The 402,003-nt window shown below is 45.2% G+C and carries 299 protein-coding genes, 2 tRNA genes and 1 riboswitch (1 of these 302 cut by a window edge); of the genes, 187 read left to right on the top strand and 114 right to left on the bottom strand.

Annotated features, from left to right (window positions below):
• Positions 1–360: 360 nt before the first annotated feature.
• On the bottom strand, positions 361–1,197 hold the full coding sequence (locus GJS45_RS02835) for a sugar phosphate isomerase/epimerase family protein (RefSeq protein ID WP_162339913.1): 837 nt from the start codon (positions 1,195–1,197) through the stop codon (positions 361–363).
• Between the two features lie 125 nt (positions 1,198–1,322).
• Between GJS45_RS02835 and GJS45_RS02830 the strand changes: the two genes are divergently transcribed.
• From GJS45_RS02830 to GJS45_RS02810, 5 genes are all read left to right on the top strand, one after another.
• Positions 1,323–3,605, top strand: a complete 2,283-nt coding sequence (locus tag GJS45_RS02830) for an FAD-dependent oxidoreductase (RefSeq protein WP_162339912.1) — start codon at positions 1,323–1,325, stop codon at positions 3,603–3,605.
• Between the two features lie 391 nt (positions 3,606–3,996).
• Positions 3,997–4,473: a hypothetical protein gene (locus GJS45_RS02825; protein ID WP_162339911.1), complete on the top strand. Its 477-nt coding sequence runs from the start codon at positions 3,997–3,999 to the stop codon at positions 4,471–4,473.
• 962 nt (positions 4,474–5,435) lie between these two features.
• Positions 5,436–7,553 carry an McrB family protein gene (locus tag GJS45_RS02820; RefSeq protein WP_162339910.1) on the top strand — a complete coding sequence of 706 codons (2,118 nt, stop codon included), beginning with the start codon at positions 5,436–5,438 and terminating at the stop codon, positions 7,551–7,553.
• Positions 7,537–8,871 carry an McrC family protein gene (locus GJS45_RS02815; RefSeq protein ID WP_162339909.1) on the top strand — a complete coding sequence of 445 codons (1,335 nt, stop codon included), beginning with the start codon at positions 7,537–7,539 and terminating at the stop codon, positions 8,869–8,871. The genes GJS45_RS02820 and GJS45_RS02815 overlap by 17 nt, the downstream gene beginning before the upstream one ends.
• 134 nt (positions 8,872–9,005) lie before the next feature.
• Positions 9,006–9,836, top strand: a complete 831-nt coding sequence (locus GJS45_RS02810; RefSeq protein ID WP_162339908.1) for a hypothetical protein — start codon at positions 9,006–9,008, stop codon at positions 9,834–9,836.
• 333 nt (positions 9,837–10,169) lie between these two features.
• Here the strand turns inward: GJS45_RS02810 and GJS45_RS02805 are convergent, their stop codons facing one another.
• A complete protein-coding gene (locus GJS45_RS02805) occupies positions 10,170–11,183 on the bottom strand; it encodes a LacI family DNA-binding transcriptional regulator (RefSeq protein ID WP_162339907.1) in 1,014 nt (337 codons plus the stop codon).
• Positions 11,184–11,468: 285 nt separating this feature from the next.
• On the opposite strand from GJS45_RS02805, the gene GJS45_RS02800 reads away from it, so the two are divergent.
• The 14 genes from GJS45_RS02800 to GJS45_RS02735 all read left to right on the top strand — a co-directional run bounded on the left by GJS45_RS02800 (position 11,469) and on the right by GJS45_RS02735 (position 34,300).
• Positions 11,469–14,519, top strand: coding sequence for a SusC/RagA family TonB-linked outer membrane protein (locus GJS45_RS02800; protein WP_162339906.1), 3,051 nt, complete (start codon positions 11,469–11,471; stop codon positions 14,517–14,519).
• A gap of 13 nt (positions 14,520–14,532) precedes the next feature.
• Positions 14,533–16,221, top strand: a complete 1,689-nt coding sequence (locus tag GJS45_RS02795) for a RagB/SusD family nutrient uptake outer membrane protein (protein ID WP_162339905.1) — start codon at positions 14,533–14,535, stop codon at positions 16,219–16,221.
• 134 nt (positions 16,222–16,355) lie between these two features.
• The gene (locus GJS45_RS02790) at positions 16,356–17,453 is read left to right on the top strand and encodes a sulfatase-like hydrolase/transferase (RefSeq protein WP_162339904.1); all 1,098 of its coding nucleotides are present in this window, start codon (positions 16,356–16,358) and stop codon (positions 17,451–17,453) included.
• 91 nt (positions 17,454–17,544) lie between these two features.
• Positions 17,545–20,022: a hypothetical protein gene (locus GJS45_RS02785; RefSeq protein ID WP_202928022.1), complete on the top strand. Its 2,478-nt coding sequence runs from the start codon at positions 17,545–17,547 to the stop codon at positions 20,020–20,022.
• Positions 20,023–20,072: 50 nt separating this feature from the next.
• Positions 20,073–21,152 carry a hypothetical protein gene (locus GJS45_RS02780; protein WP_235954561.1) on the top strand — a complete coding sequence of 360 codons (1,080 nt, stop codon included), beginning with the start codon at positions 20,073–20,075 and terminating at the stop codon, positions 21,150–21,152.
• Positions 21,153–21,174: 22 nt separating this feature from the next.
• Positions 21,175–22,998, top strand: coding sequence for an FAD-dependent oxidoreductase (locus GJS45_RS02775; protein ID WP_162339902.1), 1,824 nt, complete (start codon positions 21,175–21,177; stop codon positions 22,996–22,998).
• Positions 22,999–23,089: 91 nt separating this feature from the next.
• Positions 23,090–24,673 carry a sodium:solute symporter family protein gene (locus tag GJS45_RS02770; RefSeq protein ID WP_235954560.1) on the top strand — a complete coding sequence of 528 codons (1,584 nt, stop codon included), beginning with the start codon at positions 23,090–23,092 and terminating at the stop codon, positions 24,671–24,673.
• 33 nt (positions 24,674–24,706) lie between these two features.
• A complete protein-coding gene (locus GJS45_RS02765) occupies positions 24,707–26,986 on the top strand; it encodes an FAD-dependent oxidoreductase (RefSeq protein WP_162339900.1) in 2,280 nt (759 codons plus the stop codon).
• 12 nt (positions 26,987–26,998) lie between these two features.
• On the top strand, positions 26,999–29,296 hold the full coding sequence (locus GJS45_RS02760) for a discoidin domain-containing protein (protein ID WP_162339899.1): 2,298 nt from the start codon (positions 26,999–27,001) through the stop codon (positions 29,294–29,296).
• A gap of 197 nt (positions 29,297–29,493) precedes the next feature.
• The gene (locus GJS45_RS02755; RefSeq protein ID WP_162339898.1) at positions 29,494–30,102 is read left to right on the top strand and encodes a Uma2 family endonuclease; all 609 of its coding nucleotides are present in this window, start codon (positions 29,494–29,496) and stop codon (positions 30,100–30,102) included.
• 576 nt (positions 30,103–30,678) lie between these two features.
• The gene (locus GJS45_RS02750; RefSeq protein WP_162339897.1) at positions 30,679–31,296 is read left to right on the top strand and encodes a Uma2 family endonuclease; all 618 of its coding nucleotides are present in this window, start codon (positions 30,679–30,681) and stop codon (positions 31,294–31,296) included.
• A 167-nt stretch (positions 31,297–31,463) separates the two neighbouring features.
• On the top strand, positions 31,464–31,664 hold the full coding sequence (locus GJS45_RS02745; RefSeq protein ID WP_162339896.1) for a hypothetical protein: 201 nt from the start codon (positions 31,464–31,466) through the stop codon (positions 31,662–31,664).
• 125 nt (positions 31,665–31,789) lie between these two features.
• The gene (locus tag GJS45_RS02740; RefSeq protein ID WP_162339895.1) at positions 31,790–33,016 is read left to right on the top strand and encodes an alginate lyase family protein; all 1,227 of its coding nucleotides are present in this window, start codon (positions 31,790–31,792) and stop codon (positions 33,014–33,016) included.
• Positions 33,017–33,055: 39 nt separating this feature from the next.
• Positions 33,056–34,300: an alginate lyase family protein gene (locus tag GJS45_RS02735; RefSeq protein WP_162339894.1), complete on the top strand. Its 1,245-nt coding sequence runs from the start codon at positions 33,056–33,058 to the stop codon at positions 34,298–34,300.
• A gap of 232 nt (positions 34,301–34,532) precedes the next feature.
• Here GJS45_RS02735 and GJS45_RS02730 read toward each other — a convergent pair whose 3' ends face one another.
• Positions 34,533–37,208 carry a phosphoenolpyruvate carboxylase gene (locus GJS45_RS02730; protein ID WP_162339893.1) on the bottom strand — a complete coding sequence of 892 codons (2,676 nt, stop codon included), beginning with the start codon at positions 37,206–37,208 and terminating at the stop codon, positions 34,533–34,535.
• 189 nt (positions 37,209–37,397) lie between these two features.
• On the opposite strand from GJS45_RS02730, the gene GJS45_RS02725 reads away from it, so the two are divergent.
• The 14 genes from GJS45_RS02725 (at position 37,398) to GJS45_RS02660 (ending at position 58,372) form a co-directional block, all read left to right on the top strand.
• Positions 37,398–38,630, top strand: a complete 1,233-nt coding sequence (locus tag GJS45_RS02725; RefSeq protein WP_162339892.1) for a Tm-1-like ATP-binding domain-containing protein — start codon at positions 37,398–37,400, stop codon at positions 38,628–38,630.
• A 154-nt stretch (positions 38,631–38,784) separates the two neighbouring features.
• Positions 38,785–39,930: a M14 family zinc carboxypeptidase gene (locus GJS45_RS02720; RefSeq protein WP_162339891.1), complete on the top strand. Its 1,146-nt coding sequence runs from the start codon at positions 38,785–38,787 to the stop codon at positions 39,928–39,930.
• 53 nt (positions 39,931–39,983) lie between these two features.
• A complete protein-coding gene (locus GJS45_RS02715; protein WP_162339890.1) occupies positions 39,984–41,519 on the top strand; it encodes a sulfatase family protein in 1,536 nt (511 codons plus the stop codon).
• An 80-nt stretch (positions 41,520–41,599) separates the two neighbouring features.
• The gene (locus GJS45_RS02710; RefSeq protein WP_162339889.1) at positions 41,600–43,318 is read left to right on the top strand and encodes a hypothetical protein; all 1,719 of its coding nucleotides are present in this window, start codon (positions 41,600–41,602) and stop codon (positions 43,316–43,318) included.
• Complete coding sequence (locus tag GJS45_RS02705; RefSeq protein WP_235954559.1) at positions 43,315–45,222, top strand: sulfatase family protein; 1,908 nt, start codon at positions 43,315–43,317, stop codon at positions 45,220–45,222. Before GJS45_RS02710 ends, GJS45_RS02705 begins: the two co-directional genes overlap by 4 nt.
• A gap of 152 nt (positions 45,223–45,374) precedes the next feature.
• Complete coding sequence (locus GJS45_RS02700; RefSeq protein WP_162339888.1) at positions 45,375–46,463, top strand: formylglycine-generating enzyme family protein; 1,089 nt, start codon at positions 45,375–45,377, stop codon at positions 46,461–46,463.
• A 9-nt stretch (positions 46,464–46,472) separates the two neighbouring features.
• Entirely contained in the window at positions 46,473–48,062 is a 1,590-nt protein-coding gene (locus GJS45_RS02695; protein WP_162339887.1) for a sulfatase family protein, read from the top strand.
• Complete coding sequence (locus GJS45_RS02690; RefSeq protein WP_162339886.1) at positions 48,059–49,513, top strand: sulfatase family protein; 1,455 nt, start codon at positions 48,059–48,061, stop codon at positions 49,511–49,513. The genes GJS45_RS02695 and GJS45_RS02690 overlap by 4 nt, the downstream gene beginning before the upstream one ends.
• Positions 49,513–51,891 carry a c-type cytochrome gene (locus tag GJS45_RS02685; RefSeq protein ID WP_235954558.1) on the top strand — a complete coding sequence of 793 codons (2,379 nt, stop codon included), beginning with the start codon at positions 49,513–49,515 and terminating at the stop codon, positions 51,889–51,891. The genes GJS45_RS02690 and GJS45_RS02685 overlap by 1 nt, the downstream gene beginning before the upstream one ends.
• Before the next feature lie 9 nt (positions 51,892–51,900).
• Positions 51,901–53,316 (top strand): enolase C-terminal domain-like protein, encoded by a 1,416-nt coding sequence (locus GJS45_RS02680; RefSeq protein ID WP_162339885.1) that lies wholly within the window; start codon positions 51,901–51,903, stop codon positions 53,314–53,316.
• A gap of 305 nt (positions 53,317–53,621) precedes the next feature.
• Positions 53,622–54,002 (top strand): response regulator, encoded by a 381-nt coding sequence (locus tag GJS45_RS02675; RefSeq protein WP_162339884.1) that lies wholly within the window; start codon positions 53,622–53,624, stop codon positions 54,000–54,002.
• Positions 54,003–54,087: 85 nt separating this feature from the next.
• Positions 54,088–55,521: a BNR-4 repeat-containing protein gene (locus GJS45_RS02670; RefSeq protein ID WP_162339883.1), complete on the top strand. Its 1,434-nt coding sequence runs from the start codon at positions 54,088–54,090 to the stop codon at positions 55,519–55,521.
• Between the two features lie 314 nt (positions 55,522–55,835).
• Positions 55,836–57,299 (top strand): BCCT family transporter, encoded by a 1,464-nt coding sequence (locus tag GJS45_RS02665; protein ID WP_162339882.1) that lies wholly within the window; start codon positions 55,836–55,838, stop codon positions 57,297–57,299.
• Between the two features lie 2 nt (positions 57,300–57,301).
• Positions 57,302–58,372 carry a glycoside hydrolase family 113 gene (locus tag GJS45_RS02660; protein ID WP_235954557.1) on the top strand — a complete coding sequence of 357 codons (1,071 nt, stop codon included), beginning with the start codon at positions 57,302–57,304 and terminating at the stop codon, positions 58,370–58,372.
• A gap of 19 nt (positions 58,373–58,391) precedes the next feature.
• Here the strand turns inward: GJS45_RS02660 and GJS45_RS02655 are convergent, their stop codons facing one another.
• From GJS45_RS02655 to GJS45_RS02645, 3 genes are all read right to left on the bottom strand, one after another.
• Positions 58,392–59,189: a hypothetical protein gene (locus GJS45_RS02655; RefSeq protein ID WP_162339881.1), complete on the bottom strand. Its 798-nt coding sequence runs from the start codon at positions 59,187–59,189 to the stop codon at positions 58,392–58,394.
• 30 nt (positions 59,190–59,219) lie between these two features.
• Positions 59,220–60,470, bottom strand: a complete 1,251-nt coding sequence (locus GJS45_RS02650; RefSeq protein ID WP_162339880.1) for an MFS transporter — start codon at positions 60,468–60,470, stop codon at positions 59,220–59,222.
• A gap of 100 nt (positions 60,471–60,570) precedes the next feature.
• Positions 60,571–62,109 (bottom strand): GH3 family domain-containing protein, encoded by a 1,539-nt coding sequence (locus tag GJS45_RS02645; RefSeq protein WP_162339879.1) that lies wholly within the window; start codon positions 62,107–62,109, stop codon positions 60,571–60,573.
• Positions 62,110–62,276: 167 nt separating this feature from the next.
• Between GJS45_RS02645 and GJS45_RS02640 the strand changes: the two genes are divergently transcribed.
• The 4 genes from GJS45_RS02640 to GJS45_RS02625 are packed head-to-tail and all read left to right on the top strand — an operon-like array spanning position 62,277 to position 66,146.
• Positions 62,277–62,804 (top strand): hypothetical protein, encoded by a 528-nt coding sequence (locus tag GJS45_RS02640; protein ID WP_162339878.1) that lies wholly within the window; start codon positions 62,277–62,279, stop codon positions 62,802–62,804.
• A 32-nt stretch (positions 62,805–62,836) separates the two neighbouring features.
• Positions 62,837–63,259, top strand: a complete 423-nt coding sequence (locus tag GJS45_RS02635; protein WP_162339877.1) for a phosphoribosyltransferase — start codon at positions 62,837–62,839, stop codon at positions 63,257–63,259.
• Entirely contained in the window at positions 63,229–65,109 is a 1,881-nt protein-coding gene (locus GJS45_RS02630) for a TonB-dependent receptor plug domain-containing protein (RefSeq protein ID WP_235954555.1), read from the top strand. The genes GJS45_RS02635 and GJS45_RS02630 overlap by 31 nt, the downstream gene beginning before the upstream one ends.
• A gap of 11 nt (positions 65,110–65,120) precedes the next feature.
• Positions 65,121–66,146 carry an aldo/keto reductase gene (locus tag GJS45_RS02625; protein ID WP_162339876.1) on the top strand — a complete coding sequence of 342 codons (1,026 nt, stop codon included), beginning with the start codon at positions 65,121–65,123 and terminating at the stop codon, positions 66,144–66,146.
• A 16-nt stretch (positions 66,147–66,162) separates the two neighbouring features.
• Here the strand turns inward: GJS45_RS02625 and GJS45_RS02620 are convergent, their stop codons facing one another.
• On the bottom strand, positions 66,163–67,116 hold the full coding sequence (locus tag GJS45_RS02620) for a bile acid:sodium symporter family protein (RefSeq protein WP_317165065.1): 954 nt from the start codon (positions 67,114–67,116) through the stop codon (positions 66,163–66,165).
• A 227-nt stretch (positions 67,117–67,343) separates the two neighbouring features.
• Between GJS45_RS02620 and gap the strand changes: the two genes are divergently transcribed.
• Positions 67,344–68,348, top strand: a complete 1,005-nt coding sequence (gene gap / locus GJS45_RS02615; protein ID WP_162339875.1) for a type I glyceraldehyde-3-phosphate dehydrogenase — start codon at positions 67,344–67,346, stop codon at positions 68,346–68,348.
• 77 nt (positions 68,349–68,425) lie between these two features.
• On the opposite strand, the gene GJS45_RS02610 is transcribed toward gap, so the two are convergent.
• A complete protein-coding gene (locus GJS45_RS02610) occupies positions 68,426–69,979 on the bottom strand; it encodes a hypothetical protein (RefSeq protein WP_162339874.1) in 1,554 nt (517 codons plus the stop codon).
• Between the two features lie 198 nt (positions 69,980–70,177).
• On the opposite strand from GJS45_RS02610, the gene GJS45_RS02605 reads away from it, so the two are divergent.
• Positions 70,178–71,731 (top strand): sulfatase family protein, encoded by a 1,554-nt coding sequence (locus GJS45_RS02605; protein ID WP_162339873.1) that lies wholly within the window; start codon positions 70,178–70,180, stop codon positions 71,729–71,731.
• Positions 71,731–72,996 (top strand): twin-arginine translocation signal domain-containing protein, encoded by a 1,266-nt coding sequence (locus GJS45_RS02600; protein WP_235954554.1) that lies wholly within the window; start codon positions 71,731–71,733, stop codon positions 72,994–72,996. Before GJS45_RS02605 ends, GJS45_RS02600 begins: the two co-directional genes overlap by 1 nt.
• A 134-nt stretch (positions 72,997–73,130) precedes the next feature.
• Here GJS45_RS02600 and GJS45_RS02595 read toward each other — a convergent pair whose 3' ends face one another.
• Positions 73,131–74,339 (bottom strand): alpha/beta hydrolase family protein, encoded by a 1,209-nt coding sequence (locus tag GJS45_RS02595; protein WP_162339872.1) that lies wholly within the window; start codon positions 74,337–74,339, stop codon positions 73,131–73,133.
• A 123-nt stretch (positions 74,340–74,462) separates the two neighbouring features.
• Complete coding sequence (locus tag GJS45_RS02590; RefSeq protein WP_162339871.1) at positions 74,463–76,967, bottom strand: M56 family metallopeptidase; 2,505 nt, start codon at positions 76,965–76,967, stop codon at positions 74,463–74,465.
• Between the two features lie 502 nt (positions 76,968–77,469).
• Here GJS45_RS02590 and GJS45_RS02585 point away from each other — a divergent pair.
• Entirely contained in the window at positions 77,470–77,889 is a 420-nt protein-coding gene (locus GJS45_RS02585; protein ID WP_162339870.1) for a transposase, read from the top strand.
• Between the two features lie 121 nt (positions 77,890–78,010).
• On the opposite strand, the gene GJS45_RS02580 is transcribed toward GJS45_RS02585, so the two are convergent.
• Positions 78,011–78,084: transfer RNA gene (locus GJS45_RS02580), tRNA-Arg, on the bottom strand.
• Between the two features lie 38 nt (positions 78,085–78,122).
• Complete coding sequence (gene sucC / locus GJS45_RS02575; RefSeq protein ID WP_162339869.1) at positions 78,123–79,337, bottom strand: ADP-forming succinate--CoA ligase subunit beta; 1,215 nt, start codon at positions 79,335–79,337, stop codon at positions 78,123–78,125.
• Positions 79,338–79,584: 247 nt separating this feature from the next.
• On the opposite strand from sucC, the gene GJS45_RS02570 reads away from it, so the two are divergent.
• From GJS45_RS02570 to GJS45_RS02550, 5 genes are all read left to right on the top strand, one after another.
• Positions 79,585–80,238, top strand: coding sequence for an ABC transporter ATP-binding protein (locus GJS45_RS02570; RefSeq protein WP_162339868.1), 654 nt, complete (start codon positions 79,585–79,587; stop codon positions 80,236–80,238).
• An 88-nt stretch (positions 80,239–80,326) separates the two neighbouring features.
• Complete coding sequence (locus GJS45_RS02565) at positions 80,327–81,274, top strand: acetyl-CoA carboxylase carboxyltransferase subunit alpha (RefSeq protein WP_162339867.1); 948 nt, start codon at positions 80,327–80,329, stop codon at positions 81,272–81,274.
• Positions 81,275–81,313: 39 nt separating this feature from the next.
• Positions 81,314–82,117: a patatin-like phospholipase family protein gene (locus tag GJS45_RS02560; RefSeq protein WP_162339866.1), complete on the top strand. Its 804-nt coding sequence runs from the start codon at positions 81,314–81,316 to the stop codon at positions 82,115–82,117.
• Positions 82,114–82,671, top strand: a complete 558-nt coding sequence (locus tag GJS45_RS02555) for a 1-acyl-sn-glycerol-3-phosphate acyltransferase (protein ID WP_162339865.1) — start codon at positions 82,114–82,116, stop codon at positions 82,669–82,671. The genes GJS45_RS02560 and GJS45_RS02555 overlap by 4 nt, the downstream gene beginning before the upstream one ends.
• A 79-nt stretch (positions 82,672–82,750) precedes the next feature.
• Positions 82,751–83,704: a YihY/virulence factor BrkB family protein gene (locus tag GJS45_RS02550; protein WP_162339864.1), complete on the top strand. Its 954-nt coding sequence runs from the start codon at positions 82,751–82,753 to the stop codon at positions 83,702–83,704.
• On the opposite strand, the gene GJS45_RS02545 is transcribed toward GJS45_RS02550, so the two are convergent.
• The 4 genes from GJS45_RS02545 to tyrS form a co-directional block, all read right to left on the bottom strand.
• The gene (locus tag GJS45_RS02545; protein WP_162339863.1) at positions 83,701–84,468 is read right to left on the bottom strand and encodes an SDR family NAD(P)-dependent oxidoreductase; all 768 of its coding nucleotides are present in this window, start codon (positions 84,466–84,468) and stop codon (positions 83,701–83,703) included. The two genes, GJS45_RS02550 and GJS45_RS02545, sit on opposite strands and share 4 nt — an antisense overlap.
• A 154-nt stretch (positions 84,469–84,622) precedes the next feature.
• Positions 84,623–84,823, bottom strand: coding sequence for a hypothetical protein (locus tag GJS45_RS02540; RefSeq protein ID WP_162339862.1), 201 nt, complete (start codon positions 84,821–84,823; stop codon positions 84,623–84,625).
• Between the two features lie 138 nt (positions 84,824–84,961).
• Positions 84,962–85,660 (bottom strand): TetR/AcrR family transcriptional regulator, encoded by a 699-nt coding sequence (locus GJS45_RS02535; protein ID WP_162339861.1) that lies wholly within the window; start codon positions 85,658–85,660, stop codon positions 84,962–84,964.
• Between the two features lie 57 nt (positions 85,661–85,717).
• Positions 85,718–87,007: a tyrosine--tRNA ligase gene (gene tyrS / locus GJS45_RS02530; RefSeq protein ID WP_162339860.1), complete on the bottom strand. Its 1,290-nt coding sequence runs from the start codon at positions 87,005–87,007 to the stop codon at positions 85,718–85,720.
• Positions 87,008–87,208: 201 nt separating this feature from the next.
• Between tyrS and GJS45_RS02525 the strand changes: the two genes are divergently transcribed.
• Positions 87,209–88,471 carry an alpha/beta hydrolase family protein gene (locus tag GJS45_RS02525; protein WP_162339859.1) on the top strand — a complete coding sequence of 421 codons (1,263 nt, stop codon included), beginning with the start codon at positions 87,209–87,211 and terminating at the stop codon, positions 88,469–88,471.
• Here GJS45_RS02525 and GJS45_RS02520 read toward each other — a convergent pair.
• The 3 genes from GJS45_RS02520 to GJS45_RS02510 all read right to left on the bottom strand — a co-directional run bounded on the left by GJS45_RS02520 (position 88,468) and on the right by GJS45_RS02510 (position 99,186).
• A complete protein-coding gene (locus tag GJS45_RS02520) occupies positions 88,468–89,502 on the bottom strand; it encodes a PorP/SprF family type IX secretion system membrane protein (protein WP_162339858.1) in 1,035 nt (344 codons plus the stop codon). The two genes, GJS45_RS02525 and GJS45_RS02520, sit on opposite strands and share 4 nt — an antisense overlap.
• Positions 89,499–95,939 carry a PKD domain-containing protein gene (locus GJS45_RS02515; RefSeq protein ID WP_235954553.1) on the bottom strand — a complete coding sequence of 2,147 codons (6,441 nt, stop codon included), beginning with the start codon at positions 95,937–95,939 and terminating at the stop codon, positions 89,499–89,501. Before GJS45_RS02515 ends, GJS45_RS02520 begins: the two co-directional genes overlap by 4 nt.
• A gap of 175 nt (positions 95,940–96,114) precedes the next feature.
• Complete coding sequence (locus tag GJS45_RS02510) at positions 96,115–99,186, bottom strand: PVC-type heme-binding CxxCH protein (RefSeq protein WP_162339856.1); 3,072 nt, start codon at positions 99,184–99,186, stop codon at positions 96,115–96,117.
• Between the two features lie 165 nt (positions 99,187–99,351).
• On the opposite strand from GJS45_RS02510, the gene GJS45_RS02505 reads away from it, so the two are divergent.
• The 6 genes from GJS45_RS02505 to GJS45_RS02480 all read left to right on the top strand — a co-directional run bounded on the left by GJS45_RS02505 (position 99,352) and on the right by GJS45_RS02480 (position 105,768).
• Positions 99,352–101,196, top strand: a complete 1,845-nt coding sequence (locus GJS45_RS02505) for a glycoside hydrolase family 2 protein (protein ID WP_162339855.1) — start codon at positions 99,352–99,354, stop codon at positions 101,194–101,196.
• Positions 101,193–102,359, top strand: a complete 1,167-nt coding sequence (locus GJS45_RS02500) for an aldose epimerase family protein (RefSeq protein WP_162339854.1) — start codon at positions 101,193–101,195, stop codon at positions 102,357–102,359. The genes GJS45_RS02505 and GJS45_RS02500 overlap by 4 nt, the downstream gene beginning before the upstream one ends.
• Positions 102,359–103,405 carry an SMP-30/gluconolactonase/LRE family protein gene (locus GJS45_RS02495; RefSeq protein ID WP_162339853.1) on the top strand — a complete coding sequence of 349 codons (1,047 nt, stop codon included), beginning with the start codon at positions 102,359–102,361 and terminating at the stop codon, positions 103,403–103,405. The genes GJS45_RS02500 and GJS45_RS02495 overlap by 1 nt, the downstream gene beginning before the upstream one ends.
• A gap of 7 nt (positions 103,406–103,412) precedes the next feature.
• A complete protein-coding gene (locus GJS45_RS02490) occupies positions 103,413–105,071 on the top strand; it encodes a DUF5060 domain-containing protein (RefSeq protein WP_162339852.1) in 1,659 nt (552 codons plus the stop codon).
• Between the two features lie 164 nt (positions 105,072–105,235).
• Entirely contained in the window at positions 105,236–105,478 is a 243-nt protein-coding gene (locus tag GJS45_RS02485) for a ribbon-helix-helix domain-containing protein (protein WP_162339851.1), read from the top strand.
• Positions 105,478–105,768, top strand: coding sequence for a type II toxin-antitoxin system RelE/ParE family toxin (locus GJS45_RS02480; protein WP_162339850.1), 291 nt, complete (start codon positions 105,478–105,480; stop codon positions 105,766–105,768). The genes GJS45_RS02485 and GJS45_RS02480 overlap by 1 nt, the downstream gene beginning before the upstream one ends.
• Positions 105,769–105,793: 25 nt before the next feature.
• Here the strand turns inward: GJS45_RS02480 and GJS45_RS02475 are convergent, their stop codons facing one another.
• Together GJS45_RS02475 and mntA are read right to left on the bottom strand one after the other, a co-directional pair.
• The gene (locus GJS45_RS02475) at positions 105,794–106,132 is read right to left on the bottom strand and encodes a HepT-like ribonuclease domain-containing protein (protein WP_162339849.1); all 339 of its coding nucleotides are present in this window, start codon (positions 106,130–106,132) and stop codon (positions 105,794–105,796) included.
• On the bottom strand, positions 106,122–106,430 hold the full coding sequence (mntA, locus tag GJS45_RS02470; RefSeq protein WP_162339848.1) for a type VII toxin-antitoxin system MntA family adenylyltransferase antitoxin: 309 nt from the start codon (positions 106,428–106,430) through the stop codon (positions 106,122–106,124). The genes GJS45_RS02475 and mntA overlap by 11 nt, the downstream gene beginning before the upstream one ends.
• A gap of 377 nt (positions 106,431–106,807) precedes the next feature.
• Here mntA and GJS45_RS02465 point away from each other — a divergent pair, with 377 nt between their 5' ends.
• From GJS45_RS02465 to GJS45_RS02425, 9 genes are all read left to right on the top strand, one after another.
• Positions 106,808–109,519 carry a cation-transporting P-type ATPase gene (locus GJS45_RS02465; RefSeq protein ID WP_162339847.1) on the top strand — a complete coding sequence of 904 codons (2,712 nt, stop codon included), beginning with the start codon at positions 106,808–106,810 and terminating at the stop codon, positions 109,517–109,519.
• Between the two features lie 77 nt (positions 109,520–109,596).
• Positions 109,597–109,806 carry a hypothetical protein gene (locus tag GJS45_RS02460; RefSeq protein WP_162339846.1) on the top strand — a complete coding sequence of 70 codons (210 nt, stop codon included), beginning with the start codon at positions 109,597–109,599 and terminating at the stop codon, positions 109,804–109,806.
• Between the two features lie 608 nt (positions 109,807–110,414).
• Complete coding sequence (locus GJS45_RS02455) at positions 110,415–111,680, top strand: PAS domain-containing sensor histidine kinase (RefSeq protein WP_162339845.1); 1,266 nt, start codon at positions 110,415–110,417, stop codon at positions 111,678–111,680.
• A 4-nt stretch (positions 111,681–111,684) separates the two neighbouring features.
• Positions 111,685–112,878 carry a hybrid sensor histidine kinase/response regulator gene (locus tag GJS45_RS02450; protein ID WP_162339844.1) on the top strand — a complete coding sequence of 398 codons (1,194 nt, stop codon included), beginning with the start codon at positions 111,685–111,687 and terminating at the stop codon, positions 112,876–112,878.
• 246 nt (positions 112,879–113,124) lie between these two features.
• A complete protein-coding gene (locus GJS45_RS02445) occupies positions 113,125–114,504 on the top strand; it encodes a serine hydrolase (RefSeq protein ID WP_162339843.1) in 1,380 nt (459 codons plus the stop codon).
• 104 nt (positions 114,505–114,608) lie between these two features.
• Complete coding sequence (locus GJS45_RS02440) at positions 114,609–115,067, top strand: DUF1569 domain-containing protein (RefSeq protein ID WP_162339842.1); 459 nt, start codon at positions 114,609–114,611, stop codon at positions 115,065–115,067.
• A 91-nt stretch (positions 115,068–115,158) separates the two neighbouring features.
• Positions 115,159–115,695, top strand: a complete 537-nt coding sequence (locus tag GJS45_RS02435; RefSeq protein WP_162339841.1) for a glycosyl-4,4'-diaponeurosporenoate acyltransferase CrtO family protein — start codon at positions 115,159–115,161, stop codon at positions 115,693–115,695.
• 366 nt (positions 115,696–116,061) lie between these two features.
• Positions 116,062–116,292, top strand: coding sequence for a hypothetical protein (locus GJS45_RS02430; protein WP_162339840.1), 231 nt, complete (start codon positions 116,062–116,064; stop codon positions 116,290–116,292).
• Complete coding sequence (locus GJS45_RS02425) at positions 116,267–116,629, top strand: type II toxin-antitoxin system PemK/MazF family toxin (protein ID WP_235954551.1); 363 nt, start codon at positions 116,267–116,269, stop codon at positions 116,627–116,629. The genes GJS45_RS02430 and GJS45_RS02425 overlap by 26 nt, the downstream gene beginning before the upstream one ends.
• Positions 116,630–116,647: 18 nt before the next feature.
• On the opposite strand, the gene GJS45_RS02420 is transcribed toward GJS45_RS02425, so the two are convergent.
• From GJS45_RS02420 to GJS45_RS02400, 5 genes are all read right to left on the bottom strand, one after another.
• Positions 116,648–118,945: a hypothetical protein gene (locus GJS45_RS02420; protein ID WP_162339839.1), complete on the bottom strand. Its 2,298-nt coding sequence runs from the start codon at positions 118,943–118,945 to the stop codon at positions 116,648–116,650.
• A 264-nt stretch (positions 118,946–119,209) separates the two neighbouring features.
• Positions 119,210–120,412, bottom strand: a complete 1,203-nt coding sequence (locus tag GJS45_RS02415) for an efflux RND transporter periplasmic adaptor subunit (protein ID WP_162339838.1) — start codon at positions 120,410–120,412, stop codon at positions 119,210–119,212.
• Between the two features lie 2 nt (positions 120,413–120,414).
• Positions 120,415–124,731: a CusA/CzcA family heavy metal efflux RND transporter gene (locus GJS45_RS02410; RefSeq protein WP_162339837.1), complete on the bottom strand. Its 4,317-nt coding sequence runs from the start codon at positions 124,729–124,731 to the stop codon at positions 120,415–120,417.
• Positions 124,732–124,800: 69 nt separating this feature from the next.
• Complete coding sequence (locus GJS45_RS02405) at positions 124,801–126,513, bottom strand: amidohydrolase (RefSeq protein ID WP_162339836.1); 1,713 nt, start codon at positions 126,511–126,513, stop codon at positions 124,801–124,803.
• A 43-nt stretch (positions 126,514–126,556) separates the two neighbouring features.
• Positions 126,557–126,871, bottom strand: a complete 315-nt coding sequence (locus GJS45_RS02400) for an antibiotic biosynthesis monooxygenase family protein (RefSeq protein ID WP_162339835.1) — start codon at positions 126,869–126,871, stop codon at positions 126,557–126,559.
• Positions 126,872–127,184: 313 nt separating this feature from the next.
• Here GJS45_RS02400 and GJS45_RS02395 point away from each other — a divergent pair, with 313 nt between their 5' ends.
• From GJS45_RS02395 to GJS45_RS02360, 8 genes are all read left to right on the top strand, one after another.
• Positions 127,185–128,168 (top strand): DUF4097 family beta strand repeat-containing protein, encoded by a 984-nt coding sequence (locus GJS45_RS02395; RefSeq protein WP_162339834.1) that lies wholly within the window; start codon positions 127,185–127,187, stop codon positions 128,166–128,168.
• A 405-nt stretch (positions 128,169–128,573) separates the two neighbouring features.
• Positions 128,574–130,751, top strand: a complete 2,178-nt coding sequence (locus GJS45_RS02390; RefSeq protein ID WP_162339833.1) for an acylase — start codon at positions 128,574–128,576, stop codon at positions 130,749–130,751.
• A gap of 160 nt (positions 130,752–130,911) precedes the next feature.
• Complete coding sequence (locus GJS45_RS02385; RefSeq protein ID WP_162339832.1) at positions 130,912–132,294, top strand: cytochrome ubiquinol oxidase subunit I; 1,383 nt, start codon at positions 130,912–130,914, stop codon at positions 132,292–132,294.
• A gap of 6 nt (positions 132,295–132,300) precedes the next feature.
• Positions 132,301–133,338: a cytochrome d ubiquinol oxidase subunit II gene (cydB, locus tag GJS45_RS02380; RefSeq protein WP_162339831.1), complete on the top strand. Its 1,038-nt coding sequence runs from the start codon at positions 132,301–132,303 to the stop codon at positions 133,336–133,338.
• Between the two features lie 99 nt (positions 133,339–133,437).
• On the top strand, positions 133,438–134,382 hold the full coding sequence (locus tag GJS45_RS02375; protein WP_162339830.1) for an SMP-30/gluconolactonase/LRE family protein: 945 nt from the start codon (positions 133,438–133,440) through the stop codon (positions 134,380–134,382).
• Positions 134,383–134,385: 3 nt separating this feature from the next.
• Positions 134,386–135,657, top strand: a complete 1,272-nt coding sequence (locus tag GJS45_RS02370; protein WP_162339829.1) for a mandelate racemase/muconate lactonizing enzyme family protein — start codon at positions 134,386–134,388, stop codon at positions 135,655–135,657.
• A gap of 83 nt (positions 135,658–135,740) precedes the next feature.
• Positions 135,741–136,049 (top strand): putative quinol monooxygenase, encoded by a 309-nt coding sequence (locus GJS45_RS02365; protein WP_162339828.1) that lies wholly within the window; start codon positions 135,741–135,743, stop codon positions 136,047–136,049.
• 389 nt (positions 136,050–136,438) lie between these two features.
• The gene (locus tag GJS45_RS02360) at positions 136,439–137,497 is read left to right on the top strand and encodes a tartrate dehydrogenase (protein ID WP_162339827.1); all 1,059 of its coding nucleotides are present in this window, start codon (positions 136,439–136,441) and stop codon (positions 137,495–137,497) included.
• Positions 137,498–137,771: 274 nt separating this feature from the next.
• On the opposite strand, the gene GJS45_RS02355 is transcribed toward GJS45_RS02360, so the two are convergent.
• Genes GJS45_RS02355 through GJS45_RS02345 form a run of 3 tightly spaced genes read right to left on the bottom strand, consistent with a single transcriptional unit; the run spans position 137,772 to position 142,235 of the window.
• Positions 137,772–139,865, bottom strand: a complete 2,094-nt coding sequence (locus tag GJS45_RS02355) for a PKD domain-containing protein (protein ID WP_162339826.1) — start codon at positions 139,863–139,865, stop codon at positions 137,772–137,774.
• A gap of 20 nt (positions 139,866–139,885) precedes the next feature.
• Positions 139,886–140,701, bottom strand: coding sequence for an SDR family NAD(P)-dependent oxidoreductase (locus GJS45_RS02350; protein ID WP_162339825.1), 816 nt, complete (start codon positions 140,699–140,701; stop codon positions 139,886–139,888).
• 13 nt (positions 140,702–140,714) lie between these two features.
• Entirely contained in the window at positions 140,715–142,235 is a 1,521-nt protein-coding gene (locus GJS45_RS02345) for a glycosyl hydrolase family 79 N-terminal domain-containing protein (RefSeq protein ID WP_162339824.1), read from the bottom strand.
• A gap of 151 nt (positions 142,236–142,386) precedes the next feature.
• Here GJS45_RS02345 and GJS45_RS02340 point away from each other — a divergent pair, with 151 nt between their 5' ends.
• Together GJS45_RS02340 and GJS45_RS02335 are read left to right on the top strand one after the other, a co-directional pair.
• Complete coding sequence (locus GJS45_RS02340) at positions 142,387–143,139, top strand: NUDIX hydrolase (protein ID WP_235954550.1); 753 nt, start codon at positions 142,387–142,389, stop codon at positions 143,137–143,139.
• A 1,342-nt stretch (positions 143,140–144,481) separates the two neighbouring features.
• Complete coding sequence (locus GJS45_RS02335; protein WP_162339822.1) at positions 144,482–144,796, top strand: hypothetical protein; 315 nt, start codon at positions 144,482–144,484, stop codon at positions 144,794–144,796.
• Between the two features lie 284 nt (positions 144,797–145,080).
• On the opposite strand, the gene GJS45_RS02330 is transcribed toward GJS45_RS02335, so the two are convergent.
• The 12 genes from GJS45_RS02330 to GJS45_RS02275 all read right to left on the bottom strand — a co-directional run bounded on the left by GJS45_RS02330 (position 145,081) and on the right by GJS45_RS02275 (position 166,971).
• On the bottom strand, positions 145,081–146,484 hold the full coding sequence (locus GJS45_RS02330) for an aldehyde dehydrogenase family protein (RefSeq protein WP_162339821.1): 1,404 nt from the start codon (positions 146,482–146,484) through the stop codon (positions 145,081–145,083).
• Positions 146,481–148,121 (bottom strand): acetolactate synthase large subunit, encoded by a 1,641-nt coding sequence (locus GJS45_RS02325; protein WP_162339820.1) that lies wholly within the window; start codon positions 148,119–148,121, stop codon positions 146,481–146,483. Before GJS45_RS02325 ends, GJS45_RS02330 begins: the two co-directional genes overlap by 4 nt.
• Positions 148,122–148,835: 714 nt before the next feature.
• Positions 148,836–150,230, bottom strand: a complete 1,395-nt coding sequence (locus GJS45_RS02320) for an erythromycin esterase family protein (RefSeq protein WP_162339819.1) — start codon at positions 150,228–150,230, stop codon at positions 148,836–148,838.
• A gap of 54 nt (positions 150,231–150,284) precedes the next feature.
• Positions 150,285–151,328 carry an NAD(P)-dependent alcohol dehydrogenase gene (locus tag GJS45_RS02315; RefSeq protein WP_162339818.1) on the bottom strand — a complete coding sequence of 348 codons (1,044 nt, stop codon included), beginning with the start codon at positions 151,326–151,328 and terminating at the stop codon, positions 150,285–150,287.
• Positions 151,329–151,700: 372 nt separating this feature from the next.
• Complete coding sequence (locus GJS45_RS02310; protein ID WP_162339817.1) at positions 151,701–155,804, bottom strand: hybrid sensor histidine kinase/response regulator transcription factor; 4,104 nt, start codon at positions 155,802–155,804, stop codon at positions 151,701–151,703.
• 209 nt (positions 155,805–156,013) lie between these two features.
• Positions 156,014–156,976 carry a nucleoside hydrolase gene (locus tag GJS45_RS02305; RefSeq protein ID WP_162339816.1) on the bottom strand — a complete coding sequence of 321 codons (963 nt, stop codon included), beginning with the start codon at positions 156,974–156,976 and terminating at the stop codon, positions 156,014–156,016.
• Between the two features lie 17 nt (positions 156,977–156,993).
• On the bottom strand, positions 156,994–158,457 hold the full coding sequence (locus GJS45_RS02300) for a sodium:solute symporter family protein (RefSeq protein WP_235954549.1): 1,464 nt from the start codon (positions 158,455–158,457) through the stop codon (positions 156,994–156,996).
• Positions 158,458–158,523: 66 nt separating this feature from the next.
• Positions 158,524–159,999, bottom strand: a complete 1,476-nt coding sequence (locus GJS45_RS02295; RefSeq protein ID WP_162339815.1) for an aldehyde dehydrogenase family protein — start codon at positions 159,997–159,999, stop codon at positions 158,524–158,526.
• Positions 159,999–161,672, bottom strand: a complete 1,674-nt coding sequence (betA, locus tag GJS45_RS02290) for a choline dehydrogenase (RefSeq protein ID WP_235954548.1) — start codon at positions 161,670–161,672, stop codon at positions 159,999–160,001. The genes GJS45_RS02295 and betA overlap by 1 nt, the downstream gene beginning before the upstream one ends.
• Positions 161,673–161,744: 72 nt before the next feature.
• Positions 161,745–162,872 carry a PQQ-dependent sugar dehydrogenase gene (locus GJS45_RS02285; RefSeq protein ID WP_162339814.1) on the bottom strand — a complete coding sequence of 376 codons (1,128 nt, stop codon included), beginning with the start codon at positions 162,870–162,872 and terminating at the stop codon, positions 161,745–161,747.
• A 72-nt stretch (positions 162,873–162,944) separates the two neighbouring features.
• Positions 162,945–165,389 carry a ligase-associated DNA damage response DEXH box helicase gene (locus GJS45_RS02280; protein WP_162339813.1) on the bottom strand — a complete coding sequence of 815 codons (2,445 nt, stop codon included), beginning with the start codon at positions 165,387–165,389 and terminating at the stop codon, positions 162,945–162,947.
• Entirely contained in the window at positions 165,379–166,971 is a 1,593-nt protein-coding gene (locus tag GJS45_RS02275; protein WP_162339812.1) for an ATP-dependent DNA ligase, read from the bottom strand. The genes GJS45_RS02280 and GJS45_RS02275 overlap by 11 nt, the downstream gene beginning before the upstream one ends.
• A gap of 103 nt (positions 166,972–167,074) precedes the next feature.
• On the opposite strand from GJS45_RS02275, the gene GJS45_RS02270 reads away from it, so the two are divergent.
• A complete protein-coding gene (locus GJS45_RS02270; protein ID WP_162339811.1) occupies positions 167,075–167,587 on the top strand; it encodes a hypothetical protein in 513 nt (170 codons plus the stop codon).
• 463 nt (positions 167,588–168,050) lie between these two features.
• On the opposite strand, the gene GJS45_RS02260 is transcribed toward GJS45_RS02270, so the two are convergent.
• The 4 genes from GJS45_RS02260 to GJS45_RS02245 all read right to left on the bottom strand — a co-directional run bounded on the left by GJS45_RS02260 (position 168,051) and on the right by GJS45_RS02245 (position 172,240).
• Positions 168,051–169,001 carry a DUF4625 domain-containing protein gene (locus tag GJS45_RS02260; RefSeq protein ID WP_162339809.1) on the bottom strand — a complete coding sequence of 317 codons (951 nt, stop codon included), beginning with the start codon at positions 168,999–169,001 and terminating at the stop codon, positions 168,051–168,053.
• A gap of 112 nt (positions 169,002–169,113) precedes the next feature.
• Complete coding sequence (locus GJS45_RS02255) at positions 169,114–171,489, bottom strand: TonB-dependent receptor (RefSeq protein WP_235954547.1); 2,376 nt, start codon at positions 171,487–171,489, stop codon at positions 169,114–169,116.
• A 91-nt stretch (positions 171,490–171,580) separates the two neighbouring features.
• Entirely contained in the window at positions 171,581–171,796 is a 216-nt protein-coding gene (locus GJS45_RS02250; RefSeq protein ID WP_162339808.1) for a DUF3820 family protein, read from the bottom strand.
• A gap of 12 nt (positions 171,797–171,808) precedes the next feature.
• Complete coding sequence (locus GJS45_RS02245; protein ID WP_162339807.1) at positions 171,809–172,240, bottom strand: hypothetical protein; 432 nt, start codon at positions 172,238–172,240, stop codon at positions 171,809–171,811.
• A 295-nt stretch (positions 172,241–172,535) separates the two neighbouring features.
• Between GJS45_RS02245 and GJS45_RS02240 the strand changes: the two genes are divergently transcribed.
• On the top strand, positions 172,536–173,816 hold the full coding sequence (locus GJS45_RS02240) for an MFS transporter (protein ID WP_162339806.1): 1,281 nt from the start codon (positions 172,536–172,538) through the stop codon (positions 173,814–173,816).
• A gap of 125 nt (positions 173,817–173,941) precedes the next feature.
• Positions 173,942–174,163 (top strand): hypothetical protein, encoded by a 222-nt coding sequence (locus GJS45_RS02235; protein ID WP_162339805.1) that lies wholly within the window; start codon positions 173,942–173,944, stop codon positions 174,161–174,163.
• A gap of 2 nt (positions 174,164–174,165) precedes the next feature.
• On the opposite strand, the gene argH is transcribed toward GJS45_RS02235, so the two are convergent.
• From argH to GJS45_RS02195, 8 genes are read right to left on the bottom strand one after another with little or no spacing between them, the layout of a single operon-like run.
• Complete coding sequence (gene argH, locus GJS45_RS02230; protein ID WP_162339804.1) at positions 174,166–175,494, bottom strand: argininosuccinate lyase; 1,329 nt, start codon at positions 175,492–175,494, stop codon at positions 174,166–174,168.
• Complete coding sequence (locus tag GJS45_RS02225; RefSeq protein WP_162339803.1) at positions 175,491–176,576, bottom strand: M20 family metallo-hydrolase; 1,086 nt, start codon at positions 176,574–176,576, stop codon at positions 175,491–175,493. The genes argH and GJS45_RS02225 overlap by 4 nt, the downstream gene beginning before the upstream one ends.
• A gap of 18 nt (positions 176,577–176,594) precedes the next feature.
• On the bottom strand, positions 176,595–177,398 hold the full coding sequence (gene argB / locus GJS45_RS02220; RefSeq protein WP_162339802.1) for an acetylglutamate kinase: 804 nt from the start codon (positions 177,396–177,398) through the stop codon (positions 176,595–176,597).
• 12 nt (positions 177,399–177,410) lie between these two features.
• Positions 177,411–178,352 carry a Rossmann-fold NAD(P)-binding domain-containing protein gene (locus GJS45_RS02215; RefSeq protein ID WP_162339801.1) on the bottom strand — a complete coding sequence of 314 codons (942 nt, stop codon included), beginning with the start codon at positions 178,350–178,352 and terminating at the stop codon, positions 177,411–177,413.
• Entirely contained in the window at positions 178,349–179,506 is a 1,158-nt protein-coding gene (locus GJS45_RS02210; RefSeq protein WP_162339800.1) for an aspartate aminotransferase family protein, read from the bottom strand. Before GJS45_RS02210 ends, GJS45_RS02215 begins: the two co-directional genes overlap by 4 nt.
• Before the next feature lie 41 nt (positions 179,507–179,547).
• A complete protein-coding gene (gene argC, locus GJS45_RS02205; RefSeq protein WP_162339799.1) occupies positions 179,548–180,516 on the bottom strand; it encodes an N-acetyl-gamma-glutamyl-phosphate reductase in 969 nt (322 codons plus the stop codon).
• On the bottom strand, positions 180,503–181,708 hold the full coding sequence (gene argG, locus GJS45_RS02200; protein WP_162339798.1) for an argininosuccinate synthase: 1,206 nt from the start codon (positions 181,706–181,708) through the stop codon (positions 180,503–180,505). Before argG ends, argC begins: the two co-directional genes overlap by 14 nt.
• Before the next feature lie 45 nt (positions 181,709–181,753).
• A complete protein-coding gene (locus GJS45_RS02195; protein ID WP_162339797.1) occupies positions 181,754–182,455 on the bottom strand; it encodes a GNAT family N-acetyltransferase in 702 nt (233 codons plus the stop codon).
• A gap of 536 nt (positions 182,456–182,991) precedes the next feature.
• Here GJS45_RS02195 and GJS45_RS02190 point away from each other — a divergent pair.
• The 3 genes from GJS45_RS02190 to alr are packed head-to-tail and all read left to right on the top strand — an operon-like array spanning position 182,992 to position 187,383.
• Positions 182,992–184,212, top strand: coding sequence for an ATP-grasp domain-containing protein (locus GJS45_RS02190; RefSeq protein ID WP_162339796.1), 1,221 nt, complete (start codon positions 182,992–182,994; stop codon positions 184,210–184,212).
• 25 nt (positions 184,213–184,237) lie between these two features.
• On the top strand, positions 184,238–186,232 hold the full coding sequence (locus GJS45_RS02185; protein WP_162339795.1) for a hypothetical protein: 1,995 nt from the start codon (positions 184,238–184,240) through the stop codon (positions 186,230–186,232).
• The gene (gene alr, locus GJS45_RS02180) at positions 186,226–187,383 is read left to right on the top strand and encodes an alanine racemase (protein ID WP_162339794.1); all 1,158 of its coding nucleotides are present in this window, start codon (positions 186,226–186,228) and stop codon (positions 187,381–187,383) included. The genes GJS45_RS02185 and alr overlap by 7 nt, the downstream gene beginning before the upstream one ends.
• A gap of 25 nt (positions 187,384–187,408) precedes the next feature.
• Here alr and GJS45_RS02175 read toward each other — a convergent pair whose 3' ends face one another.
• From GJS45_RS02175 to GJS45_RS02155, 5 genes are all read right to left on the bottom strand, one after another.
• Positions 187,409–189,013, bottom strand: a complete 1,605-nt coding sequence (locus GJS45_RS02175; protein ID WP_162339793.1) for an alkaline phosphatase family protein — start codon at positions 189,011–189,013, stop codon at positions 187,409–187,411.
• 4 nt (positions 189,014–189,017) lie between these two features.
• Entirely contained in the window at positions 189,018–189,797 is a 780-nt protein-coding gene (locus GJS45_RS02170; protein ID WP_162339792.1) for a glycerophosphodiester phosphodiesterase, read from the bottom strand.
• A gap of 131 nt (positions 189,798–189,928) precedes the next feature.
• Positions 189,929–190,318, bottom strand: a complete 390-nt coding sequence (locus GJS45_RS02165; protein ID WP_162339950.1) for a VOC family protein — start codon at positions 190,316–190,318, stop codon at positions 189,929–189,931.
• 21 nt (positions 190,319–190,339) lie between these two features.
• Positions 190,340–191,395, bottom strand: coding sequence for a homoserine O-acetyltransferase family protein (locus tag GJS45_RS02160; RefSeq protein WP_162339791.1), 1,056 nt, complete (start codon positions 191,393–191,395; stop codon positions 190,340–190,342).
• A 9-nt stretch (positions 191,396–191,404) separates the two neighbouring features.
• The gene (locus GJS45_RS02155) at positions 191,405–192,709 is read right to left on the bottom strand and encodes an O-acetylhomoserine aminocarboxypropyltransferase/cysteine synthase family protein (RefSeq protein WP_162339790.1); all 1,305 of its coding nucleotides are present in this window, start codon (positions 192,707–192,709) and stop codon (positions 191,405–191,407) included.
• A 190-nt stretch (positions 192,710–192,899) separates the two neighbouring features.
• Positions 192,900–193,009: riboswitch (SAM riboswitch) on the bottom strand.
• 124 nt (positions 193,010–193,133) lie between these two features.
• On the opposite strand from GJS45_RS02155, the gene GJS45_RS02150 reads away from it, so the two are divergent.
• From GJS45_RS02150 to GJS45_RS02125, 6 genes are all read left to right on the top strand, one after another.
• Entirely contained in the window at positions 193,134–194,192 is a 1,059-nt protein-coding gene (locus GJS45_RS02150) for an acyloxyacyl hydrolase (protein ID WP_162339789.1), read from the top strand.
• A 157-nt stretch (positions 194,193–194,349) separates the two neighbouring features.
• Positions 194,350–196,008 carry a S8 family peptidase gene (locus GJS45_RS02145; RefSeq protein ID WP_162339788.1) on the top strand — a complete coding sequence of 553 codons (1,659 nt, stop codon included), beginning with the start codon at positions 194,350–194,352 and terminating at the stop codon, positions 196,006–196,008.
• A 17-nt stretch (positions 196,009–196,025) separates the two neighbouring features.
• The gene (locus GJS45_RS02140; protein WP_162339787.1) at positions 196,026–197,192 is read left to right on the top strand and encodes a cysteine desulfurase family protein; all 1,167 of its coding nucleotides are present in this window, start codon (positions 196,026–196,028) and stop codon (positions 197,190–197,192) included.
• A 12-nt stretch (positions 197,193–197,204) separates the two neighbouring features.
• Entirely contained in the window at positions 197,205–197,690 is a 486-nt protein-coding gene (gene moaC / locus GJS45_RS02135) for a cyclic pyranopterin monophosphate synthase MoaC (RefSeq protein ID WP_162339786.1), read from the top strand.
• Entirely contained in the window at positions 197,674–198,852 is a 1,179-nt protein-coding gene (locus GJS45_RS02130) for an NTP transferase domain-containing protein (RefSeq protein WP_162339785.1), read from the top strand. The genes moaC and GJS45_RS02130 overlap by 17 nt, the downstream gene beginning before the upstream one ends.
• 46 nt (positions 198,853–198,898) lie before the next feature.
• Positions 198,899–200,071: a THUMP domain-containing class I SAM-dependent RNA methyltransferase gene (locus GJS45_RS02125; RefSeq protein WP_162339784.1), complete on the top strand. Its 1,173-nt coding sequence runs from the start codon at positions 198,899–198,901 to the stop codon at positions 200,069–200,071.
• Positions 200,072–200,173: 102 nt separating this feature from the next.
• Here the strand turns inward: GJS45_RS02125 and GJS45_RS02120 are convergent, their stop codons facing one another.
• From GJS45_RS02120 to GJS45_RS02100, 5 genes are all read right to left on the bottom strand, one after another.
• A complete protein-coding gene (locus tag GJS45_RS02120) occupies positions 200,174–202,282 on the bottom strand; it encodes a M28 family peptidase (protein WP_162339783.1) in 2,109 nt (702 codons plus the stop codon).
• Between the two features lie 2 nt (positions 202,283–202,284).
• Entirely contained in the window at positions 202,285–203,445 is a 1,161-nt protein-coding gene (locus GJS45_RS02115; RefSeq protein WP_162339782.1) for a C40 family peptidase, read from the bottom strand.
• Positions 203,446–203,507: 62 nt separating this feature from the next.
• Complete coding sequence (locus GJS45_RS02110) at positions 203,508–204,803, bottom strand: amidohydrolase family protein (protein WP_162339781.1); 1,296 nt, start codon at positions 204,801–204,803, stop codon at positions 203,508–203,510.
• 20 nt (positions 204,804–204,823) lie between these two features.
• Positions 204,824–206,212: an amidohydrolase family protein gene (locus tag GJS45_RS02105; RefSeq protein WP_162339780.1), complete on the bottom strand. Its 1,389-nt coding sequence runs from the start codon at positions 206,210–206,212 to the stop codon at positions 204,824–204,826.
• A complete protein-coding gene (locus tag GJS45_RS02100; protein WP_162339779.1) occupies positions 206,205–207,881 on the bottom strand; it encodes an amidohydrolase family protein in 1,677 nt (558 codons plus the stop codon). The genes GJS45_RS02105 and GJS45_RS02100 overlap by 8 nt, the downstream gene beginning before the upstream one ends.
• Before the next feature lie 270 nt (positions 207,882–208,151).
• Here GJS45_RS02100 and GJS45_RS02095 point away from each other — a divergent pair, with 270 nt between their 5' ends.
• The 24 genes from GJS45_RS02095 to GJS45_RS01985 all read left to right on the top strand — a co-directional run bounded on the left by GJS45_RS02095 (position 208,152) and on the right by GJS45_RS01985 (position 239,058).
• The gene (locus GJS45_RS02095) at positions 208,152–208,697 is read left to right on the top strand and encodes a class I SAM-dependent methyltransferase (protein ID WP_162339778.1); all 546 of its coding nucleotides are present in this window, start codon (positions 208,152–208,154) and stop codon (positions 208,695–208,697) included.
• Between the two features lie 39 nt (positions 208,698–208,736).
• Complete coding sequence (locus GJS45_RS02090; protein ID WP_162339777.1) at positions 208,737–209,792, top strand: PA0069 family radical SAM protein; 1,056 nt, start codon at positions 208,737–208,739, stop codon at positions 209,790–209,792.
• Between the two features lies 1 nt (position 209,793).
• Complete coding sequence (locus tag GJS45_RS02085) at positions 209,794–210,051, top strand: hypothetical protein (RefSeq protein WP_162339776.1); 258 nt, start codon at positions 209,794–209,796, stop codon at positions 210,049–210,051.
• A gap of 2 nt (positions 210,052–210,053) precedes the next feature.
• A complete protein-coding gene (gene msrA, locus GJS45_RS02080) occupies positions 210,054–210,623 on the top strand; it encodes a peptide-methionine (S)-S-oxide reductase MsrA (RefSeq protein WP_162339775.1) in 570 nt (189 codons plus the stop codon).
• Positions 210,624–210,715: 92 nt separating this feature from the next.
• On the top strand, positions 210,716–212,389 hold the full coding sequence (locus GJS45_RS02075; RefSeq protein WP_162339774.1) for a DUF6909 family protein: 1,674 nt from the start codon (positions 210,716–210,718) through the stop codon (positions 212,387–212,389).
• Positions 212,390–213,125: 736 nt separating this feature from the next.
• Positions 213,126–213,722 (top strand): DUF4255 domain-containing protein, encoded by a 597-nt coding sequence (locus GJS45_RS02070; protein WP_162339773.1) that lies wholly within the window; start codon positions 213,126–213,128, stop codon positions 213,720–213,722.
• A gap of 2 nt (positions 213,723–213,724) precedes the next feature.
• Positions 213,725–214,582 (top strand): hypothetical protein, encoded by an 858-nt coding sequence (locus GJS45_RS02065; protein WP_162339772.1) that lies wholly within the window; start codon positions 213,725–213,727, stop codon positions 214,580–214,582.
• 11 nt (positions 214,583–214,593) lie between these two features.
• Complete coding sequence (locus tag GJS45_RS02060; RefSeq protein WP_162339771.1) at positions 214,594–216,567, top strand: phage tail sheath family protein; 1,974 nt, start codon at positions 214,594–214,596, stop codon at positions 216,565–216,567.
• Positions 216,568–216,600: 33 nt separating this feature from the next.
• Positions 216,601–217,029, top strand: a complete 429-nt coding sequence (locus GJS45_RS02055; RefSeq protein WP_162339770.1) for a phage tail protein — start codon at positions 216,601–216,603, stop codon at positions 217,027–217,029.
• Positions 217,030–217,031: 2 nt separating this feature from the next.
• The gene (locus tag GJS45_RS02050) at positions 217,032–217,472 is read left to right on the top strand and encodes a phage tail protein (RefSeq protein WP_162339769.1); all 441 of its coding nucleotides are present in this window, start codon (positions 217,032–217,034) and stop codon (positions 217,470–217,472) included.
• On the top strand, positions 217,472–217,621 hold the full coding sequence (locus GJS45_RS23605) for a DUF5908 family protein (RefSeq protein ID WP_202928018.1): 150 nt from the start codon (positions 217,472–217,474) through the stop codon (positions 217,619–217,621). The genes GJS45_RS02050 and GJS45_RS23605 overlap by 1 nt, the downstream gene beginning before the upstream one ends.
• Positions 217,622–217,625: 4 nt before the next feature.
• Entirely contained in the window at positions 217,626–218,309 is a 684-nt protein-coding gene (locus GJS45_RS02045; RefSeq protein WP_162339768.1) for a CIS tube protein, read from the top strand.
• A 1-nt stretch (position 218,310) separates the two neighbouring features.
• On the top strand, positions 218,311–220,056 hold the full coding sequence (gene vgrG / locus GJS45_RS02040; RefSeq protein ID WP_162339767.1) for a type VI secretion system tip protein VgrG: 1,746 nt from the start codon (positions 218,311–218,313) through the stop codon (positions 220,054–220,056).
• Positions 220,057–220,063: 7 nt separating this feature from the next.
• Positions 220,064–220,357 carry a PAAR domain-containing protein gene (locus GJS45_RS02035; RefSeq protein ID WP_162339766.1) on the top strand — a complete coding sequence of 98 codons (294 nt, stop codon included), beginning with the start codon at positions 220,064–220,066 and terminating at the stop codon, positions 220,355–220,357.
• 11 nt (positions 220,358–220,368) lie between these two features.
• On the top strand, positions 220,369–220,782 hold the full coding sequence (locus GJS45_RS02030; RefSeq protein ID WP_162339765.1) for a GPW/gp25 family protein: 414 nt from the start codon (positions 220,369–220,371) through the stop codon (positions 220,780–220,782).
• A gap of 26 nt (positions 220,783–220,808) precedes the next feature.
• Positions 220,809–223,964, top strand: coding sequence for a baseplate J/gp47 family protein (locus tag GJS45_RS02025; RefSeq protein ID WP_162339764.1), 3,156 nt, complete (start codon positions 220,809–220,811; stop codon positions 223,962–223,964).
• Between the two features lie 9 nt (positions 223,965–223,973).
• The gene (locus GJS45_RS02020; protein ID WP_162339763.1) at positions 223,974–226,655 is read left to right on the top strand and encodes a hypothetical protein; all 2,682 of its coding nucleotides are present in this window, start codon (positions 223,974–223,976) and stop codon (positions 226,653–226,655) included.
• Between the two features lie 11 nt (positions 226,656–226,666).
• Positions 226,667–229,309 (top strand): hypothetical protein, encoded by a 2,643-nt coding sequence (locus GJS45_RS02015; protein WP_162339762.1) that lies wholly within the window; start codon positions 226,667–226,669, stop codon positions 229,307–229,309.
• A 258-nt stretch (positions 229,310–229,567) separates the two neighbouring features.
• Positions 229,568–231,067 carry a contractile injection system tape measure protein gene (locus GJS45_RS02010; RefSeq protein ID WP_162339761.1) on the top strand — a complete coding sequence of 500 codons (1,500 nt, stop codon included), beginning with the start codon at positions 229,568–229,570 and terminating at the stop codon, positions 231,065–231,067.
• 51 nt (positions 231,068–231,118) lie between these two features.
• Complete coding sequence (locus GJS45_RS02005) at positions 231,119–232,426, top strand: eCIS core domain-containing protein (protein WP_162339760.1); 1,308 nt, start codon at positions 231,119–231,121, stop codon at positions 232,424–232,426.
• A gap of 18 nt (positions 232,427–232,444) precedes the next feature.
• Positions 232,445–236,002, top strand: coding sequence for an eCIS core domain-containing protein (locus GJS45_RS02000; protein ID WP_162339759.1), 3,558 nt, complete (start codon positions 232,445–232,447; stop codon positions 236,000–236,002).
• A 9-nt stretch (positions 236,003–236,011) separates the two neighbouring features.
• Complete coding sequence (locus GJS45_RS01995) at positions 236,012–236,878, top strand: tetratricopeptide repeat protein (RefSeq protein ID WP_162339758.1); 867 nt, start codon at positions 236,012–236,014, stop codon at positions 236,876–236,878.
• Positions 236,879–236,920: 42 nt separating this feature from the next.
• Positions 236,921–238,225, top strand: a complete 1,305-nt coding sequence (locus tag GJS45_RS01990; RefSeq protein WP_162339757.1) for an ATP-binding protein — start codon at positions 236,921–236,923, stop codon at positions 238,223–238,225.
• 50 nt (positions 238,226–238,275) lie between these two features.
• Positions 238,276–239,058 (top strand): M15 family metallopeptidase, encoded by a 783-nt coding sequence (locus GJS45_RS01985; RefSeq protein ID WP_162339756.1) that lies wholly within the window; start codon positions 238,276–238,278, stop codon positions 239,056–239,058.
• 34 nt (positions 239,059–239,092) lie between these two features.
• On the opposite strand, the gene GJS45_RS01980 is transcribed toward GJS45_RS01985, so the two are convergent.
• Positions 239,093–240,838 (bottom strand): gamma-glutamyltransferase family protein, encoded by a 1,746-nt coding sequence (locus tag GJS45_RS01980; protein ID WP_235954568.1) that lies wholly within the window; start codon positions 240,836–240,838, stop codon positions 239,093–239,095.
• 229 nt (positions 240,839–241,067) lie between these two features.
• On the opposite strand from GJS45_RS01980, the gene GJS45_RS01975 reads away from it, so the two are divergent.
• Genes GJS45_RS01975 through GJS45_RS01965 form a run of 3 tightly spaced genes read left to right on the top strand, consistent with a single transcriptional unit; the run spans position 241,068 to position 243,981 of the window.
• On the top strand, positions 241,068–241,358 hold the full coding sequence (locus tag GJS45_RS01975) for a DoxX family protein (protein ID WP_317165064.1): 291 nt from the start codon (positions 241,068–241,070) through the stop codon (positions 241,356–241,358).
• A gap of 12 nt (positions 241,359–241,370) precedes the next feature.
• Complete coding sequence (locus tag GJS45_RS01970; RefSeq protein ID WP_162339754.1) at positions 241,371–242,720, top strand: DEAD/DEAH box helicase; 1,350 nt, start codon at positions 241,371–241,373, stop codon at positions 242,718–242,720.
• A 31-nt stretch (positions 242,721–242,751) separates the two neighbouring features.
• Positions 242,752–243,981 (top strand): protoporphyrinogen/coproporphyrinogen oxidase, encoded by a 1,230-nt coding sequence (locus GJS45_RS01965; protein ID WP_162339753.1) that lies wholly within the window; start codon positions 242,752–242,754, stop codon positions 243,979–243,981.
• A gap of 67 nt (positions 243,982–244,048) precedes the next feature.
• On the opposite strand, the gene GJS45_RS01960 is transcribed toward GJS45_RS01965, so the two are convergent.
• Entirely contained in the window at positions 244,049–245,791 is a 1,743-nt protein-coding gene (locus GJS45_RS01960; protein ID WP_162339752.1) for an ABC transporter ATP-binding protein, read from the bottom strand.
• Positions 245,792–246,118: 327 nt separating this feature from the next.
• On the opposite strand from GJS45_RS01960, the gene GJS45_RS01955 reads away from it, so the two are divergent.
• On the top strand, positions 246,119–247,909 hold the full coding sequence (locus GJS45_RS01955; protein ID WP_235954546.1) for an alpha-amylase family glycosyl hydrolase: 1,791 nt from the start codon (positions 246,119–246,121) through the stop codon (positions 247,907–247,909).
• A gap of 214 nt (positions 247,910–248,123) precedes the next feature.
• Here the strand turns inward: GJS45_RS01955 and ggt are convergent, their stop codons facing one another.
• Together ggt and GJS45_RS01945 are read right to left on the bottom strand one after the other, a co-directional pair.
• A complete protein-coding gene (gene ggt / locus GJS45_RS01950) occupies positions 248,124–249,821 on the bottom strand; it encodes a gamma-glutamyltransferase (RefSeq protein ID WP_235954545.1) in 1,698 nt (565 codons plus the stop codon).
• 150 nt (positions 249,822–249,971) lie between these two features.
• The gene (locus tag GJS45_RS01945; RefSeq protein WP_162339751.1) at positions 249,972–250,316 is read right to left on the bottom strand and encodes an Hpt domain-containing protein; all 345 of its coding nucleotides are present in this window, start codon (positions 250,314–250,316) and stop codon (positions 249,972–249,974) included.
• Positions 250,317–250,773: 457 nt separating this feature from the next.
• On the opposite strand from GJS45_RS01945, the gene GJS45_RS01940 reads away from it, so the two are divergent.
• Complete coding sequence (locus GJS45_RS01940) at positions 250,774–251,418, top strand: DUF7255 family protein (RefSeq protein WP_162339750.1); 645 nt, start codon at positions 250,774–250,776, stop codon at positions 251,416–251,418.
• Here the strand turns inward: GJS45_RS01940 and GJS45_RS01935 are convergent, their stop codons facing one another.
• Positions 251,419–252,036 (bottom strand): deoxynucleoside kinase, encoded by a 618-nt coding sequence (locus tag GJS45_RS01935; RefSeq protein WP_162339749.1) that lies wholly within the window; start codon positions 252,034–252,036, stop codon positions 251,419–251,421. It lies immediately after the preceding gene.
• Between the two features lie 177 nt (positions 252,037–252,213).
• On the opposite strand from GJS45_RS01935, the gene eat reads away from it, so the two are divergent.
• The 20 genes from eat to lepB all read left to right on the top strand — a co-directional run bounded on the left by eat (position 252,214) and on the right by lepB (position 279,359).
• A complete protein-coding gene (gene eat, locus GJS45_RS01930; RefSeq protein ID WP_162339748.1) occupies positions 252,214–253,539 on the top strand; it encodes an ethanolamine permease in 1,326 nt (441 codons plus the stop codon).
• A gap of 6 nt (positions 253,540–253,545) precedes the next feature.
• Positions 253,546–254,910: a glutamine synthetase family protein gene (locus tag GJS45_RS01925; protein WP_162339747.1), complete on the top strand. Its 1,365-nt coding sequence runs from the start codon at positions 253,546–253,548 to the stop codon at positions 254,908–254,910.
• A gap of 127 nt (positions 254,911–255,037) precedes the next feature.
• Positions 255,038–256,186, top strand: a complete 1,149-nt coding sequence (locus tag GJS45_RS01920) for an iron-containing alcohol dehydrogenase (RefSeq protein ID WP_162339746.1) — start codon at positions 255,038–255,040, stop codon at positions 256,184–256,186.
• Between the two features lie 3 nt (positions 256,187–256,189).
• Entirely contained in the window at positions 256,190–256,945 is a 756-nt protein-coding gene (locus GJS45_RS01915; RefSeq protein ID WP_162339745.1) for a gamma-glutamyl-gamma-aminobutyrate hydrolase family protein, read from the top strand.
• A 2-nt stretch (positions 256,946–256,947) separates the two neighbouring features.
• The gene (locus GJS45_RS01910) at positions 256,948–258,312 is read left to right on the top strand and encodes an aldehyde dehydrogenase family protein (RefSeq protein ID WP_162339744.1); all 1,365 of its coding nucleotides are present in this window, start codon (positions 256,948–256,950) and stop codon (positions 258,310–258,312) included.
• 339 nt (positions 258,313–258,651) lie between these two features.
• Complete coding sequence (locus GJS45_RS01905; RefSeq protein ID WP_162339743.1) at positions 258,652–261,909, top strand: SusC/RagA family TonB-linked outer membrane protein; 3,258 nt, start codon at positions 258,652–258,654, stop codon at positions 261,907–261,909.
• Between the two features lie 20 nt (positions 261,910–261,929).
• Positions 261,930–263,486, top strand: coding sequence for a SusD/RagB family nutrient-binding outer membrane lipoprotein (locus tag GJS45_RS01900; RefSeq protein WP_202928017.1), 1,557 nt, complete (start codon positions 261,930–261,932; stop codon positions 263,484–263,486).
• A gap of 124 nt (positions 263,487–263,610) precedes the next feature.
• A complete protein-coding gene (locus tag GJS45_RS01895) occupies positions 263,611–266,169 on the top strand; it encodes a phosphocholine-specific phospholipase C (protein ID WP_162339742.1) in 2,559 nt (852 codons plus the stop codon).
• Between the two features lie 540 nt (positions 266,170–266,709).
• Positions 266,710–267,705, top strand: coding sequence for a 2-dehydro-3-deoxygalactonokinase (locus GJS45_RS01890; RefSeq protein ID WP_162339741.1), 996 nt, complete (start codon positions 266,710–266,712; stop codon positions 267,703–267,705).
• Positions 267,674–268,330, top strand: a complete 657-nt coding sequence (locus GJS45_RS01885; RefSeq protein WP_162339740.1) for a bifunctional 4-hydroxy-2-oxoglutarate aldolase/2-dehydro-3-deoxy-phosphogluconate aldolase — start codon at positions 267,674–267,676, stop codon at positions 268,328–268,330. Before GJS45_RS01890 ends, GJS45_RS01885 begins: the two co-directional genes overlap by 32 nt.
• Positions 268,331–268,379: 49 nt before the next feature.
• Positions 268,380–269,741: a GntP family permease gene (locus GJS45_RS01880; RefSeq protein ID WP_162339739.1), complete on the top strand. Its 1,362-nt coding sequence runs from the start codon at positions 268,380–268,382 to the stop codon at positions 269,739–269,741.
• 41 nt (positions 269,742–269,782) lie between these two features.
• Complete coding sequence (locus tag GJS45_RS01875) at positions 269,783–270,619, top strand: fumarylacetoacetate hydrolase family protein (RefSeq protein ID WP_162339738.1); 837 nt, start codon at positions 269,783–269,785, stop codon at positions 270,617–270,619.
• Between the two features lie 195 nt (positions 270,620–270,814).
• A complete protein-coding gene (locus GJS45_RS01870; RefSeq protein ID WP_162339737.1) occupies positions 270,815–272,437 on the top strand; it encodes a CTP synthase in 1,623 nt (540 codons plus the stop codon).
• 56 nt (positions 272,438–272,493) lie between these two features.
• The gene (gene yidC / locus GJS45_RS01865) at positions 272,494–274,311 is read left to right on the top strand and encodes a membrane protein insertase YidC (protein ID WP_162339736.1); all 1,818 of its coding nucleotides are present in this window, start codon (positions 272,494–272,496) and stop codon (positions 274,309–274,311) included.
• Positions 274,312–274,532: 221 nt separating this feature from the next.
• Positions 274,533–275,216, top strand: coding sequence for a metal-dependent hydrolase (locus tag GJS45_RS01860; RefSeq protein WP_162339735.1), 684 nt, complete (start codon positions 274,533–274,535; stop codon positions 275,214–275,216).
• Positions 275,217–275,222: 6 nt separating this feature from the next.
• Positions 275,223–276,002, top strand: a complete 780-nt coding sequence (locus GJS45_RS01855) for a ParA family protein (protein ID WP_162339734.1) — start codon at positions 275,223–275,225, stop codon at positions 276,000–276,002.
• Between the two features lie 13 nt (positions 276,003–276,015).
• Complete coding sequence (locus GJS45_RS01850; protein ID WP_162339733.1) at positions 276,016–276,930, top strand: ParB/RepB/Spo0J family partition protein; 915 nt, start codon at positions 276,016–276,018, stop codon at positions 276,928–276,930.
• An 81-nt stretch (positions 276,931–277,011) separates the two neighbouring features.
• Positions 277,012–277,545, top strand: a complete 534-nt coding sequence (locus GJS45_RS01845) for a DUF5683 domain-containing protein (protein ID WP_235954543.1) — start codon at positions 277,012–277,014, stop codon at positions 277,543–277,545.
• A gap of 1 nt (position 277,546) precedes the next feature.
• Entirely contained in the window at positions 277,547–278,269 is a 723-nt protein-coding gene (gene dapB, locus GJS45_RS01840; RefSeq protein ID WP_162339732.1) for a 4-hydroxy-tetrahydrodipicolinate reductase, read from the top strand.
• A 13-nt stretch (positions 278,270–278,282) separates the two neighbouring features.
• On the top strand, positions 278,283–279,359 hold the full coding sequence (lepB, locus tag GJS45_RS01835; protein ID WP_162339731.1) for a signal peptidase I: 1,077 nt from the start codon (positions 278,283–278,285) through the stop codon (positions 279,357–279,359).
• 53 nt (positions 279,360–279,412) lie between these two features.
• On the opposite strand, the gene ung is transcribed toward lepB, so the two are convergent.
• Entirely contained in the window at positions 279,413–280,075 is a 663-nt protein-coding gene (gene ung / locus GJS45_RS01830; protein WP_162339730.1) for a uracil-DNA glycosylase, read from the bottom strand.
• 72 nt (positions 280,076–280,147) lie between these two features.
• Here ung and apaG point away from each other — a divergent pair, with 72 nt between their 5' ends.
• The 9 genes from apaG (at position 280,148) to priA (ending at position 289,421) form a co-directional block, all read left to right on the top strand.
• On the top strand, positions 280,148–280,534 hold the full coding sequence (apaG, locus tag GJS45_RS01825) for a Co2+/Mg2+ efflux protein ApaG (protein ID WP_162339729.1): 387 nt from the start codon (positions 280,148–280,150) through the stop codon (positions 280,532–280,534).
• Between the two features lie 9 nt (positions 280,535–280,543).
• Positions 280,544–281,317: an O-methyltransferase gene (locus GJS45_RS01820; RefSeq protein ID WP_162339728.1), complete on the top strand. Its 774-nt coding sequence runs from the start codon at positions 280,544–280,546 to the stop codon at positions 281,315–281,317.
• A gap of 235 nt (positions 281,318–281,552) precedes the next feature.
• The gene (locus GJS45_RS01815; RefSeq protein ID WP_162339727.1) at positions 281,553–282,476 is read left to right on the top strand and encodes a hypothetical protein; all 924 of its coding nucleotides are present in this window, start codon (positions 281,553–281,555) and stop codon (positions 282,474–282,476) included.
• A gap of 79 nt (positions 282,477–282,555) precedes the next feature.
• Entirely contained in the window at positions 282,556–282,927 is a 372-nt protein-coding gene (gene rpsF, locus GJS45_RS01810) for a 30S ribosomal protein S6 (protein ID WP_162339726.1), read from the top strand.
• Positions 282,924–283,175, top strand: a complete 252-nt coding sequence (gene rpsR / locus GJS45_RS01805; protein WP_092169188.1) for a 30S ribosomal protein S18 — start codon at positions 282,924–282,926, stop codon at positions 283,173–283,175. The genes rpsF and rpsR overlap by 4 nt, the downstream gene beginning before the upstream one ends.
• Positions 283,176–283,214: 39 nt before the next feature.
• Positions 283,215–283,658, top strand: a complete 444-nt coding sequence (gene rplI, locus GJS45_RS01800) for a 50S ribosomal protein L9 (protein ID WP_162339725.1) — start codon at positions 283,215–283,217, stop codon at positions 283,656–283,658.
• Between the two features lie 194 nt (positions 283,659–283,852).
• The gene (locus tag GJS45_RS01795; protein WP_162339724.1) at positions 283,853–284,881 is read left to right on the top strand and encodes a GSCFA domain-containing protein; all 1,029 of its coding nucleotides are present in this window, start codon (positions 283,853–283,855) and stop codon (positions 284,879–284,881) included.
• Entirely contained in the window at positions 284,868–286,889 is a 2,022-nt protein-coding gene (locus tag GJS45_RS01790) for a thioredoxin domain-containing protein (RefSeq protein ID WP_162339723.1), read from the top strand. Before GJS45_RS01795 ends, GJS45_RS01790 begins: the two co-directional genes overlap by 14 nt.
• A gap of 15 nt (positions 286,890–286,904) precedes the next feature.
• A complete protein-coding gene (gene priA, locus GJS45_RS01785; RefSeq protein ID WP_394366562.1) occupies positions 286,905–289,421 on the top strand; it encodes a replication restart helicase PriA in 2,517 nt (838 codons plus the stop codon).
• A gap of 30 nt (positions 289,422–289,451) precedes the next feature.
• Here priA and GJS45_RS01780 read toward each other — a convergent pair whose 3' ends face one another.
• Positions 289,452–289,913, bottom strand: coding sequence for a YybH family protein (locus GJS45_RS01780; RefSeq protein ID WP_162339722.1), 462 nt, complete (start codon positions 289,911–289,913; stop codon positions 289,452–289,454).
• 287 nt (positions 289,914–290,200) lie between these two features.
• On the opposite strand from GJS45_RS01780, the gene GJS45_RS01775 reads away from it, so the two are divergent.
• The 7 genes from GJS45_RS01775 to GJS45_RS01745 are packed head-to-tail and all read left to right on the top strand — an operon-like array spanning position 290,201 to position 298,593.
• Positions 290,201–291,214 carry a lipase family protein gene (locus tag GJS45_RS01775; RefSeq protein ID WP_162339721.1) on the top strand — a complete coding sequence of 338 codons (1,014 nt, stop codon included), beginning with the start codon at positions 290,201–290,203 and terminating at the stop codon, positions 291,212–291,214.
• 9 nt (positions 291,215–291,223) lie between these two features.
• On the top strand, positions 291,224–292,117 hold the full coding sequence (locus GJS45_RS01770) for an acetoacetate decarboxylase family protein (RefSeq protein ID WP_162339720.1): 894 nt from the start codon (positions 291,224–291,226) through the stop codon (positions 292,115–292,117).
• Between the two features lie 12 nt (positions 292,118–292,129).
• Positions 292,130–292,633, top strand: a complete 504-nt coding sequence (locus GJS45_RS01765) for a hypothetical protein (RefSeq protein ID WP_162339719.1) — start codon at positions 292,130–292,132, stop codon at positions 292,631–292,633.
• Positions 292,626–293,045, top strand: coding sequence for a patatin (locus GJS45_RS01760; protein WP_162339718.1), 420 nt, complete (start codon positions 292,626–292,628; stop codon positions 293,043–293,045). The genes GJS45_RS01765 and GJS45_RS01760 overlap by 8 nt, the downstream gene beginning before the upstream one ends.
• A 47-nt stretch (positions 293,046–293,092) precedes the next feature.
• Positions 293,093–294,538: a patatin-like phospholipase family protein gene (locus GJS45_RS01755; protein WP_162339717.1), complete on the top strand. Its 1,446-nt coding sequence runs from the start codon at positions 293,093–293,095 to the stop codon at positions 294,536–294,538.
• Positions 294,528–296,264 carry a metallophosphoesterase gene (locus tag GJS45_RS01750; protein WP_162339716.1) on the top strand — a complete coding sequence of 579 codons (1,737 nt, stop codon included), beginning with the start codon at positions 294,528–294,530 and terminating at the stop codon, positions 296,262–296,264. Before GJS45_RS01755 ends, GJS45_RS01750 begins: the two co-directional genes overlap by 11 nt.
• Positions 296,248–298,593: a GMC family oxidoreductase N-terminal domain-containing protein gene (locus tag GJS45_RS01745; protein ID WP_162339715.1), complete on the top strand. Its 2,346-nt coding sequence runs from the start codon at positions 296,248–296,250 to the stop codon at positions 298,591–298,593. The genes GJS45_RS01750 and GJS45_RS01745 overlap by 17 nt, the downstream gene beginning before the upstream one ends.
• A 271-nt stretch (positions 298,594–298,864) precedes the next feature.
• On the opposite strand, the gene GJS45_RS01740 is transcribed toward GJS45_RS01745, so the two are convergent.
• From GJS45_RS01740 to GJS45_RS01725, 4 genes are read right to left on the bottom strand one after another with little or no spacing between them, the layout of a single operon-like run.
• Positions 298,865–300,979, bottom strand: a complete 2,115-nt coding sequence (locus tag GJS45_RS01740) for a DUF4230 domain-containing protein (RefSeq protein WP_162339714.1) — start codon at positions 300,977–300,979, stop codon at positions 298,865–298,867.
• Positions 300,976–301,599 (bottom strand): DUF4230 domain-containing protein, encoded by a 624-nt coding sequence (locus GJS45_RS01735; protein WP_162339713.1) that lies wholly within the window; start codon positions 301,597–301,599, stop codon positions 300,976–300,978. Before GJS45_RS01735 ends, GJS45_RS01740 begins: the two co-directional genes overlap by 4 nt.
• Positions 301,587–303,317: an N-acetylmuramidase domain-containing protein gene (locus GJS45_RS01730; RefSeq protein ID WP_162339712.1), complete on the bottom strand. Its 1,731-nt coding sequence runs from the start codon at positions 303,315–303,317 to the stop codon at positions 301,587–301,589. The genes GJS45_RS01735 and GJS45_RS01730 overlap by 13 nt, the downstream gene beginning before the upstream one ends.
• Positions 303,318–303,346: 29 nt before the next feature.
• On the bottom strand, positions 303,347–304,162 hold the full coding sequence (locus GJS45_RS01725; protein WP_162339711.1) for a DUF5675 family protein: 816 nt from the start codon (positions 304,160–304,162) through the stop codon (positions 303,347–303,349).
• Positions 304,163–304,579: 417 nt separating this feature from the next.
• On the opposite strand from GJS45_RS01725, the gene GJS45_RS01720 reads away from it, so the two are divergent.
• A complete protein-coding gene (locus tag GJS45_RS01720; protein ID WP_162339710.1) occupies positions 304,580–305,041 on the top strand; it encodes a (2Fe-2S)-binding protein in 462 nt (153 codons plus the stop codon).
• Positions 305,042–305,043: 2 nt separating this feature from the next.
• Positions 305,044–307,200, top strand: coding sequence for a xanthine dehydrogenase family protein molybdopterin-binding subunit (locus GJS45_RS01715; RefSeq protein WP_162339709.1), 2,157 nt, complete (start codon positions 305,044–305,046; stop codon positions 307,198–307,200).
• A gap of 73 nt (positions 307,201–307,273) precedes the next feature.
• Here the strand turns inward: GJS45_RS01715 and GJS45_RS01710 are convergent, their stop codons facing one another.
• The gene (locus GJS45_RS01710; protein ID WP_162339708.1) at positions 307,274–307,669 is read right to left on the bottom strand and encodes a hypothetical protein; all 396 of its coding nucleotides are present in this window, start codon (positions 307,667–307,669) and stop codon (positions 307,274–307,276) included.
• 88 nt (positions 307,670–307,757) lie between these two features.
• Here GJS45_RS01710 and GJS45_RS01705 point away from each other — a divergent pair, with 88 nt between their 5' ends.
• From GJS45_RS01705 to GJS45_RS01690, 4 genes are read left to right on the top strand one after another with little or no spacing between them, the layout of a single operon-like run.
• Entirely contained in the window at positions 307,758–308,321 is a 564-nt protein-coding gene (locus tag GJS45_RS01705) for a LemA family protein (RefSeq protein WP_162339707.1), read from the top strand.
• 7 nt (positions 308,322–308,328) lie between these two features.
• Positions 308,329–309,264: a M48 family metallopeptidase gene (locus GJS45_RS01700; protein ID WP_162339706.1), complete on the top strand. Its 936-nt coding sequence runs from the start codon at positions 308,329–308,331 to the stop codon at positions 309,262–309,264.
• Between the two features lie 55 nt (positions 309,265–309,319).
• Positions 309,320–310,222 (top strand): DnaJ C-terminal domain-containing protein, encoded by a 903-nt coding sequence (locus tag GJS45_RS01695; RefSeq protein ID WP_162339705.1) that lies wholly within the window; start codon positions 309,320–309,322, stop codon positions 310,220–310,222.
• Positions 310,219–310,530 (top strand): chaperone modulator CbpM, encoded by a 312-nt coding sequence (locus tag GJS45_RS01690; RefSeq protein ID WP_162339704.1) that lies wholly within the window; start codon positions 310,219–310,221, stop codon positions 310,528–310,530. Before GJS45_RS01695 ends, GJS45_RS01690 begins: the two co-directional genes overlap by 4 nt.
• Here the strand turns inward: GJS45_RS01690 and GJS45_RS01685 are convergent.
• Positions 310,528–310,602 (bottom strand) — tRNA-Val (locus GJS45_RS01685). The two genes, GJS45_RS01690 and GJS45_RS01685, sit on opposite strands and share 3 nt — an antisense overlap.
• A gap of 87 nt (positions 310,603–310,689) precedes the next feature.
• Here GJS45_RS01685 and GJS45_RS01680 point away from each other — a divergent pair.
• The 16 genes from GJS45_RS01680 (at position 310,690) to GJS45_RS01605 (ending at position 339,687) form a co-directional block, all read left to right on the top strand.
• Complete coding sequence (locus GJS45_RS01680) at positions 310,690–312,009, top strand: neutral/alkaline non-lysosomal ceramidase N-terminal domain-containing protein (protein ID WP_162339703.1); 1,320 nt, start codon at positions 310,690–310,692, stop codon at positions 312,007–312,009.
• A gap of 21 nt (positions 312,010–312,030) precedes the next feature.
• A complete protein-coding gene (locus GJS45_RS01675; protein WP_162339702.1) occupies positions 312,031–315,033 on the top strand; it encodes a PVC-type heme-binding CxxCH protein in 3,003 nt (1,000 codons plus the stop codon).
• A gap of 1,009 nt (positions 315,034–316,042) precedes the next feature.
• Positions 316,043–316,633 (top strand): sigma-70 family RNA polymerase sigma factor, encoded by a 591-nt coding sequence (locus tag GJS45_RS01670; RefSeq protein ID WP_235954542.1) that lies wholly within the window; start codon positions 316,043–316,045, stop codon positions 316,631–316,633.
• A 399-nt stretch (positions 316,634–317,032) separates the two neighbouring features.
• Positions 317,033–319,351 carry a PSD1 and planctomycete cytochrome C domain-containing protein gene (locus GJS45_RS01665; RefSeq protein ID WP_162339700.1) on the top strand — a complete coding sequence of 773 codons (2,319 nt, stop codon included), beginning with the start codon at positions 317,033–317,035 and terminating at the stop codon, positions 319,349–319,351.
• 1 nt (position 319,352) lies between these two features.
• Positions 319,353–320,807: a DUF1501 domain-containing protein gene (locus GJS45_RS01660; protein ID WP_162339699.1), complete on the top strand. Its 1,455-nt coding sequence runs from the start codon at positions 319,353–319,355 to the stop codon at positions 320,805–320,807.
• A gap of 27 nt (positions 320,808–320,834) precedes the next feature.
• Positions 320,835–323,009, top strand: coding sequence for a DUF2231 domain-containing protein (locus tag GJS45_RS01655; protein ID WP_162339698.1), 2,175 nt, complete (start codon positions 320,835–320,837; stop codon positions 323,007–323,009).
• Between the two features lie 548 nt (positions 323,010–323,557).
• A complete protein-coding gene (locus GJS45_RS01650) occupies positions 323,558–324,475 on the top strand; it encodes a FecR family protein (RefSeq protein ID WP_162339697.1) in 918 nt (305 codons plus the stop codon).
• 118 nt (positions 324,476–324,593) lie between these two features.
• Positions 324,594–327,977: a SusC/RagA family TonB-linked outer membrane protein gene (locus GJS45_RS01645; RefSeq protein ID WP_162339696.1), complete on the top strand. Its 3,384-nt coding sequence runs from the start codon at positions 324,594–324,596 to the stop codon at positions 327,975–327,977.
• A gap of 17 nt (positions 327,978–327,994) precedes the next feature.
• A complete protein-coding gene (locus GJS45_RS01640) occupies positions 327,995–329,527 on the top strand; it encodes a RagB/SusD family nutrient uptake outer membrane protein (protein WP_162339695.1) in 1,533 nt (510 codons plus the stop codon).
• Between the two features lie 215 nt (positions 329,528–329,742).
• Entirely contained in the window at positions 329,743–332,079 is a 2,337-nt protein-coding gene (locus GJS45_RS01635) for a PSD1 and planctomycete cytochrome C domain-containing protein (protein ID WP_162339694.1), read from the top strand.
• 4 nt (positions 332,080–332,083) lie between these two features.
• Positions 332,084–333,544, top strand: coding sequence for a DUF1501 domain-containing protein (locus tag GJS45_RS01630; protein WP_162339693.1), 1,461 nt, complete (start codon positions 332,084–332,086; stop codon positions 333,542–333,544).
• A 382-nt stretch (positions 333,545–333,926) separates the two neighbouring features.
• Positions 333,927–335,822: a sialidase/neuraminidase family protein gene (locus tag GJS45_RS01625; protein ID WP_162339692.1), complete on the top strand. Its 1,896-nt coding sequence runs from the start codon at positions 333,927–333,929 to the stop codon at positions 335,820–335,822.
• 222 nt (positions 335,823–336,044) lie between these two features.
• The gene (locus tag GJS45_RS01620) at positions 336,045–336,281 is read left to right on the top strand and encodes a DUF433 domain-containing protein (protein WP_162339691.1); all 237 of its coding nucleotides are present in this window, start codon (positions 336,045–336,047) and stop codon (positions 336,279–336,281) included.
• Entirely contained in the window at positions 336,278–336,631 is a 354-nt protein-coding gene (locus GJS45_RS01615) for a DUF5615 family PIN-like protein (RefSeq protein WP_162339690.1), read from the top strand. Before GJS45_RS01620 ends, GJS45_RS01615 begins: the two co-directional genes overlap by 4 nt.
• Before the next feature lie 1,086 nt (positions 336,632–337,717).
• Positions 337,718–338,665: an alpha/beta fold hydrolase gene (locus tag GJS45_RS01610; RefSeq protein WP_202928016.1), complete on the top strand. Its 948-nt coding sequence runs from the start codon at positions 337,718–337,720 to the stop codon at positions 338,663–338,665.
• Positions 338,666–338,706: 41 nt separating this feature from the next.
• On the top strand, positions 338,707–339,687 hold the full coding sequence (locus GJS45_RS01605) for a DUF2279 domain-containing protein (RefSeq protein WP_162339689.1): 981 nt from the start codon (positions 338,707–338,709) through the stop codon (positions 339,685–339,687).
• A 250-nt stretch (positions 339,688–339,937) separates the two neighbouring features.
• Here GJS45_RS01605 and GJS45_RS01600 read toward each other — a convergent pair whose 3' ends face one another.
• The 4 genes from GJS45_RS01600 to mnmA form a co-directional block, all read right to left on the bottom strand.
• The gene (locus GJS45_RS01600) at positions 339,938–342,049 is read right to left on the bottom strand and encodes an outer membrane protein assembly factor BamB family protein (protein WP_162339688.1); all 2,112 of its coding nucleotides are present in this window, start codon (positions 342,047–342,049) and stop codon (positions 339,938–339,940) included.
• 951 nt (positions 342,050–343,000) lie between these two features.
• Positions 343,001–344,485, bottom strand: a complete 1,485-nt coding sequence (locus GJS45_RS01595) for a M28 family peptidase (protein ID WP_162339687.1) — start codon at positions 344,483–344,485, stop codon at positions 343,001–343,003.
• A 43-nt stretch (positions 344,486–344,528) separates the two neighbouring features.
• Positions 344,529–345,245 carry a pseudouridine synthase gene (locus GJS45_RS01590; protein WP_162339686.1) on the bottom strand — a complete coding sequence of 239 codons (717 nt, stop codon included), beginning with the start codon at positions 345,243–345,245 and terminating at the stop codon, positions 344,529–344,531.
• 1 nt (position 345,246) lies between these two features.
• The gene (gene mnmA / locus GJS45_RS01585; RefSeq protein ID WP_162339685.1) at positions 345,247–346,461 is read right to left on the bottom strand and encodes a tRNA 2-thiouridine(34) synthase MnmA; all 1,215 of its coding nucleotides are present in this window, start codon (positions 346,459–346,461) and stop codon (positions 345,247–345,249) included.
• Between the two features lie 119 nt (positions 346,462–346,580).
• Here mnmA and gndA point away from each other — a divergent pair, with 119 nt between their 5' ends.
• Both gndA and arfB read left to right on the top strand, forming a co-directional pair.
• Complete coding sequence (gndA, locus tag GJS45_RS01580) at positions 346,581–348,482, top strand: NADP-dependent phosphogluconate dehydrogenase (protein ID WP_162339684.1); 1,902 nt, start codon at positions 346,581–346,583, stop codon at positions 348,480–348,482.
• A 27-nt stretch (positions 348,483–348,509) separates the two neighbouring features.
• Entirely contained in the window at positions 348,510–348,926 is a 417-nt protein-coding gene (gene arfB / locus GJS45_RS01575) for an alternative ribosome rescue aminoacyl-tRNA hydrolase ArfB (protein ID WP_162339683.1), read from the top strand.
• Positions 348,927–349,010: 84 nt separating this feature from the next.
• Here the strand turns inward: arfB and GJS45_RS01570 are convergent, their stop codons facing one another.
• Positions 349,011–350,054, bottom strand: coding sequence for a branched-chain amino acid aminotransferase (locus tag GJS45_RS01570; RefSeq protein ID WP_235954540.1), 1,044 nt, complete (start codon positions 350,052–350,054; stop codon positions 349,011–349,013).
• A 19-nt stretch (positions 350,055–350,073) separates the two neighbouring features.
• On the bottom strand, positions 350,074–350,601 hold the full coding sequence (locus tag GJS45_RS01565) for a YfiT family bacillithiol transferase (protein ID WP_162339682.1): 528 nt from the start codon (positions 350,599–350,601) through the stop codon (positions 350,074–350,076).
• Positions 350,602–350,735: 134 nt separating this feature from the next.
• Here GJS45_RS01565 and GJS45_RS01560 point away from each other — a divergent pair, with 134 nt between their 5' ends.
• Positions 350,736–352,145 carry an aminotransferase-like domain-containing protein gene (locus tag GJS45_RS01560; protein ID WP_162339681.1) on the top strand — a complete coding sequence of 470 codons (1,410 nt, stop codon included), beginning with the start codon at positions 350,736–350,738 and terminating at the stop codon, positions 352,143–352,145.
• Here the strand turns inward: GJS45_RS01560 and GJS45_RS01555 are convergent, their stop codons facing one another.
• The 4 genes from GJS45_RS01555 to GJS45_RS01540 all read right to left on the bottom strand — a co-directional run bounded on the left by GJS45_RS01555 (position 352,146) and on the right by GJS45_RS01540 (position 356,660).
• Positions 352,146–354,674, bottom strand: coding sequence for an outer membrane beta-barrel family protein (locus GJS45_RS01555; RefSeq protein WP_235954539.1), 2,529 nt, complete (start codon positions 354,672–354,674; stop codon positions 352,146–352,148). It lies immediately after the preceding gene.
• A gap of 12 nt (positions 354,675–354,686) precedes the next feature.
• A complete protein-coding gene (locus GJS45_RS01550; protein WP_235954538.1) occupies positions 354,687–355,568 on the bottom strand; it encodes a helix-turn-helix domain-containing protein in 882 nt (293 codons plus the stop codon).
• 105 nt (positions 355,569–355,673) lie between these two features.
• Complete coding sequence (locus GJS45_RS01545; protein WP_202928015.1) at positions 355,674–356,045, bottom strand: cupin domain-containing protein; 372 nt, start codon at positions 356,043–356,045, stop codon at positions 355,674–355,676.
• 75 nt (positions 356,046–356,120) lie between these two features.
• Positions 356,121–356,660 carry a helix-turn-helix domain-containing protein gene (locus GJS45_RS01540; protein WP_162339680.1) on the bottom strand — a complete coding sequence of 180 codons (540 nt, stop codon included), beginning with the start codon at positions 356,658–356,660 and terminating at the stop codon, positions 356,121–356,123.
• Between the two features lie 392 nt (positions 356,661–357,052).
• On the opposite strand from GJS45_RS01540, the gene GJS45_RS01535 reads away from it, so the two are divergent.
• Positions 357,053–357,910 carry a sensor histidine kinase gene (locus GJS45_RS01535; protein WP_162339679.1) on the top strand — a complete coding sequence of 286 codons (858 nt, stop codon included), beginning with the start codon at positions 357,053–357,055 and terminating at the stop codon, positions 357,908–357,910.
• Positions 357,911–358,397: 487 nt separating this feature from the next.
• Here GJS45_RS01535 and GJS45_RS01530 read toward each other — a convergent pair whose 3' ends face one another.
• A complete protein-coding gene (locus tag GJS45_RS01530) occupies positions 358,398–360,767 on the bottom strand; it encodes an outer membrane beta-barrel family protein (protein WP_162339678.1) in 2,370 nt (789 codons plus the stop codon).
• A 186-nt stretch (positions 360,768–360,953) separates the two neighbouring features.
• On the opposite strand from GJS45_RS01530, the gene GJS45_RS01525 reads away from it, so the two are divergent.
• Together GJS45_RS01525 and GJS45_RS01520 are read left to right on the top strand one after the other, a co-directional pair.
• A complete protein-coding gene (locus GJS45_RS01525) occupies positions 360,954–361,988 on the top strand; it encodes a sensor histidine kinase (RefSeq protein WP_162339677.1) in 1,035 nt (344 codons plus the stop codon).
• The gene (locus tag GJS45_RS01520; protein WP_162339676.1) at positions 361,985–362,674 is read left to right on the top strand and encodes a LytR/AlgR family response regulator transcription factor; all 690 of its coding nucleotides are present in this window, start codon (positions 361,985–361,987) and stop codon (positions 362,672–362,674) included. The genes GJS45_RS01525 and GJS45_RS01520 overlap by 4 nt, the downstream gene beginning before the upstream one ends.
• A gap of 44 nt (positions 362,675–362,718) precedes the next feature.
• Here GJS45_RS01520 and GJS45_RS01515 read toward each other — a convergent pair whose 3' ends face one another.
• From GJS45_RS01515 to GJS45_RS01505, 3 genes are all read right to left on the bottom strand, one after another.
• Positions 362,719–363,783, bottom strand: coding sequence for an endonuclease/exonuclease/phosphatase family protein (locus tag GJS45_RS01515; protein WP_162339675.1), 1,065 nt, complete (start codon positions 363,781–363,783; stop codon positions 362,719–362,721).
• A gap of 90 nt (positions 363,784–363,873) precedes the next feature.
• Positions 363,874–364,704: a 3-keto-disaccharide hydrolase gene (locus GJS45_RS01510; RefSeq protein ID WP_162339674.1), complete on the bottom strand. Its 831-nt coding sequence runs from the start codon at positions 364,702–364,704 to the stop codon at positions 363,874–363,876.
• Between the two features lie 50 nt (positions 364,705–364,754).
• A complete protein-coding gene (locus GJS45_RS01505) occupies positions 364,755–367,001 on the bottom strand; it encodes a bifunctional SulP family inorganic anion transporter/carbonic anhydrase (protein ID WP_235954537.1) in 2,247 nt (748 codons plus the stop codon).
• 212 nt (positions 367,002–367,213) lie between these two features.
• Between GJS45_RS01505 and GJS45_RS01500 the strand changes: the two genes are divergently transcribed.
• Positions 367,214–368,497 carry an alpha/beta hydrolase family protein gene (locus GJS45_RS01500; protein WP_162339673.1) on the top strand — a complete coding sequence of 428 codons (1,284 nt, stop codon included), beginning with the start codon at positions 367,214–367,216 and terminating at the stop codon, positions 368,495–368,497.
• Between the two features lie 31 nt (positions 368,498–368,528).
• Here the strand turns inward: GJS45_RS01500 and GJS45_RS01495 are convergent, their stop codons facing one another.
• Positions 368,529–372,059: a PVC-type heme-binding CxxCH protein gene (locus GJS45_RS01495; protein ID WP_162339672.1), complete on the bottom strand. Its 3,531-nt coding sequence runs from the start codon at positions 372,057–372,059 to the stop codon at positions 368,529–368,531.
• 39 nt (positions 372,060–372,098) lie between these two features.
• Positions 372,099–373,346, bottom strand: a complete 1,248-nt coding sequence (locus GJS45_RS01490) for a GDSL-type esterase/lipase family protein (protein WP_162339671.1) — start codon at positions 373,344–373,346, stop codon at positions 372,099–372,101.
• A 75-nt stretch (positions 373,347–373,421) separates the two neighbouring features.
• On the opposite strand from GJS45_RS01490, the gene GJS45_RS01485 reads away from it, so the two are divergent.
• A complete protein-coding gene (locus GJS45_RS01485; protein ID WP_162339670.1) occupies positions 373,422–374,060 on the top strand; it encodes a hypothetical protein in 639 nt (212 codons plus the stop codon).
• 7 nt (positions 374,061–374,067) lie between these two features.
• On the opposite strand, the gene GJS45_RS01480 is transcribed toward GJS45_RS01485, so the two are convergent.
• Positions 374,068–374,658, bottom strand: coding sequence for a Uma2 family endonuclease (locus tag GJS45_RS01480; protein ID WP_162339669.1), 591 nt, complete (start codon positions 374,656–374,658; stop codon positions 374,068–374,070).
• Between the two features lie 303 nt (positions 374,659–374,961).
• On the opposite strand from GJS45_RS01480, the gene GJS45_RS24020 reads away from it, so the two are divergent.
• A complete protein-coding gene (locus GJS45_RS24020) occupies positions 374,962–375,636 on the top strand; it encodes a DUF6629 family protein (protein WP_394366561.1) in 675 nt (224 codons plus the stop codon).
• Positions 375,637–375,685: 49 nt separating this feature from the next.
• Here the strand turns inward: GJS45_RS24020 and GJS45_RS01475 are convergent, their stop codons facing one another.
• Positions 375,686–377,230, bottom strand: a complete 1,545-nt coding sequence (locus tag GJS45_RS01475; protein ID WP_162339668.1) for a SulP family inorganic anion transporter — start codon at positions 377,228–377,230, stop codon at positions 375,686–375,688.
• A 381-nt stretch (positions 377,231–377,611) separates the two neighbouring features.
• Between GJS45_RS01475 and GJS45_RS01470 the strand changes: the two genes are divergently transcribed.
• On the top strand, positions 377,612–378,133 hold the full coding sequence (locus GJS45_RS01470; RefSeq protein ID WP_235954536.1) for an acyl-CoA thioesterase: 522 nt from the start codon (positions 377,612–377,614) through the stop codon (positions 378,131–378,133).
• Between the two features lies 1 nt (position 378,134).
• Here the strand turns inward: GJS45_RS01470 and GJS45_RS01465 are convergent, their stop codons facing one another.
• Positions 378,135–378,866, bottom strand: coding sequence for a class I SAM-dependent methyltransferase (locus GJS45_RS01465; RefSeq protein ID WP_235954535.1), 732 nt, complete (start codon positions 378,864–378,866; stop codon positions 378,135–378,137).
• Positions 378,867–379,048: 182 nt separating this feature from the next.
• Between GJS45_RS01465 and GJS45_RS01460 the strand changes: the two genes are divergently transcribed.
• Positions 379,049–379,495, top strand: coding sequence for a DUF4440 domain-containing protein (locus tag GJS45_RS01460; RefSeq protein WP_162339667.1), 447 nt, complete (start codon positions 379,049–379,051; stop codon positions 379,493–379,495).
• Positions 379,496–379,560: 65 nt separating this feature from the next.
• Here GJS45_RS01460 and GJS45_RS01455 read toward each other — a convergent pair whose 3' ends face one another.
• From GJS45_RS01455 to GJS45_RS01440, 4 genes are all read right to left on the bottom strand, one after another.
• The gene (locus tag GJS45_RS01455) at positions 379,561–380,223 is read right to left on the bottom strand and encodes a bifunctional 4-hydroxy-2-oxoglutarate aldolase/2-dehydro-3-deoxy-phosphogluconate aldolase (protein ID WP_162339666.1); all 663 of its coding nucleotides are present in this window, start codon (positions 380,221–380,223) and stop codon (positions 379,561–379,563) included.
• A gap of 61 nt (positions 380,224–380,284) precedes the next feature.
• Complete coding sequence (locus GJS45_RS01450) at positions 380,285–380,737, bottom strand: YhcH/YjgK/YiaL family protein (RefSeq protein WP_162339665.1); 453 nt, start codon at positions 380,735–380,737, stop codon at positions 380,285–380,287.
• Between the two features lie 15 nt (positions 380,738–380,752).
• Positions 380,753–381,778, bottom strand: coding sequence for a sugar kinase (locus tag GJS45_RS01445; RefSeq protein ID WP_162339664.1), 1,026 nt, complete (start codon positions 381,776–381,778; stop codon positions 380,753–380,755).
• Positions 381,779–382,136: 358 nt separating this feature from the next.
• Positions 382,137–382,613, bottom strand: coding sequence for a YehS family protein (locus GJS45_RS01440; protein WP_162339663.1), 477 nt, complete (start codon positions 382,611–382,613; stop codon positions 382,137–382,139).
• 149 nt (positions 382,614–382,762) lie between these two features.
• On the opposite strand from GJS45_RS01440, the gene GJS45_RS01435 reads away from it, so the two are divergent.
• Positions 382,763–383,557, top strand: a complete 795-nt coding sequence (locus GJS45_RS01435; RefSeq protein WP_162339662.1) for an SDR family NAD(P)-dependent oxidoreductase — start codon at positions 382,763–382,765, stop codon at positions 383,555–383,557.
• Positions 383,558–383,559: 2 nt separating this feature from the next.
• Here the strand turns inward: GJS45_RS01435 and GJS45_RS01430 are convergent, their stop codons facing one another.
• Both GJS45_RS01430 and GJS45_RS01425 read right to left on the bottom strand, forming a co-directional pair.
• Entirely contained in the window at positions 383,560–384,417 is an 858-nt protein-coding gene (locus GJS45_RS01430; protein ID WP_162339661.1) for an SDR family oxidoreductase, read from the bottom strand.
• Positions 384,407–384,805, bottom strand: coding sequence for a hypothetical protein (locus GJS45_RS01425; RefSeq protein WP_235954534.1), 399 nt, complete (start codon positions 384,803–384,805; stop codon positions 384,407–384,409). The genes GJS45_RS01430 and GJS45_RS01425 overlap by 11 nt, the downstream gene beginning before the upstream one ends.
• A gap of 443 nt (positions 384,806–385,248) precedes the next feature.
• Here GJS45_RS01425 and GJS45_RS01420 point away from each other — a divergent pair, with 443 nt between their 5' ends.
• Entirely contained in the window at positions 385,249–385,797 is a 549-nt protein-coding gene (locus GJS45_RS01420) for a protein N-terminal glutamine amidohydrolase (protein WP_162339660.1), read from the top strand.
• Here the strand turns inward: GJS45_RS01420 and GJS45_RS01415 are convergent.
• Positions 385,794–386,666, bottom strand: coding sequence for a polysaccharide deacetylase family protein (locus GJS45_RS01415; RefSeq protein ID WP_235954533.1), 873 nt, complete (start codon positions 386,664–386,666; stop codon positions 385,794–385,796). The two genes, GJS45_RS01420 and GJS45_RS01415, sit on opposite strands and share 4 nt — an antisense overlap.
• On the bottom strand, positions 386,656–389,355 hold the full coding sequence (locus GJS45_RS01410; protein WP_162339659.1) for a DUF7133 domain-containing protein: 2,700 nt from the start codon (positions 389,353–389,355) through the stop codon (positions 386,656–386,658). The genes GJS45_RS01415 and GJS45_RS01410 overlap by 11 nt, the downstream gene beginning before the upstream one ends.
• A 190-nt stretch (positions 389,356–389,545) precedes the next feature.
• Here GJS45_RS01410 and GJS45_RS01405 point away from each other — a divergent pair, with 190 nt between their 5' ends.
• The 3 genes from GJS45_RS01405 to GJS45_RS01395 all read left to right on the top strand — a co-directional run bounded on the left by GJS45_RS01405 (position 389,546) and on the right by GJS45_RS01395 (position 393,026).
• Positions 389,546–390,640: an amidohydrolase family protein gene (locus GJS45_RS01405; RefSeq protein ID WP_235954532.1), complete on the top strand. Its 1,095-nt coding sequence runs from the start codon at positions 389,546–389,548 to the stop codon at positions 390,638–390,640.
• Between the two features lie 155 nt (positions 390,641–390,795).
• Positions 390,796–392,025: an FG-GAP repeat domain-containing protein gene (locus GJS45_RS01400; RefSeq protein WP_162339657.1), complete on the top strand. Its 1,230-nt coding sequence runs from the start codon at positions 390,796–390,798 to the stop codon at positions 392,023–392,025.
• A gap of 89 nt (positions 392,026–392,114) precedes the next feature.
• A complete protein-coding gene (locus GJS45_RS01395; RefSeq protein WP_162339656.1) occupies positions 392,115–393,026 on the top strand; it encodes a pirin family protein in 912 nt (303 codons plus the stop codon).
• A gap of 228 nt (positions 393,027–393,254) precedes the next feature.
• Here GJS45_RS01395 and GJS45_RS01390 read toward each other — a convergent pair whose 3' ends face one another.
• The 11 genes from GJS45_RS01390 to GJS45_RS01340 form a co-directional block, all read right to left on the bottom strand.
• On the bottom strand, positions 393,255–394,055 hold the full coding sequence (locus GJS45_RS01390; protein ID WP_162339655.1) for a 5'-methylthioadenosine/adenosylhomocysteine nucleosidase: 801 nt from the start codon (positions 394,053–394,055) through the stop codon (positions 393,255–393,257).
• Positions 394,046–394,417 carry a solute carrier family 23 protein gene (locus tag GJS45_RS01385; RefSeq protein ID WP_162339654.1) on the bottom strand — a complete coding sequence of 124 codons (372 nt, stop codon included), beginning with the start codon at positions 394,415–394,417 and terminating at the stop codon, positions 394,046–394,048. The genes GJS45_RS01390 and GJS45_RS01385 overlap by 10 nt, the downstream gene beginning before the upstream one ends.
• Positions 394,418–395,220: 803 nt before the next feature.
• Positions 395,221–395,667 carry a YybH family protein gene (locus GJS45_RS01380; RefSeq protein ID WP_162339653.1) on the bottom strand — a complete coding sequence of 149 codons (447 nt, stop codon included), beginning with the start codon at positions 395,665–395,667 and terminating at the stop codon, positions 395,221–395,223.
• Between the two features lie 249 nt (positions 395,668–395,916).
• Positions 395,917–396,270, bottom strand: a complete 354-nt coding sequence (locus GJS45_RS01375) for a cupin domain-containing protein (RefSeq protein WP_162339652.1) — start codon at positions 396,268–396,270, stop codon at positions 395,917–395,919.
• Between the two features lie 94 nt (positions 396,271–396,364).
• Positions 396,365–397,255: an AraC family transcriptional regulator gene (locus GJS45_RS01370; RefSeq protein WP_162339651.1), complete on the bottom strand. Its 891-nt coding sequence runs from the start codon at positions 397,253–397,255 to the stop codon at positions 396,365–396,367.
• An 85-nt stretch (positions 397,256–397,340) separates the two neighbouring features.
• Positions 397,341–397,805: a helix-turn-helix domain-containing protein gene (locus tag GJS45_RS01365; RefSeq protein WP_162339650.1), complete on the bottom strand. Its 465-nt coding sequence runs from the start codon at positions 397,803–397,805 to the stop codon at positions 397,341–397,343.
• A 173-nt stretch (positions 397,806–397,978) separates the two neighbouring features.
• Positions 397,979–398,770 carry a sulfite exporter TauE/SafE family protein gene (locus GJS45_RS01360; RefSeq protein ID WP_162339649.1) on the bottom strand — a complete coding sequence of 264 codons (792 nt, stop codon included), beginning with the start codon at positions 398,768–398,770 and terminating at the stop codon, positions 397,979–397,981.
• Positions 398,771–398,812: 42 nt separating this feature from the next.
• Positions 398,813–399,844, bottom strand: coding sequence for a c-type cytochrome (locus GJS45_RS01355; protein WP_162339648.1), 1,032 nt, complete (start codon positions 399,842–399,844; stop codon positions 398,813–398,815).
• A 24-nt stretch (positions 399,845–399,868) separates the two neighbouring features.
• Complete coding sequence (locus GJS45_RS01350) at positions 399,869–400,285, bottom strand: DsrE family protein (RefSeq protein ID WP_162339647.1); 417 nt, start codon at positions 400,283–400,285, stop codon at positions 399,869–399,871.
• Between the two features lie 35 nt (positions 400,286–400,320).
• Positions 400,321–400,995 carry a Tat (twin-arginine translocation) pathway signal sequence containing protein gene (locus tag GJS45_RS01345; protein ID WP_162339646.1) on the bottom strand — a complete coding sequence of 225 codons (675 nt, stop codon included), beginning with the start codon at positions 400,993–400,995 and terminating at the stop codon, positions 400,321–400,323.
• Between the two features lie 272 nt (positions 400,996–401,267).
• On the bottom strand, positions 401,268–402,003 hold the 3' portion of the coding sequence (locus GJS45_RS01340; protein WP_162339645.1) for a hybrid sensor histidine kinase/response regulator transcription factor. Its footprint extends 3,365 nt past the window's final position; only the last 736 of its 4,101 coding nucleotides appear in the window; its start codon lies beyond the right edge, outside the window — the gene reads right to left on this strand; it ends in the stop codon at positions 401,268–401,270.

Here is a 402,003-nt window from a genome sequence, read left to right as displayed (position 1 = left end):
CTCTTTTTTTCCATTTTACACATTATTTGTGTAAACCTATTTCAGGACGAGTCAGTATATTGAATAGTTGAAATCCTCGAAAAAATCCCCCAACCCCCTTTTAAAAAGGGGGAATTGTTTACGTTGGGATTTTTAGATTTTACCTTCCTGATGAAGCGTTACTTCTTTCATACCCTGCCGGATACTTTCCAGAATTTCCTGCTTGCTAGGTTCCTCAAAATCCTATGGATACGAATGAAATCCAGGCTTTTCACGAAATTGAGAAAAGCGGCGGCTTTGCTGTCTTTGATGTCTAAAGTTACTTTCATAGTTGACTATTATAATTATATCAAATAGCTTTTTACCTTTTCTCTTTCCACCCTAAAACTGCCCGGCTACCCGCTTGAAATAATCCATGCTTTCTTTGACTTCCGGCAGGTTGTTTTCCCAGTTGTGTTCGTATTCGGCGGAAAAGACACCTTCAAACCCTTGCCGGTTCAATTCGTGCAGGACCCCGGCTACATTGCAAGTGCCCGTGCCCCAGGGGATATCGTGTGCATCCCGGACACCGGCTTTGTTCAGGTCTTTCATATGAAGGCTGATGATTCTTCCTTCCAGTTTGCGCAGGCTTGCTACCGGATCCAGGCCGGAGCGCACCCAGTGGCCGATATCCGCACAGACCCCCATCAGTTCGGACCGGCCTTCCAGAAAGCGCAAGGGCACTTCCGGATGCCAGTATAGGGAAGGCAGGGGGTGGTTGTGCAGGGCAATTTTTATCTGGTGTTCTATGGCCAACTTTTCGATCAGGTCGAATTGATTGGGCCTGGGCTCGGTGGTCAGGATGCCTATGCCCATTTCTTTGGCAAATGCAAACAAGTCCGGCCATTCCTCATCACTGGGGCTGGCTACCCCATAGGCTACAGCTTCGATATCGTACTGTTGCAGTAAGGACTTGATTTTATCCTTTTCTTCCTGTGATGCCGCAAAGTGCGTGGTGGCATCACCCGTTTTGGTGATTTTTTGCCCCGGGTACAGCTCCACATAGCGTACGCCGATACTGTTAAGTTTTTCAAGGGTTTCTTCCAGGGAAAAGAGGCGAAAGGTATAGGCCTGACTGCCCAGTTTCCATCCGGAGGGAATTTCCTGCTGCGCCTGGGCAGCAAGGGTAAGGAAGGCGGTCAATGCAAGGATAAGGGAGCGAAGGAATAAGGTTTTCATTTAGATCAGGTTTTTGGGAAATAACTTTTTGTTAAAACTACTTATTTTTATTGAATTCTAAAATTCGAATTGCATCGGGTTATGTACCTTGCGAGAAAGTAGTATTATCCATAAAATCTTTCTCTATGCTTATTGAAGCTCCTTTTTCCGGGAATAGATTCCTAGCCTCCCAAACCCTTTCTGCCGACCTGGTTGTCGTTGGTGGTGGGATGGCCGGTATTTGTGCCGCCATTACAGCTGCCCGGCAGGGCTTGGAAGTGGTCCTGGTACAGGACCGGCCGGTGCTGGGGGGAAACGCCTCTTCCGAAATCCGGCTTTGGATCCTTGGTGCCACCTCTAGCATGGGTAATAACAACCGCTGGGCCAGGGAAGGGGGCATTATCGATGAAATCTTGTTGGAAAACCAATACCGGAATCCGGAAGGCAATGCCCTGATTCTGGATACGGTGCTACTGGAAAAAGTGGCCAGCGAAACCAACATTACCCTTTTACTAAACACGGCAGTCCATGCCTGTGAAAAAGCGAGCGGCAGCCGAATTGCCAAAGTGCTGGCCTTTTGCAGCCAAAATAGTACCCAGTACCGGCTGGAGGCACCCTTGTTCGTGGACGCGTCGGGAGATGGCATCCTCGGATTTTTGTCCGGAGCTGCCTTTCGCATTGGAGCGGAATCCAGGGAGGAATTTGACGAAGCTTTTGCGCCGGAAAAGGCCTATGGGGAGCTGTTGGGCCATTCCCTGTATTTCCACAGCAAGGACACGGGAAAGCCGGTGCGGTTTTTTCCTCCGGCATTTGCCAACACCGACCTGGCCAGCCTGCCCCGTTTTCATACCTTTAACCTGTACGACAGGGGTTGCCGCTTATGGTGGGTGGAATACGGGGGTCGATTGGACACTATACACGCCACCGAAACCATCAAATGGGAACTCTGGCGCATCATCTATGGGATCTGGCACCATATCAAAAATTCTGGAGACTACCCCGAGATGGAAACGCATACGCTGGAATGGGTGGGCATGATTCCCGGCAAGCGCGAGAGCCGGCGCTTTGAGGGGGATTACATGCTTTCCCAACGGGACGTGGTGGAGCAGCGGACCCATCCGGATATGGTTTCCTACGGAGGCTGGGCCCTGGACCTGCATCCGGCAGATGGCATTTACGGGGAGCTTCCCGGCTGCACCCAATGGCATGCCAAAGGGGTGTACGGCATTCCCTACCGCTGCCTGTACAGCAGAAATATCGATAACTTATTTCTGGCAGGCAGGATCATCAGTGCCAGTCACGTGGCCTTTGGTTCCTCCAGGGTGATGGCCACCTGTGCCCACAATGCCCAGGCCGTGGGAATGGCTGCCGCCCTTTGCAGAGAACAGCACCTTTTACCCCGGGAGCTGATGGAAGACGCGCTGATGGATAATTTGCAGCAGCGCCTGATGGGCATGGGCCAATACCTGCCGGGTATGCATTTGCGGGATATCGATAATCGGGCCAAAACGGCTTCGGTATCTGTTTCTTCTACGTTTAGTTTGCAGCAGTTACCGGCCGATGCCGGATGGAAAGACCTGGACAGCAGCATGGCGCAAATGCTTCCACTGGAAGCAGGCAGGATTCCGGTTTTTACCTTTGAGGTGAAAGCAAAGAAAGCAACCCATCTGGTACTCCGCTTAATGGGCAGTAGCCTGCCGGGTAACTTTACCCCGGACAGGCAATTGGTGGAGAAGGAGTTTTCGGTTTCCAAAGGGGTACAGGAACTGGTAGTGGATTTTGGTTTGCTACTGGATGCATCTGCGTACTACTTTATAGTTTTTGAGGCAAATCCCTTGGTGCAGGTTGGCATCAGCCAGCTTAGGCTAACCGGGATTTTGACGGTTTTTAACCGGGTCAATTTGGATGTTGCCAAAGGTAGCCGGCAGGAGCCGCCGGAAGGTCTGGCTGTGGATGCCTTTGACTTTTGGTTGCCGGAACGAAGGCCGGGAGGGCATAACCTGGCCATCGGCTGCGAACCAGCGCTGCGATTATACCGTCCTGAAAACCTGCTCAATGGCAGCTTCCGTCCCACCTTCCAAAGCAATGCCTGGGTAGCGGATCCAACGGATCCCGAACCTACCCTTACTTTTTCCTGGCCCGTGCAGCAGAAAATCAGGAAAATTGTTCTATGGTGTGATACAGACTTTGATCATCCATTGGAGTCAACGCTGAGGGGCCATGATGAAAGGGTGATGCCTTTTTGTGTGCGGGAGTTTCGGCTCCTTGATGAACGGGGCAGCCTGCTTTTTGAGGAAAAAAACAACCACCAGAGCAGGTATGAGATTGTATTTGCTCCCGCTATCGGGGCAAAAAAAATTGTGCTTCAGCTCAAACACCCCGAGAAGAAGGTACCCGCTGGTTTGTTTGGAGTAGGTTTTTATTCCTGAAGTGAGTATAGTAACCTGGCTTGATTTAAAATGTTACCGTAATAAAATCCCTCTTTTTCCCTCCGTCGCGGCGGAGGGATTTGGGCCCATAAGATTTACGGACACGTTATTACCATGGGATTTGCTCAGTGACTTGCAATGACTCCAATTCAATCAGCATTTCAGCTATTTCCCTCTGCCGCGGCGGAGGGCCAAGGGGAATTTTTAAATTCAGATAGCGTTGTGACAATGAAATCCGACCAATTACCTGGCATGGTGCCCATTTTTCATAACTATGGACCTTTTACTGAAATTAACTTTTTAATAAATTTAAACTGCAAATATTTGTATTTTAAAATCAAAAAAGTTATTTTCATACGTATAATTTTGTTTAACTTAAATTTTATGTGTTATGAGTACTAAAAACGCAATCTCTATTCAGATTCCTGAGGAGGAGCAGCAGGCCATCAGTGAAGCCATTGCGACACTGAAATCTCTCCTCAGTCCCTATTTGATCGCCCTGACACCTGCAGATAGACAGCGGGTTCCTAAAATGGGTGATGGTACCCTTCCCTTTGTGGAAAAGGCCATGGAATATGCCCGGGAGGATGGGCAGTTCTTACCTCCCTATGTAGACTTGCAGGAACTGGAAAAAGACTGGAATGCGGTGGAAAACCTGGTGCCCTGGCTCAATGATTTACAGCAGTTGACCAGTAACCTGGATGACTCGGTAATGATGGCAGGTTCGGAAGCCTATGATAGCTATTACAATTCCGTAAAGTACGGAGCCAAGATGAATGTAGCCGATGCCAAGGTAATTTTTGAGGATCTCAGTCAGCGGTTTGGCAGGTCGAGAACCAGCCCAACAAATGGAACGGATGTAGAATAATGGAAAAGTTGCTTATGTCACCTAACATAATTTAAAGGGTGCAGGTGGATCGTTCCAGGCTGCACCCTTTGTAGTAGTAAGGGTTTTAACTTATACCAGGCACTTATTAACTACCACATACCCCTTATGAACCTCCATGTTCTGATTTAGGAATCCTCTTTTACAGTTCGGCTATTCCCCGCCTCAAGTCCGAAATTCAAGGATCTCCCACCTACATTCACCTTTGAATAAAATAGATAAACGGCCGCAGTTTTTTAATGAAATCTTCCACCAAAGAAATGCAACCGACTGCCAAAATCCTGACTGCGTCCGTTTAATAATCTCAGCCTTAAATAAAAAACACTGACAGGCCCGACTAAAAATCGAGTGATTTGACCTCAGAAGTACCCTTTTTTTTGGAAATTGAAAAAAATTCGGAAAAATTGTCAGTGCTGATTTTCCTTGGAAAGGAAAATTGTCTGTTTTCAACAAAAATCTTCGGTTTTGGGCTTCAAATGCCGACTTCGGAATCGAAACGTTCGATATTTTAAATTCAAGCCTGTCAGTTTTTGGTCGACGCTTGTCAGTTTTTAGTCCGGACCTCCATTTTTGAAGTCCTCAGCTGGGGTTCGGAGCAGTCCTTGGGGTCTTTGGAAGTGCCTGTTTCGGCTGTTTTTAAGCCAGTTATAGGATAATAGAAGAACTACCTGTATAAACAGAACCGCTAATTACCCGGGAAAAGAAGGGACTGGGCAAAGTTAGAATTCAAAAAAATATCAAAATGCGGCTTGCCTCCTAATCCGAAATGATTAATTTGAAAGCGGAAAGGTGAGGGTTTGGTGGGGTTGATGCTTTCTAGTGAGCACCGATAAGGTATACAGATTTATCACACTTATGATGGATTTGTATACTTTTGGTTAACAGATATGCAAGTTGGCGGTAATGCTAAGAAAGACACAGTACAAACTAAATGAGTAATTTAAATGGACATTAAGAAAGTCTCACTAACTAACGGAGAATACCTTTGTGACATTGATATTTCAGTAGAGGAATGGAAAATTATACTTCAAGACGAAAATTTACTGAATGACAACTACAAAGATGCGTTAATAAAATTTTATACTGAACCAGACCATAAATCAACGTGTAAAGCACTTGGAGAAAAATACAATGTTTCACCACAATCTTTTAATGGGACAATAACAAATTTTGCTAAAGCAGTTCAAAAGAAACTGAATCGGTTTGAAATAATTGGAATAGATGGAAAACCTACATATTGGATAATTCCAATGAATGGGAAACATATATCTGATGGATTATTTGAGTGGTCAATACGTCAGGAATTAGTTACGGCAATTATGGAATTAGATTTAATTAACAAGAATAATGAAAAACAACTCGAAGAATATAGGAGGTTCAAAAAACTATTAGAATATTTTGTTACACATTTAGAATGGGTTAATAGTGAAGATAAAAATAGTAAAGGTTTTGACAACTATATAAAACCTTTAACCGATGCAAATAATTTTAAAGCTACAGGACAAGGTTATAGCGGAGGTAATATACAAATTCAAATTAGTAATTGGGATAAATATTCAAATGGTAAAATTTGTATTAATATCCAACCAAACTTTGGTAGTTACAAATCTTCAAAAAGTTATCTTAATTGGGAAGGAACTGGAATTAATGTAATTGCAAAATGGAATAAGGAAAATATTGAAAGTCTTTTACAAGAAGAATATCAATATTGGTTAAATCCGCCTAAAAGAAAGGATTTGAAAATTACTAGAAGCCTTGATTCTCTTGGACTTTTTGACAATAATGAAGAAGTAACCAAAGTTCTAATTGATTTTTTTGACAACTTCAAAAATATTTTAGCAAACCATAATATTAAGCAACAAGTAATTAAGCACATGCAAGCATTAGAGCCATATATTAATCTTTTAACTGCCAATTATAATTTAGTACTCACAGGTGCTCCAGGTACTGGAAAAACATTTTTGGCAAGAGAAATTGCGAAAGCATTAAATGCAGAAATTGGATTTATACAATTCCACCCTTCTTATGATTATACCGATTTGGTTGAAGGGCTACGTCCAACTCCACCCGATGAAAATGGAAATATTGGATTTGAACGGAAAGACGGTGTTTTCAAAGAATTCTGCAAAAAAGCATTAAAGGAAAATATTTCTAATGAAGTTGACAATTTTGAAGAAACTTGGGAAAAGCTAATAGAATTGGTTAAAACCAATTTGTCAAATGACAAATTATTAAAAATTGGTTCTTGGGAGTATGGACTATCAACTAAGGATTCGCTCAAATATTCATCATTAAACACTCCTTCTCAGTATTCTTTTACCATCACAAAACAAAATGTTTATGATGCTTATCAGAACAAAAAAGCAAGACCCTCTGGCGCTTTTCAAAGAGATATGGAAGATGTGGTTGATTTTATGAAAACTCAATTACAATTAAAAGACTATCAAGAGGGTGCAATCTTAAAAGAAGCAGAAAATAAAAAATTTGTTTTTATTATCGATGAAATAAATAGAGGAGAGATTTCAAAGATTTTTGGAGAGTTGTTTTTTTTACTAGACCCAAGCTATAGAGGTATAGAGCATAAAGTTCAAACACAATATTCGAATTTAATTGAGTCAGGTGATGTTTTTTCTGATGGCTTCTTTGTTCCTGAAAATGTATATATCATTGGAACCATGAATGATATTGACCGCAGTGTTGAATCTTTTGATTTTGCAATGCGTAGGCGTTTTGCTTGGAAGGAGATAAAAGCAATAGATAGAATTACAATGTGGGATGGTGTAATTGATGATTGGAAGGCGGAATCTTTAAAAAGAATGACTTCGATAAATACGAAAATTGAATCAATACAAGGCTTAGGTTCAGCATTTCACATAGGACCAGCTTATTTTTTAAAACTTAAAAATTACAACGGAGGTTTTGAACAACTATGGGAAAATCACCTTGTTGGTGTTTTGTTTGAGTATTTACGGGGACTACCTGAAAGAGAAAAGAGACTTAAAGAACTATTTGATGCCTATAATAATGCTTTAGAATCACCGATAGATGTTGAGAACAACTGATAATAACGGAGGAAAGGAGATTGAAGCACATTTTCTCCCTGATTTTGGAATAATTGCGAATAAAAGAATTAGCAACTTAATTTCTGATGATAATCCGAACTTATTGATTTTCCCCAATGATTTGAATCAAAACAGCGATAAAATTAGCGAGGAGCATATTTTTTCGTTGCTCGATTCAACTCTTACAACTGGTAACATAATGGGATTTATAGGGGTTAACAACAGTGAGATTTCTATTCAATCGCGTTTTGCAAAAAACAATCAAGACTATTTTTTACATTACATGCTTCAAAAGGTGTTTTCAATAAACCTTTTTGACTTAAAGCATGGTATAAATAATGAATCAATATTTGATTTTCTACTTTATTTATTCCCGTTCTATTTAAAAAAAGCATTAAGGCAAGGTTTGTATAAAGAATACCATAGACAGGAATATAATGATTCAAATGTAAAAGGGACAATAGATTTTAGTAGGCATATTCGTAAGAATGTTCCATTTGTCGGAAATGTTGCTTATAAGGTTCGAGAACATAGTTTTGACAACAAAATCACTCAACTTATAAGACATACGATAGAGTTTGTGAAACAACATAAATTTGCACATGGAATTTTGGATTTAGATTCAGAAACACAGAACTGTGTAAATGAAATTTTACTAGCAACACCAAGTTATAATAATAGAGACCGAACAATAATTTTAAACAAAAACCTAAAACAATTTTCACATCCATATTTTTTTGAATATAGAGAGCTTAAAAAGATTTGCATGCAAATCTTAACATTTGAAGGGCTTAAATATGGTAAAGAAAAAGACAAAGTATATGGTTTGCTTTTCGATGGTGCTTGGCTTTGGGAAGAATACCTTAATACTTTTCTGATAAATAGCGGTTTTAACCATCCGAAAAACAAAAATTCTGAGGGAGCAATTTATTTATTTAATAACTCGAAAGGAAAAAGATTTCCTGACTTCTGGAAAAAGAATTTTATTTTAGATGCAAAGTATAAAAGATTGGCAGACAAAAAAGTGGATAGAAATGACATGAACCAAATAATCTCTTACATGTATGTAAAAAAAGCTGAGATAGGTGGGTTCATAGTTCCATCAGACAATAATGAGTACGAAGCAAAAGAAATAAAAATTGGACAATTAAATGGATATGCAGGCGAGGTCTATATCTGGGTTCTTTCTATTCCTCAGCAGACAGATAATTTTATGGAATTTTGCATTCGAATGAAAAAAAACGAGATATTTTTAACTGACTTAATTGAAAAACAGAATGATAAAGCACATACCGCCAACAAAGTGTATATGCCATAAGGGTTTCAGTGGGTATTCAAGCATTGTATCCCGCTCAAACTTTCGTGTCGGGGGACAGGTTACTGCCCCGCAATCCCTTACGGCACATACACTCGACCGTTGGGCACAAGCTAAAAATATAAACCAAATAAATAATGTGTAACGAAAAACTAAAAACCTTTTTAAAAAAGGGCGCCGAAATTACAGGTGGAATTGTTGGTGGGGCTGTTGGATTAATTGGCGGTCCAATTGGCTCAATTGCAGGTGGGGGGTTGGGAGTTTTATCTGCTCAACTTATTCAAGAAATAATTAAGAGAAGCTTATCGAATAGACAACAAATCAGAATAGCAGCCACTTCTACATTTATCTTCGATGGAATTAAGACAAGATTAGATAATGGAGAAACTATAAGAAATGACAATTTTTTTGAAAGAAGTATTTATGACAGAAGTAATGCGGAAGAACTTTTTGAAGGAACTCTATTGAGGTGCGCTAATCAATTTCAAGAGAAAAAAATAATTCATATATCTAAAATTTTTGAAGAGACAGTATTCACAGATACAATCTCGCCAGAAACAGCTAACCAACTATTAGAATTAGCAAATTCACTAACTTACAGAAAGCTAAGTCTCATTTCATTCTATGGTAGAAGAAGATCCGATTTAAGTAATGTTACTATAATGAAAGACCCTTATACTTGGTATCCACACATTAGTTTGACTACCAATGAGAAAATGCTTAATCAAGATTTATATGAACTTATAAATTCAGATTTACTATATAATAATAATACTGCTATGTTTTCTAATAATGACATTTTACCTGACAAAATTACTTTAACTAAAACTGGACAAGATTTATTTGAAATTATGGACTTGAAAGAAATTGATAAAAATTACATATTAAATATAGTTAGAGATTTAAAGTATAAAACCGAATGGGGACGAAGTACAAACGGAACAATAAATGGGGAAAGACCTGAATAAAGCCAGTACCCAACAACTAAGTTTTCCCTGCTCTGGCGGGGCAGGCTGTGCGGCTTGTAAAGCCAAGCATGAAAATGGTGTTGCGCTGCCTGCCCCGATCTTTTCGGGGAAACCGGTGAAGTGCTTATGGAGTTTGAGTCGGGATTTTTGGGTCGCCTAAGCTGCCATGTCAGGTCAAAAAGTGAATTACCGATACCAGAATTCATTTAAAAAGGAAAAAAACAGGATTATTTCAGCTATTCCCTCCGCCGCGGAGAGCATAGGAGATTTTAACGGTAACACCAACCAAAAATGCAATAAATACGCGACGGGTTTAATCAAGCAGTAAAAAAATCAAGTACTTTCCCGGATGATCAGCCTGGATTTGATGACCTCGTGTCTTTTCTTATGGGCCTCCCCGGAGCAGGCTATCTCCTCCAGCAGTACCCGGGCGGCCATTTCCCCCATTTCAAAAGAGGGTTGGGCCATGGTGGTAATGGCCGGACTGATGAATCGGCTGGTTTCATCGTTTCCGAACCCGGCAATGGACAATTGTTCCGGAACCTGAATCCCCAATTGGTGGGCTGCGTGCATGGCCCCAATAGCCAGAATATCCGCAAAACAAACGAGTCCATCCGGCTGGTCCGCATGGGCCCATAACTGTTGCAGGGCTTCCCCGGCAAGGTCAAAAGTAAAATCTTCCAGGGTAATGATTAAGTGCTGCTTCACTTGTAAGCCTGCCGCCTGCAGTGCCATATGATAGCCTTCCAGTCTATCCTTGCACACCCCCAGGGCAAGCGGGCCACCGATATAGGCGATATTTTTTCTTCCTCTTTCTATCAAATGGTTGGTTAAAATAAAAGCTCCGTTTTTATCGTCTGTTTTTATTTTTGAGGTTCCCAGATTGGCACAGGCCCTTTCATAAAGCACCACCGGCACCTCCCTATCGATTACATGTTGCACATGATCAAAAGTCCAGGTCTCCTTGGAAAAAGAGATGATAATGCCATCTACTTTACTATTGGCCAGGGTTTCCACAATTTCAACTTCTTTATTGAAGGATTCGCCGGATTGGAAAATCATCACTTTATAGCCCTCCTGATAGGCCATGTTTTCGATCCCTGAAATGGAATTGGACCAGAAATAGCGGTTGATGGTCGGCACAACCACGCCGATGATTTTGGTTTTCTTGCTACTCAGGCTACTGGCCAGCAGGTTGGGGTGGTAATCCATGGATTTGGCCATTTTCAGCACAGCCTCTTTGGTCTCCTTTTTTATTTCCGAGGAATTCCGCAGTGCACGGGATACGGTTGCGATAGAAACCTGAAGCTTTTCGGCAATATCCTTTATGGTAGTGGGTTTTTTCATAAGGGGCAAAGATTACTGAAATCAGCACAAACATAAGACCATGTTCCAAAGGTACTACTGAATAATGAGTATCAGACGCAAGAGAAATACAATTTGTTAACAAAAGACCCGATTTTTTAGATTTTTAATAAATGTAAACGTTTTCGATAACGTTTACAATATAAAACTTCTATTAATATTGATTTTTAACTTTTTTATAGCTTAAAATCCTATTATTATTGGAATAATATTCTGATAAACTATTATTTTAATTAATAATATTGTGAAACCTAAAATCAACCAAAAATGAAAACAAAATTACTATTATGTTTGGCCCTACTCTTTATGGGAGGAGTGGGCCTGGCATTTGGACAATCGGTCCAGGTAAGTGGTACTGTTTTGGATGAATCCGATCAGCCACTTCCGGGAGCCAGTATACTGGTCAAAGGTACCAGTACGGGAACGGTCACGGATATTGATGGGGAATACCAAATAAATGTGCCCAATCAGGATGCTACCCTGGTATTTTCATTTCTGGGCTATATCACCCAGGAGGTGTCATTAAATAACAGGCAGGTAATAGATGTGAGCCTGGAGCCCGATATGTCTGAATTGGGCGAAGTAGTGGTCGTAGGTTACGGTACCCAAAAGAAAAGTGACTTAACGGGAGCGGTAGCAACAATCGGCGGAAGAGATTTGGCAGACCGGCGTACTCCTAACGTCTCTCAGGCCTTGCAAGGTCAGGTATCAGGTGTTATGGTAACCCGGAACAACAATGCGCCCGGTTCCTCCGCCAATATCCGGATCAGGGGGGTTACCACCATCGGGGATAGCAATCCGTTGATTATCATGGATGGCGTGCCGGTTAATAGCATTGACCATATCAACCCAAATGACATCGAAAGTATTTCTGTACTGAAGGATGCGGCATCAGCCTCCATATATGGTTCCCGGGCAGCAGCCGGAGTGATTCTGGTTACCACCAAACGGGCAAAGAAGGGAGAGTTGAGTCTGAATTATAACTTTGAATACGGAACGGAAGTACCCACCAGAATTCCGGAATATGTGGATGTGATTAGGTACATGGAAATTGTCAATGAATTGCGGTGGAATGACAATGGAAATGATGGCAACGAATACCCCTTGTATCCACAGGAAATGGTGGAAAACTACATGGAACTGAACGCTTCCAATCCTGATTTATACCCCAATACGGATTGGGTGGGCTTGATTTTGAAAAGTAACGCCCCCAGGCAACGGCATTCCCTGGATATTTCCGGTGGGAGTGAGGCTATTCGGACCAAAGCTTCCATCGTTTATGATAAATTTGATGCTTTATACGAAGGAAGGACATTTGAAAGGGTTACGGCCAGAGTCAATACCGATGGAAACATTACCGATAGGTTAGGGTTTACTGCTGATATATTTTTAAGGAGGGAGATTCTCAACCAGCCCAGCATCGATCCCATTTATTACATGAATATTTCTGCCCCTGTATATGCTGCCGAATGGCAGGACGGAAGGGTAGCTGAAGGCAAAACCGGAGCCAATATTTATGGGCAATTAAAGTATGGCGGATTCAGGCAAAACTGGGAAAACCAGGTCGGAGGTCGCCTGGGCCTCAATTATGAGGTAATGGAGGGATTGAAGATTTCCGCCATTGCTTCTCCCAATTTTGGCTTTAATAAAGGTAAGAATTTTCAAAAAAGGGTCACCTATTCCGCCTGGGATGATCCAGCGGCAACCCTAGGTACCCTGCAATGGGCCAATTCAACCAACCTAAGTGAGTCACGAAACGACAATTATAATTTGACGACTCAGTTATTGGTGAATTACGATAAGGTAATTGGAAAGCATAACCTCAGTTTAATGGCAGGGAATGAGAGTTTTCAGGCCTTTTATGAAAACCTGGGGGCGTCCAGGGATCAGTTTTTGCTGGACAATTATCCCTACCTGAACCTGGGGCCATTGGAATTTAGGGGCAATAGTGGGAGTGCCTTTGAAAACGCGTACAATTCCTGGTTTGGAAGGGTTTCCTATAATTATGAAGAGAAATATTTTCTTCAGGGGAATATACGCTACGATGCTTCCTCCCGATTTGCACAGGATTACCGCTGGGGATCATTTCCATCTTTTTCAGCAGGATGGGTACTGACCAAAGAAAGTTTCTTACAGGATGCAAGTGCCATTTCCTTCCTTAAACTCAGAGGGTCTTACGGGACCTTGGGCAATGAACGGATAGGGAATTATCCTTACCAATCCACCATAGGCTTTAGTAATGTACTTTTCCATCAGGGTTCTAACGTGGTTTCTTCCCAATCTGCTGCGCAGTGGCAATACGCCATACCCGATATTTCCTGGGAAAAAACTTCTTCCTACAACATTGGAGTGGATGCCAATTTCCTGAATTACCGACTGAGTTTTTCCGGTGAATATTTTAAAAAGACCACCCGCGATATGTTGTTGCCCCTGGAAATTCCTGATTATATAGGCTTTGATAATCCGGAGCAGAATACCGGTGAAATGTATACCGAGGGCTGGGAACTCGATATGGGCTGGGCCGACGATATCAACGAGCTGAGTTATTCCGTAAATTTCAACCTGTCAGATTTTCGTTCCGTGATGGGTGATCTTGGAGGCATACAGTTCCTGGGAAATCAGGTAAGGATGGAAGGGTCCGAGTTTGACGAATGGTATGGATATGTCTCTGATGGACTGTACCAGAGTCAGGAAGAAGTGAATAATTCTGCCGTAATGAATGCAAATGTACGTCCCGGGGATGTGAAATATGTGGACATCAGTGGACCCAATGGTGAGCCGGATGGGAGGATCTCCCCGGAGTACGACCGGGTACTACTCGGAGGTAGCATGCCAAGATTCCTGTATGGTGGCAATATCCGCCTGGACTATAAAAACGTTGATTTTGGTGTGGTTATTCAAGGGGTAGGCAAACAAAATTCGCGTCTTTCCGGACTGATGGTACAACCCATCATGGAAAATTGGGGCCATGTTCCAAAAATTCTGGACGGTGAATTCTGGAGCACCTACAACACCGATCAGGAAAACAGGGAAGTGAGTTATCCGAGACTTTCCAGGAACAGTGATGGCAATAATTTTGCCATGTCCGATTTCTGGTTGATCAACGGTGCCTATTTCAGACTAAAGAACATTTCCCTGGGATATACCCTGCCAAGGCCTGTGGTAGAAAGATTGGGTATGCAAAATATTAGGGTTTACACCAATGCTTCGGATGTCTGGACGGTCAACAGCTACCCTCCAGGTTGGGATCCGGAAGTTTCGGCAAGTGGATATCCGATAACCACTTCCTTTTTAATGGGTGTTTCTGTACAATTCTAAATTAAAGTCAGTCATGAAATTAAAATCAATCATATATACTGGATTATTATTGGGCGGGGTATCCTGTGCTGAATTGGATTTGAATCCGCTTTCAGAAGGATCGAGTGAGGCCTGGTATTCCAATGAGACAGAGGTAGAAATGTCTGTTAATGACCTGTTCAGAATGGTTTTTTGGCCCGGATATAGCGATTCCTGGACGGATGATTACACCAACAGGGAAGCACTTACTCCGGTTACCAATGCTACTATCAATGGGGAATGGGGAACGGTAAACTCTATCTGGAGCAATACCTTCAAGGTTATTGCCAGGTCCAATACCATTCTTTTAAACCTGGATAAGATTGAAGGTACGGTCCCGGAACAAACCCTTGATAAATTTGCGGGCAATGCCCATTTTGTGCGGGCAGCCAAATATGGAGAGTTGGTTTTCCTTTACGGGGATGTGGTCCATTCCACGACTATCCTGGATCTGGATGAAGCCTTTACCATGTCCAGAACCGATAAAAACACGGTAAAAGAAGCCGTGTACGAAGATTTCGACCGGGCTGCAGAATTATTGCCGGAAACCTATGGGTCTTCAGAAAACAAATTGGCCACCAAAGGGGCTGCTTATGCGCTCAAAGCCCGCTTTGCTTTGCAAATGGGGGATTTTGCTATAGCCAGAGATGCGGCAAAGGCTTGTATGGACCTGGAGATATACGAACTCTATCCGGATTATTCGGAGTTATTTCTGACCAGTACAAGAAATCCCCAGGAAGTGATCTTTGCCATGCCCAGATCCCGGGCCTTGAATGTTACCTGGGGAGTAAGAAATTACCTTCCGAGAAACAGAGGCGGCTGGGGTGGTGCCGTAGCTCCCTCTTGGGACCTGTTACATGCCTATTTATGCACAGATGGTTTGCCCATAGACGAATCACCCCTTTATGATCCCCAAAACCCATTTGCCAACAGGGATCCTCGCTGTGCAGCCACCATTGTTCCCTTTGGATCCCGACACCTTGATTTCTCCTATCAGCCTCATCCGGATTCTACCATGGTGATGAACTTCAATACAGGAAGCATGCAGACGAATAATGATACCCGTTCGGTTGCTCAGTTTGCCTCATTCAATGGACTACTTATGAAAAAAGGAGTGGATGAAGAATGGCTTCAAAATTTCCAGGCGGAGAACGATGAGATTTTAATGCGCTATGCAGACGTGTTGCTGATGTACGCCGAGGCTAAAATAGAACTGGGAGAAATTGATCCTAGCGTACATGAGGCCATGAACGCGGTCCGCGCCCGCGCTTATGGTGTGGACCCTGCTGAAACCGATGCTTACCCCGCCATAACTACTACAGATCAGGCAGCTTTACGAACTCTTTTGAGAACCGAAAGAAGGATGGAGTTTGGTTTTGAAGGGATCCGTTACAGCGATATAATCCGATGGGAGATAGCAGAAAAAGTCTTAAATAGGGATATATATGGCATGTTGGATGTAGAAGAACTGAAGGAGAAAGTAGTGGACCAGGATCTTTGGTTTTTCCCCATGACTCCGGAAATTGATGAAGATGGGGTCGCAGACCTTTCTCCCATGTATGACGCTGGATTGGTAAAAAGATTGGCCATCCGAAGATTTGAGGCACCCAAACAATATCTTTGGCCAATTCCGTCTAAGGAAATTCTAATAAATAATAATCTGGACCAAAACCCGGGATATTAATTTTTGAGTTTTCCAATTAATAATTCTCTCATTCAGGCCGCTTTTTGGCCCGGATGAGAGAATTTATACCCTTTCCAGAAAAGTGGTGTTTTCTCTTTACTTTCCAGGGCGGTGAACCGTTTTCGCAATTGATTATGAAAAATGTATTTTCCTTACCTATATTATATTTTTGCTTCACCACCTTGGCTTTGGCTTATCAGCATAGCAGTCCGGGCGTAGAGAAGCCTAATTTTATATTTATTTATTCGGATGATCAGCGCTACGATGCATTGGGTGCCAATGGAAATCCCGTGATAATTACCCCAGAGTTGGATCTGTTGGCACGTCAGGGTATTCAATTTACGAATGCCAATGTTGTATTTGCATTATGCAGTCCCAGCCGGGCAGCATTTTTGACAGGAAGGTATGGAAGCTCCAACGGTGTATTGGAATTGGGAAGTGATTTAAAGCAGGGAGAAAAAACGATAGCACAATACCTGAAGGAGGAGGGCTACCTTACCGGAATGTCAGGCAAATGGCATATTGGCAAAAAGCCGTCGGAAACAGGATTTGATTTTTCGGTATTCTTTACAGGCAACGGCGATTACTACAACAGGTTGATTTATGATGAAGGAAAAGCCATTACACCTGAAATTCACTGTGACCAGTACTGTGCAAGCCGCTCAGTTGACTTCTTAAAAGATGCCGTAGCGAGCGATAAACCCTTTTTCCTATTCCACAATACCCAATTGCCACATATGAATGGTGCTTTGATTTGGGATGCCAAAGAAAAAACCAAGGCTCAATACAGGCTTGAAAATATGCCAGTGGCTAACAGTCGCCTGGATGATCTTGTCGATAAACCTGAATACCTTCGAACGGTTAGAAATTTAACCCAGGCAAGAAGCTATGGTTATCCGAATGCAGACTCAATTAAGAGTCATACCAGGGATTACTATGCAGTAATTACGGAAATGGATCATTTTTTATCCGAACTTTTTGAATCCATAGAAACGCTTGGCCTTCGAGACAATACCTATATTTTTTTTATGAGTGATAATGGCTGGATGCTGGGAGAACATGGTTTTACCAGTAAAGTGTTACCCTACCGGCCATCCACCCACGTACCTTTTTTTGTGCTAGGGCCAGAACTGGCTCCAGGTGTTAACCAGGAATTGGTCCTCAATATTGACAGCAGAAAGATCCGGATGAAATTGATAATTTGGCGAAAAATGACAAGTTTAAGCCAGTGATTCAAAATGCCCAACAAAAAATACGGGCACATAAATTATTAAATAATTAGTTAAATAAGAAATGATTCATTAACTTAATAAAGAGATGATAATGAAAAAATGGATGGTATTCATGGCTTTGGTAAGCCTATTTCTCTCTGGATGTAATAGGGCAGACGATACGCCTGAATCGGAGGTACCCCGTTCCATCAGCGGTATCTATCCCCACCTGGCCTATTACAATGAGGAAGGCGAATGTGGCACCGGTGCCGTAGTGCCCTGGGCAGATAAGCTTTGGGTGGTGACCTATGGTCCCCATTTCCCCTTCGGCTCATCGGATAAACTCTATGAGATCAATACGGATCTGAGTTTTACCACCCGGGAAGAAAGCATAGGAGGAACCCCGGCCAACCGGATGATCCACAAGGAAAGCGAGCAACTGTTTATTGGCCCCTATGCCATTGACAAAACCGGTAATGTGCGAGCCATCTCGTATGAAACCATGCCGGGCCGCCATACCGGAAATGCCCGGCATCTGACAGACCCGGCCAATATGATTTATTACGGTACCATGGAGGAGGGTTTTTACGAAGTGGATGTGAACAGCCTGGAGACCAAGACCTTATACGTAGACGGGAATGTAACCCGCAAAGAAGGGGAAATGGCGCAGGAAGCGGAATTGCTGCTGGGAGCCCATGGGAAAGGGCTGTATTCCGGACAGGGGGTAATGGTCTACTCAAACAACGGAGAGACCGGTCAGGAAGCCCTTGAAGATTTTTCTATAGAAGCTGGAGCCCTGTACGAATGGGATGGGGCCGATTGGCACCTGATCAGAAGAAATCAATTTGTGGAAGTGACGGGCCCGGGGGGAATTTATGGTAACCCAAATCCGGATACCGACCCGATTTGGGCCACCGGATGGGATCACAAATCGGTGATCCTGGGTGTGCGGGATGCCAGCGAAGGTTGGGAGTTTTTTCGACTTCCCAAAGCCAGTCACAGCTACGATGGGGCACATGGCTGGAACACCGAATGGCCCCGCATCCGGGATGTGGGCACGGAGGAAGCGCCGGATTACCTGATGACCATGCACGGCATGTTCTGGAAATTTCCGGAGACCTTCCAAAAGGGCCAAACTGCCGGTATCCGGCCACGCTCTGCATACCTGAAGGTCATCGGCGATTTTACCCGCTGGCAGGACGGATTGGTTTTTGGCTGCGATGACTCTGCCCAGCGGGAATTTCTAAACAAGCGCAGTGCCAAAGGAAATATAGAAGGCCCGGGGCAATCCAACTCCAATCTCTGGTTTACCGATATGGACATGCCGGATAAATTGGGGCCTGCCACCGCCAATGGTGCCCTCTGGCTGGAGGAGCAGGTAAGGGCCAATGAACCCTCCGAACCCATGCTGTTTTCAGGCTGGCAGGAGAAAAATGTATGGCTGCAAAACCAGGGCGATAAGGCAGTAAATTTCACCCTTGAAATTGATCGGTCAGGTAATGGAGAATGGGAAGAACTGGAAGAAGTTTCTCTGGACGGAGCTGAAAGTAGCTGGCTTTCCTTCGATCAGGAAACTGCTGGAGAGTGGATCCGTGTCCTAAGCGATGCCGCTACCCGGGCCACTGTGCATTTGGCTTTTTCCAATCCGGAAAGCCGATCGGCCTATCAAGAGAATATTTTTCAGGGAATTCATTCCATTGAGGAAGATGAATTTATGGGGGGACTGTTGTACGGATTAGGCGATAACCGAAGGAAACTGGGCATTGCTGCGAGGCGTTATCAGGGAGAAAGCACTGAAAATGCCGGTTATTATGAAATGGACGAGAAGCTTCAATTGGTCAAAGTGAACGATCCCGAAACAGAGGCTTTTATCAACGAGGGTTTTGCCATTCCGGAAAACGTATTCGAGGTGGATGAAGCATCCGTGTTGATAAAAGACGATCAGGGCAGGAGCTGGCGACTCCCCAAAGGAGCGGCAGCCTTTACGGATCCATCGCTGAAAGGAAAGCTGCGCATTGCCCGAGAGGTAGCTACTGAAAGGGATTTATTCAATTGTCACGGTACTTTCTATGAATTGCCGGCAGAAAATGCCGACGGATTTGCCAAGATCAGGCCCGTCGCCTCCCATACCTTGCGTATCAATGATTATGCCTCCTACAGGGGCATGTTGCTGCTGACAGGGGTGGACCCTGAAGCAGCGGCTACCAATGAGCATATTATACTTTCGGAAGATGGCGAACTGGCGGTTTGGGCCGGGGTGATCGATGACCTGTGGAAACTGGGCAAACCGGTAGGTAAGGGAGGTCCCTGGGCCGGTACGGCAGTAGAAGCCGGGGTTCCATCCGACCCGTATTTGTTTGCCTTTTATGATCAGCGGAAATTGGAGCTTCAGCATGACGCTTCGGAGGAAGTTACCTTTACCATTCAATTTGAACCCATCGGCCATGGCCCCTGGATGGATTGGAAAGAAGTTACGGTAGCCCCGGGTCAAACCCATCTGGAGACCTTTCCGGAGGAGATGGAGGCCAGGTGGGTTCGCTTGGTGGCGAACAATAAATGTACCGCTACAGCCCTATTTACCTATGAATAAAGGCATAGATTTGTTATTGAATTATAATGGTTGAACCTGGTTTAAAAATATTGGCCTATAGTCTAACACTGTTGATCGGTTTGGCTGCGAGCTTACAAGACCCGCAGGAGGATCAGGTAGAAAACAGGCGTTTGATTGAGGAAGTAGAAACCGATTCCATCCGCTACGAGCTGTTTGTCATAGAAGATGCTGAGGGGACTGCCCAGGAATACCTGGCCGAAATTTTTACTCCGGTTTGTCATACCGATAAATGCTATCCGGTGTATATTAATTTTTACTGGGACCTGCTGGGCAATTTCCAGCAATTTGAAATGCCAGAAGGTGAAATTCTGACCAAGCTGGATCATATTCCCTTTGAAGAGGAGGATTATGACCAATTGGAAGCCATACTCAGCAATAAAAATTCCATTCTGCGGGATTATTCCATCACGGATTTGGTAGGGAGCACCAACACGGCAGAATCCAATGGGGTAGATGCCGTAACGGGTGCGACCTCCAAAACCATTCAGAATGAAGTGATATCGGGAGCGGTTTATTCCTGTTACACCCTTTGGCACCTGGCCCATGGCAATCTTGCTGAAAGGACAAGAGCACATACGGAAGATCAGCATACCGATGAGACCTTAATTCGGTTTTTAGAGAGCGGCCATCATCCTTACCAATACTGGGCGCTGGAAAAAATTCAGGAAAAGGGTGCTGAAAATGATCCCCGGTTTGCGGAGCCCTTGCTGCAAATGATCAGGGGAAAGAATATTTTCCTGGCTACCCATATACTGGAAGAATTACCGACGGAGATGTTTCAGTCTCAGGAACGGCAGGCCTGGCTCTGGGAAACCTTCGAACAAGCTCCATACCGCCTTCAAACGGATATTTTGGAAAAGATGGCTTCGCTGGAATTGAAGCCGGAAAGCCAAATGAAGCTATTGGCCCAATTAGAAGAAAGCAATCCTGCCCAGCGAAATAAGTTATTTGAGGTGTTGCGAAAACAGCAAAATCTGGGAAAGGCGCAGCAAGAAATGATATTGACCTATCTGGGAAAAGGCTTGTGGGAGCAGGAATTGCTCGCAGTGCTGGAGATCCAGCACAAACCTGAGAAAGAGGTAAAAAAAGCATTGAAAAATAATCGATAATTACTATAAACGAACCCAAAACATGAAACGAATCATCCTAACCTGTTGCCTGTTGCTAGGCATATCCCTGGTATCCTTCGCCCAAAATAGGGTATTGGTAGAAGCAGAATCCTTTGAAGACATCGGAGGCTGGGTAATCGACCAACAATCCTTTGACGTACTCTATTCCTCATACCTCATGGCACATGGAATGGGCAGACCTGTGGAAGATGCCCGGACTACGGTCCATTTTTCAGAGGGAGGAAAGTACCACGTATGGGTGAGGACCAAAGATTGGGCACCTTTTCCTACCGGGCCGGGGGAATTTCAACTCGCCATTAATGAGGAGCCGCTGGAAGATTCTTTTGGAGTAAGTGGTTCTGCCGACTGGGATTGGTACTACGGTGGGCAAGTAGATATGCAGAAGGGCGAAAACACCCTTGAAGCCAAGGATCTCACGGGCTTTAATGGCCGTTTTGATGCCATTTATTTTTCTACGGAGGAGGGGGATGTGCCCACCAACGACAACGAAGCACTACTGGCTTTCCGGAAAGAAATGTTGAATTTGACCGAAAAAGCCAAAGATGTGGGGCAATTTGATCTGGTTGTTGTCGGAGGAGGTATGGCAGGCACCTGTGCAGCCATCTCCGGAGCACGTATGGGATTGAAGGTGGCGTTGATACAAAACCGGCCGGTTTTGGGAGGTAATAACAGTTCCGAAATCCGGGTGCACCTAATGGGCCGGGTGGATCAAAACCATAATGCCAAATTGGGCCGGATTGTCAGAGAATTGGATAATGGGGATCCCGGAAATGGAAACCCGGATGCGGATCGTTACGGAGACGAGCGAAAATTGCAGATTGTACGGGCAGAGCCCAATATTTCCCTCCACTTGAATACCCACGTTTACGAAGTGGAAATGGAGGACAATACGATCAAAGCAGTAATCGGCCGAGACATCGCTACCAATCAGGAATATCGTTTTGAAGGGGTTTATTTTTCCGATTGCACCGGAGATGGTACGCTGGGTTACCTGGCAGGAGCAGAGTACCGAATGGGCCGTGAAAGCCGGGCCGAGACCGGTGAATCCCTGGCCCCAGAAGAGTCGGATGATTTCACCCTGGGAACCTCTAATCTTTGGGCCTCCCTGGAGCGGGAGGAGCCTTCTGATTTTCCAGAAACGCCCTGGGCGATTCAGTTTTCGGACGAATACCATATTGACGATCACAAAGCCGACTGGCAATGGGAAACCGGATTTGGTAATTTCAATACCATTTATGAAGCCGAGGAGATCCGGGACCATAATTTGCGGGCGATTTACGGCAACTGGTCGTACCTGAAAAACGAGAAACCGGAAAAGTATAGCCACCATGAACTGGCCTGGGTAGCTTATATCGGAGGTAAGCGCGAGTCCAGACGGTTGATGGGCGACCATGTTTTGACTCAGATGGACATACAGGACGGAATCATGTATCCGGACGGAAGTGTGACCGCCACCTGGACCATTGACCTGCATTTTCCGGATGCGAAAAACTCCCAGTATTTCGAGGGTGAAGAGTTCTTTGCCGCCACCAAGCACATCAAAGTTCAGCCCTATACCATCCCTTACCGTTGTTTGTATTCCAGAAATATAGACAATTTGTATATGGCGGGAAGGGATATCAGTACCACCCATGTGGCTTTCGGGAGTACCCGCGTCATGAGAACCTGCGGGATGATGGGGGAAGCGGTTGGCTATGCGGCTTATGTGGCCAGGAAGAACAATGCTAGTCCCAGAGAGGTATATACCCTGCACCTCAACGAATTTATGGACATCATTGAATCGCCATTAAGCATTCACAACCTCCCGACTTTGCCCCAGGATTGATTGCATGGAACTACTTGATTTTTTAACGATCGGCATTTTTACTGGAGTTATCCTTATTGCCGGCCTGTCTTTCGGAAAACAGGGCGGGGATATGAAATCGTTTTTTGCTGCGGGAGGGGCTGTGCCATGGCCCATAAATGGGTTGTCCTTGTTTATGAGTTTTTTCTCAGCAGGAACATTTGTGGTTTGGGGTTCCATTGCTTACGAATGGGGATGGGTGGCCATTTCCATTCAGATGGCCATGTGCATCAGTGGTTTTTTGATCGGGGCATATATCGCACCAAAGTGGAAAAATGCCCAGGTGCTTACCGTTGCCGAATACCTTACCCAAAGATTTGGAAGGAAAACGCAGCAGTATTACACCTATGTTTTTCTGGTGTTATCCCTGGGATATACCGGAGCTTTTTTATATCCCGTTGCTAAGATTCTCAATGTGGTTACCGGTTTTGATATTTACCATGCGATCATGTTATTGGGTGCAATTATCATGATATACACGGCAGTAGGGGGGCTTTGGGCGGTGGTGGTCACAGACGTGCTGCAGTTTGTCATTCTAACGGCCGCGGTATTGATTGTACTGCCCTTATCTCTGGAAAAAGTAGGTGGTTTCCAGCAGTTTGTCCAGGCTGCTCCGGATACCTTTTTCCATTTATTCAATGAGGAATATAACTTTTGGTTCATTTTAGCCTTTGTGGGATACAATACCGTATTTATTGGCGGGAATTGGGCGTATGTGCAGCGGTATACCTCCGTGGCGGATACCCGTTCAGCGCAAAAAGTCGGCTACTTGTTTGGCGCACTGTATTTGATCAGTCCCTTGATTTGGATGTTGCCGCCCATGATTTACCGGGTGGTGGATCCGGGTTTGGTCGGCCTGGAAACCGAGGGTGCCTACCTGATGATGTGTATGAATGTGCTACCGGTGGGGATGCTGGGCTTGATGTTGGGGGGTATGATTTTTGCTACGGCCAGTTCAGTCAATACCTCCCTCAACCTGGCAGCGGCAGTGTTGACCAACGATGTATACAAACCCTTGTTTCCGGGTTCCAAGGCGATCCATTTGATGCGCGTAGCCCGCTGGGCCACGTTGATTTTTGGCTTAGGTACGGTTGGGGTTGCCTTTCTGGTGCCGATGGCAGGAGGAATCGTGGAAGTAGTCCTGAGCATCGGGGCCGTCACAGGTGGTGCTTTGTATGCCCCGGCCATCTGGGGCTTGTTTTCAAAAAGGCAAACCGGAACCAGTATTCTGACCGTTACGGCCATCAGTCTCCTGATTAATCTGCATTTTAAATTTATCCAACCCTTGCTTAATGGATTTACACTAAATAGAAGTGAGGAGATGGTACTGGGGGTAGTCCTGCCGTTATTGCTTCTGGCTGCGTATGAAATTTATGCCGCTAAAAAAGGTAAAATAAGCGAAAGGTTAACATTTTTCAGGGATTGGAAGCAGCGGGAAGGAGAACCAAACGATTCCCATTACAAAGAAGCCGAGATCCAAAACCGCTTTGGCATCAAAGTGATCGGTTTGGCGCTGGTTTCCATAGGGATAATGTTTTTGGTGCTGGGCCTGATTGCAGAAAAGGGGATCTTCTATACGCTATTGATGGGTGGGATAATTTTAGTTTTAGGCTTCGGCCTGGTGAAATATACGCGGACGAATAGGAAGGGAAGTTAATAGTAAAATCAATTGAGGGAATAAATATTTGGTATGATCAAGGAAGGTTTTAATACTGGAAAAAGAGGATTAAAAACAGCCAGCATCACTTCGGATTTGGTGATTGTGGGCGGTGGAATGGCAGGCACCTGTTGTGCCATCACGGCGGCCAGACAGGGGCTAAACGTAACGCTCGTGCAGGACAGGCCGGTACTGGGCGGAAATGGGTCCTCAGAAATCAGGCTTTGGATGCTGGGGGCCACTTCTCATATGGGTAATAATAACCGCTGGGCCAGGGAAGGAGGGGTCATGGACGAAATTTTGGTGGAAAACCTTTATCGCAACCCGGAAGGTAATCCATTGATATTGGATACCATTCTGATCGAGAAAATATCCCTTGAACCCAACATTAAATTACTTTTAAACACGGCCATGTATGATTTGGTCAAAAGGGGAGCCGATGAAATCGATTATGTGTTGGCGTTTTGCAGTCAAAATTCCACCCAATACCATCTAAAATCCCCCTTATTCGTAGATGCTTCCGGGGATGGTATCATGGCATTTTTGGCAGGTGCCGCTTTCCGGATGGGAGCTGAATCTGCCGATGAATTTGACGAACCCTTTGCTCCGGATCACAAATACGGGGAATTGCTGGGGCATAGCCTGTATTTCTACAGCAAGGATACCGGAAAGCCTGTTCGATTTGTGGCCCCGTCCTACACCAATAAAGAACTAGCAAAATTACCCCGTTTTAAATCCTTTAACCTCAAGGATCATGGTTGCCGGCTTTGGTGGGTCGAGTATGGGGGGAGGAGGGACACCATCCACGAAAGTGAAAATATCAAATGGGAACTTTGGCGGGTGATTTACGGGATCTGGGATTACCTTAAGAATTCAGGGGAGTTTCCTGATATGGATACCCATACCCTGGAATGGGTAGGAACCATTCCAGGCAAAAGGGAGAGCAGGCGCTTTGAAGGGCCGTTTATGTTGTCCCAAAAAGACCTGGTGCAACAGCGGCAATTTGACGATGCCGTTTCCTTTGGGGGTTGGGCGTTGGACCTGCATCCGGCTGATGGGGTATACGGAGATCAACCCGGTTGTACCCAATGGCATACCAAGGGAGTATATCAGATTCCCTACCGGATCATGTACAGCAAAAACGTTAAAAACCTGTTTTTGGCGGGACGAATAGTAAGTAGCAGCCACGTGGCATTCGGGTCCACCCGGGTAATGGCGACTTGCGGACACAATGCACAGGCAGTGGCCATGGCTGCCGTTTTGTGCAAGGAAAAAGAGCTGGCACCTGCGGAAGTAACTGGCAGTTCAACCATGCAACTGCTTCAGCGCCGCCTGATCAGATCCGGACAGTATATACCCGGAATAAAATTGTCGGATCCAGATGAATTGGCACAGCAGGCCACCATAAATACATCGGACACATTTACGCTCAAAGGCCTTCCCGCCGATGGCCCCTGGAAGTCATTGGAATTTGCCATGGCCCAGATGCTGCCTTTACAAAAAGGGAAAATTCCGGCGATTAGATTCCAGGTTAAAGCGGCTGAACCTACCCAAATAACCGTTAGGCTTCTGAAAAGTCTGAAGAGGGGAAACTTTACTCCTGAAGTTATTTTGGCTGAAGAGACATTTGATTTAACTTTAGGTGATCGGTTTATAACAGTTGATTTACAATGTAATATAGAAAATTCAGAATATTATTTTGTGGGCTTTTCTGCCAATGATAAGGTGCAAATCAAATGCTCCGAAACCCGTTTGACGGGCATATTGACGGTTTTTCAAAAGTTTAATAAAGCAGTAGCCACCAGTAGCAGGCAAGAACCGCCCGAAAACATTGGTATGGAGGCATTTGACTTCTGGTTGCCCGAGCGCAGACCTGCGGGACATAACCTGAGTTTTGAGCTGGAAAGCCCGGTGAACTGCTATTCTTCCGAGCAATTGGTCAATGGATTTTTCCGCCCTACCACTCGGACCAATGCCTGGGTGGCGGCCATAAATGAGAGTCAACCGTTTGTTGAGTTGAAGTGGGATAAAACACAAGTAATCAGTGAAATAAAATTGTTTTTTGATACCGACTTTGATCATGCGATGGAATCTACATTAATGGGGCATCCCGAGTCCGTGATGCCATTTTGTGTGAGAAAATTTTCCATTTTTGATGGGAATGGGACACTTCTGTCCGAGGTTCGGGAAAATCATCAGTCCAGCTACACCCTGAAACTGGATCAACCCCTAAAAACCAAATCGCTAACATTCAGGCTGGAACATCCTTCCGCTACTACCCCTGCCGCTTTGTTTGGAATTTTGTGTTATTAATTATCTATGAAAATGAAAGCTATCTTATTATTAATCACTTCCTTTTTTCTACTGGCCACGGGTCATATTAACGATGCCCTGGCGCAACAAAATTTAGCTCCTTCGGGCATGATTTCCAGTAGTTCCTCAGAGGAGGACCGGGAGGCAAAGCTGGCCATTGATAATGATACCCGGAGCTATTGGGAAAGTGCAGCCGGGGATACGGAACCCTGGATAGCGATACGTTTTCCGGGTGCTACCGAAATCGCCGGTTTCAAGGTAATTTTCCAGGAAGGGACGGTTCCTAACGAACGCTTTCATTTTCAATATTTACTTAACGGGGATTGGAGAAACCATCATTCGGTAAATGAAAACCAAAACGATGAGGTGGCAGTTACCTTCGAAAAAGTATTGCTTACCGATCGGATACGATTGATCGCTGCCGATAAACAAGCCCTGCACATTGCCGAACTGCAAGTCCTTGGACAGCAGTATGTGGATGACAATGCAGGCGAAGTCAAGCCCCTGTTGGTTAATCAAAGCGGTTATAACCTTGGTAGGCCAAAGCGCTTTACCGCACCCGGCGTAGCCGATGAAACTCCTTTTTTGATACAGGAGAAGGGTAGTGGACAGGTAGTATTTTCGGGATTAATTGAAGGAGAAAAAGGTGATTTTTCGGAATTTGACCCGAAGTCAACCTCGGAATATCTTGTAGTTTCAGGAGATAAGACTTCTTTTCCTTTCCGTATTGGTCCTTATTGGTTGGAGCGGGTTACGTACCGGAATATGGTGGATTTTATGCTGGATGCCCGACATTATGTGGGCAATGTGGATGATATCCGACCCATATCCTTCGCCTGGAGAGACGGAGATTTTTTCAATTGGTCCATGCAGAGTCTTGTGGCCATGTACCTGTCCAATCCGGAAGCCTATGAAAGGATGGAAGTGACTTCCCGGTATGTTCCGAATGAATCTTTTCCGGAAAAATATCAAGGTTTATGGGGAGATTTAACCCCTTTTGGACCGAATACTCCTGACATTATCCAATTGATCCATTGGGATGCGGATGTGAAGGTCTCTCAAAAGTTGGACCACGAAATGCAAAAGGCCGAATTGGCCCATTTCCTCTATGCCTGGCCCTACCTAAAAAAGTGGTTGCCGGAACAAAATTTTGACCGGGTGTATGAATATGCAAGTTCGGTTTGGGAGAAAAGGGAGGTTTCCGAGCATTCCCTTTCCCAGTACGATAAGAGCCCGGAGCATAATTTGTTATCGCTTAAAACCCAATTGGGTACCACCAAGGGAGAAATGCCGCCCGGATTTTCGGTGATCCCAAATCTTATGATGTATGAAGTGAGCAAGCGTCAAAAGGAACCGGATGCGGATAGGTATTTTGATGCTGCTTACCGGCAGATGGCATGGATGATCCAAAACCTGGACTGGGAAGATCCCATGACCACCAAGGGGCAACGGATGTCCGAACACATGACCATGCGGGCATTTGCTTATTTTTATACCGAGTTTCCAGACAGGGCACCGGCAGGATTAAAAGAAAAAGTAAGGGGTTGGGCAAAAATAGCCCTTTCCCGCTCGGACAACATGTGGGATTTTAGAAAATACGATGAAGCCGAATGGACCCCTCCGGGATGGAATGAAACCGGAAATATCTTGGGGTTTCCAGCGGCAGCTTTTGCTGCCATGACCCTGCTGGAGGACAAGGAGTTGATCCGGGATATGGAGGTGTTGGCCTGGTCACATTTGGAAAATGCCTTTGGCAGAAATCCTACGGGAAGGCATTTTTCATTTAAGGGTCCGCAGGAAATAGAAGGAGTGGACCTGGGTTGGTACAGCAGGCATAAGGGAGGCATTGGCTTGCTGGACGAGGTTCCATTCGTGTTTGACGGATCACCCAAATCTTTCCATTACCCCAACTACCCGGAAGCTGGAGACCTGGGCTGGACCGAAGGCTGGGTTCAATTCAATACGGCTTTCAATTTGAGCATGGCTTACATGGCCAATTATTATACCCGTCTGGAATGCAGGCCAAACGATTCTGGTGACCTGATCATTCGTTTGGAGGCTCCGGTAAATTTTTACCCGGATAAGGAGGAGCCGGTTAGGGTTTGGCTTACCAATAAAGCCGGTAAAAGCATCCCTGTGGAATTGAAAGAAGCCTCTCCCTTTTCCCTGGCACTGGAGGGAAGGGTAAAACTACAGGATTCCGAAATTAGCGTTGGAGCTCATGTCCTTCCACTGGAGGAAAATGATCAGCTCAAGCTGAGTTATGGGCATGGTTTTTTTGAAAAAAGTGTCACGGTTAGTTGGGAATAATCAATCAAATTTTAAAATCATATGGTTCCGGTATATCCGAATGCGGGATAAGAATGGGCCTGATATAATTCTATATTCAACTGATTGAGAAAGGGTATAGCTGGTCAGGTTTCCACTACTCAAAGCTTCTTGTTGGTTGAAAAACGGGACATGTTTGTGGATTTTAGGTGTTTGATTCTTTTTTGTATTTTAGTCAGATGAAGCAGGAAGAAGCCAAAAATGAAATCAAAGAACCCTTTACCGATTATGGCAGGTATTCCTATGCGGACTACCTGACCTGGCAACTGGATGAAATGGTGGAGTTGATTAAAGGTAAAGTGTTCAAAGCAGCTGCCGCACCTGGAAGAAAGCATCAGGAAGTCTCCCTGAAAATAGCTTCCCAGCTGTATTATTTGTTGAAAAACAAGACATGCAAGGTTTTCGAGGCCCCATTTGATGTTCGGCTACCGGCTTGTTCAAAAGAAAATGAAGACATCTTCACGGTAGTACAACCCGACATCTGCGTGGTATGTGACAGGAGCAAGCTGGATGAGGCAGGATGTATAGGGGCGCCTGATCTGATAGTTGAAATACTCTCTCCGGGTAACAATCGGAAAGAAATCCATAACAAATTCATCGTTTACGAAGAATCCGGAGTTAAGGAATATTGGGTCATTCATCCTTCGGAGCAGACTTTATTGGTATACACCCTCAGAGAGGGAAAATATATTCCTTCAAGACTTTTTACAGGAGGAGATATCGTATCTTCCAGCTGCATTGCAGGTTTTCACCTGGATGTAAGGGAGCTTTTTGAGGATTTGGATTAGGTATGTGGTATTCCTAACCTGAGTTCGATTTTAATAGATGGCAATTTGGTTCGTTTGAACGGTTTTGTACTTGATTCCGGACTTTTTTTGGAAAAAATGTTCAACCCTCTCCGGGGTTGCTGGAAGGATAGATTGGCTTATAAACCCCGGGTTTCGCCCGGGGTTATTATTGTTGAAGCCCTCCAGGCTTCGACGTCGAGTAGGAGCTTGTTTCTTGGGAAGTGATATGGGACCTCATTATAATGTGATTAGACTAAAGGGAAGAAGTTTCTATAGATACCAATTTAGGCTGCTGATGATTCTCTCAGTAAAAGCAGGCCTGAAGGGCCTGAACAACAATAACCGTGGGTGCAACCCACGGAAAAGCTAACAAAAACGAACCTCCAACCCCGGAAGGGGTTGAACCTTTTTACGTAAAATAGATCGAACTTTGGTTCCTACTAAAACCCATTGGATTCAGCGAAATGATAGGTATGGATATACCCTTTCCGGATAAACTTATTTCGTGGCAAATTGAACCCTTAGCTGGAAAGGGATTGGCTATTTTAAGTCGGTCTTTTTTTGTATTTTGGTAGCATGGAACGGGAAGAAACCAAAAATAAAATCAACGAACCATTTACCGAATATGGTAGGTATACTTATGCCGATTACCTGACCTGGCAGCTGGATGAAATGGTGGAATTGATCAAAGGAAAGGTATTTCGATCCGCTGCAGCTGCACCAAGAAGGATTCATCAGGAGATCTCCGGAAAGGTTTTTAATAAGTTGTTTAATTTTCTGGAGAAGCATCCCTGCAAGGTTTACGAAGCACCATTCGATGTTAGGCTTCCTGTTAAGTCAAAGAAAAATGAAGACATTGATACGGTAGTCCAACCGGATATTTGTGTCAGTTGCGATACAAGTAAATTAGATGACTTGGGTTGCATTGGTGCTCCAGACCTGATAGTGGAGATTTTATCTCCCGGAAGCAATAAAAAAGAACTTAAAAACAAATATGAAGTCTATGAGGAAAGTGGCGTGGTGGAATATTGGATCATACACCCTAACGAACAGACCGTCCTGATCTATACCTTAAGTGAGGGCAAATACCTTCCTTCCAGACTTTTCACTTCTGGGGATGTCATTGAATCTAAAATTATTCCCGGATTCTCCCTTGATCTGGAATATGTTTTTAAGGAGTTGGATTGCTTTTAATTATGGATTTCATTATTCATTTCTTTTATCTTATATTATAAAATAATGTGCTGATAGAAAGGTTTGGATGTCTCCAAAGGGCGATTCCCTCAACGTACTGAACTGTTCTTTCAGATAATTAAGTATCAGTTTATTTCCATAATCCCACACCTCAATAACCCAACACTATGAAAACCGCAGGCATCATTTTATTGATTTTAGGGGCCATTGGCACCATCGTATTTGGCATCCAGGCGATGCAAGACTCAGAAAGCTTTAGTCTACTGGGTATGGATATTGCAGTAAGCTCGGCCAATTGGACACCTGTGATCGTTAGCGTCGTACTGCTGATTATTGGTTTGGTACTGACTTTCCGAGATAAAAAATAGACCAGCTACGGGATTTCACCTTTGAAACTCATTGTAATTTTATTTACTGAAATAGTATGTCGAATAGAATCGTTATATCATTCTGTTTCATTGTTTTGATCAGTAGCAAAAAGTAATTCGATACAATGATTAAAAAAAATGTCGTCTTTTGGATGCTCCTTTCCATCCCTTTTCTGGGGATTTCACAAAGCATGGGCATAGAGCAACTCATTATCCTTGAAGCAGATGTGCTAGAGGGAATTAAAAGTAAAACAGCCTCAGATCAGGATAAAGCTATTTCTGTTGAATTAAAGCAACTGATGGATCGGGCTGATGAAAAGTTGACGGAGGGACCCTTTTCTGTGGTCAATAAAACACAAGTGCCACCCAGTGGCGACAAACACGATTATATCAGCATGGGTACCTACTGGTGGCCGGACCCCAACACGGATGATGGGCTTCCCTATATCAGGAAAGACGGTCAGGCGAATCCTGAAATTTATGAATACCAGGACCAATGGGTGCTGGAAGAAATGATGAACGCAATGGAAGTGTTGGCCATGGCTTATTATTTTACGGAGGAGGAAAAGTACGGTGCACATGCGATTGCCCTTTTGCATACCTGGTTTTTAGATCCGGAGACCAGGATGAACCCTAATTTGAATTTTGGCCAGCGGATTCCCGGAATTACGGAGGGAAGGCGTTCAGGTATCATTGATACCCGGAGTTTTGTGTTGTTACCGGATTTGATCACTTTGCTTTCCACCTCCAGCCATTGGCAAAGCGCCTATGAAGGAGGCATGAAGGAATGGCTAGGATCTTATGGAAATTGGTTGATCACCAGCAAACATGGCAAGGAAGAAGCGGTACATGGTAACAATCATTCTACCTGGTACTATACCCAGCTAATTCCCATGATGATTTATTCCGGGCAATTGGAAAAAGCAGATAGTCTTGTTCAAAGGGGCATTCCCATGATCATGGATCGGATGATCGCCGAAGATGGAGGTCAACCGGAGGAATTGGGAAGAACCAGGACCTGGGACTACAGTACCATGAACCTCAAAGCCATGCTTTATTTTGCAAAAGGAAGCGAGTACCTGGGCCGGGACCTTTGGGAGTACAAAAATGAGGAAGGAGCCGGACTTAAAGAAGCATTGGCGTTTTTGGCTCCTTATGCAAACGGTGAAAAAAGCTGGGAATACAAGCAAATTTTGGCGCTGGACCCCGAAAAACTCAAACTCAGCCTTCACCTAGGTGCTTTTAAATACCAGAATGAGGACTTCAAAAAGATAGCCGATAAGTTAAACACCGGAAGAGGCGAATTTATTTATTGGGATTTGGCCGGATATGATTTGATGAGAAAAAAGTAGTTTTCCATCTTACCAGAAGCCACCTAAATAACCAGTGACATGAAAATCCAAAATAATTTTATAAACCCAGCTTACCTTCAAATCATCATTTTTCTGTTGTTGCCTACTTTGGCACTCTCACAGGAAACCAATCCTTCCGGGAGTGATTTCATTTTACTCGACGGGAAAATGATGCATAAAGCAAAAGACCGATTTTCCCTAGGTTCTCAAAAGGCGGTGTTAGCAGAAGTGCAGGCATTGCTAAAAGTGGCCGACCAAAAACTGGAGGAAGGTCCTTTTTCAGTAACCCATAAGAAAAAACTGCCTCCCAGTGGCGATATTCACGACTACACCAGCATGGGCCCCTACTGGTGGCCTGATCCGGAAAAGGATGATGGGCTTCCCTATATCCGTAGGGATGGGGAAATTAATCCGGAATATTACGATTATAAGGATAAGGAAGAATTAGGGGAGCTAATGGATGCACTGGCAGTTTTGAGTAAGGCCTATTTCTTTTTCGAAAATGAAATGCATGCGGGGCATGCGATTGAATTGATCCGGGCCTGGTTCATGGATCCGGCAACCAAAATGAACCCCAACCTCAACTATGCCCAGCGGATTCCGGGGAGGACAGAGGGACGGGGAATTGGCATCATCGATACACGATCTTTTGCCAAACTGCCCGATATCCTTCACATGCTGGCGGGTTCCAGTCACTGGAATGCCGACATCGAAAAAGCCATGAAGGACTGGATTTCCAGATACCTCGACTGGTTGATCAACAGTGAGCACGGAAAAGACGAGGCCGTACATGGAAATAATCACACCACCTGGTATTTTGCACAGACCATTCCCCTCGCACTTTATGTGGATCAACAGGAACGCGCAGATAGTCTGGCTCAGGAGGGGCTTCCATTGATCCTGGATGAGATGATCGAAAAGGATGGTTCTCAACTCAAGGAACTGGACCGAACCCGATCCTGGGATTACAGCGCCATGAATCTCCTTGGCATGATGAATTACGCCCAGGCAGCTTCCCATTCAGGAATGGATCTTTGGAATTATGAAAATTCGAAAGGAGGAAGTATCCGAAAAGCCCTTGATTTCATGGTGCCGTTTTTAAAAAACGAATGGCCTTATCATCAAATAAAGGCAAAGCAGGATGGACGCTTGGCAGAACCCCTGGCAATTGCAGCCCGGGTCTATCAATACAAACAGTACAAACAGTTGTCGGAAGAAATTGGCGGGGAAGGGGAGGATTTTCTGTATTGGGATCTCCTCCGTTTTCGGGATATGCGTGATTAAGGCCGAACCCTGGAGTTGGGTATCATTTAACCGGGCCAACTAAATACAAAGCCTGGAACGTATACACCAAACCGACAGAAACTAAATCCCCCTTGCCAAAATGGGGGGTTGGGGCTGATTTTAAGGCCTGTTATCCGTCTGGAAAACATGAAAGGTGACTTGGGGCTCGTCCTAAAGAATGTAGACAGATTATCGTTTAAATACTGCTACAGCTTTACCAATTTAGCATTCATCAACCCGTATTCTTTAACCCGCTGGCAAGGGCAGTGGTGATTTTAAGTAAGCGTGTTACCAGGGGAGAATCCGGTTCTTTGGATGCCCGCCAAAGTTTCAGGTTTTTTAACTGCAACTGGTGCAATCCGTGAAGGGCATTTTTCCTACGGTTGATGCTGTCCAGCAAGCCTATTCTTCGGCTTTCCCTTTCGTTTCCCAGGAGTTTACCGATTTCTTCCAGGCTTAGCTGGTGTTCGTCCATAATCCATTTGGTAAAGGTCACACCGGTATCCCGGTTTTGGACCAGGGAGGCATACAGGTTCATGATTTCCTGATCGGCATTCAGCAGGTTTGTTTCTACCTGAATCAGGATGTAACGCAGAAGTGGCCAGGATTGGGTAGTATCCTGAAGTTTATGGTACAGGTCCGGATGCGATGCGCTTATGTTTTTTATGGCACTTCCAATGCCGTACCATCCGGTGAGATTGAATCGGGATTGGCTCCAGCTAAATACCCAGGGAATGGCCCGAAGGTCCTCCAGGGATCGTTTGCCCGTTCTTCGCGCTGGTCGCGAGCCGATTTTACTAAGTTCCAATACATCGATCGGGGTGGCCTCTCCATAAAATTCCAGAAAATCCGGATGGCGTATTAATTGCTGATAGTGATTTTGGGCAAATTCAGATAGTTGCTGCAGCGCGTCGATGGGGAAATCCGGAATTTCCCTTGGAAATAAGGAATAGCCCGTCTGCAGCGCCGTGCCAGAAAACAGCATTTCCAGGTTGTAGCCAGCCGTTAGCAGGTTAGCAAATTGCTGGGAGATGGTTTCTCCCTGAACCGTAATTTTGATGGACCCCTGCAGGCTACCCTGAGGCATGCTTTCCAAAAAACGGTGGTATTTTCCTCCTCCGCGACTGATGGTTCCCCCGATTCCATGAAAAAACCGCAGCCGCGTACCATGGGATTTGGCCAGGTCGGTAAGTTTTTGCTCGGCCTGATAGATGTTCCACCTGCTTGCCGTGATCCCACCGTCCTTATTACTATCACTGTATCCCAGCATTACCTCCTGAAAAGAAAAATTTCCCGGGTAGGATTCATGAGAAAGGAATTCCCCAAGAACGCTGTCCGATTGTTGCAGATCTTCAATGGTTTCAAAAAGCGGGACTACCTGATACCTGTTTCGGTCTAAACCGGCTTCCCTCAAAAAGAGGTATACCAATAAGAGGTCACTCAGGGAGCGGGTCATGCTGACGATAAAGGAACCGATGCCCTCATCTCCGTACTGATCGATGTGATTTTTGACACACTGAAAACTCGCCAATACCTGATCCGCCTCCGGCCCGAAGGTTTTGCCGGAAAAGGCAAAAGGACGGTTGCTTTTGAGTTCTTCACTAATAAATGTCACCCGCTCTTTTTCAGACCAGGTGGAATAGGGGGTTAACCCGGAAAACGTACCTGCCAGAATCTGATCGATGGCTTTTTCATGAAAGGTGCTGTTTTGCCGGATATCCAGTCTGGCCAGGTGAAAACCAAAGCAGGAAACGTGTCTTTCGACCGGCAATAAAAATTGCTGTACAATGCTGCTTGCATCGATTTCAAGAAGGCTTTGTCGCAGAATTTGAAGATCGCTTATCAACTCTTTGGAATCGGCATACACAGGTAGCCTGTTTTCCTGAATCGTATGCTCCAATTGTACCAACATCAGGTTGATGAATTGCCTCCAGGGTTCCCGCGGATTTCGTTTCAAAGCAGATTCGCTTTCTTCGCCGAGGAATTCGGCTTTGCCACGTATCTGTTCCCTGAATCCCTGGGGTACCGGATTTCGGATATCCGAGAAGCTCATCTGGGCCCCCAGGTGCTGCAATTTTTCTTTCACCAGTGCAAGAGCGGTTTGGCGATGTTCCAGCAGCGTGCTTTTGGTAAAGTCAGCCGTAACATAGGGATGTCCATCCCGATCCCCACCGACCCAGCTTCCAAGTTGAAAGTCAGGAAAAGAATACGCCGTATCAAATCGGCCAGGGTCAAATCCCATCGCTATCCAGCTTTCCATAAGTTGCTGGTCAGCTTGCTGCAAGGCCCGGGGGAAAACCCTTGAAAAATAATGCATCACATTATTCCGTTCCATTTCCAGTGTAGGCTTTTCCAGGTATACTTCTCCCGATCGCCACCAGCGCTCCAATAAGGCCATGATTTCCCTTTCCAGCCCTTGCTTCTCCAGCTGGGAATAGGAGTTGTTCTCCAATTTTACCAGATTCAAATAGATTTCCCGGTGTAATTCCAGAATGGATTTTCGCTTCGCCTCGGTAGGATGGGCTGTTAAAACCGGATAAACCTGGGTGTTTTTGATGCAATCCAGCATCTGGTTTTCCGTCCATCCCTGGTCCTGCCATCTTGCCAGGGTTTCGCCCCAGGATCCGCGAATAGAGTCAACTCCCTTTTCATTGATCCTATTTCTTCTACCCTGCACGGCGGCATTTTCTTCGATCAGGTTCATTAATTGCAGGTAGATACTTAATACCTGTATGTGCTTTTCTTCCAACTCACCCGCCTCCCAATCAATTTCGGGGAGTTCGGGCTTTTGGGTAAGGATTTTTTCCAGCTCGAATTCGCCAAGTTGGTGCAATACTTTTTGGAAGCAGCGGGTCAGAAATTTCAGGTCCTCGTTGGTTTTTTTAAATAATGGGTTGTCCGTGGCCATGTTTTCGTTGACTGGTTGGTGAATAAATAGGAAACTTAAATATAACAGATGGCAGCATGGAATGAAAATACAGAACCGTTACAAATTCGATGGAAGGCTGTGCTTACCGGATAAAATGTACTTGAACCTTATTTTTTCAAATGTATTTTTATTCCTACATTCATGTGGTAAGCAATAAAACCTAACCATATGCCGCCTTCCTTTCCTGCCTTTTTCGTTTTGGGATGTTTTGATACCAAGGGAGAAGTATTTGCACACTTGCGCGAACAACTTCTGGCAAGAGGAGAATCCGTCCTTTGCATCAACGCAGGAATCTTCGGCAGTACCGATTTGTTTCCGGTGGATGTGGAAGCCGATTACCTGGCCAATCTGGCAGGAAGCTCGCTCCACGATCTCCGGGAAAAAAATGACCGGGGACATGCATTGGAAGTGATGGCTCGGGGAGCCGGTGAACTTTTCCGCAGTTTTCCGGGGCAAATCAAGGGCGTTATCGGAATGGGTGGCGGTGGAGGAACCTACCTGCTACTCAAAGCCATGCAGGTCTTGCCCCTGGGCCTGCCCAAAATCTGCATTTCCACCCTGGCTACCCGGGACGTATCGCATTTGGTAGGGGTGAAGGATATTGTATTGATGCCTTCGGTGGTGGATGTGGCAGGCTTGAATGCCATTATCCGTCCAATCATCGATCAGGCAGCGGCCGCCCTGTCTGCCATGTCGAAGGTTCCGACGCAAAAGAAAACCACTGGCAAAGGTACCCTCGCCATCAGCATGTTTGGAAATACCACTGACTGCGTAAATGAATGCACCCGGATGCTGCTGGAGAAGGGGTACGAGGTAATGGCGTTCCATGCCAACGGAGTAGGAGGAAAAGCCATGGAAGCTTTAATCCGTGAAGGAGTATTCGATGCGGTACTGGACCTCACCACTACCGAATTGGCAGACGAACGGTGTGGTGGGATCTTAAGTGCTGGTCCGGATCGGTTGACAGCTGCGGCTGAAATGGGTATTCCCAACCTGCTGGCTCCCGGTTGTCTCGACATGGTCAATTTTGGCCCTAGGGAAAGCGTTCCTGAAACCTACAAGGACAGGCTTTTCTACCAATGGGCACCTGATGTGACGTTGATGCGGACCAATGAAGAAGAGAACTTCGCCCTCGGGAAAGTGATCGCGGAAAAACTTAATAGGAGCAAAAACAAAGCAAAGACAAAAGTGCTCATTCCGTCAAAAGGCTTTTCCCAGTTGGATGCTCCGGGAAATTATTTTCACAATGAAAAGTGCGCAAATGCCTTTGAAAAGGCCCTGAAAACCCATCTGGATCCGGAAATAGAATGCATCCCTGTAGCCTTGCCGGTTAATGATGTGGCTTTTGCAAAGGAGGCGGTAGCCATAATGCTGGATATGCTAGAAGGGAAAAAACCCTAAGGATAGTAGTCAAAAAGCGTGAAGAAGACCTGACAGGTTTTTAAAACCTGTCAGGTCTAATACGAAACCTATTCCACGTATTATTAGGGGTGTTCTCTTTATATTTCTATAAATTGCCTTGAAATTAACTGTTTGAATGTTAAAACCCAACCCAATGAACACAGCCTTTTCTTTGTCAGCTCTCCTGTTGACTTTCTGCTTTTTGGCCGGAAGTACGTTCTCCCAGCCCTTACCTGAGCCCGGAGATCCGGAAAACCCTTCGGATATACCAGACTTTTATAAATCCCGCTTGTCGGATATCGAAGCGGAAATGGCGCTGCTTGAAAAAGGAAAAGTCGAACGCATTGCCTACTCGGCAGGCGGCTTACCCCTGTACGCCGTTTTCTATGGAGAAAAGGAGGATTTTCGTAGTCAGGCCAATTATAACTCAGCCGTAGCAGCTCGAAATCCAGCCTTTTTTGCTGAAAAGACCTCAGACACCAAACCGGTGGTTTACTTCATCGGCCCGGTTCACGGGCAGGAAGGGGAAGGGATTTCCGGCTTGGTAAACCTGCTGCATATTGCCGAAACGGGCAGTGATTACCGGGGCATGGAATGGCCGGAGCTGCAGGCCTTCTTTGACGAGTTTCGGGTAATCATCGTTCCCAGTGGCAATCCGGATGGAAGGAGAAGAAATCCCTACGATACCTTCAAAGGACTCCCTGAAGAAATCATGACCAAATACGGGCAGGGAACCCAGCAGGACGGTACCTTTTGGCGTTGGCCAGGGGCCAAATCGTTGCATCCCATGAAAGGAGATGTGGGTATTTTGGGAGCCTACTTTAATGACAACGGGATCAATATCATGCACGACGATTTTTTTGATCCCATGGCTGCGGAAACCAAAGCCATCCTGCAGTTGGCCAAAGAGGAGGCACCCGATTTGAGTGTTTCCCTACACTCCTGTTCTTGTACTCCTTTTGTCATTCAGAACAGTCATGCCCCACTTTTTTTGAAAAAGCGGATTGCCGATTTTGCCCAACAACTGAATCAGGCTTTTATTGCCGGCGACCTGCCCCATAGGCCCGAAAATTGGGGGCTGAGTCTGGAAGACGACGATCCGGAATTTCCTCCAAGGGCCTCCTTTAACCTGGTAAGTGCCTTGCACCATGCCAGTGGAACCATGGCCTTTACCTTCGAAAGCCCACACGGAACCCTGGAAGACGGTACCAGCTACGAGGAACTACTGGACATTCAACTCGTCCTGTACCGGGAAATTTTTTCCTACATTCGGGACAACCGGTTGATTTGGGAGAAGTAATCGGCTATCTTTCTTTCTAATCGACAGTACATTCTATTGAAACCAATTAAAGCATGATGCATTCCAGGTACCTTATCCTTCTTTGTTTTTGTTTGGCCTTCAAGGCCATGGCGCAAGAAAACGCCCGACCCAATATTGTTTATATCCTTGCTGACGACATGGGGATAGGAGATGCCTCCTGTTACAACTCCGATGCCGCTTTTACCACGCCGAATATTGATCGGTTGGCAAGTGATGGGTTAAGATTTACGGATGCACATACCAGCTCTGCGGTTTGCACGCCGACCCGGTATGGAATCCTGACGGGCCGGTACAACTGGCGCTCGGAGCTGAAAAACGGGGTGCTGGGTGGATTTTCGGCTCCCCTGATTTCAAGTGAGCGGCTTACGGTGGGAGATTACCTGCAGGAGGCGGGCTACCATACTGCCTTTGTGGGAAAATGGCATCTGGGTTGGGACTGGTCCTTCAAACAAGAATATGAGAATATAAACAACCTGAATCAGATCCTGGAGGTGGATTATACCCAGCCCATCCAAAATGGTCCAAATGACCGGGGATTTACTTATTCCTACGGTATCAGCAGTTCACTAGATATTCCTCCCTACGTCTACCTGGAAAACGATCGGGTGACCGCCCTGCCCGACCGAAGAACCGTCAATGCAGACGAAAAGGGCTTTTGGAGAGATGGTCCTACCGGTTCGGATTTTGACCATACGTTAACACTTCCCCATCTGACTGAAAAAGCGGTGAGCTACATTGACCGGCAGGCCCGTTCGGCCGATCCGTTCTTTCTTTATTTTGCCTTGCCCGCTCCCCATACCCCAATTTTACCCCTTACCGAATTTATGGGCAAAAGCAATTCGAATATGTACGGTGATTTTATGTTGCAGGTAGACGATGTGGTCGGACAGATCATTGGGGCTCTGGAGAAAAAAGGGATGCTGGAGAATACGGTGATTATTTTTACTTCAGATAACGGCTGCTCCCCACGGGCGGATTACCCGGAATTGGCACAGGTCGGGCACGATCCCAGCAATGGCTGGCGGGGCCACAAGGCGGATATATACGAAGGAGGACACCGGGTACCCTTTTTGGTGCACTGGCCGGAGAAAATTGCTACCGGCAGCACTTCAGATCAGCTTATCTGCACCACCGACCTAATGGCTACGGTGGCCGAAATGTTGGGGAAACCACTTCCGGAAAATGCAGGCGAAGATAGCTTTAGCTTTTTACCTACCTTAATGCAGGGAAATTCGGATTCCGAAAGGGCTTCTATCGTTCACCATTCCATCGAAGGCCGTTTTGCGATTCGCAGAGGGGACTGGAAACTGATTTGCTGGCCCGGCTCCGGGGGATGGACCGAACCGCTTACCAGAAACGGCCTGGAAGACTTACCGGATTTTCAGCTATATAACCTGGCTACCGATCCTGGAGAAGAAAATAACCTGGTGGATCGGTATCCTGAGAGAGTGGAGGATTTAAAAAAAGAACTGATTGCACTGATAAAAGAGGGCAGAAGCACTGCCGGTCCTAAGCAAAAAAACGACGGCCCTGAAATCTGGGATCAGGTAAGCTGGGCCTACCAATAATTTTTTGAGAAGCTTTCTTTTTCAGAAAGCAAAAATTGGTATATTCAAACCTTCACTAATACCCAAAAATAACCTCTTTAATGAAACGAAGAACGTTTATTCGTAAAAACGGACAAGTGGCCCTCTTGGCTCCATTGGTACCCGCCGCTTTACCTTCCCTCTTTACAGCAGAGAATCATTCTGATGAAAAGCCGGAATGGCTTCGAAAAATGATTGCCAATAACGACGCTTCCCTGGAAAGGGTACAGCAACGGTATGTATCGGATCCGGACTCTCCCCATTATGGGGAGGTTTTGGATGGATATGGAATGCCATCCCCGCATGCGGCGACGAGTTTCCTAAAAACAGGTATTTGCGCCCTTATAAGTCCCGAATCTGCCTACCATGCCGATTCCGGTTTGGTTAAAAAGCTGGGGCATGCCGCAGAATTTCTTCACGGCCTGCAGCATGAAGACGGGACCATTGACCTGTTGTCAACCAATTTTCATTCCACTCCCGATACTGGTTTTATCGTCAAATGGCTGGCACCTGTATGGCGTTTGCTGGAAAATAGTTCCGTGCCAGAAAAAAGCAGCATCACCATTCCCCTCAAGCAATTTTTGTTGCAGGCTGGAGAGGCACTAAAAGTAGGAGGGATTCACACCCCCAACCATCGCTGGGTGGTGTGTTCGGCACTGGCTGAGTTATCCAAAATCGAGCAGAATCCAGCCTACCTCGAACGTGCGGAACGTTGGCTTTCTGAGGGGATCGATTTGGATGCAGACGGTCAGTACGAGGAAAAAAGCAGCTATATTTATTCATCCCTCAGTAATCGGGTGTTGATCAGCACGGCACGGGGATTCGATAAGCCAGAACTATATAGCTACGTGCGCCAAAACCTGGACATGAATTTTTATTACCTGCATCCCAACGGGGAAATTGTCACCGAAGCTTCCGGAAGGCAGGATAATTCTATTATTGGAACGCTTGAAAATTATTATTATCCGTATCGGTACATGGCACTTAAAGATGGGAACGGACAATATGCAGCCGCCTGTAAACTTATTGAAGCGACCGCCTTCGAGAAAACGACCGGATTCTTATATTATTTTCTGGAAGACAAGAACTTGTGGAAAGAATTGCCGGAACCGAAACCACTGCCCGATTCCTATGCCCGCGTATTTCGACACTCGAATCTGGCTCGGATACGTAGAGGGGACTACGACGCATCCATCCTAATGGGTAGCCCGGTGTTTTTCACCTTTCATAAATCTTCGCTGGCACTTCAGGGAATCCGGTTTGCCAGTTCATTTTTTGGAAAAGGGCAATTTGTCTCCGAAAACCTGAAAGAAGAAAACGGGACCTATATTCTCAGCAGTTATTTGAGAGGCCCTTACTACCAACCCTTTCCAAAGGACAGAATCAGCGGGGACGGGGATTGGTCTAAAATGCCCCGATCGGAACGACCTCAATCCGAAGTCCAGGAACTCAACAGTCGGGTTACCATTCGCGAAGCAGAGCAGGGATTTTCGTTGGAGATCAGCATTGAGGGCACCGAGCGGGTGCCGGTGGCGCTGGAACTTATTTTCAGACCCGGGGGTACCTTTGTGGGGACGGTTCCTCACGAAGAACTAGAGGATACATATTACCTGAAAGAAGGGATGGGGAAATACTCCCATGCCGGTTCGGCCATTCATTTTGGCCCTGGCCGGCATCAGCACCGCTGGGTGCAACTTAGGGGAGCTTTACCAAGACAGGATGCTCCGACTGTTTTTCTAACCGGGTTTACACCTTTTCATCAAACGTTACAAATCACTTGAAATTAGCCGATATGCCCATTACCTTCCTTTCGCTACCTTCCTTTCGTTACCTATTTATCACCCTTTTGTGTTTTTATGCTCCGTTTTTGACGGTTTTTGGCAAAAACGTACCGTCAAAACGGGCGGCTAAGCCAAACATCGTCTTTTTGATATCGGAGGACAATTCAAAACACTTCATGGAGCTTTTTGATCCAAATGGAGTGTCCACACCGGCTATTGAAGAAATGGCAACCCACGGGCTGAGCTACGGGCATGCGTTTTCGAATTCGCCGGTATGTTCGGTGGCCCGAAGTACGCTTATCACGGGCACCCTGGCCACGCGAACGGGAATTCACCTGCACCGGAAGATACAGTCTGCTCCCATGCCCGATGGCTTGGAAATGTTTCCGGCCTATTTGCGAAAAGCGGGATATTATACCACCAACAATGCTAAAAAGGACTACAATGCCGAGGAGGGCGAAGGGGTTTGGGATGTGTCTTCTAATCAGGCTTCCTGGCAAAACAAGCCCCAGGTGGAAATGCCCTTTTTTCATCAGGAAACCTATACCGGATCTCACGAAAGCCGCTTGCATTTTGACAAAGAACGGATGAATAGCTACGTTCCTACCGACGACCCGGCTCAGGTAAGGCTATTTCCCCATTTTCCAGATACACCCTTATTTCGTTATACCACGGCATATCACCGGGATAAAATTCGGGAAATTGATGACTGGGTGGCTCAGAAAATCAAGGAACTGGAGGAGGCAGGCGTGTTGGAAGATACCTTCGTTTTTTACTTTGGTGACCATGGAGGCGTTTTGCCAGGTAGTAAGGGGTATTTGTACGAAACAGGCCTGAATGTACCCTTAGTGATCCGTATACCTGAAAACTGGAAGCATTTGGTTCCCTATGAGAAAGGAGATTCACCCGAAGCCTTCGTCAGTTTTATCGATTTTGCCCCCACCGTACTTCGCCTGGCCGGTATAGAAATTCCGGAACCCATGAATGGGAAGCCTTTTCTGGGAGAGGGTTTGACCCCGGACGAACTGGAATCCAGGGACGAGGCTTACGGACATGCGGATCGGTTTGATGAAAAGTACGAAATGGTCCGTTCCTTTCGTAAAGGCAAATGGAAATACATCCGCCATTACCAGCCCTGGTATCCGGATGGCTTGCAAAACAATTACCGGTACAAAATGATGGCTTTTGCAGAGTGGAGAAGCTTACACGATCAGGGAAAACTAGATGAAATCGAAGGCGCTTTCTTTGAAGCCAAGCCGGTTGAAATGCTTTTCGATTTGGAGCAGGACCCTTTTGAAACGAAAAATCTTGCCACAGATCCTGCTAGAATAGCTGTCTTGAATGAAATGAGAGTGGGTTTAAACCAATGGCTTGCAGCTCATAACGACCTGGGTTTTTTACCTGAAAACCTGCTTGTCAACGAGGCCATGGACAATCCGGTGGCCTATGGAAAGGCTTTTCATCCCGAGTTGATAAAATTGATTCGTATTTCAGACTGGGCGACCCAACCCTGGAGGGAAGTTCGGGAAAACATCTTCCAGACCCTGCAATCAGGCTCCTATCTGGAAAGGTACTGGGCCTATATGGTGGCCGCAACTTTTGGAAAAAGCATTGCCTCGGAGTACGGGTCATTCCCGGATTGGAGGGAAGAGGAACAAGCCATGGTGCAATTACGGGCGATCGAGTTGATGGGAATCCTTGAAATAGACAATCCTTTTCCGGCCCTGTTTTCCTGGATTCAGGGAACGCGGGATCCGGTAGCAGCATTGATTGGACTGAATACCCTGGTGTATTTCCTTGATCACAGCCGGTTTAAACCACAGTCTGATCCAGGTGATTTGGTCGTTAGGGCAACCAATCCGGAGGTGGAGCGAAGACTCGCTTACCTAAAAGGCACCTGGTAAACGGCTGATTTATGGAAAGAAAGATGCGTTCATCAAAAATTAGCACGATCCATAGGGCTTTTTGGCTAACTTCATTAAATTGAAACCGATAAACAAATACAACTAATATGAATATGCGTTTTAGGCTTTGGCCTTTTCTAATACTAATTCTAATGGGGCAAGTTTCCTGCTCTTCTTCTTCCGATTCTTCTGAAAACGAAGAAATCACCGAAGACATGACGGACTGCCATGGCACCATTCCGGACCGCTTTTCTGCAGGCAATGCTGATACAGAAAATGCTATTCCTGAGCGAGATGCCCCGGTATCCCATGAGGGAATGATTTGGATAGAAGGTGGAACCTTTACCCGAGGTGCTACGGATGGCCGGGGAAGGAAGGATGAACTTCCTGCCCACACGGTTAAAGTCGATGGCTTCTGGATGGACGAAACCGAGGTGACCAACCGGGAATTTGCAGCGTTTGTGGAGGCTACCGGCTATGTAACCGTGGCAGAGAAAAAGCCAGATTGGGAAGAAATCAAGAAACAACTACCTCCCGGTACTCCCAAACCACCGGATGAAGTACTGGTAGCGGCGTCCCTTACGTTCAGCTCGCCTGACCAGTCTGTTCCCTTAAACAATGCCTCCCATTGGTGGGAGTGGACACCAGAAGCCAACTGGAGACACCCGCAAGGTCCCGGAAGCAGCATTGAGGGCAAAGAAGATTATCCGGTGGTGCACGTAGCCTGGGACGATGCCGTGGCCTATGCCAAATGGGCAGGAAAGCGACTACCGACAGAAGCAGAATGGGAGTTTGCCGCAAGAGGGGGGTTGGAAGAAAAATCCTTTCCCTGGGGAGATGATCCGGTAGAAAAAAGCGGTTTTATGGCCAATATCTGGCAGGGAGAGTTTCCAGTGACGGATAAAGGCGAGGACGGTTTTCAGGGCCTGGCACCGGCTAAATCATTTGAGCCTAATCCCCATGGCTTGTACGACATGGCTGGTAATGTTTGGGAATGGACCAACGATTGGTACCGGGAAGACTACTATTCCCGCTTGGACGACGAGGTCCAGGTAAATCCACAAGGTCCATCCGACAGTTATGACCCGCAGGAGCCCACCGTTCCCAAGAAAGTTGTCAAAGGAGGCTCTTTTCTCTGCAATGTTTCCTATTGTGAGGGATATCGAGTCAGTGCCAAGATGAAGTCATCCGCAGATACCGGACTGGAGCACACAGGGTTCCGTTGTGTATCCTCCAATTAAACGAGACGTATGGCTGCCCAAAATAACCTATTATTAATGTATGTTTTCGGTTGCTGTTTCCTGTTTTCTTGTCAGGAAAAAGTAATGGAAATCTCCCGTAGACCCAATATCCTGTTTGCCATAGCGGATGATTTGTCCTATCCGCATATGGGAGCCTATGGTATTGACTGGATTCAGACACCGGCTTTTGACCGGGTGGCCAGGGAAGGCTTGCTGTTTTCCCGGGCCTATACTCCGAATGCGAAATGCTCTCCATCCCGATCGATCATTCTTACCGGAAGGAACTCCTGGCAGCTGGAAGAAGCCGCCAACCACGTTCCGTTTTTTCCGGAAAAATTTGCATCTCATGTAGAAATATTGGGAGAAAACGGCTATTTCACCGGTTTTACCGGGAAGGGCTGGGCACCCGGCAATCCCGGTCAGCGGAATGGAAAACCCAGAATGCTTACCGGGCCCCGGTACAGTGACATCCAATTGGATCCTCCCACAGAGCAGATAAGCAAGGTAGATTACGCAGCCAATTTCAGCCAGTTTCTGGATGAAAAACCGGAAGAGACTCCCTTTTATTTTTGGTACGGAGCTACTGAACCTCATAGAGCCTATTCCTATGGTTCCGGGGCGGAGCTCGCTGGTAAATCCATAGACAGTATTGACCATGTTCCGGCCTTCTGGCCGGATAATGATTCGGTAAGAAATGATTTGCTGGATTATGCCTATGAGGTCGAATATTTTGACCAACACCTGATGGTCATGCTTCAGGAGCTGGAAAAACGGGGAGAGTTGGACAATACCGTGGTCGTCGTAACCTCGGACAATGGCATGCCATTTCCGCGAGTCAAAGGACAGGCCTACGAGTATTCCAACCATCTTCCCCTGGCAATAATGTGGGGCAACAACATTCAAAATCCCGGGAGGGTCATTGATGATTTTGTTAATTTCACTGATTTTGCTCCTACCTTTCTGGAATTGGCAAAAATAGGTGCAGACAGTTCCGGTATGGCTCCCATGACTGGTAAAAGTTTAGTACCGATTTTTCTAACAGATCAAGCGGGCAAAACAGATCCTTCGCGGAATGCCGTATTAATAGGGAAAGAGCGCCACGATATTGGGAGGCCAAATGATCAGGGTTATCCAATTCGGGGTATTGTTACAGAGGATTTTACCTACATTCACAACTTTGAAACAGATCGCTGGCCGGCGGGAAATCCTGAAACCGGTTACCTTAATACCGATGGAAGCCCTACGAAAACAGTTATTTTAAATCAACGAAGGGTAGACGGCAATACCCATTTCTGGAATCTTTCCTTTGGCAAGCGGCCTCAGGAAGAGCTTTATGACCGGCAAAAAGACCCGGAAGGCCTAAATAACCTGGCCCTGCATCCCGAATACCAGGCCATTAAAGAAAACCTAAAGGAAGAGTTATTCCAGCAGTTGGAAGCCCAGGAAGATCCCCGGATGGTTGGGAATGGAGACGTTTTTGATTCCTATGAGTATGCTCAGGAGAGCCAGCGGGATTTTTACACGCGCTTTATGGAGGGGGAATCCTTTAATACCGGATGGGTGAACGATACGGACTATGAAACTGATTTTAAGGAATGAAAAGAAGAAGGCGTTTTTGGTTTGTTCTGAGTGTCTTATTGCTGACAGGAAATAACCCAGGTTGGGCTCAGGATACCCGGCCCAATATCGTAATGATTCTCGCGGACGATATTGGATATGAAGATATTGGAGCCTATGGGAATACCCAGGTGAAGACCCCGACCATTGACCGTTTAGCTGCGGAAGGACTCCGTTTTACCAATTTTTATCTAACTACCAGTTCCTGCAGTCCCAGCCGGTGTAGCATAATCTCGGGACGGTACCCTCACAATACCGGGGCGGCGGAATTGCATACCACGCTTCCGGAGTCCATCGCTATTTTTCCCGAATTGTTAAAGGAGGCTGGTTATTTTACCGGACAGGCAGGAAAATGGCATATGGGGCCTGCTCCACGAAGGGGTTTTGATGTGATTTACGATAAAGGCCCCACGATGGGCGATGGCGGAGAAGCTAGTTGGGTTCCCCTGCTGCAAGAGCGACCCAGAGACAAGCCTTTTTTCCTCTGGCTGGCTTCTCTGGATGCCCACAGACCCTGGGGGACCAATTCTTTTTCGGGAACCCATTCGCCGGAATCGGTACAGGTGCCTCCTTTTCTCGCAGATGAAATGCTCACCAAAACAGATCTGGCACGCTACTACGACGAAATTTCCCGATTTGATTTCTTCATCGGAGAGGTAGAAGCTGAATTGGACCGGCAGGGGGTGTTGGAAAATACCATCATCCTGGTCTTATCGGATAACGGCAGGCCATTCCCCAGAAGTAAAACACGCTTGATTGATTCCGGGATCAAGTCTCCGCTGATCGTAAAATGGCCCGAGGGCATTTCCAAAGCAGGAAGCACTTCGGAAAGCATGCTGAGCAGCATCGATCTGGCACCTACTATTGTGGAACTTGCCGGATTGGTCCCTCCTGATTCCTTTCAGGGGAAAAGTTTCAGGGCGGTATTAGAGAATCCGGGGCTGCCCTTTCGTAATTTTGTATTCGCCGAGCACAATTGGCACGACCACGAGGCCCATTCCCGAATGGTACGCACAAAAAACCACCTATATATCAAAAACAACCGGCCCGGATTCAGCAATCCGGGACCTGCCGATTCGAATGCCTCAGAGGCCTTTGCGGATTTAAAACGGGTGCGAGAAGAGGGGAGTCTCAATCCGGCACAGGCAGACGTATTTGCGGCACCAAGGCCCGCAGAAGAGTTTTATCTGGTTGAGGAGGATGAATACCAGATTCTGAACAGAGCCACTTTAGGGGACGGCACAGGGATGCTGGATTACCTGCGGGTAATACTGGAGAAATGGAGTGAAGAAACCGATGATACGGTTCCGAGTGATTTGACGGAGGATTGGTACGATAAGGAAACTGGAAAAGCCCTGGACATAGAAAGGACCCGTGGGCAAATGCCGGGAGGACCGGATGCATTGACAACTACGAATAAAGGACCCTTTTAATGGTTACCCGAAGGATGGCGATAAAGGATTTTGTCAAACGCGTCAAAGGAGTGCTTTTCGGCATGGCAGCTGTTTTGATAATGGGGATTTCCTGTAAATCCGAACCGGAAGAAATTCCCTCCCGCCCCATGGATCCCTGGGCATTTCGCTCCGTATTGGATAAACACCCTCGAATGTTGACGCTGGCCCTGGATACGGCCTGTTTTGCCGCGTATGATTTGGGTAAAGGACAGCTCTACAAGGTGTGGAAGGGGGGAGTCCTTCGGGAAGGAACGGTTTTCACCAATAAGAAAAATATTCAACCCAGTTCCTGGGGGACTTCCTATTATGGAGAGGATTCCCTGCCCAATCAATGGTCGGTGTCCAAAAATGGAAAAGAACTTCCCTTCGAAACGCAGTACAAAGGCTACTTATTGGGGGATAATCGCATCACCATACGCTTTGAACTGGTTTTGGAGGACGGCACTCGGATAGAGATAAACGAGCGTCCGGAATTTGTCCGGAATGTACAGAACCAACCGGGTTTCGAACGTTCCTTTGCTGGCTCTGACATTCCAGCGGGACTGGAAGTTTCCCTGCGGTCTGCAAATGATAACGTCCAGGTGCCACTTTCCGGAGATCTTTTGGCTACTGACTATTTTCAGCGACTTCCGGAGCAATCTCCGCCTGCCATTGGGGATAGTTACGATCACCTGGGCATTTTGTGGATGGAAAATAGCGATTGCTACACCTGTCATGAAGAAAACCACGCCACCGTTGGCCCTTCGTTTGAGCAAATTGCCGTTCGGTACCCGAAAAATCAGGAAAGCTACTCTTTGTTGACCGGAAAAATAAAAGAGGGGGGAACCGGGGTATGGGGAGATACGCCCATGAATCCGCATCCGGATTTGTCTACGGCCGAGATCAAAACCATGCTGGATTACATTTTTACCCACAAACCGAAGGAGTCGACCCTTACCAGGGAAAGTCAGGCAAATGTAAAGAAGCCAGCTACCGAAATTGAAACGGCATCTCCATCTCCGAAGCCCGGCCATGGTGCAGCATTGGAAGGAGTGCATCCGAGTTACGATCTGACGACCTTACATACTGAATCTTTTCAGCCAAGGGTCGGCGGGCTGGACTTTTTGCCAGACGGAAGGCTATTGGTCAGTACCTGGGATTCCATAGGAGGCCTGTATTTGGTTGAAAATATCCTGGAAGGCGACAGGGCTCCGGTATCGGTAAAGCGCATTGCGGCTGGCCTGGCAGAACCCCTGGGTTTGGAGGTGGTGGATGGAGAATTGTTTGTGTTACAAAAGCATGAGTTAACTCAGTTAATCGATCACGACGGTGATGATGTGATCGATGAGTACCGGGTAGTCTGTGACGAATGGGGTGTACGGGATGATTTCCATGAGTTTGCCTTTGGCCTGGTTTATAAAGAAGATCACTTTTACATCACCTTGTCCATGGCCATGCGGCTGATGGCTAACGAGCGGCAGCTCCCGGACCGCGGCAGAACCCTGAAGATCGATCGGGACGGTCATTATGAATGGGTGGATTATGGATTGAGAACCCCCAATGGAATCGGTTTGGGTATGGATGAGGAGTTATTTGTGACCGATAATCAGGGGCAGTGGCTACCGGCAAACAAACTGATACATGTTCAAAAAGGAGCGTATAATGGCATGGCCTGGGGGCTTTCGGCGGAGCAAGAGTTGGACCCTCCTGCCATGGTTCCTCCTGCCATTTGGCTGCCGGACAAAGAAATCGGGAACTCTCCTTCTGAGCCAATTCTAATGAAAGACGGGCCCTATCAGGGACAGCTATTACATGGAGATGTAACCAATGGGGGAATCAAGCGAGATTTTTTGGAAAAAGTAAACGGTGCCTACCAAGGTGCCGTATTCCGGTTTTCCCAGGGCTTTACAGCAGGGGTCAATCGACTGGTTTGGGGACCGGATGGTGCCTTGTACGTGGGAGAAGTCGGAATGGTAGGTGGCTGGAGCTGGAAAGGAAACCAATATGGCCTGGAAAAAATAATGTACAACGGCAACAGCACCTTTGAAATGTTGGCTATCCGTGCAAAACCGGATGGGTTTGAAATAGAATTCACCGAGCCAATAGCAGCAGAGGTACTGGATCCGGCCTTGCTGGAAATTCAGCAGTGGCGGTACGAGCCCACGGCTTCCTACGGTGGTCCCAAGTTGGATTTAACGCAGCTAACTCCCGAATCCATGCAACTATCCGGAGATGGGAAAAGGCTTCTTGTAACCATCCCGGGATTGCTTGAAAAGCACGTTATCTATTTTAAATTATCCGAGGATTTGAAAAGTCAAACGGGTAGTTCGCTGTGGTCTTCAGAGGCCTGGTATACGCTTAACAACATTCCAAACTAAACCGGTACCATGGAAAATAACGCAAAAAATGAGTGGAGTCGCAGGACTTTTTTACAACGGTCAGGGGCCGTCATGGCCCTGGGAAGCATGGGTGGCTTTCCCCATACCGGGTTTGCCGGTGCATCAATCAAACCAAACATGAATAAAAAAATCAAAATCACACATACCGATTCTAATTTTGAAAGGGAACCCTTATTTCCTTATCGGTTTAAAGGAAGTGCCATTACGGAAGCCTGGCAAACGGTGGCCTTGATGAAAGCCGAAAGTGGCAGGCATAAAATTGGTATCGGCACACAGGGCACTTTATGGTCCGATAAGGCGGTGTTTCAATCCCATTCCACTACAGCCGGTAATGCCCTGATGTATGCCATGACAGAAAGAGCCTTGCAAATCATTAAAGGTACTCACTTTGTCGATCCGGTAACCCTGTTGGAAGATATTTTGCCGGAAGTTTATGCCTATGGCATAAAAATTACCGGAAACCCGGATCTTAAAAAGACCTTTGCCTTAAATGCCCTGGTACCTGTAGACAATGCCGCCTGGTTGTTATTCGGAGAGGAGAATGGCTTGCAGACCTTTGATGAGATGATACCGGAGGCCTACCGTCCGGGACTTTCTCATAAGCACGATAAAGTGGCCAGTATTCCTTCGTTCAGCGTGGGGGCATCGATTAATGACATAAAGGATGCCGCGGACAAAGGTCATTTCATTATGAAATTGAAAACGGGCTCTCCGGGTACCCAGAGGGAAATGCTGGAAAAGGACATAGAATTTTTGACAGCAGTTCACAAGACCCTGGGAAATCGGGAGACTTCCTATACCAAAAATGGGAAAATCCCGTACTATTTTGATGTGAACGAGCGGTATGAGAAAAAGGAAACCCTGGAGCGGTTTCTGGACCATGCCAAAAAAATCGGAGCTTTCGATCAGATTGCGGTCATTGAGGAACCGTTTGGTGAAGCCAATGAAACCTTTGTCGGGGACCTGGGGGTCCGCATTGCAGCTGATGAGAGCGCCCACACGGTAGAGGATGCATTGACTCGGATAGAGCAAGGATACGGTGCAATAGCCGTGAAGGCCATTGCTAAAACCATGAGCATGACCATGAAAATAGCGCAGGCGGCTTACGAACGAAAGGTACCCTGTTTTTGTGCAGACTTAACGGTAAATCCCATTTTGGTAGACTGGAATAAAAACGTGGCTGCGCGGTTAGCCCCTTTTCCGGATATGAATATTGGATTGCAGGAAACGAATGGCCACCAATATTACAAAAACTGGGATGAAATGCTAAGTTACCACCCCATGTCTGAGGCAGCCTGGGTCCATACCCGGGAGGGGGTTTATCCCACCGGTGAGGAATTTTATCAAAAAAGTGGCGGTATTCTCGCCAATAGCCCTCATTATGAAAGTTTCGTTGAAAGCTAATCGAAAAGGCAACAGCTCTGGTCAATGGTAACCTATCGTTAATAAATTATTAATGGAACGACTTTTAATTTATTTATAACCGAACCTATATTTTTTAGAACAATATTCGAAATCCGGAAAATTTTACGAAAAAAACCAATCAATATTTTTTAATTTCTTTCACTTAGTTTACATTTGAAAAAATGTATTTTATATATACAAATATGCATGTTAAAAAAATACCATTTTTCAAGTCTGTTTGTTTCAATCCCGATTGGACTTGATTGTTTTTTTGGATTTAAATTGACAACATTAATTGGTATCAGGTGAAAATATTATTGGTAGACGATGACCCTATCGTCATTTTATTGCAAAAAAAGCTGATGGAAAAAGCAGGGATTACCCATCAGGTTGATTCATTTAATAACGGGGAGGATGCGCTGCAGTTTTTAGCTAAAAATGGTTCCTCAGAAGAACCGTATTTGATGTTTCTGGATATAAATATGCCAGGTTTATCCGGTTGGGATGTACTGGACACCCTTAATGAAATGAATGTTCCCAAAGACCTGAAAGTAATTATCATTACCTCATCCATAGAAGCGGCTGATAAAAAGCATGCAGAAAGTTACCGGAAAATTGTAGATTTCTGGGTAAAGCCCTTTAGTATTCAGGATTTTATTCAACTCAAAGAAAAATTTAACCTTTGAGCCTTTAATTGTTCGGGTTTCGGGCTCTGATTTATTTTTAGCGCGAATATTTTCCTATTATTGTTGTTTCATCAGAGTAATACGTATGAAACGATCGCGTCAATTTATCCTTTCCAGCTTATTTCTTATTTTTTGTTCTTTTGGGCAGGATTTGTTTGCCCAAGAGAAATTTCCCACCGCCGATGGATATAAGGGCATCTGGTTTACCTTGGGGCAGTTTTCCGATTTTGGAGACAAGTATTCAGGTGGTCTGGGAACCTATACCGCCAAACACGTCCCCCTGGCCATCCATGCCCCGGAAGTCAACCGAACCTTTTTTGTCTATGGGGGAACCCGATCTCCGGAAGAAAAGCATTTGTTGTGCATGATAGGGGTTTTTGATCATGAAACAGGGATGGTGTCGAAGCCAGTAGTGGTCCATGATAAAGAGGGAGTGGATGACCCTCATGACAACCCCAGCCTGGCCATTGATGAGCAAGGGTATATCTGGGTTTTTGTAAGTGGTAGGGGTAGAAGAAGGATGGGGTATAAATACCGGAGCAGCGAACCCTACCGTGTCGATTCCTTTGACTTGATTAGTGAGGAGGAAATGACCTACCCACAACCGAAATTTATACCGGGGAAGGGTTTTTTGAATTTGTTCACCAAATACACCGGCGTTCGGGAGTTATACATGGAAACAAGTCCCGATGGCTTGGAATGGAGCCCTGATCAAAAGGTAGTAGCTATCAAACGTAACGGAGACCCGAACAGCGGTCATTATCAGGTGTCCGGGCAGCAAGGAAATAAAATCGGTTTTTTTTGCAATTGGCATCCCAATGGAAATGTGGATTTACGAACCAATTTGTATTATTTCCAAACCACTGATTTTGGACAAACATGGACCGATAGTGAGGGGAATGAAGTGGAAATTCCGGTCTTAAATTTAACCTCTTCGGGGTTGGTGAGGGAATACTTTAGTCAAAAACGAAATGTATATCTGAAGGATGTGAATTTCGATGCGGATGGGAATCCAATTGGTTTGTATGTGGAAGGAATCGGACATCAGCCCGGCCCGGAAAACGGTCCCAGATCCTGGCATGTGGTGCATTGGGATGGTAACAGTTGGCAAGACCACCTGATTACTCAGTCGGATCAAAATTACGATATGGGGAGCCTCTGGGTCGAAGAAAATGAATGGACGGTAATAGGCCCGACGGCCAATCGTCCGCAAGCTTGGGGTGCTGGTGGAGAAGTGCAGCTATGGAAAAGTAATGACCAGGGTAAAACCTGGGAAATGAGTCGGCAGTTGACAAAGGGGAGTAAACGAAACCATAACTACATCCGCAGAGTCGTGAATGGTTCGGATCCTTTCTATTATTTCTGGGCAGATGGTGACCCGAATGAATTCAGTCAAAGCCGACTGTATTTTGGAGATAGCGATGGCAATGTGTGGAAACTCCCGTATGAAATGGAAGAAGATTGGGTAAAGCCCAAGAGGTGGAAAAATAATTTGTTTAGCAGGTGGTTTTCCCGGTAACTGAAGGCTTTCCTTTTATCTATTTGGGTTATTTAGGGCTAAGCTTTTAGAAACGGCACATTTAGAACTAAGTGACGAAAGTGTCGATCGAATTGAGGCATTTATTCTCGATGGTTTCGTTGCGATGATTGAAAATCACCGCAGCGGGTTGGGATGGAAATTGTTTATGCAGGCACCAGAAGTGAACAGGGGGCTGGAAAAGCTTGGATTTTCCATTGATCCTGAAAATTAAGATTTATCAGAAAAAAAAACAACCAAATAACAGCTAAGGAAGTAATAGATTGGTATATTCAGCGAAATAATAGTTTACTACCGTGACACTAAAAGCGCAACCAACTTTTCTGGCCACTGTTTTGACCTGCCTGCTCTTTCTGGTGGTCGCTTTTCAATTTCCCACTGGGTTAAAGGATTGGCTTGAAGATTTCTCTTCCTTAACGCTGTACTATTTCGGAAACTTCTATTTGTATCTGGGGCTATTTATGGTCCTGGTACTGTTGGGCATCGCCCTTTCTCCCTGGGGAAAAAAGACCTTGGGAGAGGGTCCGGTAACCTATGGTTGGTTTTCTTGGGTAGCCATGCTTTACAGTACCGGCATGGGAGCAGGGCTGATGCTGCGGGCCGTGCAGGAGCCCACTTTCTATTATACCCAGCCTCCGCGGAGTTCGAACTGGGCGGCCGATATCTTTGCTTTGGAGTATACCTTTTTTCATTGGGGCCTGACACCTTGGGCGTTTTATGGGATGTTTGGATTGATCATTGGCTACCTGGTATACGGCCGGTCCCGTAAGATGCTTAGTTCTTCCATTTTGAATGAGCGATACCAGCGGTCCTGGCTGATCGTTCCGATAGACGTGATCACCATTCTCAGCACCTTATTTGGAGTGGTTGGGGCGGTTGGGCTGGGAAGTCGGCAGCTACTGGCTGGCTTTAGTCAGCTCTTTATGCAAGTAGAAATGAGTTATTCCAATAATGCCTATGTCGTTCTTTTTCTGGGGTCCCTGGCCACGATTTCAGCCTTTTCCGGACTAAGTAAAGGGATACGAAACGTATCTCGTTTTAACATCGCCACCGCCTTGTTTTTAGTTTTAGTCACCTTGTTAGCCGGAAATACCGGACAAATGGCAGGTAATTTTATACAGGCACTGGTTGCTTATATGTACGATTTTTTTCCGATGAGTCTGAACATGGGTAAGATGGAAGTACCGGATACCTTTTTGATGGATTGGACCTTCTTTTATTGGGCGTTCTGGCTATCATGGGCTCCTTTTACAGGCGTGTTTATCGCAAGAATTTCGCAGGGAAGAAGCTTTCGGGAATTTATCTTAGGCGTATTATTGGTTCCAACCCTTGGAACGTTCATATGGTTTGCGGTATTCGGAACAGAAGCCTTTGTGCTTATCGGAAGCCCGGAATCCTATCAGGGACAGTTTGATTCCCTGTACGGATCCATATTTGTTTTTTTTGACAAACTTCCTTTGGGAAGCTTGCTTAAACCATTGTCCTTGCTCTTGGTTTTCACCTTTTTGATTACTTCCATCGATTCGGCGATTTATGTCTTGGGCATGTTTGCCGATAATGGTAACAGGGACCCACAAAAACGAAACTTGCTCGTATGGGGATTGATATTGGTCCTTTTCACCGTTGCCACGCTTTTTATCGGAAAGGAACGATTGCTGGAATCAATAAGTCAATTATTAATAGTAATGGCTTTGCCTTTTAGTTGGATTTACCTGCTGATGATCGGGTCTTTTCTTTATTCATTATATAGTAGGAGATAGTCATGAGCTGCAAGAAACGAATTGGTAATCATACGCTTAACCTGACCTTCCTGGTGATGTGGTCGTTGGCATGCTCTGCTTCCAAAAATGCTGAAACATTGGCTTCGCTGGATGGCGTAAAACACCGGGGTGTTTGTTGGGTGGCCAGTCCCAATCCTCTTGAAGGTGGAGAATTGCTGGCCTTGACAGCTATCGGGGCCAGTCATATTTCTCAGACCCCCTTTGGTTGGCAATCACAGGTACAGGATCCGGAATTGCGTTGGGAGGCCCACACGGACAAAATGTGGTGGGGAGAAAGTTTGAATGGCTTAAAGGCAACCCTCGATTCGGCAAGGGCTCTGGGCCTGAGTAGCATGCTAAAGCCTCATCTCTGGGTGCGCGGTTCCTGGCCTGGTGAAATTTCAATGAAGAGTGAAGCCGACTGGCAAACCTGGTTTCGGAATTATAAAGCCTTTATCTTGTATTATGCCCATTTTGCCGAAGAAAATGGTATGCCGCTGCTTTGCGTAGGGACAGAGCTGGAAAAAACCAGTCATCGGGAAGCCGACTGGAGGGGGATCATCAAAGCCGTAAGGGAAGTATATTCGGGAAAACTGACCTATGCGGCTAACTTTACCGAATACGAAAAGGTGGCCTTTTGGGATGACTTGGATTACATCGGGGTTCAGGCCTATTTCCCGCTGGCTATGGGAGCAGAACCAGGCTTGACTCGGTTGAACAAGGGTTGGCAAAATGTAGTACCAACCCTGGAAAAGGTCAGCCGGGAATTTCAAAAACCGATTTTGTTTACCGAATTGGGGTATTGCGATACGCACGATGCTGCACAGGAACCCTGGTTATGGCCCAATCAGCGCAAAGAAGTCCCCATCTCCCAGGAAATGCAGGCACGATGCTACCAGGCCTTTTTTGAGGCGGTATGGGACAAACCCTGGTTTCAAGGCGTGTATTTCTGGAAATGGTACCCAAAGTCGCGAGAGCGGGTTCCTGACTTTACCCCCCAAAATAAATTGGCTCAGGGGGTGATGAAGACTTTTTTCTTAGGAAATGGAACCCAAGGAAAAGAAAATAGGTAACGAATCCTTTGAATACCAATCACTTCCATTCACCTTTCTGAATTTTTACCAGTGGAGCCGTTTTTCGGTTAAGGTATCCGTGGATACCAGCCGTTACCAGCAATACCCCGGCTAAAATAGCTGCTAACAGGCCGATGAAGGCAGACTGTTCCCACTGATTGACAGCAATGGCAGCAAACCCCCAGGTGCCGACCAGGGCGGCTTCCCGCATATTTCTATAAAGGGTAAGCAATACGTAAATGCCTGTGGCGATTAACAATACGATTGCCGCCCAGACCACTTCTCCATCCGGGCTAGCCAAAAATTCAAGGCTTTTTAAAGCAATGGAGGCATTCAGGACGGTAGCCAAAATCACCCATCCGCTGTATATAGTAATAGGCCACCAAATCCAGAAAACGGTGCGTAAGGGAGCATCTCCTAATTCAAGATCAAGCTTGATCACCAGGCGCATTAAAGAAAATAACAGACAGCCGATGATAAGCAGGGAAAGCCAAAGGTACCCGGAGGTCCAGGCCAAAATCCAAAGCACATTGCTCAGGTTGGCAATGAAAAACCAAATCCCTGCCGGAAGAAGGGAGCTTGAATCGCTATCTGACAAATAGCCGTACCACTGGAAGCCTAGAAAGCCCAGCCATCCCAGGTAAATTAAACCCCAAATAGAAAACGCGTAGCCGGAAGGCGTCAGCAGGGTCTGGTAATAGGAACTGATTTCCCCGACCGAATTACCGAAATAATCTCCGGCTCCTCCCAGGTAATTGAACAACAGTACGATAACAAAACTAACGGTATTTAGCAGCAGTAATGGTAATGGTTTCATGTTAACAGGCGTTTAATGATAAGGATCGTGTCAATTTCGTTCCCAAAGTAATGCCGATTTTTTTATCGCTCTATAGGTTCTTTTGCGTAAAAGGGGAAGACTTTTACCGTAATAGGCAGCCATTAGTAACACCCCAATACTTCCGCAAAATAAGGTAAGCGGAGCTCCGATCCAATCTGTGGCCAAACCGATCAAGAAACTTCCCAGGGATAAGGAACCCATAAAGAGCATGATATAAAAGCTCAACACCCGACCTCTTTTTTCCTCCGGTACAATGGTTTGAAGTAAGGTGTTGGAGCCGGTGAATATGATCACTCTTCCCAGACCCGTGGTCAGCAGGGCTAGCAAAGATAACCATAGTAAGGTACTAAAGGAAAAAACTGCCAGGCCAAGGGCAAAAACAAGGGTACCCAGAAGGATCAATTTGTCCAGGCCAAGGGCATTGGTTTTAGATCCCATGAAAAAGGCACCGATCAGGCTGCCTACGCCCACTGCGCTTGTCATATACCCAAAAATGACCGCATCACCCTGAAACACCTCGGCCGCAACGACGGGCAATACCACCATATACGATACGCCCAAAAGGGTCACTCCCGCGACAAAGAGAATGATAAAGCGAATGTATTTGGTGGATATGGAGTAAGCGGCTCCTTCCAGGAAGGAATTTTTGAAATTTTTATTCGGCACTTTTTTAGCACTGGGCTGGTAGCGGATGCCAGCAAAAAAGCCAACCACCGAAAAGCTGGCCAACGCATAAATCAAAAAACAATATCCCTCTCCAATAACCGGAATCAGCATTCCGGCCAGCGCCGGACCGAGGATCCGGGCGGTATTAAAAAGAGAGGAATTTAACGCGATGGCACTCGTCAGGTTGTTTTTATCTTCTACCAAATCATTAACAAAGGCATGCCTGGAGGGCATTTCCAGGCCGCTGACCATTCCGAAAAGGAGTTCCAACCCTAATAACAGCTCGAAATTAATGCGGTCGAAAATGGTTAAAAGAGCCAGAGCGGAAGCATTGATAGCAATGATGGATTGGCAGATCATCAGCAGGCGATGCTTGTTATACCGGTCAGCCAATACTCCAGCGACTGTGGAAAATAAAAAGGCGGCAATTTCCCTGGAAAAAGACACCAACCCCAAAAGCAATGCAGAGCCGGTAATCCGGTAGACTAGCCAACCCACTGCCACTTGTTTCATCATGTTTCCCAGGTTGGAAAAGGCCTGACCGGTAAAGAAAAAGCGATAATTTTTAGAAGACAGTGACTTAAAAATCAACATAGTAATTCCCCGTACAATCGTTCCCTTTTATTCGTTCCGGTGGTTGAATGATCGCTCAAAAGTACGCTTATTTTGCCAAAATGTCAGTGCGGAACGGTTTTTACCTGCTGGAAATATGGCCTTGTTGACTCAGAAAAGATTCCCACTTGGAAAACGTGTTTTCTTTCATCACCCTGGGAAATTTGGTCTGTCCTCCTTTCTTTTTTTGCTTTTCATTGTAATCGACAAAAGCAGCAGCCGGAATAATTTCTACTTCTATGGATTTCAATGCCTTGCTGCGGGCTACCTTGTAGTTTTTGTTATTTTCCTGCAGGAATTGGTCCAGGAATTCCTTTACTTCCTCTCTATTGCCTTCCCCGGTTTCCTTTCCCAAATACCAACGATGCAGGTATTCCCCGTTTTCCTGAACGGCACTGACCGTATATTCCGGGATGGTAAGGTTGAATTGGTCCTGTAGGGCTTCCATGGCCTTATCCATTTGATGAACGCTGAGTTGGCTGCCGACTACATTGAGAAAAAACTTTGTCCTGCCCGTAATTTTAATCTCGGCATTCTCTTTATTGGTAAACGATATGGTATCGCCAATCATGTATCGCCAGGCACCGGCAACCGTAGAAATAACCAATATATAATCCTGGTTTTCTTCAACCTGATCGATGGTTAACGATGGAGCATCCGGATGGACACTGCCTGACTCGTCCATGTTTTCCGGTTTAAACGGTACAAATTCGAAAAAGACCCCATTGTCCAACACCAGGGCCATCGCATCGGTGTCGGGTCTTTTTTGAAACGCAAGAAACCCTTCCGATGCCAGGTAGGTATCGATGTAGACCAGCGGATGCGCCAGGTTTTTTTCAAAACTTTTCCGGTGGGGTTCAAACGCAACGCCTCCCGGAGTGTAAACTTCCAGGTGTGGCCAGATGTCATGGATGGTATCCACCTTATGATAGGCAATTACCCGCTTCATCATCAATTCAATCCAGGATGGAATTCCGGAAATACTCCCTATGTCCCATTCCCCGGCCTTTTCTGCAATTTTTTCAATGCGTTCGTCCCAATCCTCAATGGCTGAGATTTCAGGTCCGGGCTTATAGAAATTGTTGAACCAGAAAGGTATCTGGCTGGCACTAATTCCGCTAATTTCACCTTCCAAAAACCCATCGTTCTTCTTTAATTCTGTAGAGCTACCCAACATCATGATCTGTCGCTCAAAAAAGTCAGCAGGTAAATTGTAATGAGACAAACTTACGATTTGCTGAACACCTGTTTTCCGAATGGCATCCAACATATCATCCGTCACAGGGATGTACTTACTATTGCTGGTGGTACCGGAGCTTACTGCAAAAAATCGATTTATACCCGGCCAGGTAATGTCTTTATGCCCTTCCCTTATCTTATGCCACCAGTCCTGATAGATTTTATCATAATCATGATAGGGTACTTTAGCCTGAAATTTATCGATGGGATTCTCCTCCTTCAGTATCTGATCAAATCCATGGTAGATGCCAAAAGAAGTTTCGTTTGCCTTTTCTAGTAATTCCTGCAATACTTTGGTTTGCTTTTCCAAAGGGCTGGCATCTGTATTCAGTTTTTCTCCTATAGCAATTGCTTTTTTTATCAATTCACCGATTACTGGCATATTCTCTTAGCTAATGATTATCAAAATTTCTATAAAAAATGGTTGCACAATTATCAGACCAGAAACCCAGACGACCCGATTTCAGCCTGGTTGGTGGAATTTCACATTAAAAATTGTATGCTTGAAAATTTTTACCTACTTTAAACTTAACAATCTACCAGTTACCGATGATACATTTGATAAAACACCAATACAAAAACAGTCCCGTACCGATCATGCTGGTGACATTGCTGGCAGCAGTACTCTTTCCCATAGTGGTGCACTTAGGTCCCCCCGTTCAGGGCATCCCTTTAGGTGCTATTTTGCTTCCGATGTTTTATGTCCCCTTGCTTGCCTTCATTTTAATTGATAAGGTTCCGGCTCTCGTAGCAGCAGCCCTTTCACCGCTGCTTAATTTTCTGATTTCCGGAAACGAGCAATGGTCGCTGGTGATTCTTTTATCGCTGGAATTAATGGTATTTACCCTCGTTATCAGCTATCTGTTTTCAAAAAAGGTTCCTTTTTGGGCAGTAGTACCAGGGATTCTCTTAGCTAAAGTCGCAGGTGCGGGACTTATTCTGGGATTCGGTTTATTGCCACTGCCTCCTGTAAGTTATTTTATCCAATCCTTATATAACGGCCTTCCAGGGATCTTGATCCTCCTGTTGCTAAGTTACCTGTTTATGGAAAAAGCGAAAAAGGAGCATATGCTGTAAATTTTTATTCACGATAACTAGAAAGAGCACTAATGACTCAAAAGCTGGAGATTACTTTTGATGCGATCAGCGAAGCACTGCATGCTTTTGATTTCCCTGAAATAGACATGGTGTTGGGAATCGGAAGAGGGGGAACCTCTCCTGCCTGCATGATCGCTCATCAGCTGGGCGCAGCGTTAAAAATTGTCAGGATAAGTTATCGAAACGATGACAACGAACCCATTTACGAATCACCGGAGACGCTTACTGATTTCGATTGGGATTTTTTTAGCCATAACCGCATACTCATTGTAGATGACGTGTCAGTTACCGGAAAAACACTGGCCACCGTAAAAGACAAGCTTTCCGGACATGAGGTGTACACTTTTGTTTTAAAAGGGGTGGCCGATTTCGTATTATTTCCCAAAGTAAAATCCTGTGTGGCATGGCCTTGGAAAGACGCGAACAGTGGATGAGTAGACTAACCCTAGCTTGCTTTATTTTGGGGACGTTTTTTTTCCGAATGCCCTTGCAGGCACAGGATTCGGACTCTCTGAGCGTGGCGCTGGACCAGGTAGTGGTGACTGGTACCAGGGCCGCCCGGGCCGCCTCTGAGGTTTCCGCCAGTATTACCATTATTGATAAGAAGCAGTTGAATCAATCCGCCCATGTCAACGTACTGCCTTCACTCGTACAGCATGTTCCGGGACTCATGCTTAATGATCGATCAATATTGGGATACGGAGTAGGTCCGGGATCGGGAGGGAATATCTCTATCCGAGGCATAAGTGGCTCTCCCAACAATCGTATTTTGGTTTTAATTGATGGACAACCGCAATACATGGGGATATTCAGCCACCCCATTGCCGATTCCTATCATTCCACGGATATTGAACGGGTAGAGGTGATTCGGGGAGCCGCATCGATCCTCTATGGAAGCAATGCCATGGGCGGAGCCATCAATTTAATTACCACCAAAACAGCCGAACCAGGTTGGTCCGGAAAGGTAAGTGCTGCTGCAGGCTCATTTGGTACCCACAACCTTTCCGGGAAAGTAGAATATCAATCTGCAAACTGGGAATCCGTTCTTTCTTTAAACCGGAGCAAAACGGAGGGGTACCGAAAAGATGCGGCAGATGGTTTCGAAAACACGGCTGTTTTTTACAAACTTAGCCACCAGATTGATTCCAATTTGAAACTATCAGGGGATTTTCAATTATCCGATGCCACTTACGAGCACCCGGGGACCTTGGAAGTTCCTTTGTTTGATGATAAAAGAACCTATTTTAGAGGTCGGGCAGCACTGGGCCTTACCAACGAGGGGGATAAGGTCTCCGGGGCCACGTTGTTTTTTCACAATTTTGGAGAACATCAATTTACGACCGGATTTGAATCCAGTGATTTTAATCAGGGAATTGCTGCCTACCAAAATATAAAACTTGTTCCCGGCCAGACCATCACCCTGGGAATCGATTTTAACCGGTTTGGAGGGGAGGCAAGTAACGAAAACCTTCCGCCTCCTGCGTCAGTTGGATTGAATGCATCCCAGCAGGTGCATCAAACGGAGGTTTACATGCAATGGCAGCAAACCCTTTGGGAAAAACTTCACCTGAATATCGGTGTTCGGGAGGTCTATAATTCTCAATTTGGCTGGACGACCGTTCCCGGTTTCGGGCTATCTTTCGAAATGGATGCGCAAAAAGTATTCAAGTTCTCCTCTTCAAAGGCTTTCAGAAGCCCCTCTGTGGTGGATTTATTTTTATTCCCGCCATCCAATATAGAACTGCAACCTGAATCCATGTGGAACCATGAGCTAGGATTCCTTCGCAGGTCTCCTGATGGTCTCTGGGACCTGGAGCTGGTAGTATATTATGCCAAAGGGGATAACCTCATCCAAGTGGATCCGGCCCAGACTCCCCCCAGAAATAGAAACACCGGTGCCTTCCGAAATAAAGGACTCGAAGCTCAAATCAATTACAGACCGGATGCCTTTCCTGGATTAATTTTCAGTTATAATTTTGCAGATGTCTCTGAAAATGTGTTGTTTGCACCTGAGCACTACCTGAAGCTTCAGATGGATGCCCAATTCGGGAAGTTGCGGGTGATGCCCTTTGCCCAGCAGGTTTTTGGGCTGAACAATTCAATGGCAGGGGAGGCCCAACCGGTGGATTACACCTTGCTGAATGTGCAGGTAAACTACCAGATATTGAACAATCTAAAATCTCATATTCAGGCGAATAATCTGCTTGACAGTGAATACCAGCTAGAAAACGGGTACCCCATGCCGGGAATTAACTTCTCCGCTGGTGTCAATTTTCAATTTTAATCAAGAAAACCATGAAATACGAAAATGAAAGGCGTTCCTTCCTGAAATCCCTGGCGGGTTTGACTGCTGGAATCATGTTGCCCGTCCCTTTTTCCGGATTGCAAGGCGGAACTTCCAGTCCCGGATCAAAAGCAGTTTATGCAAGGGATAAATGGGGAGAATTGCTTCCCCAGCGAAAATTTGGAAATACGGGAGAAGCGGTCACCATGTTGGGGCTGGGAGGAGCCCATATCGCCCGAATGCCTGAAACAGAAGCCGAAAAAACCATCGAACGCGCCATCGAAGGAGGGATCCGTTTTTTTGATAATGCCGAGTCCTACGGAAATGGACGAGGAGAAGAAAGGTATGGCAAATACCTAAGCCCCAAATACAGGGATGAGGCTTTTATCCAAAGCAAATCCACGGCGAGAGATGGGAAGACTGCCCAGGCTCACCTGGAAGGAACCCTCCGGCGTATGAAAACGGATTACCTGGACCTATGGTTGATCCACGCGGTTACCAGCCCATCGGATGTGGATGGCAGGTTGGCCAATGGGGTGCTGGATGTGGTTCAGCAGGCCCGCGATAGTGGAAAAGTTCGGTACGTTGGTTTTTCGGGGCATTCCGATTTCAATGCTCACCTGCGGATGCTGGAGCGTACGGACCTACTTCAGGCCTGCCAGATGCCGGTAAATGCCTTTGACCCTAATTACAAGAGCTTTATTACCAACGTCATGCCAAAATTGGTCGAGAAAAAAATGGCTCCCATGGCCATGAAAACCCTGGCGAATGGTGGTTTTTTTGGCGGAACTTCACATTTCAATCATGGCGATAAGCCTAAAATCATTCCCAATGCCCTCACGGTAGAGGAAGCGGTGCATTTTTCATGGTCCCTACCGATCAGTGTGCTGATCACCGGAGCGGACGATGCGGATATGCTTTCCGAAAAAATCGATTACGCTAAAAGGTTCCGATCTTTTGATGCTGCCAAAAGAAACCAGTTGGTAGAAAAAGTGGCCGGATTTGATGGACGATCGGTAGAATATTACAAAGTATGATTCATCTGCGGATCAATTAGTGAGAAACAGCTGTTTCCCTTTTTTGCAGTTTCCAGAGGGAAGCCAGCGTTAGCCCGGATATGATGTGCCAGATTCCCCACCAGCCGGCAATGATGGACATGCCTCCCAGTCCCTCAAAATAGTTGAAAATCAGCACCAGGGCCAGTCCGGAATTCTGTATACCGGTTTCAATGGTCAGCGTTTTGGTTTCCGCCAACTTCAGCCCCGCGATTTTGGCCAGAGAGAAGCCTGACAAGAGCGCCAAGAGATTGTGCACGAGCACCAATCCAAAAATAAGTCCGATTACCTTGGTAAACAGACTAAAATTGCTGTAAAATGCAACGATAACGATCGTAATAAAGACCATTATGCTGAGTGGCTTTAGTAAACCCGCCAGTTTACGAGCCATGGATGGCTTTCGGTGATGAACATATATTCCCAGGGCCAGGGGGATTCCTAAAATCAAAGCCACCGTCTCGAAAACTTCGAAATAATCGAGCTGAATGCTGGTAAGCAGCGTGGAAGCCGGTTTGTACCAACCTGACCACAAGGCAAAATTCAGAGGGGTCAGCACAATGGAGGAAATGGTAGCAAATGCGGTAAGACTGACCGATAGCGCACTGTTTCCCCTGGCATGATGGGTCATGAAATTGGAAATATTTCCACCGGGACAGGCCGCTACTAGAAACATGCCTAAGGCAACACTAGGAATAGGCCTAACCAGCAGGATGAACAGCCAGGTAAAAAAAGGAAGTACCAAAAACTGGGCCAGGATACCCAAAAAAAACGGCTTGGGACGAGCCCAGATTCGTCTGAAATCCTGAAGGTCGATATCCAGCGCCACGCCAAACATAATCACTGCCAGGGAAACATTCATCAGAAACAAGGAATCCCCATCAAAGTGTATTTGCAGCTGATCTAATTCTTCCATATAGCCAATAAAAAAGTCAAAAATAGTATAAATCAACAAGAAAAGAGCGGTTTTCTTTATTTCAAAGTTTTTACAAGTAATCAAATGCAAAATTTCAATGATAAGTTTAATTTTTATAAATTTGACCATTGAAAATTTCGATGGGATTGTATAAACACCTTCTTCAGCTAATTTTGATTTGTTCCAGTGGGTTCGAATCAGCTTAGTTTAGGCAAGGTTTACAGTTTCTATTAATCTTTTAAACCTTAGATTAGACAAGTAACATTATGGAAAAAATCAAAGTAGGTATCAATGGATTCGGTAGGATTGGAAGACTTGTTTTCCGTGCCGCTCAGGAAAGAGATGATGTACAAATCGTAGGCATCAATGACCTAATTGGTGTAGACTACATGGCCTACATGCTTAAATATGATTCCACCCACGGTCGATTTGAGGGTGATGTGGAAGTAAAAGACGGGAAACTGGTGGTAAATGGAAATGCTATCCGTGTGTCATCCGAGAAAAACCCTGCCGATCTGAAATGGTCTGATATCGGTGCTGAAATAATCGTGGAGTCTACCGGTTTATTCCTGACAAAAGAAACCGCCAAAGGTCATATAGACGCAGGGGCTAAGAAAGTCGTGATGTCTGCTCCATCCAAAGACGATACCCCTATGTTTGTTATGGGAGTAAATGAATCTTCTTATACTTCGGACATGGTATATGTATCCAATGCTTCTTGTACGACCAACTGTCTGGCTCCCCTTGCGAAAGTGGTCAATGACAACTGGGGTATTGAAGAAGGACTGATGACGACGGTTCATGCAACTACCGCTACCCAAAAGACAGTAGATGGTCCTTCCATGAAAGATTGGAGAGGCGGAAGAGGCGCAGGTCAAAATATCATTCCTTCTTCCACGGGAGCCGCCAAGGCAGTAGGTAAGGTAATTCCAGAATTGAACGGCAAATTGACCGGAATGGCATTTAGAGTTCCCACGCCAGATGTATCGGTGGTAGATCTTACCGTTAGATTGGTTAAAGGAGCCAGTTACGAAGAAATTTGTGCTAAAATGAAAGAAGCTTCGGAAGGAGACTTAAAAGGGATTTTGGGTTATACCGAAGATGCCGTGGTATCCAATGATTTTATCGGTGATGCCCGGACCTCCATATTCGATGCCGGTGCCGGTATTCAATTGAGCGATAAATTTGTTAAGCTGGTCGCCTGGTATGACAACGAATGGGGTTATTCCAACAAAGTAGTAGATCTGGTTCAGTACATTTCTAAAAAATAACGGATTCGGGATTTCCGAAACATGATTTTTGATAGGGTTGGATTTAGGTTCAACCCTATTTTTTTAACTTTAATCGCTTAGTTCAGGTCTTCCAGCAATTTCAAGGCCTCGCGGTGTAAAATTGGGGCCGTTTCCGGTCCCAGGGAATTGACTTCTCCATAGGGAGCGGAATCCCTGCCATAAGTAAAGGGGGCTTCTTCGTCCCATTGGCTTTTTGGAATGATATAGCCGATCATATCATTGGCCATCCCACTGAAAAAACGATATTTACCGGGCATTTGACTACGGATAGCCGGAACTTCCACCGGGTCAATGGCATAGTCCGCACCTTCTGGCGATTCAACTCCTCCATTGGCAATTTCTGGATACAACTCTCCGGGAATATGGATGAAGGAAGCCGGTCCCAGAGTCCAGGCATTGATTTCCGAACGAACATGTCCCCATTTAATAAAGCCCCTGTCAAAAACGCCGACAAAGGCCGCCAAACGGAATAGCTTATTACTCATTGGCAACGCCACTGTTTTAGCCCGCAGCGAGAGGCTGCCTTCCCAGATGCTATCCCCACTTGCTTGAAGGGTTTCGAAACTTATCTTTGCCAATGCCAGGCCCTGTGCCTCAATCTTCTCCACCCCGGCTTCGGAATGGACTTTTCCCGTGAAAGGATGTGTGATGGCATCACCCGGCCGGGTAGTCATCAATCCTCCCAGGGCTCCATTCATAAAGATAGCCACACCTCCCTGCCCTTCGTGGATGACTTCATTTTCATGAACGATGCCTTCTTCCATGTAATGCCTCCAGTAATGCGGAAAATCCGAGCTGATCAGCGTGTTTTTGGACCAGAGTGTTTCCGGGTGATTTCCCCAATTTAAGAGCGTTCCCAAAGTTTCATTCGTTTCCCGGTCACATACCTGCATCAGTCGAACGGCGGCATCCAATACAACCGGTTCCCGGCTATCGCCCACCAACGGCAATGCATCACTTTCATTGACAGCAAATTTGATCTTTGCCGGTCGGCTATTTTCCATGGCGGTTAAAACGGATGTTTCGATTCCATCAAAAACACGCTGTTGGTATTCCTTATTGACGCCTCTGGTAAAAGGCCCCGGTCCCCACATGCCCATCATATCGGGTGAAGAATGAACATGGGTGCTCGCAATGATGAGGTGATCCAGGTCTGTTTTTTCCAAAATTCGTTTCCTCAATGTTAGCACCTCATCGTTACCAAAACCAATCATGTCAATGATACAAAGCCCCAATTTGAATTTTCCGTCCCCCAGTACCATACTTCTGGCCCATAGGGGGTCATTTATGCCAGAAGCGGGTTTGTTTTGATGAAAACCGGCCACCCAAATGGGGTCAAATTCTCCGTTTTGGTTAAGATCTTGAAAACGGTCTCCGTCCGCTTCCTGATAGCGGGCATCTCCATTGGCGTCTTCCCAGGTATCAAATCCAACCGGGCTGATATCTACCTTTGCAAAGCCTGCCTGCAAGGGTCCCGGGTGCTGGTTTTCCAAAAACAGGTCTATCGAATAGCCGGAATGACGGTCCCGAAACTGATAGGTACCATAACCAAGGACGAGGACCATTATTAATGCCAGGACTGCCAGCGTGACTTTTATCCAGGTTTTCATTTTTTTAGGGATTTAGTAGAGATACCGGGTATGGGAATTATGGGCTATGCAAATAGGATTTAACAAAAATAAAGGCTGGCATTTAAGTAATATGGGAAAGTAGCACAGGTGTAATTTTTGGGTGACTGTTTTCTTTTTTCGGATCAATTAGGTAATATCGAAGCGTAAATTAATTAATAATTTTGTTAAATCCTGAATATGAAATATTTTCTCTATTTGTTGGTGGGTAATTTTCTCCTAGTGCTGATTTCCTGCGAATCCCGGCAAGCTACCGAACCGGTGCGACCCAATATCCTGTTTATTTTTAGCGATGATCATGCCACGCATGCCATAAAAGCCTACGGTCCAAAGGCAAATAACCCGGAACTAGTCGATTTTCTTCAAACCCCAAACCTGGATAGAATAGCAAATGAAGGAGTATTGTTTACCAATGCTTTTTGTACCAATTCTATTTGCGGTCCCAGCAGGGCGGTAATTTTGACCGGAAAACACAGCCATTTTAATGGGATGCTGAACAACGATACCACCTTTAATGCAGCCCAACAGACCTTTCCGAAACTTCTTCAGCGTTCCGGTTACCAGACCGCCTGGATAGGGAAGTGGCACTTGTTGTCCGATCCTACGGGCTTTGACCATTGGTCGGTATTGACCCGGGGAAATGGGCAGGGTTCTTATTACAATCCGATCTTTACGGAAGCCGCAGGACAGCAAGAGGAAACGGGCTATACGGCCACCCTGATTACCGATAAAGCCATCGATTTTCTGGAAAAACAAACCGGAAAGGACAAGCCGTTTTTTCTGGCCTATTCCCATAAAACCCCTCATCGGGAATGGGTACCGGCCCCGGAGGAATACGATCTTTACAAAGACGTGGATCTACCCTTGCCTTCTAATTTTTACGATGAATACGAAAACCGGACCAGTGCTACCCGCGAACAGGAAATGGAGATCGCCGCCGATATGAACGAGCGGGACCTAAAGTTGATTTACCCGGATTATATGAATGAGGAACAGCTGGCCAAATTTGAAGCTGCCTATGGACCGGAAAACGAGGCATTCAGAGAAGCCAACCTTTCCGGTAAGGAATTGACCGAATGGAAATACCAACGGTACCTGAAAGATTATCTGCGGTCGGTAGCCAGTATGGATAAGGAAATAGGAAGGGTGTTGGATTACCTGGAGGAGTCGGGCCTGGCGGAAAACACCATTGTGATTTACAGTTCGGACCAAGGTTTTTACCTAGGGGATCATGGCTGGTACGACAAGCGCTGGATGTACGAAGAGTCCTTGCGCATGCCCTTACTTGTAAAATGGCCGGGAGTGACCCCTGCCGGTGAACGGGTAGCCCATTTGGTTCAGAACCTGGATTTTGCACAGACCATTCTGGAAATGGCTGAAAGCCCCATCCCCGGGGACATGCAGGGCCGTAGCCTGGTGCCCCTGTTGCAAAACCCGGAAGGTGTGAAATCCTGGAGGGAATACATTTACTATCATTATTATGCCTATCCTGATTGGCATATGGTACGGCAACATTACGGCATTCGCACCGATCGATACAAACTAATCCACTATTATACGATTGATGAATGGGAGTTTTTTGACCTAAAGAATGACCCTAATGAAATGAAAAGCCAGTATGGAGATCCGGAATATCAGGAACTTGTTAATTCAATGAAGGAACAGTTGCAGGAGGCCAGAATTCATTATGGGGATACCGTTAATTTGCAACCAACATCCAAATACCACCGATAATGATGAATAGAAGGAATTTTATCCGCTCATCGGCAGCCTGCAGCGCCCTGTTGGCTACCGGTCCGGCCTGGATTGGTAAGCCAGCTAATAAAACCCCAGTACGGATTACCGAAGGGCCTTCCGGCCACTGGTTTGGCTATTACGATAAGTGGCAAGTGGATCCATCTGGGCGCTATGCGTTGGGTTGCCGGGTGGGCTTGGAAGGCAGGTCTCCGTTGCGGACGGACAAACTAGAGATTGGATTGATTGACCTGGAAAACGGTAATCGATGGAGGAAAATTGGTGAAACCCATGCCTGGGGCTGGCAACAGTCCTGCATGCTGCAATGGATACCGGGTTCCTCGCATGAGCTGATATGGAATGACCGGCAAAACGACAGCTATGTGAGCCGTATTTACCATATTCAAACCGGGCAAACCCGAACCTTACCGGAGCCTGTTTATACGCTGGCCCCAGATGGATCCTTTGCTATTGGAACAGCCTTTAACAGAATTCAGAACTTGAGACCAGGTTATGGCTATGCGGGTATTCCCGATCCTTACCAGTCTATTAAAGCTCCTGATGAGATAGGCTTGTATACCATGGATTTGAAAACCGGGAGTACCACTTCTTTGTTAAGTTTAGCCGATTTGGCAGCAATTCCTCATTTGGGAAAGAATGTTTCTGACAATTGGCATTGGTTCAATCACTTGCTGGTGAGTCCCGATAGTGAACGGCTGCTGTTTCTTCACCGCTGGCGACCCGAAATCCTGGACAATCAAATCATGGCTAGAACCGGCTTTGTCACCCGAATGATTACAGTCAATACAAGGGGTAAGGACCTATATGTAGCGGATCCATCCGGGAATTCCTCCCATTTTGTTTGGAGGGACCCAAACCATATTTTCGTCTGGACTCGTCCCGTGGGTAAGCAAGCAGGATTTTGGTTGCTTAAAGACAAGACGGAAGAGATGGAGCTGATAGGAGAGGAGGCCATGGGTAGAAACGGGCACAATACTTACGTTCCGCATACCAATGAGGAATGGGTCCTAAACGATACTTATCCGGATAAAGAAAGGATGATAACCCTTTACCTGTACCACATTCCCACTAATAAAAAGGTCATTTTAGGGAAATTTCATTCTCCGGAGCGTTTCGTGGAGGAATGGCGTTGTGATTTGCACCCACGTTGCGACCAGCAGGGAAGGAGGGTGTTTTTCGATTCCACCCACGAAGGCAGCCGGCAAATGTATTACCTGGACATTGCGGATATTGTGGGCACTTAATCGTTTATTGGTTCCTTTTTCCAATTCCCTCCATCAATACCCGCATGTGCCTTGTTGTCATAATGCGCTCTGATGGGACTATAGCCCGGTTTAACGTTGATGCCGTTTGGATTTTTCAGAAAACACTTTTGCTTTCACTCATGATGTATCCCATACAGTTGATCGGCAAAATCCATAAAACGATCCCAATCGTAAGGGGTTAGGTTATGTTTCCCCTCCCGAATATGGTGTCCGGCATAAGGTAAATGTACGGGCGATTCAACCTCGGGTAGGGTAGATGGGAAACTGCCTTCCATACCGTATATTTCGCGATGTACCCGGGTTCCAAGGCTTAGGGAGAGAAACTCTCCTTTTGGATCCGCCCATTCGTCTTCAGAGGCACTCGCTACATACACGGCTCGGGGAGCAATGGCCGAAATCAGCATGTGTTGATCCAGGGGAAGTAATTCTTCGCGGTCGTTGTATTGATTGAAATTATCCGTAAACCAATAGGGGAAACTGGTATTGATTCTTTTGACCGTTTCTCCAAACTTTCTTCGTGACAACGCAGCCCCACCACAACCGGATTCATTCGAAATGGTGATGGCCCAGCGGGTATCTTGTGCTCCGGTCCAGAGAGAGGCTTTTCCTCCTCTGGAATGCCCTACTACGGCTGACCTTTTGGCATCAATTAGCGGATCTGTTTCGAAATAGTCCATGGCTCTCATTGCGCCCCAGGCCCAGGATCCCAGGCCCCGCATCCCATTTTCCATTTCCAGTTGCTCGGGATACAAGGTATTGAGGATATCCTCTTTAAACGTATCGTTGTTATCATCCGAAACGTCTTTCACATGGAAGGTTGCCGCAGCAAATCCTCTTTCTACAATTGCTTCAGCAGGCCAGAATCCCATTTTCACCTTTCGCCTAGGATCAATATTCTCCGGGTCCCGGTGGGTAATCAGTAAAAATACCGGTGCCGGTTTGCTCGCCTGGGTTGGAACAAACAAAATCAACCGAATGGTGATGCTTTTTCCATTCCGCTCCACTTGAATGTCGATTTCCTTCAAATGGGCACTGCCGCCCATTGCCTGCTTATCTTCCGAAACAAGATGGAAATGAATATTATCCCGTTCCCGGGGAAGTTGTCCGTACACCTGATTTTCAAACAAGGAAATAATCTCTCTCCTTCTTAGGAACTCCCAATCCTGAATGGTTTCAATTGCTTCTCCTTTTTGAGATACAAATGGATCGGGTAGCGAGAAAGTGGGAACCTTGGACTCTTCGTAATTAAATACCTCCTGTGCAGTGGTTCGGTAAGTAAACAGCACGCATAATGAAAGGAATAAGATATATTTGTATGACATGGGAAGTTATTGAATTGGGTTTTTATGGTGGCAATATAGGACGCAATATAAAAAATCCTGCCAATTTACGGAAGAGGAGCTTCCGTAAGTTGGCAGGTATCTTTAGTAAAGGTCGCTGGTTATTTATTTTTTGGTTTCAATTAAGATGACACCATTTTTAGCCTTTTTCCCAAACAAATTGGCTTGATCTCCTTTCATCACCTTTATGGATTTGATACTTTCAGGATTGGTATTGCTTAAGGTAATATTATCTTTCTGAACCACCCCATCGATAAGAATCAAGGGGTCCTTCGAGGAATCAAAAGGCTCGGACTGAAACTGGTTTGCATAGTCGATTTTTCTGACCCCATTTATCCGTAATGCCTCCTGCACTTTTTGTATGGTTTCCATTTTAATTCCTTCGGCAGCATAAAAAACTACTTCGATTTTATCCGGATTCCATTGTTGGTATCGGATGATGGTTTTGATACTATTTGATAGACCAATAGATAAAGGAAGGGTAAATCCGTCAATGGTAAGGTAGTCTTTATTGATGATTTTCAGCGACACCTTTTTTGTCAGGGATGGAAGTGCTGGCATCTTATTCTTCCCGGAGTTTGATTGTCCGTACCCGTTGACGGTTATTTCCTCTCCATACATTTTTTTCTGGGATGGAGGCAATGGAATGCGACTTCCGCGAAGTTGAAAGGTAATTGGGAGGATGACCAGGTATTCATCTTTGGGATGAACAGGCTCGAGAGCCGGGATATCTTTTAACACCTCAAGTAACATTTGCTGAATTTCGGACGAGAGTGGATCGATAACTTGGTAATCGACTATCTTACCTTGCCTATCGGCTCTAATTTGAACCAGGCTGGTACCTACAATTGCATTTTTTCGGTCATTTGACGGATATTTTAGGTTTTGACTAAAATGTTTGGTGGCTGCCGATCCCAGAGTAATGGCACCAGACTTCAGGTCGTTGATGGATTTAGTAGCGGTTTCAAATTTGGAAATATGAAGGGATGAGGTTGGTCTATCGCTGTCAATTTCAGTCGATTCGATTGCCTGGTTTGGAAATACAGGGTCTGGATTAACCACCTTTTCAGTTCGGACCGCGTCAAACGTATCTGAAATGAAGAGTTTGGTATGCACAACCACAGGTACGGGTTTGCCATTTTGAATCCCTGGATTCCACCGCGGTGCCTCCTGACTGCTGACTGCCTTCAACAGCTGCTGGTCAACTGTGCTATTGAAGCTTTTCCGGATAACCGGATGGAGCAGGACCCCATCCGGGTCGATAATAAATTCCAACTCCACGGGGCCTGCCGCAGGTGTCAGCTCGTCCTGATAGAGTAGCAGGCTCTGCTGAAGGTAGTCGTACCAACTGCCCCAGCCAGTTTCCGGTATTGGTTGGTTGTCCACCTTATCAAAGGTAACTGCATTGCCATACTGCCGGACCATGGTCGAATTGGATCGAAGGGTTTCAATCAGTTCCAAAACCTTGAAATAGTCTTTTTCATTTTGGATTCCCGAAAACTCATAGGAGAGTTCCCCTAGTTGGGCGACCAAACGCTGATCTTCCAATATACCAATGCTTTCGTAGTGTACCGGGTTTTTCACGTTTTTGACCTTGATCCCTACCTGAATGGAATCCTGAGCCGCCAGTATTTGACTTTTAAGCTGGTGCACCGGGCGGGTGTTTATTTTACTAAATAGGGTAACCCCTTCTTTGGTTTTCATCGAGACCAATCCAAAGAGCATGGCCATAAGGGGCAGCAACATCACTATTTTCAACCAATTGGTTTTTTGGGCTCGTTTCATCATTAGGATTCTATTTAGGGTGGTGGACCGTACAAAATAACTTCCCAAGGGCAAGTCCAGCCCTTTGAAGGCCATCCTGGCAATGAGTTGCGCATAGGATAGTTTGTTTTCTGTATGTTTCAATACTCGCGCGTCTGCCTGGTATTCATGGAGGTCTACCAATGCCATCCGCATTAGGTGGATCATTGGGTTAAACCAAAAAAGGATGCTGAGTACCTGATAGTACAGCACATCGTAGGTATGCCGTTGCCTCACGTGTTCCAGTTCATGCGCCAATATTTGCTCTTTTTCCTGAAGCTGCAACTGTGGATTGTCCACCCAGAAGACTTTATCGAAGAATGAAAAAACCGGAGCCATGCCGTACGTTGGAACTTTAAAATAGTTACCCTTTAGGATATAGACCGTTTGGTACCATCCTCTTTCGATTAATTGCCTTAATTGTAAATATTGCCACAATAAGTGGCAAAAAAGTATCATTGCTACGATCAGGTAACCTAAAAAGAGGTAATCGGTAATTCCCCATAGGATGGGTAATTTACTGCCTGTAACCGTTACTTCCGGTAAGCCAAATGTTCCTATGATTTCCGATGTTTCCATAACATCGAATGCTTTTAAGAAGGCGGTATCTTCCAGGGATATGCTGGGCTTATCAAACGTTACCGGTATTTCCACCAATGGAAATAGAATTGCTAACAGGGGAGTTATCAATAAAAAAATCCGGTTGAATAAAAAGGTTTTTTCATTTTTCAGGAATACCCAATAAAGTCCATAAAAAAAGCCAAGACAGAATGTACTTTGCCATACATAATTGATAATGGTTGCCATATTTATTCAGTTTACCAGTTGGATGTTTTAATTGGGTGATGGATACGCTCCTGACGTTTTCAAACACTAACATTGTATTCCTCATTTGTAGGGAGGATTTAGCATGCCTTTTCTTATACTATAAATGAATTTGATGCATGTCTTTGAATCGACCTATAGTATGAAATAAACTTAACCATTTAGTTTTAAACATCCAAATCAAAAACAATTTTTTTTTAAAGAAATCGTAAAAGCTAAGGGGAGTGTGAAAGAATGGTTTGATTGGTTGGGGTAAGTCCCGAGGGAAAATGCTAATTTGGTTTTCAGTAAACGGCAAGCTTTTTAATTCGCAGGATTGGAACAGCTTTTGCTATATATAGTTTTCATTTAGATATACAAAATTAGATAACCATACCTTTTTATATAGAATTAAATTGTATTGTGTTAGGGTATAATAATTTATTTGTATATTTGCCTGAAATAATGATTATTTATATATCGATCAATTAAAATTAATTTATTAATGACTATTCAGGAGTTTTTAAACAAGTATGCAGATCTTTCAAAATCAGATGCTATCGTTTACATGGAAGATGCAGAGGGCAACGTATTTCACTCAATAGATGAAGCACACAAGAAGGGTACGCATCCATTCGTTACAAAGAATGTAAAAGACACTGCACTTGCTGACCTGGGTGAGCTTGGAATTCATTCTAAAAATGAGGCTTCAAAATTTATTGGTTTACTTCAATTTATTTATGGAGTAGAAGGTAAAGGTGACAAGCCAATGAGTAGGGGAAGGAGAACTTATTCAGATCAGGAAAAAGCAAATATCCTCAAAGCCTGGAAAAAGGCAGAAGCAGAGGGTAAAACAAAAGCCGACTTCAGTAAAGAGACAGGTGTTACCTATCAGACCTTATTTAAGTGGATTAAAGAGGCCTGATAGCCCGCTAATCTACTATCTGGATCATGGCTCAGCCTACCACTAATTAGTAATTTGGTGATCGAGCTGGTGATTTAGAAAAATAAAAAGCCTCCTTTTGGTTAAAAGGAGGCTTTTTTTGTACACCCGGAAGGATTCGAACCCTCAACCCTCGGAGCCGAAATCCGATATTCTATCCAGTTGAACTACGGGTGCCTTTTGCGTTAGCGTGGCGCAAAACTAATAAAATTTATTTAAGGTTTCAGTACATTTTGTACTTTTTCTGCAGCTTCTTTTAAAGTAATGGCAGAGGTAACTTTCAGGCCCGATTCATCGATTATTTTCGCACCTTCCTCGGCATTGGTTCCCTGCAATCTAACGATAATGGGTACACGTATGTCTCCGATCGATTTGTAAGCTTCCACCACACCCGTAGCAATCCGGTCACAACGAACGATTCCTCCAAAGACATTGATGAGTATGGCCTGTACTTTGGGATCTTTAAGGATGATCCTAAATCCAGCTTCTACCGTCTGGGCATTGGCTCCTCCTCCAACATCCAGAAAATTGGCTGGTTCGCCACCTGAAAGTTTGATCATATCCATGGTGGCCATGGCCAGACCCGCGCCGTTAACCATACAGCCTACGTTTCCATCAAGTTTGACATAGTTGAGGCCTGATTCCCCGGCTTCTACTTCCAATGGATCTTCTTCTGCAATATCCCGCATCGCTGCAAGTGACTTGTTTCTGAAAAGAGCATTGTCGTCCAGGTTTACTTTTGCGTCTACAGCGAGTATTTGGTCATCAGAGGTTTTTAATACCGGATTGATTTCGAACTGTGAGGCATCGGTAGCATCATAAGCTGCATATAAGGCCAGGATAAATTTAACCATCTCTTTAAAGGCATTTCCTTCCAATCCAAGTTGGAAAGCCACTTTCCTTGCCTGGTAGGCCTGTATACCCAAAGATGGATCTACCCACTCCTTAATGATTTTTTCAGGGGTATGTTCGGCTACTTCCTCAATGTCCATACCACCTTCTGTGGATGCCATGATTACGTTACTGCCCGTGGCCCTGTCAAGCAGGATGGACAGGTAATATTCTTTTGGTTCTGATTTTCCGGGATAATAAACATCCTGGGCTACCAAAATTTTCTTAACCAATTTTCCGTCTTCGCCTGTTTGAATGGTTACAAGGGTTCCGTTTAATATATTTTTTGCCTTCTCCGGAACTTCTTCCAGTGATTTGGCCAAAACCACCCCTCGTGAGCCGGTTTCCTTAATCTCTCCTTTTCCTCTTCCTCCAGCGTGGATCTGCGCTTTTAACACGTACCAGGAAGTGCCGGTATCTGCATTCAGCTTTTTAGCAGCTTCTAGTGCGGCTTCGGGACTATCTGCTACGATTCCTTCCTGTATTTTTACTCCGTAAGATTTTAAAACTTCCTTGGCTTGATATTCGTGTATATTCATTCGGATCAAATTTTTGCCCGAAGTTAATGTCAAATGTCCGATAATTCAAGGTTTGCTTTGGCCTTTTTGGGCAAAGAGGGAAAGATTGTCGTTCTATTCTTTTAATAAAAAGGCTATGCCATTATAAATCAGAAGAATACCAAAATTGCCGGCGATTAACGAAGACCGTGTCCTGCTTTTTTAAATTTTTGATTAATTTTACCCATGTTCTCTTATTTCAATACCTTTTAATATAGTACCCCTGTCTATGCTCATTGCACAATCCATTCATAAATATTACGGTGAACTTCACGTTTTAAAAGGAGTAGATGTCTCCATTGAAAAGGGGGAGATTGTTTCGATAGTCGGTGCTTCGGGTGCCGGAAAGAGTACTTTGCTACATATATTGGGAACGCTGGATAAAGCAGATTCCGGTAATCTGGAAGTGGAAGGCCTGGATTTGTTGAAATTAAATGGGGATAAATTGGCTACTTTTAGAAATAACAGAATCGGGTTTATATTTCAATTTCATAACCTGTTACCGGAATTTACGGCAGCGGAAAATATCATGATCCCAGGACTGATGGGCAAAAAATCCGAAATTACCCTTAAAAAGAGAACCGAAGAGCTGGCTAAATTGCTGGGAATCCAAAACCGGCTATCGCATAAACCGGCGGCATTATCGGGTGGGGAGCAACAACGGGTGGCAGTCGCCAGGGCATTGGTCAACAATCCGGATATGATTTTTGCAGACGAGCCCAGTGGTAACCTGGACACGCAAAATGCGCAGGCCTTGCACGAACTGTTTTTCAAATTAAGGGATGAGTTTGGCCAATCGTTTATCATCGTAACCCATAACCAGGGACTTGCCGAAATGTCGGATCGCATGCTTACCATGGAAGATGGGAAAATTTTAAGATAAAATGAAAAGGATATCCGGTATCTTTGATAAAGGTTAACCGTGGTTTCAAAAATTAATTTTTATCTTTGTAACTTCAAAACTGCACTTTATGGTATTAGAATTTGAAAAACCTATTGCTGATCTGGAGCTTAAACTTCACGAAATGATTCAATTGGCAAAGGGGAAAAACGTTGACTTATCGGCTGATATTCAATCGCTGGAAGAAAAACTTCATAGCTTAAAAAAAGAGACTTTCCAGAATCTAACCAGGTGGCAAAGGGTACAACTTTCCCGCCATGGTGACAGGCCTTATGCCTTGGATTACATCTACGAAATGACCGATAATTTTATCGAATTGCATGGCGACCGGACGGTGAAAGATGATAAAGCCATGATCGGAGGATTGGGAGATCTGGATGGCCGAACGGTTATGTTTATTGGTCAGCAGAAGGGCAGGAATACCAAACAGCGCCAGGAAAGAAACTTTGGAATGGCAAATCCCGAAGGATACCGGAAAGCACTGCGGCTGATGAAGATGGCGGAAAAATTTAAAAAACCCATCGTTACTCTGATAGACACTCCCGGTGCATTTCCGGGTATTGAAGCAGAGGAGCGCGGCCAAGGGGAGGCGATCGCCAGAAACCTTCGGGAGATGTTTAAGCTTAAAGTTCCGGTTATTTGTATCGTGATTGGGGAAGGTGCCTCTGGCGGTGCGCTGGGGATCGCTATTGGGGACAAGGTATTCATGCTCGAAAATACATGGTATTCAGTTATTTCACCGGAATCCTGTTCCTCCATTTTATGGCGGAGTTGGGATTATAAAGAACAAGCTGCCGAAGCACTGAAGCTTACAAGCCCAGATATGAAGGCTAATGGCCTGATTGATGCCATAATAGACGAACCATTGGGAGGAGCCCACCGGAATATGCAGGATATGGCCACCCGAATGAAAAAAACCATCATTACATCGCTGAAGGAATTGGACAAAATCAATCCGGACAAACGGATCGTGGCACGTATTGACAAATTCTGCGCCATGGGTGTTGTTAATGAATAACCGGGGTAAATCATACCCTCTGAAATCCAGGACATCATTTTGAAACACAACCATTCAATAGGCATTGTTCTTTCCGGTGGTGGGGTGAGAGGAATTGCCCACCTGGGAGTGCTACAGGCATTGAACGAAAAAGGGATATACCCGGATTACTTGTCTGGCAGTAGTGCGGGGGCGATCGCAGCCGTGATGTACGCCTCTGGATACAAACCGGAGCAGATTCTGGATATCATCGTTCAAACCAACTATTTTAAGTTTTTCAAACCGGCCATCAGCTTCAAGGCCCTTCTGAAAATGGATCTTTTCGAAGGACTTTTTGCAAAATACATCCCGGTAGATGACTTTTCTGCTTTAAAAATCCCCACGTTCGTAGCGTCCACCAATATCTTAACCGGACAAACGGTTTACTTCTCAGAGGGTTCCATCATTCAAAAGCTAATGGCCTCTTCTTGTATTCCAGGGATGTTTGAGCCTATTTCCCTGGACGGAGCCTTGTATGTCGACGGAGGGGTGTTGAATAACCTGCCCGTTGAACCATTGAGAGACAAGTGCCAAACCATTATTGGCGTGAATTGCAACCACTTACCCGAGCTACAAACCATCAGCCATATCAAGGCATTAATCGAAAGATCGGTGATTTTATCCATGAATTACAATGTGTATAGCAGGAGGAGCTTATGTGATTACTTTATTGAACCCCCTGGTCTTGCCAGTTTTGGGGTATTGGAAATAAAGAGGGCTAAAGATATTTATGCGGCAGGATATACTTCCTGCCGGGAGTATTTAGAAAATACCCCCGATCTGGCAGCACTCGGTAATCGAAATTTGGATTCAATAAGACCATGAAGCTACTTGCTCGTTTTATATTTTGGATAACGGGTTGGAAGATTTCCGGCCAATGGCCTGAAGGGCTAAAAAAGGCGGTATTGATCGCTATACCTCACACCAGCAACTGGGACTTGTTATATGCAAGATCTGCCTTTTACCTGATGGACGTACCGGTAAGATTTACCATTAAAAAGGAAGTTATGGTAGGACCGCTGGGCTGGTTGATCGAAGCTCTTGGTGGCATATCCATCGACCGAAACCGAAGGCCAGGTAGAAGAAAACAGACCTATACCGAAGCAATGATTCAAATGTTAAAGGATCGGGAGGAGCTGGTCATCATGGTAACACCCGAGGGTACCCGGAAATACGTTCCCCGTTGGAAATCGGGGTTTTACCATATAGCCCAGGGGGCAGGCGTACCCGTGGTGGTGGGATTTCTTGATTATAAACGGAAGCTGGCGGGAATTGGCCCGGTGATTGTTCCCAATGGTCATATGGACGAACAAATAGACGAGATGAAAGCGTTTGGAAGGACCATTACAGGAAAACACCCTGAACAGGGCATTCGCTAGGATTTTAAATATAATGTCCTTAAAGGAATTTGAGGAATGATTTTTGAATCACTTTTTTGAGATAAAATCAACCTCTTTTATGATCAAGCGAAAATTTAAGAAGCTAAAGAATTATACCGTTTTTGAAATTTTAATAGACAGCGTTAAGGAATTTGGAAAGAACAACTCCATCACTTTTGCCGCCTCCACTGCCTTCTATACCATTTTTTCGCTACCTGCCTTGTTGATAATTGTGCTTAACATCGCTTCGGTTATGTATAGCGAAAGCACCGTGAAGGATGAGTTGCTCAACCAGGTTTCAGAATTAATTGGAGAAGATAGTGCCACTACCCTCGATGCTGTCATGCAAAATGTATCGGTCAGTAGCCAGAGTATTTATGCCAGGATTCTGGGTATCGGGGTACTTGTGTTTTCTGCTACGACGGTATTTGTAAGTCTTCAAAACAGCATCAATCATATCTGGCGAATAAAATCCAAACCAGAGAAAGGGATCGTAAAATTTATCGTAAACCGCTTACTTAGCTTTTCTATGGTGGCTTCCATCGGATTTTTACTATTGGCATCTTTGGTAGCGGATGCGTTAATTGTCATCTTTTTAAACTATTTCTCAGAGCTTTTCGATAGTGGCACCTTACGGCTTGCGTCGGTCATCAATTTCTTCGTTACCCAGGGAATATTGGTCTTAGTGTTTGGGCTTATGTACAAAATACTACCGGATGCGGTGGTCAATTGGAAAGACGTTTGGTTGGGAGCTTTTGTCACCATGCTATTATTTGGCCTTGGCAAATACCTGATCGGATTATACATGAGCAATGCCGATGTTGGAAGCTACTACGGAACGGCCGGATCCCTGGTGATCATTTTGATCTGGGTATACTATTCAGCAGTCATTTTTCTATTTGGAGCCCAATTGACCTATTTTATTGCGGAAAATGTCGGTGGACAAATTACGCCGATTAAACAGGCAGTAAAAATACAGACAATCGAACTGGATGATGATGACCCCGAAGAAGAAGAGCCAATCCGTTCTTAGGCATTAAATCCACCATCTACTGTAAAAATGGTTCCTGTTGTATAACTGGATGCTGGTGAGGCCAGAAACAATGCCATTGCGCCTATTTCGCCTTCCTCACCAATTCGCTTTAACGGTAGTTCAGAAAGAAATTTTTCTTTGATCGCCTCATCGGACCACAAAACCTCACTAAACTTTGTCTTGATTAATCCGGGGCAAATGGCATTCACACGAATGTTGTACGCTCCCCACTCCTTGGCAAATGCCTTCGTCAGGGAAACCAAAGCAGATTTGCTAACACTGTACAGTCCCAGTCCTTTTTCGGGAGACAAACCCGCAATAGAGCTAACATTAATGATCGAGGCAGCAGAGGATTGCCTCAAAAAAGGAAGGCTGAGTTTGGAGAGTTCGAATGGTGCTTTCAGATTCACCTCCAGAATTTTATCAAACAACGAGAGATCGGTTTCTTCAATTGGCCCGTATACCGGGTTAGTGGCCGCATTATTGACAAGAATATCTATTTGGCCATACTTTTCAACGGTCTGATTTATCAGGTTTTGCCGGCCTTCGGGATATCCGATGTTATTCGCAATCCCAATTACTTCGTACCCTTTTTCCCGTAATCGGCGTGTTGCTTCATCTAACCGTTCCTGGTTCCTACTATTGATAACGACCTTGGCTCCGGCGGCGGCAAAATAATGAGCAATCGAAAATCCAATGCCTCTGCTGGCACCGGTGATGATGGCTACCTTATTTTGAAGGGAAAATAGTGTGCTTAAATCCATATTATTATTGGTCGAAAAATCGGGATATTATTTTATTTTCAATTTAAACTATTCTTATGAATTTAATCCACTATTATGCCTTTAATCATGCTTGCCGATCAATTTTTTTTTGACCATTTCACATGATCGTCCTGTGGGATGGCAGATCCAATGATTACTCCTTGTGATCTGATGGCTCGTCTTTCCGTTTGGAATCGGAGTCAAAATTGGAGACTTCCTTGCCTATGACCTCTTTAGAGGCCAATTCCTGTGTCTGGTCGACCTTGTCCTTCCGTTTATTAAAAATACGTTTAAATAGTAAATAAAGTGCCAGTACAACGGCAAAAACAAATAAAGCGCCTATTACTAAATCCATGATATTTTGGTTTGATTAAACATGCTTTACAATCTTAGAACAAGAAAGGTGCCTAATCGTTTAAACCTATGATTTAGTTTTGCCTGATTGCTTGTTTTAAGATCCGAATTGCTGGGTTTCTGGTAAAAAAGGATCCTTCTAAAACAATTTGCCTTGCACGGGAGGACTTACAGAAGGAGTATTACTTCCTTTCAGGATTTCAAAAAATAGTCTTTTGAACCCATTTTTCCAGCTTTCTGTATTGATTTTTATTTCACCCGGCTCCAGGGAGATTGATCCGGAAATCCGACAGTAACCAATCATCATGCTCCACAACGTGTAAAATGTGCTCTCTGCGTGCAAATCAGGTCTAATGCTCCCGTCTTTAATGCCTGTAGAAATCGCCTTGATGCCCAGTTTGGCCAGGTCATGATGACTTTGAACCAGTTTGCTAAAAAACTGACTATCCCGGACAAGGGGATTAACCATTTCTTTATCCACCCGGTATTGGTCTAGGAGTCCTAAAAAATGGAGGACGGCATCGTGAAAGACTTTTTTTTCCCTGGCGAAGGCAAGGTAGCTCTCTGACAAATCCGTCATGACTTCCAAGCCGGTTTTTTCCTTTGATTTTCCAAAGGCTTTATGGAATAATTCCTTCAGTTCATCGAAGCCCTTTTTAGTGATGGCCATGTACAGATCCTCCTTACTCTTATAGTAGAAATAAACCAGGCCTTTACTAATGCGTGCTTTTTTCGCAACGTCATCTACTGTTGTGGCATGAAGTCCCTTTTCGCCAATTAGTTGTATGGCTGCTTCCAGGATTTTTTTCTCCTTTTGTTGTCTCTCGTAAACACCCATATTGGTTGATTGGGTTTGGATGGAGTTGTCTTTCTATAAACGTTGCAAAAGATTTATTTAATGATGAACAGTAATGATAAAATAGTTCTTTTTGCCTTTCTGTACCAACAGGTATTTGTCCTGAAGCAGGGGAACCTCGTTTTTTGACTGCGGATCCGTGATTTTTATCTTATTGATAGAAAGACCGCCTCCCTGTATTAACTTTCTGGCCTCGCCTTTGGAAGCAAAGATGGTTTGATCCCTGCAGAGCAATTCCAATATATTTTCGATCTGATCGTATCCCGTTCGGTTGATTTCCATCATTGGTACGCCTTCAAATACCTGCAAAAATGTCCGTTCGTCCAGGGTTGCTAAATCTTCCAGGGAGGATTTCCCAAAAAGAATACCGGAAGCTTTTAACGCCATCTCATAGTCGGCTTCACTATGAACAAGGATGGTTATTTCTTTAGCAATGGACTTTTGAATCAGCCGAAGGTGTGGGGCGACCTGATGCTCTTTTTCCAGCTCCTCGATGGTGTTTCTATCCATTGTGGTAAAGATACGGATGTATTTCGATGCATCTTCATCGGATACATTCAGCCAAAATTGATAAAAGGCATAGGGAGAAGTTTTCTCCGGATCCAACCAGACACTTCCACCCTCTGTTTTTCCAAATTTGCTTCCATCTGCTTTGGTAATCAAGGGTACCGTAAGGGCAAAGGCCTCACCGCCTCCTTTTTTTCGGATGAGTTCGGTTCCTGTGATAATGTTTCCCCATTGGTCGGACCCGCCCAGCTGTATGCTGCAATTCTGAAATTTCCATAAATGGTAAAAATCATAGCCCTGTATGAGTTGATAGGTAAATTCGGTGAAGGATAAGCCGTTCCCCTCTTCCAGCCGGCGTTTGACAGAGTCCTTGGCCATCATGTAATTGACCGTAATGTATTTACCCACATCGCGGATAAACTCCAGAAAAGAAAAGTCAGCCATCCAGTCGTAATTATTGACCAATAGAGCTTTATTAGCCTTTTCCGATCCGAAGTCCAGGAATTTTTCAAGTTGCTTTTGAATACCAGCAATATTACGATCCAGCGTTTCTTTATCCAGCAGGTTCCGTTCGGCCGATTTAAAAGAAGGATCGCCGATCATTCCCGTAGCTCCGCCAACCAGTGCTACGGGCTGGTGTCCTGCCCTTTGGAAATGCAGCAAGGTCATGACTCCTACCAGATGGCCGATATGAAGGGAGTCGGCCGTTGGGTCAAAGCCCAGATAGGCCGTTGCCCTCCCTTTTTCTAAGTGCTCCTCGATACCGGCGGTCATGTCCTGCAACATCCCCCGCCACTTTAGTTCCTCTATAAAATCATTCATGCCTGCGCTGCTTGTTTATTGCGACCGCAAATATAAAGCTATCTGTGGAAAAGGAGGGAAGGAATGGTCCTTATTATATCCCTTATCCTGCACCAACCCCCTTTCGTTTAAAAATGATTTCTATCATTTCTGAATTAAAAAAACGTAAGTCCTATCAAATTGAGTTTTTTTCCATAACTTTTGTATCAAAGAATAGCCATTATGAGAAATTTCTGCATTAATCTGCTAGTAGGGAGTGGAATCTTTTTCCAACCCATCCAAGCCCAGGATTTTGAACCCAACTATGAGGAGGCACTAGTACCTTCTTACTCTCTTCCGGATCCCTTGCTGTTTGCCAATGGTGATACCGTAACCAGTCCGGGGGAATGGAATAGCAGAAGGCAGGAAATTTTTGAAATTTTTGAAAATGAAGTGTATGGCAAGTCGCCTGTATGGGATGGGGAAATGGAAACCGAGATCTTATTTGTCAATCCGGATTTTATGGATGGAAAGGCTACCCGGAAAGGAATACGGTTGCACTTAAAAAGAAACGGTAAGGACCTGCCTTTGGATTTGCTTGTTTTTTATCCCAATACCCGGAAGTCCGTACCGGCTTTTCTGGGATTGAATTTCTATGGCAACCATACCCTTGCCGCCGATTCTCAGGTTGCTGTACCCACTGCCTGGATTCGAAACAACGAAACCATGGGAAGTAGTGATAATAAAGCCTCCGAGGCTGGCAGGGGCAAACGAATCTCCAACTGGCCCTATGAGGAAATTATCGCCAGAGGCTATGGCTTGGTCAGCCTGTATTATGGGGAGTTGGATCCTGATTTTGACGACGGATTTCAAAATGGCGTGCATGGTCTTTTTCCGGAGGAAAGCAGAAATGCAGCATCCTGGGGTAGTGTGGCCGGATGGGCCTGGGGCCTTTCCCGGGTAATGGACTTCCTGGCAACCGAATCCTGGGTAAATCCGCAAAAAGTAGCTGTGCTGGGCCACAGTCGTCTCGGTAAGGCGGCACTCTGGGCAGGTGCCATAGACGAACGATTTGCCCTGGTCATTTCCAACAATTCGGGTTGCGGGGGGGCGGCAATCTCAAGAAGGCAATTCGGAGAAACAGTGGGAAGAATTAACCGGTCTTTTCCCCATTGGTTTGCGGAAAACTTCAATCAATACAACGAAAAGGAAATGGAATTACCCATCGATCAGCACCAGTTGCTTGCCCTGATGGCTCCCAGACCAGTCTATGTGGCGAGTGGGGTAGAAGATCGCTGGGCAGATCCCAAAGGTGAATTCTTATCCTGTGTAACCGCCAGCCCCGTTTATCAGCTTTTTGGCCTGCAAGGTATGCCGGTATCTTCCCAGCCAGCGGTAAATCATCCGGAAATGGGGCATATTGGATACCATGTCAGGTCCGGCGGCCATGGTTTGCTGGAATACGACTGGATGCAATACCTGGATTTTGCGGATCTTCATTTTTAGTACCGCCAATTGGCATTGCCTGGAGGACAGGGGAGTATGGTTTGCATCATTCGTTTCTTTTTTAAATCGGTAAAATAGATGGAGATTTCATGGGATACGTGGGCAGGGCTGCTAAAGCGGTTTAGCATGTAATCGTAGCTGTAGGCCATGGTAATGCCATCCAGCAGACTGAATCCCAGAACGGCATTGATGGAATTTTGGTCGGGCAGCTCATTGAATCGGGTAATATTTCGAAAGCCCAGGCCTCCAATAAAATTTTCTACCTGCAATTGCGGAATGACTTCGATTTGCTGAAAAGTGCCCTGTCGTTTATAATTAAAAGAAACGGAGAAAACCTTTCGTATGGGATAGGTTTTAAACATGCGGTTGTCCAGGTTTTTGACATATCCGCCGTGTACCCCCCATTTAATCGGTAGGTTATTTCCAATGCCATCATCCAGAAAGCCGATATTGGGTTGGGTGACATGGGCACTGCTAACGCCAAACCAGAAATCAGTTCCCTGTACCAGGGCTCCAAAGGAAATATCCGGGTACCAGTTACTGTCCTCTCCGGGAAGCCGGTCAATGGTAGAGGGATTGATGCTGCGGGTAAGCAGGTCGATCTGATCCCCAAAAATCAATTCCTGCAGCGTCAAGCTTCTATTGACCACTCCAAACTGCCCTCCGAAGCGCAAGAAAGTCTCCTCATACAATTTCATCCGATAAGAAATAAATCCGGATAGGTCGGCGGATCGAATTTTTAAAAAGGATTCGGTAAACTGGGAGGCAGAAAGACCGATGCCAATGTTGGATTCGGTAAAGTAGGTGTCGTAATAAAAGCCTGCAGCATTAAAATCATAGCCAAAACCTGGCCACTGTTTGCGGTAATTAACTCCTGCCCGGGTGGTTTCCATCGCTCCTGCAAAAGCCGGGCTCAGGTTCAGGGGCGCGGCATAAAATTGGGTAAAGTGAAAATCCTGACCCTGTGCCTCTGAAAAAACCATTAATAATAGGTACCAGCCGATCAGGGCTGCGCTTCGTATGTACTTCATTCCAACAGCATCAATGCACCGGTATCAGAAAACGTTCTGCCATCGGTAGTGGTAAAATTAATTTTATAAATGTAATTCCCGGGGATGGCCTTTTGCCCACGATAGGTACCATCCCATCCCTTGGAATCCAATTCCTCGGTATGAAATAAGATCTCTCCCCATTTATTCATAATGGTAAACGACAGCGTTTCTATATAGAGAAATTTTGGAAAGAAGGTGTCGTTGATCCCATCCCCATTTGGACTGAAAACGTTTGGCACTTCCAGGAAGAAATCCAGGATTTCAATTTCAAAGTTGGTGGAAGTTTCGCAACCCCAGTCATCAAAGGCAGTCAGTTCTACTTGGTATAGCCCAGCTTCCTGATAGCGATGTAAGGGAGCCGCTTCCAGGCTGTTGTTTCCATCCCCAAAATCCCAGTAATAAGAGCGGATGTTTCCACTGCTGTTATTAGTAAACTGCACGTCATAGTTGACCAGATTTTCACCGTAAACCGGTAAAGAACTGGAGGCAAAGTCACCATCTACGAGAATTTGACTATTGTCTACTTCAAAACTTCGGGACTGAACGCATCCGTAGCCATCTGTTACGGTGACAAAATAGGTTCCCGGTTCGTCGGTTTCCATGCGATACCCATCGGCGGAAACGTCCCCACTGCTCCACTGAATATCATAAGGAGCCACACCACCATCTATGTTGATGTCAAAGGTTTCCCTGATTTCCCGGGGTTCGCAGCTCGCTGAGGTAGTAGATACCAGATCGATAACAATGGGAGCAGGCCGGTTTACCCGAAAGGTCTGGCTTACAAAACAACCGGATTGATCGGTTATATCTACCGAGTAGGTACCATTGGTCAAGCCTGAAATGCCAGGACTAGTAGCTCCGTTGCTCCAATTGTACGCGTAAGGCGGCGTGCCTCCCGAAACGATCAGGTCGATGGATCCACTCTGTCCATCCTCGCATGAAAGAGCATCCTGTATTTGCTCCACGACTACCAGCAAATCCGGCTCCACGAGGTTGAAGGTTCGCTCAATGGTGCACCCTTTGGCATCTTCCAACACCACGCGGTATTCCCCCGGCCCTAAATTATATAAAGAGGACTGTTCGGGGCCATGATCCCAAACGGCCCTTACCGGTGCTTCCCCTCCTTCCAGGTTCAATAAGATGCTTCCATCTGCGGCTCCATGACAGGAAATCGGAACGACCTCAGGGTTTATATCATAAACCGGAAGGTCTTCAATGACCGTATCCCTGATTTGGGTACAGCCGTTGGCATCGGTGACGGTTACCTGATAAAAGCCTGGTCCGATACCGGTAAACTCCCTTTGAGTGGAACCGATATTCCAACTGACCTGGTAGGGTTCAACCCCTCCCTCGATATCCACGGAAAGATTTGCATCATTGGCATTGTAACAAGAAATCGGAGTTTGATTAAGCGTAAGCTCAAGGGCCGCTTCCGGTTGTAAGATGTTGATTTCAGGGATTCTCGCGGTACATCCATTGGCATCGGTCACCGTTAACGAATAGCTTCCTGCCGGAATGGCATCCAGGTTTTGGGAGGTTGATTCGATCACCGCTCCATCCCGCTTCCATTCAAAGGCATAGGAGTTTGGCACACCGCCACCTACCGCAATATCGATGGACCCGGTCGCTTCTCCAAAACATAAAACATCCACCTGCTCGATTAGGTCTACCGTTAGTGCTTCGGGCTGGTTGAGAACAAACGCTTGTCGGACTTCACACCCGTTTTCATCCTGAACCAGAACTTCATAAGTGCCGGGAGAAAGACCGGAAATCTCGGAGGCCTCGGAAGAAAAACCGTTCGGACCGCTCCAGGTGTAGGTATAGGAGCCCGTTCCTCCCGCTGTCGCCAGGCGGACGTATCCATCAGCTGCCTCGAAGCAACTAATTTCAAAATCGTTGAATTCGGAAAGTTCCGGATTTATTTCCAGCGGCTCCGGACTAAGAATTTCCAACGCTTCCGAACGGATAGCGCAGCCATTTTCATCCGTCAGGGTTACCTGATAGGTTCCCGGTTCCAAACCTTCGATTCTGGCTTCATCCGAACGGAATCCATCGGGTCCGGTCCAGGAAAAGGCGTAATTTCCGGAGCCGCCTGAAACCGTCACATCTATAAATCCGTCCCCAGCACCAAAGCAACTGATATTGAATCCATTATAATCCGATATATCTATAAAATCGATCTGTACGCCCGCCTCCGGTTGCGTAATTTCCAGGTCTGCCAGCTCCTCTAAACAGTCGTTTCCATCGCTTACCTGAACCCGGTAGGTTCCTGCCGGAAGATTTTCTACTATCCAATTTGTATCGTTGCTGTCTTCCAATTCCTGTATAAGGGTTCCTTCCTGGTCCAGTAATCGGTAGTGATAGGGTGCCAGAGAAGTTTGTAGCAGGTTTACTCCTAATTGCCCCGTTTCTTGTCCAAAACAAGCTACATCAATTTTTTCCTCGTCTAACTCCATGATTTCCAGGGCTTCCGGCTCCTGCAAGTTGTACGTACGATTAATTTGACATCCGTTTTGGTCCAGGACAGTCAGCTCATAGGCACCCGCAGCCAGATTTTCCACTGAAGGTTGACTGGAGCTAAAACCATCCGGACCGCTCCAGCTGATGGACAGCGGTTCTACTCCTCCGGAGAGGGATAAATTGATAAAGCCTTCATTTCCTCCATTACATTGGATGGCAAAGCCATTAAAATCAGACACTTCATCGGAAAGTGCCAAAACTTCCGGTTCGGTTAAATCCACGGTTTCGGATAGCCTACATCCATTTTCATCGGCAACCGTTACCTGATAAGAACCCGGACCCAGGTCGGTTATGACAGCCTGATCGGAGGAAAAGCCGTTAGGCCCAGTCCAGGAGAAATCATAATTTCCGGAACCACCCGTGACAAGTACCTCGATAAATCCATCCCCGGCTCCAAAGCAACTGATATTGAAACCATTGTAATCCGATACCTCAATGGATTCGATTTGCACGCCTTCTTCGGGTTGGGTGATTTCCAAATCATTTATTTCTTGCTGGCACCCGTTTCCGTCGGTTACCTGAACGCGATACGTGCCAGCGGGCAGGTTTTCCACGATCCAGGTAGTAACCGGGTTGGCAAGATCCTCCCGGGTAATGGTCCCATCAGAATTTTCAAGGCTGAACTGGTACGGGCCGGTGGATGCCCTGCTTAAGCCTACACCAAGCCGGCCGGTTTCTTGTCCAAAACAAGCTACATCCACCTTCTCCTCAGCTAGTTCTATTATTTCCAGTTCCTCCGGCTCCAACAGGTTGTAGCTGCTGCTTATCTCGCAGCCATTTTGATCGGTAATGGAAACTTCATACAGGCCTGCTTCCAGATTTTCCAGAGCGGGTTCGCTGGATACAAAGCCACCCGGGCCGGTCCAATTTATGGTCAGGGGAGCCACCCCTCCCGATAGCGAAAGCGTTATGAACCCCTGATCTCCGCCATGACATTGTATGCCAAAACCGTTGAAATCAGAAATGTCTTCCGATACCGTTAAGGATTCAGGCTCGGTCAATTCAAAGGTTTCAGCGAGTGTACAGCCAGATTCGTCCGTTACCAGCAATTCATAGCTGCCGGGAGCCAAATCAGTGAGGACATTGCTTTCTGAAGTAAAACCACCCGGGCCGGTCCAGGAAAAATTGACATCGCCCTGTCCGCCGGTTACTTCCAGGGAAATGGATCCGTCATTGGCACCGGTACAGGAAATTTCAAACCCATTATAATCCGAGACCATAACATTAGTTAATTCCAGGCCGGTAGCCGGTTGCGTGATCGGAATGTCTTCTACGATATCGGTGCAACCGTTGATGTTACGAACACGCACCCAGTAATTTCCCGCTTCCAAATCAGTGAATTCATATATTTCTCCGGGAAAATCGGTAATGGTTCGAAGCGGGTCGGTTTCACCTGCGAGTCCCAGTTCGAGGTCAAATGGAGGTAAAGTGGGAATCAAACTTATTGTCAAAGCTCCGGTATCATTTCCGAAGCAGGTGATATTTTCCCGTTCATCCGGGTTTTCGCTGATGACGAGCGGTGCCGGTTGGTCCAGGAAATAATCGGCCTGGGCGGAGCAGCCATTTTCGTCTGTCACGACCAACGAGTAAAGCCCGGGTCCGAGGTTATCAATGGTAGGACCGGCAGCGGTAAAGCCATCCGGACCGGTCCAATCATAGGAGTAATCACCGGTTCCTCCGCTTGGCAGGGAAGTAATGCTTCCATCTTCACTGCCATTGCAACTGATCTCGAAAAAATTATAGGATGGGATGTCCACTTCTAGCGCAAGCGGGGGAGGAGCGATCATTTCTACCGAACCAATGGTGGCCGTACAGTTGTTTTCATCGGTCACTAAAAACTGGTATTGGCCTGGCGACAAGTCGTAAATATCCTTTTCTGTCGATTCAAAGCCACCAGGGCCCGTCCATAAGTATTCCAAGGCTCCCGCTCCTCCGGTAATGGTCAATTCAATGCTTCCATCGGAGGCATTGGCGCATGAAATGGCGAATCCGTTGTAATCCGAGATAACAGGCTCCTCTATCACCAACCCTGTAGCGGGCTGCTCGATCAAGATGCCATCAATATCAAATGTACACCCATTGGAGTCGGTAACCTGGATCCGGTATTCCCCAGCCGGAAGGTCCGTAAAATATACCGGGCTAAAGCCCAGAGAAACGATGGGATCAGCCGTGATTGCGGTGGCGGCTCCATCTTTAAATACCTCAAAGAAATACGGAGAAGTGGTAGCCCCATCTACTTCTACTACGATGGTACCGCTTTCTTCTCCAAAGCACTGCACATTTTCCCGCAGATCCGTTCGTTCAAAGATAGAAAGGGGATCGGGTTCTGAAATGCTAAAGTTTTCGGCGACAAAACATCCGTTGGCATCGGTCAACCACACGGCATAGTCACCTGAAGGGATTCCCTGACGCTGGAAGGAGCCTTCCCCTCCTTGTTCAGGCAAAGGGCTAAGCCCCGAAGCATCCGGCGCATCCAGATCCGCAAAGTTGCCCTCGTACCAGTTTACGGTGTAGGCTTCCGTGCCTCCGGTAGGTGAAATGGATAGGAACCCATCTCCGGCTCCATGGCAGGAAATGTCGTTGGCAACCGCATCCAAGTCAAGGGGTTCCGGACCTTCCACCACGTAGGTAGGCGTAACAAAAGTACATACCAACGGATCGGCATCGGGAATTTCAAAACGCCGGACGCTTTCAGTAATTTCAGCATAATACCGCCCTGCCGACAGTCCGGAAAGAACGCTTTCCATCCCAACGATCTCACCTGCCGTTTCGATTGGGCTGTTGGTGCCGGTACCCAATTCGTCACCTGAGGAGTTGTACCACTGTATGGAATAATCCCTTGCCGCTTCGATCGGACTGCCATCAAAGGGTTGGGACCAGCCTCCGCTTATAGAAAGGTCGATCTGACCGTCACTGTCTCCAAAACAAGAGGGGTTCTGAATGCTTTCCGTTGCTGTAATGGGCTCAGGCAAAACAATTTCAAATTCCTCCGAACCCATACAGCCAAAGCGGTCAGTAACCTCCAAAGTGAAATTTCCCGAGCCAAGATTATCAGCGTTTACAACGATATAATCCTCAGTGAGACTGATAATGTCATATAGCTCAGTGACCAGGTTGCCGTCTTCATCATAAATACCGAAGGAACTTAAAGGCACTTCTGCATTATAGATAATGTATTCTACCACGCCTCCGGGGTCGCCGGCGCAGAGGGGACCGGATACGTTCAGGTCAAAATCCAGGGAATACGCCTCCCCAATAGGGCCAGCCTCCCGTTCAAAGATTCTGCCCAGGTTGTCTTCCACCCTGATTTTGTAAGCGGTATTTCTGTTAAGGTCAAGGTCCATTCCCCCAAAAGTTGCCGAAGCACTGCCCTGTCCGGGAAAATTACTGTTAAACTCAATCTCGTCAATGATTTCATCGTCGAGGGTGGAAAGTGTAAAAACGAATGGAAACGACGCTGAAGCCACACTAGGATCGGGTCGGTAGGCCCTGACGGTGAGCGAAATAGTACCCAGGCAGGTATTTTCCGAATAGCTGGTCTGAGTCAATGGAGGGATGACCAGGACGGTTAATTCAAAATCCGCCTGGTCGGCTCCATCGCTTACCGTAACATTTACCATAATTTCCTCTCCTGCAGCGGCCCATTCATCGTCGTATTCGATGGTGCGGTTGATAGAATTCCCTGTATTTGTGTAGCCAGTCCCGGGCTCCACCTGAATGGTTAAGTCGTCCGGATCCCCACCATAATCAATGGTAAGCATGTCCAGAGTAATCTCCTTCGTTTCATCGTAATAGATGCTCACATTCGCCTGTCCGGTGATGGTAATGGGGGCAAAGAGGTTCCAGCCGTTTCCTTTGGATTGTATAATAGAGAAAATAACCATCAGCGAAGCCATTACCCACAAACTTCCCTTTAATTTTGGCCTAAAAAAGATCCTTTTAAAAAAATGATTCACAATAAAAAACAAATTTAATAATTAGAAATACATTTTAATGAGTATGACTACATTTCAAATCAAAATTAAGCAATTGTGTCATTATTTTGCTCAAACAGCCTCTTTTTTTATCTATTTATTTTAGAATGAAAGCAAATAAGTCCCTGATCTGCTGTTCGTTCAAGGGTTCCAGAAGCCGCTCAGGCATGATGGAAATTTGCTGTATTTCCATGGTTTGGATGTCATTCCCGGAAAGGAATTCCCCTTTGCCCCCCAAAGGCGGAACCAGGTGCTTGGTTTCCCCTTCATCGTTCTCCAATTTCCCCCTAATGGTCCTTCCATCTTTGGTCCTGACCTCCATGGTTTCGTATCCTTCTCGTATGGCTGCATTTGGATCAACGGTGTGGAGTAGCCAGTAATCCAAATCACTGCGGTTATAGCCCGTCAAATCAGGACCGATAGCACCTCCTCCTTCATCCATTCGATGACAACTACCGCAGTTTTGAGCGAAAACCTGCTTTCCGGCAATAGCATTTCCTTGCCCGGATTTTAGAATAGCCTTGTAGTTGGACATGGCTTTGTTTTTCTCCTCGGATGTCATCAATCTGGTCTCCGGCCAAATTTGCACTGCTTTTTGACGGACAACTTCGTCTTCCAACAAGTGAAAATTACGCGCAAGGGAATAGGGAACGTCTTCTTTGTGGATTACTTTCGTCTCTATTATTTCCTCAAAAAATGCCCGGGCCCATTCCGGCCTGCTGCTAAATAACCGGATGGCTTCTTCCCGAACGTAGGCATCTGCCCGAATTCCCGGATAAATAGAGGCCATTTTTTTACCAATTTCCGGACTGTCAAATCTCTTTAAGGCATGAATGGAGGCCTGCTTGAGGGATCCCGGACTGGCACCGGATTCAATGAGATTAACTAACACCGGCAGGGCAGCCGACGGTTGAAGTTCCCCTAGCAAATGAATCATGTTTAACCGGGCATTTAAGGCTTGCTCGCTGTCAGCAATTAGTTCGATAGCCTTGTCCAGATTCGTAAAGTCACCCGACCGCAATGCCAGCTCAAAGGGCTGGGTATCTTTTTCTTTTTCAGAAATCTTATCCAGGAGCGGTTTTGGTAGGTTCACCAAATCCCTGCCTACCAGACCCTCGTAAAAACCAGCTACCAATACTTGATCGAAGGACTCATCCGGAGAAAACGAAAGCAATTGGGTAGCGGCATCGTATTGATCCGCCCGGATCAAGCGCTGCATCATACGTCCCGCCAAATGGGTCTTGCTAAGCGTACTTTCCCATATTCGTTGATCCCTCCAAAAGTCCATGACAAGCGGTAGATCTCCGGTAACCTTGGATTCCAGCGCCCACCATGTCAGCAAGGGAATATCCGTATCGGCCGCATCCGGATTTGACCGAAGCAAGGCTTTCAATAAAGGAAGGGCTTGCTCCGCAGGCAACCTCTTGGCAGTAGAGGCGATTTGGCCGCTCACTTCTGCATGACCCTCTTGTTCTGCTTTTGCAATCATTTCCTGCAACACCAACGGACTTACTGTCTGTTGGTCTCCTGCCAGTCGGTAGGTCCACAATCGTACGATGGGGTCATTATGGTTTAAGGCATTTATGATAAACGTATCGTCAAATCCCTGGGACAAATGAATCGCCCATAAGGCTTCCAGGGCATGCTGAGGGTTTTCAGATTCAAATAATGAATGCAATGCTGGCAGGGCAGTCGAATCTTTTCGGTCAGCAAATTGCCGTAATGCTTGTTGACGAAACCACTTGTTCGGGTGCGTTAATAATTCAGTGAGTTCCGCTAAATCGGCACGAGCCAAATCAAAGGCTTCTTTCCTGAGAGGGGTGTCTTTGGGTAGGATGCGGTATATCCTGCCGCTGCTTTTGTGCCAGGTATCGCGGGGATCCACATGGGAGAGCCTGCTGTCATACCAGTCGGCCAGGTAAACGGCCCCATCCGGGCCGGTTTTAATATCCACCGGACGAAACCACTTGTCCGTTGTTTCCACCAGCAACTTTTCATCCTGGGTAGAAAAGGAAGAACCCGATGGCTGGAAGGTGCTTAGTTGGACATAGTGATGCAGTGGGTTGAGTGCCATCATTTTGTTTTGGTAAGCAGCCGGCAAAAGATCCCCTTCATAGATCATTACCGCATGGGTAAACCGCTTTTTTTCACCATCTAAAGGCATATTAGGAAGGTGGCCAAACGCATAAGGATTGGTCAAGGCCCCATGTTTGCCCCAGCTTTTCACATAGTAGCCTCCTTGCTTGTAATAGGGACCGCGGCCATAGCCGTTGGAGCCGGAAAATATCCTGCCTTTACGATCAAATTCCAGGTAAAAAGGGTTGTTTCCTCCTCCTTCCGCAAACAGTTCAAAGGTTTTGTTTTCCGGATGATACCGCCAGATAGCCTGCCCCTGAAAGGAAACCGGATTGCTGTTTTCGGCCCGGATGTTGGCGGTGGTGGTGCTTCCCTGAACCCCGTAAAGCCAGCCGTCCGGGCCCCATTGAAGGCTATTGGCGATGGCATGGGTATCCTCCAGTCCAAAGCCTTCCAGGTGAATTTCCGGCGCTGCGTCCGGTTTACCGTCTCCATCCGGGTCCGGATAAGCCAGCAGGTAAGGCGGATTTAAAACCCAAATCCGGTCTCTGCCCAACGCCACGGAACTGGCAATATTTAATCCCTCGATGGCATCAAAGGCATGGGAAAAGGTACCATTACCCTCCTTGTCCTCAAAGACAGAGATGACATCTGCTCCTTTTGTCCCTTCCGGTGGAGCTTTCGGTATCCGATCAAATTTTACGCGGGTATGGTTGTCTATGGAAGTTATTTTTAAACCTTCCGGGTAAGGATATTGATGGTATTGCACTACCCATAGCCTGCCACGGTGGTCAAAACTCATGTGAATAGGTTGGACAATATCTGGCTCGCTCAGGACTAATTCTATTTTTAAGTCATCCGGCAATTGGAACGCCTGAATCGATTTTTCTGGGTCCGTGGGACGGGAGTCGGGATCGGTCAGGTCTCCTCTGCCTTCAAAATTTTCCATGTATTGGGCCACGTCCTCATTGGCAGCCAGGGAATGCTCAAATTTCTCTTGCTGCTCACAAGCCGTCAGAAGGATTACCATCAGGGCCAGGGGGATGGAAAAGCATTTGTATGTTGGGTTGGAAAAGGGAATGGGGATAATCATTTGAAGTATAGGATGATGGACGAACGTTTGTTTTGCAAGGCCGCATTAAATTATGGAATTTAACCTTAGATTCAGTGTCATTATCCATATTTTTTAATATTTTCGCCTTATTCCTTTACGAAAATCAGAATTTTTAAAATCAATTACATAAACCTAACCGATTCTATGAAATCAATTCTCACCTTATGGCTAATTACCTTACTCCTTAGCTCGCCGGCTATTGGCCAGCAGGAAACCTGGAGCCCGGTGGATGCCAAAATTCTGAGCCCCTGGGCGGAAGAAATTAACCCAGCCAATCCGCTTCCGGAGTACCCCAGACCACAAATGACACGGGATGCCTGGACCAATCTAAACGGGCTTTGGAATTATGCCCTGGCAGCCAAAGGGGCTAGCATGCCCCAGGATTATGAGGGAGAGATTTTGGTGCCCTTTGCCATCGAATCGGCTTTGTCAGGTGTGGGCAGCCGGGTAGGAAAAGACCAGGAGTTATGGTATTTCCGGGACATTGAAATCGAACGATCCATGCGTCGCGGAAAGGTGCTTTTGCACTTCGGCGCAGTCGATTGGGAAGCGGAAGTTTTTGTCAATGGCCAGTCCGTTGGCATTCATCAGGGCGGTTACGATCCCTTTTATTTTGAAATCAGTGAAGCCCTGCAATCCGGAAAAGAGCAATCTCTTGCCATTCGGGTATGGGATCCTACCGACGAGGGACCGCAGCCCAGAGGCAAGCAGGTGAACGAACCCCGGGGAATCTGGTACACACCGGTTACCGGCATCTGGCAGACGGTATGGCTGGAAGCGGTTCCCGAACAATACATCGCTTCCCTGAAAAATACACCAGACGTTGACAATAATCAGATCCGGGTGCAAACCAATATTTCCTCCCCTGGGGAAAATCACAGCGTCCGCATACGCCTGCTGGCTGATGACGTTCAAGTGGGAGAAACCATTGTCGCCAGCAAGGAGGAAGCTGTTTTCACCCTGGATGATCCTAAAATATGGAGTCCGGAAAATCCCTTTTTGTACGATCTGGAAGTAACCCTTATGGAGGGTAGAAAGGAAGTAGATCAGGTAAACAGCTATACTGCTTTACGTAAAATAAGTATGGAAAAGGATGCCGATGGCATTCAGCGGATGATGCTAAATAATGAATTTGTTTTTCAGTATGGTCCCCTGGATCAGGGTTGGTGGCCGGACGGCTTGTACACCGCACCGACGGACGAAGCCTTGCTTTTTGATATTCAGAAAACCATGGATATGGGTTTCAACATGATCCGCAAACATGTGAAAGTCGAGCCCGCCCGTTGGTATTACCATTGCGACCGGATGGGAGTGCTCGTTTGGCAAGATATGCCCAGCGGAGACATGGGAAATCGCTGGGAATCTAGGCCAGGGGTAGTTGGGAAAGGAACCGAGAAGGACCGGACGGATGAATCGGAAGCAATTTTCAGGAAGGAATGGAAAGCCATCATGGATGCCAACTACAATTTTCCTTCTATTGTGGTTTGGGTGCCCTTTAATGAGGCCTGGGGGCAGTTTGATACCGATGAAATCGTGCAATGGACGGTAGATTATGATCCCAGCCGCCTGGTAAATGGTGCCAGTGGAGGGAATTACACCCTGAAAGGACAGATCATGGACATGCACAACTATCCAGACCCGGTCATGCCGGATCCCCAAATTTGGGGCGAGGAACAGGTGATCGTCCTGGGAGAATATGGCGGCCTGGGCTTGCCGGTAGATGGACACACCTGGCAGGAGAAAGACAACTGGGGTTACCAGAGCTTTAAGAATGAATCAGAGTTACAGGAGCGTTACAGCCGATTGATACAGGACCTGAAACCCCTGATCCCAAGAGGCCTGTCGGCGGCCATTTACACACAAACTACCGACGTGGAAGTAGAAGTAAACGGATTGATGACCTATGATCGGAAAGTAATCAAGTTTGATCCCGCCTTTTTGCGAGACAAGCACCAGGAATTATACACTATTAAAATCCCTATGAAATGAGAACATCCTTATTTAGTACATTGGCCATTTCGGGACTGCTGTTAGCCTGCGGGCCGGCAGAAAAGCAACAAGTGGAAGAAGTGCAAACTAGCAAAACCCTATCGAAAATGGACCCCGCAAAATTTGAAAAGACGATCGACGGAAAAGAAGTGAAATTATACCGGCTTACCAATGCCAATGGCATGGAAATGACCGTCACCAACTTCGGTGCCCGGGTGGTGGAGCTTTTTGCTCCGGATAGCGGCGGAAACCTGGAAGATGTGGTGTTGGGATATGACAATCTGGAAGATTACATCAATAGCCCTACTTCCTACTATGGCGCGCCCATAGGACGTTACGGTAATCGCATTGCCGATGCTCAATTTACACTGAATGGCGAGACCTACCAACTGGAAGCCAATAATGGACCCAACAATCTGCATGGATGGCCGGGGGGCTATCACATCGTGGTGTGGGAGGTGCTGGAAGCAACCGATCAGAAGCTGGCCATGAAGTACGTTTCTCCGGATGGAGAAGCCGGTTTTCCGGGAGAGCTTACCATATTGATGAATTATTACCTGACCGATGACAATGAATTTAAAATCACCTACGAGGCGGAAACGGACAAACCGACCATTGTGAACCTGACCCACCATTCGTTTTTCAATTTGAACGGTCATGGGGAAGGAAATGTCAACAACCACATGCTGGAATTGAATGCAGACCGCTTCACACCCGTAAACGAGGTGCTAATCCCTTTGGGTGAATTGCGTCCAGTGGCCGGAACGCCGATGGACTTTACGGAACCTCATTTGATAGGAGAAAGAATAGACGATGACTATGAGCAGTTGCAGAAGGGCGGAGGCTACGACCACAACTGGGTGATTAATCGAGAAGAAGGGAACGATGAAACCATTTTAGCGGCATCGGTTTGGGTGCCCGAAAATGGCCGGAAAATGGAAGTCTACACCGACCAGCCCGGGGTTCAGGTGTATACCGGAAATTTTATGGACGGAACCTCGGAATCAAAGGGAGATAAAACGTACGCCAAGCGAGGAGCCATTTGCCTGGAAACCCAGTTTTTTCCGGATTCTCCCAATCAACCGGAATTTCCGTCGGTGACGCTTAATCCCGAAGAGACGTACACCCACGAATGTATTTACAAATTTTCTGTAATTGACTAATGAAATCGCGGAAAATTGTAGGCGTTGCGCTGCTGGTTTTTCTATCGGCCTGTTCGGGTAATTCCACGAAAACCACGACAGACCAGGACCCGGCCGATGCTACCGCACAGGAAGCATTCCTTCCCCTGGAGATTTTCGATGCACAAGATGCTTTGAGTGCCATTATCGACCCGGAAGCGAGGGCGGTTATTATTGGCAGTGGCTATGCCTGGACGGAAGGGCCTTTGTGGATTCCTTCCGAAGAAATGTTGCTGTTTTCGGAGATTCCAGCCAATAAAGTGCATTCCTGGAAAGAAGGAGAAGCCCCGCAAGTTTACCTGGAACCGGCTGGATTTACTGGTGAAGGAAGTCGTGGAGGGGAATTGGGGTCGAACGGTTTGTTGCTCGATACTCAAGGAAACCTGGTGCTTTGCCAGCATGGAGACAGGCGGATGGCAAGGATGCTGGCTCCTTTAGACCAACCCGCATCCAATTTTGAAACCATCGTCGGCGAATACGAAGGCATGCCATTTAACAGTCCCAACGATGCCGTTTACGATGCGGAGGGGAACCTGTATTTTACGGACCCGCCCTATGGGCTGGAATCCAGAATGGATGATCCGGCGAAAGCCATCCCTTTTCAAGGCGTATACCGTTACTCCAACACCGGCGAATTGGATTTGCTATTGGACAGCCTTTCCCGTCCCAATGGATTGGCCTTTTTAGGGGATGGAAAGGGATTGTTGATTGCTAATTCAGACCCGGAAAAACCCTATTGGTACCGGTATGCCCTGGATGAAAATGGATTTCCCACCGAAGGAGAGATTTATTACGATGCCAGTGAAGTGTTCGCAAACCAGCCCGGCCTACCGGACGGTCTAAAAGTTAGCAGCGACGGAACCGTCTTTGCTACCGGCCCCGGCGGGGTTTGGGTCTTTGACCAGGAGGGGCAGGTATTGGGAAGGTTGAGTCTCAGAGAACTTTGCTCCAATGTGGCATTAAACGAAAAAGAAGATATGCTCTTTGTCACGGCCGATAGTTATGTAGCGCGCATTGCGTTGAAATAGAAGCGGGATGGTAAAGAAAACGTTGCTACTATTATTGATGGGGGTATTGGTGCTCCCGTATTTTTCCAACGCTCAAATCCAAACTTCCCCGTTCAAAAAGGGAGCCCTGCTGGAAATCGATCAATGGCAGGTAAACGACATCGTCTTTTCTGCCAAAACTGATCCCGATGATAATCCCTTTGACATCACATTCGGGGCCATTTATACCGGACCCGATGGGCAGCTCCTGGATCTTACCGGCTTTTACAATGGCGGAAACGAATGGATCAGCCGCTTTTCGGCTGCCGAGCAAGGCACCTGGCGCTTTGTTACGTACTCCTCCGAACCCAAACTCAGTGGACTTACCGGGGAACTGCAGGTGCAACCCAACTCCCGGCGCCGGCAAAAAGGAGCGGTGGGCATCGACCCGGAAAATCCCCAGGGCTTTGCTTATGCGAATGGCGATCCCCATTTTATGCTGGCCTTTGAACTGGATTGGTTGTTTGCCCTGGACTACGGCAACGAATCCGGCCTTCCTAAGACCGAGCAATTATTGGATCGGATCAAAGAAAATGGATTCAATCATGTGGTGGCAAATATCTACGCCTACGATGTGGGTTGGCGAGTGGCCGACGACGTGCCGGAAAAATACTTCTACGGCAAACCACCCTATACCGCCTGGGAAGGCAGCAACGAAAACCCCGATTTTAGTCGCCTGAACCTGGACCTTTTTCAGCATTGGGACCGGGTGCTGGCCAGCATGCAACGCAAAGGGTTGGATGCCCACTTGATGATCTATGTTTGGAACAAATTGGTCAACTGGCCTGAAATGTACTCCCATGGGGACAACCTGTATTTTGACTACATCATTCACCGCTACCAAGCCTTTTCCAACGTGATCTGGGACGTTTCCAAAGAAGCCCTGGATTACGAGCGGGCCGATCCGCCCTACATTCAGGAACGGATTCGCCGGATTCGGGAAAAGGACCGATACAACCGATTGATCACCGTGCACGATTACGAATTCAATTCCCGGTACGGGGAGCTGGTGGATTTTATTTCCATCCAGAGTTGGCGCTCCAATCTCTATTCCCTGATGCTGGAGGGAAGGGCCACTCATGCCGGTAAGCCGGTGGTCAACATCGAACACGGGGGCTACGAAACCGGCCCGTACCAAACATTTGTCGGCAATTACACCAGCCCCGAAACCTGCCTGGTGCGGACCTACGAATGCGTATTTGCTGGGGTGTACGGTTCCTATTATTGGCAGAACAGCTCCTGGAACATCGTGGTCCACGATCCTTTTGCGGAGGGACAGGATTTTGAGCCGCCCAGGTTTGACTATTACAAGCACCTGGCCGATCTGTTTACCCGATACAACTTCAACGAGCTGCAACCCAGCTATCCCAAGATTACTACCAATAGCCGGGTTGGAACCGACAACCTGGCCACCAATGGCTATGCGCTAAGCAACGGGGAGGGCTTGTACCTGATGTTTATTCCCAAAGACAGCGAGCGGGTTAATGCCGTCCTGCCAAAGCTGGCTAGTGGAAAGATGAAAATCACTTGGTTCAATATTTTTACAGGCGAGTACCGGGAGCATGGCATTCGGAACTGGTCCGGCTGGATGGAGCTGATCAGTCCCTGGCAATACACCGATTCGGTGGTGATTGTGGAGGAGGGGTGAAATGCTACTAATCAACACAAATGGCATTACCTTTTAAGGTGAAAAAATTTGACCGGATTCTTTTTAGAAATAGTCCTTTAGTAGACGACAAAATTAGGATAGAATTGTTTTTGGTGCTGAAATGATGTAATTTTGCATCAACAATTCTAGTAAAGAATAAAACCATGGCAAGACAGAGTATTTCTTTAACCAAACCAAACGACGATTGGCTCAAAGCCCAGGTCGATAGTGAAGAGTATTCCAGCAAAAGTGAGCTCGTCAACGATTTAATCCGACAAGCACGTGCCCAACAAAGGCAGATAGACTGGATACGCAGGAAACTTATCAAAGCAGAACATAGTGGTTTTACAAACATGAGTCCCGAAGAAATCCTTGCACAATCTAAGAAAGAATTGGGCAATCAATAATGGGCCATTACAGACTTACTGAGGATGCCAAGGCGGATTTGATTCGTATTCATCACTATGGGGTTTTACGATTTGGTGAAAACCAGGCCGAAAAATATTTTATGGCATTTTTTGACCAGTTTGATCTAATTGCTGACCAACCCTATCTATTTCCGAGCGTGGATTTTATCAGGGAAGGCTATAGACGTAGCGTTTGTAGAGCAGATAGTATCTATTTCAGAATTGAAAGTAATGCAGTAGAAATCATGGCCATAATCGGTAGGCAGGATTTTGATGAAGATTCAATTTAGTAGCAATACCGTCCAAATCTTCAGGTTATGTATCTTTTATTTTTCGAATTTCATCAGCTAAAACGGGAATGTTCTTTTGAATTATTCCCCACAACATCTCAGGTTCAATCGAGTCATAAGCATGCGAAATAATGTTTCTTAATCCGATGATGTTTTTAGAAGCGGTAATTTGGAGGGCTGGATTGATCTCCATCATTTTCCTTGTCGCTTCTCCGATGATCTCTAAATCCCGCTCAACTGCCCGCTGCAAAATGATATCATCAGAAAAATTCCGGAAATCGTTTTGGGTTTTTTGCTTAATAGATTCAATCTCCTCAATAACGCTTTCAATATCTAGCATGTATTTGAGTAGTTTAGGCTGCATACAAATTCACTTTTGACTTAAGAACCTGTTCTTTTAGTACGGGGTTCTTAAGTGATTTGCTTGACACAAGATCTACTTTTCTACTAAGAATTTCTTGAAGCTGATCTAACAACGAAAAGTAGTTGTCGGCATATTCCAAGACATCAATATCATTGGAAAATTCAACCAGTAGGTCTATATCGCTCTCTTCATGCATGGTATTTTTTGCAGCTGATCCAAATAGAGAAATAGCCTCAACGTGATGTTGCTTACACGCTGCAATTATTTCATCTCGTTTATTTTGAATCAATTCAGTCATAATTCAAAGATAGGTGAAATTTAAAATATTACCTACAACCTCGTTCACAGGTACTGCAATCAATATACCGATCTAAGGTCTCTCCAAAATCGATTGTTTTTCTACCCATAACTGCTGCAATTATGCTGGAAATTTAACATCTTTTTTGTGTAATCCTAAGGAAGCCGAAAAATATGGGTTTATCGGAAGGTATGGAAACTAGCCTGTATTTGTGAGCTTCGTATGCAATCGGGCCGGGGGACGGTAAGGCTTTTGAATACCATAAATCCGAACGTGAACGAATCCCCCTCCCGGAATGGGGGATCCGTTTGATTCGTTCTATTTTTTGGGGTATATTCACCATTGGTTTTTTCGACTTTTGGTTAATTAAAATAGGAATGGAACACAAGCAGCACCACTGGCATACACAAAGCTACAAGCAGGTAGCAGAAGCGCTGAAAACCAACTTGCAACAGGGCGTTTCAACCGATGAGGTGCAGGCACGTTTGCGGCAGTACGGGGAAAACCGGATCACCACCAAAAAAAGCCAGAGCAGCATCGTTCGCTTTCTGCTCCAATTTCACCAACCCCTGATTTACATCTTGCTCGGCGCCACGGTCCTCACTTTGCTCTTGGAGGAATACACGGATGCCGCCGTCATCTTTGCCGTGGTGTTGATCAACTCCATCATTGGCTACGTGCAGGAAACCAAAGCCCTGAAGGCCATTGATGCGCTGTCAAAAAGCATGAGCACCCGGGCCACCGTCATTCGTGACGGCAGGCAGTCAGAGATAAACAGCCTGTGCCTGGTACCCGGGGATATCGTGTTGCTGCAGCCGGGGGATAAGATTCCCGCTGACCTGCGCCTCTTCGCCGTCAAAAACCTGCAGGTGGACGAATCGGCCCTTACCGGAGAGTCGGTGGCGACCGAAAAAAATCCGGAGACCAAGGCAGGGGATACCCTGTTGGGTGATCGCCACAACATGGGCTTTGCCACAACGGTCGTGACTTACGGAACGGGAAAGGGGCTGGTGGTGGCTACCGGGGACCGCACGGAGGTGGGCAAGATCAACCAATCCATCGCTTCTGCGGAAGAACTGGATACCCCCCTGACCCTGAAAATCAAAAAATTCAGTCATACTTTACTTTGGGTCATTTTGAGCCTGGCGCTGCTGATCCTTGCCCTGGCCTACCTGCGGGGAGAGAGCCTGGCCGATGCCTTTATGGTGGCCGTGGCACTGATGGTGGGTGCCATACCCGAGGGCCTTCCGGCAGCGGTGACCATCATGCTGGCCATTGGCGTGGCCCAGATGGCCAAAAGGCGGGCCATTATCCGCAAACTGGTAGCGGTGGAAACCTTGGGCAGCGCCAACGTGATCTGCTCGGACAAAACCGGAACGCTCACCGAAAACCAAATGACCGTTCAAAAAATCCTGGCCGGAGGGGAGGCCTTTGAGCTCACGGGCATTGGCTACAAACCCGAGGGTAAGGTTATTTTTGAGGGGCAAGCGGTGGACCTTTCCGAAAAGCCGGCCCTGCAACAGGTATTGACTGCGGGGCTGCTTTGCTCCAATAGCCGCATTGTGGAAGAAGCGGGCCGGTGGACGGTAGAGGGCGATCCCACCGAGGCAGCGCTGATCAGTGCTGCCGAAAAAGCAGGCATCACCCGGCAGCAAATCGATCCGCAATATCCCCGCCTGGACGAGATTCCCTTCCAATCGGAAAACCAATACATGGGCAGCCTGCACCGGCACGAAGATCAAACGGTGGTTTTCTTAAAGGGATCGGTGGAATCGGTGCTCCGCTGTGCGGATCGGGCGCTGGACAAAACCGGAGAAATCGTTCCCCTAGATTTTTCCGCTGTTCAGCAGGCCGCCGATCAATTGGCTGCAGAAGGCCTGCGGGTCCTGGCCTTTGCCTTCAAAATCAGCGAGCCTGACCAACGGCAACTGGACCACCAGGACCTGTCCGAAGGCATGGTCTTTACCGGACTTCAGGGCATGATCGATCCACCGAGAAAAGAAGCGGTAGATGCTGTCTCTCTCTGTCAGCAAGCCGGCATACAGGTAAAAATGATCACGGGAGACCATGCGCTTACCGCAGCCAACATCGCCGAGCAACTGGGGATCCGTGGCCAAACCGAAAACGGAAGACTCCTGGCCCTTTCCGGGCTGGAACTGCAAGGATTTTCGGACGAGGAATTGCAGGAAGTGGCAGGAGCGGTGGCGGTCTTTGCCCGGGTCAGCCCGGATCAGAAGCTCCGGCTGGTGAAGGCCCTGCAGGCCAGTGGCAAGGTGGTGGCCATGACCGGTGATGGGGTAAACGATGGGCCGGCCTTAAAGCAGGCGAACATTGGCATTGCCATGGGCATTACAGGCACCGAAGTCGCCAAAGATGCTTCCGATATGTTGCTTACCGACGACAATTTCGCTTCCATAGAGGCCGCTGTGGAAGAGGGAAGGGGAGTCTTGGACAACCTGACTAAGTTTATTGTATGGACCCTTCCGACCAACCTTGGAGAGGCCCTGGTCATCCTTGCCAGCATTGCCTTTACCACCCAACTGCCGCTGGCCCCGGTGCAGATTCTCTGGATCAATATGACCACCGCTGTGCTGCTGGGGCTGATGCTTACCTTCGAACCCAAGGAAAAGGGCATCATGGACCGACCCCCCGTCCCCTCGGACAAACCCATCCTTACCTTTCCCCTGATCATGCGGACTCTCTTGGTCGGGACCTTGCTGATGCTCAGTTCGTTTTTGCTGTTTCGTTACGAGTTATCCCTGGGAGCCAGCCTGGCCGAAGCCCAGACGGTGGCCACCACGGTATTTATCGTGCTGGAAGGCTTCTACCTGTTTAACTGCCGCTCTTTGCGAAGATCGGTCCGCGAAATCGGCTGGTTTTCCAACAAATGGGTGTATGTGGGGGCCTTCACCATGTTGCTGCTCCAACTTGTATTTATTCATGCGCCGGTGATGAATGCCTTGTTCCACTCGGCCCCCATTGGCCTGGATTCCTGGATTAGGGTGTTGGGGGCAGGTGTGGGCCTGTTTGTGCTGGTGTCCCTTGAAAAAACCATCCGAAGAAAATATACGAAATCGGAGGACTTTTAATGGGGTTGATCCTCAAAGTATTTATTAAAAAGATGCTGGTGAACAAAACGCCGTAAAGGAAGAACGTTCAAACGGCATTGGCAATAGTTATCGCGGATGAGCGGGATTTTGTTGTGGAAAAAGAGCCACTGATCCAGTACTTGCATAAAACCTTGGAGTTGGGAGCAGACCATTTCGAAGGAAGGGAATCCTTGTCCTTCGGCAAGTTGTCCAAACAAGAGTGGAACAACCTATTTTACAAGCACCTGGACCAGCACCTGACCCAATTTGGGGTTCCCCAAGCATAAAAATTGAACATGTGATATGGGCTTGTATATTGGCCTTTTTTATTTACTATCCATTCTGGTGTCAAGCCTACACCTACGGGTAGTCCTTTGGTTTTTGAGCTATTTAAACGTTACAGAAAGCCTTAAACAGCTATTTTCGGGCTCATTGTTCATGAATAAATAACTTTGGTATGTTAAAAAAATTGTGGGGTGAAATTGCACGACATTTAAATCATGAGATCTATTTTGGAAGAAAAAATTATCAGGCTTTGATTCTGTTCATTTATTAAGACATTTATTCTTCAGGTTAAACCTACTGTAAATCAGTCACTTGATATATGTTTTGACAATTTGTAAATCTTCCTAAGGTGAGTAGTTCAAAAATTCAATCAAACTTTGGGTTGGTATTAGAAAGAAAGTGGGCATTAGTTGGAATGAGCTTTATTATGATGCTGTTTACTGGGCAATCCGCTATTGTATTGGTGATGAAAAAAAGGAGATAGATACGGAGTACGCCGTAGGTAATGATGCATCATCACTATATTTGTAATGTCATCCTAATAGTATAGTAGTGAGTTCTTTGGAGTTAGGTGTGGAAATTTTGAGGCTATAAAATATGATAAGGCATTATGAAAAAACATGAATCCCAGGATTATAACGTTATCCAACAAGAGCTGAAACTTCATGATGCAGCCATGGAGTCTACGAGTTGTGGTATCTCTATTTCGGATGCACGTAAACCGGATATGCCGTTGATTTATGTGAATCGGGCTTTTTGTGAAATGAGTGGTTATTTGGAGGAGGAGGTTGTGGGCAAGAACTGTCGATTCCTTCAGGGTGAAAATCGTGATCAGAAAGCCAGGTATATTATTCGGGAGGCGCTGGATTCAGGTAATCACTGCCAGGTACTGATAAAAAATTTCCGTAAAGACGGCACTTTTTTCTGGAATGACTTAATCATTTCTCCGATTCGAGACAAAGAGGGCCAGCTTACTCATTTTGTTGGCGTTCAAAACGATGTAACAGACAGGGAGGAGGCGCGTAGGGAAACGGCCGCCAAGCAAATTGAGCTGGAAAGGACCCTGGAGACGCTTAAGGAAACGCAATCGATGCTGATCCATTCGGAGAAGATGAACGCATTAGGGCAGATGGTGGCCGGGGTTGCACACGAAATAAATAATCCAGTGGCTTTTGTTGCAAGCAATATGCATGCGCTCAAACAGATGGCTGAAGACCTGAAAGATGCTTATGAACAATTAAATATGGCTGTTGACACCTCCGGCAATGAGGATTTGAAAGTAATGGCCAGGAAACTTAGCCAAGAGGCAGATGTGGACTTTATCTCGGAGGATCTTGATGATTTGATTAATAGTTCAATCGACGGGTTGAAGAGAGTCAAGGGTATTGTTGGGAGCCTACGTAATTTCTCCAGGCTGGATGAAGCAGACGAGAAGATCGCATCAATGAAAGAGTGTATCGAGAGTACGCTGGAGATTGCAGGGTCCGTTGTTAGGAATCGTTTGGTAATAGACTGTCAGCTTAATGATCTCTCCCCGATTAAATGCCGCCCGTCTGAATTGAATCAGGTTTTCCTTAACCTGATCATGAATGCGGCTCAGGCGGTGAAAGAGGATGGCCGCCTCGAAATTAAAGGTTCAGAAACGACAGATGCGCTGATTTTAACCTTTACGGACAATGGTATCGGGATGGATGCGGCTACTCAAGAGAAAATCTTCAATCCTTTTTTTACGACAAAGCCAGTAGGCGAAGGAACCGGTTTGGGACTGTCGATTGCCTACAAGATTATCTCAGATGGCCATAATGGAAAAATCACCGTTGACAGTGAAGTTGGAAAAGGAACCTCCTTCACCATCAGTTTACCTAAAAACGCATGAACTCATGAATGAAAATAGCACTGAAATCGATAAAAATAGTGACAAGGACGACAACTTACTTATCATTGACGATGAACCTTCGATACTCAGTTCATTGAGACGGCAATTTCGCAGAAATTACCAGGTTCATATCGCCCACAGTGCCAAGGAAGGACTCGAATTGATGAAAGCACATCCAATTCAGGTCATTATTTCCGACCAGCGGATGCCGGGTATGAACGGTTCAGCTTTTTTTAATGAAGTAAAAAATGACTATCCGGAGGCCATTCGCCTTTTGTTGACTGGATATGCCGATATCCAGTCAGTAATTGAAGCCATAAATGAGGGGAATATCTTTCGATATATTTCCAAGCCCTGGGATCCCCTTGAGCTTGATACAATCGTTCGCGAAGCCTTTGAGCGACACAATTTAATTGTTCGTAATAAGGAACTTGTGAACCAATTGCAGGAAGCAAACAAGGATCTCGAGAAGCGGGTCAAAGCACGCACCATTGAACTGACTAAGCTCAACAAGGAGAAGGACCATATGATTGGTATGGTGGCTCATGATCTCAGAGGACCCCTTGGAACCATCAAGATGTGCCATGATGTGATTGCCGAAGATTCGACTGATACCGCAACAAGGAAAGAGTTTCTTAAACTTATAGATGAGCTAGCTGAGAAATCACTGCGATTGATTGATGATCTGCTTGATGTTTCTGCAATCGAGACGGGGCAGCTTGTTCTTGAGAAAAAAGTAGTGTTTTTAAAAGGATTTCTTGACAAGGTGATACGGTTGAACCGGCGGTCTGCGGAGAAGAAAGACATTCTGCTTGAATTGCAATTCGATGGTCCGGATTCGTGGACCTTCGACCCCCAACGGGTCGAACAGGTTCTGGATAATTTGCTAAGCAATGCAATCAAGTATTCGCATAGGGATACAACGGTGCGATTAGTGGTCGAATTGGAGGAAGGTCAGCTATACTTCAGCGTTTTTGATCAGGGCCAGGGTATTCGCGAAGAAGACATGGACAAACTTTTCTCTGCTTTTCAAAAAACGAGTACCTTACCCACCGGATCGGAAAAAAGCAATGGGTTAGGACTTTCTATTTGCAAACGAATCGTAGCGTTGCACGGGGGAATCATTCAGGCGCAGAGCAAATTTGGCGAAGGTTCATGCTTCAGCTTTTATTTGCCCAAAGACAATCGGGCAATCTAATTGTCATGTTTCATGGATTGCCTCTCGCAGCCTTCTCAGCGTTTCGTTGCGGTCTTAGCGTGAAATGGTGTGTTGTTTCATTTAAATATCCATTTGTTTATATTGTATTCGACCAGATAAAGAATCTAGATTAACTATTCAAAATGGCATTAACTACTTGATTCCTTGACTGAAATGATTAATTTAGGGAGGTGAAATTTTGGATAAAGGATAGATTTTAATTGAACCCTTAAAATAGAAATATCAATGAACCGCTTTAAGGTCACCCTTTTTATTCTTCTGGTAGCTTTTTCCATCTTTCAATGTCAGCCTACTTCGGGTAAGAAAACGCTAAAAACACTTCCCCCTGAAGTCTTAGCCACCATCGAAAAACGGATAGCGAATGGGGGCACGATAAGCATGGCAATTGCTTTAATTGACTCTGCTGGAATAACCTACCATAATTTTGGTAAAACTTCCAAAGATGGTAAGGCGGTAGATGAGCATACCGTCTATGAAATAGGATCCATTTCCAAAGTATTTACCGGGATTCTGCTGGCCCAACAAGTGTTGGATGGAGACCTTAAACTGGAGGATGAGATCAACAACTTTTTACCGGAGGGTATAAAAGCCGCTGCGATAGGGGAAGAAGAAATTACCTTTGGCCATCTTACGGACCATACCTCTGGATTCCCCTTGATGCCGAAAAATTCTACCCCATCAAATCCTAAAAATCCTTATGCTGACTACACGGTAGATCAGATGTATGCTTTTATTTCAGACTATAAGCCCGGGAGGAGAGCGGGTACAAATTACGAGTATTCCAATTTTGCCCAGGGACTTTTGGGTCACCTGCTGGCCCTGAATAGAAACAATACCTATGAAGCATTGATGGTGCAGACGATTGCCGATCCATTGGAAATGGAGGACACACGAATCGCCTTGACGGATCGAATGAAGAAAAATCTTGCCTTAGGACATAGCGGAGGCACTGTGGTTGAAAATTGGGACATCCCCACGCTTGCCGGGGCAGGAGCGATCAGAAGTTCCACCTCCGATATGGCGACCTTTATTGCTGCCAATTTGGGTTACGTAGAAAGTCCCTTAGAGGAAGCAATGGCCTTATCTCATAAAGTCAGGCACCGCAAAGCGGAAGGTAGGAAAGTGGGCATGGCTTGGAATTATAGAAGTGGTAAGTTTGGAGATGTCATCTGGCACGGTGGGGGTACCGGCGGCTACAGGACATTTGCCGGATTCGTCAAAGAAACCGGTGTTGGTGTGGTTCTTTTTACCAATTCATCCATGGATTCGAGTGATATTGGCTTCCATTTACTCAATCCAAGTTCGCAATTAGTGAACGTGAAGTCCAAGAATCAGGCCGTGGATGTACCGGAATCTATCCTTGAACGGTATGTGGGGGTTTACGAGTTAACGCCTGATTTTATGATCAGCATTTCCAAAGAAGGGAAGCAGTTGTTTGTGCAGGGTACCGATCAGCCACGGTTTGAAATTTTTCCGGAAAGCCAGACTAAATTTTACCTGACTGTGGTGGAAGCAAGCATTTCTTTTCAAAGCAAAAACGGTGTGGTAGAAAGCCTGACCCTTTTTCAGGGTGGACAAAAAATGCCTGGCAAGAAGGTGGATTAGTGAATTTCTGTTGTTTTTCAGGTATATTTAATGCGGGTTGTGCGGTTTGATTTATGGGTCGGCACCCTTACAAATACGTTAAATTGAAACCAATTAAACTTAAGATGGCTTTTCCCACTATTTTCGACAAAGAAGTAACAGCGGAGCTGATCCGGAGGATTGACTCCCTGACACCCAGTACCCAGCCACAATGGGGAAAAATGAGTGTGGCTCAAATGCTGGCGCATTGCAACGTCACCTATGAGATGGCTTATGAAAACAAGCATCCCAAACCCAATTTCTTCATGGGATTAATCCTCAAAGCCTTTGTCAAAAAAATGGTGGTGAACGAAACCCCTTACAAGAAGAATGTTCGGACGGCACCGGCGTTTATCATCGCAGATGAGCGGGATTTTGAGGAAGAGAAAGCACGACTGATCCAGTACTTGCACAAAACCGTAGCGTTGGGAGAAAGTCATTTTGATGGAAGGGAATCCCTGTCCTTCGGCAAGTTGTCCAAAGAAGAATGGAATAATATGTTTTACAAGCACCTGGACCACCACCTGAGGCAATTTGGGGTGTAACAATGTCAGGCAGTAGGAGATTCCATTCGGGTTTACCGCCGTTTCCTGAAAACGATTTGGCCACCCTTAACTAATTGATCCGCCAGGCTCTATGGAAAAGAAAGGTCTCAAAAAATACGCATTCGTAGGTTTTACCTGGCTTTTTGTCGCTGCCAGCACGGTGGGGATAGCTAGTTGGCAGGGCCTGCATACCTTCGTGTTTGCTTGGGTTGTAAATTTCCTGTTGATGACGGCCTCAATGGCCTACACCGAAACCTTCCAACCCCCACTGCAATCAAGCTATTTTGCAACCAAAAACTGGGAAGCAGGAGGAACGGTATATAGATGGCTCGGGGTGGATGTTTTCAGGAAGTTGCTGGTATGGATTGGCTGGGAAAAACTCAGCAGGGCCTCCAACCCGGTAAAAAAGAACCGGACTGCCTTAGAAAAATTGGAATACCAAACCCGCCAATCGGAATTTGGCCACCTCATCATTTTCATTGTGGTATCGGTTTTTGGCATCGCAGTAGCGTTGCTCCAGGGCATCAGGGATTCCTTTTGGCTCTTTTTTCTGAATGTCGTATTGAACGGTTACCCCATCGCAGTGCAGCGGTATAACCGACCCAGGCTAAGGCGTGTTTTGGCGTAAATCGATGGGAGGGTAACCTATGTTTGAAGATTCGTCCTAAGTGTAAAATGGCAGTCAGCGATCCCAGTTTTTAGCTCAGGTCTGTAGCCATTGAAAGTAACCGAATGCCACAATACGATCCCGTTCGCAAAGTCTTTTGGATGTCCAGCTAGTTCCCACACTGGAAGTGCTTGTTTTTTCATCAAAGGTTTCTTTAGCTTGTTCACAGCTGGGTTAAAGAAATGAAAAAATTGCATCATGTCAGCATGGTATGGAAATTACTTCAGGGAATTACATCCCTGACCAAAACCCGTTGTGTTGACATAGATAATTAATACTTGAATGATATACTAATAATATATACTTTTGTGATATAAAAAATTTATCATGAAGAATATATCCCTTAAAATTGACGACCTGGTTTTTCGTGAAACAGAAAAAATACGTGAGCGAATGAAGCAACCCAGGAATCGTTACATTAACGAAGCAATCGCCTTTTATAATAAATTTCAACGTAAGCAGCTTCTTGAGAAGAAGTTGAAAATTGAATCAAACCTGGTAAAAGCGGATTCGATGGAAATCCTCAGGGATTTTGAAGCCATTGATTATGCCGATTAAACAATTTGAAATCTGGGTTGCAGACCTGAATCCTCAGATAGGAACGGAACCGGGAAAGAAAAGGCCCGTTTTGGTCATTCAAACGAACCTTCTTAATAAAATCCCTCATCCATCTACGGTTGTTTGTCCAATCACAACAAACGTGCGAGAAGATGTGGAGATTTTAAGGGTTCATTTGAATAAGGGTGTTGCAAATCTGAATCAACCCTGTGATATTATGATTGACCAGGTTAGGGCAATAGATAATAGAAGGCTTACCAAAAGGCTGGGTACATTACCAGATGAATTAACGGTTCAGGTTAGGGAAAATATTCGTATTGTCCTTGATCTTGACTAAGAATAACTACCAAGGATTTTACAGAAAATCCGGCCGGTCCGGCCCATCATAAGGCGCCGCTCCAACTTTTTCCCCTGAACGTTTATCTACCTCCAACAATTTAGGATCACTTGTTTCAGGGGCCAGGATCAGGCCGTAGTGCCGGCCCATCCAGTAATCCCGGATAAAGCCCACCGGCTCCATGATGCGCTTGCTGTTTTGACCGCCATCCAACACAATGGCCCTTCTGGCACCTCGGGTGACCGCCGCTTCCCGGGGAGAAATGGCTTTTACCCCGCCTTCATAGGAGGTGTAGCCCTCCTCCACAAATAAATCGTCCCGGTGGGAATTGCGGTAATTGTGTTCGATAGCGTCCAGGGTCCATTCCCGCAGGTGTTGCACGGCCGCTTCCAAATCCGCATCATTGCCGGTCATGGCGGCGTAGGTAAAGTTAAACCAGGGGATCTTCTCCATGCGCTTGATTTCAAAGGTGCGCTCCAGGCTTCTCAGGTAAAAGGAGCGTAGTATGGGATCCTTCTCATAGCGCAGCAAGGTATTGTAGGCTTCAAAGGCCAGGTTGTCATCCCAGGGGGCAATCTGGGAAGGAGGGAAGGTGTTTTTCTGCTTGATGGTATTTTCCGCATAGCCCCAGTCTACCAATTGCTGGTATCCCTTCTTGAAGCGTTCTTCTCCGGTCAGTGCATAGGTGGAATAGGAAAAAGCCAATGCTTCCAGCCCGTTCACGCCCCGGTCGGACCAGCCGTAGGGGCGCAGCAGGTACTCCGGATTCCAGCGTCCCCAGCGGGTGGGTTGCCCATCGGCATCGATCAGCACCCAGTTGTTTTCCATGATGTATCCGGCGATGCGGCGCATGTGTTCTTTGGCCAGTTCTTTTTCTTTGCCTTCAGCCGCCAGATCATGAAACAAGGAAACGCTGTAGAAATGGGCGATGATCTCGTCGCTGGAGGCATCGCCTTTCCAGTACCAGAGGCTATCTGCCGTGGCATTCCATTTGGCCGGCAAGCCGCCGGAGCCCCGTTGGCCCATAGTGCCTTTGTCTCCTTTGCGGGACCAGATGGAGCGGGCGATCAGGCCATCTATTGGCGTAATTCGTTCCAGCCACAACATGGCCTGGAAAGCATCCACCGCCTCTTTTCGGGCGGCTTCTTCGCCTGTTACGGCGTATTTATAACTCATGGCTGAAAGGTAGGTGGCCGTATGGGCACCGTCGTTATCGCTGATTTCACGTACCCATTTCCCCTGGTAATCGCGGATGGTGTGGATAAAGCCCATGCGCTTATGGCCCCAATTTTCCAACCAGTATTCGTAGTGGTCAGCCTTTTTCCTCAGGGTAAATGGTTCGTAGCGGATCATCCCAATGCCGCCTTCCGTGGCCACAAGCACTTCGTTTTCGGCCACGGCTATGTCATTGACCCGGTTGTCCGGCAGCCAGTGGTCGGCACCGAAATAATGCCAGTCCTCGTCCAGCATCCGTATCGCTCCTCTGGGTGTGCCGATCCATACATCTCGGTCAAACCCTTGCACCAATTGCCGGGTTTCTTCCACCGGAAGTCCATCGGCTCCCTGGATGGATTGCAGGGAAGCACCCCGGAGAACACCTAATCCCCGGTCCGTGCTGATAAACAACCGGCTACCCATGGAAAGCAATTCACCAGTATTTTTGGAGGGCAGATTGCCCCAGTCGATCAGGTGCTCGTTGACCACCTTGCCGGAAAGCTGCACCAGTTGCCCGGGTCGAAGGACATGCAGGGTTCCGCTGTAGCTGGCAATGGACGTGATAGGACCCAATTTCACCGGATCGGCCAGTAGCTGGGTGCCATCCTCCATCAGCATGGTCACGTCACTGGACAGGTAGCCCCCTTCGGGCTCAATATCGGTCAAATTTCCTTGCTCATAGACATAAATGGCATCACGGGTGGCCGCATGGACCTTGCCCAGATGCAGACAAACATCCACAAAGCTGTCTTCACTGAGTTTCTCCCAGGAATCGTCGGCAAAGCGGTAAAATCCGGAGGAAGCCATCACCCAGGCCGTATCGTCCAACACCTCCATTTTGCTTATTCCCGCCGGACTGCCGGGTACCGGCTGGAGTCCGTTCGCTTTTAATTCCCGAAGCTTTCCATCCAAAACGGCATAGGAACGACCAGACAAAATGGCTACCTGTGTGACGGCCGAGGGGGTAGTAAGGATTTCACTTTTTTCCTGGAGAAATACCTTATCGGCTACCGGTTCCCAAAGGGTTTGCTGGGCCGCCAGGGGCAAAACAAAGACAGATAAAAGAAGACCAAAAGAATAAAATTTCAGCGATTGAATCATGGAATAAATTTTTGTGATTGGGTCTGCGACGATGCGCTCTATATCCTATACCGCTTCTTTCAGAAAAGGGCCATTCGGAAGACCCGAATCCTGATAGACGGTGGCTACCGGTAGGTGAATCAGAACCGGTGCGACTTGATGCAAGAAAGGTAAAACCCAGAAAAAATTACGTATGGCATGGTATTCGGATGGGCTTTGCTCATACAGGCTTTATCAGTCAATTGATCCAGGATAAGGCTTTACCGGATATTAGCTTTGATTGATTTAGTTATCGTGCCCTCCGGCTTCGTTCAGAGCATTGGATAAATAATAGGTGCCCGCCACCACCACACTATCTTTAAATAGGGCTTCGTCTGGGTTCATGATGGCGGTGTAGCCCATGGCTTCGATTCCGGTTCGAACCTGCTTTCGTTGATAAACTTTCCCTTCCTGCTTGCTATCCTGTAATACAAAAAGGAAGGTTTCGCTTCCTTCATGGACAATAGATCCGGAAGGTACGGTCCATACAGAATCCTGGCTCACTACTATATAACTATTGATATACATTCCCGGCAGGAAGGAATCATTTTCAGTATCCAAATGCGCATGCACCTGCACAAACCGGCCTTTGGGATCTATGGTGTTTCCTTTTCGGTAAACGTGCCCGTAAAACAATTGCTCTTTAAAATCAGGTAAGGTAAAGGTCACCGCCTGTCCCTCCATCACCCTGGGAATATCCTGTTCCAATACGTTCATCTCCACATGCAGGTGTTCGCTGTTGATCACTTCCATCAGCACCTCATGCGGCGCACTGTGCTGCCCGACAGATGTTTGCAAAGCGGAAATTTTACCCGAAATCGGGCTTTTTAAAAGCACTTTTGACTGTAGGTTACCCTGTTCCAGGGAAGAAATGTCCGCTCCCATCAGTTTCAGGTTGTTTTGAAGGGCGGATTTTTTGGCCCTGGCTGCCTGAAATGCCGCCCGGGCTTCTTCCAGTTCTTTTTGGGAAGAGATGTTATCCTCCCGCAAGCTTTGTTTTCGTTCAAAATCGCTTTCCAGGTTGGCGAGGCTGCTGAGGGTTTCCAGGTATTCCTGCTGCATGGATACAAATTCAGGGCTGGAAGCGGTGATTACTACCTGGCCTTTGTTCACCGGATCACCCACAATAAAGTGGATTTTTTCGACAAAGACCGTGGTAAAGGAGTTGATGGTGGCTTTGTACTGGGGAGGGGAGTCGATAAATCCGGGTGCTTTCACCAGGTTGGTCAGGGGCTGTTTGACGAAAGTTCCGCGACGTATGCCCGTAATGACCTCTTGTTCGGGAGTCAACTGAACCGTTGCTTCCCTGTGTTCCATGGATTCCTCATTTCCTTCCGTGGTACGTGTATCCTCCTTGCAAGCCATCAGTCCGTTCACAAGTAGTAATAGGAGGAAAAGGTTCGATAGTTTGATATTCAGCTCTCCGGCTGGCGTTCTCGTTTTACTCAATATCATGGCAGGTTAAAATAGTGAATGTCAATAAGGGTTTGATGGTATTCGTTCAAGAGATCCAGGTGATCCATTTGGATTTCGCTGGCATATTCCAGGCTGCGGATGTACTCCAGGTAATCAATTTCCCCCTGGTCAAAACTTCTATGAGCCGTGTTGATGATTTCTTCCGCCATCGGTAGCCCCTCCTGGTTATAGTAATCCAACTCTTTGAGGTGCATTTCCAGCCTGGTTTTTTTCTGGTTTATGGCTGATTCCCAGCGGATACCTAAATCATTGATTTTGTTTTGCGATTGGTAGACGGACAGGCGGGCGGATTGTACCCTTGCCCGGGAGGGTCCAAACCACAGGGGAACCTGTATGCCTGCCTGATAACCGAAAAAACCGCTGACGCCATCAACTTTCTGGAACATGTACTGTACATAGAATCCGGGGAGCAATTTGTTTTGCATCTGATTCTTTTCCGCTTCAAAACGTTCTTTTTGATGCATCAAATAGCCGTAAGAAGGATGATTTTCCAGGTCGGGGAATTCGGCGAATGCCATAGTCAGCGGAGGGCTCTTGAGCTGCAATGTATCCGGGGACTGTACCACTTCCTGAATTTGCCGGTACACAATTTGGATTTCCTGCTCCAGTTGAGAATAAGCCATACGGACTTTTTCAGACCGGGCTCTTGCCATGACCATGGCCAGTCGGTTGGTCGTGCCAGCGGCATACCGCTTTTCGGAGGCCTTATACAGTTCTTGATACAGGGAATCAAATCCATAATATTGTTCCTTCTTTTTGACCAGGTACTCCAACTGGTAACAAGCTTTATACAGTTGTTTTTTCAGGTTTAGGGTCTTGATGTCATACAGATCCTCTGTGATTAGGCTTTCCTTTTCCAGTACCTTTTTTCGGGAAACATAGACTCCGGGAAAATCAATGTACTGTTGGAACCCGAAAGAGTTTACCCCATCTCCCTCCAGGTTTCTTTGGTTTTCCTCCGTTCCGATAAAGAATAGGGATGGGGCAATATCCCAGGCAGTTTTGGTTTGGACCTGACTGTTTTCCAATGATATTCTGGCGGCAGCCAATTCAAAATTATTTTCCAGTGCCATGGACCAGGCCGCTTCCGGATCTATAGGGCCCTCCTGGGCAGGGCTTAGAAAGGGAATCCCAAGCAGTATCGCCAGTGCCGTCAGCGCTTTGCCGGGGCGAAAGCCCTGAACTTTCTTCGATTTTACTACATAATAGACCACCGGCAAGACGATCAGGGTAAGAAAAAATGCGGTGATCAGCCCACCTATTACTACCGTGGCGATGGGCCGCTGCACCTCCGCTCCTGCAGAAGTGGATAGCGCCATGGGAATAAATCCCAGGATATCGGTGGATGCAGTCAAAAGTACCGGCCGCAAACGGTTTTTACAGCCCTTCAGGATTCTTTTGCGTATATCGGTTTCTCCGCTAGTTTCCAGGTCATTGAGGTAACTGATCAACACAATGCCGTTGAGCACTGCGATGCCAAACAAAGCAATAAAACCGATACCTGCGGAAATACTAAAGGGCATGCCCCTTATCCATAGCGCCACAATTCCACCAATTACCGCCAGGGGGATGGACAAGAATACCATGATCGTCTCAGAAACAGAATGAAAAGTAAAGTAAAGCATAATGGCAATCAACAACAAGGCAAGCGGCACCACCTTGATCAGGCGGTCCCGGGCCTGGTTCAGGTTTTCAAACTGCCCCCCATATTCAATGGAGTAGCCCGTGGGCAAATCCAACTCAGCATCCAGCAATGCCTGCACATCGGTAATAATGGATTCCACATCCCTCTCGCTGGCATTTAAACTCAACACAATCCTTCTTTTGGTGTCGTCCCGGGATATCTGCGCGGGCCCCGACTGAAAGCTGATGTCAGCCACTTGTTTCAATAATATTTTTTCCCCGTTTTCCAGGGGCAGACTTAACTCGTTTACCACCTCGGTGCTTACCGTCTCCCTATCCAGACGCAGGGCCAGGTCAAAGCGGCGTTCGTTTTCAAAAATAGTACCTACGCTGCTGCCGGCAAAGGCGGTACGGATTACCTGATTAACATCGGCAATGCTGAGGCCATAGAGGGCCAGCTTTTCCCGGTCGTAGCGGATGGAAATCTGGGGCAGTCCTACCAATTGTTCTACCTTGATATTGTCGATTCCCTCCACATCCTTTATAATGTCAGCGGCCTCCAGGCCGTAGCGGTACAGGGTTTCCAGGTCTTCTCCAAAGATCTTGATGGCCAGGTCGGATTGCACCCCCGTGAGCAGTTCGTTGAAGCGCATTTCGATGGGCTGGGTAAACTGGTAGGTGATACCCGGTAAAACAGAGAGCTCCTCGGTCATAAGGTTTGCCAGGGCTGTTTTGGAATCCACCCTTGACCAATCGTCCGGGTCCTTTAGCTTGATGATGATATCCGACATCTCCATGGACATGGGGTCCGTGGGGATCTCCGCCGCTCCGATTCTACTGACGACTTGGTCCACCTCATCGGGAAATTTCTCCAGCAGAATGGACTCGATTTTGGTGGTGATCTCAATGGTCTGGGCCAGGGAAGTGCCCGGCTTCAATACCGGCTGGATCACGTAATCGCCCTCGTCCAACGTGGGCAAAAATTCTCCACCCAGCCGGGAGAAAATAAACAGGCTGATTCCAAATGCAATCAGGGCCGTAATTAAAACAAACTTCGCATGTTTTAGGGCACGTATCAATACCGGCTCGTACCAACCGTGGACGGTCCGGATAATCTTGGCGGAAAGCGTACCTTTTTCATCTTTTGAAGGGCGGATAAACAGGGCCGCCATGACCGGCACATAGGTCAGGCAGAGAATCATGGCTCCTGCCAGAATAAACATAAAGGTCAATGCCATGGGTTGAAACATTTTTCCTTCTACTCCGGTGAAACTCAGGATGGGAATGAAAACAATCAAAATGATGATCTGACCAAAAATGGCGGCGTTCATCATTCGATTGGAACTCTCAATGACCAGCTTGTCCACCTCCTCCTTTTGGGCATTCCCTTTCAAGCCGGGAAATTTCTTGCTCATTTGGTAGACCACATACTCGACCACCACTACTGCACCATCGATCAAAATTCCGAAATCAATGGCCCCCAGACTCAGTAGGTTAGCGTCTACCCGAAAAAAACTCATCAGCGAAATGCCAAAAAGCAAGGAAAGGGGGATGACGGAAGCTACCAGCAAACCACTGCGAAAATTGCCCATCAGGATGACCAGAATGAAGATGACAAACAAGGCGCCCAGGATAAGGTTTTCCTGTATGGTGGAGGTGGTCTTGTCGATTAGCATGGAGCGGTCGAGAAACCCATTGATGTACACCCCTTCCGGCAGTATTTTTTCTATTTCAGCTATGCGTTCTTTGACGCTCTTGATCACCGCATAGGAATTTTCCCCTTTCAGCATCATGACCTGCCCCAGCACTTTTTCCCCTTCTCCGTTTCCCGTAATGGCCCCAAAGCGGGTGGCGTATCCAAAGCGCACCTCTGCCAGATCGGCAATGGTCAGGGGCACACCTCCACGATTGGCCACGACAATTTTCCGAATATCCTCCAGGGATTGGATCATGCCCTCGCCTCGAATAAAATAGTTGGTCTGGTTTTTTTCCAGATAGGCCCCTCCGGCATTTTCATTGTTGTCCTCCAGGGCTTTCAGGACTTCCAGAAGGGAAATGTCCATGCTTCGGAGCTTTTCAGGCTGCATGGCCACTTCGTATTGCTTCAGGTAACCTCCCCAGGTATTGATCTCCACCACGCCTTTGATGCCGGTGAGCTGTCTTTTTATCAACCAATCCTGGATTTCTCGCAGGTCCATCACCGAATAGCGGTCTTCGTAGCCCGGTTTTGTCTCCAGGGTGTATTGGTAGATTTCACCCAGGCCCGTGGATATGGGTGCCATTTCCGGACTGCCAAAATGTGCCGGAATGTCCTTGCTGGCCTGTGCTAGTTTTTCTCCGATCAATTGCCGGGGCAGATAGGTGCCCATGCCTTCTTCAAAGACCACGGTGATGGTGGACAGCCCGTATTTGGAGACCGAGCGGATTTCTTCCACGCCGGGTAAATTGGCCACCGAAAGTTCTATAGGGAAAGTAATAAATTGTTCCACCTCTTCGGTGGCCAGGTTTCGTGCTACCGTGATGATTTGTACCTGATTGCTGGTAATGTCGGGGACAGATCCAATGGACAAACGCTGGAAGGAAAACATTCCCCAAATGATCATGCCCAATACCGCTAAAAGAACAATAAATTTATTTTTTACGCTGAAAGCGATTATTCGGTGTATCATTTACAAAATAATTTGCTGCAAGTTAAAAATAGTTTATTGGATTTTGCCGCGTTTAGGACATGATAGAAGTCATCGTTGAAAGACTATTTCCCCATCCAACCCGGTCAGTATTACTTGTGTCTGTAGAATTTCAGCCTCCGGGATTTCCATGATATCTCGGTCAAAAACGACAAAATCAGCTACTTTTCCTACTTCCAGGCTGCCTTTTATATTTTCTTCGAAGGCTCCATAAGCCGCATCCAGGGTATAACTTCTCAGTGCTTGTTCCCGGCTCATCTTCTGATCCGCTTCGTAACCTTCCTCGGGGCTTCCGTCCAGGGTTTTGCGGGTCACGCTGGCATAAAAATTAGCCAGGGGATTGATGGGTTCTACGGGTACGTCCGTTCCGTTGATAATGGGGACTCCGGATTGCAGGAGTGCCTGCCACATATATGCCCCATTTTTAATCCGTTTTTCTCCCAGCCGATCGATGGCCCAGGGCCGGTCTGAGGAGAGGTGAATGGCCTGCATTGCCGGAAGTACGCCTAATTCCGCAAAGCGAGGAATATCATCCGGATGCAGGTGCTGAGCATGTTCGATGCGAAAGCGGTGCTCGTTGCGTTTTTCGGGAAACTCCTCCAGGGCGGCCTGGTACCGGTCCAGTACTTCTTTATTGGCCCGGTCTCCAATGGCATGGGTGCAGAGTTGAAATCCTTTTTCCAGGGCCATTTTTGAAACTTCATAGACGTATTCCATGGGAAGGGTTTCGTGGCCGAAATGACCAGGTCTGTCGCTGTATTCCTCCAGTAACCAGGCTCCACGGGAACCCAGAGCCCCGTCACAACTCAACTTTATCGAACGGAAGGTAAGCAGGCTGTCTATTTCAGGACCTTTTTTCAGCCATTCGTCCAGGAATTCCCGGTTTCCTCCTGCGATCATGGCGTACATGCGGAGTTTCATTTTCCCATCGCGTTTCATTTGTTGGTATAAGTCTACCGTTTTGGAACCGATCCCCGCATCGTGAAATCCCGTGATGCCATTTCGATGGCAAGCAGCCATCGCCAGTTCGAATGCCTGTCGGTCCTTTTCCGGGCTATTGGCAGGAATGTGCCGGGTAATCAATCCCATGGCGGTTTCGTTGAAAATACCGGTGGGGTTTCCGTTCTCATCCCGGATTATTTCCCCTCCTTCCTGGTGGTTGGGATCCCCTAATTGTTCTTTTCCGAGGGTATTTAAGCCCGCAATTTCCATGGCCCGGGCATTGGCAAATCCTGCATGACCGCTGGCATGGTACAAAAAGACCGGGTTATCCGGAGATACCTCGCTTATGGACTGGTGTAAGGGGAAGCCATTTATTTGTTTTCCCGGCGATTCGGTCCATTTGCTTTGGTGCCAGCCACGACCGGTAATCCACTCGCCCGCAGGCGTCCGATCGGCAGCCTCCTTTACCATAGCGACGATTTCCTGAAAGCTTTTGGTAGCGGATAAATCCAGGTTCAGTTCGTTGTAGCCCAGGCCCATAAAATGTCCGTGTCCTTCAATCCAACCCGGTGTCAAGGTTTTTCCTTCCAGGTCAATCACTTCCGTTTCAGAACCGATATAGGGTTTTACCCCTTCCTGATCTCCCACATAAATGATTTTATTTCCCTGTATGGCCATGGCCTCGGCGGTGGGTTGGTCTTCGTTTACCGTGTAAAGGATGCCGCCGGTAAATACCCGGGTGGCGGTTTCCGGGGATTCGGAACAAGCGCCCAGCAAAAGGATGGCTGGTAATACAAGGAATGCATAAAGTTTGGTTGTCATAAGTGGATCAATAATAGTGGTTGATGATGGTTAAAAGGGGGATTCATAAGCCATACTCCCTTTCTACTTTACATATCCGTATTTTGTAGTTTTGGTACCATTTTTCCTTACCGAGCTGTTGGGCGAGTAGGTGTCGGGTTTCGTTTTTCCAGGCAGCAATGGCCTCCAGACTTTCCCAGTAGCTGACCGTTATTCCCAGGGCCTCTCTTGCGGATTCATGACCGAGATAGCCGGGCTGATTTTTTACCAATGCTTCCATTTCCCGGGCCATTTGCGCATAATCTTCCCCGGCTTCCGGATCTTTGATACTGGTAAATATCACGGCATAGTAAGGAGTGGAGGGATTGTCACTGATCATGGGTAGTTTGCCTTGTTATAGAAAGGATCGGAAACTTTAGGTTAAATATATTAAGAATTACTTTATGAGACAGGGCCAGCATCCAATTTAGAATCAATTTGGAGTAACACCCTGTTCGTTACATAAGCGGCATTGATGCCCTGATGTACCCTTTATGCTGTCCGAAAAAGTGTTGAATTTGTCCGTTTTTGAACAGTTCTGACCTATGTTTCGAAGGTTTCCCCTGATATTTCAGCGATTGGGGGTATTTTGGTAATTGGCATTAGATTGGATTTATCTTTTTGATAGAAACAAAAATTTACAACATCACCAAATGAAAACAATACAAGGTAAACGGGAAAAGAAGAATTGGAACTTTAGTTTTCCTTCCAAGAAAAAATTAAATGTAAGTGCATCCCTGGTACTCAGCCTGCTGATTTTTACCTCTTGCCTGGATCCACAGTTGGAAACCGTGGCGGATATCGAGGAAAGCTTTGTGGGCATCAGTTCTATTGAAGTGGATGCTGGCTTTCTTCCTGCGGAGTACCTCGGATCTCCTGATTTGGAGGAAGTATCCCTGGATGCCTTACTTCGGTCCAATGTGGATGGGGGGACGATCGCCTACCGGGTGGTAGGTGAAAAACTCATTGTCAACCTGGATCACAATGGCCTGAGAATGGGCCGGTCCGAGGGACACATCAGGCTCACGGGTCCGACCCATATGTCCTTACAGATGCATGCAGGTTCCGGCACGGTCCATGCCGAAAATGTTGAGGGAGATAGAATTGATTTGGAAGTGAATTCGGGCCGGGTTAGCGCCAAAAATCTTGACGCTCTGGAAGTATACCTTACAGCAAGCTCAGGTGAGGTTGTAGGTGAAAACATCGAAGGAAACACGATAGCATCCGTTTCATCCGGGAAACTGAATCTGGAACAAATTGAGGGAGACCTGGATGCAGAAACATCCAGCGGAAATATGGCATTCAGGGCTATCAACGGTTTATTGAATGTGAAGTTGAGTTCCGGAAAAATCACCATGGATCAGGTGCAGGCTTTGGGAAGGGTAAGCGTGAGTTCCGGGGAAGTGACAGGTAGCAACGTTGGGTTAAGCGAACATACTTCCTTTAAAGCGTCCTCTGGAAATATTTCCATACAAACCAACAGTAATTTGGCTGCTTTCAATTACGAAATCCATACTGGAAGCGGACGGGCAAAAGTTGGAGAGAGTGAATCATCCGGAACCCTGATTATCAGGAATGGTTCACCGCATACCATTAAAGGAGAAGTAAGTTCAGGTAATATTACCATAGTCAATTGATTGGTTCTATCCTGATATTTAGCTGAACCTATACATTTCGTAACTGCTGATTCATACAAATCGGTAAACAACTGTATTTCTGTAGCCAACAGTAGACCACTTTCGCTCTGCTGTTGGCCTTATGGGTTAAAAAAGTACGCATTCGAAAAATTTAGTAGTCCCCATATAACATTGGTTTAACAGGTGATTTTTTGGATAGTCACTGTTTTTTGAGGCAAATAAGTAGGTTTTGGAGTCCTATTTTAAAACCCTGGGCGTAAAAATGGTTCTGTGTTGGTTATTTTATTGCCGGATACTGGATTTTTGCCTATTATTGAATGCTATTAAAAGAGGTCCGGAATCAGCCGCTATTCCATAGGGGGCATCATTTTTTGGCTTCTAACTAGAAACGTTTAACCACCAACCATGAAAAAATTACAATTATCATTGCTGGCCCTGTTGTTATGGACTTGCCAGGCTCCAGTCCATACCGAATCGAATGACCTGGAACAACGGGCAGAACGGGTGACCATCATCCGGGATGATTACGGCATTCCCCATATTTATGCTGCCACGGATGCGGATGCGGTTTTTGGAATGCTTTACGCCCAGTGTGAAGATGACTTTAGAAGGGTAGAACGGAACTATATCTGGGCAACCGGCCGCCTGGCCGAACTGGAAGGAGAGGAGGCCTTGTACAGTGACCTTCGAGCGCGGTTATACATGACCGAGGCAGAGGCAAAAGCAGCTTATGAAGGGGCGCCTGAATGGCTTCAGGACCTGTGCGATGCGTTTGCCGACGGGGTCAATTATTACCTGGAAACCCACCCTGAAGTAGCGCCGCAGGTTTTGACCCGCTATGAACCCTGGTTTCCCATGTTTTTTAGCGAGGGATCCATTGGGGGTGACATTGAGCGGATCGCTACCCAACGGATTCAGGCCTTTTATGAAAATCAAATGGCCCTGGCTTATTCTGGATATGGTGATGGACTGTTGCATCCTGATCCCTATGAAGAGCCTAAGGGTTCCAATGGCATCGCCATTGCGCCAGAACTGAGCGAATCGGGAAATGCCCTGTTGCTGATCAATCCCCATACCTCCTTTTATTTTCGCCCTGAAATCCATGTGGCCAGTGAGGAGGGCTTGAATGCCTATGGAGCCGTTACTTGGGGCCAGTTTTTTGTTTATCAGGGTTTTAATGAAAAGACCGGGTGGATGCATACCTCTACCCGCCTGGATTTTATGGATGAGTTTTTGGAAGAAGTAAGGGAAGCCGAAAATGGCTATGAGTATGCTTATGGAGATGAATGGCGGGCAGTGGAGGAAATTCCTGTTACGCTTTCATATAGTTCCCCGGAAGGATTGCAGGAAAAAAGCTTCACCATGTACCGTACGCATCACGGTCCGGTCACCCACCAGTTGGAGGACAAATGGGTGGCCACCAAAATCAACTGGGATCCGGTCAATGCGCTGATCCAAAGCTTTACCCGCACCAAACTGGACAACTACGAGGCATTTGTAGAAATGATGGATATCCGGACCAATTCTTCCAACAATACCGTTTTTGCAGATGCTGAAGGCAATATTGCCTATTTTCACGGGAATTTTATTCCCAAAAGGGACACCTCTTTTGATTTTTCAAGACCGGTGGATGGCAGCGATCCGGCAACCGACTGGCAGGGTTTGCATACGGTAGCAGAGAGCATAGTCATTCACAATCCCCAAACCGGATGGATACAAAATTGCAATTCCACTCCTTTTACTGCGGCAGGCCCTTACAGTCCCAAACAGGAGGATTATCCCTATTACATGGCTCCCGATGCCGAGAATTTTCGTGGCATCCATGCAGTAGACCTGCTTTCCCAGGCAAGTGAGATTTCCCTGGACGATTTGATTGCACTCGGATACGATCCCTACCTGCCGGCCTTTGACTACCTTATTCCGGAGCTGTTGGCGGCATTTGAGGCGAACGGGGCGTCTTACAGTGATTTAGCCGCTCCGATAGAAGTTCTAAAACAATGGGACTATAAGACTGGAGAAAGTTCCGTGGCCATGTCCCTGGCTCATTTTTATGGCCTGTGGTTTAACAGGCAGATTGGAAGTCCTTATCGGTTGATACCTTTTAACCAAAAGGAAGGGAACGAATTGAATTATGAAGCGGAGGATGTATTGGAGGCCTTTGACGCAGCGGTGGAGCAGTTGGAAGCTGATTTTGGCTCCTGGGAAATGCCCTGGGGAGAGATCAACCGCTTTCAACGATTGAGTGGGGATATAGATTTGGCCTATGATGATTCCAAAGAAAGCCTCCCCATTGGATTGGCCTCGGGTCGCTGGGGTGCCCTGGCTTCTTTTGGTGCCAGTGCCCGGGAAAACACTAAAAAGCTCTACGGCTCCTCCGGAAACAGCTTTGTGGCAGCAGTGGAATTTGGAGAAAAGGTACGGGCGAAAAGCCTGCTGGCCGGAGGGCAAAACAGTGATCCGGAATCCCCTCATTTTGACGATCAGGCGCAAATGTATGCCGATGGCAGCTTCAAGGAGGTATCCTACTACCGGGAAGATGTAGAAAAAAAGGCTGAAGAGACCTATCATCCCGGGAAAAGGTAAAGATGGTCTGATATACATGATAAAATTCAGGAAAATTTACAGCCGGTGTAAGTGGATTTTTCGGCAGATTTTCAGAGATTTAGGAGGCCTACCAGAAAATACAGGTTACCTGGATTTAGTATAGGAGTATGCGTTTCCTTTTCACCAATCCTTGCCGCATATGGATGTAGAAATATTATCCCGGATTCAATTTGCTTTTACGATAGCTTTCCATTACATCTACCCGCCCCTTAGTATTGGCCTGGGTCTGATCATGGTGATCATGGAGTCCCTGTATTTGAAGACGGGAAATAAAGAATATGAAATCCTGGCCAAATTCTGGACCCGGATTTTTGCCCTGACTTTCGGTATCGGTGTGGCCACGGGAATAGTCATGGAATTTGAGTTTGGCACCAACTGGGCCACTTACTCCCGCTACGTAGGCGATGTGTTTGGAAGTGCGCTGGCGGCAGAAGGCATTTTTGCTTTTGCCCTGGAAAGCGGTTTTCTGGGGGTGCTGCTGTTTGGCTGGAACCGTGTAAAGCCCTGGGTGCACTGGGTTGCTACCATGGGCGTCTTTTTGGGGTCCATGTTTTCAGCGGTATGGATTGTCATTGCCAACAGCTGGCAGCAAACACCTGCCGGTTTCCATGTCGTAGGCGAGGGGATGGAAGCCAGGGCTGAGATCACCGATTTCTGGGAAATGGTATTCAACCCCTCCAGCATGGACCGGTTGATTCATACCTGGCAGGGAGCCTTTCTGGCAGGAGCTTTTCTGGTATTAAGCGTGCATGCCTACTACCTGCGCAAAGGCAGGTTTGTGGATATCTCCAAAAAAGCCTTCCGCATCGCCCTGGTAGTAGCTACTATTTTTTCCCTGTCTCAATTGGTTTCCGGTCACAGTTCGGCAAACGGCGTGGCAGAGAACCAGCCCGCCAAGTTGGCGGCTTTTGAAGGGCATTTCGAAGCCGCTGCCCCCGGAGACATGTACCTATTTGGATGGGTAGACAAAGAATCGCAACAGGTGTGGGGCGTAAAGGTGCCCGGAGGGCTTTCCTTCCTGCTGGATTACCGCTTCGATACACCGGTTACCGGCCTCAATGCCTTCAAGGAAGAAGATCGTCCTTCTCAGATTAACGCCGTATTTCAGTTTTACCACATTATGGTATCCATTGGGATGTTTTTGATTGCGTTGACCCTATTTGCCTGTTACAAGTGGATCAAGGGTGATTTGTTCGAAAGCAAAGGCCTGCTCTGGGTTTTTTCCTTTTCGGTTATCCTGCCGCAGGTAGCCAACCAGGTGGGTTGGTTTGCGGCAGAAATGGGAAGGCAACCCTGGGTGGTCTATGGGCTTTTGCGTACCAGCGATGCCCTGAGTAAATCGGTCACCGAAAATCAGGTGCTTTTTTCCTTGATTATGTTTTTCTTTATCTACACCCTGTTGTTGCTCTTATTTTTATATTTATTGAATAAAAAGATCAAACATGGGCCCTATGAGGAAAAGGATGACAATGACCGTCCCTTTCAACGGGAAGTCGCCCAATCATTTTCAAAACCTAACTAAGATCAGATGGAAACACTAGCCGGTATCGATTATCCCACACTTTGGTTTCTGGTGGTTGGTGGCCTGTTTTCGGGCTACGCCATCCTGGATGGATTTGATTTTGGCGCAGGGGCCTGGCACTTGTTTTTCAAACAGGAAAAAAGCCGGCGCCTGGCACTGAATGCCATTGGTCCGGTATGGGATGGCAATGAGGTTTGGTTGGTCATTGGCGGAGGAGCCCTTTTTGCCGGATTTCCGGTGATGTATGCTACCTTGCTTTCCGGCATGTACATTCCTTTTATGTTGTTTTTGATGTTCATTATTTTTCGGGCCGTGTCCATTGAATTTCGCGGCAAAGAGGAAATGGCCTGGTGGCGGAAGATGTGGGATATTTCCTATTCCGTATCCAGTATCGTTTTGCCTTTTTTGTTAGGCGTAGTGCTGGGAAACGTATTGCTGGGCTTGCCCATAGGGGAAAATTTTGAATACGAGGGCGGTGGTTTTTTTACCTTCCTGAACCCTTTTGCACTGATGGTAGGTATTTCTACCCTCGCGCTGATGATGAGCCATGGTGCCATCTACCTGCTATTGAAAACAGAAGGTAGGATGTACGCAAAACTAACTGTTTTACTAAAAAAGGGCATGATTTTCTTTATGGTGAGCTTTGGCATCACCTCCCTGTATACGCTGATTTACATTCCGCATCTGTCCGACACGTTTCGGGATCAACCCGTTTTATTTATCGTTCCGCTGCTGGTGTTTTTGAGTATAGCCAATGTGCCCCGCTTGTCGAGTAAAAAGAAATACGGGCAGGCTTTCTTTTTTTCTTCCCTGACGATTAGTTTGTTGCTGGTGTTGGTAGCGATCGAATTGTACCCCAACCTGCTGGTGTCTACGTTGGATCCTCAATATAACATCACTGTCTATAATGCCGCTGCTTCGGACAAGTCCCTGGGAATCATGCTGACCTTTGCTGCCATCGGGACACCACTGGTAATTGGGTACACGACCTTTGTGTACCTTACCTTCCGCGGCAAAGTGAAGATTGATGAGATGAGTTATTGAAGGCCATCCTCCCTCTTTTCCAAATGATTTGAGCGGTAGGCCATTGCCTTTTAGATGGATTCCTGTATATTTCCTTTAGAACCATCAAACCCAAAAACCATGAAAATAACGTCCCGCCTACGCCTAATCAGTTCTTTCTCTCTTTTCTTCCTATTTCTTCTCCCGGTTTTTGGTCAAAACCTGGACGTAAAAGACCAGGCCCTGCTGGATTTGGTAGCCGAGGATGCGGAAATAAAAAAATTGGCAGATGGCTTTCGGTTTACCGAGGGGCCCGTCTGGAACAAGGAGGAAGGTCATTTGCTGTTTAGCGATATTCCCGCCAATACCATCTATCAGTGGAAGCCTGGAGAGCAAGTAAGCGTTTTTAGGGAACCCAGCCACAATTCCAATGGCCTGACCTACGATGCGGAAGGGAACTTGCTGATGGCCGAACACGGTGGCAGAAAGATTGGCCAGCTAAGTCCGGAGGGACAGTACGATGCCGTGGTAACAGCATACAAAGGCACCCGGCTTAACAGTCCCAATGACCTGATTGTGCACAGCAATGGAGCCATCTACTTCACCGACCCCCCATATGGACTGCCAGCAGACGCCAGCGATACCTTGGGTATTTATGGAGTATACCGCTTTTACAAAGGGAAGACAACCCTGATCGACGAGGATCTGTACCGGCCCAACGGGCTGGCCCTGTCCCCGGACGAGCGCACGCTGTACGTGGCCAATTCGGACCGGCCCAAAAAATACATGAAGTACCCCGTTAGCAAAGGGGGGAAGGTAGGCAAGGGTAGCCTTTTTTTCAATGCCTCAGGTCTGTCTGGCAATGGGAATCCGGATGGCATTAAAGTGGATAAGCAGGGCAACCTCTTTGCCACCGGGCCGGGAGGAGTATTGGTATTTGCGTCCAATGGACGGCATCTCGGTACTATTCGCTTCCCGGAAACCCCCTCCAACCTGGCCTTTGGAGGCCCGGAGGGGAAAACGCTTTTTGTGACCGCAAGGACGGGTCTGTATGCCGTGGAATTAAAAGTGGCCGGAAACGAGTAAACTATGATAGAGAATAGACGGAAATTTATCAAGCGTTCTGCCCTGGGGGCAGTAGTCGGTATGACCGGCCTGCCTGCGGGCGTTTCTGGAAAAAATGCGCCGGAACCGGACAGGCAGGAGGAGGCCCTGGACCGAATTTTAGCCGAGCCCGTGTTGCGTCTGGACGAGCTAAAGGATCCGGTCTGGATTGAGACAGTAGAATTGCTGCGCAAGGGAGATAACTTTATCTGTCGCGTTCGCTCCAAAGAGGGTGCCGAAGGGCTATCCGTAAGCAACAACATGCAGATGAAGCACCTGTACCCCATTTTTGTCAACCGCATTCAGCCCTTTTTTATCGGCAAGGATGCCCGGGAATGGGAAAAGCTTTTGGAGGAGGTGTACGTGTACCAGAGCAATTACAAATTGCAAAACCTGGCCTTCTGGGTGCCCCTGGCCACCCTGGAGTTTGCCATTCTGGACTTGCTGGGCAAATTGGCCCATAAAAGCATGGGGTCCTTGCTGGCAGCATCCATCTACCATCCGGAAATTGCCGTGTACCAGGCCAATAATTACCGGGGAAAATCGGCGGAGGAATCCATAGATCTGATTGAAAAGCATGTCCGGGAAACCGATGCCCGGGCCCTGAAATTCAAGGTGGGTGGCCGGATGAGTCACAATGCCGATTATCCTCCCGGAAGGACCGAAGCCCTAATCCCGCTGGTCCGGGAGCGTTTTGGGCCGGAAATGGTGATCTACGCCGATTCCAACGGCTCCTACACTCCGAAAGAGGCCATACGCATTGGTAAACTCATGGAGGAATATGCCTATGATTTTTACGAGGAACCTGTGCCGTTTGACTGGTACGAAGAAACCCGGGAAGTCACAAAAGCGATAACGATTCCGGTAGCCGGTGGGGAGCAGGAACCCAGCATGCATGGCTTTCGCTGGCTGATCAAGGAGGATGCCCTGGACATCGTGCAGCCCGATATTTTCTATTTTGGGGGAATGGTTCGTTCCATGAAGGTGGCAAAAATGGCGGCCTTGAAAGGAATGCCCTGCACGCCCCATATTTCCGGCTCGGGCCTGGGCTACCTGTATATGATGCATTTTGTATCGGCCGTTGCCAATGCCGGACCGTTTCATGAATTCAAGGGATTTAACAATGAAATCCCCCTGGAAAGTCCAACTTCCAGCCTTTCCAGTAAAGGCGGCAAAGTGACCGTTCCAACGGGACCGGGGCTGGGCGTAACGCTGGATCCGGATTTTGTGGCGGAACACCGGGTGGTAACCGGGTAACACGGTAAGTCTGCAGGAAAAAAAGTAAAGGTAGGTTTCGTTACCTTTAGCTCCTTAGAACAATAAATGCTAATCCGTATAAAATGAACAAATACCTATTGAATGGCAAATTGACCGCAAAACCCGGGCATCAGGAAGCCCTGGCAGCGATTTTACTGCAAGCGTCCGAATTGGTGGCTACCGCTAAAGGGTGTAGGCTATATGTAATCGGAAAGGACAAGGCCGATAGCCATTCCGTATACATTACCGAAATCTGGGACAGCAAAGAGGACCACGACAATTCATTGAAAGTAGAAGGGGTACGGGAACTCATCACCCAGGCCATGCCCTTACTGGACGGCCCGCCAGCCAAAGGGCAGGAGCTGGAGCTTATTGGCGGTGCGGGAATTTAAGGTGGGGCTTCCATCGGGAGAGGTATGTAACAGTAGCAGAGGGGTCGTTTGCAACACCGGTCGGTTTCCCTGCGCAATAGACCGGTAAAACCGGATAAACAGAAAGGGAAGCTAGTATTAAATGGGTTGGCTTGGTGGAATATCGCGAATTATTGGAAAAACTCAAAACAACATTAGGTATCCTGTTATTTGAGCAAGTGTTACAAGTCCCTATATTGTCTTCTTCAAACATAAGATACCCTCATGTTAGCTGCGACACACAGCCGAAACTGATTATCGAATGCTAGTCATCGAAAAATAGCCTTTCAAAACTTCCGTTTATATAAGTGTTCTATCGCATTTGAGCCAAAAATTAAATGCTTGTTTAAATTTTTAACTAACTAGCGTAAATGAAATCTTACGAAATAGCGATTGTACCAGGCGACGGAATCGGAAAAGAAGTTATTCGAGAATCAGTAAAAGTGTTGGATGCCATCGCTGCCCAATGTGGTTTTTCCTTCAAGTTTACAAACCATGATTACGGGTGTGAGTATTACCTAAAACAGGGAAAAATGATGCCCGATGATGGTTTAGATCGACTAAGAGATAGTGACAGCATATTTTTGGGAGCCGTAGGCTATCCAGGAGTCCCCGACCATGTTTCGTTATGGGGATTATTGATTCCAATTAGAAGAACTTTTCAGCAATATGTAAATCTTCGCCCAGTACGTCTGTTAGATGGTATTTCGTCCCCTTTGAAAAACCCCGGTAACGTGGATTTTTACATCGTACGAGAAAATAATGAGGGAGAGTATTCATCCGCTGGTGGTAAAATCTACGAAGGCACGGAAAATGAAGTGGTCATTCAAGAAAGTATTTTCACCAAAAAGGGTGTTGATAAAGTAATGAAATTTGCTTTTGAATTGTCCAATACAAGAAGAAAGAAAATTACAAGTGCGACAAAATCCAATGGGATCATCCATACAATGCCGTTTTGGGACCAACGATTTCAAGAAATTGGAAAAGCTTATCCTCAGGTTGAAAAGAACCAATTTCATATTGATATTCTTACCGCTCATTTTGTACAGCATCCCGACTGGTTTGATGTAGTGGTTGCGAGTAATTTATTCGGCGATATTTTGTCCGATTTGGGACCGGCGGTGGTTGGAGGAATGGGTATTGCTGCCGGTGCTAATATCAACCCGGAACGGGATTATCCAAGTATGTTTGAACCCGTCCACGGCAGTGCCCCTGATATTGCGGGTCTCAACATTGCTAACCCCATTGCTTGCTTCTGGACTGCGCAAATGATGCTTGATCATTTGGGTGAGTATGAAGGTGCCAACTTACTGATGCAAGCTATCGAAACTAACATACGAGAGGGAGAAATACGTACCCGAGATTTAGGTGGGAAAGCATCTACCCAGGAGGTGACCGCTGCCATTATTGATAAAATATTGAAAAAATAATTACCCTGTTAACGGATCCTAAAACGGGCCATAAAACGTTCATTTCCAGGAAATACGAACCACACCATGTATTTTTGGCGTTTGAGCATACGGCAAGGGGGATACGGCAATTAGCGAATTTTTTAACTGATACTGATAAATGGTCCCTTTGTTGTCGAGTTGCCAGAACCACCGGCAATCAGTTTAAATACCTGGATCCAAGCCTGCCGTTACTATTCTTAGTTTCTGCTAAAGAATTGACCTGATATTTTTCGATTGGGGTTGCTGCTGATTATTACTTCACCACCACCCTCACGCGGTCCAGATTAGGAATACGGGTGAATGGCGTTTCCGTATCTCCATTTCGCTGAGAGACGGCCCTAAGGGTGATAAAATAGGTTCCCGATTCCGAAAAGGAATGGGTTCGTGTAATGGTCATTTTATGCTGATCTGTATCCCTCAGGTTTTCCTTCGCCAAAAAATCACCCGATCCATCCATATCCCAGGATACATCCACCAGGCTTCCCTGATTTTCGGGTATTTCTATCTGAGCAGATAAGGTGACGTTTTCACCGACGGATACCGCTGCCTTCTGGCTTCCATTAGCTTTGAGGTGGATGACGGGTTGGATACCCTTTCTTTCATTGGCTTCATCAGGGACAATTACCTGGCCATCGGTAATTTTATAGTTGGTAGCCGCAGCGGGTGCGATTCCCTTTTCGACCCAATTGCTCAGGTCCAGCAAGGCTTGCTGTAACACGCCTAGGTAGCTGACAATATGGGTAGGATCACCGGGCACCGCAACATCACCGTGACTGGCATGATCGGTAAACCACAGCCTAAAATTATCTTTATAGGCATCCCCCAGGGATTCTTTTACTTGTTTACGATACCAGTCTGATTGCCAGGGATAGGCCTCCGTATCCCACAGCGAACCCAGTAAAATCATTTTCCCCTTAAAATTACCGGTTGGCATGGCACCAACCGTGGCTCGTGTAAACATGGGGCCAAGCAACATGGGGCGTTGCGGATAGATAGGATTTCCGTTTTCATCTCTGAACTGATCCCATACCTCATACTCGGGGCCCGGTACCTGATGACGATGATAGGTTTGGGCGGCCAGATAATCGCTATTATCGACCTGTACCTCATCACCTACCTGGAGGGAAGCGGCAATTTTAGGATCTATGGCATCTACTACGACCAGGTCATTGTCAATGGATTTGAGTGCCAAAGCTTTCCCTTTCGTTTCACCCGATAGGATGTTGAGTTCCCCTCCCAAGAATTGCACCTCTGGCAGCCCCGAATCCAATTGAAAGGCGACAGGGAGGGTATCCGTCTTTGGGTCCAGATTTTGCCAGGCGGCATCGGCCGTTCCCCTGGCGTTGCCGGGACCATTTGCTATAGTCAATCCCAACTCATACGCTTCCCTTTTGGTGATAATTTTTTTGATCCGGGCTTTCTGTTGCAGGCGATCCCTCTCAATCGTTTCGTATTTGTCCTTTCCCAGGTAACCGGGTACCGTCCAGAAATCAGTGAAATAAGCCACATCGGCCATTTTCATTCCTTTAAATATAGCCGGAAAAGCATGTATACCCATTTTATCATAGTTGAACCATGCCTGTTTGGGAAAGCCCATCTTCGTAACTTCCATAAGGGCCGCTTTCTCCATCGGGTTTAGCCCGGCGTACATATCGCCACCCCCTGGTTCAATGGCATCCGCAATCTGTGGTAACTTATCCTGTAATACCCGCATCGCATGCATGCGTACCGTAAATACATTGGGGATGGCCATGGGCGAACCGGCCACGTACGGCACTGCTCCGTCCCAGGTATCGGTGTTTTCAAAACCACCTATGGTCCGATAGGCTCCGCCACTACCACCAAATGCATAACCGAATGGCCTCTGATCAGCAGGGTAAATTTGCCTGGCCACTGTTCTGGAAAACGCTGCACTGGCGGCATTGGCTTTATAGGGATTATAAAGACGATCGGCTCCGATTCCAGGGTTTCCGCCACCATTGGTCTCTATAAAGTAAGCACCGTTTTGGATAGAAAAACTGATTTTGTCTTCTTCTCCTGTAGCACCCTGAGACAGGTTTTCGTTGTCGGGTATAGGGGTAATGTACTGAAAGAAGCGGCCTTCATAGGTCTCCTTTGGCGGAAAATAGAACGAAAACCGGGTATCGGTCCCTTCGAATCCTCCATGTACATACCGATGTCGTATTGGCTCATCCCGCCACTCGTCAACATCTACATACGGCGCAGCAAATAGGGAATCAGCGGTCGCAAATCCCCATTTAACCGTTACCAGATTTGTCTGAGCTAATACTACCTGGCAGCCTGCGACAAGGAAGGTACAGATGAGTAATAAGTTAAATTTTCTCATTGGGCTTTAGTATTCGGATTTTAAGAAGTTTTTGGAAGGTGGTCCTTCATTTTTTTGGCAATAAAGCGCAAGGCCCAATCCGGGTTGAGCCGGTACATGTAATCCATCATGCGGGAATCCTTGCCAACGAAAATTCGACTTATGTTTTTTTCGATGCCGTCAATCATGATTTCGGCTGCCTTATCTGCAGGCAAGGCGCTGGAAGCTCCATTTTTCGAAGACGCCTTTTTTCCGCTGACCTCCAGGCCGGAATTTGCCATGATGTTGGTATGGATTGCGCCGGGAAAGACGACAGAGACCCTGACCCGGGTATTGCGCAACTCCTGGATAAGGCCTTCGGTGGTCAGCTTTACCGCTGCCTTGGAGGCCCCGTATAGGGTTTGCCCCGGAAATGCGAAAAATCCGCCCATGCTCGACACATTGACGATATGCGCCTCGGGCCGTTTCAACAGATGGGGGAGAACAGCCTTGGTGAGATAAAGCGTACCCCAAAAGTTTACATTGAATACCCGCTCCAACGTAGGATAATCCAATTCATTCAGATTTTTGAAAGGCTGAATAATACCCGCGTTATTGATTACACCATCCATAGGACCGTTTTCGGAAATGATTTGGGCAACCGTTTTCTCCACGGCTTCTCTGTCAGCAATGTTCAACGCATAAGTTAAAAGCGAACCGTCATTCGTTCCGGACAAAGCGAGGGTTTCATCCAGCCCTTGCTGATTGATATCTACTGTCACGACCCTGGCTCCCCTTGCCAAAAGGGTAAGTACCAGGCTACGGCCCATGCCATTTCCACCTCCCGTAACCAGCCATAATTTATCTGCTACTTTCATCCCTCTGGTTGGCTTATAGGTTAGAAAAGGTCAGGAACAGGATGCTTTTGGCGGGCATCACCAACTCTCCGGCCTGCACGCTTTTACCCTGGATTTCAGGTAAGGTATTATCGGATTTGAGTTGAAGTACTTCTCCATTCAGCTTGACTTCTTTGGAAAGAATATCGTCTGCCGTGAGCAGGTACTGCATGGCATCCGCCGGGATATCGAAGGATGTCTCGGCGTCTTTCGGATTAACCAATAACACTGCGTAGCCATTGGAAGCATTTTTCAAATTGTGAATAAACAGGTCGGGTCCATCAGCGGGCACTGGGGCATCGTAGACCTGCTGCCCCATGAATTTACTCCACAATAGAGCGGCCCAGTAATTAGGCCGGGGATCGTGGGTATCCTGTTCAAGCAAGGCATATTCACTAGCCGCCAAGGTATTGTGCATGACCACCTGTACGCCTTTTTTGGCCAGTCTCCCCAACTGTTCCAGGTAGCGGAAGCTATCTACATAGGTAGCTGCCCAGGGATTTCCCCCGCAGGCCGCTTCAGCGGTTTCAGTCAACCACAGGGGAGCATTGGGCAGGTATTGGTCTCGGGCTTTTTCATAGTAAGACAATCCTTCCTCGGTCTTTGAAAGCCATTCCTCGCTCAATGCATTTTCCGGGGTAAGTTGTCCCATGCATCGTTGGGAGACCCCTCCATAGTAATGGTAGCTAAAAATCTCAAATTCCGGCGCAGGGCTGGCCGAAAGAATTTTGTCGGTGGTTAGGGTAGAGTCGATTCCCGGGATGATTCCCCCTTCACCGGTCGATCCGGGCCCCATGATCTTCATCTCCGGAGCAGCCTGGGATACGAATGCTTCAAAAGCGGCAAAATCCTCCGCATACTGCGCCGCGTCATACCCTTCGGGTGCGCCACCATGGCTGGCATGTGAAGGTTCATTGAACATTTCGGCAGCATGGATCTCCCCACCGATTGAATGGGTGTAGTCCAAAAGTGGCGCTGCCTGTTCAGGCGTCCAGCCCCCGTTGGCGTCCCGAATGCCTTCACTGTTGGCAAAAGAGGTAACCAATCTGGCATCCATGGCCTTGCAAAAATCGATGACACCTTTCCATTCAGCCCTGGTCAATACATTTTCATATCCTTCGGGTGCCTCGCTCATTTTCGGCTCGTCGTTGTCCTGAAAATACGTGGTGTTGGCCCAGGTACCGCTTACACGAATGTACATAGGGCCTAGTGCCTTTGAAAGGGTACGTAGTTTTTCATCGTATAGGTTGATAGAGGGGATGCTCTGCTTGAGTCCGGCAAAACCAAGGGCCTGAACCTTGGCTGTATCAATTTGACTGTAGGGCACCCAAAAATCGCCACCGACCACTTCACACATTTCTACATTGATAGATTGGTAGCGTTCATTCACTTCGGCAACCTGCTCCATTTCGGAAAAGTCAAAAAGGGCAGAAGTTTCCGCGGTCTCCTTTTCGCTGGCGCAGGAAAGAGTTAGTCCGGCCAGTAGTATTGCCAGGTATTTTGGTATCGATTTCATAAAAACGCATTTGATTAGGATCCAAAAGTATTAAAATTTTTTATTGTATAAAAAAATATACAATATAATTTATATTTTTTTACTAATATTGCTTATTGGGGAGGGGGCAGGCCTGGGGCAGGCAATATTACCGATAGCTAGTTAATAAATTATGCCATTTACTTTTAATCGTATGGACGTATTGAGCGATAAAAACTATATTCCACAGGTAGCGATCGATTGCGTAATCTTCGGCTATGAGAATCGCCAATTGAAGGTTTTGCTTTCCAAACTGGCTTTTATGGGCGACTTTTATGCGCTTCACAGCGGCTTTGTTAAGCAGGAAGAGAACCTTGACGATGCTGCAAAGCGAATTTTGGAAGACCGAACCGGCTTTAAAGATATTTATCTGCAGCAGTTCAAGGTTTTTGGCAAGGCCGACAACAAACGGAAGCAGTTTTTGGATTCGCTGATAAAATCGAATTATTCCGAAGACCAAAAATTTCTAAGGGAGACGAACAATTCCAATGCATATAACTGGTTTACAAAACGTTTTATTTCCATTGGTTACTATGCCTTGGTGGATATGAAACGAGTCAGTCCCAAATTGACCCAGTTCGACGTGTCCATAGATTGGTATCCCATTCAGGAAGTACCCGAAATGATCATGCACTACAATGAGGTGTTTACCGATGCATTGGAAGCACTCCGGGCAGACATCGATCATAAATTCAATGCCTTCAATTTACTTCCAGAGAAGTTTACCATGAAAGAAGTGCAACAGATTTATGAGACGATATTTGAAAAGGAATTTACCCGCAGCAACTTTCAAAAGAAAATATTGGATATGGGCGTGCTTGAACGCTTGGAAAAAAAGTTAACCGGAGCGAAGAACAAAGCGCCCTATCTCTATAGACTGAAATAGCAGAACCGACATTTTTGGCAGGAAAATCCCTTCCTTTCTTACCCCCAAATAGAATAAATAGAGATAACTAAATTGGTATGAGATGAGAAGAAGAGAGAAAAGAGTGGCGAACGTAGGATAATTTTGGATTTCTGAACAGGACCGCTGAGGTTTTTAAAACCTCGGTGGTCTTTCGTTTAATTCTTTAAAAACTTTTCCCCAGGCTGATTCCCACATTGAATGGAAAAAAACGAATGGGTTTTTCAGCAAATTCGGAACCTTCAAAATTAAGCATAGGGGTGTAACCAGCCCTGAAAAAAAATCCACCCTCTGGTTTTTGATACCTGTAACCGATTCTCATGGTTATAGATTTATCCCAAAAAACTTCCTGTCTTAGATTTGTAGGAGTAAATTCAGAATCAAACATATATGTTCGATCCTGACGCAATAGAAAACCAGTCCCTAACTCCAAATGGTGCCGCGACTTTCCCCAGAAAACCGTGAATTCAGCAGGGAAAACAGGTGATAAGAAGTTTGGATAAAAAGGTTCAAAGCCTTTACGGGGAACCAATGAAAAGCCCACACTACCGGATAATTTCATCTTGTCTTTTTGATGGATTATTCGTCCATAGTGGGCTGCATATGATCCTGAATTTCCTAACAACTCCACAAAGACCATGTTTTTTGCGGTAAAAATTTCAGCGGATTCCTGTGCTAATGCACGATTATGAAAACAAAGCATAAGGACAAGGACCGGGAGAAGTAAGTATTTGTTGGATACTATCATCATTAGAAATCAATAACGTATGACTAAAGATACACCGCACTACCAGAAAAACAAATAATTTTAGTTATAACCCTCATGGTCATGACCGATTACCAGGTTTATGGAGTTTCAATACCGTCCATTTAAATTCTTTGGCAAAAGACCTTCTTTCACTTTGTGTACCAATTTTTAGCCATTTGGGCTTAGTGCAGGACCAATCAAGCAGGGAAGCTCCCAATTGAGGCTTTACGATAAAAATGGCCCAGGCCAGTGGCCTATCGGAAGCCCACGAAAAAATCGCCCTACCCGGATAATAGTAGCCGATTATCCTTGATTTCCTATCCGAATTCCTTATTTTGTTTATTGAAAACCGAGAGTCGGGTGGCGCATGGTTTGTGTGCAAGCAACCATCCTTTTGAGATAGGGATATTAGCCGCCACTTTCTGATCAAACACCGGCGAAGAAAAAAGCGGCAATACTATTACGAATGGTAACCGGGGGATTGCTGATTAATGTACTATTCAAAGCTTCGGATATGGGGTTTTTTGACAAATCCCCCCTAACGAAAAATAATTTACATTTTAATCCTGTAAGAGCATGGAAGAAGAAGTTCAAGATACCATGTGGCCCTTGCCAAAGTTTTACTTTACCGTCACCTTTGATTCACTGGAAAAAGCAGTGGTGTTTCAGGAGGTTACTGGCCTGGACGAGGAAACGGATACCATCAATTACCGCCACAATCAGTTTTCTACTATCAAAATGCCATCGTTGCTGTGCGGTGACGGCGTTGCAACCAATCCTTATGGCTACAGATCGGTCCCAGGACACTTCCTTCCGGATGTTTGTAGGCGGATTATCGGAATCGAACCCCCAAATACGTTCTTGGTTTACAAGGAACCAGGATCCTCTTAATCAATTGCCAGCTGCCTGGGGTATCGGTTTTGGCTAAAGCCAGGTTCTCGCTATTCTATTTTTAAGAATGGGCTAAAGCCGCATTCCTATTGAGGTAAAATTTATTTAGAACCAGGATTCTGATCATCAATTGCCTTCTGCTTTAGCTGTAGGTAATAGGTTTTTTCCCCTTATTAAAGGCTTTAGCCAAATCAGTGTTCCCAATTACATTCAAGTCCATGCTAAGCTAAAAAAGGCCTTCCAATTTCCGATGGAAGGCCATTACTATTTAGATTTACCTGAGTTTAGGGAAGCAATTTACTCTTAAAGACCATCAGCTTTTCCCGGGTCATGTCCTGCATGGAGTGGGGGATACCGCCCAGTCCTTCTCCGGAGGCATCTCGTCCGCCAAAGGGCATCCAATCTACCCGGAAAGCTGTATGGTCGTTGACCATGACGGCGGTGGCGTTAAGCTTTTGTACGGTGTCCAGGGCCAGATCGATGTCTTTGGTAAAGACGGCCGCCTGAAAATGGTATTCCAGGCTGTTGGCCAATTCAATGGCCTTCTCCCGGTCTGCATAGGAATAAACACAGACCACCGGCCCGAAAATCTCCTCTTTGGATACGCGGACATCCTGGGGAGGATTAAACAATACCGTAGGAGCAAAACAGGTGTCGCTGATTCGCTTGCCGCCACAAAGCAATTCGGCACCGCCATCCACGGCCTCTTTCACCCATTCCTCTACGCGGTCCACTTCTCCGGTACGGATCAGCGGGCCTACTTCCGTAGCTTCATCCAGGGGATCGCCCACTTTCAGTTTTTCGGCCGCCTCGGCCATGTCCAGTGCCAGTTTTCTGGCGATTTTTTCATGAACAAATACTTTTTGAACGGAGACACAGACCTGTCCGGCATGATAAAAGCCACCCTTAACCAGCAGGGGCAACATGTCCTCCATGACGGCATCTTGCTCTACGATCACCGGAGCAGCACCGCCGTGTTCCAGGGCACATCGGGTGCCGGGAGCCAGTTTCGACTTCAGGTACCATCCGATTTTACCCGAACCAATAAAAGAGAGGAAATTGACTCTTTTGTCTGTGGCCAGCTTTTCGGTCAATTCATTGGTACATAGCACCATTTGTACCCAGCCTTCCGGTACGCCTGCCTCCTTTAGGATTTCTACCAGTGCCTGACAGGACAAGGGAGTGGTGCTGGCAGGTTTGATGATCACTGGGCAGCCTGCCGCAAAGGCGGTTACGGTCTGGTGCACGATTAGATTTAACGGGTGGTTAAAAGCGGAAATCGAGGCCACGACACCGATTGGTTCCCGAATAGTAAACGCAAGGCGGTTGACCGAGGACTCGGTGATGCCCATGGGTACTTGTTCTCCGCGAAGCTGCGAAATCTCTTCGGTGGCAATCTTTACCCCATTAATAGCCCGGAGTACTTCCACTTTGGAGTCTTTATAGGGTTTGCCGCCCTCCTGAGCGGCCGTTTTGGTCAATTCTTCTACCTTTACCTCCATGAGTTGACGGGCTTTTTCCAGAATCGCTATTCGCTTATAGGCAGGAATCCAGCCAGACTGGTTTTGAAACAGCGCATAGGCGGTTTGGAGGGTTTTTTCCACGGCAGCCTCATCCATCATGGGCAACTCTTTGATTAGTTGTTGATCATAGGGGGAATGTACTTTTAGTTTATGGGTAGTACTCATAATTTCGCTGTTTTTTCTTTTAACATTACATTTAAAATGGGATGGTTTAGGGAGTAATCGACCTGCAAATCGATCACGTGCACCCCGGGGCTGTTCAGGGTTTTATCCAGAACTTCCTGAAGTTCCTGATCGCTTCCCGGCCGATAGCCATGGGCGCCGTAGCTTTGGGCATACTGAATAAAGTCCGGATTTTTAAAATCCAAGCCAAAGTCTTTGAAACCCATGTCTTCCTGTTTCCATTTGATCATCCCATAGGATTGATCATTAAGAATAATGACTAACAGATTGAGGCCCAGCCGAACAGCGGTCTCTAGTTCCTGAGAGTTCATCATAAAACCCCCATCCCCACATACGGCTACGACTTTCTTGTCAGGATAAAGCAGGTTGACGGTCATGGCTGAAGGTAGTCCCGCACCCATGGAGGCCAGGGCATTGTCTAACAACAGGGTTTTGGGCTGGTAACACGTATAGTTACGGGCAAACCAAATTTTGTACACTCCGTTGTCCAGGGTGATGACATCCTTATCTCCCAGCTTTTTACGCAGTAGGTTTACGAGGCGCTGGGGCAGGGTAGGAAAGCGCTCGTCTTCAAAATATTTACTTAAATGGCCAGCCACCTCTGCTTTTACCTTTTGATAAAAAGAAAAGTCCCAGTTGCTGGTTTTAGTGATTTTCTCTGTCAGTTTTTGTACTGCCGTGGTGATATCTCCCACCACGTTGAGTTGGGGGAAATAAACGGGGTCTAGTTCGGCCGGGGCAAAGTTCACATGGATCACCTTTTTACCCCCATGTTTCATGAAGAATGGGGGTTTTTCGATTACATCGTGCCCCACATTGATGATCAGGTCGGATTCATCCAGGGCGGCATGCAGGAAATCGTTGCTGGACAATGCGGCGGTTCCCAGGTATTGGGGGTGGCGTTCGTCGATGACCCCCTTGCCCATTTGGGTGGTAAAAAAATAAATCCCCGTCTCGTCTACGAAATCTGCCAAGGCATCGCAGGTTACTTTTCGGTTGGCTCCTGCTCCGATCAGCAATAAGGGCATTTTAGCTTGCTTGATCATGGTGACTGCCGCATCTATGGCCGCATCATCCGGTTTGGGCATGATATGCCCGACCACCTCAAACACGGTATCTTCCGTCTCCTCCTGGGCAATGTCCTCCGGCAATTCCAGGTGTACGGCACCGGGTCTTTCTTCTGTAGCCAGACGGAACGCCTCCCGAATATTGGAAGCGATGACACTGCCATTCACAATTTGCTTGGTGTATTTGGTAAGCGGCCGCATCATGTCCACCACGTCGATGATCTGGAAGCGCGCTTGCTTACTTTTTTTGATGGGCTTCTGACCGGTGATCATCATCATGGGCATGGCTCCGAGCTGCGCATAGGCTGCCGGAGTTACGAGATTGGTCGCTCCGGGACCCAGGGTGGCCAGGCAAACGCCCGGTTTGCCGGTCAATCTTCCGTAAGTAGCGGCCATAAAACCGGCTCCCTGCTCGTGCCGGGTAAGGATCAGGCGTATGGAAGACTTGCTCAGGGATTCCAGCAGGTCCAGGTTTTCCTCTCCGGGAACGCCAAAAATATATTCTACCCCTTCTTTTTCCAGGGCTTTGACAAATAAATCAGATGCTTTCATAAGTAAAAATTGTGGTAGTAGCGTTTTGTTAAGTAAGAGCAAATTTGATACTAATCTACCCTTTATGAATTTAAATTGCCAATTTTTTAGGTCCTGGGGTTAAAATCTGAGTGGGAAATGATCGCTTCGCTAGAATAATTGTAACCTATTGAAATTAAGTGCGCTATATTGGATAAACCGACTTTTTCATCATGGAAAATACACTATTGGTGATTTAAAATTATCCACACTAAAATTTATGTAATTCAAAATTAAAAAACTGTTTTGTTCATTTTTAAAGTAAAAAATATTGTAAAATACTATAATTACTAATTTTTATCTATTACCTTTATTTCATCAAACAGGAATAAGATTAAAAGAAATTTTTGAGTTTGGATCATCGGATTTTTGGAGATGAGTAGGTAGCTTGAATAAAAGGGTAGGAATAGCCTTTTGAAATGGATATTGGTTAGTTGGTTATTTTTTAATGTAGGGTTTGTCCGGGGCTTCATGAACAATGGGGCTCCGGCATTTTTTTTACTGCCATTTAATAGGGTAGACAGGGATTTTCCTTAATCCCTTCGTCAAATTACTTTTTCCGTCACTCAGGTAAGACTTCCTAATCTCAAAATCTGCAGGCAAACTGTTAAGCATAATTCCAGTAATTTTTTCTTTCCTATTGTCTGTATTGCACTCAATTGAGGCAAAATAATCCGATAGATTTCTCTAAATATTTCAAAGTCCTTTCCCTGCGGCCGCAGTTTTCAATGCATTTGTTGTAGGACGGGTTGGGTTTGTACTGCGTATATGGATGATTCCATCATACAATCTACCGACTTCCAGCTCAGCATAGGTCCGTTGGGGATCATGTACCCAACCGGTAAGAAATAGTTGTTGTGGAGCGTTTATCCATGCTTCAACTTCCGTAGGATAAGAGGCTTTCCGGAAGTCAATTAAAAAGTTTTCAACAGTTGACTGGGAAAGGTACCATGGCCAGGAGTCAACGGGTGCAGGAGGTATGGGTATCGATTTCAGGTCTCCCAGAAGGTTAGGAGGTACGCTTAGGCGGGTTTGATAGGATCCCTGATTCACTTCCAATCCAATGGCATAATATTTTTCACCATATTTTTTTCTTAGCTGATATCCCATTAAAGTGGTCCCTCTCCAGAGATTCGTTTCCTTCCAGATATTCTTGGCGATATGGGAATTGTGTTCCCAAACGACAAATTTTGCGTCCGGACCCGCCTGGTCTACAAGGTAGATCAAGTTTTCGGCCATGGATAGGGATCTAACCATGACACCGTCTATAAAGGGAGGCTTCAGCGCAGGTGTGTTGGCAAAGATAAATTGTCGCATCACACGGAGATTATGCAACGCCTGTTCAAATTCGGGTGATGATGATTTTTTGACCAGCGGTTCCTTATTGACCACTAGATAATCCATTAAAGTTTGAATCGACGGCAAGGTGGTCAACATTAGCTTATCAAATCCACCATCTTTTTGCATAGGCCATTTTTCTTCCTCCTTTGCCAGGATCCTGAATATCGAATCTGTTTGCAATTTCCAATCCGGGGCTACCCTTTCAAGGTAACTCAATACCTCTTTTCTCCCGATTTCCTGGTAAGCAAGGTCTAAACCATAAAATTTAACCTGCCTCTCCACAGGTAAATGTTGGTTATAAGATCTCATCCATTGGATCATCGCTACCATCTCCTCTGTATCCCAAACGACATATCCCTGCCCCGTGAGTATGGAGGACAAATCTCCTTCCCCATGGAGGATATAGTCGTTAATCGGCTTACAGGCAAAATAGGGGGCTTCTATGGCAAAACCCGTATATCCCAACTCATTTACCAAAAATTCCAGTAGACGGTGTTTTATCTGGAAAAATTCTCTGGTCCCATGGGTAGCCTCCCCAAGACCTACCACTTTTACGTCTTTTAACATTTCCTTAAGGGGCTGCAAATCTTCATACCCATTACCTGCCTCCAGATGCCGGATAGGAACCGCATGTTTCTCAATCCAGGAAATGATTGCTTTTTCATCTGACTGGTCTGCTACCTGTCCAAAGCAGGTAGCAGCCAGCAAAAAGCCATTCAGTACCAAAACATACTTGATTGAGTTTTTCATGCCTGAATTCATTTAAACAAAAATTTCTTATTAAATAAGCCTTATTCTTAAATTTTACAAAGTAGCCATATCAATCACAAACCTGTATTTTATATCTCCTTTTAGTATCCGCTCATAGGCCTCATTTATTTGCTGGATAGGTATCACTTCTACATCTGCTGTGATGTTATGCGCTGCGCAATAGTCCAACATTTCCTGTGTTTCAGGAAGTCCGCCAATGATAGACCCTGCAACAGCTTTTCGGTTAAAGACCATGTGAATAGCGGGTAACTTCATCGGTTCGGTGGCAACGCCGAGTAAAATGAGGGTGGAACTTGGTGAAAGTAAGTAAAGGTATTTTTCATAGTCATGATTGGAAGACACGGTATCGATGATGAAATCAAAATAATTAGTAACCTTCTTAAGTTGGTCTTCATCGTTTGTTAAAACAAATTGCTTTGCTCCAAGCCTTTTGGCATCCGCTTCTTTAGATGGAGAAGTACTTAGGACGGTTACCTCAGCACCAAAAGAGGCCGCAAATTTTACAGCCATGTGGCCGAGACCGCCTAAACCGAGGACACCTACTTTATGGCCTCTACCAATTTTCCAATACTTCATGGGAGAATAGGTGGTGATGCCCGCACAAAGCAATGGTGCTACCTTCTCAAGCGGAAGTGCATCGGATACTTTTAAAACAAACCGTTCATCTACCACAATTTGGGATGAATATCCTCCCTGGGTTACCGTCTTTCCGTCCTTTTCATAGAAGCTGTACGTTAATACAAAACCATTCTCGCAGTATTGTTCCAAACCATCGCTACAGTTTCCACATTCCCGGCAGGAATCAACCAGACATCCTACTCCGGCATAATCACCCGCTTTGAATTTTTCCACTTTATTGCCAACCTGAAGAACCCGACCGACTATTTCATGGCCAGGTACCATGGGATACAGTGACATCCCGATGTCATTTCGTACAAAATGGATGTCTGTATGACAGACTCCGCAGAAGAGGATCTGAATGGAGATATCATGAGGTCCTGGTTCTCGTCTTTCAATGGAAAAAGGAGCCAGAGGGGTGGATGCATCTTGAGCAGCATATGCTTTAACTGTAGTCATGGTCTTTTTTTATTTAGGGTTTTACCAGGTAGTTGATGTTTTTTTATTTGACTGTTCGTGACAAATTAGGGGACCTATTAATTTCCGAAACCCGAACCTGTTAGGGTTCAAAGTCGAAAAAGAGTTCACCCTTTGTCTATTATTTCAAAATTTTTAAATAAACTTATAAAAAAGGTTACGACTGTGGTTAGCACTATTATTCCCAATAGTCAAGAAATTGTTACATAGCCGTTTAAACAGGAACTGGACAAGGAATTTAATTGGTTTTCACCCCGGATTTTGAGAGTTAATCCATTTTAATGAGAAGCCTGGTAAGGATTGATAAGATCCAAAAATGCTTACCCAAATTTTAATTCCAAGTAAGGTCAAAAATCAGTTTTGTTTCACCTTACCTTTACGTAAATCGGAAATAAATTCAGTTGGGGTTTGTCCATAAAAACTTTTAAAACACTTGGCAAAGTAGGTCAGACTGTTGAACCCTACCGCATAGGCCACCTCACTGATATTTCCAGCTTGCTGTTCTAGAAGGTGGACCGCCTTTTTTAGTCGGTAGGTGCGAATCAAATCACCTGGTGACTGACCTGCAAGAGACTTTAATTTCCGGTGAAGGTGGACCCGACTAAGACCAAGTTCCTGACTAAAAAAAACAAGGTCAAACATTGGGTCTGAAAAATGTGCTTCCAGGATTCCCATCACCTTTTGCAAAAATCGCTCATCTACCGAATTCACTGCCATTTCTTTCGGTTGTAAGGTGACAGATCGACTGAAACGCTCCCGTAGACGCTGGCGGTAGGCAATCTGGTTTTGCACCCGTACCTGAAGCTCCTTCATGCTGAAAGGCTTTGTAAGGTACTCATCTGCCCCGGTTTCCAGCCCTGCTAATTTGCTTTCCATATCTGCTTTGGCTGTAAGCAAAATGACTGCGATATGACTGGTACGTTCATCCTTCTTCAGCCGATCGCAAAGGCTAATCCCGTCCAGCCCGGGCATCATCACATCACTGATGATCAGATCAGGTCCCAGCTCCAATGCCTTTTTCCATCCTATATTCCCATCTTCAGCCTCAAACACAGCAAATTCGGCTGGAAGGCTATTTTTAATAAAATGGCAAAGATCAGCATTGTCCTCTATCACAAGCACAATGGTTTGGTACTTTTTGGCTTTTTTTTCAATCTTATTGGGAACGGGAGTTTCGGAGATGAAATTGGCTTTATTTCCCAGAAGGTGCTGCTGTTTGATTAATAATTCTTTCTGCAGGTTTGACTCCGGCTTTTCTATGATCTGTAAAGGAAGCGTGATCAGGAAGTGGGAGCCTTCACCCGGTATACTGTCCACCCTGATGGTGCCACCGTGCAGCTCCACCAGCTCTTTGGTTAGCGCCAGTCCGATACCAGTCCCCTCATAGGCTCGGGTCAATGAGAGATCGGCCTGAAAGAATCGCTCAAACACTCTGGAGACCATTTCTTTTGGAATACCAACACCTGTGTCGTGCACGGAAATGTTCAACGATCCCTGTGCCGAATCGGGCCGATCTGCTTTTACTTCCAGCATAACTTCTCCACCCGCAGGGGTAAACTTGCAGGCGTTCGTGAGCAGGTTTGAAACCATTTTCTCCACCTTATCCGTATCGAAAAGCACCCAAAGAGAGTCCTGTGGTAATTGATATTTGTAGCGGATTCCTTTGTTGGCAAAAAAAGAAGAGAAAGAGCTTGATAATAGGGACAGAAAGCCGACTATATCTCCAGGTTGAAGTTGAAGTCGCAATTTCCCTGCCTCCAAACGAGACAGGTCCAGAAGCTGGTTGACCAGCTGTAGTAGACGATCGGCACTGCGTTGTATTAGCCTATAACCTAAAAGCCGGTCGGTAGGTTGTTTTTCCTGATGAGAAAATACTTCTACCGTGCCCAGGATTAGGGACAAAGGGGTACGGAATTCATGGGATATATTGGAAAAGAAGCGTGATTTAAGGGTGTCCATCTCACGAAGTTTTTCCGCCTCCACCTGCTGGAGATGCATACCTGCCTTTATGCGCTCCCGCCGTACCGTCTCCCGCTGTGCCATAAGCAGGCCCATCAAAAAGAGTAAGCCATATCCGGTGTAGGCCCACCATGTCTGCCACCATGGGGGTAAAATGCTAATGGAGGCTGAGGCACCTTCTTCATTCCACAACCCGTCATTATTGGAAGCCTTTACCCGGAAAGTATAATTTCCTGGTTTAAGGTCAGTATAATTGGCAGATCGGTTGGTGCCTGCATGGACCCAATTTCTGTCTACTCCTTCTAATTGGTATGCATACTGATTTTTTTCCGGCGCTGTGTAATCAAGAGCTACATAATTAAAGGATATAAAATTTTCATTATGGGAAAATTCCAGCTTTCCGTCCTCGGGTAAAGGAATGGGTTTTTCAAGAACACTGAGACCTGTAATATACACCGGAGGAATGTTACTGTTATCTTTGATGCTGTCCGGGTGGAATACGACAAATCCATTAGTGGTGCCAAAGAATAATTTACCATTTTTGCGGCTTTTACTCCCCTGGTTAAACATATTGCCGGGCAGTCCGTCCATGGTGCCGTAATTTTGGAAGGTCATCGTGTGAGGATCCAACTGGGAAAGACCTTTGCTAGTTCCTATCCACAAATTACCCCAATGGTCCTCCACAATACTTTCTATGTGGTTACTTGGCAAACCCTGGTTGACCGTGTAAGAAATAAATTTTTCCGTTTCGTCGTCAAACCGATTGAGGCCTCCCTGATTGGTCCCGACCCAGATTATTCCACGAGAATCTTCGTAGATGGCCCTGATGTCTTTATCTGTAATACTGCCAGGGTCATATGGATGGCGGGGCCTGTAATAGGTAAATTTTCCTGATTTGGGATTTAAACGGTTGATTCCCCTACCAGGAGTGGCAACCCAAATATCCCCGGATTGGCTTACAGTTATTGCGCTGACATTGTGATAATTAAATCCGGTTTTATCCTCTGGATCAAACCAGTAGTAAGTAAATTTCTTTATATCCGGATCAAAACTGACAAGTGCACCTTGGAAAATATAGCCCCCTTTGGAGCCACCAAACCATAGTTTCCCAGATTTATCTTCCGCTATGGCCTGAATCCGAACTGCAGTTGGGTATTGTATAAATTTGCCAGTCCCCTTATCCAGACATAATAAAGCCTGATCCGTACCTATCCACATGTTACCGCTGTGATCCAGGTAGGGAATAAAAAATTGGTTTTTGGATATTCCCGATGAATCGGCAAATGGAAGGTTAATTTTTTTAATGTCGTTAACCTTGGGGTCAAATTGAAACAATCCTCCACCGGGTATTTTGGAATCCTTTGTTTTCCCCGAATTCCCCAGCCATATTATTCCATTTTCATCTTCTACAAGATGTGTAATGTTATTCTCATCCAAATGAAACAGTTGGGGAGTAGGCTTTATCTGGAATGACCGGTAATCTTTGGTGTTGACCGTCAGTTTATTAATACCGTTGGTGGTGCCCACCCAGAGGTGTCCATTATTGTCCATCAGGACAGCTTGCACGGTATTGTTACTCAAGCTGCCTGGAAAAAGGGGGTCCGACCGAAAGGTAAGGACCTGATCGGTTTTCTTGTCTATCCGCTGTAAACCGTTGGTGGTAGTCAGCCATATAATCCCCGAATTGTCTTCGTAGAGTTTGCCATTGGTACCATTTATTATTTTATTGATCTGCCCCCCAGGATTATAGGAATTTAGCTGTGGCGAAGGATTTCGGGTATTTAAGCGGAAAAGTCCATCCCCATTGGTCCCCACCCAAAGGATTCCCTCCTTGTCTACATGCAAGGCTGTGAATTGAACAGCGGAGAATGAATCTAAAGAAACAGGAATAAATTTACCGTTAGAACGGTCAAAATGATACAGCTTTCCAGTGGAAGCAGCCCACAGCCTTCCCATAGGATCTTCGGCTACCGAAACAATCATTGTTGCTTCTTCAGGGGAGGGATAACAGGTCAAGGTGCGACTTTCTAGCTCAAATCTGGCTAATCCACCGGCACCGCTTATCCAAAAATCTCCCTTGCTGTCATCATAAATATCACCCAGGGCGTTCCAGTAAATGTCGCCAATAGAGTCAAGCAGGTAAGTAGTAACTTTGCCGGTGATTTTATCAATATGATTGAGTCCACCTCCTCGCGTAGCTAACCATAAATGACCATCTTTGTCCTCAGCAATGTCGGAAATAACATTGTGGCTAAGGGTTTCCAACGCATTATCGGGATCTGGTTGAAATACAGTAAACGTGTATCCATCAAACCTGTTCAATCCCTCCCAGGTACCAAACCAGATAAAACCCTCTTTGTCTTGATGAATACTTAATACCCTATTGTGAGATAGTCCATCCTGCTCGGATAAATGCTCAAAGCTTAATTCTGATTGAGCCTTAAGACCTGTTATGTCCCAATGCAAAACCAATAACAGTAGTAGGTAGAACAATTTCATAGCAGAAAATTGGTTATTGCAAGACGAAACGAAAATACCTGATTCAATCAAAAATAATTCGTTCTCCCTATTCCACCATTTTATTTTTTACCCTCCGTTTTCAGCAAAGGATCAACTTATTATCACTTTGTGAATCAGATCATTAAATAAATATACCAAATAGAATAAATTATTACAAAAAATATTTAAAGAGGCAAAAAAACGGTATTTTAAAACCCATCCCGATAGATGCCTACCATCAGGGCATCAATAATTTTGGCCAGCTCCCTCGGTGGAGTCTTTTCGGTCAGGTACTGTTGATGGGCACCTTCATCTCGTTTCCATGCATTGCTGCCATCTTCCCGAACCAGAGCCTTGCCACTGGGGGATAAGTTCCAGTAGCTGTCGGGAGAGATAAGGTACAGCAAAATCGATTGGTCCCAGCTTTGCCTTCCCGCAAAATCATTGTATCGTTCGTACCCCATGTAAACGGGGCTTGCCGGGGAAAGGGATTTTTTCAAGTAGGTCCCGCCCGTGATGATATTATTGCCAATCTCCCAGCCGGAATAAATCACCCTGCCCGGCCATTGATCCACTGCTATTTTGGTAGATTCCGGATCCGGCCTATAAAAATTTGCTTCTTTGCCTTCGGGAAACTGACCGCCCATGCAGGCCCATAGTTTTACCTTTTTTTCAATCAATTCCAGTCCGGAAAGTTCACTGATGGCATCCGGAGCGGATTCGATGAGATGCCTGAGATTAGTCAAATGGCCGATGGTCACAATGGTGACGCTACTGTCCGGTTCCGCTGCCAGCAGCTTGCGATAAAGTTGAATGGCATCTTCGGCATCGTCATAGTTTTGTAGCCGATGTGGAAAAGCCTGGGTAAGGGCCTTGGTGTATTTGGAAGCGTTTTCTAAGGGAATTCCTTTTTCAACGCCAATCGGAATGGTAGGGCGCTTGAAATAATGATTAAGGACATCGGCGCACTGGGGGGCAAAAAGGTCATTGCTGGTAACAATTATTCCCAAAATTTCTACGCGTTCGTGGTCGGCCAGGGTATGCAGCATGGCAATAGCTCCTACATCGTCAACATCCGAATCCAGATCGGTATCGAGAATTATTTTTTCGGTTTGAGCCAAGGTAATTACCGAAAGAAAGCAAAGGAGGGATAATAAAAACCAGGATTTCATGATTTAGTTCGATTTAATCATTTTTCGTGGGTGTCGGAAGTTTGTGGCGTTAATAGGGAAATGACAACAATGGTAAGTAAACTGGCCAGCATGGCAAAGGTTCGGAAAGGGAATTGGAGTCCTTCGACCGGATCATTCATGGGATAGGGTAGAAAGGGTTCAATCCCGAATATTGGCTCTCCACCTCCAAAGCGCAATACCAGCCCTACCAAAATCCCGGCGATGGCTCCGTACTGGTTGCTTTTTTTGAAATAAAGTGCCAAAACCAACTGTGGAAACAGGATGACATAGACCAAATCAGCACAAAGGTACCAAAGTTCGTACACACTTTGAAGCGTAAGTGCGAGCCAGGTGGCGATGGAGCCGATTCCCAGAATGGCCCAGCGGATGGTAGCTTTAATCTGTTTGTCTGTGCATCCCGGACGAAGCAGGGGCCGGTATAGGTTCCAGGTAAACATGGAAGCGGCCGAAAGCACGGAGGAATCGACGGAGGACATGACAGCCGCGGCTACGGCTCCCAGTCCCAGCGCCGCGATCAGGGGCGGGGTCATTTCCAATAGTACGTAAGGCAGGACCATGGTGGCCTCTGGTGCTACTCCCAGGGAAGAATTACTCCAGTCAAATCCCACACCGGCCAGGCCGATCAGCACGGCTGGTATAGCCATCAGCGCACAGCAAATTCCTCCATAGATGGAAAGCCGAACAGCTGACCGATCCGAACTCGAGGACAATACCCGTTGGAAATAGACTTGCCAGGGAATGCCTCCCATAATCAGCAGCAGTGCAAAATCCAGCCATACCCAAATGCCGTTTCCCCATTCCGGATCGTTGCCGGTAAACGCCTCCAGGGAAGGAAAAATTCGAAATCCATGACTGATACTCTGATCGTATAGGACCAGCGCCTGATCCATTCCGCCGATTTTATCCAGGGCAAATGGAATGCTGATACCCAGGCCAATGATGATAAAAATCAATTGCACTACATCCGTGTAGGCCACCGACCATAGTCCACCCAGCATGGTATAGCCTACGGCAATGGCGGCCGAGACGAGGATGGAGGTTTCCAGATCCAAACCGAAAATGGTGGCAAAAGTGATTCCCAGGGCCGCCAAAATGGCCGCACTCCAGAAAATTTCCCCGATCAGGGCAGGGATAAACAGAATGGCAGCGGTTTTTTTCCCGTATTTGTTTTCAAATACATCGATAAAGGTGGTGAATCCAAAACTCCGGATTTTACGGGCAAAGAACAAACCTCCGAGAATCAGGCTTAGGGCATAACCCCAGGGAGCCTGCGCCCATACCAGGCCACGGGCACTGTCAAACACTGCCTCGCTGGTACCAATGATGTATCCGCCTCCGACCCAAGTAGCAGTCATCGTAAAAATACCTATCCAGGCGGGCATTTTCCGACCTGCCAGCAACATTCCCTGGGAAGTTTGATCACCCGATTCCTTTCTGCTGGCATAATAGCCCGTGAGCAAAATGATCAGGTAAAAAAAAATGGTGACGATAATTCCTAGGCTTGTGGTGTCGATAGCGTTAAGGGGTTATTTCCCGAACCAGTTGAGGGCTTGGGGGTTGAAGTTTTGATAGACATGCTTGATCTCCTGAAATTCCTCCAGGCCGGTTGTGCCCAGTTCTCTGCCCAGGCCGGACTGCTTGTACCCTCCCCAGGGAGCCTGTGTAAAGTACACGTTAAAATCATTGATCCATATGGTACCAAAACGAAGGGCTTTGGACACCCTGGATATTCGACCAGGATCGTTTGACCAGAATCCTCCTGACAGACCATAAATGGTATCATTGGCCTGCCGTACGGCTTCCTCTTCGCTGTCAAATTTCTCCACATGCACGACGGGACCGAAAACCTCTTCCTGAACAATGCGCATTTCCGGAGTACAGTCGGTTAGTAGGGTGGGTTCATAAAAGAAACCCTGACTGAATTCAGATCCCGATGGCCTTTTGCCCCCGCAGACCAGTTTTGCACCTTCACGGATGGCTGTTTGAACGTGATTTTCTACTTTCTCCCGTTGATCTGCGGAAATAAGTGGACCCATTTGGCTGGTGTCTTCCATTCCGTTTCCTAGCCGTATTTTGCGGATTCTGGCTTCCAGTCGTTCCACCACCGCATCGTGGATAGTGGCGTGAACCATTACCCGGGTACCGGCCGAGCAGATTTGCCCGGCATGAAAAAAAACGCCGTTTAGGATAAAATCAATGGCGGTCTCCCAGTCCCCGTCTTCAAATAGGATATGCGGATTCTTCCCGCCCAGCTCCAATGCTACTTTTTTTACATTTCCGGCAGCTGCCTGCATGATTTTTTTGCCCGTTACTACCCCTCCGGTAAAGGAAATCATGTCCACCTCATGGCTTTCTGCCAGTTCGGCCCCGACCGTAGCACCCGCTCCGGTAACGGTATTGATAACACCTCTTGGGAAGCCTACTTTTTCGGCCAGTCGGGTCCATTCCAATGTGCTCAAGGGCGTGAGTTCACTCGGTTTGATCACCAGGGTGCAGCCGGCAGCCAGCGCAGGAGCTATTTTCCAGGCAGCTTGTAACAGGGGATAGTTCCAGGGACAGATCATGCCCACCACGCCAACCGGTTCTTTTTCCAGTCGGCTATGACTCTGGGGATTGGGACTGGCGATGACTTCTCCCGCATGCTTATCGGCCAGGCCTCCATAATAACGAAAGATACCCGCAATGTCATCCATGTCCCAGAGACTTTCGGTATAGGTTTTACCGGTATTGAGCGTTTCCAGTTCGGCCAACTTTTCTTTATTGGCGGCGATCAGATCTCCCAGTTCATAAAGCATCTTTCCCCGCTCCGGGGCGGGCATCTGGCTCCAGCTTTCTTCGTGAAAAGCTTTTCGGGCACTCTGTATGGCTGCCCGGGCATCGGAGCGATCTCCCTCAGCGACGAGGGCAATGGGCTTTTGATCAAAAGGATTGATGATGGTTCGTTGGTTACTGGCTATTGCCGTTACCCAGGAGCCATCCATAAAAAAGGGTTGTATAGTCATTAATGGGAAATTTGGTTTTTTTCCACTTCGGTTGAATGGGTGTAGTAGGGGGCCTGCTGCGGCGGCTCGGGGCTATTGCCCAACAAAATATCCGCTGCCTTCTCTGCAATCATGATTACCGGTGCATAGATATTGCCATTGGTAATGGCAGGCATCACAGAAGCATCTACTACGCTGAGGTTTTCAATGCCATGCACCTGTAGGTTGGCATCCACAACCGACTCATTATCATATCCCATTTTACAGGTACAACTGGGATGGTATGCGCTCTCACCTTCCCTTGCCACAAAGTCAAGAATTTCTTCATCCGTTTCTACAGCCCCACCCGGAGAGATTTCTTTTCCCCGCAGTTCGTCGAAAGCCGGTTGATTGACAAGGCTCCTTGTACAGCGGATGGCCTCTATCCATTCCTTGCGTTCTTGCTCCGTAGAAAGGTAATTGAACAAAATGCCAGGATATTCACCGGGATCGGAAGATTTTATCTTCACATGGCCTCTGACATCGGTGTTCATGGGGCCCACGTGAAGCTGGAATCCATGGCCTTCGTTCGGTGCCGAGCCGTCGTAGCGTATGGCAATGGGGAGAAAATGGTATTGCAGGTTGGGATAGGCGACTTCATCGTTACCGCGGATAAAACCTCCGGCTTCAAAATGGTTGCTGGCACCGATACCTGTTTTATTAAAAAGCCATTCCAGGCCGATTTTTGGTTGGTTGTAAAATTTAAGGGAAGGGTAGAGGCTGACTGGTTTTTTGGCAGCCCACTGCACGTATACCTCCAGGTGATCTTGAAGATTTTCACCGACCCCTTTAAGATCTGCTACTACCGGAATCCCCAGTTTTTTCAGTTCAGCACCGTTGCCAATGCCGGATAGCTGAAGAACCTGAGGGGAATTAATGGCTCCGCCGCTACAAATAATTTTCTCACCGTAGACCTTATGCGTTTTATTCCCTTTTATGTATTCCACCCCGATGGCTCGGTTTCCGTCAAATAGGATGCGGGAGACGGTGGATTTGAGGGAAATCGTCAGATTTTCACGGTCCTTCACCGGATGGATGTAGGCCCGCGCAGCATTCCAACGCTTTCCTTTATAGATCGTAGCATCAAATTTCCCAAATCCTTCCTGTTGATAGCCGTTTACATCCTCGGTAAGGGGATAACCGGCTTGCTGAACGGATTTAAAAAAGGCATCAAACAATGGGTTGTCGCATTTTGGGGTGGTAAGGTGCAAAGGACCTCCTTCTCCCCGGTAGTCATCGCCTCCGACCAAGCGGTTTTCCATGCGCTTAAAGTAGGGAAGGCACTGGGCGTACCCCCAATCCTCCAAGCCATCCATCGCAGCCCATTTTTCAAAATCCAACGCATTGCCCCGGATATAGATCATGCCATTGATACAACTGGAGCCTCCCAGCACTTTGCCTCTTGGCTGGTAGATCCGGCGGTTATGCATGTAGGGCTCCGGGTCGGAAGAGTAGCCCCAATTGTAAAAATTATTAGAAAGCGGGTAGGTAAGGGCAGCCGGCATGTGTATCCGAAAATCCCATGCATGGTCCATTCTACCGGCTTCTATGACGAGAACCTTGTTTTTTGAGTCTTTGCTTAGTCTATTGGCCAATACGCTTCCAGCAGAACCGCCGCCAATAATGATAAAATCATAGGTGTTTTTCGACATCATTTATTCTTTCTGCAACGATTCGTTTCTTTTTTTGCTGCTGCTCCCAGTTCATTTAATAGCAAGCGAATTAGGTTAGTTGGCGGAGGGGACGATTTTTACAACACCCTTTCCTTCCACACCGGCATAAATATAGCCATCGGGTCCCATCACTACGCTTCGGACCCTGCCCATACCGTCGATGATTTTTTCTCTTTTCGTTACCTTGTCCCCTTCTAGGGTAAGTTTTTCCAGATAAGCAAAGCTTAACGAACCTACCAACAAATCTCCCTGCCATTGAGGATACCGGTCACTGCTGACGACATCAAATCCACTCGGGGCAATGGAAGGAACCCAGTAATAAAGCGGTTGTTCCATACCAGGCTTGGAGGTTTCCTCGGTGAGAACGGTGCCATTGTAATTGATTCCGTACGATATTTCCGGCCAACCATAGTTCGCCCCTTTTTTGACTACATTTATTTCATCACCGCCGCGAGGGCCGTGTTCATGAACCCATATTTCTCCCGTCTCGGGATGTACGATCATTCCCTGTGGATTTCGGTGGCCGTAGGAATAAATTGCCTTTTTTGCTCCGGTGGAGTTTACAAAAGGATTGTCCGTCGGCACCTGTCCGTCATCGTGTAACCGGTATACTTTCCCGCCGTCCCGGGTAATGTCCTGGGGATTTTCATCCCGATTACCCCTTTCACCAATGGTAAAGAACAGGTATCCATCGGTATCAAACACGATTCTGGATCCATAATGCTGACCCTTCTCCGTGTTGGGGCCGGCTTTGTATAGCACTTCCTGATTCGTCAGGCGATCGCCTTCTAGCTTTGCGCGACTAATCGCCGTGTGTGCTCCATCTCCCGGTCCCTCTTCTGAGGAATAGGAAAGATAAATCCAGCCGTTGTTGGCATAATCCGGATGAAGTTCCACATCAAGTAATCCGCCCTGCCCCTTGGCCCATACGGCCGGGACTCCGCTGATTTCGGTTTTTTCTCCGTTTTTGAAATGGATCAGTTCTCCCGAACGCTCGGTGATGAGCAGGCTGCCATCGGGCAAAAATGTCATTCCCCAAGGTATTTTCAGGTCATCAACTACCGTTTCAATGGTGTAGTTGTCCCATTCAGGCTCAGTGACTTCCGGTCCATTGGGCGGTGTCTGGCCCATGCAAGCCACGTAAAGGCTGGTCATTAGCAGGGAAAGGAATAGTGATTTCATAAAGGCGTGATTTTGGTTTATGGTAACTAAATAAAAGGTTAAATTACACTTAAAATAGCTTCTAAACAAGTTTTAAGCCAGCAGTTCCGCCTGCAGACGCAGCACGCGGTCTTCCAATTTTTCGGAACTGAGACTGTTACTGCTCAGTCGGTCGACCATGATCGGAAAGGCAAATGGACTGATTCTCGGGGTAGTTAGCAACTGTATTTTTTGTCGGTTAATGCGTTCAATGACGTTTTCTAGACGGGTTTTTTCCATCTGAACATTCAATACTTCCCTTCTGGCCTGTTCTAATAGGAGATTGTCCGGATCATAGGTCTCAAATACGCCATACAGAATACCCGAACTGGCCTGTAAATGCCTGGTTTGAATACCCTTCCCGGGGTAGCCTTGAAATACCAGGCCTGCAATGGCCGCAATTTCCCGAAAGCGCCGTCTGGCCATTTCGCTTTCATTAATACTGGCATAGATATCCTCCATCAGATTATGGGCAGAAAATAAATCCTCTTCCAGGGCTTCTTCAATGGGAATGGGGCTATCAGAGAGTAATTCAAAGCCATAGTCATTCATGGCGATGCTCAGGCTGATGGGATTACTGATGCTAATGCGATACGCTAGTAAGGCAGCCAGCACTTCGTGTACAAACCTTCCCTCAAAAGGAAAGAAAAAAACGTGGAACCCTTCCTTGCTCTTGCATTTTTCTACCAATAGGGATTTCTGGTCCGGAATTTTGGACAGGGATGCCTGTAGGGCCAAAATAGGCTGAATAGTCTTTAGCTCTATGGAATCCTCTTGCTGATCAGCCGCTTTTTGCAACTCGGATCGAATTAGTTCGGCCAATCTGGACGAAAGAGGCATGCGCCCCCCCATCCAACGGGGAATGGTGCCGGTTTTCTTTTTTGACCTGCGTACCAGGGCTTTCATTTCTTTTATTTGGACAAACTCCAGGCTTTTTCCGGAAAACCAAAAAACGTCCCCCGGTTTTAACTTAGATATGAAACTCTCCTCCACCGAACCAATGTAACCTCCGGTCATAAATTTTACCTGGATCATGGGATCACTGACAATGGTACCCATAGACAAGCGATGGCGCATGGCCGTTTTCCTACTACTTACCTTGTAAAGCCCATCGGATTGGATTTCCACCTTTGAAAATTCTTCGTAGCTTCCCAGGGCATTGCCTCCGACGGTAATAAATTCCAGCATCCAGTTAAACGCCTGGCGGCTAAGTGATCGGAAGGAATGCGTGGACTGAATGACCGGAAACAGTTGGTCCGGATAAAAGCCTTCGCCCAAAGCAAGCGTGACCAAAAACTGAATCAATACATCGTAACAGTTTTCCAACGGAACCTGATCCTCGTATTGCCCGCTATGTATGGCCTGTCTTAGGGCACTTGCTTCTATCAATTCCAGGGAATGGGTGGGGATAAAATAGATTCTGCTAAGAGCTCCCGGTTGGTGGCCTGCCCTGCCTGCACGTTGGACAAAGCGCGTGACGCCTTTGGGACCACCTACCTGAATAACGGTATCCACCGGCCTGAAATCTACTCCCAGGTCCAGGCTGCTGGTGCAGACTACTAATTTGAGTTTTTTTTCATGGAGGGAAGCTTCTACCCAGGCCCGGACAGCCGGATCCAGGGAGCCGTGATGCATGGCCATTATTCCTGCCCATTCCGGTTTGGCTTCCAGAATTTTTTGATACCAGATTTCGGTTTGGGAGCGGGTGTTGGTAAATAACAAGACGCTTTGACTGGCTTCGATTACCGGTAGTATTTTATGGATCATTCTGATGCCCAGATGCCCGGACCAGGGGTATCGTTCCACTTCATCCGGCAAGATCGATTGTACCTGGATTTCTTTTTTGATTGCGGATCGGACGATAAGCTCCGGCTGCTCATCACCGAGCAATACCTGATGGGCTTGAGCCAGGTTGCCGATGGTAGCCGATATGCCCCAAACCTTTAGAGGCTGGATGGTCAAGGTGCGGAGATGGCTAAGGGCAAGTTGTACCTGAATGCCTCTTTTGTTGGCCAGCAGTTCGTGCCACTCATCGACGATAATCGCCTTCAGGTTTTTAAAAAGGAGGGGGTGATCCTTTTGGGTAAGCAGTAGGTGCAGGCTTTCGGGAGTGGTAATCAGGCATTCCGGCATCGATTTTTTTTGCTTCTGCCTTTCAGCGGTTCCGGTATCTCCATTTCGGACCCCTATTCGCCAAGGCAGGCCGGTTTCTTCGCAAACCCGGCTCATGGCCTGGTGTATGTCCTGCGCCAAGGCCCGCAGGGGGGTGATCCAGATAACCTGCAAGCCATTTTTCTGAGGCTTCTTCCAAGAGTCGGGATGCTCCCGCACGTATTCCATCAGCACGGGCATCCACAGCGCCATGGTTTTGCCGGAGCCGGTAGGAGCGTTCAGTAAGCCGCTTTGGCCTTGCAGGTAGTGTTTCCAGCAGGATTTCTGAAAATCAAACGCCGTCCATCCTTTCTCTTGAAACCAGTTCTCTGCCCAGCTACTTTCCATATTTTTCCAATAAATGCTGTAAATCTTCCAGAGAATTGGCTTCCTCAATGGGTTTGTCTTTTCGCCAGCGGTGAATTCGTGGAAACCGAAGTGCTATCCCGGATTTATGCCTCGAACTCTCCTGAATGCCTTCAAACGCAATTTCAAAAACCAAGCCGGGTTTGACTGTCCTTACCGGGCCAAATCGCTCTCGGGTATTTTTTTTGACATAGGTATCAACTGATTTCATCTCCGCATCCGTCAGGCCGGAATAGGCCTTCGCAAAAGGAACCAGCGCATCCCCATTCCAAACCGCAAGGGTGTAATCCGAATACATATTTGCCCTGCGCCCGTGGCCTTTTTGGGCATAAATCATCACCCCATCAATGGTAAGAGGGTCTATTTTCCATTTCCACCATCCTCCTCTTTTTCTGCCGGTTTCGTACACCCCATCTTTTCTTTTTAGCATCAATCCTTCCGCTTTCACCTCTCTGGATTGGGCTCGGATTCGAGCCAATTCCGTCCAGGTAGGGGCAGCGAGTACCTGTGAAAGTAATAGGTTAGCTTCAGAATGAGATCCGACCAGTCTTTCCAGGGTTTTTCTTCTTTCGGAAAGTTTCCAATGCCGAACGTCCTGGCCTTCCCATTCCAGTAAATCATAGGCCATAAAGGAAACCGGTGCTTCTCTTAAAAGACGGGTACTGACATTTTTCCTACCCAATCGGGTTTGCAATAGGCCAAAAGGAAGTGGCCGACCTTCCTGAAAAGGCATGATTTCACCGTCCAAAGCGGAGCCATCCGGAATGGTTTTTCCCATGGCTTCCAATTCCGGAAATTTATCCGTAACTAATTCTTCTCCCCTGGACCAAATAAACACCTCCCCACCGCGATGGATAAGTTGGCCCCGGATACCATCCCATTTCCACTCGGCCTGCCAGTCTGACCTTTCTCCGGGTAAGTCATCGGGTTTTTCCAATGGATGCGCCAGAAAAAATGGATAGGGACGGGAAAGATCTGTAGAAAGATCCGATTGAAACATCAGATCATTAAAAGATGTTTGCCAGGGATTCCAGTTGCCCATGATCCGATGTGCCACGGCCGTTTTTTCCAAACCAAAGGTGGTCGCCAATGCCCTGGTAATGAGTTGCTGGCTCACACCAATCCGAAAACCGCCGGTTATCAGCTTATTAAAGACCAGGCGCTCCTCTTTGGTTAGGATTTGCCAGGCTTGGCGAATGGCTGCTTTTTTATCGATCTCGTCGCAGTTTCTGAGTGCTTCCAAAAACTGAATCCATCCATGCAAGGGCCTGTCGGAATGCCCCTTAGATTCAGGGAGGACGAGGGCGATGGTTTCGGCCAGATCTCCAACCGTTTGATACGATTCTTCAAACAGCCAATCGGGAATTTCGGCAATCTCACAGCATAAGTCCCGAAGTTGTTTGCTGTTTATGGTTCTTTTGGGTCGTTTATGGGTGAAAAGCGCCATGGTCCAAAGACGGTCCTGGTCCGGAGCCTCGGCAAAATAAGCTTCCAACAGCCCTAATTTATCTCCGGTCTTGTTGGTCTGATCTAGCTGCTTGATCAATTTTGAAAATCTTTTCATCCCAGTTTAATGATTTTACTCATATATTTTCACAATTTTAAGTTCTTCATAAACCAATAATTTTAATTGTTCGTTTAAAAATTGGTGAGTAAACAACTATCAAATGAAAAATATTCCATTTATCGCAATTGTAATATGGGCATTAGCAGGATGCCAAACGGAAGAAAATTTACCTGAAATACAGTCCGTAAGTTATCCTTTATATCAGACCGGAGAATATGCCTTTGAAGGCACCGCTACTTTTGAGCTAAGGGAAGATGCTGTGGAGCTATTGATCCAATTGGATGGCGCAAACTCCGAAGACCCTTACTTTTACACGGGGCACTTGCATTTTGGAAATCTTGATGATGAAGAGGCTACGATTGCACAGCTGCTTAGCCCCATTGACAGCCGCACCCTGCAAAGTCGAACCGTTATTGGAAGACTATCGAATGGCAATGAACCGGACTTTGAGTCATTAAAAAATTTCGATGGGCATATAAAAATCCACCTTGCTGACCAGGGGCCGGACTACGATATCATTCTTGTTAGCGGAAATATCGGCAGCAACGATACATCACTGTACTATTTTAATACCCATAAAATAGCATTGTGTTCACCTAATTATCCTGAATAGTTAATCACTATCTGATTGTTATTTCAGAGGAAGTGTATCATAATCCTGTGTAAAAAGTTAGATATCAGCTAGATATATTAATAAATAGCATAATTGCCGTATTCATTTCTTAACGAATCAAACATTTTTGTTTAATATATGTTAGTATATTATTAAACGAAATGGGTTATGAGATTTTCCGCCAAGTATCTGATTATTATTGTTACATTTTTCTTTATCAGCCAGCAAGGATTTTGGGATTCATTTTATGAGCTGGGTGATTTTTCCGCAAAATCAGATCAACTAACTCAATCTGTTAAAGTTGTTTTATGGTCGATAAAAGAAGATTTTATTAAGTACCTCGTCGATTTGCCGCACACTCAGATAAAATTAAATTAACTGTTCGGAAAGAAACTAAACTAAACCACTATATACTTAAAAATCAAAAAAGCGCTTTCCTTGGGAAAGCGCTTTTTTGTACTGCTTATTCTATGTGCACCGTAAATACCTTTTCGGTTGTATTACCATTTACATCCTCCGCGCGAATAACTAAGTCCAGATGATCTTCCCCGGAAGGTATTTGGATGGCATTATCCCCGGTTAAAATTTTAGAAAGATCCAGCATTTCATCATGTGGTAAATCCGGGCCGCTGCCTTCTTCCAGCCATGCCGAAGTTCCCCACATTTTATCGTAGTAATCTTCCTCGGAGATGCGGTGATTATGATCGTCTTCACCTTCATGGTCGTCATGCTCCTCTGTCAACCTAATCCATAAAAAGGAAATCGGAGCACTCAATTCATGTCCGGTCCTGCTAATGCTGCCCTCAATGGTTAAGGGTATCCCCACTTCGCCCTCCAACTCGTCATCGTGTAGATTGGTAATGCTGATCGAAGGGGCATAAGGGGTACGAATTTGAATGGTAGCCAGGTAGCTGCTTCCGTCGTCATATCCGGTTTGGTTGCCGTGGATATCCGTCGCCTCAATGCCCACATCGTAGGACCCGGCGATAACCGGTCCGGTCAATCGGGAATTGGTGCCAGTCCAGTAAATGTCAGTACCTGGGCCATCAATATTGATCCGGGTACTTCCTTCAGGAAATCGAAAATCCGGATTAGATGCCTCCGGACTGTAGATATCGTTGACATCCAGTCTGACAAAATCGTTGTTCATGCGGGCATGGCTGTGTCCATCAAAATTGGCGTGTACATTTACCCGAACCTGACCGATCCCCGAAGGATCCTCTACCGAAAATCTTACCTGTGTGTGATCGGCGGTTTCACTGAATACCTCCCCGTTTTCAGGCTCTATTTCGTCATGCCCATCGGCATGGTCGATGGCGGGAGCTTCTAGATCCTGAGGAGTCTCACTTACCGGGTCACAAGCCAGAAAAAAAGTGGCTACAAAAGCCAGTAATACTATTCCGTTTCGTTTCATAAATCGTTTGGTAGTTATGGAGATGGTTGATAATTCAATACAATTGCATATGCATTAGTGTTGCAATAATAAAACAAACGGAGAAGAGTTCCAAAAAGTTTGCGCTTATTTCTTAATTACTTTTGAGTTGGAAGGGAATCTTTAAATTGAAATTGATATTTCTACCCTGCTCCGGCAAATTGAGTAAACGGTATCTGCTCAGGTGATTGAAATAAAAAGTGTTTAGAAGGTTTTGGCCGCTGATTCGAAATTTCCAAGGGTTGGAGCCTATAGGGACTTCCCATCCCAGTCCGGCTTGAAGCAAGCCATAGCCACCAGTAGTTCGTTCGTTTCGATCTACCCGATTTTGCGCGGCTACTTGTCGGTATTCCAGGTAGAAATAGCTGTTTGCAATGAAGCGGAACGTTTCTGGAAAGGAGTATTCGATACTGCTCAACACACTGGCCGGAGGGGTCAGCGGTAAGGGCAAACCGGTATCCAGGTTTTGATTATAAATGTATTCTCCTGCAAGCGAAAACTGTATTTCCTGCGTCGGTGCCCATTGAAATTTCAACTCGGCCCCAGCAAACAGGGCATTGTTTTGTCGGTACTCCCATAGGGTGCTGGCACCGGGAAGGGTAGAGAACCTGCCGGTAGGGGCCAGGTAGATATAATCCTCATAATAGGCGATAAAAGGGCTAATTCCCACTAGAAGCGTTTCTACAGAGTGCGTGAAATTCAGGTCCGCCTGATAGCTTCGTTCACTTTTTAGATCGGCATCGCCAATTTCATGCCTGAAATTCCCATGGTGAATGCCATTGGTGGCTAATTCGATAGGAGTAGGGATACGAAAACTGCTACCCAAGTTTAATTTGAAATTGTTCCGCTCATTAAGGATCCAGGAAAAACCGGTAGACCCACTGATATTAGCAAAATTACGTTCAATATCCGGGTTTCGCTGTACCATTTCCCCGGTAGGATTTAAAGATTGATCGTATACCGGCTGTTCGTGCGATTGTATAGCATGACGGGCTCCATCTAGTCGCAGGCCTGCGTTTACTATTAGATTATTTTTCCAGCGGTATTCGTGGAAATAGTAAAAGCCCGCACTCCAGGATTGGAAAGCAGGTAATAAAAATTCAAAGCCTCCAAACCGGTTATCCATTAACGAGGATTGAAATCCAATAATGGATTGGTGTTTGGAATTGATATGGTAATTGAACCGACCATTTGCCGTGAAGGTATTGAGGTATAAGGCCAGGGCTAAATTTCCCTCCGGTGTGGGCCCCACTCCATGGATATGGGGAAGGGATTGTTCCATTCGCTCATTCCGTTGATAGCCCAAATCGATTTCCAGCCAATTTTCGTTCAATTGAATCGTGGTGTTGGAAATTACTTTTAGGTGGGTATTGTCCTGTCTGGGAAATTCGATATCCCCATAATTTCCATTGTGACGAAGGTTGTAGCTGTTCGGAATGCCCACTGCCCCCGTAAAAATGCCCGCTTTTTGCTGAAATCGGCTTACCGTGAGGGTGGATTTTCCCCAGTTTTTTCGCCAGCCAGTCATAAGGGAAAAATGTCTTTCCTTACCAGCGGTGTTTTTTAACCGGTAATCATATACCGGTAATTCAAAACCTGCGTAGACGAACCTGTCGGCCGGTACCTGGTAATCCTGAAAATCCTGAAGGGTCACTCGCCCTTTAAAAACAAAGTCGTTTTGGTTTCCTTCCACCATGGCCGAATGACTTCTCATGGCATTATTGGTGCGGTAGCTATTTATCAGATGCCCCTGAGTGTTCCCTTCCCGGGGAAGGGGAGCTGGGGAGATATTGATCACGCCTGACATGCCATCCGAACCGTAAATCAGGGAGGCCGGACCCTTGACCACTTCGACCCGGTCCACGTCGAAGGGGTCGATTTCCAACCCATGGTCAGCACCCCATTGCTGTCCTTCTTGCTTGATTCCCCGGTCGTTTACCATGATGCGGTTAAAGCTCATTCCCCGGATAACGGGTTTGCTAATGCCCACTCCGGTATTGATGGTGCTGATTCCGGGTAATTTTTCCAGGGCGTTGGCGAAAGTGCCGGAGTTGTTTTTCTCCATAAACTCCCTGTCCACTACTTCAATGCTTTGGGACTGTTCTACCGGTCCGTTTTTGAAAGGGTTGGCTTCTATGGTTAACGATTGTAGCGTAATCGCTGATTCTTCCAACCTGAGGTCAAGTTGCAGGTCCTCATTGGTCAACCGGATCGTCTTGGTCAGGGCTTTGTACCCGAGGTGGGTCACGTGTAGATGGTAATTTCCAGGATTTAACCCGTCAATTCGGAAATTACCTTCTAAGTCTGCTGCTGTTCCATTTCCCAATTCATGGACGATAATGGTCGCAGGCAAACCATCTCCTGATTCACTTTTAACCGTACCCTCAATGGAAAGGAATGACCTTTCCTGAGCCAGGGAAAAAAGAGACAGGTAAACGAGGAAGAAACAGGAAAGAATTACAATCCTCACAGGATAAATTTGGATGATGGAAATCTGAAAACGAACACAAAGGTATCCATATTTATCAATGATTGCAACAATATGGCAATATTGAATGTGCTTACCTTTTTGCTTTTAACTTATCCAGCAAATGCTCCAGCCCATTCAGTCGGATTTCATACATGGTTTCAAGCCAGATGCCTAATTTTCCATCCGGAAACCCTTGTCTCTTAAACCAAATAAGGTAGTGTTCGGGGATATCACAAATCAACCTGTCCTTGTATTTACCGAAGGGCATTTTTTTTGAGACCAGGTCGAGTAAAATGGTATTATCCAAGCTGTAATTCGATTAATTTAACCATGCGTTCCAGGGGATTCGGCTAAGGATTAGGATAAAACCGATTCCATAAAACATGTAAATACTTCGAAACCTGCTCCGGCTTTCTGTCAATTTTTTGGCTCTGCTATAACCGATGGTAACCAGTGCCACTGCCAGGATATTGATTAGAGGGTGTTCCAGTGCGTACAAGCGGCTCATGGAATCTCCCATGGCTTCTCCGCTAAGGTTGGAAAAGCCCTGTGGACTAAGGAAATATAGAATGATTCCAACCAATAATTGAATATGTAAAAGCACCATGCCTATCAAGCCAAATTTTCGGTCCTTTTCAGTGAAGGTTTTGTTACTTAAGGCACCATAGAGGGCAAGGACGAAGCTAAATAGAATTCCTGCCAGAACAATATAGGCCAGGAAAGAATGGAGATGCTGGAATCCGGTGGTCATATTTGGAATGTTTTCGGTTTTGATTGGCTAAATAAAGAAAAAAATACGACTCTTTCATCAAACGCGCCTGCTTTATGGTCGGGGAAGGTATTATTTGTTTTTTCTACAAGGATCGGCTCGTCACATTTCAAGGGTGCAACACGTAGGTAAGAACGAGGGTATTAATAGGCTGTGAAATTATCTTTCATTTTTATATTATTTGGTTTTTTTGAAAATTATTATTCCCTAATTTTACAAATTATCTTTGTAAAAGCCCGGAATGCCTTTTTATTGGTAGCGAAAAAACAGTCATTTAATGAACTATTTGAATTTTGTTTTAGAAAATAAGAAACTCCTGGCTTTTGGTTTGCTGATGACTTGTCTTTCCGGATACGGGCAAACCTATTTGCTGGCCCTATATGTGCCCTACCTGATTGAAGAATTCACCCTTCAAAATGCCCAAATCAGTGTGTATTACATGGTGGCTACGATTGCAAGTGCTTTAATTTTACCACAAATTGGGAAGTACATCGATAAAATCAGCCTGGTAAAATACACGCTGATGGCAACGGTTATTTTTATTTTGGCCATGGTATTGATGAGTTTTAACCAGTACTGGTATTTCCTACCGCTTGCTTTTTTTGGTCTTCGGATCGCCGGACAGGGGCTATTTAGCCATATTGCCATCACCAGTATGTCCAAGTACTTTCAAAAGGGTAGGGGAAAGGCCATCAGCCTGGCATCTCTGGGACACCCTTTCGGTCAAGCAGCATTGCCAATCATGGTAGTGGGGCTGATTAATTTGTTTGGATGGAGGGAATCTTTATTAGTAAATGCCCTGATTGTGTTGGCCGTTGTACCCTTGTATTTGTATTTTTTCATTGATGAGAAAAAACTGGTGGTGCACGAGGAGGCGAGTCCTACCGACAGTTCCTCATTCAAAAAAGAAGTTTCCCAATGGGAAATCATGAAATCCAGAACATTTTGGCTTTTAGCACCTAATTTATTTGTGCTTTCTTTCACCGTTACCGGGTTGTTTTTCTATCAGTTTGCCATCGCAGAATTCAAGGGTTGGACGCTGGAATGGATGGCGGTAGGGCTTACTTTTTACGCTATTTCGGGTTCTCTGGCCATTCTATTTGCCGGTCCCCTGATTGATAAGTACACAGCAAGGAAATTTTTTCCGTTTTACCTGATTCCGTTTCTATTGGCCATCTTGTTTATTTGGATATTCAGCGACCCCCTGGTCATATTTCCTTATATGATTTTGATGGGCGCATCGGCAGGCTTTGGAAATGCAATCGTTTCAGCCCTTCAGGTAGAATTGTTTGGTGCTGGATTCATTGGCAAGGTGCGGAGCATTTTTGCTTCTGTTATGGTTTTAAGTTCCGCTGTAGGTCCAGCTATTTACGGAGTAGTGGTGGATGCTGGCTATAGTTTTGATGTGGTATTTATAGGGTCGCTGCTTTTGATGTTTCTGATAATCGTGCTCTCATTCCGGATCGTTCCCAATTATACTTATGCCAAAATGAAATACAAATACAAACGGCGTCACCGGAGGTTTGATTTTTTCAATATATTCAATTTGAGGCATTGATTATATAGTACTCCAAATGAATACCGAAACCGCTGGGATTCATGCAAATATATCTTCATCATTTCAACCCGGTATTTTGGTGTTTTCAGTAGGAGCACATACCTTTGCCCAAACGGTAAAAAGTTATGCAAACATTCGTAGCACTTGTAATATTTACCCTTTGTTATGGACTTTTGTTTTTGTCCATGTTTCCGGTAAAAAGGTCTGACAAATTGAATCAATTCACCAGATCGGCCAGGAACGCGCTCTACCGGCAATACGATTTGACCTGGCCTTATTTTATTTCCTTTCTGGGAGGATATTTGCTAGCTTCTGCGATGGTTTATCTGATTCAGGATTCTATTTGATTTTACCCTTCCCATAGTTTTTGTTCCGCCTGAAGTGCCGGCTGAAAATTAATGGCCAGGCCGTCCATCTTATTTTTGATGGCGTCCAGGCAAAGGTTTCCAATACTGCCTTCGTGGGTATGCTGCACACGTTTGCCCGGGGAAAAACGCTCATTTTCGATATCCATACCTACTTTTTTATAAGCATCCCGAAAGGGCATGCCCGCAAGTACCAGGCGGTTGACCTCTTCCACGCTAAAAAGATAGGCAAACTTTTCATCATCCAATAGGTCTTGCTTTACGGAAATATTTTCGAGCATTAACCGGGTGATTTTGAGACAATCCACCAACTGCTCGAAAGCAGGAAAAATGGTTTCCTTTAGTAACTGCAAATCCCGGTGATAACCTGTACCCAGGTTGGTTAATAACATCAGGATACTTTGAGGGTAGCTTTGGATTTGATTGGTTTTTGCACGGACCAACTCAAATACATCCGGATTCTTTTTATGGGGCATGATACTGGATCCGGTAGTTAATTCATCCGGGAAGCTTATAAAACCAAAATGTTGGTTCATATACTGGATGGAATCTGTGGCCAGCCGGTTTAGGGTCCCTGCAGTTGCCGACAGGGCGAAAGAAAGGGACTTTTCCGTCTTTCCCCGACTGTTTTGAGCATTGATTACATTGTAATGCATGTCTGCAAAACCCAGCAATTCGGTAGTAAGGGATCTGTTTAGCGGGAACGAGGAGCCATAACCTGCGGCGGAACCCAGCGGATTGCGATTTACCAACGCATAGGCAGCTTGCCAGAGGTGCATGTCCTCGGCCAGACTTTCAGCCAGCGAACCAAACCAAAGCCCAAAAGAAGAAGGCATGGCCAGTTGGGTGTGGGTATATCCTGGCATCAGGTCATTTTTATGCTTTTCGGCAAGGCGAAGCAAGAGCTCAAACAAGTCGTCTACCTCCTCCAGGGTTTGACGGATGGCCTGCCGGTAATACAACTTCAGATCGACCAACACCTGATCGTTTCTGGAGCGGCCACTGTGAAGTTTTTTGCCAACATCTCCGTATCGCTCAGTGAGTAAAAATTCTACCTGGCTGTGTACATCTTCCACTCCGGGTGCGATGGAAAATGTACCCTGCCGGATCTCTTCCCGAACTTCTTTCAGTCCCTTCTTAAGTAATCGGAGCTCTTCGGCCGTCAGCAAATCGATGGATTCCAGCATGATGGCATGTGCCATGGAGCCGGTGACATCGAAGGGGGCAAGTATCAGATCAAATTCCGGATCCCGACCAATAGTGAAATTTTCTACTTCTTTTTTGCTCGTTTTGTCTTTTTGCCAAAGCTTCATTTTTTGATTTCGGTTAGTTTGGAAAAATAGTTTTCCAGTAATGCAATGTACAGGGAAATACCCTCTTTAATTTCATTTATATAAATGAATTCATCGGGGGTATGAGATCGGGCTGAATCTCCGGGGCCAATTTTAACGGAAGGGTAGGGAATCAGGGCCTGATCGGAGAGGGTAGGGCTACCGAAGGTTTCCAATCCCAGGGACCTGGCCACCGAAAGCATCGGGTGAGCAGCATCAATACGAGAGGGATTTAAGCGCATGGAACGTGGACGAAGTTCGGCTTTTAACGATTGGCGGAGCTCATTCAGGGCTTCCTCCAAGGTATAGGCATCGGTTACACGTACGTCCAGGGTGTAGGTACAGCGATCGGGAACCACATTATGTTGGGAACCAGCCTGGATCAGGGTAGCCGAAACCTTACTGGAGCCCAAAAAGTTGGAAACATTTCGGAATTGAAAGTTCCGAATGGCGATTAAATCATCCAATGCTTCGTAAATAGCATTCAACCCTTCTTCTCTGGCCGCATGTCCGGCTTTGCCTTTTACCAGGGCATCAATTACCATTAGCCCTTTTTCCGCCACCGCCATTTTTAATTGGGTCGGCTCGCCTACTACGGCAACGCTCAATTCAGGGAGTTCCGGAATCAGGGATTCAATACCACCCTTTCCGCTGATCTCTTCCTCTGCTGAAGCCACCATCAGCAGATTTACTGGCAAAGGTTGGTTTCGGAAATGCATGAAGGCCGCTATTAAGGCCACCAGGGGTCCCCCGGCATCGTTAGATCCCAGACCAAATAGTTTCCCGTCTTTTTCTATCGGTTCGAAGGGGTCCAGGGTATATCCCTGATTGGGCTTTACCGTATCGTGGTGCGAATTAAGCATGACCGTAGGTCGGGCAGAATCATATCTACCTGCATATGCCCAAATATTATTTCCCTTTTGATGGACGGAGGCACCCTTTTTTTCAAAGAAGGCACGGATTATCGCTGTTGTCTGGTTCTCGGATTTGCTAAAGGAAGGAGTTCGGATCAGGTCCTTAAGTAATTCCAGGGCTTCTGTATGCAGTTGGTTGAGGGATTCCAATGTAGGATGGGGGTTAGGTCAGTATAAACCGTACTTTTGGGATTCGATGATGGTACCGGCATTTTTTCCTTTAGAGGCTAAAAGCAGGTTCTCCGGTAAGCCAAGCCATACATGGTTGACTCCTTGGTTAAGTGCTTTGAATGCGTTTTCCAATTTGGGTATCATACCGGAGTGGATGACCTGATCCCGGATTAGTTCTTTATAAATATCATCATTAATCAGCGGTATCAGGGACGATTCATTGGTAGCATCCATTAGCACACCAGTTTTATCAAAGCAAAAATACAGGTTTACCTTGTGTTTTTTTGCCAGAGCCGTGGCAATTTCGGAGGCAATGGTATCGGCATTTGTATTCAAAAGTTGCCCCTTGCCATCGTGGGTGATGGCACTGAAAACCGGTGCAATGCTTTGTTGTAGCAAAGATTCCAACAGCTCGGTATGTACTTGCTCGACATCCCCCACATACCCGTAATCTACGCCCCCCGTTACAGGTCTTTTGTGAGAGCGGATGGCATTGCCGTCGGCGCCGGTCAGGCCGATTGCCTGTTGCCCGTAGGTGTAGAGTTCGGCCACGAGGTTTTTATTAATCAGTCCGGCATAGACCATGGTCACCAGATCCAGGGTTTCTTTGTCCGTAATTCTTCTCCCCAGATGCATTTTAGGTTCGATTCCAAGGGATAGACCAATCCGGCTCGCCATGACACCTCCTCCATGGACAAGTATTTTTTGACCGGGGAACTTTGAAAATAACTTAAGAAATTGGGTGGATTTTTCAGGGTGATCGATTACGTTTCCACCGATTTTGATAACGCTGATGTCCATGGCAAGGAGGTTTTAAAGCAAGCTGTCAATAACTGCTTGGGCGGCAAAAATTCGGTTTTTAGCTTGATTTTGAACCAGACTCCGGTTTCCATCCAAAATTTCATCGCTGAGTTCCAGGTTTCTTCTCACCGGCAAGCAGTGCATGACTTTTGCCTTGGAATGGGATCCCAACTTATTTTCGTTTAACAACCAATTTTCATCTACTTTGAGAATCTTTCCGTAAAGATTGAAAGCGCTCCAGTTTTTAACGTAAACAAAATCTGCATCTTCCAGCGCCTTTTTTTGATTGTATTCTATGGTAGCTCCCTTAGTGAATTGTTCGTCCAACTCGTATCCAACCGGATGGGTTATGGTCAGGTCGTGACCGCAGCCCACGGCCCATTCTGAAAAAGAATTAGCCACCGCATGAGGAATGGATTTGATGTGTGGGGCCCAGGTAAGTACCACCTTTGGTTTTCGTTTTTCTTTAAAGTTTTCTTCTATCGTTACCATATCCGCCAGGCTTTGCAAGGGATGCCGTACCGCACTCTCCAGACTGATGACCGGAATACCTGAATACCGAATAAACTGGTTGAGGATAAAATCCTGGCTGTCTTCTTCCTTATTGGTAAGAGTAGGGAATGCCCGGATAGCCAGAAAATCAAAGTAGTTGCCCAGGACGGCTGCTGCATCCTTGATGTGTTCCACTTTGTTTTTGTTCATCAATACTCCGTCCTGCATTTCCAGTGCCCAGGTATCTTTATCCATATTGAGTACGAAACTTTCCACTCCCAAATTGGAAGCAGCTAGCTGGGTACTCACCCGTGTCCTCAAACTGGGATTTAAAAAAATAAGGCCAAGTCGCTTCCCTTTACCCTTTTCCTGCGCCTGTAGTGGAGCCGACTTGTAGGTCAGGGCTTTATCGATAAGGGATGCTGCCAGGGAACTGCTATCAAATTGTGTGAAATTTTTCATGTGGTATTTAAATGTGCATTTGGTTCGATTACTTTTTTCAAACTGTCCAGGAAATGCCTCAATTCTGCCTGTTGAATTCCTAAGGGAGGGAGGAGACGAATGGTTTCTTTTGTGGCTGCACTCCCGGTAAAAATCCGGTGAGTTTGGACCAATTCGGTCCGGTAAGGAGCAGCGGCTTCTCTTAGGTCGAAACCAATCATCAAGCCTTTACCTCTCAGGGCACTTACGGCTGAAAATTCACTGGCCAGGGCTTTCATTAGGAAATCACCCTGTGTTACCGCATTATCCATCAGATTTTCTTTTTCCAGAATTTCCAGTACCGCTATTCCAGCCGCACAAGCCAAATGGTTTCCTCCGAAAGTGGTTCCAAGCAGACCAAAACTAGCCTTAAACGTAGGATGGATCAATACCCCACCGATCGGGAACCCGTTTCCCATCCCTTTGGCTACCGTGATTAAATCCGGCTCCAGGCCACTCGTCCACTGGTGGGCAAAAAATTTACCGGTTCTTCCATAGCCAGCTTGCACCTCATCCACTATTAAAATGGCTTCGTATTTTCGGGCCAATTCAGATAAGCCACGTAAAAAATCGGGATCGGCTATCCGGATACCATTTACTCCCTGTATGCTCTCAATGATAATGGCGGCAATATCGTTCGCTTTTAACCTGTTCTCTACTGCATCCAGGTCATCCATTGCTTCAAAAAACACCTGATGGCCAGCGTTAAAAGGGGCCACGATTTTTGGATTGTCCGTTACCGCTACCGCCCCGGATGTTCTTCCATGAAAAGCACCTTTAAAAGCAATAACTCCTGCTTTTCCGGTGTGAAAGGAAGCCAATTTCAGGGCATTTTCATTGGCCTCTGCACCGGAATTGCACAAAAAGAGGTGGTAATCGGGGTATCCCGACAGGTTACCCAATTTTTCAGCAAAAGCGGTTTGTAACGGAATTTTAACCGAATTCGAATAAAAAGCGATTTTTTCCAGTTGCTGCTGCAGGCACGCTACGAAATGGGGATGACTATGACCTACTGATATTACGGCATGACCTCCATATAAGTCCAGGTACTTATTTCCCTCCTGATCCCAAATATAGACCCCCTGTGCTTTTGCAGGTGTCACTGGCATTAAAGGATATACATCAAATAGCTTCATTCGTCGAAGGTTTCGTTATCTAAACGTAGGGAATATTTTTATTAGAACGCACTGCTTTTCAATCGTAATCCGGTTTTTTCATCCAGCCCAAATGCCAGGTTCATGTTTTGTACTGCTTGTCCCGAAGCTCCTTTTAATAAATTGTCTGTGATAGAGTAAATGACCAATTGGCCCGCTTCCTTTTTTAGGTGAACAATGCACTTATTGGTATTGACCACCTGTTTTAGATCAATATCCTGCTGGCTGACATGGGTAAAGGCGGCCTCTTTATAAAAATCCCGGTAGGCATCCTGGGCTTCTTCCAGGCTTCCTGAAAAGGGGAAATAGGCCGTCACCCAGATTCCCCGGGTAAAGTTACCGCGATTCGGAACAAATAAAAGCTGCCCATCGAAAGCAGGATTCAGCTGTCCGAAGGTCTGGTTGATTTCCTTCAGGTGTTGATGGGAAAACAGTTTGTAAACGGAGGCATTTTGATTTCGCTGACTGAAGTGAGTGGTCGGGGATAACTTTTTGCCCGCCCCGGTGCTACCGGTGATACCGTTGACATGCAGAGTCTGGTTGCACCATCCTTCTTTTACAGCCGGGGCTAGGGCTAATTGAATGCCTGTAGCAAAACAACCCGGATTAGCGATTTTCCCTGCTTTTTTTATTCGGGACGCATTCACTTCCGGCAATCCGTAAATGAAACCATCGGACTCGTCTCTGAAATCGGTGCTTAAATCTATGATCACCGTTTTGGAACCGAAGGAGTGGGTTTCCAGGAAGGGTCTTGTTTCTCCATGCGGAAGACAAAGAAAGACCAGGTCCAGGCCATCGGTAGCAATCTGATCTGTAAATACCAGGTCTGAATCTCCAATTAGATCCGGATGGACCACTTCCAGCGGTTTCCCTTTCTGGCTATTGCTGTGGATCCATTGAATGGCTACATTTGGATGGTGTATCAGCAACCGGATCAATTCGCCTCCGGTATATCCGGCTGCACCGACGATTCCCGTGTTAATGGTTGTCATGATTTTTCGGCTGGTTTACGTTATGAAAAATGGCAGTTTGATTGCCTAAAATTCGGGTAAAACCCTTGACATCTTCTGCGGTGTATCCTTTGTTCATCTCTCCATAACTTCCATACTTGGAAGACATGAGGTCGTGTTCGGAGCGGATACCGATCATACTAAAGCGATAAGGCATTAATTGTATTTTCACTTCCCCACTAACGTACGTTTGGGTGTCAGCCATAAAGGCCTCCAGGTTTCGCATCACCGGATCGAGGTAATGCCCTTCGTGCAAGTGATTGCCGTAGAATTCCGCCAGTTGGTTTTTCCAGTACGTCTGCCATTTGGTCAGGGTGTGCTTTTCCAGCAACTGATGGGCTTTAATAATCAGCAGCGGAGCGGCGGCCTCAAATCCTACCCTTCCTTTGATGCCGATGATGGTATCCCCAACGTGGATGTCCCTTCCGATACCGAAAGGCCCGGCTATTTCCTGGATTTTTAAGATGGCAGCTACCGGATGATCAAAGGACTCTCCGTTTACCTGATTGATTTCACCTTTTTCAAAACCAATGGTAAGGGTCTCCGCTTCGGTTTTACTTACCTGGGTAGGGTAAGCATCCTCGGGCAAGGCCTGATCCGAGGTAAGGGTTTCCTTTCCCCCTACGGAGGTTCCCCAGATGCCTTTGTTGATCGAATAGGCCGCCTTTTCAAAATTCATATGCACATCGTGCTTTTTGAGATAGGTAATTTCTTCCTCCCTGCTCAGTTTAAGGTCCCGGATAGGAGTGATGATTTCTGCCTGTGGAAGGATAGTTTGAAAAATCATATCAAATCTAACCTGGTCATTTCCTGCGCCGGTACTTCCGTGTGCCACAGCGGTCGCTCCGATACTTTTAGCATATTCCGCCAGTGCTTTGGCCTGTAATATCCTTTCTGCACTTACTGACAGGGGATACGTTTGGTTTTTAAGGACATTGCCAAAAATCAAGTATTTTAGCACTTCTTCATAATAGGTGGTGGTAACGTCAAGGACTTTAAAAGAGGCTACCCCCAACTTTTTGGCTCTGCTTTCAATGGTTTTTAATTCCTCCTGCTCAAATCCTCCGGTATTGACTAATACAGCGTGAACTTCAAATCCTTTTTCTTTACTCAGATGGATGGCACAAAAAGTCGTGTCCAACCCGCCACTGTATGCTAAAACTACTTTTTTCATATTTAAGGTTATCGTTATAAAGCCATGCCGAAAGCAAACCTTTATTTAAGATGATTGATTAACTTTTTCTTTTACTTTGGCCAGGGCATTTCTTTTTCCTTTGGCAATATTAAGAAACATGGCCCGTTTGATTTTGATTAAGCGTTCAAAAAGGCTGAGATTCTTATTAAATTCTGCAGAAAGTTTTTTCTGCTCTGCTTTTTTTACATTTTTTGGCTCGTAGAGCATGGCAGTACACAAGCAGTTTGAGCGGTTTTTGCTCATCAGAATAGGATAATTCACACAGCTCTGACATCCTTTCCAGAAATCATCATCGGTGGTGAGGTCGGAGTAACTGACCGGATAATAGCCCAATTCGGAGTTGATTTTCATGACGGCAGCACCGGTGGTAAGCCCGAAAATTTTCGCCTCGGGATATTTTTTGCGGCTGAGTTTGAAAACCTCTCTTTTGATCTCCCTTGCCAACCCATGTTTCCGGAACTCAGGAGAAACGATAAGGCCCGAGTTGGCAACGAATTTCCCGTGGCCCCAAGCCTCAATATAACAAAAACCTGCCCACTGCCCGGTTTTAGAAAGTGCGATTACCGCCTTCCCTTCCCTCATTTTGGTTTTTATGTATTCCGGTGACCTTTTGGCTATTCCTGTTCCCCGGGCCTGAGCGGAGCGTTCCATTTCTTCAGTAATGGTCTCTGCGTAATGGCAATGTTCTTCTGCCGCTGGTTTTATGATGAATTTCTGGTTAGACATGTTGTCATTGTTTTGGGCTTACCGGCTATTCCCATCTGATTTGCTTTTTGACAGTCAGCCCTAAGAAGGTTGTTGAAATGAATGATTGAACGCTTTCGAAAAGGTAGTATCCACATAGGATACCAAATAAAGTATACAGGGACTATGCCCTGAAAACATTCCTGAAAGTTTTGAGGGAAGACAATATCGGATACCCAAAAAGATTATCATGGGCCAGGTAAATCAGGGAGGATATGTGCGTCTCTTTTGTCATAGGAAAACCCTACAAATATTTATTTATTTGATCAAAAATACAAATTTTAGAAGCAGATTGTATTTGCCGCAAATTTCGCAAAAATAATGCCCTGCGTTTTCGTCGTTGAATACTGGAAAAATAAGCATTAGTTGAAGGGGTAAATGTTACTTATCGTATTCATTTTTCACTAAATAAAGAAAATAGGTAACTATAATAGGAAGTTTTTTTTATTTCTGATTAAAAATTGACTTTAGCCTGTTTTTTGTTGCATGGTTTAACCGAACCAAACAAAAAATATAAAATGGCAAAATGTTTTGCACTAATGGGTTGGAGTTTACCCGTAATAGAAAGTATGCAAAAACTCAACAAACCGTATGTAGTTGTTTCCTATCCTGATTTTGAGGGATATGCCAAAGAAAACAACATTCCTTTTGTATCCTACCAGTTCAACGAATGGAGTGATTCTTCGAATTCGCTCGATTTGAAAGAAAAGTTGGATGCCTTCGGTGCAGACGTAGCGGTTCCACTTTTTGAAGAAACGGTAGAATGGGCCGGTGCTTTGAATTCTCTGTATAGGGATGATCCCCGTGTGTTGAACAGGGCGTTTTTGTTTCGAAACAAGGCTATGATGAAAAGAAAAGCCTTGATTGGTGGTCTTCGTGTTGGACTTTTTGAAGAGGTTTATAATAAAGAAGGTGTAAAAAACTTTATGAAACGGCTTAACCAGGCCAACCTTCAGGTTGATGGAGAAGAAGACAGTTGGGTTCATATCAAACCTTTCGCCTCTGCCGGAACGGTGGGACATCGTTTGCTTCGATCCCAAGCCGATGTGGATTCCAAATGTCAGGATGAAGATTTCCCTTGTTTGGCGGAAAGTCACCTTCCCGGAAAAGAGTTTTCCTGTGAGGCGTTTATCCATGGAGGAAAGATTCGATTCATGAACATCACCGAATACGTTAAATTGGGTTATTCCAACTTTATTCCGGAAGGAAACCACCTTCATTCCAAAAGGGATAGAATATTGAAGGAAATGCAAAAGCTGGTTGATCTTTTCGGAATCCAGTACGGTATGATTCACCCGGAGTGGTTTTTGACGGAAAACGATGAACTGAGCTTTGGAGAGGTTGCCTGTAGAATTCCAGGGGGACATATTTTGGAACTGTGCGGACAAGCCTACGGATTTGATGCATTAGGCGCATTTGTCTTATGTCATGACCCGGATCTCAGCGAGGATGAACTTCAACAAATTTTACCACCATTGGATGCCCGGCCGGAAACATTCTATGGAAATGTGATGATTTATCCGCACAAAAACCAAATTTCAAAATTGATTATACCGGAGGAGCTTAAGGAAGAATCGTACTTTCTCGATCATAACCTGGTCCCTCCGCTCAGTAGTCAAAAGATTAGTGATCGGGAAGGCTTTGGAAATCATTTTGGAACCGTTAATTTTAAGGGAAGTGATCCCGACCGAATGACGGAGTTATTGCTACATTATGAGAATGTAGATTTTTATCATTAGAAACGAGTTTAATAAATCAGAATATATGCAAGAAGGAGTGATCTCAGAAAGTAACCTGGCATCTTTTGAAGAGTTGTTTGAGAATTATGTGGCGGCGACCCCGCTAACAAAGAGAGAGAAGGCCCAAAAAATCATGGGCCAGTTGGATACCTGGTGCGGCAAGCTGGAAGGCATACGAGAAGTGTATGATAAGGTTCCCGACCTGACCGAGGCGGGAATCTTTAAGGACAGCCCATGGGAACACCCTGGTAAACTGATACCTCAACTGGTAAACGGAACCTACAAAAGTGGGCATCCAAATTCTACCATTGAGCTCCTCAGTGAGTTGAGAATGTTGGCTATATTGGAAGGCAATATCGCTGGTTCTGCGGCTCAGAAGGAAGAAGCCGATAGCTACCTACAGGAAGTTTTGGTTTACAATTTGGAATTTGTTTTTAATGAACCTCAGGAAGAAACCCGGCTGGTAATGAGCGAGCATGAACTTAATAAAGTTCATGCGCTTTTCCAGTTCATTTTGGAGAAGATTGAGTTATCCAAAGTCAAATCCAAATTGGTGGAAGAGTTAACGCTTATTTGTGAACAGCGACCGGTGGTTACCGAAAAGCAACGCAGAATCATTGCGCTGGTAAAGGAAAAAATTGAGTTAAATCCGGAGCATCCTGCAGACATGGAGTTGTTAGCTTTTCAGAGGGCTATTTATAAACCTTCACCTTCCACGGATGGCAAGGATCACGTTTCCTATGGCAAGCTACTCCAGACGATGTCAATCGCATCGCTGGAAAAAGAGGCTAAAGCAATGGGAGACAGCATGCTTCAGTTTGGGCTTGTCAGTACGTATCAGGCCACATTACTATTACATCTGGTGAACAAAGAGTACCACGAGCTGATTCCTGTTTGCCTGGGGTTGAATCCAACCGGTGTTGCCCGGTTTAATGAATTCAAGGATTTCGTCTGTTATTTGATTGTTCAGGTAATTCATCCTTTTAATGCACAATGCATCTTTGGGTTGGCAAAAATGCTTGAAAACGGAATCATTTCCAGGGAAGCCGTAAGGTCGGGACTCTATAATCTGTGTAAGATTACTATTCATCCGGAAGTTACTAACCGCATTTTGAAGTCAACCCGGACTCCACACGAAAAAGTAAGCCCCAAGCAATACCTTATTGGTGCCTTGCTTAGGATACTGGGTCAGCCGCTGGGTGTAGGCCAGGGAAATAACCCTACCTGCCAGAGTGCCCGTGGCATCAGCATGTGGAGTCAGCATGCTCCGGCAAAGCTGATTCACATGGTGCAAACAGCTGCGGTACATAATGACCTGAGCTTTCGATTTGAGGGACAGGAGATTAGCTACTCGACCACTGTGGCCGGACTGGTTCAAAATCTGGATCATCACCTGGATGCCGTTTCGGTCACACTGGTTCCGATGTTGGATAGGGTGTACAATGAAATGATGCGAAGGGCAACAGGAAGAGGAGAAGACCCCCACAAATGGGCCAATCCGGGTTTATACGGGCAATGGATTCAAATAGGCTTTGCCTCTGCTTATGATTACCTGTCCAATGCCATCGTAGACTTTGATGGTTTTATACGGGTATTTTATGCCATGTGTCATCCGCAGTTTAATGGGGGGCATCGGTTGGTATATCCAAATCCGGTGGGCATTTTCATTACTTCCGCCAAAGGAGAAATGCTTGGGTTTCATGCTGTGTCGCTACTCCGGGTAGAGGAAGATCCATCCGGTAACGTTCGGGCTTATTTTCTAAATCCCAATAATGAGGGACGCCAGGACTGGGGACAGGAGATAAAACCCTCTGTCTACGGAAACGGTGAGATTCACGGTGAATCATCCTTGCCGCTTTATCAGTTTGCAGCGAGGGTTTATGCCTTTCACTATAATAATTTGGAGGCTTCCTCCAACATGGATAAAATTCCTCAAGCTGAAGTAGAAAAAGTTAAAAAGATAGCCAAAGATAGCTGGGGGAAATCATATACTTGGCTGGAAATTAAAAAACAATGGTAAAACATTCTTCTAGAATTGAATTAAAACAGAGTGCGTATAAAAGCAATGTTAATTTTATTAGAAAAAAGATAGGTGAAAAACCGATTCTCTCTTCCGTGGTCAAGGCGAATGCCTATGGCCACGGAATTGAGTCTTTTGTTCCCATGGCAGAAAAGTGTGGAATCCATCACTTTTGTGTGGCTTCCTCTTTTGAGGCCGAGCAGGTGTTGAGCGTATGCAAACCCGAGAGTCAAATTTTGATAATGGGGATTATTTATGAAGAGGATTTGGAATGGGCAGTAGCCCACGATATTGCCTTCTTTGTTTACTATTTTGATCGCTTGCCCAAGGCACTGGACGCAGCCAAAAAAGTGGGGAAAAAAGCCAAAATACACCTGGAAGTGGAAACGGGAGCGAATAGAACGGGCATGAACGCTAAGGAATTTCCCAAATCGATTGCTTACCTGAAAAAAAACGAGGAATGGCTGGTGTTTGAAGGGCTTTGTACCCACTTCGGCGGGGCCGAAAGTGTCAGCAATCAGTTTAAAATCGACCGGCAACACAAACGATACAAGGAATTTCTCCGGCAATGCAAAGAGAAAAAATTCATGCCTATACTCCGCCATATCGCCTGTTCCGCTGCTGCTCTCGCCATGAAAGACACGGTTTATGACTTGGTTCGGATAGGTGTGGCGCAGTATGGCTTTTGGCCCAGCCCTGATATCTATTTTTCTCATCTGCACGAAACCAATAAAAAGTCGGACACCTCTTTGAAGCGAATTTTTAGCTGGAAGACAGATGTAATGGATATTCGGGAAGTAGATAAGGGGGAGTTTATCGGATACGGTACTGCCTTTCAGGCTACGCAGAAAATGTCAATAGCGGTGTTACCGTTGGGATATTCCAATGGCTATCCACGAGCCCTTTCCAATAGGGGACAGGTACTTATTCGCGGAAAAAAGGCACCGATCGTAGGCTTGATCAATATGAATTTGTTTATGGTTGACATTAGTCATATCCCCGGAGTCCAGGTGGGGGAGGAAGTGGTGTTGATAGGAAGGCAGAATAATAACGTAATCAACGTTTCCAGTTTTACCAACGTCACCCAATTGCTGAATAATGAAATGCTAAGCCGCTTACCAGCAGCCATTCCCCGAACGGTAGTCCGTTAGCCTCATTAGGCACTCCTACTAAAAATTATTGAAAAAAGGCTTCTGTAATTATTTGTCTGGGAAGATCCGGTCCGGCAAAGGATACTTCCAGCGTTTCTCCGGCAATGTCATCAAAGTAATATACCTCCAGCGGAAAAATGCCAGCTTCCAGGAGAAGACTGGCATTTTTTTCCTTGGCGGAATGTGAGCCATCATTGTCAATAACCTTCTCTCCATTCAAAAACAGCAAACTGCCATCGTCCGATTGTAAAAAGAAAGTGTAGGTACCGGATGTGGGAATGACCAGGTTGGCAGTGTAGTGCAGGGCAAAATGATCCGCTCTATGTGGAATCTCATCGAGGCTGATCTCTGAACTTTTTCCGGAGGCGATGATATCCAGGTTGGCGAAGTCAGGAATCTGGGTGAAGTTTCCTTCCGCATACTTCCAATTCACCTTTCCTGGTTCATTCGAAATTCTGTATTGCTGAATTTCCGGTCTGCTGCTTTGGTTTTCGATCCAGGTTACAGCCGTTACCAGGCTATTTTCAGTAATAGTGAGGGGGCTCTCGAATTTTTTTCCATTGTCGGCAGAAGGTGGCGTGCCATCCAGCGTATACCAAATTTCTGCTTCGGGAGCGTCTACACTGATTTCCAGCGTTAGTTCTTCTTGCTTATATAAGCCGCTTAATGGAGACACGACCGGCATGGGCACGAAGGTACCGGATTTTGCCTTCGGGTCGAATGCCTCCAAAATCGGCCTGCCCACCCCAGCATCAGGAGGGCTGATTCCCAAGGCATAGGCCAAGGTGGGGGCCGCGTCGTACTGGTAACAGGGTTTGTCTACAACCCTGCCTTTTTGAACCCCTTTTCCGTAGAGGATAATGGGAATTTCGAGTTCATCCAAACTGCTGCCTCCATGGCCTTTTCCAATTCCACCATGGTCCCCGGTGATCAGAATCAGGCTTTCCTCCATCAAGTCCGCTTCTTTTAATTTTCCGACAAAATCGCCTATTAAGCTATCATAATGGGATATGGATTGGAAATAAGCCTTGGAGTCGTGCCCGTCCTGATGTCCATAGTGATCTATTTCATCAATATTGATAAAAAGAAAGTCAGGCCTTTCTTCGAAAAAAGCCGCTACCGCTTTGGAAAAGACTTCATCCCCGCTATTTCCGTGAAAAACCTTATCCACTCCTTCCAAATCATACAAGCGCGCAAGCCCACCCCATTCATAGAAAAAATGCATTTTGGATTCGGGAAGCTGCTCGTTTATCCAATTAAAGAGACTGGGATAGATGCCTTTTTCCGTGGCAATCACCGGAGGCCACCGCTGATTATCCAATTCCCAATCGTTGTCATAGACACCGTGTTGAAGCGGGTCGGCTCCGGTAAGCATGGAAGTCCAGTTAGGAGAGCTATTAGTAGGCAAAACCGCACGGGCAAAAGGGGCAATGGCTCCCTCTGCAACCATTTGATTGATATTTGGCGTTTCGGCTTTCTGAAAACCTCGGGAACCAAAGGCATCGAGCCCGATTAAAACCACATGTTTAACCCTTCTTTCCGGAACTTGCTCGTGGCAACTCAGGCAGCAAAGGACAATAAACAAGGCTCCAAGCTGAAACGATAGCCGGTTTAGATCGCTGGCATTCATATTTTTACTTGATCAAAGAAAATAATTTTTCCGGCTCGTCTGTTGTGATGAAGTCAACCTTTTTTTCCAGCAGCCAACGCATGTCTTCCTCTTCGTTGACCGTCCAAGCATTTACCGTTAGTCCTAATTTTTGGGCCGCTTCTATCCATTGTGGGTTTTCTTTAACGGTCCTAATATTGTAGTCAAAACCAAAAAAACCATCATCCTTTAATTCTTGAGGTGTTTTATCTCCGGTAAGGTAAGCGACGTTTGCCTCGGGATCCAATTCCAATACCTTCAGACCGATATCATAGTCAAAGGTGATGTAATCTATCCATTTTTCTGATTTTAGTTTTTTTACCAGCTCCACGGATTTTGTCGCTAATTCCTGCCCTCTATCTTTGGAAATTTGGGAGGGTTTGATTTCAAAAATCAATTTGGTACCGTGTTGAGTCATCCCTTTTTTGATGTACTCCTCGGCCGTTGGTAGTTTCTCCCCGTTAGGAAGGGGCTTTTGCAGGAGTTCGGCATAGGTAGCTTCTTCAATCATCATTCCCTCATGGTCGGCATCATGGTTGGCTACCAATACCCCATCTGCCGTCATCCAAACATCAAATTCCGAACCTTCACAACCCATATCTATTGCTTGCTGAAGGGAGGCTAATGAATTTTGTGGGTGGGGGGCCGCTTTCCACGCACCCCGATGAGCAATGACTTTATTGGTATGGAATTTCATGTTTTGGGCTTGGCTGTGCAGTAAACTTACCACCGTCACTAGAAAGGTAAGGAGTATTTTTTGTACCATGGATGTATTAAAAGTTTTATGCAATATTCTAAAAGAAAAGGGAATGAGCAATGTTTCTTTGTGAAGAAAGCATTAAAAAACGATTATATACAAGGTAATCTCACCGGTTGAGGCTCTTGGATTGGCCGGTTTTATTCCCAAATACCTTCCGGAACGATCTCAAGCACATGGCCGAAAGGGTCTTCAAAGTAGAAACTCTGCCTGCCGGAACCCCAGTCCTGCTCATGGGTGATGGCAATCCCTTTTCCGGTTACCTGTTTAAGGGTCGCCTGGTAATCGTCCTGCTTTACTTCAAAGGCAATATGTTGTTTCCCATGGGCATAGTGCGGAGGCAAGGTGGTTTCATTTTGAGTGATTTCAGGTAGAAAACATAACAAAACGGTATCCCCACACCGAAAAAAGACGTGTCTGCCTTCGACTTTTGAAATGACCGGCATCTCAAGCAACCCCTGATAAAATGCCAGAGCCTTGTCCAGGTCATCGATATACAGGCAAGTCTCTTTGATTCGAGTATAGGGGATCATAGTTGTATTTTTTGCCGGTCAGGAGTTGTTTTCCAAATAAAACGATTGCAAGATGTATTGTAACTGCTCGTACTCAATCAAAAAGGCATCGTGCCCATAGACCGATTTGATTTCCCGGTAGGTTCCTTTGGCTACATGGCGGGAAATATACCTGGATTCTTCACAGGTAAACAATACGTCCGTATCTACCCCAATGGATAAGACCCGACATTGGATGCGTGCCAGGGCATTGGCGGTTCCTCCCCGGGCCCGACCCAAATCATGGCTATCCATTGCTTTGGATAATATCCAATAGGAGAGGGCATTAAAGCGATTGGCTAGTTTTTGTCCCTGATAGCGCAGGTAACTACTGATTTTGAAATGATCTCTTTTTTCTTCGGTTTCACTTTGGCTTTGAATGAACGTCTCCGGGTGACGATAACTGAGCATGCCAATGGCTCGCGCGGTTTCCAGCCCTTTTTTTCCGGCAGCATGATGCTCCCGTCCCCAGGTTTCATCGGATTCTATGGCCATGCGTTGAGTCTCATTAAAGCCAATAATCCAGGGGGATGCCTTGGCATTAGAGGCGATGATGATGGCATTTTCCAGCCGGTTTTCCAGCGAAAAAGCCCATTCCAAGGCAACCTGACCACCTAGTGAACCTCCAATCACCGTATTTATTTTCTCCAGACCGAGGTGGATGCGTAACCGGTCCAGAGACGCTGCGATATCTCTGGTCGTAAGATTTGGGAAATCATAATAATAGGGTTTCCCTGTTTCCGGACGGTTGCTTAGCGGGTGGGTGGATCCATAACAGGATCCCAGGTAGTTTGCGCAAATGATGAAATAGTTTGCAGGGTCGTAAAATTTATCTTCTCCCACCAGGCCAGCCCACCATTCCTGAGGGTTGGCATCACCGGTAAGTGCGTGCAGGATCCAGATTACATTGTCTTTTTTTCCGTTGAGTTGTCCCTGGGTAGTGAAACTCAACTGAAATTCAGGCAATACTTCTCCGGATTCCAATGGGAGGGCTTCCTTGCAATAGAAAATGTCTCGGGTCATTTCAATAGACAAATGCGGCGATTGAAGGTTCATTTGATGCAATTAAAGGTTATCAAAAGCAGTGCTGAGATCTGCCTTCAGGTCATCCACATGTTCTATTCCACAGGAAATTCTAAGCATGGTCGGCGTGACACCCGCCGCAAGCTGGGCTTCTTCGGAAAGCTGCTGGTGCGTGGTAGCCGCGGGTTGTATAATCAGGGTTTTGGCATCCCCGACGTTTGCCAGGTGGGAAATTAATTCCAAGCTGCTGATAAATTTGGAAGCAGACTCTTTATCTCCCGTCAACTCAAAGCTCAAGACTCCACCGTAACCATGTGGAAGGTATTTTTTAGCCTGTTCATGATAGGGACTGGAAGGTAATCCGGGGTAATTTACTTTTTTTACTTTGGGGTGTTTGTCCAGCCATTTCGCCAATTCAAGGGCATTATCTACGGTTCGCTGTACTCGCAGCGACAAGGTTTCCAGGCCTTGTAGTAGTAAGAAGGAATTGAACGGGCTTATGGCCGGCCCAAAATCCCGTAGGCCTTCCACTCTTGCCCGGATGGCGAAAGCCACGTTGGGCATTCCGAGCGGGTTGTTATCTCCAAAAGTTTCCCAGAAATTTAATCCGTGATATCCTTCCGAAGGCTCGGAGAATTGAGGGAATTTACCATTGCCCCAGTTGTAATTTCCGCCATCTACAAGGATGCCTCCTATGGAAGTTCCGTGTCCGCCTATCCATTTGGTGGCCGAGGAGGTCACGATATTGGCTCCGTGTTTGATTGGCTGGCATAAGTAGCCTCCGGCCCCAAAGGTGTTGTCCACCACTAGCGGTATATTGTATTTTTTGGCGACCTTGGCGACGGCTTCAAAATCAGGAACATTAAATTCCGGATTACCGATGGTTTCCACGTAGATCGCTTTTGTCTTATCGTCAATTTTCGCCTCCAGATCCGCTGCTTTGTCCGAATCTGCAAAGCGGGCTTCGATACCGATCCGCTTGAAGGATACTTTGAACTGGTTGTAGGTACCCCCGTATAAGAAAGGAGAGGTTACAAAATTGTCACCGACAGTCAGGAAGTTATTTAGGGCCAGGAACTGCGCGGCTTGTCCGGATGCGGTGGCGACAGCAGCTACCCCACCTTCAAGTGCGGCCACTCTTTTTTCAAATACATCGGTAGTCGGATTCATAATCCGGGTATAGATGTTGCCAAATTCCTTTAGCGCAAACAAATTGGCTCCATGTTCGGCGGAATTGAAAACGTAAGAAGTGGTTTGGTAAATGGGTACTGCCCTCGAATTGGTGGTAGGATCGGCTTCCTGACCGGCATGGATTTGCAATGTTTCGAAACGATACGCTTTTGACATGATTGTTGTGTTTTAGGTTTATTTTTACAATGTACAGATTGATATGAAATGCTTAAACGAATAGCAGCCGTAAATTAAAAACGCATGCAACAACTCCTGGTGAAATCACACACAGGATAGTAAAAGTGTTGAAGAAATTTTGTTGAAATTTTACCCTTTAATAGAATGTGAAATGAATTCATCTTTACAGAATTTATATTCCCAGACGGAACCATTCACATCTGGCAGGAATTGGCACCTTGGATTTTCCAGGTTGCCAGAGGGTCTTCGAGCCTGTCTCTTACCTCTTCTCTATAAATCCTTATACTTTAAAAAAGTTAAAGGATGGCACAAAATAAGCGGACAATGGTATCTTTTCCAATTGATTTAGCGTATTTTTTTCTTTATTTGAAACAATATCCCAGATATTCAGTGAGATAAACAAATGGAACAACTGAGATGGATTGCTTTTATTACTCTGATGGGTATTGCAGTAGGGCCAACTGTCATCGGTCAGACGTTACGGAAGGCAAGCCTGGAAGGACAGAATAGCTGGATTATTCCCCATTCGGCGGAGCTGGTATCCATTTCCCAATACAGCCCCAGGGGATTTCGGCTCTCCTATGAAAAACTATCCCTGGAAAAAGCTTCCTGGGAAAATTGCAATTGTTTTTACTTCTGGGGGGCAGAATTGGGCTTTACCGACTTTAATAATCCCAGGGTATTGGGAAATGCCTTTTTATTATCCGGTTTTTTTGAACCCATACTTTGGCAAAGCCCTCCCTGGCGGCTTGGCCTTCGTACAAAGCTTGGAGTTAGCTATCTCAGTAATGTGTACGATCCCGACTCCAATCCTGAAAATACTTTTTTTAGCAGCCGCATCAGCTTTTTATTGTCAGTAGCTCCAAAACTCTCCTATCATCTGTCAGATACCTGGGAGCTTTTTCTGTCCGGGCATTATAATCACATATCCAATGGTGGACAAAGCCAGCCCAACCGGGGGATGAATTTCCCGGGCATCGGAATCGGGGCATCGTATTGGTTATCAAGATCCGAATTTCCGATCTTTGAAAAACCTCCGCTTAGCCACCATTTTTCGGTCATCCTGGAAACCATTGGTACTTTTAGAGACAATCCTGATGGTGAAGGTAGGGTACCGGCGATGGGTGTCTCTGTGGACATCATGCATAGCCTAACCCGGCTCAATAGCCTGGGGGCAGGGGCAGAATTTTTCTGGGATCAATCGCTGAAAACGGATGCAAGCAGCACGGGATTAGTCCCGGCAGTTTTTCTGTCTCATCATCTGATTTTTGGTAGGTTTGATTTTAATCAACGCATGGGACATTACCTGGTTAAACCTGAAAATATAGGACAAAAACGCCAGTTTTTTCAGCGATATGGCTTGACCTATCGGTTCCCGGGAGGCTTCCTGCTGGGAGGAGATTTGAAAGCACATGGGCATGTCGCAGAGAACATCGGATTGCGGTTGGGGTGGGTTTTTTAAGTGTTTTTAATACCAAACAAAAGGTTTTCTTGCCGTAAACATTTTTCCCTTTTTGATTCAAATGGGATCTTTAATAACTTTCATTCGTTATTGATAGGGTAACTACAGGGATTTACTGTCAATTTTAACATTTCATTTCTATATCATACACTAATTTATGAGAATCATTTTAAGGAATTCTTTTTGGACCCTTCTTGCAGGGATCTGTTTTGGTATCATTTTCACCTCATCCGGGGAAACGGATCTTACCTATCACAAAGACAGTCTCAAAACACCTGAAAATTGGTTCCTCCTGGACCCCATTGAAGATGGCTATTTGGGTACTGGAGCCACCAAAGCTCACGAAAAACTATTGCAAGATAAATCTCCGAAACGAACCGTCGTCGTAGCGGTAATCGATTCGGGAATAGACATTATTCATGAGGACCTAAAGGACAATATTTGGACTAATCCCGGAGAAATTCCAGGGAATGGAATAGATGACGATGGGAATGGCTACATCGATGATGTGCATGGCTGGAATTTTATCGGAGGAGCAGATGGTTCGCATGTGGATGAAGATTCGCACGAACTTACACGGGAATACATCCGGCTGAAGGCCATCTATGAAGATATGGCAGCGGAAGATGTAAAGAGAAGAAATAGAGAAGAGTATGCCTACTGGCAGCGCGTGAGCGAAAACTTCGAAGAAACCAAGAAAGAGGCCCAAATGAATTATAACATGTATTCCAATATGTTGGAGGGGTTTTCCAAAATGGCCGAATTGGTAAAAGAAGAATTTGAAGTAGCTGATTTTAAATTGGTGGATCTGAAGGAAATGGAATCAGAGGAGGAAGAGGTGAAAAATGCACTGGAAATGCTTTCTCAGTTGTTTTCTATGGTTAATTTGCAAGACCCAGGTGTGAACGAGATTTTAGATGTTTTTAGGGAAGCGGCAGAGCTTTTTGAAGTGCAGGCCAATTATGCCTATAATACCGATTTTAATCCCCGGGATATTGTGGGAGACGATCCAAAAGATTATAGAGAGAAATATTACGGAAACAACGACCCTACCGGGCCGGATCCTACCCATGGAACGCACGTAGCAGGAATCATCGGTGCCAAAAGAGGAAATGATCTGGGAATCGATGGTATTGCTGAGCACGTATTGATCATGCCGGTCAGGGCGGTGCCCAACGGGGATGAGCGAGATAAGGACGTAGCCAATGCGATCCGGTATGCCGTCGATAATGGAGCTCATATTATTAATATGAGTTTTGGCAAGTCCTACTCTCCCGGAAAAAGATACGTGGACAAAGCGGTTAAATACGCAAGAAGAAAAGGGGTATTGTTAATCCATGCCGCTGGAAACAGTTCCAAGGAAGTCAATCCGGACAACAATTTCCCCAACCGGTATTACGATCGAAGGGGAGAATCTGATTCCTGGCTGGAAGTAGGTGCCTCCTCCGCTATTGACACGGAAAATATACCGGCACAATTTTCTAATTTCAGCAAGAAAGCAGTAGATCTATTTGCTCCCGGCGTAGATATCTATTCCACCGTCCCTGGCTCGGAGTACGACACCATCAGCGGCACCAGTATGGCTGCCCCCACTGTGGCCGGAGTAGCTGCTATGATTTGGGCTTATTATCCCGATTTGAAACCAAAGGAGATGAGACAAGTATTGATCAATTCAGTGTATAAACCGACCACCGAGAACGTACAGTTACCCGGGAAGGATGAAATGGTTGGATTCGACTCTCTTAGCTATACCGGAGGTGTTGTGAATGCTTATGAAGCGCTGAAACTGGCATCTTCCCTAAGCAAATACGAATAAAAACGAGCAATCGCTGCATGAAGTATCCCATCTACCTGGACTACAATGCGACGACCCCCTGTCATCCCGCCGTAGTGGAGGAAATGCTGCCCTTTTTCTCGGAGCATTTTGGTAATCCCTCCAGCGGTCAGCATCCCTTTGGCTGGGTAGCAGAAGAGGCAGTGGAAGTGGCCAGGGAGCAGGTGGCTGGTCTGATCGGTGCGGCCCCCAAGGAAATTATCTTTACCAGCGGTGCCACCGAGGCCATCAATTTAGCCTTAAGGGGAGCAGTTGCTGGCCTGAAATCAAAGGGTAATCACCTGATTACCCTCGAAACCGAACACAAGGCGGTACTGGATACCATGCAGGTGCTGGAAAAACAAGGCTTTGAGGTTACCTATCTTCCCGTACAAACGGATGGAGCCGTATCACTGAACCTGCTAAAAAAGACCATTAAAGCCGAAACGATATTGGTGGCTGCTATGCTGGCCAATAATGAAACCGGTTACCTGCATCCTGTCAAAGAAATGGCAGCGATTGCCAGGGAGAGGGGAATTCTTTTTTTTACCGATGCTGTTCAGGCAGTCGGAAAAATACCGGTAGATGTGAAAGCGTTGGGCATAGACATGCTGGCACTTTCCGGACATAAAATGTATGGACCAAAAGGAGTGGGAGCCCTTTACCTAAGGAAATCCAAGCCGGGAATAGGGCTGGATTCCCAAATTACTGGAGGTGGACAGGAAACCGGAAGGCGTAGTGGAACGCTGAATGTTCCGGGAATCGTGGGATTGGGGAAAGCGGCTGAAATAGCCCGACAAGAATTTCCGACTGACGCTTTAAAGTTAGCTGAGCTCAGGGATAAATTGGAAAAGGAACTACTCTCCATCGAAGGAGCTCACCTAAATGGTAGCAGCGACTCCCGTCTGCCCCACGTCTGCAACATTTCGTTTCGTGGTGTTTCGGGTAAACCGTTTTTAATTCGAATTAATAAGCACCTGGCGGTAAGCTCGGGCTCTGCCTGTAGTAGCATTACCGACAAACCCTCCCATGTGCTTCGGGCCATGGGTTTGGATTCCGAAACAGCTGTTGCTACCTTGAGACTCTCTTTGGGGAAATCAACGACGGAGAAGGATGTGGACGTTGCGATTGATTTTATAACGGAAACCCACCAAAAAATGAAAAAAGGGAACCCTTCGGGAATCTGAAAGATACAAACCATGAGTGATAACGAATTTTCTCATCTGGATAAAAAAACCGGGCTTCCGGCAATGGTAGATGTGGGAGAAAAGGCCCAGACGCAGCGACTGGCAATTGCCTCCTGCCGGGTAGTTTTGGGCAAGCAAATTCTGCAACAATTAACCGAAGGGACAGAGTTGATGACCAAAAAGGGCCCTGTATTTCAAACCGCCATTATTGCAGGCACCATGGGAGCAAAAAAAACAGCGGAATTAATACCCTTGTGTCATCCGTTGGGAATGGATGATTGCAAAGTGACCGTAGATGTACTCAATGATTCGGAGGTAATCGTCCGTTGCAGTACCAAGGTTACGGGAAAAACCGGCGTGGAAATGGAAGCCCTGACCGGTGTTTCGGTGGCGGCCTTGACCATCTATGACATGTGCAAAGCAATGTCTCATGATATCGTTATTCAAGATATAAAATTGGAAGAAAAAAAAGGAGGAAAGCGTGACTTCAAACGGTAAACACCAAAAGCATGCCTCGCTGGCCCGACCCAGCTACGGAGATTACGGAAGAGTTGAATTAGGTGTCTTAGGCACTTCCTGTGCTCAGATCCAGGAACTCGCCGGTAAGCTTATCCGGAACCTCTGTCCTGGCTTGGGCCTGGTCTATGTGGACGCAGATCACAAAGAAGGAGACCAGTTGAAGGAGGGCAAGGGCCAACCGGATAGTTTGATGCAAACCCCAGGCGTAATCGAATACCGGGATAAAATCGTCTTCCAGCGGTTGGACAGGCGGCTGGAGGATACCACTGTATTTGAACAAAGGGAATGGTTTAACCGGCAGGACTTGGTCCTGATTAATGCTAACCATTTTAAGGCACTCAACCAGGTACTGGTCATAGATCCGGGGAAACCCATGGATAAGAAATTGCATAAGTTAACCACTGTAAGCCTGATCCTGTTAAAGAAGGGTGTGACGGAAATACCCGATGCAGTTAAGGAACACCTTGGGGATTGGCAATCCATACCTGTGTTGCCCTTCGAGGATGTAGCCAAAATCACCGATTTTGTGGTAGGTTTTTTAAAATCCCAAATTCCCAGGGTAAATGGCCTGGTACTTATAGGAGGGAAAAGTACCCGGATGGGTCGGGACAAATCTGATTTGGCTTATCACGGGCAAAGCCAAAAGGACCACATGTTGGAATTAGTCAGGCCTTTTTGTCAGGAAGCTTTTCTTTCCTGTAATCCGGCTCAGGCCAAAGACCTGGCGAATAATTATCCGGTGATTGCAGATAAAATACTGGATCTGGGGCCCTTTGGGGGCTTAGTGTCGGCATTTATGGAAAAGCCGGAATCGGCCTGGATGACGGTGGCTTGTGATTTGCCTTTTCTTACAGAAAACACCTTGTCCCATTTGCTTGCACACCGAAATCCTTCCAAACTGGCCACTGCCTTTCTGGACCCCAAAGGGGAATTTCCTGAACCCCTGATTACCCTGTGGGAACCTCGGGCATATCCGGTCTTGCTGCGTTTTTTGAGTCAGGGATACAGTTGTCCCCGAAAAGTCCTGATCAATTCAGCCATTGAATTGCTACACGCTCCCGATACCGGAGAATTCAGAAACGTCAATCATCCGGAAGAGCACCGTGCTGCCCTGGATGCACTGGGAACAACCAAAAACTAAACCGCAGTACCGGGTTTATGAATACTATTTGCGGTATATTTGCTTTATGATAGATTTTGAGAAGGCGGGCAGGCTGGTGGTGACCTGCTACGATCGAAATGCCCCATTTTTAGAAGCGGAATTGATTGAATTGGGTTTTGCACCCTCGGGGGTGTTTCGGACCCATGTGGAACTGACCGGAAGTCTGAACGATTGCATTTTTCTTAATATGCATTTGCGAACGGCCAGCCACGTGCTATATGAAATACATTCTTTTGCTTTGGATCATGTAGAGCATCTGTATAAAGTGGTTAAAGACCTTCCCTGGGAAGATTTCATTGATACGGACGGTTATTTTTCGGTCATCAGCAATGTCAAACACGATTCGGTAGACAATCCCCTTTTTGTAAATGTAAAAATTAAGGATGCCATTGCCGACCGTTTTCGGGAGAAATTTGGCCTAAGACCTGATTCCGGTTCCAGTTTAAACGAAGCAGTGTTTCAATTTTTCTGGAAAGGGGAGGAGGCTAGTTTGTATATCAATACCAGCGGCGATACGCTAATCAAACATGGATACAGGAAAATACCTGGAGCAGCTCCCATGATGGAGTCACTGGTGTCGGCATGCCTGTTAGCTTCAAACTGGGACAGAAAAAGTCCGTTTGTCAACCCCATGTGCGGTTCGGGGACCGTAGCCATCGAGGCGGCATTGATGGCTACTGATCGCTTTCCAGGCTTATACAGAGATGACTATGCCCTGATGTACATCAAAGGCTATGATGCGGGGGTCTATTACGCACTGAAGGAAAAACTGCAGGCGAAGATCAAACCAGCTGAAAACATAATCCTGCTGGCATCGGATATTAGTGAGCGGGCCATTAGTGCCAGTAGGGAAAATGCGCGGTTTGCCGGGGTGGAAGATTTGATTCAGTTTGAGGTATGTGATTTTCGGGAAACAACTCTCCCCGACACCGAAAAGGGCATTCTTTTCTTGAATCCCGAATACGGGGAGCGACTAGGGGACACGGAAATCCTGGAAGAAACCTATCGGGAAATCGGTGATTTTATGAAAAAGCGTTGCCCAGGCTATACCGGGCTTGTTTTTACCGGTAATTTGGATTTGGGTAAAAAAATAGGATTAAAGCCCAAGCGGAGGATTCCCTTTTACAATGGCACGATTGATTGCCGCTTGCTGGTTTTTGAATTGTATCGGGGAAGCAGGGTGCCGGGAAAAGATTAATTTTTCGCGATGTTCCAATGTGCGCTAAAAGTAACTACCTATAGGAGATTCTTTTCGCCAACGTTTTAACGGGAGTCTACAAAAGGGGTCGTTTACCCCTTCCTAGTCATTTTCCAATTCTGCCCCGATACGCTGTAGGCTCTTTATTAATTGTTGAATAGCCGCTTCGTATTGTTGATCCAATTTTTCAAAATTTGTAGTGGATTCATTCGAAATTTCGTACTGAATGGCAGGTAACATCCAGGAAGCATAGCCACTATATGGGTCTGTGGAAGCATACAAGGACTTGTACCAATTTCCGAAGGGCATGCCTTCCTTTAGCAGAAAGCTTTTTTCCAGGCGTAACAATTCGCTGTTAACCCGGGAGATCACTGCGGAACTCAACGACTCTTTTTCCAGCCCGTCCTTAATCTTTGTTTCCGTCTCTTTACCGACAGCATCCAGTTTTTCCAGGGCTTGTTTTGTAGCTGTAAAGCCCTCAAAATCCGGAGTATACTCTGCAATACCGGAATGTGCATTTGCCAGATGCATGGTAAGATCTTTTTCGTATCGGCTTAAATCATAGGGAATCAGCGTAGCATTAGCCAATCTCAGTGCCATGATACCAGCCCATTGGGCAATGGTTCCTCCCATCTGAAAGCTGGGATCCGAAAAATGCTCGTAAAAATAAAAATCATCGTAGTTGGTATGGTATAGCGTGGGACCACCTGCGCCGCCGCTAAGGGAAGGAATGCCCGTATGCATGTAGAAGGCGATATGATCCGACCCTCCTCCCAGATTTCCAATCCTTGGCTCCTCCTGGTTTCCTTTCCACACCTCGTAAACGGATTTGGATGAATCCGGGTAGCTTACCTCCTGGGCCGCATCTACCATGACTTTTTTTAAACTTGGTGCGGCGGAGCCTCCGATGTTTCTTCCAGATACGCCGGCATCAAAATTCAGATAGGCCACTGCTTTCGCGCCCAATTCTTCTTTCATTTGCTCTACCCATTCGGTCGATCCGATTACTCCATGCTCCTCACCGTCCCAGTGGGCGATCAGGATGGAGCGTTTGGGGCGCTTTCCCTCCCGGGCGAGCCGACCCAGGGCTTCGCTAAGGGTCAGCAACATGGAAGTCCCGCTGTTTGGGTCGGTGGCTCCAAATGCCCAAGCATCGTAATGACATCCTAAAATGATCCATTCATCGGGATAGGTACTTCCTCTCAGGGTGCCTACTACATTGTAAATAGGTACTAAACCAATGGGTTGATCCACCATCAGCCTAACGGTGAGTTGGGGCCCACCTTCCAGGCGATAGGTGAAGGGCAATCCTCCCTGCCAGCCCGCAGGAACAGGCTTTCCATTCATTTGGCTCAATATTTTTGCTGCCTCTCCATAGGGGATGGGGGTCACGGGAATGGTATGTATTTGCGTCTCTTCAGGGTCCAACCTGTTTATTTTTGTTTTTCCTGCTACCGGCAGCGCGGGCTCGAAAGGGGTTAGCGGATCGCCGGTAAAGCTTTCTGTCAGCAGAGAGCCCCTTTGTATGGCACTCTCGTTGTAGAAGGGGCCATCCGGATACACCAGCCCTTTGGTAAAGCCACTGTCTTCGGGATCGGTATAAATGATCAATCCGGCTGCGCCATATTCTTCGGCAAATTTCGCTTTATAGCCCCTGAAGTTCTGACCATAGCGGGCGATGACGAGTTTACCTTTCAAATCAATCCCCAGGGAGGTCAGTTTCTCAAAATCGGCTTTGGTTCCGTAATTGGCATAAACTACCTCAGCGGTTACGTCACCGGATCCGGAAAAGGCATTCCAACCTTTTTTGAGTTCCGGATGCCTGGAAAAGGTATCTGCTTCCAGGATGTATTCCTGTTGATTCAAAGGGTTGCGTTTTGGAGTAACTATTTCTACCCGGGAGCGGCCGGGGTCATTAGGCAGGTAAACATCGTAAGGATATAATTTGGTTTGCCAACCTGCGGCATCCATGACTTCGACCATATAGTCTCTCACGTCTTCGTTTGCCTTGGTTCCGGCGATATGGGGATGTCGGGTAATGGTGGCCAAATGGGTTTTGAAGCTCGCAAAATCGACGGATTCCATAAAATGTTCCTCCAGTTCGTTCTGAGCCTTGCTGTCGATGGAAGAAAATCCATCGAGGCGTTCCACTTGTGAATATCCCCATGCCGTATTAAAAAAAATGGCATAAATTAACGCTAATTTCTTCATGGTTAATTAAGAATTTGGTTGACAGATACAATTCGCTCGGTTGGGTTCTGGCGAATTCGCTTGGTCCGGAGGTAACGGCCCAACTCATAGGCATCGTAATTTTCGTCATTTGGATCAAAGCTACTGATCCGTACCCTGCCTCTGGAATGGATAAATTGGTTATCTCCAATCCACATGCCCACATGAACCACTCGTTCCCGACTGTTTTCAGTGGCGGGAACGCCAAAGAATAATAAATCTCCGATCTCTAAATTCTTCCAATTTTTATCGCTGTCGATCAGTTCGCCTTCCAGGATTTGCTGGGAAGCGTCTCTGGGAATCACCATCCCATTTAGGAAGTAGATGGTTTTTGTAAAACCGCTGCAATCCATGCCCTTAGGCGAGGTACCTCCCCAGAGGTAAGGGGAACCCATCATCCGTTTTGCCGTTTGGACCAAAGAGGTATCATCAGTACTCCGACTGTTTATCCAATCTTCGTACGGAACGGCCATATCAGCGGCAATAAATCCCGTTCTTCCATCCGGTAATACAACCTGATAGCCCTGCGGAAACCGTTCAACTATTTCCAATACATTGCCAGCCGTGATATCGCTTACAATACCTTCTTGATTTTTATCCGTGTAGACATTACCAATCATCTCGGTGACCACCACCTTTTCCTTACCCATCCAGTCATCCAGGGATTTTTGGTCGATGGGGACTATGGCAGCTGCATCTACCCATGAAATGTAATCATCCGGGGTTTGAACCAGGTACCAGGAACCCGATTCCTTCAGGATATTCAATGGAGTGCCCATCAAGGCTTGCGTGGCCAGTTCCGCCGAATGCTTGGGCTCACTACGAATATTTGCCACGGAATTGGTGACCAAAGCAAAGGTGGCTTCACCCAATCCGGATTCGGGTAGCAGGGTAATGCTGTCTTTAAAAGGTAGGTTATCAGCGGCGAGTTTTTGTAAAAGTGCCTGGTGGGCTTCGGGTAAATTGGTTTCTCCTGCCAGCGTTCCCTTTTCCCAGTAAATATCAAACAGTGCAATTCGCTTATCCGGCGCAAAATCCGCTCTGGTGGAATCGATGATGGATTGAACCCTTTCCTCTTGCATGGGTGCCTGGCAAGAGAAGAATATCAAAACAAGGACAATGGATAACAAAAACAAATTTTTCATAAAATTACCTTAATAATTTAATCAAATGTAACTAAAAAGGGACAATTAGTGAAAAAATTGCATCAATTCTCCGGCTTCATTTCCCGGTCTAAAAATTCCTGGTATAACCGGATATGCCGGTTGGTCATGGGGATTTTATATCCATCAATGAATACCTGGTGTATTTGGGTTTTAGGTTCGAAGGGATCGCCATCGGCAAGGAATAAGGTGGCATTTTTGCCCACCTCAAGGGATCCCAATTTGTCCGCTACATTAAATAGCTCTGCAGGGTGTAGCGTGATCGCTTTCAGTGCTTCTTCTGTTCCCATTCCATACGCAGCGGCAAAACCTGCATGAAAAGGAAGGTTTCGTACATTTTCGGTATCCTGAGTTCGGATCGTCACTTTCACGCCAGCTTTTTGCAGGACAGAAGCATTGGCATAGGACGAGTCATAGGCATTTGACTTCCTCGAAGGCAAAGCCAAAACAGGTCCTGTTATTACTGGGATACCTGCTTCGGCCAGTTTTTCGGCCACTTTCCAGCCTTCGGCGACTCCTGTAAGGACGAGATCGATTTCCTTGTCTTTCACCCATTCAAGGGCACTTAAGATGTCCTTAGCAGCATTTACTTCAATAAATAGCGGTAGTTCTCCGCTCACCACCCTGGCAAGGTGAGCCATTTCCGGGTAATAGTCAACTTCACCTCCTTTTTCCTGAATTTGGTGGTAGGTACTCGCCTTTTCCCAAATAGCATCGATTTCTTCCAATGCTTTTTCTGCTTCTTTTTGAATGGTTTCAGCAGACCGGCTATCATAGCCACCTGCTTTTGCCGCCGAGGGAAAATTCATTAATACGGCACGGAAACCGGCATCCATCTGATCGGGTGTGTACCCGTTCAACTGGATCAGTGCAGCGGTTCCCGGGAAATAACCACCCCGAGGTTGCGTAAGCACAGTGGTGACACCACTTACCCGAGTGACGGGTATGGCCACAGCATTGGGATTGACAGCTGTCAGCGCTTGCATCTGCGGAGTTACTTTGCCCAGTTCCATATAATCCTGCGTCTCCGGAAGGGAGTTGACTTCCACCAGTCCAAGACTGGTACCACTGTCAATAAATCCCGGATAAAGGCGTTTGCCAGTACAATCGATAACCAGGTGATTTTCCTCCGGCAATCCTTTGCCTATGGCGGCTATTTTACCGTCTTGAATCAATAGATCAGTTCCTTCCAGTATTTCTGAGGAGACGGTGTATATACGAGCATTCTTCAAAAGAAAATCTCCCTTGAACGCCTTGATTACTTCACCGTCAATTTGTGCATAGAGGGGTAGATGGAGTAATAGCAGGGAAAGGAATAGTATGGATATTTTATTTTTCATGGTTAAACTAGCAGGGGAGACTAATGATTGTGTTCGAAAAGGTTACGGCCAAATCCGGTAAAATAGAAATCTACATCGCTCATGCAATTGATATGATCTGCATGGAGAAACATAGGTTCCAGCGTCTCTTCCGGATCTACTTTCAATCGCTGGTCTGTTTTATCTTCTTCTCGATCAAAATACTTGATTCCATCTACCCAGGTCATCTGTGGAATGGCATAAATGGATAGGGGATGCTTATCAAACAGCACCAGGTCGGCCTGCTTACCCTCTTCAATGGAACCTACCCATTGATCAATGCCCAGTTGTCGGGCAGGATTGATGGTAATCAACGCCAGGGCCTCTTCATCAGATAATCCACCATATCGTTGGGTTTTGGCAGCTTCATGGTACAAATGCCGGATCAATTCAGCAGAATCCGAATTGATGGAAGTAATCACACCATTTTTGGTTAATATAGCGGCATTGTAAGCGGTGGAATAATACACTTCGAATTTGTAAGCCCACCAATCGGAGAAAACCGAGGCTCCCATCGTGTATTTGGCTAGTTCGGGGGCTACTTTGAAACCCTCGTTTACATGGGAAAACACAATTTTGTCAATTCCATAGTCCTGGCAGACCTGGATTAGCATGTAGATTTCATCTGCCCGGTAGGAATGACAATGAATGATGATTTCCCCATCCAGAATATCCAGCAGCGTCTCTAGCCTGGAATTAAAAGTAGGGGGTACCTGCCGGTTATTTTTCTGGTCCTTTACCTTATTCCATGCCTCCCAGGTTTCTTTGTATTGCAGGGCTTCTTCGAAACCATTTCGGATCACGGCTTCAACCCCCATTCGGGACCGGGGTTGTAGGTTTTTGCCTCTTCCGTGTACCCGCGTTGGATTTTCTCCTAAGGCAAATTTTATGGTTCGGGGAGCCTCCTCCATGACCAATTCACCCGGATTAAAGGTGCCGTACCGATGCTTCAGTGTGATGTTTTGCCCGCCAATGGCATTGGCGGAACCGTGCATGGCGTGAGAGATGGTCGTTCCGCCTGCCAGTGCCCGGTAAATTCCTATGTCAAAAGGATCGATCACATCCTCCATTTTCACTTCTGCTGTGATCGGGCTGCTGGCCTCGTTAATAGCTCCCAGGGCCACATGGGAATGCGCATCAATAATTCCCGGCATGAGGAATTTTCCGCTGGCATCGATGACAGGAACATCTCTGGGAACCTGAAGTTGATTTCCAATCTGGTGAATGATCCCATCTTTGACCCAAACATCCGTATTTTCTTTAACACCGTCCGTAATGGTGATGACATTTGCGTTTTGAATGAAAACGTCACCCTTTTCGATCTCCTGAGCCTGACTGGCACCTATAAAAAGGGTAAGGATGATTATTGAAACTAGTATTTTTCTAACCATTGCTCTTTTCCGGTTTATCCTTCTTGACAGCCTTCACGGGGAAAGTGCCATATCCAATTATCTTCATATCGCCAGTGAATTTTCTTCCCGATAGATTTCCACTGACCTCTACGTCGAGCTTATCGCTTCCCACCGATACGGTAAAAGAAAATTGCATTTTTTCCTCGGTAATAACGGCATCTTCGATCGAGGAGGTTTTCATCCCTTGCCCTTGCGGATCTTCGTAGGTAATGGTCCCGGTCCATTTTCCTTCGCTTTGATTGATTTTCCAGGTGCCCGTTGATTTCCCTCCTTGCGTTTCAGCCTCATACTCCCAGGTAGTCTCTCCCTTTGATACTTTTCCTGGCTTTTCAGAATAGTCAAATACGTAGCCATCGCTGACCACCATCTGTATGGTAGCCCCTTCTGTAAATAGCGTGTCGGTCATTATCAGGAGGTTAGCCATTTTCCCCTCGGAAATAGTACCGGTTCTATCGTCTATTCCAAGTAATTTTGCCGCGTTTACGGTTAATGCTGCTAGTGCTCCCTCTTTACTGAGGCCATTTTCAACCATAAGTTGTAAATTTTTAAAAAAATCTCCTCTCGGTAAATGTTTGGTCGTAAGCGCGAAAGGAATCCCTGCCACTTCATATTTTCCTGCCAGTGCCAACGACTGCTTGTACGCTTCCCTGGTTCTATCCATTCGGTTTTCAAAGTCCTCGCTTTTTTCACCTGAAGGAATTTCTGAAGAAGGATCCTCCGGCAAATTCAAGGTAAGGACCGCACCTACTTCCTTTTCCTTCAGCAGCGGAATGAGTTTGTCTCCTTCATTGATTCCCGTAAGAATTAGTCGAAATTGATTTTCATCTTTCATTTTCAATGCTCTCCGGATATCCAGTTCATCGGAAATTTCTAAAAGAACAGGCATGTCACCGTTGATAACGGGAATTAATGCCTCTAAAACGGGTTTTTTTTCCAGCCTGCTGATGTTCCGATTCGCTGCATACATTTCCTGATGTTTTTTGTACAGACGGGCATTTTGGATAAGGTCTCTCCAGGTAGCCATGACACCGAGGTTGGTATTGGGGTACACCCCACCAACCGTACTAAATTTGAAGTAGATCGATTGGTGTTCGGCGATCAGGTTGTTTTTACCCTCTTGCCCATAGATTACCAAGGCAGAGGTGCCTGGAAGCATTCCTTTACCCAAGGGTAATTTTTGCGCCAGGGTAAATCCTAACTTACGCCAGGCCTTATCATGGGGATTTGATTGTTGATAATACTCCGTTACGTTAAAATGCGGATGAATGCCCGCAATTTCCGGCATGGGCTTGGAAGGATCGAACCCCTCCGGTTTTTCAGGTAGGGTGGGTTCCACCACTCCTGTTTTATTGGCCATGTCTATAAACCCGGCATATACAAATAAGGAATCTCCGTTGATTTCCTGAGCTTCTGCCGGTAAGGGAATGTCCTTACCAACAGCCGTGATGATACCCTCTTCAAACAGTATGTGCTGGTTTTGGAGGATTTCTCCCGGTGATGGAATCAGGGTGGTGTTGGTAATTACGTAACTGCTTCCCAACCTTCTCTCACCATTCCGGTCACTTTGCCCGAAAAGCGGTTGGGTTACGAGAATAAAAAGGAATAAACAGGAAACTGAAATTGGAATTAATAGGTCTTTAAAATTCATTTTGTGTTCATAACAATCCTGGCAAACAACAAAATAAATCAGTAATAAGCAAAATTGTAATTTTTTTTTACCAGCCTTTCATTTCTATACAGGAATGGTTTATAAATGCTGAAAAATGTAGTGGGAAGAAATGATTTGCCCTTTTTTACAAAAAAATGACTTAAATGAGGTTGTTTTTAGTAACTTTGAAGTTTGTTAATAGAACAGAATAATAAAAAGGACCTATTTAAAATAATAATTAATTCTATCCCAGGCTAATTCCATTTCCAAATGAAGAAAAGTTCGCTTTTTAAAGAATTGTTTGTCAATATAAAAACTACAGGTGCCGTTACATTTAGCTCAAAATCACTGGTTAATAAAATGTTGTCATTTGCTGATTTTAACGGAGCAAAAGTCATTATTGAATTAGGAGGTGGAGATGGAAGCATTACCCGTGGAATCGTGGAACGCATGGATTCAGATTCAGTTTTGTACGTTTTTGAAATCAGCGAGCATTTTTGCAGAAATTTGAGCCGGCAATTTGCCTCGGAAAATGTAAAAATCATATGTGATTCGGCCGAAAATCTCGACAAACATTTGGATGGAAAACAGGTGGATTTGATTTTATCATCCTTGCCCTTTAGCCTTATACCTAAAGAGTCCAGAACTGCCATTTATGAGAAGAGCCGATTGATTCTGAAACCAAGTGGGTTTTTCATTCAAATTTGTTATTCATACCTGTTGCGTTTTCAATTTGCTTCCTATTTCAGCAATATCAAAACAGCCTTTACGCTTAAAAATTTTCCTCCGGCATTTATTATCATCTGCAATACCTGACAGCCGGATAAATCCCATTAATTTTTTATCTTGCCTCTGATGAAGTCAAATTTTCCAAAAGGCAGGGGTACGGGCAGTAGGCCCGATAATTTGTATGAAAAAAACAGATTCGTAAGGGAACATCCGGAAGGTATAGACGCTGTGGACACGGAGCAGCGCCTCGCCACCGAATATTTAATGGTGAGCAGCAAAACGGCAATCAGCACCAATGATAGTCCGGACATACCTTTAAGTTCATCCGTAAACCCGTATCAGGGATGCGAGCATGGTTGTATCTACTGTTACGCACGAAACAGCCACCCGTATTGGGGCTACGATGCCGGATTAGGATTTGAGAGTAAGATCTTGGTAAAAAAGGATATTGTTTCCTCGTTAAGAACGGAATTCGAGAAGAAGCGGTACAAGCCCAAGCCCATCATGTTGTCCGGAAACACCGATTGTTACCAGCCTGCGGAGCGGAAATTTAAACTAACCGCTAAGATACTCGAACTTTGCCTGGAATTTTGCCATCCGGTCAGTATCATTACTAAAAATGGCTTGATCGAAAGGGACCTACAGTTACTTAAATTATTGGCTGAAAAAAGGTTGGTTCATGTTTATTTTTCCATCAACCATCTTGACCCCGGATTAAAACGGATTTTGGAACCCCGAACAGCGTCCCCCCGAAAAAAAATTGAACTCATACGAACATTTTCTGGGCAGGGGATTCCTTGTGGCATTATGGTTGCACCGCTAATTCCAGGAATCAACACGGAAGCTATGCCGGAAATCATTCGGCAAGCCGCCGCTGCAGGTGCCAGGAAAGCGGAATATACCGTCGTTCGGCTAAACGGACAGCTTAAAGAGTTGTTTCAGGAATGGCTGGAAGTACATTTTCCTGATCGAAAGCATAAAGTTATGCATCAGATAGAATCGTTGCATGCGGGCCGCAGTAATGACACGGAATGGGGGAGAAGGATCAAAGGAGGCGGTGTTTTGGCAGAAAGCATAGCAGGATTGTTTCGGGTTTCGGTAAGAAAGCACCTAAATGGCGAAAAAATGCCTGAGTTTGATTTGGACATATTTAAAGGAAATGGACAACTGAATCTTTTCTAACATGAATTACCTGGATGAAGGCATATTGGTACTGGCTACCATGGAAATGGCCCAAAGAAACAAGGGAAGCTACTTTAGCCCCACCGACGTGTTACGCTGGATCTATCCAATTGACTGGCGTTCCTTTCTGGACGAGGAAAAATGCGCCCTGACCTGGCTTCAGGGAGAGGGGCTATTGGAAGTCTTGGTAAATGGTAAGCCGGTGAAGTCAAACTTTTCATTATCGGAACCTGTTACCATTAGACTTAAATGTGAATAATTATGAGCGACCTACCTAAATCAACCGTACAAATACCGGATTCAAAATCAGCTGCCACCTTTGGAACAGGCTGCTTCTGGTGTACGGAGGCCGTTTTTCAGAAGTTGAAAGGTGTAGAAAGCGTGCAATCCGGGTTTTCAGGAGGGCACGTAGAAAACCCTTCTTATCAGGACGTGGTTAGCGGAACCACAGGACATGCCGAAGTGGTCCATGTGGTGTTTGATCCGGAAGTCATTGCCTTTCCCGAATTGTTGGAGGTTTTTTGGTCCAGCCATGATCCAACGACCTTGAATCGACAGGGGGCAGATGTGGGACCGCAGTACCGATCGGCAATTTTCTACCATTCAGAAAACCAGCAACAAGAGGCACTTAAACTCAGGCAGTCGTTGGACGAATCTGGGGCATTTGATAACCCCATTGTAACTGAAATTACCCCTTTTTCCAATTTTTACCCCGCAGAAGAATACCATAACAACTATTTCGAATTAAATGGAAATCAACCTTATTGCCAGTTTGTGATTCGGCCTAAGGTTGAAAAATTTAAAAAAGTATTTGCCGGAAAGTTAAAGTAAGTCAGCTGATTCTTTACTTTTTACCCCTTTGAGCAGGGCATCAGCCCGGTAAAAAGTAGTAAGTTTGTACAAATTTTACTGCCAATACTTTTATGAAACGAACCAAAGCTCAGGAATCCAGGTCTGCAATCGAGCGATTGTACATTACCATGCGTCACCTTTTCATGCGGGGAAATTACAAACCTACGGGCGTTTCGGGGGAGTCGCTGGTACAGGCACTGCTCACATTAAGTCCGGAAATTTATGGTTTGGTCAATGACCCGGAAAAATTGGAATTGGACGGCTTATTGTACGTCATGGAGCGATTACCCAGTGGAATCGAAGAGTGTCGGTACATTCGCCTGATCAGTAGGGAAGGGTACGAGGACTCCGGATTTCCCGCCTTGGTTCCGGCCAAAAGAAAGCGAAATTGTTACCGGGTGGATGAGGAACAGATGTATGTGGAAATGACTCGGGGAAAAAGTGACATTTACGATATCCTGACCCACCTTACTTTTTTATTCATTGAATCTGAAAAAATCCGAAAGAATAGCAGTGATCCTAAAGGCCGGATCAACCTAAACTGGAAAAAGCTACAGCAGGTAGTAAGCCAGGAAGAAAATGGCGAGGAGTTCAATGAAGAGGCGGCTTGTTCTTACCTAAGCCACCTTACTGGAAGAACCTTTGAAGAGACCAAATCCGCAGTACAGAAATTCAAGACTTCTCAGAATAGTAACAGCCTGTTTGCCGTCATTTACCATATGGGACGGTTATCCATGGAAGAGGTGTTGGAGGGGAATGACCGGGAAGTTTCCTTTTCCGCAACCCTTCGGGAACGGGTGGGGCATCATGTATATGGAGAAAGCTGGGCCAATACGATCAAGGTGGTGCTCGATGAGGAAAACCTGATAGAGCGCCCACTGCATGTAATCAGTGCTAACCTCCACAGCGTGGTCAATACCATTTACGGGCACCAGGCCCTTGGGCTGGAAAGTTACGAAGCGATTGAGGAAATGGCCTTAAAGATAAGCCTTCAATCTAAAGGTAATAAGGAAAAAGAAATATTGGAGTATGCTCGGAGTCAGGGCTTGATTTCTGTTCCGGATACTTCGGGTACCAATATTGGAGTACAGATAATCGATACCGGAAAGATGGAGTCCAGTACGCTATTACCGGGTTTGCCACTACCTGATGAAAGCAAAAAACGGCCGGTTTTGGTGATCATGGACTATGCCTTTGGCGAACAAGCCTACGAATGCTTTGACGAGTTACTAAAGCCGTATGAAATTGGTCAGCAAAAAGTACCGCTAAATATCATTTCCAGCTCTATCATGGGCAAGGCGGGTATATTGGAGGGTAAAAAAGGGGATATTATGATTCCCAATTCCCATGTTTTTGAAGGGACTGCGGATAATTATCCATTTAAAAACGAATTGGATCCGGAAGATTTTGAAGGGTACGGCTTGGGTGTATACGAGGGGCCTATGATCACCGTCCTGGGCACATCATTACAAAACCGGGATGTGTTAGGTTACTTTATGGACTCCTCCTGGCAGGCTATCGGTTTGGAAATGGAAGGAGCTCACTACCAAAAGGCCATTCAATCGGCGAGCAAGATTCGAAACAGCATTCGCAAAAGTGTGAAGGTAATGTATGCCTACTACGCCTCGGACAACCCCCTGGAAACCGGAAGTACGCTGGCCTCAGGAGCGTTGGGAAAAGACGGAGTCCGGCCTACTTACCTGATCACCTACAAGATATTGGAAAAGATAGGGAAAGCCTGGTAACCCTTCTTTAGGAACCGCCCTTGACTTTATTTTCTCTTAATCCTTCCTTGATTACGGAAACATCCCAGGCCTGGTCATTTAGACTAGTTCGACGTTGTAATTCGGTATTTAGCAATTCCTCCCGCATGGAAACTTTCACATTAAATTACGGATACAACCCCTACAAATCATGGAAAGTCACATTTGGCATGCCTTGGATTTCCGCTACCATGCCTTTCATTATCTTGGAATGCTCAAATTTTGGGTGGGACATTGCGACCAGAATTTTTTTTATATTACGGGGTTGTTTCACTCTAATTGGGATAGAAAGGGGTATATCAATCCGGTTATGACGAAACGCTTTCTCCTGAAAGTATCCAACAGATTAGAGAGAAAAAAGAAACAGATAAGTATTCTTTTTTAGTCTTTAAATACCATTTAAGAAAAAAGCGATGAAAACGTTATTTTTCTATATGCAAATCCTCATTTTTTACCCTTTAAATTTTTATTGAAACACTTGGATTTGATGTAAATTTCTTTCAAATTTGAGAAGGTAGTGTTAAATTTTGACTGTGATACAAGGAGCAAAATTTAGTAGCTATCTATGGCTAAACGGTAGTTGTTTCACTACTTCGGTGTCTGGCTTATCGGAGGAATTCGAACGTTTTCAAACGGTTTTCTCCGGATAAATCACAGGGAGTCATCAAGGCTCAGGAATATTGATCTTTTAGACGCGTATAATTTAGCAGAATTACCAATGATTTTTGAAGTTTTCCAGATTCTCAGCGAGCAGGTAAACCAATACTTTCAGGAAATGGGGCTGGAAGATTCTCAATTAATTATAGAAAACATCGCCCTGGCAGAAGGATCTTCCGACGCAGCTGATGCCATGCGGGATAAAACGGTTTTAACGCTGGTAAACCTCCACGAGGAAGGAACGATGAAGAATTTTCCCAATCACCAGTTGAGGGAGGATCAGGTACAGTACCGGAATCGGGTGATTAATCTGCATTTGTTTTTATTGTTTTCTGCCAATCGCAATATGTACAGCAAATCCCTAAAAGATTTATCGGCCGTTATCTCTTTTTTTCAGGGAAAAAAACTGTTTACGCAGGGCAATACTGTTTTTGACCGGGAACTAGACTCCATGCAACAGGTGGGGAATTTCCGGTTTACCATGGAGTTATACACGCCAACTTTCGAGGAATTGAATTTTATCTGGGGCACCTTGGGGGGGAAACAATTTCCATCCGCGCTGTACCAGCTAAACCTGCTTCCACTAGAAAGGGATATGAGCCAATCAAAGGGGCCATTGATTCAGCGCATTCGTTCCGATGTAAAAAACCGATCTTAGTTATGCAAGTCGCCGCCTATAGAACCCTGTTTTCAATTGATATTCTGCACAATTACCATTTGAATAATGGGGAAGAGCGGTTTGAAGACATGCCGGATGATGATAGGGAAAAAGCACTAAGGTTTTATCGTTGGGAATCCCTTTTGAAAATTAATCCTACGACAGCAACCCGGAGAAATTTGGAACGCTTTCAATTCCTTGTAAAAAATAGTTCCAGCAAATTCCGGGTTCTGGTCAGAGTTGGCGAGGATGCGCCTCAGGAAAGTTTTATTCCGATAGAGCAGGAGTTGACGCTTGCTTTTACGGTTGAATACAGGGATCCGCATTTTGAAAATTACACCGACATGCCTTTTCTGGTTGGTAACAAAATGCTTTTTGCAAATTTTCAACCGGAAGAACCAGAGGGGTTGGATTTCCAACCCATTTCATTGGACAATGAAGCCGAATATTTTTCCGACAATTGGCTGGTATCCGATGAAAATTTTCAGGTGTTAATGGAAAGGTATGCGGGTCTGGATGCTGGAATCTCACCTGTGGGTTTACTTCTAATTCGGATGCAGGGAGAATCAGGTGCTCGAAACGTAATCAATATCAATCAGTCCCTTAAAATAACGCCGACGGTCTTTAAAATTCATTTCAATAACCGAAGTACCTATTGGAGATTTTTGCAAGCCTCCAGCGGAACGGAAATAGAGACCAACCAACCCAAACCGCTTACAAAAAATGGTTTTGTGGAACTAGATCCTGAGGCCGATTTTGATGTGGATGCGGGATCAATCAGCCAATTCAGGTTCCCCAATCCGGGGATAAAACGTATTAATTCAGATGGAAACAATTATTATTCAGAAATCACCATTTAACAGGATGAATCATGGCAGCAAATTACAGAACCCCGGGTGTCTACATTGAGGAAATTTCAAAATTTCCTCCATCCGTAGCGCAGGTAGAAACCGCCATTCCGGCATTTATCGGATACACCGAAAAAGCCCGTGAAAAAGAAGCAGATACTACCGAAACCCTTTCGAACCAACCTAAAAGAATCGTATCCTTATTGGAATACGAGAATTTTTTTGGCGGACCGGAGCCCGAAACGGAGATTAAGGTTCAGGTTACCGAAGAACTAGGAGAGAAAAATATTTTGGTAGAGCATCCCGACCCGGAAGACAAGTCTCCTTTTTTGATGTACTATGCCTTGCAGGCTTATTTTGCCAATGGTGGCGGTCCCTGTTATATTATTTCGGTGGGCGTATATGCGGATGCCGATCCAATTACACCGGTAGCCTTGGCTGCTTTAAACGTAGGTTTGCAGGAGCTGGAAAAGGAGGATGAACCTACCCTGATTCTTTTTCCAGATGCCACCTCCCTGCCGGAGCCGAGCGAATTTTACTCATTGTATAATAATGCCCTGGCTTTGTGCAGAAAAATGAGAGACAGGTTTACCATTTTGGATACCTATACCAACAACATGGAAACGGAAATTTCGCTGGAAACGGGCGTGAGGGAATTGATTACTTCGGATTTGGAACTTAAAAAATACGGAGCAGTCTATTTTCCGTACCTGGAAACCATTTTGAATTACCAGTACGATCCCGAGCAAATCGAAATTTCGCATGTCATTGCGGATGCTTCCCCGGTTTCAGATATACTGGAGGAGGTAGATGATATTTTGCTGGAAGCGGAAGTAATCATGACGGATTTGCCTTCGGAAGTCACCGCATTTTCGGATGCCAATACCGCCCTTCAGGCAGAAACGGATGAAAATGCAGTTACCACCAAGTCAACGGTGATTGATCCATTGCAGGGAATAGTGGATGGATTGAATGCCTTTGCCGGGCTGATGACCGAAGTGGTGGAGGATACCAATAATGTGGCAGCACTCGCTCAGGAGGTGGACGAAACGTTGGCAACGGTTGCTACCGAGGCTTCTAATGCGTTAAATGATGAACTGGAGGATGCCGCCAATTTACCATCCCTAATCCAGGGGCTCCAGGGGCATTTGGATATTCTCAATGATGATGTCAATGGGGCAGCCGTTAAGCAAGCTTCTACCGATGCTCAAACCACCCTTACAGGTACTGACATTAACACGCTTTTGCAGGGCATTCTGGATTTAATAGATCCGACTATTTTAGATGCCCTACTGGATATTGAGGAATTAGATATGGTTTCGGAAGGAGAGCTTGAAGGTCTTTCTCTAAGTGAAGTCGAGGCCATTGACAGTGCTACTTACAATAATATCAAGGCAGAAATTAACAAATTGAAAGTCCTGTTACCCCCATCTTCACTAATAGCTGGCGTGTATGCGCGCGTCGATTCCAATACTGGTGTTTGGAAAGCACCGGCAAACGTGTCGTTAAATTACGTGGTAAAGCCAAGCGTTAAAATCACCAATGACATGCAGGATAGGCTCAATGTGGACACCATCGCCGGAAAATCCATTAATGCTATCCGCTCCTTTACCGGAAAAGGCACCCTTGTCTGGGGAGCCCGTACACTGGCAGGTAATGATAACGAATGGCGCTATGTATCGGTCAGAAGGTTTTTCAATATGGTGGAAGAATCGACCAAAAAAGCGACCGAACAATTTGTATTCGAACCAAACGATGCCAATACCTGGGTGAAAGTGCGCGCTATGATCGAAAATTTTCTGATCCAACAATGGCGCGCCGGAGCATTAGCAGGTGCAAAACCAGAGCATGCGTTTTATGTTCGGATTGGTTTGGGGCAGACCATGACTGCCATGGATGTATTGGAAGGAAAAATGATTGTGGAAATCGGTATGGCAGTAGTAAGACCCGCCGAATTTATTATCCTGAAGTTTTCTCACAAGATGCAGGAGTCCTGATTACGTAATTTCACACCCTAAAATGTAAAAACCATGAGTTATCCATTATCTAAGTTTCACTTCCAGGTAGAATGGGCTGGAACGAATATCGGATTTACAGAAGTTTCCGGCCTGGACGTAGAAACGGAGGTCATCGAATACCGGCACGGGGCAAGTCCCGAATACAGCAAAACCAAAATGCCGGGAATGCAGAAATTTAGCAACATTACCCTCAAAAGAGGGACTTTTGCCAGTGATAATGAGTTTTATGCCTGGTGGAATTCGGTACAGCTCAATCAAATAGAAAGAAGAGACATTACCATATCGCTATTGAATGAGGAACACGAGCCAGTGGTAGTCTGGAAGGTAAAAAATGCCTGGCCAACCAAAGTGCAATCGACAGATTTAAAAGCAGATGGCAATGAGGTCGCGATTGAAAGCATGGAGCTGGTTCATGAGGGTCTAAGCATTCAAAACGAATAGGTATGGCTTATGATTACCCGCCGGTTGGTTTTCATTTTTCGGTCAGTTTTACCGGACTGGAAGACGACGTTGATACTCAATTTCAGTCCGTTTCCGGATTAACGGTTGATATGGAGACAGAGGAGTTTGCGGAAGGGGGTGAAAACAGGTTCAAGCATAAATTTCCGGTGAAAACCAAGTATCCAAATCTGGTTTTGAAGAGAGGAATGGCGATAGAATCAGAGCTGATCCAATGGTGCAGAGATGCCATGGAGGGTTTTGAATTCGCACCCAAAGACCTTACCGTTCGCCTTTTGAATGAAAAGCACGAGCCGTTGAGGACATGGAATGTAGTCCATGCTTTCCCAGTCAAATGGGCAATGGATGATTTTAATGCTCAGGAAAGCAAACTGGTCATCGAAACCCTCGAATTTTCATACCACTATTTTAAAATTTTAGATTGATGCCCATAGAAATCAAAGAATTACACATCAAAATCAATGTGGATGATTCGGGAAAAACGACGAAAGGAAAAAGAACCGGAACGGATGAAGTGGTAGCCATCTGCGTGGAGCAGGTCATGGAATTGCTCAAACTTCAAAAAGAAAGGTAATAGCATGAGCGAAGGAAAGTTAGAAAAGTTAAAATTAATTGCGTACAGCGACCCGGAGTTCAATGAAAAGGTGGCTGACGGGGAATTTTCTACCTTATTGAATCCGGAGAAATACCGCTATCAGTACAAGATAGATCAAAACGAAGACCAGGCACCCGGTACCAGTGCTGCGCCCACCCGCTTTAACAAGAAGTTACCAGAGGAACTCGATCTGGATTTTCTGTTTGACCGCACAGGCATCGTACCCGGTAAGGAAGCGGTGGAAGATGGCGTAATCGACGACATTGAGCACTTCAAAAAAGTGATATTAGATTATAACGGGGAAGAACATAAACCTAATTATGTCATGATTTCCTGGGGAAGTCTTTTATTCAAAGGGTGCCTCACCGAAATGACACTGGAATTCAAGTTGTTTCGCTCGGATGGAACCCCTTTACGAGCCCTGGCCAAAGCCAAATTCAAAGGGTTCGTTGAGGACAACCTTCGGGCGGCAAAAGAGAATAACAGTTCTCCGGATCTGACCCATTACCGGGTGGTAAAAGCAGGGGAAAACCTACCCCTTATGGCGCAGCGAATTTATGGAGACCCTGGTTACTACCTGGAAGTAGCCAGAGCGAATAAACTGGTAAATTTCAGGAACTTAAAACCGGGACAGACGCTCTATTTTCCACCCCTTCAAAAACAATGACATGCCTAATAATGATGTAATCCAAACGGGGAGAAGTTCAGATTTGGTTACCCTGGAACTGCTTGTTCTGGGACAGTCCGTTCCGGATACGGTTCAAATTCAATCCGTATCTATCCAACGAGAAATCAACCGGATTCCCTATGCCAGGGTCACCCTGATTGACGGTGATGTGGCCAGAAGGGACTTTCCGATCAGCAATGAAGAAACCTTTTTACCAGGCAATGAAATAGAAATTTTATGCGGATACCATAACGACAATTCAGGGGTTTTTAAAGGAATTATCACCAACCACAAATTGCGAATCAGGGATGGGAGGCAACAGCTGGTTTTGGACTGCAGGGACAAAGCTTACAAAATGACGCAGGGTAGAAAATCGGGGTATTATTACGATCAGGCTGATAGTGACCTGATGGAAGTGCTCATCCAGAGAAACGAGTTGGAAGCTGAGGTGGAATCCACCCATTACACCCATCCGGAATTGATCCAGTACCAATGCTCCGATTGGGACTTTTTAGTCACACGTGCTCAGGCCAATGGCAGGGTAGTGCAGGTCGAAGATGGAAAAGTAAAGGTAAAAGCCCCTGACGTAGGCCAGACACCGTTGGAGACGGCTACTTTTGGAGCGAACATTTTGGAGTTTGATGCCGAAATGGACGGTAGAAACCAATTTTCAGCAGTAGCTTCTTACGGCTGGAACACAACAGATCAGGAAATGGTGAAAATTGACGGGGCTGATCCAGGAATACGATTAAACGGGAATATCAGTGCGGAAAACCTATCGGAAAGGATGGGGACAGGGCCCTTGGAATTAAGAAATGGAGGCCGGATTTCGGAGACAAGTCTTCAGGATTGGGCCGATGCAAATTGGTTGATCCGGCAATTGTCAAAAATAAGGGGAAGGGTGAAATTTCAGGGAATTCCACAGGTGCTACCGGGAAAGCTGATTGAGCTGAGTGGGGTGGGGGACCGGTTTTCCGGTACAGCCTATGTGTCGGGAGTACAGCACCAAATTGCTGGCGGTAACTGGACCGTGGATGTGCAATTTGGTTTGGACCCGGACTGGTTTTCAGAAGCCAATCCCATCCACACCCAACCGGCATCGGGCTTGTACGCCGCTGTCAAAGGGCTGCAGATCGGTAAGGTTTCCCAACTAGAGGATGATCCGGATGGGGAAGAACGAATCATGGTAACCTTACCGGTCATCAACGAAGAAGAACAGGGGGTATGGTGCCGGCTGGCTTGTCTGGATGCCGGGCAGGAACGGGGACTGGTGTTCCGCCCTGAAATAGGAGATGAAGTCATTGTAGGTTTTATCAATGAAGATCCCAACCAGGCAGTGGTGTTGGGTTCCTTATATAGTAGCAGCAATTCGAGCCCTTTTCCAGCTACTAACGACAACCACCAAAAGGGATACCTATCCCGTGCTGGAATAAAAATCACCATCGATGACGAGTTGGGGGCTTTGACCCTGGAAACGCCCTCCGGAAAAACCCTGGTTCTGGACGATGACGGTGACCAGGTGACACTGAAAGATGACCATGGAAATACGGTAGTAATGGACAGCGGGGGAATGGTTTTCGAAAGTTCCGGTGACATTGCAATCAAAAGTTCCGGTGACCTTTCCCTGGAAGGTACAAATGTGAAAATAACGGCTCAGGCTGAATTTACTGCCGAAGGATCTGCTGGTTCCACCTTGTCCAGTAGTGCAACTACTACCGTTAAAGGCTCTTTAATTCAAATAAATTAGTATGTATATGGGAATGCCAGCAGCAAGAATTACAGATATGCATGTTTGTCCGATGGTCAACCCGGGAGGAGTGCCTCACGTAGGTGGCCCAATCCTGCCACCCGGGGAGCCAACCGTACTAATAGGAGGGCTGCCGGCCGCTAAAGTTGGCGACATGGCTACCTGCTCGGGGCCGCCTGATACCATTGTTGCCGGCTCCTCTACGGTTTTTATTGGTGGAATGCCTGCTGCGAGGATGGGTGATAGCACGACACACGGCGGTTCGATCGTAGCCGGACTGCCAACAGTATTAATTGGCTAACAGAAATGATTATGGAAGAAGAAATGGGATTTTTGGGAAGGGGATGGCGTTTTCCTCCTTCATTCGATGAGAAGACCCAAGCTGTGAATATGTCTTCCGGAACGGCGGATATTCAGGAAAGCCTGTGGATTTTATTATCTACTCGCCTGGGAGAACGAATCATGCAGCCAAAGTATGGCTGTCAGTTGGATGAATTGCAATTTGAAACGCTGAATCGAACCACGATTACCTATGTTTCTGAATTAATTCGGACGGCTATTCTGTACCACGAACCCCGGATAGAGGTAGAAAAAATTACGATCAAAGAAGATGAAATTACGGAGGGAAAGCTAATTATTGATTTGACCTACCATGTAAGGGGGACCAACTCCAGAATGAATCTCGTTTACCCTTATTACCTCTCTGAAGGAAGGGGTCGTTTATAACCATGCAGCCGGAAAACCTGAACATATTGAAAATTTTGTGGCGGAAAGGCACTTCTCAGGAAGATAGGAAGCATGCTGCCCTAGATCCTGAAAAGTTGGATCTTATGGGGCTGAATGTGGAAGACTGGGTGTTTTTTGCCCATAATTTTGCCCGATTTATTCCTTTTTTATCTACCTCAGGTTCCAATCAAACCATCCAAAACTGGCAGGTGTTTTTTTCGGATCTTATTGAAATTGAAGAGATACCCTCAAAAGGAACAGAAGCATATGCAAACCTGGAAAGAAGTCTTCGGGAAAAAATTGCCCATTTTTCCAATTCAGGAGACCTTGCCCCACAACTTGGCCTTTTGGTGGCTTTTCTCAAGCTATTGGGTTATTCCCGGGAACGCATAAATGGGATAACGAAACGGCATCTGGATTTTTATTACCGTTCCGTTTTGAAGGTACCTAAGAATCCGGCCCGATCTGATGAGGCTTTTTTGGTGCTTGAGATGGCTAAAAACCTGCCGGTTCACTTACCGGAAGGTACGCTATTTGACGGTGGGAAAGACAAATTGGGGATTGCACGTCATTATCGATCGTTAAGCGATTTCTTTCCAAATCTGGCCCGTGTAGCGGTATTGAAAAACAGATACGTGGATGGATCCGGTAAAAAAATTCGGATTAGCCAGGTAGCAGATTCCCTGGATGGTAATGGGAGTTCGTTTTCCTCAGCAAATCAGGGTTGGTGGCCGTTTGGACATTCAGGAGATAGTCAGGAATTTCCCGCGCTACAGCCTGGTACCTTTGGGTTTGGGGTTTCGACAGCGACACTTTGGTCTGCGAACACTGCCGACCGCTATTTTAAATTTGAGTTTGAGTTTAAAAGGAACCTTTCTTTTTCCGGCAATCCATCAGATGTTGTGGATTTGTTTTCCTGCCATTGTACTTGCGAAAAGGGCTGGGTGGTACGTTCTCCTTCCAACCACCCTGAAATGGGAATGAGTTGTTCCGTGTCAGGGACAAAAATGAGCATTGTTCTGCATCTTGATAAGCAACAGCCGTCCCTTTTGGGACAGGAAGAAAAAGTTCATCATTCGGTAATTGGAAGCGGAGCTCCCTTGGTTTGGTTTGACCTGAAATGTACCGGTTCCAAGGCTTACCAGTGGATCAAGGGGTTGAGTGAAACCCCTCTAAAGAATATCAGAATTTATGCAAAATACAAAGGTATACGACAGGCAGTTTTGGAATCTGATTTGGGTATTCTTAATCCGGCTAAACCGTTTCAGCCTTTCGGAAGCATACCCAAAAAGGGAAGCAGTTTTTATATAAAGTACCCCGATTGGGAAGTAAAGAATCCGTCCAGGGTACAGGTAGATGGAAAGTGGTCGAATACACCGATGGGCTTTAAAGAATGGTATTTTGGATACCGTGATGTAGGAGAAGCCTATTTAAGCAAGGACAACTTTCTTTCCCAGCATTTCACCCCCCTTGTGAGCCTAAGCCAGCCGATCAAGTTTTTGTTATGGGAGCCGGGTGGGCTTAAGACACCGCTATTGACAAGCCAGATTAAAGTAAATACCGATCCATCCAATTTGATTGTCAAAAATGATGCTTATTTCAAGGCTACCATTTCAATGGGAGGTAAGCAGGATTGGACGAACTATCAAGATGGTATCCCTTTGTTTGGCGGAGATCCGGGTGACTATACTTTTGCGGCTGATATTTCACCCAAGGCTGGAAAAACCAATATATCGGCGAGTGGAGGTATTAAAGTTACCACCTCCCAATCCTTCCTGCATGATCTTTTCCCTAGGCTATACGCATTGGCCATGTCCAGCGACCAGCCGGAAACCCCCATCCCTAATGAACCATACACCCCTTTGTTGGAGCGTTTGGAGATAAGTTTTGAAACCGACGAAACGTACGATCTGAGTTCGGGAAATACCGGGGATTTAGAATTGTTTTACCGGGATGATTTCGGCCATTTTGAGCAGGAAAACAATACAAAGTCGGTAGATTTTCAGTCCCCACAGGAGAGTTATTTGCTCGCCTATCCAGGTGAGGGAGGAGAATTATTTATCGGAATCAGTGAGTTGATAAAAGACCAGCAATTGTCCTTGCTATTTCAGGTTTTGGAGGGCAGTGAAAACCCCTTGAATGCGAGCTTCACCTCCGAAACTACCCTACAATGGTCTGTATTGGCCGGTAATTATTGGAAGTTGCTGACGAAGGATCAGCTGGTTTCCAATCAAACCGAAAATTTTTTGCAATCTGGTATTCTTATTTTGAATCTGCCAAAGGAAACTTTTGAATCCCACAGCCGAATGCAGGATGATTTGGTGTGGATTCGGGTACGATCCTCCAACGCTTTTGATGCTAGCAGCCGGATGTTGGGCGTGTATGCGCAGGCAGTGAAAACCCGATTTGAGGATAGGAGGAATGAGTTAAGCCATTTGCAGGATGGCCTACCGGCAGAAAGCATCAGCAAAATGGTAGAACGAAAGGCGGGGGTAAAAACCGTGTTTCAGCCCTTCAATTCCTTTGGAGGAAAGGCACCAGAAACCGATGTGGCATTTCAAACCCGGGTGAGCGAACGGCTGCGGCATAAAAACAGAGCCGTTTCACTATGGGATTTCGAGCATTTGATTCTGGAGGAATTTCCGGAAGTGTATAAGGTGAAATGCCTGAACCACACCTGTTCTTCCTCTTTTTTATCCCCCGGTAATACTCTGTTGATCGTGGTTCCCGATACGGTGAATAAGAATGTATACGATATTTTTAAACCGGCTCTGAGTGGTGCCAAATTGGAACAGATAGAAGCCTATTTATCAGAAAAAATTTCCCCACAGGTGGAGGTAAAGGTTATCAACCCTTTATATGAGGAAATAAAAATCAAAGTTCAAGTCCAATTCAAGAAGGGGTTGGACGCTGCTTTTTACCGAAATCAAATGGAACAAGAGCTCATTCTTTTCCTATCTCCCTGGACTTCCGGTAAAAAACAAGCCATTGATTTTAGCAGCTCCATTAACAAGAGTGGCTTAATCTACTTTATGGAGAAACTAGACTACGTTGACTTTATTCAACGACCTATTTTGTTTAAAAATGAGGTAGAAGTAAAAGACAATGTATTTCCCAAGAGCCCGAAACACATTCTGGTATCTGCGGAATCACACGATATATCCTTGTATGAAATCAGCTAAAAAACGTACATGACTACAGGTACTTCATATAGCCCGCTGTCCAAAAATATTCGCAGTAATGACGACCTGGATTTTCAATTTTTAAGGGAAAAAGGCATTTCTTATATACAGGAAATGAGTCGAAGTATTTGGACGGATTACAATACGCACGATCCGGGAATTACCGTACTGGAGATTTTGTGTTATGCCCTAACCGATTTGGGTTACCGGCTATCCTTGCCCGTTCAGGACCTGCTTTTCGAAGGGGATAAAAGAAATTACCTCAAAGACCATTTTCACCTGGGACCTGAGGTGTTGCCTTGCAAGGCACTTACCGAGCTGGATTATAGAATGTTATTTATTGATTTGCAAGGGGTCAAAAATTGCTGGTTGGAGTCCTTTACGAAAACGGTGTATGCGGATTGTAAGAATTTCAAGCTTTCCTATGATTCGGGTATATGGGAAGGCTTGCCTCAAAAATACCATCGCTCCTTTGATCTAAAGGGCCTGCATCGCATCCTGGTGGATACTGAACCAGATGTTTCAATGGCAACCATTAAAAAACAGGTCTTCCGCTTGTATCATGCCAACAGAAACCTGTGTGAAGATTTAGTGGAGGTGGCGGAGGTGATTACCCAGCCAATACAGGTCTGTGCCATTGTCGATATAGCCCCGGAAGCAAACGAAGAGCAGGTTTCGGCTATCATACAATGGAAGATTGAGCATTATTTCTCTCCGGATTTGCAATTTTATTCTTTTCAGGAAATGGCTGCAAAAGGATATTCCATGGATCAGATGTTTGAAGGGCCCTCCTTGACTCATGGCTTTCTGGATCCCAAAGAAGTACGGAAAGCCTCTCTTAGAACGGAAGTACGGCAGTCAGATATTATTCACTTGATCATGGAGGTGGAGGGGGTGAATTCCATTCGAGACATCCGCATCAACAATTGTGAGGAAGGAAGTGAACAAGGAAGTTGGGTCCTGAAAATTGATCCGGGTAAAAAGCCGGGGCTTTGTGATAAAAGCAAGTTTAATTTTTATAAGGGCTTGCTTCCGGTAAATGTTAATGAAAGTGCAGTAAATGCTCATAAAGAAAGGTTACGAAGGGAGCAATACGATGCGCAATACCAGGGAAATGCCAAAGAGCCTTCCATGCCAGAACCAGAAAACTATCCTTTGGGAGAATTCATCAGTATCCGGAATGACTTTCCCGAAGTATACGGAGTAGGCCCGGTAGGCTTGCCGGATTCCGCTGATGCTGAACGAACGGTCCAGACCGAGCAGTTCAAGGCTTATCTAACTTTCTTCGATCAAATCCTGGGCAGTTATTTTAAGCATTTGTCTCAGGTAAAATCATTACTTTCCGTATTTACAACTTCCGAAAGAACGTATTTTTCGCAGGCGATTATGGATATCGGTGATGAAGGCGGCTTTATGAATGAGGAATACGCGGAAGAATCTTTTCAGCGAGGACTTTTTTCCGCTTTTGACGAATCCAATGTCCGAAATCAAAAAATTAAAGATCACTTGCTAGCCAGATTTGCTGAAAAATTCAGTGAGTATGCCTTTATTATGAAAAAAATTTACGGAGAAGGTGTGGATCAACAGGTTCTGGATACCAAATCCCATTTTTTGAAAGAATATGGGAATTTCAGCATGGAAAGGGCTTCAGCCATGAATTATTACCGTCAGCCCTTGAGCTACTTATGGGATAGTAATAACACTTCGGGGGTAGAGAAAAGAGTTGCATTATTGGCAGGAATACGCAATTTTATGCGTAAAAACCTGGCCCGGTCCTTTGTCGAGATTTACCCGCTTACCAATTCGGATGGTGATGCTGTTTACCGATGGCGGATATATGATCAAAACCGCAGTATTTTGCTGAACGGAACAGAGGATTACCCGAGCCGTTCAGCCGCACACCGGGAAATTTACCTGTCGATACAATTGGTGAAAGCGTTTCCCAGGGAAACGTTGATTCAATTTTTTGAGCAACTGGAGGGTATTCCAGACCAGGCATTTACATTGGGCTGTTTCCGGGTTACGATATCTCCCTCGGGTAGGTTTTCATTCAGCATCATCGATTCTTCCGTGCAGGATACGCAGACATCTGATTACGTTATTGCTAGTCAATATCGGTATTACGCTTTTCAAAACATATTACCCGCTTTGCTCTCTTTTATCGATTTTATTAATCAGCAATTTGATGATGAGGGAATTTTCCTGGTAGAAAATACCTTGTTGCGGCCGGATTTTGATCCGGAATCCCCGGTAGAAAAGACCTTTTTGCCCTTCTGTAAAGACGACTGCCAGCCGGGTACCTGCCTGGATCCTTATTCATTTAGAGTCACGATTGTCCTTCCGGGTAATACCTTTCGGTTTGCTGACAGGGATTTTAGGGATTTTCTGGAAAATCTAATTCGGGAGGAATTACCCGCCCACATTCTTGCAAAAATTTGTTGGATCGGAAAGGCTCAAACCGGAAATCTGGAACAGGAAGATCAGCTGGCCCAATTTGAGGAATCCTACAAGGAATTTCTTAAAGGGCTGAGTCAGGGGGATTTTTCCTCCCACCAACAGTTTATTGAAACAATAACTGGATTGCGCTCTATTTACCCCACGGGCACGCTTTATAACTGTGACAGGGAAGATGAAAGCAATGCCCTTCGGGATACGATTATATTAGGAAGAACAAATCTAGGAACCATCTAATCACACAGGCCATGTCAAACAAATTGAGTTCCGTTATTTACAACTACAGACGCTACAAGGCTGATCAGGTACTTACCCACACGCAGCTAAACGAATCCATTTCCTACTTTGAAGACCAGGATCGGTTGACGCGATTGGCACTTCATGGCGCCGGAATTGTTCATGGATTTAACGTTACCCTGGACGAGGGAGGAGAAGCCCTGCAGGTGAGCATCGGTCAGGGCGTGGGAATTACGACTGACGGCGATCTACTTTTGCTTCACGAAGCGGTACCGGAAACCGAACCACCGGAGAACACCATTGGTATCGAAGGGTTAAGTTATTCTCATTTTCGTGAATTTTCAGATGACAACGCCAACTACAGTCCCTATTTTTTTCCGGAGGGAGAGCAAATGCCCCTGTGGGAACTTTGTGAGGAAGGAGCGGAGGAAGCACAGCCGCTGGAGGAATTGCCCGGATGGGAAGATAAGGTCTTTCTTCTTTACCTGGAGTGTTACCCCAAACCGCAGGATATATGTGGAGATATTAACTGCGACAATCAGGGAATCGAACAAGTAAGCCGCTTACGAATTCTGTTGATGGAAGAAGAGCAGGTGGAAGGTCTAATTAGCCATGACCCCATCTTTTTACGAAAACGAAAAATCAGCGAGGCCCTGAATGCGCTATCGCCACTCCAACTGCTAAAGGTGGTTCACCAAAAAGATAACTCGCTTTCCATGCAGCAAATGGACCGGTTGTACAGAGATGCCCTATTTGAAGGAAATACCCTGACTGATCTCCAGGCTGGTTTGCAACTTATCAGCTCAGAATTTGACTTTTTACTGCAGCAGGACCCCTCTCTTGCAGAACTAATTAGTCAATTGGATGAATTGCTACTGCTGCATTTTGGCACAGAGGAAGAGGAAAGTTATCAATACCAGCAGTACCGATACCTTTTGATGAAAGATTTGTTGGCGACTTTTAATAAGCTATTGAAAGCCCTGGAAGCGTTTGACAGTTGGCCAAATCCGGATGTAAACGCTTTTCCCAAGCACCTGCTTCTTGGTAAAATAGGAGATCGGGCTTATAGACATGATTTTTACCCGTCACCGGCCTTAAGTGATGCGGATCATCAGCAGGATAAAATTGTATCCTTGGTAAGTAAGATATTTTATTTGTTACATTCCTTTGACCTGGATACGGGTGGTGGCCTGCGCATCATTCCAAGTGGATTGAATCATGCAGATGGCCGTTTTCCTTCTATTCCTTTTTATTTTCAGCCTAATCCGGAACTTGCTTTCCATTGGCAATGGCCAGCAATACCCGTGACTTATCATTACGATATGGGAAGTAATCCCTTACTCATGGAGTATAACGGGCTGGATCGGTACCTGATTGGAGGACATTTGGAAACAGATGCCGAAAGTACGTTTCAATCCATTCAATCCATGGTAAAACAGTTCGGGTTGGAATTTAAGGTATATCACTTTGATCTCTCGGTCAATCCTTCGGATTTCAGTGTTTTCGTGGATAGGCATCCCTCACTCCGTTCCATGGGAGGAGTGCCTAAATCGGGGACATATGTCCTGTTAAGCGATGGAAATCAGGTTTTTGGAGACCTGGCCTTGGATTACAGGGTGCAGGTAACTTCTGAAGAAGGAAAAGCAGGTCATATCCGAGTGGCGGCTTGTAGTTATCCCTGGATCAGTAGTTTAAAATATTTGAACAACCTCTCGCGTAGTCTGAAGGGAAGCCCCCGCAGATCTGGGATACAACCGGAAAATTACCGCTTGGTGGTGAGAGATTATAGGATCAATGGACATCCGATGCTCAGTGGTCCGGTTACTTTGACTATTCCACTGGAAGCCGTAGCGAGTCGCAGAATGCATGCCATCACCGAAACACTAAATGAACGCTTTCCGGATGGTTTGGTTTTTGATTTTGACGAATCGCTCAAAAGACTGATAATAAGCCGTCCATTTGACGACGAATTCAGCATTAGCTTCGTGGATATCACCTTAAATATCAACAGTCCGCTGTACACCTATACCCAGGATGGCATGGAAAAAGCAGATCAGTCCTTTCGGTTGGATGCTGTTCGCTGTGAGGAAGTCAGAAAGTACCGGCCCGCCACCTACCTGCAATTGCAGGAAGAGTTTGCTCCCGTAAATAAAGATGACGATTACGGAGCATATAAGGGAAAGTGGCAGGAGTGGTACAGGTTGATTGAACAGTTGAAAACGGATCCGCGGTTTACCGGAAGTAATAAGCCCCGAATACCCCAAAGCTTCGACGATTTGCCTGCCTCCCTGCAACGTATCATCACTCGGATTCGGAATGTCCTGCAGCAATCGGAAATCAGCCATCAACTTTACCTGACAGGAGACTGGGTGAGCGGCAGTTGGGCTAGTATAGAAATGATTAATGACTATCGAAACACCAGTAATACCAGTGATTTGATATTCCGATTTCTGAACTTGCGCTCTAAATTGCATGAAAAGGAACAGGCGACAAAAGCTTCCTTATTCATCGTTTTGACCAGCGAAGCTGATCGGGCCAGTATGGAAGCATTGATGGAGGACTGGACAGATGTAGCCGATATTTACATTGAGGGGCCTAGAACAGGAAATAGAAGAAGGGTAATTGATGGTATTGAAGAAAAAATCAGGCTATGAAAAGGGACCAAACGTACAAATTCCGGATGACGCTTGGTCCCTCATGGGCTTCTTTCCTAGTTCTACAGACTTTAATCTCTAATCTAGTAACGCAACGACTCAAAAGTGATGTAAACAACACAGAAGAACGCGCAATTTCCAGATACTTTGACTTTACGACTGCTTCCTATTCCATACTTAATTGCCAGTAAAATATGCTTTGTCTTGCGACTATGCAGGAATAAAAATACAGAAAAATAGTTACGAATCAAATCAATTATGCGTAAAAATGGCAACCATATTGTTCAAAAAGTTACCCTGGACATTTTTACCAATTCGACGGAAACAGGCAAACTCATGGAAAGAGAGGCGGCAACCTTTTTTTATCAGAAAATTCTACCCCATTTGGAAGCTTATTTTGATGAATTGGAAGCGCAGTTGGGAAAACAGACGCTGGAGATACCCCGGCTTTCCTTAGATCTACAGTTCGAAACGGATGATTTTTTCAGGGAACCAAATTTTGAGAGGCCCATTCGCATGGCTATGAACGAGATTATTGGTGAATTGCCTGAATTACGTTCTCCCGTTGAGCGTTTTGCCTACAGGTATAACGAAAAAGGGAAACCAACTTCCCAGGCAAGAAGAAATGAACCCTTTCCCAAAGCAAAAAAAGAGAAAGGCCCACAGCTGAGGCAGAATGATGAGCGGTTTTTTGAGGCTTGGCTGCATTTTCTTCAAACTGGTTTATTACCCTGGTGGTTCGAAGGCCAACTCGCAAAAGAAACGTTTCAAATGGCATCCCTGGTCTCTGAGCTCAAAGCCATTGGTAAACGGAAATCTTTCCTCCATAACCTGCAGTTTCCTCAGGTACGGTATCGACTGATTTCACAATATTCCGTTTCGGAGCTGAGTGCTTTACTGCGGGAAGGTCTTAAAGACTGGGTGTCTCTGGAAAAGTCGGCAATAGAAGCCATTTTAGAAAAAATCCCTTCGAAGGAATGGCATGTGCTGGTGGGTATCTTGGTTACCAAGGGGTTTGATCATCAGAACATGACAAGGGAGACCGGGAAAATGGCTCGCTGGTTTAGTGAACATGTTTCCAAGAAAGGTAAAAACCAGGTAATAAATGCAATACTACCCTTGATTTCATCGGAAGCTAGACGGGATTGGAATTCATTTCTAGAAAAAGGGATACTGGTGGGACCGGAGTCGGGATTCGAAACTGAAAAGCAGGTATTTACGCAGAAAGAGCCTGACAAATTGAATATAGAGGAGGATTTACAGGAAGACGACCATTATGTGGATCGTGCCGGGTTAATTTTGATTCACCCCTTTCTGAAAGCCTTTTTTGCGGATTGCGGATTTTTGGATGATAAGGGGAATCTTATTGAAAAAGAGTTGGCCGTTCATTCGCTTTATTTCCTGGCTAGCAGGGAGGAGAAGCCATTTGATTTTGAACTGCTTTTTGAAAAATACCTTTGCGGCATTCCTATGCAAATGCCTGTTTCCCGAGAACTTAACTTGCCGGCTGCCGTCAAAGAAAAAACGGTGAGGTTATTAGAATCCTTACTAAGGCATTGGGGAAAGCTAAAAAACACGGGAACGGAAACCATTCGAAACGAATTTATTAATCGCAGAGGTAAATTGGTCATCGAATCATCTGCTGATCATCTTTATGTAGAGCGAAAGCCTCAGGATATATTATTGGAAAGCCTGCCGTGGAATCTATCCCTGGTGAAGCTTCCCTGGCATTCAAAATTAATATGGGTAGAATGGTAATTTGTTAACGTCATGAAAAAAGCTGTTTATAGAAAATCTTCCGTCGGGGTTATGAACCCATTTTTCCATCACAGGAAAGAAAATCCGTTCTTCCATTCAGGCAATCCGGGTTCTGAACAAATGATCGCCTCAAAAGAAGAGGAGTCGTCTGAAAATTTACTGCAAAAACAAGCGGAGGAACAAGAAACCGAGGAAAATCTTCAGATGGTCGAATCGGATGAAGAGCAAGTTCAGATGACCGAATCGGAAGAAGAGCAAGTGATGAGTGAAACCGAGGAAGAGGTTCAAATGCAGGAAGAAGAAGAATCGGTCCAAGCCAAGGCAAACCAAAATGCTTCCGATGCAGAGAGGCAAGGGAATGCGGAAAAAATGGAACCGCTGCTTCGTCAGGAAACGGGCAAGGGAAGGCCTCTTGAAAACCACACCCGGGAATCAATGGAGCAAGCTTTTGGTGCTGATTTTGGTGCTGTCCGTGTGCACACCAATGCTCCGGCCAAATGGATGAACAAGGAGCTGAATGCGAAAGCGTTTACGTATGGAAATGATATTTTCTTCAATGAAAACAACTACCATCCGGATACCCAAGCGGGAAAACAACTCCTGGCACATGAGCTTACACATACCATCCAGCAAAAGGGGCTGAAATCTAAAAACCTGCAGGGTCATTGGCGTAAAAGTGAAAGGTACCAGGCGATGGATAAGGGAACCATTCGGGCGGCTATCCATTTACATTTTGACGGTGCAGTTTGGAACAAGAGCAGCAATAAGGGAATGAACACTACCGGCCTTGCTACCGCCGCTAAAAGTCAAATTGAAAACAGTTTCAAAGGCAGTATTAAAAAGAAGGTCATGGGTATTACGGTTCAGTATGATGTTACTACTTCTGCATCCATTCGGGCAATTTCTAAATTAACTGACTTGCAACTTGGGAAAGAACATTTACTAGTGGTTTTGGATGATTCCCACCCAAAAGTGAAGGGGCTCTATGGCAAAGGCCCTTTCTATGGAACCATTGTCTATTTGAACGAAAAGTACATTGCCGATATGATATCCGGTGCGGATGCGAATACCATTCCGCATGAAGTCGGGCACACGGCCGGATTAAAACACCTGATCGAAAAAGGCGAAGAAAACTCTCTTTTAGGGGGGCTTATAAAGGATTTGCATCAACAGTCCAATCCGGATAATATCATGTGGAGAGGGGGAGGACATCCTGGATATACCGCTGCTGAAGCGGATGCCAAACTGGTTAAAACCAATGAGGAGCAATTGGATACCGTCCATCAAAACATTGAAAACCAAAAAGTCAACCAATTGGATCTTTTTAGCCTGGTGGATTTATATAGCCTGGAGAAATAGTTCTTAATTAGTACTGCCATGAAAGTATTTCAACGGACATCAGGCAAGCCCAATCATGCTCCTACAACGGAGCAAAGTGGTGATTTTTTCCAGGCCAAACTTCAGGTGGGGCAGCCCGGGGATAAATACGAGAAAGAGGCCGATGCCATGGCAGATCAGGTGGTTCAGAGATCTTCCGAATCCCAATTGGTGGAAAAAGCAGGCTCCTTGCAAACACAGGAGAATACAGAGAATGAGGTCCAAAAAATGGATCACCCGGCAGGCGAGATACAAGCGCAGCCCCTTGCGGCCGGTGTAACGCCTGTATTCCGGTCGAAAATTACCGAAGAACCTGCTCCGGAAGAGGAAATGCTCCAAAAACAGGAAGAAATAGAGGTGCACCGGGATACCCAGACCGGGGAGCAAACATTCCCATCGGAAGCGGATGCAGGGATGCTTCAACGGAAGGAAGATGCCGATTCGGAAATCAGTACCCATCTGGAATCACAGATTTCCCAAAAATCAGGAGGATCGGGCATGGATCCAACGACACGGAAAGGTATGGAAAGCAGTTTTGGGGCGGATTTTAGCCAGGTAAACGTCCATACCGATGCGCAGGCGGTTCAAATGAGCCAGGACCTGGGGGCTCAGGCCTTTACGCATGGCAGAGATATCTATTTTAACGAAGGTAAATACAATCCCTCCAGTCAATCCGGGCAACACCTGTTGGCCCATGAGTTGACACATACCCTTCAGCAAGGGGCAAGCAGTTCGGCTCAACCGAAAATGATTCAAAAGGAAGGGGATGAAGAACTGGACCCCCCGGAAATGCAGCCGGAAACTGGCATCATTGACGATGGAGCCAAAACAATTACTTTTGATACCATTCCAATACCTGGATTTAAATTAATGGATCATCGGGGATCCTTGTACTCTAGTAAAGCACCACTAAGAAGGAAAAATAATTATAATAGAGGGAATACGAACCAGAGGGATGGGGTTTGGAAGGCGGAGATTGATCCTACTGATATTAAAAATCAATTAATTGCCTTGTATGAAAACCATCACCACACACTACCAAACGCAGAGACAACGCATGTTTTTAAAGCAGCAATTTCAGGGAGAAGTGTCAAGCCCACTTATATAGGGAATATTGATACGGTGTCTAAGGAATTAACTACTCCGGTTTGGGGAAAGAATAAAGCTTTCAGAAATTTTGATGTAGACCACATTGTCGAACTTCAATTAGCAAACTGGAATACCGATACCTGGCCGAATACGCTTCAGAATATGGAATTGCTGGATTCATCGAAAAATAGTTCCAGCGGATCTACGATAAGGGGGCAGATTACGGAAAAATTAACGAGTTTCAGAGAGCGGCATGGTAGTGAATTTCCTGGGGGAGATGGTTACTTTAAAAATAATTACACGCTGGTTTTTTCACAGGCAGAAAGTTTGGATGGAGGAGATAGTGAAATTACCGAAAACGAATTTTGGACCAAAAGGCAAATTGAGACAGCCGAACACCTGGATGCTATAGAAGTGGGTAACCTCTCTGATATTGGAAACGAAGGAGAGGTGCGAATTTTCCCGAATGAGTCTGGAGGGTTAGGTAAACGATTTGTTTGGACAGGTGAAGAGAGCAGTGTGGGTAGTGATGAACGAAACTGGTTGGGCAATCCATTCAGGATCGTAAATAAACGATTTAATACCGAGGGAGATGGGGTGGAAAACACTCCGAATCTGGGTTCTATTTTTGTGAATATTCCTACATCCGATAATACCTGGTCTCCCTGGCCAGAAGACAAAGTTTTTGAGGTTAACAGGTATCCGGGTTCGAAATACGCCGGCTATGTGACAAAGCAATCCATTAAATCAAGTCTATATGGTTTAAGGATAAAAAAGGCAAGTCCCGTAGAAATCATCGAATTGGAACTTATGCCCAACGGAATTGAGGCGTACGGTCATATTATGCCAAGTATTCCTATTTTTGAAGGTAACCCCATAGAATTTTTTATTTCCAATGGCGAAATTAGGGTTTCCAAAACTTTTCCTTTCGACCAAATAAACGTTCCTCCTCCATTTGAAATTACAGGTAGCTCACTTACCATTTTTGCTAGTTCTGAAAACGGGCTCGGGCTAACAGGACAAACCGATTTTGCCATAAATCAGGTAGGAGAGGGACATATCAGCGCAACTGCTTCAACTTCCGGCGGTTTTGAGCTGGAGGGTGCTTTTAATTTTGATTCCGAGCTGTTTGATCCGGCCGAGATCAACGTGGAATACAAAGAAAATACCTGGACGATCGGCGGCGAAATAGGTATTCCGGAAGGAAAAGTCCGGGGAGTCAAAAGTGCCACCATTACTGCTTCCTACAGTGAAAACAACTTTGCAGCCTCGGGGGAGGCCGAACTGGATATTCCAGGCATTGAGCGTGGAAGCATGGATATACAATACGGTGAAGCGGGATTTTCCATCGGAGGAAATTTTGATCTGAGTAGTGATATTCCAGGTATAACCGGCGGAAACGTCGAAGCCAGGGTATCTAAACCCGCTGGAGCCGAAGCTTATGAGGTATTTGTGTCCGGTACTGCGCAACCAGATATTCCGGGAATAACCACGTCCTTAGCCGTAACCTACGAAAACGGTGCACTAACCATTGAAGGGTCGGCTTCCTACAGTCGGGGAATGTTAAGCGGTACCATTGAAGTGGCGGCTACCAACCGTCCCATTGGGGAGGATGGGCAACCAGCGGGTGAACCCGACGAAAGCATGCGGGTTTATGGTGGAGGGGAACTTACCTTGCAGCTTACTCCTTGGTTGGCAGCTACCGCCGGGGTCCGCCTATTGCCGAATGGCGAAATTGAGGTGAATGCCAGGCTGGCATCCGAAAGCTATGAAGTTTTCCGAAGAAGGGAATTCAATAGAAACCTCTTTCGGGTACCGACTATTGAAATTCCCTTGTTTGCCATACCGCTGGGGCCAAGAAGTATTGGGCTGGTAGCCCAAATTGGCGGCGGACTGGATTTCACTGCTGGTTTTGGTCCGGGTGAATTGCGGAACCTGTCAGCGGAAATCACCTACAACCCAGAGCGGGAAGCGGAAACCACCGTTGCCGGCCACGGGGAGTTTGCCATCCCAGCAGATGCGGGGCTGACCCTTAGAGGAGATTTGGGCTTGGGAGTGAGTGTGGCCATCGCCAGCTTGTCAGGAGGAATCGAACTTACCGGTACCTTGGGATTGGAAGGCGAGGCCTTGGCAGAAGTAGATGTCAATTGGAGTCCGCAGACGGGCCTGGCATTGGATGCCAGTGGAAGGATTACGGTCAACCCGAAATTTGTCTTCGAAATCAATGCCTTTGCCCGCGCCAGTTTGGGAGTAGGATTTCTGTCCATTTCGGAAACCTGGCGGCACAACCTGGCAGCGTATGAATGGGGGCCTGGGATCCAGTTTGGGATTGTGTTCCCGGTACATTACCGGGAAGGAGAGCCTTTTGATATGTCCTTTGATGATATTGAAGTTATCTATCCCGACCTGGACGTAATCGATATGGCAAAAGGCCTGGCTTCGGATATAAAAGACGATTTATTTGCTTAAATTGGGGAAATGGATAAAGAAAAAGCCATAGCACTGAACAATGAGGGTGCCAGCCATTTTCTGAATAAGGAATTCGATAAGGCATTGGAATGCTACCACAAGGCCTATGAGCTGGATACTACCAATCCCTCGCTATTGAATAACCTCGGACTTTATTACCATCAGAAAAAAGAATACCAAAAAGCCCTGCAATTTTTTGAAAGGGCACTAAGCCTTGCTCAGAAGCCGCAATTTATGGTCAATGTAGGTAATTCACTCGCCATGATGGGCAAGTACGAGGATGCGGCTTTGCATTACGAAAATGCGCTGCAGCAAGAACCGAATCACAAAAGCGCCCGGATTAGCCTGGCACAATTGGCTGCACACACCGGCGATTTTAAAAAGGCAATTGCCATTTGGCAGGAATTGATGCGATCTGTACCAAGCAGTGCCTATGCCATCGAACTGGCCAAAGTGTATATAAAAATAAAGGACTGGGAAAAAGCATTGAAAACCCTGCATGGAATTGAGGCATCCGAGGGGAATGCCATGGCCTGGCGGATGATCGGGCAGTGTGAATATCAACTAAAGAACTTCGGTTTGGCCCAAAAAGCTTTTAAAATGGCCTTGGCAGAAAATCCGGATGAAGTGGAAAGCAGGCAACATCTCGCTATCAATTACCTGGCCATGGGAGATTGGGAAGAAGGAATCAGGCAGTTGGAGATGATCCTTCGAATGAATCCCGAGAACTATCAGATAATGACCGAACTGGCAGTTGTGTACTTAGGTAAAGGATATAGGAAAAAGGCGACTACCTGGCTGGATAAAGCCCTGGCTATCAAGCCTGATTTCCCCAAAGCGTTGCGATATAAGCAGATGTTGGATGCTAACCAATGAAAAGCCTATTGTAGCTGGATTTTTCATAAACCGGATTTTTGTATGAGGGAATTACTGGAATTTTTAAAAGTGGTGATAAAAAGTCGCCTGGACCACGATCTGGGTAAGACTAAAACCCTGCTGAAACCACAAATGGAACTTTCTTTTGATCCGAACCAATTTCTTGGAAAAACCATCAAAGAGTTGGGGATCAAAGACCAGGATTTGCTGTTTCTGGCGCTAGCCCTTTCTCCCTATCTGGATCCAGGTTTGTTAAGTAGAACCATTCATTCCTATTTTCCAGAGGGAGCGGATTTTCCGGAATTTGGAGGATATAAAAGTACCTACCACCGGGGGATTATTCCTACAGGAGAAACCTTATTGTACCTGTTGGCGGGAAAAGATCCTCTTACCCGCAAAAAATACATGAATATCTTTCAGGACTCCCCATTAATTACCCACCATTGTGTAAGCCTCGGAAATACGGCAGCGGAAGAACCCTTTTATGCCGGTCCGTTGATTCTGGATGGGGAGTTTGCCGAGCAGCTTTTGCTAGAAAAGGTAAGAGCACCGCAACCAAGCTCGGGGTTTCCTGCCGAACGCATACAGACCGATTTGGACTGGGAAGATCTGGTACTGTCCGAAAAAACGCTGGTTCAGATAAGGGGACTGGAACAATGGCTAAGCTATAACGACCAACTGATGGAAAGCTGGGACCTTAAGAAAAGAGTTAAACCCGGTTATCGGGTGATGTTTTTTGGCCCTCCCGGAACGGGTAAAACCCTGACTGCCGGTCTTCTGGGTAAATTTACCGGTAAAGAAGTATACCGAATCGACCTTTCGTTAATGGTTTCCAAGTACATAGGAGAAACTGAAAAAAACCTATCCCGCTTATTTGAAAAGGCCGCCGGGAAAAACTGGATTCTATTTTTTGATGAAGCAGATGCCTTATTTGGAAAGCGTACCAATGTTCGGGATGCCCATGATAAATATGCCAATCAGGAAGTTGCCTATTTACTGCAGCGAATAGAGCAACACGCAGGGATGGTCATTTTAGCCTCCAATTTTAAAAGCAACCTGGATACTGCCTTTACACGGCGATTTCAATCCATTATTGATTTTGAAGCTCCGGGAGCCAGGGAACGTGCGATGCTTTGGAAAAAAAATCTACCCAAATCCGTTGGCTTGGAGAAGTCACTGCTAATCGAAGATCTGGCAAAAAAATACCCTTTAACCGGAGCGAATATTGTCAACATCATCCAGCAAGTAGGATTGAAAACCCTGGCTGCGGGAAATACTTTTATCAAAGAGGAGGTATTGATGCAGTGCATACGGAATGAAATACAAAAAGAAGGTAAAATTCATTAAGATTTATTCCGGAATAAGCTTATATTGCTTTAAAATAAGCATCGTAAAACATGAAAGAAAAAATTATTGTGGTCCAGCGGCTACTTGCTGAAAAAGGACTTTATCAGGGAGCCATAGACGGTATACTTGGCGACAATACCCTTGCCGCCTTGCATCAGATAGAAGGAATGAACCCTCAGTTGCCCAATACCAAAAAAATTGCTGCCATGATTCAATTGGGAGCCAATGAAAAAGGCATAGAGGCAGGAGCTGTTGATGGTCTGTGGGGAACTCAAACGCAGTTTGCTTTTGAAGAGCTGGTCTTTTTTTATCAACATGGTCGTAAAAGATCTGCCTGGAGACCTGAGGAAATAGAACCAGCCAATCGATGGCCCAGGCAAAACAGTCCCGAATTTCATGAATACTATGGTAGACGCGGCGAAAATCTGGTGACTATAAACGCACCATACGAGCTTAAAATAGCCTGGGATCTCCGATTAAAAGCCCGCAAAATTACTTGTCACCGCAACGTGGCCGAAAGTCTGACGAAGGTTTTAGAGAATGTTCGCAACACGTACGGCGAAAACGATATCAACTCCTTACGGCTGAATTACTTTGGAGGTTCTTTTAACAACCGTTTAATGCGGGGTGGAAGCCAGTGGTCCACACACTCTTGGGGAATAGCGGTCGATTTTGATCCCGACAGAAACAGGTTGAGATGGGGTAGGGACCGTGCTGCATTTGCCCATCCCATTTACAATGAATGGTGGCGTTGCTGGGAAGAAGAGGGCTGGGTAAGCCTGGGGAGACGTAGGAATTTTGACTGGATGCATATTCAGGCAGCAGAATTATAAGGAGCTGCCTGTAATGGACATCGGCCTAATCAATTTACCAGCCTATACCGTAGTCTTCACCGTGGTTGCTGGCTCCTCCCCAAAAGGTTCCATGTTTCCAATCCATCCAAATGGCATTGATAGGTCCTGAGGTTCGTTCTCTGAAATCGATGGAATACCCCATTTCCCGGAGATCCTTCCGTACCCAGGAGGGTGTTTCAGTGGAGAGCGTCATGGCACCTGGCTTGATTTCATGGTTGCCAAAAGCCGCCTGCATTTGGTAACTGTTCATGTTGGCCGCTTCGGCAGCCTCCTGTACGTTCATGTCAAATTCCACTATATTAAGGAAAAACTGAAGCAGGTTTTGATCCTGGGTGTCTCCTCCCTGTACCGCAAAAGCGAGCATGGGCTTTCCTTCTTTTAGCGCCAGGGAGGGAGTGAGCGTGACCCGGGGTCTTTTACCGGGCTCTAGTACGTTAAATGGATTTACTTCTTCGTCTAATACGAAACTTTGCATGCGCTGACTGAGTCCGATGCCCGTTTTACCAGCGATAACGGCCGGAATCCACCCCCCGCTTGGCGTAATCGAAACGACCCAACCTTCCTCATCAGTGGCCACGATAGAGGTGGTACCGGCAGTGAAATCCTCAAGAAAGCTGTCGCTGACATCAGCATCGGCATCCTCACTGTAGCGGAAATAATTTTTACCGTAATTTTCCAATTGGTCCGCATAGGGATTTTTTTCTCTCTGATAGGGATAAGGGTCTCCCGGATTGGTCCAGGGATTGTTTGTGTCGGTTATTAATTTTGATCGCTCTTTCGCATATTCTTTGGAAAGTAGTCCTTCCATTGGGCTTTTAGGAGCAAAGTCAGGATCACCATAATAAAAATCCCGGTCAGCAAAGGCCAAATTCATGGCCTGATACAAGGTGTGGATGTAACGGGATGAATTGTAGCCCATGGCCTTAAGGTCAAAATTTTCGAGGATGTTCAGACTTTGGAGCAACGCCGGCCCCTGAGTCCATTCCTTCAATTTATAAACGTCGATTCCTTTGTAGGATGTTTGCAACGGATTTTCAATTTTAACACTCCAATTGGCTAAATCGTCCATGGTAATCAGCCCTCCCTGTTCTTGTACGCCCCTTACCAGTTCGGCTGCGATATCCCCCAAATAAAACCGATCGTAAGCTTCCTGTAATGCTTCTTCCCTTGATTTCCCCTCTCGCAGGGCTTCTTTTTCAGCTGCGACCAGTTTTTCCAGGGTAGCCAGTAAATCAGTCTGCGAAAATACTTCCCCGGGGTAGGGAGCTTCCCGTTCTTCACCAAGGTGTGGCAGGAAGACTTTCCTGGAATAAGGCCATTGTTTGATCATCTTTTTATCGTTTTCAATGGCATTTGCGGTCTGTGCCTCTATGGGGTAGCCACGGGCCATTTCAATGGCCGGTTCCAGAACCGCTTCCAGGTTTAATTTCCCATACCGGGAAAGCATGGTGATCAGGCCGCCCGGAGTGCCGGGAGTTACTGCTGCCAGAGGCCCGAAACTGGGAGGGAATTTCAGCCCCTTATCTTTGTAAAATGCTGCGGTCGCCCCGGTAGGAGCCACTCCCAGCGCGTTGATTCCCACTACTTCTTTCGTGTGGGGATTGTATATCAATGCCTGGGTTTCCCCGCCCCAGCTTAATACGTCCCACATGGTGCAGGTAGCCGCCAGCATGGCACAAGCAGCATCCACTGCATTTCCTCCCTTTTGAAAGATCATAGCTCCGGCGGTAGCACCCAAAGGTTTGCCGGTAATGGCCATCCAATGCTTCCCGTGCAGTACTGGTTTTTGAGTACCTTGCCCCAAAACCGGCTGAAAGCTTATCGACCAAAAAAGGATAATGTAAAATAAATACAGTAATTGCCGGTTAATTTTTTGTATTACCATTTGGAAGTCCTAATTTTATTGAATAAAGAAATTTATGCAATTAATTTTTATGGATGAAGCTTTTCTTTATGCAATGGCAATTTTTTATATAATCGCCGGCTTCATGCATTTTGTGAAGTCGAGGTTGTATATCAGTATCATACCGCCCTACATTCCGGCTCCTAGACTTGTTAACAGAATGGCGGGAGCAGCGGAAGTGGTATTGGGATTGGGCTTGATTTTCGAATCTACCCGGTCAGTAGCTGCCTACGGAATCATCCTGTTATTGATTGCGGTATTTCCGGCCAATCTGTACATGTATCAAAAGAAGAACAAAGGACTTCCGAAATGGTTGTTATTGCTTCGGCTTCCGATGCAACTGGTATTGATAGGCTGGGCCTACTTGTACACTTAAAATTTAGAAAATTTGACCTTTAGTGAATTTAATTTTGTTTCCGAGCTCCAGGAGGGCCTGGATGCCATGGGTTTTGAAAAACCAACGCCCATACAGGAACAGGCTATTCCTCTGATCTTGCAGGGAAAAGACCTGATAGCAACTGCCCAAACCGGTACCGGGAAAACGGCGGCTTTTATTTTACCGGTACTCAACCAAATTAGCCAAAGTCAGAAAAAGGGCGTAAAAGTACTAATTATTGCTCCGACCAGAGAGCTGGCCATACAGATTGACCAGCAAATTCAAGGGCTGGCTTATTTTCTGGGGATTAGTTCCATTCCAATTTATGGGGGAGGGGATGGAAATACCTGGGAGCAACAGCGAAAGGCACTGGAGTTAGGGGCGGAAATTGTGGTGGCCACTCCGGGACGGTTAATTGCCCTGTTAGCAGGTGGAAAAGTGAAATTTGAAGCCCTGGAACATTTAATTCTTGACGAAGCAGATCGTATGTTGGATATGGGCTTTTCGGAGGATATCCTTACCATTATCCAACATTTGCCAACGAAAAGGCAAACCTTGCTGTTTTCGGCAACGATGCCGCCAAAAATCCGAAAGTTTTCTCAGCAAATACTCCACGAACCGGAGCAAATTTCCATTGCACTTGGAAAAACGGCAAAAGGGGTAAGTCAATATGTGTATCATGTCTTTGACGGTCAAAAAGAAGAACTGGTGCGGCAGATTCTGAATTCTCAGGATTTTCAGGCTGTGATCATTTTCTGTTCTACCAAAGATAAAGTCAAGTCCTTGTTCAAAACCCTTCGTAAACAGTTTCAGGTGGAAGCATTTCATGCCGACCTGGATCAATCGGAACGGGAGCAAATCATGTCTTCATTTAAAAATAAATCCCTTAAAATTTTGGTCGCGACAGATATTCTTTCCAGAGGAATAGATGTGGAAGATATCGAAATGGTGATCAATTTTGATACGCCAAATGATCCGGAAGATTATGTACACCGGGTTGGAAGGACAGCAAGAGCCGAAAAGAAAGGAAAGGCCGTGACCTTTGTCAATGAAAAAGACCGGTACAAATACCGGAACATAGAAAACCTTATTGGCTTGGAAATTGAGGTAGTACCAAATCCGGAAGTGATCGGGCCGGGACCGGATTTAAAAAGTGCCCCCTCCCGAAATCCAAGAAGCGGAGGAAAACCCAAGGGTGGTGGAAACCCAAAAGGTAAACCCAATAAATCCAAGCGGAAATTTAGGGATAATCCTTCCCAGGCATCGGGAAACGCCCGATCTGATGCAGAACGAAAAGAATCTGGAAACCCTTCCTCGCAGGATGGGAAATTCCGAAAACGGAAAAACATTAAAGGGGAATAAAGAGAATCCCTTGTACTAAATACAACTACCCATGAATGACAAAAGCATCTACATTATAGGAGCTGGAATCTCTGGATTGGTAGCGGCCATTGAACTTGAAAGAGCGGGTTACTATCCGGTCATCCTGGAAGCAGGGGACCGAATAGGTGGAAGGATCAAAACAGATGAAGTGGACGGCTATTTGCTAGACCAGGGTTTTCAGGTTTTGCTTACTGCCTATCCTGAAATCCATCGGTACCTGGATTTGGAAAAGCTGAGTTTAAAAAAGTTTAAACCCGGAGCCATCATTTTCAAACCGGATGCTACTTTTGTTATTCATGATCCATTGAGAAACCCGCTTAAGGGTGTTTCGATGGCATTCTCCAGGGTAGGAACCTTATGGGATAAAGTGAAATTGTTTTCCCTAATCAAGCATCTGAAAGAGAAGCAAATTGAAGCCATTTTTTCCTCCCCGCAAAGCAGTACGCTTGAATATTTAACCAAATTCGGATTTTCAAAAAAGATCATTGAAAACTTCTTTGCTCCCTTCTTTAAGGGAATCTTTCTGGAAACATCCCTGGCTACTTCCTCACGTATGTTTGAATTTGTGTTTAAAATGTTTGCAGAAGGGCATGCCAGTGTTCCTGCCTTGGGGATGGGACAAATTGCGCAGCAACTCTTTGACAGTCTTGAACATACCCAGATTCGGTTCAATACGAGGGTGACCGGATTAAAGAAAAATCAGATCGAGTTGGCCGATGGAAATACCATTACTGCCGATGATATTATCCTTACCACGACACCTAATGAATTGACAGGTCAGGGTGAAGCCCAATTTCATCAGGTAACCAACCTGTATTTCACATTGCAGAAGTCCTTTATCGGCAAACCCATGATTGGACTGGTAACAGATGAAAAATTCCTGATTAATAACCTGACCTTTATGACAGATGTAAGTCAGTCCTATGCCAAGGATGGTCGGGCTTTGTTATCCGTTTCTGTAGTCAAAAATGTGGAAGAATTGGAAAACCTGGAAGAGGTAGTCGCATTGGAATTACAGGTACTTTCGGGAATCAAAGCCAGCTATTTCAAACATGTAAAAACCTACACGATTTCAAGGGCTTTGCCGCAGATTAAAGATTCAAAAAACTGGATACCGTATCAGCATACCAAATTGTACGACCATGTTCACCTGGCAGGGGATTATATGCTGAATGGCTCCATTAATGCTGCCATGACCTCTGGTAGGTCAGCAGCAGAGGCGGTTATCGCTGGAGATTAAAACCCCAAGTTCAGTATTACCATCACCGTGCTGGATCTGAAAGGGCAGGCTTAAGGCAAATGGGAGATTAAATTCTGGCCTGAAAGGTGTACAGGTCGAAGTACCTGCCTTGTGATGCAATTAATTCTTCGTGTTTGCCCCTTTCCACAATTTTACCTTTTTCAATGACCAAAATCTGATCTGCTTGGCGGATCGTACTTAAGCGGTGGGCAATCACGAAGGTGGTTCTTCCTTTCATCAAGCGCTTCAGACTGGATTGGATGTAATTTTCACTTTCTGCATCCAGGTTACTGGTAGCTTCATCCAAAATCAAAATCCTGGGATCCGCCAAAATTGCGCGGGCAATGGCCAACCGCTGCCGCTGCCCACCGGAAAGTTTAACGCCCCGCTCCCCAATAATGGTGTCCAGGCCTTTTTCAAATTGATCGGTAAATTGATTCACATAGGCCGATGAAACCGCATCCTGGAAGGCTTCTTCCGAGGCATCGGGTCGTGGGAAACGAATGTTTTCCCGAATCGTTCCTTCAAATAAAAAATCATCCTGCAACACCACCCCTAACTGACTACGGAATGAATCCAACGCTACCTTGCTGAGATCCTGCCCGTCTATGGTTACAAGTCCTTCAGTGGGTACCAGAAAAGAAGCCAATAATCCGGAAATCGTCGTTTTTCCGGACCCGGAACTGCCTACTAACGCGGTAACCGACCCGGGAGCTGCTTGGAATGTAATGCCCTTTATGACTTCATTTCCAGGCTCATAACCAAAATGTACATCCTGAAATACGACCTTTCCCTGAATGTTTTCTAGAGAAATGGTTCGGTTTATGGGATCAGCCTCTAGCGGTAAATTCATCAGTTCCTCGGTGCGGTCTAGTCCGGCAAAGGCTTCCGTTAGCTGGCTGCCGATGTTACTCATTTGTAAAATGGGCGCAATCATAAAACCCAGCAGTAACGTGAACGCCAAAAAATCGCCGAAAGTAAGTTGATCTTCCATGATCATATACCCGCCAATCCCCATAATTCCGGCAGACGCCAGCCCCAATAGAAAGGTAGCAGAACTGGTGACCACACTGGTAGCCGTAAGGCTGCTTTTGACATTTAGGAAAAGCCGGTGAACCCCTGCCTCGAAAATGGCGGTTTCCTGCTTTTCTGCATTAAAGCCTTTGATGACACGGATGCCTCCCAGGGTTTCGGTCAACCTTCCTGTAACTTCCGCATTTATTTTTCCCCGTTCCCTAAAAATAGGGCGAATCTTACCAAAAGCTTTAAGAGAGATGACGCCAAAAATAATAACCGGGACGAGTACGTATAGCGTCATTTTTGGACTAATGTAAATCAGTAATACCAGGCTGATCACAGAGGTTAAAATCCCACCAACCATCTGTGCCAGACCGGTGCCAACCAGATTTCGAACTCCTTCCACATCGGTCATTACCCGGGAGACGAGTTCCCCGGTTTTGGCATTGTCAAAAAAGCGGATGGGAAGGCGGATGATATGCGCCTGCACCTGGGTACGCAATTTGGCAATCAAATTCTGAGCCTCCACACTCAGTATCTGCGTAAGTCCGTACGAGGTGACTGCCTGAAGGGTTACGGCGATCGTAACCGCCAAAATCAACCATTTTAACAAGTCAAAATTATTTGAAGGAATAACCTCATCTACCAGGTATTTACTAGCATAGGGCAACACCAGCCCAGAGAGTCTGCTGATAACGATTAGTACTAAGCCTATAAAAACGAACTTTCTTCTCGGCCAAATAATGGTTTTGAATACGTTTTTTAAACTGACATTACCTGCGGGTTTTTTCATACGTTGATTTCCAATAGATCCGAAATTTAGTGATTAATCAGGTCTTGTTGGTAGGGCGATTGATTTTTTTGGTTATTCGTGTTGTTTTCGATTCAAATATAGAGTGGATTTGGAAGGTCCGTTTTTGAGGATTCAAAATTGGTTAAAGGGTTAATTGTTTAATCGTTCTTGTCCCTTAGCAGTTCAGCGATTAGACGGCTAACCAATGCTTCCCATAAAATAATCATTCAATATAAATCTATTACACCGTTTTTTATCAAATTTTTAATTCCAGCTATTGCGAATATATTTTTTATTCCTATTTTTCTGGAAAATCAACTATTAAATATGGTAAAAGTCCTTAATGGGATGGGCGCTATTGTCGGACCTGACGGAGTCACTTTCCGGGTATGGGCTCCAAACGCAAACAAAGTTTGCCTCATGGGGTCCTTTAACGACTGGGATGATACTTCGCTTATGCTTAACCAGGAAGGTGACGGTTATTGGGCTGTCCATGTGGAGAACGCGCAAGAGGGAGACGAATATAAATACGTTATAACCAATGGGGAGAAAATATTTTACCGAAATGATCCCTATGCCAAAAAAATGAACCATAGCAATGGAAATGGGATCATCATCGATCTGTATAAAGATTGGGAAGATCATGAATTCCATACTTGCTCATTTAATGTGCTGGTAATTTATGAAATGCATGTAGGAACTTTTAACAGAAATGGTGTAGAAAATGGACAAGTTGGCAATTTTTATACGGCGGTAGAAAAATTGGATTATTTGAAAGACCTGGGAATCAATGCCATTGAACTCATGCCTATTATGGAGTTTCCTGGAGACAACTCCTGGGGCTATAATCCTTCACAACCTTTTGCTGTTGAAACCTCATATGGTGGGCCGGAAGGACTTAAACATTTTATATTTGAAGCGCATATCAGAGGAATCGCGGTAATCATGGATGTCGTTTACAACCATTTCGGACCATCGGAGACAGATTTGTGGCAATTTGATGGGTGGGAAGAAAATGGCTTGGGTGGAATATATTTTTATAATGATTATAGGGCAAAAACTCCCTGGGGTGAAAACAGGCCTGACTATGGAAGGAAAGAAGTTCGGGTTTTCCTTAGAGACAATGCCATGATGTGGTTGGAAGCTTACCAATGTGACGGACTGCGTTTTGATGCTACGGCCATCATCAGGCTGATAAACGGATATGAAAATACAGAGAACGTTTTACTTGAGGAAGGTTTTAATTTCTTAAGGGATCTAAATACTGAACTAAGAGAAAAATTTCCTCAGAAGATTCTCATTGCAGAAGATCTAAAGGCAGATCCGGTCGTAACGGCTCCTCTCAATTCAAATGGTCTTGGATTTCACAGTCAGTGGGGGATAGGTTTTGTGCACTCCCTCAGAAATGTATTGACCGAAAGGAGCGATGAGCAAAGAAACCTTCAATCAGTGGTGGATTCCGTATTTGAAACATTTAATAATGATGTATTTCAGAGGATCATATTTACGGAATCACATGATCAAGTTGCCAATGGTGCTTCCAGGTTACCGGAGGAAATTCAGGCAGGGGAGGCAGATGGTGAATTTGCCAAGAAAAAATCTACCTTGGGTGCAATTACCCTGTTCACAGCTCCGGGAATACCCATAATTTTTCAAGGTCAGGAATTTTTATCCTTTGGCAAATTTGATGATGTTACGCCCCTTGACTGGGAAATGACGAAAAATTTTAATGGCATTAACAAAATGTATCGAGACCTGATACGCCTTCGAAAAGCCGAAAATGGCAGGTCCAAGGGGCTTACCGGTTCTGGCACTAAAATCCTTCATTATAACGAAGACAACCTGGTGCTCGTTTATGCCCGGGTTCATTCAGCTATACCAGATCAACCTGTAATTTCTATTTTAAACTTTTCCCACGAATTGATTCGAGGTTATCGCATTGGCATGGAGGCGTCTGGCGATTGGCAGGTGATTTTTAACAGTGGTTGGAAAGGCTACGATGAGGATTTTTCGGAAGTAGATTTAGTAGTAGTGAAGGAACAGGAAGGTTTTGACAGCAAACCATTTTCGATTCTGGTCGATATCCCCTCGTATGGTGGAATTATTCTGGCCAGGTAAAAATTGACCTCAATAAGAAAGAAGAAGGTTCTCTAAGTTTATTTTTTGATGCCGCTTTTTGGTTATTTTTCAAATTGTGGGCGCCGATCCTGAAAAGTGGATTATCCTTTCGATTTTCTCTTTTTTGATGTAATCCCTAATGGTAGTACCTGCTATTTTGATATTATTGTAGATGGTAATATTCTTGATATTCCTGCCTACCCTTGTCTTTTTATTAAAAGCCTGAAGCGGAATCCATCCCTCTTGGATCAGCTGCACCTTCAAGTTTACCATCTTCTCTTACTAAAATAGCGTCCACCCTTCCGATGCCACCTCGTTCATTGAGTTCATGTCCTTTGGCTTGCAATAATTCCAGAACTTCGTCTCCTTCAAAGCCCTTTTCATAGGATATCACATCGGGTTTCCATTGACTGTGAAATCGTTTTTCATTTACAGCTTCCTGCATGTTCATACCAAAATCCATAACATTGACGATGGCCTGAAAAACAGAAGTGGGAATGGTAGATCCACCCGGAGTACCTACTACCATAAATAACTCCCCATTTTTCTCCAATATAGTAGGTGTCATAGAGCTCAGCATTCGCTTTTCGGGTTCTATTTTATTGGCTTCTCCACCTAGTACACCAAACATATTGGGAAATCCAGGTTTGATGGAAAAGTCATCCATTTCGTTGTTGAGTATAAATCCTGCCCCGTCTACCAGGACCTTAGATCCCATTCCTCCATTCAGCGTGGTGGTACAGGAAACGGCGTTGCCCTGCCCATCCACGATAGAAAAATGAGTGGTCTCCTCACTCATGGACAAAATTTTACCTTCCATGATTACATCAGAAGGAGTGGCCGCTTCAGGATCAAAATTGGCAAACCGCTGAGAAAGGTATTCACCATCTAATAATTCGGCTACAGGTACCGGGTAAAAATCCGCATCTCCCATATAGGCCGCCCGATCAGCAAATATTCTTCTTTCCATTTCCGTTTTCAAATGAAGGTAATCTGCATAGGCTTTGTTTTCATTGGTAATGGGGTATTTTTCCAATATACCCAACATTTGGAGAAGGATTAGGCCCCCGCTACTGGGAGGTCCCATCGTAATGATGGTCGCATCTTTATAATCACCTACCAAAGGTTCCCTCCAGGTGCTTTCATATTTTTCCAGGTCTTCCAGGCTGATAATTCCACCGCCTCTTTCCATTTCAGCTACAATATAATCGGCCACTGAGCCAGCGTAGAAACCTTCCCTTCCCTGATCACGGATGAGTTTCAAAGTAGTGGCCAGTTGGCTTTGGACAAAAAGATCACCGGCTTTCCAGGCCTTTCCCGTAAAATGGACGGGATCTACCGTGGAATACTTTTTTAGGTTTTCAGATGCACGGGTAAAATAGGATGCTTCATCCTCGGTCAATTCGAACCCTTCTTCAGCTAATTTAATGGCGGGATTTACCAATTGACTCCAATCCATGGAGCCTAATTTTTCATGGGCTTTCACCATGCCGTCCACCGTACCGGGTACTCCAGAGGCCAGGTGCCCGCTTCTACTTTTATCGGGTAGGGCTTCTCCGTCTTCATCCAGGTACATATCTCTTCCGGCTGCCAGGGGAGCTTTTTCCCGATAATCCAGGGAGTGGTAGGCACCATCCTGCTCACGAATAACCATAAATCCCCCGCCGCCAATATTGCCGGCTTGAGGGTAAACTACTGCCAGTGCCATGTGTACCGCAATGGCTGCATCTATCGCATTGCCACCCTGCTGTAAAATTTCCTTTCCCACATCCGATGCCAGGGAGTGGGCCGAAACAACCATCGCATTAGAGGACAACAGTCCTTCGGCTTTTTCTTTAGGTTGGCAGGATACACCTAGTCCAAGGATAATGGCAAATAGCCAGCCGGCCGGTTTTACAAATTTCATTTTCATAATTACTTGTTAGTGGTTTGATCTGCTGATGGTAAAAATCTAGGTAGACTATCGATAATAGGAAATAGAAACGGCCATTTGGGTAGATATCGATAGCAAATTATCAAAAACTTCCGTAAAATCTGAAAATTCGGTAATTTATTTCACCACTTAATTTTGGTGATGGATTTTCTTTAAAAAAGACTGTAAATCATCCTCCAGTTCAAGAAGCTTTTGAAACAGGTCCTTATGATACAGCGGAAAAAGGTTGGGGATATCGGCCTCTATTTTTTCAATATGCTGATTGATCTCAGTAGCTCCCAAAAATCCAAATACAGGCTTGGTTTTATGAAATTTTTGCTTGATAGCCGTTATCTCTCCCAAATCATACAAAGGCATCAGGTTTTTTAAATCCTGAATATTCAGATCAATGACCAATTCTATTATTTCATAAATCAGGTCAAGGTCCTGATCAAAATAATGGTAGATCATGTCCGGTTTGATCTGTTTGTACATATAATCGGGGAATTAGCAGTAAAGAAAAGGTGATAAATAAGTTTGCCTGTAATAATCTACTATTACGTAAACGCAAAATTAGCACTCAATAGATGTATTGGTTTAATAAAACTTTAATAAATTTAAAAAAATTCCTTTTTGTCACTTCAAGTAACTTTTAATGTTCAACCGTGAAACGAACCAAAGCCCTCAATATTCCCTGATTTTGTGTTTACTTGGGAACTATTTCGTAGATCTGAAGTTTTATCAAAATAACCCATCAAATTGATTGTCAATGAATCGAAATAAGTGGATATTCCTCATTTTTGGACTGGTTTTTATGATTATTATGATCTTGATTGGGATAGACATGTCGTCAAAGACCACCTTTCCAGGTTCAAAAGGAAATTTGAAAGAAAGAATCGAAAATAATCAACGCTGATTTTTCAGAACCGGAATTTTCATTACCTTTTAATCTATGCATCAACTAAAAATGGCACGCTTGATTGAGGCGTTGGAAGTTATCGAACACGACTATGAGGTAGATTTTCATGTTCCGGTAAAACCGGCTCTTCTGGATGGCAAAGGACAGGAACTATTAAATGAGTCGTATAGGGGACTTGGGGGGCAGGGAGCCTATCCGGTATTGCGTCAATTGAAGGTACCCGTCAAAGTAGGTCAGCATTTATTGATATATGATGATGCGAACCATTTTAATCGGTATCGCCAAACCACTTTGAAGTCGGAATTGTATCGTGTCTTTCAGTTTTCCTGGCATTCAGGCTACCTGCGCATGTGCCGTTCTCACGAACGCGAATGTCTTCTTTCTGGTTTACAGGAACGGGTATGGAATGGCCCTCCGCTTGCATCCAACTGTTTTGGAGCAGCAGAGGAGCCTGGAGAATTGACTGGAAATGGATCTCCTGGTTGGAAACTCAATGCCTATAATGATTTACAATACGATTTGATCGCCCGGTTGCAGGGGTATCGGCTTATCCGCATTCCGGCCTACGAAAACCTAATGATAGCCGGTAGACTACAGCGAATAGATAAGTTATTACTACAACCAAATGAAGCTACTTTGCAGGCACTTGGTAGCTGGTTGGTTAGAAAGATGGACTGATCAGGGAAACAGCCCAAATAATTCGCGGTCGATCCTGCTTACGATTTCCGAAAAATGGTCCCGATTATCAGCGAAATTCAGGTTGTTGACATCGACTACCAATAGTTTCCCCTGTTTGTAGCCAGCTATCCATTTATCATAATGCTCATTTAGGCTTTTAAGGTATGCTATTTGGATACTTCGTTCGTAATTTCTCCCCCGTTTTTCGATTTGATCTACCAATTTGGGGATATCCGATTTCAAATAAATCAGTAAATCCGGTGGGCTAATAAATTTTTCCATGGATTGATACAGCTCCAGGTAATTTTTATAGTCCCTGTTCGAAATTAACGCCGTCTCATGAAGGTTGGCAGCAAAGATATGGGCATCTTCGTAAATGGTGCGGTCCTGTATGGTTGAAAGTTGGCTTTCCTGGATTCTTTTGACCTGATTGAAACGGCTGTGTAAAAAATAGACCTGCAGGTGAAAAGCCCATTTTTGCATGTCTTTATAAAAATCGACCAAATAAGGGTTTTCCTCCACGGATTCAAATTCGGCTTTCCAGCCGTAATGTCCTGACAATTTTTTTACCAAAGTGGTTTTTCCACTTCCAATATTTCCTGAAATGGCGATATGCATTTTTAACTTTTTATTCAATAATAGTGCGAAAGTACCCTTTATTTCAAATTTATTTTTAATTTTAAAACATCCTTTTTAGAAAATTTGCCATTCAAATCAACGCCCAAACTAGGTTCTATGAACACTTCTCAATACCTGGCAAATGGTCTGTTCTAACGATTAACAAGTAAAAGTAATATGAATCAACCAATCACTGGTAAGGAAAATGAATTAAAAAAGACCCTGGGTCCCTTCATGCTATGGGGATTGGGAGTGGGTTATGTGATATCCGGGAATTACTTTGGATGGAATCTGGGACTGGCGGAAGGGGGGACCTGGGGAGCGGCGATTGCCATTTTCTTTATTATTCTCATGTATATTACGTTCACCTTTAGTTATACGGAAATGGCCTGTGCCATTCCCCGGGCAGGCGGGGCTTTTTCCTATGCCGAAAGGGGGTTGGGAAAACAGCTTGGCTTTTTGGCCGGGATGTCTCAAAATATAGAATTTATCTTTGCACCTCCAGCCATTGCCTCTGCCATTGGGGCCTACTTTGGCATATTTTTTCAGGAATGGGATGTGCTATGGGTTGGGATCGGTGCTTACCTGATATTTACCTTATTAAATGTAGTTGGACTACAGATAGCGGCCACTTTCGAGTTATTTATCACGATCGTGGCCGTGCTGGGACTGTTGTTTTTTGCAGGGGTTACGCTTCCCGAGTTTGATGCATCCAATCTCAGTACCAAGGGATTTCACCAAGGGTATATGGGGATTGTCGCAGCCATTCCCTTTGCGATTTGGTTCTTCCTGGCCATTGAAGGGGTAGCCAATGTAGCCGAGGAAACCATTAACCCGCAAAAGAATATTTTGAGAGGATTCGGTTCTGCATTGGTGACATTAGTAATTCTTTGCCTGCTTACCTTCGTCTCGGCGGTGGGAGTGGGTGGCTGGGAAGCCATCGTCTATCCGGACGAAACCGGCATCGCTTCTGACTCCCCCTTGCCGCTAGCCATGGAAATGGTAGTAGGATCGGATCATTCTTACTATCATTTATTAACTTTTATTGCGCTATTTGGTTTGGTGGCTTCATTTAACGGCATCATCCTGGCCGCAGGCAGAACTACCTTTGAATTTGGCCGCGTAGGATATGCGCCAAAAGTCATTGGAAAAGTCAATAAAAAATTTAAAACCCCTGGAAATGCCCTTCTTTTCAATATGATTATTGGCATCATTGCTTTGCTTACGGGTAAGACAGGCGAGATCATTACCATTGCTGTTTTTGGTGCTTTGGGCTTGTATATATTATCGATGATTGCCTTTTTTTACCTGAGAAAGAAAGAACCGGATCTGGAACGACCGTTCAGGGTGCCCATGTATCCCTTATTCCCGATGGTGGCATTGGTCATCGCCAGTATTTCGATGTTGGCCATGATTCTCTATAATTTTATGCTGGCCATGCTTTTCTTTGCCATGTTAATTGGTTCTTATGTGTTTTTTAGAATTTTCATTTACAAACCCTAACCTGACATGATCCCTACAAAAGAAGAAGTAATCAGAGAATTGAAAAAACGCTCCTGTGAAAAGGTAAAACTGGCCATCGTAGACATTGACGGGGTGCTGAGAGGCAAATTGGTTTCTTTGGATAAGTTCATTTCACTATTGGATGGAGGCATGGGATTTTGTGCCGTGGTTTTTGGCTGGGATATGGAGGATAAGTCCTATGATAACGTGTCGGTGACTGGCTGGCATACAGGATATCCGGATTTTAATGCAACCATTGATTTGGCTACTCAAAGAAATATACCCTGGGAAAAAGACCTGCCGTTCTTTTTGGCCGATTTCCATCAGGACAAGGAGCAGGGTGGTTTGGTTTGTCCCCGGTCTCTTTTAAGAAAAATAACGCAAAAATCCCTGGATGCCGGGTATAAACCGCTTTTCGCTCAGGAGTTTGAGTGGTTCAATTTTGAAGTGACTCCCGATGAATTTGCACAGGCAAACGCTTCATTACCCAAAGCCATGACTCCTGGAATGTTTGGGTATTCTCATTTAAGGGCTTCGTTGAAGAGTGATTTCTTTCATGACCTCTTTGATCTCTGTGGTCGTTTTGGCATTCCTTTGGAAGGCTTGCATACCGAGACAGGTCCGGGAGTTTATGAAGCGGCCATTCAATATAGCGAAATAATCCTGGCAGCTGACAGGGCCGTTTTATTCAAGACCAGTGTCAAAGAAATCGCTTATAAACACGGACTCATGGCAACATTCATGGCCAAATGGACCGAGGCCCTGCCGGGAAATGGTGGGCATGTACACCAAAGCATCTGGGATTCCAGCCTCGAAAAAAACCTGTTTTACGATCCTAATGATGATTGGAGCATGAGCGACCTGATGCGGCAGTACATTGCGGGGCAGTTATATTGCCTGCCGCATATGCTTCCCCTGGTCGCTCCCACCATCAACAGCTACAAACGATTGGTGGAAGGGGCCTGGGCTCCAACCACGCTGACCTGGGCCCGGGACAACCGGACCACGGCACTGCGGGTGCTGTCCGGAGGCAAAAAATCTACCCGACTGGAAACCCGGGTCATTGGATCGGATGTCAACCCTTATCTTGCCATGGCTGCCTGCCTGGCTGCCGGTCTTTATGGTATCGAACATCAATTGGACCTGGATAAACCAGCCACCGTTGGAAATGGCTACAAGGATTATTCCAACGGTTCCATTCCCACTTCGCTTCAGGAAGCAACGGCTGCGATGAAGAATTCAGAAGTAGCCCATTCCCTTTTTGGAAGTGACTTTGTACGGCACTTCTGCAAGACCCGGGAATGGGAGTGCCGGGAGTTTGCTTCAAAAGTAACGGATTGGGAGCGGAAACGGTATTTTGAAATCATTTAATGGTAAAAAACCCTACAAAGAAATACTAAAAAAAACATGAAATCGAGCATGATGGAGGCGACACACAGAGGGATGATTATAAAGCATGCGAGATTCCATATGGCCACTTAAAGACAATTATAAACATATGAAATCCCCACAAAAGTATACGTTTAGCTTTCCTACCACCATCCGTTTTGGAGCCGGGGTTGTTGCCGAATTGGGTGACTATTTAAAAGATCAACATCTTACCAAGCCCCTTCTGGTAACAGACCCGCTGGTAAGGGAATTGGATTTTTTCACCAAGATTATCTCGCGGTTGGAGCAAGCGGGAATATCGGTAGAAGTATTTTCGGAGGTGCATAAAAATCCGGTAAAATCCGATGTCCTCAAAGGTAAGAAGCGCTATCAGGAATCTGATCGTGACAGTATCATTGGCATAGGAGGAGGCGTAGGGCTGGATGTGGCCCGGGCCATAGCCTTAAGTATTAACCACCACCGGGATTTGTTTGACTATGACGATCTGATTGGAGGAGACCAATACGTAACCGAACCCATCCCTCATTTTGTGACCATCCCTACGACGGCAGGCACCGGAAGTGAAGTAGGAAGAAGTGCGATTATTTCTGAGGACGAGAGTAAGAAGAAGCGAATTCTATTTGCCCCCTCACTCCTGGCCAAAATTGTTTTTGCGGATCCCGAATTGACGATGGACTTACCTGCTTTTGTGACTGCGGCAACTGGTATGGATGCGCTGACCCATAATATGGAGGCTTATTTATCTAAAAACTGGCATCCCATGTGCAGCGGTATTGCGTTGGAGGGCATGCAGTTAATCGGTAAATCCCTGGAAAAAGCTACCCTACACCCAGACCTGGAGGCTCGTAGCGACATGCTGATGGCTTCCATGATGGGAGCGGTTGCCTTTCAGAAAGGTCTGGGAGTGGTACATAGCCTGGCCCATCCGCTTTCCAGCCTCCTTGATACCCATCATGGGTTGGCCAATGCGGTCAATTTACCCCAGGGGCTGGCGTTTAACTATGGTGGCTTTGAAGAAAAATTCGAACAAATGGCCCTTATGCTCGGACTTAGTAAAGGAGACGGATCACAGCTTCCGGTATATATCGCATCCTTGAATGCCCGATTGGGTCTGCCAGGAAACCTCAGCTCCATAGGGGTTCAGCCTTCTCATATTGCTACCTTGTCTGAATTAGCCTTTGCCGATTTTTGTCATCCCAATAATCCCAAGCCGGTGAGTCAAAAAGATTTTGAAACGATGTATACCAACGCGTTATAAGTCATGCTCAAAATTGGTATTAGTGCTTGCTTTATGTATCCCGATCCATCACGGGTCGTTTTTGGACCCAAGCATCTCGCCTACGTAGAAGGCGATATGTTTTCGTATGTCTCGCAAGAGGGGATCTTGCCCGTGTTGATTCCGGATTTACCCTTTCATAAATTAACAGGGATTCTGGCAGAATTGGATGGCTTTGTTTTTCAGGGAGGTACTGACCTGGCACCCCAAAGCTATGGAGAGGAACCCATCGTTTCAGGTAAGTGGCTGGGAGATCCCTATCGGGATGCGTACGAATTAAGATTAATGGATTATGCTATCCAGCATCAAAAGCCAGTCCTGGGTATTTGCAGGGGCTTGCAATTGTTGAACGTCTATTACGGTGGTACGCTCTACCAGGATATTAGCCTTCAAGTCCCAGACTCAATCGTACATAGAGATGCGAAATTATACGATCAGGTGACCCATAAAATCAAACTGGCACCCGGCAAAACCCTGGAAAAAATCTACCCCGAGAAAGAAATGGATACGGTTAATTCCGTACACCATCAGGGGATAAAAATGCTGGGCGAGGGACTGGAAGTCTTGGCTAGTTGCCGGGAAGATGGGATGGTGGAAGCAGTGCAGGCTAGTGGGGTTCCAAATCTGAATGTCATTGCAGTGCAATGGCACCCGGAATTCTCTGTAGGGAAAATGCCTCCTCACTTGGATCCTCTACGTCTATATGCCTATTTTGTAGAAAAAGTAAAAAACCAACTGTAAATATGGATATTATCAACCCGGCCACCGAAAAAGTGATTCAATCGATTACCACAGACGATCGTCTTTCTGTAGGCAAGAAGGTACAAAAACTAAAAACCGGGCAGCAGGCCTGGAGCAAGATTTCAATAGAAGAAAGGATAAATATTCTTCTTCGCTTTGGAGAATTGGTGGAGGAGCAGGTAGAAATGCTTGCAGAAGTACTTACCTCAGAAACCGGAAAGCCGCTGGAGCAGGCCAGAAACGAGGTAACCGGAGCCCATAATCGGATTGTACACATCAAAGAAAATGGAACGCGCTGGCTGCGTAAGGAAACCATCTCGTCTGAGGGAGCCGTGACAGAGGAGATCGTTTACGAGCCACTAGGTGTTGTCGCCAATATTTCTGCCTGGAATTTTCCATATAACGTGGGTTACAATGTCTTCCTGTATGCCTTGCTCGCCGGAAATGCCGTCGCCTACAAACCATCCGAATTTGCCAGCTTAACAGGGCTGAAATTCAGGGAGTTGCTTTGGAAAGCAGGCGTTCCAGAGGATGTTTTCGAATGTTTTGTGGGAGGTGCCGAGGTGGGAGAGATGCTTCTGCAAGCGGACCTGGACGGGTATTTTTTTACAGGATCGTATCGGACGGGCAGGTATATTGCTCAAAAGGTTGCCCCCAAACTGGTACCGGTCCAATTGGAACTAGGCGGTAAAGATCCGCTTTACGTCATGGAGGACGTAGCGGATGTAAAGCAAGCGGCGGTCAATGCGGCAGAGGGTGCCTTTTATAACAACGGCCAAAGTTGTTGCGCGGTGGAGCGTATTTACGTGCATGAAACCATTTACGACGCTTTTGTCGGGGCTTTCGTTTCGGAAGTTGCCTCCTATAGCATGGGTGACCCCTTGCAGAAAGGCACTTTTATAGGTCCGGTTACCAGAAAAGAGCAGCTCGCGGTGCTCCAAGATCAGGTACAGGATGCCATCGCACTGGGTGCCGAGCTGAAGACAGGTGGGAAAGGAAAAGAGGGAAAGGGGTACTACTGGGAACCTACGGTGTTGACGAACGTAACGCATCACATGAAGCTGATGCAGGAGGAATCGTTTGGTCCCATTATTGGGATCCAATCGGTGAAGAACGATACCGAAGCGGTTTCACTGATGAATGACACCAGTTATGGGTTAACGGCAGCCGTTTTTTCAGCCGACAAGGAGCGGGCTATGCGAGTGTTGGATCAATTGTCCACAGGCACGGCATACTGGAACTGCTGCGACCGGGTCAGTCCAAACCTTCCCTGGACAGGTCGGAAAAACTCCGGATTAGGGGTGACCTTATCTTATCAGGGGATTCGAGCCTTTACCCAACCAAAGGCGTATCATTTGAAACGTTAATTGAAGACAAGGAAACGCCAACCCGCAGACTTTATAGAATTATTAAGTTTTTTGAGTTTTGTTTATAAATTCGTAAAAGAGATGTTTTTCTACAGAAATGTTATTTTTATAATTTTGCAGGGAAGTAAAAAATATTTTATAAAAAATATTTATATTTAAAATTAATGAAATTAGAATCCTTTTTTGGAAAATATAAAGGAGGAGATTGATCATTCTTTCTAAATTTTCCTTAAAGAAGTGAATGCTAATCTCAGGTACCCTATTGAACCTACATTTATTTTCGGGAATTTTTTATTCCCCTACATTAATTCTTTACCATTTCTTAAACCACCAATCTTTATGAAGAAATCATTACTTTGTTTGGAGGGTCGATTTTTCAGTTCCCACAAGGGCCTGGGAATGCTGATCCTGGTATTGCTATTGGGCAGTACCGAAGTACTTCGTGCCCAGTCGCGCACGGTCCGCGGACAGGTGACTGAAAGTTCAGGCTCAGAGCCGATTCTAGGGGCTTCTATTTTGCTAAAAGGTACCACCAAGGGAACCGTTACCGATCTGGACGGAAACTACGAGCTCGAAGTCCCCTCAGATGAGGCCATTTTGGTATTTTCCTATATTGGTTTCCAGGCACAGGAAATTGCGGTTGGAAACCAATCCACCCTGGATGTGGTATTAGATTATTCCTCCGAAGAATTGAATGAAGTGGTGGTTACCGCGCTGGGAGTGGAACGGGAAACCAAGGCCCTGGGATATTCGGTGCAGGCGGTAGATGGAGACAAATTTACTGAAGCCAGGGAAACGAATGTAATCAATTCGCTCAGTGGAAGAGTGGCGGGGGTACAGATCACCAATTCTTCCAGCGGGGTAGGCGGATCCTCCCGGGTAACCATCCGGGGTGAATCATCGCTGAATATTAATGCAAACCAACCCTTATTCGTTGTAGATGGCGTTCCCATTAGCAACAATATCGTGGGTTCATCCGGATCGGGTAACCAGGAAGTGGACTATGGTAACCCGGCAGGGGAAATTAACCCGGATGACATCGCTTCGATGAGTATATTGAAAGGTCCGGCTGCTGCTGCATTGTATGGCTCACGAGCGGCGAATGGTGCGATTTTGATTACCACCAAATCCGGTAAAAACAAACGTGGATTGGGCGTGAGTATTAACTCCAACACCACATTTGATACGCCCCTGAGGCTTCCTGACTGGCAAGACCGGTATGGACAAGGAAATAATGGGCAGTTCACCTTCGTAAACGGAGCGGGTGCAGGTATTGCCGATGGAGTGGATGAAAGCTGGGGGCCTCTGATGGATCAGGGAAGCACGATTCCCCAATTTGATTCGCCCAGGGATGTTCCCGGATACCGGGGAGGCGATTTGAATGCGCCGGAAGGCAGCACCATTACCCCTACACCATGGGTATCGCAGCCCAACAATATCAATGATTTTTTCCAAACTGGTGTTACTCTTTCCAATAACATTTCCATTGCATCTGGTAACGAACGGTCAAATTTTCGTTTTTCCTGGACCAATCTGGATCAAAAGGGTACCATTCCAAACACGGATTTAAAACGAAATACCCTGGCATTTAACGGGATGAGCCAAATCACTGATAAACTTTCCGTCACCACAGCCATCAATTATCAAAATTCAATAAGCGGCAATCGTCCAAGTATCAGCTATGGTACCGAAAGTTTGATGTACCTCTGGATTTGGTACGGAAGGCAGATCAATACAAGAAATTTGCAGGATTACTGGATGCCTGGACTGGAAGGAAGACAGCAGTTTAATTATAATTACAACTACCACGACAATCCCTATTTCAACGTATACGAAAATACCAACGGACAATCCAAAGATCGTATTTTCGGAAATGTGGTTGTCAACTATAAATTCACCGATAAGCTTAACCTGATGGTTCGCACAGGGCTTGACTTGTACAATGACCTTCGGGACAGAAAGAGAGCTTTCAGTACCCAGCGTTTTCCATTTGGAAGTTACCGAGAGGATGCCGTTTCGTTTAACGAGCGAAATACCGATTTCTTGCTCACGTATTCCGAATCCGAAAATCCCAATTGGTCTTATACGGTATCCTTGGGAGGAAACCAAATGATCCAGGAAAACCGGTTTACCCGGACCATGGCCCCTCAATTACTGATACCGGAAATCTATAATTTCACGAACACGGCAGTCAACCTACAGGTGGAACACATGGTTTCGGAGAAGCGAATTAATTCCTTATACGGATTTGGCCAAATTGGCTACAAGAACATCCTTTTTCTGGACATTACGGGAAGAAATGATTGGTCCAGCACTTTGCCGGTTACAAACAATAGTTATTTCTATCCCTCAGCTACCATGAGTGCGATTATTTCGGACATGGTTACATTGCCGGATGCTTTTTCATTTGTCAAGGTAAGAGCCGCCTATGCGGAAGTGGGTAATGATACCAATCCGTACAGCCTGACGAATGTTTTTAACCCGGCTACGCCATGGGGTTCCATTCAAAGCAAAACAGAGTCCAACCGATTGGCAAATGCTGATCTGAAACCGGAACGAACTGGATCGGTCGAAGTCGGAGCAGATATCCGCTTGCTAAAAGGAAGGTTGGGCCTTGACTTTACTTATTACGACAATCGAACCCGTAACCAGATCATCCCGATAGAATTGGATATTTCTACCGGTTACGCCAGCCGGATTATCAATGCCGGAGAAATTCAAAACAACGGAATCGAACTCGTTCTTTCCGGTAGCCCTTTGCAAAATGTGAACGGCCTCAACTGGAATATCATGGCTAATTTTACCCGAAACCGAAGTAAGGTGTTAGAATTAACCGACGATTTGACATCCTATTCCATGGTTGGGAGAAATGGGGCCACCATACAGGCCCGCATTGGAGAGCGAATGGGAAATATCTACGGAAGGGGATTTGCCCGGGTGGATGATGTAGACAGCCCTTATTTTGGCCAAATCATCCATAATTCTACCGGAACACCCATAACCTCTCCTGAACTGGTTCTTCAAGGGAACTACAACCCCGATTGGATGCTCGGAATTCAGAATAACTTTAACTATAAAAAATTTACATTTGGATTCCTATTTGATATCCGTCAAGGAGGCATCGTTGTTTCCCGAACCAAGACCATTGGCAGTACTGCGGGGCAATTGGAAGAGACCTTACTGGGACGTGAAAATGGTTACGATCTCTCGGTGGAAGGAAATGGTATCACCAGCCCTGGAGTAATTCAGACAGCGGATGACAGTTTCGTGCCCAATGACCGGAAAATTAGTTCAAGAGACTGGCACAACCGATACTATGAGCGAAGCAATGTAGAGGCCGCGAAATACGATGCTTCTTTTGTTAAGCTCCGGGAGGTGACATTGGGATATACCATTCCGGGAACCTCTATGGGTAAGTTACCTTTTCAGGAAGCGCGTTTTTCCCTGGTAGCGAGAAACCTGGCCCTGTGGACAGAGAACCCACACTTCGATCCGGAAACCATGGCCATGAGTGGGGGAACCCTGATCCCCGGAGTGGAAGACATGGCATTTCCTTCTTCCAGAAGCATAGGTTTTAATCTAAACCTTAAGTTTTAATTTCCAAACGCAAACGCATCATGAAAGATATAAAAATACAATTAGTGGGTGTGTTGACCTTACTTATATTGGTAGGCATGGTCAGCAGCTGTGACAAAGATTTTGAGGAAGTGAATAGAAATCCCAATAGTCCTGAGACCGTTTCTTCTTCGCTTTTATTACCCAATATCATTCGTAACGCCTCCAATGAGATTATTGGCAAAGGATGGGGAATTGGAAACGTGGTTATGCAGTATACATCAAAGATTCAGTTTACCAACGAAGACCGATATAATTGGGGACCTGAAGGGAATCCCTACAGTGTGTTTTACAACACCCTTAGGGACGTTAATAATGTGGTATTGATTTCCACGGAGCAGGGAGAGAACAACTACGTAGGTGTAGCTTTGGTAATGAAGTCGCTCATGTATGCCTTTATGACCGATGCCTATGGAGACCTTCCCTATACAGAAGCCACCGGTGCAAAGGAGGGGATCAACTACCCGAAATTTGACCGGCAGGAAATTATTTATGAAGGCATATTAAGTGATTTGGAGCAAGCCAATCAGTTGTTTGGAACTTCTGCCGAGGCATTGGACGGGGATATTCTCTTTCAGGGTGATATTATGAAATGGAAAAAGCTGTCAAATTCCCTCCGATTACGTGCCTTGATGCGACTTTCGGACCGGGAAGATCCATCAGCAGCCATGCAAGCGATTGTAGCGAACCCTCAGCAATTTCCCATCTTTGAAGGGAACGAGGACAATGCGGCCCTTCAGTATTTGCCGGATGTTCCAAATCAACATTACCTATATACCACCCGTTCCGGCTCCTTTGATGAATACCGGCTCAGTACTACGGTGGAAGGCTATTTGAAAGATCTCAGTGATCCACGTCTTTTTGCCTATTTCCAACCAACCAATGCTAGTGGTGCAGGAATCATAGGCGCTCCCGAGGATTATGCGGGGGTCCCCAATGGACTTGCCGATGAAGATGCACTCGATTATTCCCCAACCGGTGATCCCGACAGGGGAGGTTCCAATTTCATTTCCAGGGTAGGCTTGTTATTTTCATGCCTTGTTTGTTCGGATTACGCTTCCCCAATCGGCTTTCAAACCATGTTGATGGGCTATTCTGAATTGCAGTTTCTATTGGCAGAGGCCAGGGAAAAGGGCTACATTTCGGTAGGCGACGCAGGTACGTACTATGAAAATGGAATAAAAGCCTCGTTTGATTATTACGAGGAGCGACTGCGGGTTGCCAATCTAACCGAGTTGGCAGATGTGGTGCAGCCGGAAGCGGGTTATTATTCGCAACAAGATGTTGCCTATACGGGTAGCCAGCAGGAAAAATTAGAAAAGATCGGTACCCAAAAATGGCTGGCACTTTTCTTCAATGGCCTGGAAGGATGGTTTGACTGGAGAAGAACGGGCATTCCGGAGATCGAGCCCGGTCCGGCGGCCTATATAGAAACGGTGCCCGTACGGTTTATGTATCCCACCGGTGTACAGGCGCTAAACAAGGAAAATTACGAGCAGGCCGTGAGTGTTCAGGGACAGGATAGAATCACCACCCGCGTTTGGTGGGATGTGGAATAAACAGCTAGCTACCAGACAGGAAAGATACCTGTCTGGTTTTTTTTTGATTTTTGTCAGAAATGAATCGAACATTTACTCCATTTCGGGTAAATGAGCTGTATATTAAAAAGTCAAGGAATTAATTATGAATGAAAATAGAAGGGAATTTCTAAAGAAAGCAGCCCTGTTTTCTGGTGGAGCAGGCCTATGGGGAGCATTGCCATCCTCCATTCAAAAAGCCATGGCTATCAGTCCCGACCCGGGAACTACCTTTATGGATGCGGAACATGTGGTGATACTCATGCAGGAAAACCGCTCTTTTGACCATTGCTTTGGAAAGTTAAAAGGTGTCCGTGGTTTTAACGATCCCCGCGCCATCCGGCTTCCAAGCAAGGATTTGGTTTGGCTGCAGCGGGATAACAAAGGGCAGACTTTTGCTCCATTCCGTTTAAATATCCAAGATACGAAGGCTACCTGGATGAGTGACATTCCTCATTCCTGGGAAAATCAGGTAGATGCCCGAAATAACGGAAAGTACGATGGATGGATCGAGGCAAAACGTCCCGGGAGAAAGGAGTTTAGTCAGGTGCCCATGACGATGGGCTATTACGACCGGGAGGACATTCCCTTTTATTACGCCTTTGCCGATGCGTTTACCGTTTGCGACCAGCACTTTTGCGCTGCATTGACCGGAACCACCACTAACCGAAATTACCTCTGGGCGGGAAAAACGGTCGGCAAACCGGGAGAGAAGCCATTGGTAAGAAATGGGGAACATACCTATGGTAAAGAAGTGGATTGGAAAACCTTTCCCGACCGCCTTCAGGAACAGGGAGTGGATTGGAGGGTGTATCAAAATGAAGTGAGTGTTAATACCCTTCTGGAAGGGGAAGATGAGTCCTGGCTGGCTAATTTTACCGATAATAACCTGGAGTGGTTTAAGCAGTTTGGTGTTCGGTTTACGCCTGGCCATTATGCCTTCCTGAAGCACCACCAAAAAAATCTCCCGACCGAAATTTCCGAACTGGAGACGGAAATTGCCCGAGCGGCGGAAGACAGGAAGAATGAACTTTTAAGCCAACTGGAAGCGAGAAAACGGGAACTGGAATTTATAGAAAAAACGCTAGCAGAATTTAATCCCGACGCTTTTGCCAGGCTCAGCGAAAAGGAAAAGGAATTACATAAAAGGGCTTTTACGACAAATATAGCCGATCCGGATTATCACCGGACTGAGGAGCTAAGGTATCGCGAGGGGAATGAAAAACGGTCCACCAAAATTCCAAAAGGGGATATTTTTCACCAATTCCGAAAAGACGTGGACTCAGGAAAGTTACCGACTGTTTCCTGGCTGGTGGCGCCGCAGAAATTCTCCGATCACCCCAGTGCGCCCTGGTATGGGGCTTGGTATGTATCAGAGGCCTTGGAGATTTTAACTAAAAACCCGGAGGTTTGGAAGAAAACCATTTTTATTCTCAACTATGATGAGAACGATGGGTATTTTGATCACGTACCTCCATTTGTACCACCCAAGCCTGGTGATTCCACAACGGGACGGATGTCCAAAGGACTGGATGCCCGTACGGAGTTCGTGACCAAAGAACAAGAGATAAACTATCCGGGTATGAGTCCTGAAGATGCCCGTGAAAGCCCCGTTGGATTGGGTTACCGTGTACCGTTGATCGTGGCTTCTCCATGGAGCAGGGGCGGATGGGTAAACTCCGAAGTCTGTGACATATCGTCTACCATATTGTTTTTGGAAAAATTCCTATCCCAGAAAACCGGAAAAACCATTCGGGAGGACAATATCAGTAGCTGGAGACGAGCTATCTCTGGGGATCTTACCTCGGTATTCAGACCTTATAATGGGGAAGCGATAGACTTGCCTGATTTTGTGGATTTTGAAAATCATGTGAAAGCCATTCATCGTGCCGGATTCAAAGAAATCCCGAATAATTTCAAAGCACTTGATCCGGAAGAAATCCAACGGGCCAATAACCATCCTCAACAATCCCCCTGGATTCCAAGTCAGGAGCCGGGCACTAAGCCCTCGAATGCACTTGCTTATGAACTCTATGTGGAAGGAAACCTGGATGAGACGGAAGATGTGGTCCGGATTCGGTTTGAAGCTTCGAATAAACAATTTGGTAAAAACGCCCTTGGAGCTCCATTTGTAGTTTATGTACCTGGAGCCTACACATCTGCCGAATACGGGGAAACCGAAACCTTCCGCAGCTGGTCCTTTGCAGTCAAATCGGGAGATGAACTGAATTATGATTGGCCCCTGAAAAATTTTCAAGGAGAAGATTATCGCCTGTTGGTATACGGGCCTAATGGCTTCTTCAGGGAGATTTCCGGCCGAAAAGGTTCCCCCATCCTGAATACGCAATCCGAATACCTCCCGGATGATTCTATTTCCGGATCGGGGATTGTGAAAGTGGTTTTAGAAAACAGAGAGTCGCAACCTATAGCACTATCGGTTTCTGATAATGCCTACCGGCAGGGGAATAAATCCATTACCCTCAAAGCGAGACAAAAAAAATCAGTTCGTATTCCTACGCGCTCCAGCAATGGCTGGTATGATTTTTCAATACGGATGGAGGATATTCCCTCCTTTAACAAACGGTATTGTGGCCGACTTGAATTTGGAAAACACAGTACTTCTGACCCTTTCATGGGAGGTGAAACAGCCCTTGATCTGACTTAAATTTCTGGAAAAATGCAGGATGTCAATTACCTAGGTTGGCATCCTGCATTTTCTTTATCCATGGGCTAATAATTTTTTCAAATGGAGACAACTTGTCCCGTTCCGATGATTGGGATGTCCCGAACTTTCTAAGGAAATCTCGTTTCTTTTCCCCCGATAATTATCGCTACATCCAACTTTATGTCGCTTTTATTATGCTTGTTTGCCTCAGGCAGGCTCGCTTTCATTATGTATATGCTCCCCAATTGGCTGATTTTACTTCCTAAAAGAAGGAATAGTGGTAAAATTTTCTTTTTTTTCTGAAATTAATTTTGAATTCTTTAATTTCAGCAGCTGAATTATTTTAAAAGGAGCATTTTGGATGGTCAAAAGATCCTAAACGATGCTAGTTTTTGGGGATGGTGGAGCGAGCTCAAGGAAAGAGGCTGGTTGTGGCTTCTGATTCCCGATTAATAATAGTTCAGAAATGATTTGGTGCGTTTGATAAAAGCAGACAAGAATAAGTCAGGTAAAAGATAAACCCAGTAACCTACGATTGATATGATTCGGTTTTTAAGCTGTGATTGGGGAACCAGTTCGTTCAGACTTCGATTGGTACGAGTGGAAGATCGACAGATTCTTGGAGAGTATATTTCCGGACTGGGTGTCAAACAGGCTTTCCAAAATTTTCAGGAAAGTGGACCCAATACAGATAGAGAGCAGTTTTATATGGATTTGCTTAGCGAGGGAGTAAAGGCACTGGAAAGAAAGCTGAACCTGGATCTGACCGAAACCATGATTCTATGTTCCGGAATGGCTTCGTCTACAGTAGGCATCAGAGAGTTACCGTATGCGACGCTTCCCTTCCCTTTAAAGGGGTCTACCATGGAAATGCATTTTTACAGATCAGGAGATAAAATAGATCATCCGATTTTTTTGCTATCAGGTGTCAAAAGTACCCGGGATGTGATGCGGGGAGAGGAAACCCAACTAATAGGAATTATTCGTCAACTGCCCTCCTTTGCTGGAGAGGGGGTTTTTATCTTGCCGGGTACTCACTCCAAACATATATATGTGTCCGCTGGTGAAATTTCTGACTTCAAAACCTATATGACCGGGGAGGTTTTTCAGATTCTTTCGCGTCACAGCTTGCTTTCCGATAGTATCAGCAGGGGAGCGTTAGCAGATACTGAATTGGGTCTGGCTTTTACCAGAGGGGTAGAAGAGGGGGCTAAGGGTAATTTACTGGGTTCCCTTTTTCAGGTTAGAACCAACGAATTATTTGGAAAGCTAACTAAAACCGAGAATTTTCATTATTTGAGCGGTTTGTTGATTGGTAACGAACTTAGTAATTTGTCAACTAATAGAGACTTTCCGATTTATTTATGTGCCGAAGGTAATTTACATACAACCTATTCCAGAGCCATGGAAATTTTGCCGCTAAAAGCTAAAATACTTAGCCAGCAAGACGTCCGGCAGGCGGTGGTATTTGGTCAACTGGAAATATTTAATTATACCAATAATCATGAAAAAAGCATTTTCTTGGGAAGCTTTTGAGAAAGCTCCCATTGTATCCATATTTAGGAATCTGGATAGTAAGGATTTGATTCGGGTGGCCTCCTGTTTTCAGGAAGCAGGAATCAGTACCATGGAAATCACGATGAACTCGGATAATTCCAAAAATGACATCGCCCATTTGGTAAAAGAATTTGGAGAGGTATTGAATATTGGAGCGGGGACCGTTTGTGATTTGAATGGGATGCACGAAGCACTTGAAGCCGGTGCCCAGTTTATAGTGACTCCCATATCGGATGTTGATGTGATTAATTACTGTGTTGCCCAGAAAATACCGGTCTTTCCCGGGGCATTTACCCCTACTGAAATTTTCAAGACCTGGCAAATGGGTGCCACGATGGTCAAGGTATTTCCGGCTGGGTCCATGGGGCCTGCTTATATCAAAGATGTCCTGGCCCCATTGAATGATATTTCATTAATGCCTACGGGAGGAGTGAATGCGAGTAACATTGCCGCCTATTTCGAAGCAGGGGCAAAGGCTGTTGGTGTGGGCAGTGCATTGGTTCCCAAAGAATTTCTTAATAATAAAGACTGGAAGGGGCTTACGAACCACCTACATGCTTTCTTAGGGGCCTATAAGAAGTTTGCCGATAAGCAAACCAGTTAATAGCTGCCTTTGAATTAACCTAAACCTAATATCAACAACCAAAACCCTCATGGACCAAACCATTTATTTATTTATAATTACCTCTTTATCAATCGTACTTTTATTGGTGTTGGTAATGAAACTAAAAGTTCATGCTTTCATTTCGTTACTTCTTGCCAGTTGCTTTGTGGGGTTGGCTGCCGGAATGCCATTTATGGAATTGATTGCCAGCCTTCAGAAGGGGATGGGAGATATTTTGGGGTTTATTACCATTGTGGTCGGGTTAGGAGCCATTTTGGGGAAATTACTTGAAGTGTCCGGAGGCGCGCAGACCATGGCGCATTTTCTCATCAAGGGTTTTGGCGAGAAAAGAACCTCTTGGGCGTTGATGCTTACCGGATTTATCGTATCCATTCCGGTATTTTTAGATGTGGGTTTTATTATTCTAATACCACTGGTATACGCCCTGGCCCATAAAGCCCAAAAATCCCTGCTTCATTTTGCAGTTCCTTTGTTGGCAGGGATGGCAGTGACGCATGCTTTCATTCCACCAACCCCCGGACCCGTTGCGGTGGCAGAAATTATTCAAGCTCCTTTGGGCTGGATGATTGTTTTCGGGGTTTTGGTCGGACTTCCTTGCGCCATTTTGGCCGGTCCGGTATTTGGCGGATTTATTTCAAAGAGAATTTTTGTCCCGGTTCCTGCTCATATTGAATTCAATGATGAAGAAGAAAGTAAAGCCAGCAGGAATGATTTTTTTATGATTGCATTCATCATCATTTTGCCTTTATTTTTAATTTTGATTGCAACGAGTTCTGACATGTTTGTCGACATGGGCTATATCAATGGAGATAGCTTTTTGATCCGTTTGGCTCAGTTTTTAGGGCATCCCTTCATCGCGCTAACCATCGCTACTTTGGTCGCCTCCTATTTCCTGGGGTTCAGAAAGGGATTTAAAGCCAAACAGCTCCTGGAGTTTTCGGATAAAGCCCTCGCACCAGCCGGGCTAATCATTGTCATTACAGGTGCGGGAGGAATGTTTAAGGAAATACTGGTCCAGAGCGGGGCCGGAGAGGCGTTGGCGGAAGTATTTATCGCCTACAATGTGGCACCGATTGTAATGGCCTATCTGATTGCCGTAGTCATTCGGATTATTCAGGGTTCGGCTACGGTGGCTATGGTGACGGCGGCAGGAATGATCGCTCCGGTTCTGAGTGGATTGGACTACTCTGATCCGCACAAGGCACTAATTGGTATTGCCATTGCGGCCGGTTCCTGTATCTTGTCGCATGTAAACGACAGCGGCTTTTGGCTGGTAAAAAAATACCTGGACATTTCCGAAAAAGAAACCCTACAAACCTGGACGGTACTGGAAACCATTATCTCCCTTACCGGGTTTTTTCTGGTTTTGGTCCTATCTTTATTCATCTGATTAATAGAATGTCAATTTTAGAACCTAATGGATAGTATAACATGAAAATATACCGAACCAAAAAAGGAATCGTCCTGGAAAACGGACACGACTTATACCTGGTTAAAGATCAGAACTGGGATGAATTCATCAATGATGATGGGTTATATCAAAAACTTACCAACATCGTACAGGAGTTAGCTCCAGATAAGGAGGCGCATGATTGGCTGGCAAATGCCCTACTGCCGCCAGTCGGCAGTCAGGAAGTATGGGCCAGCGGGGTAACGTATTTTCGGAGTAAGTTGGGGCGTCAGGAAGAATCTAAAGATAGCGGCGGCGGAACATTCTATGAGAAGGTCTATCAGGCAGAAAGGCCTGAATTATTTATGAAAGCTACTGGTCCCAGAGTAATGGGGCACATGCAGGAGGTTCGTATCCGGAAAGATTCAAAATGGGATGTGCCCGAACCTGAGCTCACCTTGCTGATATCTAGTTCAGGCAAAATTCTGGGCTACACCATCGGTAATGACATGAGTTCAAGAAGTATAGAAGGCGAGAATCCGTTATACCTTCCACAGGCAAAAGTATACGATGGCTCTACTGCCCTGGGTCCCTGCATTCTGATCAGCGAAGAAGCGTTGCCGCCGGACACGTCCATAAAACTAGAAATCATCCGGGAAAGTAATCTGGTATTTAGTGATTCCATTACCATCGATCAGATCAAACGGAAGTTTAGTCAACTGGTGGAATTTCTCTATCGTGAGTATACCTTTCCTTCTGGTGCATTCTTGATGACAGGGACAGGTATCGTACCGGATCATACCTTTACCTTGCAATCCGGCGATAAAATTAAGATCCATATCGACGGAATTGGCACCCTTATCAATATGGTAGCTTAGCAGAAACAAATAAAAAATTTCTATAGTAAGGTAACCAATTGCTATACCGCAGGTTAAACCAATCCGTAGGGATATCTGATCTGGTCCCAGGGTAGTGGTACAAAATTTTAAATCGTTTGTCCACGACCAAGTCAATTATTTTACCTAATTTTGAATCCCATAAGAATATAAACAAAATTTCATCCACGCGTTCTTATGGGTTTTTCTACAAAACACATCTTTATTACTGGAGGGGTCACCTCTTCCTTGGGAAAAGGGATTATTGCCGCCTCTCTAGCCAAGCTTTTACAGTCCAGGGGCATTTCCGTCACCATCCAAAAGTTTGATCCTTATTTGAATATTGATCCCGGAACTTTGAATCCCTACGAGCACGGAGAGTGTTACGTAACAGAAGATGGAGCGGAGACCGATTTGGATCTGGGTCATTACGAGCGGTTTTTAAATGCGACAACCTCTCAAGACAATAATGTTACGACTGGTAGAATCTATAACAACGTCATTACCAAAGAACGAAAAGGAGAGTTCTTGGGTAAGACCGTACAGGTAGTACCGCATATTACCGATGAGATTAAAAACAACTTCTACAAATTAGGCCAGGACGGCAAGTACGATGTGATCATCACCGAAATCGGAGGTTGTGTGGGGGATATTGAATCCTTACCCTTCGTGGAAGCCGTGAGGCAGGCCAGGTGGGATTTGGGTCCTAATAATATATTGGTGATTCATTTGACCTTGATACCCTACCTATCTGCCGCAAAAGAGCTGAAAACCAAACCGACCCAACATTCGGTTAAGCAGTTGCTGGAGGCGGGTGTTCAGCCGGATATATTGGTTTGCAGGACGGAGCGTCACTTACCCTTGGATGTGAAAAAGAAAATTGCCCTTTTTTGCAACGTACAATTGAACTGTGTAATTGAGGCCATGGATGCCGATTCTATTTACGATGTTCCCCTTTTGATGAAAAAGGAGCGGCTGGATGAGCGGGTTATGAGTAAACTCAAAATCTCTTCCAAAACGAATACAGAATTGGAGCAGTGGAAGGAATTTTTGGGGAAATTGAAAAACCCAACGATGGAGGTGGATATAGCTCTGATCGGCAAATACGTCTCCCTTCCGGATGCCTATAAGTCCATCATTGAATCCTTTATCCATGCCGGGACCTCACTGGAATGTAAAGTGAACCTGCATTTGATATCCTCCGAGGAAATAAACATTGATAATGTCGAAAAGAAATTAAACGAAATGGATGGGGTGCTGGTAGCTCCTGGTTTTGGCGTTCGTGGTTTGGAAGGGAAACTGGAAGCAGCTAAATTTGCCCGGGAGAATGAGATTCCCTATTTCGGGATTTGCCTGGGAATGCAAATTGCTGTAATCGAATTTGCGAGAAATGTGATGGGCTTGACAGACGCCTCTTCCACGGAAATAAACCCAGACTGTAAAGATCCGGTAATATTTTTAATGGCGGAGCAAAAGGACATCACCCAAATGGGTGGGACCATGCGGCTAGGTGCTTATCCTTGTGAGTTGGTAAAAGGTACCAAGGCTTTTACGGCCTACGGAAAGCAAAAAATCACTGAACGGCACCGTCACCGATACGAATTTAATAACAAGTACCTAAAGGACTTTGAAAATCACGGCATGTTGGCTTCAGGAAAAAACCCGGACAAGGGCTTGGTAGAAATCATCGAGTTGAAAGACCATCCCTGGTTCGTTGGTACCCAGTTTCACCCCGAATATAAAAGCACGGTATTGAATCCGCACCCCTTATTTGTCCGGTTTATTAAAGCTGTTGGAGAAAAAAAGCAATCTAAATCTTAAAAAAATAGCATTGAAAAGGGCAGATTTAAGAAATCTGTTTCGTAAACAATTGACACATGGATAAAAATCAAGCGACGGGACTTATTCTTTTCGCAGCCGTAATTTTGGTTTATTCGCTCTTTTTTGCCAGCGGACCGGAACCGGTTATCGAACCTCAAACGGACAACACCACACAGGTGCAATCCCAATCACCTGATAGAGAAGCAGCAGAACCGGATAGTATAGCACCGGGAGATAGCCTGCAAACTATAGCGACCCAACAAAAATACGGAGACTTTTCCAGCCTTGTCAATGGGGAGGAGCGTTTTTATACCCTGGAGAATGATGGTCTAAAAATTACCTTTTCGAGCAAAGGGGGGGAAATTCAACGGGTTGAGGTAAAGAATTTTAAAACCTACGATCAGCAAGCCCTTATTTTATTTGATCAGGAATTTGGAGACCTGGAGTACGAAATAAATGCGCCCCAAGGCAAAATCGGATTGAATGAGCTGTACTTTGAAGTCAGCGAATCGACTTCCGGTTCGGCTGAGGAACCTGTAGATCAACTTGTTTTCACCGCCAATGTAGGTACTGGAACCCTAAAAAGGGTCTATACCCTCCCGGAGTCCGGGTATCAGTTAGGGCATGTTTTAGAAGGTTCCGGACTTGGCTCGTTGGTTTCCGATGAGACCGTTACCCTTAACTGGAGCACTGAGCTGCAAAAGCTGGAAGAAGACATGGAGGAGTCCCGTAGGAAAACCTACATGAACTTCTACACGGTGGATGAAAGTTATGATTACCTAACCACCGGCGATTCCGAAGATGCGCAGCAAATAGGAGAGCCCCTAAAATGGGTGGCTTTTAAGCAACGGTTTTTCACATCCGGCGTTATTGCCTCCAATCAGTTTGCAGGAGGAAATTTAGCTCAGGAGACACCTTTGGATGCTTCTTCTGTAAAGCGCATGTATGCGACCCTAACCTTACCAATGAATGAAGCAGTAAGTTATTACTTTGGGCCTAACAACTACAAAATTCTGAAACAGGTGACTCCCGAATTTGACAAAAACGTGGATATGGGCTACGTGTTTGTCAGTTGGGTAAATAAATACATCATCGTAAACCTGTTTCATTGGTTGGAAAACTTTTTTGATAATTACGGAGTAATTATTATCCTGATTGTTTTCATTATCAAATTATTCCTATTACCGCTAACCTATAAATCTTATATAGGAATGGCCAAAATGAGGGTCATTAAGCCTGAGATAGATGAGTTAAAAGAGAAATACGGCGATGATCAAACTAAAATGCAGCAAGAACAGATGAAACTGTTCGGGCAGCTGGGAGTAAGTCCTATTTCCGGTTGTTTGCCCATGGTGCTGCAAATGCCTTTTTTATTAGCCATGTTCTTTTTCTTTCCCAACTCCATAGAGTTGCGGCAGGAATCCTTTCTATGGGCACATGATTTGTCTACCTATGACTCCATTTTGAATCTACCGTTCACGATTCCATTTTATGGGTCCCATGTGAGTTTGTTTACCCTGCTGATGACCCTTTCCCAAATTGCCTACACTCACTTTAATAACCAACTGACTACGGCACAGGGGCCTATGAAAAACATCGGCTATATCATGCCCGTTGTTTTCATGTTTGTGTTAAACTCCTTTCCTGCAGCACTTAGTTTTTACTACTTCGTTTCCAATATGGTAACCTTTGGTCAGCAGGCTTTGATTAAGCAATTTGTAGATGATAGTAAAATCAGACAAAAAGTAGAAGAGAGTAAGGCAAAAAATGCCAATAAGAAAAAGTCCAAATTTCAAATGAGAATTGAGCAGGCGATGAAGGCAGCGGAGAATAAAAAAGGCGAGCCAGCCAAGAAAAAAGGGAAGCAGAAATAATTTTCTCAGTCTTAGAAATCACAAGGCATGGGATTTCCCATGCCTTTTTTTCATTCTATATGGCTTTTAGGGGTTCGAACACGGACCTCATATGGGTATAAGTATTTGATATTCAATGATATAAAAGTTTTCCACCGGGTGATGTGGAAAAGTACCTGACCATAGTTCCGATTAAAATGATATATTTGTGAAGCTATCAGGAACCGAAAAATCAAAATCCAATGATTGAACTCAAGTACTTTGGTCATTCGACCTTCTTGATGGGGATAAATGGAAAACAGATTCTTTTTGATCCGTTTATAACTCCCAACTCGCTTGCAAAGGATGTGGCCATTGAAGAAATCAATCCTGATTACATACTTGTGACACATGGACATGAAGATCATGTAGCCGATGTGGAGCGGATAGCCAGAAAAAGTGGTGCCATGCTGGTTTCCAATTTTGAAATTATATCCTGGTTTCAGGGAAAAGGCCTGGAAAATGTACACCCCATGAATCATGGCGGAAGCAAGGTTTTTGACTTTGGAAAGGTTAAATATGTTAATGCCATTCACAGCAGCACGCTTCCAGATGGGTCAAGCGGGGGGAATCCGGGTGGATTCGTGATCACTTCGGATGAGGGAGTGTTTTATTATGCTGGTGATACAGCTTTGACATTCGACATGAAATTAATAGGAGAATCTTTTGCTATTGATTTTGCTGTATTGCCCATAGGGGATAACTTTACAATGGACATCAGTGATGCCATCAAGGCAGCTGATTTTGTCGGTACGGAAAAGATCGTAGGCATGCACTACGATACCTTTCCTTACATCACCATCAATAAAGAAGAAGTAAGGCAGTCGGCAAAAGAAGCCGGTAAAGAATTGTTTTTGCTTCAAATAGGGGAAAGTATTACGCTTTAAGAAATAATGGGAAAAGTAATCGCTATTGCCAATCAAAAAGGGGGAGTGGGTAAAACGACCACGGCCATGAATCTGGCAGCCAGTTTGGCTGTTTTGGAATACAAGACGCTTGTGATCGACGCAGACCCCCAGGCCAATACCACATCAGGCTTGGGTTATGACCCCAAAGAGATTGATACCAGCATCTACGAATGCATGGTAAATGAGAATGAAATAGAGGATATTATTATTACTACGGAGATAGAGAATTTGGATTTAGTGCCGTCTCATATTGACCTGGTGGGGGCAGAAGTGGAAATGGTTAATCTGGAAAACCGGGAAGAGAAAATGCGGGGCGTCATCCAGGGATTAAGGGATAAATACGATTTTATTATCATCGACTGTTCACCTTCTCTTGGATTAATAACTATCAATGCCCTGACCGCTGCCAATTCGGTGATAATCCCCGTGCAATGCGAATACTTTGCCCTGGAAGGTTTAGGTAAACTCCTGAATACCATAAAAATTATCCAGACCAGACTTAACCAGGAGCTCGAAATTGAGGGTATTCTCTTGACCATGTACGATGTCAGGCTGAGACTATCCAATCAGGTAGTCGATGAAGTAAAGATGCATTTCAAAGACATGACCTTCGAAACGATTATCCCTAGAAACGTAAAATTAAGTGAATCGCCCAGTTTTGGGATGCCTGTTGTGGCTTTTGATGCGACAGGAAAAGGTGCGGTGGCTTACTTAAATCTGGCCAATGAAATTGCCACCAAAAATGGCATGGCCAAGGTAAATTGATTAGTTAAAACAAATGGCAGTTAGTAAAACAAATAAGAAAAGAGGGGCTTTGGGGAAAGGATTGGGCGCGTTGTTGCATGATTCTCCTCAAAAAGGGAAGACGGAAGGAGAAGGTAGCCACCCCATTGCAGGTATTTTTGAAATAGGGCTGGAAGAAATTCAGGTAAATCCGTTTCAGCCAAGGACTCATTTTGATAAAACCTCACTTGAAGAATTGGCAGAATCCATACGGGTTCAGGGAATTATTCAACCCATAACCGTTAGGAAATTAGCCGATAAGGAATATCAACTTATTTCCGGTGAGAGAAGGTATCAGGCTTCCAAGATTGCCGGTTTGGATAAAATTCCTGCTTACGTTCGACTTGCAAATGACCAGCAGATGCTGGAAATGGCCTTGATAGAAAACATTCAGCGAGAAAATCTGAATGCGCTTGAAATCGCCCATTCCTATCAGCGTTTATTGTCAGAATGTGATTTGAAGCAGGAGCAATTGGGAGATCGGGTTGGTAAAAACCGAACCACAGTTAATAATTACCTCAGACTACTTAAGCTGCCCCCGGATATTCAGGCAGGCATTCGCGATCAAAAAATCAGCATGGGACATGCCAGGGCCTTGATCAATATCGAAGATGTGGACAAACAACTGGCGATTTTTAAGCGCATGGTCACGGAGGAACTGAGCGTTAGAAAAGTAGAAGCACTGGTTAAGGAACTCAGCGAAGGTCGGGAAAAAAAGGAAACGCCCGAGAAACCTGGACTGGACCCGGTAAAGAAGTATGAAATCAACAAATTGCAGCAAAAGTTGGCTTCCCATTTTGGAACCAAAGTATCCCTAAAATCAGATCAAAAAGATAAAGGGGAGATCAAAATTCCTTTTCATTCCACCAACGATCTGAACAGAATCTTAGAAATACTTGATTTGATCTGAGTGAAATGTTTGATACGTCTGTTTATAAGCCGTTGTCAGGTTAAATTCGTTTTTGCTGGCAGTATCTTACTTTTGTGTCATATGCAGATAGCTCCTCAGGCGGCGGCACAGGTAATAAGTGAGATAGAGACTTCGGAGGAAGACACCATTGTGTTAGCAGCTCCCGATAGTGTTAAAAATCCTAAAAAAGCGGTACTTTTATCCCTGATTTTTCCCGGAGCGGGGCAGGTGTATAATGAAAAAGTCTGGAAATTACCTTTACTTTACGGCGGGGTAGCCACTTCAGTGTATTTTCTCGAGTTTAACAACAGGAGGTATCAGGAGTTTTTGGCCGCCTTGGAAATCGTAAGAGAGGAGGGAGGGGAGCCGAGTCCATTTCCGAATCTGAACGAAGATGGTATTATTAGGAATGTCAATTATTGGCGGAGAAACAGGGATGCCATGTACATGGTATTTGGGGCCATCTACGCGCTGGGTGCTGTGGATGCATTTGTAGATGCTCACCTTTCCAGTTTTGATGTCAGTGATGACCTGAGTATAAAAATAGAACCGACCACAGAACCGATCATGGCGTACGGGCGTGCGGTAGGTATCGCTTTAAAATTTAAATTCTAATATGAATATTCTGATCCTGGGATATGGAAAAATGGGTAAAATTATCGCCCAAATTGCTGAACAAAGAGGCCATCACATTGTGGCAAAAATCAATATTGAAAATGTTACCGACTTAGACTCCCTGGATAAGAAAGAAATCGACGTGGCCATTGAGTTCAGTCAACCGGAGTCGGCCGTCGGAAACATTAACTGGTGCATAGAGCATCAGGTACCGGTGGTCGTAGGGACTACCGGGTGGATGGATCAGAAAGAAGCCGTTGAAAGTAGTTGCGAAAGGCATAACGGATCTCTGTTTTACGCCTCCAATTTTAGCATTGGCGTTAATTTGTTTTTTAAAGTGAATGCCTTCTTAGCCACTCTAATGAACGGCCAGGAAGGCTATCAGGCATCTATCGAAGAGATTCACCACACCGAAAAAAAGGATGCTCCCAGCGGGACCGCCACTACCCTTGCTGAAGGCTTGCTCGAAAACAACCAACAATACCAAAAGTGGGAATTGAAAAAAAAGGATTCCACTCCAAACCAGGTTCTTCCCATTACTTCCAAACGGATTGATCCAGCTCCGGGAACACACACCGTGATGTATGCTTCGGATATTGACACCATTTCCATTCGCCATACTGCCCATAGTAGAAAAGGTTTTGCCTTGGGTGCCGTGTTGGTAGCCGAATGGCTTCCGGGCAAAAAAGGTGTCTTTTCAATGAATGATTTTTTAACGTTTTAACATTAGTATAAAAATGAGTCAAGAAAGAAAGAAAAAATCAGCCGCAAGGGAATGGGTAGATGCCTTATTGTTTGCAGTAATCGCAGCCAGCCTGATCCGTTGGTTACTTTTGGAGCCTTTTACCATTCCCACGGCCTCGATGGAGAAATCCCTGTTGGTAGGGGATTTTTTATTTGTCAGTAAAATGCATTATGGAACCCGAGTGCCCAAAACCATTCTTCAGGTACCCTTGACCCATCAGAAAATTTGGGGAACCGAAATCCCTTCCTACTCCGAAGCTGTTCAGTTGCCCTATTATCGTTTACCGGGATTTACTTCCATCCAGCGGAATGATGTAGTGGTGTTTAATTACCCGGAAGAATTTCATTATCCGGTCGACCTGAAGACGAATTATATCAAGCGGGGAGTAGGGATGCCGGGAGATGTAATTGAAATCAGGGAAGCAAAATTGTTCGTGAATGGAGAAGCGGCTGCCCTGCCGGAGGAAATGCAGTTTTCTTACGATCTCACTACCAACCGTCCCTTAAATGCCGATTTTTTTGATCGGTTTGGTATAAATCCGGATAGCTATTATCCGTTTTCAGATAACTCAGGCTATTTCATTTTTGCGACGGAGGAAATGGTTCGGGAATTGGAGCAATCGCCTGCTGTCGCTTCCGTAAGAAAGCGGATTAGCAAACCGGGACAAGGGGACCCGAATATTTTTCCGGACGGTGCCTATTATGGCTGGAACAAGGATAATTTCGGCCCACTGGAAGTGCCTGCTGAAGGAAAGACCATACAACTCACCGAGGACAATGTACGCCGGTATGGATATACCATCGAAAACTTTGAAGGCAATGAAGAGCTTCGAATAGAAGGTAACGACCTATTTATCAATGGAGAAAAGCAAGAATCCTACACCTTTAAACAGAATTATTATTTTATGATGGGGGATAACCGGCACGATTCCCTGGACTCCCGGTTCTGGGGTTTTGTACCGGAAGACCATGTAGTGGGAAAAGCCTGGTTTTTATGGCTTTCGCTGGAAAAACACAAGTCCATGTTTAATAAAATCAGATGGAATCGCTTTTTCAAATCCATTGATTGAGTTGACGAAATCCTTGAACGAAATAGCACCGGTTTGAGGCCGGTGCTATTTCGTTACCAGTTTATAGGTGTCAGCCCTGATTTTTCCAGGTAGGCATTTGCCTGACTGAAATGCTTGCATCCCAGAAACCCACGATGGGCAGATAGCGGACTGGGGTGGGGAGCATGCAGTTTTAAATGCCGGTCTTCTGATATGATTTGTGCTTTTTTTCGTGCGTAGGCCCCCCAAAGTAGGAATACAATATTCTCTTTTCTACCAGCCAGCTTTTCCACCACTTTATCAGTAAATGCCTCCCAACCCTTATTTTGGTGGCTACCGGCTTTATGGGCTTCCACGGTCAGGGTGGCATTGAGCAAGAGCACCCCTTGTTTTGCCCATTTTTCCAAATTGCCATGCGACGGAAAGGGCAAGCCCAAATCACTTTTTAGTTCTTTGAATATGTTTAATAGGGAGGGGGGAAATGGAATTCCCTCTTGCACAGAAAAAGAAAGACCGTGTGCCTGTCCAGGTCCATGGTAGGGATCCTGCCCTAATATAACTACTTTGGTGCGGTCTACCGGGCAACACTCAAAGGCATTAAAGATGTTCGATCCCTTCGGGTAGATGGTTTTGGTTTGGTATTCTTGTTTGATAAAGTTTGCAAGGGAGAGGAAGTAAGGCTTTGAGAACTCTTCCTGCAACAATTCTTTCCAACTATTTTCTATTTTGACCTCCATTAATAAAATTTCTATTGGTATATTTGTTATGACAATTCAAATTTCGAATAAGTTTTTGTAATACAAAACAGAATGGTAACTGCGATTACAGAAGGAATAAAAGTAAGCGTGGAAGCGACCTACCAAAAGGAGTTTTCTAATCCCGGTCAGCATCATCATGTCTTTACCTATAAGGTAACCATTGAAAATCACAGCGCGTTTACCATCCAATTGTTGAAAAGGAAGTGGGAAATATTCGATGCGGCTACTTCTTTGAAAATAGTGGAAGGAGATGGAGTGGTAGGGCAGCAGCCGGTATTGGAACCCGGCGCAAGCCATGCGTATATGTCTGGCTGTAATCTAAAATCTGGAATGGGCAAAATGAGAGGGAAATACACCATGGAAAAATTGCTGGATGGTAAATTGCTAACGGTGGTCATTCCTGAATTTCAATTAATTGCCACCATTTTCGATAATTGATCCCACATCATGTTTTTCCAGTCATGGGAATACTTCATTTATTTTTTAAAAAAAGAGGACGAACATAGCTTGCATTCTCCTTTTTATTATAACTGCTACCAGGAATTAAAACGCTATCTGAAAACTAACAAAGCCGGGATTAGTAGCCTGGAAAAGAGGCGGGAATTTTTTCTGGAACAAAACACCAAAATTGTAAGTAAAGACTTGGGAGCGGGGTCCCGATGGGAGTCCGGTTCCGGGAGAACCGTTTCTACGATAATGAAACGGGTTACTACCCCGCTCAAGTTTTCGCTGGTTTACCAGTTCTTGTGCAAACAAACCCCTGCATATGCCGTTTTGGATTTGGGGACTTCCCTTGGCATCAACACGGCTTATTTGAGTAATAGTGTAAAGGGGAAACTTTATTCGTTTGAAGGAGATCCTGCCCAAATGGAGTTAGCCAAAAAACACCTGGATAGCCACTTCAATGTACAGTTGGTTTCTGGAAACCTGGATGAAACGCTGCGTGAAGTAGTGCAGGGATTGCCACGCATTGATTTTGTGCTAATGGATGCTAATCACAGGTATGCGCCAACGATTGCCTATTTTGACCTTATTTCTCCCAAATTACACGGCAGTAGCATTGTAGTGCTTGCCGATATTCATTGGTCAGGGGAAATGAAACGGGCCTGGAATCATCTGAAGCGTTCACCTCGGGTGACTTGCAGCATGGATTTCTTTGATTGTGGGGTATTATTTTTCCGTCCGGATCATGTTAGATCTCATCTGGTCATGGCGATCTAATGCAGATTTTTTCATCCCGAATTTTGAGGTTCGATCTCAAGTAATATATTTGTCGGAAGGCTTTTAAGATTGAGAAACTAGCAAAATAAGAATGTTGATTGGTCTGATAATTGATGTATGTTTAAATTACCTTTCATGGATTGATTTATAAAACGCAATTCTGATCAGGCACAGGGATGGGTTAATGACAAAAAGGGGTTGATGAAGCTAATAACTAAAGAATTTTCCATACGCTATGACAAAGGAAGAGCAGCCTGAAGAAAATACTCCCGGAACGGAAAAGGGTAAAAACATTCTGATTATTGTTTTGATCATATTGGTCATATTAAGTGGGTGGCGATTATTGAACGATCACAGGGAGAAATCCCAAAAAAATGAAGAGATCCTTATCTTGACGGAAGAAAACAGCGATTTAAATATCCGGCTGGACTCCATGACCTTCCAATTAGATCTACGGATTCAGGAAATCGAAAAGCTGGGTGGAAATGTCGATTCCCTGATAAGGATAAAGGAGCAATTAATACGGGAAAGGCAAATAGAAACCAACCGCTCGGCTTCAGAGATTGCGGCGTTAAACGAGCGAATAGACGGTTATTCAGGTTTATTAAAAGAGAAAGATACCGATATCATCAAGCTAAGAGAGCAGAATCAACAACTTTTTTCAGAAAACATCGAATTAAAATCCAGCAAGGCAGAGGTAGAAGAAGAGGTGGTCAAGCTTAATATTAAGGCGGATGAATTGGAGGAAAAAGTAACGGTTGCATCCCAGTTGAAGGCTGAAAACATTGTCGTGGCGGCGGTAAACTCCAGAGGTAGGGAACGGATAGACGAATTTCGTAACCGGCAACTTTCAAAATTAAAGGTATCTTTTTCCATTGCCGAAAATAAAGTGGCTCCTGAAGGCCTTCGGGATGTATTTATTCAGGTATTAACGCCAAATGATCAGGTCATTTTTGATATTGCTAAGGGCTCCGGTACGTTTGAGCTGGATGGGAAAGAGGTTTTTTATACTTCTCGACAGGATTTTATTTTTAACAATAGTCAACAGCAGCTTACCTATTACTACGAAAAGGGAAGCGATTATCCCAGCGGTTTGTACACCGTAAGGGTTTATGCAGAGGGGGCCGAAATCGGAAGCAGTACATTCGAGGTAAAATAAAGTGGGTAATTTTTGTTTTTCGGAGGTTTAGCCTTAATTTTGCAAACTGTTTTACAACAACAAACAAAAATTTAAAAGAATGTTCCAAAAAAATTATGAAACGGTATTCATACTTACTCCCGTTTTGTCTGAAGTTCAGATGAAGGATACCGTAGACAAGTACGTAGGCTTGTTAAAGGAATTGGGAGCAGATGTAATCAATGTAGAAAATTGGGGGCTAAAAAAATTAGCGTATCCGATTCAGAAAAAGACCACCGGTTTTTACGTGTTGGTTGAGTACAAGGCAGATCCTACCGCAATCAAGAAGTTTGAGCTGAATTTCAGGAGAGATGAAACTGTTTTAAGGTTTTTGAGCACTGTCATGGACAAACATGGTATTGTCTATGCAGAAAGACGGAGAAAAGGTGAATTCAACAAAAAAACAGAAGCTAAGGAGGAGCCAGCAAAATGACTTTAAAAAACGAACCGATCAATAGAGAACAGACCAGGAAAAAATATTGTAGATTCAAAAAGCTTGGCATCAAGTACATTGACTACAAAGATCCTAACTTCCTGTTAAAATTCGTGAACGAGCAAGGTAAGATTCTTCCCAGAAGACTTACGGGTAACTCTGCAAAATACCAGCGGAAGGTGGCTCAGGCCATAAAAAAAGCCAGGCATTTGGCCTTGTTGCCGTACGTAGCAGACGGATTGAAATAAATCTTCTGTATCCTTCACCTACTAAAATTATTACTCGAAATGGAAGTTATCTTAAAAACGGATATAAAAGGACTTGGATATAAAAATGATCTGGTGGATGTAAAACCAGGTTATGGGCGAAATTATCTGATCCCTCAGGGGTTTGCGGTCTTGGCTACTTCATCCAACAAGAAAATCTTGGAAGAAAATATCAAGCAAGCAGCCCACAAAGCCGAAAAAATAAAGACGGAAGCCGAAGCCGTTGCCAAAAAACTGGAAGGAATCACTTTGGAAATTAAAGCCAAAATTGGAGATTCCGGTAAAATATTTGGAAAGGTTACCACGCTTCAACTATCGGATGCGCTTGCAGACAAAGGCATTGAAATTGACAGGAAAAAAATATCCATCAATCAGCCCGTGTCTACTTCTGGAGAATATGAAGCAGAAGTGGACCTTCACCGGGAAGTAAAAACCAATGTTAAATTTCTGGTAGTTGCGGAATAATTCCCTTCTTCGATCTTAAATAAAAAAAAGCCAGTTTGTACTGGCTTTTTTTATTTAAATCCGTTCTTTTCTTATGGGAATGAAATCTCCTGGCAATCCGAACGCATCTTTTTTTCGGTTTCGCTGAGAAGTATTGAAATCTTGCTTTCGTTCTTCCCGGGCATTGGTTAATTTGCTTTGATTAAAGGAAAAACATGAAAAATTTCAGAACGGAATTTCGAATCAACCCCTGCCAGCGAAGGATTACGCATGCTGAAAAGATGCTGACCATTGGGTCTTGTTTTTCCGAAACGATAGGAAATCGCTTACATCAATTCAAATTTCAAATTTCGGTCAATCCCTTTGGAGTGGTTTACAATCCCATTGCCATTTTTGAGAATCTTACCAAGGCCCTTTCCGGTCAGCCATTTGACCCCGGGTTAAGCATACAGCAGCATGCAAAATACTACCATTTTCATTCCCATTCGCGCTTGAATGCCCTCACTAAAGCGGAATTGATGGATTTGCTTGCCCAAAAACAAAGGGAAACCCTCCATCACCTGGAAACAGGCAGCCACTTGTTTATCACCTTTGGTTCTGCTTTTGCTTATCGCCACCATAAATTCAATAGTATTGTGGCCAATTGTCATAAGTTACCTCAACGTGAGTTTAATAAAGAGCTGCTTGATTTTGAACAAATGAAAGGTAGTTTTGAGGCCTTTTACAAATTACTGGAACAAGTAAATCCCAACATTCAAATCATCCTTACCCTCAGTCCTGTTCGGCATATTAAAGATGGTGTCCCGGAAAATCAACTTAGCAAAAGTCTTCTTCGGGTTTTTTGCGATCAAATAGCCAGTAGCAAATCGAATGTCGTCTACTTTCCGGCCTACGAACTTATGATGGATGACTTACGGGACTACCGTTTTTACAAAGACGATCTCATTCATCCTAATGCCATGGCCGAAGACTATATTTGGGAAAAATTCCAGGATTCCTTTTTTGATGCCCAAACCCGCAAATTAATCAAAGAAATCGATCAATTACACAAAAGCCTAAGCCACAGGCCCTTTGAACCCTTATCCATCCAACACGGAAAGTTTCTGCAAGGGTTGTTGGACAAAGTAGATAGCTTGCCTACAGACCTTGATTTTACTACAGAAAGAAGTAGTATCCTGGATCAACTCCATCAAATTGAGGCCTATCAAAATTCATCCGTAAACCAAAGAAATGAAGACGAATAGACTACATAAAAGCAAAAGCCTATACCTTAAACAACACGCTACCAATCCAGTAGACTGGTTTCCCTGGGGAGAAGAAGCGCTGGAGAAAGCCCGGAAGGAAAACAAACCCTTGCTGGTAAGTATCGGATATGCAGCCTGCCATTGGTGTCATGTCATGGAAAAAGAGTGTTTTGAGAATCCGGAAGTAGCCGATTTAATGAATGCTCATTTTGTTTCCATCAAAATTGATAGGGAGGAGCGTCCGGATCTGGATAACCTGTACATGGATGCTATACAGGCCATGGGTTTACAGGGAGGCTGGCCTTTAAATGTTTTTTTGATGCCGGATCAGCAGCCTTTTTATGGGGGGACGTACTTTCCAAAGCATCAGTGGATAAAAGTGCTTTCCGGAATAGAAAAGGCCTATACGGATCAGCACGAAGAGTTGGCAAAAAGTGCCAGGGGATTTGGCAAGAGTCTACGGCTATCCCTGGTGGAAAAATATGGATTAAAGGCTCAAAAATCTTCGTTTCAGGTTCAGGATATACGGGCAATTGGAGACAAATTAATCGATGGCTTCGATTCGGTTTGGGGAGGCATGAAACGAGTACCTAAGTTCCCCATGCCTTCCATTTGGGCATTTTTACTTGACTTAGCGATTCTTGACCGACAGGATGACTTGGGCGAAAAGGTCTGTTTTACCCTGAAAAAAATCGGAATGGGAGGGATTTACGACCACTTGGGAGGTGGTTTTTGCCGGTATAGCGTGGATGGGGAATGGTTTGCCCCTCACTTTGAAAAAATGCTTTATGATAACGGGCAATTACTCGGTCTGTATGCCAAAGCCTTTCAGTATACAAATGACCTCTTTTTTAAAGAAAAAGTCGAAGAAACCATTCAATGGCTGCTTCGGGAAATGAAAAGCCCGGAGAACGGCTTCTACGCTGCCCTGGATGCGGATAGCGAGGGGAAAGAAGGCAAATATTACATTTGGAATGCTGCCGAACTCCAACAGCTTTTAGGCGAGGATTACGACTGGTTTGCCATGCTATATGGCATCAAGTCTGAGGGAAATTGGGAAGCCGGTGAAAACATCCTATTCCAGAAGGAGTCCTACGAAAAGATTGCTGACTCGTTAAAACTATCAGAATCGGATTTTTTGGCAAGGCTCCATAAAGCAAAGCAAATTGTCATTAAACAAAGAAATAAACGGGTAAGACCTGGTTTGGATGATAAAATTATTAGCGGATGGAATGGATGGGTCATACAGGGTTTATGCCAGGCCTACCATGCCCTGGGTACCGAATCCTATCGGGAGCAAGCCCTTGCTACCGGTACTTTTATCTGGGATGAAATGGTGCAGGAAAATGAATTGTTTCGCAACTACAAAGAGAGGGAAGCCTATACTTCTGGGTTTTTGGAAGATTATGCCGCCGTCATCCAAGCGTTTATTGCCTTATACTCCCTTTCTTTTGACCTCAAATGGCTGGAGCGGGCCGATCAGTTGATGGCCAGGGTCATGGATCGGTTTCTGGATAAATCCGATGGTTTGTTCTTTTTCAATGATCCCAAAAAAGAAAAACTGATTGCCGATAAAAAAGAAATTTTTGATAATGTCATTCCGGCATCCAATTCCATTATGGCCAGAAATTTACACCGTTTGGGGATCTATTTGTATCAGGACGAGTACCTTGATCAGGCGGAAAATATGGTGCAACTGGTTCAGGAATTGCTGCTGAAGGAGCCCTCTTTTTTAGCCAACTGGGCTACCTTTTATTTAGAAAAGACCCTGCCAACGGCTGAAATCGCCATTTTAGGTCCGGAAGCAGAAAGCAACGGCCTGGATTTTCAAAAGCACTATTATCCCAACACGGTACTTGCGGCCGGTACAGGAATGGACAAGCTTCCTTTATTGAATGACAAGCCTGCGGAAAAAAATCAATATTTTGTATGTTTTGATAAAACCTGTAAGCAGCCGGTCAGCAGTTTGGAGGATGCAGTGCTTCAATTACCTCATTTGCCCCGCTAAGAAAACAAATTTATTTTGGAGGATCTTTTCGCGCATACTTACCCGGCAGCCACATCCAAGTCCATGTACGCCGATGTCATATTGCCTGTACCCATTCCAAAATGGTTTACCTATAAGGTAGAAGCTGAATTTCAGGAGCAAATCGGTATTGGGTACCGGGTGATGGTACCCTTCGGTAATCGCAAAATTCTAACCGGTATTGTGGCAAAGGTTCACCAAAAAGCACCGGAAGTCTACCAGGCAAAAGTCATTTTGGATGTGTTGGATGATTTTCCCGTGGTCAACGCGCTACAAATCAAATTCTGGAACTGGATGGCGGGCTATTATTGCTGCCATATAGGGGAGGTGATGAACGCGGCGCTGCCTAGTGGGCTGAAGTTATCTACCGAAAGCAGGGTGCACCTGCATCCTAATTTTGATCCGGAAGCCCCGGGTTTTCCCATGGACGATCGGGAACTACTGGTTTTAGAAACGCTGGCCAAACATGATGACATGCGGGTGGAGCAGTTTGAGCAAATGCTGCCTGGAAAAATAAGTCATAAGATTATTAAAAGCCTGCTTTCAAAGGGAGCCGTGCTTCTTTACGAATCGGTCAAAGAAAAATACAGTCCTAAAACGGAGCACCGAATCCGATTAACCAATCGATTTCTTGCCGAAGAAAATATGCTGCAGGATCTTTTTTTGGAACTAAAGGGAAAACAAAAACAGGAGCAGGTGTTGCTCCAATACCTGCAGCTTATTCCGGTGTTTCAAAAGCCCGAGTTGAATGATGCCGGGCTGCTTAAAAAGGTGTTGATAGATGCAGGCTGCTCGCAGAGTTCCATCGATACCTTGATTAAAAAAGAGATCCTGGAATCCTTTCGGATAACGATCAGCAGATTCGATGAACAGGCAACTGGGAATGATTCGATCACCCTCTCCCCGCTTCAGCAGGAAGCTGTTGGGGAAATTCATAGGCAATTTGAAGACAAAAATACGCTATTGCTTCATGGAATTACCGGTTCTGGCAAAACGGAGATCTATATAGAGCTGATAAAGGAAGTATTGGACAGCGGCTCGCAGGTATTATTGTTGCTCCCGGAAATTGCCCTGACCACCCATCTGGTTTTTCGCTTGAAAAAGGTATTCGGGAACAAAATGGGTGTCTTCCACTCCAAATACTCCGACAATGAGCGGGTAGAGGTTTGGCAGGGAGTGCTCAAGGGGCGGTTTAATTTTGTTATTGGTGTCCGGTCTTCCTTATTTTTACCTTTTGACAGTTTGGGTCTGGTGATCATAGATGAAGAACACGAACCTTCCTATAAGCAATTTGATCCGGCTCCCCGGTTTCAGGCCAGAGATGCTGGCATCATGCTGGCCTGGATGCATCAGGCCAAAACCGTTTTGGGGTCGGCCACGCCAGCTTTTGAATCGTTCTTCAATGCTCAAAATGGAAAATACGGGTATGTGAAACTAGACAAACGGTATGGAAATGCCGAGCTTCCCCACTTCCATTTGGCAGATATACTCAAGGACAAAAAGAAAAACCTGCTGAAACTTGATTTTACCCGAATTCTAAGAGAAAAAATACAAGATGCCCTGAACAGGCAGGAACAAGTGTTAATTTTTCAGAACAGAAGAGGCTATGCACCTTATATTTCTTGTGAGGATTGTGGTTGGATTCCACAGTGTGAGCATTGCGATGTAAGTCTCACTTACCACCAATATCAGGAAGAACTCCGCTGTCATTATTGTGGGTTTAAGGAGAAGCTACCCAAGGCTTGCCCGGCTTGCGGAAGTCATAAATTGACTACCGTAGGCGTAGGCACGGAACGAATTGAAGAAAACCTATCCTTGTTATTTCCGGAGGCTCGCATTGCGCGAATGGACCTCGATACAACGCGAAGCAAATACGGGTACCAACGGATATTGGAAGACTTTGGGGCCGGGAATGTGGATATTTTGGTGGGCACCCAAATGATCACCAAAGGACTTGACTTCGATCGGGTTTCCCTGGTGGGAGTTGTTGATGCCGACCGTATTTTATATTTTCCGGATTTCAGGTCAGGGGAAAGGGCTTTTCAACAGATTACCCAGGTGGCTGGACGGGCAGGTAGGAGGGAGAAAACAGGCGAGGTAGTGATTCAGACCCGGCGGCCTGATCAGCAGATTTTCAGTCAGATAATGAGTGGAAATTACATAGATTTTTACCAACAGGAGATCCGTGAGCGCAAGCAGTTTTTTTATCCTCCCTTTATTAAAAATATTAAGGTGACGACCAAACACAAAGAATATAAAACAGCGGAGATGGCAGCACTTCACCTAAAAAATCTGGTAATGGCTATTGAAGCCAAAAAAATTGTATTGGGTCCGGAAAAATCATTAATTGGAAAAATCAAAAACCTGTACCTGTTTGAAATTTGGATCAAACTGGAAAAATCAGTCTCGGTTCAGGAAAACTTCAAAAAACAATTAATGGAAAAAATCATGGAGTTACAGGCCGAAAAGAAATTCAGGTCGGTTCGTTTTTTGGTGGACGTAGATCCTTTTTAGTAGACTGCTATTCGATAGCCGTTTGGTTCGCTATTCATTAGCGTTCCAAATATCATGGGTTGTCTTCCAGCTTCCATCGGCCTGTCTTTCCAGGATGTTTAAGTATTTAGAGGTAGCGTAGGTGGTGTCTCCAGTTGTTTTGGAGAAGAGGGTAACCTTGGCAAAGCCCCTGCCAAAAGCCAAATCTCCGTCAACCCGAACGGCTTCATATCCGCTTTCTAAACCTGTTCTGTAATTATCGAAAATTTCCTGATAATAGGCTTCTACGGCTTCAGGACCTATTTTTTTGGGGGTATTAGGTGCCATTAGAACAGCGTCGGTGGTAAAATGAGCTGCAATTGCAGCCGCATCACCGGCATTAAAAGCATCAGCCCTCGCCTGGCTCATGGCTTTTATTTTCAGGATATCCTGTTCCTGCGAAGGATTAAGGTCTGATCTACAGCTCATCACGCTTATTATCAGAATGGCAGAGGGGATAAGTATTCGTTTCATATGTTTATAATTGTCTTTTAATGGTCACATAGCCTGTCCCGATATCAAATCGGGAGAACCTTTGACGATTAAAATAATCATTGCCCTGTTCGTTTAATGATGATTTTAATCGTGTCCATTTCATGGTCAAAATTTTATTAATTTGAACCAAAGATAAAATATTTATTTATACCGTCAGATACATTGAATTTGATGGATATCCCTTATTTTAATTGGAAAAAATCCCGGGAATTAGCATGAAGAATTGATTTTATTTTGTTAAATTAATCCTGTGAAAAACAATTCATATGACAGCTTATTTTGAGACCATAGAATTTGAGGCATTAGATGGCTTTAAATGTGATTTGAAGCGACTTAAATCAAATAAAGCTACCAAAGGACCGGTCTTATTGGTACATGGTGCCGGTGTAAGTAGCAATATTTTTAATCCCCCTTCCAAGAACAATATCATATTTCAATTGGCAGAAGAAGGATACGACGTTTGGTTAGAAAATTGGAGGGGGAGTATTCACCTGGAGCCTAACGAGTGGAACCTGGATCTGGTAGCCCGAAATGACCATCCGGCAGCCGTGAAAAAGGTAAGTGAACTTACCGGTTCGAAAGAGATAAAAGCGATTATTCACTGTCAGGGCAGCACCAGTTTTATGATGTCGGCCGTTATGGGGTTGATTCCGGAAGTTAAATTGATAATTAGCAATGCGGTTTCCCTACATCCGATCGTTCCTGCCTTTTCCAAATTCAAGTTGAACCTATTGGTCCCCATAGTAAGTCGGTTTTTCGATTATTTCGATCCTCAGTGGGGCCTTGCAGCTCCCGATTTTAAATCTAAAGTTATTTTGAATTTTGTAAAAGCTACCCACTGGGAAAAGGACTCCACGGTGGGTAAAATGGTTAGCTTTACTTACGGTTCCGGTTTCCCAGCCCTCTGGGAATTGGAAAATCTGGATGAGAAAACCAAGGAATGGATACAGTATGAATTTGCGCATGTCCCCCTTTCCTTTTTCAGGCACATGCAAAAATGTGTGCGGAACGGAGCTTTGACACCCGATAATGATGAAGATCGTGATTACGTATCGGAGCCTCCCAAAACAGCGGCAAGAATGGTTTTGTTTGGGGGAAAAAAGAACAAGTGTTTTTTATCAGAAAGCCAGGAAAAAACATTTCGGTTTCTGGAAAGTACAAAGCCAGACTTCCACAAGTTGTATCTTTTGGAAGGCTACAGTCATTTGGATGTATTTTTCGGGAAAAATGCACACATTGATGTGTTTCCAAAAATGATCAATGAATTAGAACTTGGATAATTCCCAGCTATGCCCCCCAAAAGAATCAAACGATACACCGGAAGATACGCCCTTGTAGACGGGATACCCTACCAAATGCCGGTAAGCTCATCCCGGTCTCCGGCATTAATGGCTGGTTTTTCCTGTGATTGGGAGAAAGCCAATGAGTTGCTGCCCGGCAATGAAATACATGCATTAAAACTTCCGAATGGTAGAGCAGCACTGTTAGTCACCGTCATTAATTACCTGGATACCAGCATCGGAAAGTACATCGAATACAGTATAGCCATCGCATGTACCCATGGACCCAAGCCGGCTCCACGATTTTTAAATTCCATTTTACTGGGACATTATGGAACGGGTCAATACATTCTGGATTTGCCGGTAAGTAGTGAGATTTCAGTGAAGGGGGGCAAGGGAATATGGGGTATGCCCAAACATCAAGCCAACCTGGATTTTATAGAAAGTTCGGAACAGGTGAGTAGCCAGTATGAAAAGGATGGGCAATTTGCCTTTAGAATTGAAATCGAAAAACCCCGTTCGCCTTCCATCAAATTAAAAGTGGGAGCAACAAATTATTGCCGGTTTCGGAATATGCTGATGGCCTCTTACATTTATTTTGAATCCAAGGCGGGAATCAACTTATTCGGAAAAGCAAAGGGGAAGCTGTTTATCGGTGACCATCCCCGGGTAGCATCTCTACAGCATATTGACTTAAACCCAGACCCCTTTTTTACCACTTTTATGCCTGAAACGAATGGCATCCTGGATGACCATTTCCAATGCTGGTTTATGACGTATGAAGATCCGCCTGAAAGCATGCCGGAAGGGCTGGAAACAGTCTACCCGCTAGGTTTTAGCGAGGAATGGCTGCCACCGCCTTCGATTACCGATTACGAGAAATTTCGAATCCAAACCCATTAGTCAAGCACTATCATGAACCCTATCAAAAAAACCCTCCTTGACCTGAATAATGCCTATATTTTCTTTTGTGCATCCATCTATTTGGGGATGTTTTGGTCCTTGCATTTCTTTTGGTTTCCAAATTACCCCAATACCCTAACCCTCGACAATTACTACGATGCCATTATCCCACAGACGGATTTGGCAACGAATTTTTTTTTCATCACCATTCCCCTTATGGCCGCTGCATTGGTAATCATGCTGATCTCGGAATGGAACACGGGACTCCGTTGGGTTCCGATTGCCTGGATACCCGGGCTTTTGGCTCCTGTCATTGTTCAGCAAGCTTATATAGAGGACATAAACAATCAATTTAAGGCTGGGGTAAGCGACGAAGCGAGCCTCCAGGTACTGCTCCAGGAATGGATGTGGCTAAATGACATTCGCTGGATAATCCTGACGCTTATGTGGGGAATTACCATGTATTTCTTTATCGCTAAAGCAAAACCAACCCATCAACAGAAAACCCATGAATAAAGATAAAATTTTCGGCATTTCGACCCGATACATCGAGCTATTGGTGGTTTTTATTGGCTTTATTACCCTTTTTTCCGGACTGATTCAGTTGGTGAAACCGACGTTTATTCTGGGTTTTGTGGGAAAAACCGGTAGCAGTCCGGAAGCCGCCCATTTCTTCGCCATTGTTGGGATGTTTATGGCCCTTTTTGGTGGAATGGTCCTTCACGCTGTCTACAGTTCCGTAAGTAACAAGCAGATCATTCTCTGGTCTGCCATTCAAAAATTTGGAGCGTTTATCGCGGTGGCGATGGGTGTTTTTATAGGGTTATTTTCTGTCCTGGCCTTAGGAGTAGCCATTTTTGACCTTTTTTCAGGGATTGTTTTTTTACTCTACCTGAAAATACTCCGTTCAGATAACGATAAATTTTAATAGCTGGTTAAATTTAAACGAACTGCTTTCGCTGACAACCAAAACCCATGCTGATACAAGAAATCCATACCGATACAGATGTAAATAGGTCACTGATTTTGGCAGGCGGCGGCGTTAGGGTGGCTTATCAGGTGGGAGTAATGAAGGCTTTGGAAGAGGAAGGCCTGGAATTCAATCATGTGGACGGTACCTCCGGTGGCATCTTCAATGCAGCGATGCTGGCATGCGGGCAGCAGGTGGATGATTTGAGAACTAATTGGATCCATTTAAATCTAGCCCATTTTGTCTCTCCGGTTAGATTCAGGGATTATTTTACCCCCTGGAAACTAAAAGGAATGGGCGATACGGATGCCATTCGAACCAAGGTGTTACCCCATTTTAAGGTTCGAATTAATTCAATCAGGGAAAAGGGACTTCCTATCACCTTCTCCCTGTGTAACTTTTCGAAAAAAGTGGTACAAGCCATTCCTTCGAAGGACCTTCATGAAAATCACCTGCTGGCAGGAATTTCATTGCCCATTGTAATGCCTGCCTTACAAGTGGCTGGTGAGTGGTTTATTGATGCCGTTTGGATCAAAGATGCCCACCTAATGGAAGCAGTCAGACGGGGTGCAGAAGAAATTTGGGTTGTTTGGGGAATTGGGAACCATCCCGCGTATTTTTCAGGGGCACTGAATCAATATGTGCATTCCATTGAAATGAGTGCCAATGGAGCCTTATGGGAAGAATTTGAACAAATAAAATGGATTAATAAAGGAATCCAAAGAGGGGAGTCTGAATTCGGACAGCAGCGGCCTATTGAAGTTCACCTTATACACCCGTCGCTTCCCCTTCCCCTTGATCCGGATTTATTTTTTAATAAAATTACTTCCAGAGACCTGATAAATATGGGATACCAGGATGCTAAAAAATACCTGTCGGATATCCCTGAAGCCGGTGCCCAATTGAATGAGGGCCTGACCAGCACACCTGCCATTGGGAACTATCTTGGATTTCGGCTTCAGTTTTCTGGTGAATTGGCCTGGAAAGAAAAGGTCGATCGGGTATCGATGGATGTATTTTTACGCTATGCGGATTTGGGGGGCGAGGGGCGAATGGATGTTTTTACCAGTCTTTTTATCGGAGATTTGGATCAAGAGTACAGCGGCTTTCAGACTCGGTTTCGGCGAATTCCGAGCGAATCCGGATTTTCTATTTACGAAATAGAAACGAGTATGATGATCGAAAACAGGGTATACCTGGTAGTGGGCCGCTTCAATGGCAATAGTCCATGGCATTGGATGTTGGGTATGGACTTCAAGGAGCTGGAGCTGGTTTTGTATCCAAAAGGAGGTGCGGATCCGGAAATCGCTATGGAAGGTACTCTCTTTCAGTCCTTTTCATCCAGAATAAAGGGATTTTGGAGGGCATTGGCAAAGAAGAGCGACGGAGCTAGCGGAGGAATGGGGTTTAAAGTTAAAATGATAAAAAAAATGTTGTACAATGAAGTTTGAAAGAAAACCAATGGTCAATTGGTATGACCCCAAGCAATTAGCCTTCACGGGTGTCAAAACGGTGCTTTCTTCCGTATTCGGAAATTTTGCCGATAGGCGGGAACTACAGGCAGCCCTGGATCAGGAAATCCAGTTTTATGACTATTCGGATAGGGAGGAAATGTGGCTGGACTTTATCTCAGATTTGGGAGATGGCTTCAATCCTACTTTTACGTTGGCGGATTTATTGGCCAGAGAATCATTGACCTTGAGGGGCAAGCCCTTGAAAAGGGGAGAAGTGCTGGTAATGGGAGGGGATGAGGTCTATCCAACACCGGAGCCTATCGAATATAACAACCGTCTTCGAGGTCCCTACAACGCCGCTTTTCCCAAAGATGAAAATGATTCCAACCGACCAGATGTCTTTGCGGTTCCGGGAAATCATGACTGGTACGATGGATTGACCAATTTTCTTCGGCTATTTACGCAAAAGCGTTCTCTCGGCAATTGGCAGACGCAGCAAAGCAGGAGTTACTTTGCGCTAAAATTGCCTCATGATCATTGGTTGGTAGGGATAGATGTGCAACTGAATGCGGATATAGATTACCCGCAGATCTGTTACTTTAGGGAAATTGCCAGGCAACATTTCACCAGCCAAAGTAAAGTGATCTTGTGCGCCTCGGAGCCTTCCTGGGTTTACAAGTCTTTTGATGAAAATAACGAATCTTTTGATCGCTTGCAGTTTTTCATTGACAGAGTGCTTTTTGGTAAAGGGGAAGCGGAATACGAAGAAAAAAATAAGTCCCTGGAAGTAATTGCCATCCTGACCGGCGACCTACACCACTATGCCCGGTATGAAACGTCAAAGGGAAAAGAGCATCCCTGTCAATTAATTACAGCCGGGGGAGGAGGGGCTTTTATGCATCCAACCCATACCCTAAAAAAGGAAATTGAAAGCCTGAAAGGACAACCAGCGGCGTTGAAAAAAGTCTTTCCTTCAAAAGGGGATTCGGTTAAACTGAGTTTTCTCAACTTGATTTTTCCCTATTTCAGCCTTACCATGCTTTTCTTCTTCGGTATCTTTCACACGTTTACCACCTGGATACTTCAGTCAAATGTGGAAAGCCCAGAATCCATTATGGAGAAAATGGCTGGCCTGGATCTATTAGATGGGGATATTTCGGCGTTTTTTGGGGTCATTATTTCCGGGATCAGCCATCACCCTGCGGCATTATTTCTAAACTTACTGCTGTTTATGGGGATACTCCTTTTTACAGATACCAAGTCGGGAAGGAAGAACCTGAATTACATCGCCGGTGCCATTCACGGAGGGTTGCATTTGATGAATTTTTATTTTCTACTTTGGCTATTTTCTTTTACCAATCTTGGTACTTTGGGTATGGGAGTTAATAATCCCGGCCAGGTTTTACTATTCATGGCAGAAATGATACTGGTAGGGGGCATTATCAGCGGAATACTATTTGGTGTGTACCTTTCCTTTAGTGTTTTAGTTTTAAAAAATCATATTACCGAAGCCTCCTCTTCCTATCGCTGGGAGGGCTATAAGAATTTCTTACGCCTCTCGATCTCCGGAGAAGGCGTTACCATTTATCCTATCGGTTTGAAAAAGGTGGTGCGCAATTGGAAAAACACGGGTACCGAAGAAAATCCAAAATTTGAAGGGGGACCTATATCCTATGAATTGATTGAAGATCCAATAGTTATAAAAAATGAAAAGATTAGCTAAACCATTAACCGCCCTGAAATCCTCTTATGACTACCTGGTCATTGGTTCGGGATATGGTGGAAGTATCGCCGCATCCCGAATGGCAAGGTGTGGTCAGTCGGTCTGCCTCTTTGAGAAAGGTAAGGAATTTTTGCCGGGAGAATTTCCCGATACGCTGATAAAGGCGTCCGGAGAAATGAATTTTATCGGTGGAAAATCGGGCAACCTTGAAAAAAACGGCTTGTACGAATTTACCATGGGCAGTGGTATCAATGTCTTTAAAGGCTGTGGCCTCGGCGGTACTTCCCTGGTAAATGCCAATGTATCCATTGAACCTGAATCAAGAGTAATGGATGATAATGCCTGGCCCCAAGCCATTCGGGAGGACTTGGATTCATTCAAGCGCGGAGTTTCCCGAGCCCGGAAAATGTTGAGGCCAAATCCCTACCCGGAAAAGAAAAACGGATATCCACTGCTGAAAAAGACGGAGGCGATGAGAAAATCTGCGGCCCACATGTCGGCTCCGTTTCGGCTGCTCGATATCAATGTAAATTTCGAAGATCAGACCAATCATGTGGGTGTATATCAACCCAAGTGTACGAATTGCGGGGATTGTGTAACAGGTTGTAATATCGGAGCAAAGAATACCACTGCGATGAATTACCTCCCCGATGCCTGCTCCCACGGGGCAGAAATTTTTACGGAAATAAATGTGAGGTATATTAAAAAAGGTAAGGATCACTGGCAGGTATATTTCCATCCGATCGGTATAGGCCGGGACTTGTTTGATGCACCTTTGTTATTTGTTAAGGCAAAAAATGTAATCCTTGGTGCCGGTTCCCTGGGCTCTACCGAAATTCTGCTTAGGTCCGCAAAAATAGGGTTGAAGGTGTCTAAAAAATTGGGGCATCGGTTTACAGGAAATGGAGATGTTTTGGGTTTTGGTTATAATAACGATGTGCGGATCAATGGTATCGGGCTCGGGAAAAAAGGAACGGAGCAGATCGCCAACGTGGGTCCCTGTATTACCAGTGTCATTGACCTGCGGGAGCGTGAGAAGCTGGAAGACGGGATGACCCTCGAAGAAGGAACCATTCCGGGCCCTATCCGTGGCCTCATGCCAAAAGCTCTCTTTACTTTTTCACGTCTGGTGGGAAAGGATTCGGATAGGGGCTTTATCGATTATTTTAAAGAGAAATGGCGTGAAATCCGAAGCCTGTTTTTGGGTCCCTTTCATGGAGCGCTGGCGCGAAGTCAGGTGTATCTGGTAATGACACATGACGATGGCAATGGTACCCTAAAAATGAATGCCGAGGGCAAACTGACCATCAATTGGGAGGGAGTAGGAAAGCAGGAGATTTTCAAGAAGGTAAACAGTGAAATGTATCAAGCCACCGAGGCACTTGGAGGGACCAAGATACCCAACCCTACCTGGAACCGATTAATGAACTATGATCTGGTAACCGTACATCCCCTGGGTGGTTGTGGCATGGCAGATACTGCGGATCTTGGAGTCGTGAATCATAAGGGGCAGGTGTTTGAAGGAGAAATGGGAAATGCGCTGCATGAAGGATTGTACGTCATGGATGGCGCGATCATACCCAGACCGGTAGGTACGAATCCTTTGTTGACCATCAGTGCGCTGGCGGAACGGGCCTGTGAGCTCATCGCTCAGGAAAAAGGATATGAGCTATCAGATGAATTTGAGGAAAACCATAGCGCATCTCCCGGTGAACAGCCACCGGGTACGGGGGTTCAGTTTACGGAAACCATGAAGGGCTTCATCGGTTGGGGTGAAACTGCAGATTTTGACGCAGGCTATGAAAAAGGAAAAGCCGAAAATACCCCTTTTGAATTTACACTTACGATTCAAACGGAGGATATAGATGATTTTGTGGCCAGGGAGGACCATCCCGGCGCCATGTTGGGATCTATGAGCGTTCCATCACTGATTGAGGAAGCACTGACTGCCTATCAAGGGGAGTTTAACCTCTTTGTTCAGGAAAAAGCAGAAAGCAGGCAAAAAAAGATGCGCTACATGGCAAACTTGTTAAGTCCAGATGGCGGCGACTATTATTTTGAAGGGTTTAAAGACATTGAAAATGACTACGTAGTGGATGCCTGGAAAGACACCACCACGCTTTTCATAGCACTCTACGAGGGCACCGGTCCTCATGGTAAAATGCTGGGCAAAGGCAAGCTGGTAATTAAGGTGGCTGACTTGTTACGCCAATTAAGAACCGTTAAGGCCATTCATCCCAGATCAAAGGAGGAAGGAATCAAGGCCATTGCCAGTTTTGGGAAATTCTTCGCAGGAAATGTCTTCGAAACGTATTCGAAGATAATATAAGCAAGCTCCTTCCTTCAACGTGAGTTTGACCTATTTTCATTATCAAACCGTCATTCCGAGAATTAACTTTTTTTAAACGCAAAAATCGGGATGACGGTATTTATTTTTTACTATTTAATAATCAATATGTAAAAAAAATATAGAGCGACATCAAATCACCTCCCCCCTGTCTCCCCCTCCTGTTTTCAGGAGGGGGAGACAGGGGGTGGTAAAAATACTTACGATACAGCCGGGTTTTAAGTACGTTCTTAACTCGAACGTTTCCTCCAATTCATGGCGATGGGATTTCATCCGTAATGCCGGATTTACGTTCCCATTTTTCAGCAAACCAGCTTTTGGTTCGCGTCAGGAAATCACGATTGTGATAGGAGTGGTGCTGTGTGTAGAGTTGTTTGAGAAAGGTTTTTAAAAGATCAACCTGCTCCTCAGAAAGCCGGTGTTTCGGATTGGGGCTTTCCAGGTCACCCTGAAAATCCTGCGAACTCCTGAAGATGATCCAATCATCAATAACTACATTTTGCAAGGAATTTAGTGAATCAGGTAGTACGATTTCCGGATAGCTTATTTTATCAAACGACATATTAAATTGAAACAAGGTGTCGGGTTGACTTTGATCCACGACCCAAAAAGAATTCCTATTTGATGGTAAGGCACTGACGGTATCCTTATCTGTTAGCGTAGTAATACTGGATTTAGTGGTAATCCAGGATTCCCAGGTTTCAGGCATGTACTTAATGGGGAAAATCAGTTGTAGTAAACTATCCCGCTGACCGGTTTGAGGCCAAAATTCCTCATAAATGACCTCGTCTTCCTGGTAGGAAATATTTCTGATTTTGGCGCTTTCTTTTTCCTTGTTTTTCCAGGCATCGACAGAAAGCGTATCCGGACGAAATTCTCCGATGGGTAAACCCGTTTGATAAAGGGACAAGGCCCCGGCACTGAATTGGGAGGGGAGTAGTAAGGAGTCCTGAAGGGCCCAGATGGAGGAAGTTTCCGAATCATTTTGAAAGGAATTCAGTGCCTGTTTTTTCAATGCCCTCCACTCTGACTGATCAATGATGGAATCCCTGCTGATCCGATACCAGAAAGTGGAGTAATAGTGGTAAGGTAATTCCTCGGATTCAAATTCGAATTCCTGCATGTTGCGAACCATCAGCAGCAAGGTGTTCCATTTGTTGGTTGCCAGATTCCGGTTATTATACCGGTCTTCACTCGCATTTCTAAGTGAATCTATGACAACTAGCTCCTTTTCAATGGTATTTTCGAAATGAGAAGCTTCCTCAAAACTGATGTAGTAATCGCTGGTAATATCTTCGGTCAACTGAATGATCTCGTCATGGTGGAAGACCACTCGTTTGATTTCTTTTCCGGTAAGTAAGGTAAACAGCCTGCTCAGCGTTTCTCCTCCATGGATTTCCGCCTGTTTTATGATTCCAGCATTCCGGGCATTGATGGTCAGCTTTTGGACCGCATAGCTTTTTACCTTTTTACTATCGTTGAAATCCACCTTTCCATTGTAGGTCAAAATATCAAAACCAGGAATGCCTTTTTCAGGAATGAACCAGGGGTTGATGTCCGCATTGAGTATTTTCGGGGCAAACCCGAAGAAATGGAGTTCACTCAGTTCCTCATCGTAATGGTACATGCTTTCACTCATTCCTTTAAAATCAAAACCGGCCTTTACCGTTCCCCGCCCAATCATGGCTAATTTTTTTCTGGCCTCCCTGCGAGAAAGAGCGGCCAGTTTGTTTCCAAAATAGGCTGTCAGAAACGCATCTGTATTCCACCAGCTATTTCCGGGATTTTCATACAGGGCCAATAGGATTTGCCGGGTTTCCCGATCATTTAATTGTTCTACCGAGGCATTTGTTTCGCCTTGGGATTGCAGAAAAAGGAAGGCCAGCACTTCCTCGTAGAGTAGCAATTGACTGGTTTGATCCCATTCTCCCAGAAAATACAGCTTTTCTAGAATGTTCTTCCGGCCAACCTGATCAACAAAGATTCTTTTACGCTCTCGACGTTTCAGGTCGCCGGATTCACCTCCTAATTCGATCCGGTTATCCGCTGAAAGGGTATGAAAATTTCGAAGATTTTCTAGTTCAAGCCGTAGTTCATCAAAGGTAAGCTCCGCCTGCGCCCGGATTTCCGGCTCTTGAAGCAAATCCATTTGGGCTTCATCAATGGAAGCCACCACTTCCCCATAATATTCGGCAGTAATCAATTCCCCCATTTCCCGTACATCCGATATGATGTTTGCGGTCGATTCGATCCCTGGTTTTCCTCCAAAGATATTCATCGGATTCCACCAGTAGACCAATCCAACTACGAGAATTACCAGTAGAATCTCCACAACAAAACGGGCGCTATGCAATAGCTGACGTATCATGGCTCTAATAAATTATCAGGACTGTTTACCTGACGAATCACCAACGAATCATTTTCAAATTGAATGTAAATCTCCTCAAAGTCAAAGCTTTTTAAAACCGTATGCATGAGTTTTCGGGCATGATTTTGACTGGATTCCACCAATCCCATATAGGGCAGGTGATCCCGAATATCCATTTCTGCCATTCTGAAAAATGTTTCCTGATCCTCTAAATTTATGCTATTTAAAAAGCGATCGGGGTTTGAAATCAGCGTGTCGGCAATAAAACTATCCGGAGGATAAGAAAAGTTGATTACTTCAATGGGAGGCAGGTTTACGTTTATTTTACTTCCCTCGATACGGATGTCTTCCTCCTTTATTCGGTTTAAGTCGATTCCAGTTTTAATACTTGCCCGGGAATAAGCCATGAAAGAGGCTTCATTCACCGGTATAAATAGTATGTTTTTGGTTTTTTTTCCGAATACTACCTTATCGATGACAAATTCCGAAACCACCAGGTCGCTGGCTTGCTGTATTTTGCCAATTACCAGGCCTCTTTCATCTTGCTCGCAGGAGCAGAAAATCCAACAGAAAATCACCCCAGTCCATCCATGGAGCAATACTTTTTTTAAGCCATCCATGTCTGTTCCTTTTTGAATTTTTCGTAATGGTTTTTCATTTTTAGATGGTATTGATTGACCTTATACCCGCTGCCATTATATCCATAAGCAAATGACTCCCAATCATAATTACCCTGGTTTTCTTCGGAGATATAGGTTAACAAGGTTTTGCCCCGAACTTTTTTGGTTTTGATAAATTCGAGAAAATCAAGGAAGTGAAAATATTCTGACTCGTGTTGACGTGCTTCAAATTCCTCAATGCTTTTGTATTTCCTTCCCTTGATAAAGTGCTCCATATTTTCACCCAGAATCTGAAAAAGACCCCAGGAAGTGGCGTAAACGGCCGCTTTGAGATCGATGCTTTTGGCCTGTTCCAGTCGCTCGTATTCTTTGGCACCTGCCTGATAATGTTCTCTTGTCCACTTTTCATAAATCAGGTGTTCATTTCCAACTTTTAGTGCTTTTGGATCTTTTCCGGATTTTTCCAGCCAATGCCAGAATTTGTGTCCCTCGAAGAGGATTTTGGCACGGCCATCGTTTAAATGCCCTCTGCCGGCAGATTCTACCGCAATGACCGCTTTGATCACTGGAAGGCTGAGTTTTACCTGCTCCCGCTGTTCCAATTCATCCAATGCCATCCGAATGTCCATATCGCTTAGGACTTTGCTGTTGGTATTATCTTTTATTTGAACAAACTCTTCCGGAAACTGAAAATCCTCCGGCGGCACATCAAAACCGGTCGACAGGGAAACCCGCTGATCTTTTAGCTGGCTTGCCTTTTCGGATTCAGAATTTCTGGCTGCGAAATCCGAATCATCCATTGCAAAGGCATTTTCATCGATATCCAGGTTGCTTTGGGGTTGGAATACGGGCCATTTTCCAGCCTGGGAGGGAGCTGCATCTTGTTCAGAATTAGCTTGGTTTTGATTTTCGCCCGCTCCCCTCTGGCTCCAGCGGTTTTGAAGGTATTTCAACGATTTATCTCCAAAATAGAAAGCAATCATCATTAAAAATGCGGTTTCAAAAAACTCAAATTGCTGACTTAGCAAGGCCGCATCGACACCGGAGTACTGTGTACCGAAACTAACAATTAACAACGCCATGCCCCCCATCAGCAAGGTAAAAGCAATCATTCCCCTGACCGTACCAGGAGGAAGCCCAAAGGTTTGGCTCCGGTAGGGGTTATATTCAGGAGTACTCATCTCAGAGGCTTTAACCGGCAAGCCCTGACTATGCCTGTCCTTGGCATCGTAGATCCGTTGCCAATCTTGATCCGTCAGCCCGTAATTAATGTTGTAGTGGTAAACCGACCACATGAAATAAATTAGAAACAAAGCAATCCATATGACGGAAGTTGCCAATCCCACTGCTTGAAACAGATTATTATATTCTATGTATACAAAAAAAGCTCCCAGGATTCCGAAGGTTACCAAAAGAGTGGATAAAATAACCGTACCCTTGAAAAAAAAGGTATGATAGGGGTTGAAATTGGGATTACGGTCTTTGGTTTTCGGACTAAAATACCTTGCCAATAGCGCATACATAAAAACGAGCGCAATGACTACTACCAGTCCCGATGCAATACCGTAATTAGTGGATTCCATTCCCGGGACGATAAATAGTAATACAGCAATCATTATTAAAAAAATGGAACCAATATGTAGAAGTACATACTTTTTTTCAGAAGCGTCCTTTTTCTTCTCTTCTGTCTTTTCCGGTTTGTTATCAGTAGTTTCCATGTGTAAAGGGACTATAGGTGGTATTTTCTTTAGTTGTTGACAGCCTCCAGGGTTTTTTGCCTGAGTCCTGCTCTTTCCATCCAATCTTCATTGAGGATTTTGATTTCAAGGTCTTCCTGAGAGGTTATTTTAGGATATATTTTCTTATAAAAGCGTTCAAATGCTCGCTGGGAATGGGTAACCATTTTTTCCCTTGAACCAGTATTCACTCCGTCGGCAAGGAGTATGCATCCCCTGGTATCCTGGTGGCTGTTTCCGATATGAATGTAGACCAGCTCGTAATTGGGAATATTTTTGATTTCTATGTGGTACTCAAACCAGGGAAATCGCTTCCGGTACCTTTTGGTTAGGTCGGTTAGGCTTGGGTTGAAAGCTAAGGAATACCTTCCTTCCGGTATTCGCGTACCACCGGGTAATTTCTCATCCCGGTGGGTGTCTTCCAGGGTATAACAGAAAAACTCCTTTCCCAGGTATAAAAGGCCCAGGCTCGTGTTGCCGTCATCCAGGTACCTTAAAAGCGTTAGTTCGGTACTGGCCAGAAATTCCCAGCTTTCCGGATGGGTTTCGGGGAGATTTTTTAGCAGATTTTCTTTTTTCTTATTTTTTCCAGAAGAGTGATTTGAAGGGGATTGACTTGTTTCTGTTGTGAGAGCGGAGGGAGTGGCCCGATCATTTTTAAAAAGGTTTTTAAGTGATTGCAGCCCTTTTCTAAAAAAATAAATAATATACCCGATAAAGCCCACCAGCCAAAACCAAACGGTTTCGATCAGTTCAGGATTAGCAAAAAATACAATGATGACCAGGACGGCCAAAGCTACCAAAAGTAGTCCAAAAATCCTGTTCATACTGATTTAGATTATAAGATAAGTCAGATCGTAATGCTTTTTCATTTCCAAGCAAAATTTAATTATTAAAATAAGAAGATCAAAGGAATTTTTATCTTTATTACGCTGTAATTCAAATGAAACGCCCCTGCCTTCTGAAATGTTAGAAAAAGGACGCTTATCCTCTTTCAGCTTATTTAGAAAAAATATGAATTACAGCTTTGGAGATCATAAATGATTCAAAATCAGTTAAAAAACAAGGACAAGTTGTATTTTTAATTTACAACGCTTTAGTGGTAACCTTTGCTTCCCTTAGAATTATTTCAATGGTAGTACAAATCACTGTCGTTTTTCATTATTTTGTTTATCAGGGGTAGATCCCTTTGAATTACCAAACAAAATGTAGTAAATTCATACAATAACAATACAAATAACAAAATGGCTAACTACAAACTTCAAATCAACGGCACGAACTACGAAGTAGATGTGGATTATGACACTCCTTTATTGTGGGTACTCCGTGACAACCTGGGCCTGGTAGGCACGAAATACTCCTGTGGAGTGGCTCAATGTGGTGCCTGTACGGTGCATGTCAATGGCGAAGCAGTAAGATCCTGTGTTTTACCCATTTCGGCTGTAAAAGAGGATAAAATAACGACCATAGAAGGCCTGTCCGAAAATGGAGACCATCCCGTACAGCAAGCCTGGGAAGAGGTGGACGTGGCTCAATGCGGCTATTGTCAGGCAGGACAGATTATGACGGCAGCGGCTTTGTTGAAGAAAAATCCCAACCCGAGTGATGAGGAAATCATTAACGGTATGAACGCTAACATCTGTAGGTGTGGTACCTACCATCGAATTAAGGAAGCAGTAAAATTGGCATCAGCTAAAACCAAGTAATCATGAATAAAGGATTAAAAACAAACAGAAGAGATTTCTTGAAAATTGCCGCCACCGCCGGAGGAGGACTTCTGATCGGTTTTAACTGGTCCAGTTGCGATTCCCCCAAAATGAAGGTGGTCAGTGAGGAAGAAATCATGAATAGTGCCTTGGGCTTTAACAGTTACCTTTCTATTTCGCCAACCGACCATGTGGTCATTTTCTCCCCGAATCCCGAACTGGGTCAAAATATCAAGACCTCGTTTCCAATGATTGTGGCCGAGGAGTTGGATGTGGATTGGTCTAACGTAAGAGTGAAACAGGCTTTTTTAGATACTGAAAAATACGACCGACAGGTGACCGGAGGGTCGGGAGCCATGCCCCATTCCTGGGAACGATTGAGAAAAGCAGGGGCTACTGCCAGGCAAATGCTCTTGCAGGCAGCGGCTAAAAGGCTTGGCGTTTCGGTTTCTGATTTGCGCACCGAAAAAGGGCAGGTTATCCATGGCTCTGAAAAATTGAGTTATGGTGATTTGGCCAATGAAGCAGCACTTGTTCCCGTTCCGGAGGAAGTTACACTTAAGAATACAAAAGATTTCAAAATCATCGGCACCCCAATTAAAAACGTGGATAATCGAGCCATGTTTACCGGGCAGCCGCTGTTTGGATTGGATTTTTACCGGGAAGGAATGGTACATGCCATGATTCAGCGTCCACCCTTTGGTATGAAACTGAAATCTGTAGATTCAGCCGCAGCTAAAGCGGTGAAAGGAGTGAAAGACGTGGTTACCTTCAAGGACAACGTAGCGATAATCGGTGAATCCACCTGGCCTCTAATGAAAGCAAAAAAGCAGTTGAAAATTCAGTACGAACCCATTGACGGGCAGTTGGAATCCTCTGAGTTTCACAACCGTATTTTCGATGAAATGCTCGATACGGGCAAGGGCGATGTCAAACGGGAGGATGGTAACGTAAATGCCGCTTTCCGTTCTGCTGCCAAGGTGATCAAAAGTGAATACCAATGTCCCTTCCTTTCCCACAGCCCCATGGAACCGATGAATTTCTTCGCTCATGTGAAGTCGGATGGTGTGGAACTGATTGGTCCCACCCAGACTCCTGATAGGGCAAGGAATGCAGCTGCCGAGATTTGTGGATTTTCACCCGATAAAGTAACGGTAGAAATGACCCGTCTGGGAGGCGGATTTGGACGACGGTTGCGGGCAGATTTTGTGGAAGAGGCCGTTGAATTATCAAAAATGCTAAAAGCCCCGGTGAAATTAACCTGGTCCAGAGAAGATGACCTAACAGGAGGTGCCTACAGACCTGCGGTAAAATACCGTTTTGAGGCGGCTTTGGACAGCGACAATAACCTCATCGGGTATAAGTTAAGAGGAGTAGGGATCAATGCCGGTAATTGTACCCGGGAAAACAACTTCCCGTCGGGCTCGGTTGATAATCTTTTGATAGAGTCCCTGGAATACAAGTCTCCCATCACCACCAATGCCTGGAGGGCACCTATTACCAACTTCCTGGCCTTTGCAGAACAGTCCTTTTTGGATGAAGTCGCCGAGGCAGCTGGAAAGGATGCGGTAGCACTGAGATTGGAATTATTGGACCGGGCCAAAAAGAATCCCGTCGGTGAGATCCACTACGATATCGATCGCATGCGGACGGTCGTAGAAACGGCAGCGGAAAAATCGGGATGGGGAAAGAAACCTGGTGTTTCGCAGGGATTCAGTGTGTATTTCTCCCACAGGTCCTATGTAGCACAGGTGGCGGAAGCCCGAATGGTCGACGGAAAACCCAAATTGGACAAAATCTACGCAGTCACAGACTGCGGGATCGTGGTCAATCCTACCGGAGCTGACCAGCAGGTGCGAGGGGGAATGGTAGATGGTATGGGACATGCCATGTTTACCAACATGACCTTTACAGATGGAATCGCCGATCAGAAAAACTTTGATACCTACCGGCTGATAAAAATGAATGAGATTCCCGAGATTGAAACTCATTTTATAGATAATGGCATAGATCCCACCGGCTTGGGAGAGCCTGCCTTACCGCCAACAGGAGGGGCAATAGCCAATGCCATATTCAAGGCCTCCGGCAAACGGGTGAGAAACCAGCCTTTTATGGAACAGGAGGAAATGAAAAATGTAAATTTAGGAGATCCTGCCTGATGAGTAATTAACCGTATATTTATTTTAAAAAAGGCAGCCAGAAATGGTTGCCTTTTTTAATGTTTCAAAGACATCATTGAACGGGTAACCCGGATCGATTCGCTTCGCCAATTTCTAGTACATCGGTCACCACGTATTCGCTGGCCCCTCGCCAGGGAATGGGGTTTAAGTATTCTTTATACCTCAGCTCCACAAATTTACCTCCGGATCGTTCCAGGATCAAGGCTACGGAATCTCCTTCCGCACTAAAGCGGAATTCGTTGCTTTGAAGGGCTCCTGGATTAGGACTTTGAAAGCCATCTTGTACCAGGCGACCTTCCCAGGTTTTGAAAAGGAATCCCTTTTTTTCAAAATAGTTGAGATTCCCGGCTTTTACCCCCTCGGCAAATACAAAATAGTATCGCCACCAAAACAAACCTGCCAGGAGGATGACCAGTAATATAGCTACCGGACCAATAAATTTTTTCATAGCCTTGAAGTTGAAGTTATAGCGGCTAAAGATAAGAATAAATCCCATTTTTTGTATATTCAGGCTTAAATGGAAAAACCCTAAAACTATGAGCACTATTTGGATTGTACTTATTATCGTCGTAGTGGTCGGTATTTTTGTTGTATCACTGTATAACAAGCTTGTCGCCTATAAAAATAACCGTGAAAATGCGTTTGCTGATATCGATGTACAGTTAAAACAACGCCACGACCTGATCCCACAGTTAGTAAGCAGTGTGAAAGGCTATATGGAGCACGAAGCCGGAGTACTTACCCGGGTTACGGAAGCCAGGTCTCGTGCCATGAATGCCTCTACCATAGATGGAAAGATTGCTGCTGAGCAGGAATTGGGCGCTGCCTTGCAAGGATTACAGATTCAGGTGGAAGCCTATCCGGACCTTAAAGCAAATACTAATTTCCTGCAGCTACAAAATGAGATTTCCGATGTGGAAAACAAACTGGCAGCCGCCAGAAGGTATTTCAACTCGGCAACCAAAGAATTCAACGTGGCTGTTCAGAGCTTTCCTTCCAATATGATTGCCGGGATGTTTGGATTTCATACCGAGCAAATGTTTGATGTGGGTACTTCCGAAAGAGAACGGCTGGACAAGGCACCCGAAATTAAATTTTAATAGGTAGATGGCAGCCTATATTGGGATTCAAACACAAATCCGAAGAAATAATTTCCGCTCTGTTTTGTTATTGCTGGGATTCCCATTACTTATTTTGGCGGCGGTTTATGCCTTCCTTTATTTCACCTTGCCACCCGATGGTTCTACGGAAGCCATCAATGATAACTTTCTGAGTACGATACCGGGAGTGCTCATTGCAGTGGCTATTTGGTTTGTGATTGCTTATTTTTTTCACACCAAAATGATCAGCGGGGCAGCAGGATCCAAGCCCTTAGAAAGGAAGGAAAACATGCGTGTCTACAATCTGGTAGAGAATCTGTGCATTAGTAAAGGCATGAAAATGCCTAAAATTCAGATTATTGAGGATCCGGCACTAAATGCCTTTGCCAGTGGAATCAATGAAAAAACGTATACCGTAACCCTTACAAGAGGAATTATCGACGAACTCAATGACGAAGAATTGGAAGGCGTGATCGCTCACGAACTCATACATATTAGGAATAAGGATGTGAGGCTGTTGATCATCTCCATCATTTTTGTCGGCATTTTCTCCTTTATCGCCCAAATCTTATTTCGAAGTATGTTATTTGGCGGCACCCGTAGACGCGGCAAATCGGATAACCGGGCCTTGATCATTGCCCTGGTAATCGCATTCGTGGCCTTCCTGTTGTCCATGCTGTTCCGGTTTGCCATATCCCGAAAAAGAGAATACATGGCGGATAGCGGGGCAGCAGAGATGACCAAAAAACCCTGGGCGTTAGCAGCCGCCCTTCGTAAAATAGCGGGAAATTTTCGGGTGCAAACGGTAAAAAGCGATGATGTGGCGGAATTGTTTATTGAAAACAAGCCGGATAAGTCTTCCGGAATGGTATCTGCCATTACGGGCTTATTTGCCACGCATCCGCCCATCGAAAAGCGAATTAAAATTCTGGAAGAATTTTAATTGTATAGAATGACCGAAACCTAACATTTATTCTCCTCAAGAAAGACTGATAAAGATGGATTTTATTGATTATTACAAGGTTCTGGAGATAAGTAAAGAGGCGAGCCAGGAAGACATTAAAAAGGCTTATCGAAAGCTAGCCAGAAAATACCACCCGGATCTAAACCCCAATGACCTGGATGCGCAAAAGAAATTTCAGGCGGTGAATGAAGCCAATGAAGTACTGAGCGATCCCGAGAAAAGGAAAAAATACGATCAGTACGGTAAAGACTGGAAGCATGCTGATTCCTTTCAAGGTCGGTCTCAAGGAGGTTCTGCAGGATATCAGGGCAGGCGCTATCAGGCAGAGGATTTTGAACAGGCATTTGGACAAGGTGGTTTTTCTGATTTTTTTGAGTCCTTATTTGGAGGGGGAGGAGCAAGGGGAGAATCGAACATCAGATTTAAAGGACAAGATGTCCGTGCTACCCTGGAATTACCTCTAAGAGAAGTGTTGCATACCCATAAACGAACACTTGCCTTAAACGACAATAAAATCAGACTAACTATCCATGCAGGGGTAGAGGATGGACAAACCATCCGCATTAAAGGGCATGGAGGAGAAGGAGTCAACGGAGGGCCCAAGGGGGACCTTTATCTAACGTTCAAAATTCTGCCAGATCCCGTGTATACCCGGGAAGGAAAGAATTTGTACAAAACGGAACATCTGGACTTGTATACGGCTATTTTGGGAGGAGAGATCGTTACAGAAACCTTATCTGGTAAGGTAAAATTGAAGGTACCCGCAGGCACTCAAAATGGAACCAAAGTCAAGCTAAAGGGGAAAGGTTTTCCCTTATATAAAAACGAACGTATTTTGGGTGATTTATATCTAACCTACCAGGTAAAGATACCCAAAAACCTTTCGGAGGAGGAAAAGAAATTGTTTACGGAATTGGCAAACCTGAATAAATCATGAATAAACCCGATGAAACCCTTATATCCCTGCATAAATTTTGTACCTCTTGCGGAATTGAGATTTCCTTTGTACAAGCCTTATCCGAGCAGGGACTTTGTGAGTTGGTGGAGAGAGAGGCCACTACCTATGTGTTGCTGGACGAGATTGCCCGGCTGGAGCGCCTGTCACGATTGCATTACGAAATGGAAATAAATTTGGAAGGCCTTCATGCAATTAGTCACCTGCAGAAAAAGATCGAGGACTTGGAAGAACAAGTCAAAGACCTGAAAAGAAAACTACAAAGACACGAAAGTACTCATCTGTTGTAGGTCGTACCAGGCTCGAACTGGTGACCTCTGCCCTGTCAAGGCAGCGCTCTGAACCAACTGAGCTAACGACCTGGGTTCTGACTGCAATGATACAGGAATTCATTTAATAATTCAACACATACCTTTCAAATATATTCTTCTCCCTTTTATCCACAGCTTATGTCAGGCATACCCAGCATGTACCGAAAATTCCTGCATCTCTTCCTGATGGCGGCAACGCTTGGTGTGGTAGGAACGACCAATGGCCAACAGTTATCGGCTTCGGTCACAAAGACCGATATTACCCCGAAAGACAGCCAGTGGCTATTGGGATACGGACCAAGAAAATCTACCGGCATCAACGATTCCATTTTTCATAGAATCATCCTTCTGAACGACGGCAGGGAAACATTTTGTTTGATTTCATCCGATATATGCCTGGTATCCCCTGCCGAATACGACCGGGTGGCACAGGAAATCCAGAATCGTTTTGGTATTCCGATGCTTAATATCTGGTGGACGGTAACGCACACCCACTCTGCGCCCGAAGTAGGTCCTCCTGGATTACCCGAAGCATTTATGGGAGATCGGTATACCCACGAATGGGATCGGGAATATACCCGGATGGTGACGGATAAAATGCTGGAGGCCGTAGAAGATGGGTTGAAAAACCTCGAACCGGCTCAAATGGGTTGGGGTTGGGGATTTTCACAAGCCAACATTAACCGCCGGGCCATCGATGAAAACGGAAAGGCATCGCTGGGATTGAATCCGGATGGGCCGGTAGATCGCAAAATTGGATTGATCCGAATCGACAAAGCCAATGGAGATCCCTTGGCATTAGTGGCCAATTATCCCATTCATGGGACCGTGTTGGGTCAGGAACATACGAACATTAGTGGAGATGCCCCGGGAATTGTGGCCGAATATGTAGAAGAAAAAATAGGTGTACCCATGCTGTTTATCAATGGTGCCGCCGGAAATATTGCTCCCATTTATAGTGTTTACCCCAATCCGGCAGCCGGTCATCTCAGTCAGTTTAAGGTTTTGCTGGGAGACAAAATCCTTGACGCTTACAGGAAAATTCAATCGCTAACAAGCGATATTGACCTTCAAACCGCCACTTTAACGGTAACTACTCCCCGGAAGGACGAGCTCGGCTGGCCGGATGACCTGGGTGCTTATACCCAAAATGACGCCCAGGGAAAACCACAGATATTGTTACCCATCCGCTTTCTAAAAATCAATCAATCCCTGGCTTTATGGAGTGCTCCCCTGGAGCTCTTTTGTGAATTGTCTAACGAAGTTCGTCAGGATTCTCCTTTTCCCTATACCTTTTATTATGGGTATAGCAATGGTTGGTTGGGTTATTTGCCCACCGCAGCGGCTTATGCCCATGGTGGATACGAAGTAGAACGGGTAAATGCATTTACTCCAAGAGCCGGTGATGACCTGGTCTCCGCTGTATCTTCTTTTTTAATGGGATGGTTGTCTGAATAACATGAATGGCTTATTACTATTATGAGAAACGTATTATTTCATATACCAGCCTACTTGTACCTACTGATGGTAGTGTGCGCCTGCCAAAATGAAAATTCCCCTGCGAATCTTCCGGCAGGTTTTGAATTGGACGAGCGGTTTCAGATGGAGTTAATTGCTGCCGAACCCTTGGTGGCAGATCCTGTTGACATGTGTATCGATGGAAAGGGACGGATGTTTGTGGTAGAAATGCACGGTTACCCACTGGACGTAAGTGGCAGTGGAAAGGTAAAACTTTTGGTAGATACCGATGGGGATGGAGTCATGGATCAGCATACGGTATTTGCCGATAGTCTCATCTTGCCTACAGGCATCATGGCTTGGAAAAAGGGGGTGTTGGTTACAGACCCCCCACATGTGCTTTACCTGGAGGATACCAATGAGGATGGAATAGCAGACAAGCGCGAGGTGATTTTAACAGGTTTTGCCCGCTCCAATCCCCAGCACAATGTCAACAGTCCCCGCTATGGTTTGGACAACTGGATTTACCTGGGCCATGAACCAGCGGTCACGACGGTGATGTTTACGGAAAAACTAGGTGATAAAGGCAGTGAAATCCACTTTCCATTTCTCCCGGAGGGACCCCAACTGCCCGTCAATGCAGGCGGAAGAGGCATTCGATTCAAGCCGGATGGGTCCGGGTTGGAACGATTGGCAAGCCGGACGCAATTTGGCCATGCCACGGATAAATGGGGAGAACGATTTCTGATCAATAACAATAACCATTTGATTCATGAAGTGCTTCCGGCCAGGTATTTGGGTAAAAACCCTTTTTTCCCGATTAGCAATGTCACCCAATCCGTATCCGATCACGGTAATGCCGCCGAGGTGTATCCCATCACGGATAATCCCGAACATCAGCTCTTGACAGATATCGGAGTCATGACCTCCGCTTGTGGGGTTACCCCTTATTTAGGTGGCGCATTCCCCGAACCATTTGATCAGGTGATCTTTACGGCAGAACCCGTTAGTAATCTGGTTCACGCAGATATCTTACAAGGCAAAGGTGCCACCTTTACCGGCAGCAAATTATATCAGCGAAGTGAATTTCTTCGGTCCCGGGATGCCTGGTTCAGGCCGGTTAATATGTATCTGGGGCCGGATGGCGCCTTGTACTTGCTGGACTATCACCGAAAAATCATCGAACATCCGGAATGGATGGCGGATGAAGTGACGCAATCCGGAGCCCTCTATGAGGGAACGGATAAAGGCAGAATCTACCGAATCAGTCCAAAGGGATCGGAAAAAGCCGCTTGGTCGCAATCCATCGATTTGGAGCAGCTTACGGATCAAGCCTTAATCGAAAAATTATCGCATCCCAACCATTGGTGGCGAACCAATGCGCAACGAATTTTGGTGGAGCGCAACCCGAATCCCCTTCCCGTGGAATTGGTGGAACTTGCCAGAAATGCCAGCCAGCCACTGGGCCGCCTTCATGCCTTATGGACCTTACATGGTGTGGGTAACTTGCAGGCAGAACTGGTGAAAGAAGCATTGCAAGATCCGGAGGCAGGGGTCCGGAAAAATGCCTTGAAATTGGCGGAGTTTTTTCCGGAAAAACTGGTAGCCTGGGATTTAGAGTTGAGGGCTATGGTGGATGATCCAGACCCCAAGGTCCGCTTTCAGTTGGTAAATACATTGAGCACAATTTCAGAAGAATGGGCATTTGCTACCCGTATGGCCGTCCTGAAAAAGGATATGGACGATGAATGGGTGCAGCTGGCGGTGTTGGCCGCACCTTTAGGGAATCAGGAGGATATACTAGAAGAATTGATCAGCGGGTATCGTGCGGATCAGTCCGGATACAATGAGATGATTGAAAAAGCAGCCCGAATGCAGGCGGCAAGGGATGGGTTTGAAGAAGTACTGAAAGTAATATCACCTGTAGTTCAGCCAACTAATTCCATTATGGGATGGGAGCCTTTTGCCATAAAAGGGATGGCTTCCGGTTTGCAAAATTCTCTGCCCTCAGGAAGCCGTTGGGAAAACCTTCAGAAGGAAATAATACTCAACTTACCATTGATTTCCTCCATACCACTAAAAAATGCATTTATTGATTTGGTAACCTTAGGGCCGATACCCGAAATTTCAGCACAGAAAGGAATAGTCAATCAGGCATTTGAAATTACGCTAAACACTTCCGCTAAGGAAGAAGAAAGGCTGGTTTGGTTACGGATTATGGGGCTTTTTCAGCCCGAAAAAGCATCTGAAGAATTAAAAAAATTGATTCAACCACAAGAGCCGGTCAGGTTACAGCAGGAAGTACTTTCCTATTTAAGCAAAGCAGCCGAAGGGGGATATGCTGACTTTTTAATGGAGCGGTGGAAGGGGCTTAGTCCTGAGGTAAGGAATGCTGCGGTTGGATCTCTTTTAAATAGTCATCCTCGCATCCATGCGCTACTTGACGGGCTGGAGCACGGAACCGTTTTGCCCAGCCATATTCCCTGGGGCAATACGGTCTTTTTGATGAACCAAAAAGACCCGGCCATCCGGGATAAGGCCAGGGCCTTGCTGGTGCCTTCTGATAGCGAAAGAGAGGATGTCATTCGTTCGTTCCAGGCCGCCCTTGAACTGGAAGGCATCCCTGAAAAAGGCCTGCAGGTTTACGAAGAGAATTGCTCCATTTGTCATCAAATGACAGAGGAGCGGGGGGAATTGTATGGTCCCGACCTGGCATCCCTTCGAAACCGACGCTATGAAAGTATCCTCAAGGACATCCTTGATCCCAATCTTTCCATAGCGGATGGCTATGATCTTTGGCAAATAGAGCTTTCCGATAGTGAGGCCGTACAGGGAATCATTTCCCATGAAACAACCACTGCCATTGAGCTAGTGCAGGCCGGCGGTTTAACCCGGACAATTTCCCGGTCGGAGATTTCCAGCATGCAAGCCCTGCCGGTGTCAGGGATGGCCCAGGGATTGGAAAATCAAATCAGCGTGGAAGAGATGGCAGATTTACTGGCATTTATTAAGCGAGGATTGTAACGAACTACCCTTGGTTTTCAGTTAAACTCAAATACCGTAAGCGCAAAAAGATAACCCTAAACCAATTTCGAATAAAGATTATATAAGTAATAGAATATCAGAGGGTTGATATTTTATTTTTAAACATAAGTTTAGTTTATTAAATTCAGGTTTTGCTTTTTAAATCAAGGTCAAATTAATTGAATTTGGGTCAAACTAAAGCGGTTTTGGGATAAGCACAAACGGGATATCAGGAGTAGCAACGAAATATTGGATTTTTCAGGAAGTTTAAAAAAGATCAGACTGATAGAAAGATAATTTGCGCATCATTAAATTTTCTTTCTAACGATGAATTTCCCAAAGAATGCCTATTCAATCAGAATGCCTGGATTATTAAATGAAATATTCAAAGGCGCCGGAAATCGTATTAGGTAAAATTCCAAAATAGTATTGTTGAACCGGTCTGACTTCATCGAATGAATCAGAATTTGGTAGGAGGGAAAAAGGGAAAGCAGCTCTAAAAATTTAGGAAGTATACTTCTGGCGATTTAAATGTATCACCAATGAAAGCTCCACTTTTTTGAAGGACTAACGAGGTATCTATCCATTGGAGAAGCTGATAAGAGACCTTTTTCGGTAGGTATAATGATTTCCGGCAAATCAATCCCACCGAGAGTCTACGGCCAATCTTTTTTTATAGAAGAAAGGGATACGAATAATTTAACCGATGGCCCCTTATATCGACCAAATAAACCACTCATCAATAATGTAAATTTAAAGTGATTATAATCATATTTAAAGCTATAAAATTACTTTCGCCTTAATTCAATAACAATAATAATTTTCATTAATCCATTGGTTGTCCAAATAAAATCCCCTACATTTAATAGGAAAAAATCAAAACACACTTTATTAACTACTATTTCAATTAATAGTTTTATAGTACATTGAATCAGGTTATTCTCCTAATTTAGTTTCCGTTAAGCATTGGATGGAGGTTGAATTACAATTGGTGTCTCGTTCAGAAAAAATGAATCAAACAAAAAATAATTCAGAATTATTCATCCTCATTGCCGAAGGAAATAAAAAAGCCTTTGATGAATTTTTTGAACTTTATTATAAAAAACTGGTAAACTTCTCGAAATCTATTTTAGATGATAAAGGCATGTCTGAAGATGTTGTTTCAGAGGTATTAACCAATTTATTAATTGATAAAGAGCGGGTTTTCAGGATGAAAAATTTTGAAGCCTATCTTTATACCGCGGTTAAGAATAAATCCCTCACAAAGATTGATAAACGCAGAAGGGAATTAAGGATTGAGTGTGGTGATGACGATAAAAATCATTTTATTTATTCCATTACCCCCCATCAATTGTTGGAAGAACAGGAATTGACTCATCTAATTCAATCACTTGTAAATAATCTGCCAAAAAAAAGGAAAATGGTATTTAAATTGATTAAAGATGATGAATTAACCTACCGACAGGTTGGCGAGATTCTGGAAATTTCAGAAAGGACCGTGGAAGTGCATTTAAAGCTTGCCATCAGGAGTTTTAGAGAAAAAATTAGTCTTTATCTTGATAGAAAGATGGAGAATAAAAAACATTCCAAAATATCTTAGTGTAGAAAATTCCTGAATATTTTTTAACCTCATGTAGTCTGGTACCAACCAGTAAATTCAAAAGAACCAGGTTATTTTCCTCATTGTAACTTTGAAACCATATATTCTAACAAAAAATATTTATGTTAATTTGATTTCGATTTATTATTACGGTTCCTGCCTTCACTTCAAAAATATATTTTTATTTTGGTAAATATTACGGGTTTTTCCATTTTCATTGGTCTTAGTCAATATAGAGAATATTTTCATTCCTTTTTTGATTCAACATTTGGATTCTCAGAAGGAGGTCAATTAGGTTGATAACAGATAAAGGGAACAATTTTCAATTATATCAGGCTGATTTTGTTTCTAATTGTTTTGAATTGTTTTGAATTGAAATTGGCAATTAACTATACGGCTATGTTTAAACGTATTTATGGTTTTGGTTTGATTATCACATCTCTGACCTTTCAGGCCTGTGATAAACAAGATACCGCCATGGTTGGAAATTCCTCTGACAAACTGCCAGATGAGGTTAGTTATAACTTTCATGTCAGGCCAATATTATCGGACAACTGTTTTGCCTGTCATGGACCTGATGCCAATAAGAGGGAAGCTAATTTAAGACTGGATATCGAAGAAGAAGCCTTTAGGTCTCTAGAAAAAACACTCGACGCCCATGCGCTTGTTCCGGGAAATCCCCTTGCTTCTGATGTATATAATCGAGTGGTCTCAGATGATCCATCAGTAAAAATGCCTCCTCCTGATTCCAATTTAAAGCTTACAGATTTTGAGATCAGCATGATCAAAAAATGGATCAGCCAAGGGGCGAAATATGAACCGCATTGGTCTTTTTTACCTCCTAAGAAAGTTAAAATCCCAAAAATAGTTCACAATGATTTGGCCAATAATGAGATCGATTATTTCATTCTTAAAAAGCTGGAGGAGAAAGGTTTTAAACCCAATGAGGAAGCGGACAAGGAAAGCTTATTAAAAAGACTGAGTTTTGATTTGACTGGTTTGCCTCCAAGTTTGGAAATGATGGATGATTTTTTGGAAGACCCTAGTGAGGACGCCTATTCGAATTGGGTAGACCGAATGCTTTCCAGCCAGGCTTATGGGGAAAAAATGGCGGTTTATTGGATGGATATCGCAAGGTTTGCTGATTCCCATGGCTTTCAGGACGACAGTTATAGAAGCCAATGGCCATGGAGAGACTGGGTGATTCATGCTTTTAATGAAAACATGCCTTATGATCAGTTCATTACCTGGCAACTGGCTGGGGATTTACTTCCCGATCCAACAAAAGAACAGTTATTGGCTACCGGATTTAACCGAAATCATAAGATTACCGAAGAAGGAGGAATAGTGGATGAAGAATATCGGGTCATGTATGTGACCGATAGAACCAATACTTTCGGAAAAGCGCTGATCGGAATCACCATGGAATGTGCAGGCTGCCACGATCATAAATATGATCCGGTTTCCCAAAAGGAGTATTATCAGCTGTATTCATTTTTTAATAATATTAGGGAGAAAGGTATTGAGTCCGTCGTGGGAGGACCTGAGACATATGCCAAACGCCCATTTATGGAGATTACAGATGAAGATGTTGATTCTATACTTGGATTCATAAACAAACCGGATACCACCCAATTGATCGTGTCCATCATGGGGGAATTAGATTCTGCCCGTACGTCCTATGTGTTGGAGCGAGGATCTTATGAAGCGCATAGAGAAGCAGTGACACCAGGCATGCCCGAATCAATATTGGCTTTTAATCCGGAATTTGAACGAAACAGGTTAGGGCTGGCCAAATGGTTATTTGATAAAAAAAACCCCTTAACCGCCAGGGTATTTGTCAATCAAATATGGCAGGAAATTTTTGGAAAGGGCATTGTCGCCACACCCGGTGATTTTGGCATGCAGGGGGAACTTCCCAGTCATCCTGAGTTATTGGATTGGTTGGCGATGGATTTTATGGAATACGGTTGGGACATCAAGCGTCTGGTCAGGCAGATGGTAACTTCCGCTACCTATAAACAATCTGCCGTAATTAATGATGAAAAAATGGAACAGGATCCTGAAAATATTTTCCTTAGCCGTGCACCAAGATTTAGGTTAAAGGCAGAATTTGTTCGTGATTTGATTTTGTCAAGCAGTGGTCTATTGGATGCTACCCTAGGAGGACCAAGTGTAAAACCCTATCAGCCTTCCGGGCTTTGGGAGGGGGCCACATCTGGAAGGGGGATCTTATCGGTGTACAAACAGGATCATGGTAAGGACCTTTACCGTAGAGGGCTGTACAATTTTATCAAGCGGACAGTACCTCCGCCCGCAATGACCCTTTTTGATGCCAGCAACCGCGACCAATGCGAAGTGGAGAGGTTGATTACCAATACACCATTACAGGCGTTGGTAATGTTAAATGATCCAACCATGTTGGAGGCATCCAGAGTACTCGCCGGAAAATTACTAAAGGAAAAAACGACGGCGGAGCAGAACATTAAGAAAGCCTTTCGAATGATTGTTTGCAGGTTCCCGGAACAGCGGGAAATGGAGGTATTGATAAAATACCATCGCGGACAATTGAAAACCATGGTAAATGAAAATGCGAAAGCTTTGTTAAATGTGGGAGAGTATCCCTTCGAGGAGGATTTAGACCCCGTGGAATGGGCCTCGTTAATGCAGGTCATTTCCACCATTTATAATTTAGAAGAGACCATTTCCAAAACCTGATATGGATAAAAATATTATTGAGCACCACCTGAATTTGAACCGGAGGAAATTCCTGTCAACAATGAGTTTAGGGCTGGGGAGTGTAGCTTTGGGATCATTATTGATGCCTGACCTGTTTAAAGGAAATGGTCAAATGGAAGGAGAACTGGCAGCAGCCATACCTGATTTTGCCCCTAAGGCAAAAAGAGTAATTTATCTTTTTCAGAATGGGGCTCCCTCTCAATTAGAATCCTTTGACTACAAACCGAAATTAAAAGAAATGGTGGGTCAGGATTTGCCGGAATCGATAAGGGGTGGTCAGCGGCTAACAGGCATGACTGCCAATCAGTCCTCCTTTCCTTTGGTAGGGTCATTTTCAGGATTTAATCAGTATGGAGAATCCGGAGCCTGGATCAGTGATTTGTTTCCCTATACCTCAAAAATTGTCGATGATATTTGTATTGTGAGGTCCTTGCATACCGAAGCCATCAACCACGACCCCGCCCTAACTTTTTTTCAAACAGGGGCACAGCAGGGGAACCGACCCAGTATGGGTGCCTGGCTGAGTTACGGCCTGGGCAGCGAAAACAAAAACCTTCCCGCTTTTACCGTTTTGCTTTCGCGGGGAATCGGGAACGGCCAGGGTGTCTATTCTAAATTGTGGACCAATGGATTTTTGGATTCGGTACATCAGGGCGTACAGTTCAGCAGCGGGGAAGACCCGGTATTGTACCTTCGTGACCCAAAAGGAATGAGCAGGGTGGATCGGCGAAAAATATTGGATAATCTGGCTGAGCTAAATCATATGTCCTATGAAAAGTTTGGAGACCCGGAAATAAGTGCTAAGATCCAGCAATATGAAATGGCCTACCGGATGCAAACTACCGTGCCGGACATTATGGACCTTTCCAAGGAACCGGATAGCGTAATCAAGCTGTACGGGCCGGATTGTCTGGTGCCTGGAACTTATGCTGCCAATTGCCTATTGGCAAGAAAGCTTTCTGAAAGTGGAGTTAGATTTGTACAACTTTACCACCAGGGATGGGATCAGCATGGCAACCTGCCCTATGAAATTACCCGCCAGGCTAAGGATGTAGACCAGGCTTCTGCAGCATTGGTGACTGACCTTAAGCAACGGGGATTGCTGGACGAAACCTTGGTCATATGGGGTGGAGAATTTGGTCGGACCAACTATAGTCAGGGAAAACTGACCAAAGATAACTATGGTAGGGATCATCATCCCCGGTGCTTTAGCATTTGGATGGCTGGCGGCGGTATCAAACCTGGAACCGTATATGGAGAAACAGACGAATTGGGGTACAATGTCATTAAGAATCCCGTACATGTTCATGACTTTCAGGCAACGGTCCTCAATCAACTAGGACTCGATCACGAAAAGCTGATTTACAAGCATTTGGGTAGAAGGTTTAGGCTTACCGATGTATCAGGGAAAGTCGTCAAAGATATATTGGTGTAACTGGCCATGGCAAATCTCCCAAACGATATGAAAAACAAGTACCGGATTATTGCTGAAAGGTTTCTGTTGGGTTTGAATATCCTACTGCTTTATTTTTTATTGCTGGAAAGGTTTATCGAAATTCCCTATTGGCTACAACCTCTCGGGAGATTGCACCCCATGATACTCCATTTTCCGATTGCCTTGTTACTCTTATCGATGGGGTTGGAATTTTTCAGGTTTCGAAAGGAATTTAGCAAAGAAAAGTTTTACCAGGAATTCCTCAGGTATTTGCTCCTTTTTTCTGTGTTAACCGCAGCTTTAGCCGCTGTGATGGGTTTATTTCTATCACTGGAAGAAGGATATGATGGTGCCGTTTTAACCTGGCATAAGTGGTTGGGTGCTGGGATCGTTTTCTTTGCCAGCGTACTATATTTTGCCAGAGATAAGACCTGGTATCAGGAAAAAATAGCTAAAATATCGGCCTCTTCTTTGATTGTCATCACGCTGATGGCAGGCCACTACGGTGCATCCCTGACACATGGGGAAGACTTTATCTACATGCCCATTATTGCAGGGAGGGAAGTGGTGGTTCCAATTGAGGAAGCAATTGTTTTTGATCACCTGGTAATGCCTGTATTAGAAAAAAAATGTAATTCTTGCCATAATCAGAGTAAAGCCAAGGGTGAATTGATCATGACAGATAAAGTTTCTTTATTAAAAGGAGGAAAAACAGGTAAACTATTCGATAATGAATCTCTGGAGGAGAGTTTAATGCTACACAGGCTTTCCCTGCCAATGGAAGATGAGGACCACATGCCACCCTCGGGAAAACCACAGCTTTCACCGGAAGAAAAATTGCTTCTGGAGCTATGGGTTAAAAATAATTATGATTTTGAAATGAAGGTATTGGCCTTACCTGCCGGAGATTCTCTTCGGCTTGTTTCAACGAACGTGTTAAACCCTTCGGGAAAAAGAAAGACGTATGAATTTGATATGCCTGATGAAAAAACACTGGAAACGCTCAATAACGAATACCGGGTAATCAGGCCTTTAAGTAAAGAATCACCCGCCTTGGATGTAACCATTTATAATCCAAAATCTTACACCAGTCAATCACTACTGGAACTGGAACCAATAAAAGAACAAATGGTATCACTCAGTCTTAATAGAATTCCGGTAGAAGATGAGGACCTGACCATTATCAATCAATTTACCAATCTGGAAAGATTAAATTTAAATTTTACCAATATTACCGGAAATGGGCTTCAGACTTTGACTTCTTTGAAAAATATTGAACACCTGGCCATCTCGGGTACATCAGTGGCATTAAATGATTTAAAACCCTACCTGAGTAGCTTAAAACGCCTGCAAACCATATCCGTATGGAATACGGAAATCGACGTGGACGATCTGGAACTTCTTAGAGATGAATTTAAAAATATTCAAATAGTTGCCGGTAGAGAAGGGCTTGAGGAGGAAAAGATCAAATTAAATGTACCCATACTTAAAAATCAAACCAATATCTTTAGGGATTCTATCGCTTTGGATATAGGCCATCCAATAGAAGACGTCACTGTAAGGTATACATTGGATGGAACTGAACCTGATAGCCTTACTTCACCCGTCTTTGAGGAGGGAAAAGTGTGGTTAGACCGTACAACATTGGTCAATGCAAAAGCATTTAAAGAAGGTTGGTTTGGAAGCATCAACACTACCTTTTCCGTTTATAAAAATAAATATCCGCCTGATTCGGTCAATTTGTTGTCCCGCTTAAACAGGGTTCATCCTGCAAATGGCCACGCTACCTTTTTTGATGGGGACTTTGGCGGTTTCAATGCCAATAGTCCGGCCTGGGCCAACAACTGGGCCGGTTTTTCCAATGAGGATATGGAATTGTTTTTGAGTTACAACCAGGAGATTGAAGTAGCTTCTGTTTCTTTTAATGTTTTGGTGGAACCGGAAACGATTATTTTTCCTCCCTCTCAAATTGAGATTTGGGGTGGGAAAAGTAAAGATGATTTGAAATTAATGGGTAGGATGACTCCTGAATTACCAACGGAAGAGCGAAAACCTTATATCCAATTGATATCTACAACAATTAATCCGACCAAAGTAAATTGTCTGCTGGTCATCGGTAGGACCCTGAAAGAAATTCCTTCATGGCATCGGAATAAAGGGCGAGGAGCATTATTGTTGGTTGATGAAATGTTTATTAATTGAGTAGGAGTGATTCTTTGATACCAGGATCTTTGTCATCAGATTTATTTAAACTATGTTGCCGGATCCAACTATTATTAACGGGAAACCTATAATGCAAATCGGAGATGGATACTTCTTTTTTTCGCTTTTGCTGGTTTCCTACGGTAAGTGTACCCAATTATCATTGGATTAGGGGTCCGGTTTAATAGACATTGTAACCCTTCATTAACCGGTTTAATTTAATTGGATTCGAAAAATCCTGGCCCGGAATTTTCTAAACAAAAGAATTGCAATCCTAAATGAATAGGTTTAAACTTTTCAAACGAAAATTTTTTGTTTGGGTAAATTTTTAAAATTCCAATTTCTATCATTTATAAAATAAATTTAACCAATATTAATACTAGAAATATAAAGAAATAAGAGTTTTTTTTCTTTTGTACTTACGGGTATTAGCTACCTTCCTGGTTATACTGTCATAAAGCGCATTCATGGGGAGTTTTCAGCAGGATATTGACCATTTAATTTTATTGTACCTTAAAGGGGAGGCTACTCAAGAGCAAATTACTTCCTTGAAATATTGGATCGCTGCTTCTGAAGAGAATAAATTGATATTTAAATCTATTCAAAAAATCTGGGAGAGTGAAACATCCTCGAATGCTATAAAACTTAATGCCAGGAGAGAAGAAATATGGTCAGCCGCAAGTCGAAAAAAAACTTCCCTTCGAAGGAGGGGATCCCCTGCAAAATCAGTCTTGTGGGCAGCGGTTCTCACATTTTTTCTTATTTTTTCTGTCATCGCCTTTTATTATAGGGCAAATGATGAACCTCCATTGGTAAAAACTATAAGCTGGCTGAAAAAGGAAAATCCAGCCGGACAGCGTTCTACCCATTTGCTGCCTGATGGTACAAGAGTTTGGTTAAATGCGATGAGTAGCCTGGAATATCCGGAAGTTTTTTCAGATAGCATAAGAAGGGTAAAAGTTACCGGGGAGGCATATTTTGATGTAACAAGCAATCCAATTAAACCATTTATCGCTGAAGTGATGGGTATACATGTGGAAGCTTTGGGTACCGCATTTAATGTTAAAAACTTTTCGAATGAATCTACACGAGCCGTTTCACTATTGGAGGGTAGGGTTAGGGTATCTGGTTTTGACAAAGACCAAAGTTATATTTTAGACCCTGGATATGAAATTTTAATGGAAAAAAACACGGTCGATTTTCAGGTACAAGTAATAGATTTTGATGCTTCTTTTGGTTGGAAAGAGGGTATTCTAATGTTTAATGGGGATGATTTTGTCACTTTCAAAAGATCTATTGAAAGATGGTTTGGTGTGACGATGAAGGTGAGCGGCGATCCTCCCACCGACTGGAATATCAGAGCCAAATATTACAATGAAAGCCTTAAAAATATCCTGCGAGATATCAGTTTTAATAAAAACCTTGATTTTGAAATGGTTAATAAAGACTTGATTTTAAAATTTTAAGCATACTGATGGATTAATTATTTAACGAAAATTTAAAAAAACAAAACTGATGATAAATGAACCCGAACTTAGATTAGCTTTAAATACCATTTAATTTCTTCACTAAACCCAAAATAACATGAAAAAAAGATACAAAGGCTTCTTTAGTAAGTCTACAACCTCCTCCCTTTTTGGAATAATTTTCCAGCTATTGCTGGTCAATTTTACCATTGCTCATGGAGCAGATGCGCAAAAGGCAATAAAAATTCAGAAAGTATTTATTGAGTCAGCCTATACAAATGCTACTTTAAAAGAAGTTTTTGAAGACATTGAATCAAAAACCCACTTTGTTTTTACGTTTGATATTAAAGATGATTTTTTAGATGAAAAGTTTAGCAAACCTCCGAAGAAGGAAAGTGTAGAAACGATTCTCAGAGAGATTTCCAGTCAATCAAGATTGGCTTTCCGGCAAACCAATAATAACATCAGTGTAAAGGAATCCACCAGAAAAGCAAAAATAATTGAAGTCACGGTGTCACCTGCGCAAATTGAGATAACCGGTAAAATCACTTCCTTAGCAGACAAGCAAGGACTTCCGGGGGTCACAATACTGGTGAAGGGTACCAACCTCGGGACGATTACAGACATAGACGGAAATTATTCTCTGGTCGCTCCCGATGAAAATGGAACATTGATTTTTTCTTTCCTGGGTTACGAAACCCGGGAAGAACCGATTAACGGTAGAAGTATCATTAATATCGAACTGTCTGAAGATGCTAAAGGACTAGAGGAGTTTGTTGTTATCGGTTATGGCATTCAAAAAGAGCGTGAGGTTACAGGGTCTATTGCAAGTGTTGAAGCCGACCAATTGGAAGACCAGCCGGTAGGTCAATTTGTCCAGAAACTGCAAGGTAGGATGGCAGGTGTTCAAATCAGTCAGGCTTCCGGCACTCCCGGAGGAGGAATGGCCGTAAGGATAAGAGGAGCAGCCTCAATCAATGCAGGAAATAATCCATTGTATGTTGTCGATGGTTTTCCTATCGTTGGGGACATCAATACTATCAATCCTAACGAAATTGAAAGTTTTTCAGTTTTAAAAGGAGCCTCTGCCTCTGCACTATATGGTTCCAGGGCGGCCAATGGAGTGGTTTTAATTACTACAAAAAGGGCAAAGCCCGGCCAAACATCTGTTCAGTTAAGTGTTATCCAGGGAATGACACAGGTTCCGCAAAGGGGGAGGGCAGATTTAATGAATGCCCGGGAGTTTCTGGAGGACAGGAGAGCCATTTATGAGGATAAAATCCGCTATGAGGGCTTTACAGGTGGAATACCTGAATTGTACCAAAATCCCGAGGCCTATGATGGACCGGATACAGATTGGTACGATGAGTTATTACAATCCGGTAAACAAAACAGTTACAATGTTTCTTTTTTGGCCAATAAGGATAATTTCAGTTCCGCCACCACGCTGGGCTTTTTTGATGAAAAAGGTGTAGTACTTAATACCGGTTTTCAGCGTTTTTCCCTGCGGACAAACAACGAATACAAAATAAACGATAACATTAGGGTTGGACTAAACTTAGCGCCGACCCACCAGTTAAGCCGGAACCAGGCTACGGATGGATTTTACAGCATTCTGTATTCCGCCATCATTACACCTCCTATTTTTTCACCAGATGATGTAGATGAGAATGGTAACCAAAGAGTAAGCTTTACCGGGCCCGGTCTATTTACCTTCCCAAACTGGAAAAAAACCATGTTGGAAACCTATGACCGGTCGGCTACCAATCGCTTATTGTCCAATGCCTATTTTGAAGCAGACATTCACAATGATTTCTTCTTCAAAAGTTCTGTTTCCGTGGATTTGGGAAATGCTAAAAGAAGGGTATTCAATCCATCCACTGCAGGCGGTATTTTCTCTCCGCCACCCAAGCTCGCCACTGGCTCATACAGCACCAATGATTATAGCTCCTGGTTAACAGAAAACACCCTTAATTACACGAAAAATTTAGGCAATCACTTCATTGATGCACTGGTAGGTTATTCTGCCCAAAAATATCATCAGGAAAACAATGTATTGACAGGGACCAGCTATCCGGACGATGAAGTATCCTGGATAGATGCTGCTGCGATCAGGTATGGTAACAGCAACATGTCTGAGTGGTCTTTACTTTCCATGTTTAGCAGGTTAAATTATAACTATATGGGAAAATACCTGCTTTCCCTGTCAGTAAGGAGAGACGGTTCCTCCAGATTTGGTTCAGAAAACAGATGGGGAACCTTCCCTTCCGTTTCTGCAGGATGGATTATTTCTGACGAATCTTTTATGGCTGACTTTTCCGGAATTAGTTACCTGAAAGTCAGGGGTGAATATGGACATGCCGGTAATTTTAACATAGGTAACTATAGCCAGTTTGGAAATATATCTTCTACCAATTATGTCTTTGGAGGGGCCTTAGCACAAGGTAGGAGTCCGGTATCCATAGGTAATCCATTTCTTACCTGGGAGACTACAGTTGGTATTGACTTAGGGGTTGATGTAGGTCTTTTCGATGATAAAATTTCTTTGGTTTTCGATTATTACGATAAGCGAACAACCAATATGCTCTACCAGGTCGATATTCCCTACGGTACTGGTTACCCAAATATCCAGGATAATATTGGTGAATTCCATTTCTGGGGCTATGAGTTTGGCGTTAATGCCAGAGTACTGGAGAGCAGTGAGTTCAGATGGAATGCAGATTTTAACATTTCGTTTAACAGGAACAAAGTGATTCAGTTGGGGACCAATAATACGCCACTTGGTGGATTAGGTAATTATTCTTCTACCATTTGGAAAACAGAAGTTGGGAAGCCGATCGGTCAGTTTTACGGCTATATCTTTGATGGCATCTATAAGACGCAGGAGGAATTTGATTCGCAACCTAAACACGTAACATCCGCAGTAGGAACGATCAGGTACAAGGATATCAATGGAGATGGCGTAATTAATGTGGATGACAAGACCTACATTGGCAATCCTAATCCTAAATTCTTTTATGGGTTCAACAACAACTTTTATTTCAAAAACTTCGATATGAACGTGGTCATTGCCGGTTCTTATGGAGGGAAAATGTATTACTCTTTGGCGGAATGGTCAGAAACGCTCGAGGGAATATTTAATGTAGAACGGTACATGAAAGACAGGTGGAGATCTTTGGAAGAGCCTGGTGATGGCATCATTGGCCGTTCCTTGTCAGGTACGACAGAATTTCCCCGTAATGTTCAGGACAGGCTTGCCCTGGATGCTTCCCATTTGACCTTTAAAAATATTACCCTTGGCTATACGCTCCCCGAGTTCAGTAAAAGTGTTAGCTCGGCAAGAATATTCTTAAGTCTCCAAAATGCATTTGTCATTACACCTTACAAAGGAGCAAACCCTGAATCAAGTTGGCGGGGTCTAAATGGGCTTCAGGAAGGTGTGGACATTAGTCCATACCCTATTCCAAGAACGTATGCCTTAGGAGTAAATTTAAACTTTTAACCAAAACCAACGACATCATGAAAAAGATAGCAACAATACTTGCCATACTGATAATGAGCTCCTGTTCAGAAGATTTTCTGAACCTGGTGCCGGAGAGTTCTATTACCTCAGGAAATTTCTATAAAACAGAAGATCATTTTAATCAGGCCCTGGTGGGAGCCTATGCTTCATTGAGGGGTGCGAAAGGCTCTATCGCTTCCTGGACAATGGGAGAAATGAGATCCGATAACACCCACCTGGAATTCAATATTACCAACCGGGGGCCTGCCTATATAGAAAGAGAATATACGGATTTTTTCATGGACGATGTAAACAGTGGTCTGGTGGCTAATAAATACAATTCCGATTATATTGGAATTGCGCGAACCAACGAGATTTTAGATCAGATTGGAGACGCTGCACTAAGTCAGGAAAAAATAGATCAAATTTATGGCGAAGCCAGCTTTTTGAGGGCCTTGTTGTATTTTGATCTGGTGAGGTATTTTGGCGGAGTGCCACTGTATTTAACAGCTGTAAAGGGGGCGGGTGATGCCTACCTTCCAAGAGCGTCTGTAAACGAAGTTTATCAGGCAATAATTCAGGATTTAGAAAATGCCATCAACCGCCTCGATCCGGTTTCTTTCCCGCAAAATGGCAGCGCAAACGAAGGTGCCGCCAGGATGGTGCTTGCAGATGTTTACCTGACCATTAAAGACTATCCGAAAGCAGAATCAGAACTTTCAAAGGTGATCCAAATGGGGTATTCTTTGCTGGACAATTATGGGGACGTGTTCGAATTGAGTAACAAGAATAGTACCGAATCTATTTTTGAAATACAATATCAACAAGGAAATCAGGGACAAAATAGTGATTTCCTCTATCCGTTTATTCCGCTTTCCGCAGATGTAAGTCTAATTACCGGCATCAGCTCTCAAAACCTTCAGGGAGGAGGCTGGAATACGCCTACTTTCGAAATGATAGCGGCCTATGAGGCTGGAGATGAAAGATTGCTTGCTTCCATCGGCATTGTAGAAGGTACTGGTCAAATCGGAAACATGTTTATCGACGAGTTAAAATCTCCTGTAGACTATGTACCAACTCCGGGAAAAAGGACCTATCCATTCATAAAGAAATACCAGAATCCCCATTCATTGGAACGAAATACGGACGACAACTTTCCTATTTATCGCTTTTCGGAGGCTTTGTTATCGATGGCCGAGGCACTCAATGAACAAGGAAAATCAGCGGATGCATTGCCCTTTCTCAATCAGGTAAGAGAAAGAGCAGGTTTAGACCCGGTTACCGAAACCAACCAGCAGATGATAAGGGAGATTATCGAACGTGAAACCAGAGTGGAACTGGCATTTGAAAATAAAAGATGGTTTGATCTGTTGCGCACGGATAGGGCTATTGAAGTTATGAATGCCAATGGCCTATACCTTAAGGAATTTTATGCCGGAGAATCATATTTACCTGCAATGAGTTATAATGTTACAACCGAACGGCTTTTGTTTCCTATACCACTTAGGGAGATAAGAATTGGAAATTTGGAACAGAATCCTGGCTATTAATACCCGATAAGCAGTATTCACTAACCGTTTAGGGGAAAAATTGAAAAGGAACAGCAGGCAATTTGAGCGTTGCTTGCAGAACAAATAAACCTTTAAAAAAAGTTAATTTTGAAGTGCCTGCTGTTCTTGTTATATTAATTATAATACTCTCGATCTGTAATTAATTGATTTTACATGCCGATATGATTGAGAGAAGAGTAGTAATACCAATGATAATGATTAAGTTATTAAGCGCTATTCGTACTGTATTCTTCATGGTGTTCTCCCTGTACTTTGCAGGCTGTACTTCAAATGAAGGTGAAATAGGGATCTCAGAAAAGTTTCCCGATAAGGTCAGCTATAATTTCCATATCAGGCCCATTCTTTCTGACAACTGTTTTGCTTGTCATGGACCGGATTCCGATGCAAGGGAAGCCGGATTAAGGTTAGACCTCGAAAGTGAAGCATTCAAAGCCCTTGCAGAAAATCAAGGGGCTTTTGCCCTGGTTCCAGGCAAACCTCATCAATCTGAAGTCTATTTGCGTGTAAACTCGAGCGATGAGAGTCAGGTGATGCCTCCCCCGGAATCCAACCTCAAATTGACAAACAGGGAAATAGAGCTCATTAAAACCTGGATAAAAGATGGGGCGGTTTATGAAAAACACTGGTCTTTTCAAGCTCCTCAATACATTGCAGCCCCTGAGGTAGAAGACAAAAATTGGCCTGTTAATGAGATTGATCATTTTATTTTAAAGAAACAGGAAGATATCGGATTGCAGCCTAATCAGCCGGCTTCAAAAGAAAGTATGCTGAAGAGATTAAGTTTTGACCTGACCGGATTGCCACCAAATCTGGATTTGATGGATCGGTTTAGTGAAAATGATAATGCTACGGCTTATGAAGAGATGGTTGATTACCTGCTGTCTCAGCCTTCCTACGGAGAGCGAATGGCTGTTTATTGGATGGATATATCCAGGTATGCCGACTCCTATGGCTATCAATTGGATAACTTCCGGACACAGTGGCCCTGGCGGGATTGGGTAATCCATGCCTTTAATGAAAATTTGTCTTTTGAGGATTTTATTACCTGGCAACTGTCAGGGGATCTTTTGGAGAACCCCACCAAAGAGCAGATTTTAGCCACAGGGTTCAATAGAAACCATAAAATTACCGAGGAAGGTGCGGTAGACGAAGAAGAATACAGGATAACCTATGTGACAGACAGGACCAATACCGTCGGCAAAGCACTCATAGGCATTACCTTTGAATGTGCGGCTTGTCACGATCACAAGTTCGATCCCATATCCCAAAAGGATTATTATGAGATGTTTTCATTTTTTAATAATATCGATGAGTTGAGAACTTCTACTGCTCCCATAGATCCATTGGTAGGTACTCCGGAGTCCTATGCAAAGAAACCTTACATTGAGATTACCGATGAGGATGCCGAAGGTATTCTTTCATTTGTCAACAAACAGGATACCAGCAAACTGATTGTTTCGGTAATGGGTGAGCTGGATACCCTAAGAAACAATTATGTGTTGGAAAGAGGCATTTTTAACGCATACGGAACTGAAGTATTTCCTGAAACGCCTGAGTCAATTCTAAATTTTGATCCAAACTATCCAAAAAACAGGCTTGGATTGGCCAAATGGTTGTTTGATGAACGCAACCCACTGACTGCGCGGGTTTTTGTGAACAAAATCTGGAAGGAATTTTTTGGAAGAGGAATAGTCAATACGACCAGTGATTTTGGTATGCAGGGAGAATTGCCCAGTCATCCGGAATTGTTGGACTGGCTGGCCATCGACTTCATGGAAAATGGATGGGACATCAAACGGCTTATCAAACAAATGGTAATGTCTGCCACCTACCGGCAGTCGGTGGCGATCGATGAAAACGAAAGGCAGAAAGATCCTGAAAACAGGTATTTCACCAGAGCCTCGCGCCACCATTTGAAGGCAGAATTTATTCGTAACATGGTCCTTGCGAGCAGTGGACTTCTGGTACCTGAGATTGGCGGGCGGAGTGTGAAGCCGTATCAACCTGACGGATTGTGGGAGGCAGCGACAGCAGGGGGATCTACCTTGGCTGAATATACCCAGGACCATGGAGATAACCTGTACCGGAGAGGCTTGTATACATTTGTGAAAAGGACGGTGCCACCACCCTCCATGCTAATCTTTGACGCCAGCAACAGGGACCAGTGTGAGACAGAGCGTTCATTTACGAATACCCCTTTGCAGGCTTTGGTCATGCTTAATGACCCAACCGTCCTTGAGGCTTCAAGGGTACTGGCAGCCCGTTTGGTCAGTGAAAACTCCACACAAGTAGAAAAAATTACTACAGCTTTTCGCTTAATTCTATGCAGGAAACCGAAACCAAAAGAAGTAGAACTGCTGCTAAACTATCTTAGGGACAAGCTGGAAAGCATCGCAATGGAGGACGCTGAAGCATTGGCTTCAATAGGCGAATATCCTGTGGACGAAAATGCGGATAAAGTAGCCGTAGCAGCGTTAATGCAGGTAATCTCCACCATGTATAACATGGAAGAGGCCATCACCAGATCTTAGATTTATGGAAAAAGAACTATTAGAATACGGATTGAACAGAAACAGGAGAAGGTTTTTATCCAAATTGAGCCTTGGAATCGGAAGCGTGGCTTTAGGTTCACTGCTAATGCCGGATCTTTTTAATCGGTCACGATCGACTGAAGACCTGGAATCAGGTGTACCCGGTTTACCGGATTTCGCACCTAAAGCAAAGCGTGTCATCTATCTTTTCCAAAATGGTGCGCCCTCTCAATTGGAGTCTTTTGACTACAAACCTAAGCTTAGGGAAATGCAGGGCCAGGATTTACCTGCTTCTATCAGGGATGGACAAAGACTGACAGGTTTTACGGCAAATCAGGCTTCCCTACCTTTGGTAGGGTCTTTCGTGGATTTCAAACAGTATGGCGAATCAAGGGCCTGGGTAAGTGATCTTTTTCCAAAAACAGCCAAAATCGTCGATGATATCTGTATCATCAAATCCATGCATACAGAAGCAATCAACCATGATCCGGCATTAACTTTCTTTCAAACCGGAGCCCAACAAGGAAATAGACCCAGCATGGGATCATGGTTAAGCTATGGCCTGGGAAGTGAAAATCAAAATCTTCCATCCTTTACAGTCTTGATTTCCAGGGGAGAAGGTAATAGCCAGGGGGTGTATTCCAAGCTCTGGTCCAACGGCTTTTTGGATTCCATTCATCAGGGCGTTCAGTTCAGTAGCGGAGAGGATCCGGTTTTATACCTCAATGATCCCAAAGGTTTAAACCGGTTTGACAGGCGACAGATGCTGGATAAGCTGGCCCAATTGAACCAGTGGTCTTATGAGGAAATTCATGATCCGGAGATCAATACTAAAATTCAGCAATATGAGATGGCTTACCGCATGCAAACCACGGTGCCTGATGTGTTAGATATTTCCAAAGAACCTCAAAGCATTATTGATCTTTACGGGGAAGATTGTAAAAAGCCCGGAACCTTTGCTGCGAACTGTCTGCTGGCAAGAAAACTTTCTGAAGAAGGTGTTCGCTTTGTCCAATTGTACCACCAGGGCTGGGACCAGCATGTCAATTTGCCCAAAGAAATAACGGGTCAGGCCATGGATGTAGATCAGGCTTCCGCAGCTTTGGTTACGGATCTCAAACAAAGAGGTTTGCTTGACGAAACCCTCGTGGTTTGGGGTGGAGAATTTGGGCGTACCAACTTCAGCCAGGGTGAATTGACCAAAGACAACTACGGGCGTGACCACCACCCCAGGTGCTTTAGCATCTGGATGGCAGGCGGCGGTATCAAGCCGGGAATCGTCTATGGAGAAACAGATGAATTTGGTTACAATATCACCAAAAATCCCGTGCATGTACATGACTTTCAGGCCACCCTTTTGCATCAGTTGGGACTAGACCATGAGAAATTAATCTACAAACACCTGGGCAGAAGATTCCGTCTCACCGATGTGGCGGGAAATGTTGTAAAGGATATCATTGCCTGATTTTGAAGTGATGCTACCAAATCATAGAATTTCTTTTGCAAATTAACCTGAGTTCGATTATAGAAAAGCAAGGGTTGTTGGCGGTAATGCTTTCCAAAGCAAAAAGGGTATTTACCTGATTAAGCAAAACCATCATATAATCAATCCAACTCTCCTTTTCAGCGACTCCCCCTTTCTCTTATGGTTTAAGGGGGATTTCTTCTCAATTTGACCCGTCCTGAAAAAAGTTTACAGGTTTAATTTTATTCATTGTTAGTCCTACCAAAAATTTAATCCGTATGTTTTTTTTATTTTTCAGGGCATAAATTTCGGCTTTACCCATTTTTTAACTTAACTAGTAAGTGATCTATTAATGCGTAGTAGTTAGTTTGTTTTTGACCCTATGAACATAAGATTAAGCCCCATACATAGCTTTTTGGTTGCCCTGTTATTTGGGACATTTGCAGGCAATGCAGGTTCTGCGTTAGCCCAGCCAACCGATTGGAGAAATATTGAAAATGGCTCGGTCATTCCTGACAAAAGCTATAGTGACCAGCCTTATATCGTAAAAACGGATGACGGAGCCTGGTTATGCGTGATGACTACCGGAGCCGGGCATGAGGGCGCCAGTGGACAGCATATCATCAGCCAGCGAAGTGTTGACCAGGGCCTTACCTGGGAAGATAGGGTAGAAATAGAGCCCGCAGATGGACCTGAGGCTTCTTATGCCGTGCTTTTAAAAGCTCCTTCAGGCCGGGTATTTGTATTCTACAACCACAATACCGACAATCTCAGGGAGGTGAAAGGGGATGATCCTCCTTACAAAGACGGTATCGTGAGAAGGGTGGACAGTCAGGGCTATTTTGTTTTCAAATATTCTGACGATCACGGCCGATCCTGGGCGGAAGGGAGGTATACCATTCCCGTGCGTGAATTCGAAATTGACCGAAACAATCCCTATCAGGGGGATATCCGCTTTTTCTGGAACGTTGGAAAAGCCTTTTCCCATAAGGGGACTGCCTTTGTTCCGCTGACCAAAGTTGGCGGCTTTGGGAACGGGTTTTTCACCTCCAATGAAGGGGTATTGTTAAAGAGTGATAATTTATTTACAGAATCAGATCCCAATAGGGCTGTTTGGCAAACCCTGCCTGAGGGGGATATTGGTCTGAGAACCCCTGAAAAGGGAGGGCCGATTGCTGCTGAACACAGCTATTCCGTACTAAGTGACGGTTCCTTCTTTGTGGTTTACCGTTCGCTGGACGGGCACCCGGTATACAGTTACAGCCGGGATCAGGGCAAAACCTGGGATCCTCCGCAGTACATGAGGTATGCAGATGGGCGCTTGATGAAACATCCCCGGGCAGCCAATTTTGCCTGGAAATGCCAAAACGGAAAGTTTCTGTATTGGTTTCACAATCACGGGGGTAGATTTATCAGCGAACATCCCAATCCGGGATCCATTGGCTACAATGACAGAAATCCCGTGTGGATAGCAGGAGGAAAGGAAGTAGATGGGGATGATGGGAAAATCATACAGTGGAGTCAACCCGAAATCCTGCTTTACGATGATGACCCCTTGATTAGAATAAGTTATCCTGACCTGATAGAGGCCGATGGCAACTATTATATGACCGAAACCCAGAAGGACATTGCCCGCCTCCATCAGATTGATACCCGCTTTCTCAACACCCTTTGGAATCAATTCGACGCCGTCTCCCCGGTGAATGATGGGCTAAAAATAAATTGGCGGGGAGAAGGTTCAGCGCTACCTGCGGAGCTGTCTGCAGCAGCTATGCCTTCTTTTCGGATCAGAGATACCAACACAGCCGATTACAGGGGCAAAAACACTACGAATGGTTTTACCATTGAAATGGGATTTGTGCTGAATGAACTCAGTATTGGTCAGGTGCTGGCAGATACCAGAGATGCTTCGGGCAAAGGCTGGTGGATAAGCATTTCGGAAAATGAAACGGTGGAATTTCAAATGAACGATGGCCAGACACGGGCTATTTGGAACGCTGACCCCGGATTATTGAAGCCCGGTACGCGCCATCAGGTTAGTATCATTGTGGATGGAGGGCCAAAGATCATCGCATTCGTAGTAGACAAGCGCTTCAATGACGGGGGAGAGGACAGGCAATTTGGCTGGGGCAGATTCAGCCCGTTTTTTCAGTCTGCCGCAGGTTCACCTACCTTACGGGTAGGCCCTTCCCTAAATGGAGAAGTGCACTACCTACGATTTTTCGATCGGGCACTAATGGTCACCGAGGCCCTGGCCAGCCAGCTATTCCAGGAGTAAGGGACTCAATACAGGCCAAAGTATTTTAAATTGTACGGGATCGAAGGGACGGTATTACGGTCTGGAAATTTCAATTTTCTGGCAATAATTACAAACTAAATGTATAAACATAGTTAAATTGGCTTAGGATTGCAAGGCGAATAAAGTGCACTTTGCACTTTATCGGAATGTTGAACTTCATTGATAGAAACCAGTTAATTGAATATTTCGTACCTTTAGCCTATGGAAAATCAACTTATAGACAGAATTACAGTTAATCCAGAAATTTGCCATGGGAAACCTACGATTAGGAATAAACGATACACGGTGGATTTAATTCTCGATCTTTTGTCTGCCGGGTCAACGCATGCCGAAATACTGGAAGATTACCCTAAACTGGAAGAAGAAGATATCTTGGCCTGTTTAGCCTACGCAAGAAAAATAACAAAGTATTCAAGTTATACTAAAATTTCAGGATGAGGCTGATTTTGGATGCCCAACTTCCAGTAAAGCTTTGCGAAATACTGAAACAGCTCGGGCTGGAATCTATCCATGTAGATAAACTCCCAAAAGGTGATGAAACACCAGATATGGAAATATCCAAATTTGCTGATTTTGAAGACCTTATTGTAGTAACCAAAGATGTTGACTTTTACCACTCGTATATGGCTTTAGGGAGGCCGAAGAAGCTATTCCTAATCACAACTGGAAATCTGAAAAACAGGCAATTATTTGACTTATTCAGAAATAATGCTTTGATAATTAAGAATGCTTTGAATAAAAGTAGCTTCGTGGAACTAAGCAACGAAGGCATAATCGAACATGAATAAGAAGAGAGCACCTCATAGCATAAGAAGCCATAGCCACAAAATGGCATCACGCAGTCCAAATCTACAATTTTTATTCAGACGTAGATATGCATGATAAACAGGCCTATTTCATTCCAGATTCCTGAGGCGGAGTTAACGTCTATCAGGGAAGCTTTAAGATGGATCTTTCCAGGCTGCAACGGCTGCGTTTAGGACCCTTTTGAAAATTACGTGAATCCTTTATATTCCTTGACCGACTTCATAAGCCCCTCACTGCGGTTATGAACATCAATGCCGAGGTTCAGAAATCCGCTGCTTCAATCCGGAAATTCAACGGTTCGCTTCCAACCTTCAACCGCTCATTTTTTTTATTCAGCGGTGCACCTTTTAGGTGAAACCTTGCATAAAAAAGGAGCAATAAGCTGCCAAAAAACTTCCACGATTCACCTCAAAATCGAAACGTTGCATATAAAAAACTAACAGGCCGGGTTCTGAGGGGCAGGTTTCGGGTTCAGAAGTCCCTATTTTTATAATAAAACCGAAAATTTCCGGTAAAAATGTCAGGCATTTGGTTTTGGAAACAAAACGTTGTCTGTTTTTAGTAAAAATCTTCGGTTTTGAGGTTCAGAAGCCGAGTTCCGAATCGAAACGTTTGATATTTTTTATTCAAGCCTGTCAGTTTTTGGTGAATGCTTGTCAGTTTTTAGTCCGGGCCTCCATTTATAAAGACTGCAGCTGCGGTTTGGAGCACTCTTTGGGGACGTTGGAAGTGCCTGTTTTGGCTATTTTTACGCCAGTTATATGTCAACAGAAGGCACTATACTACCCCGATAAGCCGAACCGCTTACTACCCGTGAATAGAAGGGACTGAGCAAAGGTGATATTCAAATAAAATATCCACTTCCCGCTTGCCTCTTAATCCGAAATGATTAATTTGAAAGCGCAAAGAATAGGGGAGGGTTTGGTACAGTTGGTGATTTTTTGTTTTATGCAAACATGGTATACAGATCCAGCACCCGCTCGCTTGATTTATGTGCCTTTGGTAAACAGATATACGAGTTGTCCCCCATTTAATATCGAAATATTGTATATCCATGTTTTTATGAAATGATTAATAAGAAGAAAAAGATGTTTTACTCTCTAATTGGGTTTTTAGCAATTATTCTAATTTCACTTTTGATTGCTTTTCCTTCTTATAAAAAGCAAATGAAAGAAGCCAGTGAAAGAATAAAAAGCGAATCGCGGCTTCTTAAAACAAGATTTGGAACGATGGAATATGCAATGAGGGGCAAAGGAAAGCCAGTCTTGTTAATTCACGGTGCGGGCGGTGGATTCGACCAAGGTTTGTGGCTTGGACAAATTTGTCTTGATGGCGATTACCAGTTAATTGCACCCTCAAAGTTTGGCTACCTTAATTCAGACATTCCAAAAGAATATTCGGCAAAATTACAGGCTGAACAATATCGCATATTATTGGATTCTTTGGGTATTAAAAGAGTCATTGTAATCGCTGTGTCTTCCGGAGGTCCTTCTGCTATGCAGTTTGCATATGATTTCCCGGAACGGGTCGAGAAACTGATTTTGATGAGTGCAGTTAGTATGCCGCCTAATGCGAACGACAAGGCCCCATTTTTTATAAAAATCATACAAACTATACAGAAATCAGATTTTGCCTATTGGATTTTTACAAAAGTCTTCAAGCCTCAAATATTGGGTTTGATGGGAATACCTGCAGATAATTATAAAAAGTTTACTGCCCCACAAAAACAGCTTGCCAATGAGATGCTGGATTTAATGCACCCTATGTCCTTACGTCACGAGGGGACAGTAACTGATGGTTTGATTATTAAAGATTTTGTGATTCCTGATAAAATTGATGTTCCCACCCTTATAATTCATTCAAAAAATGATGGTTTAGTAAGTTATAGCCATGCTGAATTTACGCATCAACACATTAAAGGCTCAAAACTCATCCTTTATAAAAATGGCGGGCATGGTGGAATTTCTGAACTGGAAGATGCTCGAAAACAAATAGATACATTTCTAAGTGATTAATATATGCATACATGTCAAATATTATGTAAAAAATAATCCCTATGAGATTAGCGGGTTTTTTAATGATTATTTTGTTTAAACTTTCAGTTAAAGTGCATGAAAAAATGAAACACATAATTGCCAGTTCTCTTTTGCTGTTTTGTTTGTTGCCATGTAACCTTTCTGCCCACGAAGTTGAATCTCCAGCGGACTCAAGCAAGGTTGAGAAAAGTACGCTTTATAAAGCGCTGACTTTTATAGGCGCTTATTATCCAACTTCCATAATAGTTATGAACAATACGTGGTATAAAGGCAAGGAAAGCGTTCCGTTTCATTTTTACAACGATAATGCAGGGTATTTGCAGGTCGATAAGTTTGGGCACATGTTCGGTGGTTATGTATATAGCTATATCGGTTATTTCGGGTTATTAAAGCTGGGTGCCACCCGAAAAGAGGCCCTTATTTTTGGCTCAACTTTGGGTTTTGTTTTGCAATTTCCGATTGAAATAATGGACGGATTGCATGAAGGCTATGGCTTTTCGTGGGGTGATATTGCAGCGAATACTATGGGTTCTGCATTGGTTTTTGGTCAAGAGCTATTGTTCCGTGAGCAGATGGTAAAGTATAAATTCAGCTACTGGGAATCGGAATATTCAAAAAACTCGAACGGGTACTATGGCGAAACAACAATGAACCGTTTACTTAAAGATTACAACGGTCATACCTATTGGTTTTCGATGCCTTTAAACAAGTTAGTTTTCAAACAATCCACACCTCCGTGGTTAAACATCGCTGTTGGATATGGCGCCAATGGTATGTATGGCGAATTTGATAATATTACAAGTTACAACGGTGTTCCCATTCCTGAAACCGAACGATACCGTCAATATCTTCTTTCGCTTGACATCGACTGGACAAGGATAAAAACAGATTCGCAATTTTTAAAAGCTTTATTCAAAGGAATGGCATTTGTCAAATTACCTTTCCCTACAATAGAATACAACTCTAAGGGTCAGTTCAAAGGATACTGGATTTATTATTAGAATGAAATGACGGCAAATTTAAAAAAATGGGGGCCAATCATGTAGATGGCCCCTCCTGATTTGGCTGACGGGGAGTGCCTCACATAATTTATCGCAAAGATCGGGACCACCGTACGTAGGGGTCTGTCGCGATCCTGCACCCCGGCTCCTCCCTAAAATGATTCGCCGCGGCGCATCATTTCTTAATGCTCTGCCCCAGTCATCGGATTGTAGGTTGCGACCACCTGAATGACATATAATCAAGATTGCCTCACTCCGGAAGGCTAAATACAAACAGAGCCCCCTCCGGGTGGGGTTTTAGTTTCGAGCCTCCTACAGAGATGGCCAGGTATTGCTTGCCATTCACCGCATATACACTGGGCGTAGCATGTCCCTCAGCAGGTAGCTGGTATTCCCAGAGTACTTGTCCGTTGTCCTTGTCAAAAGCCCGGATTTTGGCATCAGCAGTGGCAGCAATAAACAGGAGTCCTCCGGCGGTTACGACCGGACCGCCATAATTCTCCGTGCCGGTAATAGGGATTCCCCGTTCAGTCAGCGCTTTGTATTCTCCCAGCGGGACTTTCCATTTGATGGTCCCGGTATTGAGATCGACCGCATTTAAGGTCCCCCAGGGCGGCTTGATGGCGGGATATCCTTCCTCATCGTTCCAGCGTTGGAAACCGCGAAAGACGTAAGGTGGCGCATTATCGTCCCGATTATCTATTGAGCCAATAGCCTTTTCTTCATTAAACAGGAATGCCAGGATGGCGTCCAGGCGGGATTGCGAAACCTGATCAAAGGCAGGCATACGTCCTCCTCCCTTTTTCATTACCTGCATAACCGTTTCCCTGGTTAATCGGCTGGAGACGGCTTCAAGGGAAGGAAAGCCGCCGGCTGGGTTGCCTTTACGATCCGTTCCGTGACAGGAGGCGCAATGGATCAGGTATTGCTTTTCGCCGGCAGGCAAGGGGCTGCCATCGGCCTTTTTGGTGGGAACCAGCTGGTAAAACCAGGGGATCTCATTAACATTCACATACAGAATTCCATCGGGATCTGCCGCAGCACCACCCCATTCCATGCCGCCATCGTATCCGGGAAACATGATCGTTTGGTCCGTACTGGGGGGAGGGTAGGCCCCGAAATTTTCCGATTGACGGAATACTTCTTTGCTCATTTGCTGCGCTCTGGGAGAAATGGTCGAAAAGTCCTCCTCCGTATATTCCTGCCGCATCAACGGCGGTGGCTTGGTTGGAAAGGGTTGTGTGGGCCAGGTTTGGATTTCGTCAATTTTAGTTGCCGCTTGTGGACGTTCTTCAATCGGCCAAAGGGGTTCTCCGGTAAGCCGGTCAAACACAAACAAAAGGCCCATTTTCGTGCCGACAGCCACAATGTCAACCTCTTTTCCCTCGTGGGTTACCGTCAGCAAAGTCGGTGCTTGGGGGATGTCCATATCCCACAGATCGTGATGCACGAGTTGCTGGTGCCAAAGTCGCTTCCCCGTATTCGCATCGAGGGCAATGAGCGAGTTGGCAAATAAATTTTCTCCATACCGGCCGCCTCCATAAAAATCCGGACCGGCTGTCTCGGTGGATACATAGACAATGCCGCGCGGTATATCAATAGCCAGACCCGACCAGTCAGAGGCCCCTCCGGTCTTTTCCAAATAGTTTTCCGGCCAGGTATCGGATCCAAATTCACCTGGTCGGGGCAGGGTATGAAAAATCCACCTTCGCTTTCCGGTACGAATGTCAAAGGCACGCATTGCACCCGGGACATCTTCCCCTACATTGGCTCCAATGATAAACATATCCTTGTAAATTTGCCCGGGGGTGTTGAGCGTTACATTCGGTTTGCCCGGGATGTCCATTTCGGCACCCAGGTGGATCGATCCTCTTTCGCCAAAAGAGGCAATGAGTTCGCCCGTTTTGGCATTCAATGCAAAAAGCCGGTTTCCTTTCATGGTGAGAATGCGCCCACCTTCACCATCATGCCAATACATCAGCCCCCGTTGGTCTCCATCCGCAAGGGATTCATGATTCCCGGAAGGATCAAACGTCCAGTGTACCTTCCCTGTCGCCCCATCCAAAGCCACCACCCGGCTGTGTGGGGTAGCCGTGTATAGCCAACCGTCGACAATAAGGTTATTCGTTTGATAATTGGCAGCCTCACCAGTTTTATAGGTCCAGGCCAATTCCAATTGAGCCACATTACCTTTATTTATCTGGTCCAGCCTGGAGTACTGATTGCTGGTCGGGTGACCCAGATAGGTCGCCCAGTCAACCCCGGCACCTTCTGGTTTGGTTTGGCTACAGGCAGCCGTGGATAAAACCAGGAAACAACCGGCGATAAGGTTATATAGTGAAAAATAGGATTGGTTCTCCATGGGTTACCGGATTAGTATTTGGTGCATATATTATTAACCTGAGTTCGACCGAATTTAATAATAAAACCGTTATTCCGGGAATTAACTTTTTAAAAAATGTAGAAATCGGGATGATGGTAAAAATACGTCATCGGTAGGGTGCGTTTTAGAATAATAAAACCTATCGAGAACATTCCATGCACCCGCGGCAGTCTGAACGGATACGTCTACGTCCGGCGTATTCCATGGTGATTCTTCAAATTCCTGGCGTAATCGCTTCGATTCAGATTGCTTCGCAAGGCTCGCAATGACGACTGATACCGTCACTGCGAGAATTAACATTTTAAAAAACGCAGAAATCGGGATGACGGTGTAATTTTGAAGTGATTATATCATATTGAAAACCAAATACTTATAAAATACGTCATCGGTAGGGTGCGTATTTTAATAACAAAAGCTATCGAAACCATCCCCTGCACCCGTGGCAGTCTGAACGGATACGTATATGTCCGGCGTATTCCATGGTCATTCTTCAATTTCCTGGCGTAATCGCTCCGTGTCAGATCGCTTCGCTGTGCTCGCGATGACGACCGGAACCGTCACTGCGAGAATTAACATTTTAAAAAACGCTGAAATCGGGATGACGGTGTAATTTTGAAGTGATTATATCATATTGAAAACCAAATACCTATAAAATACGTCATCGGTAGGGTGGGTTTTTGAATAACAAAACGTATCGAAACCATCCCCTGCACCCGTGGCAGTCTGAATGGATACGTTTACGTCCGGTGTATTCCATTGTCATTCTTCAATTTCCTGGCGTAATCGCTCCGTGTCAGATCGCTTCGCTGTGCTCGCGATGACGACCGGAACCGTCATCGGTAGGCCATGCTTTACACCCAGCACGAATTCACCGGATCCGCAATCAAAAATCAGCCGGGGAAAGACGCTTTTATTTGGTCAAATCAATACTCAATCCCCATATAAGGTTTTGGAAACCGGTTCGTATTTATCCCCCGCATTCCAAAGCGGTTGATTGGGATCATTGGCAATGTTTTCCGCCGATAGAATATAGGATTTCCAATACTTGAGGGCATAGTCCAGGTCAAAATTAGCTACTTCATCGGTCACCTGATGGTAATGGGCCGCCACATCCTGGTCGAAAGCGGTAAAACCCAGGCTGAAAGTAGGAGAGGGGATCCCTTTTTTTGCAAAATTCACATTGTCGGAGCGGTCATACAAGCCCTGTTCCGGAGCGGGGTCTGCGATGGCTTCCAATCCAAATGCCTCGGCCGCGTCCCGGATGTGATGATCGGCAGAGGTTCTGCCCAGTCCGATTACCGTTACCAGGCTGGTATCATTGTAGCCGGCGTTGTCAATATTGAGGTTAAAAATGATAGTTGACAAGTCCAATGGTGGATTATCGGCAAAATACCCCGATCCCAGCAACCCTTTTTCTTCTGCCGTCCATGCACACAAAAGGACCGACCGTTTGGGAGGGTTTTCGCCAAAATAATGAGCAGCCTGAATCAGTGCGGCGGTACCGACGGCATTGTCTCTGGCACCATTGTAGATGGAATCTCCTTCTGCATTGACGGCTCCTATGCCCAAATGGTCGTAATGGGCAGATAACATGATATACTCCTCCTTTAGGTTTTCATCTGTTCCCGGGATAACGGCCACCACATTTTTTCCGGTAATCTTTTTGTTGATTTTACCGGCAACCTGAATTTTCATGGTATTGGCCCCTGCATTCATGGCATTGATTATTTCGCCGGTCAAATCCTTCATCCACAAATAGGGAAAAGCTTTATCCGCATCCGGGTTGGTGTCCAGACCCATTTGCGGTTTATTAAGGTAATTCACCAAAAGACTCCAGGGAGTGGTGGGCACATTGTACATTTCGATCAATCCCAGTGCCCCTTTTTCTTGGGCAAGTGCTGTTTTTTCCCGGCCTGCGGCAAAGAGTTCGGAGGGAGATAGTCTGTCAGGAGCACCCACCCGGACTACTACCCATTTTCCGGCCACGTCCTTGTCTTCATAATCCTCTTCCAGCCCATAGCCGGCCACCACCAGTTCAAATTCACCGGAAATGTCCTGGCCTCCCAGCACCAAAAGCTCATCTCCATGGTTTAAGGTGTCCTGATTCCAATGGATTTCACCAATTTCCGGAGGGCTGGAGTACATGAAAGGAATCTGCTGATAATACCCGTTTAAGCCCTCCATAGGCCGGGCACCGTATTTTTCAAATTGGTTGGCAATATAAAGGGCTGCAATATCTATTTCAGGCCGGGCGGGATCCCTGCCCATCAATTCGTCGGCAGCCAGAAATTTAAAGTGGGAGAAGGCTTCGGCTTCCTCTAGAATTGCATCTATGTTTTCTTTTTGGGCGGTGGCCTGGAAAAAAGAAAACATCATTAAACAAGCGAAGCCAATGGATACTAGTTTGATGTTCATGTCGTCCTTTTTATTTTAAATATAGGTAATTATTTTTGGGCAATCAGGGAAAAAATTCCCTTGGCTCCCAACCCAATTTTTGGCTCATTTCCTGAAAATGAGTCGGTGCGGGAGCCTGAATAGTAATCTTCTCGTTGGATTCTGGATGGTTAAAGGCCAGTTTCCAGGCATGGAGCAGCATAAAGCGCATCTGGAAATGACGGTCGAAAAACTTGTTTTGCTTATTATCCCCGTGGGTCTTGTCTCCAATGATGTAATGGCGTATATGGGCAAAATGCCTTCTGATTTGGTGCATTCTTCCGGTATGCGGATAGATTTTCACCAGAGAATACCGGCTGCTGGCATACCTGTTGGAGGAAGGGTAAGGGATTTCGGTTTGGGCCAGGGTCCAATATTCTGTCAGCGCTTCCTGAAGTTCAAATTCCAAATCTTTTGCCAGGGGCTGGTCAATCAGCGCATGGGGCTGCGGCATGTAACCCCGAACGATCGCCAGGTATTCTTTATTAATAGAAGTACCAGCAAATTCGGGTTGTAAGCGGGAAGCGGCTGCTGCATTTTTAGCAAACAGCAGTACACCAGAGGTAGGCCGGTCTATTCGATGCAAGGGATACACCTTATACCCTACCTGCTTGTGTAGTAGATCAACGGCAAACAAGGCATCCGGGCTTCGTTCCAGAGGGGTTTTGTGTACCAATACGCCTACAGGCTTGTTTACCGCCAGGTAATCGTTATCTTCATAAAGAAGGGGTAATTGCCTCATATCAGGCAATGACTCCGGACCCAATGGCCTCATTTTCTTCGTACCAGGCCACAAATTGCCCCGATGCAATCCCACGTTGGGCATTTTCAAAAAGGACATACAAGCCGTTTTCTTTCCGCTGAAGGATGGCTTTGGATAAGGGTTGCCGGTAACGAATCCTGGCGAGGTATTCAGCCGATTCACCCACCTGTAAGGCCTTGTCGGGACGGATCCAGTGGATATCGTCTGTGGGTACAAACAAACCATACCGCAGTAAACCGGGGTGTTCTTCTCCCATACCGGTATAGATAATATTATTCCTTGTGTCGGTGCCTATGACAAATAAAGGTTTTCCGGTTCCTCCGATGTTCAGCCCCTTTCGCTGCCCTATGGTGAAATAGTGAGCCCCATTATGTTCACCTACCATTTCTCCATCGCTTTCCTTATAACTAGGGGGATGGCAAATCTCTTCCAGGAGCTGCTGATCATAGTCGGCCGGATCCATCCCGGCTGGAACTTGTTTGGCTTGGTACAGGGAGGAGGACTCAGGCACAGCGATCACTTTTCCCTTTTTTGGTTTTAATTGTTGCTGCAAAAAGTCGGGCAGCCTTACTTTGCCGATAAAACACAAGCCCTGGCTATCTTTCTTTTCAGCCGTTACCAGGTCCAGCGAGGCAGCAATTTTTCGGACCTCCGATTTTTGAAGGTGACCAATCGGAAAAAGGGCCTTGGATAGTTGCTCCTGATTTAGTTGGCATAAGAAGTAACTTTGATCCTTATTAGGGTCTGCCCCTGCCAACAAGCGGTAAACCTTTTCGCCATTAATTTCTTCCTCTGCTTTTTGACAATAATGACCGGTGGCCACAAAGTCTGCCTTCAGTTTCAAAGCTGTTTTTAGAAAAATATCAAATTTTATTTCCCGGTTGCAGAGAATATCCGGATTGGGTGTTCTGCCAGCCTGGTATTCTGCAAACATGTAATCGACTATCCGTTCCTTATAATCCTCGCTCAGGTCAATCGCCTGAAAAGGAATGCCGAGCTTTTGAGCTACCAGCATGGCATCCGTACTGTCTTCTTCCCAGGGGCATTCGTTGGATAAGGTCACGGATTCATCGTGCCAGTTTTTCATAAACAAACCAATGACTTCGTATCCCTGATCTATTAACAAGCTGGCCGCGACTGAACTATCCACGCCTCCGGAAAGTCCTACGACCACTCTTTTTTTAACTTGATGCATCTTTTACCTTTTCCGGGGTTAAAATTTCAACTATAACAACAAAACCGGAACCTATGGTTCAGAAGGCAAAATTAGTCATAAAATTGATTTGATCCGGGTGAATTTTGCTAATTTCGTGTATGATTATAGTTCTTTACGGTGTCACTGGCTGTGGGAAAACCACCATCGGAGCCTTACTTTCTGCTCAACTTAATGTCCCTTTTTACGATGGGGATCATTTCCATCCGGTTGCCAACAAGCAGAAAATGAATGCTGGAATTCCCCTGACCGATGAGGATCGTATTCCCTGGCTGAAGAATATTGCCGGCAATATGATCTCCTGGGAAAAGCAGGGAGGTGCTGTTTTAGCTTGTTCGGCACTGAATGAAAAATACCGCAAGATATTAAAGGTAGTACCGCAGATTCATTGGGTATTACTGCAGGGCAGCAAAAGCCTGATCAAATCCCGGTTGGCCAGTAGGATAGGGCATTTTATGAATCCCGCCCTCCTGGATTCGCAGATGGATACCCTGGAAATCCCCGATTATGGCTGGAAAGTATCGGTAAAAATGAAACCGGAAAATGTGGTGGAAGAAATAACGAAAAAATTGAGCACAATGGAAAGTAAATCCGAAATAGGCATCATAGGAATGGGAGTCATGGGAAAAAACCTGGCCCTCAACCTGGCTGATCATCAAACCAGTCTGTCGATTTATAATCGGCACCTACCGGGCAAAGAGGAAAAAGTAGCGCAAAAAGTATTGGAAGCCAATCCGGGTCTGAGTCAGGTGCGTGCGTTTGGTCAGTTGAAGCCTTTTATGGAAAGCCTTCAATCACCCAAAAAGGTATTGATGATGATTCCGGCCGGAGAGGTCATAGATCACCAAATTGATGAATTATTACCCTTTATGAATCCGGGTGATTTGCTAGTGGATGGTGGCAATTCAAACTACAAAGATACCAATACCAGAAGTCGGTTTTTAAAAGAAAAAGATCTGTTGTTTGTGGGAATGGGCGTTTCCGGTGGGGAGGAAGGCGCCCGGTTTGGACCTTCTTTAATGCCCGGAGGAGATCAACAGGGCTTTTTGCAGGTGGCTCCTTTTTTAGAAAAAATAGCCGCTAAGGATTTTAAAGGCAAGGCCTGCATTACCTACGTAGGCCCCGAGGGCGCCGGCCATTTTGTAAAGATGGTGCATAATAGCATTGAATACGGGGAGATGCAGGCAATAGCAGAGGTTTATTACCTAATGCGACATTACCTGGCATTGCCCATGGAGGAAATAGCCGCCAATTTTGAATCCTGGATGGACAGCGATATGTCCAACTACCTGCTGGAAATAACCATTGATATCTTGCGAAAAAAGGAAGCTGGGGAACCCCTTCTGGATAAAATTCTGGATCAGGCCGCCCAGAAAGGAACCGGCGGATGGTCTGTGGCCACGGCGCTGGAGTACGGGGTTCCTTATGGTGTGTTGACCGAAGCCGTTATGGCCAGGAACCTTTCCGCCAGGAAGCCGTTTCGGATGATTGCCGCCGGATTGTATACGCCTGAAAAAATTTCAGGCATCGAAGGAAAAGAAGCGTTTCTGGATAAACTACAGGCCGCCTATCAGGCCACCAGAATAATCAACCACGATGCGGGCTTCTCCCTCATGTTGGAGGTATCGGAAAAAAACAACTGGAACCTGAATTTTTCCGAAATTGCCCGGGTCTGGACCAATGGCTGCATCATTCGCTCCAGGCTGATGGAAGAACTGGTGGATCTGTTCCAGGAAAACAATCGCATATTGCTTAATTATGAAGCCGTGACTGCCTTGAAAGGTTACCAAAACGACCTTTCCTATGTGGTGGGACAGGCACTTCAACATGGTTTTTCGGTCCCACTATTGTCCAGTGCCATTAATTATTTTCTGGGAGCTATTACGGCCGATTCTTCCGCCAATCTGATTCAGGCCCAGCGGGACTATTTTGGCGCACATACCTACCAGCGCATAGATGCAGATTCAGGGGAGCATTTTCACACAGAATGGAAAGCGAAATAAGCCCTTCCAATTCCAGGTAAATCAGTTATGTCCATTTTACAGAAAATAGAACAAGAATATTTTAACCCGGAGATTTCCTTTCAGGCCAGTAAAAGCAGTGGACCTGGAGGGCAGCATGTAAACAAGGTGAATACCAAAATAATACTGCTGTTCAATATACCCCAATCCAATTTGCTGCAGGATCATGAAAAGGCGATTTTACTTCGAAAATTGACGAATAAGTTGGATAAGGAGGGTAATGTTGTCGTTACCTCCCAAGACTCCCGTTCTCAAATTCAAAATAAGAAAAAAGCCATCAAAAAATTCTATGGCTTATTAAAAAAAGCATTTCATAAAAAGAAACCCAGGATTGCTACCAAACCCGGGAAAGCAGCCAAAGAAAAGAGACTAAAAGCCAAAAAAATTCAAGCTGAGAAGAAACAGCATCGGAGCAAGGATTGGTAGTTGATTTAACCAGCGGTTAGCTTATTTGACCATCGGTTAAATGCGTTTGGATTCAATGATTCAAGTTTAATCCCAGATTTAAGTTCAGGCATCCAACAGTTGATTCCAGCCGTAAGCATCCGGCTTCTTTCCTTTTCGGACCGCTGCCAGTTTATCTTTTAGCCGGTACATTCCGGCATCCGCCTCCAGGTAAGTCGCATACGATTTTCCTTGGTAGCTTATGGTTGCAATAGGTGAAATGACCGCCGCTGTACCGGCACCAAAAGCTTCGACCCGCTCGCCTTTTTCAATTCTCTCCGTAATTTCTTCTATCGCCACCGCTCTTTCTTCCACGGTAAATCCTTCTTCACTGGCCAATTTCAATAGCGAATCCCGTGTAATCCCATCCAATATGCTATCACTAAGGGCGGGGGTAACCAGTGTCTTGCCATCAAGTATAAAAAGTATGTTCATGGTCCCGGACTCCTCAATATACTTCTTCTCCTTCGCATCCAGCCAGATAATCTGGTCAAAACCTTCTTTCTTGGCATTGATTTGGGGCAGTAGAGAGGCACCGTAGTTTCCCCCATTTTTTGCCGCACCGGCACCTCCTCTGGCAGAACGAATGTAGTTGGTCTCTACCTTTACCTTAAGCGGCTTGTTATAGTAGGCTCGCATGGGCGAAAGAACAACCATAAACAGGTATTCCTGAGAAGCATCCACCCCCAATTTCTTTTCCGTAGCGATGACGAAAGGACGGATGTATAGGGAATAGTCCGGATCATCGATGACCCAATCCGATTCCATCTTTAGCAGTTCTAAAATTCCATCCATAAAAAGATGACGGGGTAGCGGAGGCATGGCCATTCTTTCCAGGGAACGGTTCATTCGTTTCCAGTGGCTCTCCATCCGGAAAATATTTATTTTACCATCCGTCATCCGAAAGGCCTTGAGTCCTTCAAATACCGTCTGACCGTAGTGAAAACACATGGCCAGAGGGGACAGGGAGATGGACTGCACCGGCGCGATGCGGTGTTCCGACCATTCCCCCTGCTGGTAAGCGGCCAGGAGCATGCGGTCGGTAGATTGAACCCCAAAAGTGAAGTTTTCAAAATCAAAGTCGGGTTTTCGGGTTTCAGTTTCGTTCATGATATATCTTACTAAATTGTTATTTTTCTATTCGTTTTGCCTGATGTATATGGGCCAAATGATGCCTGCCATGCCAGTCGTACAGGCATACACTGGCTTTTAGGGGTATGGATTTGTCCTGCTCTGGATGATAGAAACTTCTGTTCCATTGTGCTTCAGTCATATTCACCATAAGGTAAGTCCATCGTTCATGGATGCCTGTCAGTATGTTAACGGATCCTTGCATTCCAAGTTTACTATCGGCAAGATCTGCCCAAAGGTTTTCTTTGTAGGGCTTAATGACCGGATTTTCTTCCGTCAAAGCCAATTTGAAGCGCATGTAGGCGTTCATATGGCTATCGGCCAGGTGATGCACCACTTGCCGAATGGTCCATCCAGCAGGTCGGTATTTTCTTTCAAGCATTTCATCGCCTAAATTGTTTACAACTTCTAGTAAATCCTCTGGAAAATATTGAATACCCAGCATGGCCTGCTGCACCTTTTCTGTGGTAAGCTGTTCTGGGAGTTGAAACCTCCCAAGTGGGTATTTTAGTACTTCCAAATTCATTGATGCTATTTCAGGCGGAAACGAATGACCCCAATACGGAAAATCCCATTGCGAAAGCAAATAAACGAAGGAATAATGATTGGTTACAGATACAATTTATTTAATTTTGAGGGGTACAGTTAAAGCAGGTGTAAATGACATTGTATCAGGAGTTGGCGACTAATTTTGAGGGCCTTATTCACAAGGGCAGCCTAAAAGTGGGGGATAAAATGCCTTCCATTCGCACGGTGAGTAAGGAATATGGTGTGAGCAAGAATACCGTAATTCAGGCTTACCTGGTATTGGAAAGCAGATCCTGCATCGTATCCAGGCCACAGGCAGGATTTTTTGTCTGCGAAAAAGCGGATCAACGCCTTCCTGTGCCCGATGCCAGCATGCCTCAAAATCATCCCGCCGATTCGGCAGACGATGGGTTGATTGGAAAGGTATTTCGTAATTTTGTCAACAAGGAAATCACCCAGCTATCCCTGAGTGTACCCGACGAAAGTTTTTTTCCGGTGGCCCGACTTAACAAATGCCTGCAGAAAGCAACGCAAACGCTGTCCTCCGGGGGAACCGGTTACGATGATATACAGGGCAACCTGCGCCTCCGGAAAAACGTAGCCAAATGGTCCTTTACCTGGTCGGGTAATTTGGGAACCAAGGACCTGGTCACCACGTCCGGAGCCATGCATGCGATTTCCTTAGCATTTATGGCATTAACCCGACCTGGAACGCGGATCGCCGTCGAAAGCCCGGTGTATTTCGGCATCCTTCAACTGGCAAAAAACATGGGCCTGCGGGTCATAGAACTCCCTACCCATCCCGTGTTTGGAGTAAGTCCCGAAGACATAAAAGCGGTTATCGGGAAAATTGATATTTGTCTGTTGGTCAGTAATTTCAATAATCCGCTCGGAAGCTGCATGCCGGAAGAAAACAAGCGGGAGATTGTACAGATCCTGGCGCGGCATGGGATTCCATTGATAGAAGATGACCTGTATGGTGACGTGTATTTTGGAGCTAACCGACCCAAGCCCTGCAAAGCCTTCGATCAGGAAGGGATGGTATTGTGGTGTGGCTCCGTGTCCAAAACCCTGGCCCCAGGTTATCGGGTGGGCTGGATGGCTCCTGGCAAATACATGAGAGACATCTTAAAGCTAAAACTCTTCCATTCCGTATCAGGCACGGCACTGACACAGGAAGCCATTGGCCTGTTTTTGGAAAACGATCGGTACGAGCGGCATTTGCGATTGCTGCGAAAGACCCTGCATGCCAATTCCCTTCATTTTATCCGAACCATTGCGGATCATTTTCCGGCCGAAACCAGGGTAAGCCGGCCTCAGGGGGGATTTGTATTGTGGGTGGAGCTGGCGAAAAAGGTAGATACCGGAAAACTATTTGACCCGGTATTATCTCAGGGAATTAGTTTCGCGCCGGGAAGGATGTTTACGCTTCAGAACCAATTTCACCATTGCCTGCGCCTCAATTATGGCTTGCCCTGGTCCGAAAAGCTGGAGCAACAACTTATGGTATTGGGGCAGCTACTAAAAGGAGACGTTCGGTAATTAAAATTCCTTTTCGCCAAATTCGCTTTTGATAAAACGGGATTTATCACGGGAAGGATTAAGGGTGTAACTAAGGTTCAATAGCACCATATCCACCTCCAGCACGTAATTCGTGGTAGTGTAAAATTCGTTCTCCCTCCAGGTGCTGATGCGTTGCTCATTGGTAGGCAGCAGGCCCATGTCCATGTTGAGCCATTGCAGGCTGGCATTGAGCCGATCGTTCATAAACGTCTTTGTAAGTACCAGGTTGGGGGATAAAAACCGGGAATCCTCTCCCTGGGCAGTAATACGGTCCGAGAGGTAGTTTATCGACCATTGAGCACTAAAAGTAGGGGAGAAGTCATAACTGGTATTGGCATTGATGGAATAGACCCAGGCGGCGTTATTGATCGGCCGGTCATCAAAACTTCCCCTGATCCGGTAGCGGTACAGGTTTCCCCCTGCAAACAATTTCCATTTGCTACTAGGATTTAGTTCCAGGCCCACTTCCATTCCTATGGACCTCCCTGTTCCTACATTGGAATAGATTCGGTTCAAGATGGTATCGTTATAAACGGTATTTACCCGGTTGACCAGGTTTTTTACATGGCGGTAATAGGCTGTAGCATAGACGCTGTTTTCCCCAAAGTCCCGTACCAATCCGGTTTCTACCAGGTCGATAAATTCAGGTAGCAAGGTGGGATCTCCCTGTTCCAGGGTTTCGGAATGCTCCCGTTCAGGAAACGGATTCATTTTGAAGGTGGTGGTTCGTTCCACCCTTCGGCTGTAAGCCCCCTTCAGCCGGGTATCCTCTCCCAACTTATATTGTACGCTGGCAGAAGGATAAAGTAAGAAGAAGTCGTAGGTATAAAGGCTGTCTACGGTGTTGGATTTGTCCTGAAGCAGCAGTTCGCGGTCCATGTATTCCATCCGTAAACCGATGGAATAGTCCCATTTGTTTTTTTGTCCGGTTAGTTGTCCGTATCCGGAATGAATGACCCGGGTCAATTCCACATTGGAGGAAAATTCAGGAACCAATTCAAATTCGCCCGTTTCATTGTTCCTTCGCTCGTAAACAAAATCTCCCTGATGATCCAGGTTTCGAAACTGATAGCCTGTTTCTATGATTCCCCAGGGAGTTGGTTTGGATTCGTAGTCTACCTGCCAGCGAATTCCGTGCAAAGGATTGTCGTTGGTATTGTATTCGTCCTGATAGATCAGATCGGTATTTGGAAAACCCAGGTTGCGGTTGGTGGTGGGACCTCCCAGCATGGTGTATTCGTAAAGAAAAGAACTGGAAATACGGGACTCATTTTCAAAGGTATGGGAATAATCGAAGCTTCCCAGCGCGAAATCACTACGCCGAATTCGCAGGTTTTCGTTGTAATACTGCATGGTGTATAGACGCTCCCCATTAATGCTGGCATGGTTGTCAAAATACACAATATCTGCCGTCCGGTCTTTGCTCCGGATCCCTCCGTAAAAACCCAGACTGAATTCGTTGTTGGCATCCGGTGTGTAGGCTACTGTAAAGCGACCTGAATACGCTTCTTCATCGAAACCCCGCTCACCCTCTGAAGGAAAGCGCGTGGTCGTGTCTCCGCTGACGGTATATACATCTCCAATTCGCTGCCCATTGACATCATTTCTCAAATAACTGGCTCCCAGGGAAAGGTCCCAATCCCCTTTTCGGTGGTTTAGCGTAAAATCAGCGCCATACCGGTGCGGTTTTTCCTTATTATCGTAATCCTGTATGCTGGGGGCTCCTATTCGGGTATTAAGTTGGATAAACGTTCCGTCGGTGGCGCCTTTTTCCGTGGTGATATTGATAATGCCAGCCTTTCCTTCCGGATCGTATTTGGCAGAGGGTGCCGTCACCACTTCAATATTTTTGATGGCATTGGCCGGCAATTGGCCCAGGATTGACGAAGGATCCGATTGCAGGGGTTTTCCATTGAGCATGATCACAAATCCGGTGGACCCCCTGACGGACAATTCCCCTGCTGCATCGATGCTTACCGAAGGAAGGTTTCGAATCAGATCGATGGCCGTGCCGCCCTGTCCCGACCTGAATTCCGATGACTCGAACACCTGCCGGTCTAATTGGTGCATGGTGGTAAAACGAGTTCCTGAGACCTCGACCATCTCCAGCAATTGCTCGTTTGGGGATAAGGTGATGGTTCCCAGATCCAGCGACTGCCCCCGGCTAAGTGCCAGTTCCTCCATCACATAGGGGTCATATCCCATAAATTGGATGAGTAGGTAATAGGTGCCGGGTTTGGCGTCGGTTAGTTCAAATCTCCCATCCGGCGCTGTGACGGTTCCTGCCACCAGGCTGGAATCTGACCGCTCGTACAAACCGACGCTGCCGTATTCGATGGGACTGTCTTCATTGGCATCCATGAGCGTTCCCTGTATCGTAATTTGCGCAAAAATGGGAAAAAAAAGGGCCAGTTGTAAAAAGCAGGTGAGTAATACGTTTCTCAATAAGGAATTCATCTCACAAAGTAAGTTCTCAATACCTGCATTCTTACGGTAGATTATTGACAATAATGGTAGATTTTACAGTTTTGCTCGGTATTCAGTGGGCGTCAGGGTAGTCTGAGATTTAAAAAATTTGATGAAATTAGAGGCATCCGAAAAATTCAATTGATAGGCAATCTCCGCTACCGGGTATCCGGTATGGCTGAGCAGGTTTTTGGATTCGATAAGCATCCGCTCACGGATCACTTCGATGGCGGTTCCCCCGGTAGCTGTTTGACAAAGCTGATTTAGCTTGCGAATACTTATATGCATGGCCTTGGCATAGGTCTCTGCTGTTTTCATGTGCAGGTAGTTTTCCTGCACCAGTTTTTTAAACCGGGCAAATTCATCCAACACATTCGGGTGAATGGCTGCCTGCTGTAGGGGAAGCTGAATCGTTTTGTAGATCAGCGTATTTAAATGAGCGGATAAAAGGTCCAGCGAGGCATTGTTTTTAAAGTCGAGGTAAAATACTTCGGCTAATTGAAGCAGGGAAGGATCTCCCTCCGGAAGCGTAAAGGTTTCCTGCAAGTTATACAGATGGGCCAATGCCCTGGGGTAGCTGCTCAGGGCTTCTTCTTTAAATAGGATCACGTATCCCTCCGGGATTTTTGAAAAATCCCAGCAATGTACCTGACCCAGGTTCAGGTAAAATCCCATAGGAGGATGCACCTCATAAGCCAGGTCTCCCACCGTATGCTGACCGGCTCCTTTAGAAAGGTAGATCAGCTCGTGGTATCCTTCGTGTCGATGGGGTTTGGTAGGTTTGATTACCGGTTTCATTTTAGAAACCTTCAGCATCAGGCCTTTTTCGATTTTGTTTTTGCTGCCTATAATTTTCGCTTCGCCTTCCATTAATAATGTCTGATAATCGATAAAGTCCAAGGCTGATAATAAGCATTGGACGTTAAAACTAAGCATATTATCTGAAAATTTGCTACTGTTGGCTAATGAGAAAAAATAATCCCACCTGCTTCGGTCCGGGTGTAGGAGACGATTCGGGCTCATTCCAGCTACTATTAACCCTCAGTCCTCGTAACCTGATTTGATGACTGTCGAAATCATTTTGAATTGCTCATTGGCATTGAAATGATGGGTAGAATGGGCTGGAATAATGATCCCTTCGCCCAGGACCATTTGATAGACCTCCTTATCGATCAGGATTTCGGCAGCCCCGTCTATTATCTGAACATAGATATCAAATGGGAGCGATTTTTCTTCCATCTCTTGCCCGGCATCCAGGCAGGAAACCGTTATATTTCCGGTAATCTTTTTTAATATGGTTTTGCTTTTTACAGAGCGAGGTAAATATTCGATGATCTTCGAAATCACATGTGATTTTGATTTTTCTAATTCTTTGTCATCGTTATCAGTATCACCGTTATTAGAATGCATCATTATCCAATAGTTTATAATTTATTATAAATATTGAATTATTATTACTGAAAAGTATTATACATTGTAAAAATTAGTTTATAAGTTTTCAAGGTTTGTTTCCCTTCTCTTTTTCAGGGCTTTAAAATAGGAGGGGGTAAGTCCTGTAATTTTTTTGAATTGGTTGGAAAGATGTGCTGAGCTGCTGTAATTTAAAAGATGGGCAATTTGAGAAAGATTGAGCTCATCGTACAGCAGGAGCTCTTTCACTCGTTCTATTTTGTGAATGATGATGTATTGCTGTATGGTGATACCGGTAATTTCGGAGTATACATTGGACAGGTAGATGTAATCATAGCCCAATTTCTCGCTGATATAGTCGGAATAGTTGATTTTGGGGACTTCATCCGTATAATGGACCAATTCCACAATCACACTTTTTATCTTATTGATCAGGATGCTTCGTTTATCATCTAGCAATTCCAGGCCTGATTTCCGTAGATTTTTTTGCAATTTGTCATGCTGCTCCTGCGTAAGCCGTTTATAAAGCTCTACCTCTCCCAGTTCGATGCTGGTGTACGGAATGCCTAGTTTTTCTAACTCCTGCCGAACCATCAGCTTACAGCGAAGGCTGACCATGAATTTTATATGAATTTTAGGAAGATTTGTCACATTTTTAAGTTACTAATATTTATTCGAATTCACTAATTCCATTATCTGTAATTGCTCCTCTGGAAGGTGATTCCGATTGATTCCGTCTTTTGGTATACCTGTCCGTACAAACAAAGATTGCATGAACCCTTTCTGAATAATTTACAGAATAATAGAATAAAATTATATAAATCACAGGTTTTCCCTTTTCGAAGGAGTAATGGAAGACATTTCTGACGAATAAAAAATCCAGATAGGTACATGGTGGATGAGATAGTTAATTTTTACAAAAATCACCAAAAGTTATGTAATTTATTTCTATTTGATTGTTATACCTTGTAGCTAAAATTTAAATAACGACAGCTAAAAATTAGATAATAATGAATAGTGAATTTTATAAATCGGCTGGAAATAAGACAAACGGGATGGTTCCTAATAAGTCTGATAAGGTTGAATTAAGCGAAGCTGATTTTGAAAAGGTTTCCTTAGAGAATCAGCGTCTAATGGCTGAAATACGTGACTTGCAATATACAAATAAAGAATATAAATCCGTCATTTACCATATATCCCATGATTTAAATTGGCCATTAAACAATATTATTTCTTTGATCAATTTGATGATGGATACCCAGGATCCGAAAGAAATGGTGACCCTCTCCAAACCGGTGTTAAAGTCGATAAATAATTTTAAAGCGTCAATGAATGAAATTTTAAAACTAAAGGGAAAAGAAGTCGAAAAGGATGTAAAGGGCCAGGTAACGATCAAAAATGTATTAAATGAAGTGCTTGAAAGTATCAATGGGCAATTTATTAATTCCGGGGCTGTTTTGTCTCATTCCCTACAGGTAAGCCATCTAAAATTCCCGAAAAAGAATTTAAGGAGTATTTTATTTAACCTCATTTCTAATTCCATTAAATACAAATCCCCGGATCGGATCGCTACCATCCATGTCAGTACCTATAGAAAAGGAAATTATGTCGTATTGTCCGTCATGGACAATGGAACCGGCATAAAACCTCAGAAGATGGATCAACTTTTTACCAAATTCGGGACGCTTCATGACGAATCCTATCCGGGTGAAAGTCTTGGCATCGGACTCTATTTGGTGAAAAAAATGGTAGAAGAAGCAGGTGGCGAAATGGAAGCTGAAAGCGAGTGGGGTACGGGTTCTGTCTTTCACGTGTACCTACCACAGGAAGCCGTTTCACCCGGTTCCGAAGTACCCCCAACCAGCTAAAACTGACAGCCTTGAACCAAAAAGGTGAAACATTTTAACTGTAAGTTATTTTAAATTACCAAAAGCTGACTTTCTATCCACTGTTTCTCTTCGGCGGTCAGCTCATAGAGTTCATAAACCAGTTGGTCGATTTGTTTTTCCAATTCGGCCGTGTCGGCATCCGCGAGTTACATTCGATCGATCTAATAGGTAGATTAATTGGTACTTGAAACGTTCTATTTCAATCCGCATGGGTTTGACTTTAAGAAAGGCTTTGTTAAGGGCCTTTCTGGGTTTCAAGATTTGAAGGTTCATTGGTGCTATTTTTTGTCAAATTATACATTTCTTTTTGGTTTATAAATGACTCATCGAATTTTATAGCGATAGTTTGAACAGGAAGGATCGCAATTGGAATGAGGAACGCAAAATACAGTAAAAAATCCGAGCTCAAATGAGCCCGGATTAGCACTTATGTTCCAGCGATTTGGCAGGTCAGCTAAAAATACCCTTAAAATCTTTTCTGCCCGCTAAACTCCATGGCTTCGCCCTTGCCAAAGCCATAACTGATGCCAAACGTGATAAAGCGGCCCCGGAGTCGGTAATCGTACTGCGAAAAATTGTTCTGTACGGTTTCGGTTTCAAATATCCGAGAAGCAAAGGCATCTCTAATACTCAGGTTTAGTATGGTCTTTCCTTTCATGATTTTCTTCCGTATTCCGATATCAGCCAATGCATAACCGCTGATTTTGCGCTGAAAAGTCTGGTAGGCGGATTGGTAATTACCAATGAGTTCCAGGGTGAAATCTGCCGGAAGGTCAAACTTGGATGTCAGTCGGGCGGACCATTGGTCTGCGGTAAAATCAAAAGGGCTGGCCTCAAAGGTTCCCTCCCGATTGAAGTAGTTATAGTTAAAATCCCCGCTAAGTGACAACCATTCGTTGGGGGTGAATTTACCGTTCAGCTCAACTCCTGTGGCTTTGTTGGTACCAATATTCATGGGCATGGTAATGCCGACATTATCCTCAAATGTGGTCACATTCTCTACCGTCTGCGTGATATAGCGGTGATAAACGGAGCTACTTAAGGAAAGTAACTCAAAATCGAGTATTCCGGTAATTTCATAGCTATCGGTCAGTTCCGGCAGCAGGTCCGGATTTCCTGTGCGGATACTGAAATTGTTCCGGATATTATAAAACGGATTCAAGTCAAAAAGCCTGGGTCGGGATATCCTACGGGAGTACCCTCCCTGTAGGGAAAAATTATCGGCCAGCTTGTAAGAACTATGCAGGGTAGGGAAGAGGTTGGTGAAGTTTTGCTGATTTTCCAATTCGTTTTGCTTCAACAAGGTATTCAAATCCGTATTTTCTACCCGCAAGCCCAGTTTAAGTCCAAATTTGTCTCCCTCATAGGCACCGGTACTGTACACTCCCAGCACTTTTTGGGTATAGAAAAACGTATTGGTTCGTTCAGGAATTTGCTCCCATGCGCCATTCTCAAAAGTAGCGATGGAAAAATCATTATTAACATCGGTGATCAGGTACTGCCCTCCCGTCTCAAAGGTGATCTCATCCGTGATGGGCTGCGTGTAATCTGCTTTGAAGGTATATTCTGCCTGACCAAAATCCGTATCTGTCAACTGTCGGTCCTGCAAGGCCATTTCTCCGAACGAGGGGATGTTATTGAAGGTTGACATTTGATCCTTGGCAAAGGAACTTCCCAACGCACTGATCAGCAGGTAATGATCATCGCTATCGGAAAAGTCGCTTTTGTATTGCAACTCGTACTGCCATTTCGGATTGGTGGCTTCAGTGGATTCATCCCGGGTCCAGCCCGCTACCGGCCCGGAAGACCTGTTTTCAGAGGTGAAATTGCCGGTAGAATACTCGGTTTCCAATTCGTAGGCAAAATTACCGGTGAGCGAAAGGACGTTGCGATCGTTGATATGGTAATCGGTTCCCAGGATTAGATTAAAAAACGTTTCGTTCTTTTCCCCGTCACCTTTATTCCGGATGTAAGATTGTTCGGCTAAATTGCTATTGATGGTTTCAAATGTTTCCGGAAACGTTCGGTGACCAACGCCCAATTGGCTGAAAAGGTTGAATTTTTCGGTGCGTTTGTTCAGACTAAAACCCAGACTGTGATTATTGGGTACGCCGGTGTTGAGCGTCAGGGACCCGTTAACTCCTTTTTTCTCTTCTTTTTTTATGACAATATTGATGATTCCAGAGGTGCCTTCTGCATCGTATTTGGCAGAAGGGTTGGTGATCACTTCCACGCGGTCTATCATGTCTGCCGTGATGGTTCCGAGGGCATTGCCGCCGTCGCTGGCAAGGACAGAAGGTTTGCCATTGATCAGGATCTGCACGCCACCAATACCCCGGAGTTGAATTTGCCCTTCGATATTGACCGTGACAGAAGGTACGTTGTTCAATACCTCTAACGCACTGGCCCCGGTGCTACTCAGGTCCTGGCCTACGTTAAATACCCGCTTATCCAATCGGAATTCGGTGGTAGACCGCTCTCCACGAATGATCACCTCATCCATTAGTTCGCTGTCTTCTGCTAAAGGAATGGTACCCAGATTTACTTTTCCACCTGCCATGTCGTAGTCCGTAATGGTTTGGGTGATAAAGCCTATGAAACTGATCTCTATGATGAAAATTTCCTTTTGGGTGGTCAATAAAATCCCACCATCCGCTTCCGTGGTGGTACCAGCGATCATTTGGCCGTTTTCACCATCCAGGAGTTTTATGGTGGCAAACTCGATGGGCATTTGGCTGTTGGCATCGACTACCTTGCCGGTGATCTCTATATCTTGTGCCTGGAGTAAGCCCAGACCCAGCCACATGCATAAAATAAAAGGCACTTGTTTTTTCATGGGGTAGTTGTATTTACTTAACCCTACAAAGCTGCATATAAAAATACCTGTAAAGAAATGGAATCGACAAACGACGGGTATAATCAGATGAACGGCAAAGTAGTAGGTTTTGGTCATTTATCCTGCTAAAGCGGTTGTTTACCGGAACCAATGGGGCAATTCCCTTCATCTATGTAAATTTACCAAATGGGCAATACCTTATTACAGCAGCATCCGGGAAAAGGAGAGTTGTTTTTCCAACTCATCCTGCATGCATTGGTCTTTAGTTTTTATACCATTGACAGACATCATCCGGACGTGTTGTACACCTTCGAGACCTATCATTTTATTTTTTTTATTAATTACACCTGGGCCAATTTGTTGATTAGCTATGTTTTTCTGCCCCGCTTTTTTTATCCCAAAAGGTATACCCTCTTCGCATTATTGACTTTTTTCACCGTGGCCCTGGTCATTTTGATCGAAGAGATGGTACTGGAACGCTGGTTTTTTCCAGATTCCAGGGGCACCAATTTTCCGGGAGTCATTTTTAGTTTGGGACAGGTTTTACCCATCCTGGCCATTCTATCGGGGTTTAAATTTGCCTGGGATGCCCTGCTAAAACAGCGTCAATTGGATGAATTAAAGGCCATGGTGCGAGAGAGCGAACTAGCCTTTCTGAAATCTCAGATCAATCCGCATTTTTTGTTTAACAACCTGAATAACCTGTATGCCTACGCAGTAGAAGGATCAGCGAAAACGCCGGAAATAATTCTGGAACTGAGTTCAGTGTTGCGCTATATGTTATATGAGTGTCGGGAGGCTTCTGTGCCCTTACTTAAAGAAATCGATCATCTGAGAAACTTCACGCAATTGTACGAGTTGCAAATTGAGGATAGGGGAAAAGTGTCTTTTCAGGTAGGAGCTGTTCCGTCAGATTTTAGGATTGCCCCTTTGATATTAAATGTATTTATTGAGAACGCTTTCAAACACAGTCAAGCCGGTCAGTCGGAAAAAATCCGGATAAGTATTCACCTGGAGGTAAATGAAGAAGGCCTGTTAACATTTAACTGTCAAAATAATTTTCTTTCTGAAAATGAGACGATTTCCAGTGAAACGGGGATTGGCTTGGTAAATGTTCGCAAAAGACTAGCTTTGCTCTACCCGGACAGCCATGAACTAAGTATTCGCCAAACCGATACCGATTACCATGTATCCCTTTCCCTTCAGCTTCGAAAGCCATGAATTGCATCATCATAGAAGATCAACCCCCTGCCCAGCGCATTTTAAAGAAATACCTGGATGAGTTGGGTACCTGTACCCTGGCAGGAACGTTCAGCGATCCGGTAAAAGCCATGGCTTTTTTGCAACAGGAGCCGGTAGATTTAGTGTTTTTAGATATTCATTTACCCAAGATGTCGGGTATCGAATTTCTTAAAAGCCTTCCTTTCAAACCAAAAGTTATCCTGACCACGGCTTATCCTGAATATGCGCTGGAAGGCTATGAATTGGATGTGGTCGATTACTTATTAAAACCCTTTTCCTTCCAGCGTTTTGTGAAAGCCATAGGAAAGGTTTCCAGGCAGGATTTTTCACAAGAAACCCGGATCTATGATGCAAAGAAGGAGTGCTTTATCAAGGTTGGGTACGAACATATACGGATCGTCTTTGAGGATATTCAGTACATCATGGCCGATGGAGACTATTGTGAAATTATCCTCTCAGAAAAGAAATACCTTTCGGCCGAACCCTTAAAAAAATGGGTGGAAATGCTGGATGAAGGCGTTTTTATCCGGGTGCATAAATCCTTTGTAATCAACAGTACGGAAATTAGTAAGATCAGTGGAAATCAGGTATTTATGAATAGTGGAAAAGTAATTCCGTTGGGCAGGGCTTATAAAGAGACTTTCATTAATCGGTTCTTACGTTAGGTTCTAAAAAGTGGCTTACATCCTTTGACTTCAAAAAGAAAGGGTCAATTTGAAGATTCCTGGCTTTCTTCATTTCCTTTTTCCACCTTTTCTTCTACTTCAGCATTTTCTTCCGCATCGGTATTTTCTACCTCTTCTGCCTCGGTCGAATCCGGTTCAAAGGTTAGTTCGACCCACATGGGAAAATGATCCGAACCAATCGGCTCCAGTTTTTCAATATGAACCAATCCGAAGTCGTTGGAATAAAACACATGGTCTAAGGGATACCTTAATAGAGGTAGAAACACACTGTAGGTATTGAAAAAGCCCCTGCCCTCCCGGGGGTCTACCAGCTGGCTATACTCCCGGAATAAGGTGGATGTTTTGGACCATCCCACATCATTCAAATCACCGGCAACCAGTACCGGACGCGGATCTTCTTTGATCATTTTGCCAATGATCAGCAGTTCGGTATCCCTCTCATAGGTATCCGAACCCGGTTTGGGAGGTTCCGGATGCACCCCAAAAAAATCAAATTGCCCCCCATTGGGTAACTGAATCTTGGCGAAAATGGAAGGAATGTTGTTTTCAACCAAATAATTAACCTTTCCATTTTTAAGCGGAAACTTGGAAAGGAGAATCATGCCATAGGTATTGTTCAGCGGTTCCTTTATCGTGTGCGGATATTGCTCGTCGAGGTTTATTAGGGCCTTGGTCCAGAGAAGGTTTGGCTCCGTCAGTAATATTAAATCAGGATCCCTGGAGGCGATTAACTTTTTTAGTTTTTCAAAATCCTGGTTTTCCATTAGCACATTGCTGAGCAGGAGGGAAAATTTCTGATTTTCATCCGTAGCTCTTTTAGCCGTTGGGGCTACTAAGGGGGTAAAGCTGATGATTTTGCTGACCTGGTAGAATAGGGATGCTGCCAACAAGACCATAAAAACAGTCTGGAACCAGCGTTTTTCCCTGCGAAGGAAAAAAAAAGTCAAGATTATGGCCAGCAAGCAGAGCACCGCCATTTGTACCCTTGGAAAATCAAAAATCCGGATCCACCAGGTGCCCGTTTCTATTAAAGGCAAGGCAGAGGCCAGGATGACTAAAAAACCAAAGATGATAACGATGTATTTCATTGGGTTGCTGGATTCGGAACGGGTTTTTTCAAGGATAGCTGCAATTTCCTTACCAGATTTCTCAGGGGCCAATCCCCGATTCAAGAAACGTCAATCCAATTCTTTGATCATAATATTTTTAAATACGACTCCCTGTCCTTCCGCCTGCAATCCGATATATCCTTCTGTCAAGGGCTTACCATCTACCTTTAGCGCTGGATCATAGCGATTGGCCACACCACCACCTATCTGGGGCATTGTGTATTCCAGCACCTGTTTCCCATTCACCTTGTGTACGACCAGAGAATCCTCATAAACGATCAATTCGGCATGGACCCATTCCTCCCATGGAATGGTGGGAGAGGTGGAGTTGATACAGTGGCGGGGATCCATTTCTCCCTGGTAAAAAACCTCAGTGCCCGGGGAGCACATATTGCCTGTGGGTCTTGGATTTCCGTCTTCTGCATCGGCGAGCATCTGGTATTCGACAGAAATCGGCCAATCTTGCTCCTTGAGAATGCTCTCGGGGGATTGGGAATGGAACATGACACCGCTGTTTCGGTAGGTATACTCCGGGGCATCCTCCATCCACTGATCGGTAAATCGATAATCAAATTTGAGATGGAAAGATGAAAACGGTTTTTCATAAAAAAGGTGACCATAGCGTTCGTCGAAACGGGTGTAGTCGTTATAATTTACCTGAATTTCACCGTCCACTACCCGAAACGTGTTGGCGTAATTCTCTCCGGTTTCATGGTGGTGAAATTTGGGAATCCATCCTTGCAGGTTTTTGCCATTGAACAGGCTTTGCCAGCCGTCGGTCTGGGGCTTGGTACGTTGGGTAGGTGTAAAAGCATAAATCAAGACGCAAAAGCACGCCACCACGAGCAGTATCAATGCCCTGGAAAAAGATTGGGATAAGGGTATGCTTGTTAATTTCATGATTTTTGGTTTACGTTCAAATCGGGCTTTTTGGTACTGATAGTAAAATCCTAGGGCACTAGGTTTTCCTCCGGAATGGAAAATTGGATCGCTCCCGTTTTACGGTCCAGAAAAGCAGTAGCGATGCCTACTTTACCGGATTGTATCGCTTCGTTCAGCCAGGAGCTTTCTTTCAGAATCTTGGATTTGGATAGGGTTAGGTTGAAAAGCGTGATTTTGTCAGTCAGTTCGTTTAGATTATTTTCTTTTAGTTCGTCCGCCGCATATACGCCTGCATGGAAGGCAGGTTCTAAAAGGAAACTAATCGGGTTTTCAGGATTTTTGACTTGCTGGATCAGGGCATGTTTGATCAATCTGTTTTTATTATTTCCCAATAGCAGAATTAGTTTGGCGCCTTGAAAGGAACAGGCCATCTCTGATGTTTGGATGAGGTTTTTGTCCAGCAGGTTGGCAGCGGCTTTTAGGGGTATTAAGTCACCGATGCCGGTATTCAATAGCATGTTTAGCGGTTCACGCATGTCAATACAATTAATAACTACAGCTAAGGGTGCGTCCTTGATAAAGTCCAGTAATTCCTTATTCCGGAAGCGACGGGAGACCAGATTCCCATCTACGTAGCGTTTGTTTCCATCACGAAGGTAATTCAATACATCTTCCGGTGTAATCAGTTCCTTCTTGGGAAGCAGCACATTGGTTTCCATTTTAATATCGCTTTTGGGCTTGTAACTTTCCCGAAGCCCGATAACATTTACGTCAATTTCATTTTCCTTTGCGAAGGTATTTTGAAAGTCGTTCAGAATACCTAACACGTCCCGATCAATATAGGAAGAAAAGGTGGCATCGATGATTACTTTGGATTTATGGGGAAGGTTCCAGAGTGTTCGCTTGATAGCCGGTTTATTTAAAAATGAAACTTCATTGGAAAGCTCCAGGCGTATGGATTTCTTTTTGTTTGACTTGCTGGTTTCTTCAATAAAAAACGGATTATAGTAATTTCCCCTCAACAGAAAGAAAACGCTTGACGCGGTACCGATGAGTACACCAAGTAATACATCGGTAAGCAAAATACCCAAAACCGTGACCACAAAAGGTATAAATTGGGAAAGTCCTTTCTTAAACATGTCTTTAAACGTGCTGATCGAGGCCAGTTTGTAACCGACGACCAACAAAATTGCCGCCAGGGATGCCAGGGGAATTTGATTGATTACGGAGCTTAGAAAAAGAACACTTGCGGTCAATAACAAACCATGCAGGATGGTTGATAGTTTGGTTTCTGCTCCTGCTTCAATATTGACCGAACTACGCACAATTACGGAAGTGATGGGAATGCCTCCCAAAAGCCCCGCCAGGGAGTTACCGATTCCCTGGGCAACCAGTTCCCGGTTAGGAGGGCTGCGTCTTTTATGGGGATCGAGATTATCCGCCGCCTCTATGGCGAGAAGCGAGGCGATAGATGCAATCAAGGCGATGGTAAAGGCATAGGTCCAAACCTGAAAACTAACTATGGCCCCGAAGTCTGGAAAGGTGATCACCGAAGACCATCCATCTACTTCAGGTATATTGACCAATTGGATTCCGTCCAGGTAAAAAGCAGGAAGTAGAAATTTAAAAATCGTATTTATCACCACGCCCAAGATAACCACCATCAGGAAGGGAGGGAAGAGTTTGATTTTCTTCAAAAAGGTTTTGTCCCAGAATATCAGTAAGGCAAGGGAAAATATCGTTAGAAACACCGCTCCGGGTGAAAAGGACTGAACCACCTGGTTAAAATCTGGAAAACCAGTTGTCATTAGCGTAGTGAAATCCATGCCTTCGGAATCTTCTTTCACGCCGAATGCGTAGGGGATCTGAGCAAAAACCAAGATAAGTCCAATAGCAGCAAGCAAGCCCTTGATGATGCTGGTAGGCATGTAATCTGCAATTAGTCCAGCCTTGAGTAGGCCAAATACCAATTGTAACAGGCCTCCGATAAATAAGGCAAGAAGGAATATTTCAAAACTATCCAGCTTATTGATGGCAACCAGCACCACAGCGGATAAACTAGCCGCCGGGCCGCTGACACTGACCTCAGACTTGCTGATCGCTCCAATTACCACCCCGCCTATGATACCGGATATTAAACCTGAAATCAAGGGCGCACCGCTGGCCAACGCGATGCCCAGGCATAAGGGAAGTGCTACCAGAAATACGACTATTCCGGCCGGAATGTCTTTTCCCGGGCTGCTGAATACAGAGCGGCCAATATCCTCAATGTGCCGATTTTCGATCAATTGTTTGAATGGTTGGTTTTTACTCAAAATGGAAAAATTTGAAGGGTTCGAATTTCCTTAAGCAAACATAAACTTTATTTTCTATAATTTCGTCAATCCGAACCGAATGATTGGTTGGCTTTATCGGGTAGCTTCTCCTTGTCCTAATGGTTAACCTTTACAGATAACTACAATTAAAGTATGGAAATCAGTAATTTCCCTATCTTTGGTCAGGCTTTTACCCAACCGGCTATCCTATTATGAATAGAACGTTAACAATCACCTCGATTTACCTGATTTTTTTAATATTTTTCCATAGCAGGTCGGTGCTTTCTCAGGATGATCCCTTTGTATTTGGCGACCCGCTGCCGGATGCTCCCGAGCTGGCCTATCGAGGTGCCTATCAGGTAGGGGTTCAGACACTGGAATTACTTCACAAAAATCAGCCGGACATCCTGAATTTTACCGAAAATGAGCGTCCGGAATACGACCGGCCACTGACAGTGGAAGTTTGGTACCCGGCTAGGAAAAGCCCGGATGGCCAAAGCGTAACCTACCAGGATTATCTAGGAAGTCCCAACGATCCGGATCGTCCGCTGGAGCCTTTTTCCTTTTCTGGCCGGGCCATTCGAAATGCTCCTCCCAATCAAAGCGAGGGGCCATTTCCCCTCATCATTGTTTCACACGGGTATCCGGGTTCCAGGTTTCTGATGACTTACCTGACCGAGAATTTGGCTTCCAAAGGCTATGTGGTGGTGGCGATTGACCATACCGAGTCTACGCATGCGGATGCAGGAAAATTTGCCAGCACGCTCTATCACCGGGCGCTGGATGATTTCTTTGTTTTGGATGAAATGGCCCGGTTAAATGAATCTGGTTCAGACCATTTTTTATCTGGGATGGTAGATGCCGAATCCACGGCCTTGGTAGGGTATTCCATGGGAGGATATGGGGTGTTGAACGCAGGGGGAGCAGGCTATTCTCCCGGTTTCGTACAGACTTTTTCTCAAATGACCGGAGGAAGTAAAAAGTTAGCCGAACGCAGCCTTGCTGATCCTGCCTACGTAGGGACCGTAGATCCCAGAGTAAAAGCGATTGTGGCGTTTGCACCCTGGGGCATGGCGCGAGGCGTATGGAATGCAGAAGGACTCGAAAACCTTAGGATCCCTACTTTCCTGATTGCCGGAAGCGAGGACGATATTTCGGGTTATGAGGAAGGAGTAAAAGCCATTTATGATGGAGCCATCAACGCGGACCGGTACCTGCTGACGTACCTAAATGCCCGGCATAATGTAGCTCCCAATCCGCCGGTTTCTACGGACCTGGATCAGCCCGATTACATGCATTACAGTGAGCCGGTTTGGAAGGAACGACGAATCAATAATATCAATCAGCACTTTGTGTCTGCCTTTTTAGGGCTTCACCTTAAAGGGCTGGATTACGAATCATTTCTCGATTTGCCAGAGAATTCTTTGGAGGAAACCTGGGAGGGTTTTGTGCCCAGAACGTCCATTGGACTGGAATTAAGGCATGCCGAGCCCTGATCTTAGCGCTGAGATAGCTGAGATTTCGTCGTTAATTTCCGACCATTAGTTTATTTTGGGAATCATTACTACCCGTTTCAATTATTTTTACCTGAAGGACATCCTGCTCCCTTTCTCCCAGGTCAATGGCCACATGAACCAGGTGTTTCCCTTGTGGAAGCGGGCAGGAAGCTTCCCTATTTTCAAAAACGAGCCATTTATCACCCACCCAAGCCATTAGGCCGTTCGCTGAATTAACCTGTAAGGAAAGTTTCCCTTCACGGAGTACTTCTACCTCAAACTGCACCAGCCCCATTTTTCTACCGTCAGGCGTTGTAAAAGCCGGAATTTCGTTAAGGGGTAAGCCTCCGGCCACCATGCTGTAAAGGGGTAGGCTGCCCTTTTCAAAAGGAGGGAGGCTCGATGTTCCTACGTTATCTTTGGAGGGAAGCTTGTTTATTTCCCCGGAATCTGTTACCGCCAGCCAGCTTCGAACCATTTTTTCATTGGTCACCCGAAAATCTCCCGAACTTCCCAGTTTGGCCAGGTACCCCACCAGATTGATAAATTCATCCTTTTCCAGACTTGCCGTCAGGCCGGGAGGCATCAGCGAACCAGGGACATTTTCCCGATTAGCAACCTGGCTTTTGGGAAGGGAAATTTCCGATCCCGACATGTCACGCATGATTAACTCCTCAGAGCCATCACTTACCAGATAGCCCATTATCCCTGTTCCATCCGTCTTATTCACCCGTTGGAGTTCGTACCCCTCCTTGACCGATTCGGAAGGATCCAACAGGGATTGAATGATATTATCGATAGGGGAGCTGGTACCCAGCGAACTCAAATCAGGACCTAAGCGGCCGCCGGCACCTCCAAGGGCATGGCAATTTTGGCACATAAGCGATTTTCTGCGGTAAATGCTTTCCCCGATGACCGGGTCCGCTTTTGTCTTAACCTCCTGGGCCAGGGCGTACACCTGATTGGCATCCAGTTTTTGCGGCATGCGCTCGGGGGGTAAAACCCCACCCGATGCTTCCAGTGCAGAAAGGAGTTCCCTGGCAGCCGGACTGCTTCGTCGTTGCCAGGGAATGTAGCGTTGCATGGCCTTTCTTCCCTGCAGGGCCATGGGGTCAGGAATTTTCGATTCTTTTAGCTTTTCCGCAAGGGCCACGGTTCCCTGCTCGGTGTTCATAAAGGCACCGAATAATTCTCCTGCTGCGGCTTCCGAAATCTCTTGATGCCAAAGAGCTATCGCTAAGGGAAGTGCTTCCTCGGGCTTTGCTGCGGCAAGCTCGATAAGGGCCAACACTTGTGTTTTTGGCTTGGCGGTGTTGGTAGCGAAGGCATAAAGTGCTTGCTCACTGGACTCGCCTCCCATTTGTGCCAACGCTTTCAGTGCCGCTTTCCGCACAGGTTGACTTCCCTGATTTATTAACTGTATTACATGCGCTCGTAATTCCACTCTTTTCCAATGGCCGGCCAGGAGTAAGCCTTTGCTGATCAGCTCTTCGTCTTTTGATTCAAGTAAGGGTTCAAGGCCCTGTCCTGCATTTGACGGCGAAAGGTCTCGTTGCTGCGAGGCCTGAAACAAGGCATCCAATGCCTGTAGTTGCTCGGACTTTTTAGTGTCTGCTAAGAGAGCCTTGGCAAAAATGATGGCCAATTCCCTTTCGGAGCCATACTTGCCTAGGGCTTGTAATACCTGTTCCCGCGATGACTGTGGTATTTTATTTTCCTCATATAATTGACCGAGCAAGGAAATGGCCCTAGGATCACTGACTGTCTGCAGCGCGAAAACCGTTTTCGATATATCTCCAAAGTAATCTGGATTTTGCAAAACCATTGGCAGCCAATTCTCGCTCAATGCTTTCACGGTATTCCAAAGGGCAAATTCCAGATTGGTATCCATCTCCTGATCCAGAGCATTGAGCGCAAGAGCAGCAGCATCGACTTCATTTACCTGCTGCAAAGCAACCACGGCTTCCAACCTGACTTCCGGATGGTTATCTCTAATGGCACTCTTTAGGTATTGCAGGTGATCCGGTACCTGATCTCGCCAGTGGGTCAATACCCTAATTGCCGCTGCCCGGGCTCCGGGATCCTTGGCCTGTAGTACTTTTTTAAGTAGAGGAAGGGAAGGGCTGCCCATGACCTGGTAAACCCAAAGTCCTTCCAATAGATGGTGTTCGAAATCAGGATCTGCAGAGGACAGGTTTTCCAGCCATTTTTCCAGTTCAGGAAGGACCGCTGATTCGGGTTTTGATTTAAGTAATAGCTTTGCCTGTAGGCGCGTTCCACTTTCCTTTGCCTTCAGGGCTTCTAAAAGTGCCGGAATCTTCATTTTATCCAGCTGGGGTTTTGCTACCAGGGGGCTGTTCTTTCTGGTAATCTTCCATATTCTGCCATGCTGCTGATCTCTTCTTGGATCGTGAAAGTCCACCTCCCCGTGTTGGATGATGGGATTGTACCAATCGGCTACATAAATGGCCCCGTCCGGACCCTGCAAAATGTCCACCGGCCGGAAACCAATGTGGTCGGTCCACAAAATGTCTTCCTCCTGCGTGGAAATAAACCCGCTGCCCCGCTCTTCCAGCGTAAACCGGTTAATGCGATTGGCACGGAAATCATTGGTAATAAGGCTTCCCTGCCAATCCGCTGGCAAATGACTGCCGGAAACAATATCCAAGCCACTGTGTTTGGGTTGACCGGGGTTTAAGCCTCTTAAAACCCGGTCAGCTCCGGGAGCAGTGACGAAGGTTGCTCCCCGAAATGCATGGTTAATACCTTCCGTACCTGCTCCGTCGGTAAGAAACGCCCTTCCCCATTTATCAAACTGTAGCCCCCAGGGATTGATCAGGCCCCGGGCAAATACCTCCAGTCGACGGGTCTTGGTATTATACTGCCAAACCCCACCCCCCTCAAGCCGGCGGATTCCCCAGGGAGTTTCCACATGGCTGTAGATGTAAATCGACTGATTGAAATACATCAGTCCATCCGGTCCCCAGCGGAAGGTGTGGATGAGATGATGGGTATCACCGGTTCCAAAACCCGAAAGGATTTTTTCCTTTACATCGGCCTTTCCATCTCCATTGGTATCTTTTAAATGCAATATCTCCGTGGAATTGGCCACATAGACCCCGCCGTCACCAGGAAGAATTCCCGTAGGCGTAATCAGCCCTTCTGCAAAAACCGTAGCTGTATCGGCATTTCCATCTCCATTACGGTCCTCCAAAACAATTATTTTATCATTGGCCGTTTCCCCTGGTTTTAAGTGTGGGTAAACCGTGCTGCTAACTACCCAAAGCCTTCCTTTTTCGTCCCAGTTCATTTGAATGGGCTTGACCACCATGGGATCGGAAGCAAAGAGATTCACCTCAAAACCATCGGCTACCTGGAACATGTCCATTTGTATTTTGGGATCCGGGGAGGGGATATCCCGCAAGGCATTTTGGGCCAGGAGGCCTTTTCCACCCCATAGCAGCAGGTAAGTTATAAACACTATTTTAACGATCTCGTTCGGCTTAATACCGGAACATAGGAGGGAATCGTATGGGGGAAGCATCGGATAACTATTTTTCATCGGGATTGATTGTCAATTTTTTTCTAAAAAGCCGCTTTTTCAGGGCAAGGGCTCCAAGGTGAAATGCAGCTCTTTCGGATATTTGGCGCGGTTTATTTTTCCATCCAACCAAAAAACCAAGGCATCAAGGGATTCCAGTCCTGCTTTATGCCTGCCTTGCTCGTAGGAGCGAAAACCCAGGATATAGGTTCTGTTTTGTGGCCGGTATTGTTGAAAATAAATTTTGTCTTTTTCGCGTATCTGATCGAGCAATTGTTTTCCAGCCGGGGAAAGATCTATTAAAAATCCCTCGTTCCAGGTACGGTGATCGGCTACCGCCAGCAGCTGCCCATCCATAAAAAGCTGATAATAGCCTTTTTTCAAGCCTTGGATACGGATTTTCGGACCTTTAAAGGAATCCTGAGAGACAAGTTGGGGTAGGCCATTATTAGTTTGAATAAATTCCAGTTCGCCTGAACCGGAGTCAGCACTCAAAAGTTTCCCAGGGTTCGGGGAACTGAGGGAATTTTCCCTGATGTCTATCAGGATTTCAGTAGGTTCTGCGTGCGGCAGTCCCATTTTTTCTCCCAGTGTTTGGGCGAATAACAGATAGCCCTCCGAGTTCAGGTGAACCCCATTGGGCTCCCAAAGATCCGCTTGGTTTTGTTTTTGAAAGGCTTCAAAGGCATCCAGAAAGGTCAGGTTTCTGCTCGCTGCAATATCGGCCATGCCTTGGTTGTAGGTTTTCAGGTTGGCAGCGTTCTGATTCGTTAACTCTGAATCTTCAGCCATGTATTGGGGGATGGTAGAAATCATCAGAACTTTGGTACCCATGGCATCCAGTGAGTCCAGCAAGCGATTTAATCCCTGTTCAAACTTGCCAAGTCCAACTGAGCCACTTTGCGCCTCAATGCTTCCATAGGCCAGAAAGGCCCAATCTGCCCGGGCAGCTTTTAGTTGGCTGATCAACAGATCAAAGGGACCCGGAGGATTGGTATAATAACTTCTGGCATCGCCAAAAACGGTATCCCCGGACCAGCCCAGGTTTCGAAAGGAGAGGTGCTTTTCCGGATGATTGCTGGTAATCAGGTACTCCAAAAATCCATGGTGTTGCTCGTTCTCCATCAGCGCATTGCCCAGATAAATAATCCGATCGCCATCTTTAGGGTCGAATGTTGGTTGGGAAAATCCGGAGGAACTGAAAGCTGTTAGCAGGAATAGAAAAGTAGTAATTCGGTACATGGGTTTAAATAAGGTCTTGGCCTGAAGCCATTGAATTTGGCCTACAATATAAAAAGGAAGCGTCATTTTCAACTGAAAATTATCAATTATTCCATTACTGGTTCATTACTCCAGGGACAGGGTTGGTTGGACAAATATCCCATGGACTATTTCGATACCCTGAATTATTTTCATTTGGTCAATCCGGCAAACGGAGCTGTGGTGAAAGGGGGGAAAATAGACGATAGTAGCATTTTCAAACAGGGTTATTTTTTTCCCCGAAAGGATAAACCCGTGTTTTTTTCTGATAGGCTTTCGGAAGTAGTGTCCCTAATCCTTCCTGCAGATTCCATCCTTTTTCAGTTTGACGAAAATTTGTCGCTGGTCAACAAGATTAGACTGGATAGGCAGCTACCGGATCAGCTTTCCCGCCTGCCCATGGAAGAAGCGGGAAGAAGTGCTTTTGGAAAAGACATCTCCCTGGGTGGAAGCTTTACCCATATGGCCGGTCAGGGCGATTCATTTATTGTTGAATACAAGACGGGTATAGATCCGGAACAAAACAGGGCAGGACTTAGTCGGGAAGAGCTTGCTGCCGTTATGGCAAGTAGAAAAACCTACTATTACCCCATTAGGAAAGGCAGGCAAATGGGCCAACCGGTTCCCTGGGATAAACCCGGCTTGCTTAAATTAGGACTTGGTGATAACCGGTACCTGCATTATGCCGATCAGGCGGAACTACATGAGGCAGAAAAGGACTACCAGTGTTATTACATTTATGAATTGAGGGCAAAGAACTAGGAATGCGTCATTCCATCGCCTTAAAAAACGATTCGAGGTGCAATTGAAATCCCTTGATCACATTGGATACCACCAGATCTCCTGAAGTAAAAAGTCGGGAGGGATGAAATTTTCCATTGATAAGGGAATAAATCAAAATCGTTTGTTCAATTGGATGAATGATCCAATATTCCTTTACACCAGATTCCTCGTAAACTTCGTATTTGTTTAACAGTTCTTTTCGATTGTTTCCAGGAGAAAGGATCTCTACGATCAAATCCGGGGCGCCAACACATCCGGCATTGTCCAGCTTAACCGGATCGCAAATGACACAAATATCGGGTTGGACTACCGTATATATCGCTTCATTTTTTTTGGAATGCCTGGGCAATCGCACATCAAATGGCGCAGCATAGGTCTCACAGGGCTTGTTTTTGAGGTAATTGAAAAAAGCATTAAAAAGGTGTCCGGATACCTTTTGATGGAGCCTGTTGGGGCCGGGGGACATTTTAAATATCCGACCTTTTATCAGCTCTACCATTTCATCCAGATCCCAATTCAGGTAATCTGCATAGGAATGGTTTTGATAGGCAAAATCGGGTTCTTCTGCTTTTGGCATGACAGCTTTTCTTTTAGGTTATTAAAATAAGAAAATCGCATTTAATTTTTAGAAATATTTTGAATTATCCTGAATAAAAGAAATACCTTGGAAAACAATACCCATCCATTAGATACAATAGATGGATCAGAGAGTTCATGGTTCCGGAAAATCCGAGATAAACGAATCTTTAAAATCAAGCATACAGGAATTAAAATATTCATTTCCTTTTAACCCATCTATTTTTTGATCTTCATAAAAAATTCACTTTGCATTTTAGGATTTTTCTTAGCGCAACTCACCATTTAATAAAAAGGACAGCATATGTGTTTTTCAGCGGAAGCAAGTTTTGGGGCAAGTATTGTTTTGGGAACGATTGGTATAGCCACCATAAAGAAAACCCAAAATCCCCGATATTTGCCCTTTTCAGTTATTCCATTACTGTTTGCACTTCAACAGTTTTCTGAGGGGATGCTATGGATTGGATTGGGAGAACCCGAACATTCAAATTGGAGGTATTTGCCAACGTTGATTTTTTTGGGATTTTCTCAGCTATTGTGGCCATTTTGGGTTCCACTTTCAATTTTATTTCTTGAAGAAAACCCCATGCGGCGAAAATTACTTTCCGTCCTTTTGCTTATGGGAATATCTGTTTCCTGTTATTTTTTATATGGTATGATTGCCTTTGATTTTTCTGCTGAAATTCACTCCGGACACATTAAATACACACTGGATTTTCCAGTATTTTTGGAAAAATGGAGCGGTGTATTTTATTTTCTCCCCATTGCAGCAAGCCCCCTTATAGCAGGGAGGAAGGGCGTAAGGTTTCTGGGGTTTGCAGTACTTGTATCCTTTATGGTCACTATTATTTTCTTTTCAGATCATTTAGTTTCCATTTGGTGTTTTTTTGCAGCTTTGTTAAGTATGATGGTTTTTGGAATTATTTCGAGAATCCATAAGGAAACAATTTCCTCCAATTGCTTGCAACATGTAAATTAAGAATTGAAACCATAACCTTAACCAGGAAAATGAGTATTTGTCCGTAAAATTAATTGGTTACAGGATCCTTAAAATTGATTTTTTCTACGGTAATATCTTTCATTTTTGCACTTACCTCAAAGTTTTTAATCGCCTCTATTACGTCATAAGAAATGGCAACCGATTTTGTGCAGTCAATAACTACCTTTGACCCGGGAGGGATTCTGTCTAATTCCTTGATGACACTTGCTTTATTAAAAAAGGAAACCTCTTCGGCAAGAATCAAATGATACACCTTAACCCCCTTTTCATCTGAAATCTCTTCTTTCATATGGTGAGAATTTCGGTAGCTATGATACAGCGAAAAGAACCCCCCAACTATCAGGCCTGCTGCAATTCCTTGCAATAGGTCCGTTAGCAATATGGCCACTACCGTTACAAAAAAAGGAACAAACTGCTCTCTTCCCAATGAATACATTTGCTTGAATAAAGAAGGCTTTGCCAATTTATACCCAACTAAAAACAATATGGCAGCCAAGCTGGCCAAAGGAATCATGTTCAAGACATTGGCAATCGTAATGGCACTGATTAGCAAGAAGAAACCATGTATGATGGCCGACATTTTTGTTTTTCCCCCGAATGCAATATTGGCAGAACTTCTGACAATGACCTGCGTAATGGGTAATCCCCCAACCAGACCGGAAAGGGTATTGCCCAGACCCTGTGCTTTTAGCTCTCTGTTGGTTGGAGTAACCCTTTTATGTGGGTCCAATTTGTCTGTTGCTTCTACGCATAAAAGCGTTTCCAAACTGGCTACAACAGCTATTACCACGCCTATTCTCCATATTTCCGGCATGGCCAGTGCGGAAAAATCAGGAAAGGTAAATTGACCAAAAAAATCGACTGTACTTTCAGGGACAGGGATATTCACCACTTGAGTGCTATTCAAAGAAAAATTCAAAATACCGCTTTGGTAAAGATAGTGCATCAATATGCCAACCAATACCACCACAACGGGCCCCTGTAAAAGCTGAAATAGTTTATGTTTTTTAGTTAATACCATTTCCCAAAGAATCAAAATGGCAATGGATATCGCCGTGATTAACAATGCGCCTGGCGTGATGTTTTGAAAGGCTTTTACGATTTCAGTAAAAGTATTTTCGCCATCGATCTGAGAAAATGCAAAATCTCCCAATACATCTTTATCCCATCCCAACGCATGAGGAATTTGTTTCAAAATGATCAACAAACCAATCCCGGTCAACATCCCTTTAATGACGGATGAGGGAAAGAAATAGGCAATAAAACCTGCTTTGGCAAATCCCAATATAAGTTGTATGATCCCTCCGATGACTACAGAAACCAGGAAAAATTCCCAATTACCCCCCAATTCTTCGACAGCATTAAAAACGATGACTGCCAGTCCTGCTGCAGGGCCACTAACTCCCAAGGGAGAACCACTGGCTATTCCAACTACTATCCCTCCGATAATTCCTGCAATAATTCCTGAAAAAAGTGGGGCTCCAGAGGCCAGTGCTATGCCCAGACATAGGGGTAGGGCTACAAAAAATACAACGATACTGGCCGGTAAATCACGATTTAAGTCCTTAAACATTTCAGCTTTTTTGGGTTATTCAAATTAGTCAATTTGGTATAAACGACAATTTAAAAATAACAAATAGATTTGAAACCAAAAAAAACTGCTTTTTGAGTGTTTAAATAGACAGATTTATATTACCATTCCTTTTTGCTATTACCGGTCGGAAGAATCGTCACAATCAGGTCCGGGGCATTTCAGGTAATCTGAGCGGTAATGATTTTGGTAGGCAAAACCTGGTTCTTATGCGTTAGGCATGGGGCTCTACCTTTCCTTCGTATAAATTTGTAAAAATCTTGCCTATCTTTGAAATCGTTTACGATTTATGTTGATGTATACCTATCCATTTAAATGACTGTTCTCCCGCCTGCAAAGCCAGCTAATTTTTCCCGGGTCACCATGACCGAGTTAATGATCCCCTCGTATGCAAATTTCGGAGGAAAAATACATGGAGGCATTTTGCTTTCGCTTATGGACAAAGTAGCCTATGCTGCCGCTAGTAAGCATTCCGGAGCCTATTGTGTCACGGTTTCGGTAGATACGGTTGACTTTCTCCAGCCGGTAGAAGTAGGGGAGTTGGTTTCACTTAAAGCATCGGTTAATCATGTTGGCAATAGTTCCATGATCATTGGCATCAAGGTCATCTCCGAGAATGTAAAAACCGGCGTGGTAAAACATACCAATACCTGCTATTTTACCATGGTGGCAAAGGGGGAGGACGATAAGCCCACACCGGTGCCTCCCTTGCTTCTCGAAACCCGAACGGATGTTCGGAGATTTGTCGAAGCTATCAAAAGAAAGAGCTATAAAAAAGAGTACGATACCATGTTGCGGAAAATCAAACAAACATGGGATCAGGAAGCTATTTCCTCCTTATTAGAGGGTCAGCGGTGTGAGGTGGCCCTTGAATTGAAAAAATGACTTACCGCGCTTTGCCAAAAACCAGGAAATGCTGAATATTTAAAAACTGACCATTTTTCACCAGTTCAAAACCGTTAGCGGAGAGTTCTTTTCTTACCTGTTTCACGGTCATTTTATGCAAGGGCTTGATGGCGACTTTAGGGTCCTCTCCCCGGTATTCAATCAACACGAGCTTGCCGTCTGACTTAAGTGCTTTTCGCATGTTTTGAAGCATTTCCTGAGGGAATGCCAGTTCGTGGTATACATCCACCATTAGGATCAAATCCAGGCTGCTATCCGGTAAGTTCGGAGACTTCTCTGTTCCATAGACGGGAATAACCTGATCCATATGGAGCTTATCGGCCTTATTTTGGAGGTAGTCAATCGCTTCTTTCTGGATTTCCACCGCATACACTTTTCCATCGGGTACTTTTTCTGCGATACGAAAGGTGTAAAAGCCTGAACCAGCACCAATGTCTGCTACTACACTATTGGGAGTCAGTGGTAGGTTTTCAATAGCCAATTCCGTATTCTCTTCTTCGGATCTTCCCGGTCTTTCCAGCCAGGCCATGCCATGAAAACCCATGATTTGGGATATTTCACGGCCCATGTACCATTTTCCCGATCCATCCCTGCTGGGAGTGTCATAGGTATACGTGGAATCCTGCCCCAATGCAGGATAGCAGGTTGCCAATAGTTGAAACCACAGGAAGGCAATAAATACGATTTTATAGACCATGATTCTAAAACGCAATGAATAAAATTTTGTTTAGGTCTGAACCAGGAGAAAGACTGGCTTTGACTTTAGTTCAAGTTTTATAAACGGCAGTCAATGTCCCCGTTGCTTTTTAAAAAAAACGGAAAGATTAAATCCGGTAGGTTATTGAATAGCAAGTCAGGCAAAATTTATTATATTTAAGAAAAACAAGATGGACTATGTACGGGAAACAGATGATAGGAAGTCTTCTAATGCTGCTGTTGCTTTCCGTTTCACTGGAGGCACAAACGATTGAAGATGGAAAAGCCATTATCCAACTGGTAGCGCAGTATGCGGATGCCAGGGATCGGATAGACACGGTGCTGCTAAAAGATATTATTACCGAAGATATGGATCAATTGGTTTCTTCCGGTGAGTGGCGGTATGGAAAAGTGGCCGCTATCCAGGGAATGAGCGGTAGTTCCCAGGCAAATCCCGGGGACCGCATTCTGAAAGTAGAAAGGGTTCGGTATATGGATGAAAATGTGGGGCTGGCGGATGCCCGATATACGATTAAAAATGAGGATGGTTCCGAACGGAAAATGTGGAGTACCTTTGTCGCCGTAAAGAAAGGAAACCATTGGAAAATTGCTGCTATTCGGAACATGTTGCCCTCCGGAAACTAAAAAAAACCAGCATCCTTTCTTTGTATAAGAGGAATGCTGGTCTAGCAGCTGAATCTTGATTTGAATCAGCCTTTTACTTCTTTTACGACGGCGAGAGCCTTCACGGCGGTTTCCTGAATTTTGGAATAGTTTTTTTCCTGTAGCAAGGTCTTGCTTACCAATTTACTTCCCATACCCACAGCGCAAACGCCTGCATCAAACCAGGCTTTGATGTTATCTTTATCCAGGGAAACCCCTCCGGTAGGCATAAACATCAAATTGGGAAACAATGATTTGATGGCTCCCATAAACCCGGGACCCAGCATATCACCGGGAAATAGTTTGATCATTTTGGCTCCCATATTTTCTGCCTTGATGATCTCAGAAGGGGTCATGCACCCGGGAATCCACAACATTTCGTGTTGGTCGGCTACTTCAGCAACTTCCTCTACCAGCCCCGGGCAAATGATAAAATCGGCTCCGGCCGCTATGTAGGTTGAGGCCATTTCCTTGTTTTTTATGGTACCAATCCCCAAAAGAAGGTCCTTCATTTCACTGTCCCGCAGCGCAACCATTTTCTTGAAATTGGCCAGCGCTGCCTCGCCGCGATTGGTGTACTCCACCATACGAATCCCAGCTTTGTAAAGGGCTTTTAACACCTCCAGGCTTACCGTTTCGTCTTTATCGAAATACAGGGGAAGGAGCGCTTGCTCCGGTATTTTTTTTAGAATTGATTCTTTTTTGTTCATAATGGTTTGGGTAAATTATTCCGGAATACCTGTAAAACTGGCTATTGCCCAGGTACCCCAATCAGATTTTAACTTTAATCACCATTTTTTTTATCTCTCCTTCGCCAATGAGTGGGGAGTGTACATCTTCCGGAAAAAGGATGACAAACTCATCCGGCCCCATGCCAACGTACATTTCGGGCACATCTACGTAAAAAGAAACGTCCTTTTCAGGGTTGTAGTCTCCTTTTACCTGCCGGCACTTTTCTCGGGGTTTCCAGCCAATGGATTCTTTGCCGCTGATACACACCTGAATGTCGATGTGCTTGTCATGGCATTCAAATTTTTCATTGGCCTCCTCCCTTGTTTTGCCGGGTTTGGTGAAAACAGCTGCTACCAGCTTGTCTCCATCAATTTCGTACTTACCGTCTGCCATCGCAGACAAGTCCTGATCCGCAATGAAAGCAAATGCCTTTTCAAACAGGGGATGTACAGCCTGGTACTTTTTACTATTGGCAAGGGTGTCAAGTATCATGATTTGGATTGGTTATTAACGTTGAACCCTTCCGCTGGCATCTCCACCCATCAAAACCTTGACTTCAGCAAGCGTGGCGTGGTTCATATCACCTGGTATGGTATGCTTCAGAGCAGATGCAGCTACCGCAAATTCGCAGGCATCGTTCATGGCCATTTTTTCAACCAAGCCATAAATAAAACCGCTAGCGAAAGAATCTCCGCCTCCTACACGATCCACGATCCGTACATCGTACTTCTTGGAGTGGTAAAACTCGTTCCCATCATATACCAGGGCACTCCAGCCGTTGTCTGAAGCACTGTAACTTTCCCTGAGGGTAGACGCAATGTATTGAAAGCCAAATTTCTCCTTCATTTGCTTGAATACATCCTTGTATCCGTCCAGGTTCAGCTCACCTTTGGTCACGTCCGTTTCATTGCTTTTAAAACCAAGCGTAGTTTCGGCATCTTCTTCGTTACCGATACAAACATCTACGTACTGGCAGAGCCTTGTCATTACTTCCTTGGCTTTTTCCTTGCTCCACAATTTCTTGCGGTAGTTTAGGTCAATGCTGGTGGTCACTCCTTTGGCTTTGGCTGCTTTTAGGGCTGCTTCTGTTAAGGCTGCCGCTTTGTCGCTTAGGGCCGGGGTGATACCCGTGGTATGAAACCAAACCGCTCCATCGAAAATTTTATCAAAGTCAAAATCCGCTATCTCTGCTTCGGCAATAGATGCATCTGCACGATCATAGACTACCTGAGAGGCACGCATGGAGGCACCGGTTTCCAAAAAATAAATACCAAGTCTTTTTCCGCCTTTGGCAATGAATTGGGTATCTACCCCGTACCTTCTCAAATGATTGATGGCAGATTGGCCAATTGGGTTGTCTGGAACCTTGGTCACAAAAGTTCCCTCCAAACCGTAGTTGCAAAGTGCTCCCGCTACATTGGCTTCTCCTCCGCCATAGGTAATATCAAACGTATCTGACTGTACAAATCGCTTGAAGTCAGGTGTAGATAGGCGAAGCATTACTTCTCCGAGAGTGACGACTTTTTTGGACATGATGATTTTATGAGTTTAATGATGAATTGAACAAATGCATAGAAAATGTTGGAAGGGCTTTTCGAAAGCAAAGATGTTACAAATGCCCTTTTCAAGACAAGACTACTGCTTTATTTTCGAAAAACCAAATATAATGCCTAGCCGGAGAAGTATTTGATTCGCTATCAACGGTATAGGAATTTACGGATAAATAAGGATGATTGGGGAAACCACCACAGCTGCTTTTCAATGTCCGTACCTGGTTTGAAAGACTAGCGTAACGCAGCAAAAGGATAATATGTGAAGATTTTAAAAAAATCGATGCTGAATTAGAAGCAGCCTACTGCCATCTTTAAAAATATGCTTTGGAATGATCACCCTATTCGTTTTCATTGGCAGGATTCCGGTACTGTTGTTGCAATCCCTGAAGAAAATTTCGCATAATCTGGTCCTTGCAAAGCCGGTATTGCTTTTGCTCCGGTTTTCTGAAAAAGGCACTCAATTCGTGCTTGCTGATCGTTCTTCCGGCGAGCTCTAGTACCTGCAATAGATCCCCATCTTTCAGTTCCAGGGCAATTTTCAGTTTCCGAAGGATCAGGTTATTCGTAAGCCTATTTTCCGGTAGGGGCTGGGGACCTTCCTTCTTTCCTCTTTTGTAAATGATTAAGCCATTCAAAAAAGCGGCTAATTTGAAATCGCTTAGCGGGTTAAAGGCTTCATCATCGTCTTTTTTAAGCCAATCGCTGACCTCCGCACGGGTTGCTTCCAGGCCTCCCATCCCAAATATCCGCATCATCTGATCGTCTCCAAAATCAAAGGTATACCGAAGGCTTCGTAAAATATCGTTATTTTGCATGGGCCATAAAGGTAAGAAATTTGGGTAAATGAATCGCAACAGGAGCTGTCAATTGCTACGTTTGCCTGAATGCCCGATGAAAATTTAGTTTCGCTGGGTTCAAAACCCTATTCCGGTTAAAAACCAAACAAATTATATACTTTCACGAGATGAAGCAGCACACGTTTACCATCATTACCGGTGCCAGTATGGGGATTGGAAAGGCTTTTTCCTTTGAATGTGCAGCGAAAGGGATGAATCTCCTATTGGTAGCCCTACCGGATGCCCAACTAGAGGAAGTCAAACGGGAACTTGAAAGCTCCTTTTCGGTGACCGTATTGATTTTCCCTTTGGATTTAACCCAGAATGGCGGTGTAGAAAGCCTCTATCAGTTTTGTCTGGATAAGAAGTTGTCCATTCAAATGCTGATTAACAATGCCGGCATGGGGGCAGGAGGAAGGTTTGAAAACATTGCGCTGGAAAAATACCTGCAAATCATGGATCTAAATAATAAGGCGATGGTACTCATGTGTCATTATTTTTTACCCTTATTGCAAAAGGAATCCCATTCGTATATTTTGAACATGAGCAGCATGGAGGCGACCCTGCCCTTACCCTACAAGGCCGTTTATACTGGCACAAAAAACTTTGTTTATGCCTTTTCCCTGGCATTAAGGGAAGAACTAAAAAAAGGTCCCGTCTCGGTGACCGTGGTTTGCCCCGGTCCGGTATTGACCAATCCGGATGCGCTGAGGCGTGCGGATGCGCATGGTAACCGGGCAAAATGGATAATGGCCAGTTCCGAACAAGTGGCCAAATCAGGACTGGAAGGGCTTTTACAAGGAAAAGCGGTTATTGTTCCCGGAAGGGTGAATCAGGTGCTTGTTCGAATGATGAAACTGATGCCCACCTCCCTAAAAATGAACCTGTTGGAACGGCTGTTTCGTGTATACAGCACGCATTGATGCTAGCCGTTAAAATAGGTGTCAATACCGCACATTTCCTTGCTTACCTCCCATAAGCAGGCTGCATCGCTGCTTGAAGTCGCATTTTTAGAGGGTTTTTTTTGCTTGCATTTGTCCCAATACCCACCTGAAATTCCCCTTACTTCTTCTGAACTGGCCAGATAAACCGAGGTTTCTGCTCCTTTTTCGGGAGATTTGCCCCCAAGCCTACGTATTTTCCAGGCAAGCCCATGCAGACTCAGCGTATGCTTAAGTCCGATATCGGTTTTTACCAGTCCTGGCTGAACCGCATAGGAGCTCAGTTTTGGTACCGTTTTTCGCCGTTCAAATTCCCGGGTAAACAAGACATTTGCCAGCTTTGATTGGGCATAGGCGCGTAAGCCATGATAGTTTTGGCGGAGGTTTACATCCTCGAAGTGAATTTTTCCGTGAAAGTGGGAATCCGAACTTACCGTAATAATACGGGGATCCGCTGCCTGTGACAGCAGGGGCAGAAGTTGTTGGGTCAGCAGAAAAGGGGCCAGGTGGTTAATAGCCCATTGTCGTTCAATACCATCTTCGGTAAGGCCGAATTCAGAAAACCAGGCTCCAGCATTATTGATCAGCACATCCAGGTTGGAATAGGTCTTTCTTAGGATGGCAGCCATCTCACGGATTTGCTTTTGCGAACTCAAATCGGCCAGGGCATAATCCAGGTCCGCATGGGGGAATTCTTCCCGAATTTCCTCTATGGTTCCCCTTGCCTTTTCCTTGCTGCGACTGGCAATTATCACCCGCGCACCGTTCCTGCAAAGGGCTTTTGCTGTCGCTAGTCCAATTCCGGTATTGGCTCCTGTGACCAAGCAGGTTTTATTCTTCATCTGGTGATTTCAACTTATTCTTTTCTTCCAAAATATGTGGGTGCAGATCGTAAGTTGGGTAAAATTCAGTGGAAAATGCCCCCCAAACACTTTTTTCTACGGCTATATTTAAGTTTCGCAATTCACTGGCTGGAATTTTAACGGTAACTACCTGCCCAATGCCCATCAATACGTACCAATTGACTACTTTGGCGGAAGGGGGTGGGAAATGTTCCAAAAATCCGTTTTTATTGCGAATCTCTTTCAATTCTTCAATATTCTTATCCTGGTGGTGTTTCATAAAGATGGTAATCATCAGACTGTCCGATTCGGTTTTAGGCTCGGGAGTTTGTCCAAAAGATAATACTGCGAAGAAAAGGAAGGAAAGGGTAATTAATAGTGCTTTCATAATCTTTATGGAGATTTCAAGATAGTATAAAGTTACTATTTTTTTATTGTTTTGGATAAGCTTGCACTCAGTTATGGCCCATCCGATAATCAGAAATCCGTTTTTGAGAAACCTTTTTTCCCGCAAATAGCATCCTTGGACCTGGAAGTGCCGCCTATCTAGGTAATACCAGGGGAGAAACGTGCTCTGTAATAAATTTGTCAAGGGGTTTACCATTTCTTTAATTCGAAGCACTTATTTTTCAGGAAAAGAGATAAATCCACTTTTAGGGAACCTAAATAAGCGTCTGCTTGTAATAAAGCGGCTCGGGAGCGGTAATCCGCTCTTTTGCTTCCAGGTTGAAACCATTACTTGGAAAGCTCCGACTTTTAGTTGAACCCTTTATTAGTTGTAATTAACCGAATTTTTCAAGTTGTTTTGACCCTTGGAAAATAATAAACCATATGGCAAAGCAGGTGTATAAGTATACTAAAAATTATTGTGAGGAAAACATTTGGCATTTGTGTCAACATCCCGATTTAAAAGCGCTGGAAAAAAAGGTACTGATCATTTCCAACGAGAGTAAGAATTGCTCTTTCTGGCATCAAAAATCCATGCCTGAGACCGGTCCTGTATGCTGGGATTATCATGTGGTACTTCTGGCTTTGGATCGGGATATCTGGTCTATCTATGATTTTGACTCCAGTCTGGAATTTCCGATTTCGCTAAAAACCTATCTTAGCCTCACCTTTGGATCGGATGTTCTGAATTCTAAAAACCAACCTTTTTTTAAACTTTTCCCGGCTACTGTTTTTAGCCATACCTTCTCATCGGACAGGAGTCATATGAGGGATGCTAGTGGTAATTGGATTTTTACACCTCCCGTTTGGCCAAAAATTGAACAGGAACATTCTCCTGGTCTAACCATGAAGGAAATTACTGATTTCAGTCAATCGAGTCCTCAAAACGTCATTGGGATGGAGGAATTAAACGCCACATTCAATCCCGCTTAATTTCTTAGAGGTTTATGAAGATCTGCTTCCAGGAGTCGAAAGGCTGCTTTAAAATCAATGTACGCTTCCAGGTCCTTTAAGGAAAGAACCTGGTATCCCTCCATACTCAGAAAGTCCAGGTACCGGGCAAATCGTTCCGGTGAGGTGTTTACCCAGGGATGTTCCAGGTCAGGAACTCCATGAATGGTTAAAATGACTACCTTTCCATCTTTGGCTTTTCTCAACGCATCGAAAATCATTGCTTCATTCGTATCATCTGTAGCCCAGCTGGGTAGGAGGTAGGGGTGATCGGCTAAGGGGTCGTAAACACGGCTTCCCCCGGCCCGTGCAATTCGGTAGTTCTTCTCTCTTAGTACCGCCAACACCGTTTCACTCATACTGTACCCGGGATAGGCGAAACTGATAGGCGGCTCCATATCCAGGGAATCCATTTTTTCTTCAATGTATTCCATTTGTTGTCGGATTTCTTCCTTGGGAAGTTTTCCTACCCCTGCATTGGTATGGGTATGATTGGCGACTTCAAATCCCATCCGGTCCAGGGCCTGCATCTGGCGCCAGTTCATGTACTTGCTGCTGTCTGCATGGTTGGGCGGAAATTCGCAGACGAAAAAGGTAGCACCAAAGCCTTTTTCCTTCAATAGGGGTGCCACATGGGAATAATGGCTGGCGGGTGCATCGTCAAAAGTCAATACTACCGTTTTATCTGGAATGGGTTTTTTAAGGATTTGCGCCTCGGTTAAACCCGGAGTAAACCAGGCCAAGCTGATCAGACAAATCCGGTAGGCCCATATTATTGTCACAGGCCATAGCTTCCGGATTGGGTTGCTGAATAGCATGGTCTTTCTGCCTAACCCCTTTTTATCGCGCATATAATCGGAGGTTCTTCATGGCCCAGCGCTGATCCCCTGTCTCCTTGAGGACCAGTCGAACCTGAGATACTGGAGTATTATCATCCCAGCGAATACTATTAACTCCTTTTTCTCCGGTACCGGTAGCCACTTCGCTCCATTCATTGCCCTCAGCTGATACTTCTACGGCATAGCTACCTGGAAATTGCTCTTCTCCGGAATCAAACTGGATTTCCGCCAGGTTTTGAGGTTGGGGAAGCACTACCTGAAACCACATACCCGGCTTTTGTTCCTCTTCTGTTTTCCAGCCCTTGAAGCCAAAAGCATATCCCGGATCCCGGGTAGAACCCACTCCCTGCAAGGAGGTGCTGCTGGCGCTTACCTTCCAGTTGTCCTGCGGAAACAGTTGCTTGGGCACTTCCGCTACCAACGCATCATGGGAATAATTGCTATCCCGATCCCGGGTGGCTTCCCTGATTTGTGCTACGTATTCCGGACTGATAAAACTTCCCTGATTGCCAAAATCATTGCGGACGTAGGAGACTACCGATGCGATCCACTCGTCCGTGTTTTCGCCCATGGCAATCATCACTCCCTCGTATTCTTTTCCTTCAATGGCACCGGTTAGCCCGTGTAACAGGGTTTTAACGGCATATTCGGGGTGGCCCTGTATGCGTGGGGATCCCGAAAAGCCGGGAGCAATGAGTTCACCACCGGCTCCCCCGGTAGGCGTTCCCAATCCTTTTACCCCATGGCAGGTGGCGCAATAACTGTCAAAAATGGATTTTCCTTCGTCAAAAAGAACCCTTTCTTCAGCGGTATATTGTGTGGCGGCTCTTTCCCTGGCAGCAGCCATTTTATCCAAGGCCTGCTGTGCTACGGTTTGAACTCCTTTTACCTGCTTGTTGGCCAATGCTTCTTGCATCCGCTTTTCCACCTCTTCGAAATCGAGCACATAGGCACTTAGCAAGGCCTGCACCGCTACCTGAGGATCCGGATGATCCATCATTTCATTGTAGTCGGCCTCCAAACTTTTGTCTCCAAACTTATACAGGCTTTCACCTGCCCGCAACGCCTGAATCTGTAAATTCGGGTTGGCATCCTGCATCCATTCCCGGACCAAACCGGCTTTTAAAGATCCCAATCCTTCCAAGGTCCAAAAGGCATGTATGCGGGCCAATTCATGCGCATGGTTCCGGGCCATATCTTCCAGCTCCGGCACCACCGAGCGATCCTGTCGCAGGATCAGCAGTTGCTGGGCCTTGTCTCGCCACCAACCATTGGGATGGCTTAGGTGCTGCACCAGTTCACTGGCTGATTCCTCAAACATGCGAGGTTTTTCAGTACTTCGGGGGTGGTCTTCATGGGTCAGCCTCCAGATACGGCCATTGCCTATAATGTCGTCCATCTGGTATTGCTGAATTTTTGTGCGCAGGTAGCTTCCTTCCTGGGTCCAATTACCTTCCTGAATGATGCCCCGGTACATGTCTACGATATACATGGTGCCGTCGGGTGCTGTTGCCATGTCTACCGGCCGGAATAAGGGGTCTGTAGATTGAATAAACTCTGTTTCCTGATCCCGGTAAGGGTTTTGAATGTAGGTCAATCCTTCTGACTTGTCGGACCGGACCTGCCGTACGATACGGGCAACGGGTTCTCCATAAAAATATTGGTTGACCAACGCTTCAGGAAGCCGGTCACCACGGAACACATCATTTCCTGCGGCTCCGGTGACGTTGTTTAATGAGCCGTCGGGCTTTGTCTCCCGCATGCCTGGTTCAAAATCCGCCAATGCGACCAGGCTAAACGGCTCGCGGAAGCCCTCCTGAAACTGCCCTTCCACCCTGAAATTGCCATACACAATGGGAAAGTTAAAGTTTTGGGGCACCCCTCCGGCACCGTCCTGAAACCAGACTTGTCCGTAATTATCTTGGGTGACGCCCCATTGTCCATAGGGATTGCCAGTGGGTTCCTGAATGACTCCGTCCGGTGTCCAGCGGATGCGTCGCGAATTGTAGGTGCTGTACATCCAATTGTCCATGGTCCAGGTCAGAAAGCTGGTCTGGTGTTCCACATTGCCGGAACGACCCAGGCCGGTGGCAAAAAGTTCCTTGGTATCGGCCTTGCCGTCATTATTGGTATCCGTGTATTTGTAGACGTGATCCTCATTGGATTCCATGGACAAAATGGTATTGGGTCCAAATGGAACCACAAAGCGTGGAAATACGAGGCTATCCAAAAAGACAACCCCCGTTTCGTAGATGCCATCATCATCGGTATCCTCCCAGCGGGAAATACGGCCTGCCGGCATCAATTCTCCCGTAGCATCTATGTCCTGCATGTAGGTTCGGAGCTCCAACACATACATTCTCCCATTGCCATCAAATTGAATGGCTGCCGGTTCCTGTATATGGGGTTCAGCCAAAATCGGTTCCATGTGGAAACCGGGTTGTAGGCGAAAGGTTTTTTGTTCGTCCAGCGCTGACAAGGGGATGACCGGTGCCGCGGGAGTCAAGTCAATGCCCTTCCAGCGGGGGGACTCCATATCTATCCCCTCAGGGATTTCTATCTGTGGATAGGGAGCTTCCGTTCTTTTTGGGTCTAGGAGCCCTTCAGGTGAGATGTCAAAAACTGGTTTTTGCAATTCCTGCTGCTGGCAGGCAGCAAATAGAAAAAGCAGGGAAAAATAATTCAGGTATTTGCCAATCATGTATGAGTAATGGTTTTGTTCAATGCTATTTTCAAGCGATTCGATCCCTGGTAAACCAGCTGGGAACGAAAAGCAAGTACCAAAGTAGCGCATTTTTATAATAAACTGCTTACCGCAAAAATAAATTTTTCTGGTTTCCCTATCATCCTTGTTTATAATGTACTAATTTGAAATGGAAACCAATTTACTTATGAAAATAGACTTGCCCCTGACCGGATATGTGGTCCTTGTATTTTTTATGCTTCTAGGAATGGCCTGCGGGACCGGTTCCGATCATTATTCGGTGGATGATTATCCTTCCGTTCCGAAAATGGATGTGCATGTACATATGGAAACCGATCGCGAGCTCTTCGTAGAAAAAGCTACATCGGATGGGTTTCGACTGATCAATGTAGCCTTGGAATATACGGAGGGCTGGAATGATGTGTACCGGAAATTTTCCTACGGCCGGCAACAGGAAAATGCCCATCCGGAAACAGTAGCCAATGTGACCGCTTTTGCGGTATCCGATTGGGACAGTCCGGATTGGGAGGAAAAGGTGATCCACTGGTTAGACAGTTGCTTTGAACAGGGAGCATTGGGAGTGAAGGTATGGAAAAATATAGGCATGGTTTCGCGGGATACGGCCGGAAACCTGATTCAGATTGACGATGCCCGTTTTGATCCCATTTTTGATCACATTCGCCAACAGGGTAAGACGCTGATGGGGCACCTGGCAGAGCCCAAAAATTGCTGGCTTCCATTAGAGGAAATGACTACCAACAACGACCGTAACTATTATGGAAATCATCCCGAATACCACATGTACCTGCAGCCCGAAATGCCCAGCCATGAGGAGCTGATCGAACGCAGGGACAACCTGTTGGCAAAACATCCTGACCTGAAATTTGTCGGTGCCCATATGGGTAGTTTGGAATACGATGTAGACGAGCTGGCAAAGACGCTCGACCGCTTTCCCAACATGGCGGTGGATTTAGCGGCGCGGATGGGGCAGGTCTTCTACCAAACGGCAGCAAACAGGGAAAAAGTGCGGGAATTCTTTATTCGTTACCAGGACCGCTTATTGTACGCCACCGACCTGTCAGATAACGGTAGCCGTACGGAGGAGGCCTTGCATGCGGCCATGGATGCCGCCTGGAAGCGGGATTGGGAATTTTTTGTGAGCGATAACGAGATGGAAAGCGACCTGATCAACGAACCGTTTCGGGGCCTACACTTGCCCAAAGAGGTGGTAGACAAGGTGTTTTATCACAATGCAATGAAGTGGTTTGGGATGGGAAATTAGAGATAATTGCTCCGGGAATTCCGCCCAGTTTTTTTCCTTATTCCAGACGCATTTCGCTTATCTAGGCGCTTATTTTCGGCTTTTTATCATCCGCTTCCTGTTTTTTATGTATATTAAAAATATAAATTGATTGAAACCCAAAAGATGTTTTTACCATGTTATACCATGCCCTTATTTTTTTGCTCTTACTGATAGTTACCTTAACAGGAAAAAAGGAACCGATTAGTGAAGACGCTTTTAAACACCATTTCATTTCCACTGAATTACCTGGAAACGAACGGTGGGGGTATGGCATTTCTATATTGGAAGACCTGGATAATGACGGAGATCTGGATTTTGTAACCGCGGTCAAGTTGGACAGTATTTATTGGTTTGAGAACAAAGGTTCGGAGGAATGGGTCAGGCATGCGGTAGGTAAAATCAATACCGTACAATTAGGATCTGCGGTAACGGATGTAGATAACGATGGATGGCCGGATATTATCATTGGAGGGGATTGGTATCAAAATCCGAAGAATCCCAAAAATGCTCCTTTTAAGAGGTTTAAATACGATCAGCGAATAGAAAATGAAATGCATGATATAGTTCTGGCGGATGTTGACGGCGATGGACAGGACGAAATAGTCGTATCGGGAGATAAGGAAGGGTGTTTTTGGTACAAAATCCCCCCTCAGCCAGTGCAGGATATTGATTGGGAAAGACATACCATTACCATGGATGTGCTGAAAGAAAACGATGCCATCCATTCGGGCATTTGGCCAGCAGGCATCGATGACCTCGACAATGACGGGGATCTGGATTTGGTACTACCCGACAGGTGGCTGGAAAATAGAAATCAGGGAAGAGAATGGATAAAACATGAGCTTCCTTTTGGTAAAAGAGGACCCTGGGGCTTGTCATCAAGAAGTTGGATTGTTGATATGGATAAGGATGGTGATAACGATATTGTGGTAGTGGATAGCGATCAGAAAGGCTGCCGGATCGCCTGGCTTGAAAATGATGGTAATGATTCTCCTACTTTTAAAGTGCACTATCTGCCCATGGAAGCACCTGGTACAAGGGGTTCTTTTCATTCCCTTGCCGTGGCGGATTTTGATGGAGATGGTGATCAGGATATTTTCACTGTGGAACAGGAAGACCCTACTATTTTTCCTGAGGGCGCCGGCCCACGGTGGTATATTTGGGAAAATATGGATGGAAAAGGGGGTAAATTTGAGGAGCGAGTGATATTTGACGGGAAGTTGGGAGGACACGATGCTTTGTTTGGGGATATGGATGGTGATGGTGATCTGGACATCGTATCTAAAATCTGGAAACGCTGGCCCGAAAATGCCAATGGGGGGGTAGAACATGTTTCCTGGTTGGAAAATCTTACGAGAAAATAAATATGATTCCAATGCCCCTTGCTTACGTTTTTAAGTTATGGATAAGTTTGCACCACAATTAATCGTTAAATTATAGTTTCAAACATATCATGCCCGAAATCGTCATTAATGCCCGAAAAGCTGCCATAGGTCCCGGACTGATGGTCAACCGGATTCTGCCCTTTCGCATGCGCCGCATGGTGGGGCCCTTTATCTTTATGGACCATGCAGGCCCGGTCCGGCTCAGTACCGAAAAGGGCCCGTCCATGGACGTGCTGCCGCATCCGCACATTGGCTTATCCACTGTCAGCTATTTGTTTAAAGGAAACGTCACCCATCGGGACAGCCTGGGCGTAAAGCAGGTCATCGAACCCGGGGAAGTCAACTGGATGACTGCCGGAAAGGGGATCGCTCATAGTGAGCGCTTTGAGGATCCGGCGATATTGGCTGGTGGGCAACTCGAAATGATTCAAACCTGGGTGGCCTTGCCCGAAAAAGACGAGGAGGCCGATCCAACCTTTTTCAATTACCAAAAAGATCGCCTGCCTGTATTCGAGGAAAAAGGGCTATGGATGCGGCAGATAGCAGGGGAGGCCTACGGTCTGAAAAGTAATGTACCCACCCATTCTCCTTTGTTTTATTTGCATGTGGAACTTCAGCGGGGACACAGGTTAAACGTGCCCGAGGGATACGAAGAACGTGGCTTGTATATCGCTAAGGGCAGCCTGGAATGGGGCAGTCAGGTGTATGAAATGGGGCAGTTGCTGGTGTTCGGGAAAAATGAACAGGCAAGCGTGAAAGCAGTAACCGATTGTACCATCATGTTGCTGGGCGGGGAACCGGTGGGGGAGCGCTTTATCTGGTGGAATTTTGTGAGCAGCCGAAAAGAACGCATCGAGCAGGCCAAAGAAGACTGGAAGCAGGGGAGAATCGTTTTGCCTCCGGATGATCAGGATACGTTTATACCGCTACCGGAAGAGAAATTCAAACGGAAGGATCCACCTCCGGAGGCACTTTCTTAAGTCCACTGCGAATCCGGACGAATTACTTAAATATATCGTTCAAAAGGCTTGACATATTTGATTAATGCACCGGAAAATTCTGTTGGGTATAGCGAGAAATGGCCCAAAATGGTATCCCCTCCTTCGCCAAACCAACCGATAGGGTAGCTATGTTTGCTCCTTGAAGAAAGACGCATTGGTATAAAACAGTTCCTTTTTGGCAGCTAGAAAAACCCTTGATGGATCATGCTATTGCGCCATCAATTCCACCATGCGAAGCACCAGGTTGGCCGAGTTCGCTGCGGCTGGACCCACAAACTCGTTGAAGTTGATGTGCGCATCGGTATTTGCATTATCACTGCAGCTTCTTATTACCACAAAAGGAAGCCCAAGTAATCGGCAGACGTGTGCCACGGCAGCCCCTTCCATTTCAGTAGCCAGGCTATTGAATTCCGAGTACAGCCAATCTGCCTTTACCGGATCGCTAACAAATAGGTCGGAGGTGCTGATGATTCCCTGAAAGATCCGAGGCTTTCGATTAGAGATCAGTTGGTATTCAGCCAATTTCGAAGCCTGCAGGCTGAGCTGTATCAGTGAGGAGTCAGCATTTAGTAACAGTTCACTGTATGGCTCACCGGAGAGGTCCCTAAAATTCCACGGAGTAAACCCCTCCGAATCCAACAGGCCAAAGTCTACTTGAACCATTGCGGTTCCGATGACAATGTCCCCAGGCAATGCCTCCGGATGCAGGCCTCCGGCCACACCGGTAAAAATCAACCCTTCCAGCTTAAAATTTTGCGTGAGAACAGCCGTGCTATAGGCGGCATTTACTTTACCGATCCCGGCTTTTAAGATTACCACCTTTTTTCCCTTTAGTTGGCCTGTATAAAAATCGATACCCCCAATAGCGGTTACCTTCGGCTTATCCAATGCTTCCACCAGGATGGAAATCTCTTGATCCATCGCGCCCATAATGGCCATTCGCTGGGAATAGGCTGGCAAACAAAGAAGCAGGAATAGAATTGCGGTCAGTAGCTTTTTTATATCCATAGAAAGAAGAGGGAAAAAACAGTGATGATAGCTAAAATTGGATTGATCTCTTTCCGATTTCCACTTAGAAGCTTCAATACGGTCCAACTGATAAACCCAAAAGAAATGCCCGTAGACAGGCTATAGGTAAAAAAGGCATTAATACCCATTCCCGGGGCGACCACAATGGGGTTTTTGGCATAGAGCCCCATCATCAGACTGCCAAAGCCAGCAACCAGCACCGTGGCCGTCACCACGGCTCCAAAAGGCATGCCCGCATCCGAAAGGATGGCAGGATTGACAATGATAATGTAAAATGCGGCCAGAAAGGTACTCAGGCCGGCTAAGACTTCGGTACGCAGGTTTGGGGTGTTGGTGGTCATGGATAGGAATAAAACACCGACAAGATACCCATCGACCCCTAAAAATCAAATTGAAATACCTTATATAAGGCAAAGATTCTATGATTGAAAATGGGTTTTGCTAGGAGAGCGTCACTTATATGACTCCTTTTTCCTGTTAGATCATTTTTGCGATCGTAACAAATCGCAATAGTAAACCAGGGGATGGCAGAATAATTCGTTGAATTGGCTAAACAAATAATCCTCCTATGCTTGGATTAATAGGTTTGGCTGCTAGGGTTGCAGGCCTTGGTGCCTGAATTGGAGATAACCCGCAAAAAAGCATTTCGTTATTGATGGGGAAATTTGGATTTTTGAGAATAGGGAGGATGAACTGGCATTTATCCGGTTGAAGGTGGAGTAATTGGTTTCGTTAGCTGGGTTTCATTTTTTCAAACTATTTTTTAAAATGTTTTTTAAACTTTTAGCAGGACAGCTATGAAACTAATTACCAATCCGTCAAAAGGATCCATTCCCTTTTCAGAAAATGGCAGAAAACCAATATCCGCCAGGGGTTATTCGTATGTTTTTAATCATTTATTATAATTCAATTCTTTATTAAATCTATTTACTAAATCTTTAAACTATGAAAAAGGCAACACTTTTACTTTGTCTGATGATGGCTCATTTACGTTTATTTGGGCAAAAACTTCCAGATAACACGCAGGTTAAATGGGGAAATGAAATATAAAAGGAAAGGAGTTCGTTTGCAAGGCGCTCCTTCCTTCATTATTGGTTTATAGGGTTCCAGGACAGGACTAGGGTAACTATTTACGTAAATGTTTTTATTCCCCACCAATACTACTTGAAATCATAGCGGCCAGTTTCCATTGCCCATTGATCTTTCGAAGATTCCGTATTTCATATGTTTTATTTTCCTGTCCGTCAAATTTCATGGTTTGCACATAGACCACAAAAGCCTGGTTTCCTGAAACCGATATGTCAAAATCGGTGGTTTCCAGGGTCGCCGGGATAGGAGTGGTGTTGGCCTCCATATCGGCTTTCATGGCCTTGCTGATTTCCTCCCAGCTGTTGGCTCTCATTTCCATATTGGTGACCAGGAACGATACCTCCCTGCTGCCATCCCAATGGGCGGCCCAGGCATCGTAGTCCCTGTTCATATAAGCGGTGGTTTCGGCGGAAAGTGTGCTTTTGATGGCTGTTTCTTCAGGTGATTGGGCATACACGATGGATGCGAACAAAATCAAAATAATAGAGAATACGGTTTTCATGAGTTCATTATTTGAGTTATCTACTTTTTTTAGAATAATATCTTCATTTTAGCAAATAAAATGGTATAAAAAAATTTGAACAGTATGAATGGATACGAATACTTTCCCAGACTAGGCTTTTTCTTTCCCGATATAAGGTAAAGTGATGTTGAAAATACAAATATTGTTCTCGTAAAAGACCGCCGGGGTTAGGGAAACCCCAGCGGTCATACCCATTGAGGTCTTTGCTGAAAACAATAAATATTTTTATCATTCCTTCAAATAAACCAATACCATTTTAGTAAGCTTATCCCCTTTGTTAATCACGGAATGCGTTTCGGATTCAAACCACAGGGATGTTCCTGATTTTACTTCAACGACCTGAGATTCCCCATTTTCGGGGGTTATTTGAACTTTTGCATCAGTTAGGATTACCGTTAAGTGGGGTTCATGGTGGTGCATTCCTTCGCCACACACGTCGCCTTGTGGTAAACTTGAATGTTCAATTACAGTTAATTTTTCATTGTCAAGAATGACTTTTTCACTTGACTCGTGAGAATTCTGGCCCTGAGCCGTAAGTGCAGCGCCTAAAAACATCATCGGGAAAATTAATAAGTACTTCATGATCCTAAATTTTAAGTGATTGATAATGATTACATCACAAATTTAGTGGAATGGACACCGGGTAGTTTTTCTTAAAAAGTATATCTTTTTGTTTTCATGCTCGATCATATTGTTTTGATTGATTGTTCAGCATGCGGTATTGGTTGGGGGACAAATTGAACTTCTCTTTAAAAATGCGGCTAAAATGAGATATATTTTTGAACCCGCATTCAAATGTAATATCACCTATCCTTTTCTCTGAAGTTTGAAGTAGTAACCTGGCTTTTTCAAGCCTTCGTTTGGTCAACCATTTCCCGGGAGTGGTTCGATAATATTTTTCAAAATCCCGCCTGAAGGTGGCTGTACTACGGGTGGCAATTGCTGCAAACTCGGATATTTTTAAATCGTAGCAATAGCTTACTTCCATAACCTCCCAAATAGAAATTACATATTCACTGATTAGTTGATTCACATGGGCAAGAAGCTGATTGTTGGCCGGATGAACTAGAATATTAAAAAGTAATTCTTTGAACTTTGCTTCAAAGATGGAATCAGGTAATACCTGGGGCTTAGAGAAATAGGGAAGTAGACTTTCGTAACAATTACGAATTTGATCATTAACTTCGAATTCCTGGATCATCTTTACGCCCACTTTCGGTAATTTACTTAAATTCAGGTATGGTCTGAACTCTTCAAAAATATTCCTCAAGTAATCGTCTTTTAAGTACAGCACCAAGACCTCCCAATCTGAATAATCAGCAGGTATTTCCTGTAAAAAGGCACAACGTTTTAATAGAATTCCCTGATTCCTGTTGGTTATCCATTTGTTATCTCCATGCCGAATGATTCTTTTGCCACTTATGGTAAAGGCCAATTGGTTATGATTGGAATATAACTGAATTATCTTATCCGTTTGCGGGCACTTGTAATAGAGAAAAAGCTGATCTTTTAACGTTAACTGGGTAAAAATATCCGGATTTGCTTTATGTATATCGTAAATATTCATTATATCAGTATAATCTAGTGAATATTTTTCGCTCAGTCAAGGTTTTGCTATACCGAAATTTTATTATAATTGGCAATACCAAAAGCTATCCATTCAGGTCCGGAGACGCTTTCGATATTGTTGCCATTTCTTTCTTGTAGTGTCCCAACAAGGAAGAAATCATTTTATTCCGACTTTCGGTGGGACTTTTACCAAAGGTTTTCTTAAAAATTTGCGAAAAATAGACGGGAGATTTGAATCCTACCCGATAGGCTATTTCTGAAATGGTAAGGTCATTAACAGTCAACAATTCTTTTGCTTTTTGAAGGCGTATCATTCGGATGTAGATGGAGGTGGACAATCCGGTGATGGCTTTTATTTTACGATGCACCTGTGAACGACTCAGGCAAATAGCATTTGCCAGCCGATTTACGCTGAAATCCTCTTCCTCCAGGTGTTCAAGAATGGCCCTATCCGCTTTTCCCAAAAAACTTAATCGCTTATGGTTGATGCCATTGCTTTTGTGCTCCCTGCTCATGGAGCGGTTGCTTTCCAGGAATAGATTCTGCATGATCCGAAATGTTAAGTGGTTGATAAGGATTACATCACAAATCTAGTTTATTGTATGCAGGGCAGCTTTTCTTAAAAGTCATTTTATTTTGTTTTCCGGCTCAATCTTATCGGTCAGGTCAATTTTCAGCATACGGAATGGATTTGACGACAGATAAAATGCTTACGGTTTCTTTAACTAACCATAATAAATTCTTGGATTACTATTAAGGTTCCGACCACTAGGGTAAACCAACCGAATGACCTTTGTAAACTCATTGTGGAAATTCCTCTTACTATCCGGCTGCCCACGAAAATTCCTGAAATAGCAAGACCGGTTATCCCTAAAAGGAAGTTCCAGTGTATGGAATAATTGAGCACATCCCCCAAAAATCCTATAAGGGAATTACTGGCTACTATAAATAGTGTCGTACCAATCGCTGTTTTAAGGGGTGTTTTGGTAAGAAACCCGAGTATGGGGATAATCAGGAAACCACCGCCTACACCTACCAGGCCGGTGATTAATCCAGAAAACAAGCCGAAAAATACCAGTGAAAAAACGGATGTTCTTTTTTCATTTCCCTTCTTCAAAGTCCGTCCGTAGATCATTTTTAGTGAAGCAACTATCATTAGAAAGGCAAATACGCCAAGAATAAAGGTGTTTTTTGAAAGGCTAAAGGTCTCTATTTGAAGTATCTTATCAGGAATAGCAGGAACAATCCATTTTCTCATCAGAAAAATAGATAAAATGGAAGGAATGCCAAAAATGGACCCCGTTTTTACATTTACCAACTGCTCATGGTAATTCAGTGCTGTTCCCACCAGGCTGGTTATCCCAACAATAAATAGGGAGTAAGCCGAAGCCAAAACCGCATCCATGGAAAAAAGGTAAACCAAAATAGGGACGGCCAGTATGGATCCCCCTGAGCCCAAAATCCCCAGGGTCAATCCGACAAAAAACAAAAAAAAGTAGCCCAGAATTTCCATGATTGAATTTGATCCGGATTTGAGATTAAAGTTGATAAAAACTTACTTATTAGCCGATAGTAATGGGCCAAATGGCCCGTATTTATGTTGAATTTCAGGAAAACTGTCTGTATATGGTCCGAAGGGATGATCAAATGGCTTTTTGGAAAGATCAGGCCAATCCATGCTAAGGTCCTTTTCAGGTCTTGGCATGGAGTTGACATAAGCCGCCACATTCCAGGCTTCTTCATCGGTCAGGAAGGGATTATCAAAGGTTACCCCGTAGGGCATATTGGCTTTCACAAATGCCGCAAACCGCGATAGCCGGTATAGACCAGCTCCTGTATTGTAGCTATTTTCGCCAAATAGGGGAGGATAGGTGTATTCCAAGCCATTTTCTGCCAAAATTCCTTTTCCATCCTCCCCATGACACCTGGTACAATAGGCCTCATAGACTGCTTTTCCTTTAACTGGATCAGCCGGTTCCTCGAGTAAGGGAAGATCCAATAGGCCGAATCCCTTATCGGATGCGACATTTGTGACATCTTTGCCCAACCATTTCATATAAGCCACCATTGCTTTCATTTCCCTGCTATCAGGATCGAGTGGTTTTCCATTCAGGCTTCTTTCTATACAATCATTTACCCTTTTTTCATACCCTTCGGTGGTACCTGAGCGATTGCGGAATACCGGATATTTCGAAGCCACGGCACCATAGTTGTTCCCATAAGCCACCGTACCGCCTTTTAGATGACAATTCTGGCAATTCATTCCATTGCTGATTTGCCTCACTTTACCTTTTGGTCCCAGGTACACCGCCGTATGGGCAATCAACTCATGACCATATCGGATCAAGTCTCCTTCCTGATTGGAAGGAAGACTGGCCAACTGTGGTGCTTGCCAAACTCCTGTGGACGAAATCTTGGATGCCGAATTTTCTGATCTGTCCATACGAGGAATTTCCTGACTTTCCAAAGGGAAAATACCTAAGGCATGGCCTAGCAAGAGGAGGGTTGAGCCTAAAATTCCTATGACCAAAAGGTTGACCGACAAGGTCAATTGTCGAAGCCATTTGTCCAGCTTTTTTTCCTCCATATTGGATTGATTTTTCCTTTTATTTTAATGATGCGCTTCTTTGATATATCCCCAACCTTCTCCTTGTTTGGTGACGATTTCCAGGATACCATCCGGCACCGTTTTTACGCCTGCCAACAATTGAGAGGGGTTGATTTGATGCCTTTTCAGCGTGGCTTCACAAACCACGAAAGTCACCCGCTCGTTACCTTCAAACTGTTGGATTTCCTGGGCCACAGCAGAGGATGCTTTAAGTACCATGGGATAAGCGCCTGCATAGACCACTACTTCAAATTCCGAGTCGGGATAGTTGGTAGCCATCATGTTTACATGCCTAAGGGTGGCCTGATGCGTGGCTTCATCTTTACTAGTAACATCAAACACCACTTTTACCGGTAGGGATTGTGCCCAGAGCCCAAGGCTCAGAACAAACAAGGGGCAAAACAGAGTGATTTTTTTCATCTTTTTGAACATTAGGATTATTCAGAAAATCAATTTTAACCTCCGGCATAAATGTATGCGCAGTTTTTTTGATGTGCACGGGAAAGTGCCCATACCCCGGACGGAACGATCTGAACCTCCGGCAATACTCCTCTGGACCAGTCTGCCTTTACGGCTTCAGGGTCCATTTCCAATTGTTGTGCAGCCATACCACTATACACCGTTAAGGCCATGTCGCAAACACAAAACATGGCCCCCCTTTCATGCAGTTTTTTCATTCCATCGATACCCGGCATGGGATAATCTCCTTCTTGTGGAATGAAAAAAGGATTACGTTGGGAAGGAGCACCGGTGTTGTTATCCACAATGTTAAACATTTCTCCCAGGGGATATTTTTCCCACAATTGGTCATTTAAGGCAAAAGGAATGGCATTGTGTCGCAAGACAACCATGGCTGTCATTTCATCATCGGATAGGCCGGTCTGGTTGTTGGTCTGGTAAAAAACCCAGGACCAGATAAAGGGAAATCCGGCATGTGGTTCAGGAGCATCGTATACTACCCGTTGTTCCCCCTTGACGCCATCGAACCAGGCATCTGCTTCATGGAGGACTTTTGTATCCATTTTATCTCCAACCATTAGCGGACTGGAAAAGGCGGAGAGACCTGCTGTGGCACCGGTGGCCAGGGCTCCGATAAATTTTCTTCGGGAATTTTTTACTGGGGTTTTCATGGTCGATTTGGTTATGGTTTATAAATAGATTCGTACAATAAAGCAATTGGGAATCAAGCCTGTTGGATCTAAACTTACCAGGTGAAAAGAATCAATTTCTTAACATAATTAAAGGCCTGAACCGATTTTTCTGAGCAAGACCTGGCGGATCAGACGCATTAGGCTCGTTGCCTGCATGAATTGTACGTTTCAAAGCTATGGAATACAGCTTTTAGCTGCTTTCGGTATTGTTGCAACTCCTTTCGATATTGTTGCAAAGGACAAAAAATGAGTTAGTTGCGGCTTTCGGAAGGGCTTTCTCCAAACGTTTTCCTGAATATCTGAGAAAAATAAACCGGAGATTTAAAGCCTACCCGATAGGCTACTTCTGCAATGGTAAGGTTCTCCACAGTGAGCAGTTCTTTTGCCTTTTCAAGGCGGATCATGCGAATGTAGATGGAGGTGGAGTATCCGGTGATGGCTTTTATTTTCCGATGTACTTGCGACCTACTCAGAGAAATGGCATCAGCGAGGTGATCTACTGAAAAATCCTCTTCTCCCAGGTGTTCTAAGATGACCCTTTCGACTTTCACCAAGAAACTTTCGATGGAAGAACTGATAGGCTCATAGCCGGGCTCACTGCTTAGGAAGCGCCGACTGTACTTTTGTTGCAGCCGCTTCCGGGTCTCCAGCAATTTTTCCAGACGGATCAATAATTCTGTTTTATCAAATGGTTTCGCCAGGTAGGCATCTGCCCCTTTGGAAAGTCCGGTCAGCCGGGCCTCCTTTTCTGCCAGGGCGGTCAACATAATAATCGGAATATGGTCACTGCGCTTATCGGCTTTGAGCGTGGCGCAGACTTCAAAACCATCCATTCCGGGCATCATGACATCACAAATGATGATGTCCGGAATATGTGCATAAGCCAATTCCAGTCCGGTTTGTCCATTCAACGCATGAAGACAATGGTATTTATTCTTCAACGCCATTTTCAAATAATTGGCCACATCCAGGTTGTCCTCAATGATG

Origin of the sequence: Cyclobacterium salsum, from assembly GCF_010119245.1 — a bacterium.
GTDB classification, from domain to species: domain Bacteria; phylum Bacteroidota; class Bacteroidia; order Cytophagales; family Cyclobacteriaceae; genus Cyclobacterium; species Cyclobacterium salsum.
The sequence above is the reverse complement of the archived record's forward strand: the minus strand, read 5'-3'. Positions and strand labels throughout refer to the sequence as shown.

What these genes read in the sequence shown, in the direction of transcription:
- GJS45_RS02835 (WP_162339913.1), bottom strand. Translation starts at nt 1,197, where the DNA reads ATGAAAACCTTATTCCTTCGCTCCCTTATCCTTGCATTGACCGCCTTC.
- GJS45_RS02830 (WP_162339912.1), top strand. Translation starts at nt 1,323, where the DNA reads ATGCTTATTGAAGCTCCTTTTTCCGGGAATAGATTCCTAGCCTCCCAA.
- GJS45_RS02825 (WP_162339911.1), top strand. Translation starts at nt 3,997, where the DNA reads ATGAGTACTAAAAACGCAATCTCTATTCAGATTCCTGAGGAGGAGCAG.
- GJS45_RS02820 (WP_162339910.1), top strand. Translation starts at nt 5,436, where the DNA reads ATGGACATTAAGAAAGTCTCACTAACTAACGGAGAATACCTTTGTGAC.
- GJS45_RS02815 (WP_162339909.1), top strand. Translation starts at nt 7,537, where the DNA reads ATGTTGAGAACAACTGATAATAACGGAGGAAAGGAGATTGAAGCACAT.
- GJS45_RS02810 (WP_162339908.1), top strand. Translation starts at nt 9,006, where the DNA reads ATGTGTAACGAAAAACTAAAAACCTTTTTAAAAAAGGGCGCCGAAATT.
- GJS45_RS02805 (WP_162339907.1), bottom strand. Translation starts at nt 11,183, where the DNA reads ATGAAAAAACCCACTACCATAAAGGATATTGCCGAAAAGCTTCAGGTT.
- GJS45_RS02800 (WP_162339906.1), top strand. Translation starts at nt 11,469, where the DNA reads ATGAAAACAAAATTACTATTATGTTTGGCCCTACTCTTTATGGGAGGA.
- GJS45_RS02795 (WP_162339905.1), top strand. Translation starts at nt 14,533, where the DNA reads ATGAAATTAAAATCAATCATATATACTGGATTATTATTGGGCGGGGTA.
- GJS45_RS02790 (WP_162339904.1), top strand. Translation starts at nt 16,356, where the DNA reads ATGAAAAATGTATTTTCCTTACCTATATTATATTTTTGCTTCACCACC.
- GJS45_RS02785 (WP_202928022.1), top strand. Translation starts at nt 17,545, where the DNA reads ATGAAAAAATGGATGGTATTCATGGCTTTGGTAAGCCTATTTCTCTCT.
- GJS45_RS02775 (WP_162339902.1), top strand. Translation starts at nt 21,175, where the DNA reads ATGAAACGAATCATCCTAACCTGTTGCCTGTTGCTAGGCATATCCCTG.
- GJS45_RS02770 (WP_235954560.1), top strand. Translation starts at nt 23,090, where the DNA reads ATGAAATCGTTTTTTGCTGCGGGAGGGGCTGTGCCATGGCCCATAAAT.
- GJS45_RS02765 (WP_162339900.1), top strand. Translation starts at nt 24,707, where the DNA reads ATGATCAAGGAAGGTTTTAATACTGGAAAAAGAGGATTAAAAACAGCC.
- GJS45_RS02760 (WP_162339899.1), top strand. Translation starts at nt 26,999, where the DNA reads ATGAAAGCTATCTTATTATTAATCACTTCCTTTTTTCTACTGGCCACG.
- GJS45_RS02755 (WP_162339898.1), top strand. Translation starts at nt 29,494, where the DNA reads ATGAAGCAGGAAGAAGCCAAAAATGAAATCAAAGAACCCTTTACCGAT.
- GJS45_RS02750 (WP_162339897.1), top strand. Translation starts at nt 30,679, where the DNA reads ATGGAACGGGAAGAAACCAAAAATAAAATCAACGAACCATTTACCGAA.
- GJS45_RS02745 (WP_162339896.1), top strand. Translation starts at nt 31,464, where the DNA reads ATGAAAACCGCAGGCATCATTTTATTGATTTTAGGGGCCATTGGCACC.
- GJS45_RS02740 (WP_162339895.1), top strand. Translation starts at nt 31,790, where the DNA reads ATGATTAAAAAAAATGTCGTCTTTTGGATGCTCCTTTCCATCCCTTTT.
- GJS45_RS02735 (WP_162339894.1), top strand. Translation starts at nt 33,056, where the DNA reads ATGAAAATCCAAAATAATTTTATAAACCCAGCTTACCTTCAAATCATC.
- GJS45_RS02730 (WP_162339893.1), bottom strand. Translation starts at nt 37,208, where the DNA reads ATGGCCACGGACAACCCATTATTTAAAAAAACCAACGAGGACCTGAAA.
- GJS45_RS02725 (WP_162339892.1), top strand. Translation starts at nt 37,398, where the DNA reads ATGCCGCCTTCCTTTCCTGCCTTTTTCGTTTTGGGATGTTTTGATACC.
- GJS45_RS02720 (WP_162339891.1), top strand. Translation starts at nt 38,785, where the DNA reads ATGAACACAGCCTTTTCTTTGTCAGCTCTCCTGTTGACTTTCTGCTTT.
- GJS45_RS02715 (WP_162339890.1), top strand. Translation starts at nt 39,984, where the DNA reads ATGATGCATTCCAGGTACCTTATCCTTCTTTGTTTTTGTTTGGCCTTC.
- GJS45_RS02710 (WP_162339889.1), top strand. Translation starts at nt 41,600, where the DNA reads ATGAAACGAAGAACGTTTATTCGTAAAAACGGACAAGTGGCCCTCTTG.
- GJS45_RS02700 (WP_162339888.1), top strand. Translation starts at nt 45,375, where the DNA reads ATGGGGCAAGTTTCCTGCTCTTCTTCTTCCGATTCTTCTGAAAACGAA.
- GJS45_RS02695 (WP_162339887.1), top strand. Translation starts at nt 46,473, where the DNA reads ATGGCTGCCCAAAATAACCTATTATTAATGTATGTTTTCGGTTGCTGT.
- GJS45_RS02690 (WP_162339886.1), top strand. Translation starts at nt 48,059, where the DNA reads ATGAAAAGAAGAAGGCGTTTTTGGTTTGTTCTGAGTGTCTTATTGCTG.
- GJS45_RS02685 (WP_235954558.1), top strand. Translation starts at nt 49,513, where the DNA reads ATGGTTACCCGAAGGATGGCGATAAAGGATTTTGTCAAACGCGTCAAA.
- GJS45_RS02680 (WP_162339885.1), top strand. Translation starts at nt 51,901, where the DNA reads ATGGAAAATAACGCAAAAAATGAGTGGAGTCGCAGGACTTTTTTACAA.
- GJS45_RS02670 (WP_162339883.1), top strand. Translation starts at nt 54,088, where the DNA reads ATGAAACGATCGCGTCAATTTATCCTTTCCAGCTTATTTCTTATTTTT.
- GJS45_RS02660 (WP_235954557.1), top strand. Translation starts at nt 57,302, where the DNA reads ATGAGCTGCAAGAAACGAATTGGTAATCATACGCTTAACCTGACCTTC.
- GJS45_RS02655 (WP_162339881.1), bottom strand. Translation starts at nt 59,189, where the DNA reads ATGAAACCATTACCATTACTGCTGCTAAATACCGTTAGTTTTGTTATC.
- GJS45_RS02650 (WP_162339880.1), bottom strand. Translation starts at nt 60,470, where the DNA reads ATGTTGATTTTTAAGTCACTGTCTTCTAAAAATTATCGCTTTTTCTTT.
- GJS45_RS02645 (WP_162339879.1), bottom strand. Translation starts at nt 62,109, where the DNA reads ATGCCAGTAATCGGTGAATTGATAAAAAAAGCAATTGCTATAGGAGAA.
- GJS45_RS02640 (WP_162339878.1), top strand. Translation starts at nt 62,277, where the DNA reads ATGATACATTTGATAAAACACCAATACAAAAACAGTCCCGTACCGATC.
- GJS45_RS02635 (WP_162339877.1), top strand. Translation starts at nt 62,837, where the DNA reads ATGACTCAAAAGCTGGAGATTACTTTTGATGCGATCAGCGAAGCACTG.
- GJS45_RS02630 (WP_235954555.1), top strand. Translation starts at nt 63,229, where the DNA reads ATGGCCTTGGAAAGACGCGAACAGTGGATGAGTAGACTAACCCTAGCT.
- GJS45_RS02625 (WP_162339876.1), top strand. Translation starts at nt 65,121, where the DNA reads ATGAAATACGAAAATGAAAGGCGTTCCTTCCTGAAATCCCTGGCGGGT.
- gap (WP_162339875.1), top strand. Translation starts at nt 67,344, where the DNA reads ATGGAAAAAATCAAAGTAGGTATCAATGGATTCGGTAGGATTGGAAGA.
- GJS45_RS02610 (WP_162339874.1), bottom strand. Translation starts at nt 69,979, where the DNA reads ATGAAAACCTGGATAAAAGTCACGCTGGCAGTCCTGGCATTAATAATG.
- GJS45_RS02605 (WP_162339873.1), top strand. Translation starts at nt 70,178, where the DNA reads ATGAAATATTTTCTCTATTTGTTGGTGGGTAATTTTCTCCTAGTGCTG.
- GJS45_RS02600 (WP_235954554.1), top strand. Translation starts at nt 71,731, where the DNA reads ATGATGAATAGAAGGAATTTTATCCGCTCATCGGCAGCCTGCAGCGCC.
- GJS45_RS02595 (WP_162339872.1), bottom strand. Translation starts at nt 74,339, where the DNA reads ATGTCATACAAATATATCTTATTCCTTTCATTATGCGTGCTGTTTACT.
- GJS45_RS02590 (WP_162339871.1), bottom strand. Translation starts at nt 76,967, where the DNA reads ATGGCAACCATTATCAATTATGTATGGCAAAGTACATTCTGTCTTGGC.
- GJS45_RS02585 (WP_162339870.1), top strand. Translation starts at nt 77,470, where the DNA reads ATGACTATTCAGGAGTTTTTAAACAAGTATGCAGATCTTTCAAAATCA.
- sucC (WP_162339869.1), bottom strand. Translation starts at nt 79,337, where the DNA reads ATGAATATACACGAATATCAAGCCAAGGAAGTTTTAAAATCTTACGGA.
- GJS45_RS02570 (WP_162339868.1), top strand. Translation starts at nt 79,585, where the DNA reads ATGCTCATTGCACAATCCATTCATAAATATTACGGTGAACTTCACGTT.
- GJS45_RS02565 (WP_162339867.1), top strand. Translation starts at nt 80,327, where the DNA reads ATGGTATTAGAATTTGAAAAACCTATTGCTGATCTGGAGCTTAAACTT.
- GJS45_RS02555 (WP_162339865.1), top strand. Translation starts at nt 82,114, where the DNA reads ATGAAGCTACTTGCTCGTTTTATATTTTGGATAACGGGTTGGAAGATT.
- GJS45_RS02550 (WP_162339864.1), top strand. Translation starts at nt 82,751, where the DNA reads ATGATCAAGCGAAAATTTAAGAAGCTAAAGAATTATACCGTTTTTGAA.
- GJS45_RS02545 (WP_162339863.1), bottom strand. Translation starts at nt 84,468, where the DNA reads ATGGATTTAAGCACACTATTTTCCCTTCAAAATAAGGTAGCCATCATC.
- GJS45_RS02540 (WP_162339862.1), bottom strand. Translation starts at nt 84,823, where the DNA reads ATGGATTTAGTAATAGGCGCTTTATTTGTTTTTGCCGTTGTACTGGCA.
- GJS45_RS02535 (WP_162339861.1), bottom strand. Translation starts at nt 85,660, where the DNA reads ATGGGTGTTTACGAGAGACAACAAAAGGAGAAAAAAATCCTGGAAGCA.
- tyrS (WP_162339860.1), bottom strand. Translation starts at nt 87,007, where the DNA reads ATGAATGATTTTATAGAGGAACTAAAGTGGCGGGGGATGTTGCAGGAC.
- GJS45_RS02525 (WP_162339859.1), top strand. Translation starts at nt 87,209, where the DNA reads ATGAGAAATTTCTGCATTAATCTGCTAGTAGGGAGTGGAATCTTTTTC.
- GJS45_RS02520 (WP_162339858.1), bottom strand. Translation starts at nt 89,502, where the DNA reads ATGAAGTACATACGAAGCGCAGCCCTGATCGGCTGGTACCTATTATTA.
- GJS45_RS02515 (WP_235954553.1), bottom strand. Translation starts at nt 95,939, where the DNA reads ATGGCTTCGCTGATGGTTATTTTCTCTATTATACAATCCAAAGGAAAC.
- GJS45_RS02510 (WP_162339856.1), bottom strand. Translation starts at nt 99,186, where the DNA reads ATGATTATCCCCATTCCCTTTTCCAACCCAACATACAAATGCTTTTCC.
- GJS45_RS02505 (WP_162339855.1), top strand. Translation starts at nt 99,352, where the DNA reads ATGAAATCAATTCTCACCTTATGGCTAATTACCTTACTCCTTAGCTCG.
- GJS45_RS02500 (WP_162339854.1), top strand. Translation starts at nt 101,193, where the DNA reads ATGAGAACATCCTTATTTAGTACATTGGCCATTTCGGGACTGCTGTTA.
- GJS45_RS02495 (WP_162339853.1), top strand. Translation starts at nt 102,359, where the DNA reads ATGAAATCGCGGAAAATTGTAGGCGTTGCGCTGCTGGTTTTTCTATCG.
- GJS45_RS02490 (WP_162339852.1), top strand. Translation starts at nt 103,413, where the DNA reads ATGGTAAAGAAAACGTTGCTACTATTATTGATGGGGGTATTGGTGCTC.
- GJS45_RS02485 (WP_162339851.1), top strand. Translation starts at nt 105,236, where the DNA reads ATGGCAAGACAGAGTATTTCTTTAACCAAACCAAACGACGATTGGCTC.
- GJS45_RS02480 (WP_162339850.1), top strand. Translation starts at nt 105,478, where the DNA reads ATGGGCCATTACAGACTTACTGAGGATGCCAAGGCGGATTTGATTCGT.
- GJS45_RS02475 (WP_162339849.1), bottom strand. Translation starts at nt 106,132, where the DNA reads ATGCAGCCTAAACTACTCAAATACATGCTAGATATTGAAAGCGTTATT.
- mntA (WP_162339848.1), bottom strand. Translation starts at nt 106,430, where the DNA reads ATGACTGAATTGATTCAAAATAAACGAGATGAAATAATTGCAGCGTGT.
- GJS45_RS02465 (WP_162339847.1), top strand. Translation starts at nt 106,808, where the DNA reads ATGGAACACAAGCAGCACCACTGGCATACACAAAGCTACAAGCAGGTA.
- GJS45_RS02455 (WP_162339845.1), top strand. Translation starts at nt 110,415, where the DNA reads ATGAAAAAACATGAATCCCAGGATTATAACGTTATCCAACAAGAGCTG.
- GJS45_RS02450 (WP_162339844.1), top strand. Translation starts at nt 111,685, where the DNA reads ATGAATGAAAATAGCACTGAAATCGATAAAAATAGTGACAAGGACGAC.
- GJS45_RS02445 (WP_162339843.1), top strand. Translation starts at nt 113,125, where the DNA reads ATGAACCGCTTTAAGGTCACCCTTTTTATTCTTCTGGTAGCTTTTTCC.
- GJS45_RS02440 (WP_162339842.1), top strand. Translation starts at nt 114,609, where the DNA reads ATGGCTTTTCCCACTATTTTCGACAAAGAAGTAACAGCGGAGCTGATC.
- GJS45_RS02435 (WP_162339841.1), top strand. Translation starts at nt 115,159, where the DNA reads ATGGAAAAGAAAGGTCTCAAAAAATACGCATTCGTAGGTTTTACCTGG.
- GJS45_RS02430 (WP_162339840.1), top strand. Translation starts at nt 116,062, where the DNA reads ATGAAGAATATATCCCTTAAAATTGACGACCTGGTTTTTCGTGAAACA.
- GJS45_RS02420 (WP_162339839.1), bottom strand. Translation starts at nt 118,945, where the DNA reads ATGATTCAATCGCTGAAATTTTATTCTTTTGGTCTTCTTTTATCTGTC.
- GJS45_RS02410 (WP_162339837.1), bottom strand. Translation starts at nt 124,731, where the DNA reads ATGATACACCGAATAATCGCTTTCAGCGTAAAAAATAAATTTATTGTT.
- GJS45_RS02405 (WP_162339836.1), bottom strand. Translation starts at nt 126,513, where the DNA reads ATGACAACCAAACTTTATGCATTCCTTGTATTACCAGCCATCCTTTTG.
- GJS45_RS02400 (WP_162339835.1), bottom strand. Translation starts at nt 126,871, where the DNA reads ATGATCAGTGACAATCCCTCCACTCCTTACTATGCCGTGATATTTACC.
- GJS45_RS02395 (WP_162339834.1), top strand. Translation starts at nt 127,185, where the DNA reads ATGAAAACAATACAAGGTAAACGGGAAAAGAAGAATTGGAACTTTAGT.
- GJS45_RS02390 (WP_162339833.1), top strand. Translation starts at nt 128,574, where the DNA reads ATGAAAAAATTACAATTATCATTGCTGGCCCTGTTGTTATGGACTTGC.
- GJS45_RS02385 (WP_162339832.1), top strand. Translation starts at nt 130,912, where the DNA reads ATGGATGTAGAAATATTATCCCGGATTCAATTTGCTTTTACGATAGCT.
- cydB (WP_162339831.1), top strand. Translation starts at nt 132,301, where the DNA reads ATGGAAACACTAGCCGGTATCGATTATCCCACACTTTGGTTTCTGGTG.
- GJS45_RS02375 (WP_162339830.1), top strand. Translation starts at nt 133,438, where the DNA reads ATGAAAATAACGTCCCGCCTACGCCTAATCAGTTCTTTCTCTCTTTTC.
- GJS45_RS02370 (WP_162339829.1), top strand. Translation starts at nt 134,386, where the DNA reads ATGATAGAGAATAGACGGAAATTTATCAAGCGTTCTGCCCTGGGGGCA.
- GJS45_RS02365 (WP_162339828.1), top strand. Translation starts at nt 135,741, where the DNA reads ATGAACAAATACCTATTGAATGGCAAATTGACCGCAAAACCCGGGCAT.
- GJS45_RS02360 (WP_162339827.1), top strand. Translation starts at nt 136,439, where the DNA reads ATGAAATCTTACGAAATAGCGATTGTACCAGGCGACGGAATCGGAAAA.
- GJS45_RS02355 (WP_162339826.1), bottom strand. Translation starts at nt 139,865, where the DNA reads ATGAGAAAATTTAACTTATTACTCATCTGTACCTTCCTTGTCGCAGGC.
- GJS45_RS02350 (WP_162339825.1), bottom strand. Translation starts at nt 140,701, where the DNA reads ATGAAAGTAGCAGATAAATTATGGCTGGTTACGGGAGGTGGAAATGGC.
- GJS45_RS02345 (WP_162339824.1), bottom strand. Translation starts at nt 142,235, where the DNA reads ATGAAATCGATACCAAAATACCTGGCAATACTACTGGCCGGACTAACT.
- GJS45_RS02340 (WP_235954550.1), top strand. Translation starts at nt 142,387, where the DNA reads ATGCCATTTACTTTTAATCGTATGGACGTATTGAGCGATAAAAACTAT.
- GJS45_RS02335 (WP_162339822.1), top strand. Translation starts at nt 144,482, where the DNA reads ATGGAAGAAGAAGTTCAAGATACCATGTGGCCCTTGCCAAAGTTTTAC.
- GJS45_RS02330 (WP_162339821.1), bottom strand. Translation starts at nt 146,484, where the DNA reads ATGAGTACTACCCATAAACTAAAAGTACATTCCCCCTATGATCAACAA.
- GJS45_RS02325 (WP_162339820.1), bottom strand. Translation starts at nt 148,121, where the DNA reads ATGAAAGCATCTGATTTATTTGTCAAAGCCCTGGAAAAAGAAGGGGTA.
- GJS45_RS02320 (WP_162339819.1), bottom strand. Translation starts at nt 150,230, where the DNA reads ATGAAAAACTCAATCAAGTATGTTTTGGTACTGAATGGCTTTTTGCTG.
- GJS45_RS02315 (WP_162339818.1), bottom strand. Translation starts at nt 151,328, where the DNA reads ATGACTACAGTTAAAGCATATGCTGCTCAAGATGCATCCACCCCTCTG.
- GJS45_RS02310 (WP_162339817.1), bottom strand. Translation starts at nt 155,804, where the DNA reads ATGAAATTGTTCTACCTACTACTGTTATTGGTTTTGCATTGGGACATA.
- GJS45_RS02305 (WP_162339816.1), bottom strand. Translation starts at nt 156,976, where the DNA reads ATGAAATCCTGGTTTTTATTATCCCTCCTTTGCTTTCTTTCGGTAATT.
- GJS45_RS02295 (WP_162339815.1), bottom strand. Translation starts at nt 159,999, where the DNA reads ATGACTATACAACCCTTTTTTATGGATGGCTCCTGGGTAACGGCAATA.
- betA (WP_235954548.1), bottom strand. Translation starts at nt 161,672, where the DNA reads ATGATGTCGAAAAACACCTATGATTTTATCATTATTGGCGGCGGTTCT.
- GJS45_RS02285 (WP_162339814.1), bottom strand. Translation starts at nt 162,872, where the DNA reads ATGAAATCACTATTCCTTTCCCTGCTAATGACCAGCCTTTACGTGGCT.
- GJS45_RS02280 (WP_162339813.1), bottom strand. Translation starts at nt 165,389, where the DNA reads ATGGAAAGTAGCTGGGCAGAGAACTGGTTTCAAGAGAAAGGATGGACG.
- GJS45_RS02275 (WP_162339812.1), bottom strand. Translation starts at nt 166,971, where the DNA reads ATGAAAAGATTTTCAAAATTGATCAAGCAGCTAGATCAGACCAACAAG.
- GJS45_RS02270 (WP_162339811.1), top strand. Translation starts at nt 167,075, where the DNA reads ATGAAAAATATTCCATTTATCGCAATTGTAATATGGGCATTAGCAGGA.
- GJS45_RS02260 (WP_162339809.1), bottom strand. Translation starts at nt 169,001, where the DNA reads ATGAAACGAAACGGAATAGTATTACTGGCTTTTGTAGCCACTTTTTTT.
- GJS45_RS02245 (WP_162339807.1), bottom strand. Translation starts at nt 172,240, where the DNA reads ATGACCACCGGATTCCAGCATCTCCATTCTTTCCTGGCCTATATTGTT.
- GJS45_RS02240 (WP_162339806.1), top strand. Translation starts at nt 172,536, where the DNA reads ATGAACTATTTGAATTTTGTTTTAGAAAATAAGAAACTCCTGGCTTTT.
- GJS45_RS02235 (WP_162339805.1), top strand. Translation starts at nt 173,942, where the DNA reads ATGCAAACATTCGTAGCACTTGTAATATTTACCCTTTGTTATGGACTT.
- argH (WP_162339804.1), bottom strand. Translation starts at nt 175,494, where the DNA reads ATGAAGCTTTGGCAAAAAGACAAAACGAGCAAAAAAGAAGTAGAAAAT.
- argB (WP_162339802.1), bottom strand. Translation starts at nt 177,398, where the DNA reads ATGGACATCAGCGTTATCAAAATCGGTGGAAACGTAATCGATCACCCT.
- GJS45_RS02215 (WP_162339801.1), bottom strand. Translation starts at nt 178,352, where the DNA reads ATGAAAAATTTCACACAATTTGATAGCAGTTCCCTGGCAGCATCCCTT.
- GJS45_RS02210 (WP_162339800.1), bottom strand. Translation starts at nt 179,506, where the DNA reads ATGAAGCTATTTGATGTATATCCTTTAATGCCAGTGACACCTGCAAAA.
- argC (WP_162339799.1), bottom strand. Translation starts at nt 180,516, where the DNA reads ATGACAACCATTAACACGGGAATCGTCGGTGCAGCCGGATATACCGGA.
- argG (WP_162339798.1), bottom strand. Translation starts at nt 181,708, where the DNA reads ATGAAAAAAGTAGTTTTAGCATACAGTGGCGGGTTGGACACGACTTTT.
- GJS45_RS02195 (WP_162339797.1), bottom strand. Translation starts at nt 182,455, where the DNA reads ATGTCTAACCAGAAATTCATCATAAAACCAGCGGCAGAAGAACATTGC.
- GJS45_RS02190 (WP_162339796.1), top strand. Translation starts at nt 182,992, where the DNA reads ATGGCAAAATGTTTTGCACTAATGGGTTGGAGTTTACCCGTAATAGAA.
- GJS45_RS02185 (WP_162339795.1), top strand. Translation starts at nt 184,238, where the DNA reads ATGCAAGAAGGAGTGATCTCAGAAAGTAACCTGGCATCTTTTGAAGAG.
- alr (WP_162339794.1), top strand. Translation starts at nt 186,226, where the DNA reads ATGGTAAAACATTCTTCTAGAATTGAATTAAAACAGAGTGCGTATAAA.
- GJS45_RS02175 (WP_162339793.1), bottom strand. Translation starts at nt 189,013, where the DNA reads ATGAATGCCAGCGATCTAAACCGGCTATCGTTTCAGCTTGGAGCCTTG.
- GJS45_RS02170 (WP_162339792.1), bottom strand. Translation starts at nt 189,797, where the DNA reads ATGGTACAAAAAATACTCCTTACCTTTCTAGTGACGGTGGTAAGTTTA.
- GJS45_RS02160 (WP_162339791.1), bottom strand. Translation starts at nt 191,395, where the DNA reads ATGAACCTTCAATCGCCGCATTTGTCTATTGAAATGACCCGAGACATT.
- GJS45_RS02155 (WP_162339790.1), bottom strand. Translation starts at nt 192,709, where the DNA reads ATGTCAAAAGCGTATCGTTTCGAAACATTGCAAATCCATGCCGGTCAG.
- GJS45_RS02150 (WP_162339789.1), top strand. Translation starts at nt 193,134, where the DNA reads ATGGAACAACTGAGATGGATTGCTTTTATTACTCTGATGGGTATTGCA.
- GJS45_RS02145 (WP_162339788.1), top strand. Translation starts at nt 194,350, where the DNA reads ATGAGAATCATTTTAAGGAATTCTTTTTGGACCCTTCTTGCAGGGATC.
- GJS45_RS02140 (WP_162339787.1), top strand. Translation starts at nt 196,026, where the DNA reads ATGAAGTATCCCATCTACCTGGACTACAATGCGACGACCCCCTGTCAT.
- moaC (WP_162339786.1), top strand. Translation starts at nt 197,205, where the DNA reads ATGAGTGATAACGAATTTTCTCATCTGGATAAAAAAACCGGGCTTCCG.
- GJS45_RS02125 (WP_162339784.1), top strand. Translation starts at nt 198,899, where the DNA reads ATGATAGATTTTGAGAAGGCGGGCAGGCTGGTGGTGACCTGCTACGAT.
- GJS45_RS02120 (WP_162339783.1), bottom strand. Translation starts at nt 202,282, where the DNA reads ATGAAGAAATTAGCGTTAATTTATGCCATTTTTTTTAATACGGCATGG.
- GJS45_RS02115 (WP_162339782.1), bottom strand. Translation starts at nt 203,445, where the DNA reads ATGAAAAATTTGTTTTTGTTATCCATTGTCCTTGTTTTGATATTCTTC.
- GJS45_RS02110 (WP_162339781.1), bottom strand. Translation starts at nt 204,803, where the DNA reads ATGAAAAATAAAATATCCATACTATTCCTTTCCCTGCTATTACTCCAT.
- GJS45_RS02105 (WP_162339780.1), bottom strand. Translation starts at nt 206,212, where the DNA reads ATGGTTAGAAAAATACTAGTTTCAATAATCATCCTTACCCTTTTTATA.
- GJS45_RS02100 (WP_162339779.1), bottom strand. Translation starts at nt 207,881, where the DNA reads ATGAATTTTAAAGACCTATTAATTCCAATTTCAGTTTCCTGTTTATTC.
- GJS45_RS02095 (WP_162339778.1), top strand. Translation starts at nt 208,152, where the DNA reads ATGAAGAAAAGTTCGCTTTTTAAAGAATTGTTTGTCAATATAAAAACT.
- GJS45_RS02090 (WP_162339777.1), top strand. Translation starts at nt 208,737, where the DNA reads ATGAAGTCAAATTTTCCAAAAGGCAGGGGTACGGGCAGTAGGCCCGAT.
- GJS45_RS02085 (WP_162339776.1), top strand. Translation starts at nt 209,794, where the DNA reads ATGAATTACCTGGATGAAGGCATATTGGTACTGGCTACCATGGAAATG.
- msrA (WP_162339775.1), top strand. Translation starts at nt 210,054, where the DNA reads ATGAGCGACCTACCTAAATCAACCGTACAAATACCGGATTCAAAATCA.
- GJS45_RS02075 (WP_162339774.1), top strand. Translation starts at nt 210,716, where the DNA reads ATGAAACGAACCAAAGCTCAGGAATCCAGGTCTGCAATCGAGCGATTG.
- GJS45_RS02070 (WP_162339773.1), top strand. Translation starts at nt 213,126, where the DNA reads ATGATTTTTGAAGTTTTCCAGATTCTCAGCGAGCAGGTAAACCAATAC.
- GJS45_RS02065 (WP_162339772.1), top strand. Translation starts at nt 213,725, where the DNA reads ATGCAAGTCGCCGCCTATAGAACCCTGTTTTCAATTGATATTCTGCAC.
- GJS45_RS02060 (WP_162339771.1), top strand. Translation starts at nt 214,594, where the DNA reads ATGGCAGCAAATTACAGAACCCCGGGTGTCTACATTGAGGAAATTTCA.
- GJS45_RS02055 (WP_162339770.1), top strand. Translation starts at nt 216,601, where the DNA reads ATGAGTTATCCATTATCTAAGTTTCACTTCCAGGTAGAATGGGCTGGA.
- GJS45_RS02050 (WP_162339769.1), top strand. Translation starts at nt 217,032, where the DNA reads ATGGCTTATGATTACCCGCCGGTTGGTTTTCATTTTTCGGTCAGTTTT.
- GJS45_RS23605 (WP_202928018.1), top strand. Translation starts at nt 217,472, where the DNA reads ATGCCCATAGAAATCAAAGAATTACACATCAAAATCAATGTGGATGAT.
- GJS45_RS02045 (WP_162339768.1), top strand. Translation starts at nt 217,626, where the DNA reads ATGAGCGAAGGAAAGTTAGAAAAGTTAAAATTAATTGCGTACAGCGAC.
- vgrG (WP_162339767.1), top strand. Translation starts at nt 218,311, where the DNA reads ATGCCTAATAATGATGTAATCCAAACGGGGAGAAGTTCAGATTTGGTT.
- GJS45_RS02035 (WP_162339766.1), top strand. Translation starts at nt 220,064, where the DNA reads ATGGGAATGCCAGCAGCAAGAATTACAGATATGCATGTTTGTCCGATG.
- GJS45_RS02030 (WP_162339765.1), top strand. Translation starts at nt 220,369, where the DNA reads ATGGAAGAAGAAATGGGATTTTTGGGAAGGGGATGGCGTTTTCCTCCT.
- GJS45_RS02020 (WP_162339763.1), top strand. Translation starts at nt 223,974, where the DNA reads ATGACTACAGGTACTTCATATAGCCCGCTGTCCAAAAATATTCGCAGT.
- GJS45_RS02015 (WP_162339762.1), top strand. Translation starts at nt 226,667, where the DNA reads ATGTCAAACAAATTGAGTTCCGTTATTTACAACTACAGACGCTACAAG.
- GJS45_RS02010 (WP_162339761.1), top strand. Translation starts at nt 229,568, where the DNA reads ATGCGTAAAAATGGCAACCATATTGTTCAAAAAGTTACCCTGGACATT.
- GJS45_RS02005 (WP_162339760.1), top strand. Translation starts at nt 231,119, where the DNA reads ATGAACCCATTTTTCCATCACAGGAAAGAAAATCCGTTCTTCCATTCA.
- GJS45_RS02000 (WP_162339759.1), top strand. Translation starts at nt 232,445, where the DNA reads ATGAAAGTATTTCAACGGACATCAGGCAAGCCCAATCATGCTCCTACA.
- GJS45_RS01995 (WP_162339758.1), top strand. Translation starts at nt 236,012, where the DNA reads ATGGATAAAGAAAAAGCCATAGCACTGAACAATGAGGGTGCCAGCCAT.
- GJS45_RS01990 (WP_162339757.1), top strand. Translation starts at nt 236,921, where the DNA reads ATGAGGGAATTACTGGAATTTTTAAAAGTGGTGATAAAAAGTCGCCTG.
- GJS45_RS01985 (WP_162339756.1), top strand. Translation starts at nt 238,276, where the DNA reads ATGAAAGAAAAAATTATTGTGGTCCAGCGGCTACTTGCTGAAAAAGGA.
- GJS45_RS01980 (WP_235954568.1), bottom strand. Translation starts at nt 240,838, where the DNA reads ATGGCCATTACCGGCAAACCTTTGGGTGCTACCGCCGGAGCTATGATC.
- GJS45_RS01975 (WP_317165064.1), top strand. Translation starts at nt 241,068, where the DNA reads ATGCATTTTGTGAAGTCGAGGTTGTATATCAGTATCATACCGCCCTAC.
- GJS45_RS01965 (WP_162339753.1), top strand. Translation starts at nt 242,752, where the DNA reads ATGAATGACAAAAGCATCTACATTATAGGAGCTGGAATCTCTGGATTG.
- GJS45_RS01960 (WP_162339752.1), bottom strand. Translation starts at nt 245,791, where the DNA reads ATGAAAAAACCCGCAGGTAATGTCAGTTTAAAAAACGTATTCAAAACC.
- GJS45_RS01955 (WP_235954546.1), top strand. Translation starts at nt 246,119, where the DNA reads ATGGTAAAAGTCCTTAATGGGATGGGCGCTATTGTCGGACCTGACGGA.
- ggt (WP_235954545.1), bottom strand. Translation starts at nt 249,821, where the DNA reads ATGAAAATGAAATTTGTAAAACCGGCCGGCTGGCTATTTGCCATTATC.
- GJS45_RS01945 (WP_162339751.1), bottom strand. Translation starts at nt 250,316, where the DNA reads ATGTACAAACAGATCAAACCGGACATGATCTACCATTATTTTGATCAG.
- GJS45_RS01940 (WP_162339750.1), top strand. Translation starts at nt 250,774, where the DNA reads ATGCATCAACTAAAAATGGCACGCTTGATTGAGGCGTTGGAAGTTATC.
- GJS45_RS01935 (WP_162339749.1), bottom strand. Translation starts at nt 252,036, where the DNA reads ATGCATATCGCCATTTCAGGAAATATTGGAAGTGGAAAAACCACTTTG.
- eat (WP_162339748.1), top strand. Translation starts at nt 252,214, where the DNA reads ATGAATCAACCAATCACTGGTAAGGAAAATGAATTAAAAAAGACCCTG.
- GJS45_RS01925 (WP_162339747.1), top strand. Translation starts at nt 253,546, where the DNA reads ATGATCCCTACAAAAGAAGAAGTAATCAGAGAATTGAAAAAACGCTCC.
- GJS45_RS01920 (WP_162339746.1), top strand. Translation starts at nt 255,038, where the DNA reads ATGAAATCCCCACAAAAGTATACGTTTAGCTTTCCTACCACCATCCGT.
- GJS45_RS01915 (WP_162339745.1), top strand. Translation starts at nt 256,190, where the DNA reads ATGCTCAAAATTGGTATTAGTGCTTGCTTTATGTATCCCGATCCATCA.
- GJS45_RS01910 (WP_162339744.1), top strand. Translation starts at nt 256,948, where the DNA reads ATGGATATTATCAACCCGGCCACCGAAAAAGTGATTCAATCGATTACC.
- GJS45_RS01905 (WP_162339743.1), top strand. Translation starts at nt 258,652, where the DNA reads ATGAAGAAATCATTACTTTGTTTGGAGGGTCGATTTTTCAGTTCCCAC.
- GJS45_RS01900 (WP_202928017.1), top strand. Translation starts at nt 261,930, where the DNA reads ATGAAAGATATAAAAATACAATTAGTGGGTGTGTTGACCTTACTTATA.
- GJS45_RS01895 (WP_162339742.1), top strand. Translation starts at nt 263,611, where the DNA reads ATGAATGAAAATAGAAGGGAATTTCTAAAGAAAGCAGCCCTGTTTTCT.
- GJS45_RS01890 (WP_162339741.1), top strand. Translation starts at nt 266,710, where the DNA reads ATGATTCGGTTTTTAAGCTGTGATTGGGGAACCAGTTCGTTCAGACTT.
- GJS45_RS01885 (WP_162339740.1), top strand. Translation starts at nt 267,674, where the DNA reads ATGAAAAAAGCATTTTCTTGGGAAGCTTTTGAGAAAGCTCCCATTGTA.
- GJS45_RS01880 (WP_162339739.1), top strand. Translation starts at nt 268,380, where the DNA reads ATGGACCAAACCATTTATTTATTTATAATTACCTCTTTATCAATCGTA.
- GJS45_RS01875 (WP_162339738.1), top strand. Translation starts at nt 269,783, where the DNA reads ATGAAAATATACCGAACCAAAAAAGGAATCGTCCTGGAAAACGGACAC.
- GJS45_RS01870 (WP_162339737.1), top strand. Translation starts at nt 270,815, where the DNA reads ATGGGTTTTTCTACAAAACACATCTTTATTACTGGAGGGGTCACCTCT.
- yidC (WP_162339736.1), top strand. Translation starts at nt 272,494, where the DNA reads ATGGATAAAAATCAAGCGACGGGACTTATTCTTTTCGCAGCCGTAATT.
- GJS45_RS01860 (WP_162339735.1), top strand. Translation starts at nt 274,533, where the DNA reads ATGATTGAACTCAAGTACTTTGGTCATTCGACCTTCTTGATGGGGATA.
- GJS45_RS01855 (WP_162339734.1), top strand. Translation starts at nt 275,223, where the DNA reads ATGGGAAAAGTAATCGCTATTGCCAATCAAAAAGGGGGAGTGGGTAAA.
- GJS45_RS01850 (WP_162339733.1), top strand. Translation starts at nt 276,016, where the DNA reads ATGGCAGTTAGTAAAACAAATAAGAAAAGAGGGGCTTTGGGGAAAGGA.
- GJS45_RS01845 (WP_235954543.1), top strand. Translation starts at nt 277,012, where the DNA reads ATGCAGATAGCTCCTCAGGCGGCGGCACAGGTAATAAGTGAGATAGAG.
- dapB (WP_162339732.1), top strand. Translation starts at nt 277,547, where the DNA reads ATGAATATTCTGATCCTGGGATATGGAAAAATGGGTAAAATTATCGCC.
- lepB (WP_162339731.1), top strand. Translation starts at nt 278,283, where the DNA reads ATGAGTCAAGAAAGAAAGAAAAAATCAGCCGCAAGGGAATGGGTAGAT.
- ung (WP_162339730.1), bottom strand. Translation starts at nt 280,075, where the DNA reads ATGGAGGTCAAAATAGAAAATAGTTGGAAAGAATTGTTGCAGGAAGAG.
- apaG (WP_162339729.1), top strand. Translation starts at nt 280,148, where the DNA reads ATGGTAACTGCGATTACAGAAGGAATAAAAGTAAGCGTGGAAGCGACC.
- GJS45_RS01820 (WP_162339728.1), top strand. Translation starts at nt 280,544, where the DNA reads ATGTTTTTCCAGTCATGGGAATACTTCATTTATTTTTTAAAAAAAGAG.
- GJS45_RS01815 (WP_162339727.1), top strand. Translation starts at nt 281,553, where the DNA reads ATGACAAAGGAAGAGCAGCCTGAAGAAAATACTCCCGGAACGGAAAAG.
- rpsF (WP_162339726.1), top strand. Translation starts at nt 282,556, where the DNA reads ATGTTCCAAAAAAATTATGAAACGGTATTCATACTTACTCCCGTTTTG.
- rpsR (WP_092169188.1), top strand. Translation starts at nt 282,924, where the DNA reads ATGACTTTAAAAAACGAACCGATCAATAGAGAACAGACCAGGAAAAAA.
- rplI (WP_162339725.1), top strand. Translation starts at nt 283,215, where the DNA reads ATGGAAGTTATCTTAAAAACGGATATAAAAGGACTTGGATATAAAAAT.
- GJS45_RS01795 (WP_162339724.1), top strand. Translation starts at nt 283,853, where the DNA reads ATGAAAAATTTCAGAACGGAATTTCGAATCAACCCCTGCCAGCGAAGG.
- GJS45_RS01790 (WP_162339723.1), top strand. Translation starts at nt 284,868, where the DNA reads ATGAAGACGAATAGACTACATAAAAGCAAAAGCCTATACCTTAAACAA.
- GJS45_RS01780 (WP_162339722.1), bottom strand. Translation starts at nt 289,913, where the DNA reads ATGAAACGAATACTTATCCCCTCTGCCATTCTGATAATAAGCGTGATG.
- GJS45_RS01775 (WP_162339721.1), top strand. Translation starts at nt 290,201, where the DNA reads ATGACAGCTTATTTTGAGACCATAGAATTTGAGGCATTAGATGGCTTT.
- GJS45_RS01770 (WP_162339720.1), top strand. Translation starts at nt 291,224, where the DNA reads ATGCCCCCCAAAAGAATCAAACGATACACCGGAAGATACGCCCTTGTA.
- GJS45_RS01765 (WP_162339719.1), top strand. Translation starts at nt 292,130, where the DNA reads ATGAACCCTATCAAAAAAACCCTCCTTGACCTGAATAATGCCTATATT.
- GJS45_RS01760 (WP_162339718.1), top strand. Translation starts at nt 292,626, where the DNA reads ATGAATAAAGATAAAATTTTCGGCATTTCGACCCGATACATCGAGCTA.
- GJS45_RS01755 (WP_162339717.1), top strand. Translation starts at nt 293,093, where the DNA reads ATGCTGATACAAGAAATCCATACCGATACAGATGTAAATAGGTCACTG.
- GJS45_RS01750 (WP_162339716.1), top strand. Translation starts at nt 294,528, where the DNA reads ATGAAGTTTGAAAGAAAACCAATGGTCAATTGGTATGACCCCAAGCAA.
- GJS45_RS01745 (WP_162339715.1), top strand. Translation starts at nt 296,248, where the DNA reads ATGAAAAGATTAGCTAAACCATTAACCGCCCTGAAATCCTCTTATGAC.
- GJS45_RS01740 (WP_162339714.1), bottom strand. Translation starts at nt 300,979, where the DNA reads ATGATACGTCAGCTATTGCATAGCGCCCGTTTTGTTGTGGAGATTCTA.
- GJS45_RS01735 (WP_162339713.1), bottom strand. Translation starts at nt 301,599, where the DNA reads ATGGATGGCTTAAAAAAAGTATTGCTCCATGGATGGACTGGGGTGATT.
- GJS45_RS01730 (WP_162339712.1), bottom strand. Translation starts at nt 303,317, where the DNA reads ATGGAAACTACTGATAACAAACCGGAAAAGACAGAAGAGAAGAAAAAG.
- GJS45_RS01725 (WP_162339711.1), bottom strand. Translation starts at nt 304,162, where the DNA reads ATGAACAGGATTTTTGGACTACTTTTGGTAGCTTTGGCCGTCCTGGTC.
- GJS45_RS01720 (WP_162339710.1), top strand. Translation starts at nt 304,580, where the DNA reads ATGGCTAACTACAAACTTCAAATCAACGGCACGAACTACGAAGTAGAT.
- GJS45_RS01715 (WP_162339709.1), top strand. Translation starts at nt 305,044, where the DNA reads ATGAATAAAGGATTAAAAACAAACAGAAGAGATTTCTTGAAAATTGCC.
- GJS45_RS01710 (WP_162339708.1), bottom strand. Translation starts at nt 307,669, where the DNA reads ATGAAAAAATTTATTGGTCCGGTAGCTATATTACTGGTCATCCTCCTG.
- GJS45_RS01705 (WP_162339707.1), top strand. Translation starts at nt 307,758, where the DNA reads ATGAGCACTATTTGGATTGTACTTATTATCGTCGTAGTGGTCGGTATT.
- GJS45_RS01700 (WP_162339706.1), top strand. Translation starts at nt 308,329, where the DNA reads ATGGCAGCCTATATTGGGATTCAAACACAAATCCGAAGAAATAATTTC.
- GJS45_RS01695 (WP_162339705.1), top strand. Translation starts at nt 309,320, where the DNA reads ATGGATTTTATTGATTATTACAAGGTTCTGGAGATAAGTAAAGAGGCG.
- GJS45_RS01690 (WP_162339704.1), top strand. Translation starts at nt 310,219, where the DNA reads ATGAATAAACCCGATGAAACCCTTATATCCCTGCATAAATTTTGTACC.
- GJS45_RS01680 (WP_162339703.1), top strand. Translation starts at nt 310,690, where the DNA reads ATGTCAGGCATACCCAGCATGTACCGAAAATTCCTGCATCTCTTCCTG.
- GJS45_RS01675 (WP_162339702.1), top strand. Translation starts at nt 312,031, where the DNA reads ATGAGAAACGTATTATTTCATATACCAGCCTACTTGTACCTACTGATG.
- GJS45_RS01670 (WP_235954542.1), top strand. Translation starts at nt 316,043, where the DNA reads ATGAATCAAACAAAAAATAATTCAGAATTATTCATCCTCATTGCCGAA.
- GJS45_RS01665 (WP_162339700.1), top strand. Translation starts at nt 317,033, where the DNA reads ATGTTTAAACGTATTTATGGTTTTGGTTTGATTATCACATCTCTGACC.
- GJS45_RS01660 (WP_162339699.1), top strand. Translation starts at nt 319,353, where the DNA reads ATGGATAAAAATATTATTGAGCACCACCTGAATTTGAACCGGAGGAAA.
- GJS45_RS01655 (WP_162339698.1), top strand. Translation starts at nt 320,835, where the DNA reads ATGAAAAACAAGTACCGGATTATTGCTGAAAGGTTTCTGTTGGGTTTG.
- GJS45_RS01645 (WP_162339696.1), top strand. Translation starts at nt 324,594, where the DNA reads ATGAAAAAAAGATACAAAGGCTTCTTTAGTAAGTCTACAACCTCCTCC.
- GJS45_RS01640 (WP_162339695.1), top strand. Translation starts at nt 327,995, where the DNA reads ATGAAAAAGATAGCAACAATACTTGCCATACTGATAATGAGCTCCTGT.
- GJS45_RS01635 (WP_162339694.1), top strand. Translation starts at nt 329,743, where the DNA reads ATGATTAAGTTATTAAGCGCTATTCGTACTGTATTCTTCATGGTGTTC.
- GJS45_RS01630 (WP_162339693.1), top strand. Translation starts at nt 332,084, where the DNA reads ATGGAAAAAGAACTATTAGAATACGGATTGAACAGAAACAGGAGAAGG.
- GJS45_RS01625 (WP_162339692.1), top strand. Translation starts at nt 333,927, where the DNA reads ATGAACATAAGATTAAGCCCCATACATAGCTTTTTGGTTGCCCTGTTA.
- GJS45_RS01620 (WP_162339691.1), top strand. Translation starts at nt 336,045, where the DNA reads ATGGAAAATCAACTTATAGACAGAATTACAGTTAATCCAGAAATTTGC.
- GJS45_RS01615 (WP_162339690.1), top strand. Translation starts at nt 336,278, where the DNA reads ATGAGGCTGATTTTGGATGCCCAACTTCCAGTAAAGCTTTGCGAAATA.
- GJS45_RS01610 (WP_202928016.1), top strand. Translation starts at nt 337,718, where the DNA reads ATGATTAATAAGAAGAAAAAGATGTTTTACTCTCTAATTGGGTTTTTA.
- GJS45_RS01605 (WP_162339689.1), top strand. Translation starts at nt 338,707, where the DNA reads ATGAGATTAGCGGGTTTTTTAATGATTATTTTGTTTAAACTTTCAGTT.
- GJS45_RS01600 (WP_162339688.1), bottom strand. Translation starts at nt 342,049, where the DNA reads ATGGAGAACCAATCCTATTTTTCACTATATAACCTTATCGCCGGTTGT.
- GJS45_RS01595 (WP_162339687.1), bottom strand. Translation starts at nt 344,485, where the DNA reads ATGAACATCAAACTAGTATCCATTGGCTTCGCTTGTTTAATGATGTTT.
- GJS45_RS01590 (WP_162339686.1), bottom strand. Translation starts at nt 345,245, where the DNA reads ATGAGGCAATTACCCCTTCTTTATGAAGATAACGATTACCTGGCGGTA.
- mnmA (WP_162339685.1), bottom strand. Translation starts at nt 346,461, where the DNA reads ATGCATCAAGTTAAAAAAAGAGTGGTCGTAGGACTTTCCGGAGGCGTG.
- gndA (WP_162339684.1), top strand. Translation starts at nt 346,581, where the DNA reads ATGATTATAGTTCTTTACGGTGTCACTGGCTGTGGGAAAACCACCATC.
- arfB (WP_162339683.1), top strand. Translation starts at nt 348,510, where the DNA reads ATGTCCATTTTACAGAAAATAGAACAAGAATATTTTAACCCGGAGATT.
- GJS45_RS01570 (WP_235954540.1), bottom strand. Translation starts at nt 350,054, where the DNA reads ATGAACGAAACTGAAACCCGAAAACCCGACTTTGATTTTGAAAACTTC.
- GJS45_RS01565 (WP_162339682.1), bottom strand. Translation starts at nt 350,601, where the DNA reads ATGAATTTGGAAGTACTAAAATACCCACTTGGGAGGTTTCAACTCCCA.
- GJS45_RS01560 (WP_162339681.1), top strand. Translation starts at nt 350,736, where the DNA reads ATGACATTGTATCAGGAGTTGGCGACTAATTTTGAGGGCCTTATTCAC.
- GJS45_RS01550 (WP_235954538.1), bottom strand. Translation starts at nt 355,568, where the DNA reads ATGCTTAGTTTTAACGTCCAATGCTTATTATCAGCCTTGGACTTTATC.
- GJS45_RS01545 (WP_202928015.1), bottom strand. Translation starts at nt 356,045, where the DNA reads ATGATGCATTCTAATAACGGTGATACTGATAACGATGACAAAGAATTA.
- GJS45_RS01540 (WP_162339680.1), bottom strand. Translation starts at nt 356,660, where the DNA reads ATGGTCAGCCTTCGCTGTAAGCTGATGGTTCGGCAGGAGTTAGAAAAA.
- GJS45_RS01535 (WP_162339679.1), top strand. Translation starts at nt 357,053, where the DNA reads ATGAATAGTGAATTTTATAAATCGGCTGGAAATAAGACAAACGGGATG.
- GJS45_RS01530 (WP_162339678.1), bottom strand. Translation starts at nt 360,767, where the DNA reads ATGAAAAAACAAGTGCCTTTTATTTTATGCATGTGGCTGGGTCTGGGC.
- GJS45_RS01525 (WP_162339677.1), top strand. Translation starts at nt 360,954, where the DNA reads ATGGGCAATACCTTATTACAGCAGCATCCGGGAAAAGGAGAGTTGTTT.
- GJS45_RS01520 (WP_162339676.1), top strand. Translation starts at nt 361,985, where the DNA reads ATGAATTGCATCATCATAGAAGATCAACCCCCTGCCCAGCGCATTTTA.
- GJS45_RS01515 (WP_162339675.1), bottom strand. Translation starts at nt 363,783, where the DNA reads ATGAAATACATCGTTATCATCTTTGGTTTTTTAGTCATCCTGGCCTCT.
- GJS45_RS01510 (WP_162339674.1), bottom strand. Translation starts at nt 364,704, where the DNA reads ATGAAATTAACAAGCATACCCTTATCCCAATCTTTTTCCAGGGCATTG.
- GJS45_RS01500 (WP_162339673.1), top strand. Translation starts at nt 367,214, where the DNA reads ATGAATAGAACGTTAACAATCACCTCGATTTACCTGATTTTTTTAATA.
- GJS45_RS01495 (WP_162339672.1), bottom strand. Translation starts at nt 372,059, where the DNA reads ATGAAAAATAGTTATCCGATGCTTCCCCCATACGATTCCCTCCTATGT.
- GJS45_RS01490 (WP_162339671.1), bottom strand. Translation starts at nt 373,346, where the DNA reads ATGACGCTTCCTTTTTATATTGTAGGCCAAATTCAATGGCTTCAGGCC.
- GJS45_RS01485 (WP_162339670.1), top strand. Translation starts at nt 373,422, where the DNA reads ATGGACTATTTCGATACCCTGAATTATTTTCATTTGGTCAATCCGGCA.
- GJS45_RS01480 (WP_162339669.1), bottom strand. Translation starts at nt 374,658, where the DNA reads ATGCCAAAAGCAGAAGAACCCGATTTTGCCTATCAAAACCATTCCTAT.
- GJS45_RS24020 (WP_394366561.1), top strand. Translation starts at nt 374,962, where the DNA reads ATGTGTTTTTCAGCGGAAGCAAGTTTTGGGGCAAGTATTGTTTTGGGA.
- GJS45_RS01475 (WP_162339668.1), bottom strand. Translation starts at nt 377,230, where the DNA reads ATGTTTAAGGACTTAAATCGTGATTTACCGGCCAGTATCGTTGTATTT.
- GJS45_RS01470 (WP_235954536.1), top strand. Translation starts at nt 377,612, where the DNA reads ATGACCGAGTTAATGATCCCCTCGTATGCAAATTTCGGAGGAAAAATA.
- GJS45_RS01460 (WP_162339667.1), top strand. Translation starts at nt 379,049, where the DNA reads ATGTACGGGAAACAGATGATAGGAAGTCTTCTAATGCTGCTGTTGCTT.
- GJS45_RS01455 (WP_162339666.1), bottom strand. Translation starts at nt 380,223, where the DNA reads ATGAACAAAAAAGAATCAATTCTAAAAAAAATACCGGAGCAAGCGCTC.
- GJS45_RS01450 (WP_162339665.1), bottom strand. Translation starts at nt 380,737, where the DNA reads ATGATACTTGACACCCTTGCCAATAGTAAAAAGTACCAGGCTGTACAT.
- GJS45_RS01445 (WP_162339664.1), bottom strand. Translation starts at nt 381,778, where the DNA reads ATGTCCAAAAAAGTCGTCACTCTCGGAGAAGTAATGCTTCGCCTATCT.
- GJS45_RS01440 (WP_162339663.1), bottom strand. Translation starts at nt 382,613, where the DNA reads ATGCAAAATAACGATATTTTACGAAGCCTTCGGTATACCTTTGATTTT.
- GJS45_RS01435 (WP_162339662.1), top strand. Translation starts at nt 382,763, where the DNA reads ATGAAGCAGCACACGTTTACCATCATTACCGGTGCCAGTATGGGGATT.
- GJS45_RS01430 (WP_162339661.1), bottom strand. Translation starts at nt 384,417, where the DNA reads ATGAAGAATAAAACCTGCTTGGTCACAGGAGCCAATACCGGAATTGGA.
- GJS45_RS01425 (WP_235954534.1), bottom strand. Translation starts at nt 384,805, where the DNA reads ATGAAAGCACTATTAATTACCCTTTCCTTCCTTTTCTTCGCAGTATTA.
- GJS45_RS01420 (WP_162339660.1), top strand. Translation starts at nt 385,249, where the DNA reads ATGGCAAAGCAGGTGTATAAGTATACTAAAAATTATTGTGAGGAAAAC.
- GJS45_RS01415 (WP_235954533.1), bottom strand. Translation starts at nt 386,666, where the DNA reads ATGCGCGATAAAAAGGGGTTAGGCAGAAAGACCATGCTATTCAGCAAC.
- GJS45_RS01410 (WP_162339659.1), bottom strand. Translation starts at nt 389,355, where the DNA reads ATGATTGGCAAATACCTGAATTATTTTTCCCTGCTTTTTCTATTTGCT.
- GJS45_RS01405 (WP_235954532.1), top strand. Translation starts at nt 389,546, where the DNA reads ATGAAAATAGACTTGCCCCTGACCGGATATGTGGTCCTTGTATTTTTT.
- GJS45_RS01400 (WP_162339657.1), top strand. Translation starts at nt 390,796, where the DNA reads ATGTTATACCATGCCCTTATTTTTTTGCTCTTACTGATAGTTACCTTA.
- GJS45_RS01395 (WP_162339656.1), top strand. Translation starts at nt 392,115, where the DNA reads ATGCCCGAAATCGTCATTAATGCCCGAAAAGCTGCCATAGGTCCCGGA.
- GJS45_RS01390 (WP_162339655.1), bottom strand. Translation starts at nt 394,055, where the DNA reads ATGGATATAAAAAAGCTACTGACCGCAATTCTATTCCTGCTTCTTTGT.
- GJS45_RS01385 (WP_162339654.1), bottom strand. Translation starts at nt 394,417, where the DNA reads ATGACCACCAACACCCCAAACCTGCGTACCGAAGTCTTAGCCGGCCTG.
- GJS45_RS01380 (WP_162339653.1), bottom strand. Translation starts at nt 395,667, where the DNA reads ATGAAAACCGTATTCTCTATTATTTTGATTTTGTTCGCATCCATCGTG.
- GJS45_RS01375 (WP_162339652.1), bottom strand. Translation starts at nt 396,270, where the DNA reads ATGAAGTACTTATTAATTTTCCCGATGATGTTTTTAGGCGCTGCACTT.
- GJS45_RS01370 (WP_162339651.1), bottom strand. Translation starts at nt 397,255, where the DNA reads ATGAATATTTACGATATACATAAAGCAAATCCGGATATTTTTACCCAG.
- GJS45_RS01365 (WP_162339650.1), bottom strand. Translation starts at nt 397,805, where the DNA reads ATGCAGAATCTATTCCTGGAAAGCAACCGCTCCATGAGCAGGGAGCAC.
- GJS45_RS01360 (WP_162339649.1), bottom strand. Translation starts at nt 398,770, where the DNA reads ATGGAAATTCTGGGCTACTTTTTTTTGTTTTTTGTCGGATTGACCCTG.
- GJS45_RS01355 (WP_162339648.1), bottom strand. Translation starts at nt 399,844, where the DNA reads ATGGAGGAAAAAAAGCTGGACAAATGGCTTCGACAATTGACCTTGTCG.
- GJS45_RS01350 (WP_162339647.1), bottom strand. Translation starts at nt 400,285, where the DNA reads ATGAAAAAAATCACTCTGTTTTGCCCCTTGTTTGTTCTGAGCCTTGGG.
- GJS45_RS01345 (WP_162339646.1), bottom strand. Translation starts at nt 400,995, where the DNA reads ATGAAAACCCCAGTAAAAAATTCCCGAAGAAAATTTATCGGAGCCCTG.